The organism is Streptomyces sp. NPDC030296 (assembly GCF_055572815.1).
In genome coordinates this window covers 112,502-519,582 of record NZ_JBVICQ010000007.1, presented here as the reverse complement: position 1 = coordinate 519,582, position 407,081 = coordinate 112,502, and the positions used below count along the sequence as shown (strand labels likewise).

The following is a 407,081-nucleotide window of genomic DNA, read 5'->3' as shown; positions in this document are numbered from 1 at the left end:
GCAAATCCGGGGAGTACAACAGACGAAAGATCGTCTAGGACAGACGTCAAGCATCACCCGACGCCGAACCGTCAACCATCACCTGAGACCCGACAGCGCATCACAGCCCCTGCTGAGTAACAACCTTCTTCACGGGTTCAAGGCGGCTCGCTCCGCTCCCCGCGCGCGGCCCGGCCCCCGGCCGGGCCTGCGCTCCAGTCTCCGCCCCGCTCCAGCCCGGCCGGCGCCCGTGCCGCGCTGGAGCGATCAGCCGCCTGATGCCAGAGAAGGGGTACGTCGTGGCTGGGGCGGTCGGCTCCACGGCTTTACGGAGCCACTTTGGCGCGAGCCTCGAAGATCATGGCCCCAACGTCGTGCTTTACCGGGCAGGTCCACAGACTGCCCGACGCGCCGCAAGCTTACGGGGCCATGATCACTCGCGCCAAAGCAGCGCCACCCCAAAGCCGCTCCGCCGACCTCAGCTGTCTATGAGCCCCCAGGGCGACTTGCAGTGCAGCCCTGTTATTTTCGAGCCTTCAGCGATCGCAAGTTACCCAAAGGTTCTCCAGCGTCGAAAGATAGCGAACATCTTCGACGCACCTCCTGTAATGATCAAGTAATGACGGCTATATTCATTCCGCACGTATGGTCTTGTCTTGCATTGGAACGGGGGGGGCTATGAGCGATGCCGTAACGCTCGCACAGGAGATTACGCCTTACATCGTGGCCGCGGCAGGGGCATACGGCACCGCAGTCTTCACTCGCGCCAATGACGCGGCAGCTGATGCCACCGTCGCCTTCGGTCACCGCGTCATGCGCCTGTTGGCTCGCAGAGACGGCTCTGAGCAGACGTCCATCATTCGGGCTATCACCGACCTCTCCAACGCACCCGATAGCACGGAATCTCAAGATAATCTCCGCGCGGCAATCATCAATTTGCTGCAGGAGAATCCTGACCTCTTCACGGTAATTGAGGCACTGCCTCGTCCGGCGCTACCCTCAACGTCAGTCAATATCACGGCTTCCGGAGAGCGCTCAGTCGCTGTATACACCTCTACCGGTAAAATCTCGACCGGCGACACAAATCCCGGCCAGATGACTGCGTGATCAACAATGGGTCACCTCCCTAATCCCGCCGACGAGCCAACTAAAGGCACACGGGTGTCAGCGTCGGGGAAACAGTCAGCAGCAGTGAGGGACAATCGCGGTTCCATTCACACCGGAGATGTGAACAATAAGTTCACTCTCAGTCCGGTCATTCTTTGGCTCTTGTCGGCCGCAGTCGCAGTTTTCGTCGTTCTCGCAGTACTCAACAGCTATCTGGAGTTGAGGCCGAAACCTCAAGCAAAGCAACCAGATCTACTCGCGACTCCATCATTGGGTATGGAGTTCCGACAGAACGGCTCCCTTGCTCAGATGTCACATAAGAAGTGGACTGACGAATCCACTCGGTTTGTCGACGTCGCCCTATATCGGCAACCTTTCACAATTCGATTCCCCACCCTAAAGGAGAATCAAGGGCTCAAAATCAACACGTCCTTCAATGATTCAAAATTCGGCACCATCGAGGACGAAGGCGTGGCGAATAGGCCACCGTTTTGCAGTGGTTGCAGCTATGCCGCCTACAAGCATTTCAACAGTCATCTCACCATAGGGAGAATGGCCGACTATTTTGCGGACGCCAGAGTTAGAAATCACTCCGCAACTCAGGATGAAATCTACGTTTCCGGAATCAATTCAAACGAGGAACACGTCAGATTTCCAGACAGTCCACGTTATCTCTATCTGACATGCTGGTTGGACGATAACCTGGACGGAAAATTTCAGGTGGGCGAGTTTGAATTCGTCAGGTTGTCGTTCGAGAGCTGAATTCGCCTGAACCAGTCTGCGACATGGGAGCAACAGCCTTGACAGCCTGCGTAGGGCCATGCGCTCGGACCTCACCTCAGACTGACCTGAGGCATCGATGTGTAGGCCAACCCGTAGGGCGCTCGGATCCGAGGCGACATCATCGAGCTGGCACTTGCCCTGCAGTGCCGGAACGTGCCGCACCACAAGCGCACCAGCAGGGACGGGAAGCAACGGGGAATCACGGTGAAAGCAGCTGAGCCCGGCGAGGCAGCACTGCGACCGTTCGCCCAGGTCAGCGCACGAACGGACCGCAAATGATCGCAGCTTCCCAAGCTGATGGCGTGTTAGCAGTGAGGTTTTCCTGGCACCGTGGTCTGTGAGCGGTGAGGAACCGTTGCGGGTGGTTCGGGCGCTTGGGCTTCACGGCAGGGGCGGTTTTTCTTCGCTGGGTTCCTTCAGAGCCGCGCGGAACAGGGGGAGCAAGTGGATGCTGAGGTCGTGCAGTTGGTGGAGCAGGCGGGCCCGTACCTGACGGCTGCGGTAGGGGCGTACGGGGCTGCGGTGCTGATGCGGGCGCAGGATGTTGCCGCTGATGCGACGGTGGGTCTTGGGCAGCGGATCCTTCAGCTGGTGTGGCGGCGTGGAGACGAGGCGGGCCGGGCCGAGCTGGAACGCGTGGTGGACGAGGCCGCCGACGAACAGGACGACGCCTACTCCGCAGCGGTGCTGAGCAGACTCCTCAGGCGCGCGTTGCAAGACGATCCCGGGCTGCGGGAGGAGTTGTCGGCGCTGTTGCCCGCTCCGGCTGCGGGCACGGTCACCATCACGGCGTCCGGTGAGCGGTCGATCGCCGCTCAGCACATCGGCACCGCGATCACCGGTGACGGTCACACCCTGCCACGGCCGTGACGACGGACGACACCGCGGCTAGACCGCGGATCGAGGCTTCCGGCGGGCGGGCGATCGGGGCCCAGCACATCAGAGACGCCTACAGCGGCGATGTGCACGTTCTGCCGACCGAAGCATTGCATGCGCCGGACAAGGTCACCGCGGCCCCGGGTACCTCGAACCTGCCCCCGGCCATGCTCTGCCTGGGCCGGAATGAAGAGCTGAATCAGCTGCACCGCATCCTGACAGGCGGGGGCGAGGGAACGATCACGCAGAGCGGGGCCGTGCACGGGCTGGGCGGGATCGGCAAAAGCACGCTCACCCTGCGCTACGCCCACCGCCACCGCAGCGACTACACCCTGATCTGGTGGATCAACGCCGCCTCCCCCGACGAGATCGAGACATCCCTCACCGAGCTCACCAAGGCGCTGGTACCCGATTGGGCAGCCTCGGCCGAGCGCGGCGCACAGCTGTCGTGGGCGAAGCAGTGGCTGGCCTGGCACCGGGGATGGCTCCTCATCTACGACAACGTCGAGGACCCCGCCGACCTCGCCCCCTACACCGGCGCTCTGCACCAAGGCCGCCACCTGGCCACCAGCCGCCGCACCACCGGCTGGCCCGACAGCGCCGCCACACTTCCCCTGGGCAACCTGGGCCCCGACGACGCCACCACCCTGCTGTTCGAGCTGGTGTTCAAGGACACCCCGCCCACACCGCAGCAGAAACTGAACGCCCGCGCGCTCGTCGCCGATCTGGGGTGTCTGCCGCTGGCGGTCAAACAGGCCGGCGCCTACCTCGCCCAGAACCGAGGGGTCAGCCTGGACGCCTACCGGCGCCGTCTGGGCACCAAACTCGACAGGACCGCCCACGGCATCGACGCCGAACGCACCATCGCCCGTGTCTGGAACGTCACTCTCCAGATCCTGGAGGCTGAGCATCCGCTGGCCGTGGAGGTGCTGCACACCGCCGCCTGGCTCGCCCCCGACGACATCCCCCACACCCTCCTCACCTTGGCCGACGCAGACCCGGACGATACGGCGGAAGCCATCGGCACCCTCGCCGCTTACAGCATGGTCACCGACACCGGCACCACCGTCACCGTCCACCGCCTGGTCCAAGCCGTTCTACGCACCGCCCAACCCGCCGACCACGCCCAACCACCTCGGCACCTGCAAGGACGCGACCGCGCCGAACAAGCAGTTCTCCACCACCTGACCCCGATGCCAGGCCAGGACACCACCGACAGCCAGTGGGACACCCACACCCCCCACCTGGTCACCCTCGCCGCCACCACCCCGCCCGGACACCACAACGCCCGCCTCACCGACGCGTACGTCACCGCCGCCGACCGTCTCCACCATCAAGGCCACACCGCCCGCGCCATCCCCCTGCTGGAGGCCACTCTCGCCAAATACGAGCAGGTCCTGGGCGACACCCACCCCGACACCCTGAACAGCCGCAACAACCTCGCCTACGCCTACCGGTCGGCGGGGGATCTGGGGCGGGCCATCCCCCTGTACGAGGCCACTCTCGCCCAGCGCGAGCAGGTCCTGGGCGACACCCACCCCGACACCCTGACCACCCGCAACAACCTCGCCTACGCCCGCAAAGCAGCGGCAGCTGTACAGCAGCCAGATACAGCAACCCCAGCAACCGCCCCCGACCGATCTCTGCAGAGCTACGGATCAGAAGCTCCCCGTGCCCCATCCGTGCCCGTTCCAGCGGGAAGCCAGGGGGAACCACGGTGCTGAGCGGGAACCGCGCACGACATCGGCCCCTGACCAATTGCCTGGTCAGGGGCCCTTTCACCTTGCGGTGGGTGTGGGATTTGAACCCACGGTGACTTGCGCCACGACGGTTTTCAAGATCGTTGACAGCTTGACTCGGTCATTGAGACTCCACCGACCTACGGCTGCACCTGCACCAATTCGGCACTGCGAGGAATACCCCTGTAGACGGCGAAAGGGATAAGGGAAAATCCCGGATGCTGAGGCAGGTCAATAAAGCCGATCCTACCGAGGTTGCACATTTGAGCGTTCATGGCTTCGGCGAATAGTCCACGATTCATATTTCCGCCGGGATTGTAGAAGTTCATATCTGGCAGTTCGGTTTCTTCGGTTCCGTAGCTTCCGATACTGCCGACCAGTGTCCAATCATGTCGCTCTGTGCCGTAGCGGGCGAAAAGAATCTCTGCCTCTGTGTCGAGATACTGGCGCCCCTCTTGGAGTCGCGCGCTGATTAGGGCGCCCTTGGCTGGGGCCATGTTCATGTGCAAGCCTGGGGTGAATACCCCCTTTGAGATCTGCACGAAAGATCGGAGAGTGTTCCCGTCCGTTCCGCCGACCGCCGGGAAGTCTGGGATTGCATCCTCCAATTGGTTGGAGCTACCCTCCCACTTTTTTGCCGGCCTGGGGCGCTGCTGGCTCTGCTTCCCCTTCCCTGCCTGCTGCGGCTCGTTCGATGGCGAGGCGCCAATGCCCTTAAGCCCGACATTCACGTGACCGAAGGCGGCGAACGCGGCGGCCGCATACCTGGTGTCGAATAGGGACCCTGGGGCTGTGATTCGGACGAGTGACCCTGGGGGGTATTTTGTCTTCAAGCTACCTGATTCCCAGGCATCGGCATCCGATGCTTCCTCTGAGATGTCATGTAGTAGAAGTTCGGATTCCAATGCTTCTTCCAGGGTAGGGAAGAGCGCGTCGCCGAGGGACTTGTTTGTGTAGCTCTCGCTGCCAGTTCCCTGTAGATGCTGAGCTGCGGAGCGTGGGCCGAAGGTGGTTCTCTTCTCTTTGCGTTCCGTTTCGCGCGATTCTTCCACGATTCCGCCATCGAGTTGAGCGAGAAGGGCGCGCACCTTATCGGTGTCGACGTAGAGGAACTCGCGTAGAATCATTGATCTCTCCCCGCCTCACACGTTCTTGGTGGGCTCTAGTGCGGCCCCATGTGACGAGATTGACACCCAACCTGTGCAGCTGTCTCGATTTTCGTAAAAGGCGGTCCCCTGCCGTACTTGCCCGTGTCGGCGCTCAAGGGGTAGGCGCGCTCGGATCCCTGGGCCGTCCCTGGGTCGTCTGAGGTCGACTAGCACTGACAGTCGGCACCCACAGGTGACCACCCCCACCCCCCCCTCTGGCCTGGGGTCCCCGAGTTGATCTTCGACACTGGGTGGGTTACGGCGAAGCCCTTGAATAAGGAGCCTGCCGGGCTCGGGCAGGGATCACTCCGGGTAGGCCACTGCCTCCTTCTGCAGTTCCACAGCCGCCAGCAAACTCAGCTTCGGCTCCGCCTGGCGCAATGCCTTCAAGGCCGCGACTGAGGCGATATCCCCCGTGAAGCCGACGGCGGCCAGCCGGGAGTGCGCCCAGCGGGCACGCAGCTGGGTTTCGGTGGCGGCGGCGGTGGACTCGACGAGTGAAGCGGCGAGCTCCAGGCCCGCCCGTTCCTCGGGCGAGGCTTCGAGCAGCGCCTGACGCAGGGCCGACGCGATCACGTCCGAATCCCGGACGAGCAGCACGAAGTTGTGCTTCTTGTTCAGTCCCAAAATTCCTGGCATGCAGGTCATCGTGATGGTCATTTTCTGTACTGCCAAGCGACTTGAGGAACCTCAGAGGCTCGGTCGTTGCCATCGCCGGACGCCTCGCGCGGTCATGGTCGCGAACGACCAATGGGTACTAGCCGTGCTGCTCGACGGCGCGTCCGTGCCAGACCCGTGCCAGATCGTACGGGGAACCACGGGGAACAGCGGGTAACAGGTCGACGGCGAACCAAGCTCCGAGATGGCATCACCAGATGTCAGACCGGCGATCCTTCCCACACGCCCCTAGCTTCCCAAGCTCAGAGCGCGAGTTCGATTCTCGTCACCCGCTCCATGATGAAACCCCAGGTCAGCTGCCTGGGGTTTGTGTTTTCCCGGAGGTTGTCCAGCAAGTTCCGGCCCGTCAGGCGCGAAGATCGGGCACGCGGAGGGCACGGCTTCCGGAGGGCAGCCGTACGCGCAACGCCTCCAGCCTCGGAAGCTGGGCTTGACCTGCGGTGCGGCGCTTGCATCCCGAGTTCTCTGTGGCAGCCTCGGCCCACCCACCGCTCCCGGACTCGGAGCAGTCCCGCCCGGAGCGAGTGCACCGGTGCGCTGCAACACGGGCCGGCCAACCGGCTCAGCAAGGTCATCTATCTTCAACCGCTGCTAAGATCCGCCCGCTTGTTCGGGGGGATGGGGCCCTCCGCCGGGGAGGGGAAGCAAGTGACTCGTCATACCTTCGTGCGTGGCTCCCTTGTCGCACTGGTCGGGTTGGCGCTCTCTGTGTCCACACTGCCGCTGGTGGCGCCTGCGCACGCGGATCCCGCGACGGAGATCGTCGTTCCGGCCGCCATGCGCACGACTCCGCGTTCGGCGTATCTGCAGAGCGCGGGGACTACCGGATTCCTCGAGTACTGCTCCACCGCCGAGGGTTACGGGCTCTGGTGGACCAGCTACGACGGCAGCCGAAAGCCTGTGGAAGGTGGTGAGCGGCTCGAACCGCGCACCGCGGGGTCGTACGGCACCGCTTCGGACGTCGTCGCCCTTCGCCCGTCCTCGAGCAGTGGTGGGAACGTCCTACTGCGGGACATGGGTACCGGTACGACCGAGGCCGTGGCCATCCCGGCCGGCCAGAACTATATGCAGACGTACGGACGTACCGTCCTGACCAGCACGTCGACAGGTGGGGAACGGACTGGGCTGTTCCTGCTGCGCAACGAGAACGGCAGTACGGTGCAAAGGCCGGTGACCGGACTCCCGGACAAGACGGTCTTCCTCTTCTTCCCCAGAGGTTCGGCCTCCGGCATCCTCGTCAACTACTACGGCTACGACGGCCCGAACCGGGTCCTCCGGTACGCCTGGGTGGACGCGGAGACCGGTGCCGCCACGATCCTGCCGCCACTGGTGGCGAGCACGGCCACCGTGGTGGGACCCGACTACCTGGTCAGCTGGTACGGCACGTCCCGGGTGCGGGTGTACGCCGAGGGTGCCTACGACGCGCCCGCTCACGAGGTCACGTTCCCCCGCACCTCGGAGAACATGATCCTCGGCGTCGTCGGAGACGCGGTCGTCGTCGCGCGGCGCGACGCGTCCTCCGTCTGGAGTGTGTCGGCGCTGCCCTTCGACGGTTCCGCGGAGCTGCCCCTGTTCAAGCGGGCGGATCCCGCTGCCGTCGTGAGCCCCGACGGCGGCCTGGTCCTCTCCGGCGGTGAGTCCTCTCTGGACTACGGCATCGCCAAGATCGAAGCGGGCGCCGACAATCTGCCCGTGGCCCGCCGGATCGTGGACCTTCCGGCCGTGCCCATGGGGATCGAGTCGCTCGATCTGAGCGGCGGTGAGCTGATGACCTACGAGTCCGGCGACCGGGCGACCCATCTGTACAGCCGCTCGCTGACCACGGCGGGGGCCCTGACGACGGGCCCGCGCACGGATCGGGGAGCGACCCGGCGGTGTGGGGTCATGGCCGGGGACCACGGTGACTGTCCCGACCTGTTGGGTACGGGTGACGGCCGGGCGGTCATCCGGACCCCAGCCGGGGAGGTCTCCGTCCTGGACCGGGGTCAGTCCCTTCCCGGAACCGTGATGGGTTCGGGCCTCCAGGACAACCATGGCCTGGTGGACGTCGCGGGCCGGTATGCGGCCTGGCGTGGGCCCTCGCCCGCGGGAGACGGCCTGACAGTGGCGGATCTCGACACACGGAAGGTCGTGCTCACCCGGACGGGCGAGGCTGGTGCGGTCCCCACTCGCCTGTGGGGGGAAACGCTGTGGACGGCGGCCGACGACGGCATGGTCACAGCCAAGGATGTGCGTTCGGGCAACACGATCACGTCGTTCCGGGTGTTCGGCAGTGGCAGCGGCTGCGCTCTGAGCGGCTTCCAGGCAGTGGGACGCTGGGTGCACTGGTCCGGCTCGTGCAGCACTCCCCAGGGCAGCGAGTCGAAGGCGTACGTGTACGACACCCGCAGGAAGACGCTCATCGACGCGCCCACGGGCGCAGAGGCGCGCCTGGGCGACGGCTTCCTGGTCACGCGTGACTCCACGTCCGGAACGCTGACCCTCACAGACGTCACGAGCGGCTCCGCGGTGAGCCGGACCCTGGCGGCCAAGGCCGGGAAGTGGGACGTCGATCCGTACACCGGCCTGGTCGGCTACGTGGACCCGGCCTCCCAGGACATCCACGTCCTGCGGAGTGGCATCCCCGCCACGGACATCGCGGTCCTGGGAGCGAGGACGGAACCTTCGGTCAACCTGGTGGACTCGTCGGCCTCGTGGGACGGCACGTGGTGGCTGTCGAAGCCGGCCGCGTCGTGGACGCTGGTGCTCAGGAACAAGGCGACCGGCGCCACCGTGCGCACGCTGACCGGTGGCGCCGCGCGCGACGCGGTCCGCACGTCCTGGAACGGGAGGACGTCGACAGGCGCGTACGCACCGAACGGCACGTACAGCTGGACGCTGACGGCGCCCCCGGCCGACCAGCGCGGTGCGGCGGCGACCGTGTCCGGCTCGCTGAAGCTGACCGGTGGTGCCGCGGTGAGACGCGACCATGTCGGGTCCGACGGCATCGGTGACCTGGCCACGCTCACCTCCAAGGGTGCGCTCTCCTTCCACCGGGGCGACGGCAGCGGGAAGCTCTCGACGAAGACCTCGGCCTCGGGCTGGCCGGCCTCGATCACGGCCGTGCCGTTCGGAGACCTGAACGGTGACCGTTGCAACGACATGCTCGTGCGGTTCGGCAACGGTGCGCTGCGGGCGTACCGCCCCGGGTGCGGCAAAGCCCTGACGACATCCACTCCCTACACCACGCTGGGAGCGTCGGGCTGGAACCAGTACGACGTGCTGACCTCACCGGGCGACATCACCGGTGACGGCCGGGCGGACCTGGTCGCCCGCCGGGCGTCCACTGGTGACGTCTACCTGTACAAGGCCACCAGCGGCGGAAAGCTCTCGGCCGGGGTGAAGATCTTCTCCAAGTGGTCCGGTTACAAGAAGATCGTCGGCGTCGGCGACCTCAACGGTGACGGGTTCGGAGACCTGCTGGCGCAGGACAAGTCGAACAAGCTGTGGCGGTACGCGGGCACGGCGAACGGTGGCTTCAAGGCGCGGGTCGCCGTGGCCGACAACTGGGGTGCCTCCTACAACGTCGTGGTGGGCGCAGGTGACATCACCGGAGACGGGAGGGCGGACATCATCTCCCGCGACACATCCGGCCGACTGTGGCGCAACAACGGCGACGGCAAAGGCTCGTTCGGGCCACGCGTACAGATCGCCGCCGGGTGGCAGGGGTACAAGGCCCTGTACTGACCGCCTGTGACAGCAGGTCGTGTTCGAGGGAGTGCCAAGCCCCTGACCAGGCAGTCGGCGAACTCGTTGCCCGCGCGTACCGATTCGGCCGTCCCGGCGCGTGCCGCCTCGGGCGTCGCGTGGGGCGGGACCACGAGGAGGGAGAAGTGGTCCGCCTCGCCCCGGGTGACGAGGACGGTGTCGTCACCGACCGGGAGGAGTCGATCCGATCCGGATGACGCGGTCGTCGACAGCCGGCCGCGTCGGTGGTTCCTCCCAGGCGCTCCGGTCCAGGCCGAGCCGTGTGACCGTGCCCAGCAGCTCGGTCAGCGCGGTGATCAGGGCGGGAAGCTCGTCCGTGATGTCACACGAGTGCGGCCGCCCGCCCCGTCGAGAACGCCCTGCTGGTCGGTTGTCGTCTCCAGCCGTCGACGGCCGTTCCGGGCTTCACGGCGCGGTGGACGGTGTCCGGCCGGAGCCGGGTCACCCCGCGGGGGGTCGTGGCCGGAACTCATGGTCAGCCTCCCGCGGGGGTGCCCGCCGCGGCCGCCATGAGCGGTTCCGCTGCCTCCTCGGTCGTGTCCGGGGGCACGACCAGCAGGTCCCAGCGCCCCCGGCCGGGGGCGAGCAGGACGACGGTGGGCGGGGCGGACGCGGCCAGGGTCCTGCAAAGTCGTACGACCTGGTTGGACACGAACATCCGGCCGGCCGTCACGGGCCAGGTCGCCCCGTTGACGGTGACGCTGGTGACGTGACCCCACTCCCGTGGCAACCCGGCGAGCAGAAGCGGAAGTTCGACCAGGAGGTCGTAGGAACGTGGCCACCACGCTCCGTCGACGGCCCGGGGCAGGCCGCCGTGGGGTGCCAGGCGCAGGCGCAGGACGGGTTGAGGGGGAAGCGGGGGTTGCAGTGCGGTGGTCATGGGCGGGGCTCCTGTCGACTGCCGTGCATGGGTGGGTGGTTGACGTCAGGCGCGACGGGCCGCGACACGCTCCGGCGTGGGCCAGCGCACGTCGTACACCCAGCCGAGGCGTTCGAGGAGGCGGATGACGGCGGCCGACGGGTCGATCTGACCGCGGTCGACGCCGTGCCGGGCGCTGGTGGGGTCGGCGTGGTGGAGGTTGTGCCAGCTCTCACCGAAGGAGAGCAGGGCGAGCGGCCACAGGTTGGTGGCCCGGTCGTGGCGCCGGGTGCGGAAGGGGCGCTCACCGATCACGTGGCAGAGGGAGTTGACGCTCCAGGTGACGTGGTGGAGCAGCGCTATACGGACAAGTCCCGCCCACAGCAGGGCGGTCACGCCGTACGTCCAGGTGCCGCCGATCGCCCATCCCGCCGCGAAGGGCAGGGCCAGGGTGAGGACGCACAAGAACGGGAAGGCGCGGGAGACGGCACGGATGTCGCGGTCGGCGAGGAGGTCGGGGGCGTAACGCTCGGCGGGGGTGCGGTCGTTGCGGAACAGCCAGCCGATATGGGCGTGCAGCAGTCCGCGCAACTGGCCGCGCAGGTGTGTGCCGTAGCGGTACGGCGAGTGCGGGTCACCGGGACGGTCGGTGAAGGCGTGGTGGCGGCGGTGGGTGGCGACCCAGCCGATGACGTCGCCCTGGAAGCTCAGCGAACCGGCCACCGCGAGCGCGATGCGCACGGGACGGACGGCCCGGTAGCCGCCGTGGGTGAGTCCGCGGTGGAAGCCGACCGTGACGCCGAGGCCCGTGATCGTGTACAGGACGGCGGCGAGCACGATGTCGGCGGGGTGGATCAGACGGCCCCACAGCAGCCAGCCGGCCAGGCCGAGGGCCACGAACGGCAGGATGACGATCACCGCCGTCACGGCCACGTACAGGCGCTCCCCGCCGTCGCGCGCGGGCGCCGGGCCGTCCGGCGGGAAGGGGGAGGTGCCGTCGTAGGTCCGCTGCGGCGTGACGGTGTCCGGCGGGGGTGCCGGGACAGATGTGACATGCGTGGGAGTGGGTGACATGGGACGGGGCTCCTGCCCTCGATGAGGCCGCTCTGGCGGAGGTACCGCCGGGGTCACGGGCTGCCCCTGGTATGGGTGGTGTGCTGGAGACGCCCTGTCGGGTCGGCACGACACACCCTCGTGCTCCCCACCGTACTCCTCGTGCGGGACGACGCCCGGACACCGCTGGTCAGCGTCCTCCGGCAAGCCCGTTCGGGCCGGCGGCGCGTTGACACCCACCGGCACCGGACGTTGACTGGCAGCACGGCACAGGGCCGGGAAGGGCAGGGGCGACCGGGTCTCCGGAAGCCCGCGGCAGACCGTCCAGGAGGCGAACGGCGCCTTCGGGCGGTGACCTCATCCCCATGGAAGCGGTACACACGACGATGTACGACCAGACACGCGCCCAGCAGCCCGCGGACCGGCCCTCCGGCCTCGCCGGACGCCCTGCCACGGGCCCGGAGCCGCTGCTCCCCTCGGACGGACGGGAGGAGATCACGCGCCGCCTCGGACATGCCGTCAACACCTTCCCGGACAGCCCGCGCGAGGCGCTGGAGGAGGCGGAGGGGGCGTTCGACGAGGCCACCGCCCAGTTGATGAACGCCCTCGCGGAGCGGCGGCGTGCCCTGCGTGCGGGCTGGGCGGACCTGGACCACGAGACGCAGTCCACGGAACTGCGGTTCGCGCTGCGGGAGTACCGGGAGATCACCGGACGGCTGCTGCGCGCATAGGCGGCCCACGGGGCTGGCTGCGGGTGCGGCTGCGGGTGCGGTGCGCCCCCGAGCGCCGGAGTGGCGGCGGTTCGCGGTCGAGGACGCGCGGGCCAGACCACGCCGCGGCGCCTGCGCCCGGCACCGCGGCCTGCGGTGGCCACCGTCGGTCACCCGGACCGGCCGGCGGCCGTGGGGGCTCCCCGCGCGAACCGTCCCCTTCCTGGGCGGGCGATTCGGGGTCCCGGTCCGCGACACCGCGGGACGCTGAATGCGCAAATCCGCGGGTCGAACAAGAAAGCGTACGGAATAATTCCCGGCCCGTGATCGAGCATGCCGTGCTACTGTCGAATCAGGTTGCAGTTGTGGTTGCCAAAAGGGTTCATTTTCCGACGGGTTGATCATCACGGCGACACGGGGTCCGCACAAGGTGGACTCCGAGCCCGTTTCCGAAGGAGAAATGACATGGCTACCGGTACTGTAAAGTGGTTCAACGCCGAAAAGGGCTTCGGCTTCATCGCGCAGGACGGCGGCGGCGCCGATGTCTTCGCGCACTACTCGAACATCGCCACTCAGGGCTTCCGCGAGCTGCAGGAAGGCCAGCAGGTGTCGTTCGACATCGCTCAGGGCCAGAAGGGTCCGACCGCCGAGAACATCGTCCCGGCCTGACACCGGTTCTGACGCATACTTCGCAGCTGGGGCCCGCACCTTGGGGTGCGGGCCCCAGCTCGCCGCTTTTTCAGGGGATATTCACCCCTGTCGCCTTCGGTCCGTTCTCGCGATTCCGCGATTCTCAGGGCCCTTCATCGTGCAGCGGGAATTCCTTGATACGCCACCCGGGTCTAGGAAAATGCCACATGAACCGAGCCCGCCATGGATACCGCGTGTACCGCGACGTCGGTGACCGCCGACACCGCGGACTACCTGAACCGCGACGGCCGTACGGCCCGCGGCAGCCGTACAACCCGCGGTAGCCGTACAACCCGCGGTAGCCGTACAGCCGGCGTCGGCGCGTCCGTCAGAGTCGTCGCCCTGGTCGCCCCCGGACAACGCCGCGACATGAGCCCGGCTGATGGCCTCGGGCCGGCCTCACCCCGACAGCCACCTCGGTGCGCTCGGGCGAGGCGGCGCTGAGCCGCGTCATCGGCGCCCAGGCCCCTATGGGTGTCCCGGGCGCCGAGACAGACCCCCTCCGGTGTCCCGGTCGTCGTCACCGCACCGACCTCGGAGCCGCCCCGCCGCGTCGCGTGACGTGTCAGAGGGTCGGCGTCGACCGGCGACACGTGCGGACCATCTCGACCAGAACCGACCAGAACATCCACCCGTACCGCAGGAGGCAGCCGTGACACCGGTTCAGACCCATCGAGGCCCCACCGCCCGCCAGTTCGCGAACAGGGCCGGTCACCCGGACTCGACCGAGTTGCGGGTCGGCGACGACATGACCGTCGAGGTCGCCCTGTCCGTCATGGCCGGTGCCGGTGTGGAGCACCTGCTCCTGTGCGACGGGGACGACGAACGCACCGGCTGGGTCTCCCGGGCCGAACTCGTCCTGCACCGCGACAGCTCCGCTTATTCGGACCGCGTCCGCCTGCGTGACGTCCTCGTCGGGCCATTCCCATGCCGGATCGTCAGCCACTCTTCCCTCACCCGGTGAGGCATCAAGCGCGGGGAGCCATCACGCGCTGGGTCTTGCCCGAATCCCGTTCGAACCGACCAGGGACGGAGTGTTCGCCCCGACGGCGGGCGTCAACCCCGGGCAGGTACGTCCTCGTCCCGCCTCCGCCCGAGCCCTGCCGGGCGGAGGCGGACGCTGTGCGCGGCGAAGGCGTAGGCGGGGGCCGTGACGTGTGAACGACTCGTCCCGGGCCTGGACGGCGGTGGCGGACGGCCGGTCGCCCACCCGGCCGCGCCGAGCCTTGCGGCCTATGGGTGCGCCCTGTGCGGGGGGTCCGGGCGGGTGCTCACAGCGTCCTCATGGGTGCGGCGGCGCCGGAGTCGGCGGCGGAGCCGTCCACGTCCGGCGTCACGCTGACGGCCCGTGCCGGTCGTCCCCGCCTGGACACGGGCCTTTCGCGGAGCCGACGGTGCCGGTCCCGCGACAGGCATCCTGGAGTGGCCGTAGGGGAAAGCGGCGATACGGTCGCCGTGCTGTGCGTTGAGCTGACGGATGAGGAGCGCGCCGAAGGCGATCACCGCGATGATCACGACCACGGTCAGGAACGTCTCCACGGTTCTCACCTTCCCATCGGCTGGTGCGGCATCGCCGCGGTCATGGTGGCGTCGTCACGGGCGCCATGACCGTCATGGCGGCCGTCACGACGGTCATGGCGGCCGTCACGACGGTCATGGTCGGGTCCGCGGCTGTACTGCCGATCGCCGCCCTCATGTCCCCCTTCGGACTCCCAGACCGCCTCCCGGGCCCGGTCGGTCTCCGCCACCGCCCGCAGGAGCGCCTCCCCCTCCATCAACCGGCTCGCGGTCGACGTGCCCAGGGGGTCACTCGCGGCGGCCATCAGCCGGGCGGCCGATGCGGAGGGCGTCTGCGGGGGGATGACCAGGAGGTTCCAGCGGCCCACGTGGTAGGAGAGCAACAGCAGTTCGTGCGGGTCCTGCTCGGAACGGAACCAGCCCACTTTCACCACGTGCCCCGCCACGCGCACCTTGCGCGGGACGACCGGCCAGTGGACGGGATTCACCGTCACCCGGGTGATCCGCCCCCACAGAGGGTCCAGTGCGGCCGTCAGCGAGAGGAGTTCCGCCCCGAGATCGCGGGAGCGGGGCCACCACGCCCCGTCCAGCAAGGCCGGTGCGGGACCGACGGGAGCCAGCGACAGACGGAGCGACGTCGAGGAGAAACGGTCAGCGGCTTCGGCTGTGGGCGGGTGGGAAATGGTCACGGTCATGACGCGAACCCTGCCCCGGGCCGGCCACGACCGGCCCGGTGTATTCGATCGCCGAAAACGACACGAGCCTGAGAGCCGGTGTGCGAAATATCCTCGGTGTCTTCGAGCGTACTCCTCGAACAGGCCACACGGACATGAAGATCACCCTTCGGGCGGCTGGTGGGGCCTGCCCGGCTCTTCACCGCCGGGTTGTTCATCCGGGGACTGTTCACCGGGGGTCTTCACCGCGCCCCCGTGGGCTTGCGCAGTGCTCGGGTCCGTGCGTCCCGTGCCCGTGTCGATGAGGATCTGCTCGGCCCGCCTCCCGCTGCCGGGGCGGACGGCCTCGGCCATGGCAGCGCGCGCGGCGTCGGGCGTCGCGTGCGGCGGAACCACGAGGAGGGAGAAGAGATCCTGTTCGCCCCGGGTGATGAGAACCGTGTCGTCGCCGACCGGAAAGGAGTCGATGCGGACGACGCGGTCGTCGACGGTCATCCGCGTCGGCAGTTCGTCCCACGCCCCGGCGTCGAGGCCGACGCGTGTGATGGGCCCGAGGTGCTCGGTCAGTGCGCCGATCAGGCTGGGGAGTTCGGCGGCGATGTCGCGGGAACGAGGCCACCACACCCCGTCGAGCACGCCCTGCCGTTCATGCGTCGTCTCCAGCCGCACGAGGGCCGTCCCGGGCCGCATGGCCCGGTGCACGGCGTCCGGCAGGAGTCTCGTCATCCGCGGGGAGTCGGAGCCGGAGTCGACCATGGCACCCGCCTGCCTACCTGGACCGAGGAGACCGGGTGGCTTCCTCGTTCTCACGGTACTCCGCGCCCCGACAGCGGGCCGGGAGGTCGCCGGTCGCCCACGGGAGCTGCGGCGACTGCCGGAGTAAGGTGGTGAACCCGGCCCGTCCCGTACGGGCACGTCGAAATCCGAGGTCGCCATGCGGTCCATGGAAACCCCGTCGGCCAGCCACGCCGAAGTCCGTGTCGTCGCCCCCTCGCCCGAGGTCGCCCGTCGGGTCGCGGAGGTTATCCGCCGTTGCTTCGACTCCACCGAGCAGCGCAGCTACCCCGCGGGCCCCGACGGAGGAACCCGCCTCGATCTCACCGTGGACACCGCCCACGCGGCGGAGCCCGCCCGATCATGGCTGGAGACCAGCCGGTCCACGGGAGACAGCCGATCCACGGGAGACAGCCGATCCACGGGAGACAGCCACCGGCGGTAGTAGCTGGAGCCCCGCTGCGAGTCCCGCCGAGTCGGACGGCGGCTGGTGGCCCGAGTTCAGCGACCTGCCGAGCGCACTCGCCACCCTGGCCGATCATCCGTCCGGAACGGTCGTCACCAGCCGCGCTCAGCCGCACATGCACTGCCGGATCCGCCCGTCGTGACCACGCGCACGGTCCGGGTGTGCGACGTACCGCACGCGGGCGCACCGCCCCCCCATGACCACGCCGCACCACCACCTCGCACCACCGCGCCGCCCGTGCGCTGCCCTGCAAAACCACTGGCCGTGGGCCGGTACCGGCGTACTGCCCGGAGTAGAGTGAACACGGAGAGCCGGTTCGGGAGCCCAGACGAGTGGCGGCGACCATGGCAACACTGCACCAGCGGAAAACCCACCGCGAAGCGATCATGAAGACCCTCTACGAAGACATGGAAGGAAGTGGCCTTCCAGACGTCTCCGGGGCCAGGCTGCGTGACGAGTTGGAGATCCCGGACCACGATCTGGCCGCGGCCTGCACCTATCTGGTGGGCGAGGGACTGGTCACGGTCCGCTGGGCCCACGGAGATGTGCCCGCGACGGTCGTGCTGACGCATCAGGGGATACGGCTCATGGAGGCCGAGGAGGAGAACCGCGGCTGACCCCGCGAGGGCGCCTTGGGACACGGAGGCCGGGGTATTCGTACATACCACCCGGCAGAACGTGCAGACAGGGAGCAGGCCATGATCCGTCCAGCCGACATCCGCGAGTGGCGCAACCAGGACGTGGTCGACGAGAAGCAGCGCAGGATCGGCATGCTCGAAGCGGTCTACGTCGACACCGCCACCGACGAACCGGCCATGGCCACCGTCCGGACCGGACTGCCCACTCGCCACCGGCTGGTCTTCGTCCCCCTCGACGACGCGGTCCTCGGACCGGACTACGTCCGGGTCCCCTACGCCAAGGGTCAGGTGCGGAAGGCCCCGTCGATCGGCACCGACGACGTCCTGCCGGCCGAGCGGGAGGAAGAGATCTTCCAACACTACGGCATGACGTACCGGCCGGGGGCGGCCGGCGAACGTCAGCTCGCACGCCGGTGATCACGCGCGCACGGCACGGAGGAGATGGTCCGCGGTGATGGCGCTCTTCCTTCTGCTGCTCCTGGTGGCCGTCGTACTGGGGATCATCGGTGTGGCGGCGGAGGGCCTCGGCTTTCTCCTGGCCATCGGCATCGTGGTCTTCGCCGCAGCCGTGATCTCCTTCACGGTGCTGGTGGCCCGGCGTGCCAGGCGGCGTCCCGTCCGCTGACGCCGGGGCCGACACCGTGTACGGCGTCGTGCTGGAGCCGTTGGCGGGCGCTCGGGCAGGGGCGGTGGGCGACGAAACGCCTTGTCGGGCGTGCGCGCCGGTGTCCGCCGGGGGACCATCGGTAGCGGGGGAACCATCGGTGGCCGGGGAACCATCGACAAGGCCCGCGACAGCGTCGCGGTCCCCAACCGCGTCCGCGGAATCACGTGGTCAGTACCCCGAGGTGGACCGCGCCCTACACGGCCTCGGCGTGATCGCCCCGCCCGGACGAACCCGAGCGCGATCCCCCACCCTGCCCTACCCCGCTCCTGGCCACCCGGCTCCGTCACCGTCGACGACGCTTCTCGGTTCCTGTGCGGCGTGCGATACGGCATGCCGTCTACGCCACTTCGATCACCCTTGGCGGTGACGCGACCGGCTCTCCGGCAACGCAAACGCGCCACATTCGCGCCCATGCCCACGTCAGTCATGTCCATGCCTTCCGCGTCGAGGGGTGCTCCCTTAGGCTCCTCCGCCGGACCGCAGGCGTTACCGACGGTAGGGGAGACCGGTCATGGGGCGAACGGGCAGCACTCGACGCACCTTTGTGGTGGGAGCCGCGGCCGCAGGCGGGGCGGTGGCGCTGGGCACCGGCACGGCGGCTTCAGCGGCACCGGCGCAGGGACGGCAGCAGGCCGTCGCCGTGCTCGGCGGTGGCGTCGCCGGGCTGACCGCGGCGCATGAACTCGCCGAGCGGGGCTTCGCGGTGACCGTGTACGAGCGCCGGGCGCTCGGCGGCAAGGCCCGCTCCATGGACGTACCGGACAGCGCGAAGGGAAACCGCAAGCCACTGCCCGCGGAGCACGGGTTCCGCTTCATCCCGGGGATCTACCACAACCTCCCCGACACGATGCGGCGCATCCCCTTTCCCGGGAACGCGGGCGGCGTCCGGGACAACCTGATCGCACCCAGGGAGATGATGTTCGCGCGGAACAACGGCCGCGAGGATCTGCGGATACCCATCCCCGGGGAGAAGGAGCCCGCCGAGCTCACCCTCGACGACATCAGACGCGCCCTCACCGGCCTCCTGGAAACGGGATTCCGTCTTCCTCTGCATGAGATCGCGTACTTCGTGAACCGCGCCGTCGTCTTCCTGACCAGTTGCGACGCGCGCCGCAACTCCACCTGGGAAGCGACCCCTTGGTGGACTTTCGTACGCGCCGCGCAGATGTCGAAGGAGTACCAGCGCATCCTCGCGGTCGGCGTCACCCGCAACATCGTCGCCACCAAGGCTGAGGAGGCCAGCACCCGCACGGTCGGCACCCTCGGCGAGGCCTTCGTTTTCAACGCGCTCGGCCGGGGTGCGGACGGCCCACCCGACCGGATCCTCAACGCACCCACCAATGAGGCCTGGATCGACCCCTGGGTGGCTCATCTCACCTCCCTGGGCGTGAAGTTCCGTATCGGCTGGACCGTGCACGAGGTGAGGCTGGGCGGAGACGGGCGGGTCTCCGAGGCCGTCATCGAGGATGCGGACGGCGTACGTCGCTCCATAACCGCCGATCACTATGTCTCCGCCATGCCGGTGGAGCACGCGCGGCGCACCTGGAGTGCCGCTTTACGCGCTGCCGACCCACAGTTGGCACGCTGCGACAAGCTGCAGACGGACTGGATGACGGGCATTCAGTTCTATCTGACCGAGACGCCGCCCGTGGTACAGGGCCACTTCAACTGCATCGACTCGCCATGGTCGCTGACCGCGATCGCCCAGGCCCGGCACTGGCCAGGGCGTGACTTCGCCGCCCACTACGGCGACGGCGTGGTCAAGGAGTGCCTGTCGGTGGACATCTCCGAGTGGGACAAGCCCGGCGTCCTGTACGGCAAGACGGCCAAACAGTGCACCCGCGAGGAGGTCGCACGCGAGGTGTGGGCACAGCTCAAGGACGCACTCAACGACACCGGCAGGACAGTGCTGCGCGACGGCACGCTGCACTCGTGGTTCCTGGACCCCGGAGTGGACGGGATCGGCACCCCGCACCCGACCAACCAGGACGAGCTGCTGATCCACCCCGTGGGCACGCTGCACAACCGTCCTTCGGCCAGGACCACGGTCCCGAACTTCTTCCTGTCCGGGGATTACGTCGCCGTGGACATCGACCTCGCCACCATGGAGGGCGCGAACGCCTCGGCCCGCCAGGCGGTCAATGCCCTTCTGGATCAAACAGGTTCGAGTGCACCGCGCTGCACGGTCACCCCGCTGTTCAGGCCGCCGGAGCTCGAGAGCCTGAAGCGCCACGACCACTTCCGCTTCAAGGCCGGCCTGCCGAACGCGTTCGACCTGGGGTGACTCAGTCGGGAGCGGTCGCTCGACCTGACCAGCCATGACGCCGGCGAGGCACCCTTCTCGTCGCCCTCCCAGCTGCCGGCCGGGGAGCACTCACTCTGGAAAGCGGGTGCCCTGATCACCTACGGACAGCGGCCTGCTCGCCCAGCAGCCCCGGGTGCGCGTCCGGCACAGCGGAACGCGCGCGCCGGGCGGCCGCACCCCAAGCGCACCAGACAAGGCGGGAAACAGCGGGGAATCACGGTGAAAGCGGTCCAGCCCGAGGAGACGGCAGCCCGGGCGGTTGCTGCTCTCCGGTGGCGGGCTGGTGCCCTGCGGGTTCCGATGGGCGTGGTGGCGGCCACCGTGCCGTGACTCGCCCGGCCGACTCTGCCGAGAACCGCCCGACTGCTGCGTCGGATGACGGCCTTCGGCGAGCGGGTGCCTGCGAAGATCCCCACCGTCTTGCCCAGCACCAGGCCGAGGACGACGCCCAGTGGCTCGGGTTGTGTGAACACCGCGCCCAGGGCGGTGCCCGACACGCTCACCCCGGCGGCGAACAGCGCGAACAGCGGCACCGCCACCCCGGCCGAGACCGGCCGCAGCAGGTGTTCGGTCCGCTCCCCGGGGGAGGCGCCCTCGTCCTCGTCGCGGACCGTGCGCAGGATCAGGCCCATGGTCGGATTCTGGGCATACGTGCCCCTTCGACGCCGACCGGACTTCCCGGCACACCCCGCGCCTTTGACGCGTTCTTTACACACTGACCGCCACGGCGTGGGGCATGCGGCCCGAGCGTGTCCGATGCGGGTCGACCGCTGCGGTCATCGTCACGTTTGGGTGCCCTGCCGGGGGACGGGTCAGAGGGGTTTGGTCGGCCAGTCGAGCAGTCGGGCGCCGATCACCGCGGTCTGGAGGGTGTAGCGGTGGACCGGGTCGGACGGGTCGGCGCCGGTCAGTTTGTGGATGCGTTCGAGGCGGTACGTGAAGGCGCGCACGCTCAGCGACAGTCGCCGGGCGGCCTCCGCGGAAACGCAGCCCGAGTCGAAGTAGGCGGTGAGGGTGTCGAGGAGCGGCTGGGCTCCGCCGCGGGCCTGACGCATTGGGCCGAGGGCGTTCTCCACCAGGTCGGCCATGGCCTGTCGGTCCCGGGTGAGGACGGGATAGACGAGGAGGTCGGCGGAGCGGAGCACGGGATCGTCGAGTTCCAGGCGTTCGGCCAGGTCGAGGGCGTTGAGGGCCTCTTCGTACGACTGGACGACGCCCGCCGGGCCCGTGTGCGGGCGCCCGAGCGCCACCTGTCCGCCCCCGGTCGCGGCGAACGCCTGCTTGGCGAAGTACGCGAGGACGTCTTCCTGGTCCCCTGGGGCGACGCAGACGAGTCGGCCGTCCTTGGTGGTGAGAAGGATGCTGCGGTCGCCGAACCGGCCTCTCAGCGCGTGCTCCACCTCACGGAGCACCGGGTCGCCCTCCTCGTAGGCGGCCGGGCCGCGGGCCACGGCGACCGCGTGCTCGTACGAGAGCCGCAGCCCGTAGCGTTCCGCGCGCTGGGCCAGTCGGCCCAGGTCGCTTCGGCCGTACAGCAGATCGTCGATGAACTCCCGACGAGCGGCCTCCTCTTGGCGCACGGCGTGCCGCTGGGCCCGTTCGTAGCCCTCGGCGAACGCGTCGAGAGCCTGCGCGGCGACGGACAGCACGTCGTCCACGACCGGGTCGCTGCCGGTGGGCCAGTGCGCCCGGGTGGCTGTCATGTGGGCGCCGACCAGGGCACGCAGCCCGATCCCGGCCTCGGCCGCCTGTTCACCCAGGGCACGGCGCGAGGCCAGTTCGTCCCGGGAAAGCCTGCGGCCCGTGGCCGAGGCATCGGCGAGGATATCGGCGTAGCCCTCCAGATACGCCTCGTGTCCCGCTGCCCCGCGCCCCTCGGACACGTCCCGTCCCGCCATACAGGTCCCCCGGATCGAATGCGCCCGCCCTTGTCGTCTTCTTGACGCACGGTCGCAGGAGCGTACTCCCGTCCGTGCCTGGAGCGGTGCCTGCCCCGGCAAGGAGATACCGGTTCTGGCAGGGGGACGCCGGGGCGGACGAGCCGTCGAAGCCCGGTCGGCCGACGCGGCGCCCACGCTGCCCCCAGGTGTGCCGGGAAGTCTGGTCGGCGGTCATGTCGACCTGCCCCCGGAGGCTCTGACGCACCTCTTCCGTTTCCGCCGTCGCCGGTCCGGTCCCGAGCCTCATCGGGGACATGACGGAGGTGGGCCATGTCAGCCCTGAAGGGTGCGCGGCGCTCTTCGCGGCTCTGCGGGCCGCCCGTTGCCACGGGAACATCAGGCCCCCTCCGTGTCGTCTACGGGGCGGGCGGCGTGCCGGGCGTTCGGGTTGGCGAGCAGGTTGCGTGGGTCGGCGGCCCGGGCGATGGCGGACTCGACGGCGGCGATCCGGTCGGCGAGAAGACCGAGTGCTGCGACCGCGCGCGCGAGCGTAGCGAGATGGAGGTCCCCCCGGCCGAAGGCCGGGGGATGATCGTCGTCCGGGGCGCCGAGGGCCTGGATACGGACGTACGCCGCCTTCAACTCCGTCCAGCGGGCGGCCTGTTCCGGGGTGAGCGTGTCACGCAGTTCGGCCAGCTTCAGGAGGTTCGACTCGGCTCCGGTGGTGAGGGTCTGGGCCTCGGCCGCGTAGTGGTCGTCGATCAGGGCGGCCAGTTCGGTGTCGTTCATGACCGGCTGGACGCGCTGGGCGATCTTGTTCATGTTGCGGTAGGAGCCCTGCAGCCGGAAGGGCGGCTCGGTGCGCGTGGTGTCCGACTGCGCGGCGGAGGCGATGTACGCGGCGTTCACTGCCAGGACCGTTGCTCGGATCGTGAGCAGGTGGCCCAGGACCGCGAGGATCCGCTCCAGCTCGGTGGAGGTGTAGGGGTGGGTGAGCCGGTCGGCGCGGGCCGTGGGGTCGTGCCCGGCGAGCCGGATCAGCAGGTCGAGGTCGGCGCGGTCGCGGCCCGCGAGCGGGGCGAGGACGGGGTGGGCGGTGAGGGCGTTCTCGATGAAGCTGAGCGCGAAGGCGTCCTCCTTGCCGGTGAGGACGTCACCGAGGTTCCACACGTCGGCCCGGTTGGCGAGCATGTCGGGGACGCGGAAGCGGCTGCCGGACTCGGTGTAGGGGTTGCCGGCCATGCAGACGGCGAAGCGCTTGCCGCGCAGGTCGTACGTGCGCGGCTCGCCGTCCCGCACTCCCTCGACGCGGCGGGTGGCGTCGCACAGCGGGATGAACCTCTGCAGCAGTTCGGGCGAGGTGTGCTGGATGTCGTCCAGGTACAGGAGGGTGTTGTTGCCCGCCTCCAGCGCGAAGTTGATCTTCTCGATCTCCCGGCGTGCGGTGGCATTGGGGGCCTCCGCGGGGTCGAGCGAGGTCACCGTGTGGCCGAGGGCGGGGCCGCTGATCTTCACCAGCATCAGCCCGAGCCGGTCGGCGACGTACTCCATGAGGGTCGTCTTGCCGTAGCCGGGCGGGGAGACGAGCAGCAGCAGACCGCCGGTGCCGGTGCGCCTGGACTCGCCCGTGGTGCCGAGCTGCTTGGCGAGGCTGTCCCCGATGAGCGGGAGGTACACCTCGTCGACGAGCCGGTTGCGGACGAATCCGGACATGATCCTCGGGCGGTGCTCATCGAGGCGCAGCCGGGCGCGTTCGGCGGCCGTCAGGGCGTGGCGGTGACGCTGGTGGGCACGGTGGGCGGGCACCTCGTGGGTCCGGAACGCGCGGGTGCGGGCGAGGAGTTCGTCGACGCGGACCGTGAGGGTGCCGCCGACGATGCGGGGGTGGGTGCCGAGCAGGCCCTCGACCGTCTCGGTCAGGCGCGCGTCGCACGTGTAGCGGGTCAGATCCGGGCACAGCTCGGCGGCCACCGCCTCGGCCAGGTCACCGGGCGCGAGGTCCGCGCCGGTGGAGGCGGCGTAGGCGGACAGCCACGCCTCGACCAGCTGCCGGCGTGCCCCCAGGTCACCGAGGACGGTGAGGTCCTCGTCGTACGCGGAAGTCCCCACCGTGCGGCGGAACTTGTCGAGCAGGGTGCGGGTACCCGCGTCGATGACGAAGCCGTCGGCGCCGCTGGTGAGGTCCTCGAAGAGGTAGGCCGCGGCGGCGTCCGCCTTGGGTCCGCCGATCGCTCGCGCCAGCTCACCCCGCAGGTCGGCGATGGCGGGGGCGAGCCCGAACGTCTCCCGGGCGCGGGCGAGTGACCTGGCCCGGCGGGTCCACGCCTCGCGCTCCTCGGCCGTCGTGGCGTGCGCCCAGAACAGCTGGGCGCTCGCGCGGGCCACCGGCTCGTGGCGGAGCGGGCCCGCGTTCTCGTGCAGGCGGAGCAGCGCGGTCAGGATCAGGACGGTGTCGTGGTCGTGGACTCCGCGCTCGTATCCCTCGTCGTGCGCCTCCTGCGCCGCCCGGCGTACGAGGGCGGGCAGGTCCTCGGCCTCGGCGAGGGCCGTCGCGCCGTGCTCGTCGAGCAGCCGGGCGGCGAGGTGTTCGGCGCGGTAGACGTCCGGGGACTCCGACGGCAGCGGGCGCTCCCAGTACGGGCGGGTCGCGGCGAAGTCGAGGTCGGTGACCGGGGAGCGGTAGTCGGTGGTGGTGAGCGCGAAGGCCAGGCCGTCGCCATGCGGGACGAGGGCGAGGTCGAGCGGCTGGGTGTTCACCGCGAAGCGGTGGGTGCCCAGGCGGATCGTGCGACCGTCGTCGCCGTACAGATCGGTGCGGTCGCGCAGTGCGCGCAGGGCCTCCTGGCGGGCGGCCTTCAGGTGGCCGTCCAGCTCGTCCGCCCTCACCTGATCGCCGAGTCGGCGCAGTTCGTCGGCGATGTGTCGGACCTTGGCGGGCATCGGGTCGGAGGTGAAGTACGTGGTGACGGCGTCCGCGTCGGGGAGGGAGGCGGCGCGGCGGACGACCGTGCGCAGGACCCGGGCCGCCGAGTCGGCGAGACGCTCGGCACGGCGGGCGCGGGCGTCGGCGAGGTTCTGCTTGCGGAAGGAGAACGTCTCGTGGATCTCGTCGCGCTTGTCGGCCAGCTCCCCGAGGAAGTCGTCGACCTCGGCGGACTCCGAGAACCGCGCCTCCAGGTTCTCCAGCTGTGCCAGCAGGCGTGCGAGCTGCTCGTCGCATGCCTCGGGGGTGTCGGCGGAAGCGAGGGCACCGGTGACCGCCTGCCCGAGCAGGGTGAACTCGGCTGCGAACTCGGCACGTCCCTCCCGGTCGAGGAGCTCGCGGCGGCGGCCGTCGAGCACGGCACGGGCGCGGTTGACACCGGCCAGGACCTCGGCGATCCGCTCCAGAACAGAAGTACGGACGGTGGTGTCGCCGATGTCGAGTCCCGCGACGACCTCGGTCACCGTGCCCAGTTCGCCCGCGAGCCGGTCGATGCGGGCGGCGACGGGCGTGGCCTCGGCGACCGTGGCGATCGCGGCGGCGTCCATGAGGAGACGCTCGACATCCGCGTGGTGGTCGGCGAAGGCGTCCTCGTGGGCCAGGTGGGCGACCGCCCGCCGGCCGTACGAGGCGAGGTCGGCCTCGACGTCCGCGGCCAGTTCGTCGATGCGGCCCGTGTCGGCGTACCGCATGTCCTTGAGCGTGAGCAGATGCCCCTGCGCCTGCCGGAGTTCGGTCAGGCCGGAGACCCAGGCGGCGGCACCCCGCAGGGTCTCCCCGCGCAGTCGGCGCCCGACCTGGGCGATCCGGTCCGCCGCCTCACCGAGCGCGTCGGCGGCCTGCCGGGTGAGCGCCTGTACGGTCTCGAACTCGGCCAGTACCTGCTCGGCCGTCGTCCGCACGTCCGTGAGCGGCTCCCGCAGATCGCCGAGTTCGGCGTCCTCCAGCCAGTGGTAGGCGTCCGCGGCCCGGACGCAGGCCGCGACCAGCGCCTCGTACACCTCGCTCGTCGGGCTCGTCCCGGCGACAGCGCCGGCGATGGAGAGGCAGTCGGAGATGCCGCGCACGAGGTCGGCGTTGCCGACGCGGGTGAGCGGGCCGTCCCCGAGGGGCCGGGCGGCGGCATGGGTGTCGGAGACGTAGGGGGATTTCCACAGCTGGACCGGGTGGACGCGCTGTGGCTCCTCACCCTCGGCGCGCAGCAGGATGAGCGTGCCGTCGTCGAGGAGGGCCCAACCCCGGCAGGTCAGCGGGGTTGCGGTCTCCTTGCGGATCACGTTGTACGGCAGCAGCAGGCTGCGGCCGGCCACGGGGGCGTGGAACGCGAAGAGGACATCCTCGCCGTTGGGTGAGCGAACCACCCGGTCGAACTCCAGGTCGCCGGCACCGACGCCGTCGAAGGTCCTGTGCGTGCCGTTCGCCAGGCAGTAGCCGCCGGGGAAGACTATGCCCTGGTCCTCCGGCAGGCGGCGGCACGCCGGCCCGATGCCGTCGAGACGGACGACACTCCTGGTGAGCGTGTTGAAGACCAAGTACCGGTCCGCGTCCTCCTTGTAGGGCCTGATGCGCAGCAGGACGAGGGTGCCCACCCGCGCGTACGCGATGTCGGCGTCGGCGAGTGACTGCAACGGCTCGTCGACGGGCTCGGCGTGGATTCCCTCGCCCGTCTCCGTGTCGTCCTCGACCTTGACGGTGAGGGCGCCTCCGACAGTCGTCACGAAGACCTCTCCGTCGACGGACACGTGCGGGTGGCGGCCGAGGACGTGGGACTCACGGGTCACCTCGGTCCAGATGAAGTCGTGGGCGGGCGGAGGCACATGGTCGCGGTCGCCGCGCGCGTCGAGGAAGGACACCTGCCCGTCGTCGGTGAGCGCCCAGCGCAGGACACGGATGTCGTCGGCCTTCTCGCCGGTACGGAAGACGGCCAGGAGCCTGCCGTCGACACGGCTCAGGCGCAACAGGTGGGCCTGGCCGTAGTAGCGGTGGAGGGCCGTGAACTCCCGTACGAAGTCGGGGTCGTCGAGCAGACCGGGCACGGCGTCGTCGGGCAGCCGGTTCAGGTCGCGGTCGTGCAGCGTGAGGACGTCGCTCACGGCCGTCCCGGGCCCACGGCGGGTGAGGGCGTTGTGGCCGAGGAGCAGCAGATCACCGACGGAGACGATGTCGCGGGGCACGCAGGAGTGTTCGGTGCGCAGCCGCTCGGTGCCGGTGAGTTCGAGGCGCGTCGAGCCGAACTCCTGGGCGCGACGGATGTTGAGGGCCTCGGCACGGCGGGCGAGTTCGGCGGCCTGCGCGGTGAGCCGGTCGCGCAGCACGTCGTACGTACCGGTGTCGAGCGCCTCGTGTGTATCGGTGTGGGGCGCCTCGTACGTGCGGGTGTCCAGGCCCGTCGTCCCGGTGGTCATGCGATCGGTCCCTCTCGGATGTCACTCGGAAGTCTCAGGAGGTCGAGGACTCTCCGACGTCGAAGCTCCTGGGTCGGTAGGACACGGTCCGGAGCTGCCGTCCCCTGTGCGGCAGCTCCGGACCGCTGAGCGGCCCCGGGGTGGTGGGCCCGCGCCGCTCGGCCTTTCAGTCAGCTCCTGGCGTTGCCGTTCAGCGCGGCGAGCGAGGTGTCCGCGACCCCCAGCTCACCCGCCGTGTCGAGCAGTTGCCGCAGAGCCTGGGAGTCGGCGCCGCCCGTCTTCATCAGCTTCATCAGCAGTGCGGAGACGGTCAGATCCCGTACGTCGGCCGTGGAGACCGAGCCCAGGGCGCGGGTGAGGTCGTCGGTGAAGCTCGCCGTACCGTCCAGCCAGGGCCCCGCGAGTGCCTGGGCGGTCTCGGAGTTCTGGACGAAGCCGTCGACACCCTTGCCGAGCGAGATCGCCCCGACCAGCCGGTCGAAGAAGACCGAATCCCCGCCGACGATGCTGATGTCGGCGTTCTCCAGGCCGGTGGCGAGCACCGTGGCCTGCGCCTCGGCGACCTGCCGCTGCACGTCCAGCCCGGCCAGGCGGATGTCCTTCTCGGCCGCGAGCCGCAGCCGGTACTCCTCGTGCGTACGGGACGCCTCGTCGAGCGCGGCCATCGCGGCGGCCTTCTCGGTGAGGCCGGCCGCCTCGGCCTTCAGCTTCTCGCCGATGGCCTCGGCCTCGGCGAGCGCCTTGGCCCGGGAGCCCTCCGCCTCGGCCCGCATGCGTGCCTCGGCGGCCTCGGCCTCCGCGCGGCCGGTCTTCTCGATGACCTCGGCCTCCTTGTCGCGGACCTGGGCGGCGGCCAGGCCCTCGGCCGCCGCCTCCGCCTGGACGCCCTCGGCGAGGCGCAGCTTGGCCCGCGCGTCAAGGTCGGCGGTCTTCAACCGGGCCTCGGCCAGCGTGAGTTCCTCGGCGGCCCGGTGGGTGGCGGCCTGCTCAGCGGCCTCCGCGGCCTTGATGTCCTTGACCAGCCTCTCCTGCGCCTCCGCCTCCGCGGCGATGATCACGGCCTGCCGCTGCCGCTCCGCCTCCTCGACGGCCCGCAGCTTCTTGATGGACTCCTCCTGCTCGGCGACCGTACGATCCACGGCGACCCGCTCCCGGATGACCTCGGCGATCTCCCGCTTCTCCGCCTCGACCTCCTTCTCGGCGGCGATCCGCGTCAACTGGGTCTCCCGCTCCCGGGCGATGACCTCCAGCAGCCGGTCCTTCTCGATGCGCTCGCTCTCCACGGCGATGACCCGCTCGCGGTTCTTGGCGGCGACGGCGACCTCACGGGCCTGGTTCTCGCGCTGGATGCCCAGCTGCTCCTCGGTCTTGAGGAACGCGCCCTGCGCCCGCAGCCGCTCTTCCTCCATCACCCGGGCCGTCTCGGCTTCTTCCCTCGCCCGTACGGTGTCGATCTCCCGCCGCTGCTTGATCTCGGCGTCGGCCTGGCGGCGCTCCAGCTCCAGGATGGTCTCCCGGGCGTCGACGTTCTGCCGGGTGATCTCCTTCTCCTCGGTGCGCTGGGCCTCGTTGGTGCGGACGTGCTCCACGGCCGTCAGTTCGGTGATCTTCCGGATGCCCTGCGCGTCGAGGACATTGGCCGGGTCGAGCTGGGTCAGCGGCGTCTGCTCCAGGTAGTCGATCGCCGCGTCCTCCAGGTGGTAGCCGTTGAGGTCGACACCGATGACCTCGATGATCCGGTATCGCAGCTCCTCACGCTTGGTGTAGAGGTCGGTGAAGTCCATCTGCTTGCCGACGGTCTTCAGCGCCTCGGAGAACTTCGCGTGGAACAGCTCCTGCAGCGTGTTCCGGTCGCTCGCCCGTGCCGTACCGACCGCCTGGGCGACCTTGACGACGTCCTCGACGGTCTTGTTGACCTTCACGAAGAACGAGATCCGGATGTCGGCCCGGATGTTGTCCCGGCAGATCAGACCTTCCTTGCCGGCCCGGGTGATCTCGATGGTCTTCACCGAGATGTCCATCACCTCGGCCTTGTGCAGCACCGGCAGCACGACCTGCCCGGTGAAGGTCACATCGACCTTCCGCGTCTTGGACACGATCAGTGCCTTGCCCTGCTCCACCTTGCGGAACAGCCGGGAGAAGAGGAGGAGGACGAGGAGCGCTATGAGCAGGCAGACGCCGACGCCCACGATCATGGCAGTCATGAGAAACATCCTTGGCAGGTGAGGGACCCGAGACCGGCGAGGGCCCGGACGTCATCGGGAATCGGAAAGATCAGGAGGGAGCGCATGCCGGGCACCGGAAGGAGCACACGCGCTTCCGTGCGCCTCTGGAGGGCACACCCCGGGAAGCAGGGGCCGGTCTGCGGCTCAGGCGGCCCGACGGCGCGCGTGGGGTTCCGCGGCCGCGCGGTCGCCCTGAAGGAGGTCGCCGTCCGCCCGCTGCGAACGGCTCGTGCGGGGCGGCCCGGCGAAGTGAGGCGATGACGGCCCGGGTTCTTCGGGATGGAGGCGGCGCAGCAGCCGTACCACCGATCGGGTCGCACACCATGAGACCGAGGGAGCCGCGACGAGGACGACGAGCCCCGTCAGCGCATGCGCCGGCCCCGACGAAGCCGGCGGTTGCAGCAGGACGACGGCGCCGAGGCTGCCGGCCCAGGCGAATCCCGTCCACAGCGAGAACGCGACCGCGACCGGGACGCCGTCCAGCCCCAGCGCACCGAGGTCGGCGTCCCCGTCGAACGTGCGTGAGCCGGCGGCACCCACCGCGACCAGCAGCCAGAAACCCACGGCCGCCACGAGCGGGACGGTGAACAGGAAAGTCGGAAAGCCTGTGGCGGCCTCCAAGAACGTCCGCATGCCCACCCCCCGGTCAACCCCGTCACACGACCTCGGCACAGCTCCGCAGCCCGGATGCCGGGCACCTGCCGGTGCCCGGCATCGAGACCTCCGTCGCGTGCTCCCCTCGCCCCCTATGTTGCCTGCATCTCCCCCTCGATCGCATTGCCGGATCCCGGCAGTCTTGGGTGGATCGTCGATGCCGGGGCCCTGCTAAGAAGGCGTCAGGAAACGCCGGGCTCCCCTCGCAGTCCCGGTCACGCAGAGACCGGCGTGACGGTCGTGCCGGGGAGTGCCGTCGCACCCGCGCCTGGGCACGCGAAACGGTTCTCGGTCGGCCGAGGCGGCTCAACCGTCAGATGTCCGCGCCCGGCGCGGCACCTGGGTTTTTGCCGCCTCCGCCTCCGCCTTGGCGTCGCTGACCGCCGCGGCGGCCTGCTTCCCGGCCTCGTCCGCCGCGGCCGCGGCGTCGAGGGACACCATGGAGCCCGCCAGCTGTGGAGCCCGGAGGTCGTCCGAAGCGGCGTGATCGTCGGCGGTGGCCGCTTCGCCGGACTGCCCCGGGGTCGGTGCGACCGCCGTCGACTCGTCACCGAAGGCCCGGGTGACGGTGCGGACCGCCTCGGTCAGCTCACCCGGGATCACCCAGAACGTGTTGTTGTCGCTGCTCGCCAGGTGCGGGAGCGTCTCCAGATACTTGTAGGCCAACACCTTCGGGTCGGCGTTGTTGCGATGGACGGCCTGGAAGACCAGCTCCACCGCCTTGGCCTCACCGTCGGCCCGAAGGATCATGGCCTGCTGGGCGCCCTGCGCCTCCAGGATGTCCTTCTGCTTCGTGCCTTCCGCGGTGAGGATCTTGGCCTGCCGCTCACCCTCGGCGTGCAGGATGGCCGCCCGCTTGTCCCGCTCGGCCCGCATCTGCTTCTCCATCGCCTCCTTGATGGTGGCCGGCGGATCGATGGCCTTGATCTCGACGCGGTTGACCCGGATGCCCCACTTGCCGGTGGCGTCGTCGAGGACGGCGCGGAGCCGGGAGTTGATCTCCTCACGCGAGGTGAGCGTCTCCTCCAGGTCCATGCTGCCGATCACGTTGCGCAACGTGGTGACAGTGAGCTGGTCGATCGCCTGGAGGTAGTCGGCGACCTCGTAGGCCGCCGCCCGCGGATCGGTGATCTGGTAGTAGAGCACGGTGTCGATGTTGACCACGAGGTTGTCCTCGGTGATCACGGGCCTGGGGTCGGACGAGTAGACCTGTTCGCGCACGTCGAGCTTGGTGTTGATGCGGTCCGCCACCGGCAGGACCAGGTTCAGCCCGGGTTGCAGCGTCCGGCGGTACCGGCCGAACCGCTCGATGTTGTAGCGGCGCGCCTGCGGGACGATCCGCACGGTGGAGGCCACGAGGAAGACGACGACGATGGCCGCGACGAGGAGGAGGATGACGACGGGATCCACAGTGCCTCCGTTGCTGTGTGTTCAGCCGTTCACGGAAGGAGTTCGCGGGGGTAGACGATGGCCGTGGCCCCTTCTATCTCCATGACGTCCACCAACGCTCCCACCGGGATGACAAGGCTCTCGTCGAGGGCACGGGCGGACCATTCCTCGCCGGAGAGTTTGATCAGGCCATGGGTCGCGGTGACCTCCTGCATCACCTCCGCCCGCTTGCCGATCAGCGCGTCGGTGCCGTCGCGCACGAGCGGCTGCTGCGTCATGTGCCGCAGAGCGACAGGACGCACGATCAGGAGGCCCGCCGCCGAAGCCGCCGCGAGGGCCACGAGCTGGCCGAGCAGGCCGATGCCCACACCGGCGACCACGGCGGCGACCAGCGCGGCGCCCGCCAACAACCCGAAGACCAGGGTCAGCGTGAAGAACTCCGCCGCACCCAGCGCCGCGGCGGCGATCAGCCAGAAGAACCACGGCATCGAATCGCCCTCCTTCAGGGGCTTTCTCCACCAAGCTACCTTCCGGAACGCCGGGCAGACAGACATGGCGACCGTGGTTCTTACGTGGTGGAGGGGCGTGCCCTGACCGGCGTGGTACCCGCGGGCAGCTGAACGGCCGCCGTGATCATCAGCGTCTGCAGGTGGGCCGGCACAGCGGACGCTGTGGATTGTTGGGCGGCCAGGCGGTCCGCAAGCGCATCGGGCCCGATCTTGGGCTCAGGGCCCACAGGCTGCTGGATCGGCGGGCCCACTGTCAGAGTGGGGCATCCGCAGGGGGTGGAAGGGCGGCGCGGGAATGCCGTGGGCGTCGAAGGGGCCGCGTCGAGGTGACGCAGACCACCGGTGCCGCACGGACAGTGGGTACTACCGGTGGCTGCCGCACGGTCGGCGAGGCGCTCGGAGCGGCCTTGCCGGGTCGGGATCTTGCCGGGTCGGGATCGCGCTGCTGCCCCCCGTGCTCCGCAGCCATCGGGAAGCGGTCAGGGCGAAAAAAACCTGTGGATCTTCGCGGCAACCTTTTCGGCCTCTCGGACCACTAAGCGCTGTCCGGCCAAGTGGTCCGGTCAGGTGCAACGGCTGAAAGCGAGAGCACAGGCATGTCCCAGGAACGAGAGCACAGACATGTCCCAGGCCCACCGACGTCACCGGTGGCGTCCCGGGTCGGCGGCCACCGTGCCGACGGCGGCGCGCGCGGTGATCGCCGGAAGCATCGTGGCCGTCGGCTGCTCGCACGGCGGGGTCTCTGGGCAGGTCTCGCCACGGTGGTCGTGGCCGGCTCGGCCGTCGTGGTCAACCAGGCTTCGGCGGAGCAGAAAACCCTGAATCTGAAGAAGTGGTACGTCCTGGTCAACCGCAACAGCGGCAAGGTGCTGGACAACCGCTCCGTCGCCACGAAGGACGGCGCGGAGATGGTGCAGTGGAGCCGTAAGGGCGGGGCCAACCAGCAGTGGCGGTTCATCGAATCGGGTGACGGGTACTACCGGCTGCAGAACCGGAACTCCGGCAAGGTGCTGGACGACCTCGGCTGGTCGAAGACCGCCGGCTCCGCCATCGTGCAGTGGAAGGACCTGAACGGCACCAACCAGCAGTTCAAACTGGCCAAGTCCTCGGACGGCTACGTGCGTCTGGTCAATCGCTTCAGTGGCATGGCCGTCGGTGTCAAGAAAGCCACCAAGGCCAACGGGGGCGACATCGTCCAGAACCGCGACCGGGGCCGCGCCAACCAGCAGTGGAAGCTCGTAGCGGCCGGTAGCGTCGGCGGCACCGAGAAACCCGGGAACTCCGGCAGCACGCCCACGCCCGGCGGCAGCGCTCCGGCGAGCCCTGCTCCGAGCGGCACCCACCCGTCGTCGCCGGCGTCTCCGACCCCCACCAACGGCAGCTCGACGACACGTTTCATGGGCAGCGACAAGGTGTTCATCGGCGGTTCGATGACTGACGCCTCGGCGAACGCCGCGCCGTTCGACGTGCGCTACGCCTACATACACAGCCAGCCCGCGCCTTCGTCGGCCGCCTATACGGCATCGCGTTGCAAGGATGAGTGGTCGGGCTGGTGGGGCTGCTGGGGCGGCAACACCACCGCGCCCGGCCACCAGGTGACCTGGTCGGACGCCCAGGCGGCCAAGGCGACCTACCAGGGCAAGTCGCGACCGCAGAAGTACCTGTGGACCTGGTACTCGTTGCGCGACCTCGGGGACGCGGCAGGCGAGGGTGACGGCCCGGGCGAGGTCAAGGCCATCAACAGGCTCGACCTGCTCACCCGGTACCTGGACGACTACCGGTTCTTCCTCCAGAAGATCGGCAAGAACGACGACATGATCGATCTGGAGCCCGACTTCTGGGGCTTCGCCCGGTCGCTCGGCAATCTGCACGAGGTTCCCTCGAAGGTCTCGGCCGCCAACCCGACGGACTGCGGATCGCAGGAGAACAGCGCCGCCGGACTCGCCCGGTGCCTGATTCACATGGCGCACAAGTACGCGCCCAACGCCGCCGTGGGGCTGCACCTCTCCTGCTTCGACTGGGAGACCGACGTCCAGAAGTGCGTCAAGGACTACGCGGACCTCGGGGCCAAGAACGCCGACTTCCTGGTCACCGATGTGTCGGACCGCGACGCTGGCTGGTACGCACTCCCGGCCCACGGCAGCCGTGACACCTTCTGGACCGACCAGAAGGCCGCCGCCTCGCTGAAGTTCTGGAAGACGATGGCCGAGTCGGTGGGCAAGCCGGTGGTCCTGTGGCAGATCCCCGTGGGCAACATGGCGCAGAACAACACGCCCGGCCATTACAAGGACGACAAGGTGGACTGGCTCTTCGCGCACATGGACCAGGTGGCGGACGCCCACATCGCCGGCCTGCTGTTCGGTGCGGGGTGGACGGAGCAGACGACGCCCGAGACCGACGGCGGAAACCTGATCCGCAAGACGATCGCGTACCACAACTCGGGTCGTACACCACTCAAGTAGGCGAAGCCCACGAATGCGCCCCCGTCTCTTCGACGGGGGCGCAGTTCGTCGTCCACGCCGGGCTGAGGACTTCTCCCGTCGGCGCCGGCCATCGCCGCCATCGGTGCGGGCGCCGACAGAGGTCGCCTTGGTGAAGGGGATGATCGCGCACGGCAACCCGCCTTGACCAGGCGCCCGAGTGGGGCCGCAGCCACGAGCAGAGCAGGCCCCCCGCGGCACTGCGGGGGGCCTGCTCTGCTCAAGTGGGGCCTGATGACGGATCGTCAGCTTCCTCGCTCGTGCGGCGCCTGCGCGCGAAGTGGACCGCGGCGGCACCGACCGCCCCGACCGCGAGACCGGCACCCGCGAGGACGGGAGTGCTGCTCGGCGCGCCGGTCTCGGCGATGCCGGAGGTGATCCAGCCGACCTGGGTGATTCTGGCTACTCGGCGGCCGTCCGTCGGTCGTTACGCCGGGTCGATGCGGGAGACGCTGCCACGCAGGTCGAGTACGTACAGCTCGCCATTGCCTCCCTGCACGAACGAGACGACCCGGCCGCCGTCGACTCCGAGGTTGCTCACGCCGGTCACCTGGCCGTTCTCCATCCGCAGAGCACGGACGGTGCCGTCGCAGTAGTCGCTGAACACGTACTGGCCCTTGAGGTCCGGGATCGCCTCGCCTCGGTAGACGTATCCGCCGGTCACCGAGCAGCCAGGCCCGCTGCGGTCGTACTCGTAGATCGGCGGTACGTGGTTCGCGGGCTCCGTGCCGCCCCGGAAGGGATGGTTGCCCTCCATCTGGGACCAGCCGTAGTTCTCGCCACCCTTGCTGGTCGCCGGGGCCCAGTCGATCTCCTCCCAGGCACTCTGGCCGACGTCCCCGATCAGCAGATCGCCCGTGCCCGCGTCGAAGGAGAACCTCCACGGATTGCGCAACCCGTACGCCCAGATCTCGTCCTTCGCGTTCGGGTCGTCCACGAACGGGTTGCCCGGCGGGATCGCGTACGGCTTGCCGCCGCTCGGGTCGATCCGCAGCAACTTGCCCAGCAGCGTGCCGAGGTTCTGCCCGTTGCCGTGCGGGTCGCCGGCCGAGCCGCCGTCGCCGAGCGCGATGTAGAGGTAGCCGTCGGGGCCGAACGCGATGTCGCCGCCGTTGTGGTTCGCGTAGGGCTGTGTCTGGGTGAGGACCGTGCGCCGGGTGTTCGGCTGGATCTTGCCGTCCCGCACCGCGAACTCGTCCACGGTGCTGGTGCCTTGGAGGTTCGTGAACGAGATGTAGAAGTGCGCGAACTCCTTGTCGAACGCGATGCCCAGCAGGCCGCGTTCGCCGTTGGTGGTGGTCTCGCCGGATATGTCGATGACGGGGTCGCCGAGCCCTTCATCGCCCAAGACCCTCACCTTGCCCGCGCGTTCGGCTATCCAGACCGTGCCACCGGGACCGGCGGCGCCGGCGGATGGATTCCGGGCCGTCGCCACTGTCTTGAGCACGACCTTCGCTGCCTGACGTGGGGAGCTGATCTCGTCGGCAGACGCCGTGGTCAAAGCGAGGGAAGCGACGAGGCAGAGGGCGCCGATGATCGCCGAGCTTCTGGTGCGAACTTTCACCGTGATCCTCCTAGAGGCGGCGAACGGGGGGGAGAGCACCCGGCTGCCAGAGGCAGAAACAGGCGGGTGCCGTCCACGCCGGCACGCACACCTGGGGGGTGGGGGGATGGTGCGCTACTGGCCACAAGTGAGGCTACCGGGACAGGAGTTGTTGAAATAGACCACACTCCGCCATCCCATTTACCTCCGCTCCGCTTCCCGTCGCGGCCCAGGCCTCCCCGTCCCCGGCGCGCAGACACTCAACGGCTACGGCGGCGACGGCGCCAAGGCCGGGCAGGCAGTTCCGAGGGAGGCGCGACAGAGGACGTGTGACGCGTACTTGTCGTACTGCTGAGCTTCGGCCAAGGGTGTGCTGTCTGGTCGAGGACGGACAGCCCGTCGTTCCGGGCCGTCGCGTCCGACAGGAGGTTGGGCCCGTACGCGGTGTCCGACCGCACCCGCCGCATCCGGATCAACCGGCGACCCGATCCTGAAAATGGAAGAGATTTTCCGTTGACGGGTCTGGTACGCGCCCGACACGCGGGGGCAACAACCGGGCCGTTAGCTGCCGCATCAACCGTCCGACGCAGCGCCAGTAGGGGACGGGGCACAGCAAGAAGGAGCAGGACATGACGGCCACGGACAGCGCGGACGCGGACAGAACCGCCGCCCCGCCCGGGTACTCCTCCCGTCTCTACAACGCGGATCTCGCCCCCGCCACCGAACGCAAGTGGGGCGCCTTCAGCATCTTCAACGTCTGGACCTCGGACGTGCACAGTCTGTACGGCTACTTCCTGGCCGCCAGCCTGTTCCTCGTCGCGGGCAACACCTTCAAGTTCCTCATCGGCATCGGTGTGGGCTCGCTGATCATCTACTGGCTGATGACCCTCATCGGCAATGCGGGCGTCAAGACCGGTGTCCCCTACCCGGTCCTCGCCCGCGCCTCGTTCGGCACCTTCGGCGCCAATGTCCCGGCTCTCGTACGGGCCGTGGTCGCCACCTTCTGGTACGGCGCCCAGACCAGCGCCGCCGCCGGCGCCATCGTGGCCTTCCTCGTCCGCTACGACGGACCCAAGCATCTGCACGAGACCAGTCGGCTCTTCGACCACAGCGGCCTTGAAGTGCTGTGCTACCTCGGTGTGTGGGCCGCCCAGCTGCTCATCATCAGCAAGGGGATGGAAACGGTCCGCCGTTTCCAGGACTTCGCCGGACCGGCGGTCTGGGTGATGATGCTGATCCTCGCGATCGCGCTGTCCGTGAAGGCCGGGACGCTGTCCTTCTCCGTCGACATGCCGAGCGGCGACCTTGCCGCACTCGCCAAGAGCGCCACCGGGCTCGACGTCAGCCCCGGCTCACTCGCCGCGATCGCGGCGATAGCCGCCACCTGGGTCACCTACTTCGCCGCCCTGTTCCTCAACTTCGGTGACTTCGCACGCTTCACCCCGGACACGAAGGCCCTGAAGAAGGGCAACATCTGGGGCCTGCCCGTCAACCTGATCCTCTTCTCCCTCGTCGCCGCGATCACCACCGCCGCCGCCGGCAAGGTGTACGGCGAGGTCATCCTCGAACCGGCCGAGATCTCCGCCAAGTTCGACAGCGCGTTCCTCGTGCTGCTCGCCGCCTTGACCTTCGCCGTGGCGACCCTCGGCATCAACGTCGTCGCCAACTTCGTCAGTCCCGCCTTCGACTTCGCCAACGTGGCCCCGAAGCACGTGACCTTCCGCAGGGGCGGCCTCATCGCCGCCGTCATCGCGCTCCTGCTCTACCCGCTCCACCCCTGGGACAACGCCCCCAGCTTCGTCAACGCCATCGGCTCGACGATGGGGCCCATCTTCGGCGTGATCGTCGTCGACTACTACCTCATCCGGAAGACACAGCTGAACGTGCCCGCTCTGTACGAGGAGGACGGGGAGTTCCGCTTCCAGGGGGGCTGGAACATACGGGCGTTCGCCGCCGGTGTGGTGGGCGCCGTCTTCTCCAGCATCCTCCCCGTCTACGGGCCGTCCGGGTACGGTGCGTCGCTGGGTCCGTACTCCTGGTTCATCGGGGTCGTCGTGGCCGGGGTGCTCTACTACGCGTTCAGCAGGGGCAAGAGCCCCCTCACCGCGAGGACGGCGACAACGGAAGCGCCGGAGGCAACAGAGGCATAACGTCACCTTCCTCCAGTAACCCGAGTAGGGCGCCCGACCTGGGCTGATACCGGTCGGGCGCCCTTTTCGTCGCGGTGTCAGGGGCGCGTGGTGTCGCAGTTCGCCGGGGCTTCCCTCACGGTGTGAGGACGACCTTCTCGCAGTGGTCCTTCTTGTTCTTGAACAGGTCGTAGCCGGTCGGTGCCTCGGTCAGGGGCAGCCGGTGGGTGATGATCCGGGTGGGGTCGATCTTGCCCTGCTCGATCATGCCCAGCAGCGGTCGCATGTACTTCTGCACGTGGCACTGGCCGGCGCGCAGAGTCAGTGACCTGTTCATCCAGGCACCCGCCGGGAACTTGTCGATCATTCCGCCGTAGACGCCGATGACCGAGACCACGCCGCCGCTCCGGCAGGACATGATGGCCTGGCGCAGGGCGTGCGGCCGGTCGGTCTCGGAGCGGACCGCCTGCTTGGCACGGTCGTAGAGGTGGACGTGGGAGGCGCCGTGTGTGGCCTCCATGCCGACCGCGTCGATGCACTTGTCGGGGCCACGGCCGCCGGTGAGTTCGAGCAGGGCGGACCGTACGTCGGTGTCCTCGAAGTCGATGGTGGTGTAGCCCTGGTCGGCGGCCATGTCGAGGCGGTAGGTCTCCTTGTCGATGGCGATGACCTTTTCCGCGCCCAGGACCCGGGCGCTGTCCATGGCGAACTGGCCGACCGGACCGGCACCCCAGACGGCGACGACGTCACCTTCCTCGATGTCGCACATGTCGGCGCCCATGTAACCGGTCGGCAGGATGTCGGACAGGAAGAGCACCTGCTCGTCGGTCAGGTCCGACTCGATCTTGAGGGCGTTGGCGTCGGCGAGCACCACCCGCGCGTACTCGGCCTGTCCGCCGGCGAAGCCGCCGGTGAGATGTGAGTAGCCGTAGATGCCGGCGCTGGGATGACCGAACATCCTCTCGGAGATGCCGGCGTTGGGGTTGCTGTTCTCGCAGCACGAGTACAGCTCCGCGCGGCAGGACGCACAGGCGCCGCAGGCGATGGGGAAGGGCACCACGACCCGGTCGCCGACGCGCAGTTTGCCGTCGCTGATGCCGGGGCCGACCTCGACGACTTCTCCCATGAACTCATGGCCCAGGATGTCGCCCTTCTCCATGGTGGGCACGTAGCCGTCGACCAGATGGAGGTCGGAGCCGCAGATCGCCGTCGAGGTGATCTTCACGATGGCGTCGCGGCTGTTCAGGATCGCGGGGTCGGGGACGTCCTGCACCTCGACGGAGTTGCGTCCCGTCCAGCAAGTGGCCTTCATGCCAGGGCCTCCTTCAGTTCGTCCTCGGTCAGCGGCCGGGCCGGGTGCTGCGGGAACTCGCCGCGTGCCCGCTTGCCACCGGGTGCGCCCTCGGAGCGGACGACCTCACCGGCTTCCGCGATCTGCTTGAAGCGGCGAAGGTCGTCGTCCAGCTGCTGGTGCGGCTCCTCGCCGAAGTAGCGCGCCGCCGCCTTGCCCAACCCTCCGCCGGGCAGTTCGTAGCGCAGGGACACCCGTATCTCCGCGCCCTGACCGCCCGGGGCCGGCACGAAACGGGCCTCACCGGAGTTGTCGATGTCGGCACCGTCCACCGACCGCCACGCGATCAGTTGACCGGGGACGTCCTGAGTGATCTCGGCGTCCCACTCGACCGTCTTGCCGAACGGTGCGCCGGCCTGCCAGTGACTGGTGCGCGGGCCGGTCACGTGCACCTCGTCCAGGTGCGTCATGAACTCCGGCAGCCGCTCCAGGTCCTTCCAGAGGCTGTACGCCTCGTCCGGGGATCGGGTGACGGTGGTGGCCGCGGTCAGTTCCATGGGGGTGCTCCTACGCGTGCGGGTCACGGCCGCGTAGACGTCCGTGGCGGTGATGGCCGTGACCGCGGCCGTCGCAGCGACGGTGCGTCCGAGGCCGCGACCGTTGTGGTTCTTCAAGGCCCGGGCGAGCAGCGTCAGATCCATGAGGTCGCCACCGACGCGACCCCAGAGCCAGACGGGATGCGGCCGCCCCAACAGCCCGGTCGCCGCCGCCAGTTCACGCACGCCGACGGCCGTCGCGGCCGATCGGTGCCGGGGGGCGTCCCCCACGCCCAGGGCCCGTGCGAAGCCCGCCGGGGCGGCGACCTGGGGCACGCCCAGGAGCGCGCTGGCCCAGCCGAGGCCACGTACGAGCGGATCGTGTCGCAGGCGGGAGGTGGAGTGGGAGCGGGTGTCTGCTGTCATCAGTGCTCCTGAGGTGCGGTGAGGGTGAGGTGAATGGAAGCGATCCGCGTGATCCGCATCCGGGCAGTCGGCCGCGTCTGCTACTTGTGGCCGTTGGGGTGCAGCACCACCTTGGTCCAGCCCTCGTCACGGGCGTCGAAGTGCTCGTAGGCGGTGGGGGCCTCGTCCAGGCTGAGCTCGTGGGAGAAGTGGTGGTGATCTTGACGATGATGTCGCAGGGATGCTCGATCTTCGCGTCCGGTACGTCCTTCACCGCGACCGTACGCGGTCCTTCGTATACCGCTGCCTTCACGATGACTTCCCTGGATGTCGCTGCGTGGCGGTGATGGAGACGGCGCAAGCAGCCTGACTCCCGACCGTGCGAGGACGGAGCCCGTGGTTTCGGCCCGCCTGCGCGAGCCGTTCGCCTGGATCAGGGAGAACGGTTCACCCGGTCCGCCGGGCGGAGCCTCGGTGCTCCGGCGACGTGCGGTGCGGGTCCCCGCCAACCTTCGGTCGAAACAGTTGCTTTTCGTGTGAATCAGCCGCATTCCCGCCAGGGCGACCACCGATCCGAGACGGCGCCTCCGGCTCTGATCACCTGCCAGTCGCCGTCATCCGCGAGCAGGCGGCGACGTTCCTGTTCCCGCTTGGAATACCGTGTTCACGGCTCAGATCCACGACGAGCTTGCGCCCCCGTGAGTGCAACGGCAGGTCGGTGAGGGCTACGACGACGTCCCAGTCCTCCCCACGTCCGCGGTCCACGAGCCGACGTGTCAACGTGGTCAGGTCCTCGAAGCCCTGGGCGCGGCGGCGCCGCGTGGAGTGCCGGAGCGTCCTACGGTGAGCGGGTGCGACATGTGCCCAGGTGGGTCCTGCTCCCGTCGGTGAGCGCACCCGTCCTGCTGATCGGCGGCTGGACGATCGCGGCACTCCTGGAGGGGCCCGCATACGACCCTGTCAGGCAGACGATCAGTGTCCTGGCCGCCTACGGGGCACCGGGATTCTGGGTGATGACCGGGGCGCTGCTCGCCCTGGGGCTGTGCCATCTGCTGACCGCCTGGGGGCTGCGTGCGGCCGCGCTCGCCGGACGGGTGGCGTTGGGCGGCGGTGGAGTGGCGGCGTTCGTGGTGGCTCTGCTCCCGGCGCCGAGCAGCGGGGGCTCCCTGCGCCACGGTTCGGCCGCCGTGGTCGGTTTCGCGCTCCTGGCGGTCTGGCCCGTCCTCGCCGCCGATCGCAGCGGGGCGGCACCCTGGGGACTGCGTCCCCTGCCCTCGTTCGCGGCGACCGCCGTGATGGGCGCCGGAGCGGTCTGGTACGTGATCGAGACGAACGATCACGGGGCCGCCGGAGTCGCCGAACGTTTCGTGACGTCCTTCCAGTCGCTGTGGCCCTTCATGGTCGTGGTCTCCTGCCTCTGTCATCCCGGCTCGCGGCCGGACCGAGACGACCCTGAGACGGCCGGGTCACGCCGGTAGGAGCGGGACCGCCTTGGAAGGGCCAGGTCACGAGAGCTCGGCACGCGGACCTGCCGAGTGGTGTCTCAGCGGCCCGGCAGGTTCTGTTCGGCCCAGATCACCTTGCCCTGCGGGGTGTATCTCGTTCCCCAGCGTTCCGTCAGCTGCGACACCAGGAACAGGCCCCGGCCGCCCTCGTCGGTCGTCGCCGCGTACCGCAGGTGGGGCGAGGTACTGCTGCCGTCGGCGACCTCGCAGATCAGGGTGCGGTCGAGGATCAGTCGCAGCCGGATCGGCTCGTAGCCGTAGCGGACCGCGTTGGTGACGAGTTCGCTCAGCACCAGTTCCATGCTGAAGCCGAGTTCCTCCAGCCCCCACGCGTCGAGCTGGGCGGTCGCCGCGGCGCGCACCCCGGCTACGGCGGCCGGGTCCGGTGGTACGTCCCACTCGGCGATCCGGTCCGGCGGCAGCGCGTGCGTGCGGGCGATGAGCAGCGCCACGTCGTCGGCGGGGCGCTCGGGCAGCAGGGAATCCAGCACCGCCCGGCAGCTGTCCTCCGGCGCCCGGTCGGGGTGGCCCGCCAGGGCCTTGCGCAGCAGTTCCATACCCTCGTCGAGGTCGCGGCTGCGGTCCTCGACGAGGCCGTCGGTGTAGAGGACGAGCTGGGAGCCCTCGGCGATCTCCAGCTCCGCGGTCTGGAAGGGCATGCCGCCCAGGCCCAGCGGCGGACCCGCCGGCAGGTCGGGGAAGGTGACGTCGCCGTCGGGGTGGACCAGCGCGGGGGCCAGGTGCCCGGCGCGGGCCAGGGTGCAGCGGCGCGTCGTCGGGTCGTAGATCGCGTAGAGGCAGGTGGCGCCCACGACGGCGGCGGGGCTCTCCGTGCACGCCTCGTCCTGGTCGATGCGCCCGACCAGGTCGTCGAGGTGGCTCAGGAGTTCGTCGGGCGGCAGGTCGAGCGTGGAGAAGTTGTGGACGGCGGTCCTCAGCCGTCCCATGGTCGCGGCGGCGTGCAGACCGTGCCCGACGACGTCGCCGACGACCATCGCCACACGGCTGCCCGGCAGCGGGATCACGTCGAACCAGTCGCCGCTCACACCCGACTGGGCCGGGAGGTACCGGTAGCCGACGTCGACGGCGCTCTGCTCGGGCAGGCCGCGCGGCAGCAGGCTGCGCTGGAGGGTGACCGCCAGGGCGTGCTCGCGCGTGTACCGGCGGGCGTTGTCGATGCTGACGGCGGCGCGGGCCACCAGCTCCTCCGCCAGCGAGAGCTCCTCCTGGTCGAAGGGGTCGTGCTCCTTGGAGCGCCAGAAGTTGACCATGCCGAGGACGACACCGCGGGCCTGGATGGGGGCCGCGATGAGCGAGTGGATGCCGTAGTCCACGATCTGCTCGGTGCGCTCGGGGTCCTGCAGATGCCAGCCCGTCGCGGTCGACAGGTCGGCGACGAGTTCGGAGCGGCCGGAGCCGTAGCCGCGTGCCTGGGGTGTGGAGGGCAGGAAGTCGATCAGCCGGCCCTTCTCGTAGAGGGGCTGGTCGTCGCGGATGCCGCACACGGCGACGCGGCGCATGCCCTTCGCGGTGGCCGCCGGTTCCTCGCCGTGCAGGACGGCGTCGGCCAGGTCCACGGTGACGAAGTCGGCGAAGCGGGGCACGGCGATCCGGGCGAGTTCGTCGGCGGTCTGGACCACGTCCAGGGAGGTGCCGATGCCCACCCCGGCGTCGTAGAGCAGCTTCAGCCGCTCGCCGGTGATCTCGGCGCGGCCGGAGACGGCGCGCAGCTCGGTGGAGTCGCGCAGCGTCACCACGGTGCCGCGGTGACCTCCGCCGCGGTCGGTGGGCCGCTGGTTGACCACCAGCAGCCGTGACCCGGCGAGGTGCACCTCGTCGGTGGCCTCGCGACCGGAGCCGAGCAGCGACGTCATCTCTGGTTCGAGGGTCGGCAGGTCGGCGACGTGCCTGCCCTCCGCGTCCGGGGGCAGTTCCAGCAGCCGCCTGGCCTCGTCGTTGACGAGCAGCAGCCGGCCCTCGTCGCTGACGATGAGCACCCCTTCGCGTACGGAGTGCAGCACCGTGTCGTGGTGCTCGTACATGCGGGACATCTCGTTGGGGGCCAGGCTGTGGGTCTGTCGGCGCAGCCGCCTGCCGACGAGCGCGGTGGCGGCCGTGGCGACTCCGAGGGCGCCGGCCCCGGCGGTCAGGATGATCGGTATCTGCCGGTCCACCAGGCTGGTCACGTTCTTGACCTTCAGCCCGGCGGAGGCGAGGGCCACCACCTTGCCGCGTTCGTCCTTGATGGGCACGGTCGCCTGGACCTCGTGGCCGAGGGGGCCGTGCACGCTCTCGGTGTAGACCTTGCCCGCCAGCGACGGTGCGATCTCTCCCACGAACCGTTTCCCGATGCGGTCCGGCATGGGGTGGGTGTAGCGGATGCCCTCGGTGTCCATCACGACGACGAAGTCGACGCCCGCCGACTCGCGGCCCGCCTCGGTGAGCGGCTGGAGGATCTTCGCGGGGTCGGGGGACCGGAGCGCGGACAGCACGCCCGGTGAGTGCGCGAACGTCTGCGCCACGGCTATGGATCTCCGTTTGGCCTCGGCGCTGGTGTGCCGCTGTGACTGCATGACGAGCGCGAAGACGGCGAATGCCACGAGCAGCACCACCAACGCCACCTGGAGGAGGAAGATCTGCCCCGCGACACTCCGCGTGTTTCTTCGCACCAGAGACCACAGTGGCGATATGCGGCCGACTCGGACAAAACGGTCCTTCATCCGGCCTTTGTAACATCCCTCACCCCTATAGTCACGGCCCTGCCCACGGAGCGGACCGTGCCGAGCGGCGATCGATCACCTCTCAAGCCACTTCGATCACTTCAGTCACTTCCGGCCCGGATCAGCGTTCCTCCCTCATATCTCACCACCCGGCGGGGGCGACCGAGCTGGACGTCGGCATCGTGCGCCGCGCCGTGGTCGGCGCGGACGGGGCGCACCGCACGGTCGAGGTGTTCGCGCTGACCGTGCCGCCCGGCTCGGACCGCTCCCCGCTGCCCCTGGGCGGCCACGTGCTGCCCGTCCGGAAGGCCGACCCCACCACGGAGTGACGCGCCCCGCGCCGCCGGCCGGCCACGCCTCCGGCCGAGGGAGTCACGCGGCCTCCACCGGGTGGTGTCGTGCCGCCTCCACCCGGTGGTGTCGTCCCGCCTTCACCCGATGAAGTCGTTCCGGTGGCGCCGGAGGTGCTCGGCGGCCCTGTTCGCCAGGCGCTGTTCGGCGCCCGCGGTGACCGCGGCGGCGAAGCCGGGTGTGTGCGCGGCGAAGTGGCTGTACGCCGCCATTCCGAAGACGGCACAGGCGGCCGCGGCCTCGTCGGGCGCGTACGCCTGCGACGCGGGCCGCTTCGCCGGGTCCAGGTGCGCGTGGCGGGCCCGCGCCTGACGGACCACCTGTTCACCGCGTTCCGTGAGTACCGGCAGCCGGAGTGCCTGGGGGCTCTCGCTGTCCGGCAGGGCGAGCCCCCAGGCCACGACGATCATCGCGATCGACGTCCACCCCGCCACCAGCGCGTACCGCCAGTCCAGGAACGCGTACGTCTCCAGCGCGGCGAGCGGCAGGGTGAGCGCGGCGACCGTCCGGGACCAGAAGAGGCAGGGCCGTTCGAAGTCGATGTACACCCCCCGGCCCCTCAAGTACCCCTCGGTCATGAGGCGGTCGGCGGTGGGATGCAGGAGGCTGTGCGGGTCCGCGGTGGCGGGGTTCTGACAGGAGGCGAGACTCCGGAGCTCCGCCTCCGCCTCGGACGCGAGACTCCGGAGCTCCGCCTCGGACGCGCCGGGCCGGCACGCGTCGCGGTTCGCGAGCGCCAGGGTCGGGGTGCCGTCGTGCTCCGTGTCCGGCTTCAGGACGCCGCGCGCCACCATGTCGGTGATCACCGTGGAGAACGCGCGATGGATGCTGCCGTCCCCCTGAGCGAGGACGGCGACGGCGGCGACCCCCAGCCGGAGGTCCTCGTCCGGTACGGCGTCGGCGGGCTCCGGCCGTGCGACCCGGTGGCGGGCCAGCGCCTCCGCGACCGCGCGGCTGTGGATGCGCTGGTCGAGCGACAGGGCCCCCAGCACGAGGACCACGTACCCCACGGCGGAACCGGCCCACGCCAACCAGACGATCATCACGACAGTGTCGAGGACATGACTAGGCAGCCACAAGACGTCCGCAGGGTCTCGTCGGAGTCGCGCAAGGGGTCAACACCGTTGCCCCGCCGCCGGGTTGAGGGCCCGTGGGCCCACGGCGGCGCGGTCACCCCTCAGTCGTCCGCGTCCTCCGCCTCGCGCGGCCAGACGGCGACGGCGACCAGCACGGCCGCCCACACCCCGAGCGGCGCGACCGGCCAGTAGTACGTCAGTTCACCCTCCCGTGCACACCGCGCGCCCCAGACCGCGGACATGATCAACGCGCCGCCGAGCCAGTAGCGCCATTCCGCCAGCCAGTCCTTGAGGTCCTTGCGGTCCCGCTCCGCGCGGGTGGGGACCGGTTCGGGCAAGTCGGCCACCAGCGGGGCGAGTTCGTCGGCCGTGCGTGCCCGCAGGGCGTGTTCCGCGCGGGTCGCGTGCTCGTACGGTGCGAGCCGCCCCTCCGCCAGCGCCGCCGCCAGCACGGCGAGCACCTCGTCGCGGTCCCGGTCCGAGACCCGCACGGCCGGCACGACACGCTCACGTCGGTCGTTCACCCTGTCCCCCTGTCGACACCGCTCCGCATCCCACCGGACGACTCTTTAGAATACGACTGTATCTCAAAGAGGGGGGTCCGACCGATGCCCAAGACGGTCGACAGGGAGGAGCAGCGCCGGGACATCGGCACGGCCCTGCTCCGGCTGGTCTCCGAGCGCGGCCTCGACGAGGTCAGTGTGCGCACCGTGGCCGCCGCCGCCGGCCGCTCCCCCGGCGCCGTGCAGAAGTACTTCCGCACCAAGGAGGAGATGCTGGCCTTCGCAGCCGAACTGGCGGGGGAGCGCGTCGAGCGCCGGATGGCCGGGGTCGACACCTCGCTGCCCCCGCGCCGGGCGCTGCGCGCGCTGATCCTGACCACGCTGCCCGTGGACGCCGAGCGGCGCGCCGAGGCCACCGCGCAGCTCGCCTTCGCCGTCCACGCGGCCCACCATCCCCGTCTGGCCGCGATCCGGCGGCAGGTCGACCAGGACGTCCGTCAGGCGCTGGCCGCCTGGCTGGAGTCGGCGGGGCACGGGACCCGCGCGAGCGCCGTCGCCGACGCCGTGATCGCCCTGTCCGACGGCCTCGCCCTGCGCATGCTGTACGCCCCGCAGGAGCACGAGCAGTTGCTCACCGTCCTGGACCATGCCCTGGACGCCCTGCTGCCGGAGCCACCAGCCATGGGATGAGTTCGAAAAAAGTTTGTGGATCATGGCAACCCTTCGCGGGGCCTGCGACCACAAGGGAGCGGATCCGGTCAGTTCCGGTGCCCGGATCCGCCTTCTTACGTGAACGGCTCGCAAGGAGAACGCCTCCCCATGAAGAACCCCACGCACGGCGGGCGCCGCGGGCGCCACCGCCGTCGCTGGACCGCCACCGCCGTACTGCTCGGCGCGCCCCTCGCCGTCGTGCCGTACCTCCTGTTCACCCAGGAGGACTCGCAGGCCGCGACGATCGACGGCGACGCCTTCTACAAGCTCGTGTCCGTGCGCAGCGGCAAGGTGCTCGACGTCAACGGCTTCTCCACCGCCGACGGCACCCGCATCCAGCAGTGGACCGACCAGAACACCGCCAACCAGCAGTGGCGGCTGAAGCCCGCCGGGGGCGGCTACTACGAGCTGGTGAACCGCAACAGCGGCAAGGTGCTGGGGGTCGCAGGCAACTCCACCGCGAAGTCCGCCGCCACCGAGCAGCAGACCGACAGCTCCGCGACCTCCCAGGAGTGGCGGGTCGACGACGTGAGCGGGTCGTCCGGCGCCGTGACCCTCACGTCCCGCAGGAGCGGCCACGTCCTCGACGTCTCCGGGGGCTCCACGGCCCAGGGCGCGGCGGTCATCCAGTATCCCGGCAGGGGCGGCACCAACCAGCAGTGGAAGCTGGTGAAGGTGGGCGGGACCGGGGCGTCCGGAACCGGCGACACACAGGTCACGGCCAAGACCGGGCCGTATGTGTGGAAGAACGCCCAGGTGGTGGGCGGCGGTTACGTCACCGGTCTGGTGTTCAACCAGAAGGAGAAGGGCCTGCTGTACGCGCGCACCGACATGGGTGGCGCCTACCGCTGGGACACCGGGGCCGAGCAGTGGATCCCGCTGACCGACTGGCTCGGCGAGAAGGACTGGAACCTGCTGGGCATCGACTCGCTGGCCACCGACCCCGTCGACCCCGACCGGCTCTACCTCGGGACGGGCACCTACACCAACGACTGGGCGGGCAACGGCGCGATCCTGCGCTCCACCGACCGGGGCCGCACCTTCAAGCGCACGGAGCTGCCCTTCAAGCTGGGCGGCAACGAGGACGGCCGCGGCGCGGGCGAACGGCTGGTGGTCGACCCCGCGGACAACGGCAACCTGCTGCTGGGCACCCGGAAGAACGGCCTGTGGCGCAGCACCGACCACGGCGCGACCTGGAAGCAGGTCTCCTCGTTCCCGGTCAAGGACGGGGCGGGCACCGGCGCCGGCATCTCCTTCGTGACGTACGGCAAGGCCGGCAGCAAAACGATCTACGTCGGCGTCAACGACAAGTCCACCTCCCTGTACCGCTCCACCGACGGCGGCGCCAGCTGGCAGGCCGTGTCCGGGCAGCCCACGGGCCAGTTGCCGCAGCACGGCGTGCTCTCCGGTGACGGCTCGCTGTACCTGACGTACACCAACGCCCTCGGACCCAACGGCGTGACCGGGGGCTCGGTGTGGAAGTACGCGCCGGCCACCGGGGCGTGGAAGAACATCTCCCCCTCCCAGGGCTCTTACGGGTTCTCCGGTCTGGCCGTCGACCCGCGCAAGCCGTCCACGGTGATGGTCACCACCCTCGGCCGCTGGTGGCCCGAGGACGAGATCTACCGGAGCACCGACGGCGGCGCGAACTGGAAGGCACTGGCCGACAAGTCGAAGCGCAGCGCCTCCGCCGCCCCTTACGTCGGCACCCACACCGGGCACTGGATGACCGCCCTGGCCATCGACCCCTTCGACTCCGGGCACGTCCTGTACGGCACCGGCAACGGCATCCTGCGCAGCAAGGACGCCAACGCCTCCGACAGCGGCGGCACCAGCCACTGGAGCATGGGCGCCCGAGGACTGGAGGAGACCGCGCTGATGGACGCGATCGCCCCTCCGGGCGGCGCCGCCGTCATCACCGCCATGGGCGACCAGGGCGGCTTCCGGCACGACTCCCTGACCAAGGTGCCCTCCGGGCGGCTGGACAACCCGCTGATGAGCAACAGCACCGACATCGACTTCGCCCAGTCGAAGCCCTCGATGATGGTCCGCGTCGGCCGTGGCGGCGCGCAGGACGGCGCGTACTCCACCGACGGCGGCGTCAGCTGGAAGGGCTTCAAGGCGGAGCCGGTGGCCTCGGCCCAGGACGGTCACATCGCGCTCGCGGCGGACGGCTCCGCCATCGTCTGGACCGAGGCCGGTGAGGCCCCGTACCGCTCGACCGACAACGGGGCGAGCTGGTCGAGGGTCGGCGGCCTGGGCAACGGCGCCGTGGTCGTCGCCGACCGCTCCTCGGCGACGACGTTCTACTCGCTGTCCGGCGGCACGCTGTACGCCAGCACCGACGGCGGCGCCACCTTCTCCGCCCGCGCCGGGGGCCTGCCCTCCGGCCGGCTCACGGCCGTTCCCGGCATCGCGGGGGACCTCTGGATCGCCGGCGGCGGCAAGGGGCTGTTGCACTCCACCGACGGCGGCCGCACCTTCACCACGCTCAAGTCGGTGCAGTCCGCGTCCGCCCTCGGCTTCGGAAAGGCCAAGCCGGGCACCGGCTACCAGGCGCTGTACCTGATCGGTACGGTCAAGGACGTCAGCGGAGTCTTCCGCTCCACCGACAAGGGCGCCACGTGGCTCCGCGTCAACGACGACGCCCACCAGTGGGGCGCGATCGGCGGCGTCGGCGTCGTCACCGGCGACCCCGACACCTTTGGCCGGGTCTACGTCGGCACCAACGGACGGGGTCTGCAGTACGGCGACCCGTCCTGATCCCACCCCGTCCCCGACGCCCGGGGGACGCGCCCGCGGGTCAACGGACCCGGTTCGCCAGTCGGGTGGCGTTGTTGAGCAGGTGTTCCAGCGGGCCACGGCGGAAGAAGCGGGACCAGGTCGCCGCGAACAGGGTGGCGCCGAGGACGAACGCGAGCAGCAGTCCGGCCGAGGCGGACTGCGGCGGGGTGGCCGACTCGCCGGGCAGGGCGAGGATCACCAGGATGTGGCCCACGTAGAGGGTCAGGGACATGGTGCCGACGGCGATGACCGGCGCCGCCATCCGGCGCAGCACCGGCAGCCGGTCCAGCGCCACCGTCAGGCACAGCAGCACCGTGATCGCGATGCCCAGGCTGCCGATGAGGTCGAACGTGGACCCGGTGTGCGGCTCGGCCGCCAGCAGCCCCCAGGCCTCGGGGCCCCACAGCCCGCTGCCGACCGGCATGTCGAAGGCGCCCGCCGAGGCGCCGGCGTCCTTCAGGGCCTCGAAGTCCTTCATGTCGGGCATCGTGGCCGCGATCTCCTTGTCGCCGCCGGTCAGCCGGAGCACCAGCCAGGAGACGCCGTAGCCGAACGCGATCAGCGCGGGACCGACCACGGCCAGCCGCCGCCGCACCGTGCCGGAGGACAGGTCCAGCCGGCCCAGCGCCATACCGGTGACGACGAACGTCATCCAGGTGATCGCCGGGTAGAGGCCGGTGAGGAGGAAGTCGAGCACGCCCACCCCGGAGAGCCGGGCGATCGGGTCGTACCCGTCGATGGTGGTCACCATCGACTCGGTGAGCAGCGCGCGGAGGGCGTACGCGAGCTGCGGTGTGACGAACGCGAGAGCGACCGCGATGATCGCGAGGGTCCTGGCCCGCAGCCGCAGCAGGGGCAGGGCCAGCAGGAAGTACACGGCGTAGAAGTTGAGGATGCCGGCGCCGCCGAAGTTGGTCATCGCCAGCGCGGTGCCCACCACCAGCAGGATCACCGCCCGGATGACGATGCGGGCCCTCGCCCGGCGGCCCGCCAGGCCGGTCTTGGGCTCCAGGCGGCCGGCGATCAGCATCAGCGAGAACCCGGCGAGGGTGGCGAACAGGGCCGACGCCCGGCCGCTCGCCAGCCCCAGGAACCAGTCGCCGACCCCTCCGTCGGGGTCGGGGAAGGGGCCGACGTGCACGGCGAACATGCCGAACACGGCGAGGGCGCGGGCGAGGTCCACCGCGACCAGTCGCGCCGTCGCGGCACCCGCCGGGGGCGGGGCGGCGTCGTCCGGCGCGGCGGCCCCGGCCCTTCCGGCGGTCTCCCCCGCCGCGTCGGGTGCGGGCAAGTCTCGTAGGGGCGCCTTCGCGGCGCTGTCGATCTCGGTCACCGGGACAACGTTGCCGAGGCTCGGGAGCGGCCAACCATCCGTTGCTTCACGGGAGTTGCCCCGCCGACCGGCCCCACTCACCCCGCCGGTCGGCGGGGCCCGGACCCGCGGAACAAGGGCGAGGGGAGGCGGCCTCGGACCGTCGGCGCGGCCTCAGACCGTCGGCGCGGCCCCGGTCAGCAGGCGGCCCATCGCGGCGAGCACCGAGGGCTCGACCCGGTAGTACACCCAGGTGCCGCGCCGCTCGGAGGTGAGCAGACCGGCCTCCTTGAGCTTCTTCAGGTGGTGGGAGACGGTCGGCTGCGAGACGCCCACGTCGGAGATGTCGCACACGCACGCCTCGCCGCCCTCGTGGGAGGCCACCGCGGAGAACAGCCGCAGGCGCACGGGATCGCCGAGGGCCTTGAACATCCGCGCGGCCGTCTCGGCCTCCTCCGCGGTGAACGGGCGCTCGGCGAGCGGCGGGCAGCAGGGCACCACGCCCTCGCCGGGAGCGGGCTCAAGCAACGGCAGCACCTCGGTGTTCGACATGCGTCTATGTTGACACACGTCGAATCAACGGGCCACAGACCGCGCGCTCACCGACGACCGACTGCCCGTCGTGGTCGTCGGCGGCCGGACCCGTCGGCCTGACCGCCGCCGCCCACACGTCGCACGCGACCTGGAACCCCTGGTCCTGGAGGCCGGTCCGCCGCGGGCAGCGCCGCGGGAGTGGGCGCACGTCCGGCTGTCGTCCCCCTGGGGCGAGGTCGTCGACCCGGCCGCCGAGAAGCTGCTCTCCCCGACCGGCTGGGTCCCCCCGCAGCCGTTCACCGTGCACGTCCGGTCCGCCGACGGCCGTGAGGCGCACCGCCCGTGCCGTCATCGACGCCTCCGTCCGACGACGGCGGAGGCTGCTGCGGGCCCCCACCACACTCCGGAATCGGCGCCGCCCCGAGCACCGCGTCCGGCGGCTGCTGCACACCACGGCCGCCCGCCGGGATAGGATCCGGCCATTTGTGCGAGGGCGTGGGCCCTCGCGGGGGAGGGAACCTACGTGGGCAGACACGCCCCGGGACGGGGCGGACCGGCCGCCGCCGTCACCTCGTTGGCGGTCCTCGTGGCCGCGTCCGCCGTCGCCCTGACGACGGGCGGCGGCTCCGCGCAAGCGACCGACGGCGACACCACCGCGATCACCCTGGTCGACCCGAGCACCACCACACCGCGCACCGACCGCCCGTACGTGGCCGGGGACAGCGGCTTCCTGCACCGGCAGACCGGCCGGACGGGGATGCTGTGGACGGACTACGCGACGGGCCGGACCGTCACCGTCGAGAGGGCCGACGGCAGCGTCTACGTGCCCGTCTCGACCTGCTCCCTCACCGCCGAGTGCCGGCCCGCGTGGTTCGGGTCGGACAGCGACGTGGTCGCGCTCGGGCCGGCCTCGATGACGTCCGTGTCGACCGTCACCCTCTGGGACCCGGCCACCCGCACCACCCGGAGCCTGAGCTGGAACGGCTCCACCACCGACGGCTACTACCGGGGCATGGCCGGGGACACGGTCGTCACCGGCCGCGCCCTGATCGACGTCGTCGACGGCACCAAGCGGGTGCGCAAGGTGACCGGCGAGCCGACGAACCTCCAGGACAAGGAGGTCGTGGCCGCGGACTCCGAGGGCGTGCTGTGGACACGCGGCGGCGCCGTCGACTACATCGACGTCGAGTCGGCCGTGAACGCCCACGCGTTCACCGACACGACCGCCGCCGATCACCATGTGATGAGCGAGGACCACGTCGGCTGGTACGACCAGGACACCGCCGTACTGCACCTGAAGTCGCGCGCCGACCTCTCCGCCGCCGAGCGGGTCGTCACGCTGCCCTCCCACCCGGGCGCACTCGACGGCGCCCCGGTCCTGGTCGGCCACTGGCTGCTGCTGCCGCTGGCCTCCGACGCGCTCGGCTCCCGGCTGGTCGCCGTCGACGTGGACGACCCCTCGGTACAGCAGACCGTGCTGGCGAGCGCCGGCGCGTACACGCTGGCGGCCCGCGACCGGAGCGCGCTGGTCTCCGGCGGCACCGACGCCAACGACTGGTGGGTGCGGCGGGTGAGCCAGACCGGCGACGGCTCCCTGGAGGTGACGAAGGTCCGGCAGGCCCCCGCGCTGGAGAACACCAAGACGGGCATCGCGCTCAGCCGCGGCAGCCTGCGCGTCGTCGAGGACGACCCGGCCGCCGTCGCGGACACCACGTCCGTGCGCACCCTCACCACCGACAACTCGGCCACGCTGACGGCGTCCGAGGCCACGGCCAGCGGCCCGGTCCGCTCCGCCCTCTGCCCCTACGAGGGCGTCACCTGCTCGGCGCTGTGGGGGAACCTCGACGCCCGCGACGTGTACCTCGACTCGAACGGCGGCACCGACGAGGGCGAGGCCCTCGGCGACGACCGGCTGGTGGAGATCGGCGGCCACTACCTGGACTTCGGCGGGCAGGGCGGCCGGATCGTCGACGTCTCCGACGACTACGCCGTGTTCGACTCCGGCGGCGCCACCCCGCAGCAGTACGTCGGCGAGTTCGGCCAGGGCCAGAAGCTGAAGCGGTCCGTGCGCGCCGCGGCCCTGAACGGCTCCACCCTCTGGAGCGCCACCACCACCGCGGGCAGGCTCACCTCGTACAGCATCCCGTTGGAGAAGTCGCTCACCACGGTGACCGTGCCGGGCCTGGCCTGCGTGCCGAGCGAACTCCAGGCGGCGGGACGCTGGGTGTACTGGGCCTGCGGGACGGAATCGGCGGGTGTGTACGACACCGGGGCCGGGACATCGAAGGCGGTGACGCCGGGCGATGTGCTCCTCGGCGACGGCTTCACCGTCCGCCACGACCACGGCGCCGGGACGCTGGTCCTCACCGAGGCGGCCACCGGCACCACCCGCACCATCGCCTCGGACCTGGCCGACCAGCACCTGAGCGCGGACCGCCGCTACCGGTGGACGGTCGACGAGTACACGGGGCTGGTCGCCTGGTTCGACGACTACGAGCGCACCCACGTCACCACCACGGGCATCGCCCCGTCCCCGGTGACGGCCTTCGAGACGTCGGCCGGCAGCTATGTCGGCCCCGGGATGCCCTTCGAGGGCCAGTGGGTGCTGTCCCGTCCGGTCACCTCCTGGTCGCTCACCTTCACCTCGGTGCAGAGCGGCGCGAACGGCACGGCCACCCGCACCCTGACCGGCGGCGCGACCCCGGGCCGGGTGACGGCCACCTGGGACGGCAGGACCGCGAGCGGGGCCCACTTCCCCAACGGCCACTTCACCTGGACCCTGCGGGCGACCGGCCTCGGCACGGCCGCGGCGGTCACGGTGAACGCCGGCGAGGGCTTCCTCCAGCGCGGGGCCGCCGTGCGCCGCGACTTCGTCAGCCCCGAGGGCCCCGACGGCCGCGGCGACCTGCTCACTCTCAACTCCTCGGGCGGGCTGACCTTCCACAGCGGCACCGGCACGGGCAGGCTCGGTGACAAGTACACGGGCACCGGCTGGCCGACGACCGTCAAGGCCGTCCCCTTCGGCGACCTGAGCGGCGACCGCTGCAACGACGTCCTCGTGCGCTACAGCAGCGGCGCGCTGCGGCTGTACAAGCCGGGCTGCGGGGCGGCGGTCAAGCCATCGACGTCGTACACGACCCTCGCGACCAGCGGTTGGACGCAGTACGACGTCCTGACGTCGCCCGGCGACGCGAGCGGCGACGGCCGTCCGGACCTGATCGCGAGGAACTCCTCCACCGGAGCCGTCTACCTCATGAAGGGCACCAGTGACGGCAAGCTCGCCTCCCGCGTGAAGCTCTACGACAACTGGAAGGGCTACAAGAAGATCGTCGGCGCCGGCGACCTCACCGGCGACGGCAGGGCGGACCTCCTGGCCCAGGACGCGTCGAACGACCTGTACCGCTACGACGGCAAGGGCGACGGCACGTTCGCGGCCCGAGTCAAGGTGCTGTCGAACTGGGGCGGCTCGTACAACGCGATCGTCGGTGTCGGCGACCTCACGGACGACGGCCGCCCGGACCTGGTCGCCCGCGACACCAGCGGCGACCTGTGGCGCAACAGCGGCGACGGCAAGGGCTCGTTCGGACCCCGGACCCGGATCGCCACCGGCTGGAGCGGCTACAAGTCCCTCTCCTAGGCGGAGCGGGCGGACGACGGCCGGGGCCGGCGGTGACGGAGCGTTCTCCGTCCACCGCCGGCCCCGGCCGTTCGTCCCTCTTTCGGGAGACATGGCCCACAGGCACTGAAGAACACGTCCTTCACGGGGTATCCGTACGCGTGCAGGCGATGACGGTGACCAACTGTTGTCGTTTGACAATAATAGCCGTGAGACAACAAAGTAACCGTGTCGATGGGCACGGGGAAGGACATGGGATGCTCCGGTGGACGGAGACCGCTCCGTGCGCGGGTCGCCGTCGCGGTCGGACGACGGTGCCGCCGACGCCGCTCGGGACCGCTCAGGCGGTCCGGCTGCCGGAGTCCGGGGCCTCGTCGTGGATCTGCGTGGCAGCGGTGGCGCAGAAGGACTCCAGCCCCTCCAGCAGGGCGGTCCGCTTGGCTGCGGGCATGTCCGCCAGCACCTTCCGCAGCTCCCGCTCCCTGCGGGTGCGCAGGTCGGCGAGGAAGGCGCGGCCCCGGCTGCTGAGGTGCAGCCGCACCTCTCGCCTGTCCTCCGCGCTCACCACCCGCTCGATGAACCCCGCCGCGTGCAGCCGGTCGCACAGCCGGCTCGTGGACGGCGGCGTCGAGGCCAGCGTCTCCGCCAGGGTGCGCAGGTTGATGCCGTCCTGGTGCTCGAGTATGTGCAGGACACGCAGCTGGGACGCTGAGGTGGGCGCGGTGGAGGCACGGCCCCACACGACTTCCAGCAGCTCGACGGCCGTCGTGGTCACACGCGCGACCTCGTCAGGCTCTGGGCGGCGGCGGAAGGCAGTCACGGTCACACTCTCGCAGGCGCTGGGCTGACTGTCAGCGTACTAGGGACCTCGGCGCGCACACGGCGTGGATGCCCCGAGCGCCCGGCACGACCCGTCCGGACCCGGCCGCACAGCGCAGGCACGCATCCCGCGGAGAAAGATTGGTGTATCGCCCGTCATGAAGAGATTCCTGGCCGCCGAGCGCGCGCTGCGCACCGCGGCTCCCCACGCGTTGCTCGACGCCACGCGTTCCGTACTGGCCGAGCAGTACGGGGCGGAGGAGATCGAGCTGTTCATGGCCGACTACAGCCTGACCGTGCTCCAGCCCGTGTCGGTCCTGCCGCACACCCTGGAGCCGGTGCCGGTGCACAACGCCACGGTCGGCCGGGCCTTCGGTTCGCAGAAGCCGTACCACGAGGAGCGGCCCGGCGGGCGGACGCGCCTCCACCTGCCGGTCAGCGTGCGCGGCGACCGGCTCGGCGTCCTGTCCGTCACCCTGCCCGACACCGCCGCGCGGGAATGGGAGTCCGAACTCGCCGAGATCGCCGACGTCCTCGGACACGAGGTGCTCGTCGCCGAACGGGACACCGACCTCTATCTCCAGACGCGCCGCAAGGACCGGCTCACCCTGGCCGCCGAGATGCAGTGGCAGCTGCTGCCCGGCCGCTCCTGCTCCCGCCCCGAGTACGACCTGGGCGCCCAGCTGGAGCCCGCCTACGCCATCTTCGGCGACAACTTCGACTGGTCCGCCACCGCCGACCGGCTGACGCTGTACGTCACCAACGGCATGGGCGAGGGCATAGAGGCGTCGCTGCTGACGAACCTGGCCATCAACGCCCTGCGCAACGCCCGGCGGGCCGGCATCTCCATCGCCGACCAGGCCGCCCTGGCCGACCAGGCCGTCTACGCCCACTACCGGGGCCGCTGCTACCTGTCCGTCCTGATGTTCGACTTCGACCTGGTCACGGGCCACGCGAGCGTCGTGGACGCGGGCTCGCCCCAGCTGCTGCGGCTGCGCAACGGCACGGTGGAGCGCGTCTCGTTCGACGCGCAGCTGCCCCTCGGCATGTTCGAGGAGACCGACTACGTGGCCCAGGACTTCCACGTCGAGCCCGGCGACCGGCTCGTCTTCGTCAGCGACGGCGTCCACGGGGTGGCCTCGCCGAAGGGGGAGGCGTACGGGGACACGGCCCTCGCGCGGGCCATCCACTCCACGCGGCTGCTGCCCGCGGCCGAGGTGCCGCGCGCGATCCTGCGGGAGCTGACCGGCTACCGCGGCGAGGCCATGGCGGACGACGACGCGCTCGTCGTCTGCCTGGACTGGCGCGGGAGGCCTCCGACCGAGGCCGAATGACCGACGGGCGGAGCGGAACAGGGCGGGACAGGGCGGGCCGTGGGAACAACCTCCCTGGGGCACACATGCGTTGTCCGGCCCTCGGACCCCGCGCTACTGTTGCTATGCGGCAATAATTGCCTGATGGCTTGCCTTCCGGTCGGCCGCGGGGCTCGCGGCAGGGAGAAACGCACGTGACGGAGAGCGAAACGACCGCCGCGGTGACGCGGGGGCCGAGCCGGTTCCCGACGGCGGACGCGACGGCCGACGCGACGGTACGCCGGACTCCTGACGTGGGGACGCTCGCACCGGGGGTGGACGCGGGGGCGCCTGTGGCGGAGGGCGACGTGCGGGTGCCCGCGGCGGAGGACGCGGGGACGGCGACCGGGGCCGGGGCTGGGGCCGAGGTCGGCGCCACTGCCGTCTGCGGCTGCGACCGGGGCTGCGGCTGCGGCCGGGAAACGGTCACACTGCCACGCCGGCGGCTGCCGGAGACCGCGCATGCCCTCGCCCCCTCCCACGCCGTCGTCGGAGCGAGCCCGCGGTGACCGGCTCCCCCGCCGGATCCACCGCCGTCCCGTCGGCGGTCCTGCCCGTCCGCCGGGAAGGGGGCACGTGATGCATGCCCCGAACGACTCGACCACGCGTCTGCCCATCGCCTCGGACGCCGATCTGGCCTGGGTGCGCCAACAGGTGCGCCACTCCGCCGCCGAGGTGGGATTCGGGCTGGTCCAGCAGACGAAGCTGGTGACGGCGGCCAGCGAACTCGCCCGGAACACGCTCGTCCACGGGGGCGGGGGTCACGCCGAGATCACCACGCTGGACGACCGCGGTCGACGCGGGCTGCGGCTGTCCTTCGTCGACACCGGTCAGGGCATCCGCGACATCGACCTGGCCATGAGCGACGGGTACACCACCGGCGGCGGACTGGGCATGGGCCTCGGCGGCGCCAGACGCCTCGTCGAGGACTTCACGGTGGACAGCCACCCCGACACCGGCACGACGGTCACGGTGACCGAGTGGCTCCCGGAGGTACCGGCGCCGCGGTCGGGGTCGGCGTAAGCGGAGGGCGGTGCTGGAAAAGCCGGAGCGGCCCGAAGGGTCAGGCGGTCGGCACGCCAGGTGCGACGCGGTCAACTCCGGGGGCCATCGGTGTCCGGGCCCACGGCGTACGAGCCGCAGCCGTGGCCGTCGGCTCCACCCCCACCCACGCCGTCAGGTCCACCCGTACCTGGGCCCACACCGTCCGGGCCAGGTCCGCCCGGCCCGCCCCCGCCGGGGCCGACCCCCTTCGCATCCACGCCCCCGAGTCCACCCCCTCCTGGGCCGATGCCCTCCGGGGCGCGCCTCTCCCCACCCGCGCCGTCCGAGCCGGCCCCGATCAGGCCCCCGTTGCCCGCGGTGTCCTCCCGGGCCGTGAGGAACGCTCGCATTCCTCGGCCCAGAGCTTCCCGTTCCGTGGGGTGCATGGCCGCCAGGACCGTGGCCAGGGCTTGGGAGCGGTTCGACGCCACCTCTTCCAGGACCTGGCGGCCATGTCCCGTGAGGTTCAGCTGGACCTCGCGCCGCCGGTGCGGATGCAACCCGCGCTCCACGAGGCCCGCCGCCTCAAGGCGGTCGCAGAGACGGCTGGCGGTCGGCAGCCCTATCTCCATCCCCTCGGCGAGAGCGGTGAGGTTGAGCCCCGGTCCTGACTCCAGGATCCGCAGCGCCCGCAACTGATGGGGCGACAGACGCAGACTCGCCCCCTGACCCGCGGTGGCCCACAGATGCGCCAGGCTGTCCACGGCATCGGCGATCCGCAGCGCGAGGGGCAGAGCATCGCCCGCTCCCCTCGCCCCGTCGTCCCCGAAGCCGCTGAGACGAGTCACGAACCCATCGCTTTCAGCAATCGCCTGACCATACGGATACCACCCTCATGAGAACGCGGTACCCGAACAGCCGCCGGGCAAGCCAGCGGATCCGGGGCGGAGCGACAGCCGCACAGGGCGAGGAGGGCGAGCCGTACGGGGCTCGGCGGGCGTGCCGTACGGGGCAAGGAGACCGAGCCGCACCGACTTTGCGGCCGGCCGGCACAGAGGCAGGCGACTCGGCGTGCCACGGGGCGCACGTGGCAGCCCGGCACAAGTCGCCGAAGCCGCCCCACGGCACCGCCCGCCTCAGTCGCCGCCCCCACCACCGCCGTCGCCACCGCCGTCCCCTCCGCCGCCGTCGCCGCCGTCCGAGCCCCAGCCGTCTCCGCCTCCGGACTCGTTGTCGTCGCCGCCCGTACCGAGGTTGCTGAACCACGGGCGGTCCCAGTCCACGTCCAGGGCGAGGGGCTCACGGTCGTCCGCCGGGCGCCGGGTCGGCCGGAACCGGGCGAGACCCGTCGTGTCCCCGAGTCCGAAGGCGACGGCGAACGCCTGCGCCATCACGGCGTCCAGCGGGTCCCGGCTCTCGTAGCGCACCGGGGACAGCGGCAGCAGTACCGTGTCCGGCGCCGGCACGGGTCGGCGCGGAGGGCGCGACAGCAGGGCGACGCGCCGCCCGTCGCACAGCAGCCACGAGCTCATCGCGTCCTCGCGCCGCAGCTCCCACCGCCGCCCGGCCAGCCGCACCGTCACCGAACTCCTCGACTTGCGCAGCTTCTTCTCCAGCGCGGGCGCGGCCGTGACATCACCGACCGTCAGCCGCAGGCCCTTCGACGCGTCGGCCCCGTCGGGCCGGTAACCGTACGGGGCGCGGATCCGTACGACGGGAGCGTGCGGCCCCCGGACGTCCACCCGCACCAGGCGCCGGTCCACGGCGACGAGGACGGGTCCGGCGGGCCCCGGCGCGACCCGCCGGGCGATCCACAGCGGTACGCCCTCGGCCCGCGCCCGCTCCCCCAGGGCGGCCACCTGACCGGGCCCACCGCACCGACGCAGCGCCAACTCCCCCAGCGCTCGGGCGAACTCGGCGGCCTGCCGCACGCGCACGGGCGCGGTGGTGCCGGTGACGCGGGTCACCGGGACGACGCCCGGCCCCTCCGCGAGCCGCGCCAGTGGGCGTTCGCTGCCGCCGCCCCCGAGCCAGTACCCACGGTGGTACGCCTCCGCCATGGCACCGAGGTTCAGCTCGGTCAGCGGTGTGGCCCTGCCTCCCCTCCGCAGCAGGTCCTCGGTCAACTCCACGGTCCGCGCCAGCGGATTCCACGACCGCTCGCTGTACAGAACCTCGCTCACGCATCCCCCGTACTGATTCGTTCGGCCGGCACGGCCAGCCTCACACATCGGGGCGAGCACCACGTCACAGTCCGGTCCGGACGACGTCACGAGAGCCCGCCCCGCCCCGGGGGACCGCCGGACCCCATCGCCCGGCGGCCCCGGTGGCTCGGGGTGAGTACGGCGGCGCGGCGGAGAGGCCGAAGGGGCCCGCCGGGGCGCCCGGCCACGCGGCGGCGCGGCGGCGCGGCGGCGCGGCGGCCCGGCGGCGGAGGGCCGAACTGGGCCGCCGGGCGGGCCCCGATGAGGTCCGACACCGTCTGATGCGGTGCTGTCCGGTCCCGTGCCGTCCGATCCGGTGCCGGTGCGGTCCGGTGCGGTCCGGGGTGGTCGGACCGACCGAACCGACCGGACCGACGGACCTCAACAGGCCTGCCCCTCTCCCGCGTCAGCCGGCCTGGGACGGCGTCTCCTTGATGCCGTCGACGATGGCGCGCTTCACGATGGCGCTGGTGGTGACGACCGTGCCGGGCTTGATGAGACCGTCATCCCCGCTCGTCCCCTTCACCTGGACCGTGCGGTCGCCGAGGAAGACGTGGGTCTTCTTGTCGAAGATCCACTCCTCGCGCTGCCCGCTGGTCTCGTCGAGGCGGGCCACCGCCACGCCGTGCCGCCCCGCCGCGTCCACCGCGTCGTCGACCACGACGACCCCGGGGATCTTCGCGGCGGTCTTGAACAGGGCCGGGTACAGCTCCCCCGGCGGGTAGCTCTGGCGGAGCAGATCACCGATGGTGGTGAACGCCTGCTGGTCGGGGGTGTTGCCCTGCCCCTCGGTCTCCTTGTAGATCTTGGCCAGCAGCTTGTCGGGGTCCGTGGTCAGCTTCGCCAGGTAGTCGTACGACGGGCTGTTCAGGTTCGCCTGCGGCGTGTTGCCCTGCTCGTCGGGGAGGCTCAGGGTCTCGCCCTCGGGGCTGTCGTTCACGGCGGGGTCGATCAGCCAGCCCTTGGTGCCGTCGGGGGACTTCCACACCTGGCGGGTGTGCAGCGCGTGGCTGGCCAGGCTGCTCTTGCCGTCGACGGTCCGCACGAAGGTCTCGGCGACCTTGGACTCGATGTAGACGTACTGGCCGGGTCCGGCCACCGGGTGCTTGCCGTCCGCCGCCGCCAGCGCGATCTCGTCGAGCAGCTGCGGCACGCCCTCGGCGCTCGCCACGCCGACGGTCGTGGTGAGGGCCGGTCCGGTGGCGAGGCCTCCCTGCCGGGCCTCGCCGCCGGAGGTCACCACGACGGCGCCGATCGCCACGGCCACCGTGGCGGCCAGCGCGGGCAGGGCGATCGCCGGACGCGGGAGCCTGAACCGGCGGGTCCTCGCCGGGGCCGTCCCCTGCGCCCCTCTGTCGTCGCCCGTGTGCTCGGACTGCCGCGTCTCGTGAATCTGGGCCATCATGCGCTCCTTGTGGAACTGGTGACGGCCCGGCGGCAGGTCGCGCGTCGTCCGGTCGAAGAGCTGGGCGCCCTCTTCCCACGTGGCGGCGTTCTGCCGGGACGTGTTCGCGTTCATCGGTTTCCTTCCTGTGCGGGCCGGATCGCGTTTGCGTGATCGCCTCTTGTCTGTCGGCCCGGCCGGCCGCCTTCCCGTTTCACGAGACTTTCTCGAAGATTTCCCGCGAGCGCCGCCCGTGCTCGGGCACCGCCCAACTGGCTCGCGTCGATTGCCTGTTGCTGTCCCCCCTCGCTCGCCTCGGCGAGCTTGCGCAGCTTTCTGCGGGCCCTGGAGAGGCGGGAGGCGACCGTGCCGACGGGGATGCCGAGTGCCTCCGCCGCGGCCTCGTAGTCCAGGCCCTCCCCCAGGCAGAGCGCGATGACCTCCCGCTCGGGGCGGCGCAGCTTCGCGAGGGCGGTGAGCGCCGTCGCGAGGCGCTGACGGCCGTCGAGCCGGTCGGCCACCTCCTCGGCGTGGTCGGGGACGGAGAGTTCGGCCGCTGCCGCGGCCTGGGCCGCCGCCCGGTAACGTCGGTTGCTCCGGTACTGGTTGCGCGCGGTGTTGGTGGCGATGCCCAGCAGCCAGGGCCGCAGCGAACCGCCCTCCTCGTCCACCTTGTCGCGCAGCCGCCACGCCTCCATGAACGTCGCGGCCATCACGTCCTCGGCCGTGGACCAGTCGGCGGTCAGCCGGAAGGCATGGTTGTAGACCGCGCGGGCGTAGGCGTCGAAGAGCTCGGCGAACGCGCTCGGATCCCCGGCCCGTACCCGGGTACGCATATGAGTGCTCACCTCAAGGAGCTGTCCGGCACCCCACACCGACTTCCCGTGACCCGCGTCACACTCGACCGTCCGGTGTCCGCGGCCCTCGACCGCGCCCGGCGTCCGTCCGACTCCGCCGCGTCTCGCGCCTCTCGGTCTCCGACCGGCGTCCGTCGGACTCGACGCCGCGCGCGCAGCATCGCACAGGGGTGGAACGCCCGCTGCCGGGGCGGGCGCACCGGTGGCACCTTCGGGCCGCGTCACCCGACGACGCGGCCCGAAGGAAGGGGACTTCGGGTCAGGGGCGGTAGGCGGCGCGGTTGTGGTACGTGACCTTGCCGACGGACAGCTTGGTCGGGGCGAACAGCTGGTCGACGGTGACGAAGTGGAAGCCGCGCGCCTTGAGGGCCGCGATGATGCCCGGGACGGCGTCGACCGTCGTCCGGTGGATGTCGTGCATGAGGACGATGTCGCCGGGCCGGGTCTCCGCGTTGACGGTCCTGATCAGCCGGGCGGTGTCGCGGTACTTCCAGTCGAGGGTGTCGACGCTCCAGTGCACCAGCGGCCGGGCGGCGGCGCTGCGGACGGTCGCGTTGTGGGCGCCGTAGGGCGCGCGGACGGTGGTGGGCTTCTTGCCGGTGGCCTGCTTGATCGCCGCGTCGGCGCGGGAGAACTGCGACCTGACCTTCGCGGCGCTCAGCTTCGTCAGATTCGCGTGGTCCCAGCTGTGGTTGCCTATCTGGTGGCCGGCGAGCGAGGCGTTGCGCACCGTCGCCGGGTACTTCTGGGCGTTCCTGCCGACGACGTAGAAGGTGGCTCTGACGTCCCGCTCCTTCAGTATGTTCAGCAGGCGCCGGGTGTCGGTCACGGGGCCGTCGTCGAAGGTGAGCGCGACGCACTTCACCTTGCGGCAGTCGACGTCCTGAGGGGCGGCGGAGGCGGTCGTGGCGGTGCCGGCCAGCGTGGTGCCGCATACGGCGGCGGTGAGGGCAGAGGTGACGAGGCGTCGGTGCATCGGGTCCTCCAAGGGCAGCGAGTTGCCCTTTAGGACCAGCCCGACGGGGGCCTGGATGTACGAGTGTGCGATTACGGCTGAATGTGGTGTGTGCCGGGCCAAAGAGGGCGCGGTTTCCGGCCATCGGCGCTGTCACACTGTCACAGACCTGTTCGAGGACGGCCCTCGCTCGGTACGCGGGGGCGGAAACATGTCCGCCATGGGGCACCATCGCCGGAACGTTCCGACTCTCGGGGGGCTTCCGATGGTTCACGCAGTTCGCGCACGCCGCACCACCGCCGTACTCGCCGCGCTCTCGCTGGGGGTCCTTGCCCTGACCGCGTGCAAGGGGGACGCCGAGCAGGACGCGGCCGCCCCGAGCGCGACGGCGAGCCCGTCCGCGCCGGGCAAGGACAAGGGCAAGGAGGCGGGCAAGGACACCGGCGGGGACAAGGACGCCGACAAGCCCGCCACGGACGCCCCCGGCGGCAGCGGGGGCTCCTCCGGGAGCGGCGGCACCTCCGGGGCGTCGGGGCCCGCCACGGACGACCAGGACGGCGGTGTCGGCATGTGCGAGACGACCGACCTGAGCTACAAGGTCACGGTCGCCTCCAAGCCGGTCAACCACGCGCTGCTGACCGCCACGAACAACAGCGGCGATCCCTGTCTGCTGCCGGCCGGCGAACTGGTCATCACGATCCCGGGGCTCGACGGCGCCGCCGAGCACATGGGCCCCGCGGGCGAGGACTGGATCCTGAACGCCGGCGAGAAGGCGTACGCCGGGATCCTGTTCTCCCGCGCCGACACGCCGGGCGGCAAGAGCGCCGACAAGGTGGAGATCGCCCTCACCGCCGCGGAGAGCCCCACCACCGTCCCGATCGACGGCGGCCCCGTCACGGTCAACGACAGCCAGGTGACCAGCTTCTACGGCACAGCCGAGGACGCCCTGACGTACTGACCCCGCCGCCCGCCGCCTGACGATGACAGCGGCGGGCCAGGGGAGTGGGCGGACGGGGTTGTGGGGGTCTCCGTCGGGTGAGGGGCTCGGAGGTACCGTGGATGTACTGGCCAGGGGGGCGGTAGTGGAGGGCGGTGGCGCCCATGCGTATCCGGGACGGCCGCGTCGATGACGTCGACAGCACCCCCGAGGTCCGGTGGGCCCCGCACATGGGTGCCGGGTTCGCCGAGGTGCGGGTCGCCGCGGCGGACCCCGCCACGGCCCAGCGGGTCGCCCGCGTCCTGCGCCGGGTGTTCCCCTGCGACGAGCCCCGCAGCTACCCCACGGGCGCCGACGGGGGCGGCACGCTGCTCCATCTGACCGTCGACACCCGCCTCACCACCGGCTCCGCGCACGAGGCGGCACCGTGGCTGTACAGCAGCCGCTCCCAGGGCGAGCGCACCCACATCGACGAGCCCTGCTGCACGCGGGCCGCGCGGCCCGCGCCCGGCGGGTAGCCGCCCGGGGCGCTGACTGGCGCGTAGCCGCGTCGGCGGGTGCTGGAACCGGGCGAGTACTCGACCGGCGGGCGGGTGCCGCACGGCGGGTGACTGGTCCGTCCGAGGTGTCGTGCGTCTCGGGTGGTGGCGGAGGGTGACGCGCCGCATCGCGGTGAAAGTCTGTCGTCGCGAGGACACATCTGCGGGGCCGCCGGGGCTAGGGTTGTCGCAGGAGGCAGCCGGTGGAGGATCCCGGTGCCGGATCGCGCGCGGAGCAACGGGTGCCGCGCCGTCGCCCCGGGCCCGCGTCAGGGGCCACTCCCCGCGTCCCCGGAACGAAGGTGCCATGCCCGCTGAGAACGCCCGCGCCGCCGGGAATCTCGACGACGACGACTACCCCGCCTACACCATGGGGCGGGCCGCCGACGTTCTCGGCACCACCCCGGCCTTCCTCCGCGCCCTCGGCGAGGCCGAGCTGATCACCCCGCTCCGTTCGGAGGGCGGTCACCGCCGCTACTCCCGCCGCCAACTGCGCGTCGCCGCCCGCGCCCGCGAACTCGTCGACCAGGGCACCCCCATCGAGGCCGCCTGCCGCATCATCTCCCTGGAGGACCAGCTCGACGCGGCCCTCCGTCACAACCGGGACATGCGCCGGAGGCTGGGCGACCACGACGCGGATACCTAGTCCCGCCGTTACAGAATTACCGGGCACGGCGGGTCGAGAATTCCCGCACGCCGCCGAAAACCCACAGGAGGCCGCGGTCCTGCCTGTGTTAGCGTGATAGCAGTTGCAGTTTTGGTTGCCAGAGATTTGTTTCTTTGCAGAGCTTTCCGGATCTTTCCGGAGGGGTGATCATCGCGGCGACTCGGATCCGTAAAGTGCGGATCCGGCACTGCCCCCCAAGGGAGATTCAATATGGCATCTGGCACCGTGAAGTGGTTCAACGCGGAAAAGGGCTTCGGCTTCATCGAGCAGGACGGCGGCGGCGCTGACGTGTTCGCCCACTACTCGAACATCGCCACCAGCGGCTTCCGCGAGCTTCAGGAAGGCCAGAAGGTTACCTTCGACGTCACGCAGGGCCAGAAGGGCCCCCAGGCCGAGAACATCGTTCCCGCCTGACGCTGACGCTGACGCGAACTGAACGACTGAGGCCCGCACTCTTGGGGTGCGGGCCTTTTCGCATTTTCTTCGGCTCATTCTTGCGAATCCTCGCGCGGCCCCTGCCGTCGGACGGAATTCCTCGATACGCCGCATCGAGGAGGGTTCCTTCATGAACCGCACCCGTCGGGGTCATGGCGGCTCCGGCCGCCTCCGCACGGAGACCGACACCAACCGATCCGCCGGCGGCAGCCGCGGCGGCCGCTTCCGCGCGCAGGACGGGGGCCGGAAGCAGTCCCGCCCCGCCGGCACGCGCAGGAGCGGCGCGGGAGCGCGCTCCGCCGCCCGACCGCAGGAGTTCACCCTGCCGGTCACCCTCACCGAGCCGCTGCCCGCGGTCGACTCCTTCACCGAACTCGACCTGCCGGCACGCCTGCTGACCGCGCTCGGCGCCGAAGGCGTCAGCACGCCGTTCCCGATCCAGGCGGCCACCCTGCCGAACGCGCTGGCCGGCCGGGACGTGCTCGGCCGGGGCCGTACGGGCTCGGGCAAGACACTCGCCTTCGGCCTCGCCGTCCTGGCCCGGCTGAACGGGCGGCGGGCCGAGCCCCGGCAGCCGCTCGCCCTGGTCCTCGTCCCCACCCGGGAACTGGCCCAGCAGGTCACCGACGCGCTCACCCCCTACGCCCGCGCGCTGCGGCTGCGGCTCGCCACCGTCGTGGGCGGCATGTCCATCGGCCGCCAGGCGAGCGCGCTGCGGGGCGGCGCCGAGGTCGTCATCGCCACGCCCGGCCGCCTCAAGGACCTCATAGAACGCGGCGACTGCCAACTCGACCAGGTCACGGTCACCGTCCTCGACGAGGCCGACCAGATGGCCGACATGGGCTTCATGCCGCAGGTCACCGCGCTGCTCGACCAGGTCGACGCCGACGGCCAGCGGCTGCTGTTCTCGGCCACCCTGGACCGCAACATCGACCTCCTGGTACGCCGCTACCTGCACGATCCCGTGGTCCACTCGGTCGACCCGTCCGCGGGCGCCGTCAGCACCATGGAGCACCATCTGCTCCACGTCCAGGACGACGACAAGCACGCCACCGCCACCGAGATCGCCGCGCGCGACGGGCGGGTCATCATGTTCCTGGACACCAAGCGGGCCGCCGACCGGCTGGCCAAGCATCTGCTCTCCGTCGGGGTACGCGCCTCGGCACTGCACGGCGGCAAGTCACAGCCGCAGCGCAACCGGACGCTCGCCGGGTTCAAGGACGGCCAGGTCATGGTGCTGGTGGCCACGAACGTCGCCGCCCGCGGCATCCATGTCGACGACCTCGACCTCGTCGTGAACGTCGACCCGCCGGGCGACCACAAGGACTATCTGCACCGCGGCGGCCGTACCGCACGCGCCGGCGAGTCGGGCACCGTCGTCACCCTCGTCCTGCCGCACCAGCGCCGCGAGATGGACCGGCTGATGGCCGACGCCGGCATCACGCCGAACTCCTCGCGGGTCCGCCCCGGCGAGCCCGAACTGCACCGCATCACCGGAGCCCGCACCCCGTCCGGCGTGCCCGTCACCCTCACCCTCACCGTCCCGGCACCGGCCGCCGCGCCGAGCGGCCGTAAAGGCACGCCCGGCCGCACCCGGCGGAACGGCGGACGCGGCAGAACCGAACGCACGGCGACCAGCCCCGCCACCGGCGGGGGCACCCGCCCCGACACGGGCACCGGGCCCGGCAACGGCGGGGGCAACGGAAGCGGCCGGAGCGGCGGCGGCCGAGACGGAAGCGGCCGCAGCGGGAGCGGCCGAGAAGCGAGCGGTCGGAGCGGCAGCGGCCGCGACGGAACGAGTCGGAGCCGTGGCGGGCGGGGCGCCGGGCGCGGTCGGCGCCCCGCGTCCGGGAGCGACTCGTAGCGGCCCCGCCGGTGTTGCACCCCCTATCCCTGTGGAGGCATCCATGCGCTGTGTCATCGCCCGATTCCCCTTCGACCTGACCAAGAGCGAGGTCGAGCAGTCGTTGAACGGCATCGCCCCCGAACCGGTGGTCGGCGTGGCCGTGACCATCAACAGCCGTGTCTACCCGGTGATGCAGGTCGGGGAAGTGATCACCAGGCAGAACCGGCGCGACTTCACCACCGGTGAGATGCGCCGGGCACTGACCCGGCTCGGCTTCGCCTGCCACGACGCCGCTCCGCCCGCGCCCGCCGCCCCGGCCTGGAGCGCGCTCACGGACGAGAGCGCGACGGGCTGGTGACCCGCCCCGCCGGCCCCGTCGGCGGGTGACGGCCCGCCCGCTGACCGGGCCCACGCGCCGCGCCCCGCGCGACGGAAACCGCTGGCCCCGTGGACGCCGGACGTCCCGTACTCCTGCGGGCGAACAGGGGGAGGGGCCCGTGGAGGTGTTCACGTGCGCGCGGTGCGACGCCGTGCTGCCCCTCGCGGTCGGTGTGGCTCGTGGCCGAGAGGGGCCCGCTCGTCGAGGGCCCGGGCCGTCGTCCGGGCGGGTCTGCCGTGGGGGGTGGGCCGTGGCTTGCGGGGGCGGCCGCGTCGTACGGCTCAGGCCGTCGCCTCGGCCGGGAGTTCCGTCCGCACCGCCGCGTCGAGCCGGACGGTTCGGGTCGGCTGGTGCACCGTCCGGCGGCGGCGGGTCGGCATGCTGCCGATCGTCGGGTGGGCGACGCCCCAGGCCGCGCCCTTGCAGATGATCTCCTTGTAGAGGGCGGCGAGGCGGCCGGTGAGGGCCTTGGGGAGGGTCTGGTCGTCGGCGGTGACGAACTGGATCAGGCCCTCCTTGCGGCCGAGCGAGACGCACTGCTGGAAGTAGCGGAGCGGGATCTTCGGCGGCTCGGCGCCGGTCAGGCGGGCCGCGATGGCCTCGGCGGCCTGCCAGGCGGTGGGGACGCCCGAGGCGCACGACATCCGCAGCGGCTTGTCGCCGGGGCCCATCGCCAGGGCCGCGTCGCCGATGGCGTACACCTCGGGGTGCGACACCGAGCGCATGGTCGCGTCGACGACGATCTGGCCCGTGTCCGACACCTCCAGCGTGGTGGCCTCCGCGATCGGGTGGACGGCGAAGCCGGTCGCCCACACGGTGACCGCGGCCGGGACGGACGCGCCGTCGGTCAGGACGCGGTCGGCCTCGACGGCGGTGACGGCGGCGTGCTCGTGCACCGTGATGCCGAGCCTGCCGAAGACCTTCCGCAGATGGGCCCGGCCCTTGTCGGAGAGCCAGTCGCCGAAGCCGCCGCGGGCCACGAGGGCGACGTCCAGGTCGGGGCGGCTCTCGGCGATCTCGGTCACCGCCTCCAGTCCGGTGAGTCCACCGCCGACGACGACCACGGGCTGTCCGGCGTCCAGCCCGGCCAGACGCTCGCGCAGCCGGAGCGCCCCGGCCCGGCTGGAGAGCTCGTGGGCGTGCTCGGCGGTGCCGGGGACGCCCTGCGGGTTCCAGCCGCTGCCGAGGGCGTAGACGAGGGTGTCGTACTCCAGTTCGCGCGTTCCGGCGCCGTGCGCGTCGACGACGGAGACCGTCCTGCGGTCCGCGTCGACACCGGCGACCTCGCCGAGCTTCAGCTCCACGCCGGTGCCGGCGAAGATCTCGTCGAACGGACGGGGCTTGAGGTCCTGGCCGGCCGCCAGTTGGTGCAGGCGGACGCGTTCGACGAAGTCGGGCTCGGCGTTGACGAGGGTGATGGCGACGTCGTCGCGGTGCAGCCGCTTGGCGAGGCGCCCGGCGGCGATGGCTCCGGTGTAGCCGGCTCCGAGAACGATGATGCGGTGCTGCATGTCCTGCTCCTGTCTGCGCGGTTCCGACGCTCTGCCTTGCTCGGTCACGCCCCTTGAACCGGGCAGCCCGCGGATTCCTGACAGGAAGTGGATGTGAACCAGGTCACACCCCTCTGGCGGTGGAACTCAGAAGGCGTGGAACAGGGGTTCCCCGTGGTCGGTGGCCGCCCAGACCTCCGTCGCGCGTTCCAGCTTGTCGGGGTTGACCTGGCTGCGGAACGCGACGATGCCCTCCGCGTCGATCTCCAGGCAGATGACCCCGACGACCCGGCCGTCGACGACAGCGAGGATCGCGGGGCCGCCGTTGGCCGTCGTGACGTGGATCGCGGCGGAGCCGCCGATGACGGCCCGCTTGGCCGGGGTCGGCTTGAACAAGCCCCGCATGAACTTCGCGACCGCGAGGGCGCCTTCGAACGCCCTGGAGCGGGCCGGGACCTTCCCGCCGCCGTCCCCGACCGCGATGGCGTCCGCGGTGAGCAGCTTCACCAGCGGCTCGGTCCTCCCGCTGGTGGCGGCCGCGAGGAACTCCTCGACGATCCGCCGGGCCGCCGCCTCGTCGATCTCCGTACGCGCCTTGCCCGCCGCGAGGTGCTTCTTCGCGCGGTGGAAGATCTGCTGACTGGCGGCCTCACTGAGGTCGAGGATCTCGGCGATCTCCCGGTGCGGGTAGTCGAACGCCTCTTTCAGCACGTACACCGCCCGCTCGTTGGGGGTGAGGCGCTCCATGAGGGTGAGGACCGCGTACGAGACGGACTCGCGCTGTTCGGCGGTGTCGGCGGGGCCGAGCATCGGGTCCCCGGAGAGCAGCGGCTCGGGCAGCCACTGGCCGACGTAGGTCTCCCGGCGGGCGCGGGCCGAGGTGAGCTGGTTGAGGCACAGGTTGGTGAGCACCTTCGTCAGCCAGGCCTCGGGCACCTCGATCCGCTCGGCGTCGGCCCCCTGCCAGCGCAGGAACGTCTCCTGCACGGCGTCCTCGGCCTCGCTCGCCGAGCCGAGGAGCCGATAGGCGATCGCCTCCAGACGGGGCCTCGCCGCCTCGAACCGGTCCACGTCGTCCGTCGTCAACGCCATGTCCCGGATCCTAGGCGGTGCCCGGCGCCCGGCGCGCGTGACGGACGCCTCAGGGCCCACTCACGCGCGGGAGTGGACCGGACGTCCCGTCAGGGCCGAGGGTGGGCGGCATGAGTGATCACCGCGAGGGGTCCGCCGACGACGCCGGGGCCGTCGAGCCCCCCAGGCACGTGCCGGCGGGTACGGAGGCCGAGGAGATCCGGGGGTTCTGGGGGCGGCTCGGGCTTCCGGGACTGGTCGACGTCCACACGCACTTCATGCCCGAGCGTGTGCTGCGCAAGGTGTGGGAGTACTTCGACGCGGTCGGGCCGCTGACCGGCGGACTGGAGTGGCCGATCACCTACCGCGAGGAGGAGGCGGAACGGACCGCCCGGCTGCGGCGCTTCGGCGTACGGGCCTTCACGGCGATGCTCTACCCGCACAAGCCCGGCATGGCCCGCTGGCTGAACGGCTGGGCGGTCGACTTCGCCCGCCGCACCCCGGACTGCCTGCACACCGCGACCCTCTATCCCGAGCCGGACGCCGAGGCGTACGTCCGGGAGGCCGTGACGGCGGGCGCGCGGGTCTTCAAGGCGCATGTGCAGGTGGGGGCGTACGACCCGGCCGACCAACTCCTCGACCCCGTATGGGGACTGCTCGCCGAGGCGCGGGTCCCCGTGGTGATCCACTGCGGTTCGGGGCCCGCGCCCGGCAAGCACACCGGCCCCGGACCGATCACGCGGGTACTGGCCCGCCATCCCCGACTGCGGCTGATCGTCGCGCACATGGGGATGCCCGAGTACGAGGAGTTCCTGGACCTCGCCGAACGGTACGGGGAGGTGCGGCTGGACACGACCATGGCGTTCACCGACTTCTCCGAGGTCCTCGCCCCGTTCCCCCGCCGCGCCCTCCCCCGGCTGGCCGCCCTCGGCGACCGCGTCCTGCTCGGCTCCGACTTCCCCAACATCCCCTACCCGTACCTCCACCAGCTCCAGGCCCTGGAGGGGCTGGGGCTGGGAGAGGAGTGGCTGCGCGCGGTGTGCCACGACAACGGGGCGGAGCTTTTCGGACTGTGAGGGCCGGGGGCCCGGCGCGCGTGCCGGGCCCGCCGGGTCAGCGGGGGTCAGGCGCGGCGGCGGGTGCCCATCGCGTACGCGAGGCCGTACGCGGCGGCCGCGGCGAGGACGAGGCCGAGGGGCGAGAACCAGTCGACGCCGCCGTCCGCCTCGCTGGTCCACCACGCCTTCGCCGGGAAGAACGGCTCGTAACTCAGCAGGTCCCAGGCGGCGGTGGGCGTCGACTCGACCGCGTAGACCAGGGGCAGGGAGTTGGTGTAGCCGAAGAACGCGCCGAGCGCGGCGATGAGGGCCCCGCCGATCCGGGCGCCGTTGCCGCGGCCGCCCACCAGCCCGACGAGGAGCCCGACGATCGCCCCGTTGAGCAGGGCGTGCCCGAGGTAGAGGGCGTTGGCCGTGGTGAGCGTCTGGTCCTTGTAGGTGGCGACGTTGAGGACGGTGTAGAGCAGTGCCACGAGGAACGAGGCGAGCAGCCCGAGGAGGACGGCGCCCACCGGGTGGCCGCCGGCGCTCGGGGGCCGCCGCACGAAGGGCTGCGGTGCGAACGGCGGCGCCGGGTGAGCCCCGTGGACCGGCTGCGGCCCGTACCCGGGCGGTCCCGGCGGCTGGTGCGGTGGGACGGGCTGCCCGTACGGCTGATAGGGGTGCTGCGGCGGCGGTGGCTGGTTCATGGTGTCCCCCGGTGTGAACTGGCTGGAACCGCAAGCTATCAACGGGATCGGTGGGGACCGGTCGGAGCGGGGGGCGGACCTTGTGAAGGACCGTGCGCAGGGCCGGTCAACGACCGCTCGCGGGGCCGGCGGGTGACGTTCCTCGGGCGGGACGGCGGGCGGGTGTGCGGTGGCCCGTCGCCGTGCCGGCGACCGTGAGGACCGCGAAGAGGGCCAGGGCGGCGGCGGGGGCGAGGACGGTCCAGGGGGCCAGTTCGGCGTAGGGCTGGTTCTCGGAGAGGAGGCGGCCCCACTCCGGGGTGGGCGGCTGTTCGCCGAGGCCCAGGAAGCCCAGGGAGGCCAGGACCAGGACCGTGGTCGGCAGGCGCAGGAGCGCGTTGCGCACCAGGGCGGGCAGGACCGCTGGGAGCAGGTGGTGGCGCAGGAGGTAGCCGGGCCCGGCGCCGAAGGAGACGGACGCGAGCAGGTGGCCGCTGGCCCGTTCCTGTTCGAGGAGGGCGTACGTCTGGGCGGCGTACGGGGTCCAGCCCACGAGGCACACGGCGCAGGCCGCGCCCCACACGGAGGGGCCGGTCACCGCGGTCACGAGGAGGCCGGCGAGAACGGCCGGCAGCGTCGACACCACCTCGGTGAGGCCCGCGCCCGCCTGGGTCGCCGTGCCGATCAGGAGTCCGAGGAGGGCGCTGACGGCGGTGACCGCGAGGGCGACGGAGGCCGTGCGCAGCGCGCCGTGGCCGAGGCGGGCCAGCAGGTCCCGGCCGAGCGGGTCGGTGCCCAGGGGGTGGTCGGGCGACGGCGGCAGCAGCCGGGCCGCGGTGTCCACGTGGAGGGGGTCGCGCAGCAGGCCGGCCACGACGAGCGTGAGCAGGGCGAGGGCGCAGCAGCCGATGATCCAGGGCAGGGAGCGGGGGCGGGGCAGCGCGGGCGGGTGCAGGGCCGGGAGGGCGCCGTCGCGCAGGGCCGGGCCGAGCAGGGCGCGGCGCAGCGCCTGGATGACCAGGCCCGCGCCCACGCCGAGGAGGACGAGGGCGAGGGTCGCCGTCTGGAGGGGCGGCAGGTCCTGGGCGATCGCGGCCTCCAGGGCGAGCCGGCCGAGACCCGGGATGTTGAAGATCTTCTCCACGGCGACGGCGCCGCCGACCAGGGCGACCACGGTCGGCAGGAGTTGCGGGAGTACCCCGGACAGGGCGCGGCGTAGCGCCGTGCGGGCGATCCGGCCGGGCGGCAGGCCGTAGGCGCGCCAGGTGCGGGCCCAGGACTCGTGGAACGCGGCGGGCAGCGACTGGTCGAGCAGTCCGCCGATCATCGCGCCGGAGGGCACGCCGAGGGCGAGCGCGGGCAGCACCATCGACGCCGGGCCCGTCCAGCCCTGGGAGGGGAACCAGCCCAGCCACACCCCGCACACCGTCGCCAGCAGGGAGGCGAGGAGGAACTTCGGCAGCGCGGCGAGGACGGCCGCGCCGATACCCGCCCGGCCCCGGAGGAGTCGCTGCCGCGACCCGAGGTACAGGGTGCGGGCGCTGACCAGCGCGGCCACCGCGACGGTCACGGCCAGCGCTCCCAGCATCAGGGTGAGGGAGACCGCGAAGGCGGTTGTGACCTGCGGCAGGACGGGTTCGCCCGACACCCACGAGGTGCCCGCGTCACCGCGCGCCAGCCCCTCCAGCCACCGGCCGAGATGGACGAACGGCCCCTCGTCGAGGCCGAGTCGCTCCCGTACGGCGGCCAACTGGGCCGGGGTGGGGTCCTGTTCGGCGGAGCGGGCGCGCAGGACGGTGAGCGCCGGGTCGGTGCCGGACAGCCAGGGCAGGAAGGCGACGGCCGTGAGCAGGGCGGTGGCGGCGACGGCCCGGCCGGCCCCCGCCCGCCACCGGGTCGGCAGGCTCCGGGCGCCGGCCGAAGTGAAGCTCATCGGCGGCTACTTCAGCCGGGTGTCGACGTCGACGAGGGACCGCTCGCGGGGGTCGAGGAGGACGCCCTCGACGTCGTCGGCGATGCCCTGCACGACCTTCTCGTGGACCAGCGGGACGACGGCGTCGGTGCGCAGGATCTCCGCCTCGGCGCGCATGATCTTCTTGTGCCGCTCCGCGGTGTCGCCCTCCTCGGCGGCCGCCCGGATCGCCCGGTCGACCTTCGCGTCCTTCAGGCCGGCGATGTTGTAGACGCCGTCGCCGGTGAAGTCGCTGGCGAGGTAGGCGACCGCGTCGCCGGTGTCGAGGAGCGTGACGCGGGAGAAGACGAGCGCGTCGTACTTGCCGGCGAGGAGGTCGGCCTCCATCTGCGTGTACTCGCGGACGTCCTGCTTCACGGTGAACCCGGCCTTCTCCAGCTGCTGCTGGAGGACGGTCGCGGCCTCGGGCAGTTCGGCGCGGTTGGTGTAGGTGGCGAGCCGCAGGGTCCGGCCCTTCGTCTCCTTCTTCACCTGGGCGGCGGTCGCGGCCTTCGCCCGGCCGGTCACCTCCACGCGGTCGCCTGCGGCCCAGGGGACGGCGGGCCCGAACAGGCCCTCGGCCTTGTCGGCGTAGCCGCCGAAGACGGAGTCGACGAGGACGCCGCCGTCCACGGCCTCGCGGGCCGCGGCACGCAGGGAGGCGTCGGCGAACAGGCCGCCGGCGGTGTTGAGGACCAGGCTGTCGGTGCGTACGGACGGCACCTCGTGGCGGGTGGCCTCGTCGAGGAGCTTCGCCTGGGCGGTGGGGATCCACTCGGCGATGTCGACGTCGCCGCCGCGCAGGGCGCCCGCGCGGGCGGTGCCGTCGGCTATCCAGCTGACGTCGATGCCGGGGGCCTCGGCCTTGCCGCCCCAGTAGCCGTCGTAACGGTCGAGGGTGGCCTTGGTCTTGCCGGTGAGCTCGGTGATCTCGAACGGGCCGGTGCCGGTGCCGATCGGGCTGACCGTGCCGTCCTTCGCGTACGCCTTCGGGGAGAGGACGGCGAGTGCGGGGCTGGCGAGCCGCAGCGGGAGGACCGGGTCGGGGGTCTTCGTGGTGAGGGTGACGGTGTCGGCGTCGTCGGCCTTCGCGGTCAGGGTGACATCGCTGAGGACGCGGGGCCTGGTCTCCGCCTCGTTCGCGTGGTCGAGAGCGTTGACCACGGTGTCGGCGGTGACCTCGGTGCCGTCCTGGAAGGTGGCCTCGCGCAGCTCGAAGGTCCAGGTCGTGTCGTTCCGCTGCTTCCAGGACTTGGCCAGGGCGGGCGCGGCGGCGCCGTCCTTGTTCAGCGCGGTGAGGCCCTCGGCGACGGAGAGCTTGCTGAGGACGGTGGCGTCGTTGCTGTACGGCGACAGGGCCTGCACCGGCGGCACGGCGAGGGCGATCCGCAGCCGGCCGCCCGAGCCCGCCCCGTCCGCCCCCGAGCCGCCGTCGCCGGACGCGAAGCAGCCGGCCAGCAGGGGGCTGAGGGCGAGCGCCGCGATGAGGCCGCGGGACGTGGTGCGCATGGTGGGTCCTGTCGTGCGAGGGGTCGGGCGCGCCCCGGCGCACGGGGGCCGTTCGACAGGGCCGGGCCAGCTTATAAGGCAAGCCTTACCGAAGCCCCAGCGGGTGGGTGAAGTCTCAACCATCGAGATCGCCAACCTCCGCGACGGGGCGGGCGAGTGGGGCCGGGCACGGCATGATCGCGGGCTCACCGGGGCCCGCTTCCCCTCCTCGGGGCGCGAGCGGCCATGTGTGACGGGGATCACTCCCCCGGGAAAACCCGGCGCCGGGGGCGGGCGTCTAGGGGGTGTGAGAGCAGTCAGGAAAGGGCGGGGTGGCGAGCCGGACGAGGAGCGTCTTGTGCGGCTGGTGGCCCGTGGTGATCGCGCGGCGTTCGAGGAGCTGTACCGGCGGACCGCGCCGTGGCTCGCGGTCCGGCTGCGGCGGCGCTGCGCGGACGAGCAGATCGTCGCCGAGGTCATGCAGGAGACGTATCTGGCGGTGTGGCGCGCGGCGGGCGCGTTCGCCGGGGCGGCGGTCGGCGGCACGGCCGTCGGCTGGCTGTGGACGATCGCGGCGCGCCGCCTCGTCGACGCGTTCCGGCGGCGGGCCCACCACGCGCAGCCGCCACCGACCGCCGCCCTCCCCCACGCGGCGCCCGCCGCCGAGGAGGAGGCGCTCGCGGCCACCGTCGGCGGTGACGTGGGGGACGCGCTACGGCGCCTCGCGCCGGAGCTCCGGCAGGTACTGCAGGCGATGGTGCTCGACGGGCTGTCGGTCCGGGAGACCGCCGTCCTGCTCGGGCTGCCCGAGGGCACGGTCAAGACCCGGGCCCGCCGGGCCCGGCTCGCGATGCGGAAGGCACTGGCATGAGCGTGGAACACGCGTCGACGCGGATCATCGAGGCCTACGCGCGCGGCGCCACCGGCCTCCCGGACGACGAGGTGTGGGCCGTGGAGGCCCATCTGGAGACATGCCCGGTCTGCCGGGACCGGCTGTCGGCCGCCGTCACCACCGGGGTGCCCGCCGTGGCGTCCCTGGTCGACACCGTGTGGTCCGGTCTGGAACCGCGGGTGACGGGCGCCGCCGCGCCGCCCCGCCGCCGACGCCGGCCGGCGTGGCTGTCGCGGTGGGCGACCCCCGCGATGGTGCCGTGGCTCGCCATGGCCGCCGCCGTGACGCTCGCGGCCCTGCTGCTCGACCTCCTCGGCGGCAGCCCCCGCCCGGGAGCCGGCGAGGTGTCCCCGGTGCTGGTGCTCGCCCCGGTGCTGCCCGTGCTCGGCGTCGCCGCCTCATGGGCGCGCGGACTGGACCCCGCGTACGAGCTGACGGCCTCGGTCCCCCGGGCCGGGCTCCAGCTGGTGCTGCGGCGGACCGTGGCCGTGCTCGCGGTGGTGGTGCCCGCGCTGCTGGTGGGCGGCTGGGCGACGGGGGTGATGGTGGCGCAGTGGCTGCTGCCCTGCCTGGCCTTCACCTCGGCGACGCTGGCGCTCGGCGGGGTGGTCGGCGTGACCCGCGCCGCCGTCTCGCTGGTGGGGGTGTGGGCCGCCGTGATCGTCGCGCCGACCCTCGCCGACGGCCGTACCGCGGTCGCGCTGCGCACGGACGGACTGCCCGTGTGGGGACTGATCCTCGCTCTCGGCCTCGGAGTCGTGATCGCCCGCAGGGGCGCCTACTCCGTGCTGGGAGCCCATCGATGACCATCGGAAAGGACCATCACATGTCCACGGTGAGCGCGGCCGACATCGCGCCGACGGCCTACGCCTGGGAGATCCGGGCCCATGGGCTGAAGGTCAAGGTCGGCGGGAAACGCATGGCCGTCGACGGGCTCGACCTGTCGCTGGGCACCGGCGTCCACGGCCTCCTGGGGCCCAACGGGGCCGGCAAGACCACCCTCATCCGGGCGCTGGCGACCGTGCTGCGCCCCGCGGAGGGGACCCTGGAGCTGCTCGGCGAGTCCGTCGGCGGCCGGGGCGAGCACCGAGCGCTGCGCCGCCGCATCGGCTATCTGCCGCAGGAGTTCGGCTACTACAAGCGGTTCACGGTCCGCGAGTTCGTCGAGTACATGGCGTGGCTGAAGGAGGTGCCCAAGGCGGACATCCCGGCGGCCGTGCAGCGCGCCGTGGAGCGGGTGGGGCTCGCGGACCGCGCCGACGAGCGGATGAAGGCGCTGTCGGGCGGCATGGTGCGCCGGGCCGGTATCGCCCAGGCCATCGTCAACGACCCGACCGTCCTGCTCCTTGACGAGCCGACGGCCGGCCTCGACCCGGCGCAGCGGGTGCGGTTCCGGCAGTTGCTCCAGGAGCTGGGCACGGACACCTGTGTCGTCGTCTCCACGCATCTGGTGGAGGACGTCGCCGCCGCCTGCACGGACGTGGTGCTGTTCGCGGAGGGCCGGCTCGTCTTCCAGGGCACCCCCGACGAGCTGGCCGCCGCGGGCGGCCCCGAGCATGTGGGCGACAGTCCGCTGGAGCGCGGCTACGCGGCGCTGCTCCAGGGCTCCGCCGGGGAGAGGGGCGCCTGGTGAACGGCCGTGTCCTGCGCATCGAGCTGAGGCGGTCCGTGGCCCCGTGGGCCGGCGCCGTGATCCTGGTGACCGCGCTGGGGTTCCTGTATCTGCTGAGCGGGCCCTGGTGGAAGGGCACCGCGCTGTGGACGGCCCAGTGGACGTCCATGGCCATGTGGACGCGCACCCTGCTGATCTTCCTGTGGCCGCTCGCCGTGGCGCTCGGGGCGCTCCAAGGGCTGCGCGACCACCGTTCGAACGTCTCCGAGTTGCTGGCGAGCACCCCGCGGCCCGCCCGGCACCGCGCGGCCATGACGGCGGGCGCGAGCGCGCTGACCCTGACCCTGGCCTTCGGTCTCTTCGTCCTCCAGGGCGCGGCCCAGGTCCTCGCCCACGCCCAGTACCACCACCTGGGCTGGCTGCCGATCTCGCTGGTCGGGGGGTTCTCCCTGGTCGCGGGGGCCGTCCTCGGCATGGGGATCGCACGGGCCCTGCCGTCCCCGCTCACCCCGCCCGCGCTGGCGGTGGCCGCCTTCCTGTTCACCGGTTTCGTACGCCAGTGGTCGGACTCCGCGGTGCCGACGTCCACCCTGCCGAACCGGCTGGTGCTGCTGTCGCCGACGGTGGCGGACGTACGGGAGATCCTGCTCACCCTGTCCGCCTCGGTGCACCTCGGCCAGACGGTGTGGCTGCTCGGCATGGCCGCGACGGGCTTCGCGCTGCTGCTCGCCGTGACCCCGCGCACCCGGCTGCTCGCCCTGGCCCCCGTGGTGGCGGGCGCGGCGATCGCCCTGCTCGTGCTGCCGTCCGACCCGCGCCGGACGTACGTCGTCGACGAGGCCTCCGCCGCGCAGGTCTGCGACGGGCCGGTGTGTGTGGCCCGCGTCCACGAGGCACGTCTGGACGGGCTCGCGGGCCCCGGCCGCAAGGCGCTCGGCCTGCTGCACAACGCCCTCGGTGACCAGGCGCCCACGACCATCCGGGAGACCACCACCCCGCGGGGGCTCATCGAGCGGCCCCAGCGGTCCCGCACGGCCGTGCTCGTCGACTTCGACGACGACGCCTTCACCCGCACCGGGGGCGAGGACCTGACCCGGGCGCTCGTCGCCCAGGGCATCGCGCCGCCGTGCTTCGCGCGCAGCCAGCAGGAGAGCGGCACGCTGGGCGAGACCGCCGCGCAGAGCGTGGTGGCGGGCTGGGCCCTCGGGAAGCTGGAGCCGATCCGCGGCACCATGCACCTCGCGGAGGAGCAGCTCGCCACGGCCCGCCCGGTGTTCCGGGAGCTGGAGGGGCTGCGCTGGTCCGAGCAGGTCGCGCGGATCAGGGCGGCGCACGCCGCGGCGGTCTCCTGCGAGGGCGACCCGCTGACGGTGCTGGAGGGCGGTGCGTCCCGATGAGGTGGCTGACGCTGTACGCGCGGTCCCGCCAGGTGCCCGCCTCCCTCGCCGCGGTGCTGGTCGGCGCGGTCGCGGTGTGGGTGCTCGCCGGGAACGGCGACGGGCGGAGCGCGGCCCTGCTGCCGGTGCTCGCGCTCGCCGCCGGGGCGACCGCGGCCTCCGTCGGGCTCGGCGGGCAGGACGTGGCGCTGGACCGGACGGCCGCGATCCGCTGGAGGGTCCGCCGGACGGCGCACGTGCTGCTGATCGGTACGGTCGTCTGCGCGGTGCCGCTGGTCCTGCGGATGCTCGGCGAGGACCTGGCGACCGCCGGGTTCCTCGTCCGCGACGCGGCCGGGCTGACGGGGCTGGTCGCCTTCGGGGCGGCGGTGTTCGGGGCGCGGTACGCGTGGACGCCGCCGATCGCCTGGCTGTCCGTCTCGATGGTCACCCCGTCCCCGGAGGGCCTGCCCGAGGAGGTGGCCGGCTGGCTGCTGATGCCGCCGGGCACCCCCTCCGCGACCTGGACGGCGCTGGTCCTCGCGGCCCTCGGCACGACGGTGTACGCGCTCGGGGGACCGAGGCGGTGACCCTCCCATCGGCGGGTCCCGGAACTTCACGGGGTGCGGCGGCCGTTGGCAGGGTGACGCGTGGAACGTGCGCGGACGCTGGACGACATGGGCTGAAGCCGAGGTGGCACGGATGGCGATGTGGGATCGGATCAAGGACCAGGCCAAGGGGTTGCAGCAGCAGGCACAGTCACGGGGCCTCGGCGGACCGGGGCAGGGACACGGCCAGGGACACGGCCACGCCCCGGGCCAGCCGTACGGGCAGGGGCACGGTCGGCCGGGCGGGTCCGGCGGTTCGAAGGCCCAGCTGGTCAGCGCCCTCAAGTCCCAGCTGACGTCGCTGAAGACGGAGCTCAAGAGCGGCGCCTACCGTGACGCGAGCATGGCCATGTGCGCGCTGGTCGCCGCCGCCGACGGCACGGTGGACCCGGCCGAGCGGCAGCACGTGGAGTCGCTGATCCTGAACAACGACGTGCTGCAGAACTTCCCCGCGGACCAGCTGCGGCAGCGGTTCAACAAGCACGTGGACCAGCTGTCGTTCAACTTCCAGCAGGGCAAGGCGGCCGTTCTCCAGGAGATCGCCAAGGCGGCGAAGAAGCCTCAGGAGGCCCGTGCGGTCGTCCAGACCGGCTTCGTCGTCGCGGGCGCCGACGGGTACATCGCGCCGGCCGAGGAGCAGGTCCTGCGCGAGGCGTGCGGTGTGCTCGGGCTGCCCACGCAGGAGTTCGGCCTCTGACGGACCACCCGCGACGGGCCGTCCGTGAGGGACCCCGGCATGAAGCGACCCCAGGCCCTCGGCCCGGGGTCGCTTCATGCCGCTGGTGTCCGGGGACCGGTCGTCAGCCGGTCACCGGCCGCAGCTTCGCGCGGAAGTGCCGCAGGATCGGGGACTGCTCCACGATCCGGAAGCCGTGCACCGAACCGGCGTCCTTGGCGATCTTCTCCAGGGTCCGGCCGACGTGGTCGTAGTGGCTGCGTGTGTACACCCGGCGCGGCAGTGCCAGCCGCACCAGCTCGTACGGCGCGCTCTTGATCGGGTTGCCGTCCTCGTCCTCCTCACCGAGGTAGAGCGACCCGAGCTCCGCCGAACGGATCCCGCCTTCGAGGTAGAGGCGGCAGGCGAGGGCGTGGCCGGGGTAGTTGTGCGGCGGTATGTGCGGCAGCAGCCGCCCGGCGTTGAGGTAGAGGGCGTGCAGGCCCGGCGGTTCGAGGATGTCGACGCCCGCCGCGCGCACCCGCCCGGCGAGATGGGCGGCGACCTCGGCCCGCTCCGCGAGGTAGCTGGGCTCGGTCACCTCCAGCAGGCCGACGGCCATCATGTCGAGGTCGCGGCCTGCGAGTCCGCCGTAGGTGGCGAAGCCCTCGGTGGCGATGAGGAGCCGTTCGCACTTCTCGGCGAGTACGGGGTCGTTCAGTCCGATGAAGCCGCCGATGTGGACGATGGCGTCCTTCTTGGCGCTCATCACACAGCCGTCGGCGAGGCGGAACGCCTCCTCGGCGACCTGGCGCGGGGTGTGGCCGGCGTAGGCGGCCTCGTGGCGGGTCACCAGCCAGGCGTTCTCGGCGAACCGGGCGGCGTCCAGGATCATGGGGACGCCGTGGCGGCGGCAGAGTGCGGCGGTGGCCTTGAGGTTCTCCATGGAGACGGGCTGCCCGCCACCGCCGTTGTTGGTGATCGTCATGACGACCACGCGCACCCGGGCGGCGTCCGGCCCCTCCAGCCAGGTCCGCAGCGCGTCGAGGTCGATGTTGCCCTTGAACGGCTGCTCGCTGTCGAGGTCCTTGGCCTCCGGGCACGGCAGGTCATGAGCCTGACACCCGGAGAGTTCGACGTTGGCGCGGGTGGTGTCGAAGTGGGTGTTGGCCAGCACGACGCCGCCCGGTTCGAGGAGCGTCGAGAACAGGATGCGTTCGGCGGCGCGCCCCTGGTGGGCGGGGAGGATGTGCGGGAAGCCGGTCAGCTCCGTCACCGTCTGGTGGAAGCGGTAGAAGGAGCGCGAGCCGGCGTAGGACTCGTCGCCCTCCATGCCGGCGGCGAGCTGCGCGGCGGAGATGGCGCCGGTGCCCGAGTCGCTGAGCAGATCGATGGTCACCTCGTCGGCCCGTAGGTCGAAGAGGTTGTAGTCCACCCGTTTCAGCGCCTCCTCGCGCTGCTCACGGGTGGTGAGGGCGAGCGGCTCGACGACTTTGATGCGGTAGGGCTCCACTGTGGTCTGTGCTCCTGTTGCTCTGTGGACTCAACTGATGGCTGGTGTGCCGGGGACCGGCTCGCGTGCCGTGCCGGAAGGCGCCCGCTGGAGGGGCGGCGGGGAGGCCGGCGGCAGGACCTCGTACGCCTCCGAGGAGAGGTACGTCGTCACGCGCGGCGGTCTGCCCCGTTCGTGGGCCAGCGCCACGTACGCGATGAGCCCCCGCCCGTCGCGCGGTGCGCGCGGGGTGATGGCGGTCAGCGCCCGTTCGAGTACGGCGGGGTCGATGCCGTGGCGGACGAGGACGGCCGCGGACCGGTCGAGCGCCACCCCGTCGTGCGGGACGTACCCCCGGATCGGGACGTGCAGGGTGAAGCCGGTGGGCCCGCCCGTCGTCCGGGTGAAGGAGTGGCAGGTCAGCACGGGCCGCCGGTCGAACCGCGCCTCGGCGCCCGGTGTCCCGTCGTCGTAGCCGCCCGTCTGCCGGAGGAAACCTTCCAGCACCTCGGCGTCGGGGCCGGAACCCATCCGGGAGAGCCCGCCCGCGTCAGGTGCCCTCAGCTCGCGATGGGTGACGTACACCTTCACGCGGGGCGCCTGCCAGTCGCCGAGGTCGAGGGCGAGGAAGGGGTAGCCGTCACCGGGCGGCAGCGTGTCGAAGGCGCCCCGGTGGCCGAGCCGGTCCAGCGCCTCCCGTACGGTCTCGGCGGCCCGGTCCGCGCCGCGCGCCGCCGGATTCAGATAGACCTTGACCTTGGGGACACCGCCGGGCCGCAGTTCCAGCGCGATCCACAGGGCCAGCGGGCCCTCGGGGTCGTCCGGGAGGAACAGGTCCTCCAGCACGTCCAGTTGGCCGGTGGTGAAGCCCCAGCGGTCGGCCATCGAGCGGACGACCGCCAGCCCGGCCCGGCCGTTGTCGCGCAGGCTCCCGGCCCCGCTGCCCGGTTCCAGCAGCACCCGCAGGGCCGGGGGCCCGTCCGGGACGAACGACAGCGAGAACTCCACCGGTGTGGAGTCGTCGGAGAGGAACGTCCGGGCGGGGGGCGGCAGGTCCAGGGACCGTTCGGCCACCTGGGCCAACGCGTCGGTCAGCACCCGCGCATAGGTCTCGGCGTCGGCCTCGTCGATCCCCGACACCTGGCACAACCGCAGCAACTGGCCCGTCACGAGACCGCCGAGCGTCCTCGTCGCCCGCGCCTCGGCGGCGCCGGGCCCGCTCACGACAGTCCCCCCGGGGTCCGGCGGGACACAGAAAGATACCCGCCGACCTCGGCGGGTATCTCGTCGTGCGGTAACTGACGGGCGGTCACGCCCCCCGGAGAGCCTTCGTTCCCCAGAGGGCCGCGCCGTCGGGAGCGGTGGTGTGCGGCGGAAGGTCGAGCAGCGGCGTCGTCGGAAACGTGGTCCACGACACCTCCCTTGTTTCGTTAGTCACCACGAATGCCGCCGCGTTACTACCCCTTAGGTTGAATCTTCATGCAGTGTCTGGACGTTGCGCCTGTTGCGTGCATCACCCCTTCAACCAGGACAGGAAGGAACTCCAGACACCCGACCGCTCCGCCCTGCGGCCGGAGGGCGCTTGGTGGTCGGTCCGTGCGGTCTCCTGCGCACGCGGCGGGGTGGGCCGGTGCACGACCTGCGGGGTGAAGCGGCACGGCAGCACGGCGAGCGCCCGGTGGAACGGGCCCGGCCGCCAGGTCAGGCTGTCCTCGGGCACCGCCAGCTCGATGTCGTGCAGCCGGTTCAGCAGGTTCTCGATGGCCGTCATGGTGACCAGCCGGGCGAGGTCCTTGGACGGGCAGGCGTGCGGGCCCGCGCTCCACGCGAGGTGGGCGCGCCGCCCGCCGGTCTGCCGGGCCGCCGCCAGCGCCGGGTCGGTGTTGGCGGCGGTGATGCTGACCAGCACCAGGTCGCCGGCGCGCATCTTCGTCCCGGCGAACTCCAGGTCGGAGGCCGGGTAGTGCGGCGCGTAGTTCGCCATGGGCGGGTTCTCCCACAGCGTGTCGTCGATGGCCTCCTCGATGAGGCCGCCGTCGGCGTACCGGTCGTGGGTGAGCAGCCGGTGCAGGGTGTTGCCGATGAGGTTGCGCAGCGGTTCGGCGCCCGCGCCGAGCAGCAGGATCAGCTGGTGGACGAGTTCCTCGTCGCTCAGCCGCGCCTCGTGCCGCATCAGGTGCGAGGTGACGTCGTCGGCGGGCCTGGCCCGCTTCAGCGCCACCAGCTCGCCGACGGCCTGGCCGAGCACCATGTTGGCTTTCTCGGCGTTGACGCCCTCGAAGACACCGGAGATGCCGAAGACGACGCGGTCGCCGACGTCCGCCGGGCAGCCGAACAGCTCGTTGAACACGAGCAGCGGCAGCTGCTTGACGTAGTCGTTCATCAGGTCGACCGAGCCGCGCGCGGCGACCTGGGCTATCAGGTAGTCGGAGGCGCGCTTGGTCATCTCCGTCAGCTGCCGCGAGTCCACGCGGGCCAGGGTGTCGGTGATCGCCTGGCGCAGCCGGGCGTGCTCGGCGCCGTCGGTGAACATGGCGTTGGGCCGGTAGCCCAGCATCGGCACGACGGGGTTGTCCGGGCCGATCCTGCCCTCGGCGACGTCCCGCCAGCGCCGGGCGTCCTTGCGGAAGTTGCCCGAGTCCTGGAGCAGGTGGAGCGCCGTCGCGTGGTCGGTGACGAGGGTCGCGTCCACACCGGGCGCGATCTCGACCGGCGCGGTCGCCCCGAAGTGCCGCAGGTACGCGTAGTACGCCTGCGGGTCGGCGGCGTACTCGGGGGTGTACAGCGGCACCGGCAGTCCGCTGCCGTGGGCGGGGCACCCGGGTGGCGGAACGGGGGAGTGGGGTTCGGGGGTCATGTCTTTCGTCTTGCTCCTAACGGGCGCGGTCCATCAAGTAGCGGACGAGCGTGATCAGTGCTTCGGCGGACGATCTCTCGTCGCGCGCGTCGCAGGTGACGACCGGGGTGTCGTCGAGCAGATCGAGCGCTTCGCGCAGCGCCCTCTCGTCCCGCAGGGGTGAACCGTCGAAGTGGTTGACGGCGATCGCGTAGTCGAGCCCGTACTGCTCGATCAGGTCGATCACCGCGAAGGAGTCCGCCAGCCGCTCGGGGTCGACCAGCACCAGCGCGCCGAGGGCGCCACGTGCCATGTCCTCCCACATCTGCACGAAGCGCTGCTGTCCGGGCGTACCGAACAGGTACAGCACGACGCGTTCGCTGACGGTCAGCCGGCCGAAGTCCATGGCGACCGTGGTGGTGGTCTTGCCCTGGACCCCCTTGAGGTCGTCGATGGCCTCACCCGCGCGGGTCATCGTCTCCTCGGTGGACAGCGGCGAGATCTCCGAGATCGACCCGATGAACGTGGTCTTGCCCACCGCGAAGTGCCCGACCACCAGGATCTTCACGGCGGTCTGGGTCTCCCCGCCACGGACGTACGCCTGCTCATCCAAACTTGGCCCGGAGACCATTCAGCACCTCCTCGAGAATCTGCAGGTTGGCCACGGGGGCCCGCTGCTCGGGCGGGCGGCTGATGAGGTAGCCGCCCTCGGAGAGAGCGGCGAGCAGGATCTTCACCACGCCCACCGGGAGCTGCATGTGCCCCGCGATCTCGGCGACCGAGAGGTAGCCGCCGACGCACATCCGCAGCACCTCCTGCTCCTCCGGGGAGAGGCGGGCGGGCCGCTGCTGGTGGTCGGCCGCCGCCGTGACCAGCGTGATCAGCGAGAACTGACCCTCGCCGGGCAGATGACGGCCGCCCGTGATGACGTACGGCCGCACTAATTCGGCGGCCTCGTGCTCCTGCTTGTCGGAATCGCTCATGGCCGTACCACGCTGCTCTCGCGAGGCGGAGCAGTCAGAACCTTGCCCAACTGCCCGACAAGCTGCTGCATCCGGAAGGTGATGTCCGCCATGTCGACGTCGGAGGACGCGGACACGGCGAGGTAGGCGCCGGCGCCGGCGGAGATCAGGAAGATCCAGCCGCCGTCGAACTCGACCAGGGTCTGCTGCCAGCGCAGATCGGATCCGTCACAGAAGAACGCCAGTGACCGGCTCAGCGACTGCAGACCGCTCATGGCGGCGGCGGCCTTGTCCGCGTCGTCCTTGCTCACGTCCTTGGAGCGGGCCCGCTGGAGCCCGTCGGCGGAGATGAGCACGGCGTGCAGAGCCCCGGGGATCTCCAGGGCGCTGTCCAGCATCCAGGAAAGATCGTTGTTCATGAGACCTCGTGCCCTTCACTGCTCGCGCCACCCGTGCCGCTCGACCGCTCGCCGTCCGGATGTGTGGCGCGACCCTTGTCCGTGCCCTGCTTGAAGGCGGCCATGATCGCCGCCGTGTCCTCGCTGCGCCGCCGCGGGGCCGGCGGGGCCGACGGGTCGCTGTTGGAGACGAGCGCCATGGGCCGCTTGCGCCGGCGCCGGGGCAGGCCGTCGTCGGTGGTCGGCAGGGGCAGGGAGGGCTCGGGGCCGGTCTCGCGCGCCACGGCGACCGTGTCGACGACCGGCGTCCGCTCCCGCGTCTCCTGGACGACCGCGACGGGCTCCTGCGGCTCCCGCGGGGTCGGCATGTCGGTGAGCAGCTCGTCGGGCAGCAGCACGACGGCCCGCACACCGCCGTAGGGCGACGTGGAGTCCACGGAGACCGTGAAGCCGAACCGCTCGCAGAGCACACCGATCACGGCGAAGCCGAACTGCGGCGGGTTGCCGAGCCCGGACACACCGGAGGCCCGCTCGCTCGTCAGGAGCTTCTCGGCCCTGGCCTTCTCCTCCTCGTTCATACCGACACCGGCGTCGTCGACGACGATGCAGACGCCCTTGGGGACGGTACGGACGTTGATCTCCACCACGGTGTCGGGGCTGGAGTAGCTGGTCGCGTTGTCGAGCAGCTCGGCGAGCGCGAGCGCCACCGGCTCCACGGCACGGCTGGTGAGCCCGAAGTCCACCTTGGACAGGATCTGCACCCGCTGGAAGTGGCGGATCCTGCCCTGGGCGCTGCGGACCACGTCGTAGACCGAGGCCACGTCGCGGTGACGGCCGAGCCAGCCCTCGCAGAGCACCGCGATGGACTGGGCGCGGCGACCGAACTGCGCGTTCATGTGGTCGATCTCCAGGAGGTCCTGGAGCATGACGGAGTCGCCGTACTTGCGCTGCAGACCCGAGATGATGCGCTGCTGTTCGGCGGCGAGACCCTGGAGCGTCCTCATCGCGGACTTCAGGGCCGTACGCGTCTCCGCCTCGGCCTCCTGCTGCGCCTCTCGAACGGACTGGGAGTAATGAGTCTCCAACTCACCGTAGTGGTTCTTGAGCCCTGCGATCTCCTGTCGTAATCCGCGGGCCGCCCGTCGCTGGCGAACAACGAGGGCGGCTGCGAGAAGGGTTAGGACAAGAAGAACCCAAAGCACCGGATTCTGTATGTATGGCGTCATGAGACCCTCTTCAGGCGGCTGAAGGCCAGCTACTGAAATCCCGTCAATGCGCGCAGACCGGAGGTCGCCCATCCAGGGTCGCCGCCCAGGCTGCCCCCTTGGCGAGAGGTGCCGCTTTTGCACCTATCCGTCCGTTCAGCAAGTGCGGTGATCGTATCACCGCATTGAGTCATGACGAGACGTCAAGATGCGGAATCCTTATGAAACTTGGGTGACAGCCCACAGTTACTGGCCCTGCGCTATTCGTAGTTGCTAATCCACCACGCGCGACCATACTGCCGGAACCGCATTTCACCGGCGTCACGGGGTTCCCGTCCCCGTCTCGCGCTATATTGCCGCGCGTCAACTCGACGCGGTTCCGTATGCGGCCGGGGACCTAAGCGGAAGCCGATCGCGGGGCCCGCCGAGGGGCCGCCGAGACGCACCGCCACCGCGAGATCCTGGACATCGACGGCGTCACGGGCCGGACGGCGGACGGCCCCGCCCCGGGGGATCGCGCGGGCCTCGTCGTCGTCCGCCGCGCGGTACGCCCGAAGGCCGACAGGCCGGACGGCGTTTCCCGTACCGTGCCCGGGTGGACCTCTTCTCACGTTCCTGGGCGGCGCTGCGCGCGGCGGTCGCCGAGTTGCCCGACGAGGACTTCGCCCGGCCCTCCGGGTGTGCCGGCTGGCTCGTCCGGGACCTCGTCTGCCATCTGGTCGTCGACGCGCAGGACGTGCTGATCACCCTGGTGACGCCGGCCGCCGCCGAGCCGACCGCGGACGCGGTGGCCTACTGGACCGTGACGCACGAACTCCCGTCCGGCGACGACCCGTTGGACGCGCTGATCGTCCGCCTCGCCGCCGCGTACGAGGAGCCGGGCCTGCTCAGGTTCCACCTCGACGACGTCGGCTCCGCCGCGGGCCGCGCCGCAGCGCTCGCCGACCCCGGCCTCCGGGTGAGCACCCAGGACAAGGTGCTCACCGCCGGCGACTACCTCACCGCGTACGTCCTGGAGTGGACCCTGCACCACCTGGACCTGACGGCCCACCTGCCGGACGTGCCGGGTCCGCCCGCCGAGGCCCTGGCCCACTCCCGCGCGATGCTGGAGCGGATCGCCGGGACGACGTTCCCCGCGTCGTTCTCCGACGAGGACGTGCTGCTCGTGGGAACGGGGCGGCGGCGCCCCACGGAGGCGGAGCGGGCCGCGCTCGGGGAGCGCGCGGAGCGACTGCCGTTCGTGATCGGCTGACGCGCCCGCCGGCCGCCCCCACGCCGACGCGCCCGCCGCCCGGCCCACCGCCGCGGTCGGTCAGACGTAGCTCCAGCGCCAGGCGTTCGACTTGTACACGCACTTGATCCGGTCGCCGCCCTCGGTGGTGGTGACGGCACCGTGGTCGCTGTTGCGGCAGAACTGCCCGGCCGAGTAGCAGTTGCCGGAGTTGGAGACGATCGTGCACGTGCCGGTGGTGTCCTCGCCCCCGCCGGAGTCGGAGCCGGAGTCCGTGCCGGAGCCGCTGCCCGTGCCCGCGTCGGCGGCCTTCGCCGTCTTGGTGACGGTGACCGTGGGGCGCGGCTTCGCCTTGGCCTTGACGGTCTCGGTGACGGTCGGCGCGGGCTCGGGTGTCGCCGTGACGGTCGCGGTGACGGTCGTCGCGGGCTTGACCCTGGCCTCGACCGGCTGCTGCCCGTCGTCCCCGGTGGACCCGGCGACCGCGCCCGCCACGAAGAGCGCCGCCCCGCCGATCCACGCCAGCACGCGCTTGCGCAGGGGACGGGTGTCGGGCCGCGGCGGAGGCGGCGGTATGGGAGTGGTGTACGGATTCGTCATCTTGCCCCCCGAATGTCGCAGGTGGAGCGACCGTAGTGCCCCACGGGGCGACATGTGAGGGGATGTGCGGAAGAGGTGTCCATTCTGTGACCACCGCCCGCGCGGCGCGGTGCGGCGCCCCCCACGGCATGGGGAAACCCCAGGTCTTCGACCTGGGGTTTCCTCGTGGTGTGGCCGGGTGGGCCGGTGCGTCAGCCCGGGAGGTCGTTCAGCCACCAGCGCTGGTTGAGGCCCGAGTTGGGCCACCAGACGCCCACGGAGGCGCCGTCGCTCGTGGACTGGCCGTTGACGTCGGCGAGTTGGCCGGTCGCCGCGTTGAGCAGGGTCCAGGAGCCGTCACCGGTGCTGGACAGGATCCACTGCGCGGCCGCGTCCCGCGTGCCCTCGTCGGCCTCGACCGTCAGGGAGCCGCCGCGGATCGCCAGGCGCTTGCCGGCGGCCCCGTTGGTGATCGCGTACCGCGTGCGGTTGCTCGTCGCCCCGCTGCCGATCCGGTCCACGGTCCACTGCTGGGCCTGGGTACCGGGGTCGACGTTCTTGATGACGAGGCCCTTGCCGTCGCCCGCGACCGCGAGGTTCTTGCCGCTCTGCACGCCGGTCAGGGTGTACGTCTCGTCGTCGCGCAGCTCCGCGCGGTCCTTCGCCACCCCGGAGACGCCGTTGACCAGGAAGGAGGTCACGGACTGGGCGGGCACGACGATCGTGGCCTTCTTGCCCTTGACCCGGACCGCCTTCTTCTTCACCAGCTTGCCGGCGGCGTCCGTCACCACGGGGGTGACCGTCGCGCCGGAGGCGACCTTGCCGAACCGCGACAGGTCCAGCGTCACCGCGCGGGACTCGGTGGTGCTGTTGACGTGGACGACCGTCGCCTTCTCGCCCTTCTTCGCGACCGCCGCCGTGCTGGAGGTGTCGTTCGTCTTGATCAGACGGTCGCCCGGCTTGATGTAGTGCGTGAAGTTGCGGGCGGTGTCGAACTTGGTGTTCGTGTAGATCGGGCAGGTCTTCAGGGTGTCCGTGGACTTGCAGGCGAAGGAGAGCTGGATGGAGCCCCAGTTGCCGCCCTTCGCGGACTCGCCGCCGGGCTTCATGTTGTCGTAGTCCTCGACCGGCTGCCAGAAGACCCAGGCCTTCGGCTCCAGTTCGCGCAGGTCGTCGACCATGCGCTGGGCGAGGCCCAGACCGGGGCGCATGTCGGTGAAGCTCTGCCCGTCGCCCCAGTCGCCCTCGACCTCGCTCATCCACAGCGGCTTGTCGGCGGCCTTGGCGAGGTCGCGGACGGTGGTGCGCTGGCTGGTGCCGTAGGTGTGGACGTTCATCTGGCCGACGAGGTCGCGGACCTCTTGCGGGTAGGAGTTCCAGTTCGTGGCGAACTTACCGGGGTTGGTCTCGTCCATCGCGGATATCTCCGCCCTGGTACGGGACTTGTCCAGGACCGGGCCGAGGGCGCGCAGCACCTTCTGCTGGAGCTCGGGGCCCATGTGGGCGCCCTCCTGGCGGCCGCCGGTGGGCTGTCCGTCCTCACCGAGCTTGGTGCCCCAGTAGTCGGTGTTCGGCTCGTTGAACGGGTCGAGGGTGTCGACCTTGATGCCGTGCGCCTTCTCCAGCCGCTCGGTGGCGCCGACCAGGTACTTGGCGAAGTCCTCGACCGACTCCTCCTTCAGCTGGTCCTTCGAGGAGTCGAAGCCGCCGGAGACATAGCCGCTGACCGTCATGAACCACGGCGGGGAGTTGCTGAACGCCTCCCAGTGCGTGATGTCCTTCTTGATGCGGTCCACCCACCAGCGCTGGGTGGCGTCGGCCTTCTTATTCCAGTCGGCCGGGTCGTCGGCGTTCCACCAGTCGACGTCCTCGCGGGTGGTGCCCGCCGGGGCCTTCCACCAGCCCTCGACGGCGCCGCCGGCCCGCAGGTAGTCCTTGACGTCGGGGGCGTTGCCGCCGCCGATGTTGTAGCGGGCGATGTTGAGATTGAGGCCGCTCTCCCCGAACAGGAGCTTCGCGAGCTTCTCGCGGATCTGCGGGGGATAGTCGCCGGTGGCGTTGGCGAACCACACCAGGCTGGTGCCCCAGCCCTCGAAGCTGTCGCCCTTGTACGAGGGGTCCGGCCGGACGGTGACCGACGCGGCGGCCGGTTCGGCGTGCGCCAACGGCAGTGAGGTGGTGGCCATGACGGTCCCGGTCGCCAGGGCCGTCACGCCGATGGCCCCGAGGAGCCGTCTCGTGCGGGTGCGGTGTGCCATCTCGAGTAACTCCAACTCTTCCACGTGCCGCGCGTCCCGGCGCGACACGAGAGATCGGGGCCCGCTGGTGCGGTTCAGGGCTGTTCCGGTGCGGTTCGCGGTGCTCTCGTATGGTTCATGACAGGTCATGTTTACGTAAACATCCCTCGGCGCGATGTCTACACTGTCCGAATCTCGGTGGTCAAGGGAGTCGCTGCGGACCCGCGTCATCGCCGAGCGGCGCGGACGGGGAGCCTGGGGGACAAGGTGGACAGAGCTGACCGGGAGAGCGCGGCGGTACCGGGCCGCGGGCACGGGACGGGGGCGGGGCCCGCGCCCCGGGGCCGGGGGCGGGGCGCCCGGCCCCGGCAGGGCCCTTCCTTGGGTGACGTCGCCCGGCTCGCGGGCGTCTCCGCGCAGACGGTGTCCCGTGTGTCCAACGGGTTCGCCGGCGTCACCGAGGAGACCCGCCGCCAGGTGCTGGACGCGATGCGGGAGCTGGACTACCGGCCCAACAGCGCCGCCCGTGCCCTGCGCCGCGGGGAGTTCCGCACCCTCGGCGTGATCACCTTCTCGCTGTCCACGCTCGGCAACATCCGCACCCTCGACGCGATCGCCACCTCCGCCGCGCGCGAGGGGTACGCCGTCACCCTGCTCCCGGTCGCGGTGCCCACGCAGGACGAGGTGAACGGCGCCTTCTCCCGGCTGGGGGAGCTCGCCGTGGACGCGGTGATCGTCATCATGGAGACCCATCTGCTCGACGCGGCGACCGTCTCGCTGCCGCCCGGCATCCCGGTCGTGGTGGCCGACTCCGACGCCGGCGACCGGTACACCGTCGTCGACACCGACCAGGCGGGCGGGGCGCGGGACGCCGTACGGCATCTGCTGGACCTCGGGCACGCGACCGTGTGGCACCTGGCCGGGCCTGAGGACTCGTTCGCGGCCCAGCGCCGGGCGAACGCCTGGCGCGACACCCTCGCCGAGGCGGGGCTGGTGCCGCCGTCCCCGGTGCGCGGCGACTGGTCGGCGGAGTCCGGCTACCGGGCGGGGCTCCTGCTCGCCGAACGGCCGGACTGCACGGCGGTGTTCGCGGCGAACGACCAGATGGCGCTGGGGCTGCTGCGGGCCCTGCACGAGCGGGGCCGGACGGTGCCGGACGAGGTGAGCGTCGTCGGTTTCGACGACATCCCCGAGTCGGGGTCGTTCCTGCCGCCCCTGACCACCATCCACCAGGACTTCGCCGAGGTGGGGCGCCTGTGCGTCGAGGGTGCGCTCACCAGCATGCGGCGACCCACCCCCGAGCCCGGCACCACGCTCGTCCCGACCCGGCTCGTGTCCCGCCGCAGCACGGCCCCGCCGCCGGGTCACTGAGGGACAACACTTTTCGATTTCCCGCATTCAACAGTTTTGCCGACCAAGTATCCGGATTTCAACGACACCGATAATCCCAGCAGACTTTTATTCCCCTGAATGCCGGATGCCTCGCTCGGGACGCCACTCGTTGAGCATGCGTGACTTGGCAGGATGCGTACGGCGGTATGGAGACACAGCACGTCTGGCTCCCCGACCCGAGGACTCCGTCCGACGACTGGGAGCACGACGAGGATCCGACCCAGATGTCGATGTCGGCGTCCGTCCCGGTGTCGGTACCGGTGTCGATGCCCATGCAGGTAAAGGTGCCGTCCCCGCGTCGACCCGTCAGCAGACGGAGACCACGGCCGGGGGCGCACATCTTTTCCGCCAACCCGAGAAGCATCACCGTCGTTTTTCTGGTTTTCACCATCACGGTGTGCGCGGCGACGATGCTCTCCTGGTCGATCTCCTATTCCTACAACCAGTTGCACGGCATCGCCCTGCTGGTGGTCTCGGAAAGACTGGCGCGATGGTGGCCTCTGACGGTGTACGGGCCGTGGCTGGTCGCGGGGCTCTCCATCCTGCGGGCGTCGGTGCAGCACCGGGCCGCCCGGCGGTCCTGGGCCGTGATGCTGCTGTCGTCGGGCACGGCGGTGGCGCTGTGCGTCGGACAGACTCCGGGGTCGTTGCTCGCGATGGTCGTGGTGGGGGTCCCTCCGGTCACCGCGCTGGTCTGCTTCCGGGAACTGGTCGGCCAGTTCTCCTCCCGGTCCGGGCCGCGGCACGCCGCCGACACCGTCGGCGGGCCCAAGGCGTGACGAAAACCCCAGGTCGTGGACCTGGGGTTTCGTCGTGTTCCGGTGGGACCGGCCGGGTCAGGCGCCCACGTACGCGGCGAGGTGTTCGCCGGTGAGGGTGGAGCGCGCGGCGACGAGATCGGCGGGGGTGCCCTCGAAGACGACGCGGCCGCCGTCGTGTCCGGCGCCGGGGCCGAGGTCGATGATCCAGTCGGCGTGGGCCATGACCGCCTGGTGGTGCTCGATGACGATCACGGACTTCCCGGAGTCGACGAGCCGGTCCAGCAGGCCGAGCAGCTGCTCGACGTCGGCGAGGTGCAGACCGGTGGTCGGCTCGTCGAGGACGTAGACGCCGCCCTTGTCGGCCATGTGGACGGCCAGCTTCAGGCGCTGCCGCTCACCGCCGGAGAGCGTGGTGAGCGGCTGGCCGAGGGTGAGGTAGCCGAGGCCGACGTCCGCCATCCTGCGCAGGATGCGGTGGGCGGCCGGGGTGTGGGCCTCGCCGCCGCCGAAGAACTCCTCGGCCTCGCTGACCGGCATCGCGAGCACCTCGCTGATGTCGCGGCCGCCGAAGCGGTACTCCAGCACCGACGCGTCGAACCGCTTGCCCTCGCAGTCCTCGCACGGGGTGGCGACGCTCTGCATGATCGCGAGGTCGGTGTAGATGACGCCGGCGCCGTTGCAGGTGGGGCAGGCGCCCTCGGAGTTGGCGCTGAACAGGGCGGGCTTGACGCCGTTGGCCTTGGCGAACGCCTTGCGGATCGGGTCGAGGAGTCCGGTGTAGGTGGCCGGGTTGCTGCGGCGGGAGCCGCGGATCGGGGTCTGGTCGACGGAGACCACGCCCTCGGGCGCCGGGATGGAGCCGTGGATCAGTGAACTCTTGCCGGAGCCGGCGACCCCGGTGACGACGCAGAGCACACCGAGCGGGACGTCCACGTCGACGTCCTGGAGGTTGTTCGCCGTCGCTCCGCGGATCTGGAGGTGGCCGGTGGCCTCGCGGACGGTGTCCTTCAGCTTCGCCCGGTCGTCGAGGTGGCGGCCGGTGACGGTGTCGCTGCCCCGCAACCCCTCGACGGTGCCCTCGAAGCAGACGGTGCCGCCCGCCGTGCCGGCGCCGGGCCCGAGGTCCACGACATGGTCGGCGATGGCGATGGTCTCCGGCTTGTGCTCCACGACGAGCACCGTGTTGCCCTTGTCGCGCAGCCGCAGCAGCAACTTGTTCATGCGCTCGATGTCGTGCGGGTGCAGGCCGACGGTGGGCTCGTCGAAGACGTAGGTGACGTCGGTGAGCGACGAGCCGAGGTGGCGGATCATCTTGGTCCGCTGGGCCTCGCCGCCGGAGAGCGTGCCGGAGGCCCGGTCGAGGGAGAGGTAGCCGAGGCCGATCTCCACGAACGAGTCGAGTGTGTGGCGGAGTTTGGCGAGCAGCGGCGCCACCGACGGCTCGTCCAGGGCGCGGACCCACTCGGCGAGGTCGCGGATCTCCATCGCGCACGCGTCGGCGATGTTGAGCTTCCCGATCCGCGAGGAGCGGGCCAGTTCGCTGAGACGGGTGCCGTCGCACTCGGGGCAGCGGGCGAAGGTGACCGCCCGGTCCACGAAGGCCCGGATGTGCGGCTGCATCGACTCGCGGTCCTTCGACAGGAACGACTTCTGCAGCTTCGGGATCAGCCCCTCGTAGGTGAGGTTGACGCCGTTGATCTTCACCTTGGTCGGCTCGCGGTACAGGAAGTCGTACCGCTCCTTCTTGGTGTACTCGCGGATCGGCTTCTCCTTGTCGAAGAAGCCGGACTCCGTGATGACCCGGACGACCCAGCCGTCCCCGGTGTAGGTGGGGATGGTGAACGGGTCCTCGGAGAGCGACTTGGAGTCGTCGAACAGCTGGGCGAGGTCGATGTCGGAGACCGAGCCCCGGCCCTCGCAGTGCGTGCACATGCCGCCGGTGCGGCTGAAGGTGACCTTCTCGGTCTTGGTCTTGTCCGCGCCCCGGTCGATCGTCATGCCCCCGCTCGCCGAGACGGAGGCGACGTTGAAGGAGTACGCGGCGGGCGGCCCGATGTGCGGGTCGCCGAGCCGGCTGAAGAGGATCCGGAGCATCGCGCTGGCGTCGGTGGCGGTGCCGACGGTGGAGCGGGGGTCGGAGCCCATCCGCTGCTGGTCGACGGTGATGGCCGTCGTCAGGCCGTCGAGCACGTCGACCTCGGGGCGGGCCAGATTGGGCATGAAGCCCTGGAGGAAGGCGCTGTACGTCTCGTTGATCAGCCGCTGCGACTCGGCGGCGATGGTGTCGAAGACCAGTGAGCTCTTGCCCGAGCCGGAGACCCCGGTGAACACCGTCAGCCGGCGCTTCGGGATCTCGATGCTGACGTCCTTGAGGTTGTTCTCACGGGCCCCGTGCACACGGATCAGGTCGTGGCTGTCCGCCGTGTGCGGCTCGGGCGACTGCGGGTCCGTCCTCTTGACCGTGCTCATCGTGTCTCCATCTGTCGCGCGACGCGGTGCGGATCGGGTGTGTCGTGGGAGGGCGTGGCAGCCGGCCGGTGGGGCGACCGACGGGGGCGGCGACCGGCCGACGAGCCGGCCATGGAGGGCAGCCGGCTCGATCTAACCAGGTCACCGACGGTGCGTCCGGTGGTTTTGCGGATGGCTCAGCGGAGCTCGTTGATCCGGATCAGGTTGCCCGAGGGGTCGCGGAAGGCGCAGTCGCGGACGCCGTAGGGCTGCTCCGTCGGCTTCTGGACGACCTCGGCGCCGCTCGCCCGCACCCGGTCGAAGGTGTCGTCGAGGTCGGGGGTGGCCAGGGTGAGACGGGCGTAGCTGCCCTTCGCCATCAGTTCGGTGATGGCGCGGCGGTCGTCGTCGGTGAGGGAGGGGTCGGCGGCCGGCGGCTCCAGGACGATCGACGTGCCGGGCTGGCCGGCCGGACCGACGGTGATCCACCGCATGGCCTCGTAGCCGACGTCGTTGCGCACCTCGAAGCCGAGGGTGTCCCGGTAGAAGGCCAGCGAGGCCTCCGGATCGGTGTGCGGGAGGAAGGTCCAGTGAATGGTGATGTCCATGGCCGTAACGCTAGGCGCGGCCCCGGCGGGAGCGCTTCTCGAATCCTGACCGGTTGGGCCGCGTACGGGCCGCCGCCGGGACGATCCGCGGCGGGGGGCGGCGCTGAGGGGCGGCGACCCTGCGTCCGGGTGCCGTTGTCAGTGGTCGGGTCTAGTCTCCGGACGACCGACCGTTCGCTCCTTCCAGGAGGATCCATGGCCTCGCGACTCAACCCGTATCTCCACTTCGGCGGCGACGCCCGGCAGGCGCTGGAGTTCTACCAGGAGGTGTTCGGCGGGGAGCTGGTGCTCAACACCTACGGCTCGTTCGGGCAGGCCGAGGGCGGCCCGCAGGCCGACATGATCATGCACGGCATGCTGGAGACTCCGAGCGGTTTCACCCTGATGGGCGCGGACTCCCCGACCGGCGCGGACAGCGCCCCCGTCTTCACCTACTCCGTGAGTCTGAGCGGCGACGACGACGCCGAACTGCGCGGCTACTGGGAGAAGCTCTCGGCGGGCGGCCAGGTGAGCGTTCCGCTCGACAAGCAGATGTGGGGCGACGTCTTCGGCATGTGCACGGACCGCTTCGGCGTCCCCTGGATGGTCAACATCAGCGAGCCGCGGGGCTGAGGGGACGGAGCCCCGGGCTCGCCGTGCGGCGCCGGTCGGGGGCTCAGCCGAACATGCCCGGCTGGTAGTCGCCCGCGGGCTGCTGGACGATCACATTGACGCGGTTGTACGCGTTGATCAGGGCGATCAGCCCCACCAGGGCGGCGAGCTGGTCCTCGTCGTAGTGCTTGGCGGCGTTCTCCCACACCTCGTCGGGGACGCCGCCGGCCGCGTCGGCGATGCGAGTGGCCTGCTCCGCCAGCTCCAGGGCGGCGCGCTCGGCGTCGGTGAACACCGTCGCCTCGCGCCAGGTCGCCACGAGGTGGAGGCGCTGCGCGCTCTCCCCCGCGTGCGCGGCGTCCTTGGTGTGCATGTCGGTGCAGAATCCGCAGCCGTTGATCTGGCTGGCCCGGATCTTCACCAGCTCCTGGGTCGCGTGCGGCAGCGTCGAGTCCAGCAGGGCCTTGCCCGCCGAGTTGAGGTGCTTGAAGACCTTGCCGGCCAGCGGGTTGGCGAAGAGGTTCAGGCGAGCTTCCATCGTGCGCTCCTCGGTCGTCGTGGCGTTCACACCTCATCGACGGGACGGCCCGGCGAGACGTGACACGGCACGGCGTGACGCCCGTCACAGCGGCCGGGGGGAAGGTCACGCGTGCGGCACATGCCGTGGGCGAAGTCCTTCAACGCCTGCTGCTGCACGTCCGCGTTCCCCGCACCCAGCCACTCGTTCTCCCGCCGGGCCTCGGTGTCCGCCCCGCTGCGCGGGAGCGGTCCGTTACGCGGGAGCGGGCATTCACCCCGGCCCTGAAGGACCGGGCGCCCTGCCCGACAAGCAAGGTGGCGGCGGCACGCTCCCTTCGCCGTCCTGCTGGCGGTCCTCGCGACCAGCGCCCTGTACCGGCTGACCCTGGACGGCCCCGGTCAGCCGCTGCCGTACACCGGGCTCGTGATCGTCCACACGGTCGCCGCGCAGTCGTCGGCGCGCAAACGGCTGGCCACCAGGCTTCTGCTGTTGGTCGCCGTCCCGGTCGGGTGTGGCTCAACTCCCGCTCGCTGCGCGAATTCACCTTCTCGTTCTTCGTGTTCGCGGCGGCCTACGTCTTCGGCAGGCTGACCGACGCCCGCCGGCGCGACCGGTGTGTCGAGGCCGAGCGGGCCGCGGCACGCGAACGCGCCCGGATCGCAGGCGAGATGCACGACGTCCGAAAGGCCAGGACATGAACAAGGTGGCCCAGAAGATCATGGTGGCGGCGTACGGCATGCCCGAGGGCACCGCGCCCGCCCACTGACCTCCCTCCGCCGGCCCCGCCACCCGCGGGTTGGGATCGTGAGCCTCGGGGCAAGATCAACGAGGCCCGCGGGGCGCGGGACGCGATCCGCAGGGTGCGTGATCCGGGGACACAGGGGGAGATCCGACCATGAGCGCGACGGTGACGGCGGTCAGCAGCAACGCCGAGTACTCGTTCACCAAGCCGAACCGGGACGGCGTCACGCTGCTCGCCGGGCTCGGGGTGGAGGGGGACGTCCACGCGGGGGTGACGGTCAAGCACCGCTCGCGGGTCGCGCAGGACCCCACCCAGCCGAACCTCCGTCAGGTGCACCTCATCCACGAGGAACTGTTCGCCGAGGTCGCGGCGGAAGGCTTCGACGTGGCGCCCGGTGAGCTCGGCGAGAACATCACCACCCGCGGGATCGACCTGCTCGGCCTGCCGGTGGGCACGCTGCTGAAGGTGGGCGACGAGGCGGTGCTGGAGGTGACCGGTCTGCGCAACCCGTGCCTCCAGATCGACGCCTTCCGCAAGGGCCTGCTGAAGCAGGTCGTCGGCCGGGACGAGTCCGGCGGGCTCGTGCTCAAGGCCGGAATCATGAGCGTCGTACGGCAGGGCGGCGTGGTACGCCCGGGCGACCCGATCGGCGTGGAGCTGCCGAGCGGCCCGCACCGCCCGCTGGAACGTGTCTGACCCGCTCCACCGCCTCACCCCTCCATCGCCGCACCGACACCTTTACGCCAACTCCGTGTTCGTACACGCGGGTTGACCCGCGGTGAGCGGTGTCCGGCTACCCTTTCCCCATGCGACTTTGGCGGCGCCATGACAAGCACACGGAGCCGCCGCGTGATCCGCGAGCCGACGAGTACCCGATGCCGGCCGTCCCGTACGGCTGGTACGCGGTGCTGCGGAGCCGGGAGCTTCCGCCGGGGAAGGTCGTCAGCCTGCACTACTTCGGGCGGGCGTTGATCGCGTTCCGCGGGCCGGACGGGCGGGCCGCCGTACGGGACGCCTACTGCCCGCACTACGGCGCGCACCTGGGCGTCGGCGGAAAGGTCGTGGACGGCGCGGTGGAGTGCCCCTTCCACGGCTGGCGGTTCGGCGCGGACGGGCGGTGCGTGAAGGCGCCGTTCGCGGCACGCACCCCGAAGGTCTCCCTCGGCGGCTTCCCGGTGCGCGAGCACAGCGGCCTCGTCCTCGTGTACGTCGGGCCGGGCGAGCCCGCGTGGGAGGTGCCGGAGATCCCGGAGGCGGTGTCACGGGAGTTCACCCGGCCCATCGACGACACCTGCCGGGCGCGGATCCACATCCAGGAGATGCGCGAGAACATCGTCGACGAGTCCCACTTCCACTTCATCCACGGCCAGAGCGAGCCGCCCGTGCAGGAGTGGCGGGCGGACGGCCCGTTCGCCGAGGCACGGGGCTCGTTCAGCCGGCGGGTGCTCGGCCGGGACATCGACAACACCTTCGACGCGTTCATGTACGGGCCCGGCGTGATGGTGGTCCGCACCCACGGCCCCGTGCTGTCGGTCACCGCCGTCGCGCTCACCACGCCCGTCGACGACCGCACGAGCGAGCTGCGGATGCTGTACCACCTGCGCGGACCGGCCCGCGCCCCCCTGCTCTCCGCCCTCCTCTCCCCCCTGCTCAAGCTCGTCTTCCGCAGGGAGGCGCTGGGCGAGGTCCGCGAGGAGGTCCGCATCTGGGACCACAAGATCCACCAGCCGCGTCCGGTGCTGCTCCCGCACGAGAAGGGCATCAGGGCGATACGCCGCTGGTACGCCCAGTTCTATCCGCCCCGGGCGCCGGGCGAGGCCGCTCGGGGGCTGCCGTCCGCCGAATATCGGGCTGCGGGTGACGACCGGTCAGCTCTAGGCTCCGCCCCGGGGGCCGGCCACGCGCCCTGACGACGATCGGCCAGTTGATCGGAGATCACGGGGATGACCTGTCAGTTGTACGCGCTCTGCTTCGACGCGAGCCGCCCACGGGACCTCGCCGCGTTCTGGGCCGGTGTCCTGGGACGGCGGCTCTCCGACGACCCGCGGGACGGCGTCGCGGTCCTGCCCGCCGACGAGCACGGGTTCCGTCTCGGCTTCTTCCCCGGCGACGAGCCCAAGACCGTCGCGAACCGGATCCACTTCGATCTGACGAGCACCTCACCGGAGGACATGCGGGAGACGGTGGACCGGGCACTCCGGCTCGGCGGGCGGCACATCGACGTCGGTCAGCGCCCCGAGGAGGGGCATGTGGTGCTCGCCGACCCCGACGGCAACGAGTTCTGTGTCATCCCGCCCGGCAACGCCTTCCTCGCCGGCTGCGGCTTCCTCGGCGCGCTGGCCTGCGACGGTTCGCAGGCGGTCGGGTACTTCTGGAGCGCGGCGCTTCAGTGGCCGCTCGTCTGGGACCAGGACGAGGAGACCGCGATCCAGTCACCGCACGGCGGCCCCAAGATCACCTGGGGCGGCCCGCCGGTCGCCCCCAAGCACGGCAGGAACCGCCTCCACTTCGACCTCGCCCCGCCCCCGGGCGGCGATCAGCGGGCGGAGGTCGACCACCTCCTCTCCCTAGGCGCGAAGCTCCTCGACCCGGCGCCCCACGAGGACGGCCGCATCACGATGCTCGACCCCGACGACAACGAGTTCTGCGTCCTGACGCCCCGCTAGGCCGTGTCGCGAACGGCGGTTCCCGGCCCGCGACGAGCCGCCCGGACCCGTCCGTGTCACATTTCCCGGCCCTGCTCCGTCGCATCGGTGCACACCATCGGCGCTCCGTCGTGAGGCGGAAGAGGGGAACGGGACATGGCTGTTCACACGGCACCGGCGTACCGCGGGCCGACGTTCGTGCGGGTCGCGGTCGCACTGCAGACGCTGACGCTCTTCTTCCAGGCGGCCACCGCCGGGCTGCTGCTGACCTCCGCCCACGGCCAACTGCTGCACGACATGGGGGCCCGCGTGATGTACGGGGCCTCCATGCTCTACGTGCTGGCCGCGGTCCTCGCGTGGCGGACGGGCGGCGCCTCCCTCCGGCCCGTCCTGTACGCCTCGGGGTTCCTCCTCCTCGCCTCCCTCCAGGTGGTCCTCGGCATCGCCCACCTGCCGGCGCCGCACGTCCCCCTCGGCGTCCTGATGTTCACCGGGAGCGTGCTGGTGCTGCTCGGCACCCGGCCGGGCGGGGCGCCGGGCCGCCCCGGTACCGGGGGGTGATCGCTTAACCTCGGACGTGGACGTCTGATGCGTGGGGTTCCACGGTGAGGAGGCCATGGTGCTCGGTAGGGGCACGCGTGTGCTCGCGGGTGGTCTGGCCGTGGCCTGCGTCGTGCTCGTCGGCCCCAGTGCGCCGGGCGGGGGCCTCTTCGGCGCCTCGGCGCCCGTGAAGGCCGTCCGGGACGTCGTCCCCGACCGGGTCATGACGTGGAACATCTGCAACCCCTGCGACACGAGCGACGTCGACCGTGCGGCGGAGATCGCCCGCTTCGCGCCGCAGGTCCTCGGTGTGCAGGAGGCGTGCGTACGGGACGTCGAGCGGATCCGGGACTATCTGGAGCACCTGCACGGGCTGGTCTACCACGTCGAGTACGGGCCGGTGCTGCGCAACTGGAACCGCTGCGGCGGGGTGCCCTGGAAGCCCGGCGGCTTCGGGCAGGCGATCCTCTCGGCGGCGCCGATGACCGACCCGGTCAAGAAGCTCTACCCCGAGGGGGGTTCCGAGGAGCGCGGGTACCTGGCGGTCACCACCGCCGTGGACGGCAGGCCGGTCCGGGTGTTCAACACCCACCTCGCCCAGCGGAGCCAGGAGGCGGTCCGGGAGGGCCAGGTCGAGGTGCTGGCGAAGGCCGTCGCCCGGTACGACCGCGCGATCGTCATCGGCGATCTCAACGCCGTGCCGGACGCCCCCGAACTCGCCCCCCTGTGGGCGCTGGCCACGGACGCGGACCCCGGGTGCCGTCCTCCGGCCACCGGGGACTGCGAGGTGACCACCGACTGGCGGCTCAAGTTCGACTACGTGTTCCTGCGCGGCGCCGCCCCGCTGGAGCAGGGGGTGCACCGCACCCCGGTCTCGGACCACGACCTGGTGCACGCCGACGTCGACACGGCCGGGGCAGCGCGGTAACTACCGCTGGGGTGGGGAGATCGCGTGGAATCTCGGCCATAGTGGCACCGCGCTCGCCTTTTTGCCCTCTGATCAGCTAGACATTGCCCCGACTCACCTTGACCAGTGGGCACTTGAGGGCAAGACCAGCACAGGGGGAAGGACACATGACGACATCCCATGGCGCACCGAGACGTTTCGGTCGTCTGAGAACGGCGGGGGCCGCGCTGGCGGCGCTCCTCGTCGCCGGCACGGGGACGGCGACCCAGGCGATGGCCTCGCCGAAGGCACCGGACACCCTCCCGACGCCGCCCGTGCCGTCCCTGGCGTGGACGGACTGCCAGGGCGGCTACGAGTGCGCGAACGCGGACGTGCCGCTCGACTACCGGAACCCGACCGGCCAGAAGATCACCCTCGCGGTGGTGCGCAAGAAGGCCGCGGACCCGGCCAAGCGCAAGGGCACGCTGTTCATGCAGCCGGGCGGGCCCGGCAACTCCGGTGTGGACTTCGTCCGCAACAACTACAACGGGCTGCCGGCCGCGCTGCGCGAGTCGTTCGACGTGTTCGGCTACGACGTCCGCGGTGTCGGCCGCAGCTCGGCGCTCACCTGCTTCGACGACACCCGCTACTCGAAGGCCGTCACCGACGCCAAGGGCGTGCCCGGACCGGACGCGTTCGGGCCGGCGCTGACCGAGGCCGCCGCGTTCAACCAGGCGTGCCTCGACAACGCGGGCGGGCTGCTGCCGTACATCGGCACCGAGTACGTCGCCCGTGACATCGACCTGCTGCGCCAGGCCCTCGGCGAGGAGCAGCTCACCTACTACGGGCGGTCGTTCGGCTCGTACATCGGGACCGTGTACGCGGCCCTGTTCCCGCAGCGGGTGCGGGCGCTGACCCTCGACGGGGCGTACGACCCGGTGCACTACGCCAACCGCCCGTACGCCTACGACCGGCCGCAGTACCTGGCGCTGGACGGGGCGATGAGCCGGTTCCTCGACTGGTGCGCCGCCGACCAGGCCATCTGCGGGTTCGGCGACGGCGACCCGCGTGGCGCGTTCGAGCAGCTGAAGAAGGACCTGGACGCCAACCCGGTCACCACCGCGAGCGGCGGCAAGGCGAACGGCTACACGCTGGTCTACCGGCTGATGTTCAACATCAACGAAGGCAAGGTCATCTGGCCGTCGCTGGGCGCGGCCCTCAAGAAGGCGCAGCTGCGGGACAACACCTCGTTCCTGCTGCGTCCGCCGTCCCCGGCGAGCTTCGACTTCCTCGGCCCGAACGTGGCCGTGGAGTGCACCGACCGGGACTACCCGCGCGACCAGCGGCTGCTGAAGCACAAGGTGGAGTCGTTCGCCGCGGCGGCGCCGCTGCTCGGCCCGGCGATGGCGTTCGGTCCGCCGACCTACGACCACCAGCACGCCACCGCCTGCGCGCAGTGGCCGGCCGAGCGGGTCAGCCGCTACGACGGTTCCTACCGGGCGAAGGGCTCGGCGCCGATCCTGGTCATGGGCACCACCGGTGACCCCGACACCCCGTACCAGGACGCGGTGGCGCTGTCCCGTCGCCTCGACAACGCCTCGCTGCTGACGTTCGAGGCGGAGGGCCACACGGCGTTCGGCCGCAGCGCCTGCGCGACGGACGCGGTCGTCAAGTACCTGGTGGACCTGACGGTTCCCGCCCACGGCACGACCTGCGCGGACGAGACGCAGCCGCCGTCGTCGACGCCGAAGGTGGCCCCGCCCGGCACGACGCTGGGTGAGCTCCGCAACGGTGTGAACGAGCGCGTGGAGAACATCGGCTCCGTGGCCTGACCGGTCCTGACCGGTCGGCGGCATCGCACCCGCACCACAGCACGTCCCGAGGCGTCGGCCCCACGGCCGGCGCCTCGGTCGTGCGCGGGGCTCGGGGCGCGGTGGCCGGCGTGACCGGGGCCCGGTGCCCTACCGGTCCCGGTCCGGGGCCGGGTCGTCGGCCGGGTCGCAGAAGGTGAGCGTGTCCAGGTCGCCGTCGAAGTCGTCGGGGACGGCGCACAGCGGGTCCAACGGGTTCGGCGGCTGTCCGCGGGGGTCGGGGCCGGTCAGGGGCAGCTCGGTCCAGATGCACTTGCCGTCGGGGGTGTAGCGGGTGCCCCAGCGCTGGGAGAGGGCGGTGATGAGCTGGAGGCCGCGGCCGCCCTCGTCGGTGTCGGTGGCCCGGCGTATTCGGGGCATCGTGAGGCTGCCGTCGAAGACCTCGCAGGTCAGCTCGGAGCCGTGCAGGAGCCGCAGCCGCACGGGACCCTTGGCGTGGCGTACGACGTTGCCGACGAGTTCGCTGGCGAGCAGTTCGGTGGTGGGGGCGAGGTCGTCCAGGCCCCAGGCGGCGAGCTGTTCCCGGACGTGGCGGCGGGCCTGCCCGGCGGCCCTCGGGTCGTCGAGGAGCGGCCAGCACGCCACCTTGTCCTCGGTGAGGGCGTGCAGCCGGGCGACGAGGAACGCGGCGTCGTCGGCGGCCTGTTGGTGGGCCGGGAGCAGCCCGTGGATGAGGGTGTCGCAGAGGAGTTCCAGGTCGTCGGCGGTGCCGTCGTCGTGGGCGTTGCGCAGCAGCCGGGCGAGTTCGGCCATGCCCTCGTCCATCTCGCGTTTCGAGGACTCCACGAGGCCGTCGGTGTAGAGCACGAGCATGCTCCCGTCGGGCACGTGCAGTTCGACCGTCTCGAAGGGCGGTTCGGCCGCGCCCAGCGGCGGGTCGGCGGCCAGGTCCGGGAAGCGCACACTGCCGTCGGGCAGGACCAGCGCCGGTGGCGGGTGCCCGGCGCGGGCGAGGGAACAGATCCGGGTCGTGGAGTCGTACAGCGCGTACAGGCAGGTCACGTACGACTCCTCGCCCATGCCGGCGACGAGGTCGTTGAGGTGGGTCATGATCTCGTCGGGCGGCAGTTCGAGGTCGGCGAGGGTGTGGACGGCGGTGCGCAGCCGGCCCATGGTGGCGGCCTCGGGCAGTCCGTGGCCCATGACGTCGCCGACGACGAGGGCGACCTGGCCGCTGGAGAGCGGGATGACGTCGTACCAGTCGCCGCCGACGTCCATGCCCCGTCCGGCCGGCAGATAGCGGGCGGCGGACTCGCAGGCGGGCAGGTCGGGCAGGGCCTGCGGGAGGAGGCCGCGCTGGAGTGCGTGGGAGCGGGTGTGCTCGACGTCGAAGAGGCGGGCCCGTTCGAGGGACTGGGCGAGGAGCGCGCTGATCGCGGTGAGGAGGGTGCGCTCCTCCTCGGTGAGGCGGCGCGGCCGGTCGAAGGAGACGACGCACACCCCGAAGGTGTGGTCGGAGGCGGTCAGCGGCAGGAACGCCCAGGACTGCTTGCCCGACCGGCGGGGCAGGTCGGCGTGGTCCGGCACGTACGCCGCGTACTCCTCGGCCGAGGAGAGGAAGACGGGTCCGCCGGTGGCGATGGCGTCCCACGCGGGCCCGTGGCGTGCCTTGGGGCGGTGGTCGACCAGCTCGATGAACTCGGCGGAGTAGCCGACCGCGCCGAGGTTGTGGAGGCGGTCGCCCTCGACCTCCTGGACGAGGAACCCGCTGGCGGCGAACGGCGGCAGCACCCGCCGGGCGACCGCCTCGATCACATCCCGCGTGGTGGTCGCCTTGGCCAGCGCGGCCGTCAACTCAGCTGTGCGGGAAGCCCGTTCGGTGGCGGCCCGCTCGGCGGCGCGGCGTTCCTCCTCCAGCCGGCGGTTCTCGGTGGTGTCGGTGAAGTACAGGGTGTGGCCGTCGGGTCCCGGAACGACCCGGAGGTGGAACCAGCGGTCCTTGCCGGGGCTGTGCACGTCGAACCCGGTGGGCCTCTGGTCGGCGGCGGCCTTGCGGCACAGCCGCTCCAGGCCGGGCGCCCCGTCGCACTCGACGGCCAGCTCCCACAGCACCCGTCCGACGATCTCGTCCTCGGACAGGCCCAGCATGCGTTCGGTCTCCAGGTTGGCGAAGGTGATCCGCCATGCCGTGTCGACCGCGAGGAAGGCGTCGCTCATGTGGCGCACGGCCCGGCTGAGCGCGTCGCGGGTGGAGCCGGACGCGGTGCTCTCCCAGCCGACGCCGACCATCCGCCGGGGGGTGCCGTGCTCGTCGTAGGTGGCGCGGCCGCGGGCCCGGGTCCATCCGTAGCTGCCGTCCAGGCGCCGTACGCGGTACTCCGCCTCGTACACGGTGCGGTCGCGGATGGCGCGGTGGGCCGCGGCGAGGGTGGGGGCGAGGTCGTCGGGGTGGACGATCCGCATCCAGTTGTCGATCCTGCCGGTGAAGTCGGCGGGTCGCGTGCCGTACAGCTCCAGGGCCGCGTCGTCCCAGATCAGGTCGCCGGTGCGGATGTCCCAGTCCCAGGAGCCGACGCTGACGTCCTTCAGGGCCTGCCGCAGCGGCTCGCCCCCGGACTCGGCGGGGGCGGGGCCCGACGGGGGCGGGGCCTGCGCCATCCGCTCCTCGGTCCAGGCGACGACGTCCCGCAGGAACCCCCAGTGGTCGTCGCCGGGTTCGCCGCGGTCGCCGGTGAGGACCGAGAGCGCGCCGATCGCCCGGTCGCCGCAGGCCATGGGGAGGGCGGCGAGACCGGTGCCGGGCCAGGTCGGGTCGACGGAGGCGACGGGCGCCCAGGCACCGTGGTCGCGGTGGAGGGCGCGGGCCGGGGGCAGGGGGCCCTCCTGGTCGATGATCTCCCAGGGGCGGGTGAGGGCGGCCGGGAGGCCGGTCGCCGACACCAGACGGAGCGCCGACAGCGGCCCGCGGAGGTGGATCATGCCGCCGAGAGCGCCGAGTTCTCCGACCGCGTGCTGGAGCGCGAGGCGGAAGACCTCGCTCTCCGCGACACCGGGTTCCACCGTGCCGAGCAGGGCCAGCCGTGCGTTCATGAATCCGACCTTAACGTTCACCGCTCGATCAAGGCAGTGCACCACGGGAACTCACTGACGGATCGTCCGCACCAGCTCATGGCGCTCAACTGGCTTGTTGAGCACAACAATTGACGTACCGACAGAAAATGTGCCCATCGTGTGCGGCCGTCGCCGCGCGGGTGGCGTGACCAAGATCCGGCGCGGGTCGTTGGGCCGCTGCAAGACCCAGGTTGTCCGGCCGACCCCCAGCAGGCGCCCCATGTTCAAGTCGTTGGTCAAGACGTTCGTCGAGCAGTACAGGAGGAACCAGCAGCTCGGACGAGAGCTGAGAGTTCAGCGCGAGGAGCAGGAGCGGCGATGGCGTGAGGAGGACCGGGCCGTGCTCCTGGCCGCCCTCGCGGAGAACCGGGTCGCGCTCGACGAGCACAACCGCACGCTCCGCCGGGCCGCCGGCGTCTCGTACATCACGCTGCGCTGCCACGAGGACACCTGGACCTTCATGGCGCGCGCCGCCTTCGGCGTCTGGGAGCCGAACTGGACCCAGAGCACCCGCGACCCCTACGACCGGATCGGTCCCGGTGTGAGCGAGGCGGGCCGGTTCACCGCGGACCCGAACCTGCCGCCGGGCCGCGTCACCAAGGCCGAGGGAGGCATGCAGGACGTGCTGCTGTCCGGGCAGAACCTCGTCCTCGTCCTCGACGCCCTGCACACGGCCACGACGGCGGAGCTGTCCGCCACCGGGGCCCGCTGCAGGACCCTCTACGACCGGCTGGCGTCGTTCACCGCCAAGCTCGACCCGGGCGCGCCGCCCGGCCGCACCACCGGGATCCTCTGCCGGATCGACGACAGCCTGCACACCCAGTACATCGGCGGCCGGCCCGCGGGCGGCACCACCGGTCGCGGCGCCTCCGCACCCCTGCTGCGCAAGGTGCCCTCCCCCGCCCCGGCGACCCGCTGACCCGGGCGGCGCGGGTCCGGGGCCGTTCGTCGCGACCGGGACACAACCATCCGCCGTACCGGGCCGTCTCACCCCATAGCAGCGTCATGCGATCCAAGGGGGGACGACATGCGACGTATCGGAGCGGCGGTGGCCGTACTCGTGCTCGCCGGCACGGCGACGGTGGCGGCGGGCGGCGGCGCGAGTGCCGCTCCGGCGGGCGGCGCGCGGGCGGCGGCGGCCTGCCCGACGGGCTGGGGCAGCGGCCTCAAGGGCGTCCCGGACAGCGGCACCGTCCCGCTGGCCGACATCAGGACCGGCCGCCACGACTGCTACGACCGCATGGTCTTCGACGTCCCCGGCGGAGGCGACCACATCGGCTACTACGTCCAGTACGTCGACCGGTTGCACCAGGTCGGCTCGGGCGACGTCATCCCTGTCGGCGGCGGCGCCGTCCTGGAGGTCAGGATCGGCGCCCCCAGCTACGACCCGGAGACCGGCGCGGTCGCCTACCCGGGGAAGGCCGCGAAGCCGCTGCCCGGCGTCGACGTCACCGGCTACCGCACCTTCCGCGACACCCGCTTCGCGGGCAGCTTCGAGGGTGAGACGCAGATCGGTCTCGGTGTCCGCGCCCGGCTCCCGTTCCGGGTGATCCGGCTGCACGACCGGCTGGTCGTCGACGTCGCCCACAGCTGGACGAGCACCCGCTGACGCCGCGCGGGCGGCGCGCGACCCGCGGCGGGGGCCGGGAACACGCGGCGGCCGAGCGCCGGTGCTGTTCCGCGGTGCCCGACTTGTAGGGTCCGCACGGTGGAGAGATCGAATGAAGGTGTGAACGGCGGGGTGTCGGCCGAGACGCTGCTGGACGTGCTGCTGGGCGCGGCGCGGGAGGTTCCCGAGCGGACCGTCGTTCATGTGCGGGCCGACGGCGGCGAGCACACCGTCACCTTCGCCGGACTCCGCGACGAGGCGCTGCGGGTGGCGGGCGGCCTGATCGAGGCCGGCGTCACCGCGGGCACCCCGCTGCCGCTGGTAGCCGACCGCGGCGAGGACTTCCAGCCGATGTTCTGGGGCGCGCTGGCGGCCGGCGCCGTCCCCGTGCCGCTCGCGCCCGAACCCCGCCGCGTCGGACCGGTGTGGGAACTCCTCGGCCGCCCGCCGGTCGTCGTCGACGCCTCCACGGCACCCCTGCTCGGCGAACTGGACGCGGCGGTCGCGGCGTTGACGCTCGACGCGCTCCGCGAGGGCCGCCCGCCCCGGCGACCGCACCGGCCCGCGCCCGACGACGTCGCGTTCCTCCAGTTCTCCTCCGGCAGCACCGGCTCCCCCAAGGGCGTCGAACTGACCCACGCCGGGGTCCTCGCGAACCTCCGCCAGATCCGTACGGCGATGGCCATCACCGGCGACGACGTCATAGCGACCTGGATGCCGTACTTCCACGACATGGGCCTCATCGGCACGCACCTGGTGCCGATGGCCGCGCGTGTGCGGCAGATACGCGTCGAACCGCTGTCCTTCGCCAAGCGCCCCGCCCTGTGGCTGGAGGCCGCCGCCCGGCACCGCGCGACCCTGCTGTCGGCCGCCAACTTCGCCCTCGATCTGGCCGTACGGCGGATCCCTGCCGCGACCCTCGCCGGGCTCGACCTGAGCCACGTACGGCTGCTGCTCGTGGGCGCCGAGCCGATCGCTCCGCGCGTCTGGCGCGCCTTCCAGGCCCACACCGCCCCCGCCGGGCTCGACCCGCGCGCCCCGCTGCCCGTCTACGGCCTCGCCGAGGCGACGCTCGCGGTGACGGTGCCGCCGCTGGGCGAGCGCGCCGAGCCGGTGGTGCTCGACCGGGCCGCGCTCAGCCGGGGCCGGGCGGTGGAGACCGCGCCGGGCACGGACGCGGTGGAGCTGATGGACCTCGGCCTGCCGGTGGAGGGCTGCGAGGTCAGGATCACCGGGCCGGTGGGGGACAGCGAGGGCGACGGCGGCGCGGGGGACCCGGAGGGTGCGCCTGCCGCCCGTGGTGTGCTCGGTGAGTCGCGGGTGGGGCAGGTGGAGGTGCGGGGACCCCAGGTGGCGCGGGGGTACCACCGGGCGCCGGGGGCGAGCGCGGAGGCGTTCGGGGACGACGGGTGGCTGCGGACCGGGGACCTCGGGTTCCTTCGGGGTGGGCGGCTGGTGGTCACCGGGCGCCACAAGGACGTCGTGTTCGTCAACGGCCGTACGTTCCACGCGTCGGACCTGGAGGAGACGGTCGCGGCGACGCCGGGGCTGCCGTCCGGTACGACCGCCGCGGTCGTCGGATCCACCGACCCGGACGGCGGGGGCGAGCGGGTCGTCGCGTTCGTGCGGTGGGCGAGACCTCCCGCCACGACCGCCGCCCCCGTGCTGCGGGCCGCCGCCGGACGCCTGCGGGAGGCTCTCGGCCACGACGACGTACGGGTCCTGCCGCTGCCGCCGGCGGCGTTCCCCCGCACCACCAGCGGCAAGCTCCGCAGGGGCGCGCTGCGGGAGCGGTTCGAGGCCGGGCGGTTCGCGGCGGTCGAGGAACGCTGGGGGGACGCGGGGACGGGGAGGGCGGGGGAGCCGTGCGAGGCGGGTGGGGCCCGGAGACCTGTGGTTTCGGTGGCTGGGGCGCCTCGTTCGGTGCGGGACGTGCGGGAGGTCGTACGGCGGGTCTGGGCGGGGGTGCTGGAGCGGCCCGAGGGCGAGATCGGGCTTTACGACCGGTTCTTCGACCTCGGCGGCTCCTCGCTGAAGGCGATGGCCGTGCTGGCGCAGTTGGAGGACACGTTCGCGGTCACGGTGGAGCCGAGGGCCCTGCGGGACCACGACACGGTGGCGGGGCTGGCGGGGTATCTCGTCGAGGCGGCGGAGACAGGACCTGTGGCTCCGGCGGGACCCGTGGCGGAGGCGGGGCCCGTGGCGGAGGCGGCCGCTGCTTCGGCTGCCGCCGTTCCCCGTGGTCGTCGTGACCGTAGCCGCGGCGGCGGGGTCTCCTCCGGTGCCGTGGCCGTGCTCTCGGTGGCGTGCCGGTTTCCCGGGGTCGGGTCGCCCGAGGAGTTCTGGGAGTTGCTGGCGGCCGGGGGCGACACCGTCGGCGCGGTACCCGAGGACCGGTGGGGGAACGGGCCCCTCCCGAGGACCCGGTTCGGCTCCTTCCTGCCCGAACCCGCGGCCTTCGACGCCGACTTCTTCGGGATGGACGACGCGGAGGCGAGGGCGACCGACCCGCAGGCGCGGATCTTCCTCGAACTGGCCCACGAGGCACTGGAGCGTGCCGGGTACGCGGGCCCCCGCCGGGCCGGCCGCCGGGTCGGCGTCTTCGCGGCCACCGGCGACAGCGGCTACCGCGAGGTCCTTGCCGAGGCCGCCGACGGTGACCTCGCCCGCCACCCGGCCGCCCTCACCGGCAACCTGCCCAACCTGATCGCCGCCCGGGTCTCCCAGGTGCTGGACCTGACCGGCCCGGCGCTCGCCGTCGACACCGCGTGCTCGTCCGCGCTGGTCGCGCTGCACCTGGCCCGGCGGAGCCTCGCCGCCGGGGAGTGCGACCTCGCCGTGGTCGGCGGGGTCAACCTGGGCCTGACGGGCACCGGGCACCGGCTGCTCGAAGCGACGGGCGCGCTGTCGCCGACCGGCCGGTGCCGGGCGTTCGACGCCGACGCCGACGGGTTCGTGCCCGGGGAGGGTGGCGCGGTCCTCGTACTCGCCCGCCCGGACGAGGCCCGCGCCGCCGGCGACCCGGTCCTCGCCCTCGTACGCGGGACGGCGGTGAACAACGACGGCCGCTCGCTCGGCCTGCTCGCGCCCACGCCGCGCGGGCAACGCGAGGTCGTCGCGCGGGCGTACGCGGAGTGCGGGGTGGATCCGGCCGCCGTGTCGTACGTCGAGGCGCACGGCACGGGTACGCCGATCGGGGACCCGGTGGAGGCGCGGTCCCTCGGCCAGGCGTTCCCGCCGCGTCCCGACGGGCTCCCGCGACGGCTGGGCTCGGTCAAGGCGAACCTCGGGCACCTTCTCAACGCGGCCGGGATGCCCGCCCTCGTCAAGGTCGTCCTCGCGCTCACGCACCGCCGGCTCCCGCCCATGCCACACGCCTCCCGGCCCGCCCCGTTCCTCGCCCACACGGCCCCCGGCTTCCGCCTCGTGACGGAGCCGGAACCCTGGACCACCTCGGACGACCACCCCCTCACCGCGGGGGTCAACGCGTTCGGCTTCGGCGGCACGAACGCCCACGCGATCCTGGAGGAGGCGCCGGACACCACGGGTCACCGTGACTGCGGGGAAGCCGGCTGCCGTGACTGCGGGGAAGCCGGCTGCCGTACGGGTGGAGACGCCGGTTTCCGTACGTGCGGAGATGCTGGCCGGTCCGGGCGTGACCGCCCCGTCGGGGGCGCGGCCGGGGCCTCCGGGCCGTGTCTGCTCACCCTCTCCGCTCGGACCCCCGGCGCCCTGCGGGCGGCCGTCGGCGAGCTCGCCGCGCACCTCCGAGCGCGTCCCGAACTTCCCGAGGCGGACGTGTGCGCCGCCGTCGGCACCGCGCGCGACGACGCCCCGTACCGTCTCGCGGTCGTGGCCGACGGCGACCTCCTCCGGCGACTGGAGGAGGCGGCCGCCCGCGCCGGGGACGCGGAACCCACCCGCGCCCGGCCCCGTACGGTCTTCGTCCTCCCCGGTCAGGGTGCCCAGCGCCCCGCCGTGGCCCGCGCGTTGTACCGGTCCGCCCCCGCCTTCCGGGACACCCTTGACGAGGCGTCCGCGCTCGTCGGCCCGGTCCTGGGCCGTTCCCTGACCACGTGGTGCCTGGACGAGCACGTCACCCCGGAGGCGCTGGCGCGGACGGAGGTGGCCCAGCCCCTCCTCGTCGCGTTCGGCGCGGCCCTCTCCGCACAGCTCGGCGCGTGGGGGGTGCGCCCCGACGCGGTCGTCGGGCACAGCGTCGGCGAGATCACCGCCGCGCACCTCGCCGGCGTCCTCTCCCTCCCGGACGCGCTCGCCTTCGCCGCCGAACGCGGACGCCTGATCGGCGAACTCGCCACACCGGGCGCCATGGCCGCCGTCCGGGGCGACGAGGACACCGTCGCCCCCGTGATCGCCGCGTGCGACGGCGACTTGTGCGTGGCCGCCGTCAACTCGCCCACCCAGCTGGTGATCGCCGGCCCGTCCGACGCCGTCGACCGCGCGATCGCCGCCCTGACGGCGCGCGGTGTGGCCGCACGCCGGCTGCGCGTCTCGCACGCCTTCCACTCCCGCCTGCTGGAGCCCGTGCTCGACCCGCTCGGCAACGCCGCGAAGGCGCTGACCGTGCTCCCGGCCGCCGTTCCGATGCTGAGCACGGTCAGCGGGCAGTGGGGCCCGGACCTGACCCCCGCGTACTGGCGCGACCACGCGGCCCGCCCCGTACGCTTCGGCGCCGCCGTGACCCGGCTCCTCGACGAGGGTTACGACACCTTCGTCGAACTGGGCCCCGGCGACACCCTCTCGGGCCCCGTCCGCACCATCGCCGCCGCCCGGCACGGGGAGGGGGCCGGAACCGGGGTCGGGGCGGAGACCGGGTCCGCGGCCGGGGCTGGGACCGGGTTGCCGTCCTCGTCGTCCGGCGTCGCGTACCTGCCCGCCCTGAGTCCCGCCCCGAGTCTCGCTCCGGACGGTGGGAGCGCCGGACCCTGCGGCGCGCACTCCCTGCTGGAAACGGTCGGCCGCCTGTGGACACGCGGGGCGCCGCTGTCGCCGACGGCCCCCGCACGCGTCCCCGCCGGGCACCGCCGGGTGCCCGTCCCTCCGTACCCGTTCCAGCGTCGCCGGTACTGGCCGGAGCGGCTCGACACGCCCCCGGCGCCCCACGCCACACCTGCCGCCCCCGAGGTCGACGGCGGTCCCGTCCCCCGGCCCCTCCTCTGGCGCGACGCCCCGCTCCTCGCCGCGCCGGGTCCCCGCCTCGTACGCCTCGCCGGCGCCGACACGGCCCTCGCACGGGCCCTCGCCGACCGCCTCACCGAGCACGGCGTGACGGTGCTGGGGCCGGACGACAGCTCTCCGGGCGGGCCGAACACCCCCGAGACCCTGGTGTGGTTCGCCGAGGAGCCGACCGAGTCAGCCACGACCACGACCACGACCACCGACGCCATCGCCTCCCTCCGGGGCGTTCTCGCCCTGTGCGGCACCGCCCCCACCCGCCTGCTGCTCGTCACGGAGGACGCGTACACCACCGGCAGCGGAGACACCCCCGAGCGCGCCCGGCCCGCCGGGGCGCTCCTCCACGGCTTCGCCCTGGCCCTCCCCGACGAGCACCCGGCACTGTCCTCCCGCGGCGTCGACCTCTCCTCCGGCGACCCGCTCGCCACCCGACTCCGGTCACTGGAACGGGAGTTGTACGCGGCCGACGCCCCCGACGGTGCCTTCGGCGACACCGCTGGTGACACTCCCGGCAGCGCCGTCGGCACCGTCGCCTGGCGGGCGTCCCGCCGCCTCGCCCGTACGCCCGTCGCCGCGACCGGCACCACCCGGACGACCGCCGACGCCCTCCCCCCGAACGGCACGTACCTCATCACCGGCGGTGCCGGCGGCCTCGGTTCCGCGCTCGCCCGCGACCTCGCGGAGCGCGGCGCCCCCGACCTCGTCCTCACCGGCCGCACCCCCACTCCGCCCCGCACCCTGCTCGCCGAACTCCGCGCGCTCGGCGCCCGCGCCCGCTACCAGGCGGCGGACGTGAGCGACGCCAACGCCCTCGACGACCTCGTCGCCGGGCTGCCGCCCCTGGACGGTGTCTTCCACGCGGCCGGTACGGCCCGCCCCGGCAGCCTGCGAGGCAAGTCCGACGACGAGATCGAGGAGACCCTCGCGGCCAAGGTCCACGGCACGGCCCTCCTCGCCGAGGCGCTGCGCCGGTACGGCCACGACAGCGCCGTCCGCGTCGTCTTCTCCTCCGTCTCCTCGGTCCTGCCCGGCCTGTCCGGCGCCCTCGGCGACTATGCCGCCGCCAACGCGTTCCTCGACGCCTTCACCACCGCCGAGCACGCCGCGGGGCGCCCCTGGCGGACGATCGCCCTCGGACCGGTCTCCGACACGGGCCTGGCGAGCGGCACCCGCGCCGAGGACCGGCTCCGCGCCCGGGGCCTCGCCCCCATGCCCGTACGCGCCGCCCTCACCGCCCTCCGCACGGCCCTCACCCTGGACGCGCCCCACGTACTGGTGACGGGCACGACGGAACCGACGCCGCCGAGACCGACACCGACACCGGACCCCACACAGAGCCCGCTACCGGCACCGGTGCCGGCACCGGCACCGATCGCACCCACGCCTGCCTCCGCCTGCGGCACGGCCCCCGAGATCACCGCGATCCTCCGCCGTCTGCTCGCCGAAGCCCTTCACCGTTCCCCCGAGGACATCGCGGAGGACGCCCCCTTCCTCGGGCTCGGGCTGGACTCCCTCAGTGCCGTGGACCTCGCCCGGCGTCTGGAGCGGGAGCTGGGCCGGCCGCTGCCCGCCACCCTGCTCTTCGAGTACCGCACCATCGGCGAACTGGCCGCCCATCTGGCCACCGGGACGCCCACGGCAGCACCACCCGCCCTGCCCGCCGCGCCTCCCACCACCGGGTCCGGCTCCGAGTCCGGCTCCGAGGACGGCCTTCTGCCCCTCACCCCTCTCCAACTCGCCTTCCACACCAGCGCGTCGCTTCACGAGGGCGTCACCGCGTACGGCTATGTCCGCCAGACCGTCAGCGGCCCCCTCGACCCCGCGCTCCTCGGCCGGGCGCTCGCCCGCCTGGCCCTCCGTCACCCCCTGCTCCGGATGCGGTTGACCGGCGACGACGGCGTCCGCCCGCGCCAGTACACCGCGCCCGCCGAGGTGCCCACCGCCCAGGGTTCCGGACCCGCCTGGTACGAGATCCGGCAGGTCCCGGCCGGTCCCCGCGCCCTGGCCGACCTCGCACAGGCCCTCTGCAACCGCCCCTTCGACCTCACCGCGGAGGACCCCGTACGCGCCGTGCTGGTCCCCGACGAGGAGGACGCGCACCTCACCCATCTGCTCCTGGTCGTCCACCACGCCGCCGCCGACGGCTACAGCCTCAAGGTGCTGAGCGAGGACCTCTGGTCGCTGTACACCGCCCTCACACGGGGAGAGCGCCCCGAACTCCCGCCCGCCTCCAGCGAGTTCGGCGCCTACGTGGCCGCCCTCACCGCCGAACGGCACTCCCCGGCGTTCGAGCGGGACCAGCGGTACTGGCGCGACCGCCTCACCACGCACCTGTCCGCCCCCACCACCACATCCGCCACCCCGGCCCCGGCCCTCCCCTACGACGGCGACCCCGACGCGCCCCCGGTGCCGCCGCTCGTCCATCACCGCACCGAGATCGACGAGGAGTTGACGTCCGCGCTGCGCGAGGTGGCGGCGCGGCACGAGGTGTCGCTGTTCCATCTGCTGCTGGCGGCCTACGGGCAGTGCCTTGCCCGGTGGAGCGGGCGTCCGGAGGTCGCCGTGAACGTGGCGCGGGCGCGCCGCGAGGTGGCGATCGCCGGGGTGGACCGTCTGGTGGGGCCGCTCGCCGACACCCTGCCGGTGTTCGTGACGGTCGGCCCCGACGAGCCGGTGACCGCGCTGGCCGGGCGGGTCCGGGAGATCTGGCGGGAGACCGAGGCGCACGCGACACTCGGCAGCGCCGACCTCGCCCGGCTGCTCGGCGAGGTGCGGCCCGCCACCGGACCGGCGCCACGCACGGTCGCCGAGGCGGGCTTCAGCTTCGCCCGCTTCCCGGTGGTCCACGGCCCGGACTGGCCCGTCACCGTCACCCCGACGGCCGCGGCCACCGCCACCGCCGCCACCCGGCTCGGCCTGCTGTGCTGGGAGGCCGACGCGAGCCTGCGCCTGTCCTGGAACCACCCGGCCCGGCTGTTCCGCCCCGAGACGGTACGCGGCCTCGCCGACGCGTACGTCGCCGAACTGCGCGCCGTCGCGGCCGGGTCGAGGGAGCCGGCCGTCGTGTACGCCCCGCACCGGCAGCCGCCCGCACGTCCGGCCCTCGAAGCCGCCGAGCGCGGGGCGCAGCCGGCGGGCAACGGACAGCCCGGCATCGTGGACCGCCTGTGCGCGCGGTTCCGTGCCACGCCCGAGGCCGTCGCCGTCCACACCGGCGACTCCACCCTCACCTACGCGGCCCTCGACACCGCGTCCGCCGCCCTGGCCGCCCGGCTCCGCGCCCACGGGGTGCGCCCCGGCGACCTCGTCGGGCTGCTCACCGAACCGGGCGGCACCGCCACCGTCACCGGGGTGGTCGCCATCCTGCGTGCGGGCGCCGGCTGGGTACCGCTGGACGCCACCCACCCCGCCGCCCGGCACCGCGACCAACTGGCCCGTACCGGCGTCCGTGTCCTGGTGTGCGACCCGGCGAACCACGAGACCGCCGCCCGACTGGAGGGGGTCGTCCCGGTCGTCACGACCGAGGCACCCTCACGCCCTGCCGCCACGGCCGACGTCCCCACCCGACTCCCGGACGGGTCCACCGCGGCCGACCTCGTCGACTCCGCCCCGTACGACCCCGAGGCCGTCGCGTACGTCATCTTCACCTCCGGCTCGACGGGCCGTCCGAAGGCCGTGCCCGTCACCCACCGGTCCATGGCGAACTACCTCGACTGGGCGCTCGCCACCTTCGGCTACGGGCCGGGCGACCGGCTGGCGCAGACCGCGTCGGTCTGTTTCGACGCCTCCGTACGGCAGTTGCTGGCCCCGCTGCTCGTCGGCGCCTCGGTGCACACCGTCTCCCGCGATCTGCTGCGCGACCCCGAGGCGCTCCTCGACCGGGTCGTGGTGGACCGGATCACGGTGTGGAGCTCGGTCCCGACGCTCTGGGAACGCCTGCTGACCGCCGCCGAGGAGCGTGTCCGCCGGGACGGGGCGGCACCCCCGGACCTCTCCGCCCTCCGCTGGGTCCACGTGGGCGGCGAGGCCCTCCCCGCGGCTCACGTCCGCCGCTGGTTCGACCTCCTCGACGCGACGGCCGCCCCGACCCACGCCCTGGGCGTCCCCGGCGCCCCTGATGCCCGCCTGGTCCGCCACCGGGTCGCCAACCTGTACGGCCCCACCGAGGCCACCATCAACGCGACCTGCCACATCATCGACACCCGCCCCGCCGACGACGTCCGCCATCTCCCCATCGGCCGCCCGATCGCCGGCACCGAACTGGCCGTGGTGGACGCGGAGGGCCGGGCCTGCGCCCCCGGGGAGGCCGGGGAACTCCTCATCGCCGGCACCGGGCTCACCTCCGGCTACCTCGGCGACCCGCACCTCACCGCGGCGGCCTTCACCGAGCGGGACGGACGGCGCTGGTACCGCAGCGGCGACCGCGTCCGCCGTACGGCCGACGGGGTGCTGGAGTTCCTGGGCCGTCTCGACGACCAGGTCAAGGTCCGCGGTCACCGCGTCGAACTCGGTGAGGTCGAGGCCGCGCTCCTCGCCCACCCGGCCCTGGCCCGCGCGGCCGTACTGCTGCGGGAGGGGCGGCTCGTGGCGTACGTCGAACCCCGGGCCGGGGCGCCCGAACCCGACGCCCGCGAGGTCCGCGCCTTCCTGTCCCGGACCCTCCCCCCGTACATGCTCCCGGCGCGGATCCACGCCCTCGCCGCCCTCCCGCTGACCGGCACGGGCAAGATCGACCGCAACCGTCTCGCGCCCCGCCCGGACCACGGCACCCCCGCACCCGGGCGGACAGCGCACCGCACCCCACCGGCGACCCCCACGGAACGGCTGCTGGCGCGCGCCTGGTCCCACCTCCTGGACGTGCCCGAGGTCTTCCGGGAGGACGACTTCTTCGTCCTCGGCGGGGACTCCCTCACCGTGCTGGAGCTGTTCTCCCGACTGCGCGACGACCACCATCACCTGCCACGACCGACCGCCGTCTACACGCACCGCACGCTGAGCGCGCTCGCGGCGGTCATCGACTCGGCCGACGACACGGCCGTCGACACGGCGGCGGCCACCGCGCTCCCCGTCGCGGGCCCCGCCCCGGCCGCACCCGCCTCCCCCACTGCCCCGGCCGCCCCCTACCCCCTCACCCCCTCCCAGCGGGGCTTCCTCCTGGCCGACGCGCTCGCCTCCGGTGCACCCGGCGGCACCGGGGGCACCGGGGACTCCGCCTGGCTGGCGCGTTTCCGCATACGCGGGCCCCTGCGTCCGGAGTTGTTCCAGCGCGCGGTGGACGTCCTCGTGGCCCGGCACCCGATGCTCCGCACGGTGTTCCCGGCCGGTGCGCGCCCGCCCGTGCAGCAGGAACTGCCGGACACGCTGCGGCTGCCGGTGGAGACGGAGGCGCTGAGCGAGCCGGGGCTGCTGGAGCGGCGGATCGCCGAGGAGGCCCGGCGGCGGTTCGAGCCGTGGGCGTGGCCGCTGCTGCGGCTGCGTCTGTTCACGGTCGACGCCGACGAACACGTCCTCGTCGTCCACGCCCACCACCTCATCGGCGACGGCTACAGCGCCGCCCTGCTCACCCGTGAACTCCTCACCGTCCACGACCGTTTCGCGGCCGGTCTGCCCGACGGCCTGGAGCCGTTGCGCTCGACGTTCCGCGACCACGTCGAGCTGCGCGCCACCCGCCGGGCCCCGTCCCCGACCCCGGGGACGGCGACAGAGACAGCGACAGCGACAGCGGCTGCGGCTGCGGCTGCGGCTGCGGACCACCTCGCCCGGCACCACGCCCCGTACACGCCCCCCGTGCTCCGCGCCTCCCGGCCGCCCGCCGACGGCACCGGGGCACCCACCGGCCTCCGCACCCCCGGCTTCCACACCGCCGGTTTCACCCTGGACGCCGACCGCGCCGGGGCGTTGCGCCGGCTCGCCCGTACCGCCGGGACGACGCCGTACGCACCGTTCCTCACCGCGTTTCACCGGGCTCTCGTCGGCCTCACCGGCCACCGGGACCTGGTGCTCGGCCTCGCGGTCACCGGGCGCGACGACAGCGTGCCCGACGCGCACCGGGTGTTCGGCCCGTTCGCGGAGGCCGTGGCCGTGCGCCCGCCGGTCCACGGGGAGGCGCCCGGCCCCTTCGTGGACGACCTGCGCCGTGTCGCCGCCGAGGCGGTCGCGGCCAGGACCACCGGACCGCTGGACCTGCGGACGGACGACGGCCTGCCCCGTACCGCCCAGTTCTTCTTCACGTTCCTGGACTTCGGCTCCCTCGGAGCCCCGGCCGGCACCGCGCTGACCGTGCTCCCCGACGACACCGACACGGCGCTCGCCCCGCCCCCCGTGGGCACGGACGTCTTCCTCGCCGTCCGCCCCTCGGGCGACGGGGTACGTGTCACCGTCCGCGCGTCGGCGAGCGCCCTCACCGAGGAGGAACTGGCCGCTTTCGCGGGCGGGTTGCGCCGCGAGCTGGAGGACGGCGCGCCCCTGGACGCGGCGCTCATCGGCTATCTGCCCGCGCCCCGCGACCTGGCCGCGTACGCGGGACTGCCCCCGCACGCCGTGCCGGGCCGCGAGCAACTCCGGGCGCTCCTCTTCCCCGACGACCGCCCGCGGCTGCTGGAGACGACGGCCACTCCCCTCGGCACATCCGGCTTCCTCGCCCTGCCGGTGTTCGCCGACGAACTGGCGGCCCTCGCCACCCCGGACGACCGGAGTTCGCTGGCCGCCCGCGCGGCACGTGCCGTGGAGCACGCCCTCGCCCTCGGCGCGCGTTCCGTCTCCCTGGCCGGGGTGATCCCGGCCCTCACCGGCTACGGCTACGACGTCCTCCGGGAAGCGGCAGCGGCCCTCACGACCGCCGCTGCCCTCCCCGGCGCGCTCACCACCGGCCATGCCACGACCACCGTCGCCGTCGTGAAGACCGTGCACGCGGCGCTCGCCGCGACCGGCCGGGACCTCGCCGGTCTGACCCTCGCGGTCGTCGGCTGCGGTTCCATCGGCACGTCGTCGCTCCGGCTGCTGCTGACCCGCAGCCCCCGCCCGCCGGCCCGGCTGATCCTCTGCGACCTGCCGGGCAGCGCCCCACGGCTGCGCCGTCTCGCCGCCGAACTGTCGGCGGACCGCCCCGGCACGGCCGTACACGTCATGGAGTCCACCGGCACCCCCGCGGGCCTGCCGGCCGAGCTGTACGAGGACGCCGACGTCGTCGTCACCGCGGTGAGCGGCCCCACGGCGCTCCTGGACGTCGACCGGCTCCGTCCCGGCACGATCGTCGTGGACGACTCCTTCCCGCACTGCTTCGACACCGCGCGGGCCCTGGAGCGGATGCGGCGCGAACGGGACGTGCTGCTCGTCGGGGGCGGACTGCTCGCGCTGGGGACCACCGAGACCCGGCTGTCCGCCGACCTGCCGCCCCTCGCGCGCACCGGACCCGCCCGGGGCACCCAGTTCCAGCCCCATCTGCCCGGCACCCTCGCGTCCTGCCGTCTGGAGTCGCTGCTCCACGCCCACCACGGCGGCACGGAACTCCCCCCGATCCACGGCCTGGTGGACCTCCCCCACGCCCTGGCCCACTGGGACGCCGCCGAGTCGGCCGGGGTCACTGCCGCGCCCCTGCATCTCCTCGACCACGTGATCCCCGAGACCACCCTGAAGGCCCTGACCCTGCCCCTGCCCCGGCCCCGGCGCCCCTGATCCCGGTCGGCCGGCCCCACATGGCGACGCCCGGCCGGGGAAGGTTCCCCCCGGCCGGGCGTTCGTCGGTGTCCGCGCGGGTTCAGCGCACGACGACCCCGGCGGTCGTGGCGGACCCGTTGGTCCAGCCGTACCGCTTGGCCGTCACCTTCACGGTGATCTTGTGGCCCCTGTCGGCCTTGACCAGGACATACGTCGACTTCGTGGCGCCCGTGATGGTCGTGCCGTCCCGCTTCCAGGAGTACGTGTAGGAGGTGGCGGCCGGTGACCAGGTGCCGTGGGCGGCGGTGAGCTTGTAGCCGACCTTGGCGGTGCCGGTGACGGTGGGCGCCGTGACGGCCTTCAGCGCGGGGCCGACGGCGACGGTCACGGCCGGGGACGTGGAGGTGACGGACCCGGCGCCGTTGCTGACCTTGGCGCGGCAGGACACCTGGTGCTTGTAGTCGGCGGAGGTCAGGGTGCGGGACTTGCCGGTGGCTCCGGTGATGGTGGTGCCGTCCCGGAGCCAGGACCAGGCGACGGTCGTGTTGTAGCCGGTCCAGGTGGCGCCGCAGGTGACCTTGGAGCCGGTGCGGGCGGTACCGCTGACGGCGGCCTTGGCGGTGACCTTCGGCTTGGTCAGCAGGGTCTGGGACTGGGCGGACAGCTGGGAGGTGAAGTCGCCGGGGGAGATGTCCACCGCCTTGCGGAAGACGACGGTGGCCCGGCCGTCGGGGCCCGCGGTGACCTCGCCGGAGAGGGCGTTCGCGTCGGGGACGGCGGGGACGGGCGCGCTGTTGAGGGCGCTCGCCGCGCTCCAGGTGCCGCCGGCCGGGCGGACGGCCCACTCCAGGTAGTTGTCGTCGCCGTTGTCGATGCTCGGCGTCTGCGGCCAGACGACCTGGACGGTGCCGTCGGCCCCTATGGACGCGGAGACGTCCCACTTCACATAGCCGGTGGACAGCGTCTTCGGCGCCGACCACGTGCCGGTGCTCGCGGTCCGGGTGACGGTCCGTACGACGGGGGTTCCGGCCGTGGAACTCCAACCGGCCCACACATAGGTGAGGTCACCGTTGGGTGCGGTGAGCGGCTCACTCTCGTCGCTGGGGTCGATGGCGGCGACCGCGGTCTGCGGAGCGCCCCACCCACCGGACACGGTGGTCCGCGTGGTGGACTTGAGGGCGGTGGTGCCACCGGCGTCGGCCCGCCACAGCACGGTGGTGGCGCCCTTGGCGTCCATCGTGACGCGCACGGTGCCGCCCGTCCCGGCGGTGCCGGGCAGCGGGGCGGCGGCGCTCCAGGCGCCGCCCGCCGAGGCACGGGTGGCGGTGTGGACGGTGTGGGCGTCCTCGCCCTCCTCGGGGACCTGGTCGTAGACGTCCCAGACGGCGGTGGCCGCGCCGTCGGCGGCGACGGCGAGCGCGAGGTCGTAGACGGACCCGGTGGTGACGTGGGCCAGTGGCTTGGCGGTGGACCAGGTGGTGGCGCCGGGGGCGCGGGTGGCGGTCATGACGTCGTAGTCGGCGAAGTCGCCCTGGTCCCACACGGCGGTGAGGGTGCCGTCGGCCGCGGCGGCGAGCCGGGGCAGCCCGAGGTACACGCCGGTGGTCGACGCGATCGGCGCGGGGGCGGACCACGTGCCCTGGGCGGGGCTCCAGGTGGCGGCCAGCGCGGTCGGGTCGCCGTCCGAGCCGCCCCCGTCCAGCCAGGTCACCACGGCCTGCCCGGTGGGCGTCACGGTCAGCTCGACGAGGGAGCCCTTGGACCGGCCGGTGGCCAGCGTGTGCGGGGCGCCCCACGTGCTGCCGCCCGCGGCCTTCACGGCGACCTCGAAGTCCCAGGTGTCGGCGCCGGCGGCGCGGTTCCGCCACAGCGCGAACGCCGTGCCGTCACCGGCGGTCCGGACGGCGATCAGCGACTGCTGCCCGTCCGCCCCGGTCAGCGCGGCGGCACTGCTCCAGGGCCCGGCCACCCCGGTGTACCCGGCGGCGCTCGCCGTGCCCCCGGCCCCCAGCGTCACCGCGACGACCGCCGCGACGACCGCCGTACCGACGGCCCCCGGCCTCCACACCCTCACTGCCACGACGGCTCCTGTTCTGCGGGCACGCTCGTGTGCCCGGTACGCGTACGCGAACTCGGCGTGGGGGGAGCCCCGACCCGGGCGGGGGTGCGCGAAAACGATGGGGGTGCACTGCCCTGCCGCAGGTCACGGCAGGGATGACGCTACATGTCGTCCCGTCGGCCGTATCCCCAGGGTGATCCCCGAAGCGGTCAAGGTTCCGTATCCCGCTGCCCGGCACGGGGCCGCGGCTCGACGAAAAACCTCCCCCGTCACGGCAACCTTTGTGGCCGCGGCGTCGACTGGCGGACATCCGGGGCCGAGGCCCCCACCGCGCCAGAAGGACGATCCGTTGCCAGATCAGCACCGTTCCCATCGCCGCCGCCCGGCGACCCGCCATGTGCTCGCCGCCGCCCTGGTCCTCGCCACCGCGGGTGCCGCCGTCCCGCTGGTCGCCCAGGCCGCCCGTACGCCGGAGCCCGCCAAGCCGACCGTGCTCGCCGAGGGTGCGGCAGCGAACGGCCGCTACTTCGGTACGGCGGTGGCTGCGGACAGGCTCGGCGACTCGACGTACTCCGCCCTCCTCGACCGGGAATTCGACATGGTCACCCCGGAGAACGAGATGAAGTGGGACGCCGTCGAACCCTCCCGCGGGTCGTTCGACTTCGCCCGCGCCGACCGGATCGTCAGCCACGCCACCGCGCACGGTCAGCGCCTGCGCGGCCACACCCTGGTGTGGCATTCCCAACTGCCCGGCTGGGTCGGCGGCATCCGCGACGCCGCCACCCTGCGCGCGGTGATGAACAACCACATCACCACCACGATGAGCCACTACAAGGGCAAGATCTACGCCTGGGACGTCGTCAACGAGGCCTTCGCCGACGGCGGCAGCGGTCGGCACCGCAGCTCCGTGTTCCAGGACGTGCTGGGCGACGGCTTCATCGAGGATGCCTTCCGCACCGCACGGAAGGCCGACCCCGCGGCCAAGCTCTGCTACAACGACTACAACATCGAGAACTGGTCCGACGCCAAGACCCAGGGCGTCTACCGCATGGTCAAGGACTTCAAGTCCCGCGGTGTCCCCATCGACTGCGTCGGCTTCCAGAGCCACTTCGGCGCCGGCGGGCCGCCGGTGAACTTCCGGACCACCCTGTCCGAGTTCGCGGCGCTCGGCGTGGACGTCCAGATCACCGAACTGGACATCGCCCAGGCGCCCGCCACCGCGTACACCGACGCCGTCAAGGCATGCCTGGCCGTCGACCGCTGCAAGGGCGTCACGGTGTGGGGCATCCGCGACAGCGACTCCTGGCGCACCGGTGAGAACGCGCTGCTGTTCGACAGCGGCGGCAAGAAGAAGCCCGCGTACAGCGCGGTGCTCAAGGCCCTGGGCGGCGGCAGCGGCGGGGGCACGCCGAGCGGGGGCATCACCTCCGGCGCCGTCTACACGCTCTCCGACGTCGCCGCCAAACGCGTTCTCGACAAGCCCGCGGGGAAGAACGGCAACGCGACCCCGCTGCGGATCTGGGACGCCCGCGGCACCTCCCACCAGCAGTGGCGCGCCGACCGGAACCCGGACGGCTCGTACACCCTGACCAACGTCGCCAGCGGCCGGGTCCTGGACGAGCCGGGCGACCGGACGGGCAACGGGACGAGGACACAGCTCTGGGACGCCAACGGCGGTGCCCACCAGCACTGGCGGGCGCGCCGGAACAGCGACGGCTCCTACACGCTGACCAACGTCGCCAGCGGCCGTGTACTGGAGACCCCCCGCGGCCGGACCGCCAACGGGACCCCGGTACGGATCTGGGACTCCAACGGCGGCGCCCACCAGCACTGGAAGTTCAGCCCGGCCTCGACCAAGGGCGGCACCTGCGCCCTTCCGCCGACCTACCGGTGGACGTCGACGGGTCCGCTGGCGCAGCCGTCGAACGGCTGGGTCGGGCTGAAGGACTTCACCACCGTGACGTACCAGGGCAAGCACCTGGTCTACGGGACGACCGCTTCGGCATCGGGATGGGGCTCGATGGCGTTCGCCCCCTTCACCAACTGGTCCGACATGGGCTCGGCCGCCCAGAAGGGCATGAGCCAGGGCGCGGTGGCGCCCAAGCTGTTCTACTTCGCGCCCAAGAAGACCTGGGTGCTGGTCTCCAACGGGTGGGGCACCGCCTGGACCTTCACCTACCGCACGTCCAGCGACCCCACCGACCCCAGCGGCTGGTCCGCGCCGAAGCCCCTGTTCACCGGCAGCCTCCCCGCCGGCTCCGAGGGCGGCCCGATCGACCCGACCGTGATCGCCGACGACAAGAACATGTACCTGTTCTTCGCCGACGACAACGGCGGCATCTACCGGTCCACGATCCCGCTCGGGAACTTCCCCGGCAGCTTCGGCTCGTCGTACACGAAGATCATGAGCGACACGAAGGCCAGGCTGTTCGAGGCACCCGAGGTCTACAAGGTCAAGGGCCGGAACCAGTACCTGATGATCGTCGAGGCCATGGGGGCGGGCGGACGCTACTTCCGCTCCTTCACCGCCTCCAGCCTGAACGGCACGTGGACCCCCCAGGCCGACAGCGAGAGCAACCCCTTCGCGGGCAAGGCCAACAGCGGCGCCACCTGGACCAACGACATCAGCCACGGTGACCTGGTGCGCGACAACCCCGACCAGACCATGACCGTCGACCCCTGCGATCTGCGGTTCCTCTACCAGGGCAGGAACCCGGCGTCGGACGGCACGGACTACCAGAAGCTGCCGTACCGGCCGGGCGTCCTCACCCTGCGGCGCTGACCCGCCCGGTCCACGGTGATCGCCCGACCGTGACCCGCCGCCCCGAGAACCCCAGCCGCGCGTCGGCTGGGGTTCCTCCCTTCTCCGGGCCGCCCGCCCCCGAGAGTCTCCGGGGGCCCCGCGATATCGGCGCCGGACGTCATCGGCTCGTGTCGGCGGTCCGGGTCAGGCTGATCCATGTCTTCCCCGCGCGTTCGGTCGCGCCCGAGAAGGCCTCCTGGGCCTGCTCCAGGGGGAAGCGGGAGTCGATGACGAGGCCGGGGCGGGCCTCGGGGAGTTCGGCGAGAGCGGTGGTGAAATCGCCGGGGTGGTCGTAGATCATCGAGCCGCGGAGGACGAGCTGGCGCCGCACCACGTCGTCGACGGTGAGCGGAAGCCGTTCCGCGGTGAGACCGATGAGGACGACGGTGGCGCCGGGGGCGCACCGGTCCACCGCGGGGCGCAGGGCGGGCGCGTGCCCGGACGTCTCGAAGACCAGGGTGAAGCCGGTACGGCCGTCGTCGCGCATCGCGCCCAGCCCTTCGGCGCGCGCCAGGCGGAGGGGGTGGGGTTCGGTAACGACGGGACGGAGGCCGAGGCGGGACAGGATGCGGCACACCAGCAGTCCCTGCGCACCGGCGCCGACGACCAGACAGCGGTCGTCGGCGGTGACCCCACTGCGGCGGACGGCGGCCCTCGCCACCGCGTAGGGCTCCGCGGCGGCCAGGTCGGCACCGGTCAGGCCGTCGGCCGGGGCGGGGGCCGGGTGGGCGAACCGCGCGGGGAGCGCGACACGTTCGGCGAGGACACCGGGGGAGTCCAGGCCGACGATCACGCGGTGCGGGCAGGCCGAGGTCAGCCCGATCAGGCAGTCGGCACACCGTAGGCAGGCGTAGTTGGGCTCGATGACGACGCGCCCGCCGACCGCCCGATCCCGGACCCGTTCACCCATGGCGACGACCCGGCCGAACCCCTCGTGGCCCGGCACCCACGGCAGCGCGGGCGGCACGCGCCCGCCCCGGAACACGGAGAGGTCGGAACCGCACAGCCCGACCCCCTCGATCTCCACGACGACGTCGTCCGGCCCGCAGTGCGGCTCCGGCCGGTCGTCGACGATCTCGATCCGACCCGGCGCCACGAGGACAGCTGCTTTCACCAGAACTCCCAGAACTCCCAGACTCACAGCATCCACAGGGCTCAGTGCTCCCGGTCCTCGCGGGGCTTCGAGCCTTCCGGCCGCACGCGACGACGAGCGCCCGTGCTTGGCGATGATCGGGCGGGTCGCCGACCGGCACGCTGCCGAGGCCGGCGGCCACCCGGACCGCCGGACGCCCGGACCACCGTGGCGGGCCCCCTCGGGGGCCCTCGCCTCGACCAGCCGGTGATCCACTTGACGGGCGGAACGTTCCACCCTGCGGTCCACAGAGGGCTGTTCGGCCCTCTGGACCGCCACGTCAGACCGCCACGTCAGACCGTCGCCCCCTTCGCGGCACCCGCCTCGGGCTCCCGTGCCGCCGGCACCTCTTCGGACCCGGCCCGGTCGTCGCCGCCCAGCCTCAGCGCGACCAGGAAGGAGATCGCGCAGCCGAGGGCGACGTAAGCGGCGACGAGGCCCCAGCCGCCGCCGGCCCAGATCACCAGGGAGCCGGCGATGAGCGGGGTGAAGCCGCCGCCGATCGCGCTGGCGAGCTGGTAGCCGACACCGGCGCCGCTGTAGCGGTACTCGGGGCCGAACATCTCGGTGAACAGGGACTGCTGCACGGAGACGGCCATGTCGTGGGCGACGTTCACCAGCAGTACCGCGCAGACGATGATCAGCACCAGGGAGCCGGACTCCATGGCCCAGAAGTACGGCACCGCGCTCGCCACCCCGACGAGGGCGCCCCCGCAGTAGATCCGGCGGCGGCCGAAGCGGTCGGCGAGGTAGGCGAAGGCCGGGATGGTGATGATCGCCAGACCGCCGACCGCGAGGTTCACGTCGAGCAGGCTGTTCCGGTCGAGGCCCAGTTCGTCGGTGCCGTAGGCGAGCCCGAAGGTGGTCACGCCGTAGAACGTGAAGAGTTCGACGAACCGCAGGCCGATGATGGCGAAGAAGCCCGTCGGGTTGGACTTCACGGCGGCGACCAGCGGCACGCGCGGCTTGGCACCCGCGCCCTTCGCGGCGACCTCCTTGGTGAAGACCTCCGACTCCTCGACCTTCGCCCGGATGACCAGGCCGACGATCACCAGCACCGCGCTGACCAGGAACGGGATCCGCCAGCCCCAGGCCCGGAAGGCCGCGTCGGACGTCGTGCCGGAGATGACCTTGGTGATCAGGGTGGCGAGCAGCAGACCCACGGAGGCGCCGACCTGCACGCCGCTGCTGTAGAGGGAACGCCACTTGGCCGGGGCGTTCTCCACCGCCATCAGCGCGGCCCCGCCCCACTCGCCGCCGACCGCGAAGCCCTGCGTGGCCCGCAGCACCACCAGCAGCGCGGGCGCCCAGAGCCCGGCCTGCGCATAGGTGGGCAGGACACCGATGAGGGTGCTGGCCACGCCCATGATCAGCATGGTCAGGACGAGCATCCGCTTGCGGCCGAGCCGGTCGCCGAAGTGCCCGAAGACGATGCCGCCGAGCGGCCGGAAGAGGAAGCCGACACCGAAGGTCGCCCAGGCGGCGAGGGTGCCGACGGCGGGCGAGGCGCCCGGGAAGAACAGATCACCGAAGAGGAGACCGGCGACGATGCCGTAGAGGAAGAAGTCGTACCAGTCGACGACGGCCCCCATGAAGCTGGCGACCGCCGCTCGTCGGGCGACTCCGGCCCCGGCGGGGCTCTGGGTACTGCTCATCTCACACACTCCGTTGGATGCTGCGACGACGGGCGAGCGCTCAGGACCGGGCTCCCCTAGGTCCACCCAGTGGACCGAACGGACCGAGCAGCGGAAACATACGATGCGGGATGACGGTCATCAAGAGGTGCGACACAATTCGTGTGGGTCCGTGGTTCACACGGTCCGCAGAGCGGACTACCGTGCACGGAGTACGGACGAAGAAGGCGCCCGCGGAGCGAGCGGGACGCGCGACGGGGACGGTACGGGGCGGGAGGAAGCCGCGTGGACGACAGGAACCCGGTGACCGACGGGGACCGGGAGCAGCCCGGCGCCGGCAGCGGAGGTGTCCGCAGTGTGCGCCGCGCGCTGGACATCCTCAACCTGCTGGGCGAAGACCGTCCGGTCATCACCCTGCGGGAGATCATCGACGCCACGGGACTCGCCAAGACGACCGTGCTGCGGCTGGTGCAGACCCTGGAGGAGAGCGGCCTGCTGTGGTCGCACCCCCTCGGCTACACCGCGGGCCCCGGCCTGTGGCGCTGGGCCTATCTGGCCCGCAGCCAGTGGGAGGTGCCCCGTGAGACCCGCAAGGTCATGCGTGACCTCGCCGACCGCCTGGGCGAGACGGTGAACATCTTCGTCGCCCGCGACACCCATCGTGTCTGCGTCGCCCACGAGGAGAGCCCGCACCCCCTGCGGCACGTGGTCGACGTCGGCGACGAGCAGCCCCTGTGGGCCGGTGCCTCGTCCAAGATCCTGCTGCGCGGCGCCTCCGACACCCTGCTGCGCCGGGTCGCCGCCGCCTCCCCGCACGGCGAGGCCTACGCCGAGCGGCTCCGCGCCCGCGCCGAGGAGGCCGCCCAGAGGGGCTACGCCGTCAGCAGCAGCGAATGGGACGAGGGCCTGACCGCCGTGGCCGTCCCGGTCACGGGCCGCTCCGGTGGTGTCATCGCCTCCCTCTCGGTCAGCGGCCCGAGCCACCGCTTCCCGTACGAGGCCGTGGAGCACTTCGCCACCGACCTGGCGGACGCCGCGTCCCTCATCTCCGCGCAGGGCTTCAGCCACCCGCTGAGCCCCACCCGCTGAACCTCGGCCGCCGCATGACGTGAGAGGGCCGGGCCGACGCGTGGGCGTCGGCCCGGCCCTCTCACGGTCCGGTCCTCTTCGGCGGTCGGTCAGTCCGTGCCGAACTCCATGGCGGCGCGGTCCAGCAGCTCGTCGTCGTCGGAGCCGGTGAACTCGCCGCGCGCGGCGATGGCCTCGGCGCCGCCCTCGGGCATGGTGCCGATCAGCCCGGTCGCGGCGGCCTGCGCGGCACCGATCGCGGCGGAGCCGCCCGTGCCGATCAGGCCCATCGCGGCGTACTGCTCCAGCTTGGCGCGGGAGTCGGCGATGTCGAGGTTGCGCATGGTGAGCTGGCCGATCCGGTCGACCGGACCGAACGCGGCGTCCTCGGTGCGCTCCATGGAGAGCTTGTCCGGGTGGTAGCTGAACGCCGGGCCGGTGGTGTCGAGGATCGAGTAGTCCTCGCCGCGCCGCAGCCGCAGGGTGACCTCGCCGGTGACGGCGGCGCCGACCCAGCGCTGGAGCGACTCCCGGATCATCAGGGCCTGCGGGTCCAGCCAGCGGCCCTCGTACATCAGCCGGCCGAGGCGACGGCCCTCGTTGTGGTACTGGGCGAGGGTGTCCTCGTTGTGGATGGCGTTGACGAGGCGCTCGTACGCGGCGTGCAGGAGGGCCATGCCCGGGGCCTCGTAGATGCCGCGGCTCTTGGCCTCGATGATGCGGTTCTCGATCTGGTCGGACATGCCGAGTCCATGGCGGCCGCCGATGGCGTTGGCCTCCATCACCAGGTCGACGGCGGAGGCGAACTCCTTGCCGTTGACGCTGACCGGGCGGCCCTGGTCGAAGCCGATCGTCACGTCCTCGGTGGCGATCTCGACCTCGGGGTCCCAGAACCGGACGCCCATGATGGGCTCCACGGTCTCGATGCCGGTGTCCAGGTGCTCCAGGGTCTTCGCCTCGTGGGTGGCGCCCCAGATGTTGGCGTCGGTGGAGTACGCCTTCTCGGCGCTGTCCCGGTACGGCAGGCCGTGCGCGACCAGCCACTCGGACATCTCCTTGCGGCCGCCGAGCTCGGTGACGAAGTCCGCGTCCAGCCAGGGCTTGTAGATCCTGAGGTGCGGGTTGGCGAGCAGACCGTAGCGGTAGAACCGCTCGATGTCGTTGCCCTTGAACGTCGAGCCGTCACCCCAGATCTGGACGTCGTCCTCCAGCATCGCCCGCACCAGCAGCGTGCCGGTGACGGCACGGCCCAGCGGCGTGGTGTTGAAGTAGGCCCGCCCGCCGGAGCGGATGTGGAACGCGCCGCAGGTCAGCGCGGCCAGGCCCTCCTCGACGAGCGCGGCCCGGCAGTCGACCAGGCGCGCGATCTCGGCACCGTAGGTCTTCGCGCGGCCGGGCACCGAGGCGATGTCGGGCTCGTCGTACTGACCGATGTCGGCGGTGTAGGTGCACGGGACGGCGCCCTTGTCGCGCATCCACGCGACCGCGACCGAGGTGTCGAGCCCGCCCGAGAAGGCGATGCCGACGCGCTCGCCGGCCGGAAGGGAGGTGAGGACCTTGGACATAGGAAGAGTATGCACCCCAATGCATGATCATGCAAAGCCCGGTCCGGGGTGACACAGCTCCCACCCGACCGCCCCGGCACCGCCCGGACGATCGCACCCCTCCCGGAGTCGCCCCCTCAGGCGTCGAAGCGGCTCCGGGACGCCTCGATGTCGCCGAGGTAGCGGTGGGTCCAGTCGCACATCGCGTCGACCGTCGCCCGCAAGGCCCGCCCCGGCTCGGTGAGCGTGTACTCGACGCGCGGCGGCACCGTGGGGTGCACCTCCCGGTCGACCAGGCCGTTGCGCTCCAGCATCCGCAGGTTCTGGGTGAGCATCTTGTGGCTCACGCCCTCGACGTCGTCGCGCAGCTCGCTGAAGCGGCGGGTGTGCTCGCCGAGTGCCTCGATGATCAGCAGCGCCCACTTGTTGGCGATGTCCGCGAAGATCTCGCGGGCCAGCGAGTCCGCGCGCCGCAGATCCGCGGCCTCCTCGGGCGTGCCCTCGTACTGCTTGGTCACCATCAGGTTCCCCAGTCACCGAAAAGTGCGTTCTTCCTTGTCAGCGGCCACTCTCCTACGGTTCCCCAGTAACCACAAGAGAGCACGTACACCGTGCCCGCAGGAGGAGAAGACAGCATGGCCATCACCCTGGTGAACCCCGCCGGACTGCCCGAGACCGGTGTCTACCACCACGTCTCCGTCGCCTCCGGCTCCCGCCTCGTCCACCTCGCCGGACAGGTCGCCTGGGACGCCGACGGCGTCACCGTCGGCGTGGGCGACCTCGCCGCGCAGGTCGAGCAGTGCTACCTCAACATCGCCACCGCCCTGGCCGGTGCCGGAGCCACGTTCGACGACGTCGCGAAGCTGACGGTCCACGTCGTGGACTGGACCCCGGACAAGATGCCCGTGCTCCTCGACGGCATCACCCGCGCCGCCGCCCGTCTCGGCACGCCCCCCGCCCCGCCCGCCACCCTGCTGGGCGTCGCGGCCCTGGACGTACCGGAGCACCTCGTGGAGATCGAGGCCGTCGCGGTCCTGGACTGACCGGCGCGTCGCCGATACTGGCCCCATGGCGTCGCCAGAACCGATCCGGGCCCCGGCGGCCCCCGTGCCGCCGGCCCCGATCACGGCCGACGCGCCGGGGGCGATCCCGCGCCCGCTGCTCACCCAGTCCTGGCTCGACCTGACCTTCCTGCACTGGGCCGCCGACCCGGCCGACGTCGCGGGCCTGCTGCCGCCGGGGACCGTGCCCGACACCCTCGACGGGGTGACGTACGTCGGGCTGGTCGCCTTCCGGATGCACAAGGTCGGCTGGTTGCGCCTTCCCGGTGTGCCGTACCTCGGCTCGTTCCCCGAGACCAATGTGCGGCTGTACTCGGTCGACGCCCACGGGCGGCGCGGCGTCGTCTTCCGCTCCCTCGACGCCTCCCGGCTGCTGCCGGTCGTGGTGGGCCGTATCGGCTTCCGGATGCCGTACCTGTGGTCCCGCATGACGATCGACACGACGGCGTACGGCGTCCAGGGCGCCGCCGACGACGACTCCCGAACCGGCGCCCCCGGCACCCTGCGGGGCGGTGTCTCCGTCACCTACACCAGCCGCCGGCGGTGGCCTGGCCCGCGGGGAGCGCACAGCCGGATCACCGTGCGGGTCGGTGAGCGCGTCGACGAGCCGACGGGGCTGGAGCACTTCCTGACCGCCCGCTGGGGGATGCACGGCGCCTTCTTCGGCCGGCCGGTGTACCTGCCCAACGCCCACCCCCGCTGGCCGCTGCACCGCGCCGAACTGGTCGAGTGCGAGGAGGACCTGGTCGTCGCGGCGGGCCTGCCCGCCCCCGCCGGCCCGCCGGTGAGCGTCCTGTACTCGCCCGGCGTGCCCGCCCGGTTCGGCCGCCCGGCCCGCCCGGCGGGCATCCCCACGCCCTGACGGACGCGGGCGCCTCCCCCACGCATGACGAACCCCCGGGTCCGGGACCCGGGGGTTCGTCGCTGTGCGATGTTCGTCGTTGTGCGATGACCGTGCGGCCGCCGGTTACGGGGCGTCGATCAGGTGGTGCGGGGGCACCTTCACCGTGCGGGCGCCGGGCTTGCCGCCGAGGACCACCTTGCGGAGGGCGACGTTGTTCTTGGTGTCGCTCTCCTTGAGACGGTTCTCCGGGTTGGCGATCACCTTGATGTAGTACGTGCCGTTCGGCAGGTCGGTGATGTCGAACGACTGACCGGGACGCTCCTGGGTGTAGGTGTCACCGGAGCCGACGTCGAGGACCTCACGGACGGAGATGGCCTCCTGCGAACCGCACGCGGAGCCCAGGTCGGTGTTCTCCGGGTGCCAGTTGGCGCCCTTCACCGTGTAGTCGATGGCGTCGGTGTTGGCCAGGCAGAACGCCTCCTTGCCGGAGCGCACCTCCTTCTTCTGGTCCGCGCTGAGCAGGCGGTAGCTGGCGAAGTCGGTGAAGTGCCAGTGCATGTGGCCCTCACGCGGGTCCCACTCCATGGTGCCGGCGGGGGAGTAGCCGACCTGCTTGCCCTTGGTGTCGTAGAAGTACTGGTACGAGTCCATCAGGTCGGCGCCCGGCTTGCGGAAGCCGTCCACGACGAGGGGCGCGGGGCCCGCGTTCCACACGTTGGCGCTGAAGGCGAGGTAGTCCTTGCCGGGGACGTCGCCGTCCTCACCGTCGGTGATGGCGATGCCCCAGGCCGGCAGCGAACGCAGGTCGGGCTTGGGCACGTTGGCCGGGGCGCCGGCCTTGCCGGTGGGCCGCTTCGCGGCGGGCTGCAGCGCGGGCGCGACGCGCGAGCCGTCGGTGTGGCCGGGGCCGTCGCCCAGGTGCTTGGCCAGACCGCGGTCCTCCAGCGCGTGGGGGAGGGCGGGCGGCATCGGGACGTCCTCGCCGCGCGGGCCGAAGCCGTGCAGCGGCGGCTGGGTCGGGTCGACGGGGGCGGCGTCGTGACCACCGTGGCCGCCGTGACCGCCGTGCCCGGCGGCGTGGTGGGCGGAGGACTTGGCGCCCGCACCGACGCCGCCCTCACCGCCCTCGTCGTACTGCACCACCGTCACCTTGACGGTGGGCCGGTCGTTCGCCATGCCGAAGAGGTCGCGGTACTTCTTCGCCACGCCGACCTCCGCGGTGTACTCACCCGCCGGGATGTCCACCGTGTCGTCGTAGCGGTACTGGGTGGTGTTGACCGCCCAGCCCTTCTCCACACCCCACACCGAGCCCAGCGTCCACGGGTTCCGCGAGCAGCTCTGCGGGTAGTGCGAGGTCGACGGGGCGTCCGGGCGGATACGGCCGGAGGCGTTGTTCGGACAGAAGTCGCTGGCCGTCTTGAGCACCTGCTGACCCGCGGCGTTCTTGAGCGAGATCTCCAGGAAGCCGGGCAGCCCGCCGTGGTCGGTGATCAGACCCTTCGGCAGGGTCCGCGTCGTGGTCTTCTTGCCGTCGCGGAGGATCTGCTGGGCGACGATGGGGTCCTTGTAGGACTTCCGCGTCACCTTGAACTCCAGGGGCGCGCCGTCGACCGTGACGTACGTCCCCAGTTCCAGGATGGTGCCGCCCTCCGGGTACCGGTAGGTCGTCACGGACTTCGAGGCGGCGATCAGCTTGAGCTTCGGGGTGCCGGCCTTGGCCGCGGGCGCCGCGCCCGCGCCGGGGGCGGCCCCCGCCACGGTGGCGACTACGGCGAGCGTGGCCAGGGCGGCGAGCCCGGGACGCCTCAGACGGCTGCGGTGTTCTTGACTGGTCATCGGTTCCTCGTCTGCGAGTGCCATGGTCAGTGGCATCGGACTGGACAACCCACGGACGACCGGCCGCCGATGGTGCTGACGCTCCCCCGAACGCCCTCGGCGCCCACCGGTCTGTGAGCACCCTGTGAGACAGGTGAAAGCCGTGCGGGGGTTGCCTGTTGAAGAGGAAATCAAGAAAAGAGTCCGGAGACGCCTGAAAACGCGGACGGTGACGTCCAAACACCGGGCCGTACACCGGTACGAAGTCCCCGGAGAATCCACGCAGGAGCATCACACAGTGTGCACACAGCTCTGAGAATGCCTCGTTAGCGTTGCTGACCCTCGATCCGCTCGATCCCACGTGCGAACGACGTGACCGGGCCGCTGGCCCGGCGGGTCGACGGCATGCCGACACAGGAAGACCTCCATGGACTACTGCTCCTCATGTCGCCGACATCTCAACGGCGCCCTCGTCTGCCCCGGCTGCGGCGCCTACGCGCCGGACATAGCCCCCTCCGTACCCGGTACGACGACCGCCATGGCCGTCGCGCCGACGGTGCCGGCGGCGACCTGGGAGTACGCGGCGTCGGGCGCCGAGGAGACCTGGCACGACGGCGGACGGCCACAGCCGGAGCCGGCGGCGGGACCGTCGACGGAGCTGGTCCCGGCCGGTGCCGCGCACGCCGAGGCCGCCGAGGGCATCGACGGTGTCGAGGATGTGCAGGGCGTGCCGGTCGCGCCGCGGGGGCGGGCGGCACGGCGGCGGCAGATGGCCCGCTGGAAGAAGAACCAGCGCCGGGCCGTGGTGGCGACCGCGGTGGCGCTGGTCGGCGGCGGTCTGACCGTGATGGGCATGGACCGCCAGTCCACCGACCGGACGCAGGCGGCCACCGCCCCGGACGCCGAGGGCCTGAGCGCCGTCGAGGAACAGGGTTCGCAGAGCGGCCGGACACCGGACGCGCGCCCCGACGAGACCCGGCGTTCCCCGGACGCCTCGCGGGGCCACGCGCGCGGCGGCTCCTCGTACGACGGGTCCGGCGCGCGGCAGCGGATCGCCGGTGGCGACACGGGCGACTCACCGCGCAACGTCACGACGCCCTCGTCGGATCAGCGGGCGCAGACGGGCTCCTCGTCGCACGGCGGGTCGAGCGCGGACGGCTCCACCGACACCCCGTCGGGCGGGGCGACCACACCCCCGGCAGCCGACGACTCCACAGGCGCCGGTTCGGGCGCGGACACGGGAACGGGCGCGGGCTCCGGGTCGGGTTCGGGGAACGGCTCCGGTACGGAGACCGGGACCGGCTCGGACACGGGTACGGGCGCGGGGTCGGGCTCCGGCTCGGGCACGGGTTCGTCCGGCGGCTCGGGCTCCTCGGACTCGGACGCGACGTCACCGTCGGGCCTGTGCCTGCTCGGCGGAGTCGTGTGCGTCAGCTGACAGCACCGTTGTGACTTGGCAGACCTGCGGCCGGCCCTCGCACCGAGGGCCGGCCGCAGGTCTGTTCGCAGGTCCGCTCGCGGGTCCGTTCGTGGGCCCGCCTCGGGCCCGGGAGGCGGCGGCGGTCCGCCCGACGTCGGCGATCACGGTGGACGAGGAGGTCGGCGGCGTCTGACGGGCTACGCCTTGGGCGCCCGATGAGGCCCGAGTTCCTCCAACACGGCACCGAGTTGGGCGGCCGTGAGGGCCGGCCCCGGCAGGTCGGGGGCCTCAGCCGCCCGCGCGCCCGCAGAAGCGGGTGGGGCGGCCGGGGGCCGGAGGCTGTCGAGGAACAGGGCCAGGGGGCGCTGCCAGGCGTCGGCACCGGTCACCGCCGTGAGCGCGGGGACGGCGCGGCCGAGGGCGGCGAGCCCGAAGAGGACGTCCTCGACGGTCACGTCGCCCCGCACGGCGCCCTCGGCCCGGCCGCGCGCCAGCAGCACCTCCATCGTCTCCCGGTTGTGGGCGTGCACGGCGTCCAGCGCCTCGACGCCCTCGACCCGCGTGGTCATGAGGTCGTTGGTGCCCCGGTCGGCGGCCAGCGTCGCGAACACCACCCGCAGATAGGTGTGCAGCCCCTGCCACGCGTCCCCGGCCGCCCGCGCCCGCTCACCGGCGTCCATGGTGCCGGTGAGCCGGTCCCGAAAGACGGCGTCGACGAGCGCGGCCCGGTTGGGGAAGTGCCGGTACAGCGTCGCGTTGCCCACCCCGGCCCGCCGCGCGATCACATCCCACGGCGCGTCCAGCCCCCACTCGGCAAACACCTCCCGGCCCGCCGCGACAAGCAACTCCCGATTCCGCCGGGCATCACGCCGCCGCCCCGGCGCCCCGTCCTCCACACCGCCGCCGCCCATCACACCCTCCGCCCCACCAACCGACCCGACAGACCCCCGACAGACCCGACTTGAGCCGACTGGCAGGACCGACCCGATCAGCCCGACTGGCCCGGCTGACCCGACTGGCCCGGCCCACCCCACCGGCCGGCCTGGCCGACCCGGTCGGCTGACCAGCCTGATCGGCCCGACCGACCGGGGACCGCTCCCCGGTGCCGCCGCGCGCGATGCTACCTCCGCCGGAGTGGCGGCCGGCCCCGTTCGCGAGGGCCCGCGCGGCAGCCGGGTCGCTCGGGTGGGGATCAGCCGACGGCGGTCCGTTCGGCGGCCGGGGCCCGGCGCGCGGCCGGGCGGTCGAGGTGGACGACGACCGTGCCGTAGAAGCGGTGCACGGCGTCGTCGACGCTGCGGATGAATCCGGACTCGGCGTTGCCGCGGGTGCTGCCCATGCCCTTGAAGAGGGACAGGCGGAAACCGGTGATCTCCGCGCCGTTCGCCGGGAGCATGTCCCCGGGTTCGGGGCGCAGCCGTTCCAGCGTGCCCCGCGGTCCACCCGTTCCCCCGTCGACGAGCGTCTCGACGTGCAGATCGGCCGGTGCCTCCGCCAGCTTCCTGACGAGCCGTTTCGCCCAGTTCAGCGGGTAGCCCTGCTCGGGGGCCGGGATCTCGATGGAGGTGCGCAGCTTGCCCGTGCGCAGATCGGCGCTGAGCGCGAGGATGCCCGGCGTGCCCTCGATGCGCAGCTCCGCCTGGAGCCTCCCCTCCCGGCACAGCTGGTCGGCCATCTCCGCGCGGCGGACGCCCGGGTCGGCGCCCCGCCTGGCACGGCGTACGGGCAGCACCTTCTGGCCGAGTTCACCACCGAGCCCCAGACAGACCTGGCGGATGAGCCGCTCCCAGCTCTCCACGACCTCCAGAGCGCGGGGGTCACCCTGGCAGAGCGTCTCGTCGTCGATCCCGTTGCGGACGGGCACCCAGGCGGCGCCCATGTTCTGGAAGCCGTGGCAGCCGGAGTTCTCGTGCTGGAGGTAGTGCAGGAGTTCTTGGAGCAGCCAGGCGTGCGCGCTGTTGCCGACGCCCTCGTGCCGGATCAGCATCTGCGCCTGGTGGGCCACCTCGGCCCACGACAGATGCCGCAGCGCCACCTTGTGCTTGCGGCGCCCGTCGATCTTCACATCGACGAGGGGGCTGCCCTCCAGCGCGACATCGTTCGACAGGGTGATCACGGCCTCGTAGCCGCGCCGGGCGGCGATGTCCATATACGCCTGCACCTGCTCGGTCTTGAGCGCGTTGCCGTTGGTCTTGGTCTCCACGAGCGCCGTCCACAGCTTCCCGGCGCGTTCGACGCGGATGACACCGTCCGGGCGGCGGGGTGTCTCCCCGTGTGGCAGGGAGACCTCGGTGAACGTCTCCATCCGGCCCGCCGGGGCGCCGAAGGCGGCGGTGAGGCGCCTGCCGAACTCCGGCACCTGCGCCATCACGGACAGCAGCACGGACGTGGCGCGCGCCTCGCGGTCCCGGTCGCTCTTGAGCGCCGACACCGGGAACAGTCGCGCCTCGCGCCACGACTCGTTCTCCGCTAGGGACTTCTTCACCGCCTTCGGCAGCGTCACCTTCTTCTTGGCGGTACGGGGGCGGGCCGACGGCTTCTTCCCGCCCGCGTCCTCCTCCGGCTGCCGGGGAGCCGGCAGGGCGGGCAGCGTCCCCACCTGCGCACCTGCCGGGACTCCGGCCGACTCCAGCGGCTGCCCCGGCGCCGGGGCACCCGACGCGACAGGGCCGCCGGGGTGGGCTGGGGTGACGGGGCCGGCCGGGTCAGCCGGGGTGACAGGGCCGGCCGGGGTGCTCGGGGCCGCCTGCTCGACCGCCGTCGCCGCGCCCCCGGCACCCGCCGTCCCAACGGTCGCTTCCCCCGCGCCGTCCCCGGCGTCGACGCCCCCGCCCCTGGCCACGCCGGGGTCCACGTCAGCCTCGACGTCCGCCTCGACCTCGACGTCGGCCTCGGACGCGTCGTCCTCGTCCTCGACGTCGGCCTCGGACGCGTCGTCCTCGATGTCGACGCCGAAGTCCGTGGCGAGGCCCGCGAGTCCGCTGGCGTAGCCCTGGCCGACGGCCCGGAACTTCCACTCGCCCGCGCGCCGGTACAGCTCACCGAAGATGACCGCGCTCACGGACCCGGCGTCGTCGATCGCGAACCGCAGCAGGCCTTCCCCGGAGCCGTCGGCCAACACCACGCGCAGGTCGTCGAGTTCACCGAAGCGGGCGCCCTCGTACCGGCTCGCTGCGACGACGATCCGTTCGACGTCGTCCGGGATCGCCGTCAGATCGAAGACGATCTGGTCCTCGCTGCCCTCCTCGACGGGCTTCTTGCCGAGCAGCTGCACGCTGCCGTCGGCCGCGACCGGGTTGTTGTAGAAGTAGAAGTCGCCGTCGCCGCGCACCTTCCCGTCGGCGCCCAGCAGCATCACCGAGACGTCCGCGTCGCCCTCGCCCGTGGAACTGGTCCAGCCGAGGCTCACGCTCACCGCGTCGACGTCCTCGCTCAGCGCCGCCAGCCCCACGTTGGCACCCTTGACCATCTCGTGCATGAAACCCCCCAATCCGCTCACGCGGAACACGCCGGGCCCCACCACCCGTCACGCACTCCGTGTGACATGCCACACATTCAGCGCAGGCGAAACTCTAGTGCGCCACGGGCCGACATACGGCGATCCGCCGGAAACCCGCCCCCGGCGATCGCCGTCCGGGCGAGCAGCCCGGCCACCCCCGGTGGAACGCCTGCTTCCGGTCCGGGAGGAGCTTGGGGACGTGTCGTACATCCCCCACAACTCCCGAGGAGATATGACGCAGCGTTGGGCGCGGAGAGCGGTGCTGGGTGGGCTGACCGGAGGGCTGGTCTTGGCCGGTGCCGGGGCCGGGGGCGCCTGGGCCGCCGGTGGACAGGAAGCCGGGGGCGTGCGGCCGGTGGGTCGGGGTCGGCGGAGGGCGGTCCCGGGCGGCTGGTCGGGGGGCCGGCACCGGCCGGGAGGTTCATTCGGTCGCCGTCGGGCGGGGTGGCGGGCCCGTGGGCTCCGACCGCGTGCAGGTGATCCAGGTCGGGCCCCGGGACGCGGGCACGGTGGTCCTGTTGGTGCCCGGAATGTTCGGCGCGGCCAACGACTTCCGGCTGATGGCGCGGACCTCGTCGCGGCGGTCCCGGCGTGCAGATGTGGGCGCCGGACCGGCGGGAGGAGAACCTCGCCGACCGCTCCGGGTTCACCGGCGGCGCCGACCCGCTCGCGTACTACCTCGACGGGCACTAACGGGTCCGGCGTCCCGTACGCCGTCCACGAGACGGACGAGGGCATGAACCACCTCGACCCGCTGTTCGCCGCGACCGCGCACAACACGGCGACCCGCACCCTCGCGGAGTGCGTACGCGGGCTGCTGTGAGCGGCGGGACCGCCCGGCGGGCGGCGGCGCCTCAGGAGTAGACGATCGGGCAGCCGCGGCGGAGCGAGTGCTGCGCGGCGCGCAGGTACAGTGCCACGTAGAACGCCGCGTCGAGGTCCTCGCTCCACGGCCCCGGCCGGGACGCGGCCAGCTCGCTCGCCGGTCCGTCCATGAACCACAGGGTCAGGTCGAGGTTGTCGCACATGGCCGGGGTCTCGGCCGGCAGGTCGACGGCCTCGGCCAGTCTCTCCGCGAGCGCGAGCATCTGCGGGGCGCCGGCGACGAGGGTCTCGTCCGTGTACGCGGAGCCGACGGGCAGCAGGATGGGCTCGTCGAGCGAGAACGGCACCAGCACCGACCAGCCGCAGAGGACCGCCACCTCCTCGGCCGAGAGGTGCGCCTCGCACAGCGCGACGAACCCGTCCATGGAGGGGATCAGCTTCTCCTCGAACCTCCGGCCCGACCCGCGGACGAACTCCGCCTCCTCGGGCACCGAGTCATAGGCCGGCAGCCCCCGCCGGCCCAACTCCTCGTTCAGCGCCGAGGAGACGTGGACCCACCCGTCCTCCTCCTCGTCCTCGTCTCCGAACCCCTCGAACCAGCCCTTCGCGCCCACACTGACCAGATATACGCCCATGAGCGGAACGTACAGCGGGCCACTGACACCGGAGGGGCGGTGGCCTCCTGAGAGGATGCGCGGACGACCACTGGAGAAGCGAAGGGGGAGCGAGCATGGCGGTGCTCATACTGTCCGGCGTCCTCGTACTCGTCATCGGCGGCTGCGTCTGTGTCTTCTGGGCCGCCCGGGGCGGCCCCCGTTGGGTCCGCGCCGTCGCCACCGCGACCCTCGCCGTGGGTGAACTCCTCCGCGTCGTCGACCCGTTCCGCTCCTCGAACAGCAAGGGGGACGAAGGGCGCGGGGATTAGCACCCCGCACCCCGCACCTCGCACCCCGCACCGGGCGCACGAAGAAGCGGACGGCCGCGGAGAGAGGTTCCGCGGCCGTCCGCCTGCGCGCCGGGCGAGCCCGGCCCGCGTCGTGGGATCAGCGGAGCTGGTAGTCGACCAGTGTCACGAAGTACCGCTGGGCCGCACCGCACGCCACGCTCGACTTCTTCTCGATGCCGACCCACGGGCCGTACGCGAAGTGGCTCCTGCCCGTGATGCCGTCCTCACAGGTGACCTTCACCCGCACCTGGCCGGTGCCCCGGTGGCAGATCGCGAACCCCGTGTTCTCGGTCGGCTTGCCGACCTGGCACCCCTGCGGCGTGGCACTGGCGGCGGTCGCACCGGCGATCGGCGCGGCCACGGCGATACCGGCCAGCACCAGCGGCGTCATGCCGAGAGACGTCAACTTCCTGATGTTCATGATGTGTTCCCCGTTCACGAACATTCATCGAGCCCGTGGCGGCTGGACCCGACCGTTGAGGTCGAACATGAGCCACTCCAGCCAGTCCGCCGTCACGTCCAGGGAAGCGGCCCAGTCGTGCATGGCGGTGACGTAGGCGACGTAGCGGGCGGGCCGGAGACGGGTGCCGGCCGCCTCCCTGCTCGACCAGCCGAGGGCGTTGAGGGAGCGGAACACACGGTCGTCGAGGATCAGGGCGTACGCATGGCCGGGTCCACGGTCGTCGACGGCGGCGAACCACTTGGTGAAGAACGACCGACCCACGCCGCACACCCTGAACTCTGCGTAGGCGCTGCCCAGTTCGCCGGAAAGGACGGCGTCGCGGGTGGTGTCGAGGACGCCCGGCAGGCGGGGGTCGCCGAGGGCCGCGCCGGTGTAGCGGGGACCGCGTCCGTTGGTCGTGCCCGAGCCCCAGATCATGACCGCGACGAACAGGTCCCGGAGCCCCTCCGGCCTGTCACCGGCCGCTCGCCGGGCGGCGGCCAGATCGTCCCGCCCGAGCAGCCGCCCGCCGCCGGAGGCACCGTCCGCCGTCCCGAAGCCGAGCACATGGGCTGCGTGGTACGGCTCCAGCCAGGGCCGCCACGTGGCCGGCCGAAACCGGACCGACTCCTGCCGACGCCCACGATGCCCCGCCACGATCGGCCGCAGCCGCTCCACCATGCCCTCGTGACCCACCATGCCCCCTGACCCACCATGCCCCCCTGATCCAGCATGTCCCCCTGATCCAGCATGTCCCCCTGATCCAGCATGCGAACAGCATGCCTCCAGGGGCGACCGCGCGAACCCGGAACGCCGTCGCCCGCCGCCGATGGTGCCCGCCCCGGCTCGGCGCCGGCCTGTGGTGGGGCGCGAAAAACTTCTGGGGTGGGGGGATAGCCGTGGAGGGCTCGCCTCGTCGTGGTGGGTGTTGAGAAGGGGAGGGTCGATGAAGGCCTCTGGGCACGACGAGTTCCGGGAGTTCGTGGCGATGCGGTCCACCGCGTTGCTGCGGCTCGCGGTGCTGCTCACAGGAGGGGACCGGTACGCCGCCGAGGACCTGCTGCAGATCGCGTTGATGAAGGCGTACGGGCGCTGGGCGAGCATCGAGCAGCCAGAGGCGTACGTCCGGCAGATCCTGTACCGGCAGCAGGTCAACCGCTGGCGGCTGCGCCGGCACCGCGCGGAGACGACGGTGCCCGTCCTGCCCGACTCCGCCACGGAGGGCGACGCCGGTGCGGGGTCCGAGCTGCGGATCGCGCTGTGGGCGGCGCTGCGCCGACTGTCGAAGCGGCAGCGGACCGTGGTCGTCCTGCGCTACTTCGAGGACCTGCCGGAGGGCGAGGTCGCGGCGCTGCTGGGCTGCCCCGTCGGCACCGTCCGCAGCACCGCGTACCGCTCGCTCGCCAAGCTCCGCACGCTGGTCCCGGAGTTGGGGCCCGAGGGGCTCGTCGAGAGGCCCGGCGCGTCCGTGGAACAGGTCACGCAGCTCAGCTACACACCCAGGGGGGTCCGGGGATGACGACGGAGCAGGTGGAGGAGAAGGTCCGGGAGACGTTGCGCGCGGTCGACCTGGACCGGGTGCGGGCGCCCGGGGACCTGGTCGACAGGGTCGTGCGGCGGCGTGGCCGGCGCCGTTTCGCGCAGGCCACGGGGTCGATGGTGGCGGTCGCCGCGATCACCGCCGGGGCGGTACTGGGCCTCGGGGGCGGTGGCGCGGCCGACCAGGACCGGCCGGCGCGGCCCGCGGCGTCGCCGCAGGGCTGGAAGCCGTGGAACATCACCGCCAAGGGCACGGCCGAGCGGGGCTGCGTGACGGACGGCGCCGCGCTGTACTGCGCCGGGAGCAGGTACGACGCGGCGAAGTTCGACGCGCGCACCGGCGAACGGCGGTGGACCGTCAAGGTCGTCCGCGAGAGCGGTTACAGCAACGACAACCCGTTCGCGGTGCGCGACGGTGTGGTCTACGCGTACCAGAACCACACTGCGCGGAGCCTGCCGAACGGCGACTACGCGGGCGGCACCGATCTGGTGGCGGTGCGGGCCGGCACCGGGAAGGTGCTGTGGAAGGTGAAGCTGGCGAACGACAATCGGGACGCTCAGTCCGCCCTGCTCATCGACGGCGCGGTGCTGGCGAACACCCCGAAGGACCGCACGATGTCGGCCCTCGACCCGAGGACCGGCAAGACGAAGTGGCGTCACACCTGGGAGAAGGGCATCTGGTGTGAACGGGCGGTGCTGAGCGGGGTGCCTTACCTCGCGTGCAGGCGCGAGATCAAGCATCCGCAGACCACCGACGTCTTCCGCCTCGACCCCGCCACCGGGAAGGCCAAGCAGATCACGGGCCTCCTCGGCAGGCAGTCGATCATGGGGACCACGAAGGACCGGCTGGTGCTCGGCGCGGAAAGGGACGCGGCCGGCAAGAAGATGAGGCTCACCCTGGTCAGCGGCTCCGGGCAGGGGGTCGAGCGATGGTTGCCCCTCCAGGGAGCGCAGGCCAACCTGGAGGTCATCGGTGACCGTGTGATCTCCGTGAACTGGCAGGGGGAGGCCCGCGCCTACTCGCTGCGGACGGGCAAGACCCTGTGGAACCGCCCGGTGGGCGTCCCCATGCCTGACGAGGAGTCGATGACGGGCATCGCCTCACCCGTGGTGTCGGAGAAGCGGGGAGTCGTGTTCTTCCTCAGCCCCACCGGTGACCTGTCCGGTCTCGACCCGCGCACGGGCCGCCAGGTCTGGCGCCACCACGTCGACTTCTTCGGAAAGGGCAAGCCACTGAACTTCGGCATGCCGCCCCAGCTCCTCCAGTACGACGACGCACTGATCGCCCGCTACGGCAACAAGATGGTCTCCCTGCTCCCCCGCATCACCGGCTGACCGCCCGACCGCGGCCGGGCCCGGCGAACCGACGGGCCGTGGTCGGGCCGCGGCCGGCTCACTCCGTGGAGCAGCCGAACTCCTCGTCGTCCCGCGCGTCGTAGGCCGTCCGGGACTCGGCGTCCGACTCGCTGAACACGACCTGGCCGGGGACGAGTTGTCCGGGGCGGAAGGTGAGGAAGCCGGAGATCCGGTCGTCCGAGGCCATGTTGGCGCGCAGGGCGTAGGTGGTGTCGGGGTCCAGGGCGTCGGTGAGGGGCCGTTCGGTCGTGAAGCCGTCCGGGGCGATGCCCAGTCGGATCCGCTGCGAGAGGGTCTTCCCGTCCGTCGCCCTGATGTGCCACAGCGTCCGGCCCGGGTCGTCGACGGTGCTGGAGTCGTCCCACTCGTAGAGCGCGGCCTCGGTGATCCCGTCGTCCTTCGCGGCCGGGCAGTCCCGCCAGGCGAGCGTGGGCTCCGCCGCGGTGCCCGTGACGAAGAGGGGATCGTGCTCGGCGCCGCAGGCCGTGAGGAGGGGCGCGAGCGCCACAACCGCCGCCACGCGCACCGCTGTTCCCCGTTTCATGCCGCGGAGTCTATGAGGGGACACGGGCACCGTCGGCCCCACGGGGCGTATCGAAGCGGTACCGGACAGGTCACACGGCACACCCCCGGATAGGGTCACCGGTCATGGCTGAGGACTGGCGGCGTGATCGGATCGGAAGCGCCCTTCGCGGCGAGAACCCCACCGTGCTGCGGAGGCTGGACGCCGGGTTCGCGGTGATCGGCGACGTGCAGTTCCTGCCCGGATACGCCGTCCTGCTCGTCGACGACCCCGCCGTGACGCGGCTCTCGGACCTGCCGAGGGCGCGACGGCTCGCGTTCCTGTCGGACATGGAACGGCTCGGCGAGGCCGTCGAGCGGGCCTGCGGGCGGCTCGACCCCGCGTTCCGTCGGGTCAACCTGGAGATCCTCGGCAACACCGACCCGTTTCTGCACGCGCACGTGTGGCCGCGGTACGCGTGGGAGCCGGCCGAGTCGGTGGGGCGCCCGGTGTGGCTCTACCCGCCGGAGCACTGGGCCGACCCGAGCCACGCCCTCGGGCCCCGCCACGACGCCTTGCGGACGGTGGTCGCTGAGGAGTTGGACCGCCTCACGGGCGCGGCGGCGTGACGTCGGCGGGCAGTGCCTCCCGCATGGCCTTCGCCGTGGCCGCCGGGTCGTAGTCCACGGGGACGCCCTCGACCATGATGATGTCGCCCTCGATGTGCCGGGAGCGCAGCGGGGCGATCTCCTGGTAGGCCGGTGAGTCCCACCAGGCCCGGGCTTCCTCGATCGAGGGGAAGCCGATCACCACGACGTGGCCCGGCCAGGCGCCCTCCTTCACCTCGTGCGGCGTGGCATGGACGAGGAAGCGTCCGCCGTACGGCTCGAAGGTGCCGGGAATCCGCTCGATGTACTCGGCGATGTCCGGGTGCGGGGCGGCGTCACGCAGGTGGGCGATGGCGTAGGCGGACATGGTGTCGTGGGTCCTTTCGGGCGATGGGGGCTGGGTCGGTGGAGCTGGGTGGAGCGGGTCCTGGGCCGGAGGTTCGGGGTCCGGGGGGGGCCGGGGGCCGGAGGTCCCGCGGTCCGGTAGCCCGGCGGTCCGGTACTCCGGTACTCCGGTGTTCCGGCCCGCCGGCCCCCGTACGGACGAGCCTGCCAGCCGGCCCCGTAGACGTCGATTACCCGCCGGGTAATGCCCCGGCCGCCCGGCGGCGGCCTCCTGGCCCCCGGGCGGTGGCCCCCCGACCACCCCCTACAGCAGCCCCGTCGGCAGAGCGGCCCCCGCCCCCGCCAGGTGTCGCAGCGCCGCCGCGATCGAGTGGCAGTCGAAGAGTGCCGAGTGTTCCGCGCCCTCGGAGGCCGGGCGCGGCAGGCCCAGCGTCTCCCACAGGCGGCCCGAGTTGATGCCGACCGTCGCCGGGGCGACCGTGTTGACCCAGGGGCGGATGTTGAGGAAGCCGGGGGTGAGGGGCGTGTGCTTGATGTGCTCGCCCCGGGAGCGGGCCCAGCCGATGTTCTCGCCGAGGACCAGCATGTCGTTGCCGTACGAGAGGACGGACCGGCCCTGGCAGAAGGCCAGGAAGTCGCTGAGGGCCTCGGCCGGGGGCACGCCGTCCCGGTCCACGGACTCCTGGTCGATGCCGGTGAGTTCGGTGAAGAAGGAGGACAGCTCGGGGTTCGCCACCGGGCGGACCAGCGTCTCGTACTCCTCCACCACCGCGTACCGCTCGTCCAGCCGTAGCGCCCCGATCTGCACGATCTCGCGAAGCTGGCCGGGCGCCGACCAGTCCCCCGCGACGGCCCCCGGCCAGGTTGTGAACTCCAGGTCGAAGATGACGAAAGTGGGCAAGGCGGCACTCTCCCGGTGAGGCGTGGGCGGACAGCCTACCCACCCGGAAGCGTCAGTTCGGGACGGGAGCGGCCGGGCTCACCACCTGGCCCCCGGTGGAGAGGTCCACGCCGACCAGCCGGGCGGGAAGCACCCGCTCCCCGCCCGCCGACGCCGACGGCTGCGAGGACTCCGACGGCTTGGACGGCTTGGACGAAGGCTTCGACTCCGTGCCCGCCTCCTCACCCGTGCCCGAACCCGTACCCGTACCCGCACCGGCGTCCGTCCCCGGCGCGTCGCACAGCGCCGTCGCGAGATGGACGTTGAGCGCCTCGTCGATCGGGCTGGGCTCCAGCTCCGTGCCCTCCTCGTTCAGGCGCTGGTACTTCATCAGGGTGAAGCCCAGGCTGAGCTGGCGGTCGCCGTCCGCGCGGGTGAGGCTGATCGTGCCGGCGCCGAAGACCCCGCCGTCGTGGCCCCAGAAGCGGCCGCAGCCGGGGATCTCCAGGGTGTAGATGCCGAGGCCGTAGTCGATGGCGACGCCGGTGGCGACGTTCACCGGGACCGTGCGCTGCATCTCCGCCAGGGAGGCCCGGCCGATCAGCTTCCCGGTGAGCAGCCTGGCGTAGAAGCGGTTGAGGTCGTCCATCGTGGAGGTGAGGGCACCGGCGGTGTAGCCCCAGGACATGTCGTAGACGCTGTAGTCGCGCGGCGGATCGATGAGGCCGAAGAACGACTCGTACATCTTCGCGTGCGGGCCCTTGATGTACGGGGTGCGCGGGAACGCGGTGTGGTGCAGCCCGGCGCGGTCGATGACGTGGCGGGTGAGGTACGTGGCCGCCTTCTGACCGGTGACCTTCTCCAGGATGAGGCCGGCGACGACGTAGTTGGTGTTGGAGTACGAGCCGGGCTGCGCGCCCGGGCTGCCGGTGGCGGGTGCGGCGAGGCCCAGGCGTACGAGTTCCCGGGGCCGTATCGAGCGGAAGCGGTGCTCGTCGAGGCTGGCGGTGGAGTTCCGGCTGAGGGAGGGGAAGGCGCCGAGGACGTAGTCGCCGAGGTGGCTGGTGTGGTTGAGCAGCATCCGGACGGTGATCGCGTCGCCGCGCTGCCGGTCGGCGCCGGGGAAGAGGTCCGGCACGTACCGCGTCACCGGGGCGTCGAGGCTGATCCGCCCCTTCTCCACCTGCTGGAGGATCGCCACCGCGGTGAACGTCTTGCTGATGCTACCGATGCGGTGCCGCATGTTCGGAGTGACCTTGCGGCCGGTGTCCACGTCGGCGAGTCCGGAGGCGCCCTTCCAGCGGTCGCGGCCCTCGCGCACGGCGGAGTACGCGCCGTACATGCCCGCCTCGTGGAAGGCGTCGAGCGTGCCGCGCAGGGCGGTGCGATCCAGGGCCTCACGGGCGGCGGGCCGGGTGGGGGCCTCGGCGGTGCCCGCGGCGGACGCCGTGGGCACGGCGGTGAACAGCAGAAGGGTGGTCCCCACGGCTGCGCCCACAAGTCGCTTGATACCCACGGCTGTTCCTCCCCGTTAACGGCTCTCGATGTCCTGAGTCTCGCCGGGACCGGTGAGGGTTACATCCATCCGCTGGACGATCACGTTCACAGGTGTGCCGTGACATCTGTCATGGCTGGATCACGCCTTCGTGGAACCGCGCACTCGTGGACGACGCCTCATTCGGAGGCACGCTCCAGGGCCGCCTCGAGCTCCGCCACCCGCTGCGGAACGTCGAGGGAGCGAACCAGCTCCAGGGCCTCACCGTATGCCTCTCGGGCGCGGGCGGGTCGACCGGCGTGGAGATGGATGTCTCCCAGGATCGTCAGCATCGTCGCCGATCCCGCCTGTTCACCGCGGCGCCGGTGGAAATCGGCGGCCGGCGCGAGAGTCTCCTCCGCCTCGGCGTACCGGCCCATCTGGTCGTACGCCAGGGCCAGATGCCACTGGCACCACAGGATCTCCTCCCGGCGGCCCCGCCGTCGACTCGTCTCCGGAGCGTCCGACAGGACGCGCGCCGCGTCCTGCGGCCGGTCCAGTTGCCTGTACGCGTCCGCCATGTGGGCGGAGAGCCAGATCTCGGCACCCGTGTCGCCCCGGCGCCGGTAGATCGCGCCGGCCTCGGCGTACCGGCGCAGCGCCTCGCCGGGACGCTCCAAGTCGCACTGGAGGTCGCCGAAATGGGTCAGGATCCAGCCCTGCTCGTCGTCGTCGCCACGCAGCCGGGCGATGTCCAGCGCGCGCTCGTACCGCCCGGTCGTCTCCTCGCGGCGTCCCAGAACGCGCCGCGCCTCGGCGAGATGGACGAGTGACGCCAGTTCGGCGGATTCGTCGTGCACCTCTCGTGCCGCCTCGACCGCCATGGCCTTGACCGCTGCCGTCTCCTCCCACTGACTGCGGTAGAAGAGGAGGCCGTGGAGCGGCTCCACCAGGCGCAGCAACAGCTTCCACTCATGGGGCTCGTACGCGCGGCGGATGGCGGCCTGGACACTCTAGGTGTCCTGGAGGCGCCCTACGCTCCCTGGGCCTCCTCCGCCTCCCCGAACCGGGCCAGCGCCACGCCGCCCGCGACGCACGCCGCGAACCCGGCGGCCGCCAGGGCGCCGTACCCGTGCCGGGTGGTGTCGCCGAGCCACAGCACGCCGAACAGGCCCGGCCAGACGGTCTCGCAGATCACCATCGCCGCGGTGGCCGCCGTGACGGAGCCGGACTGGAGGGCCTGGACGAGCAGGAGATAGCCGCCGAGACCGGAGACGACCACGGCGTACGCCACGGGCTGGGCCAGTACGGCGGGCACGGACGTCTCCGGCAGCAGCCGGACGGCGGTCGCGGTCAGCCCGAAGCTGATGCCCGCCGCGGCGCCCAGGACGACGGCCCGGCCCCGCCGCAGCCGTCCGCCCACGAACCAGCCGAGCGCCACCACCAGCAGCGACACCGCCAGCGCCGTCACCCGCAGCGCCTCGTCACCGTGGCCGTCCCCCTCGCGGCCCGCCGACACGGCCAGCGTGGCGAGCCCCAGGCACACCACCGCCACGGCCGTCCACTCGCCGCGCCTCAGCCGCAGTCCGAGGACGAACGTCCCGACGACCGCCGTGATCGCCAGGGACGCCGCGACCGCCGCCTCGACCAGGAACAGCGGGACCAGCAGCAACGCCCCCACCTGCGCCCCGAACCCGGCCGTGTCCAGCCCGGCCCCGAGCAGGAACGGCCACCCGCGCAGCACCGCCACGACCGTCCCCCACCGCCCCCGCGCCCCACCGCCACCGGCACCCGCACCGCCACCGCCACCGCCACCGGCGTCCGCGGTCGCCCCGGTGTCGGCCTTCGCCGTCCGTCTCGACCCCAGCGCCTGGAACACCGTCGCCGTACCCATGCACACCGCAGCGCACAGCGCCAACGCCAGACCTGCCACCATCCGGGCACCGTAACGGCGCGACGGCCCCGCGCCCCGACGACACCAGCCGGACCCACCCGCACGGGTGGCGCCCCACTCACCCCCAGGACCACACAGAGTCCGACAGACTCATTGCTCCACTTCTGTTCGAAGTCCTAGTGTGAGCGCGGTTTTTCAACAACAACGGACAGCAACCGACGGTCCTCAGTACGCGCACTCCCCCAAGTCGTCACGAGGAAGGCCCCGGTCATGCAGCACCCGCACCCTGGCGTCCACGCGGACCCGTCCGCGCGCCCCGCAGTCAGCCGCCGCCGTCTCCTGGAGGGCGGCGCCGCGCTCCTCGCCGGCCTCGCCCTGCCCGACGGCGTCGCCCGGGCCGCGGCCCGCACCGCGACGACGGGGGCCGCCACCACCACGGCCACCACCACGGCCGCGGTCACGGCCGACGGCACCGAATGGAACGGCGACATCGCCCTGTTCCAGGTCGGCGCCGAGCCGCCCCACACGACCCTCATGCCGTACGCGGACGTCAGACAGGCCCTCAAGGCCGACCGCACCGACTCCCCGTACCGTCTCAGCCTCGACGGCCGGTGGAAGTTCGCGTACGCGGACCGGCCGGACGACCGGGACGAGGACTTCTACCGCACCGACGTCGACGACAGCGGCTGGGACACCATCCCCGTGCCGTCCTGCTGGCAGAACCACGGCTACGACTTCCCGATCTACATCAACATCACCTACCCGTGGTGGGGCCCGAACGGTCTCGGCGAGGAGGCGCAACCACCGGCCGCGCCGACCCGGTACAACCCGATCGGGCAGTACCGGCGCCGGTTCACGCTCCCGAAGAACTGGACGGCGGACGGCCGCCGGACCTTCCTCCACTTCGAGGGCGTGAAGTCCGCGCACTACGTGTGGATCAACGGTCAGCTGGTCGGCTACCACGAGGACTCCTACGACCCGGCCGAGTACGACATCACCGAGCATCTGAAGCCGGGGACCAACCAGATCGCCGTCGAGGTGTACCGCTACTCGGACGGCGACTGGCTGGAGGACCAGGACATGATCCGGCTGAGCGGCATCTTCCGCTCGGTCTACCTCTTCAACACCCCGGCCGTGCACCTGCGCGACTTCAAGCTGGACACCCCGATCCGCGACGGCTACCGGGCCGCCGACCTGTCGGTCACGGCGAGCGTCCGCGCCTACGGAAAGGGCGCCGTCAAGGGCGCGTACTCCGTGGAGACACAGCTCTACGACGCGCGCGGGCACGCCGTCTGGTCGCGGCCCCTCGCGCGGTCGGTCGACCCGTCCGCTGCCCCGGCCGGCGAGGACGTGACCGTCAGCGCGAGCAAGGCGGTGCCGGACCCGGTGCTCTGGTCGGCCGAGCGTCCGGCCCTCTACACGGCGGTGCTGCGGCTGCGGGACCCGCGCGGCAAGGTCGTCGAGACACTGTCGCACCGCGTCGGTCTGCGCGAGTTCGCCCTGAAGGACGGGCTGATGCGGATCAACGGCAAGCCGGTGTCGTTCCGGGGCACCAACCGGCACGAGATGCACCCCGACCGGGGCATGGCGCTCACCCGCGCCGACATGGAGCGGGACATGCGGCTCGCCAAGCGGTTGAACATCAACACGATCCGCACCTCGCACTACCCCAACAACCCGCTGTGGCTGGAGCTGGCCGACGAGTACGGGCTGTACCTCGTCGACGAGACGAACCTGGAGACGCACGGCATCCGCGACCAGTACCCGGGCAACCACGCCGACTGGACGAAGGCGTGCGTGGCCCGCGCCCAGGCCATGGTGCACCGCGACAAGAACCACGCCTCGGTCGTCATCTGGTCCCTCGGCAACGAGGCGGGCGGCGGCAGCACCTTCGTCGCCATGCACGACTGGATCCGCTCCTACGACCCGACCCGCGTCGTCCAGTACGAGGGCGACGACCGGCCGACGATCAGCCAGATCAGGTCGGAGATGTACGACAGCCCGCAGCGGGTCGAGCAGCGCGCGAAGGACACCTCGGACACCCGCCCGTACGTGATGATCGAGTACTCGCACTCCATGGGGAACTCGACCGGCAACTTCAAGAAGTACTGGGACCTCGTACGCCGCTACGACGTCCTCCAGGGCGGCTGGATCTGGGACTTCATCGACCAGTCGCTGACGACGCCGGTACCGGTGCGGAAGATCTTCACGGACTCCGGGCCGAACGGCCTGAAGGGTGAACTCCTCACCGCCGCCGGGCGGTTCGACCGCGACAAGGGCGTCTTCGGCGCGACCGCCTTCGCGCGGGACGACTCCGTGGACCTGACGGGGTCGCTGACCCTGGAGGCGTGGTTCACCCCGCACGTCCCCTTCGGCCACCAGCCGATCCTCGCCAAGGGCGACACGCAGTACGCGCTGAAGCAGACGAACCGGAGCGTCGAGTTCTTCATCCACGGCGGCGGCCAGTGGGTCAGCGCGAGCTGGAACGTGCCGGACGAGGGCTGGACCGGGCGGGAGCACCATGTCGCGGGCGTCTTCGACGCGGAGGCCGGTTCCCTCACCCTGTACGTCGACGGCGAGGCGAAGGCGACCCGCACCACCACACGGCGCCCCGGCAGCAACACCGCGCCGCTGTCGCTCGCCACCGATGTGGACAACCCGACGCGGGAGTTCAACGGGACGATACGGCGGGCCCGGGTGTACGCGCGGGCGCTGAGCGCGACGGAGCTGGCCTCCGACGGGCGGGGCCCGGGGGACGACGGGGTGCGTTTCTGGTTCGACGCGGCCACCGTGAAGGTGACGGAGAGGAAGCCGAAGGAGCGCACGTTCCTCGCGTACGGCGGCGACTGGGGCGACAACCCCAACGACGGCGCCTTCGTCGCGGACGGCATCCTCACCGCCGATCGCCGCCTCACCGGCAAGTCCGCCGAGGTCAAGCAGATCTACCAGGCCATCAGCGCGGCCCCGGCGTCCGGCGGCACCCTCGCCCAGGGAGCGGCGGTCACCCTCACCAACGAGAACCTGTTCACCAACCTGCGGGCCTACGACGGCCATTGGTCGCTGGTGGCCGACGGCGAGGTGGTCCAGCGCGGCCGTCTGACACGGGCTCAGCTGAACGTCGCCCCGCTCTCCAGCAAGGACATCACCGTCCCCTTCCGTCTGCCGTCCTCCCCGGCGCCCGGTACGGAGTACTTCCTCCAGCTCTCCTTCACCACCAGGGAACGCACCCCCTGGGCGAAGGCGGGCTTCGAGGTGGCCAAGCAGCAGCTGCCCGTCAAGGCCGCGGTCCCCGCGGTGAGGCCCACCCGGCTGGCGAGCGTGCCGGCCCTCCGCCACGAGGAGACCGCCGGGAGGGTCATCGTCAGGGGCCGGAACTTCTCCGTGACCGTCGACAAGGCCGACGGCCTGCTCACCTCGTACGAGGCGCACGGCACCCGGCTCCTCGACTCCGGTGCCGTGCCGAACTTCTGGCGGGCACCGACCGACAACGACCGGGGCAACGGCCACCACACCCGCAACCAGACCTGGCGGGACGCGGGCGCCCGGCGCAAGGTGACGGACGTGACGGTACGGGTCCTCGGCACCGACAGGGCCGTTCAGGTGAAGGTCGGCGGCATCCTGCCGACGGCCACCGAGTCGACGTACACCACCACGTACACGGTGTTCGGGAACGGTGAGATCAAGGTCGACAACACCCTGCACCCGGGGGCTTCGTCCCTGCCGTACATCCCGGAGGTGGGCACCCTGCTCCTGCTGCCCCGTCGGCTGGACCGGCTGCACTACTACGGCCGGGGGCCGGAGGAGAACCACTGGGACCGCAACGACGCCACCGATGTCGGCCGCTGGTCGGGTTCGGTCGCGGGGCAGTGGACGCCGTACATCCGCCCCCAGGAGAACGGCAACAAGACGGACGTCCGCTGGGCCGCGCTCACCGACCGCGCCGGTGCCGGTCTCCTCGTCTCCGCCGAGCCCGGCTCCCTGCTGGAGGTCAACGCGTCGCACTTCACCCCGGAGGACCTCTCCTCGGGTGTCCGCCACGACTACCAGCTGACGCCCCGTGACGCCGTCGTCCTGCGCGTCAACCACCGTCAGATGGGGGTGGGCGGCGACAACAGCTGGGGCGCCCACACGCACGACGAGTACAAGCTGTTCGCCGACCGCGACTACGCCTACACCTACCGGCTGCGGCCGCTGCGGGACGTGGACGCGGCGATGGGGGCCGCGCGGAAGTGGACGGCCACCGAGTAGAAGGACCGTGAACGGCACGAACCCCGTCCCGCTGGCCGCGGGACGGGGTTCGTAGTGGAGCGCCGGGCAGGCCTTGCACCTGCATTTCCCCACAGGAAGTGGGGCGTCTTTCCTTAGACGACCAACGCATTGAGTGCTTTTCCGGTGTTCCGGTGAGCGGCTCGTGGTCAACCATAGCGGATCTTCGCGGGGCCCGCGAACCGGTGGTCGGGCGCGCTCATTTCAGCTCCGCCTGGGGCGTGTACTCCACCCGGAGGTACTTGGCGATCCGCTCGCCGAAGGCCTCCCGCAGGATCGGTTCGGCCGTTTCGGGGTCGTCGACGCCGATGAGGACGTGTCCCCTCCCGTCGTGCCCGACCTCGCGGAGCTGGAAGGTGCCGTCCCAGCGGCCCATGTCCTCGCTGATCCGGTCGACGATGGCGGTGAGGCCCTCCTCGTCGATGTCCGTGTCGTGCAGCCGGAGGGTGACGCCCTTCTCGGCGATCCCGCAGACGGCGGCGTCGAAGGACGCGGAGGGGATCCGGTAGACGTCCGCGCTGGAGCCTTCCTCGTCGACCGCCATGCTGGTGAACTTCTCGGCGTAGCGGCCGTAGGCGATCTCGTCCACGTGGTTCAGCGTGCGCTGCAGGGGTGTGTCGTCGGGGAAACCGAGGTCCGGGAGGCTTCCCTCCGGCCGGGTGCCGTGGCACACCGTCGTCGGCGACGACGACACGTCCGCCACGGTCTGCGCCCCCGCGCCCGACCCCTGCAACGCCGCCAGCGCGAGCACCGCACCGGCCGCGGCCGTACCCACGCGCGCCGTCATCCGCCTGTCCATACGTCCCTCCGACCCCCGGGCGGCCGCCCGCGCGGCCGCTGTCCCCACTGGGACGGAGGAAGCAGCCGAAAGGTTCGGCGCGCCGGGGGCGGAGCGAACGTTTCCCGTCGCCGGCCCGTCACAGGGGGGAACGACTCACCAAGGGGGCTCTCCATGTCGAAGACGCGTATCAGCAAGCCGGTCGCGGCCGTCCTGGCCGTGGCGGTGTCGGGGGTGGTGGCGGCGTGCGGGGACGAGTCGTCCTCGGGGACGGCGTCCACGCGGCCGACATGGCGGGAGCCCGCCTCCTACACGTACACGCTCACGTCGAGCGAGGGCGAGCGGTCCCTGCTCGGGACGTTCGAGGTGACCGTGCGGGACGGGAAGGTGACGAGGGCCGTCGGGGCCGACGAGGACTCACGGCGCGTGGCACGGGAGGCGGACGGCCGGATGCCGACCATCGGGGACCTGCTGGCGGAGGCGGACGCGGCCAGGGGCGAGGACGCCGACCGGGTGGACGTCGACCACGCGGCGGACGGCCGGCCGACGCGCATCTCCCTGGACTGGGACGAGGACGCGATCGACGACGAGGCGGTGTACGAGATCAGCGACTACCGGCCGTCGGACGGGCCGGGACGGGACGGCAGGTGAGCCGGAGTCACGACGCGCTCGGACCCGGGCCGCCCGTCCTGCCGTAGGTGCTCAGGTCCTGGACGGTGCCGCCGACCTTCTTCCGCAGCGGCTCCAGCACCTCCTCCTTCGCGGAGATGGCCCAGCGCGGGCCGACCAGCTTCTTGCCGCCGTAGATGGCGGCGGAGTCCAGCCAGACCTGGAGGAGTTCCTCCTTGGGGAACGTGGTGATGAGGTAGTCGCCGGCCTTGGTCTGGCAGACACCCTCGCGGAGCTCCTCCGCCTCGGTGCGGATCTTGACCTCGCAGCCGGTGAGCGAGGCGAGCACCTCGACCTTGGCGGGGGCCACCACCTCGGCCACCCGGCCGGCGTCGTCCGCCGCCTTCTTGGCGGACCCGCCCCCGTCACCGCCGCCGCACCCCGCCACCAGGGGCAGCACCGCCAGGCCGGCCGCCAGCGTGACTCCGCGCGTCAGCTTCCTCACCACGTGCCGTACTCCGTTCCGCGTGCTTGGTACCGGTCTGCTTCCTGCCGCGTGGGCTCCCCTTCCGTACGTACGAGGGCGCCGGAACGCTCAGCGCGGGCCCGGCGACATGATGGTGCGGGAGACGAGGAACGTCACCGGGACCGCCACCCCGGACACGAGGAGCGGGGCGAGGCGATGGCCCTGGTGGAGCACGTCGACGACGACATAGACGCCCGCGGTGGTGATCAGGAGGTTCGTGACGTTGCCCAGCGGGAACAGCAGGAACTTCCGGAGCGTCGGGCGGGTGCGGTAGGTGAACCGGGCGTTGAGGAAGAAGGAGCCCGTCATGCTGAGCGCGAAGGCGACCAGGTGGGCGGCCAGATAGGGGACGACGGTCAGGAGGATCAGGTAGAGGCCGTAGTACGTGGCCGTGTTGAGCACGCCGATCACGGCGAAGGTGAGCAGCTGCGCCGCGAGCGGTCGCGGCACACGCGCCGGCCGGGCGGGACGCGCCTCGGGGGACGCCGTCGCGCCCGCACGCGCGCGTGGCGCCGCGTGGGTCACGGGACCCGGTCCTCGGTCGTGCTGCACGGCTGGGGCCCTCCGTCGGTGCGTCTGTCGTGCCGGTGCGCTGGACCTTCACCGGCACCGGCACGACCTCCACCGCCAAGGCGGGCGGCGACTACGTCGACGTGCGCTGAACGCGGCGCGTCCGGCCCCCTCCGGATGGAAGGGGCCGGACGCGCCGTCGGACGTCACCGGTCACGGATGACCGCGGACCGCGGTGGCCCGTCGGCGGGCCGGGGCTCAGGCGCCCGTGCGGCCCGCCGACTTGCGGCGGGTCACCACGAAGATGACACCGCCCGCCGCGACCAGGCCGGCCGCGCCGAGCGCGAGCGGGATCGCGTTGCCGCCACCGGTCTCGGCGAGGTCGCCGGAGCCGCCGTTGGGGCTGGGGGTGGAGTCGGGGGTGTCCGCCGGGGTCTTCGGGGACTCGGAGGGCGACGGGTTGTCGTCCGCCGGGGGCTTCTCGTCCGTCGGCGGCTTCTCGTCCGTCGGCGGCTTCTCGTCCGTCGGCGGCTTCTCGTCCGTGGGCGGCTTCTCGTCGGCCGGGGGCTTCTCCTCCGCCGGGGGCTCCTCGGTGGGCTCGCAGTACTTCGTACCGCCGTTCCAGGCCGCGATCAGCTTGTCCTTGATGACCGGACGGTCGGGGCCCTTGGGGAGGTCGCCGTGCTCGAAGCCGTCGGCCGCGTCCAGCTTGCCGTCGAACTTCACCTTGCCGCGGTAGAGGTCGATCTGGGCGTAGCAGCCCGCGTCCGGGACCGCGATGTCCAGGGTGTCCGTGCCGCCCCGCTTCACCGTGACGGTGTCGAAGTCGACGAAGACCTGCTCGCCGGAGGTGGCGAAGGTCGGGCCGTGGGCGAGGTAGGAGGCCAGGGAGACCGTGCAGGTCGTGGCGTCGGCGGCGGCGCGGACCGTGATGTGGACCTTGCCGTCCTCGGTGGGCTTGAGGTTCTGGTCGTCGAGCTTGACCCAGTCGGCGAACTTCACGCCGTCCAGGGAGAACTCGCAGCGGTCGGTCTCGGTGGCCGTGCCCGCGCCCTGGCCGGGGGCGTAGCTCTTCTCGCCCCAGCCGTCGCCGCCGGGGCCGGTGGCCCAGGCGGAGCCGGAGGCGGCGGCGGTCAGGGCGAGGGCGGCTGCGCCCGTGCCGATCAGGCGGCGCATGGTGACACGTCTCGCTATGGACATGCAGATCCCATTCTCGAGCTTGGCGGTGCGAGACCCCGGGCGCACGGCGGCGGGCGCACGACGGCACAGGGCAGCACCGGGGTCACCGGGGGCCGCGCCGGGGTGTGAGGTCGTCGAAGAGACACCGGGCCCACTGGTCTCATGAGCCGCAGAGTGAGCACATCGTTTACCACCGAGTAGGGGCTGTCAACCTCGGTAAAAGGGAGGTCACTTGGGCTCGCTGCGGAGATGTGCGCACGGAGGCCACACATTCGGGACACATGGGGAATCCCGCGCTCCGGAGGTGCCACGGGCTCCCCATGAACCCACCTCCGACTGCCCACCGGCGCGCAAAGTCTTCACCAACGGGCGCCGCCCGAGGGGGGAGCGGCGTGGCGGGATTTGACATCGCCCGACCCGCTCCCGACTCTACGTTCATGACATCCATTTTCATTTGCGGTGCCGTGTTCGTCGCGGGCGCCGCCGAACGGGGTGGTGGTCCGTGCGTGTCGCCTTCGTAGGGAAGGGCGGCAGCGGCAAGACGACGCTGTCCGCGCTCTTCGCCCGCCATCTCGCCCGGAGCGGCGCCCCGCTCGTGGCGATCGACGGGGACATCAACCAGCATCTGGCGCACGCGCTCGGCCTCGACGAGGACGAGACGTTCGGCGCCCCGCCGCTCAGCTCCCGCACCGGTGAGATCAAGGACCACCTGCGCGGCGTCAACCCGCGGATCGTCTCCCGCGAGGCCATGGTCAAGACGACGCCGCCCGGCCGGGGTTCGCGTCTGCTGCGGCTGCTCGGCGACGACGAGGTCCACGGCACGCACGTCCGCGAGGTCGGCGGTGTCCCGCTGATGGTCACCGGCGCCTTCGACGAGAGCGACCTCGGTGTCGCCTGCTACCACTCAAAGCTCGGCGCGGTGGAGCTGTACCTGAACCACCTCGTCGACGGCCCCGGCGAGTACGTCGTCGTCGACATGACCGCCGGCGCGGACGCCTTCGCCTCCGGGCTGTTCACCCGGTTCGATATGACGTTCCTGGTCGTGGAGCCGACCCGGAAGAGCGTGTCGGTGTACCGGCAGTACCGGGAGCACGCCGCCGAGTTCGGCATCCCGGTCGCCGTCGTCGGCAACAAGGTCACCGGCGAGGACGACCTCCTCTTCCTCAAGGAGCACGTCGGCGACGACCTGCTCGCGCACTGCGTGCAGTCCTCCTACGTCCGCGCGCAGGAACAGGGCCGCGAGCACGGCGAGTTGGAGTCCCACAACCGGCGGACCCTCGACGCGCTCAAGGCCGCCGTCGACGCCCGCACGAAGGACTGGGCCACCTTCCAGCGGCACGCCGTCGAGTTCCACCTCCGCAACGCGGCGGCCTGGGCGAACGCGGCGACCCGCCACGACCTCTCGACCCAGGTGGACCCGGAGTTCCGCCACGGCCCGGAGGCCCTGACGCCGCCCACGGCACTCACCTGACCGATCCAGGCGCCCGGCGCCCCCCTCCCTCTGCCTTTGCCTCTCCTCCCTCCCCCGGCACATCCACAGAACAGGAACACCCATGTCGCTCGACGTTTCCCCGCAGTTGCTCGCCGACGCCGAGAAGGGCGAGGTACGGGAGGAGGAGTTCGTGGAGACGGTGCGTACGTCGCTGCCGTACGCGTACGACCTGATCGCCTCCCTCGTCGGCGAACTGCGCGCGGGCAGCGCGGAGTTCGCCGACAACCGGACAGCCCCGCCGTCGGAGAAGGAGCGCGGGCAGCTGCTGCGGGCGCTGTCCAGCGACGCGATCAGGGGCAGCCTGGAGCGGCACTTCGGGGTGGCGCTCGCCTTCCAGAACTGCCACCGGGTGGCGGTGTTCCCGGCGGAGGCGCGCGGCGGGGCGACGTACACGAAGTTCACGTCGCTGCGGTCGCAGATCCTCAACCAGTCGCCGGAGTTCCGCGACTGCTGACGCCCGCGCCGCGACCCTGAACTGGGCCGACCGCCCCCTCCACCCCCCTCTCGCGGAGGGGGCGGTCGGCCCGACACGCGGGAGCGCAGGGGGCGTACGGGAGCGCATCACCGGCGTACGGCCGCACGGTCGGCAGGGGCGGGGGCGGACACGCCCTCGGCTCGGTGGCGTTCGCGCGTACGGCTTCGTCCCGTTCCCGCCCGATCCGGCACCGTGCGGGTCGCGGGCGGGCGCCTGTGCCGCAGATGTCCGCGCGCCGTGGTGCGGCGCCGGGTGAATCAGGCCGTCACAAGTTGGCCTGTTCGCGATCACACAAGGTGAATAATGGGTTCAGAGGGCGTCTCAGCGACAGAGAGGGTCGCCGTGGGGACCGACAGGGACAGTGCAGTCACCCGTCAGCGCTTCGACGTGGCCGACGCCGCGCCGCTGCTCATCGACGCGGACGGGATCGTGACGAGCTGGACCCGGGACGCCGAGCGGCTCTTCGGGTACCCGGCCGCCGAGATCCTGGGCCGCAGCGTCCGTACGCTCCTGAACCCCGAGGACGGCGCCCGCATCGCCCACCTGGCCGACACGCACCGCGCCCGCGGCGGCTGGTCCGGCATCCTCACCGCCCGCCACCGGGACGGCCACGACATCCGAGTGATGGTCCGCGTGGTCCCGGCCTGCGAGGCCCCGACGGGTGAGACCGCCGGGGGACGGGGCGTCAGCGGTGGGGGTGGAGACGTCGGCGGCGGGGGACTGGCCGTCAGTGGCGAGGGATGGCGGCCGGCTGCGGTTCCCGTGCGGCCCGCTCCCTCGGGCACGCCGCGCCCGACCGGTGCTGGGGGAGGCCTGTTCGGTCCTCCGTCCTCGTCGCCGCAAGCCGAAGCCGGACGGTCGTGGGAGACCACGCCCCGACCGGGGCCGCGACCCGCCCAGGCCGCACCCCGTCCGGCGGAACCGCCCCACCCGCCGACGAACCCCACTCCACGGCCCACGCCCCCGACCGCGTCGCCCACCCACGGCACCGGCTTCGCACCCGCGAGCCCCTCCCCCGGGTACCCGCGCCCGGCTGCCCAGCCCTTGCCCGGTACCCCACACACGCCCTCCCCCACCCAACCTCCCGCCGACGCCCTCGACCCCCTCCGGCACGCGCACTGGATCGCTCTCGTGTCCGACGCCACCGAGGCGCCCGGGTGGGACATGAGTCGGACCGTGTTGGAGCGGATGACCGCGCGGTCGCCGGTCGGGATCGCGATCGTGGACACGGACCTGCGGTTCGTGTGGTCCAACGCCGCGCTGGAGCGGTTCGGCGGCGGCCGGGCGTACGAGCGGGTGGGGCTGCGGCTAGCCGAGGTGCAGCCGGGGCTGGACGCGGACCGCATCGAGGCCCAGATGCGCAAGGTCCTGGAGACCGGCGTACCCGTGCTCGACTACGAGCACGTCGGCCGGGTCAGGTCCGCCCCGTACCGCGAGACCGCGCACGCGATGTCGTTCACCCGCCTGGAGGACGACCACGGTCGCCCCATCGGCGTCTACTACACCGTGATGGACGTGTCGGACCGCCACCGCGCCCGCACCCGCCTCGCCCTGCTGGACCGGGCCGGTGAGCACATCGGCCGCACCCTCGACGTCCGCCGGACCACCCAGGAGCTGGCCGACGTCGTCGTCCCGGCGCTCGCCGACTTCGTCACCGTGGACCTCCTGGACTCCGTGCTGCGCGGCGCCGAGCCCGGCCCGCTCGGCGACGGCTCCGTCCCGCTGCGCCGCACCGGGCAGCAGTCCGTGCGCCCCGGAGTGCCGGAGGCCGTCGTGGAGATCGGCGCCGTCGCCTCGTACGCGGCCGGCTCACCCCCCGTGCGCGCGCTGGTCAGCGGACGGTCGTGGTCGGAGCCGAGCCTGGACCCGACGTCGGCGGGGTGGGCGAAGGCCGTCCCCGGCGGCCGGGAGCTGCCCGCCGACGCACTGGGCCTGCACAGCGTGATGATCGTGCCGATCCGGGCCCGCGGCATCACCCTCGGCATCACCACGTTCTTCCGCCGCGACCGCCAGGACCCCTTCGACGCCGTCGACCTGGGCCTCGCCGAGGAGATCGTCGGCCGTGCCGCGGTCTGCGTCGACAACGCCCGCCGCTACACGCGGGAGCGGGACGCCGCGCTCGTCCTCCAGCGCAGCCTGCTGCCGCGCCGACTGCCCGACCAGGACGCCGCCGAGGTCGCCGTCCGCTACCGGCCCGCCGACGAACTCACCGGCGTCGGCGGCGACTGGTACGACGTCATCCCGCTCTCCGGCGCCCGCCTCGCCCTCGTCGTCGGCGAGGTCGCGGGCCACGGCATCGACGGCGCCGCCGCCATGGGCCGCCTCCGTACGGCCGTCCGCACCCTCGCCGACCTCGATCTGCCGCCGGACGAGGTGCTCGCCCACCTGGACGACATGGTCGCCAAGTCGGCCCGGCAGGAGGGCGAGGACGGCGGGGGCAGCGTCGAGACGGTCGGGGCGCGCTGTCTGTACGTCGTCCACGACCCGGTGTCCGGCACCTGCGCCATGGCCACCGCCGGCCATCCGGCCCCCACCCTGGTCGCCCCCGACGGCACGGTCACCCGCCCCGCGCTGCCCGAGGGCCCGCCCCTCGGCGTCGACGGGCAGCCCTTCGAGGCCGTGGAGCTGGAGCTCCCCGAGGGCACCGTCATCGCGCTGCACACCGACGGCCTCCTCGCCGAGGCCACCCCGGACGCGTTGTGCCGTGCCCTCGCCCGGCCCGAGCCGTCCCTCGACCGGTGCGCGCAGCGCGTCCTCGACGCGCTCGCCCCGGCCCGCCCCACCGACGACGTGGCCCTCCTCCTCGCCCGCACCCGGCGGCTGCCCGGCCACCGGGTCGCCTCCTGGGAGATCCCCGCCGACCCGGCGCTGGTCGCGGAGGCCCGCAAGACCACGGCCCGGCAGCTGGGCGTGTGGGGTCTGGACGAGCTGGCGTTCACCACCGAACTCGTGGTCAGTGAACTCGTCACCAACGCCATCCGGCATGCCGCCGGGCCCATCCGGCTCCGTCTCATCCTCGAACGCACCCTGATCTGCGAGGTGTTCGACGGCGGGGCGACCGCGCCCCATCTGCGGCACCCGCGCACCACCGACGAGGGCGGCCGCGGCCTGTTCCTCATCGCCCAGTTCACGCAGCGCTGGGGCACCCGTTTCCTCCCCGACGGCAAGGTCATCTGGGCGGAGCAGTCCCTGGCGGACCCGCCGGGGTGAGGGTCGCGCCCGTGCCGTACTCCGGGTGGGGGTGTCGCCGCCGGGGCGGACGGGTGAACCGGGACGCGAGGGCGCTGCCCTGTCGTCCGCTCCCGCGCGGGTCGCGTACGCCCGGCCGGGGCCAGTGCCCCGTTCAGCCTGATTAGCGGCTCTCCGCGCTTCGTATGAATGCAGAGCCGACGCCGGGCACCGGGCTCCGTCGCCTCGGCGCGGACCAGGAACGGGCGGGCAGCGGCGAATGCGAGACGTGGTGCGGCGAAGAACACGGGGACCAGAACGGGAACGGCGACGCTGTGCTGGCCTGGTGCTCGCCGTAGCAGCGGCCCTGGTGATCGTCCCGGCCTCCGGAACGACGGCGGGTGCCGCGACGGCCGGTGGTCCGGCGCGTGGTGACGGCACGGTGATCGTGCGGGTCGTCGAGGAGGTCGACGCCGACGGGTTGTACGACCGGCCGGCGGAGAAGGGCATGCCGGGTGTGCGGGTCACGCTGACCGACGACCGCGGCACCGTGCTGACCAGGACGACGGGCGCCGACGGGACCGCCTCGTTCCGTCCGGCGGGGTCCCCGTTGCGGGGCGGCCGGTACCGCGTCCAGGCCCACAACCCCGACCTCGCCAACCTCCGCCCGGCCCTCGCGGGCCACGGTGACGGCCCGGACGTCATCCGGAGCCCCCTCGGGTTCGTCGACGTCTCCGACGCCCGCGACACCACGTACACCACCGGCTTCTGGGCGCCCGGCGTCCACCGCCGGGAGCACACCGAGCCGGGGCCGGAGGGCCGCCGCGGGGCGCCCGTGCAGATCGGCGACCGCGTCTGGTTCGACACCGACGGCGACGGCGTCCAGAACCCGTCCGAGCCACCGGTGCCGGACGTGCGGGTCACGTTCGACCCGACGTCGTCCGGGCCGAGCCTCACCACGACCACGGACACCGACGGGGAGTACTACGTCGGTACGGCGCAGGGTCTGCGGCCCGACACCACCTACCGGGTCTCCTTCGATCACCGCGGCGTCGATACGAGCCGGCTGCCGGGGCGGCCGGGCGCCGCCGAGCTGACATGGACGGCGCGGGAGGCCGGGTCCCACCGGCTCGTCGACTCGGACGTCGACCCGTCCGGCGCGAGCACGGTGTACGTCGGTGACCCCGGCTATGTGAACCACACGGTCGACGCCGGTCTCACCAAGGCGCTGCGGCTGACGCTCGCGAAGGCCGACGCGGAGACGCGGCGGCCGCTGGCCGGCGCGGTGCTCGGCCTGTGGGAGGACAGCAACGGGACGCCCGGACTCCAGCGGCACGGACCCGGCGGGGACCGGCTCGTCGGCGACTGCGCCACGTCGAGCACCGGACGCTGCTCGTTCGGGTCGCTGCCCGCCGGCACGTACTACCTGGTGGAGACCGGTGTCCCCGAGGGCTACGTCCTGCCGGCCGAGCCGGTCACCGGTCCGTACGCCCTCACCCCGAAGAACGCCTCCCGGGGCACGGGCCTGCTCGTCCGCCTCGACGCCGAACGCGAGCAGTGTGGTGGCGGGAAGAAGTGCGCGGAGCGCCCGGGCGCGCGACACGGCACCCTCGGATGGGATCGGCCCTGACCAGGGGCCTGAGGGTGCCGTGCGCGTCCCGGAGGGTGGGGCTCCCGGGGGAAGGATGGGAGCCACTTCCCCCGGGAGAGTGAGGGAGACCGGACGTCAGCCGTGGATCAGCTGGGCGGTCCAGGTCTTGGTGTGACCGGTGACGGCCTGGTCCTTGGCGACGGCCTTGCCGACGGCCTGGACGCGCGGCGTGGCCTTCCACGTGATGTCGGCGCGGGCGATGCCCTTGACGGCGACCTTGACCGCGGCGCCCTTGATCGCGTACGCGGCGTTGACGTTGGTGACCTGGGCCTGGGCGCGGGCGTGGCGCTGGACCTTGCCCTTGACCACGTTGTAGCGGAGGGTCAGCCTCTCGGTGGTGACCGGGATGTTGAAGATCTTCTCGGTCGCGCTGTAGGTCACCATGTGACCGCCCTTGAGGCCGCCCTTCGAGGACACGTTGTGGACGAACTTGACGTCCGCGTTGTACGAGGTGACGTTGGTCACCGGGATGTTGAGGGGGCCATTGAGCTGCTTGAAGAGGGACGCGTAGATCTTGCCGTCCTGGAGGTACCCGACGAACTTGGCCTTCTTGGCGGCCGGCAGCGCGGAGAAGCTCTTGAGGGTGCTCTTGGCCTCGGGCGTCTTCTGGGCCTTGAGGTAGGCGGTGTAGCTGCCGACCGTCAGCTTCGCCGGCAGCTTCCCGGCGGCCTGGTCGGCGACCGTCTGTACGCCCTGCCGCGGGCCGGACTCGGCGGCGGACGCGGCCGGCGCCAGCACGGCGACGGCGGCGGCTCCCGCGACGGCTGCGGCGGTGAGGCGGCGCGTGGTGAAGCGGCTGTGCACAGTGATCTCCCCGTTGATGGTGTGCCGTTGGGTGGTGCGTGACAAGGAGCTTAGGGACCAGCGGAGTTGGCCAAAATTGTCCCTTCGGGCAGTGACCTTGTGGGATCCCCCCACTGTGACGTGGCCGTGTCATTACAGGGTTCTTCTTGTCAGTAGCGGACGCTAAGTTGGAGGGAGATCGCCGCCGCACCCGGGGCACGGGGCTCTGTCGGGAAAAGCGGCATCGGGAAGGACAGACCCATGACCAAGAGGTCTGACGTAGGAGACACCGCGTGCGCCTACCGGCGCACGGGAGCCGATCCGGTTCGGGACATCAGCAGGCTCAAGACGCTGACGGACCGGGAGAAGGAAGTCCTGCTTCTGCTGGGGACGGGCCTGGGCAACCGTCAACTCGCCCGTGAACTCGGCATCGCCGAGCGGACGGTGAAAGCGCATGTCGCCCGAATAGTGGAGAAACTGCAGCAGGAGACCCGGCTTCAGGTCGCGGTGCTCTCCGTCCTCGCCCATGAGCTGCTGTGCGCCGACCCCCGGTGCGCGTGCGGCTCGGCCGCGCCGCTGTCGTCCCGACTCGTCGGGGCATCCGCGGTCTGAGCGTCGGCCGCGACCGGCCCAGCGCCCTCGACCACACATCCCCAAGGGCGTTGCACGGCGTGGATTTGACGTTCACTTGTGGAAATTTTGACTCTCCACAGCGGGAGAGATCAATCAACTCAACAGCAACGGAAACGACTTACGGGGTGAATGTGAATATGCGTCGCATGTCCGAAGCCATACCTGTCGCGGCCAGACCCGGACCGGGGTCCGGCACGCGGAGCTGATCTGTGGGTGGGGGCTCGCCGAAGGGCGGGCCCCCACTCAGGTCCGGATCACCCGGCCGGAGGGCGCCGTCGGCACGAGGCGGTCGTAGCCCCAGGCGCTCAGGCCCATCGCCATCACGAACTGAAGGTCCAGCAGGGCGACGGTCATCATCACGAAGGCCCAGTCGACCGACTCCGCGAGACCGCTCCCGCCCCACACCCCGCCCAGCACCGCGCACACCAGCACCAGGAACGCGTAGACCGAGACGTCGATGGTCGCGGTGCGCCAGCGCGAGAGCGCGGGGAGCGCCTTCCGTACGACGGTCAGCACGGCGACGGCCACGGGAGGGAAGATCAGCCCTCCCCCGGAGATCATCCCGATCCCGAGGTCGGAGAGGGACAAACCCGAGCCCACCTGCACCACGAGCGCGCCCCACAGCCAGGAGGGAAGGGTGACCAGGGCGGCGTGTCCGGCCGCTCGGCTCCACGGTGTCAGCATGCGCGCGCTCCTCGGATCCCCGTCGCCACCGGAGGTCGGCCGGCGGCGGTCCCCGCCGTGGTCGGCCGGCGGGGGACGACAGGAGTCTCTCAGCCGGTGCCCCGCCCGCACGGGCCGGGTGCCCGCGCGCCGGCCCGTGGGCCGGTCGGGGTCCCGGCACGACGGGTGCGGCGAACGGCCTGCTCACCCCCTCGGGCGAGCAGGCCGTTCGCCGTGTCCCCCGCCGCTTCGGGCGGGATCTGCGGGAGAGGTCAGGACAGACCCCACTCCTGCTTCTTGCGCGCGGCGTCCGAGTCGCCGGACGGCGTGATCGTGATCTTCGTGCCGGACGCGTCACGGCCGGCGGTGATCACCTTGTTGGCGAGCCTGCTGTAGATCTTGCTGCCGCCGAGGGCCCACTGCTGGCCCTTGGACTTGTTGCAGCTCGACTGCTTGACCTGGGTGTTCGTGGCGGCCGACGCCACGGACAGGCACTTCTTCGAGTGCTTGTTCTTGATCACGAACAGCCGGGTCTGGTTCGGCTTGTTGTTGTTGATCCACACGAGGTCCCACCGCTGGGTGGTCGCCGTCCTCGAACAGCCGCGCAGCTTCAGCACGGCCCCGTTGCCCTTGGCGTTGTCCATCGACAGGCACATGCCGCTCTTGCCCCACACCTTCTCCAGGCGCACGTTGCCGTAGCCCTTCGGAATGGTGTCCTGCGCCGCCGTGGAGGCCGCCGATGCCGGAATCGCCCCGCCCGCCAGCAGCGCACCCGCGACACCCGCGAGCACCAGGCCCTTCGCCCCGTTCTTCACCAGGACCACGTCCCCTTCGCAATCGCGTACTCGGATCACCATGAGCCTAGATTCCCGCTGGTGGGAGAGGTATTGGCTCTTGGGGCACTGCCCCAAGGTGCAACGTGTCACCACGACTGACCCGGCCCGCCGGAAGGGCCCGCGGCCGCCCGCCGTACGATCGCGTCATGCTCCGCCGTACCCGTATCGCTCTCCTGGCCACCGGCGCCGTGGCGCTCGTCATCGCCGCCACGGTCACGGTGCGGGTACTCAGCGAGCCGACCTACAGCTTCGCCGCCGCCCCCCGCGCCGGGGATCCCGCGTGCGCCCGGGTCAGCGCGCAGTACCCGGACCGGCTGGCCGGGCTGGACCGGGCGGACACCGACACGAAGGGCGCCGCCGTGTGGGGCGACGGGTCGATCGTCGTGCGCTGCGGGTTCCCGCGGCCCGCGCCCACCGCCGACCCGTGCACCCAGGTGGACGGCGTGGACTGGGTGTGGCGCGCGGACGAGCGGCGCGAGGGCCGGCAGCTGTTGATCACCTACGGCCGGGAGCCCGCCGTCGAGGTCCAGGTGGCCGCCGACCGGGCCGCCACCGACGCGGTCCTGGTCGGCCTGTCCGGCATCGTGAAGCCGATCGAGCAGAGCGGCGAGTGCCTGTCCCTCGCGGACACCCCGTAGCGAACGGACACCCGGCGGCGGCCGCCGCCCCGGCCCCTTCCGCCGAGCCCCGTCGAGGGGGGTTCTAGGGTGGAGGGCGGGTCAGGCCGGTCGGCGGAGCCGGGGCAGGGAGTAGGGACGCAGGTGGCGACGAAGAGGATCTCGCGGGCGGTCGTGGCCGCGATCGCGGCCGGTGTCGTGCTCTCCGGCTGTACGACGACGAAGACGCTCCGGACCGACGAGGCAGGGGCCGGGCAGTCCGACCGGTCGGAGGGGTCCGTGCTCAGGCGCGTCCCGGCGGCCCAGCGCGAGGACGCGCCGGACTTCTCCGGCACCACCGTCGACGGCCGCCCGATCCGCCTGTCCGACTACCGGGGCGACGTCGTCGTGGTGAACGCCTGGGCCACCTGGTGCGGTCCCTGCCGTGCCGAGTCGCCGGCGCTGGACAAGGCGCAGCGGGAGCTGAGGGAGCAGGGCGTGCGGGTGCTGGGGGTGAGCTACGACGCGGGCCGGAAGAACGCCCTCGCCTTCCAGAAGGAGCTGGGGCTGTCCTACCCGAGTCTGCACGACCCGGGCGGCAGGCAGTTCCTGAAGCTGCCGCGCGGCCTGGTGAACCCGCAGATCCTCCCCTTCACCCTCTACATCGACCGCGAGGGCCGGATCGCCGGGGCGACCCAGACCCCCGTGACCACGGACGACGTGCGGAACGCCGTCACGCCGATCCTGAAGGAGAAGTAGCCCGGGCCTCGTCCCGGTACTCATACGAGGAGTCGCCCGAGTCACCGGAGTCGCCCGACTCGTCGGCTTCGCCCGAGTCGCCGGAACCGGTGTCGCCGTCCCCGGTGGCCTCCTCAGCGGAGCCGTCGGTGTCGTCGGTGGCGCCGTCCCGGGCCGTCCCGGTGGACTCGTCCGGGGACTCGCCGCGCTCGCCGGAACCCTCCCGGCCGGTCTCCTCCTCGTCCCGCTCCGGCGCCCCCGTCCCCTTCTCGCCCTTCTTCGGCTCACCCTTCTCGGTCTCGCCCTTCTCAGGCTCACCCTCCTTCGTCTTCTTCTCGGCGAGGACCTGCTGGAGCCGCTCGGCGCCGGCGCGGGCGGCCTCGCGGGTGGCGGCGCCGTCGATGCCGTAGAGGCCGCCGTGCGTGAGGAGGACGGCGGTGTCGCCGACGCGGACCGCGGCGAGGTCGAGGGTGAGGGCGCCCTCCTCGCCGCCGACGTCGCCGCGGACGACCAGCCGCAGCCCCTGCCGGGCGTCACCGATGCCGCGGGGCAGGTCGACGAGGGTGACCTCGGCGGCGTACTCGCGGTCCCCGAACCCGGTGACGGTGAACTCGCGGCACTCGCCGGCGAGGCCGCGGAAGTGGTCGAGCCGCTCGTCGATCTGGGCCTTGTCGTAGGCGCCCACCTGGTAGCGCAGCTGGGAGCCGTATTCCTCGTCGTCGAAGCCGGTGACGGCACGGCCGCCGTGGGGTGTGCCGAGCAGGTCCTCGGCGTAGAAGGCGTCGAGGAGCTCCTGGCACTCGGCGGGGTCGGTGCGGCCCTTGAGGAGGCCGTCCCGCCAGGTCGCCGCGCCCCGGGTGCCGGACCAGGCGCCGCCGAGGTCGCCCTGGCGGAGCAGCGCGCTGCGGGCGCGGGCGTCGGTGAGGACGGGGGCGGTGGGCCGGGCGCTCGGGGAGGCGGAGGCGGGGAGCGTGGCCTCGTCGACGGCGGCCTCGGGGAAGCCGCGCGGGGGCGGGTTCCGGTCGGCCACACAGGCCGTCGCCGTGCCGAGGAGCAGCCCGGCGCCCAGGAAGGGGAGGAGGACACGGCACGCACGGGGCGTACGACGAGACGTACGAGGACGCGTACGACGGCGCATGGGGAGCCTTTCGGGAACACGGCGTTTGGCTCTACCGCAGCACCGCCCGGTCCGGTCCACCAGCGGAGGGGGGACGTACGGGTGAGGGGCACCGGACGGCGGTGTCCGCGGCGCGGCGCCTTGTCCTTCGGGGCAGTGCCCTCAAGTGCACTGCCCCAGGAGTCACTTACGCACCGTCACCTCGCCTACCTAGGGTCATGACAGGCGCCTGACACGAGACACCGAAGGCTGTCCCTCCCACGGGCGCCGGCGTCATCGCAGTGGACGAAGGAGAAGAAACGCATGCAGCTTTCCCGGTTGGCGAAGGCCACGGCTCTGTCCGTGGCTCCGCTCACTCTCGTCGCGGGCGCCTACCAGGCGAACGCGCTCGGTGGGCAGCACACGGCGGGCGCGCGGCCGGCCGCCGCCGCGGCGTTCTCCGCGTCCGCGCTGTCCGCGAAGGCCGACACCGGTCTGAAGGACGTCTCCGGTTTCGCCGCGGACTCCGCGCAGGGCAGGAAGCTGAAGGAGCAGGGCTTCGGTGTGCTGAAGTCCGCGGCGGGCGAGACGGCGGTCGTCGACTCCTCGATGGCCCGTCAGGGTGTCACCGCGGCGGCCGGCAAGGGCTTCGTGGAGCTGTCCTGGAAGGGCTACGCCGACGGCGCCCGCTATGTCGTCGCCCGTGACGGCAAGGACATCGCGACCCTGGGCGCGGGCGTGACCTCCTTCCGCGACACGGCGGTCCGGGCGGGTGCCGAGTACACGTACCAGATCATCCCGATCCTGCCGAAGGGCGGCGCGAAGGGCTCCCGGCTGTACGGCGTGAAGGTGGCCGTGCCCAAGTCCTCGTCGCTGACGGGGATGCGGGAGGCCGCGGCCGAGCGGGCCTCCGCCGCGGCGGCCGCCTCGACGACCACGCTGAGCTGGGTGGGCTTCATCCCCCAGAAGTACGTGGACGCGCCGCTGGGCGGCTGTGACTACGGCCGGAACTTCAAGTTCGGCGGCGACGACCACAGCGACTTCAACTGGAAGTCCAGCAAGTACCGCTTCGCGCTGCACGCCACCATCACCTGGCGCGACAAGAAGGTGGTGGCCAACAAGCACATCCGCCCCACCACGGTCTATGTGAAGAAGACGAGCAAGTTCGTCGCGAAGAAGACCGCCAGCGCCAAGAACGTCTACGCGAAGAAGCTGGGCGGCAGCGGAAACTCCGTGGACATCCGGATGAACGTCCACGCCACCAACCCGTTCTGCAAGGGTCTCGGCGGGGTGAAGGGCGCGGCGTCCGGCGCGTTCACCATCAACATGACCAAGAGCGGCAACTGGGCCATCCGCTCCGGCAAGCACCGCCTGTTCCCGAACCACTTCATCTACATCTACGACGGTGGCAAGGTCACCAAGGTGTACACCCGCAAGCACGCGGGCACGGCGTGCCTGATCGGCTCGGTGGCCTGCCCCGAGGCGGACCTGACCGGCCGCTACGGCAAGTTCTGACCATCGTCCCCGTCGGGGGGTGTGCCGGCGCCTCGTGCGCCCGGCACACCCCTCTTCGCGTTCCCCGGTCGGACGGGGCGCCGGGTCAGGGTGTCGCGGTCGGGGTCACTTTCGCGGTCGTCGGGGTCGCCTTCGGGGTCGTCTGTGTCGCCGGTGTCGCCGGTGTCGACCGGGCGATGATCTCGACCACCGCGCCTTCCGGCAGTTGTTCGTAGAGCCAGGCCGCGTCGGTGGGGCGCAGGGTGATCCAGCCCGCGGTGGTGTCGCGGTCGCGGGGGGCGGCCTTCTCGTCGGTGAGGGCTGAGGCGATGTGGGCCCCCGTTCCGGGCTTCGGCTTCTCGCCGGGCGCGGTGTCCGTCCGGTCCAGCGGGACCAGTTCGAGGACCCAGCGCAGGCGCACCGACTGGGTGCCTGCGGACGCCTCCGTCTCCCCGGAGACCAGCCTGACGGTCTCCTTCCCGGTGACGGTCATCAGGCCCGTCGGTGTCGGCGTCCCGGTGGTGTCGAGCGAGACGGGGAGTTCACGCCCCTCGATGGCGAGGACCTGGCGGGACAGGTCGACGGTGACGTAGGGGACGTCCCGGGCGGAGGACCGGTCGGGGCCGGGGCTCGCGAGCGGGGAGGAGCGCTGTTCGGCGCCGTGGCCGGTGCCCTCGCCGGTGACGTGCACCGTGAGGACGGCGGCCAGGGTCGCGGCGGCGCAGCCCCCGGCGAGGAACGCGGTCGTCCGGCGGCGGTGCCTGCGGCGTCCGGCGGCGGCGCGGATCCCGGCGCCGGGCAGGCGCGGCGGCGCCTCGGCGGCTTCCGCCAACTCCCGCAGGCGGCGGGTGAGTTCATCGGACACGGCCGTGCTCCTTCTCGCCCTCGCCGGGGGCCAGTTCGCGTGCCAGTGCCGCCCGGCCGCGGGACAGCCTGGCCTTGACGGTGCCCACGGGCGCACCGGTCTCGGAGGCTACCTGCTCGACACTCAAATCGCACAGATGGTGCAGGACGACCGCCATGCGCTGCGCCTCCGGCAGTCTGCGCAACGCGTCCACCAGTACCGCACGTTCCGGCTCGGGGCCGGGCGCGTGCTCGGGGGGCGGATCGCGGCGCATCAGCTCCAGCCAGCGGCGCGCCCGCCGCCACCGGCTCACCGCGAGCCGCATCGCCACCGTCCGTATCCACGCCTCGGGCGCCCCGTCCGCGAGGAACTCCCGCCGCCGGTCCCAGGCCCGGACGAACGCCTCCTGCACGACGTCCTGCGCCTCGCCGTGGTCCCCGGTGAAGGCGAAGAGCTGGCCGGTCAGCCGGGGGAACGCGGTGGCGTAGAACGCGTCGAACTCTTCCTCGGTCATGTCCCCGCCGTCATCGACAAATCCGTCGGGCCGCTGTGCAACCCGGTCGCCCCCCTCGTGCGTACAGGTCCCGGACGTACGCCACGTACGCCCGACATCGAAACACACCCAGGACTCATCACAGGGGGGCCCATGACCTCGGGAGCCGCACGGATCCGCCGACGTCTCGCCCGTACGCTCGCCGCCGGCGCGCTGGGCGCCTTGCTGCTCGCGGGCTGTTCGAGCAGCGGGGAGGGGGTGCGGGACGAAGGGCCGAGCCGGTTGCCCGCGGCCCTGGGCGTCGCGGCGCACCACTGAAGCACCGCCGGAAACCCGTTCGGAAATTTTTTCGTCCCGCGTGTCATCCGACCCGCGCGGCACCAGGGTTTACGGGGTGTCAGAACAACACAGCCGCAAGGCACATCTCTGGGGGTTGTCCGTTCATGTCCATGGCACGGATGCACAAGTACGTCACCGTCGCAGCGCTGACCACGCTGCTGGCGGGGGCGCCGACGCTGTCGTACGCCGTCTCGCGGGGGGAGACGGCGCACGGTACGTCGGTCGCGGCCGAGGCGGCCGCCGCCGCGCGGAAGGCGCCCACGCCGAAGATCGTCAAGCCCGGTGAGCACGTCGTGGCCGCGCCCGGCTTCGAGCTGTGGCTCACCGCGGAGGGCAAGCACTGGGTGGAGCCCGACCTGCCCGACTTCCCGCAGTTCCGCAGCGTCGTCGACGGCAACATCGACCTGAGCCGGCCCGGCGTCTCGCTGCAGGCGGGCGGCCACGAGGGCGTCTACTACCTCTCCGGGATCTACTACGGCGGCAAGGGCACCGCCTCGCGGGTCCTGGTGAGGACGAGCGAGGGCACGGTCCACGGCAAGCTGATCGAGCTGGCCGGGAAGCCGGGCTGGGGCGTCTGGTACGCCACCACCCCGCTGCCCGCCGACGACGACGGCGAGGAGTTCCTGCGCGGCGTCACCGTCTACGACACCAAGGGCCGGGTCTACTCCCAGCTCCGGATCCCGGGGGTCTGACCCGGCGCCCCGCCGGGGCCGCCGACACCCATGTGACCGTGCGGGCGCGGGACCTGACCACTCCCCGCCCGCACGGCGCGCTCCCCCACGTTCCCGACCCCGAGGACCGTCGTCCGTGCCGCACGAGACACCCGGATCGCCCGAGGACGGCGACTTCGCCGCGTACGCCACCGCCGCCTGGCCGCGTCTGGTGCGCACCGCGCACATGCTGACCGGTGACTTCCACGAGGCCGAGGATCTCGTGCAGACCACGCTGGCCAAGGTGTACGCCCGCTGGCGGCGCATCCCCCGCGACGACATCGACTTCTACGTACGGCGCTCCCTGGTCAACAACAACATCAGCCGGGTGCGCAAGAGACGCGTGGCCCATCTGCTGACCCCGTTCCTGCCCGAGCGGGTGCACGAGCGGCAGGCCGGGCACGCCGAGTCGGTGGCCCAACGGGCGGCGCTGGACCAGGCGTTGGCGGCGCTGTCGGCACGGCAGCGGTCCGTGCTGGTGCTGCGGTTCTGGGAGGATCTCAGCGAGACGGAGATCGCCCAGCTGCTCGGCTGCTCCCTCGGCACGGTCAAGACGCATGTCCGCCGCGGCCTGGCGGCACTGCGCGCCCACCCGGAGTTCACCACCGCGCCGGCCGAGGACGCCGAGGAGAGCGAGAGCGGCGGACACGCGCCCCGGACCACCGGAACCGCGGGGGGCGGCCGGTCGACCGCCGCCTCCGCCGCGGGCGGCGGCCGAAGCGCCGCCGCCCCCGCCGAAGGCGGCCGGTCCGCGGTCGCCCCCGTAGAGGGCGGCCGGGCCGTCGCCTCCCCGTTCCCCCCGTCACCCCGCTCGCCCGTCCCCGGAGCCCGCCCATGAATCACCCGACCGCCGGGACCGACGACCCGACCGGAGCCGGTGCCGAGGCCGGTGCCGGAGCCGACGGCGACGACGCCGCCGCCTCGGAGACCGGGCGGCGGCTGCGCGAGGTGTTCGCCGAGGCCGCGCACGACGTCGCCCCGCCGCCGGTGCCGTTGGAGGCCATCCGCCGCGACGGCCGCCGACGGCTGCTGCGCCGCCGGGCCGCCGCGCTGAGCACCGGCTGCGGCCTGCTGCTGCTCCCGCTCCTCGTGCTGGCCTTCCGCCCCGACGGCCCCGCGGAGTCCGTCCGGCCGATGGCGCCGCCGGCGTCGGCCCCCGCCGCGACCCGGTCCTCACCGGCCCCGTCCTCGGCCACCCCGTCCTCGGCCACCCCGTCCTCGGCCACCCCGCCCTCGGCCACCCCGTCCGAGCCGCCCGCCGGGAAGGTACGGGTCCTGGCACCGGGTGAGCGGGTGACCGCCGAGGACGGCTCGGAGTTCTGGCTCACGCGGGAGGGCAAGCACTGGGTCACCCCGGAACCGGAGCCGGGTGTGACGCCGATGGAGGAGTTCCGCAGCGTCCTCGACGGCAACCTCGACACCTCCGAGCCCGGTATCTCCCTGCAGGGCTCCGGCACGGCCGCCGGCGGCTACCTCGTCTCGGGCCTCTTCTACGGAGTCCGCACCGCCGCCGCCCGCGTCGAGATCAGGGCCTACGACGGCACCGCGATCAACGGCACGGTCCTGCGGCTGCGGGGCAACACCAGCTGGGGCGTCTGGTACGGCCTGGTGAAGGTGCCGGAGGAGACGGCCCGCTCCCTGGACTTCGAGGACCCGGTGCACAAGGTCACCGTCTACGACGCCGACGACGAGGTGATCGCGGAGATGGATTTCGGGAGCTGAGCGGACCGGCGCGGGCGCCCCGGCCCCATTACAGAGGAGGCTGCGCGGGGGCGGGGCCGAGGGTGGTGGTGCCGGGGGCCGTGCGGTGCCCGAGGCCGGTGCGGTAGGCGTCGAGGGCGGCCTCGACCCGGCCGGTACGACGCAGGAGGTCGCCGAGCAGCCGGCACAGGTCAGCGAGGTCGCCCGCCGCTCCGGCCCGCTCCAGCAGGCTCAGGGCGCGCACGTAGTGCTCCTCGGCGGCCTCCGTGTCACGGGTGTCCTCGGCGATGATGCCGAGGAGACGGTGGGCGGCGGCGGAGTGCAGGGCGCCGCGTTCGTAGTGGAGGTCGGCGAGGACTTCCTGGAGCAGTTCGGCGGCCTCGTCGGACTTGCCGCGGCGGTGCAGGACGTCGGCGAGTTCGACGGCGACCTGGCTGGTGTAGAGGGTGGCGCGCTTGTCGGTGAGCATGCGGCGGGCCTCGCGCAGCTCGGCCTCGGCGCGGTCGTAGTCGCCGTTCTGGGCGTGGAGGTAGCCACGCATCCAGTGGCAGTTGGCCAGCTCGGTGCGGATCTGGAGCTGCCGGTACAGCTCGGAGGCCTTGGCGAGCGAGGCGTCGGCCTCGGCGACGCGCCCCTCGGCGATCATCGTGCGGGCGACGGACCGGTGCATCCGGGCGACGAGGGCCGGGTCGCCGGACCGCGGGGCGAGAGCGAGGGCCAGCTCGGCGGCCTGGGCGGCGCGGGCGTGGGCGCCCATGTCCATGTAGGGGGCGATGACGCCGGTGTAGAGGAGGAGCAGGGCGTCGGGGTCGTGCAGGCCGTTGCGGTTGAGCTCGTCGAGGGTGGACTCGAAGAGGTAGCAGGAGTAGCGGAGTTCACCGGCGAGGTAGTGGGCGACGGCCCGGCCGCGCAGGGCGGGGACGCGGGCGGGCAGCGGGGCGTCGCCGAGCCGCTGCTCGGCCTGTTCGAAGCGGAGCCGGGCGGTCTCCAGGTCGCCGGTCTCCAGGGCGCATTCGCCGAGGCCCAGCAGGGAGTCGGCCTGTTCCGCGAGGAGACCGTGTTCGTCGGCCTCGGCGAGCACGGACTCGAAGTCCTCGGCGGCGGCCTCGGTGGCGCCGGTGGCGAGGGTGCGCTGCGCGCCGGTGAGCCGCAGCCGCAGGGCGGTGGCGAAGCCGGCGGGCCGTCCGGTGGCCAGTTCCTCGTATCCGATGCCGAGCCGCTCGGCGATATGCCGCAGGGCGGGTTCCGAGGCGCGGACGCGCCCGGACTCCAGGGTGGAGATGTACGCGGGGGTGTACGCGGGCTCCGCCAACTGCCGTTGTGTGAGGCCGCGTTCCGTCCGCAGTTGCTGCACTCTGCGCCCTATGACCTCGGGGTCGTCACGCTCGGCCATACCTGCCATGACGTAAGCATGCCAGTAAGCCCGCTTACGCCGGCCGCTTTATCTCAACTGGGCACCGGTCTCTTGCCGTTGGTAGGCCAAAGCCTTACCTTGAGCGACGCACTGTACGCGTTCGACCACGCGTTCAGCCCCTCGACTCCCCCGCCGTTCGCCGCAGCCGCTGCGAGGTCGCCGTGTTCCGAGAACTCCTCACCCGCCACACCCGCCCCCTGGTCGCCGCGCTGCTGGCGGTGGCGGCCCTGATGGCCCTGGCCGGCGCCGTCCCGCGCTGAGCCGGAGGGGGTACGGGGCCGAAGGGCGCCCTCAGGCCCCTCAGAACTCCGCCGTGTCCAGCTCGAACCCGAGGGGCGCGGGGAGGGACACGGTCAGCCCGAGCTTGCACCGGGAGCTCTTGGCGTACTCGTTCGCCGAGGGCTCGGAGTGGACGACCGCCTCGCCGGTCTCCCGGTCGATCAGCAGGTAGAGAGGGCTCCCGGCACGGGCGTAGCCATGGATCTTCTTCTCCCGGTCGCGCTCGGCGGTGCTGTCGGAGGTGACCTCGGCGACGAGGAGGACCGGGGAGGGGTCGTGCCACTCCTCCTTGTCGCTGAAACTGCCCTTCGGGGCGATGACCAGGTCGGGGACGAGGTGACCGGTACTGGAGGCGCCGGGCACGGCGAGGCCGATGCCGGTGTAGTTGCGCAGGGACCGGTCACCCCGCCGCTCGGTGACCTGGTCAGCAAGTTCGGACACGATCTCCTCGTGCTCCCCGTTCGCCGGAGGCGTCACGCAGATCTCTCCTTCGATCAGCTCCACGCGCCAGCCCTTGGGAGCCGTCGCACTGAAGAGCTCGAAGACCTGCTCGACGCTCGCGCCCGTGTAGTCGGGCACACCGCTGTCCGCGTCGCTGTCGCCGTCAGGGTCGTCGTACGGACCGTAGATGGCCTCGCCCTGGTACCCCGGCATGATGATCGGCTCCGCCGTCGCCATGACAGACCTCCTTCGCTCAGCGCGCGCTCGCAGCGTAGACCGGAAGCGCACACGGGGAACCCGGAGCCATTCGCTCGAACGAGTGTGCCGTCACCGCTCGGCACCCAGCAGCCCACCTCGGACACACGTACGACAGAAATCCACACCGATCATCCGCGAGAAAATCTATAGCGGCCGCAGTAGACATTGCCCGGTGGGCGAGCTACCGTTTTTCCTGTAACCCGGAAGTCGAAAAGGGCACGGCAGACATGAACTGCCGTGCACGCAGGTCCAGCAGTACCGCGTCATCCAGGAAGTACGACCGCATCATCGAAGGTAAGGAGCAGACGCCATCAGGATCCGCCCGGGCGAGGAAGACGTCCGCCCGGGACGCCGCAGACCCCGGATTGGAAGGTGGTCCCCGGTCACGCATTCGCGATCCCCGCAGCCCCGTCCCTCCGGACGGACCCTGCGGATACAGAAGGCCGGCGCAGCGCGCCGGTAGATGGTGTTAGAAGCTCGGGGCTCGGGTGCCGTACGGCACCCGAGCCCCCCGACGTGTCCGCGAAAGAAGAGGTCTGTGCCCGCTGCCCGTTCCCGTCTCACCGACAATCTCGACGACGACGACTACCCCGCGTACACCATGGGCCGGGCCGCCGAGATGCTCGGCACCACGCCCGCCTTCCTCCGCGCCCTCGGCGAACACCGCCTGATCACCCCGCTGCGCTCCGAAGGCGGTCACCGCCGCTACTCCCGCTACCAGCTGCGCATCGCCGCCCGGGCCCGTGAACTCGTCGACCAGGGCACCCCCATCGAGGCCGCCTGCCGCATCGTCATCCTCGAGGACCAGCTGGAAGAGGCCCTGCGCATCAACGAGGAGCTGCGCGCGCAGGGCGGCGGCACGTCCCGGCCGAGGTCCACGGCCTGACTGGGAGCGGGACGGCCGAGGTCCACGGCCTGGCCGGGGGCGGGCCCGTCAGCCGGCCCGTCAGTCGGCCAGCGCGGCCGCGGTCGCCCGTACGAACGCCTCCGGGTTGTCGAGCATGACGTTGTGGCCGCAGTCCGGAACGGGGACGACGCTCACGCCGGACGCGGTGAGGGCGTCGGCGCCGGGCAGCGGGCCGTCCGCCTCGGGGTGGAGACAGGTACAGGGGATCTTCAGGTCGAGGAGCAGCTCCCGCATGGTGGGGCGCGTGCCGCGGGCGAGCCGGACGGCGCTGCGGTACAGCGCCTCCCGCCCGGCCAGCCGCATCGTCGCCCACCACTCGGCTCCGGCCAGCTCGGCGAACTCGGCCCAGCCGCCGGCCAGGAACTCCTCCTCGGAGTACGACGCGATGCCGTTGCTCCCGGCGACGCCGCGGGCGGGCGTGAGCGGATCGAGGTTGGAGTCGATCATCACCAGCTTCGACACGAGTTCCGGGTGCCGGTACGCCAGCACGATCCCCACGGAGCCGCCCATGCCGTGCGCGACGAGTTCGGCGCCGGCGACCCCCGCGACGGTCAGCGCTCGGGCGAGCGCGTCGGCGTGCGCCTCCAGGGAGTAGTCGAAGTCCGTCGGCCGGTCACTGATCCCGTGCCCCAGCATGTCGACGAGCAGCGACCGCCGCCCGGCGAGCGCCGGATGCGTGGCCACGGCCGTGAAGTACGGCCCCGAAGCGGCCCCCAGCCCGTGCACATACACCCGACAGGGCTCGTCCCCCTCCCACTCCACCCACCGGACCCGATCCCCGGCCTTGGTCACCACGGCACCACGCACGTGTTTCCCCCTTCACTTGGACAGAGGAGAACCTGCCGCCGACCGCCTCGAGTACGGCGGCCGCGGCGGCCCCTTCACCGAGTCCCCGGAGGGTCCTTGCGGAGTCTCTTCCCCAGGTTCTCCGGTGCGGCTTTCTGTTTACTGTTAATTCGCCGCCAGTAGGGGTGAGTTGAAGTCCGTCCCGCATTCTGTCGATCGACTTTATTCGACCCGTCGAACATGTCGGCCTCGCTTTAGTCGACATGTCGAACAAGAGGCCAACCGCCGCGCGTAAAATCTTCGTCGAGCCCGGAGCGGCCAGCTCCTGTGCAGGTGGTGGGCTGATCGCGGGGCTGTCGCCGCCCGTTGATCACTCAGCGAATGGCTACCGACGGGTCCGGTCACCAATTCCCTTCCAGGCGAGTCTTTCTGATGATTACACGTGTCGTGGCGACCATCGCTTTGTCGGACCCCTATACCGAATTCGCCCGGAGCGCTGCTAGATTGACGCCGCGTCTCCGAGGTGCGGTCAAACAGGCATACAGCCCGTGGAGACGACCCCCCTACACCTTCACAAGAAGGCCACATTCGGGTGCCCGAAAACCGTAGCGGCTGCGTTCCGCTGCTTTCAGGCGAGCTTCCCTCCGCTCCTCGGGTATTCACCCCCCCATCACTAGAAAGCGCACGCAAGTGAAGAGATCCCTTCAGCGTTTCGGCCCCCCTCTCGCCGTCGCCGCCATGACGATCGCGCTGGGCACGCCCGGTCTCGCCGCCGCCGACGAGGCGAGCGACAGCCAGGGCGCCACGTACTACATCTCGCTCGGCGACTCCCTGGCCTCGGGGTACCAGCCGGACGTGGACAAGGACACCGACTCCTCCTACACCGACCAGCTGTACGCGCAGCTCAAGCAGCGCACCCCCGGCCTGAAGCACATACGCCTCGGCTGCACCGCCGAGACCACCGATTCCCTGATCAGCGGCGGGAAGTGCGACTACCCGAACGCCAAGTCCCAGCTGGACGCCGCGCTGAAGGCCATGGCCCAGCACCGCGGCAAGGTCGCCTACGTGACCCTCAGCGTCGGCGCCAACGACATCCTCCTCAACTGCGTCAGCCCGGTCGGCGCCCTCGACGGCGCGTGCCTGAACAGCCGCAGCCAGAGCATGGCGAAGAACCTCGCCCAGATCGCGGGCGCGCTCCGCCAGGCCGGCGGGAAGAAGACCCAGTTCGTGGGCGCGACGTACCACAACCCGTTCCTGGCGGCCTGGGCGCAGGGCCCGGCGGGCCAGCAGGCCGCCAAGGAGTCGGCGCCCCTGATCAAGGCCGCCAACACGGGGATCACCCAGGTCTACAAGTCCACCGGCTTCAAGGTGGCGGACGTGGCCACGGCCTTCTCCTCGGACGACTTCACCACCCAGGTGAACGTTCCCGGCGTGGGCGAGGTCCCGGCGAACGTGGCCAAGATCTGCACGCTGACCTGGGCGTGCAAGATGAAGGACCCGCACCCCAATGCCGAGGGCCACAAGGTGATCGCGGGAGCGTTCGCGGGTGTGCTCGCCAAGAGCGACGCGCCCGGTCCCGGCGCGTCCCCGACCCCCACCGCGCCGGCCACGCCCGGAACCGGCACGGACGGCGACTCGGACAAGGACAAGGGGGCGAACGACCCGAAGACGAACGGAGGTCTCGCCGAGACCGGCGGGTCCAGCAGCACGCCGCTGATCGCGGGTGCGGGCGCCACGGTCGTGGCGATCGGTGCGGCCGGCGTCTACTTCGCGCGCCGGCGCCGCACGGGCGAGGGCAGCTGACGAGCAGCGGGCCGCTCGCAATGACGCGAGCGGCCCGCTCCCCGTTCGGCCTCAGCCACGTCTGTGGCTACGGCTGTTGGCCGCCGGACGACACGTGGTCCAGGAACACGGAGAAGGCCGCGGCAGAGAGGGTGAGGATGCCGCCAGCGGGGTTCTTGGAGTCGCGGATGGCTATGTGGGGGGCCAGGGGGGCCACTTCGACGCATTCACCGCCGTTGGTGCCGCTGTGGGAGGACTTGATCCACTGGGCGGTGCCGAGAGGGGCGCATTCGACGCACTGGCCGCCGGTGTCGCCGCTGTACGAGGACTTACGCCACTGCGCCGTCGACAGCTTCTGGCTGGTGCCCATACCGCTCCTCCATCACGCGTGCGATCAGTGCCGCAGAGTCCTTCAGGGAGAGTGCAGCAGCCCTCAAGTGATCGTAACGGAGCTGCCCCTCCTTGAAAGCGCGCGAGTCGGCCGTCATGTGCCCTTGAATGAAGTCCTCCGTATAAACGAGGTCCGGGTCGTCCTCGAAGCGCAGCAGGTTGAACGACCCTAGTTGTCCGGGGTGTTGGCCAGCACGGAACGGCAGCACCTGGAGCTGTGTCCAGCCGTCTTCGGTGAAGCGCGTCAAGTGCGCGAGCTGGTCACGCATGACCTGACGAGTGCCGACCTCTTGGTGCAACACCGCCTCGCTCAGCACCACCCACAGCAAGGGGGGCTCTTCCCGGGCCAGGATCCGCTGTCGTTCAAGCCGGGCCGCGACCTTGGCATCGAGGTCCCCTTGGTTCCGCACTCCCAGAACGGCTCGGGCATATCCCTCGGTCTGGAGCAGTCCATCCACCAACTGAGCCTGGTAGGACGCGATGTACGTCGCCTTGGCCTCCAACTCGGCGTACTGCTGGAACCACGTCGGCAACTGGCTGCGCAGCACCAGCCCCACCAACCGCGAGAAGAACCCGTCCGTCATGAGCGCCGCATCCACCCGCTCGGCGAACTCACGTTGAGGAACCCGATGTGCCGTCTCGATCTGCCCGATGAGTGAACCCGTGCAGAAGAGGGCCTTTCCCAGATCCCCCTGCGTCAGGCCCGCCTCCTCTCTGCGGCGGCGCAGCTCTGAGCCGAAGTAGTCCAACGGCGAGGCACTGGGGTCCAGTCGGCGTACGTTCGACATGCACCGAGCGTAACCACGCGAGCACGGACGCGTGGTCGAAACGGGAAGGACCCCCGTGACGCTTCTGTCAGAGGCGTGACCTAGTCTTCGCTCACTTGCCCGCGAGTCGAACAGACATACGCGGCACTCTCTCGCTTTTCGTTCCGGGGGGTTCGAAAACGTGCGTATGCGCACTCTTCCGGCTGCCACCGCGCTGGCAGTCCTCTTCAGCTCGGCCGCGCTCGCGGTCGGCACGGCCGCCCCGGCGGCGGCCGACAGCACCATGGTCCTTCCGGTCGCGTCGAGCGCGGACATCGCGGTGGACGGCGTCCACCAGCGGGTCTTCATCAGCGACCCGCACAGCGGCAAGATCGTCGTCACCGACTTCCACGGCATCGTCGTCAAGCAGCTGACGAACCTGCCCGGCGTCCAGGGCCTGGAGCTGTCCGCGGACTCCGGCACCCTGTACGCGGCGGTGCGGGACGCGGACGCCGTCGTGGCCGTCGACACGGCGACGAACACCGAGTCCGCCCGCTACACCGTGGGCGACGCCCCGGTGAGTCTCGCGCTGGCCGGCGGCAAGCTCTGGTTCGGCTACGGCGCGGCCGGCAGCGGCGACCTGGGCTCGCTGGACCTGTCCGGCGAGGAGCCCGTGGTCGCGCTCGACCAGGACACCACGCACCTCTGGTACTACGCACCGATCCTGGACGCGGCGCCCGGCGCCGGCGCCCTGGTCGCCGGCGAGCCCGGCGGCAACAAGCTCGCCGTGTACGACGTCTCGTCGAGCGGCGCGAGCCGCACGGCGGCCGTGGACACCGGCGGTTCGAACATGGGCGACCTCGCGGTCACCCCGGACGGGCAGCGCGTCATCGTGGCCAGCGGCGCCCCGTACCACCACCAGGTGTTCAAGACCTCCGACCTGACGGCGGACGGCACCTACGCCAGCGACACCTACCCGAACTCGGTCGCCGTGGCGCCCGACGGGACCGTGGCGGCCGGTATCGACGGCATCTACGAGCCGGACGTCTACGTCTACAAGCCCGGCTCCACCACCTCGGTCCGCGAGTACGACTTCCCGAACACCGGTGGCAGCAGCGGCGGTGACGAGCTGCCCGACTCGGGCCTGGCCTGGGCACCGGACGCGTCCCGTCTGTTCGCGGTGACCTACAACGACGAGGGCGTGTACTCGCTGCGCGTGTTGGAGGCGCCCACCAAGGCCACCACCGCCATCAGCGTGAACGCGCCCGCCACGGCCACCCGCGCCAAGCAGCTCACCGTCACGGGCAAGGTCACCTCGAAGGCGGCGCTCCCGGCGGGGGTGAAGCTGACGGTGACCCGCACCGACCTGGAGAACACGTCGGGCAAGGCCCTCGCGGACGTGACGGTCGCGGCCGACGGCACGTACTCCTTCTCCGACACGCCGTCCGTCGGCGGCAAGGTGAAGTACACGGTGCGCTACGCGGGCGACGCCGACCACGCACCGGGCTCCGCCTCGGACACCGTCGAGGTCTCGCGCGCCACGCCCACGCTGACGCTGAACAAGAACCGCAACACCTACGCGTACGGCGCGGACGTCACGTTCACCGCGCACCTCGGGACCACGTACAAGAACCGCAAGCTGGAGATCTGGGCCGACCCGTACGGCTCCGACAAGCCGAACAAGCTGGTCAAGTCGGGGACCGTGAACTCCTCGGGGAACCTGTCGGTCACCCTGGACCTGACCCGTGACACCAAGGTGTCCGTGAAGTTCGCGGGCGACGCCCGCTACAAGCCGAGGACGGTCACCAACACCGTCTACACCAAGGTCAGGATCTCGTCCTCGATCGGCGGCTACTACAAGACGCAGTCGGCGTGGGGCCATAAGTACCACTACATCCGCAAGTCCAAGGACCCCGTCCTGAAGACGACGATGACGTACTACCCGGGCCGCAAGCAGCGCCTCCAGCTCCAGGCCTACTACCAGGGCGCCTGGCGGGACGCGGGCTCGGAGTACTTCGAGCTCGGCACGTCCGGCGGGTCCGACATCACCCTGACGGGCACCCCCACCACGAACATCCGCTTCCGTTTCCGCTCCGAGTACCACGACACGACCTCCGGCGACAACGTCAACACCACGACGTACGGCGCCTGGAAGTACTTCATCTTCACCAGCTGACGCCGATCGGCCTGCCGGCCGGGTGCGGCGAGGGGGCATGGACCGTCACCCGGTCCATGCCCCCTCCGTGTTCCCGACGCCTGTCCTACGAGGCGTCCACGACCGTCCCCGCCGACTCCAGGCCAGGCAGCGGTTCGCCGTCCCAGCCGGTCAGCGCCAGGCGCAGCGACTCGGCCGGCTCGGTCACCCGGTCCTTCACCGTCGGGACGGTGAAGTCGGCGGTGGTGCGCCCCGCCGGGACGTTGACGATGATCCACAGGCCCGCCTGCGACAGCGGGCGTTCCGGGCCGGGCCGCACGTCCATGTCGGCCAGCCACCGCGGGTCCACGTCCTTGGTGGACAGCTCGACGCCCTCGGTGACCGGCAGCAGCTGGACCACCTGGCGGACGTCGACCTCGGACGGCGCCGAGAACGTCACCCTCCAGGTCAGCTTCCTGCCCTCGGTCACCCGGCCGGCGACCGCCTTCAGCCCCACCACGGGCACCGCGTCGTCGTCCTCCACGAGGACACCGCCCGCGTACGAGCCGACGACCGCGCCGCGCACGGCCTTGGCGAGAAGGAAGTGCCGCTCGCCGTCACCGAAGCGGGTGTCGCCCTTGACCACGACCGGCACGTCGATGGGGCTCACCCCGGGCCGTACGGTGACCGTCCTGTCCACGGTGCGTCCGGTGTCCCGGTCCAGGACGGAGAAGCGGACCTTGCCGCTGCCGTGCCCGGAGACCGTGACCGGGACGCGGTACGTGCGGGTGCCGGAGTCGCCCTCCTTGACCCTGAGCCGGCCGATGTCGACGCGCGGGAGGGCGGCGGCGGTGACGGCCGGGGTGCCCGGCGCCCAGCCCCAGGCGTCCATCATCCAGGCCTGCCCGGAGCGCGAACGCGGGGTAAGAGTGAGGGACTTGACGTGCTTGAGGTCGAATCCGCCGCGGCCGGCCGCGGTCAGCGGTACCCGTGTCTCGCGCGCCCAGTAGGAGGCGGTGCGCTCGGTGCCGGGCAGCCCGTCGACCTTCACCCGGCCGAGTTTCGCCCGGCGTCCGGCGGAGTCGGTGACGGACACGTCCAGCTTGGTGCCGGAGGTGTTCGGCGGCACGATCACCCGCAGCGCCAGGTGCGTGGCGCCGGACAGGGACACCGGCTTGTCCGGGGTGACCTTCGTCGCCCTGCCCGCCGCCGACCACTTCAGCGCGACGGCGCCGCGGCCGGCCTCCTTCGACGTCTGCCACCAGGCGAAGTGCGGGGACGTCCCCTTGACCTTCCTGCTCAGGCAGGCCTTGGTGGCGGACGGGTCGACCGCGGCGCACAGTCGGCCGCCGGTCACCTTCACGCCGTTGTCGGGCAGGAACCCACCGGTGCGGCGGGCGCCGACGGCGTGGGTGAGCACCCTGGCCGGGTCGGCGGACGGGGCGCGCCGGTTCGAGCCGTCGAGCAGCGGGCGTACCCGGTCGTCGCCCGCCACGAACAGCCGGGCCGCGGCGGCCGTGTAGGTGGCGCCGGCCTTCTGCTGCTGGCCGGCGGTGAGCCGGGTGCGGCTGCGCGGGGAGCACACCTTGTCCCGGTCGTGGCTGTCCGGGTCCTCCCAGAAGTCGTCGTCGGCGGGCGCCTCGGCCTGGCCGGGTGTCCACTCGCTGTTGAAGAAGTTGTGGTTGGCGCCGACGACGTAGACGGCGCTGTGCAGGGCGCTGCCCTTGCTGACGCCGCGTGTGCCGTCCACGTACACCTCGCCCTGGAGGTCGGCGACGTCGCCGTCGCAGCCGGGCAGGAGGGTCACGGACGGGACGTCGGCGACGGGGTTGTGGCCGAAGATCGTGGGCCCGATGAGCACGGTGCCGCGGATCTTCCAGCTGACGGGACCGCGGTAGCCGTCCTGGTCGGCGGGCGCCGGGTAGAGGCTGTCCATCGCGGCCCGGTTGACGCCCTCGCCGCCGCGTGAGTGGCCGACGAGCAGGACACGGGAGAGGTCGGTCTCGGGCGCGTCGCGCACCACGGCCGGGGCGTCGCCCCGGTGGGCGGTCCAGTCGGCCCACTTGGCGAGGTGCTGGCGCACCAGCGAGGAACGGGCCTGCGCGCCGCCGTCCTCGACCTCCCCGTCCTGGCCGTTGATGCCGTTCGCCGAGATCGACACCGTCATGTAGCCCTGGGAGGCGAGCAGCTTCTGGTCGCGCAGATAGCCCTTGTAGCTGGGGATCGCCTTCTGGCCTGCCGGGCAGGGCCAGTCGCCGCTCACGTCGTCGCCGTCGCCGCCCGGCTTGTAGCAGGTGCCGTGCCGGCCGTGCAGGAACAGCGCGAGCGGCCGCTCGCCGGTGGCGCCCTTCGGGGCGACGACGACGGCCTGCATCTCGACCGGCTCGGCGAAGCCGGGCAGCTTCACCGGGGGGAGGTCGTACTCGCCGGAGACCGTGCCGTACGGGCCCGGCTTGCCGGGGTCGACGGCGTTCGCCGGGGGCTGGGCGGCCGGAAGCCGCCCGGCGTCGGGCGCGGCGCTCCCCCCACCGGAGCCGCCGCTGTCACCGGAGCCGTCGCCTCCCGGACCGTCGGCCTTCGCGTCCAGCCGGCGCCCGGCCGCGAGCACCCGGAGGTCCTCCAGTGGGGCGTCCTGGTCGAGGGCCAGCCGGAACGTACGCCCGTCGGCCGCCGCCCTCGGTACGCCGAGCAGCCGGTCTCCGGCGTGGAACTCGACGCGGGCGTCGCCCATGGGCACGGTCCGCTCGGACCGCCAGACCAGCTCCCGTTCCGCCCCTTCACCGGTGACACGCCACCCCGGCGGCAGCCCGCCGTCCGATGCCGTCACCGATGCCGCGGCCACCGACGGCGGTTGGGCCTGTGCCGACCCGGGTGCTCCCGCCAGTGCCGCGAGCACGACCACGGCGGCGACACCTGTTCGCCGGGCATGGTTCAAGGGTCCCTCCCCACGCTTCGAACGCGGGCGCCCCACCCGTACCGGAAGCGCCTCACGCCCCGAAGGAGGCGAAACGGAATCCGCAGGTTGCCTGCGCGCCCGAACCGGCTTGCGAATGAAGGGACATGGGCCGGTGAACGCCTACGGAGCGTCCGGACGGTGTCTTGAAACGCGCCCCCGGGACCCTGTGCACGACCGGCCTGGACCGATGGCCGCGAGGGCGGAAAGCAGCAGTTCATGACGGCACCGAGAGCGAAGACGGACTCCGTCGCGTCCTCTGCGGACCCCCTCCGAAGCCCCGTCCAGTGGCTTGATCTAGTCTTCGCTCCATGTGTCCGTGTACCGTCCAGCTACACGGGACGCTCTCTCGTTCCGCGTTCCGGGGGGTTCGAACACGTGCGCATACGCCTTCTTCCCGCTGCCACCGCGCTGACCGTCCTCGTCGGTTCGGCCACGCTCACGGTGGGGGCCGCCTCTCCCGCGGCGGCCGTCGCCGAGCTACCGGTCACGTCGGTCGGTGACGTCGTGGTGGACGCCGTTCATCAGCGGGTCTTCGTCAGCAACCCGCTCGGCGGCCAGATAGTGGCCACCGACTACGCGGGCAGGACGGTGAAGACCATGCCCTCGCTGCCCGGTGTCAGAGGTCTGGAACTGTCCCCCGACTCGGGCACGCTGTACGCGGCGGTGCCCGGCGCCGACGCGATCGTCGCCGTCAGCACGGCGACCCTGACCGAGGTCAAGCGCTATCCGACGGGCGGGGGCACCGACCCGCAGTACCCGGCGTGGGCCGGCGGCAAGCTGTGGTTCGGCTACGGCACCGCCGATCAGGGCGACATCGGCTCGCTCGATCCGTCCGGCGCTTCCCCGGTGGTCACACTGAACCAGGACCCGGACCACCCCTGGTCCGCGGCACCGGTCCTGGCGACCCACCCGGGCGCACCCCACACACTGGTGGCGGGCGTCAAGGACGTCAGCCCGCCCTCCTTGGCGGTCTACGACGTGTCCTCGGGCACGGCCACCCGCACGGCGAGCGGCCCGAACGCCGTCGACCCCGTCGGCGGCAACCTGCGGGACCTCGCGCTCGGCGCCGACGGCTCCCAGATCGTCACGGCCGGCGAGTCCCCGTCCCACCACCAGGCGTTCAGGACGTCGGACCTGGCCCCCGACGGCATCTACCCGAGCACCTACTGGCCGACGGCCGTCGAGATCGCACCCGACGGCACGATCGCGGCAGGCGTCGACAACAGGAGCGCCCCGGTCGTCTACCTCTACGAACCCCACGCGACCACACCTGTCCGCACGCACACCTTCACCGACGTCAACGGCTTCGGGAACGGCCGGGTCGTGCCCGGCGGGCTGGCCTGGACGCCCGACGAGTCCCGCCTGTTCGTGATCACGACGGACGAGGACGGCTCCTTCACCTTGCGCGTGCTGACCGACCCCACCAGGACGGCCACAACCGTCTCCGTCGACGCGCCGCCCACGGCCACCCGTGCCAAGGAACTGTCGGTCACCGGCAAGGTGAGCTCGGACCTCGCGTTCCCCGCCGGGAGCACCGTCGCGGTGACCCGCACCGACCTGGAGTCCCCGTCGGGCAAGGCCCTCGCGGACGTACCGGTCACGGCCGACGGCACGTACTCCTTCAAGGACACCCCGCCGGCCGGCGGCACCGTGAAGTACATCGTCTCCTACGCGGGCGACGCCGACCACACGACGAGTTCCGCCTCCGACACCGTCGAGGTCTCCCGCGCCACCCCCACGCTGACGCTCAACAAGAACGGCAACGTGTACGCCTACGGCACGGACGTCACGTTCACCGCGCACCTCGGCACGACGTACAAGAACCGCACCGTCGAGATCTGGGCCGACCCCTACGGCTCCGACAAGCCCGACAAGCTGGTGAAGTCGGGGACGGTGAACTCCTCGGGGAACCTGTCGGTCACCCTCGACCTCACCCGTGACACCAAGCTCACCGCCAAGTTCGCCGGCGACGCCCGCTACAAGCCGGTGACGGTGACGAGCCGCGTCTACACCAAGGTGCGGATCTCGACCTCGATCAGCGGTCACTACAAGACCCAGTCGGCGTGGAACCACACCTACCACTACATCCGCCAGTCCAAGGACCCCGTCCTGAGGACGACGATGACGTACCACCCGGGCCGCAAGCAGCGTCTCAAGCTCCAGGCGTACTACCAGGGCGCCTGGCGGGACGCGGGCTCGGAGTACTTCTCGCTCGGCGCCTCCGGCGTCTCCGAGGTCACGCTCACCGGCACCCCGAGTACGAACGTCCGCTTCCGTTTCCGCTCCGAGTACCACGACACGACGTCCGGCGACAACGTCAACACCACGACGTACGGCGCCTGGAAGTACTTCATCTTCACCGGCTGAGGGCACCGCCCCACACGAGAGCAAGGCATCACCGTGCGCAGACGCACCCTTCCGACGGCCACCGCGTTGGCCGTCCTCTTCAGTTCGGCCGCGCTCGCGGTCACCGGGGCGACGCCCGCCCTCGCCGACACCAGCACTCCGCTGCCGGTGCAGTCGGCCGGGGACGTCGTCGTCGACGGGGGCCACCAGCGGGTCTTCGTCTCCGATCCGGTCGGCGGCAAGGTCGTCGCCACCGACTACGCGGGCAACGTCGTCGGCACCGTGGCCTCGCTGCCCGGTGCCAAGGGTCTGGAGCTGTCCCCCGACTCGGGCACGCTGTACGCGGCAGTGCCGGGGGACGACTCCGTCGTGGCCATCGACACCGCGACGGTCACCGAGGCGAAGCGGTACCCCACGGGCGAGGGCACCGATCCGCAGTACCCGGCGTGGGCCGGCGGCAAGCTGTGGTTCGGCTACGGCGCCGCCGCCCAGGGCAACATCGGCTCGCTGGACGTGTCCGGCTCCGACCCCGTGGTCACCCTCAAGCAGGCCGGCGGCTGGTACACGGCCCCCATGATGGCCTCCACGCCCGGTGCCCCGAACACCCTGGCGGCCGGCGTCGAGGGCGTGAGCCCGGCCACCGTGGCCGTCTACGACGTGTCGTCGGGGACGGCGACGAAGACGGCGACCGGCCCCAACACCAACGACTACGTGGCGAGCAACCTGCGCGACCTCGCCCTCACCCCGGACGGCTCCCACCTCGTGGTGGCCAGCGGCGCCCCGTACTACCAGCAGGTGTACAGGACGTCCGACCTGACGCCGGACGGCAAGTACCCGACCGACGCGTACCCGAACGCCGTCGACATCGCCCCCGACGGCACGGTCGCCGCGGGCATCGACGGCATGTACGAGCCGGACGTGTGGGTCTACGAGCCGGGCACCACCAGCGCCGAGCACGTCTACGACTTCACGGACACCGCCGACGGCACCGGCGCGGGCACCCTCGTACCCGGCGGCCTCGCCTTCGCGCCCGACGAGTCGCACCTGTTCGCGGTGGTCGCCACCAGCTCCGGCGGCTACGCGCTGCGCGACCTCGACGACACCGTCCCGGCGCCCACGACCCTCTCGGTGAACGCGCCCGCGACGGCCACCCGCGCCAAGGAGCTGACGGTCACCGGCAAGCTGACCTCGGACACGGCCTTCGCCCCGGGGACGACGCTCACCGTCACCCGCACCGACCTGGAGTCCCCGGCGGGCAAGGCGCTCGCCCCGGTCACGGTCGCCGCGGACGGCACGTACGCCTTCAAGGACACCCCGCCGGCCGGCGGCTCCGTCACGTACACCGTCTCCTACGCGGGCGACACCAAGCACACCGCCGCGAGCGCCTCCGACACCGTCGAGGTCTCCCGCGCCACGTCCACGCTGACGCTCAACAAGAACGGCGACGTGTACGCGTACGGCGCGGACGTCTCCTTCACGGCGCACCTCGGGACCACGTACAAGAACCGCACGGTCGAGATCTGGGCCGACCCGTACGGCTCCGACAAGCCGAACAAGCTGGTCAAGTCGGGGACCGTGAACTCCTCGGGGAACCTGTCGGTCACCCTCGACCTGACCCGTGACACCAAGCTCACGGCGAAGTTCGCGGGCGACGCCCGCTACAAGCCGGTGACCGCCACGAGCCGCGTCTACACCAAGGTCAGTGTGTCGACGACCCCGAGCCGTCACTACAAGACGAACTACGCCTGGAGCCACACCTACTACTACTTCCGCAAGTCCGTGGACCCGCTGTTCACGACGCGGATGACCTATTACCCGGGCCGCAAGTACCGGGTCGAGATACAGGGGTACTACGAGGGCGCCTGGCACACCACGGGCAAGGAGTACTTCGCCCTGGAATCGGGCGGCGTGGGCGCGGTCGAACTGACCGGAACCCCGAGCACGGGCGTCCGTTTCCGGATCCGTTCCGCGTATATCGACACGTCCTCCGGCGACAATGTCAACACCACGACGTACGGCAGCTGGAAGTACTTCATCTTCACCAGCTGACGTCCCGTCGGCCCCTGATCACCACACGAGCGCGTCCGGTTCAACTCCGGGCGCGCTCGCGGTCGTTGGGGACGGATGAGGGTGCGGCAGGGTTCCCGTGACCAGTGTGAGGAACGAGTCATTCCGAATCATTCCGAAAGCGCTCTGCCTTACCTGCCGGTACGTGTGAGGATACGCGGACCCTGCCGAAAACTTGAGATCTCAATCTGAGGTCACGGTCGCAAAGGAACAGGACATGACCGCCCCTGTGCCCTCTGTTGTCTCTTCGGACACGGGCCGCCTTCTCGTCGTGGACGACGAGGAGGGGATCCGTTCCATGCTCACCATGGCCCTGGAGTTCCTCGGCTACCAGGTGATCCCCGCGGCCACCGGGCGCCACGCGCTCCAGGCCGTCACGCGCCACGACCCCGATCTGATCCTCCTCGACGTCAATCTGCCCGACCTCGGCGGCTTCGAGGTCTGCCGGACGCTGCGCGAACGCGGCAACGCGGTACCGGTGCTCTTCCTCACCGGCCTCGGCGGCGTCGACGACCGGGTGCGCGGCCTCGACATGGGCGGCGACGACTTCGTCACGAAACCCTTCGAACTGAAGGAGGTCGCGGCACGGGTGCGCGCGCTGCTCCGCCGCGCGGGCGGCGCCCCGCCCGCTCCCGACCGCAACCGGCTGCGCGCCGGGGAGGTCCAGCTCGACGCGGACGCCCACCAGGTGTGGGCCGCCGGCCGCCCCGTCGACCTCACCACCACCGAGTTCGCGCTCCTGCGCTACCTCATGGAGAACCCCGGCCGCGTCCTGTCCCGCGGGCAGATCCAGGAACGCGTCTGGAACCACCGCGACGAGGGCTCCGGCGTCGTCGACACCTACATCTACTATCTGCGCCGCAAACTGGGCGAACCGGGCCAGTCACTGATACGCACGGTCCGGGGGGTGGGCTACCAGCTGTGCACCAACTGAGCGAACGCCGGAACGCCGCGCTGGGTTGCGGGGGCCGTGGGGGCTGTAGGGGCAGGGGGGGCCATAGGGGCAGTGGGGGTGGCGGAGCTGTCGGGAGCGGGGCGCGACAAATCCGGCGAGGAGCGGGCGGATGAGCGGCTTCACCGGGCTGGGCGAGACGATCAAGGCCGCCGGACTGCTCGCGACGACGACTCCGTGCGAGCCCCAGCCCCGCGCGAACCGCGCCGCGTCGGAGCATCCCCTGCGTTCCGCCCGTGCGGGCGGCCGCATCGTCGCCTTCTGGCTGATCGCCACCCTGGCCACCCTCGGCACCCTCGGTGCCCTCTCCGCGCACACCCTCGCCCATCATCTGACCACCCGTACCGACCGCGAGATAGAGCGGTTCAACCGGCTCGCCTTCCCGCCGTCGGGCGCGCCCAGAGCGTCGACGGCGGGGTGGGCATCGGGGGCGTCGAGGTCGGCGGCGGGATCGGCGCAGGACACGGCGTCGGCACCGGCGCCGGGCTCGGCACCGGGGGCTCCGGCTGCTCCAGGGGCTTCGGAGGCTCCCGCGGCGGCTCCGGGATCCGCGTGTCCCTTCGGGGCGGCGTCCGGGTCCGGGCCGGAGGGGGAGACCGGGTCCGGGACGGGGGCCGGGTGCGGGACGGAGACCGGAAGCACGTCGGGAGCGGGCTCAGGGACAGGGGCGAAGTCCAAGGCGGAGGCCGAGTCCCACGCGGGCACGGGGTCCGGTACGGGGACCGCGGCCGGGGGTGACCCCAAGTCCGAGCCTGACCCCGAATCCGCGGCTGACCGCGAATCCGGGCCTGACGGCGCCGAGTCCGGGGCCGCAGCCGGTGTCACGTCCGTGTCCTCGTCCGCCCCCTCGCCCTCGCCCTCGCCCTCGGTGTCGGACCGGACCCCGGCACGGTCGTCCACGGCGAACCGGCCCAACTCGGCCCCGGACCCGGACCCGGTCCCGGACCCGGCCATCAGCTCCCGGTCGGACTCGGTCGGTCCGGCCGCCCGGGAACCGGCCGCCCGGGAACCGGCCGCCCGGGAACCGGCCGCGCGCCGGGCGGTCGAGCGGCCCGCCTCGCTCACCCCGCCCCTCCTCGACGAGAGCACCCTCGTCCTCGTCCTCGACGCGCACGGCAAGGTCGTGGAGCGCTACCCCGGCTCCGCGGGCCTGCCCGCCTTCCCCTCCCTCACCCCCGGCCGCCTCAAGGCGTACGCGGCGCGGACCGGCCCCTCCGGGTTCGGTGAGGCCTACCGCGCCCAGGTGGTCCGCGTCCCCCCGGCCGGCCGTACCCACGAGGGCAGCTACGTGGTCACCGCCCGCTCGACGGTCGAGGATCGCCGCGCCGTCGAACGCCTCCTCCAGGTCGAGACCACCGCCGCCGTCCCGCTGCTCGCCACCGTCCTGTTCGGCGCGCGCCGCCTCGGCCGCCGGGAGAGGCGGGAACAGCAGGAGGCGGAACGCCGGCTGCGCGAGTTCATGGCCGCCGCCGGCCACGAGCTGCGCAACCCGCTGACCACGATCTCCGGCTATGCCGAACTCGCCCGCGTCGGCGACCCCGCCTTCGAACCCATGCGGCAGGAGGCGCTCGGCCGGATCGCCACCGAGGTCGGCCGGATGAGCACCCTCATCGACGAACTCGTCCTGCTCACCCGCCTCGACCTGGGCCAACCCCTGCAACTGACGTGCGTGGACCTCGCCCAGCTCTGCCGCGACGCCGCCTCCGCCGCTCGGGACTGCCACCCCGACCACCCCGTACGGCTGCTCCTCGCGCCCGGCGACCACACCGTCACCGGTGACCCGCTCCGGCTGCACCAGCTCGTCGCCAACCTGCTGAACAACGCCCGCGTCCACACCCCGCCCGGCACCACCACCACGCTGGGCCTCGGCACGGAGGACGGCTATCGCGTCATCGAGGTCATGGACGACGGCCCCGGCATCCCGCAGGAACTCCGCGCACGCCTCTTCGAGCCCTTCGTCCGCGGCGAGGCCACCAAGGCACCGGGCAGCGGACTCGGCCTCAGCATCGTCACCGCGATCGCGACGGCCCACGGCGGCACGGTCCTCCTCGAACCCTCCGGCGACGGCGCGTGGTTCAGGGTGAGGCTCCCAGCACCCCTGTGATGCGGAGACGGTGTGAACAGTTGGCAAGGGGAGGTGCTTTTTACCGACACTTGACCGGTTTCGGATCAAACTCTGATCAAGCTTCGATCCGATCCGGATCCGCGCCCGCTTAAGTGATCGGCGTGGGGGGCACATCGTCGGTGTGACCTCGCACAACTCCCCCTCCGAGGTCGGCCCGGCGCGCACTCTGATCGACGGCTCATCGATCTACGACGAACGGAACGACGGCTCATCGGCCCGGCTCGACTAACCGGGTACGTGCTGGGCCGACCTCAACTCGGCGAGGTGCTGCCGCACATGGTGCAGGGCACCTTCCCGCCGCCCCGGCACCCGGCTCCGCAACTCGACCAGCCGCAGCCCCAGTTCACCGGCCCGCCCTGGATCGCTGATCTGCCCCCACTGGTGGTGTGCCCGGTCGACGGCCGCCTCGACCGCCGGGTCCCGCACGTCCTGGCCCGCGGCCAGCCGCGCCTCGGCCACGCCCATCCAGGTCTCGCAGCTGCGCGCCGCGTCCCCGGCGAACATCGCCAGGTCGGCCCGCACCTCACGCCAGTGCAGCTCCTGTGCCGTACCCGCCCCGAACTGACGCCGGGTGGCCTCCTCCCACCGGGCGGCGAGAGCGTCGGCCTCGGCGTGCCGCCCGTCCTGCACGGCGGCCGTGATGGCGAGATGAGGATCGTCGGCCTCCGCGCCCACGGCCTCCACACCCCCGACCTTCGTGCCCCCGGCCTCCGTGCCCCGGACCTCGGCTTCCCTCGCCTCCGCTCCCCCGGTTCTCGCCTTCGGCACACCGGTGGGCGGCTCGGGCAGGACGATGACCTGCTCGGACAGGACCATGGCCGGTTCGGGCAGGACGGCGACCGGATCTCCCGGGGGCCCGCCGCCGGGGGCCCCCGCGTCCTGGGCCAGGAGGATGTCCCCGTACTCCGTCGTACGCAGCAGCACCTGCTCGTGCAGGACCGCTGGAGGCAGGCGCTGGCCGCTGCGCAGTATCGTCGCGAGGGCCTTCATGTACTGCGGTACGGCCACACCCCGCCGGGACGGCGGCGGCGCGATCCGCCCGTACACGCTCGCCCCCGGGCCGACCCCCAACGGCCGCCCCGCCAGTTGCCGCCACACCTCCGCGTCGGCGTGCAGATCGAGGAACAGGGTCGTGGATCCGGGTGCGCGCAGCCGGAGTTCCTCGACCAGCCAGTGCCAGGGGAACGCGGTGTAGCGCACGGTCGACGGGGTCGTACGGGCCAGCGCGAGATGCACGAGCCGCTGCTTGCGGTCGAGTTGCAGCTGCCCGGTGAGGTACACGGTGAGCGGACCGGGCGCGGTGGCCGCCGCCCGCAGCCGGGTGAGGACGGCCTGCGGCTCCAGCGGATCGGCGAGTTCGACGACGTTCGCCGTGCCCGTGCCGGACAGCACCTCGGGCGAGACGGCCGCGAGTACGGGAAGCACGGAGGCCGCGTCCACCAGGCACCCCTTGCCCACGGGCGAGGCCGCGAGCAGCAGCACGGTTCCGGGCATCGGTTCCCTCCCCATCGATCACGTATGCCAGCCAGCACCGTAACCGCTGCGCGTGCAAACGGGGAAAGGACCGGGTGGGAAGGCCCCGTTGGGGGAGTTCCGGTCAGGGGACCGCGGTGGCGCCGGGGGCACGCCCGGTGCCGGTGCCGCGGCGGACCGCGAAGATCGTCGTGTCGTCGTCGAGAAGCCCGCCGGTGTGACCGAGGACGCCGTCGTGGACGAGCCGCACGAGGGCGACCGGGTCGGTCGCGGCACGGGGATCGGCGGCGATCGCCCGGCTCAGATAGGCGCGCAGGGGAAAGAACACCCCGTCCCCGTCCCGCGCCTCCGTCACCCCGTCGGTGACCAGCAACAACGACTCGTCGGCGGCGAGCCGCACAGTGACGCCGGCACGGCCCGGTCCGCCGATGGTCGTGGGACCGTTGGTGGTCGGGGGATCGTTGGTGGTCGGGGGACCGTTCGGGTGGATGGGTTCCAGCTCGCTGAGGCCCAGCGGGAGTCCGTCGCCCGGCACGAGGACGCGTACGCCGTCGGGGGAGACCAGCAGCGGAGGTTCGTGGCCGAAGTTGACGATGTCGACGGTGAGGGTGTCGAGGCCCGTCGTGTCGGGCCCCCAGTCGGTGCGTTCGCTGCGCAGCTCGGGGAAGTCGAGGAGCACGGCGGTCGCGAATCGTTCCGCGTCGTCGCGGCCGACGTGGGCGCAGTAGCGGACGTGGCGGATCATCCGGGTCTCCAGCCGTTCGGCCACCGTGCCGGGTTCCGCCTCGTAGTACGCGGCCTCCCGGAACGTGCCCAGCAGCACGGACGCCGCCTCCACCGCCCCGAGACCCTTGCCCTGGACGTCGCCGACGAGGACGCGCGTGCCGTGCGGGCTCGGCTGGATGTCGTAGAAGTCGCCGCCGACGCGGGCCTCGCTGTCCGCCGCGAGATACACCTCGGCGTGGTCGAGGCCCCCGACGTGCGGCGGCAGCTGGCGCAGCAGGATCTTGCGGGTGGTGTCGACGACGGCCCGCATGTGCAGCATCCGCTCCTGCCCGCGCAGCCGCACCGCGCAGGCCAGTACGGACATCACCCCGCCGACGGCGAGGAGGATGAAGTCGGGAAGACCGCTGCGGTACTGGTGCGGCCAGGCGCTGTCGACCGCGTAGTACGCGATCATCGCCAGCACGGCGAACAGCGCCGTCGTCCACACCCCGCAGACCGCGGCGGCGATCCCCGGGACGAGCACCAGCCACGAGATGACCCGGAAGTCGCCGCTGGTCACCCAGTCGAGGGCGGGAACGGCGCAGAGCACCACCAGCGGCGGAAGCCAGGCGACGCTGCGGCCGCGCACCCGCAGCAGCTGCTGCCGCTCCACGGGGTCCGGCGCCCGGCGCGCACGCGGCATCGGCATCCGCATGCCCCTCAGCGAAGCACGCCACCACGCCCCGCGCATCCCGGCCCTCGGCTCCCGGCCCCGGCCCCCAGCCCGTGGCCGGATTCTCCCTTACTCCGACTTGCCGACGGGGTGCCTCAGGTGTGACCTGGTAAGCGGGGCGGCAGTCGCGGGGGAGGGAAGGAAGGAGTGCTCCCATGGCTCAGACGGCACCCAGGCCGGGCAGACCGCTGGAGGGGGTGGCGGCCGCGCCGATGCCGCGGACGACCCCGGCCGCACCCGATGTCTTCGGCCCGCGCACCCACACCCTCGCGCGCTGGGCCCTGGCCGGGGTCCTCGGCCTCGTCTACGGCTACTGGGCGGCGGCCCTCAACCGCGACGCCGGCCCCATCACCGGCTGGAACGTGCTGTTCGGCCTGGTGAGCGCGTTCGTGTTCGCGGTGCTCCACCTGGCCGTACAGGCCGTCGCGCCCCGGCTGCGCCGGGAACGTCACGCCGCGCTGTGGGCGGCCTTCACGGGCTGCGCCTTCGGCTTCCTCTACAGCCAGGGGGGAGACAGCGTCCTGATGTCCACGGTGCTCTCCCTCGTCATCGCCGCGGCCGTGTTCGTGGCGACGTTCTACCGCTACTACACGCACGAGGACGCGGAGGGCCACCGCTTGGGGTGAGCGCCGTGCTCCACCGGAGAGGAAGGGCCGGGCGCCTCGTAGCTCGGGGGTGCGCGGTTCGTCGGCGGGTGCGGGTGGTTCGTGGTTTCTCGCGCAGTTCCCCGCGCCCCTGAAGGGTTGGGCCTGCGGCCCACCCTTCATGAAAAGCACGGGGCGCAGCCCCGGTCGCTTTTCAGGGGCGCGGGGAACTGCGCGACCAGCCCCCACCTACCCGCACCCGCCGACGAACCGCGCACCCCCGAGCCATAAGGCGCCCCGCGCAAGCCGGCGGCAGCCGTTCGGCTTGTCCTGGGGGGCCATTCGCAGTCAGACGCGGCGTCAGCGCTCGCGCGGGCACCGCCGGGGGACTTGCCTGAGGGGGTGTTCCCTCGTGCTCGCGGCCCCCTGTCGACCGCGCTGATCCTGCTCGCCTGCCTGCTCGCGCCGGTGGGCGCGCTGGCCGCGTGGGCGACGTACGAGCTCGGCGACCGAGCCCGCTACGAGGCCGTCACCGCGCCGCTCGCCGCCGACCCCGACGTGCGGGAGGCCCTCGCGGACGCGGTCGCCACCGGGATCATGCGCGAGGTGCGGGTCCGGCCGCCGCTGCGCGAGTCCGTACGGGACTTCACGCACGACGCGGCCCGGTCGTTCACCCGGACCGAGGCGTTCCGTACGGCATGGCACACGGCCAACCGGGCGGCCCACGACGCGGTACTGCGGGCGGTCCGCGCGGAGAGCGCCGGCGGCAGCGGGCACGGGGCGCAACCGGTGACCCTCGACCTGGCGCCGGTCGGCGAACGGGTCAAGCGTCAACTCGCCCGCGACCACGTGCCGTTCGCCCATCGCATCCCGGTCGCGCACACCGAGGTCACGGTGCTGTCGGCGGAGGAACTCGTCCAGCTGCGGAAGGGGTATCGCGTGCTCGAAGTCGCCGCGTTCTGGTTGCCGGTCGGTACGCTCGTACTGGCCACGGCGGGGATCCTGATCGCCACCCGGCGCCGTCGGGCGGTGTGCGCGACGGGCCTCGGGACGGCGCTCGGCGGGGTCCTGCTCGGGGTCGCCGTCGCCCTCGGCCGCCATCTCACCCTCGCCGACCTGCCGCCGGACGTCTCCCCGGCGGCCGCCGGCGCCGTCTACGACGCCCTCACCGCCACGCTGCGCACCGTCACCTGGGGTCTCCTCGCCCTCGGTGCCACCGTGGCCGCCGCTGCCTGGCTCACCGGCCTCCTCGGGCGACGTCCGCCAGCACCGCCAGCGCCTCCGCCAGCTCCGGCGGACCCACCGACGCAAGTCCCAGCCGGACGCAGTTGAAGGGGCTGACCTGGGCCCGCCGCGCCCTCCGCACCGGCCACCCCGCCCCGTCCGGCACCGTCGACGCCGCCGTGGATGCCACCGACACCCCCGACGCGACCGCGGGCACGCTGAACGCCGGTCCCGGTGTCACCGCCACCCCGCGTTCCGCCGCCGCCGCGCAGAACGTGTCGGCCCGCCAGGGCTCCGGCAGTTCCCACCAGGCGTAATAGGCGCGCGCGTCCCCCCGTACGGCGAACCCGGCGAGGTTCTCGCGCACGAGCCGCTGCCGGGCCGCCGCGTCCTCGCGCTTCGCGGCGACCAGCCGGGCGACCGTCCCGTCCGAGATCCACCGCACCGCCGCCTCCAGGGCGAACCTCCCCGCGGCCCATCCCCCGGACCGCAGCGCGTCCCCGGCCTCCTCCGCCCGCCCCTCGGGCACCACGAGGAACCCGACGGTCAGCCCCGGCGCCACCCGCTTGGACAGCCCGTCCACGACATACACCCGCTCCGGCGCGTACGCCGCCAACGGCAACACACCACCCACGCACCCCCGTGGCGCCTCCGCGCCCTGGCCCACACCCGACTCCGCGCCCTCACCCACGCCCACGCCCGCGCCCACGCCCACGCTCGCGTCCGCGTCCGTGCCCGCCAGGAACGCCCAGATCCGGTCCTCCACCACGGGCAGGTCCAGCTCCCGCGCCACCGACGCCAGTTCGGCGCGGCGTTCGTGCGGCATCGTCGTGGACGTCGGGTTGTGGAGGGTCGGCTGCACGTACACCGCCGACAGAGGCGCCGCCCGGTGCGCCGCGGCCACCGCCTCGGGCCGCAGCCCGTCCCCGTCCGTCGCGAGCGGTACCAGCGTCACCCCCAGCCGTCCCGCGATCTCCTTGACCAGCGGATACGTGAGGGACTCGACCCCGACGCGGCCCCCGGGCCGCACCAGGTGCGCGAGGGCGGCGGCGATGGCCTGGCGGGCGTTCCCGGTGAAGAGGAACCGCCCCGGTTCCGGACGCCAGCCGGGCACCGCGAGCAGCCCGGCCGCCGCCTCGCGCGCCGTGCCCGTACCGTTCGCCGGAACCAGGCCCAGCGCCTCCCCCAGCACGTCCGTCCGCAGCAGCGGCGCGAGGCCGGCCGCCAGCAGCTCCGCCTGACCGGGGACGGATGGGTAGTTGAGCTCCATGTTCACCGGCGCCGAGGAGACCGGCTCCGCCAGCGCCCGCCCGGCCCCCGCCCCCGTCGGCGCCGCCCGTACGAACGTGCCGCGCCCGACCTCGCCCACCACCAGCCCGCGCCGCACCAGTTCCCCGTACACGCGCCCGGCCGTGGACCCGGCGATCCCGCGCCGCCGGGCGAACACCCGCTGCGGCGGCAGCCGGTCCCCCGGGCGCAGCCGCCCGGCGGCGATCTCCTCCGCGATCAGGTCGGCGATCCGCCGGTAGTCGCTCACCATGTCCGGGCCCGCCCTCCCCCCGGCGCACCGCCTCCATTGCACCGAGGGCAAAGATCTTATTGCACCGAGGAGTTGGGGCGACCTAGGGTCGAACGCATGGCACCCTTCCTCGCATACGAGGACAAAGGGGAAGCGAGCCCGTCGGCGCTCCCCCTCGTCCTCGTCCACGGCCACCCCTTCGACCGCACGATGTGGCGGCCCCAGCTCACCGCGTTCGCCGCGACCCGCCGGGTCATCGCCCCGGATCTGCGGGGCTACGGCGCCTCCCCCGTCGTTCCCGGCCTCACCCCGCTCTCCGTCTTCGCCGAGGACATCGCGGCGCTCCTCGACGACCTGGGCGTGAGCGACTTCGTCCTCGCGGGCCTGTCCATGGGCGGCCAGATCGCCATGGAGTGCTACCGGCTGTTCCCGGACCGCGTCCGCGGTCTCGTCCTCGCCGACACCTTCCCCACCGCCGAGACGGAGGAGGGCAGGCGCGCCCGGAACGCGATGGCCGACCGGCTGCTGCGGGAGGGGATGGGCGGGTACGCCGACGAGGTGCTGTACCGGATGGTCGCGCCGTACGCGGACGCCGACGTCGCGGCGCATGTGCACCGCATGATGACGGCGACCGATCCCGAGGGCGCGGCGGCGGCCCTGCGCGGACGCGCCGAGCGCCCCGACTACAACGACCTGCTGACCCGTGTCGCCGTACCCACGCTGGTCGTCGTCGGCGCCGACGACGCGTACACCCCGGTCGCCGACGCCGAGGCCATGCACGCCGCCCTGCCCGACTCCGTCCTCCAGGTGATCGACGGCGCGGCCCACCTGCCGAACCTGGAACGCCCCGACGCCTTCAACAAGGGGCTGGAGGACTTCCTGGCCCGGCTGGACTGAGCTCGGGCCCCTCACCCGTTCGGCCTACAGCGCATGCGGCGCCCTCCGCCCCGCGTGAGCATGCGGGTGAGCTGTCCGCCCTTCTGAGGAGGCCCTGCCATGTCCCAGCACAGCGCCGAGCCGCGTTCGAACGCCCACAGCCACCAGACCATCTCGACGCCGACGCCCCCGCAGGGACGGCACTCCGGTACCTCCTGGGCCATCGGCGGCACGGTCTTCGCCGGTGTCCTCATGATGGTCGGCGGGGTGCTGGGCATCCTCAACGGCATCGCGGCCATCGCCACGGACGACGTGTACACCAACATCGGCGACTATGTGTTCGAGTTCAGCCTCACCACCTGGGGCTGGATCCATCTCATTCTCGGAGCCGTCGTCGCCTTCGCCGGCTGGGGCATCCTCCAGGGCCGGGACTGGGCGCGGGGCGTGGGGATCGCCCTGGCGTCCCTCTACGCCATCGCGTACTTCATGTTCCTCCCGTACGCCCCCGTCTGGTCGGTCATCGTCATCGCCGCGTCGGTCTTCGTGATGTGGTCCCTCGCGACGGCCCCGGAGGAGAGGCGCGCCTGACCCCGCACGGCGGACGACCGCGCCCGCATCGCGCACCGCGCCGGTACGCCTCAGCCCCGGCGCCGCCCCGTGAGCGCGGTCTCCAACGCCTTCCCGGTCATCTCGATCACCACGGCGTCGTCCCGCCGGCGCGCGGGAAGGTGCCCCTGTTCGTCGGGACGGCACACCACGCCGCCACCGCTCGGGTCGAGGACGACCGCGCCGAGCCGGGCGACCAGCTCGGCGACGATGTCCCACACCTCTCCGGCGTGCGGGCGGTGCACGGTGAGACCGAGGTCGTCGGCGAAGATCTCCGCCTCGCTCCCGTCGGCCGCCCGCACCCGGAAGGCACGGCTCTGGCCGTCGCCCTCCGGGGACCCCGGCCCGCCGGCGTCGCGAGGTTCGCCGTAGGGTTCGTCATGGGGTTCGTCGTGGGTTCCAGCACCTCCCGTACGACGGCCGCGTCCAGCGGCACGGGCGCTCGGGGACGGTCACCCCGCCCCAGTACCCGCCATACAACCCCGGCCCGGCGGCGGCCGGGCGCCCGGCCCCGGTTACCCGCGCAACCTTCGGCCCTTCCACCTCGTCCTTGAACGAGGAGCACAGAACCACCGCGGGCGAACGGAAGGCCGGCCTTGGAGAGCACGACCATGGAGCGGCCCGAGCCGGTCACCACCCGCCGGGCCACCCACGGCGGCAAGAAGGGGTTCGCCTTCCTGCTGCTGTTCGGTGTGACCGCGGTCGTCGTCTGCCGGGTGATCGACGTCGACGCCTTCACCCCGGTCCCCCAGCTCCTCGCGTTCCTGCCCTGGCTGCTCGCCCCCACCGGCCTGGCCCTGCTCCTGTTCGCCCTGGCCCGCTCCTGGACCGGCCTGACCTGGGGCGTGGTGCTGCTCGGCGCGCTCGCCTGGTACATCGAGCCGTACGGGAAGACGACCGCGCCGGACGGGCCGGTCCTCGCCGAGGTCCGGGTCATGACCTCGAACGTGCACTTCGGCGACGGCACCGCCGCCCTCGTCAGGGCCGTGAAACGCGAGCGCCCCGACATCGTGTTCGTCGAGGAGTGCCAGGCCACCTGCTCGGCCACCCTCCGCGACACCTTCGGCGACCTCAGCGGCGACAAGCCCGCCTACCCCTACCGCCGGGCCGTCGAGGGCTACGGCTCCGACGGTTCCGTCATCCTCAGCCGCCACCCCCTCAAGGGCGCCGACCCGATCCCCGGCACCATGGGCATGCCCGGCGCCGTCGCCGACGTCGAGGGCCACCGCGTACGGCTGCAACTGGCGCACCCCATGCCGCCGCTGGCCGGCCAGGTCGGCACCTGGCGACGGGAGCTCGGCGCGCTGCGCGCCTACGCGGCGGCCGACACCCGGACCCCGACCATCGTCGCCGGCGACTTCAACGCCACCCAGGACCACGCGGCCTTCCGCGACCTCCTCGACGCGGGGTTCGGCGACGCCGCCCGGCTGACCGGGGACGACCGCCGAGCGACCTGGCCCTCCCGGACCACCCCGAGGTTCGGCGCCCAGATCGACCACGTCCTCGTCTCCTCGAAGGACTTCTCCGCCCGCGAGACCCGCTTCCTGAAGCTGCGCGGCACCGACCACAACGCGGTGGTCGCCGATCTGACCCTCCACCAGCGGAAGTGACGCCGGGGGGCCATGGACACCACGCGACCTCGTCGCCCCCAACCCACCCATAACTACACATAATCGGGCGATCTCCGGCGGTGATAATGGCCGCATGCCCCGCCCGTTCGCCCTCGGCCTGACCCCGCCCGACTGGCTGGTCCGCAACCTCCAACCCCAGCAGGCACCGCCCGTCAACCGGCCCGCCGTGGCCCGCGCGGCGGTCGCCCTGACCCTGCCGCTCGCCCTCGGCCTCGCCGCCGGCCGCCCCGAGTACGGCGCTCTCGCCTCGATGGGCGCCCTGTCGGGCGTCATCAGCGACACGGCGGACGCGTACCGCATGCGGCTCCTGAACATCGCCGTCCCCCAGCTGTTCAGCGCCATCGGCATCACCCTCGGCTCCCTCGTGTACGGGCACGGCTGGGTCACCGTCGCCGCGCTCACCGGGGTCGCGCTGGTCTCCGGGATGATCTCGACGATCGGCGCCGTCGCCTCCGTGTCGGGGCTGCTGCTCCTGCTCAACTCCGTGGTCGGCGCGGGTCTGCCGATGCCGGGCGACTGGTGGCTGGCCCCCCTCCTGATGACGGGCGGCGGCCTCCTCGTCCTCGTCCAGGCCCTCCTCGCCTGGCCGCTCAGGGCCGGCGTACCGGAACGCGCCTCCGTCGCCGACACCTACCGCAAGGTCGCCGACCTGCTCGCCGCGACCACCGCGGACACCACCGACGCCTACGACACGGCCCGGCACGCGGTGACCCAGTCCCTCAACCAGTCCTACGACCTGATCCTCGCCCGCCGCGCCCGCCACCACGGCCGCAGCCCCGACCTCGTCCGGCTCCTCGCCCAGCTGAACGCGGTCACCCCGCTCGTCGAGGCCGCCCCCGCCGTACGCCTCTCCGGGCGCCCGCTGCCCGCCGAGGTCCCCACCGCCGTGCGCCATGTCGCCGAGGCCGTCGACACCGGGTACTCCGGGCCGCTGGGGTTGCGGCTGCCCACGCCGACGAGCGAGATCGGCAAGGCGGTCGACCAGGCGCTGCGGCACGCCGCCGAGGTCGTCACCGAGGGGTCGCCGGACGCGCTGACCCGGGCCGACGACCACCTCGGCCGGACCGCGCCGCTACGGGTGCGCGCCGCACGGGCCGCCCACGACGTGGCCCTGTCCGCCGCGTCCTGGCGCTACGGCCTGCGCCTCGCCCTGTGCATCGGCATCGCACAGGCGCTGGTCTCCCTCGTCGCCGTGCCCCGCTCCTACTGGGTGGCGCTGACCATCACCTTCGTCCTGAAACCGGACTTCGGCTCGGTGTTCTCCCGCGCGCTGCTGCGGGCCCTCGGCACGGTCGTCGGCCTGGTCGTCGCGGCGGCGATCCTCGCGGAGGTCCCGCGCGGCTGGTGGGACGTGCCGGTGATGCTGTGCCTCGCCCCGCTCATCCCGGTCTTCACCCCCCGCGGCTACGGCTACCAGACCGCCGCCATCACCCCCGTGATCCTGCTGCTCTCCGACATCCTCAACCACCAGGGCACCGGCCTGCTCGTGCCCCGCCTCGTCGACTCCCTGGTGGGCTGCGGCATCGCCCTCGTCGCGGGCTATCTGCTGTGGCCGGAGAGCTGGCACGCCCGCGTGGGGGCGCGGCTCGCGGACGCCGTCGCCGACACCGCCGCGTACGTGGAACACGTCTTCGGGCCCGGCGCGGAGGACCCCACCGGGCGGGCCCGCAAGCGCCGCCGCCTCTACCGGGACCTGTCGGCCATCCGTACGGAGTTCCAGCGGGCCCTGACCGAACCGCCGCCGACGGGGCGGCGGGCCGCGGCCTGGTGGCCGCTGGTGGTGGCGGTCGAGCGGATCGTCGACGCGACGACGGCGGCCCGGGTCCGGGTGAAGCAGGGGGCGCGGCCGCCGTCCGCCGCCGAGGTCGCCCAGGTCGCCCTGCAACTGCGGGAACTGGCGGAGGGGCTGCGGAGGACGGACGTCCTCTACGAGGTGCGGTCCGATCTGAGCGGGCCGCCGGGAAGCGTCCTGGAGGCACTGCGACAGGAGGTCGCGGCGGCCCGGACGATCACCTCCCCGCCCGACAGGCCCTAGACCGGGACGCCGGCGGTCAACCCGGCGCAGGGCGCTGAATCGTTACGCCCGCCCCGCACGGGTGACGGGAGGAGAGTTCGCAGGCGGAAAGCCGTAATGATCGGACTCGTCCAACCGGACGATTCACTTTCTTTCTGACAAGGGGATGTTCGCCATGCGGCGCACCGCCACCGTCCTGCTCGGAACCCTCGCCCTCGCCGGCGCCCTGGCCCCGGCCGCCCACGCGGTCCCGGACCCGGCGGCCACGGTCACCTGCCTCACCGAGACCCCCGCCGGTGTCGCGGAGCTGGCCGATCCGGCCGCCCTCCTCGACCCGGCCGGCATGCTGGACCCGGCCGCCGCACCGGGCGTGAGCTGCCTGGCCCCCTGAGCCGCACGGCGACGCACCGCGGGCCGTCCTCCCACCGGGAGAACGGCCCGCGTTCGCATCTGCATGGGCAGGGCCCGTAACCGCAGTGCCCCTGACTCAGACGCCGATGTCGCAGCCGTCCGCGCGGTAGACCGCGACCACCGCCGGGCGGACGATCTTGCCGGGGCCGTCGGGCCACGTGCTCTTGGGGTTCTCGACGGAGGCGCCGTCCAGCTCACCCGGGTGCTGCACCGCGACCAGGACACGGCGGTCGGTGATGATCGGACCGCAGGTCTCGGCGCCGCTGGGCACGGTCAGGAACTGCTTCAGCTCACCGCGGCGCTCCCCCTTGGTCGCCACGCCGAACAGACCGTCGTGCGAGCCGAGCTGGTTGCCGTCGGTGGAGATCCACAGGTTGCCGTACGGGTCGAAGGCGACGTTGTCCGGGCACGAGATCGGGGAGACGTCGTCCTTGGGGAAGCCCGCGAAGTACGTCGCCGGGTCGTCGGGGTCGCCCGCGACGAGGAACAGCAGCCAGGCGAACCGGGTGCTCTCGGGCCGGTTCCAGCGCTCGGTGAGCTCCAGGACCTGGCCGTGCTTGTTGGCGTTGCGGGGGTTGGCCTCGTCGGCGGCGGCGAAGCCGGTCTTGCCGCGGTTGGAGTTGTTGGTGAGGGCGACATAGACCTTGCCGGTGACCGGGTTGGGCTCGATGTCCTCGGGGCGGTCCATCTTCGTCGCGCCGACCTTGTCGCCGGCGAGCCGCGTGAAGACGAAGACCTCGTCGGCGGTCATGCCCTCGACGTGCGAGACGGCGCCCTCGGCGGTCGCGGTGGCCAGCGGGATCCACTCGCCGCTGCCGTCGAACTCGCCGTCGGCCGGGAGCTTGCCCGTGCCGTCGATCTCGATGGCGGGGGAGTCACCGGTGAGCTTGGCGACGTAGAGGGTGCCCTCGTCGAGCAGCGAGAGGTTGTGCTCGCGCGCGGCGCGGCCCGTCCCCTTCTTCATCCGCTTGCTGCTGACGAACTTGTAGAAGTAGTCGAAACGCTCGTCGTCACCGGAGTAGACGACGGGACGGCCGTCGGCGGTGAGCCGGATGGTCGCGGCCTCGTGCTTGAAGCGGCCGAGGGCGGTGTGCTTGCGCGGGGTGGACGTCGGGTCGTACGGGTCGAACTCGACGACGTACCCGAAACGGTGCGCCTCGTTCGGCTCCTGGGCCACGTCGAACCGCTTGTCGAACCGCTCCCACTTGCGCTCGGTGGCGCCGGTGCCGATGCCGTACCGCTTGTCGGTGGGCCGGCTGCTGTTGGCGAAGTACTGGTTGAAGTTCTCCTCGCCGTGCAGCGTGGTGCCCCAGGGGGTGGTGCCGCCGGAGCAGTTGTTGAGCGTGCCGAGGACCTTGCGGCCGGTCGGGTCGGCGGAGGTCTTGAGGAGGTCCGAGCCGGCGGCGGGGCCGGTCAGCCGGAACTCGGTGGTGGCGGTGACCCGCCGGTTGAGGTGGTGCCGGGGCACGGCGGTGAGCTTGCCGGTGCGCCGGTCCTCCTCGACGACGACGGCGGACAGACCGTGCGCGGCCCAGGCGACCTCGACCTGGTCGCGGGTCGGGTTGGCGGGATCGTAGCCGCGGAACATGAGCACCTCGTCGGTGTACTCATGGTTGGCCACGAGGAGCTTGCGGCCGCGCTCGCCAGGCAGCGGCAGCAGCGCGAGGAAGTCGTTGTTGTAGCCGAACTGCCCGGCCTGGGCCGCACCCGTCTGCTTCTCCGGGTCGAACGCCGGGGCACCGCGCAGGATGGGCTCGCCCCAGCGGATGACGACGTTCTGCTGGTAGCCCCCGGGGACGGTCACGGTGTCCGCCGTGTTGGGCGCGACGGCGTCGAACCGCAGGCCACGGGCCGCCTTGGGCTTCGGGGTGCTCTTGGTGGTGGCGGTGGTCCCGGCGCCGGCCGCGGCGGCCTGCGGGGCGGTGCCGAGCGTCGTCGCCGTACCGGCCGCGGTGGCCACGGTGACGACGGCGGCGGCGCGCATCACGGACCGGCGGCTGAGCGCGGAGGCGATGACGTCGCCCACGTACTCGTTGGCGCTGGTGTTCGGCACCTCGTGGAAGCAGGCGTCACCACAGCGGAACCGACAGGTCATGGCGGAACGGCCGCCGGGGTGCGAGCCGATCATGGGCAGCAGCTTGCGCACGTTGCGCTCCCTCTTATGTGCCTTTGGTGTGAGCGCGACGTTAGGGGCGCATGCGTTCGAAAACGGAGACGGAGAGTGAACGGCAGGTGAACCCACGGCAGTTGGGGCGGTATTGACAGCTCCCAGTCGCGAGGTTAGTGAAACCTCCCGCCCCACCCCAAGATCGCCAATCGCGGCGGCTAACCTTACGTGTCCGTCCTGGCCAGGGATTGACGGGCTACAACTCACGCGAAGGGTTGCGCACATGGGCATTCTCTCTCTCCTGCGGAACGCGTTCTCCCGCTCACGCAAGGGGCGCGACACGGTCCCTTCGCAGGAGGCGGAGCAGGTCTCCCCGACAGAGCCGACCACCACGGCCCCCCAGGGGAGTGCCGAATCAGCCACCACCGAGCCGGGTTCCCTGCGGGAGGCCGAGCGGGATGAGGAGCGGGGCTCCTCGCAACAGGTCGAGCCGAAGCTTCCGGCCCAGGGGTCCGGGTCCAAGCCGGCCTCGTCCGTCGCCGACGAGCTGGTCTCGGCGGCCTTCGACAACGTGACGGTGCCGAAGCCGCGGACGGAGGAACGGGAACCTGCGGCGACGGCCGAGGCCGGGACGCCGGTGACGGAGCCCGAGGCTCAGGCCAAGGCCGAGGCGCCGGTGGCGGAGCCCGAGGTGGTCGTCGAGTCGAAGGACGAGGCCGGGCCTGCGGAGGCCGAGGCGGAGGAAGCCGAGGCTGAGCGTGCGGCGGCCGAGGCGCCGGTGGCCGAGGCGAAGGACGAGGCCGAGCCTGCGGAGGCCCAGGCCGAGGTGGCCGACGGGAAGCCTGAGGCGGCCGAAGCCGGTACGCCGGTGGCGGAGCCCGAGGCCGAGGCCAAGGCCGAGGAGCCGGTCGCGGAGGCGAAGGCCGAGGGAGAGGAAGAGGCGCAGGTCGAGGCGGAGGCCGTAGCGGCAACCGCTGAGCCGAAGGCGGAGGCCGCGCCCGAGACCGCCCCGGAGACCGCCGAGGCCGACGTCGCGGCCGAGAAGGAGGCCGCGCGGGAGACCGAGGCGGTCGTGGAGGCGGAGCCGGCGCTCACGGAGACCGCCACTGCGGCCGAGGCGGAGCCTGTCGCGGAGGGTGAGCCGGAGGCCGAGGCGGAGCCTGTCGCGGAGCCCCTTGGGAAGGACGAGCCCGAGGCCCGGACGGAGCCGGCGGCCGCGAAGGAAGCCGACGCCGAGCCGCAGACCGAGAAGGTCGAGGAGCCCGAGGCCGCGTCTGACGCTGCGCCCGAGGCTGCCGCGGCACCCAAGGCCGCGGACGAGGCGGAGCCGCAGGTCACGTCCACCCCCGAGCCCGAGGCCGCCACGGCACCCGAGCCGGAGGCCGACGCCGACAAGCCCTCGGAGCCGGAGGTCGCCGCCGAGGCTGAGCCGCAGCCGCAGGCGGCTCCCGTGGCGGAGGAGTCCGAGCCGGAGCCGGTCGAGGCACCCGAGCCCGAAGCCGAGAAGGCACCCGAGCCCGAGGCAGTGAAGGCACCCGAGCCCGAGGCCACCCGCGAGGTCGTGGCGGCAGCCGACGAACCCACGCAGCCCGCCGACAACCCCGAAGCCGAGGCCGCTCGCCCCGCGGCTCCCGCGACGCCCGCGACCCGCGTCCGCTCCAGCGCCCCCGGTCTCTCCACGGCCTACAAGACCGCCGGTACCGTCCTGAAGAAGCACGACCTCACCGGCGCCCGCGCCAAGGTGTACCTCGTCCTCGACCGCTCCGCGTCGATGCGTTCGTACTACAAGGACGGCTCCGCCCAGGCCCTCGGCGAGCAGACCCTCGCCCTCGCCGCCCACCTCGACCCCGAGGCCACCGTGCCCGTCGTGTTCTTCTCCACCGAGCTCGACGGCACCGGCGAACTCACCCTCACCGAGCACGAGAACAAGATCGACGAGCTGCACAACGGCCTCGGCCGCATGGGCCGCACCAGCTACCACGCGGCCGTCGAGGAGGTGCTCGCCCAGCACCAGAAGTCGGCGGACCCCACCGCCCCCGCCCTCGTCGTCTTCCAGACGGACGGCGCCCCGGACGCGAAGACCCCCGCCACCCAGGCGCTCACGGACGCCGCGAAGAACCACCCCGGCGTGCACTTCGCCTTCGTCGCCTTCGGTGACCCGGAGAACAAGGCGTTCGACTACCTCCGCAAGCTCAAGACGGGCAACGCCTCGCACTTCCTGGCAGGCGAGACCCCGCGCGAGCTGACCGACGCGGAGGTCTACGAGGGCATCCTGGCCGCCTGGCGCCCGTAACCACCCGTAACCCTCCACCACGCCCCTCACCGGGACGTCCCGTGCCGTCCGCTTCCCACCCCGCAAAACGGGAGGCGGGCGGCACCCCCGTGTCGGCTAGGATTTCAAGACTCACGCCTTACGAAATCGACCGACCTGGGAGCATCCCCCGATGGCTCGACACCTCATCACCAGCGCCCTTCCGTACATCAACGGGATCAAGCACCTGGGCAACATGGTGGGGTCCATGCTCCCGGCGGACGTGTACTCCCGGTACCTCCGCCAGCGTGGCCACGACGTCCTGTACATCTGTGCGACGGACGAGCACGGCACCCCGGCGGAGCTGGCGGCGAAGGAGCTGGGCCTCCCCGTCGACGAGTTCTGCGCGCAGGCGCACGACGCGCAGAAGGCCGTCTACGACGGCTTCGCCCTCGCGTTCGACTACTTCGGCCGCAGCTCGTCCGAGCAGAACGTGGAGATCACGCAGCACTTCGCCCGCAAGCTCAAGGAGAACGGGTTCATCGAGGAGCGGTCGATCCGCCAGGTGTACTCGCCGGCCGACGGCCGTTTCCTCCCGGACCGCTATGTCGAGGGCACCTGCCCGCACTGCGGCTACGACAAGGCCCGCGGCGACCAGTGCGAGAACTGCACCCGCGTCCTGGACCCGACCGACCTGATCGAGCCGCGCTCGGCCATCTCCGGCTCCACGGACCTGGAGGTCCGCGAGACCAAGCACCTGTTCCTCCTGCAGTCGAAGCTGCAGCACGAGGTCGAGGCGTGGGTCGCGGCGCACGAGCACCAGTGGCCGCAGCTGGCGTCGTCCATCGCCCGCAAGTGGCTGACCGAGGGGCTGCACGACCGGGCGATCACCCGTGACCTGGACTGGGGCGTCCCGGTCCCCGCGGACACCTGGCCGGAGCTGGCCGCCGAGGGCAAGGTCTTCTACGTGTGGTTCGACGCGCCGATCGAGTACATCGGCGCGACGAAGGAGTGGTCGGACCAGGACCCGGAGAACCGCGACTGGAAGTCCTGGTGGTTCGACGTCGACACCGACGTCCGCTACACGGAGTTCATGGCGAAGGACAACGTCCCCTTCCACACCGTGATGTTCCCGGCCACCGAGCTGGGCGTGCGCGAGCCGTGGAAGAAGGTCGACGTCGTCAAGGCGTTCAACTGGCTGACGTACTACGGCGGGAAGTTCTCGACGTCGCAGAAGCGGGGCGTCTTCACCGACCAGGCCCTGGAGGTCCTGCCGGCGGACTACTGGCGCTACTTCCTGATCGCCAACGCGCCCGAGTCGGACGACTCGTCGTTCACGTGGGAGCACTTCACCGCCACGGTCAACAAGGACCTCGCCGACACGCTCGGCAACTTCGTCAACCGTGTGCTGTCGTTCTCCCGCAAGCGCTTCGGCGACGAGGTCCCGGCGGGTGCGGCGGCCGGTGAGGCCGAGGCGAAGCTGGGCGAGGAGATCGCGCGGCTCCTCGCGGAGTACGAGGAGCACATGGAGTCGCTCCAGTTCCGCAAGGCTGCGGCGGCGCTGCGCGCCCTGTGGTCGGCGGGCAACTCCTACCTGGAGGAGAAGGCCCCCTGGCTGGAGATCAAGACCGACCAGGAGGCCGCGGCCCTCACCCTGCGCACGGCGATGAACCTCATCCACCTCTACGCGGTGGTCTCCGAGCCCTTCATCCCGACCTCCTCGGCCGCCATGCGCGGCGCCTTCGCCCTCGAGGACGACACCGCCACGTGGGTCACCGCCGAGCAGGCCCGCTCCCTGACCTCGGTCCCCGCCGGCACCCCCTTCACCGTCCCCCCCGTCCTCTTCGCCAAGCTGACGGAGGACGACCTGGAGACCTACAAGGAGCGCTTCGGCGGCGCCCCGTCCTGACCCCACACCACCCCACCCCGGGCCCGCTGCCGTCCCCCGACGCACCGGGCCCGCGGCGTATCCACCCCCGGCCTCACACCTCAGGGTGAACATCGCCAATACCTTCCTGTACCGCCTCACCCCTCCGCAGGAACCACCCTGGCCAGCTCGCCCCCACGAGGCGATGCATGGACGCCGACCCCGCCGAGCTCCGCAAGGACCTGGCCTCGCCAACCCGATCGTCGAGCTCATCGCACAGGGGTCTTCACAGAGCGGTAGATGTCGGCAGCGGTGCGTAGCCGGGAGCAACCCTGCGAGGCTGGTCTCGCGTCTCCCCGTACATGGCACTGTTCGGAAACGCGCATACCGTCAATCCCGGCAAGGCCCAGCAGGACTACGCGCGTCTGCTGGGGCACGGCGAGCAGGTGCACGCCGCGTTCCTGCTGATCCGCGACACCATCCTGTTCACCGACCGGCGTCTCATCCTGATCGACAAGCAGGGGATCACCGGCAAGAAGGTCGAGTACCACTCCGTCCCGTACCGCAGCATCACGCACTTCTCGGTCGAGACGGCCGGTCACTTCGACCTCGACGCCGAGCTGAAGATCTGGCTGTCCGGCAGCCACGAACCGATCGAGAAGACGTTCACGAAGGGCGTGGACATCTACGAGGTCCAGGCGATCCTCACGCAGTTCGTGGCCGGGTAGACACACACCGGAAGCCCTCTTCATCGTTCAGCGGCCTGGGCGCTGCCCAGGCCGTCACCGCTGCCCGGGCCGTCACCGCTGCCCGGGCCGTCACCGCTGCTCGTGCCGGTCCGCCACCGGGATCCGGTCGGCTGCCGCGCGCAGTTCGTCCACACCGGCTCTGTCCGTGTCCCCGACGGACCCCGAGAGCCGGTGAACGACCACCCAACGTCCGTCGGCAACCGCTCCTGCGAAGATCCTTCCCCGACCGGTGGTGCGTGGGGGTCAGCCGAGGTGCGCCTTGATGTGCCCGATGACCTCCTCGAACTCCTTCCGGGGCGAGAAGTCCACGTACTCGCAGTCCTCCAGGGCCTCCGGTACGTGGCCGGGCGCCCAGTAGAAGGCCTCGCCCGCCTCGTAGGTCGTGTCGCCCTCCTTGGTGTGCATCAGCAGCCGGCCCTTGAACATGTAGCCCCAGTGCGGGACCTGGCACAGGCCGTCGGGCTCGCCCTTCAGGGCCGGGCCCATGTCCACGCCCTTGGGGAGCCGGACGAAGGCGACATCGGTGTCCCCGCCGATGTCCTGCATCCGTAGTTCGACGCCGTCGCCCTCGATCTCGACGGGTACGTCCGTCCGCGTGACCGCCCTCATGCCGACCTCCACGAGTGCTCGGGCGGGGCCTTCCGGCAGCTCCGCCACTCCTTCCAGTCTGGCCCCACCGGTCACACGACGCCCGGTCGTGCGCGTTCCGGGCCCGTCCGCGGGTACGTTCCCCCGGGCGGGCGCGCATCAGGTCGTTCGAAGGGCCAGGGCCGAGTGAACCGGGGAGATGACAGGGTCAGAGCCCGGGAGCCGTGATAATCCATGTCCATGGCCCCACCCCCCACCCTTCCCCAGGCCCGCGCGTGAACGACCTCCCCGAGCCGGCTCCCCCCGACCCGGTCCTCCATCTCCTCACCGACATCCTCGCCATCGGCGCCCCCTACGCCCTGGCCGTGACCGGCGATCACGCGGTACGGGCCCATGGGCTCACGGAGAGCCGCCCGTCGGGCCGCCTGCTGGAGGTGGCGACGGAACACCCGGCCCCGATGGACGAGATCGCCGGCACCGTCCGCACCGGCCTGGCGGGACGCGGCTGGCTCGTGGAGGAGGCGGAGGACACCCCGCTCTCCGCCCGCCTCCTCGTCACCGACCCGACGACGGCGGAGGAACGCACCCTGGACATCCTCAAGGAGTCCCTGTGGCACCCCGCGGTCGAGACGTCGCTGGGGCCGACCCTGTCCCTGGAGGACGTCGTCGGTACGAAGGTCCGGGCCCTCGCCGACCGGAACACCGCCCGCGACCTCGTCACGGTCCACGCGGCCGCCGCCCACTGGACCGTCCCCGAACTGGAGGAACTGGCCCGCCGCCACACCTCCGCCACCGCCTCCACCTTCGATCTCGCCGACCTCCAGGCCCGGTTGGAGACCACCGAGTGGCTCGACGACCGGGAATTCGCCCGCCAGGGCCTCGACGAGCAGGCCACCATGTCACTCCGCCGGTGGGCCCAGTCCTGGGCGGCCGACATCGCCGAACGCCTGCTGGAGGAGGAGGCGTTGACACCCCCACCGGAGGCCGAGTGAGCAAACGCCGTTACGTCGCCCGGGGCGTCCCCGGCGGCTACCGCGTCCACGACCACCGCCGCCGGGGCCGGTGGGGCGACCGGGGGCCGGCGGACTGAGGGCTGCTGGAACCGGTGCCCCGCGTTCGGCGTTTCCGATCTACGGGGGCTGCGGGTGCGAACCCGGGCCGGCGGAATCCCGACGTACGGAGGGGGAGAGGCTGAGGATGAGTACGGAGATCGCCGAACTGGTGAGCCGGGCGGGGCCGTATCTGACGGCGGCCGTGGCCGCGTACGGCACCGGGGTGCTGACCCCGGTGGAGCGCGCGGCGGTGGAGACGACGGCGGACATCGGCCGCCGGATGCTGACGGCGGCGTGGCGCCACCGTGATGAGCGAGGGCGGGCCGAACTGGGCGCGGCCGTCGCGGACGCGGCGGCGGAACCCGACGACGAGGACGCGTCGGCGGCCCTGCGCCAGCAGCTCAAGCGGGCCCTGCGCGAGGACGAGGAACTGCGGCGCGAGCTGACGGCCCTGCTGCCGCGTCAGGAGAACCAGGGCGTGACGGTGACGGCCTCGGGCCCCCGTTCGATCGCCGCCGGCGGCAACATCGGCGTGGCGATCACCGGCGACGGGCACACCGCGCCCGGGTGACGACCCACGAACGGGGCGGCGTACTCCGACGCCCTGTCGGTGTACGCCGCCCCGGTGGGACGAAGTGCTGGTGGGACGAAGTGCTGGTGGGACCGGGTTGCGGGGGCTGCCCGCGCTGTCACGGCGGTTACTTCGGGTCGCCGTTGAACTTCGACGTGGACCAGAAGTAGCCGAGCACCGCGAGGCCGACGCACCAGGCCACGGCGAGCCATCCGTTGTGGCCGATCTCGGTGCCGAGCAGCAGCCCGCGCAGGGTCTCGATGGCCGGGGTGAACGGCTGGTACTCGGCGACCGGCTGGAACCAGCCCGGCATGGAGCGCAGCGGCACGAAGGTGCTGGAGATCAGCGGGAGGAAGATCAGCGGCATCGCGTTGTTGCTGGCGGCCTCGGCGTTCGGGCTGACCAGGCCCATGCCGACGGCGATCCAGGTGAGCGCCAGGGCGAACAGGGTGACCAGACCGAAGGCGGCGAGCCACTCCAGGACGGTGGCGTCGGTGGAGCGGAAGCCGATGGCCACGCCGACGGCGCCGACGAGGACCACGCTCATCAGGCACTGCGCCACACTGCCGATGACGTGCCCGACGAGCACCGACGCGCGGTGGATCGCCATCGTGCGGAAGCGGGCGATGATGCCCTCGGTCATGTCGTTGGAGACGGACACCGCGGTGCCGATGGTGGTGGATCCGACCGTCATCAGCAGCAGGCCGGGCAGCAGGTAGGCGATGTAGTCGGAGCGGTCGGCGCCGCCGCCGAGGCCCGCGCTCATCGCGTCCCCGAAGATGTAGACGAAGAGCAGCAACAGCATGACCGGCGTGAGCAGCAGGTTCAGCGTCATCGACGGGTAGCGCCTGGCGTGCAGCAGGTTGCGGCGCAGCATGGTCGTCGAGTCGCGGACGGCGAGGGAGAGGGAGCTCATCGCAGGGCCTCCTTGGCCTGGGCGGGGATGTCGGTGCCGCCGGTGAGGGCGAAGAACACGTCGTCGAGGTCGGGGGTGTGCACGGTCAGTTCGTCGGCCTCGACGTCGGCGGCGTCCAGCCGGTCGAGGACGGAGCGCAGGTCGCGCTGGGAGCCGTCGCTGGGGATCCGCAGGGTCAGGGCGTCGTCGTCGGCGGTGCCCCCGCGCGAGCGGAGGGGAGCGTCGGGGAGGGCGTCCTGGAGGAGTGCGGCGGCGGCCGACCGGTAGAGGGCCGGGTCGGAGAAGCGGAGCCGGACGTGGCCGCCGGGGATCAGTCGCTTGAGTTCCTCGGCGGTGCCCTCGGCGGCGATCCGGCCGTCGTGGAGCACGGCGATCCGGTCGGCGAGTTCGTCGGCCTCCTCCAGGTACTGGGTGGTGAGGAAGACGGTGACGCCGCCTGTGACCAGCTCTCGGATGATCTGCCACATGGTGTGGCGGGAGCGGGGGTCGAGGCCGGTGGTCGGCTCGTCGAGGAAGATGACGCGCGGCCCGCCGACCAGCGTCATCGCGATGTCGAGGCGGCGTTTCATGCCGCCGGAGTAGGTGGAGGCGGGTTTCTTCGCCGCCTCCGTCAGGTCGAAGCGTTCAAGGAGTTCGGCGGCGACCCGTCGCCCCTCGCTCCTCGGCAGGTGGTGCAGGTCCGCCATGAGGAGCATGTTCTCCTCGCCGGTGATGAGCCCGTCGACGGCGGAGAACTGCCCGGTGACCCCGATCGCGGCGCGGAGGGCCTGCGGGTCGGTGGCCAGGTCGTGGCCCGCGACGCTGATCCGGCCGCTGTCGGCGGTGACGAGGGTGGAGAGGATCTTGACGGCGGTGGTCTTGCCGGCCCCGTTCGGGCCGAGCAGGGAGAAGATCGTTCCCTCGGGGACGGTGAGGTCGATGCCGTCGAGCACGACCTTGTCGCCGTAGGACTTGCGCAGCCCGTGCGCCGCGATGGCCGGGGTGGTCATGGTGGATGTGCTCCTTCGAAGGGCCGGGAGGGTCAGAGGCTGCGGGCGGTGATGTCGCCGCAGGAGGTGGTGGCGCGGATGTCGAGCGCGGTGGTGCCGTCGTTCTTGAGGGCGTTGCTGACGCGGCCGTAGGAGGTGCCGGCGTCCAGGGCGGCCGAGACGCCGGGGGCGGCGGCGACCGAGATGTCACCGGACTCGGTGCGGAGCACGACCGTGCCGCCGACGGCCTCGTCGATACGGATGTCGCCCTGCTGGGTGCTGATCTCCGCCGGTCCGCCGAGGCGGCCGACCGCGATGTCACCGGCCAGGACGGCCAGGCGGGCACGGCCGGTCTCGTCGAGCTTGACCTGGCCGAGGGCGCCGTCGATGGCGACGTCCCCGAGCCGTCCGACGCCCCGGAACTCGACGCCGGCGGAGGTGGCCTCGACGTGCGAGCCGGCGGGCAGCTGCACGGTCACCTCGACCGAGCCGGCGGGGCCCACGAGGCGGTTCTTGACCGGCGCCTTCGCGGTGATCCGCAGGGTGCCGTCGGCGTACTCGGCGGTGGTCCGCTCGGCGAGCTGTACGTCCCGGTCCTTGGACGAGTCCAGGGGCCGGACCTCGACGACGGTGTCGGCCCGGTCGGCGGCGATGACCTGCACCCGCCCGGCCTGGATGTCGAGGACGGTGACGATCGGGGCGGGGGTGGCGAACTTCTGCATTGTTCTCTCCTCTGGCGGGGTCGGCGTTTCCGACGAGAGAAAAGCTACGTTGCATTCATAGTTACGGCAACAACTTCGTTGCATACTATCGGCATTCCTGCAGGTGAACGCCAGGAAATCATTGCAATGGACCTGAACTTAACGCAACAACGCTCGGTGAATCCGTTGCAATGAAATGGAGGTGAACGCTATGCTGGGTCCACACGCGCACCTCGAAGGAGACCCCATGCCGGGAGGCAGGCTCACTCAGCCCGAACGTCAGCAGATCGCCCTGGGGCTGGCCGACGGTCTCGCCTACGCCGAGATCGCGCGACGCCTCGACCGCCCCACCTCGACCATCACACGCGAGGTCATGCGCAACGGCGGCCCCACCGGCTACCGCGCCGACCTGGCCCACCGCGCCACGGAACGCCGTGCGCAGCGACGCAGGCAGACCGCGCCACGGGGGCCCGCGGCGTCCACGGCGGCGTACGGCCGGGACACCGAGGCGGTGCGGGAGTTCGAGGAGACGTTCGCCACCGTGATGATGGCCTCGGGCATGCCGAAGATGATGGCGCGGGTCATGGCCTGCCTCACCCTCACCGACTCGGGCAGCCTCACCGCGTCCGACCTCGTCCAGCGCCTCCAGGTCAGCCCGGCGTCCGTCTCCAAGGCGATCACCTATCTGGAGGGCCAGGCGTTCGTCCGCCGGGAGCGCGACGAACGCCGCCGCGAGCGCTATGTCGTCGACGACGACATCTGGTACCAGTCGACGCTGGCCAGCGCTCGGGCCCTCGACCAGGTCATCGAGACCGCCCGGCAGGGCGTCGGCGTCCTCGGCCGCGAGACCCCGGCCGCCGCCCGCCTGGAGAACGTCGCCCGCTTCCTCGACTTCGTCAGCGAGAGCACGATCCGCGCGGCGGAGCAGGCCCGCGCGGTGCTCCACACGAAGACGGGGAGCGGCGGTAGCGGGGAGGCGGACGACGCCCAGTCGGGCAGCGGGAAGGCCGACGCCGGGGACCTTGGCAGGGGAGCGGGGAGTGGGGAGACCGACGGCACGGGCCCGGACAGCGGCGCGCGCAGCGAGAAGGCCGACGGCACGCAAGCGGGCGGCGCACGAGCCACGGGCACACCGGCGGGCGGCGCGGGAGCCACCGGCACGCAGGCGGGCGGCGCGGGAGCCCTCGGCACGGGCGCCGGGGCCTAGTCAGCCGCGCCCCTCGGCGCTGGGCGCCGGGAGGCGTCCGCGCTGGTCATTCCGTCGAAGAAAGCTCGCCCACGGGGACGGTGGCGGCGGTGGTGCGCGGGCAGCGCCACACGGCGGTGCCCCTCTCGACGGCCGCCTCCAGCGGATGCGTGTCCGGATGCGCCGGGCAGCTCGGCCACACCGCGGGCCCCCCGGCCGCCCACAGTGCCTCCACCGCCCAGCCCTGCACCTGGTCCGCGACCTCGGCCGCCAACACCCCCGGCCGCCCGTCCGGCTCGGCCCACACCCCCTGGCCCGAGCCGTCCGGCGCGTAGAGCACCACACCGGGGCCGTCCTCGTCCTCCCGCACCTCGGGTCGCACGGAACACTGCGCGCGCAGATCCCGCAGCACGGCGGCCAGCGCCTCGCTGAACTCGGGTTCGGTAGGGCTCATACGCCGGACACCGGCTCAGGTCGCCGCCGTGATGATCACGACCGTGGTCGCCATCGTCGCGGCGGTGAGCGCGGCCGAGGTCGCGGCGGCCGTCTCGGCCATACGGCGCAGGGCGGGGTCGGCCCAATGGCGTTCGGCGATCTCCGTCATACGCCGCCCGACCGCCGCGGACTGCTCCTTCCCCAGGTCGGGGAAGGCCAGTTCCCGCAGGTCGGCGTGGTGGAGCAGGGTGATCAGTGCGGCGGTGCGGTGGTCGGGTTCCTGTCCCTCCAGGACGACGGCGGCGAGTCGCCCGCGCAGCGCGGCCTCCACCGTGCCGTCGACCTCCGGGTGGACGGTGGTGCGGAAGACAAGGAGGAGCCGGCGCTTCTCCTCGCGGATCAGGCCCTTGTCGAGCAGGCCCCTCAGGGCCTTGTCGTACTCGGCGCTGCGCTGCTCGTTGATCCACTTCTGGGCGTCGTCCGGGAGCGCCGCGTCCTCGGGGTCGCCGACGAGCGCCCGTTCCAGCAGGGCCGCCGCCGCGATCGCGAACGGCGTCCGCAGCGGCAACTTCGCCTCACCCGTGGAGTCGTCGAGGGAGAGGAGGAGGATCTCCTCACCGAGGGTCGTGGGGACGGGGCCGGAGGCAGAGGACGACATGGTCATGATCGGTAGGACGCGTCCAGCCGGTACAAGAGTTCCTTCCGCCCGCCCTCGGTGGCCGGGTCCAGCCCCAACGCCCTGCGGGCCTCCCCCACATGACGCAGGCCCTCGGTCGCGGTGCGGACGACCCCCGCGTACTGGTCGGGCGTGCGGGCGGAGGCCAGCCGCGCCCGGGCGGTGCGGAGGCGTTCGGCGGCGTCGGCCAGGGCCCGGGCCGCGTCGTCGTCCGCGCCGGCGGGTGCCCGTACGTCGATCCCGGCCAGGCCACCGCCGAGCCGGACCGCCCAGCGGTTGGCGTCGGCCTCCGCGTCCAGGTCGGACGTCGCTGCCCGTCCGTCGTCGTGGCGCCGTTGGGCGATGACCGCGATCACCGATCCGAGGACCAGCAGCAGTGCGAGCAGCACGGCGAATTCCATGGCCTCCTCCACGTTCCGAGGTTCTCCGGCGCTTCCGGTCCCTCCCGGGTTCCTCGCTCTCTCCGTCCCTCACACCAGCGCCCGGCCCACCGGGGTCCGGCCCACCGGATGCGTACGGGCACGCCGAAAGGCCCGGAACCCGAGGGACGGGGTTCCGGGCCTCGCGCCGAGCCACGCGGTGAACGCACGGCTCCTCGTGCCGGCCGCCGCCACCGCCGCCCCCGGACGGGGGTTCGCCGGTCGGGGCGCCGGACGGTGCGTCCGAAGGGGTGCCGGAGGGCGCGTCGGTGGGGGCGGTGCCGCCGCCCTCGGAGACGTGCCCCGCGCGTGGAAAACGGTCCTGAGCGCGCGGAAAAGGGTCCTGAGATCGACGGACGATCCCAGGACCCTTTCGTGCCAAGCCCTCAGCAGGCTTGCCTCACGCGCTTGCCTACTTCGGCTGCGGCTTCCGCACCGACAGGTGCAGCTCGCGCAGCCGCGCCTCCTCCAGCTCCGTCGGCGCGCCCATCATCAGGTCCTGGGCGTTGCCGTTGAGCGGGAAGGCGATGGTCTCGCGGATGTTCGGCTCGTCGGCGAGGAGCATGACGATCCGGTCGACACCCGGGGCGATACCGCCGTGCGGCGGCGCGCCGAAGCGGAACGCGCGCAGCATGCCCGCGAACTGCTCCTCGACGGTGTCACGGTCGTAGCCGGCGATCTCGAAGGCCTTGAGCATGATCTCGGGCTCGTGGTTCCGGATCGCGCCGGAGGACAGCTCGACGCCGTTGCAGACGATGTCGTACTGCCAGCCGAGGATGTCCAGCGGGTCCTGGGTCTCCAGGGCCTCAAGCCCGCCCTGGGGCATGGAGAACGGGTTGTGCGAGAAGTCGATCTTTCCGGTCTCCTCGTCCTTCTCGTACATCGGGAAGTCGACGATCCAGCAGAACCGGAAGACGCCCTCCTCGAAGTGCCCGGCACGCTTGGCGGCTTCCACCCGCACCGCGCCCATGATCTTCGAGACCTCGTCGAAGTCGCCCGCGCCGAAGAACACGGCGTGACCGGCGGCCAGCGACAGACGCTTGGTCAGCTCGGCGACGTTCTCCTCGGTGAGGAACTTCGCGATCGGGCCGGACAGCGCACCGTCCTCGCCGACGCGCACCCAGGCCAGGCCCTTCGCACCCTGCTCCACGGCGTACTCGCCGAGCTGGTCGAAGAACTTCCGGGGCTGGCCGGAGACGTCCGGCACCGGCAGCGCCCGCACGTGCTTGCCGGCGAACGCCTTGAACTCCGAGCCCTCGAAGATGTCGGTGATGTCGACCAGTTCCAGCTGGGCGCGCAGGTCCGGCTTGTCGGAGCCGTACTTGAGCATCGCCTCACGGAACGGGATCCGCGGGAACGGGGAGGTGACGTGACGGCCGTTGCCGAACTCCTCGAACAGCTCGGTCATGAGCTTCTCGATGGGCTGGAAGACGTCCTCCTGCTCCACGAAGCTCATCTCGACGTCGAGCTGGTAGAACTCGCCCGGCGAACGGTCCGCGCGGGCGTCCTCGTCACGGAAGCAGGGCGCGATCTGGAAGTACCGGTCGAAGCCCGAGATCATCAGCAGCTGCTTGAACTGCTGCGGAGCCTGGGGGAGGGCGTAGAACTTGCCCGGGTTCAGACGCGAGGGCACGACGAAGTCGCGGGCGCCCTCGGGGGAGGTGGCGGACAGGATCGGCGTGGCCATCTCGTTGAAGCCGAGGGCCGTCATCTTGTGACGGATGGCGCTGATCACGGCCGTACGCAGCATGATGTTGCGGTGCATACGCTCGCGGCGCAGGTCCAGGAAGCGGTACTCCAGGCGCCGCTCCTCGTTGACCCCGTCCTCGGCGTTGATGGTGAAGGGGAGCGGGGCGGCCGCGCCGAGCAGCTCGACCTCGCCGACCTCGACCTCGACCTCACCGGTGGGCAGGTCGGGGTTCACGTTCTCGGCGCCACGGGAGACGACCTTGCCGTCGACGCGGACGGTCGACTCCTTGGAGATCTTGTCCAGGGCCTCGTACGCCGGGGTGCCCGGACGTGCGACGAGCTGCGTGATGCCGTAGTGGTCGCGCAGATCGATGAAGAGGATGCCGCCCAGGTCGCGCCGATTGTGCAGCCAGCCACTCAGCCGGACGTCGGTGCCGACGTCAGAGGCGCGGAGCTCGCCGCAGGTGTGGGACCTGTACCGATGCATCGTCGTTCATCCAGTCTTCGCTGATCGGGGATCTGGGACCGTGCCACACGGTTCACTGACCGTGTTTCACGTGAAACACAGCCAAGGGTACCGGGCACCCCAAGATCGCCTCCCCACCATTTACCGCCGCCCGCGGGGGCAACCGCGTCCTATGGGCACCTGGACACCGCTCTCCCCGCCCGGGACGCCTTTTCCCGCACGGATACTCACCGTCACAGCCATAGCCAGGACCGCAAGCGGTTTCTGTCGATAACGTCAACCGCTGTCACCGCCGTCGCCGCCGATCGCGGTTACCTCCGGACACCGCTCGGTGCCCGGCCCAGCTTCGGTGGCACGGTCCGATCAGCTGTTCTTAGAGTGGGTCAATGCGCACTGGTGAGCCCCCGCCCACCGTGGAGGACGTCCTGTCCGCCCTGGCGACGGGACTGTGGACCTGGGACAGCGCTGCCGGAACCGTCAACGTCGACGCCGAGGCAGCCCGGCTCCTTGGGCTGCCCCCGGAACCGACCACCCTCACCCAGGCCGGCGCGCGCTCGAGACTCCACCCCGTCGACTGGAACGAGATCGTCTCCGTCGTCCAGCTCGCCGTCGCGGAGGACACCCTCGCCGAGGTCCGGATCCGCGTCATGGACGAGCAGGGCCGGGTCATCCGCACCGTCCGCAGCCGTTCCAAGCCGACCTTAGATCCGGTGCGCAGATCGGTGGAGCTGATCGGCACCATCCAGGAGGTCACCGAACCCTCGCCGCAGACCGCGGCGCGCGCCCCGGCGGCCGTCACCGGCGACTGGCGGCGCTCCCGCGAGGCGTTCCTGCTGGACGCGGGGCGGGCACTGGCCGAGGCGCGCTCCACGGAGGAGGTGCTCCGGGTCGCGGCGGGCCTCGCGATGCCGGGCTTCTCCCCGGACGGGCTCGCCGTGTTCGGGGTGGAGGGCGACCGCCTCACCGTCATCGGACACCACGGGCACAACCACGGCGACGAGGGCCCGTTCACCCATATGCCGCTGGAGACGGACTACCCGGCAGCGGAGGTCGTCCGCACCGGCCGTGCCGTCTATCTCTCCTCCCCCGAGGACTACAAGTCCCGCTATCCCACGGCCTGGCCGCTCGCGGAGCAGTTCAACCGCCGGTCCTGGGCCTTCCTGCCTCTGATCGTCGCCGGCCGCACCATGGGCGCGTGGATGGCGGGCTTCACCTACCCGGTCGCCTTCACCCCCGACGAGCGCTCCGTCCTGACCACCGTGGCCCGGATGCTCGCCCAGGCGCTGTCCCGCGCGGGCGCCGCCGAGACCGAACGCGAACTCACCGACGGCCTCCAGCGCACGATGCTGCCCACGCTGGGCCCCGAGATACCCGGCATGAGCGTCGCCGCGCGCTACGTCCCCACCGGCGGCGGACTCCAGGTCGGCGGCGACTGGTACGACATGATCGCCCTGCCCAGCGGCCGCTTCGCCCTCGTCATCGGCGACGTCCAGGGCCATGACGTACGCGCCGCCGGGCTCATGGGCCAGCTCCGCATAGCGCTGCGCGCCTACGCCTCCGAGGGCCACCCGCCGGACGCGGTCCTCTCCCGCGCGTCCCGCTTCCTCCACGGCGTCACCGCGGACACCTCCGGCGACACCTACACCGACCTTCGCTTCGCGACATGCCTGTACGTGGAGGTCGACCCGGTGACCGGGGTGCTGGACATCGCCCGCGCCGGGCACCCCGACCCGGCGATCCGCATGGCCGACGGCACGGTCCTGGTCCGGCCGACCCCGGGCGGCCTGCCTCTCGGCATCGACCCCGACGCCGACTACCCCACGACCCGGCTCGTCCTCGAACCCGGCGAGACGATGCTCCTGTGCACCGACGGCCTCATCGAGACGGGCGGCCACGACCTCGACACGGGCTGGCGGCGCATCAGGACGATCCTGGAGTCCTTCGACACGGACGCGGGCACGGACGCGGGCGAGGGCGCGGGCGCGACCGCCGACGCGAGCCCTGTCCCGGTCCCGGCCCCGGGCCGGGCCCCGGTCGGGCGCGAGGCGGATGGCAACGCTGTCGGGGGTGCCGGGGCGGGCAGCGGGGGGCCTGGGGAGAGCCTTCGGGGAGCGGGCGAGCAGGGGGCGCGTTCGGCGTCGACGGCGGCCGAACCGGTGGCCGTGATGGCTGAACCGGTAGCCGCGGCGGTGGAACCGGTGGCCGTGGAGGACGATTCGGCGGCCGTGGCGGACGACCCGGTGGCCGTGGCGGTGGCTTCGGCCTCTCTCGTGGCGGGCTCGGCACCCTCCGATGCCGGCCCGGCCTCCGTCGCTGCGCCCGGAGACCTCCCCCTGGTGAACGGGCTCGCTCCCGGACGGCTGGAGGCACTGGCCGACGCGCTGGTCCAAGGCGTGCACGGGCCCTCGTCCCATCACACGCCCGGCCCCCTGGCCGACCGACGCGAGGACGACATAGCGATGCTGCTGCTGTCCCGCAAGGCCGAGGGTTCCGGCCGCGGTGACTCCGTCGGCGTACGGCCTCCCGTGCGGCGCACCGCGCTGACCGTCGCGCAGGCCGAGCCCGAACGCATCGCCGGGGCCCGCCAGCAGGTCCGCGAACTGCTCCACGACTGGACCTGCCCCGATCAGGTGGACTCGGCGGTCCTCCTGGTCTCCGAGATGCTCACCAACGTCCTCGTCCACACCGACGCCGACGCGCTCCTGGTCGTCGAGATGACCGGCGACGGCGGCAAGCGGCGGATGCGGATCGAGGTGACCGACGCCAGCGACGACCTCCCGCACAAGCGTCGCCCCGGCGAACTGGCCTCCTCCGGACGCGGTCTCGTCCTCATGGACGTGCTCGCGGACGCCTGGGGCGTCGACCCGCGCGGCGACGGCAAGAGCATCTGGTTCGAACTCCACGAGCCCTCGGAACCGCCGGGCCCGCCGGGTGAGTCGGCTGTGTGACCCCCACCGCCGGGCGCCCGCCTGCCCCCGGACCAGGTAGTACCCCCGGCCAAGCAGTGCCCCGGCCGGGCCGCCGCTAGGCGACCCCCTCCTTCGCGTACCGGTCCCGTAGCTCGTGGACGACTCCGAAGGCCGCCGCGGTCAGCGGTACCGCCAGGAGCATGCCGAGGACGCCGGCGACCGAGGCGCCCGCGGTGAGGGCGATCATGACGACCGCCGGGTGCATCTGCACCGTCCGGCTCTGGATCATCGGCATGAGCACATGCCCCTCCAACTGCTGCACGGCGAGCACGATCCCGAGGACCCACAGCGCGATCACGGCGCCCCGGTCGGCGAGGGCCACGAGCACCGCCACCCCACCCGAGACGACGGCGCCGAGATACGGGATGTACGCGCCGACGAACACGAGCGCGGCGAGCCCGACCGCGCCCGGCACATCGAGGATCAGCAACCCGACCCCGATGCACGTGGCGTCGATGAGTGCCACGAGGGTCGTCCCGCGCATGAACCCCTCGACGGCCTCGAACGCCCGGCGCGCGATGGCCTCCACGGTGTCGGCCAGCCCGCACGGCGACAACGCGCGGATGGTTCCGGACACCCGGTCGGAGTCCCGCAGGAAGAAGAAGACGAGCAGCAGGGCGAGGACGGCCATGGCGATGGCCTCGCCGACGACACTCACCCCGCTGATGACGTTGGACGCCGCCGTGCTCCCGAACCTGCCCAGCAACTCCTTGGCGTTGGCGGCGAGATCGTCCAGGGAGGTGCCGGCCGCACCGAAGTGCCGGGTGACGTCCTCGGCCGCGTCCCTGAGGGAGGCGATGATCTGGTCCCCGGTGCCGATGAGCGCGGCGGCCACGACGTAGACCGCTCCCCCCACGACCGCGACCACGGCGACACAGGTGAGGCCCGCGGCGAGCGACCGGTGCATCCGCGCCCTGACCAGCCGCCGGTGCAAGGGCCCGAGCAACGCGGCCCCCAGCAGGGCGAGCAGCACCGGCGTGACAGCCGTCCTGAACTCCACGCACAACCGGACCCCGACGTACACGACCCCGGCGACGAGCAGTACGACGGCACACCAGGCAGCCAGACGCCGCACGGGTTCGGGGAGCAGCTGCACTCCTCCAGCGGACCACGGCCACCGTCACCCTGTCGTGCGCGGACACCCCGGCCGGGTGACGTGGGCGACCGGCCGGACCGGTGCGGGTCGTCCGCGGCTCATTCGCGCCCGGTGGGGTCGCGGCCGATCAGGAACAGCTGCGCGTCGCCGGCGCCACCGCCGCCGGTCGCGTCGGCGCAGCCCTCCGCCACCGCGACCGCCCCCTTCTCCTCGGGACCGCCGCGCATACCGACGCAGATGTCCGCGTCGCCCCGCCCCGGCCGCAACCGCCACGCGCCCTTGGTGCCCCTGCCGGTGCCCTCGGCCCGTTCGATGCGGAACAGCTGGGAGGAGCCGCCGACCTCGCAGTCGTCCCAGGGCTCGAACATGCGCTGGAACTGGCTGTCGCTGAGCAGGGTGAGACAGCCCTTGCCGTGCCGCGGGTGGTCCCACTGGATGCGGTAGTACCCGTCGTCCGCCCGCAGCAGATACGTCTTCGGCGGCACGGCCTCCTCGCACGGCCGCTGCATCGCCACCACCTTCGACTCACCGCTGTCCACCCGTACGTCCCCGTCGGTGAGGCACAGGTCGGGAGCGCGTACGGGGCGGATGCGGGTGAGCCCGGGAGCGGGTCCGGGCGGCACGGGACCGTCCGCGTCCTCACCTGCCCGCGTCCCGGAGGGCTCCGACGTGCGTGTCGTCCGCCTGCGGTCCCCGTCCCCACCACGGTTCGACGACGTCCCGTCGTGCGGCAGCCACACCAGCACGCCGACGACGATCAGGGCGACCGTACCGAGCGAGGCCACGGCGGCGAGCGACGCGGCCCGAACCCGACCCCCGAACACCCCGCCGCCGGCCGGTCCATCACCAGACCCGCGCCCCGCTCGCTCTCGCTTCTCCTCTCGCGGGGCGTCCCCCATGACAACGAGCCGTTCCCTGACGGCCAGCCACGTCGGTACGGCGGTCTCCGGTACCCCGCAGGCCCGGACGAGCGCGGAGACGACCTCGGCACGCGGGAGCGCGTCCCGCCGCAGGACGTCGGCGAGGGTGCTGCGGGCAAGGACCTCGCCCCGCTCGGCGGCACGCTGCTCCAACTGCCGGTAGGTCAGCCCGCTGCGCTCCTTGAGCAGGCGCAGCAGGGCGACGTACTCGGCGGAGGTACGCGCGGTCTCCGGCGCCAACTCCCCACCGGCCCCCAGCTTCCCCGTACTCCCGCGGTCCCCCGTGCTCGCCATGCGGTCATTGTCAGCCGGGGGTAAACGGCCGACAACCCCTGTCCCGGCCATGTCGAGCACCCCGCCGTACGGTCCGGACAAGCCGCTGACCAGCCCGGACAGCCGCGCTCTGTCCGGGACACGGCAAGGCGTTGCCGGACAGGATCAGACGGCCCAGGCTCGGTTGCTGTCGCGACGGCCGGACCCACGGGGGTGGACCGGCCGCGCGCCCCACCACCGACCGAAGGGACGCAACAACCTCATGCGCAGGCACACCGCACGCACCACACGCACGGCACGCACGCTCCTTCTCCCGAGGACGCTGGCGGCCTCGGCGTTGGGCGGCGCACTGGTCCTGACCGGCCTCGCCGAACCCAGCTGGTCCGCGACGGCCGGCGCCGCCGCCACGTACCCGGGGCAGGGCCCGTGCCCGCCGGGCGACTACCAGCTCTGCATCAACGGAGGTCCCGGCGGCTTCACGATCAAGGGCCGCACCTTCTCCGGACACGACAACGCGATCCTGCTCCGCAACGTCTCGGACGTCACGATCACCGGGAACACGTTCAAGAACCTCAGCGGCAGGACCGGTTACGCCGGGGTCCATGTGAAGAACTCGTCGGGCATCGTCATCAGGAAGAACAAGTTCACGAAGCTCCGCAACGCCGGTCACATGCACGGCGTGTACCTGGTCAACACAACCGGCAGCACCATCGTCGGCAACACGTTCTCCTCCATCACCGGCGACCCGGTCCGCATCCGCGACGGCAGCCGCAACAACTCCGTCACCGGCAACACCTTCACCAGGTCCGGCACCTACGCGATCTTCAGCGAGTGGCGCGACCACAAGAAGGGCGAGCGCTGCGGCTCCGCCAACACCATCAAGAACAACAGGTACGGCCCCGGCTACTACGGCACCCCCCTCCCCCTCGTCCGCTGGGGCGGCAGGGGCAGCGGCAAAACAGGCCCCGACAAACTGACCTGGAAGACCTGCAAGACCCCCACCATCACCAACAAGGGCGGCAACACCAGGCTCTGAGCAACACGCGGCCGGAAGAACGCGGCGCATGTCGTACCGCACGGGATCCCGCTACTCCCCGACCGTCGGACGCACCATCAGGACCACCCCGGGCGACCGTCTCGCGCAGTCCGTCCTCGTCGGTGTAGTCCGGGGTGTTGGCGCAGGTCACGAGGGGTCCGGCGAGCATCAGGACGCTGGACGCGATTCTTCTCCTTGTGCCGCCGGTCCCCGCACACGCCGGAGGCCCCCGCCCGGTCGGGCAGGGGCCTCATCAGCAGCTGTCAGCAGCACTCGCAGGCAGAGCCGGCGAGCCGGTCGTCAGAGACCGCCCTCGGTCATCCCGTGGACCGCCGGGATCGTGCCCAGCCGGCCCTTCTGGAAGTCCTCGAACGCCTGCTGCAGCTCGTCGCGGGTGTTCATGACGAACGGGCCGTAGTGGGCCATGGGCTCACGGATCGGCTGTCCGCCGAGCAGCACGATCTCCAGGTCGGGCGCGTTGGAGTCCTGCTTCTCGTCCGCCCGCACCGTGAGGGAGGAGCCCGCGCCGAAGACGGCCGTCTGACCGAGGTGGATCGGGCGCCGGTCCGCACCGACGCTGCCGCGCCCGGCGAGCACGTACGCCAGCGCGTTGAAGTCCTCGCGCCACGGAAGCGTGATCTCCGCGCCCGGCGCCACGGTCGCGTGGAGCAGGGTGATCGGGGTGTGGGTGATGCCGGGCCCCTGGTGCCCGTCCAGCTCACCGGCGATGACGCGGAGCAGCGCGCCGCCGTCGGGGGTGGTGAGGAGCTGGACCTGGCCGCCGCGGATGTCCTGGTATCTCGGCGCCATCATCTTGTCCCTGGCCGGGAGGTTCACCCACAGCTGGATGCCGTGGAAGAGTCCGCCGGACATGACGAGGGCCTCCGGCGGCGCCTCGATGTGGAGGAGACCGGAACCGGCCGTCATCCACTGGGTGTCACCGTTGGTGATGGTGCCGCCACCGCCGTGGCTGTCCTGGTGGTCGAAGATCCCGTCGATGATGTAGGTGACGGTCTCGAAGCCACGGTGGGGGTGCCAGGGCGTGCCCTTCGGCTCTCCCGGCGCGTAGTCCACCTCGCCCATCTGGTCCATCATGATGAACGGGTCGAGGTGACGGTAGTTGATCCCGGCGAACGCACGGCGGACCGGGAAGCCCTCGCCCTCGAAGCCGCTGGGCGCGGTCGTCACGGCGAGCACCGGACGGGACACCGCGTCGGTCGACGCGACGACACGGGGCAGGGTCAGCGGGTTCTCGACGGTCACTGCGGGCATGTCGGTACCTCCTTGTGCGTTCACTTTAGTTGATTGTTGAACTTTCTGCCAGGTCTAACGACGAACGCCCGGAGGGCATTCCCTCCGGGCGTTCTTCTCGTCCCGCGATCGACCCCGGACACCGAGCCGGGACCGACACCCCCACCTGCCGTCGCCCACCGAGCCGCACGGCACGTCGGGCGTGGCGCGGAGCTATCCGTACATGCGCCGCATCGCGAACTCCACCATCTGCTCCACCGCCTTCGCGTCGAAGACCATCCGGTGCTCCCCCTCCATGTCGAGGACGAAGCCGTAGCCGGTGGGCAGCAGGTCGATGACCTCGGCGCCGGTGATCACGAAGTACTTGGACTCCTTGCCCGCGTACCGGCGCAGCTCCTTGAGCGAGGTGAACATGGGGATCACCGGCTGCTGCGTGTTGTGCAGCGCCAGGAACCCGGGGTTGTCACCGCGCGGGCAGTAGACCTTGGACGTCGCGAAGACCTGCTGGAAGTCCTCGGCGGCCATCTGACCCGTCGTGAAGGCACGCACCGCGTCCGCGAGGGACGGCGGGGACGGCTCCGGGTACAGCGGAGGCTGCTGCCCGTAACCCCCGCCCATCGGGCCGCCGGGCATCTGCCCCGGCATCTGCTGCCCGGACATGGGCTGCTGCGGCGGGGCGTACTGCTGCTGAGTGCCAGCGCTCTGGTCGTAGCCGTACATGCGGCAAAGCGTAACGAGTCACAGATGACCCAATCGGGCTTGCTTCTTATTACCGGTGGGTAGCATCATCGAAGAGAAGCTACTTGTTGGTATGTGAACTAGCGCGAGGATCCAGTGCCTCGCCGATCCCTCTCTTACGGAGTCGTCGCCATGGGGCACTACAAGTCGAATCTCCGCGACATCGAGTTCAACCTCTTCGAGGTGCTCGGCCGCGACAAGCTGTACGGCACCGGCCCGTTCGCGGAGATGGACACGGACACCGCCAAGAGCATCCTGGAGGAGCTGACCCGCCTCGCCGAGAACGAGCTGGCGGAGTCCTTCACGGACGCCGACCGCAACCCGCCGGTCTTCGACCCGGAGACGAACACCGCCCCGGTCCCGGCCTCCTTCAAGAAGAGCTACAAGGCCTTCATGGAGTCGGAGTACTGGCGGCTCGGCCTGCCCGAGGGCATCGGCGGCACCACCGCCCCCGCCTCCCTGATCTGGTCCTACGCGGAGCTGATCCTCGGCGCGAACCCGGCCGTGTGGATGTACTCCTCCGGCCCGGCCTTCGCCGGCATCCTCTACGACGAGGGCAACGACGTACAGAAGAAGATCGCCCAGATCGCGGTCGAGCGGACCTGGGGCTCCACCATGGTGCTCACCGAGCCGGACGCCGGTTCGGACGTCGGCGCGGGCCGCACCAAGGCGATCCAGCAGGAGGACGGCTCCTGGCACATCGAGGGCGTGAAGCGCTTCATCACCTCCGGTGAGCACGACATGGAGGAGAACATCCTCCACTACGTCCTCGCGCGTCCCGAGGGCCACGGCCCCGGCACCAAGGGCCTGTCCCTCTTCCTCGTCCCGAAGTACCTGTTCGACTTCGAGACCGGCGAGCTGGGCGAGCGCAACGGCGTCTACGCCACGAACGTCGAGCACAAGATGGGCCTCAAGGCCTCCAACACCTGCGAGATGACCTTCGGCGACCGCCACCCCGCCAAGGGCTGGCTGATCGGCGACAAGCACGACGGCATCCGCCAGATGTTCCGCATCATCGAGTTCGCCCGCATGATGGTCGGCACGAAGGCGATCTCCACCCTCTCCACGGGCTACCTCAACGCCCTCGAGTACGCCAAGGAGCGCGTCCAGGGCCCCGACCTGGCGAACTTCATGGACAAGACCGCGCCCAAGGTCACCATCACGCACCACCCCGACGTCCGCCGCTCGCTGATGACGCAGAAGGCCTACGCGGAGGGCATGCGCGCGCTCGTCCTCTACACCGCCTCCGTCCAGGACTCGATCGCGGTGAAGGAGGCGGCCGGCGAGGACGCCTCCACCGAGCACGCCCTGAACGACCTGCTCCTCCCGATCGTCAAGGGCTACGGCTCCGAGAAGGGCTACGAGCAGCTCGCCCAGTCCCTGCAGACCTTCGGCGGCTCCGGCTTCCTGCAGGAGTACCCGATCGAGCAGTACATCCGCGACGCCAAGATCGACACCCTGTACGAGGGCACCACGGCGATCCAGGGCCAGGACTTCTTCTTCCGGAAGATCGTCCGCAACCAGGGCGCCGCGCTGAACTCCCTCGCCGAGGAGATCAAGAAGTTCCTGGCGCTGGGTGAGGGCGGCGAGGAGCTGGCCGGTGCCCGTGAGCACCTCGCCAAAGCCGCGGTCGAACTGGAGGCCATCGTCGGCCTCATGCTCACCGACCTCGCAGCGACCGAGCAGGACGTCAAGAACATCTACAAGGTGGGCCTCAACACCACCCGCCTGCTGCTCGCCTCCGGTGACGTCGTCGTCGGCTACCTGCTCCTCAAGGGCGCCGCCGTCGCCGCCGAGAAGCTGCCGAACGCGTCCGCCAAGGACAAGGCCTTCTACACCGGCAAGATCGCCGCGGCCAAGTTCTTCGCCGCCAACGTCCTGCCCGGCGTCACTCTGGCCCGCAAGATCTCCGAGGGCGTCGACCTCGACCTGATGGAGCTGGACGAAGAGGCGTTCTGACCTCCCGGCCAACGGCCCCGGCGGCGGTGCCGCTCGGGGCCGGGGCCCCACTCCGACGCGGTCGGGTGGTGGACGGGCCCTGCCCGTCCGTCCACCGCCCGTCCCCCCGTTCCTCACACCAGGGCCCGCTCCCAACCCCGGGAGCGGGCCCTCGTACGTCGTTAAGGTGAACCCCATGCGCACACCCCCACGCTTCGATCGCGGCCACACCGACGACCTGATGACCTACCTCGCGGCAAGCCCGTCCCCGTACCACGCGGTGGCGAACGCCGCGGAGCGGCTGGAGAAGGCCGGCTTCCGCCAGGTGTCCGAGACGGACGCGTGGGACGGCTCCCTGGGCGGCAAGTACGTGCTGCGCGGCGGCGCGATCATCGCCTGGTACGTGCCGGAGGGAGCCGAACCCCACACGCCGTTCCGTATCGTCGGCGCCCACACCGACTCCCCCAACCTGCGGGTGAAGCCGCGCCCCGACAGCGGCGCCCACGGCTGGCGCCAGGTCGCCGTCGAGATCTACGGCGGCCCGCTGCTCAACTCCTGGCTGGACCGCGACCTCGGCCTCGCCGGCCGGCTCTCGCTGCGCGACGGCACCAACCGCCTCGTGAACATCGACCGGCCCCTTCTGCGGGTGCCCCAACTCGCCATCCATCTCGACCGTTCCGTCTCCTCCGAGGGCCTGAAGCTCGACAAGCAGCGCCACCTCCAGCCCGTCTGGGGCCTCGGCGACGACGTCCGCGACGGCGACCTGATCGCCTTCCTGGAGCAGGAACTGGGCCTGCCCTCGGGCGAGGTCACCGGCTGGGACCTGATGACCCACTCCGTCGAACCGCCCGCCTACCTGGGCCGCGACAAGGAACTGCTGGCCGCGCCCCGCATGGACAACCTCCTCTCCGTCCACGCCGCCACGGCGGCGCTCGCCGCGGTCGCCACCTCCGGTGACGGCCCGTCGTACATCCCCGTCCTCGCCGCCTTCGACCACGAGGAGAACGGCTCCCAGAGCGACACCGGCGCCGACGGGCCGCTCCTCGGCGGGGTGCTGGAGCGCTCGGTGTTCGCCCGAAGCGGCACGTACGAGGACCGGGCCCGCGCCTTCGCCGGCACGATCTGTCTCTCCTCGGACACCGGTCACGCCGTCCACCCCAACTACGCGGAGCGGCACGACCCCACGCACCACCCGCGCGCGGACGCCGGCCCGCTGCTGAAGGTGAACGTCAACAACCGCTACGCCACCGACGGTTCGGGCCGCGCGGTGTTCGCCGCCGCCTGCGAGAAGTCCGGCGTGCCGTTCCAGACGTTCGTCTCCAACAACTCCATGCCGTGCGGCACGACCATCGGGCCCATCACCGCGGCCCGGCACGGTATCCAGACCGTCGACATCGGCGTCGCCATCCTCTCCATGCACAGCGCCCGTGAACTCTGCGGGGCCAAGGACCCCTACCTCCTGGCGAACGCCCTGGCCGCGTTCCTGGAGGGCTGACCGGCACCCCGCCCGGCACCCGAACGGCCTCCCCCTGTTACTGGCAAGCCAGTTCGGGTACCCGGAGTCCACCGGTAGGACCGAACGACCGGAACGACCGGCCGACCCAACCGGACTGGGAGGGAACACTCATGGGTTTGGGCGGGTGCATCATTCTGATCGCCGTGGGCGCCATCCTCACGTTCGCCACCGACTGGGACATGCAGGGCGTCAACCTCGACCTGGTCGGCATCATCTTCATGATCGTCGGACTGATCGGTGTCGCGACGTTCAGCAGCATCGCCAGGCGCAGGCGGGTCGTGGTGCCGTCCACGACGCCTGTCATCGACGAGGAGCGGCACCACCACCGGGACGGGTACGGCGGCGTGTGACCGCCCCGGTGGGCGACGAGGGCGGCGTCGGCGAACGGTCTCAGCCGAGGCCGGCCGTGCCCTCGTCCATTCCCGCGAGCACCAGCGGCAGCCGGTCCGCGCCACCGGACGACACCCGGACCGGCACACCCCAGTCCTGCTGGTGCACATGGCAGGCCGGGTACTCGTTGGCCGGGTCGTCGTCGCAGGACGCCGCCATCGCCGAGACATGCAGGACGCCCTCGGATATGGAGGGGTTCAGCTCCAGCGTCCGGGACAGGGCCGTGTCCACGCCCTCACCCCCGAGCAGCAGCTCGGGCGGCGTGGAGGAGACGAGCAGACGGGTCGACGGCCCGTACCGTTCGTCGAGCTTCTGCCCGGCGGGCGCCTGGAAGACGACGTCGAGCCGGAGGCTGCCCGGGGCGACCTCGGTGGGCGCGCGCCGGGTGCGGTGGGCGACGGCCTCCACCTTCACCGTCTCCTCCGGCAGCCGCAGCCGGGTCAGCCGGTGCCGGGCGGACTCGACGACCACGATGTCGTCCCCGACGAGCACCGCGTCGCTCGGCTCCCGCAGGTCCGTGGCGAGGGTGGTCACCTCACCCGTGGCCGGGTCGTAGCGGCGCAGCGCGTGGTTGTAGGTGTCGCTGACCGCGACCGAACCGTCGGGCAGGACCGTGACCCCCAGCGGATGCTGGAGCAGCGCCTGGTCGGCGGCGCCGTCGCGGTGCCCGAAGTCGAACAGGCCGGTGCCGACCGCCGTGTGGACCGCCCCGTCGATGTCGACCCAGCGCAGCGCCGACGTCTCGGAGTCGGCGAGCCACAGCCGGTCCGAAGTGGCCGCGAGGCCCGAGGGCTGCGCGAACCACGCCTCGGCACCCGGGCCGTCCACCAGCCCCTCGTTCGTCGTGCCCGCCGCCACGGCGACGGTGCAGTCCTCCGGGTCGTACGTCCACAACTGGTGGACGCCGGCCATCGCGATCCACACCTTGCCGCCGAAGACGGCCACGTCCCACGGTGAGGACAGGTCGACCTCCCAGGCCAGGCCGGAGGTGGGCGAGCCCTGCCACCACTGGCGGCCCGTGCCCGCGAGGGTGGAGACCTCGCCGGTGTCCGGGTCGAGGCGGCGCAGCGCGTGGTTCACGGTGTCGGCGACGACCACCGTCCCGCCGTCCAGCAGCGCCAGGCCCTGCGGCTCACTGAACCGGGCGTGCTCGGCGCCGCCGTCCACGAAGCCGCGCTCACCGGCGCCGTACCGGCGGACGACCGTCTCGCCGTCCGGGGCGAGCCGCACCAGCTGGTGGCGGGTGGTGTCGCTGACGAGGAAGTCCCCGCCGGGCAGGAGCAGCGCCTTCCCGGGGAAGCGCAGCACCGTCGGCTCGGGGTCCGGCGCCACATACGGTCCGTCGCCGCGCCGCAGGGTGCCCTTCGCCTCGTGCTCGGCCTCCAGCTCGGCGACGAGCCGCTCGATGGCGTGCACATGACCCTCGCCCGCGTGCTGGGCGACCACGTACCCCTCCGGGTCGATCACCACGAGGGTCGGCCAGGCCCGTACCGCGTACTGCTTCCAGGTGGCGAGCTCCGGATCGTCGAGGACCGGGTGCTCGACCCCGTATCTCTCGACGGCGTCGACCACCGCCGCGTGCTCCGCCTCGTGCGCGAACTTCGGGGAGTGCACCCCGATGACCACGACGGTGTCACGGTGCTTCTCCTCCAGCTCGCGCAACTCGTCGAGGACATGCAGACAGTTGATGCAGCAGAACGTCCAAAAATCCAGCAGCACTATCTTTCCTCGCAGGTCAGCGAGGGTGTAGTGCGTCCCGCCCGTGTTCAGCCAGCCGCCCTTGCCGGTCAGCTCCGGGGCGCGGACACGGACACGGCGGGGTGCGGGGTGCTGGGTCGTGGAATCGCTCATGGATCAAGGGTGCCACTTGCCCGCGACCCGCCGCTGAGCCTGTGGACAACTCTCGGCCGCCTGTGGACAACATCGCCGGAGGCCTGTGGACAACCTGAGTGCAAGGCCGGCACCTGCGTCCTTTCGGCCTACTGGCGAGGTGGGGTGGCGGGCGCCGGGGAACGTCTGAGGGCATGAGATTCCTCGTACGCGACCGGATCCTCGGCATCGGTGACGACTACTGGATCGAGGACGAGCACGGCAGGAAGGTCTTCCTCGTCGACGGCAAGGCCCTGCGGCTGCGGGACACCTTCGAGCTGAAGGACTCGGCGGGGCGGGTCCTGATCGACATCCGGAAGAAGATGTTCGCGCTGCGCGACACCATGGTGATCGAACGGGAGGGCGAACCGTTGGCCACGGTCCGCCGCAAGCGCCTGTCACTGCTGCGCAACCACTACCGGGTGTCGCTGACGGACGGCACGGAACTGGACGTCAGCGGCAAGATCCTCGACCGCGAGTTCCTCATCGAGTACCAGGGCGAGACCCTCGCCGTCGTCTCCCGCAAATGGCTGCACGTCAGGGAGACGTACGGCCTCGACGTCGTCCGCGACGACGCGGACCCGTCGCTGCTGATCGCCGTGACGGTGTGCGTGATCAACCTGGCGGAGCGGGAGAGGGGGATCGACTAGGAGGGAGACCAGAGGGACGGAAGAAAGCGTCGGCCGGGGGTCAGCGAGGCGGGGTCTCCAGGCCCAGCCGCCGGTCCTTCAGGGCCGGGAACTGCTCGCGGGTCGTCGCGACCCTCGCCGCGTCGAGGTCCACGGTGACGACCTCCTCCCCGGAGCCCGCCTCGGCCAGCACCTCACCCCAGGGGTCGACCACGATCGAGTGACCGGCCTGCGGAACTCCCGCGTGCGTGCCCGCCGTTCCACAGGCGAGGACGTACGCCTGGTTCTCGACGGCCCTGGCCCTGGCGAGCAGGGTCCAGTGGGCGCGGCGGCGTTCGGGCCAGCCGGCGGGGACGACGAAGGTCTCGGCGCCGGCGTCGACGAGGCCGCGGAAGAGTTCGGGGAAGCGGAGGTCGTAGCAGGTGGCGACGCCGAGGGTGGTGTCCGGCAGGCGGACCGTCACCAGCTCCTCGCCCGCGCCCATCAGGACGGCCTCGCCCTTGTCGAAGCCGAAGCGGTGGATCTTGCGGTAGGCGGCGGCGAGCTCACCGGCGGGGGAGAAGACGAGGGACGTGTTGTAGAGGGGGCCTTCGGGGTCCCGCTCGGGGATCGAGCCGGCGTGCAGCCAGACGCCCGCGTCGGCCGCCGCCTTGGCCATCGCCTCATGGGTCGGCCCGTCGAGCGGCTCGGCCTCCGCGGTGAAGGATTCGAACGCGAATGCGCCGGTGGTCCACAACTCCGGGAGAACGACGAGATCGGCTCCGGCCTGCTCACGGACCAGCGAAGCCACCCGACGCCTGCGCGAATCGACCGATTCGTCCTCGTCTACACCGATCTGAAGGAGCGAGGCGCGCACACTACCACCGTCCTGGCATTCGAGCCGTCAAACACGGGCCTACGATCGTCACACGAAAGCACTGCCGGGGTGCCGCACAGCAGCGTAACTTAACGTTCCACAGCACCCACTGACCGCCGCCGACGCCCACCCCCCGCCGTCAACGCCGACGCCCCTACTGAAGACCACCCGCCACGTAGCCGACACGCACCGACCGTACTGACACGTACCGACCGCCCGAGGGGTCCCGTTCCGTGAGTCTGCATCCCACTCTTCAGCCCTACGCCGACGCCTGGACCCACGCAGTGGATGCGATAGCCGAATTGGTGGCACCGCTCGTGGAGGGCGAGTGGAACAGGCGGACGCCGTGCCCCGGCTGGTCGGTGCGCGATGTGGTCTCCCATGTCATCGGCATGGACTGCGAGATGCTGGGCGACCCGCGGCCGATCCACACCCTGCCGCGGGACCTGTACCACGTGCGCACGGAGCACCAGCGGTACATGGAGATGCAGGTGGACGCCCGCCGCCACCACACGGCGCCGGAGATGACGTCCGAGCTGGAGTACACGATCATCCGCCGCAACCGCCAGCTGCGGAACGAGTCGCGGCAGCCCGACCACAAGGTGCGCGGCCCGCTCGGCACGGAACTGACCCTCGAACAGGCGATGCGTAATCGCGCCTTCGACACGTGGGTCCACGAACAGGACCTGCGGGCGGCGCTCGGCCAGCCGGGGAACCTGGACTCGCCGGGCGCGTACATCGTCCGGGACGAGCTGCTCTCCGTCCTGCCGAAGGTCGTCGCGGAGGACGCCCAGGCCCCGCGCAGTTCGGCCGTCGTCCTCGATGTGCACGGCCCGGTGGAGTTCATCCGCACGGTCCGCGTCGACATCCAGGGCCGAGGCACCCTGGAGACCTCGCCCGCGCTCGGCCCCGCCGCCACCCTCACCCTGGACTGGGAGACCTACGTCCGCCTCGCCTGCGGCCGCGTCACCGCCGACGCGGTCGCCGACCGCATCAAGGCGGAGGGCGACCCCCACCTGATCGCGGCCATCCTCCACGCCTTCGCGGTGACGGTGTAGCAGACGGCGGTGCAGCGGACGGCGGCGGGCGTCGCGCCCGCTACGCCCCCCTCACTCGGCCCCGATCACTCGTAGCGACCTGAGTGTGCCCTCACGCCGGTACGTGCACCGTCTCCACCCGGCTGGCGACCAGGCGTTCCCGTTCGCGGCGGGCCGCTCGGGCGCGCAGGCGGAGGATCTGGGTCAGGCCCAGGGCCTGGAGGACGAAGACGGCGGAGAAGGCGATGCGGTAGTTGTCGTTCGTGAGGTCGAGGAGGACGCCGACGGCCAGCAGGGTCGTCATGGAGGCGACGAAACCGCCCATGTTGGTGATCCCGGAGGCCGTGCCCTGACGTTCCGGCGGGTTCGCGGGACGGGCGAAGTCGAAGCCGAGCATCGAGGCGGGGCCACAGGCGCCGAGGACCGCGCACAGGACGATCAGCAGCCACATCGGCGCGTGCTCACCGGGATGGATGAGCGTGGTCGCCCAGACCGCCGCCGTCGCGAGCACCGTGCCGAGCGCCAGCGGCAGCCGCGCCGCGTGGTGCCGGGCCACGATCTGGCCGTACACCAGTCCGACCACCATGTTGGACAGGACGACGAGGGTGAGCAGATCACCGGCGGTGGCCCGGCTCAGCCCCTGCGCCTCCACCAGGAACGGCAGCCCCCACAACAGGAGGAACACCATCGCCGGGAACTGCGTGGTGAAGTGCACCCACAGCCCGAGCCGGGTGCCCGGCTCCCGCCAGGACGCCGCGATCTGCCGCCGCACGTACGCCGCCCCCTGGTGCGGGAAGGGCTCCGGTTCGTGCCCGTCCGGGTGGTCCTTCAGGAACAGCAGGGTGAGGACGAGGACGACGAGCCCGGCGACGGAGCTGCCCGCGAACGCCGCCGTCCAGCCCACCCCGTGCAGCAGCCGGGCCAGCACAAGCGTAGACACCAGGTTGCCCGCCATGCCGGCGAGCCCCGCGAACTGCGCGATCAGCGGACCGCGCCGGGCCGGGAACCAACGGGTACCGAGTCGCAGCACACTGATGAACGTCATCGCGTCGCCGCAGCCCAGCAGCGCCCGCGAGGCCAGCGCCATGCCGTACGACGGTGCCAGCGCGAAGCCGATCTGACCGGCCGTGAACAGCACCACCCCGAGGGTCAGCACCTTCTTCGTGCCGAGGCGGTCCACCAGCAGGCCCACCGGAATCTGCATGCCCGCGTACACGAGCAGTTGCAGGATCGAGAACGTGGACAGGGCGGAGGCGCTCACATGGAAGCGGTCGGCGGCGTCGAGGCCGGCCACTCCCAGCGACGTACGGAAGATGACGGCGACGAAGTAGACCGAGACGCCGATACTCCACACGGCGAGGGCACGGCGGCCACCGGGCGGGTCTCCGGGCAGCGCGGCGGACGAGGACAGGGAGGGGCGACTCAACGGACGTCCCCCCGCGCCAGGTTGGAGAACCAGTTCACATGACGGTGGACGAGGCTCACGGCCGCCTCCGCGTCCCCCGCGCGCAGCGCCCGGAGGATCTCCTCGTGCTCGGTGAGCGTCTTGGTGATGCGGTCGGGGTGCGCGTGCATGAAGGCGACGCCCATGCGCAGCTGTCGGTCGCGGAGTTGGTCGTAGAGACGGGAGAGGATCTCGTTGCCGCCGCTGCGGACGATCTCGGCGTGGAAACAGCGGTCGGTCACCGCCGCCCCCGCCAGGTCACCGGCGGCGGCCTGCGCCTTCTGCTGTTCGAGGAGTTCCTCCAGGCGGGCGATGAGCCGCGGGGAGGCCGGGACCGTCTTGCGGACCGCGTGCTCCTCGACGAGCTGCCGGGTCTCGACCACGTCGGCGATCTCCTGCGCGGACACCGGCAGGACCAGCGCGCCCTTCTTCGGGTAGAGCTTGATCAGCCCTTCGACCTCCAGCCGCAGCAGCGCCTCCCGCACCGGCGTCCGGGACACCCCGACCGCCTCGGCCAGCTCGCCCTCGGTGAGCAGGGTGCCGCCCTCGTAGCGACGCTCCAGCACACCCTGCTTGACGTGCGCGTACACACGGTCGGCGGCGGGGGGCCGCTTGACGGCCGGGACTGCGGACGGACGGGGCTTCGAGGGTGCTGCGGAGGCCATGGCCACAGCATAGATACAACACGTACGCATCGCCCGCCCCGTCCACGATCCGGAACGAACCCCCTGTGACACCCACCCTGGAGCCGCCGGAGTCCTGTGAGATGGGCCGTAATTGACCCCCGCGCCACCCGCAGCACAACCTTTTGTGCTACTCACTTGTCACACGAGAAGCGGCCCTGCTGTGCCTGCCGACCCGGCTCCCAACCGGCCGCGCTCCTCAGACATTTGACACAATCGGGGTACTTGACTTGATTACCGCCATAAAGGGTGCACGTGTCCGCAGAGCCGCTGCCGTAGCCGTCACCACCGGTGCGGTGGTGGTGGCTGGAGTCGCCGGCTCCGCTCCGGCGCAGGCCGCTCCGCCGAAGCCGACGATCACCGCCAAGGGCGGGTTCGTGATGAACAACTCCAACGGAAAGAGCCTGTTCACCAAGGCCGCCGACACCCCGCGTGCCACCGGCTCCACCACCAAGATCATGACCGCCAAGGTCGTGCTGTCGCAGAAGAACCTGAACCTGGACGCCAAGGTCACGGTCTCCAAGGTGTACAGCGACTACATCGTCAAGAACCAGGCTTCCCACGCCGGTCTGATCGTCGGCGACAAGGTCACCGTCCGTCAGCTGCTCTACGCCTTGATGCTTCCGTCGGGGTGCGACGCCGCGTACGCCCTGGCCGACAAGTTCGGGACGGGCTCGACGCGTTCCGCACGCGTGAAGTCGTTCATCGGCAAGATGAACTCCACCGCGAAGAGCCTCGGCATGACCAACACGAAGTTCGACTCGTTCGACGGCATCAGCAACGGCTCGAACTACTCAACGCCGCGTGACCTCACCAAGCTCGCCAGCAACGCGCTGAAGAACACCACGTTCAAGTCGATCGTGGGCACGAAGGTCACCAAGCAGAAGGTGACGACCAAGAGCGGCGGCTACCGCTACTACACCTGGGAGAACACCAACAAGCTGCTCGGCTGGAGGGGCACCTACGGTGTGAAGACCGGCTCCGGCACCCAGGCCAAGTACTGCCTCGTCTTCGCCGCCACCCGCAACGGCAAGACCGTCGTGGGTGCGGTCCTCACCGCGCCGTCCGCGGACAACCGCACCGCGGACGTGAAGAAGCTGATGGACTACGGCTTCGCCGCGATGTGACCGCGCCCTCACCATAGGTGCGGAAGGGGGCCACCGCCCAACCGCGGTGGCCCCCTTCGCCGTTCCCACCACAAGCCGATTCCGCGATCCTCGCTCGCGATAGTGAACATCACCCATTCAGCTGGCATATTCGATTTCCTCCGCCCTACGTTCCGCAGCGGAGGTGGTTCAGATGATCGAACCCAGCAAGCACCAACCCGACCCCCGGACGCAGCGCGACGCCATCGACGCCGGCGACTTCGTGTACGCCGCCACCGGGGCCCGCGTCCGCCGCCTGGCCATGCCGGACGGGACGCATTGGTTTCCGGCGGTGGATGTCTGCAAGCAGTTGGGGCACACCAACTCGCGACAGGCACTCTCGGATCACGTCCCGGACGAGCACCGAGACATTCTCGAGACCGTAACTGGGGCTTACGGTCTCGGCATTCCCGCAGGTAGGGAGTGGCGCCGAGACTTGAACGTCATCTCTCTGCAAGGTCTCGTCCTGCTCGTCGGCGCCTGCACCAAGCCGGAGTGCGCGCCCTTCAAGCAGTGGGTCGCCGAAGTGATCGAGACCATTCAGCGCGAGGGCTCCTACACCCTGGAGGAGGCCGAGGTGCAGCCCGCCGGCCCGGGCGCCCCCATCGCCTACGCCATGCCCGAGCAGATCGCCGACGCCATCGTCCGGCTGGAGGAGCGCAACCTCCAGGCCGACGAGCAACTGGCGGTCACCCAGCAGAAGTCACTCGCTCTGCAGCAGCAAATGGTCGAGACACAGCAGACGATGCTGGAGACACAGCAACAGATGGTGGACACCCAGCAACAGATGCTGGAGGCGCAGAAGCAAATGGCAGAGATGCAGCGAGCCGGCCTCGTCGCCCAGCAAGCCATGGCCCAGGCCATGGAGCGCATCGCCAACCGGCTCGACGCTCTCTCCGTCGAACACCCGCCCCCTTCCGGCACCCCCTCCGCCACCGCGTTCGAGACGCACCCCACCACCGAGTCCGTGCTGGCCGACTGGCGTGAGCGGCTGTCGGTGACGGCGGACGTCTGGACCGTGGCCGTCGTGATCGCCCCCGTGCTCGTCGAGGAGGGTGAACTGCGTCAACCGCTGGAGGCGATCGCCGCCCGTACGGGGCTGTCCGTCCAGCGCGTCAACGACTGCCTGCGGCTGCTGCGCAAGCACGCCTGCATCCGCCCGCAGGGCGCAACGGAGGACGGGGCGCCGGTGTACGTGCTCAACCAGCGCTGACGAGGGCTTGAACAGGACCCACGACGAAGGGGCCGGTCGCAAGACGAATTTGCGACCGGCCCCTTCACCATGAGCCTATCGTGCACAAGGCGGTGTCACGCCCAGGTGATCAGCCTCTTCGGCTGTTCCAGGATCGCGGCGACGTCCGCGAGGACCTTGGACCCCAGCTCCCCGTCCACCAGCCGGTGGTCGAAGCTGAGCGCCAGGGTCGTCACCTGACGCGGCTTGACCTTGCCCTTGTGGACCCACGGCTGCGGCTTGATCGCGCCGACGGCGAGGATCGCCGACTCGCCCGGGTTCAGGATGGGCGTGCCGGTGTCGATGCCGAAGACACCGACGTTGGTGATGGTGACCGTGCCGCCCTGCATGGCGGCCGGGGAGGTGCGGCCTTCCTTCGCCGTGGACACCAGCTCGCCCAGGGACTCGGCGAGTTGCGGCAGCGTCTTCGCGTGCGCGTCCTTGATGTTCGGCACGATCAGACCGCGCGGCGTGGCGGCCGCGATGCCCAGGTTCACGTAGTGCTTGACGACGATCTCCTGGGCCGCCTCGTCCCAGGAGGCGTTGATGTCCGGGTTGCGCTTGATCGCGACCAGCAGGGCTTTGGCGATCAGCAGGAGCGGGTTCACCCGCAGGCCCTGCATGTCCTTGTCCTGCTTGAGTTCCTCGACCAGCTTCACCGTGCGCGTCACGTCGACCGTGACGAACTCCGTGACGTGCGGGGCGGTGAACGCCGAGCCGACCATCGCCGCGGCCGTCGCCTTGCGGACGCCCTTGACGGGGACACGGGTCTCGCGGGCGCCGTCGTACGACACCACCGGCGCCGGAACGGCGGCGGCGGCCGCGACCGCGACGGGCGCCGCCGTGGCGGGCTCGGGCGTCTTCGGCGGGGCCACCGCCGCGTGGACGTCCTCGCGGGTGATGATGCCGTCCGGGCCGGACGGGGTGACCGTCGCCAGGTCGACACCGAGGTCCTTGGCCAGTTTGCGCACCGGCGGCTTCGCCAGTGGGCGCGGCGCCGAGACGGCGTGCGGGCCGTGGCCGTTCAGCTCGCCCTGGACGGACTGGAGGGCGGTGGCGCCGTACAGGGTGTCCTCGACGGGCGCCGCGGCGGCCGGGACGCCCTTGCGGGGGCGCCGCTTCGTGGACGACTCGGCGACGCCATAGCCGACGAGGACCGGCTTGCGGCCCTCCGGCTTGGCCGGGGCGGGCTTGGCCGGGGCGGGCTCAGCCGGCCGCGGCTCGGCGGCGGGCTTCGCGGGCGCCTCCTCGGCGGGCGCGGGGGCGGCGCCGCCCGACACGTCCACCGCGATGATGGACGTGCCGACGTCGACGGTGGTGCCCTCGGGGAAGTGCAGGGCGCGTACGACGCCGTCGTACGGAATGGGCAGTTCGACGGCGGCCTTGGCCGTCTCGACCTCGCAGACGATCTGGCCGTCGGTGACGGTGTCACCGGGCTGGACGTACCACTTGAGGATCTCGGCCTCGGTGAGTCCCTCGCCCACGTCGGGCATCTTGAACTCGCGCAGAGACGTGTCTGTCATCGTCGTCACGGACCTCTCCCTCAGTACGCCAGCGAGCGGTCGACGGCGTCGAGCACCCGGTCCAGACCCGGCAGGTACTCCTCCTCGAGACGCGCCGGCGGATACGGGGCGTGGTACCCACCGACCCGGAGGACGGGGGCCTCCAGGTGGTAGAAGCACCGCTCGGTGATGCGGGCGGCGATCTCGGCGCCCGAGCCGAAGAAGACCGGGGCCTCGTGGACCACGATCAGCCGGCGGGTCCGCTCCACGGACGCCTGGATCGTGTCGAAGTCCAGCGGGGACACCGACCGCAGGTCCAGGACCTCCAGGGACTTGCCCTCCTCGGCGGCCGCGTCGGCGGCCTCCTGGCAGAGCTTCACCATGGGGCCGTACGCGGCGAGGGTGAGGTCCGTGCCCTCACGGACCACACGGGCCTTGTGCAGGGGGCCGGGGATCGCGTCCGGGTTGACCTCGGCCTTGTCCCAGTAGCGGCGCTTCGGCTCGAAGAAGATCACCGGGTCGTCGCTCTGGATGGCCTGCTGCATCATCCAGTAGGCGTCCGACGCGTTCGACGGCGAGACCACCTTCAGGCCCGCCACGTGCGCGAACAGCGACTCCGGGGACTCCGAGTGGTGCTCGACGGCGCCGATGCCGCCGCCGTAGGGGATGCGGACGACGACCGGCAGCTTGACCTTGCCCAGCGAGCGGGCGTGCATCTTGGCGAGCTGGGTGACGATCTGGTCGTACGCGGGGAAGACGAAGCCGTCGAACTGGATCTCGACCACCGGGCGGTAGCCCCGCAGGGCGAGACCGATGGCCGTGCCGACGATGCCCGACTCGGCGAGCGGGGTGTCGATGACCCGGTCCTCGCCGAAGTCCTTCTGGAGGCCGTCCGTCACCCGGAACACGCCGCCGAGCTTGCCGACGTCCTCGCCCATGACGAGGACCTTCGGGTCGGCTTCGAGGGCCTTGCGCAGCGATTCGTTGATCGCCTTGGCCAGCGCCATGTTCTTCGGCGCCGAGATCGACGCCGATGTCGCGGTCTGCGTGGTCATCGCTACTTGCCCTCCTCTACGTCCACGTCGGCGAACGACGCCTGGTACGCGGCGAACTGCGCGCGCTCCTCGTCCACCAGCGCGTGCCCGTCCGCGTACACGTTCTCGAAGATGGCGAAGTGGTCGGGGTCCGGCATGGCACGCACCACTTCGCGCACTCGCCTTCCCAACGCCTCGCTCTCCGCTTCGAGTTCCGCGAAGAATCCCTCGTTCGTGTCGGTTTCGGACTCGAGGTAGCTGCGCAGGCGCGCGATCGGGTCCTTCGCCTCCCAGGCCACCCGCTCGTCGTCGTGGCGGTAGCGGGTCGGGTCGTCGGAGGTGGTGTGGGCGCCCATGCGGTAGGTGTACGCCTCGACCAGGGTGGGGCCCTCGCCCCGGCGGGCGCGCTCCAGCGCCCACTTGGTGACCGCGAGGCAGCCCAGGACGTCGTTGCCGTCGACACGGACGCCCGGGAAGCCGAAGCCCTGGGCGCGCTGGTACAGCGGGACGCGGGTCTGCTTCTCGGTGGGCTCGGAGATCGCCCACTGGTTGTTCTGGCAGAAGAACACGACGGGGGCGTTGTAGACCGCGGAGAAGGTGAACGCCTCGGCGACGTCGCCCTGGCTGGAGGCGCCGTCACCGAAGTAGGCGATGACCGCCGAGTCGGCGCCGTCCTTGGCGATGCCCATCGCGTAGCCCGTGGCGTGCAGCGTCTGGGAGCCGATGACGATCGTGTAGAGGTGGAAGTTGTTGCCGTTCGGGTCCCAGCCGCCGTTGTTCACGCCGCGGAACATGCCGAGCAGGTTGGTCGGGTCGACGCCGCGACACCAGGCGACGCCGTGCTCGCGGTAGGTGGGGAAGACGTAGTCGTCCTCGCGGGTGGCGCGGCCGGAGCCGATCTGGGCGGCCTCCTGGCCGAGCAGGGACGCCCAAAGGCCCAGCTCGCCCTGGCGCTGCAGGGAGGTGGCCTCGGCGTCGAAACGACGGGTCAGCACCATGTCGCGGTACAGGCCGCGCAGCTCGTCGTCGGTGATGTCGGCGACGAACGGGTCGTACTCCGCGTTCTTGACTCGCTTGCCCTCGGGCGTCAGCAGCTGGACGAGCTCGGGCTCGGTCCCGCCGGTCGTCTTCTTCGCAGTGGCGCGCCTGGTGCCGGTGGTGCCGGCCGCCTTGCTGCCGGTGCTGCCGGTCTTGCCTGCGGCGCTGCGTCGCGTCGTCTTGCGCGCGGCAGTGCTCTCCACGGTCACGTGTGCTCCTCCGTCGGTCCGGCCCCCGGGATTGCCGGTAGACCAGTGCGGCTCGCCTGATCCCGGAACCCGTGCACGGGGTGGGTGCCCTTGGCCGGGAACAGACGTGACAGGTGCCCCGGCGAGCGCCCTGCACGAGGCACGTTACCCAGTGCGCCACATTCCTGTGAAACCCCTATTGACCTGCGAGTTTCCTTGGATTTCCAAGTATTTCGGTACTAGGGGATCCAAGTAAGTCGCGCCGTGGGGAAACACCTGCTGGTCACAGCACTGGTCACAGCCTGGCAGGGGGCCGGAACACGGGCACGTTATCCCGGCCACCCCGGCCACGGGAAGACTTCACTTTCGAGGGCCGTTAGGGGTGGGTCGCCCGTCCCCGTACGAACCACGTACGAAACCCCCAAACGGAAGAGGCCCCCGTGAAAGGGGGCCTCGATCCGTCACTCCTCGTCGCCGCCGGTGACACCGCTCGTCAGACCGCCGGCGTCGGCTCCACCGGTCTCCTCGTCCGGCGGCGCGCTGTCCGTGGGCTCCGGTTCCTGCGAAGTCGTCGGCTCCTCCTCCGGGGGTTCCTCGCTCGAAGGCTCCTCGGCCGGCTCGCTCTGCGTGGGCTTCTCACTGAAGCTCGGCGTCCGCGGGACCGAGGGCGAGTAGTTCTGGTTGTTCCCCGAGTCGGTGCTGCCGCCCGAGTCGTCCTGGCTCTCCTCGGCGCTCGGCGACTCGTCGTCCTTCTTGTCCTTGCTGGACGAGGAGGCCGACGGCGACTTGGTGACCTCGTTGTCGTTGCCGGTCTTCTCACCGTTGCCGTTCAGCGCCAGGGCGACGCCCGCCGCGATGGCGATCACCGCGAGGACCGCGAGGATCCACAGCTTGCCGCGGCCGCTGCCCCGGTTGCCGCCGCCCTCGAAGCCGCCGTCGTCGCGGCCGCCGCCGTAGCCGGGCAGGATCGGCTGCGGGATCTGCGAGGTGCCCTCGCCGGGGTGGGGCATGACGGTCGTCCCGGCCATACCGCCCGGCGGGGTGTGCCGGCCCTCGTGCATGGTGACGGGCCCGGTGTTCCAGGTGCCGGTGTGGCTGCCCTGGTCGTACAGCATCTCCAGGCCGTACTGGACGAGGCCGCGCATCTCCTCGGCCGTCTGGAAGCGGTCGTCGGGCTCCTTGGCGAGGGAGCGCATGACGAGGCCGTCGAGCTCCGGCGGTGCCGCCTGGGCGACCTCGGAGGGCGGGACCGGGATGTCCTGGACGTGCTGGTAGACCACCGACAGCGGGGTCTCGCCGACGAAGGGCGGGCGCAGCGCCAGCAGTTCGTAGAGCAGGCAGCCCGTGGCGTAGAGGTCGGAGCGGTGGTCGACGGCCTTGCCGAGCGCCTGCTCCGGCGACAGGTACTGGGGCGTGCCCATGACCATGCCGGTCTGCGTCATCGTGGTGGACGCGCCGTGCAGGGCGCGCGCGATGCCGAAGTCCATCACCTTCACCGCGCCGTTGGTGGTGATGATGACGTTGGCCGGCTTGATGTCACGGTGCACGATGCCGTGCTGGTGGGAGTAGGCGAGCGCCTCGAGGACACCCGAGACGATGATCAGCGCCTGCTCGGGGCCGGGTGCCTCGGCGTTGAGCAGCAGGTCACGGATGGTGCGGCCCTCGACCAGCTCCATGACGATGTACGGCACGGGGGTGCCGTTCACGACGTCCTCGCCGGAGTCGTAGACCGCCACGATGGAGTGGTGGTTGAGGCCGGCCACGGACTGCGCCTCGCGCGTGAAGCGGGCCTTGGAGACGGGGTCCTCGGCGAGGTCCGAGCGCAGCAGCTTGACCGCGACCGTACGACCGAGGCGTACGTCCTCGGCCGCGAACACCTCGGCCATGCCGCCCCGGCCGAGTCTGTGCGTCAGCCGGTAACGACCGTCGCCGACAAGCCCGCCGTTGCCCCACTGCTCCGGCGCATCTGACATTCCGCCGCCAGTCGCCTCGGGGTCGGACGGGCCCTGAGAGCGCTGCTGCTGTGCCATCAGTCCTCGCCGTCGTTTCTGCCCGCGGTCCGCGCGGTTCTTGTTACGGTCTCCGTCGGCCACGCTACAGCCTTCCCGCAAGGGGCCGGTCCGACTTGGGCACGCGACCGGCAACGAGGGGGCTCGCGACGGATTCAAGGTGGATTCAGGGATTGACCGGCCATGAAACCCGCCCCGCGCGCACTCGTGCAAGTTCTGTGTACCGGGCGTACGCCCCCTGTAACGCTTCCGCGACGCTTCTTTCGCGTACGGTCACGGAACGGGCACCGCGCTTGACGTGTCAGTGCCCTGGGGCAGACTTGGCCGGGAATAGCACAGAGGATCACCGGGATCACCGGTCGCGGACCCCCGCCGAGGGGCTCCGCGCGCGCCGATGGGGGACGCAGGAAGATGAGCCAGGACGCCGCACAAGGCCGGTACGCGGGGCGTTCGCTCGCCGGCGGCCGCTATCAGCTGCGTGACCTGCTCGGCGAGGGCGGCATGGCATCCGTCCACCTCGCGTACGACTCTGTGCTCGACCGACAGGTCGCTATCAAGACACTTCACACCGAGCTCGGGCGTGAGCAGGCCTTCCGCGAGCGCTTCCGCCGCGAGGCGCAGGCCGTGGCGAAGCTCACCCACACGAACATCGTCTCGGTCTTCGACACCGGCGAGGACGACCTCGACGGCTTGACGACGCCGTACATCGTCATGGAGTACATCGAGGGCAGGCCGCTGGGTTCGGTCCTCGACGCGGACATCCAGCAGCTGGGCGCGATGCCCGCCGACAAGGCGCTGAAGATCACCGCGGATGTGCTGGCGGCCCTGGAGATCAGCCACGAGATGGGCCTGGTCCACCGGGACATCAAGCCGGGCAACGTGATGATGACCAAGCGCGGTGTCGTCAAGGTCATGGACTTCGGCATCGCTCGCGCCATGCAGTCCGGTGTCACCTCGATGACGCAGACCGGCATGGTCGTCGGCACCCCGCAGTACCTCTCGCCCGAGCAGGCCCTCGGCCGGGGTGTCGACGCCCGCTCCGACCTGTACTCGGTCGGCATCATGCTGTTCCAGCTGACGACCGGGCGGCTGCCGTTCGAGGCGGACTCGCCGCTGGCCATCGCGTACGCCCACGTCCAGGAGGAGCCGGTCGCTCCCTCCTCGATCAACCGTTCGCTGCCGCCGGCCGTGGACGCCCTCGTCGCCCGCGCGCTGAAGAAGAACCCGAACGAGCGGTTCCCGAGCGCCGAGGCCATGCGGGACGAGTGCCTGCGGGTCGCCGCCTCCCTCCAGCCCGTCGCGCCGAGCATCGTGCCGGGCGCCCAGACGTCGAACGGCGCCGGGGTGTCGTCGGCGGTCTTCCCGCCCATCGACCAGACGGGTGCGCCGCAGTCGGGCAGTGTCCAGACGCCGTACCAGCCGCCGTCGACGGGCGGCTACGGCCACCCGACGCCCGCGCCGACCCCCGCCCCGTCGTACGGCTATCCGCAGCAGGGCGGGTACCAGACGCCCCCGCAGACCTCCGCGTACGCGCCGCAGCAGGGCGCCGCCACCCCGCCGCCGTACAACATGACGCCGCAGCAGTCCTCCCTGTCGGCCGGGCACTCCGGGAGCGGCAAGAGCAACAAGGGTGTCGTCATCGGCGCGATCGTCGTCTCGCTCGTCGCGATCGGCGGTCTGATCACGGCCCTCACGCTGAACGGCAAGGACGACGAGGGCGGCGACGACGGCGCCAAGGCGTCCTCCTCGCCGACCGTCGTCGAGGGACACAAGGGCCCCGACACGTCGAAGGTCGTCGAGACCACCGAGTGCACGGAGCCGGTCGAGTCCTACAACGACCCCGAGAAGATCGAACTCCCGGACTTCACCTTCAAGAACATCGAATCGGTGAAGAAGTGCCTCCAGGCCGCGGGCTGGGAGTACGACACCAAGAAGGTCGACGAGAACACGTACGGCGAGGACACCGTCATGGAGCAGTACCCCTCGGCGAACGAGGACGTCGACCCCAAGCAGATGCCGACGATCGTCCTCAAGGTCTCCACGGGCAACCCGGCCTGACACCGGCCGCCACCGACGGGGAAGGGCCCGGCACTCCGTGTGCCGGGCCCTTCTCGTGCCTACGGTGGGGGGGTTGTCGCGGGGCCGCGTGGGCCGCGGAGGCCTTAGAGGTAAGGGCCGCCCGAGCGGCCGAGCGTGCGGGGGTCGTCGTCCCCCTCGTGGCCGCCGACGCCGGGGGGCAGGGCGCGCCGCATCTGCTCCAACTGGGCCCGGGCCGCCATCTGCTGGGCGAACAGCGTGGTCTGGATCCCGTGGAAGAGGCCTTCGAGCCAGCCGACCAACTGGGCCTGCGCGATCCGCAGTTCCGCGTCGCTGGGGATCGCCTCGTCGGTGAAGGGCAGGGAGAGCCGTTCGAGTTCCTCGACCAACTCGGGTGCCAGCCCGTCCTCCAGTTCCTTGACGGAGCTGGCGTGGATCTCCTTCAGCCGGGCCCGGCTCGCCTCGTCGAGGGGTGCCACCCGCACCTCCTCGAGCAGCTGCTTGATCATGCTGCCGATGCGCATGACCTTCGCGGGCTGTTCCACCATCTCCGTCACGGGAACCTCGCGGGAGTCCTCGTCTCCACCACCGCCCACCGCCATTCCGTCCTGGCCCACGACCAGGATCTGGGGCTGTTCGGGCGACCGTTCGTTCCTCGGCATCTCCATGCCGCCATTCTCTCGCACGCCTACACCTCACCATCGTGGTGCCCCCGACGCAGGGTGATCCACCGTTTACGTAGGAGGTCCGGACGTTCCGGGGGCCGGGCGACGGCACTCTCGGTGGAGCTTGAGGGGGGACGTTGGGGGTTCGCGGGGGTTGGGGGGTGATGGCTCGGGGCTCTGGGACGGCGGTGGTTCCGGGCGGTAGGGGTCAGTGGCGTGGCCCCCGGCCTGGGGCGTCGGTGCCCCCGGCTTTGGAGCATCGGTTGCTCCCGGCCTGGTGGCTTGCTGCTCTCGCGCGGGTCGCCGCCGGTCATCGGCCGGGTGAGGCCGAGATGCCGGGGTGTGGGGTGCGTGTGACGCTGAGGTCGTGGTTCCTCGACTCAGGCTCTGTTCGTCGCACGTGACGGGACTGGTCCTCGTCACGGGACTCCTCATGGTCCCGGTGGCGGGCACGGTGCCGTCCGTCCACGCGGCCGTCGAGCCCGCCCCCGGCTCCTCCTGGGCCGGCAGCCGCGCGGGAGAGGGCCGGGAGCGCCCGGGGCGCCCGGACGCGGGGCTCATGGACCCGGAGGACCTCTACGGGACCTCCGAGGAGCCGACCCCGACCACGGACGACCCTGCGGACGACGCGACCTCCGAGCCGTCGCGGAACGCCGCGCGGCCCGCCGCCTCACCCGTCGGCCGAGCGGGCGCCGAAGCCGCCGAGGGACCCGTGCTGGAGGCCCTCGCCCTGGGCGGCGGCCTCATGCTGATGGGCATCGGCCTGGGCCTGGCTTTCGTGGGGTTGCGGATCCGGAGGAGCTGAAGGCGGGCGGGGCCGGCCGTTCCGCCGCGACGGCCGCCAGCGGCCTTCATACGGCTCCTCGTACGGCGTTCGAGTGGCTTGAACGGTCACTCGTACGGGCCATACGGCCGGGGTCGCCGCCGGCGCGGAAAGGCGCCGCGAGCGACACGGCGGAGGACGGGCGGCTGACACGGCCCCGGCCGAGCGTTGCCGACGGACGCGGCTGGAGCGGGGTGGCGGCCGCGGCCCGGAGTGAGCCGCCGGCCCGACGGGGCGAGAGCCGTGGCCGCGACCCGCCCTCCCCTTGGCTACGGCACCACCAGCAGCACCTTGCCCACGTGGCCGCTCTCCTCCAGGACCCGGTGGGCCGTGGCCGCGTCGTGCATCGGGATCTCCTGGTCGACGACGGGGACCACCCGGCCACCGGTGACCAGCGGCCACACGTGCTCGCGTACGGCGGCGACGATGGCCGTCTTCTCCTCCAGGGGCCGGGCGCGCAGCGAGGTCGCGCTGATGGCGGCCCGCTTCGCGAGGAGCGCCCCGATGTTCAGCTCGCCCTTGATGCCGCCCTGCATGCCGATGATGGCGAGACGGCCGTTGACGGCGAGGACCCGGACGTTGCGGTCGAGGTACTTCGCCCCCATGTTGTCGAGGATGACGTCGGCCCCCTTGCCGTCGGTGGCCTTGCGGACCTCCTCGACGAAGTCCTGCTCCCGGTAGTTGATCAGGACGTCCGCGCCGAGCTCGGCGCACCGGCGCAGCTTCTCCTCGGTGCCCGCGGTGACGGCGACCTTCGCGCCGACCGCCTTCGCCAGCTGGATGGCCATCGTGCCGATGCCGCTGGAGCCGCCGTGGACGAGGAGGGTCTCGCCCGGACGGAGGTGGGCGATCATGAAGACGTTGGACCAGACCGTGCAGACCACCTCGGGCAGCGCGGCCGCCCGGTTGAGGTCGAGGCCGGAGGGGACGGGCAGCAGTTGGCCGGCCGGGACGGCGACCTTCTCCGCGTAGCCGCCGCCCGAGAGCAGCGCGCACACCTCGTCGCCGACGCTCCATCCGGACACGCCGGACCCGATCGCCGCGACACGTCCGGAGCACTCCAGGCCGGGGTAGGGGGAGGCGCCCGGTGGCGGGTCGTAGAAGCCCTGCCGCTGGAGCAGATCGGCGCGGTTCACCGCGCTCGCCGCCACCTCGACGAGCACTTCGCCCTCGCCGGGCTCGGGGTCGGGGACCTCGTCCCACACCAGGGCCTCGGGTCCGCCGGGTTCGGGAATCGTGATCGCATGCATGGGGGGACGCTACTCCTCGCCCCTCCGCCTCTCCCAGAGTGCCCGGGGTCAGTACACGACCACGCCGGTCACGCCCTCGACCTCGCCCGGCGCACCCTCGCCACCGCCGAGGCCCCAGCCGATGCCCTCCGCGGCTCAGCCAAGTCCGCCGCCGCGACGGCGGAAAAAGGCGTGCGTTCGATCCCCGTCGGAGGGACCGTGGAGAAATCACGCCCGCACGGCCGATGAGTTCCGGCGGAACCGGCGGTCTCCCCTTGCGTAGCCCCGGACACGGGCCCTGTACGCGGAAGGATCTCAGACATGAGCGCACAGACATCCGGCCTCGCGATCGAGACCGCGGGTCTGGTGAAGACGTTCGGCGAGACCCGGGCCGTCGACGGCGTCGACCTCGCCGTGCCGGCCGGCACGGTCTACGGCGTCCTCGGCCCGAACGGCGCCGGCAAGACCACCACGGTGAAGATGCTCGCCACCCTGCTGCGCCCCGACGGCGGCGAGGCCCATGTCTTCGGTCATGACGTCGTCCGTGAGGCCGACGAGGTACGCGGCAGGGTGAGCCTGACGGGGCAGTACGCCTCCGTGGACGAGGACCTGACCGGCACCGAGAACCTGGTGCTGCTGGGCCGTCTCCTCGGCCACGACAAACGGGCGGCGCGGCTGCGCTCCGAGCAGCTGCTGGAGGCCTTCGGGCTGAGCGAGGCCGCCGGGAAGCAGGTCAAGCACTACTCGGGCGGCATGCGGCGCCGGATCGACATCGCCGCGTCCATCCTGAACACCCCGGACCTGCTGTTCCTCGACGAGCCGACGACCGGTCTCGACCCGCGCAGCCGCAACCAGGTGTGGGACATCGTGCGCGCGGTGGTCGCCCAGGGCACGACGGTGCTGCTGACCACGCAGTATCTGGACGAGGCGGACCAGCTGGCGTCCCGGATCGCCGTGATCGACCGCGGCAAGGTGATCGCGGAGGGCACGAAGGGCGAGCTGAAGGCGTCCGTGGGGGCCGGTTCCGTCCATCTGCGGCTGCGGGACGCCACCCAGCGTCCGCAGGCCGAGGAGATCCTGCGTCTCGCGCTCGACGCCGAGGTGCAGCGGGAGCCGGACCCGGTGGCGCTGACGGCCCGCGTGGGCGGTGGATCCGCCAACGGCCAGGGTGCCGCCGAGGCCGCGGCCCGCGCCCTCGCCGAGCTGGCCCGTGTCGGCGTCGTCGTCGACAACTTCTCGCTGGGGCAGCCCAGCCTGGACGAGGTGTTCCTCGCCCTCACCGGACACGACACGAAGGCCCACGACTCCCGACACGTCGAGAAGAAGGACGAGGCTGCGGCATGAGCACCGCGACCAGCACCGACAGCAAGGAACTCGCCCCCGTCAGCGCCGAGTCGCTCGCCGCGCTGCTCATCACCAAGGAGCGCCCGCCGCGGCCCAGCGCGCTGTCGGCGTCGCTGACCTTCGGCTGGCGGGCCATCCTCAAGATCAAGCACGTCCCGGAGCAGCTGTTCGACGTCACCGCCTTTCCGATCATGATGGTGCTGATGTACACCTACCTCTTCGGCGGTGCCCTGGCGGGCTCTCCGAAGGAGTACATCCAGTTCCTGCTGCCGGGCATCCTGGTGATGTCGGTCGTGATGATCACGATGTACACCGGGGTCTCGGTCAACACGGACATCGAGAAGGGTGTCTTCGACCGGTTCCGCTCGCTGCCGATCTGGCGGCCGTCGACGATGGTCGGCTACCTCCTGGGCGACGCCCTGCGGTACGCCATCGCGTCCGTGGTGATGCTCACCGTCGGCCTGATCCTCGGCTACCGCCCGGACGGCGGCGTCGTGGGCGTCGTCGCCGGGGTCGCGCTGCTCATCGTCTTCTCGTTCGCCTTCTCGTGGATCTGGACGATGTTCGGGCTGATGCTGCGCACCGAGAAGTCGGTGATGGGCGTCAGCATGATGGTGATCTTCCCGCTGACCTTCCTGTCCAACGTCTTCGTCGACCCGAGCACCATGCCGGGGTGGCTCCAGGCGTTCGTCAACAACAGCCCGATCACCCATCTCGCCTCGGCGGTGCGCGAGCTGATGGCGGGCGAGTGGCCCACGGCCGAGATCGCCTGGTCGCTCGGCTGGTCCGCCCTGTTCGTGCTCGTCTTCGGACCGATCACGATGCGGCTGTACAACCGCAAGTAGCGGTCGTGCCAAGAGGGCGCCCCCGGGGAGCATGTCCCCGGGGGCGCCCTCTTGGCGTGGCTACGGCAGGTGCTTGGTCTCGGGGGTGATCTTGGTGCCCGGTGTGGCACGGACGATCGTGATGAGGCGGTCCGTCAGCTGGAGTTCGCCGATCGACGGGTCGTCGTAACCGAGCACCCGATGGCCGCGCAGCACACTGACGACCAGGTCCTCCGTCTCCCGTACCTTCCGCCCCACCTCGGCCTTTATGACGGGTCGTTCGACGATGTCGAGGCCGCTGCCCTGCTGGATGAGGTCCTCCATGACCATGCCGGCGGCGGGACTGAGCACCGAGAGACCGAGGAGCCGTCCGGCCGCGCTGGCACTGGTGATGACGACATCGGCCCCGGACTGCTTCAGCAGCGGCGCGTTCTCCTCCTCCCGCACGGCGGCCACGATCTTCGCGCCGCGGTTCATCTGACGCGCGGTCAGCGTGACCAGCACGGCGGTGTCGTCCCGGGCGGTGGAGATGATGATCTGCCGCGCCTTCTGCGCCTCGGCTCGCAGCAGCACATCGCTCCGGGTCGCGTCCCCCACGATGCCCGCGTATCCGTCGGCCGTCGCCGCCTCGATCACCTTGGAGCTGGGGTCGACGACGATGACCTGCTCCTTCTTCAGTCCCGTCGCGCAGACGGTCTGGATCGCCGACCGCCCCTTGGTCCCGAAGCCGACGACAACGGTGTGCTCCCTCAAGGCCGCCCTCCAGCGGTTCAGTCGCCATTCCTCGCGCGTGCGCTCCGTGAGGACCTCCAGCGTGGTGCCGACCAGGATGATCAGGAACAGCACGCGCAGCGGTGTGATCACGAAGATGTTGGTGAGCCGGGCGGCGTCACTGACCGGGGTGATGTCGCCGTACCCGGTGGTCGAGAGGGTGACGGTGGCGTAGTAGAACGCGTCCAGCAGGTCGACGCGGCCGTCCGAGTTGTCGTTGTAACCGTCGTGGTCGGCGTAGACGATGAACGCCGTCGCGACCAGAACGAGCAACGCCATCGCCAGTCGCTTGCCGACCTGGTGGCTGGGGCGCTCGACCTCCCTCTTCGGCAGCTTCACCGGATGCGTCACATGACGCTCGTCCGCCGTGCGGGCGATCACGTCATAGCCCGGCAGTTTCACGTGAAACACTCCCCGCTTCCCCGTACATCCCCTGGCTTCACTACGCCTTCGTGTGCCCTTTGTTTCACGTGAAACCCCCACGCCCGCACGTCGGTTGGGGTCGCTGGATGTTTCACGTGAAACACACCTGGATCCCCGCGGTCGCCCAGGGCAGGTCGAGCAGCTCCAGCTCCTGACCGGGACGGGCACCGCCGGGTGGGACGACGGCAAGGGCATCGGCGATGGCGATGCCGCGGAGCATAGCGGGACCGTTGTAGTGCAGCGGTACGGCGTCGTCACCGCGCAGGGCGACCGGGATGAGCCGGGTGTCGTACGGGTGCCCGTGCACCGCCTCCCTCAGCGGCATCCCGTACCGCTCGGGCGCCGCCCGTCCGGCCAGGGTCCGCAGAAGAGGTTCGGCGAGGGTGAACAGCCCCGAGACAGCGGCCAGGGGGTTGCCCGGCAGACCCACGAGATGCTGGTTCCCCTTGGTTCGGGCCAGCAGCATGGGGTGGCCAGGGCGCACCTTGACGCCGTCGACGAGGAGTTCGGCACCGATGCGGCGCAGTGTGGGGTGCACATGGTCGACGGGTCCGGCGGCGGTACCGCCCGTGGTGACGATCAGGTCGGCGGGTGAGGACCGCACGGCCTCGTACAGGGTGTCGGCGGCATCGCCGAGTCGGCGTACGGCGGTGACCTCGGCGCCCAGCGCCCGGAGCCAGGACGGCAGCATCGGGCCGAGGGCGTCGCGGATGAGGCCCTCGCGCGGAAGTCCCTCGGTGAGCAATTCATCGCCCAGGACGAGCAGTTCGACGCGGGGGCGCGGCAGCACGGTGAGGGTGTCGTACCCGGCGGCCGCGGCGAGGCCCAGGGCGGCGGGGGTGAGCAGGGTGCCGAGCGGAAGCAGTTGGTCGCCCCGGCGGCACTCCTGGCCCCGGGGGCGGATGTCCTGACCGTGCGCCATGTCCCGGGTGGCGTGCAGTCGGCCCTGCTCGTCGGTGCGGCCGTGTTCACTGCGCAGGACGGCGGTGGTGTCGAGCGGGACGCGTGCGCCGGTGGCGATCCGGACCGCCTCGCCGTCGGTGAGCCGCTCGGGCTCGGCGTGCCCGGCCAGCACGCCGTCCTCCCGGACGACCCAGGGGCCGGGTCCCGCGACCGCCCAGCCGTCCATCGCGGACGTGTCGAAGGAGGGCAGGTCGGTGAGGGCGGTGAGAGGGGCGGCCAGCACCAGACCGAGGGCGTCCTCGACGGTCACGGAGAACGGGGAGCGGCGTCCGCTGGAGCGGGCAGCGCGCTCGGCGACGGCGCGGGCCTCGGGCCAGGGGGTGGCCCGATGGTGGGCGTCCTTCTTCGCCCGGTGCGCGGCGGAAGGGCCGTCGGCCGGGGTGCCGTCGGCGGGGCGGGGTGCGCGCGGCCCTCGCACGGGCCTGTCATTGGCCACGGCCAGCGCCTCCTCCACGTCCACGTCGAGTTCCTCGGCGTCCTGGGCGGTCATCCGGCGTCCGGGGCGGAGCCGGGGGCGCCGGGCGGGGTGTCCGAGGAGCCAGGCTTGGCCTCGGACCCCTCGGTGTCGGCCTCGTCGGCCCAGCCGAGAGCCAGGGCCGTGGCCTTGCGTGCGGCCTCGGCGACCGCTTCCGGGCCTCCCCCGGCCTTCGCGGCCGCGTAGCCGACGAGGAAGGTGGTCAGCGGGGCCGCGGGCCTGGCCACGTTGTGGGCGGCGTCACGGGCGAGGTCGAGCAGCTCTCGGGTGTCGACGTCGAGGTCGATGCCCAGCTCGTCCTTGACTGCGGAAATCCATTCATCCAACACGTGGCCATGCTCCCTGATCCGTGCGCGGGCGGCGGCGATGTCGTCCCAGGTGTCGCAGTCGAACGACGCGACGGGGTCGGTGATACGGGTGAGGCGGAGCGCCCCCACCAGCCGCCGCAGGGGCAGCCCGGCCGTCCCTCCGTGCTCGGCACCGAGCCGCGCCAGCTCCCGGCGCAGTGCGTCGGCCCGGTACGCGGCCACGAGGGGCTGATCGCGGCCGCCGGAGTCGGTGACGAGGACGCCGTCGGCGGGAGCGGGGGCGGGGGCGGACCGGGAGCCACCGGGGGCTCCGGTGGGCGGGGCCGTGCCGTCGGTGCCCTCGACGACGTCCGGCGCCCCCTGCGGTGCCACGGCGCTGCCGCGAAGGGCGTCCAGCAGCCGCCGTACCGTCTCCTCGGCGAGGAAGGGCAGGTCGGCGGAGAGGACGACGACATAGGGGGCGGTGGTGCGGCGGAGCCCGGCGTCCAGCGCGGCGAGGGGGCCGCCACCGGGGGGTTCCTCGCGGGCCCACAGCACGGAACGGGCGGTGGGCCGGGGGTCGGCGACCACGACGGTCGTCCGCGCCCCCGCGCACGCGGCCAGCACGCGGTCGAGCAGGGCCCGTCCGCCGACGCGCACCCCGGGCTTGTCCGCGCCGCCGAGCCGCCGGGCGGCACCCCCGGCGAGCACGACGGCGTCGTACGCCTCGGTACCGGGGTCGTCCGGCGGCTCGTACGCGGTCATCCCCCGAGTATGCGTGCCCCGGCGATCACAGGGAACGCGGGGGCGGCGGCCTTCGACCGGGCGACGTACGGGGTCAGTACGTGGTCAGAGCGTGCGCAGCAGCACCGCCGGCTGTTCGACGCAGTCCGCGACGTAGCGCAGGAAGCCACCCGCCGTGCCGCCGTCGCACACCCGGTGGTCGAAGGTGAGCGAGAGCTGCACCACCTGCCGTACCGCCAGCTCGCCCTGGTGGACCCATGGCTTCGGGACGATACGGCCGACGCCGAGCATGGCCGCCTCGGGGTGATTGATGATCGGCGTGGATCCGTCGACACCGAAGACGCCGTAGTTGTTCAGCGTGAAGGTGCCGCCGGTGAGCTGGGCGGGGGTGAGCGTCCCGGTCCGCGCGGCCTCGGTGAGCCGGGCGAACTCCGCGCTGAGCGACTCCGCGTCCCTCGCGTGGGCGTCCCGTACGACGGGCACGACGAGCCCTCGTTCGGTCTGCGCGGCGAACCCGAGGTGCACCTGGTCGAGGCGCACGATCTCGCGGGCCTCCATGTCGACCGTCGAGTTGAGCTCCGGGAAGCGGGCCAGCGCGGCGGTGCAGATCCGGGCGAGCAACGCGAGGAGGGAGATCTTCGGGCCGCCGGCCCCGTTCATGGCGGCGCGGGCGTTCATCAGTTCCGTCGCGTCGGCGTCCACCCAGCAGGTGGCGTCCGGGATCTCGCGCCGGCTCCGGGAGAGCTTGTCGGCGACGGCACCGCGCACACCCCGCAGCGGGACACGGGTGCCGGAGGCGCTCTCGGCCCGAGCGGGCTCCGCGACGGGCACACCGGCGGACACCGGAGCAGGCTGTGCGACGGCCGTGGGGGCGGCCGGTGACGTCGTGGCACCGGCGGTTCCGGCCCGCAGGGCCTGCTCCACATCGGCCCGCAGGATCAGTCCGTCGGGGCCGGAGCCGTGTAGTTTCCGCAGGTCCAGCCCGTTCTCGCGGGCGAGACGGCGGACGAGGGGGGAGATCACGGGCACGGGACCGTCGCCGTGCACCGGGTCAGGAGCGAGCTGAGTGGCGTCGGCGAGCGCCCTTTCGGCGACCACGGCGGTCACCTCACGGTTCACTGCGGCGCCGGTCCCCGCCGAAGCCGACGGAGCCGTCGCAGGCATCGAGGCCGTCGGGGCCACCGGACTCACCGGAGTCGTCGGCCGTACCCTCCTGCGGCGCTTCGGCGCCTCCGAAGTGCCGTACCCCACCAGCACGTTCCCGGAGCCCTCGGCCTTCTCCGCGGAGTCCGCCCCCTGCACGGCACCCGCGGCGCCCGAGGACCCGCCGGCGACGGGTGCTCCCACCGCCACCGTCAACAGCGGCGCTCCGACGGGTAGTTCCGTGCCCTCCTCGCCGAAACGGGCGGTGACGACACCGCCGTAGGGACACGGCACCTCGACCATCGCCTTGGCCGTCTCGACCTCGACGACGGGCTGGTCGATGGCGACGACGTCGCCGACCTGGACCAGCCAGCGGACGATCTCCGCCTCGGTGAGCCCCTCACCGAGGTCGGGCAGCTTGAACTCCAGGACCTGTGCCATCAGTTCTCCGCCTCCCACTGCAGACGCCCGACCGCGTCGAGGATCCGGTCGACGCCGGGCAGGTGGTGCCGCTCCAGCATCGGCGGCGGGTACGGGATGTCGAACCCGGCGACGCGCAGCACGGGCGCCTCCAGGTGGTGGAAGCAGCGCTCGGTGACCCGGGCCGCGATCTCGCCGCCCGGCCCGCCGAAGCCGCCGGACTCATGGACGACGACGGCCCGGCCGGTGCGCCGTACGGACGCGGCGACCGTCTCGTCGTCGAAGGGCACCAGCGAGCGCAGGTCGACGACTTCGAGGTCCCAGCCCTCGGCCGTGGCCGCCTCGGCGGCCTCCATGCAGACGGGCACGGACGGGCCGTAGGTGATGAGCGTGGCGCTGCGGCCCGCGCGGCGCACGACCGCACGGCCGATCGGCTCGACGGCCTGCGGTTCCTCGGGGTTCCAGGAGTCCTTCGACCAGTACAGGCGCTTGGGCTCCAGGAAGACGACGGGGTCGTCGGAGGCGATGGCGGCGCGCAGCAGCCCGTAGGCGTCGGCGACGGTGGCGGGGGTGACGACATGGAGACCCGGAGTCGCGATGTAGTACGCCTCGGAGGAGTCGCTGTGGTGCTCGACACCACCGATGCCGCCGCCGTAGGGGACCCGGATGGTGATCGGCAGCGGCATGGCGCCGCGCGTGCGGTTGCGCATACGGGCGACATGGCTGATGAGCTGCTCGAACGCCGGGTAGGCGAACGCGTCGAACTGCATCTCGACGACCGGCCGGAGCCCGTACATCGCCATGCCGACGGCCGTGCCGAGGATGCCCGCCTCGGCGAGCGGGGTGTCGGTGACCCGGTCCTCGCCGAACTCCTTCGCGAGTCCGTCGGTGACCCGGAAGACCCCGCCGAGGGTGCCGACGTCCTCGCCCATGACGTGCACCGTCGGGTCGGCGGTCATGGCGTCCCGGAGGGCCCGGGTGAGCGCCTGCGCCATGGTGGCGGGCTTGAGAGCGACGGTGGTCATCAGTGCGCCCCTTCTTCTTCCGCCACCAGCTCGGCCCGCAGCAGGGCCTCCTGCTCGCGCAGTTGGGGGGTGGGCTCGGCGTACACATGGGCGAAGAGGTCCATGGGGTCGAGCACGGGGTCCTGGTTCATGCGCTCGCGCAGATCGGCGGCCATCGTCTCGGCGGCGTCGCGGGCGGCCTGGATGCCGGCCTCGTCGATGAGGTCGCGCCCGGTCAGCTCGCGCTCCAGAAGCGTGATCGGGTCGTGCGCGCGCCAGGTCTCCACCTCGGCGTCGCCGCGGTAGCGGGTGGCGTCGTCGGCGTTGGTGTGGGCGTCGATGCGGTACGTCACCGCCTCGACCAGGGTGGGGCCGCCGCCCGCGCGGGCGTGGGCCACTGCCTCGGCGAGCACCTGGTGCACGGCGGCCGCGTCGTTGCCGTCGACCAGGCGGCCCGGCATGCCGTAGCCGACGGCCTTGTGGGCGAGGGACGGGGCGGCGGTCTGCTTCTCCAGCGGCACGGAGATCGCGAAGCCGTTGTTCTGGACGAGGAAGACGACCGGGGCCTGCCAGACGGCGGCGAAGTTGAGCGCCTCGTGGAAGTCGCCCTCGCTGGTGCCGCCGTCGCCGACCAGGGCGAGCGCGACCACGTCGTCGCCCTTGAGGCGGGCGGCGTGCGCCAGGCCCACGGCGTGCGGCAGCTGGGTGGCGAGCGGGGTGCACAGGGGCGCGACGCGGTGCTCGTGCGGGTCGTAGCCGGTGTGCCAGTCACCGCGCAGCAGCGTGAGCGCCTGCACGGGGTCGAGGCCGCGGGCGACGGCGGCGAGCGTGTCGCGGTAGCTGGGGAAGAGCCAGTCGCGCTCCTCGAGGACGAGCGCGGCGGCGACCTCGCAGGCCTCCTGGCCGGTGCTGGACGGGTACACCGCGAGCCTGCCCTGCTTGGTCAGGGCCGTGGCCTGCGTGTTGTACCGCCGGCCCCGCACCAGCTCCGCGTAGAGGCGGCGCAGCAGCGCGGGGTCGACGTCAGCCGCCGAGTCGGTACCGAGCACGCGGTACGGACGCTCGTCGGGCAGCAGGGGCGCGGGGTCGGTGCGGGGCTGCCAGGCGGGGGGCGGTGTCGGATGGTACGCACCCCGCTGCTCCATGACCGTCATACGGCACCTCCTCGTGGGAGTGGCTCTGGGACGCGGCACGGTTGTGACACGTCTCACCTACCGATTGTTCGGTCGATGACGCATTTTGGCTACAGGCACCCCGAGGCTGTGGACAAACGGTTCTGCACAGCCTCAAATGAACGCAACACGTCCATGTCTGAGAGGCGGGGGCACATGGCACCTGAACAAATGGCCGAGCCGCCGGAGCACGGCCCGGCCCTGCCGCCCCCCAGACCGCTGGACGCCATAGATCAGGACATCCTGCGCATGCTCCAGGCCGACGGCCGCGCGTCGATACGGTCGGTGGCCGAGCGGGTCCACGTCTCCCGGGCCAACGCCTACGCCCGGATCAACCGCCTGATCGAGGACGGCGTGATCCGCGGCTTCGGGGCGCGCGTGGACCATGAACGCGCCGGAAAGGGCACGTCCGCCTACATCACGCTGAAGATCGTGCAGAACTCCTGGCGCACCGTCCGCGAACAACTGCGCCAACTCCCCGGCGCAGCCCACATCGCCCTGGTGGGCGGCGACTTCGACGTCCTGCTCCTGGTGCACACGGCGGACAACAGAGCCCTGCGCGAGGTCGTTCTCACCAAGATCCAGGGCATCCCGGAGGTCCTGAGCACACGCACGCTGCTGGTCTTCGAGGAGGAGCACGTCGAGCCGGAGGGGTGACCGGCGCACACCGGCCGGAACCGGAACGGCTGGCCGATACCCGGCGGTGGGAATCGGACGACGGGTGAGCTTCAGTGCTGGGCGCGCAGCCCCGAGAACACCAGATGCGCCACCGCTTCGGACACCTCGCGCTCGCCCATCCCGCGCCCGTCCGGCCGGTACCACTCCACGATCGAGTTGATCATCCCGAAGACCAGCCGGGTCGCCAGCCGCATCTCCACGTCCCCGCGCACGTCCCCGTCGGCGGCCGCGGCCTTCAGCAGCTCGGCGACCCGGTGGTCGAAGTCGCGGCGCCGCTCCAGCGCCCAGCGCTCGGTGTCGGTGTTGCCGCGCACCCGCAGCAGCAGCGTCACGTACGGCAGCTCGGCGATGAGGACCTCGACCATGCGCCGGACCACGTGCTCCAGCCGCTGGACGGCACGCCCCACGCGCGCGGGTTCCTCGTCGAGGATCCCGAACAGCTCGTCCAGCGCCCGGCTCACCGCCCGCCGCAGCAGCTCCTCCTTGCCGCTGACGTGGTGGTATATCGACGACTTGGAGATCCCGGCCGCCCGGGAGAGGTGCTCCATGGACGTGCCGTCGTAGCCCCGCTCGTTGAAGACCTGCACGGCGACGGAGAGGAGCGTCTCCGGGGTGTACGTGTCGCGCTTGGCGGTGGTCATGAGGAGGTCCCCTCCCGCTTGTCGGAGGCGTAGGCGTGGCGGTACAGCGCGAGGGACGGCGCGTAGCGCCCGGAGGGGTCGCGCAGATGCAGGTCGTCGAGGAGGGCGTACGCCCAGTTCCGGCCCAGCTTGCGGCCCCATTCGAAGGGACCGAGCGGGTAGTTGACCCCGAGCCGCATCGCGGTGTCGATGTCCTCCTCCGTCGCCACTCCCTTGGCCACGGCGTCGTGCGCGAGGTCGACGATCCGGGCCACCGTGCGGGCGACGATCATGCCGGGGGCGTCCCCGATGACGCTGACGTCCTTGCCGAGCGCCTGGAAGAGCCCGATGGCCTCGGTGAGCGTCTGCGACGAGGTGTCCTGGGACGCCGACAGCGCGATCCGGGTGGCCCGCCGGTAGTCGAGCGCCAGGTCGAAGTAGACGACGTCGCGGAACTCCACGGAGGTCTGCCCGTCGGCGAGGGCCAGCTGACCGCCGCTCGGCAGGACCAGCCGCGTGCCGTGGTCCTCTTCCTCCTCGCGCATCCCGATGCCGGCCTCCCGGATCAGCGCGAGCAGCTCGGAGGCGGGCCCCAGGTCGCCCTCGACGACGACGTACGCGGGCGCCCGGGCGGGTTCGGCGGTGTGCGGCTCGGGGCGCTCGGCGCCGTCCGTGTGGTCGTACCAGCCCTGGCCCGTCTTGCGGCCGAGCCGGCCGGACTCGACGAGCCGCCGCTGGGCCAGCGAGGGCGTGAACCGGACGTCCTGGAAGAACGCCTGCCACACGGAGTGGGTGACGGACTCGTTGACGTCCTGCCCGATGAGGTCGGTCAGCTCGAAGGCACCCATCCGGAAGCCGCCGCATTCCCGCAGCACCGCGTCGATGGTGGCGGGGTCGGCGGCCTGTGACTCGTACACCGCGAAGGCCTCGGCGTAGAACGGCCGTGCGATGCGGTTGACGATGAAGCCGGGTGTGTCGGCACAGGCGACCGGCGTCTTGCCCCAGGCGCGAGCCGTCTCGTACGCGCGCGTGGCGGACGTGACGTCCGTGGCGAACCCGGAGACGACCTCCACCAGCGGCAGCAGCGGCGCCGGGTTGAAGAAGTGCAGGCCGACGAAGCGTCCGGGGTTGCGCAGGGCGCCGCCGATGGCCGTGGCGGACAGGGAGGAGGTGTTGGTGGCGAGCAGGCAGTCGTCGTCGACGACGTCCTCCAGTGCCCGGAACAGCTCCTGCTTCACGTCGAGGCGCTCCAGGACGGCCTCGACGACGAGGGCGCAGTCCGCGAGGTCGGCGAGGTCCCGCGCGGGGTGCAGCCGGGCTCGGGCGGCGTCCCGGTCGCCGACGGTCAGGCGGTCCTTCGCCACGAGGCGGTCCAGCCGGGCGACGATCGCCTCGGCCGCCTCCTGGGCGCGGCCGGGCATGGCGTCGTACAGGCGTACGGGATGGCCGGCGACCAGCGCGACCTGGGCGATGCCCTGGCCCATGGTGCCGGTGCCGACGACGGCCACGGGGCTGCTGAGGTCGAGTCCTGTCATGTGCGCGATCCTCCCGCACGGGGTTGTCCACAGATGCGGCGGACCCCCTTGTCCCGACCGATCGTTCGGTTACTCTAACTCTGTCCTCCTGTCGCTGCCCAGGTCAGGTCTCGACGCAGAGTCCCTGACGTGAGGAGTTGGTCACGCATGGCCGCCGAACTGTCCGCGCACGACCTGATCGCCAAGCACCGGCCCACGCTCGACCAGGCGCTGGAGGCGATCCGCACCCGCGCGTACTGGTCACCCCACCCCGAGCACCCCAAGGCGTACGGCGAGAACGGCAGCCTGGGCATGGCCGAGGGCAAGGCCGCCTTCGACGCGCTGCTCGGCACCCGCCTCGACCTCGACCAGCCCGGCACCGACGACTGGGTGGGCGGCGAGACCTCCCCGTACGGCATCGAACTGGGCGTCACCTACCCGCACGCGGACATCGACACGCTGCTGCCCGCCATGAAGGCCGGCCAGCGCGCGTGGCGCGACGCGGGCGCTCAGGCGCGCGCGGTGGTGTGCCTGGAGATCCTCAAGCGGATCAGTGACCGCACCCATGAGTTCGCCCACGCCGTCATGCACACCAGCGGCCAGGCGTTCATGATGGCGTTCCAGGCCGGCGGCCCGCACGCGCAGGACCGGGGCCTGGAGGCGGTCGCCTACGCGTACGCCGAGCAGGTCCGCACCCCGGACGAGGCGGAGTGGACCAAGCCCCAGGGCAAGCGCGACCCGCTCAAGCTGGACAAGCGGTTCAAGGCCGTCCCGCGCGGCATCGCGCTGGTCATCGGCTGCAACACCTTCCCGACGTGGAACGGCTACCCGGGCCTGTTCGCCTCCCTCGCCACGGGCAACGCGGTCCTGGTGAAGCCCCACCCGCGCGGGGTCCTGCCCCTCGCGCTCACCGTGCAGGTGGCCCGCGAGGTGCTCGCCGAGACCGGCTTCGACCCGAACCTGGTCGCGCTGGCCGCCGAGCGCCCCGGCGAGGGCATCGCCAAGACCCTCGCCACGCGCCCCGAGATCCGGATCATCGACTACACGGGCTCGACGTCGTTCGGTGACTGGCTGGAGGCCAACGCCCGCCAGGCGCAGGTCTACACGGAGAAGGCCGGCGTCAACACGGTCCTCGTGGAGTCCACCGACAACTACAAGGGCATGCTCTCCAACCTGGCCTTCTCCCTGTCCCTGTACAGCGGCCAGATGTGCACCACCCCGCAGAACCTGCTGATCCCCCGCGACGGCATCACGACCGAGGAGGGCGCGAAGTCCTACGACGAGGTCGTCGCCGACCTCGCGAGGTCCGTCGGCGGTCTGCTCGGCGACGACGCCCGCGCGAACGCCCTGCTCGGCGCGATCGTCAACCCCGATGTGAAGGCCCGCCTAGAGGCCGCCGCAGGCCTCGGCGAGGTCGCCCTCGCCTCCCGCGAGATCGTCAACCCGGAGTTCCCGGACGCCGTCGTCCGTACGCCGGTGATCGTGAAGCTCGACGGCGCCAAGCCCGACGACGAGGCCGCGTACATGAGCGAGTGCTTCGGGCCGGTGTCCTTCGCCGTGGCCGTCGACTCGGCGACGGACGGCGTGGAGCTGCTGCGGCGGACGATCCGCGACAAGGGCGCGATGACCGTCGGCGCGTACACCACGAACGACGAGGTCGCGGGCGCCGTCGAGGAGGTCTGCCTGGACGAGTGCGCGCAGCTCTCGCTGAACCTCACGGGCGGGGTCTATGTGAACCAGACCGCGGCCTTCTCCGACTTCCACGGCTCCGGAGGCAACCCGGCGGCCAACGCGGCGCTGTGCGACGCGGCGTTCGTCGCGAACCGCTTCCGGATGGTCGAGATCCGCCGCGAGGCGTAAGACACACCTGTTCGACCTGTGGCCCGGCGTCCCTCAGGGGAGGCGCCGGGCCACATGTGCTCAGACGGCGCCCATGCTCCAGTGGTAAAGCGTCATCGCCACGCTCGTCGCCAGGTTGTAGCTGGACACCTGGGGGCGCATCGGCAGGGACACCAGATGGTCGGCGCGCTCCCGCAACTCGGCGGAGAGACCGCTGCGCTCGGAGCCGAAGGCGAGCAGCGCGTCGTCCGGAAGCTTCAGGGCCCGGATGTCGTCCCCCTCGGGGTCGAGGGCGAAGAGCGGGCCCGACGGCAGGTCGGCCACCTCCAGCCGCTCCACGGCGGTCGCGAAGTGCAGGCCGGCCCCGCCGCGCACCACCGTGGGGTGCCAGGGGTCCAGGGTGCCCGTGGTGACCACCCCGGTCGCGCCGAAGCCGGCGGCCAGCCGGATCACGGCCCCGGCGTTGCCCAGATTGCGGGGGTTGTCGAGCACGACGACGGGCGCGGTGCGCGGGGTGTGCGCGAGCGCCGCCAGATGGGTCGCGGGCGCGGGGCGCACGGCCAGGGCGGCGACGGCCGTGGGGTGCGGGCGCGGCACGAGCGTGCGGTACGTCTCCTCCGGCACCTCGGCGAGCAGCACGGTCAGCGGCTCGCGCACGTCCGGTGCCAGGTCGTCGGCGAGCGCCAGGGCCGCCGCCCGGTCGACGGTGACCGCCACCGGGACCTCCGCCCCGAAACGCAGGGCGTGCTTGAGGGCGTGGAAGCCGTCGAGCAGGACGGAGGTGTCGGCGAGACGGCGCCAGGTCCGCACGGGATCGCCGTCCCGGTGCGCCGGTCCCGCCTGAGGGGCACTCATACCGCGCTCACCGGATCGTTCATGCGGTGAAGCCTACGTGCGCCTGCTCGGCCGTCTCCTTCTCCGGGGGTGGCGCCCCCTTCTCGGACTGACCGGGCCGGCTGCGGCCGCCTCCGAGCGGCACCCGACGCACCACACCGTCACGCGCGCGTGCCGTCCAACCGCCCAGGCGCTTCAGGAACGACGTCGGCAGGAACACGGCGTCGGCGGCGATCATCGCGAGCGAGAAGAACGGCAGACCGAGGACGAGCGCGATCGCCGCGTGCTCGGTCATCATCACCGCGAGCAGGACGTTCTTGACGCGCCGGTTGAACAGCGTGAACGGGAAGGCGACCTGCGCGATGACCGTCCCGTACGTCACCAGCATCACCATGGTGCCGCTCGACGTCATCAGGTCGGAGAGCGCGGGCCAGGGCGAGAAGTAGTCGAGGTGCAGCGGGTAGTAGACGGCCGTGCCGTCCTGCCAGCGCGAGCCCTGGATCTTGTACCAGCCGGCCGTCGCGTAGATCAGACAGGCCTCGGCCATGATCACGACCAGGGCGGCGTTGTGGGCGAGGTTGCCGACGATGTCGAACAGCACGCGGGGCCGGATGTCCGACTCGATCCGGCGCACGGCCCACCACACGCCGTGCACCACCCACAGTCCCCAGAAGATGGTCAGCCAGCCGCCCCCGAAGCCACCGGGGACCAGACCGCCGAACGTCGCCACGAGCAGCACGAAGCCGAGCGCGCACCACAGGAGGGGGCCAACCCGGTCCGTCGCCGCCGCAGCCTCCCGCTCCGGACCTTCCCCCTGCATGCCTTCCCGCTCCAGGCGCTCGCGCGTGCGCCGTTCGCGCCGGGCGTCCAGGGACCAGACCTGGCCGCAGCGGAGGAAGACCAGATAGATCGCCATGAGGTGGATGACGTTGTCGCCGCCGTCGCCCATGAACACGCTGCGGTTCTGCAGCGACAGCACACCCACCATGAACAGCACGCTCGCGGTGCGGGTGCGCCACCCGAGCAGCAGCATCAGGCTCGACAGCACGGCGAGGGCGTAGACGATCTCGAACCACACCATGCCGTCCGACCACATCAGGGTCGTGAACGCGCCGTTGCTCGCGATCAACTCCTGCGCGAGGTCCCAGCTCCACGGCCCGTCCGGCCCGTACAGCTCACGCCGGTGCGGGAACTCGCGCAGCAGGAACAGCAGCCACGTCCCGGCGAAACCGATCCGGACGATCGCGCTCTGGTACGGGCCCAGCGCGTTGTCGGTGACGCGGGCGATCCCGGAGCCGATGACAGCGGTGAGACGGGCCGGCGGCCCGCCCGCCGGACGCGTCCTGATGACAGGGCCGGTGGTGCCAGTCGGGCCGGCGGGGCCGGTGGGGCTGTTGGTGCCGTCAGTGGGACCGGCCGGATTCGTGGGGCTCATTCGGCGCTCGCCTCCATGCGGTCGCGGTCGGTCACCGACCACCAGGACAGCTCCCGGATGACAGGCTTGTCGGACACCTGTTCCTCGCTCCACTCGGGCGCCGGGACATTGGTGGTACGGGACCGGACCTGTATCCGCTCGACAACCCCACCGGAGCCGCCGGTCCGCCCGCCGTCGAGCTCGCGGTCGAGGCGCATCACCACGATGCGGCGCAGATAGCGCTCGGACAGCTCACCGCGCGAGCTCGTCGCGCGGTTCTCGGTGTCGTGCGTGGAGACATAGAAGTCCCAGGCCCGACGGAGCTCGTTCTGGTCGGTGTGGCTGGGCATCAGGTTGCCGTCGATGGCGGCCCCGTCCAGCGCGGACAGGTCGTACCAGCCGGTCTCACGGGAACCGCCGCCCGGCTTGCGGACCTCCGCCCTGACCTGCACGGCGATGTTCTGCTGCAACGGGTTCGGCGCGAACAGCTTCCAGTTCTGCTCGAACTCCGGATACACCCAGTCGTCGACCGCCTGACCGTGTTGCTTCGTCATCGTGTTCGAGGGCGCCACATGCAGAAACACCATTCCGACGTGCACACAGGCCACCACGGCCACGACAGCCAGCACGAGCGCCACGACGATCTGGTACGGCAGCGAGAGGGCGGCTATGCCGGACACGGCGGGGGGCGGCGGCTGCGGCCGGGCGAGGGCGTCGCCCGAAGACGGCGACGTGTGCGGGGTGTACGGAAGGGGCGGGGTCTGCGGACTCTGCCGCGCGGCCCACGCCGGAGTACGAGCCGGAACCGGCGCGCGACCGACGCTGTCGGACTCGACAAGGGGGGCCGAGTCGGCATCCGGGGCAGAGCCGGTTTCCGGGACGGAGCCGGTATCCGGGGCGGGTGTGGAAGCGGGAGCAGGCGTGTAGGCGCCCGCGTCGGCGCCGTCGCTGTCGCTGCTGCTGTCGCTGTCGCCACCGTCGGCGGCTGCGTCGCCCGGGGCTGTGGAAGCGGAGCCCTCGGGCTCGTCCGGCCCGCGCCGGGCGTTCGAGACCTCGTCGTACGCGTCCATTCCGCCCCGCTCCCCGATTCCCACTCCCGGTCCGTTTCCCCACCGGAACTTACTCAGCCGCGCGCATCCGGCACAGTCCCGGTGGCCACAGCAGTCACATCGTCACACCGATCACACGGCACCCACGAGGTTATCCACAGCCTCGGACACCTTACGGCGCCGTGCTCCACCACTGAGCTGAGCAGCCGACGCGGCCGGAGCTGAGCAGCCGAACCGTCCGGGCCTTCACCGACCGACAGCCGGCCCTCTCCGGTGCCGCCACGTCATTCCCTTCTTCTAGAACCTGTTCTATCTTGACGCCCCGTCATCGGCGACACGGAAGGGCGGAACCGTGGACTTCACCTTCACCGAGGAGCAGCAGGCGGCGGCCGAGGCGGCGAGGGCGGTGTTCGCCGGGGTCGCACCGGACGGGGTGCCGAGCCCCTCGTTGGTTCCGGGGGCCGTGGCCGACGACTTCGACCGGGCCCTGTGGACGCGGCTGGCCGACGCGGACCTGCTCAGCCTCCTGCTGGACCCCTCCTACGGCGGCTCGGGGCTCGACGCGATCGCGCTGTGCCTGGTGCTGCGCGAGTCGGCGAAGGTCCTGGCCCGGGTGCCGTTGCTGGAGAACAGCGCGGCCGCCGTGACCGTTCAGGCGTACGGCAGCGAGGAAGCGAGGACCGACCTGCTCACCCGGGTCGGCCGGGGCGAAGTCGTGTTGAGCGTCGCCGCGCACGGCCGCACCGGCCACGACCCGGCCGAACTCGCGGTCACCGCTCAGCGGGAGGCCGACGGGGCATGGGTCCTCGACGGTGTGCAGACGGCGGTGCCCTGGGCGTACAACGCCGACTACATCGTCGTACCGGCGACGGCCGTGGCCGGGGACGCCGGGCTCACCGAGGCCCAGCACACCGCCATGGCACCGGTCGGCACCGACAACGTCCTGCTCGCCCTCGTCCCCCGCGAACACGAGGGCGTGCTCCTCGCCGAGCAGATCTCGACGGCGGGTGAGCGGCTCGCCGAGCTGCGGCTGGACTCCGCCCGGATCGCCGCACGGGACGTCATCGACGCGGACGGCGCCTGGGAAGGGCTCCGCGAGCTGCTGACCACCGGCACCTGCGCGCTGGCACTGGGTCTGGGGGAGGGGGTCCTCACCATGACCGGCGAATACACCGGCAAGCGGGAGCAGTTCGGGCACCCGATCGCCTCGTTCCAGGCCGTCGCCGTCCAGGCAGCCGACCGGTACATCGACCTCCGCGCCATGGAGGCCACCCTGTGGCAGGCCGCCTGGCGCATCAGTTCGGGAGCGACAGGCGCCCTGCCCTCGGCCGGGGACGTCGCCGTGGCGAAGATCTGGGCCTCGGAGGGCGTACGGCGGGTCGTGCAGACCGCGCAACACCTGCACGGCGGTTTCGGCGCCGACGTCGACTACCCCCTGCACCGCTACCACGCCTGGGCCAAGCACCTCGAACTCTCCCTCGGCCCGGCAGCGGCACACGAGGAGTCACTGGGCGATCTACTGGCAGCGCACCCGTTGGGCTGAGCGCCGCCCACCCGCTGGGCCGAGGGCCGTGCACACCGACCAATAGGGCGCGTGAGACAACCCGCGCGCCCTGAACCTCGAAAGCTCTCCGGACCTAGAGAACGAACCCGCTCTCGCCCTTGTCGTCCACCACCGGCCGCCCGGCGGCCGCCCAGACCTGCATCCCGCCGTCCACGTTCACGGCGTCGATGCCCTGCTGAACCAGGTACATGGTGACCTGCGCCGAACGCCCGCCCGACCGGCAGATCACATGAACCCGGCCGTCCTGCGGCGCCGCCTCGGTCAACTCGCCGTACCGCGCCACGAACTCGCTGATCGGGATGTGCAGCGCCCCTTCGGCGTGGCCCGCCTGCCACTCGTCGTCCTCCCGGACATCGAGCAGGAAGTCGTCGTCCTTGAGGTCCCCGACCTCGACAGTGGGCACACCAGCTCCGAAATGCATGTGTACGACGCTACCCGACCGCACGCCCCCACACCGCCGCCGTGCCCCGCCTACTCGCCCCGCCCGGCCTCCCCGGCGTGGCCACGCCGACCACCGTGGCCGTCAGGGGCCCTCCTGACCACCCTGGCCGCCTTGGCCGACATGCCCCTCGTGGCCGCCCTGGTCACCGTGCATCACCTGACCGACCTGACCGCCCTCGGCGAGCAACCCCGCCAGTTCGGCCTCCCGCTGGGCGACTTCCGTCAGCAGTTGTTCGGCGATCTCGTCGAGGAGACGGTCGGGGTCGTCCGGGGCGATACGGAGCATGGAGCCGATGGCGCCCTCCTCCAGTTCGCGGGCGACAAGGGTGAGCAGTTCCTTGCGCTGGGCCAGCCATTCGAGGCGGGCGTAGAGCTCCTCGCTGCGGCTGGGCCTGCGCTCCTCCGGCACGGGACCCGCGGCCCACTCCTGCGACAGCTCCCGCAGAAGCGTCTCGTCACCCCGTCCGTAGGCCGCGTTGACCCGCGATATGAACGCGTCGCGCCGCTCGCGCTCCTTGTCGTCCTGGGCCAGATCGGGGTGGGCCTTGCGGACCAACTCCCGGTAGAGCCGACGGGCCTCGTCGCTCGGCCGCACCCGCTCCGGGGGTCGTACGGCCTGGTCGGTGAGCATGGCCGCGGCCTCCGGGAACAGGCCCTCCGAGTCCATCCAGCCGTGGAACAGCTCCTCCACGCCCGGCATGGGCATGACCCGCGCCCGTGCCTCCTGCGCCTTGCGCACGTCCTCGGGGTCGCCGGTCCGTGCGGCCTTGGCCTCGGCGATCTGGGCGTCGAGCTCGTCGAGGCGGGCATACATCGGCCCGAGCTTCTGGTGGTGCAACCGGGAGAAGTTCTCCACCTCGACCCGAAAGGTCTCCACCGCGATCTCGTACTCGATCAACGCCTGCTCGGCCGCCCGCACGGCCCGCTCCAGCCGTTCCTCGGGCCGCTCACCCCCGGTGGCGTCACCGGACACCGCACCTCCGGCCGAAACGGCGCCCTCGGCCGCAGCGGCACCCTGGGCGGCAGTGGAACCCTCCACGGTCTCCGCGGTCTCCGCGCCCTCGGCGGAAGCGCCCTCACCCTGACCCGGGCCCCCAGCGGGCTCCACGGGCTCGGCGGGGTGCTCGGACTGGGTCTGATCGGCTTCCGGGCTCGTCACCCGACCCAGCCTAGGCCACGACTCCGAGCGCCACCGAGCCCGCCCGAAGGCACCCCGCCCGACCGGGAACGACGAGCTCGGACAGCCGCGCCGACCCGCCCGAGCCGAGAACCGACCGGAGAATCAACCCGAACCGACGGCACCCTCCCAGCCGGGAATCGACCCGAGCCGACGGGACCCTCCGAGCAGAGAAGCAATCGGAACCGACCGCACCCGCACCCGCACCCGCTCGCCGAGTCCCGTAGCCCCGGCCCTCGTCACACCCCGGCTTCGGCCTCGATCCGCCCGGCCCGTATCGCCGCCACCAGGTCCGCGTGGTCCGCCTCCGTGCGGTCGGCGTAGGTGACGGCGAACGTCGCGACGGCCTCGTCGAGCTCGTCGTTCTTGCCGCAGTAGCCGGCGATCAGCCTGGGGTCGGCGTTGTGGGCGTGGGCACGGGCCAGCAGGGCACCGGTCATCCGGCCGTAGTCGTCGACCTGATCGGCCGCGAGGGCCGCGGGGTCGACGCTGCCCTTGCGGTTGCGGAACTGACGCACCTGGAAGGGGTGGTCGTCCACGGTCGTCCACCCCAGCAGGCTGTCGCTGACCACCTGCATCCGCTTCTGGCCGAGAACCACACGACGACCCTCGTGATCCACGGTCGGCACGTCGAAACCGGCCGTCGCGAGATGCGGTTCGAGCGCGGAGGAGCGGGCCTCCTTCACCTGGAGCACGAGCGGCTCGCCCCGGTGGTCCAGGAGCAGCACGACATACGAGCGGGTGCCGACGCTGCCGGTGCCGACCACACGGAACGCCACATCGTGCACGGCGTAGCGGGCGAGCAACGGGTGGCGGTCCTCCGAGAGGGTGGTCAGGTACTGCTCCAGGGAGGCGGCGACCACCGCGGCCTCGGCGTCGTCGACCCGGCGCAGCACCGGCGGGGCGTCCACGAAGCGGCGCCCACCGCCCGCCACCGCCTCGGTCGACTTGGCAGCGAAGCGTCCGCTCGTGTTGGCCCGCGCCTTCTCCGAGACCCGTTCCAGCGTGCCGAGCAGGTCGTGCGCGTCTGTGTGCGAGACGAGTTCCTCGTCGGCGATGGCGTTCCACGCGTCGAGGGCGGGGAGCTTGGCGAGGAGCCTCATGGTGCGCCGGTAGGCGCCGGTCGTGTCGAGCGCCGCCTTGCGACAGGTGTCCTCGTCCGCGCCCGCCTCGCGTCCGGCGAGCACGAGCGAGGTGGCGAGGCGCTTGAGGTCCCACTCCCAGGGGCCGTGCACGGTCTCGTCGAAGTCGTTGAGGTCGATGACGAGCCCGCCGCGGGCGTCCCCGTAGAGGCCGAAGTTCGCCGCGTGGGCGTCGCCGCAGATCTGGGTGCCGATGCCGGTGATCGGCGTACGGGCGAGGTCGTGGGCCATGAGGCCGGCCGAGCCCCGCAGGAACGCGAACGGGGTGGCGGCCATCCGGCCGACCCTTATCGGGGTGAGCGCGGCGATGCGGCCGCGGTTGGACTCCTCGACCGCCGTCACCGCGTCGGGCCGGTCGGTGGTGAGGGTCAGGTCCGCGTGCATACTGCGCGGCACCCGCTCGCGCAGGGCCTTGCCCTCTTCCTTGGGCGAACCCTGCGAGGGCCACCGGGCGAATCCGGGCACCCACGGCACCCGCTCCTGCCCGGCCCGGCCGCCGGACTCGACCGCCGCCGTCCCCGACTCGGTCCCCGACGCCGTCACACCGTCTTCGATCACAGCGACCGCCTCCCCCGTACATGTCCCCGCACGGACATCAACTCGTGATGACGGTACAGCCGGTGGCCGAAACGCGTCAGACCCTGTGGACAACTCCGCCGCGACTGCCTGCCCGCCTGTGGAAAACCCACGAAAACCACCGTCCTGACCGGCGACGCCCTACTCCCGCCCCGCCCCCGCACAAGGCCAGCTCTGCGGCAGGTGGACCTTCGCCCATGCGGCGAGCTCCTGGAGCGCCGGGTCCAGCGCGGCGCCCGCGTCCGTCAGGCGGTAGGTGACCCGCAGGGGCGGCCCCTCGTTGACCTCGCGCAGGACGAGGCCGGCCGCGGCGAGTTCCGTGAGGCGGTCGGAGAGCATGCGCTCGCTGATGCCGGGAATGGCCCGGCGCAGGTCGACGAAGTGCGCGGGATGCGGCATCAGCGCGGCCACGATCAGGCCCGTCCATCGCTTTCCGAGCAGAGCGAACACACGCGTCATGCCTTCTCCGACCGGCTGGCACGGACCGGCGCCATGGAGATCCTGCTGCTTTTCCGCCATGTGACCAGCGTACTGGGCTCACGTTCAGGGATGAAAAAAAGTAAGCGACTGTGTTATCCATAGTCGAGTACGAAAACGAAGCGACTTTCTTGGAGTGCCCCATGGCCACCCTTCTCCATCTGGACTCGTCCGTCTTCCCCATCGACGCCTCGACGTCGCGCGCGGTGACGCAGACCTTCCGCAAGGCCTGGGAGGAGCAGCATCCGGACGGCACGGTCATCTACCGCGACCTCGACATCGACCCCGTGCCGCACATCAGCGCCGACGCGCACACCGCCGGCTTCGCCGACCCGGCCACGCACACCCCGGAGCAGGCCGCGGCCTTCGCCGAGCGCGAGAAGCTCATCGCCGAGCTGGAGGAGGCCGACGCGATCCTGATCGGCGCCCCCATGTACAACTTCTCGATCCCGTCGACCCTCAAGGCCTGGCTGGACAACGTGGTCCTCATCGGCCGCACCGCCATGACCGAGGACTCGAAGGCGAAGGGCACTCCCGTCACCGTCGTCGCCAGCCGCGGCGGCTCCTACGCGCCGGGCACGCCGCGCGAGCCCTTCGAGTACGTGCAGAACTACCTGAAAGCGGTGCTCTCCGACGCCCTCGGCCTGGACGTCGACTTCATCGTCCCGGAGCTGACCATGGCGCCGCACAACCCGGCGATGAGCGAGCTGATCCCGCTCTCCGAGGCCTCCCGCGCCCAGGCCCTCGACGACGCGGCCACCAAGGCGAAGACCCTCGCGGAGCGTCTGGCAGCCTGACCCGACGCCCGACCGGCGCACGGCGGCACACCTGTCCACCGCGCGCCGGCCGGCCCGGTCACGACGCGATCAGCGGATCAGCGCCGCGCCCTCAGGGTCGAGCACCACCACACAGGCTCAAGACCCTCAGGCCTCGTAGGACGCGTCCTCCGCGGTCGTGACCACCTTCTGTCCGTCGGCCCGATCGAGCAGCCCGGCCGACACCCAGGAGCGCACGGTCGCCCGCACGCGAGCGACCAGCGCGTCCTTGTCGGCGAACGGCGCCCCCGCCCAGATCTCGTCGAGCAGGGTCGTCCCGTCGGACTTCGCCGGGTTGGCCACGCCCGAGTCGGTGCCACCGAGGACGACCTTCGGTTCGGAACGCCTGATGTACGCGTGCGTGGGATCCTCGGTTCCCTCGTGGAAGGGCGCGAACTCGGTGCCGTCCAGCATGTAGTGCAGCGGTTTTCCGCTCACCGGCGTGAGGGAGGGCCGCAGGTCACCGGAGAGGCCGGCGTTGCCGTACAGGCCGAACGACAAGTAGCTCGTACTGGCGTTCCGGCCGACCAGGTTCACCGGCCCGTGGAACAGGGTCTGCAGGGTCGGGTCGTCGAGGGCCTTCTCCACCCGCAGCCGGAAGGGGACCGTCACGCGGACGACGTCCCCGTCACGCCAGGTGCGGGCCGGGATCGTGAAGTAGCTCCCGGCGGCCGGCGTCCCGCTCACCGCGCTGCCGTTGACGGTCACCCGGAATCCGGCGGTCGCCCAGGAGGGCACGCGCAGCTTCATCTCGAAGGTGCCGCTGCCGCGCTCGACGGTGATCGTGGAGCCCTGTTCACGCGGGTAGTCGGTGGTCTGGGTGACCGTCACGCCCTGGGCGGTCCAGTTCAGCGTGGTGGCGCTGTACAGGTTGACGTACAGCGCGCTGCCGTCGGCCTTCGCGAAGTACACGGAGTCCTGGTACTTGGTCGCGCTCTCCATGCCCGTCCCCTCGCAGCAGGTCGTGCCCTGCTTCGGGGTGTAGTCGCGCACATGGCCGGGCTTGAGGCCGATGAAGTACGTGACCAGCGGCTTCTCCGCGTCGGCCGTGTCCTGCTTGGAGCCGAGCACCTGGTTGAACAGGGCCCGCTCGTAGTAGTCCATGTACTTCGGGTCCTGCTCGTGGAAGAACAGCATCCGGCTCAGTTTGAGCATGTTGTACGCGCAGCAGGTCTCGGCGTTGGTGTCGCTGATCGTGCCGGCGACCGCCCCGCGGGCCTTCCAGAACTCGGCCGTGCTCGTCCCGCCGATGCCGTACATGCGCTGGGGGACGACCATGTCCCAGAAGTTCTTGGCGGCCGTGAGATAGCGGGTCTCGCCCGTCGCGTCGTACAGGCGGACGTATCCGGTGAAGATCGGGATGTGCTGGTTGGCGTGCAGGCCGTCGAGGATGTCGGTGTTCGCGGCGCAGGCGTCGATGAGCCGGTCGAGGTCGAAGAGCTTGGCCAGGGCGAGGTGGTCCGCCTCGCCGGTGATCGTGTACAGGTCGACGACGGTCTCGACGATGCCGCCGAACTCACCGCTGGAGAAGATGCCCCACATCCGCTGCAGCGTGGCGTCCGGCAGCTTGGACAGCCGGGAGTACATCCAGTCGCACATACCGGACGCGAGGTCCAGCGCCCGGGCGTCGTCGGTCGCCAGATAGGCGTCGACCAGACCCTTGAGGATCTTGTGCGCTGTGTAGTACGGCGCCCACACCTTCGTGTAGTCACCACTGGTCATCGACTCCAGCGCGATGAACTGCGTCTCCGGGTACGCGGCGAGGAACCCGGGATGGCTCGGCCCGCCCCAGGTGCGGCGCAGCGTGGCGGTGAGGCCGCGTCCGGAGGCGTCGGCGAACGTGCCGCCGTCGGTGGCCGCGAACGAGTAGGACGCGAGGTCGCCGAGCCCTGCGGAGGATTCCCTGGCCTCGTTCGACTGGAGCGAGGTGATCTCGGCCGCCGTGAGCGCCCGTGACCAGACGTTGAACTCGTCGAAGGCGCCCGCGTACACCGGGTCGCCGGAGAAGTTGGAGCGGCCCAGCCAGTTGTTCGCCAGGGTGCCCAGGAGGGACGGGTTCAGCGTCATCGAGGCGTTCCGGGCGACGGCTGCGCCGTTGACGTAGAGCGTGCCCGTGGAGCCGGAGAGGGTCACCGCCAAGTGGCTCCAGTGGTTCAGCGGCAGCGCGGCCGTGCCGTTGAGCCCCTGCTCGCCGCCCGGCCCGCTGGTGGTGACGGCGAACCGGGGCACCCCTTCGGCGTTGCGGGTGGCCAGGTACATGTACCGGGTGGTGTTGTCACCGAAGTCGAAGACCCGCTGCCAGTCGGCGTCATGGGTGGGCCTCACCCAGACCGACAGGGTGATCGCCTCGGCGCCGCCGAGCACGGCGGACGGCAGGTCGACGTACTGGTACGAACCCCGGACGTTCTCGTGGGCGCCACCCCACCTACCGGTGACGGCAAGCATCTTCGGGTCGCCGCGCAACGCCTCGCGCACCTCGCTCAGGGCGCCGACCATGCTCCGGATCCGGTCGGCGTACGCGGTGTCCCCGGTGCCGGCGTAGGCCTGGGCCAGCATCGTCAGGAAGTGCCCGGTGTAGTGGCCCCGGAGGTTGCCGTTGGCCTCGCCGTCGAGACCCTCCCAGCCGCCGGGGGCGACCGCACCCTTGGTGGAGAGCCCCGCGTTGGCACGGAACACCTGGAGCAGCCGGTCGATGTCGTAACCGCGGCCGTGGTCGAGCATGAGCTGCCGTTTGTCGGCGAACAGGCCAGGGCCGAGCGTCACGTCCTTGAGCCCGAAGGGCCGCACCGACCAGGTGGACGGCGCCGGAACGGCGGCGGCGACCGCGCGAGCACCACCCGCCCCGAAAGAAACTCCGGGTACTGCGGCGGCGACGATCGCGGACTGGAGCAGAAAGCGTCTGGAGAGGGGCGGAGCCATGTGCGCCTCGTCTCTGGCATGTGTGTGGGGGGTGAGGGAGCAGACCACAGTCATTCGAAATTACGAACGCTGTACGATTTGCCGACCAGAAGATAGGTATGAGGTGGGCGAGCGTCAACGGTGCTGACGGCAATTCACAGGCCTCACGCCCAGGCAGGAGGTCATCCGCCGCCCGCGCACGTTGCACCGAACCAGCGCGAACCCGGCATCACGCGCCCCTAGGAGCCACGGGGAATCCACCCGCAGACGACCCCGATAGACGCTGGTCAGCCGCCCCACCCACACCTCCGCATGAGCGGCCGGTGATCGAAGCGAAGGCCGACCGGCAGATCCTGTCCGGACCATGGATAGCCCAATCGAGTTCAGCACCCTGCGGCCCCGAGCCCGCTCCGACGGCGACCGCCAGGAGTTCCACGCGGTCATACGACACACCCGCACCGGTCTGATCGCCGGCTCCGACCGCGTCCCGCCCCCGCTCACTCACGGGCAACAGCAGCCCGCCATCGCCGAGCACCCCGTCTACCAGGACCTGCTGGTCCGAGCGCGTCGCCTCACCAGCTACGCCCCGCACTGCTTCACGTAGAACATCACCAATACACCGCTCTGCGACGTTTCACGTGAAACATGGCCACGCCCGCGCACAGGAGACCCGGCACGCCCCCAAGCCGTCTCGCGCCACCAAAGGACGAAAGCCCTTACCGAACCTACTGAGAGACTCCTCACACTTCACCAGCCAGGCGGCCGCGCCCCCGGAGTCCCCGCAGACACAAAAAGAAGCGGTCCCATCGTCTTCACGATGGGACCGCTTCGCTGTGCGCGAGGGGGGAGTTGAACCCCCACGCCCTTGCGGGCACTGGAACCTGAATCCAGCGCGTCTGCCTATTCCGCCACCCGCGCATTGGGTGTGTCCTCGGGCCCTGCCCTTTCGGTGCTGGCGCCTTCCGACATCCAGAAGATTAGCACGCTGGGGAGGGTGGGTTCACATCCCTTATCCGTGGCCGCCCGCGCCGCGGCCCACCGGCCACGGAGCGACCGGCAGGGGCCGAACACCTGCCCCATTCCGCCACGTATCAACGAGTGCTGGTTCACGTATCAACCTCGTACCGGTCCCGGCCATCTCCACTGGAGGAGGGCAGGGTCCACAGTCAGGTGCGGGACACTGGTCTCGTCCCGCCTCTACGATCCTTGGCAGAGTTCGGGCGGGGTAGTTCGAAGAGGAGCTCCGGTGGGAAGCCGGGAGGGGACCTCAGTGGGCGTCGGCGCCGGTGACACCGGCCGACGGGGCCGACCGGGGGAACCAGCCGATTTCCCGGCGCGTGGATACGATCAGTAAGCAGTACGGACGCAGTACGCAGAGCGGTGACGACGGAGGAGGTGCCCCATGGGAGTCCTGAAGAAGTTCGAGCAGCGTCTCGAAGGTCTGGTCAACGGCACCTTCGCCAAGGTGTTCAAGTCCGAGGTCCAGCCCGTGGAGATCGCGGGAGCGCTCCAGCGCGAGTGTGACAACAACGCGACCATCTGGAACCGCGACCGGACGGTCGTCCCCAATGACTTCATCGTGGAACTGAGCACGCCCGACTTCGAGCGCCTCAGCCCCTACTCCGGCCAGCTCGGCGACGAGCTCGCCGGCATGGTGCGCGACTACGCCAAGCAGCAGCGGTACACCTTCATGGGCCCCATCAAGGTCCACCTGGAGAAGGCCGACGACCTCGACACCGGCCTGTACCGGGTCCGCAGCCGTACGCTCGCCTCCTCCACCGACCAGCAGGGCCCCGGAGGCGCCCCGGCGAACGCCGGCGGTGGCCGCCCCGGCGGCTACGGCTACCCGCCCGCCGGCGCGCCCGTCGGCGCCCCGCCCATGCCGGCCACGCCGCCGCCCGGCGGCCGTCCCGGCTCGGCCCCCTATCTCCAGCGCGCCGGGGCAGCCCCGGGCGCCGCTGGACGCACGCGCTACTGGATCGAGATCAATGGCACCCGCCATCAGATCTCCCGCCCGACGCTGGTGCTGGGCCGCAGCACCGAAGCCGACGTGCGGATCGACGACCCCGGCGTGTCCCGCCGGCACTGCGAGATCCGGACCGGAACGCCCTCGACGATCCAGGATCTCGGGTCCACCAACGGCATCGTGGTGGACGGGCAGCACACCACCCGCGCTACGCTCCGCGACGGCTCGCGGATCGTCGTGGGCAGCACCACCATCATTTACCGGCAAGCCGAAGGGTGAAGCGGGGGCAATGTCAGAGCTGACCCTCACGGTCATGCGGCTGGGGTTCCTGGCCGTACTGTGGCTGTTCGTGATCGTGGCCGTGCAGGTCATCCGCAGCGACCTGTTCGGTACGCGCGTCACCCAGCGGGGGTCGCGCCGGGAGAACGCGCGGCCGCAGAACGCCGCCCGGCAGGCCGCGCCGCCCCAGCAGCGCGGCCAGCAGCCCGCCGCCACCGGCGGCCGCCGCGGGCGCAACGCCCCCACCAAGCTCGTCGTCAGCGAGGGCACGCTGACGGGGACGACCGTCGCGCTGCAGGGCCAGACCATCACCCTGGGCCGCGCGCACGACTCCACGATCGTGCTGGACGACGACTACGCCTCCAGCCGGCACGCCCGGATCTACCCGGACCGCGACGGCCAGTGGATCGTCGAGGACCTGGGGTCCACCAACGGCACGTATCTCGACCGGAACCGACTGACGACTCCCACGCCGATCCCGCTGGGCGCGCCGATCCGCATCGGCAAGACCGTCATCGAGCTGCGGAAGTAGTGCTACATCATGAATAGGCGCGAGCGGAGCGAGCACGCAGCGGCGGTCCCCACCAGGGGCCCCGGCGCGCTCCCGACCGGAGGGTGGGCACCGTGCGGATGTACCCGGAGCCGACGGGCGAGGTGCGCATGAGTCTGTCACTGCGCTTCGCCGCCGGATCGCACAAAGGCATGATCCGCGAGGGCAACGAGGACTCCGGCTACGCCGGCCCGCGGCTGCTCGCGATCGCCGACGGCATGGGCGGCCAGGCGGCCGGCGAGGTCGCCTCCTCCGAGGTGATCTCCACCCTGGTCACGCTCGACGACGACATCCCCGGCTCCGACATCCTGACCTCCCTCGGCACCGCCGTGCAGCGCGCCAACGAGCAGCTGCGCGCCATGGTCGAGGAGGACCCCCAGCTGGAGGGCATGGGCACCACGCTCACCGCCCTGCTGTGGACCGGCCAGCGCCTCGGTCTCGTCCACGTCGGCGACTCCCGCGCCTACCTCCTGCGCGACGGCGTCCTCACCCAGATCACCCAGGACCACACCTGGGTGCAGCGGCTGGTCGACGAGGGCCGCATCACCGAGGAAGAGGCCACGACCCACCCGCAGCGCTCCCTGCTGATGCGCGCGCTGGGCAGCGGCGACCACGTCGAGCCCGACCTCTCCATCCGTGAGGTCCGCGCCGGCGACCGGTATCTGATCTGCTCGGACGGCCTGTCCGGCGTGGTGTCCCACCAGACGATGGAGGACACCCTCGCCAGCTACCAGGGCCCCGAGGAGACCGTCCAGCAGCTGATCGAGCTGGCACTGCGCGGCGGCGGCCCCGACAACATCACGGTCATCGTCGCCGACGTCCTCGACCTCGACACGGGCGACACCCTCGCCGGCCAGCTCCACGACACCCCGGTCGTGGTGGGCGCGGTCGCCGAGAACCAGCTCCACCTCCAGGACAACGGCATCATGCAGACCCCCGCCGGCCGCGCCTCCGGGCTCGGCCGCCAGGGGCACTCGCAGGGCGGTGGCGGGGAGTTCGGCCCGCCCGGCTCCGGCGACACCACCGGGTACATGCCGGCGGGCAGCTTCGGGAACTACTCGGACACCGACTTCGTCAAGCCGCGCAAGAAGGGCCGGTGGCTCAAGAGATCCTTCTTCGGCATCCTCGGCCTCGCCGTGATCGGCGGGGGCCTCTACGGCGGATACCGCTGGACGCAGACGCAGTACTACGTCGGCGCCAACGACGACCATGTCGCGCTGTACCGCGGCATCAGCCAGGACCTGGCCTGGATCTCGCTCTCGAAAGTGGAGAAGGACCACCCCGAGATCGAACTCAAGTACCTGCCGCCGTACCAGCAGAAGCTTGTCGAGGCCACGATCGCCGAGGGCGGTCTGGACAACGCCAAGAAGAAGATCGACGAACTGGCCACCCAGGCGTCGGCGTGCAAGAAGAGCGCCGAGCGCCGCGAGGCGGCGGACAACAACGCCAAGACCGGTGCGGGTGAGGCCGGGGGCGTCACGGGAACCACGAAGACCTCCCTCACGTCCAAGGCCACACCGTCCCCGACGTCGAAGCCATCGACGTCCCCGAGCCCGACCCAGTCCACACCCACACCGTCAGCCGGCCCCAGCCTCTCGGAGGAGGAGCAGAAGCTGGTCTCGCGGTGCGGTGAGCAGTAGGCAAGCCGCGAGGGGCCCACGCACACGATGAGCAGTACTACCAACACGTCGACGCAGCACACGTCCACGATCGGCGCGATCGGCGCGCCGAGCCGCCGCAACACCGAACTGGCGCTGCTGGCTTTCGCGGTCGTCATTCCGGTGTTCGCCTACGCCAACGTGGGTCTCGCACTCAACGACGAGGTACCGGCCGGCCTGGCCGCCTACGGTCTCGGTTTCGGCCTGCTGGCCGGCATCGGCCATGTGGTCGTCCGTAAGTTCGCGCCGTATGCGGACCCGTTGATGCTGCCACTGGCCACGCTGCTGAACGGGCTGGGACTGGTGGCCATTTGGCGGCTGGACCAGTCGGAGCGGCTTCAGCTCAGCCGAACCTACGTTGAGGCATCGCCGCGCCAACTGCTGTACTCCGCGCTGGGCGTCACTCTGTTCATCGTGGTGCTGATCTTCCTGAAGGACCATCGCGTCCTCCAGCGCTACACGTACATCTCGATGGCGGGTTCCCTCGTCCTACTGCTGCTGCCTCTGGTACCCGGCCTCGGTCTGAATGTCTTCGGCGCGAAGATCTGGATCTCCATCGCCGGCTTCACCATCCAGCCAGGTGAGTTTGCGAAGATCGTCATCGCTGTCTTCTTCGCCGGCTATCTCATGGTCAAGAGAGACGCGCTCGCCCTGGCCAGCCGCCGCTTCTTGGGCCTTTATCTACCTCGCGGACGCGACCTCGGACCCATCCTGGTTGTCTGGGCGATGTCCATCCTGATTTTGGTCTTCGAGACCGACCTGGGTACGTCGCTGCTGTTCTTCGGCATGTTCGTGATCATGCTGTACGTCGCCACCGAGCGCACCAGCTGGATCGTCTTCGGTCTGCTGATGTCCGCGGCCGGTGCCGTAGGCGTCGCCTCCTTCGAGATTCACGTCCAGCAGCGTGTACAGGCCTGGCTGGACCCGATGGGTGAGTGGGAACTCTCCAAGACCACCCTCGGCCACTCCGCTCAGTCCATGGAAGCTCTGTGGGCGTTCGGCTCCGGCGGCACTCTCGGCACCGGACTCGGCCAGGGCAACTCCGATCTCATCGGCTTCGCCGCCAACTCCGACTTCATCCTCGCCACCTTCGGTGAGGAACTGGGCCTGGCCGGTGTCATGGCGATCCTGCTGCTCTACGGGCTGATCGTGGAACGCGGCATCCGTACGGCGCTCGCTGCCCGCGACCCGTTCGGAAAGCTGTTGGCAGTCGGCCTGTCCGGCGCCTTCGGGCTCCAGGTCTTCGTGGTCGCCGGTGGCGTCATGGGCCTCATCCCGCTGACCGGCATGACCCTGCCGTTCGTCGCATACGGCGGTTCCTCCGTCATCGCCAACTGGGCGCTGATCGGCATCCTCCTACGCATCAGCGACACGGCACGCCGCCCGGCCCCGTCACCCGCCCCGAACCCCGACGCCGAGATGACCCAGGTGGTCCGACCGTGAACAAGCCCCTGCGCCGGATCGCGATCTTCTGCGGGCTTCTGATCCTCGCCCTGCTCATCCGCGACAACTGGATCCAGTACGTCCAGGCCGACTCGCTGAAGAAGGACGACGAGAACCGCCGGGTCGCCATCGAACGCTATGCCACCCCGCGCGGCGACATCATCGTCGACGGCAAGGCCATCACCGGATCCGTCGAGACCAAGGGCACCGACTACAAGTTCAAACGCACCTGGAAGAACGGCGAGATGTGGGCCCCCGTCACCGGGTACTCCTCGCAGATCGTCGGCGCCACCCAGCTGGAGAACCTCGAGGACGGGATCCTCACCGGCAACGACGACCGGCTGTTCTTCCGGAACACGCTGGACATGATCACCGGCAAGAAGAAGGAGGGCGGCAGCGTCGTCACCACCCTCAACGCCGCCGCGCAGAAGGCGGCCTTCCAAGGCCTTGGCAACAAGAAGGGCGCCGTCGCCGCGCTCGACCCCAAGACCGGCGCGATCCTCGCCCTGGCCTCCACGCCGTCCTACGATCCGTCGACGTTCGCAGGCATCAGCACCAAGGACAGCAAGACCTTCTCGAAGCTGGAGAAGGACCCCGACAAGCCGATGCTGAACCGCGCGCTGCGCGAGACCTACCCGCCGGGGTCCACGTTCAAGGTGGTCACGGCCGCCGCGGCCCTGGAGAACGGCGTCGTGTCGGACATCGACGACAAGACGGACACGCCTGACCCGTACAAGCTGCCGGAGTCGTCCACCCCCCTCACCAACCAGCACGGCGAGTGCAAGAACGCCACCCTCCGCTACGCGCTCGAGCAGTCCTGCAACACGGTTTTCGGCAAGCTCTCCGATGCCGTCCGCAACGACAAGATGATCGAGCAGGCCGAGAAGTTCGGTTTCAATAACGCCACGCTGGACACTCCCGTCCGCGCCGCAGAGAGCGTGTATCCCGAGGACAACCGTCCGCAGAACGCGATGGCCGGCATCGGACAGGCCTCCAACCGGGCCACCCCGCTCCAGATGGCCATGGTCGCCTCCGCCGTCGCCAACGACGGTGAGCTGATGGCCCCCTACATGGTCGACCAGCTGCGCGCTTCCAACCTCGACGTCATCGCGACCCACGAACCCGAGACGTTGTCCCAGGCAGTCTCACCGGAGAACGCCCAGAAGCTCCAGGACATGATGGAGAGCGTCGTCAAGACGGGCACCGGTCAGAACGCGCAGATCGAGGGCGTCACCGTCGGCGGCAAGACCGGTACCGCGCAGCACGGCGTGAACAACAAGGAGAAGCCGTACGCCTGGTTCATCTCCTACGCCAAGCTCAGCGACGGCAGCTCGCCGGTCGCCGTGGCCGTGGTCGTGGAGGACGGCAGCGCCAACCGTGGTGAGATCTCCGGCGGTGGTCTCGCCGCCCCGATCGCGAAGAGCGTGATGGAAGCAGTGATCAACAGCAAGAAGTGACCCCGCTCACGTCACCTCCACATCGGTGCACGTTGCGATACCGGTCCTGTATCGGGTGACGCGGTTGGCCAGGTCATGAAAGGCGAGACGGGTACCGTATGCCCGGAGCACAGCCGCCGGACCACACAGAGGTGCGGTCGGGACCGACGGAGAGGGCTGGTAGGAAGCTATGGAAGAGCCGCGTCGCCTCGGCGGCCGGTACGAGCTGGGCCAGGTGCTCGGCCGTGGTGGCATGGCGGAGGTCTACCTCGCGATGGACACCCGCCTCGGCCGCACCGTGGCGGTGAAGACGCTGCGAGCGGACCTCGCGCGCGACCCCACCTTCCAGGCCCGGTTCCGCCGGGAGGCCCAGTCGGCCGCCTCGCTCAACCACCCCGCGATCGTCGCGGTCTACGACACGGGCGAGGACTACATCGACGGGGTCTCGATCCCGTACATCGTCATGGAGTACGTCGAGGGCTCCACGCTCCGTGAGCTTCTCCACAGCGGCCGCAAGCTGCTGCCGGAGCGGGCCATGGAGATGACCATCGGCATCCTCCAGGGTCTGGAGTACGCCCACCGCAACGGCATCGTCCACCGTGACATCAAGCCGGCCAACGTCATGCTGACGCGCAACGGCCAGGTCAAGGTGATGGACTTCGGTATCGCCCGCGCCATGGGTGACTCCGGTATGACGATGACGCAGACGTCCGCCGTCATCGGCACCGCCCAGTACCTCTCCCCCGAGCAGGCCAAGGGCGAGCAGGTGGACGCCCGGTCCGACCTGTACTCCACGGGCTGTCTCCTCTACGAACTGCTGACGGTCCGTCCCCCGTTCGTCGGCGACTCCCCCGTGGCGGTCGCCTACCAGCACGTACGGGAGGAGCCGCAGCCCCCGAGTGTCTTCGACCCGGAGATCACGCCGGAGATGGACGCCATCGTCCTGCGTGCCCTGGTCAAGGACCCGGACTACCGCTACCAGTCCGCCGACGAGATGCGCGCCGACATCGAGGCCTGCCTCGACGGCCAGCCCGTCGCTGCCACCGCGGCCATGGGCTCGGTCGGTTACGGCGGCTACCCGGACGACCAGGCCACCACGGCGCTGCGCTCCCAGGACGCCGGCGCCACCACGATGCTGCCCCCGATGAACGGGGACGACGGCTACGGCTACGACGACCGCCAGGGGCGTCGCCGCCAGCAGAAGAAGAACAACACCTCGACGATTCTGCTGGTCGTCGCGGGTGTGCTGGTGCTGGTGGGCGCGATCCTCATCGGACGGTGGATGTTCGCCGGTGGGGACACGGGCGGGGACACCCTCAGGGCGCCGAACTTCGTCGGCCAGACGGAGAAGGAAGCCAGACAGGCGGCGAACAACGTCGACCTCAAGGTGACCACCACCCAGAAGGCGTGTGAGAACCAGAAGACCGGCAACGTCTGCTCGCAGAATCCTGCCGCCGACCAGACGGTGAAGAAGGGCGACACCATCGCCCTGGTGATCTCGACGGGCGCCCCGAAGATCTCCGTCCCCGACGTCACCGGGCTCCAGTTCAACGAGGCCAAGTCCCAGCTTGAGGACAAGGGCTTCGTGGTTGAACGGAAGAACGAGGAGTCCGACCGCAAGCAAGGCGTCGTGATCAGCCAGGACCCCGACAGCGGCAAGCTCGAGAAGGGCTCCACGGTCACTCTGACGGTGGCCAAGGAGGCGGAGAAGTCCGTCGTGCCGACGGTCGAGGGCCGCAGCTGTGACGACGCCAAGGCCCAGATGGAGGCCAACGACCTGGTCGGCACCTGCACCGATGTGGAGACCGACGACGACAACCTCGTCGGCAAGGTCGTCGCGACCAACCCCGAGGCGGGCACCGAGCTCAACCCGGGCGACACGGTGACCATTCAGATCGGCAAGAAGGCCGAGGAGAAGAAGGTCAAGGTCCCGAACGTGGTCGGCCAGACCGTGGGTCAGGCGAAGCAGATCCTGCAGCAGAACGGCTTCACCAACATCCAGTTCCAGCCGGGCAGCGACCAGAGCGACACCGCGCTGGTCACCGACCAGGACCCGGACCCCGGCAACGAGACCAATGACCCGACGAAGACGACGATCACCCTCGCCTCCGTGAGCTTCGGCGGCAACAACAACGGCGGTAACAACAACGGCGGCAACAACGGCGGGGGCTTCTTCGGAGGCCTCACCGGCGCCCGCTTCGAGGACTGATCACCCCCTCGTCCAGCAGCAAGACCGATGCCCGGCTCCTCTCGACAGGGGCCGGGCATCGGTCTTTCCGGTAGGAGCCGGGCAATCAGCCGCCATACCGATGTTTCACGTGAAACAGTCGCGGCTAGCGCAGTTCCTTCGGCAGGGTGCGTTCCGCGTTCACCCGTTCCACCCGCTCCAGCTCGCCCCACACGATGTAGCGGTGGCGGGAGGTGTAGACGGGGGTGCAGGTGGTGAGGGTGATGTACTTGCCGGCCTTCTTCTTGCCGGACTCCTTGGGGATGCCCGACAGGACCTTGACGTTGTACTTCGAGGTCTCGGAGAGGATGTCGTAGACCTTGTAGACGTACCAGTTGTCGCGGGTCTCGAAGACGATCGGGTCGCCCTTTTCGAGCTTGTCGATGTTGTGGAACTTGGCTCCGTGACCGTCGCGATGGGCTGCGAGGGTGAAGTTGCCGTCCTTGTCGGAGGTGGGGAGGGTCGCCTTGACCGGGCTTGTGTAGTAGCCGGCGACACCGCCGTTGAGGACCTTGGGCGAGGTGCCCTTCTTGACCAGGACCTCGCCGTTCTCCATGGCCGGCACATGCAGGAAGCCGATGCCGTCCTTGGTGTCCAGGGCGCCCGGGCTGTCGTCCGCCGCCTCCCAGTTGTCGCGGACCTTGTCCGCCTCCTCGCCGGCCTCGCGGTCGGCCAGCACGTTCGTCCACCACAGCGAGTAGACGACGAACAGGCCCAGCACCACGCCCGCGGTGATGAGCAGTTCACCGAAGACACTGACCGCCATCGCGATCCGTCCCATGCGACGACGCTTCGGCGCGGTCCCGGACGTGTCCGTCCGCTCTTCGGTCTCGTCGGTGGTCACTGCCACAGTTCATCCGCCCTTGATCGAGCCCCTACTGGACGAGCGCGTCGGGCTTCCCCTTGCTGCGCGGCCGTTCCTCCACCATCTTGCCCCACACGATCATGCGGTACTTGCTGGTGAACTCCGGGGTGCACGTGGTGAGGGTGATGTAGCGGCCGGGCCCGGTGAATCCCGAGCCCGGGGGCACCGGATTGAGCACGCTGACGTTCGACGGCGCTGTCACGGGCAGGATCGACGCCATGTCGTAGACGTAGTACGTGTCCTGGGTCTCGACGACGATCGGGTCGCCCGGCTTCAGCCGGTTGATGTACCGGAATGGTTCTCCGTGGGTGTTCCGGTGTCCCGCGATACCGAAGTTGCCCGTCTTGTCCTGGGGCATCGCCGTCTTGATGCTGTTCTCGTCGTAGTGCCCGACCATGCCGCGGTCCAGGACCTTCGACTTGCTGGTGCCCTCGGCGATGGGAACGACCACGTCGAGCTTCGGGATGTGCAGGATGGCGAAGCCCTGGCCGGGCTCGAACGCGCCCGGCGCGCGCTTGCCGCTCTTCCACTCCTCCTGAAGGCTGGTCGCCTCCCGGCCAGCCTGCTGCTGGGCCCGGATGTTCGACCACCAGAGCTGGTAGGTGACGAACAACAGCATCAGCACGCCGGTGGTGATGAACACCTCGCCGATCGCCCGGCTCGCGACCACACTCATGCTGGGCTTGCGCGCTCGCGCGGCCCGCCGTGCCTCGACCCGGGAGAGAGGCACCGAGGCCTCTCCGGCCGCCCCTAAGGGCTTGTCGGGCCCGTGAGCGGCTCCGATGCCCGCCCGGGCCCCGGAGGGCCCTCCGTGCCTCCCGTGCCGTCTGGCGGCCTTACGGCGCGCCGCTCGGCCCCCGTGAGCGGGCGGCGTCTGTATCGCCTCGGCCTCGGCTGCAAGGCGCCGGGCCTCCTCCACCCGGAGGGCCACCGTCTCCTCGTCGATCGGAGGGTGCTCCTGGGCGGTGTCGACCGAAGGGTGCTCGTGTACGGCCGGTTCATAGGCCGCGGGCCGTGGCGCCTGATAGGCGGTCTGCTCGTAGTTCTCGAAGGGCTCCCCGTAAGGCGTCCGGGAGCGCGGTTCGTAGGACGGCTCCGCGTAGTCCCGTCGGCCGTACCAGTCGCCCTGGGGGTAGTCCATCTCCTGGGGCTGGACCTGAGGCGGGGCGTACCACTGCTGCGGCGGATCGGCCGGGGGGCGGGAGCGGAAATCCTCCGCCTCGAACGCCTCGGCGCCCCCGTACGCGGCCTCGCCGCCGTAGGGGGCACTCTCGCGCTCGGGGCGCAGGGCTGTCACGCCGTGGCCCTGCCCACCACCGGGGCGAGCCCCGCCGACCTCGCCACGGCGCCGTCGTCCCCGCATTCCGCCAGCCAGTTGGCCAGCATGCGGTGGCCGTGCTCGGTGAGCACCGACTCGGGGTGGAACTGCACGCCCTCGACGGGAAGTTCACGGTGCCTGAGGCCCATGATGATCCCGTCGTGCGTACGAGCCGTGACCTCCAGTTCGACGGGTACGGTCCCGGGCTCGGCGGCCAGCGAGTGGTAGCGGGTCGCGGTGAAGGGGGTCGGCAGGCCCGCGAAGACGCCCCTGCCCTCGTGCTCCACCAGCGAGGTCTTTCCGTGCAGCAGCTCGGGGGCGCGGTTCACGACCCCGCCGTACGCCACCTGCATGGACTGCATGCCGAGGCACACCCCGAAGACGGGTACGCCGGTCTCGGCGCAGTGGCGGACCATGTCGACGCAGACGCCGGCCTCTTCGGGGGTGCCCGGCCCGGGCGACAGCAGGACACCGTCGAAGTCGTCCTGGGCGTGCGCGGTCGCGACCTCGTCGTTGCGCAGCACCTCGCACTCCGCGCCCAGCTGGTACAGGTACTGGACCAGGTTGAAGACAAAGCTGTCGTAGTTGTCGACGACGAGGATGCGGGCGGGTCGGGCGGCACTCACTGGTCGTTCACCGTCACATCGTTGAAGGGCAGCAGGGGCTCCGCCCAGGGAAAGACGTACTGGAAGAGGACGTAGACGACGGCCAGGGTGAGCACGATGGAAAGCAGCGCCTTCACCCACACATTGCCGGGCAGATGCCGCCAGATCCAGCCGTACATGCCGTCCCTTCCTTCACACCACGGCACCGGATTCACGCCGTACCGCCACCAGACTAACGGCGTAGTGCCTCAGGTTTCCCTGACTCCACAGGCTTGGTGGATTCGAGATGGCCCCACACGATGAGCCGATGACTGTGGCCCCACTCCGGGTCGCAGGTCGTCAACGTCAGATAGCGCCCCGCGCGCGTGTAGCCCGATTTCTTCGGCACGGGGTCGATGACCTGGACGTCCGTGGGCAATGTCCGATAGGGCCCCTTGTCGATGACGTAGGTGTACCAGTGGGCGCCGTCGGTCAGGACCACCGCGTCACCGGCCCGCAGCTTGGGAAAATCTTTGAAGGGATCGCCGTACGTGCGGCGATGGCCTGCGACCGCGAAGTTTCCCTTCTGTCCCAGCTGAGCGGTGTTCGCGTAGTGCCCGAGCCCCTTCTTCAAAGTGCTGGTCCCGGTGCCCTCCAGCACAGGCTTGTTCCACGTGAGACCAAGGCGCGGGATGTACATGAGAGCAAAGGGCTTCGCGTCCTTGTACGGGGCGGGCGGCTTCGGACTCGCCGTGGTCCCCGCCGCGGTGGTCGGTCGCACCGGTTGCCTCGCCCACTGGTCCTGGAGCAGGTCGACCTGGCGGTCCATCTCGGTGTCGGCCTTCACGCCGGTCCAGAAGAGCACGTAGACGACGAAGAGCACGATGAGGGTGCCGACGGTGATGCAGAGTTCGCTGACGGTCCTGACGATCACACGCACCGACACGGGTCCCCCGGCTGCCGTTACGGGCTTCTACTCCACGGGCTTGGCGTACTTCAGATCCACTGTGCCCGAGTAGCCGGGCAGAGTCACCGGCCCGTCCTCGGTGACTTTCCAGCCGAGTCCGTAGACGTTGACGTAGACCATGTAGTTCTGGATCGCCTTGCTCTCGTCGAGCGCCTTCTGGAGCTTCTCGGGGTCACCTACCGCCTGGATCTTGTACGGCGGTGAGTAGACGCGGCCCTGGAGGATCAGGGTGTTGCCGACGCACCGCACGGCGCTGGTGGAGATGAGCCGCTGGTCCATGACCTTGATGCCCTTGGCGCCGCCCAGCCACAGGGCGTTCACGACGGCCTGCAGGTCCTGCTGGTGGATGACCAGGTAGTCGGGCTGCGGCTCGGGGTAGCCGGGAAGCTTCGCGGTGGCATTCGGCGGGGCGTCGTTGAGGGTGACGGTGATGGCCTGGCCCTTGAGCCGCTGGGTGCCGGCATTCTTCTCCAGCGCCGTGAGCCGTGCGTCCTCGGCCTCGGTGCTGCCGTCGTCCCGTTCGGCGAGGGCCTCGACGTCGTCCCGGAGCACCCCGTTGGACTCGTCGAGCTGGCCGTTCTTGTGGCTGCGCTCATGGATCAGGTCGGAGAGCTTGAGCAACGAGGCGTCCGTGCGGATGTTGGTGCCCTTGGCCGTGTCGAAGCTGGTGAAGAAGATGAGCCCGGCGAGGGCGAAGACCCCCGCGGTGAGCACGCGCACGGGCCGGACACCGCCCCGGGTGGAGGCGTCACCGGTCGTGGGGGACGAGCAGCCGTCGGACTCGACGGTCCGGGGACCCGGCCCGGAGGAGTCGCCGGAACCGGCCTCGGGGGAGTCGGCTGAATTGCTCAACGTACCCTTATCTCCTTAGGCGGCGCGGAAGCACTACGCTAACGGACGCCCGGGGGAGCATTCAGTGTCCCCTTGTACGCTGCCCCGGAGCCCGCCCCGTTCCCTGCGCGGCCACGCAGCGCATCGACAGGAGAGACCCTCGTGCCGAAGTCACGTATCCGCAAGAAGGCCGACTACACGCCGCCGCCGTCGAAGCAGGCCACAGCCATCAAGCTGAACAGCCGTGGCTGGGTGGCTCCCGTCATGCTGGCCATGTTCCTCATCGGCCTGGCCTGGATCGTCATCTTCTATGTGACCGACGGCTCGCTGCCCATCGACTCCCTCGGCAACTGGAACATCGTGGTGGGCTTCGGCTTCATCGCCGCCGGGTTCGGCGTCTCCACCCAGTGGAAGTAGCACCTTCCACCCCCGTGTGACCAGCCCTCCCCAGAGCTATCCACGGAGTTATCCACAGGTGTTTTCCACAGTGGGGAAAAAGAACGACGATCTGTGGATAACTCATCGGGCGTTGACGCCGGTATGACTGATCCGCCAGCCCCGCAAGCATGTTCGCCCCCTGTCTGACCTGGGAAAACGCAGGTGAGCGACAGGGGGCACACCTGTTCCCCCACCCTATGCACAAGATCCGGCACGGTCTGTGGACAACAGTGCTGCAGCAGTACCGTCGGGTGCCCGCTCACAGGGGAATCAGGGCTGATCAGGTGAGCTGGGCGGTCCTGACCACAGTCGTGATCAGGACGGCGGCCAGGACCAGGGCGCACACCCCGAACTGGATCAGCGACCGCCGCTCCCGAGGAGCGTGCACCATCGCATAGCCGACTACGACACCGCCGACGAGGCCGCCCACATGGGCCTGCCACGAGATGTTGAAGAACGGGCTGAACGTGAAGATCAGGTTGATCACCAGCAGGATGACCAGCGGCCGCATGTCGTAGTTGAGGTGCCGCATGAGGACGCCGGTCGCACCGAAGAGACCGAAGATCGCGCCGGACGCACCGAGGGAGGGCTGGTTCGGCGCGGCCAGCAGATAGGTGAGGGCACTGCCGGCGAGGCCGGAGACAAAGTAGAGCGTGAGATAGCGGGCACGGCCCAGGGCCGCCTCCAGGGGGCCGCCGATCCACCAGAGGCTGAGCATGTTGAACAGGATGTGCGTGACGCCGCTGTGCAGGAACATCGACGTAACCAGCCGGTACCACTGGCCCTCGGCGATGCCCTGGAGCCCGAGCTCCGGGACCCAGGCTCGCCCGATGAGGTCGAAGCGGTCGGTGAAGCGGTCGCCCAGCGACGTCTGCACCAGGAACAGCAGCAGATTCGCGCCGACGAGGATCTTGGTGAGGAGCCGGGGATCGGCGCTGACGGCGCCGCCCGCGAGGGTGCGTGGCTGGGAGGCGGAGGGTGCGTGGCCCGTGCCCGAGCCGTTGCGGACGCAGTCCGGGCACTGGAAACCGACGGAGGCGCTGACCATGCACTCGGGGCAGATGGGGCGTTCGCACCGGGTACAGCGGATGCCCGTCTCGCGGTCCGGGTGCCGGTAGCAGGTGGGCAGGCTCTGCATGTCCTGCGGGCTGCTCGGCACCTGGTCCATCGGTCCCCTCCGTCTCGTGTGTGGAACACATCGGCCCCGCCCATCCTTACGGATGAGCGGGGCGAATGGTTCCCTTGGGGACCTTGCGAACCTTTCGGTTCCGGCGCACGAGGGCGCCCCTGAGGCCCCGGCCCGCGTGGCGGACCTTCAGGCGGCTCAGCCCTGGCGGGTCTCGACGACGACCGACTCGATGACGACGTCCTTGACCGGGCGGTCGGTGCGCGGGTTGGTCTGGGTGGTCGCGATGGAGTCGACGACCTTCTGGCTGGCCGCGTCGACGACCTCGCCGAAGATGGTGTGCTTGCGGTTCAGCCACGCCGTCGGGGAGACGGTGATGAAGAACTGCGAGCCGTTGGTGCCCGGACCGGCGTTGGCCATGGCCAGCAGGTAGGGCTTGTCGAACGCGAGGTCCGGGTGGAACTCGTCCCCGAACTGGTAGCCGGGGCCGCCGGTGCCGTTGCCCAGCGGGTCACCGCCCTGGATCATGAATCCGCTGATCACCCGGTGGAAGACCGTGCCGTCGTAGAGCTTGTCCGTGGACTTCTGGCCGGTCGCCGGGTGGGTCCACTCACGCTCGCCCTTGGCGAGCTCGACGAAGTTCTTGACCGTCTGGGGCGCGTGGTTCGGCAGCAGCCGCACCTCGATGTCGCCGTGGTTTGTCTTCAGGGTGGCGTACAGCTGCTCAGCCACGATCTGCCTTCCGTTGTCCTCTGTGACTCCCCCGATCCTCGCACGGACCGCGCCCGGAGTCGCCCGACGGCCACGCCCTCGTCCGGCATGCGCACCGAAAACGGGTCGAGTACCCACGGTATCGGCGCGCTTGGCGACGATCCGTGGCATTGTCGGCACTGTCGTGGACAAGCTCCCGTTGCCCCGTATTCATCCGCAATTGCACAGCACCGGATCGCGAACGGTTCCCGGCTTCCTGACCGCGCGGAGTCGACTCGCATGACCCGGATGCCCGCCCTCACATGCTTCAGAGCGTTCCGAGAGGCATGATCGCCAAAAGGGTGGAAAGTCGAAATACCGTACGCCACCGAGGAGGAGGATCCCGTGACCCGCATCGACAGCGTGCGCGCCGCGACCGGTTCGGCGAAGGACAGCGTGCTGCACGCCGCGGAAGTGGTGGCGCCCTACGCCGACACGGCCAAGGAAAAGGCCTCGCACTACGCACACGAGGCGCGCGTGAAGATCGCGCCCAAGGTGTCGCAGGCCGCGGAACAGGCACGCGTCCAGTACGGCGCCCTTGTCGTCCCGCGTCTGGAACAGGCACGCACGCACGTACCGCCGAAGATCGACAGCGCGGCGCATGAGGCCGCCGAGCGCACCAGGAAGGCGGCCCGCCAGGCCGCCGACTACTCCCGTCCGCGTCTCGAGCAGGCAGTGGCCGCTGCCGGGCCCATGCGGGAGGAGGCCACGGCCAGGAGCGTGGCGGCGCTGGCCGCACTGCGCGGTCAGGTGTCGCCCGAGCAGATCCAGAAGCTCGTCCGCAAGCAGCAGCGTCGCGCCAGGGCCGGCCGCGTCTTCAAGGGTGTGGCCGTGATCGGTGTCCTCGCGGGCGGTGCCTTCGCCGCCTGGAAGTGGTGGGACAAGCAGGCCAACCCCGACTGGTTGGTCGAGCCCCCCGCCGCCACCGAGGTCTCCGAGCCCGGGCGGTTGTCCTCCGTGGGCGGCGGCGACCAGTCCGTCCTCGACCCCGAGGTCGAGGCCAAGCAGGCCGAAGACGAAGCGGCGAACCGCGAGGACCGCCGCTGATACGAGCGAACGCCACCGCCAGCCCGTCGGCGGTGGCGTGATCGATCGAGGCAGGGGTGCAGCCGTGGAAGCCGGCGGTGCCGCAATAGAAGCCGGAAGCCGGGGACTTTGGTCCGCGGCTGATACGAGTGTGTGCCCGCCCCGACCAGCCCCGGCCCGTCCGAGGCGCGGCGCCTACAACAGCCCTGTGGGCCGGAAGACTTGACGGTCTTCCGGCCCACAGGGCCGTTTCACGTGAAACACACCTGGGTGCGACCAGTGAAAGCTTGAACCGGAATGTGCTCATCCGATTGCAAAGAGTGATAGGCCGTCTCGGCCCTGCATCCCTGTGACGCAGACCATGGTTTTCGCATATGCGCACACCAGCAGGCGCCTTGACCCGTCTCACGGCTCCAGAGGCAGTCCGCTCATCCACTGCACAGATCGCGATCGCGACGCGGCTCCCTGGGAACGCCATGGGACGGGCGGACGCGGGACCACAGAAAAGAGACCGGGCCGGACGTCTTCTGACGTCCGGCCCGGTCCATCGCTGTGGAGCCTAGGGGAGTCGAACCCCTGACATCTGCCATGCAAAGACAGCGCTCTACCAACTGAGCTAAGGCCCCGGAAGGGAAGCGTCCGCCCGGAAGTACCGACCACCGGGTGGCGCCGCAGACCAGAGTACCGGGTCACCCCCGGTATCTCGCAAAAAGATTGGGGGTCCCCGTGAACGACCACTCTCCGTAAGATGCTCGTCGTGGTTCGCTACAGCGAACCGCAGTTTTTGGGGAAGCGATGGGGAGACGCAATGGACGCCGCACAGCAGGAAGCGACCGCAAGAGCCCGGGAGCTGCAGCGGAACTGGTACGGAGAGCCACTGGGGGCGCTCTTCCGTAGGCTCATCGAGGACCTGGGCCTCAACCAGGCACGCCTCGCGGGGGTACTGGGCCTGTCCGCTCCGATGCTGTCGCAGCTGATGAGCGGTCAGCGGGCCAAGATCGGAAACCCGGCCGTGGTTCAGCGGGTGCAGCTGCTGCAGGACCTGGCGGGGCAGGTCGCGGACGGCAGCGTGAGCGCCGCCGAGGCGACCGAGCGCATGGACGAGATCAAGAAGTCGCAGGGGGGATCTGTGCTCAGCAACACCACGCAGTCGACGACGAGTTCCGGAGCGCCCACGGTCAAGCGGGTCGTCCGCGAGATCCAGTCGCTGCTGCGCTCGGTGGCGGCCGCGGGCGACATCATCGAGGCGGCGGACACCCTCGCCCCGACCCACCCCGAACTGGCAGAGTTCCTCCGGGTGTACGGCGCGGGCCGTACCTCGGACGCGGTGGCCCATTACCAGTCCCACCAGAACTGAGATCGAGGCCCGGTCACCGAGACGGGGTCGGCGACCGGGCCGCGGCCGAGGCGGGGGACCGGTGACACAGGCGGGGGGACCAGTGACACAGGCTCGGGACCAGGGCTGAACAGGCCCACCAGCACCGACGTCACGAAGACGCGGACGTAGGCTCGATGAGAGCCGAGAGGGAACGGACCGGGCCGCCGGAAGGGCGGGCCGAGGCAGACGTCCGGAGAGGCAGAGGACCGGGCCAGGCAGAGGCTGCGGAGGGGGCTGAGGGGACGGGAAACACAATGCGGCTGGGGGACAGAGGTACGGAAATGAGCTCCGTGGGAAACCGGTAGGCAGAAGCCGACTCCGCGGAGGACGGCTCGGAAGCCGTGTCCTCCGCCGACGGGCAGCCAGGGGGGAGCCGAAGGGGGAACGACGCACAACCATGGGTGAGGTCTTCGCCGGCCGGTACGAACTGGTCGACCCGATCGGACGCGGGGGAGTCGGCGCCGTCTGGCGCACCTGGGACCACCGACGCCGCCGGTACGTGGCCGCCAAGGTCCTGCAGCAGCGCGACGCGCACGCTCTGCTCCGCTTCGTCCGCGAACAGGCCGTACGGATCGACCACCCCCACGTGCTCGCGCCCGCCAGCTGGGCCGCCGATGACGACAAGGTCCTGTTCACCATGGATCTGGTCGCCGGGGGCTCCCTGGTCAATCTCGTCAACGACTACGGCCCTCTCCCTCCTGCCTACGTCTGCCTCCTGCTCGACCAGCTGCTGTCGGGCCTCGCCGCCGTGCACGCGGAAGGCGTCATCCATCGCGACATCAAGCCCGCCAATGTGCTGCTGGAGGCCACCGGCACGGCAAGGCCACGCCTTCGCCTGTCCGACTTCGGCATCGCCATGCGTCTGGGCGAGCCCCGGCTGACCGAGACCAACTACGTGGTGGGTACGCCGGGTTACTTCGCTCCCGAACAGATGCTGGGCGCGGACCCCGACTTCCCCGCCGACCTCTTCGCGGTGGGCCTCGTCGCCCTGTACCTCCTGGAGGGCGCCAAACCCGATTCCAAGGCGCTCATCGAACACTTCGCCGCCCACGGCACGCCCAAGGCCCCCAGAGGCATCCCGGAGCCTCTGTGGCAGGTCATCGCCACCCTGCTCCAGCCCGATCCCCATGCCCGCTTCCGTACGGCCACCGGTGCCCGCAAGGCTCTCGCCGCAGCCACCGAGCTGCTCCCCGAGCCCGGCCCCGACGACGAGCTGGTGGAAGTGTTCGATCAACTCGGCCCGCTTCCCGTGGGGTTTGGCTCGGAAGGCCCGCTGCAGCGAGCGTCAGGGCTGGATGTGAGCGCGACGAGCCCGGCCGCCACGTCCTCGTCCAGGTCCGGGCGGGGAACGGACTCTTCTCGAGTCAGTGCGGACGCCCCTGGTACGGACAGCCCGCCGCCGGGAGCGGAAGGCTCGCCGGGCCCGGGGCTCCTGCAGCCGAGTGCACATGCTCCTCGGTCAGGCGCTGATGCTCCTTCCAACTCACCAAGCTGGTCCACCCCTTCGGCCTCCGGCGTCGACGTGACGCCTCCACCTCCCTCCGTTCCTCCGCTTCCGGCTCAGCTGCCTGAGGCCACGCCGTCCCAGGGCTCGCTCGCGCAGTCCGGCGCGGGCGCCCTACCTCCGGCTCCGACCAACGGCTCTGCGACGCCTCAACCTCATTACTCCGGTGCCGTATTACCGCCACCGATGCCCCCATCGGCGCCGCCCAAGACCAACTCAGGCACCAGCACAGGCGCAGGCGCAGGCACAGGCACAGGGCAGTGGTATCAGGGTGCGGGCTCCTCCTCCGCGGAACGCGGGGAGCAAGCGGCCCCCGAGCCGCCCCCCGTCGCCGTACCCCAGCAGTCCGAACCCATACCAGCACGCAACGAGCCGGCCCCACCGCGAATCGAGCCCGCACCGCCACGACCCGAGCCTGCCCCGCCACGACCCGAACACGACCCCGGGCCATCCCAGCCGTCCACCATGTCGGACACCGGTAGCTTCCATCTGCCGCCACCGCAGGTGCTGGCCACCCACGCTCCACCGCGCCAGACGGAGCCGACGTACGCGGAGCCACAGCGTGCGGAACCACCGCCCGTGGAGCCCCGGCATGCGCAGCCGCAGCACCACGCTCCCGGCTACTCCCAGCACCAGCTGAATCAGCAGGCCACTCCCACAGTTGGGACGCCCCTGCACACTCCGCCGCTCCACGAACCCACTCACATACCCTCCCCTCAGCCGCGACCGCCCCTGGACCCCTCTCAGGTCTCCACTCCGGCGGTGCACCAACCTGCGTACGCCTCTACTGGTTCATACACCGCTCAGCCGTCGCAGGTTCCACGCCGATCGAGGGCGAATACGCGGCGCCGCCCCGGCCCGCCCGCGAAGGTGGTCATCCCCGTCCTGCTGCTGGCCATGGCCTGCTTTGCCGTGGGGTTCTGGGCACTGGGCGAGCTCTGACCCTCGCCCAAGGACGGCTGCCCCGCCACCATCCCCTGCCTGCCACCATCCCCTGCCCGCCAGCGCTACCGCCCCCGGCACTACCGCCCCCGGGACGACCCGTGCCGCCCCCGCCGCGAAGCCCTGGCTCCACCTGACGGCCCCGCGGGCCGCTCCGCAGCCGCCCGACGGCGTGCCACGAGCGTCCACAGCGCCAGCGTCAGCACCAGCAGGCTCCCCGTGCCGATCCCGCCTGCGGCGATCGCCGTCATGGCGAGCCGCCTGCCCCCGCTGATCGTGGAACCGCCCGAGCCACCGGCGCTCTCCTCGCCGCCAGAACTCCCCGCCTCCCCGTCCCCTTCCAGCGTGTCCCCCGTCCCCGTCCCCGTCCCGGCCCCCGTCTCCGCGGCCTCCCGGTCCTCGTCGGTGACCTCGAAGGCCCCGGTCGGCTCGGCCGGGCCCAGGTACCCGGGTCCCGACTCCGCCCGACCGGACACCCGTATCCGCAGGGTCAGCCCGATCGGCTTCTCGCCGAAGCGCTCGGCCACCGCCGAGCCGAGGTGGACGGCCAGGTAGTACCAGCCGGCGAACCGCATTCCTCTGACCTCGTCGTCGAGGGAGTAGCGGTTGTCGTAGGCGACCGGAGGGAGCGGGTCGAGGGCGGCGGAGCGCTGCTCCCCTCTGTAGTCGACGAGCGCGTCGTCCACGAGGCCCCGCGCCGGGTTGTACAGCGACATGACCAGCGCGTTGCCGACGTACCCTGCGCCGCCGGGCGTGCTGCCCAGTTCGGCGGTGGCGTGGAGCTGCTGCCCCCAATCGACGGGGACCCTGTAGTAGCGCGTCTCCCCGGCCTTGATCCCGGCCTCGTCCTGCCAGATCCCTTGGGCCAGGGGGCCGGCCGAGGCGAAGCCCCTCCCCCCGCGTCGGCGCTCGGGATCTCCGCGCAGAGGTTCCGGCGACGCCGAGTTCCAGGTCTCGGGTGCGACCGTCGAGCCGCCCCTCTTCACGGCGGGCTCCCACGCGTAGCCGAGTTCGAGCCCCCACTCCTGACCAGACGCCCGCTCACCGGACCCCGACGACGATCCACCGGCCGACGTACCCGATGCACCCGACGCATCCGACGACCCACCCGATGACAGACCTGACGAGGCCCCGGACGACGTGCTGGGGCCGACTCGCTCGACGACGAGGTAGTACGCCCCGGCCGCCTGGCACATGTACTCATCGGCCCCGATCTCACGTGACGCCCAGGCGGTGACGGGGTGGGCGCTGCGCGTGCGGCCGAAGCGGGCGTTCCCGTACGAGCAGCGGTGGGCGTCGACGTCCTCGATGGAGACCCTCAGCCCGTCGGACGAGGCGACGCTCGCCCCTGCCGCGGGTACGGCGGTGCCCGAGACGTACGCGTTGGCGACGGCGTCGAGGTCGAGGCGGTAGTAGAGCTTCTCGCCGGGGCCGATGGCACTGCGGTAGGTCCTGCCCGGCGTCAGCCGCACCGCTTGCGTGGTGCCCGTCGAGCCGTCGACCGTCGTGGCGTCCTCGGCGTAGGAGTACGGCGTCGGCCCGTCGGCCGCAAGGGCGGGAACGGGCTGTGCCGTGGTCATGAGCAGGGCCGCTCCCACGGCTGCCACAGTGCGCCCCCAGACCGTGCGCCGCCCCATCACGCGCCACCCCTCGTCGTAGCCCCGAACGCGCCCATCCTGCCGTTCCCTCCGCACAGATGCGCGCTTTCTCAGGGACGAGCGGCCGAGATCGCGCTCTTGACAGAGCACATTTTTGCCATTGCAAGCGAATTATTCGCGGTAGTGAATCACAGATGGCGTCGCGGCCTTCGCGACCCTGGGGCGACGGACCCAGGGCAACACAAAACCCCGGCCGCGAATACGGCCGGGGTCTGCTCTGAGACTGATGTCGACGTTCACGAACCCGTGGGCACGGAGTCAGTCGCCTCCGTCCACAGATCCTGCTCGGCGCGATCCGCCTGGATCTGGCGGTACACGAGGAGCCCGCCGATGGCGGCCAGTGCGACCAGGAGAAGCTTCTTCACCGCGCGACCTCGTCTTTCCTTGACGTAGGGGACCTCTGGCGCCCGACTATACACACCGACCGATATCGATCGGTGACCTGCGTCGGCCCCTCAACTCCCGGCCGAACGACCCCTGTAGAACCGGATGCCATCGTTCCTATCGCAGGTTCATCAGACCGGTTTCCCGTACGACTTCGCAGCTCCGGGGAACTCTCGCACCCCCTTGCGCCCATCCGAGTGGTGTTGATCTGAAGATCGACGCGCCACGGGCGTCGGTCCCCCACTTCGCGGCCCACATACACATCATGAGGAAAGTACGCAAATCGCCCGACCCGAAAGTGAGGGGCCATGGCCCAGAACAAGGTCATGAAGCTGTGGACCACCATCGTCACCGCCTTCCTCGCGCTGTGCACGGCGCTCGGACTCATCACGACCGCGGCGGCCGCCGCGGTACCGCAGCCCGAGACAAACCGCAACTGCGCGGCTCGCACGACGATCGCGGACCTGCCCCTCCCCTCCCGCTCACGCAACCACTCCCTGCCACCGACGATGAAGCAGCGCATCCGCGCGGAGGCACACGGCTCCTCGCCCTCCTGCCGCCACCTCACGGCCCCGGACGGCCCCCTGGACGTGGCGTCGGCCCTCACGGTCCCGCCGGCCGCTATCGAAGCCCCTTCCGCGCCGACCGAGCCCCTCACCCGCCTTCAGCGCTGATCCACGGACCGCGGACATCGCGACCGTCCACGACCGCGAAGCCCGCGACCTGCCGCGTCCCCCGTACACCACGGCGATCCTGCGTACGACGCCCCGGACCAAGACGAAGCCCCCGGCTCCCGGCCGGGGGCTTCTGCCGTTCAGACGATGCCCCCTGACCCTGCTGAAGTCCGCCGACGACGCAAAAGACCCCCAGCCGTTTCCGACTGGGGGTCTTTTCACGTGTGGGGCTAACAGGATTTGAACCTGTGGCCTCATCCTTATCAGGGATGCGCTCTAACCAACTGAGCTATAGCCCCGCCGCGCTCTGCGGTGTGTGTCCCGCGCGCTGACTCCTGAAGATTAGCGCACGACGTGGGCAGTCCCAAAATCGATACCCGGGGAGGGACCGCGAAGCGGTGGGACACCCCGCAGAGGGCTCCGTCTCAGGGCGCCGTCGCCCCTACACGTCTACTCGTCCTCGGCCAGCGTCAGCTCGATGCCGCCGACGAAGCCCGCGGAGAGGTTGTAGATGAACGCGCCGAGCGTCGCGAGGGCGGTGGCGAGGACGACGTCGATGATCGCGATGATCGCCGTGAAGATCAGCACGTTGGGCAGCGACAGGAACGACTGCAGATCGAAGCCGTTGGACTCGTTCGAGCCGGTGGCCTCGGAGATGGTCGCGCCGACCGTGGAGAAGACGCCCATCGCGTTCATGACCATCCACAGCACCGCGGCCGCGACCATCGTGCAGATGCCGAGGGCGATGGAGAGCAGGAAGCTCACCTTCATCACCGACCACGGGTCGGCCTTGGCCACCCGGAGCCGCGCCTTGCGGGTGCGCGGCACCGTGCCGGCCCCCGTACGCGGCTTGCGCGAGGCGCTCTCGCCCGGCGCCGCCTGATACGCCTGCGGCGGGTGGTACGGGCCCGTCTGCTGCTGCGGGCCGCGCTCGCCGGGCAGCGCCGAGCCCGCGGCCTGCGCCGACGGCTGAGCGTGCGCCTGCGGCTGGGCCTGCGCCGGCGTCTGGCGCCCGCCCGGCGCCGCGGGCGGGGTCCCCGGCGCGGGCGGCTTCGCCTGCGCCCCCCTCGTGTCCGTCACAGTTCCCCCCTGCGATCCTTGCCTCTCGGACGAGGGTGAGGGTGAAGGCGAGGCCGAATCGGTCGGGTTCGGCTTGATCGCCTTCAGTTGCGTCGTGTGCGTGTCCATCGCACGCGCGGCGGAGCCACGGCCGCCGCCGTCCGTTTCCGCACCGGTCGAAGTGCCGGACGAACTACCGGACGATCCGGCGCCCGTGGCTCCGCTCACGCTGACTCACTCCTCGTGCCTACTCGGCCGAGGGCGCCTCACCCTCGTCCGTGCCGATCGTCGCGACGCCCTCGGCGGTCTCGTCGACCGCGTCCTCGCCGTCGACCTCCTCCGCCTCACGTCCCGCCTCGGCGTTACGGGCGATACCGACCACGGCATCGCGCTTGCCCAGGTTGATCAGTTGGACGCCCATGGTGTCACGGCCGGTTTCCCTGATCTCATTGACCCGCGTACGAATCACACCGCCCGACAGCGTGATGGCGAGGATCTCGTCGGTCTCCTCGACCACCAGCGCGCCGACGAGCGAACCGCGGTCCTCCACGATCTTGGCGGCCTTGATGCCGAGGCCGCCGCGACCCTGAACGCGGTACTCGTCGACGGCGGTCCGCTTCGCGTACCCGCCGTCTGTGGCAGTGAACACGAACGTACCGGGTCGAACAACATTCATCGAGAGCAGCTCGTCTCCCTCACGGAAACTCATGCCCTTGACACCCGAGGTCGCACGGCCCATGGGCCGCAGCGCGTCGTCGGTCGCCGTGAAGCGGATCGACTGTGCCTTCTTGCTGATCAGAAGGATGTCATCCTCTGCCGATACGAGTTCGGCTCCGATCAGTTCGTCGTCGGAACCGTCCTCCTTCTCACGGAGGTTGATCGCGATGACGCCGCCGGAACGGGGCGAATCGTAATCCTTCAGAGGCGTCTTCTTCACAAGACCGCCCTTGGTGGCGAGCACCAGGTACGGCGTGGCCTCGTAGTCGCGGATCGCGAGGATCTCCGCGATCGCCTCGTCCGGCTGGAAGGCCAGCAGGTTGGCGACGTGCTGTCCACGCGCGTCACGTCCCGCGTCCGGCAGCTCGTAGGCCTTGGCCCGGTACACACGGCCCTTGTTGGTGAAGAACAGCAGCCAGTGGTGGGTCGTGGACACGAAGAAGTGGTCGACGATGTCGTCTTCCTTGAGCTTCGCGCCGCGCACGCCCTTGCCGCCGCGCTTCTGCGCCCGGTAGTCGTCGGTCTTGGTGCGCTTGACGTAGCCGCCGCGGGTGACCGTGACGACGATGTCCTCCTCGGCGATGAGGTCCTCGATGGACATGTCGCCGTCGTAGGGGACCAGCATCGTCTTGCGGTCGTCGCCGTACTTCTCGACGATCGCGGCGAGTTCGGCGCTGACGATCCCGCGCTGGCGGACCGGCGACGCGAGGATCTCGTTGTACTCGTTGATCTTCGCCTGGAGTTCGGCGTGCTCCTGGAGGATCTTCTGACGCTCCAGGGCGGCCAGCCGGCGCAGCTGCATCTCGAGGATGGCGTTGGCCTGGATCTCGTCGATCTCCAGGAGGTCCATCAGGCCGGTGCGCGCGATGTCGACGGTGTCGCTGCGCCGGATCAGCGCGATGACCTCGTCGATGGCGTCCAGGGCCTTCAGCAGACCGCGCAGGATGTGCGCGCGCTCCTCGGCCTTGCGCAGGCGGAAGCGCGTGCGGCGGACGATGACCTCGATCTGGTGCGTCACCCAGTGGCGGATGAACGCGTCCAGGGAGAGCGTGCGGGGCACGCCGTCGACGAGCGCCAGCATGTTGGCGCCGAAGTTCGTCTGCAGGTCGGTGTGCTTGTACAGGTTGTTCAGCACGACCTTGGCGACCGCGTCCCGCTTCAGCACGATGACCAGGCGCTGGCCCGTGCGGGAGGACGTCTCGTCGCGGACGTCGGCGATGCCGCCGATCTTGCCGTCCTTGACGAGGTCGGCGATCTTCTGCGCGAGGTTGTCCGGGTTGACCTGGTACGGCAGTTCCGTGACCACCAGGCACTGGCGGTTCTGGATCTCCTCGACCTCGACGACCGCGCGCATCGTGATGGAGCCGCGGCCCGTGCGGTACGCCTCCTCGATGCCCTTGCGGCCGACGACCAGGGCGCCGGTCGGGAAGTCGGGGCCCTTGATGCGCTCGATCAGGGCGTCCAGGAGCTCCTCGTGGGAGGCCTCCGGGTTCTCCAGGTACCACTGCGCGCCGGCCGCGACCTCGCGGAGGTTGTGCGGCGGGATGTTGGTGGCCATGCCGACCGCGATACCGGCCGAGCCGTTGATCAGCAGGTTCGGGAAGCGGGCCGGCAGGACGGTCGGCTCCTGGGAGCGGCCGTCGTAGTTGTCCGTGAAGTCGACGGTCTCCTCGTCGATGTCACGGACCATCTCCATCGACAGCGGCGCCATCTTGCACTCGGTGTAGCGCATGGCCGCCGCCGGGTCGTTGCCCGGAGAGCCGAAGTTGCCGTTGGAGTCCACCAGCGGCATGCGCATCGACCACGGCTGCGCGAGGCGGACCAGCGCGTCGTAGATCGAGGAGTCGCCGTGGGGGTGGTAATTGCCCATGACGTCGCCGACGACGCGGGCGCACTTGTAGAAGCCCTTCTCGGGCCGGTAGCCGCCGTCGTACATGGCGTACAGGACACGGCGGTGGACGGGCTTGAGGCCGTCGCGTACGTCGGGCAGCGCACGGGACACGATGACGGACATCGCGTAGTCCAGGTACGAGCGCTGCATCTCCGTCTCGAGCCCGACGGGCTCGATGCGCAGCGTGGTCTCGCCCTCGGCGGGGTCAGGCGTGACTGGGGTGATCTCGTCGGCCATTGCTGGTGGGGATCCTTCCTGGTGCGGTCAGCTGAGACCGACTCAGATGTCGAGGAAGCGGACGTCCTTGGCGTTGCGCTGGATGAACTGGCGCCGGGCCTCGACGTCCTCGCCCATGAGCACCGAGAACAGCTCGTCGGCCTGGGCGGCGTCGTCGAGCGTGACCTGGCCGAGGACACGGTGGTCCTGGTCCATGGTCGTGATGCGCAGCTCCTCGGCGTTCATCTCGCCGAGACCCTTGAAGCGCTGGATCGAGTCTTCCTTGATCCGCTTGCCGTTCTGCCGGCCGAGCTCGATCAGGGCGTCGCGCTCACGGTCCGAGTAGGCGTACTCGAAGTCGTCCCGGCCCCACTTGATCTTGTAGAGCGGCGGACGCGACAGGAAGACGTGTCCGGCCTCGACCAGCGGGCGCATGAAGCGGAACAGGAAGGTCAGCAGCAGGGTGTTGATGTGCTGGCCGTCGACGTCGGCGTCCGCCATCAGGATGATCTTGTGATAGCGGAGCTTCTCGATGTCGAAGTCCTCGTGGACCCCGGTGCCGAAGGCGGAGATCAGCGCCTGGATCTCCTGGTTCTGCAGGATCTTGTCGATCCGCGCCTTCTCGACGTTGAGGATCTTGCCGCGGATCGGGAGGATCGCCTGGTACTGCGGGTTGCGGCCGGACTTGGCCGAGCCGCCGGCGGAGTCACCCTCGACGATGAAGATCTCGCACTTGGTGGGGTCGTTCGACTGGCAGTCGCTCAGCTTGCCCGGCAGGGACGCCGTCTCCAGCAGGCCCTTGCGACGGGTGAGGTCACGGGCCTTGCGGGCCGCCACGCGCGCGGTGGCCGCCTGGATCGACTTGCGGATGATGTCCGCGGCCTCGTTCGGGTTGCGGTCCAGCCAGTCGGTGAGGTGCTCGTGCACGACCTTCTGCACGAAAGTCTTCGCCTCCGTGTTGCCCAGCTTGGTCTTGGTCTGGCCCTCGAACTGCGGCTCGCTCAGCTTGATCGAGATGATCGCCGTCAGACCCTCGCGGATGTCGTCACCCGTGAGGTTGTCGTCCTTCTCCCGCAGCAGCTTCTTGTCGCGCGCGTAGCGGTTGATCAGACCGGTGAGCGCCGCGCGGAAGCCCTCCTCGTGGGTGCCGCCCTCATGCGTGTGGATGATGTTGGCGAAGGAGTACACACCCTCGCTGTAACCGCTGTTCCACTGCATCGCGATCTCGACGGAGAGGTGCTTCTCCTTGTCCTCCGCCTCGAAGTCGACGACGGAGGGGTGCACCACGTCCCCCTTGCGGGAGTTGAGGTGCTTCACGAAGTCGACGATGCCGCCCTCGTAGTGGTACGTGACTGTCTTGACCTCGTGCTTCTCGTCCTCGCCGGCCTCGTCCGCCCCCGCGGTGGCCTTCGCGGACTCGCGCTCGTCGGTGAGTTTGATCGTCAAACCCTTGTTGAGGAACGCCATCTCCTGGAAGCGCCGCGAGAGCGTCTCGAAGGAGTAGTCCGTGGTCTCGAAGATGTCCGGGTCGGCCCAGAAGGTCACCGAGGTGCCGTGCTCCTGAGTGGCCTCGTGCTTGGCCAGCGGGGCCGTCGGGACGCCGAGCTTGTAGTCCTGCGTCCAGCGGTGGCCGTCGGTCTTGACCTCGACGGCGACCTTGGTCGACAGGGCGTTCACGACGGAGACGCCCACGCCGTGCAGACCGCCGGAGACCGCGTAGCCTCCGCCGCCGAACTTGCCGCCCGCGTGCAGGACGGTCAGCACGACCTCGACGGCCGGCTTGCCCTCCGACGGGACGATGCCCACGGGGATGCCTCGGCCGTTGTCCACGACGCGCACGCCGCCGTCGGGCAGGATCGTCACGTCGATCGTGTCGGCGTGCCCGGCCAGGGCCTCGTCGACGGAGTTGTCGACGACCTCCTGCACCAGGTGGTGCAGGCCACGCTCACCGGTCGAGCCGATGTACATGCCGGGCCGCTTGCGGACCGCGTCCAGCCCTTCGAGGACGGTGATGGCGCTGGCGTCGTACGCCGAGGATGAGGCCTCGGCCGTTCCGGCCAGGGCCTCGGTGGACGGGATGTTCTCGTTGGGGTTGCCGGAATCGGCCACGAAGCGCCCTTTCTGGCACAGCACAAGCCAGACTCCCGGCGGGTTTGCCGGAGCGGCTGCGGCATGTTGCGGTGGAAGCCTTTGTCAGCGTTGCACAGTGTTTCCGAAGCGGTCCCCACGAATGGGGCGGGTTTCGCTTCCAGTCTACCGGTAGCGCCGACAGTGATGGGGGTTTGCCGGTACCTGAGTCCGCATGTGCCGCCCTCAACCGGTCCTTCCCGACTCCCCATATGCGGAGCGGGGCTCCAAGAGGCTCACGGAGGCACTCAGCGCTTCCGGGTGTCAACCCTTTGCTACCCCCGGGTCAGGTAGGAGTTCGCATCCGCACGCGACCGTGCGCGGGGGATCACAGGAGGGTGCGACCGAGCAGCCGACGGCTTCCGGGAGAGCGTCAAAATGTGAATTCGGTCACCCGTAGGTATCGCCGGGACCGGTGCTTCCCGGGGCCCGCAGCGGGCCGTAGCGGTGGGTGGGACCACCGGGTCCGTGGACCTTGAGCAGCTGTACGGTGCCGTGGCCGAGGTCCTCGTTGAGCCGGGCGACGAGCTGCGGGGCGAGCAGGCGCAGGTTCGTCGCCCAGGCCGTGGAGTCGCACCGCACGTGCAGGACCCGCTCGTCCTCGTCGTACCGCTCGGGAACGCAGCGCCGGGCCAGGTCCTCGCCGACGATCTGCGGCCAGCGGCCCATCACCCCGCCTACGGCGGCCGGCGTCTCCCAGCCCCGCTCGGTGATCAGCCGGTTGATGGCGGAGCCGAGCGCCATCGGGTCCCGGCCGTCCCGGCGGGCGCCGGAGCGCAGACCGCCACCTCGCCGCGCCTGGCTCTTCTGCTGCGCCGCGTCCCCACGCGCGCGTGCGGCCTCCTTGGCGGCGCGCAGCGCCACGCGCGCGAGGTCCACACCGGACGGCTCGGGAGTCTTCCCGCTCCCCTCGGATCCGCTCATACGCGTTCCACCGTCCCGTCGGACACGGCGAACCGCGTCCCCGTCAGTACGCCGGGCACGTCGTCGTCGACCGCGGCGGTCACCAGGACCTGCTCGCCCGGGGCGACCAGCTCGGCCAGCCGCTCCCGCCGTCGCGCGTCCAGCTCGGCGAAGACGTCGTCGAGGATCAGCACCGGTTCGTTGCCCTCGGCCCGCAGCAGGTCGTAGGAGGCGAGGCGCAGCGCCAGGGCGTAGGACCAGGACTCCCCGTGGGAGGCGTATCCCTTGGCGGGCAGCTGACCGAGTTTGAGAACCAGATCGTCCCGATGGGGGCCGACGAGGGTGACGCCCCGCTCGATCTCCTGCTTACGGACCTCGGCGAGGGCGGCGATGAGCTGCTCGTACAGCTCCTCGCGCGCGTGGCCGACGATTCCCGCAGAGGAGGGTTTGTACTCCAGGCCGAGGGGGCCGCCGCCGGGGGCCAGCTGTTCGTACGCCTTGTCGGCCAGCGGCTGGATGGCGGCGACCAGGTCCTGGCGCTGGGCGAGCAGTTCGGCGCCCACGCGCGCGAGGTGCTGGTCCCAGACGTCGAGCGTGGACAGGTCCATGCTGCGGCCGCCGTGGCGGCGGGCCAGGGCGGCCGTCTTCAGGAGGGTGTTGCGCTGCTTGAGGACCCGCTCGTAGTCGGAGCGCACACCCGCCATGCGCGGCGCCCGCGCGGTGATCAACTCGTCGAGGAAGCGCCGCCGCTCTCCGGGGTCGCCCTTCACCAGGGCGAGGTCCTCCGGCGCGAACAGCACGGTCCGTACGATGCCGAGCACGTCACGCGGTCTGACCTGCGACGACCTGTTGACACGGGCGCGGTTGGCCTTGCCGGGGTTCAGCTCCAGCTCGACCAGCTGCTGCCGCTCGCCCTGCCGCACCTGGGCCCGGATGACCGCCCGGTCGGCGCCCATGCGGACCAGGGGCGCGTCGGAGGAGACGCGGTGGCTGCCGAGGGTCGCCAGGTAGCCGACGGCCTCGACCAGGTTCGTCTTGCCCTGCCCGTTGGGGCCGACGAACGCGGTGACGCCCGGGTCGAGCGGGACCTCGACCCGGGCGTACGAGCGGAAGTCGGCCAGCGACAGATGCGTGACGTGCATGGTCGGGTGCCGACCTCCCCCAGGGTTGTGGACCGCGGTGCGGTCCTGTGGATGACTTCTCGTCGACCGTAGTGGTGTTCGGGCCCGCTGCGGGCCGTGGGGCGCGGGTTACTTCTTCTCGACCGCGTGGCCGCCGAACTGGTTCCGCAGCGCCGCGATCATCTTCATCTGCGGGGAGTCCTCCTGGCGCGACGCGAACCGCGCGAAGAGGGAGGCCGTGATCGCGGGCAGCGGCACGGCGTGGTCGATGGCGGCCTCCACGGTCCAGCGGCCCTCGCCCGAGTCCTGCGCGTACCCGCGGAGCCCGTCCAGGTGCTCGTCCTCGTCGAGGGCGTTCACGGCCAGGTCGAGCAGCCAGGAGCGGATGACTGTGCCCTCCTGCCAGGAGCGGAAGACCTCACGGACGTCCGTGACGGAGTCGACCTTCTCCAGCAGCTCCCAGCCCTCGGCGTACGCCTGCATCATCGCGTACTCGATGCCGTTGTGGACCATCTTCGCGAAGTGCCCGGCGCCGACCTTGCCGGCGTGCACGGCGCCGGAGTCGCCCTCGGGCTTCAGCGCGTCGAAGACCGGCTGGACCTTGGCCACGTTCTCGGCGTCGCCGCCGTACATCAGCGCGTAGCCGTTCTCCAGGCCCCAGACGCCGCCGGAGACGCCGCAGTCGACGAAGCCGATGCCCTTGGCCGCCAGCTCCTCGGCGTGCTTCTCGTCGTCCGTCCAGCGCGAGTTGCCGCCGTCCACGACGACGTCGCCGGGCTCCAGCAGCTCGGCCAGCTCGTCGATGGTCGACTGGGTGGCGGGCCCGGCCGGGACCATCACCCACACGACGCGGGGGCCCTTGAGCTTGCCCACAAGCTCTTCGAGGCTGTGGACATCGGCGAGATCCGGGTTCCGGTCGTATCCGATGACGGTGTGGCCCGCGCGGCGTATCCGCTCGCGCATGTTGCCGCCCATCTTGCCGAGGCCGACGAGACCGAGCTCCATCAGTTGTTCCTTAGGTTGCGACGTGGCATGAGGGCACTGCGTACCCATGCACGAGCCTAAACCCGGACGCTCACGCACATCTGTGGGCATACCCGCTCATAGGTATGCCCCGACCTGCGCTTTCACACCGAGGGCCCGGTGATCCACCGGGCCCCGCAGCGCTGTGGACGGCCTCCGGCCGCCCGACGGCGGCGACAGCGGTCGCTCGACGGGTCAGCCGCTGAGCCGCACCGGCATGATCAGGTACTTGTAGGCCTCGTCCGCCTCCGCGTCAACCGCCGGCTTGCCGCTGAGCAGCGCGGGCTTGGTGGACGTCGTGAAGGACAGCTGGGCGACCGGGGAGTCGATGGCGCTCAGGCCGTCCAGCAGGAACGTCGGGTTGAAGGCGATCGAGATGTCGTCGCCCTCCAGCTGGGCGTCGACCCTTTCCACAGCCTGTGCGTCGTCGCTGGAGCCGGCCTCCAGGGTCAGCACGCCCTGCTCGAAGCTGAGCCGCACCGGGGTGTTCCGCTCGGCGACCAGGGCCACACGCTTGACGGCCTCCACGAAGGGGGCGGTCTCGATCACGGCAACGCTGTTGAACTCGGTCGGGAACAGCGTGCGGTACTTCGGCAGATCGCCCTCGAGGAGACGGGTGGTCGTCCGGCGTCCGGCGCCCTCGAAACCGATCAGGCCCTCGCCGGAGCCCGAGCCGGAGAGCGCCAGGATGACGCTGTCGCCGCTCGTGAGCGCCTTGGCGGTGTCCAGGAGCGTCTTCGCGGGCACCAGGGCGACCGCGGAGGCGTCCGGGTTCTCCGGCTTCCACAGGAACTCTCGGACCGCGAAGCGGTAGCGGTCGGTGGAGGCCAGCGTGACCGTGTCGCCCTCGATCTCGATGCGCACACCGGTGAGGACGGGCAGCGTGTCGTCACGCCCGGCGGCGATGGCCACCTGGGCGGCGGCGGAGGCGAAGACCTCGCCCGGGACGGTGCCCGTGGCGTTCGGCATCTGCGGGAGGGACGGGTACTCCTCCACAGGCAGTGTGTGGAGGGTGAACCGCGAGGAGCCGCAGACCACCGTCGCCCGTACACCGTCTGTGGAAATCTCCACCGGGCGGTTGGGGAGGGCGCGGCAGATGTCCGCGAGGAGACGGCCGGAGACGAGGACGGTGCCCTCCTCCTCGACCTCCGCCTCCACGGACACCCGCGCGGAGACCTCGTAGTCGAAGCTGGACAGGCTCAGCTGGCCTTCCTCGGCCTTCAGAAGGAGGCCGGCGAGGACAGGCGCCGGCGGACGGGCCGGGAGGCTGCGCGCCGCCCAGGCCACGGCCTCCGCGAGTACGTCGCGTTCCACCCGGATCTTCACTGTTGCCGCCTCCTGCTGTTGCCGGCGCTTCTCGGCCTGCCTGGCTTCGTCGTCTGTCGCGGTGTCGCTGGCTCCTGTGAGGGGAAGGACACCGGGGAACAGTCTGACGCACGCCACTGACACTCGGAGCCTTCCGGGGTCAAGTCGTGACGAGGCGCGGTCGGGCAGCCGAGAGCAAGTTGTGCACAGGGCCCCCTTCGAAACGAATTCCCAGCTCTCTCTAGTTGGGAGTAGTAGTAGGGCCTGTGGAAACCGTGGATAACCGCGTTTGCCCAGCTCAGGCAGCGGATTTTGTCCACCGGGCCTGTGGGTGGAGGCGGTGGACAACCAGGCCTGTCTGTGGAGAACAGAAAGTTCTGCACACGCCGTGCACAGCCGGACGGCACTTCTCCCCAACCGCGTCCCCAGGTTTACCCGTCTTTCCCACAGCCCAACCAGGCAACTTCATGTGATGCCTTTCACTCGACGCGGTGAGAAGGCCGGTTTCCTTGCCGAACAGTGGACAGGCATGTGGAGAAGCTGGGGATCGCTGGGGACAACCGGCCACAGGCTGTGGGTTGCCGGTGGACAACTCTGTCCACAGTCTGTGGATCTTCGCTTCGTCCACAGTCTGTGGAGATCCTTCGTCCACCGATCCACAGGCTGTTGACCTGGCTTGATGATCCCCCACCGGGCTGCCCTGTGGACATGATCTGCATAACTTCCCGGTCCCCAGGGTGTGGACGGGAGAAAGTCCCCGAATCTGTGGAGGACGGCCGTAACGCGGCCGGTATTCGAACACCGGCTGACGACTCGATGACGCGGGACGCCTGCCGCGGAGCCCCTGCGGAGGCTCGGGGAGCCTCGCGGAAGTGCCTCGGGAAGGGGCGGAAGCCTCGCGGAAGTGCCTCGGGAAGGGGCGGAATCCTCGCGGAAGGGCATGGGGAAGTTCCTGGCAGACTCCCGAGAACGACGAACCCGGCCCCTGGGGAGGACGAACCCGGCTCCTGGGACGCAGAGAACGGCCGCGGAAACGCCGAGGGCGCCCTCGGGAACTCGTCCCGGGGCGCCCTCGGCGGGTGGCGGGGCCTGGGCCTCAGCCGTTCTTGATGCGGTTCGTCAGCTCGGTGACCTGGTTGTAGATGGAGCGGCGCTCGGCCATCAGCGCGCGGATCTTGCGGTCGGCGTGCATCACGGTCGTGTGGTCCCGGTTGCCGAACTGCGCGCCGATCTTCGGCAGCGACAGATCGGTCAGCTCACGGCACAGATACATGGCGATCTGCCGGGCGGTCACCAGGGCACGCCCGCGTGAGGTGCCGCACAGGTCCTCTACCGTGAGCCCGAAGTAGTCGGCCGTCGCCGCCATGATCGCCGTCGCGGTGATCTCGGGGGACGCGTTCTCCCCGCCGGGGATCAGATCCTTGAGGACGATCTCCGTCAGCCCGAGGTCCACCGGCTGCCGGTTGAGCGACGCGAACGCCGTCACCCGGATCAGCGCGCCCTCCAGCTCGCGGATGTTGCGCGAGATCCGCGAGGCGATGAACTCCAGCACCTCCGGCGGGGCGTTGAGCTGCTCCTGCACCGCCTTCTTGCGGAGGATCGCGATACGCGTCTCCAGCTCGGGCGGCTGGACGTCGGTGATCAGCCCCCACTCGAAGCGGTTCCGCAGCCGGTCCTCCAGCGTGACCAGCTGCTTCGGCGGCCGGTCGCTGGAAAGCACGATCTGCTTGTTCGCGTTGTGGAGCGTGTTGAACGTGTGGAAGAACTCCTCCTGCGTCGACTCCTTGTCCGCCAGGAACTGGATGTCGTCGACGAGCAGGATGTCCATCTCGCGGTAGCGCTTGCGGAAGCTGTCGCCCTTGCCGTCGCGGATGGAGTTGATGAACTCGTTGGTGAACTCCTCCGAGCTCACGTACCGCACCCGTGTGCCCGGGTAGAGGCTGCGCGCGTAGTGCCCGATCGCGTGCAGCAGGTGCGTCTTGCCGAGGCCGGACTCACCGTAGATGAAGAGGGGGTTGTACGCCTTCGCCGGCGCCTCGGCGACGGCCACTGCGGCGGCGTGCGCGAAGCGGTTCGAAGCGCCGATGACGAAGGTGTCGAAGAGGTACTTGGGGTTCAGGCGGGCCGTGGGCTCACCGGGACCGGTCGCGGGCGCCGGCTGCGCGGCCAGCGGCCCGGGCGCACCGCCGGCCGGACCACCCCGGTGCGCACCAGGGCCCCCCGGCGACGGCTCGGGGAGCTCACGCCGGTCCGGCCGCTGGTCGTAGTCGCCGCCCGGCCGGTCGTACTCGGTGCGGGGCTTGTCGTAGTCGCCGCGCGGCGAGTCGTACTCCGGGCGCTGGTCGTACGGCGGCCGTTCCATCGACTGCGGACGGTAGTCCGACGACGGCGACGCGTACGGGTCCCGCTCAGGGAAACCGAGCCGCTGCTGCTGCCAGCCGTAGTCGTCCTGCGACGGCCGGGGCCAGGCGCCCGGCTCGGGACGCTGGTACTCCGACGGGTACGCGGGGCGCGCGGTCGGGAGCTGGTCACCGCGGCCGGTGGGCAGCTGGTCCGCGCGCGGCGGCGGCAACTGGTCGCCCGCGCCGCCGGTGCCCCGGTCGTCGGCGCGATGGCGGCCGTAGCTCTCGTAGGTGTCGCGGCCCTGGCCGTCGTACGAGTTCTGGTGGTCGTATGAGCTCTGGCTGTCGTACGGACCGCGCGCGTCCCGCCCGCCGTCGTACGCGTCCCTGCCGTCGTAGGAGTCCCTGCCGTCGTAGGAGTCGCGGCTCTGCGCCGGGCCCGAGGGGAGCTCGGGCTCCTCGAAGCGGGACTGGACCGGGGGCGCCGGCGTCTCGCCGACGGAGCTGTCCACCGTGATCGCGATCCGGATCGGGCGGCCGCACTCCCGGCTCAGGGTCTCGCTGACGATCGGCGCGAGCCGGCCCTCGAGTACGCCCTTCGCGAACTCGTTCGGAACGGCGAGCAGAGCGGTGTCCGCGACCAGCGCGAGCGGCTGGCAGCGTCTGATCCAGCGCTCGTCCTTGACCTCGACCCCCTGGCCTCGGCCCTCCCCCAGAAGTTGTTCCAGTACTCGTGGCCACACTGCGGCAAGATCGGCAGGTACGTCAGCCACAGGGCACGCTCTCTCACAGGTCCCACGAACGTGTGGTTCTGGGACGGGGGTCGGGATGGAACTCGGGTGGTGCGCTCGGGACCAGGTCTGGTGGGTCGGTCGGTCACCCAGCAGCCGAGGAATAGGAACGAATCGGGGTTCCGTCACGGTAGTCACGGCGGCCGGTACGGTTCAAGTTGTTGTCCCCAGCCTGTGGATAGTGTCCCTCCGTGACCGCTGGTTTGACCGGATGGCGCAGCCGCGCGTACCGTAACCAGGTCGAGTTGTCGATGGCTGCTGCCGCCTGCCTCCGATGGGCACAGATCGCGTCAGGTGATCGGAAAGCGGTGCACTCGGGCGTTAATACGAGCTACTCGTGGGCGCACGGTGACAGCCAGGACGGCACCCCGCAACTACCGATTTATTTCTGGAGCCCCCGAGTGAGCAAGCGCACCTTCCAGCCGAACAACCGTCGTCGCGCGAAGACCCACGGCTTCCGTCTGCGGATGCGTACCCGTGCCGGTCGCGCGATTCTCGCGAACCGTCGTGCCAAGGGTCGCGCGAGCCTGTCCGCCTGATCCCGGTCAGGTCATGCCGTCGTGCTGCCCACCGAGAACCGGCTGAGGCGGCGCGAGGACTTCGCGACCGCGGTACGACGAGGGCGTCGGGCCGGACGCCCGCTCCTCGTCGTTCACCTACGTAGCGGTTCCATGGACCCGCACGCGCCTGGGGAGAGCGCTCCCCCGACGCGTGCGGGTTTCGTCGTGAGCAAGGCCGTCGGTGGTTCGGTTGTCCGCAACAAGGTGAAGCGCAGGCTTCGCCATCTCATGCGCGATCGAGTCGCCCAGTTTCCCCCCGGTAGCCTGGTAGTCGTACGAGCGCTGCCCGGTGCGGGCGACGCCGACCACGTACAACTGGCCCAAGACCTGGATGCCGCCATACGACGGCTGCTGGGAGGGGGCGCACGATGAAGTACCCGCTGCTGGTGCTGATCAAGCTGTACCAGTGGACGATCAGCCCGCTGCTCGGGCCGGTGTGCAAGTACTACCCGTCGTGCTCCCACTACGGCTATACAGCCATCGACCGCCACGGTGCGATCAAGGGCACGGCCCTCACGGCCTGGCGCATCCTGCGGTGCAACCCGTGGTCGCTCGGCGGTGTGGACCATGTCCCCCCGCGCAAGCGTCCGCGGTGGCACGAGATGGTGCGTGGTGCGTGGCGCGCACGCAAGGGCGGGTCCTCCGCCGTCGAACCGGCCACCGAAGGGCACACCCCTTCGAGCCCGGCCGCCGAGAGCCCGTCCCATGCCCAAGGAGCATGATTAGTGGACACGATTGCCAGTCTCTTCAGCTTCATCACGACACCCGTCTCCTGGGTCATCGTCCAGTTCCACAAGGTGTACGGCGCCCTCTTCGGCGATGACACCGGGTGGGCCTGGGGCCTGTCCATCGTGTCTCTGGTGATCCTGATCCGGATCTGCCTGATCCCGCTCTTCGTGAAGCAGATCAAGGCGACTCGGGCCATGCAGACGCTCCAGCCCGAGATGAAGAAGATCCAGGAGCGCTACAAGAACGACAAGCAGCGTCAGTCCGAAGAGATGATGAAGCTGTACAAGGAGACGGGCACCAACCCGCTCTCCTCGTGCCTTCCCATCCTGGCGCAGTCTCCGTTCTTCTTCGCGCTGTACCACGTGCTCAACAGCATCGCGAACAACGACACCATCGGTGTCATCAACGAGAGCCTGTTGGAGAGCGCCCAGAAGGCGCACATCTTCGGCGCCCCGCTGGCCGCGACCTTCACGGACAGCGCTGCGGAGGCCGCAAAGCTCGACGCCTCGATCACCACGGTCCGCATCGTGACCGCGATCATGATCGTCCTGATGTCGCTGTCGCAGTTCTACACGCAGCGTCAGCTGATGACGAAGAACGTCGACACCACGGTGAAGACGCCGTTCATGCAGCAGCAGAAGATGCTGATGTACATCTTCCCGATCATGTTCGCCGTCTTCGGCATCAACTTCCCCGTCGGTGTCCTCGTCTACTGGCTGACCACCAACGTGTGGACCATGGGCCAGCAGATGTACGTCATCCACAACAACCCGACCCCGGGTTCCAAGGCCCAGGCCGCGTACCTGGAGCGCCTCCTCAAGCACGTCACGCGTCACGGCAAGACCCGCAACCGGCGTGAGCGCGCCATCGTCAAGGCGATCGTCGTCAAGGGCCGTGACCGCAACGAGTACGAGCGGAAGTTCATCAACGGTCTGAACAAGGAGGGCCTCGCGGCCCAGACCGACGGAACCGTGATCAAGGGCGAGGCCTCGGCCGTGGCCACCGCCGAGGACGGTACGCCGACTCCCGCCAAGCGTCAGCAGCCCAAGCGCCAGACCAAGGCCCAGCGTCAGGCCGGTGCCACGAAGACCGCCGACGACGCCGAGCAGCAGAGCGCGCCCACCTCGCTCAGCAAGTCCGACGAGCCCGAGGACGCCAAGCCGGCGGCCGCAGCCAAGAAGGCGGCGCCCAAGCCCGGAACCGGCGGCCGCAGCAAGGCCCAGTCCGGTCAGCGCAAGGGCCAGCAGCGCCCCAAGTCCCCGTCCAAGAAGTAAGAAGGAGCCCATCCCGTGACGGAAGGCACCACCTCCGCCGCCTCCGAGGGTGGAGACACCCTCACCCGCCTGGAGCAGGAGGGTGAGATCGCGGCGGACTACCTGGAAGGTCTGCTGGACATCGCCGATCTAGACGGCGACATCGACATGGACGTCGAGGCCGACCGTGCCTCTGTCTCGATCATCAGCGACAGCGGCAGCCGCGACCTGCAGAAGCTCGTCGGCCGGGAAGGCGAGGTGCTCGAAGCGCTCCAGGAGCTCACGCGCCTGGCCGTGCACCGCGAGACCGGCGACCGCAGCCGCCTGATGCTCGACATCGCCGGCTACCGCGCCAAGAAGCGTGCCGAGCTCTCCGAGCTGGGGGCCAAGGCCGCGGCCGAGGCGAAGAGCACCGGTGAGCCCGTCAAGCTGAAGCCGATGACGCCCTTCGAGCGCAAGGTCGTGCACGACGCGGTCAAGATCGCGGGCCTGCGCAGCGAGTCCGAGGGCGAGGAGCCCCAGCGCTTCGTCGTCGTGCTGCCTGCCTGATTCGGTACGTACGTCTCTCCGGCCCCGTCTGCCCGCAGGCGGGGCCGAACTTTGTCAGCCTGTTGTTCTGGTGTCAGCGCACAGTGCGCTCTTGCGGTACGGAAGGACGGTCCCCGTGACGGAGGCAGCGGAGCTTCCCCCTGCGCCCGAGCAGGCGCGCGACGTATTCGGTGATCGCTACGCGGACGCGGTCCGGTACGCCGAACTGCTGGCGGAAGCGGGAGTGCAGCGGGGGCTCATCGGCCCGCGGGAAGTACCTCGGCTGTGGGAGAGGCACCTGCTGAACTGCGCGGTGCTCTCCGAGGTCGTGCCTGAGGGAGTAACGGTCTGCGACGTCGGCTCCGGGGCCGGTCTACCCGGCATTCCACTGGCGCTCGTTCGAGACGACCTGAAGATCACGCTGCTGGAGCCGCTGCTGCGGCGTACCAATTTCCTGACGGAGGTCGTGGAGCTGTTGGGTCTCGACCATGTCACGGTGCTCCGAGGCCGTGCCGAGGAAGTCCTCGGCACGCTCCAGCCGGTCCACGTGGTGACAGCACGGGCCGTGGCTCCCCTGGACCGACTGGCCACCTGGGGCATTCCGCTCCTGCGTCCGTACGGAGAGATGCTGGCACTCAAGGGCGACACCGCCGAGGAGGAGCTGAAGAGCGCGGCCACTGCGCTGAGCAAGCTCGGCGCAGTGGAGACCTCCATCCACCATGTCGGTGAGGGTGTGGTGGATCCGCTCTCCACGGTCGTCCGTGTGGAGGTCGGCGAGAGCCCGGGCGGTGTCCGCTTCGCAGCGAAGCGTGCGAAGGCGGCCCGGACGGGACGGGCCCGCCGACGTCGTTGACGGCGATGCGTGGCGAGCGGCCACTGGCCTGGTTGCCCAAGACGCGGGCTGATCCGTCCTGACGACGAGGCATACTCCACACAAGCTCCCCAACCTACGCATGTCGGAGTGTCGCGCGTTGGTGGCCTGAGCGGCTAGGCATCGTGTTTCACGTGAAACGTCGCTCACTGCTACACGGCATCATCGGCCGTGGCCGCGCTGCGGCCGAACCGCGCGACCGGAAGCCTCTCGGGTCACTCGGAGAGGCGAGGGAGATTTCCACAGAGGTGGAATTCTCCACAGAACCCCAGGCCTCACTGGTTCACGACCCCGAAGACATGGGAGGCTCTGTTCATTGCGAGTCTGAAGTCGAGGAGAGTGAATCCTTGCGGTCCGACGCCAACATCGCGGGACCGATGACCGATCCGGTCCCCGGCCCCCGTACCGAATCGATGGGGGAGGATGTTTCACGTGAAACACCGCCCCCGATGGACGACACTCCCATCGGTCGTGCTGCTCAACTGGCGGTAGAGGCTCTGGGCCGCGCCGGGGAGGGGCTGCCCCGGCCTGAACAGACTCGGGTCATGGTGGTCGCCAACCAGAAGGGCGGCGTGGGCAAGACCACGACTACGGTCAACCTCGCGGCCTCGCTGGCTCTGCATGGCGCCCGTGTCCTGGTGATCGACCTGGACCCCCAGGGCAATGCCTCCACCGCGCTGGGGATCGACCATCACGCCGAGGTGCCGTCCATCTACGACGTGCTGGTCGAGAGCAAGCCTCTGGCGGAGATCGTCCAGCCCGTTCCCGATGTCGAGGGACTCTTCTGCGCTCCCGCCACGATCGATCTCGCCGGTGCTGAGATCGAGCTGGTGTCCCTGGTGGCCCGTGAGAGCCGACTCCAGCGAGCGATTCAGGCGTACGAGCAGCCGCTGGACTACATCCTGATCGACTGCCCTCCCTCACTCGGCCTGCTGACGGTCAACGCATTGGTCGCCGGCCAGGAAGTCCTCATCCCGATCCAGTGCGAGTACTACGCGCTGGAGGGCCTCGGCCAGCTGCTCCGCAACGTCGACCTGGTGCGGGGGCACCTCAACCCCGCCCTCCATGTGTCGACCATCCTGCTCACCATGTACGACGGCCGGACGCGTCTTGCCTCCCAGGTCGCCGACGAGGTGCGCAACCACTTCGGCGACGAGGTGCTGCGGACGAGCATTCCGCGCTCTGTCCGTATCTCCGAGGCCCCCAGCTACGGGCAGACCGTGCTGACTTACGATCCAGGATCGAGCGGTGCCCTCTCCTACCTTGAGGCGGCACGAGAAATCGCGCTGAAGGGCGTTGGCGTGGGCTATGACCCGACGCACGCCCACATCGGCGCACAGAACAACCCGAGCATGGTGGAGGGGATCCAGTGAGCGAGCGACGGAGGGGGTTGGGCCGTGGTCTCGGCGCACTGATCCCAGCGGCCCCGACTGGGGAGAAGGCGGCACCGCCGGCCATCGGTGGACCTGCGTCCCCCTCTCCGGCAGTGGTACCGGTCCTCTCCCAGGAACGTGGGGTGGCGGCCGCACGGGTGGCCACGCTGCCCAATGTTTCACGTGAAACAGAGGAGCTGCCTTCGAACGGTGGCGTCGAGGTGCCCGCAGCCCCGATCGGCGCCCACTTTGCCGAGCTGCCCCTCGACTCCATCACGCCGAACCCGCGGCAGCCCCGTGAGGTGTTCGACGAGGACCTCCTCCAGGAGCTGGTCACCTCCATCAAGGAAGTCGGCCTTCTCCAGCCCGTCGTTGTGCGGCAACTGGGACCGGCCCGCTACGAGCTCATCATGGGTGAGCGGCGCTGGCGCGCCTGTCGTGAGGCCGGCCTGGAGGCGATCCCGGCGATCGTGCGGGCCACGGACGACGAGAAGCTTCTTCTGGACGCCCTCCTGGAGAACCTTCACCGGGCTCAGCTGAACCCGCTGGAAGAGGCCGCTGCCTACGACCAGCTGCTCAGGGACTTCAACTGCACGCACGACCAGCTGGCGGACCGTATCGGCCGGTCCCGTCCTCAGGTCTCCAACACCCTGCGCCTGTTGAGGCTTTCGCCCGCGGTGCAGCGTCGTGTGGCCGCCGGTGTGCTCTCCGCCGGGCACGCGCGGGCACTGCTCTCGGTCGAGGACTCGGATGAGCAGGACAAGCTGGCACACCGGATCGTGGCCGAGGGGCTTTCGGTGCGAGCGGTCGAGGAGATCGTCACGCTCATGGGCTCGCGGCCCAAGACGACCTCACGCTCCAAGGGCCCTCGCGCTGGTGCGCGTGTGTCCCCCGCGCTGAGCGATCTGGCGACCCGGCTTTCGGACCGCTTTGAGACCCGGGTGAAGGTCGACCTGGGCCAGAAAAAGGGAAAGATCACCGTCGAGTTCGCCTCGATGGAAGACCTGGAGCGCATCCTGTCGTCACTCGCACCCGGTGAAGGCCCCGTCCTTCAGCGGAGCCTGCTGGACGACGACAGCAACGAGAGCGAAGCCTGAACTGTCGATCGATAGGACGTCTTTCGGCTGGTCGACCGCATGAGCGGGCTGTGTCCGATGTATACCGGACACAGCCCGCTCTTTGCTTGCAGGCAGTGTCTAGGCAATCACATCGTCGATACGATGCGGTGGGGTAGGGCGCATCCACCTTGTGGCACCTTCATGGGAGGCGGGGGCAATGCGAACCGTGAGCCGTTCAGGTCTGCTGACCGCCGGCCTGGGGCTGGGTGCAATCGGCGGATTCGTCGGCAGCCTGCTCAGGGAGCGAAGCGCTCTGACAGCCGCTCGCGACGCTGCGGGCGTAGGAAGCGAGGAACAGCCTTCATGGGGCGTCGGCTCGTACCGCTCACGCTGGACAACCTTCAGGACCTTCCCAAGCGCTGCCGCTCGTGCGTCTTCTGGGAGTTGGACCCCGTCAGCGGCGAGGCAGCGCTGAAGGCCGGTACTCCCGCGCTGGAGAAGGAAGCCTGGATCTCCGCCGTTCTTCTGGACTGGGGGTCCTGCGGGCGAGTCGTCTATGTGGACGACGTCCCTGCGGGGTTCGTGCTCTACGCACCGCCGGCCTATGTGCCACGCTCGACGGCGTTCCCGACAAGCCCGGTCTCCCCGGACGCGGTTCAGCTGATGACCGCCTACATCGTGCCCGGCTTTCAGAGGCAGGGGCTAGGTCGGGTGATGGTGCAGACGGTGGCCAAGGACCTCCTGCGGCGAGGCTTCAAGGCGATCGAGGCCTTCGGTGACGCACGCTGGAAGGAACCGGCCTGTGTACTGCCCGCCGACCATCTGACCGCCGTGGGCTTCAAGACGGTCCGTCCTCATCCCGCCTACCCTCGGCTGCGGTTGGAGCTCCGGACGACGCTCTCCTGGAAGGAGGACGTCGAGTTGGCGCTCGACCGGCTTCTGGGAGCGGTCCAGAAGGAGCCCGCCCTGCGGCCGCTCTGAGAGTGACCGAACGGGAACGTGTGCAAGCGAAGGGGCCGACCCCGATGGGATCGGCCCCTTCATGTTTCACGTGAAACATCGTCGCCGAGCGACGGCGGTGCCACCTTGCGGCGGTACTACCTACTGGGCGATGAAGTCCTCGAGGTCACGCACGATCGCGGCCTTCGGCTTGGCACCGACGATGGTCTTGGCGACCTCGCCGCCCTGGTAGACGTTCAGGGTGGGGATGGACATGACGCCGTACTTGGCTGCCGTGGCCGGGTTCTCGTCGATGTTGAGCTTGACGATCTCGATCTTGTCGCCGTACTCCTGGGCGATCGCTTCGAGGGACGGCGCGATCTGGCGGCACGGGCCGCACCACGCGGCCCAGAAGTCCACCAGGACGGGCTTGTCGTTCTTCAGGACGTCCTGCTCGAAGGAGTCGTCGGTCACGTTCTTCAGGGTGCCGGCCACGGCGGGCTCCTAACTGGTTGGTGCGGTGGGGCGGACGGGGGTCAGACGGTGGTCTTCTCGGGCTCGGCAGTCTGCTCGCCGTCCGCGAGGGAGGCGAGGAAGCGCTCGGCGTCGAGGGCGGCGGAGCAGCCGGTGCCGGCCGCGGTGATCGCCTGGCGGTAGGTGTGGTCGACGACATCGCCGGCGCCGAAGACACCGGTCAGGTTCGTCCGGGTCGACGGGGAGGCGACCTTCAGGTAGCCCTCGTCGTCCAGGTCGAGCTGACCCTTGAAGAGTTCCGTGCGCGGGTCATGGCCGATCGCGATGAACAGGCCCGTCACCGGCAGGTCGGACGTCTCGCCCGTCTTGAGGTTGCGCAGCTTCAGCGCGGCGAGCTTCTGGTCGCCCTGGATCTCCGCGACCTCACTGTCCCAGATGAAGGAGATCTTCGGGTCGGCGAACGCGCGCTCCTGCATCGCCTTGGAGGCACGCAGCGTGTCCCGGCGGTGGACGACGGTCACGGACTTCGCGAAGCGGGAGAGGAAGGTGGCCTCCTCCATGGCGGTGTCACCGCCACCGATCACAGCGATGTCCTGGTCCTTGAAGAAGAACCCGTCACAGGTGGCACACCAGGAGACGCCGCGACCGGAGAGGGCGTCCTCGTTGGGCAGCCCGAGCTTGCGGTGCTGCGAGCCCGTGGTGACGATGACAGCCTTGGCGCGGTGCACGGTGCCCGCGGTGTCCGTCACCGTCTTGATCTCACCGGTCAGGTCGACGGCGACGACGTCGTCCGGAACGAGCTCGGCACCGAAGCGCTCGGCCTGGGCCCTCATGTTGTCCATGAGGTCGGGGCCCATGATGCCGTCCCGGAAGCCGGGGAAGTTCTCCACGTCGGTGGTGTTCATGAGCGCGCCGCCTGCGGTGACGGCCCCTTCGAACACCAGCGGCTTCAGCGACGCGCGCGCGGTGTAGAGCGCTGCCGTGTAGCCGGCGGGCCCGGAGCCGATGATGATCACGTTACGGACGTCGCTCACGGCTTGATTCCTCGTCTCTGGAGAGTGCTGCGTACTGCCGGTGGGAGCTGCTCTCGGAACTCTCACCCCACCCAACGGATCCTAAGGGGCGTGCATTCCCGGTGTGTCCGGGCACACGGCGACGTGACACCGCACAGGGATGCCAGGGGTGGCGCCAGCGCCGTCCTCAGGGGCGGTCGTATGTCTGCTTCAGCAGAACCTCTCCGGCGGGTGCCGAGGCCTTGCCCACGCAGGAGGCATCGACGACGTAGGCCGTGACGTGCGCGGCGTCCTCCGGGACGGGCAACAGGACGAGATAGGCGTCCGCCCCCTGATAGGTCCCGGGTTCTGAAGAGATGGCCCCGGTCACGTCACCGATGCCCTTGGCGATACAAGGGGGCACGTCCTTCGTGAGCTTCGTGGTGGGGTTCGATTCGAAGCGCTCCGGATCGCCGGGTGCCGTATTGGCGCCGACCGAATCCCTGCCCGGCGCCTCCTTCGTCGTTTGGCCGCCGAGAAGGTCGTCCACGCGCTTCTGAAGCTTGACGCCGGAGAATACGTCGGAGGCCGGACTCTGAGCGCTAGGAGGGCCGTCGCCGGAGCCGCTGTCGTCCATCGACTGGACGAGCAGTACGCCGAGCCCCAGAGCGGCGGTCGCGAAGACCGCGGCGAGGCTCCTGACACGGCGAGCGCGTCGCTTGGGTGTGGAGCGGCCCGGGCCCGTGGACCCCCGGCCATGACCGGCGGGACGATCGGCCGCCGTCGATGTTTCACGTGAAACATGAACACCATCGTCCGGCCGCGACGTGGTACCAGTCGTGCCAGAGGAGGCGGACGCCGCCGAGGTCTCGTCGATCTCCGGGTCGGGCGTGGTGGCGCTCAGCAAGGCCTCCGCAGCCAGAGCTGCATCGATCCGTCCCGCCACATCGTCGGGCATGCGCGGAGGGCCCGGCAGGGTGCCGAGCATGCCGCGGATCTCCTCCAGGGAGGCATACACATCGGCGCAGAGCGAGCATTCGTCCAGGTGCTGTCGGACGTCCTCGGTACGGGACGGCGGCAGAAGACCTTCGGTGAGGTCGGAGATCTCCTCGACGTCCGGGTGCCCGGCTGTGTCGGTCGTGGATGTCACGCTCGCCCACCTCCGCCCTTCACAGCAGCTGAATCGCTTGGCCCTGCATCATGTGGTCCTGCTGCGGGTGGGACGGATGTCCCCTGCGTCCGGTTCCTTCCACGCCCCGACTTTTCGCCGCCGCCATCCCCACCGTCGCCACGGAGATGGGTCAGCAGCGGCAGAAGTCTGGCTCTGCCACGGGCACAGCGGCTTTTCACCGTCCCCGTCGGGACATCGAGGATCCGTGCGGCCTCCGCCACCGGATAGCCCTGCATGTCCACCAGAACGAGCGCCGCCCGCTGGTCCTGCGGCAGTGTGCCCAGGGCTTCCAGGAGCTCACGGTGCACATCGTTGCGCTCGGCGGGAGCGGATGCCGACTCGTGCGGCTCCAGGAGCTGCTCCAGCCGCTCGGTGTCGTCGACCGGGGAGGTCTTGCGCGAGGCGGCCTTGCGGGCGCGGTCCAGGCAGGCGTTCACCGTGATGCGGTGCAGCCAGGTCGTGACGGCCGACTGGCCCCGGAAGGTATGCGCGGCCCGATAGGCGGAAACCAGCGCGTCCTGGACGGCGTCAGCGGCCTCCTCGCGGTCTCCCAGGGTCCGCAGCGCCACCGCCCACAGCCGATCCCGGTGGCGCCGTACCAGCTCCGCGAAGGCATCGGGGTCGCCCCCGACATGCTGGGCCAGGAGGTCCTGATCGCTCGTCCCGCCGTGGTCAGCGACTGGCGCCATCGGACCCCCTTCCTCGAAGAACTCTCAGCCCATGAACTTCACGTCGGTGATCGCCTGCTTGTAGCCGGCGCCACTGAACTGGTCGGGCGCCGACTTGGGCACGGCGGTGAGCCAGATCAGAACGTACCGGGTCTTCACCGGCTTCTTGGCGGAGATCTTCAGGTTGGTGCCGCTGGTCGTGTTCGAGGCGATCTTCGTCATCGAATCGAGGGGGGCGGACGACGAGAGGGAGTCGGCCGCGTAGAGCGTGGCCGATGTGTGGTCCCCGGTGTAGTACAGCCCTATTGACGCGGCCGACACCTCCTGGGCGGAGCCCAGGTCGTAGACGATGCCGACACCCTGTTTGTAGGGCGCCAGGGTGGGGCCGTCGTTGAAGGAGTAGGTCCGCCAGTACGTGGAACCGCTCTTGTCGTAGGTCAGATCCACGTCGTCGGCGTGCTGCGGCTTCCCGTCCGGGTAGTACTCCACGGCGCCGCTGATGCCGAGCTTCCGGAGCGGCTTGGCCGTGTTGTCGCCCTTGTCGTTGTCCGTCGTCTGGCCGGTGTCCGTGTCGTTGGACTGGTCACCGCGCTTCATCAGGGCGTCCGCCAGCTGCCAGCTACCCAGGCCGAGCGCGGCGATCAGCAGTGCCGACACCGCCCACTTGAGGGCCTTGCCGCTACGGCTCTGCAGTGGCGGCGGAGGGGTCGGAATGGGCTGCGTGGCGCCCGGATGGGGTGACGGACGGCCGTACGTGCCCTGCTGGTACGTCGTGCGCTGATAGTCGGGCGGTGCGGTGAACGCCGACTCCGGCGGGCGGATGCGAGGCATCTCACCGATCGCCTTCACCAGCTCCTCCGGCGTCGTGCACGGAGACTCGTGCCGCGAGGCGGTGGCGCCGTCGTTGGCGAGCGCCCGCATGGAGAGCTCCGACAGACCACGGTGGACGCCTGCCCGCACCTGGTCGGGAGCGATCAGTCCGACGCCCTTGGGGAGCCCCGACAGGCCGTGCGCGTCGTTCTCGTACGGCCAGCGCTGGGTGAGCGATGCGTAGAGCAGCGCGCCGATCGCCTCCGTGTCCGTGCGCTGCGGGGTGTCGGAGCTGATACCGCGCAGCGCCGCGTTCACCGCGAGGCCGCGGATGCGCCACTGCCCGGCGGCGGAGCGCAGAACAGCGCTCGGGTTGAGCCGGAGGTGGGACAGGCCCTCGCGGTGCGCGGCGGCCATGGCGTGCGAGACCTGCGTGACCATCTGGTACGCGTCATGCGGTTCCAGCGGACCGGAAGCGAGAAGCGTCGTCAGTTCCGTGGCGTCGGGAAGCCACTCGTGCACCACGTACACGAGGTCGTTCTCCTCCACGGCGTCCAGTACCTGGACGAAGCGGGGGTCACCCAACAGCGCCGAGGAACGCGCCGCCGCCAGCACGGCGCGGGCGCGGGCGTGGTCTGCCGGCAGGACGTGAACTCCGACCGCGCGCCGCAGTTTTTCGTCGACGGCACGCCAACTGCTGAAACCGTCCAGACGGGTGACGCACTCTTCGAGGCGGTAGCGCCTGGCGAGCTTGTGACCGCTGTGCAGTTCGGGCGGTGTCGTCCTGGAAGAGCTCTCGGTGCCGCCGCTTCCCTGTGCCTCTTCGCTCGCCGAGCTGTCCGTGTCCCGCTCCCGGTTCTGGGCCTCCCCGTCGGCCGTGGACTGGTCCGCCTGCGCGGTCAGCGGCTCGTCGCCGCTGTTGTCTGCCACGTCGACGGCAGCCGTGCTCCGTTCCGCCACCGTCGTTCCTGCCTCCCCATCCGTTGCGCGCTCTGCGACGCCAAAGCCAATTGTGCCCACAGTCCGCCGCTATGAGCGACACGCGACGACGGACGATGGTTGTGCGCCTAACTCCGTCTCAGCGCCCCAGTCGTCCCCGGACCATACCGACCATCGAGTTGAGCTCTTCGATGCGCATGCGCCGTGCGGCGACGTAGAAGACACCGAGCAGAACGATTCCTCCCCCGACGAGGGCGAGCATCGAGCCGCCGACGCCCTGTCCCAGACTCCGGCTGATCCCGTAGCAGGCCGCGCCGCTGACCAGCGCCGCGGGCAGCGACGCGATGGACAGCCGTGCGTACGTCCGCATCACCCGGGAGCCGTCCAGGTCACCGCCCAGCCGCTTCTTCAGCCGCCGCCAGGCGACGCCCACACCGATCATGTAGGCCAGGCCGTACGAGGCCGCCATACCGACCACCGCCCAGCGGGCCGGGATCACGAAGAAGCAGATCGCGGAGGCACCGGCGTTGACGGCGGCCACGATGACCGTGTTGTAGAACGGCGTCCGCGTGTCCTCGTACGCGTAGAAGGCGCGCAGGACGACGTACTGCACGGAGTACGGGATCAGGCCGAGGCCGAAGGCCATCAGCATGAAGCCCATGTTTGTGGCCTCGACGGTGCCGGAGGAACCGAAGATCAGGGTGCACATGGGGATGCCCAGCGCGAGGAACCCGAAGGCGATCGGCACGATGGCGACCGCCGTCGTGCGCAGGCCCTGCGAGATGTCGTCCCGGACGGCTCCCGCGTCGTCCTCGGCGGCCGACCGCGAGATGCGCGGGAGGAGGGCGGCCATGAGGGACACGGTGATGATGGCCTGCGGCAGACCCCAGATCAGCTGGGCGTTGGCGTAGGAGGCGAAACCGGTGCCCTTGACGGGGGAGTCGATGCCCGCAGAGGTGGCCAGCTGGGTGACCACCAGGGCGCCCGCCTGGTTGGCGAGGACGAAGAGGATCGTCCACTTGGCGAGCATCGCGGCCTTGCCGAGGCCGTGGCCCTTCCAGTCGAAGCGGAGCCGGAGCCGGAACCCGGTCTCCCGCAGGTAGGGAATCATCGCCAGGGCCTGCACGACGAGGCCGAGCAGGATGCCCACACCGAGCAGACGCACGCCCTCCGGCGGGATGTTGGCGACGGTCATGCGGGAGTCGGCGGCGCTGCCGTAGACCCACAGGAACGCGCCGAGGGTGACGATGATGACGATGTTGTTGAGGACCGGCGTCCACATCATCGCGCCGAACCGGCCGCGGGCATTGAGGATCTGCCCCATCACCACGTGGACGCCCATGAAGAAGATGGACGGCAGGAAGTATCGGGTGAACGTCACGGCGGTCTCGTTGGCCGCAGGGTTGTTGGCGACTCCCACGGACAGCGCCCGCACCAGGAGCGGGGCCGCGAACATCGCGAGCGCCGTGAGAAGGCCGAGCACCACCATGACGAGGGTCAGCAGGCGGTTGGCGTACGCCTCGCCGCCATCGTCGTCGTCCTTCATCGCACGCACGAGCTGCGGCACGAAGACGGAGTTCAGGCCGCCGCCGACGGTCAAGATGTAGATCATGGTCGGCAGCTGGTAGGCCACCTGGAAGGCGTCTCCGAGCAGGGCGAGGCCCAGTGCCGAGACGATCATCGCTGAGCGGATGAAGCCGGTGAGGCGCGAGACCATGGTGCCCGCCGCCATCACGGCGCTCGACTTCAGCAGACCCGAGGCCCGCCCGCCCTTCTTCGGGGCCGGCGCGGCCGCGGGGGCCTGTGCGGTGGGCTCCTCGTGCTGCGGACGGCCAGCACCGGGGGCCGGAGCGGGGGTCGGGCCGGGCACGGATGGCTGCCCCACCGGGCCGCTGCCGCTCTGCTGCTGGTCCCGGAAGAGGTGGGCGAACGCGTCGGGTTCGTGGCGCTCCTCGCCGGCCTGTGTGACCAGGTCGTCCACTCCCACGAACTGGGTCGCACGGGCGTTGTCGCCGTACGGCAGATGCCGCGACGGGCCGTCCGGCTCGGGCGCGGGGGTCTGGGCCCACACCCGCGGGTCGGGGGCGTACTGCGACGGCGCGGGCTGCCCGTAGAGCGGCTCCTGCGGCTGGTGGGCGCCCGGAGGCGGCGGAGGGTGCGCGGCACGGTCGTAGAGCGCCTCGGCCACCGGGTCCTGGGCGGACAGATTCCGCGCGCGGTAGGGGTCCTGGTCGTAGGCGTCCTGGAGGTACATGTCCGCGGGGGGCTGCGGCGGCACCTGGGCCGAACCGGGCAGCGAGCCGTCGGGGTAGCCCGAGTCGGCCGCGCCCTGGCCGCGGTCACCGTCGTACGGCGCGTTCATGGCTACCCCACCTCATCGTCCCCGGGCCCACGGGCCACGACAATCGCTCAACGGTCCACCCTCTCACCCGTTCCGGACCGGTCGGTGTTAGCCGGTGCGGTGTCCGTGGCCGGGTCACTCGGGTGCTCCGGCGCGTCTGCCTCGGGCTCGGCCGAGGAATCCCCTTCGTCAGTCTGTACGACTCCGTCAGTCTGTACGACTCCGTCAGTGTGTACGACCGCGGCCGCCTCGGTGTTCGCTTCCTCGTCCGGAGAAGTGCTGCCCGCGGACTCGTCCTGCGAGGCGCCCTCCGCCGCCTGGCGGGCGGCGGCGCGCTTGCGCTGGGTGTACATCCGGAACCCGGCGAGGACGAGGAGCAGGACACCGCCGGCGATGACGAGCATCACCGTGGGAGTGATCTCGGTGACGCTCACGGTGAAGACGACCGGGTCGCCGTACTTCTGGCCGTCCTTCGTGTACAGCTGGGCGACGACGTCGGCCTTGCCGTTGGCCTCGGCGTTGGTGGTGAACTTCACGGACTCGCTGTGTCCGCCCGAGATGTCGATGGACTGCTCGTCGTAGTCGTTGTCGCCGATCTTCAGGCGCTTCGGAAGCTGTGACGTGAGGCGCAGCGTCAGGTTGTCGACGCCTTGCACGAGGTTGTTCTGCACGGTCACGGGGATCGTGGCACTGCGGCCCGAGAGCTTCGTCTCGGACTTCTCGATCAGCCGGACCTGGCTGGTGAGCGTGTCCAGGTACGACTGCACGCCGTCCCGGTAGGCCCTCGCGTCCGCGGCGTGACCCCGCCACGACGTGGACATCTCCCGGTCCATGGTCCGGCCGAAGGGCGTGACCACGCGCGACTGGCGGTTGAGGATCACCTTGAAGCGGTCGAGGTCGCTCTGGGTGCCGTGGATCTGCTCGAACGCCGACCTTGGCAGTGCCTGCTTGCGCAGCGACTTGGGGTACGCCGAGGCGGAAGGGATCCTGGTGCTGGCGTTCGGGTCGGGCTTCGCCTCGGAGGCCGCGGACAGGTCCTGGAACTGCGACCAGGTACCGCCCTGGAGCGTCGTCAGGGCCTGTGCCATCGTCCGGGCCTGGCTGGCCGAGGGCATGCGCTGCGGGGCGATCACGATGCTGCGCTGCTTGTCGGTCTGCAGGTTCGTCATCAGGCTCTGCGCGAGGAACCTCTGCACCGCCAGCATGGAGCTCTCGGCCTTCGTCATGTCGCCCTGGAAGGCCGTCGACAGCTGGGCGTCCGCGACGACCGCCGTGGTGCCGCCTCCGATGGGGCGGGCGGCGGTGGGCGTGTAGGACAGGCCGCGGTTCTCCTGAAGGCTGTCGCTGCGGGCGATCACCTTGTCGGCGCCCGCAGAAGTGGCGACCTTGATGATGGACGGGTCCACAGCGCCGTTCACTGGCCATGCGAACTCGGTGCTCGGCTCCACGTGGAGGATGTTCTCGACGGTGTCCGCGGCGACGTCGGTGGCGTCCTTGAGGCGGCTGAGTGAGCCCGTGACGGCCCTGCCGTTCTGCGCCAGCGACGCCAGATCGGGGTCCGCGAAGGGGAGCGCGACCACTTCCTTGCCCTGGACCGCGGTCTCGAGGTCGGCCAGCCACGCGTTGGCGACCGCCTGGCTCCTGCCCGGGACGGTTGTGCTTCCGCTCCGGACGCTGTAACTCTCGGTCATCGCGACGACGGACGCCAGTAGATCGGGGTCGATCACCCAGGTCACGTCGAGATCCTTGCCCAACGCCAGCATCTGCTCCAGGCGACCGCCCGCGGAGATCTCCTTGGCCAGGTCGTCGTTGAGGAACGTGGGCGTCTGGCGCTCTCCGGGCCCCGTCTCGGCCGTGAGGTGGCTGGTGGAGATCAGGGGCCACAGGTACGTGGTCTTCGTCCTCGTGTCCGCCTCGTCGGGGTGCCACGGGAGGAACGTGCGCTGGATGCCGAGGATCTGGTCGTACCGGGCCGCGGAGGTCTGGCCCGAGAGGGAGACACTGAGCTGGTAGACGCCGTCCTCACCGAGGTCAAGCTCCTTGACGGGCACCGAGATGGTGAAGGGCTGGGCCACGCCGGAAGCGAGTTTGGAGAACTTCGCCACGTACTTCCCGCCGACCTCCGTCCCGTCGACGAACTGGTCGAAGCCGTTGCGCTTGGCCGCGCTGTCGATGGAGGAGCGGGTCGTGAGGGGAGCCGAGCCCACCCGCAGGCCCACATGGGCGTCCGTGATCGTCTGCTTGCCCCTGTTGGTCACCGTGCCGGAGACGGTGACGGTGTCGCCGTCGGTGGGCACGCTGGGGCTGAGCGAGTCGAGCGAGACAGCGACGGTGTTCGTCCCCGTGGCATCGGACGGCGCCGCCTTCGGCGCCGCCAGAGCCGTCGGAGCGGCGGAGAGCTGGAGCAGACCGGCCAACAGTGGCGCCCCGGCGATCAGCGCCCCTGCACGCAGCAGCCAGCGGCGGGCAGGTGAGGGACTGGTCCCCTGGAAGTCTGCCGCCTCGGCCACGCGCTTCGCCCGTCCTCGTCGTCGTCAGTGGTCGTCGGAATGTGCGTCCACGCATGGTAACGATGCGCGCCGAGGTGAAGTGCCGCGGTCCTTGCCACAAGATCGGGCCACGAGACCGGGCTGTCCGTGTATGTACACGTATCAAAGGGACTGGGGATGGGGTCATCTACGCGAAACCGTTGTGCACGTTCAATGAAGGCGACCACCGCCACGGTGGCCACGTACCCTTTTCTGTTGTGCCGAACGCCAACGAACAGTCCAGTGCCCTGAGCCAGGTGCAGCGCCGCGCGGTGAGTGAACTGCTGCGCGTCGCCCCTGTCGCCGATGATCTTGCCCGCCGCTTCCAGGAGGCGGGGTTCTCGCTGGCCCTGGTCGGCGGGTCGGTCAGGGACGCGCTGCTCGGCCGGCTCGGCAACGACCTGGACTTCACGACGGACGCCCGCCCCGAGGACGTGCTGAAGATCGTGCGTCCCTGGGCCGACGCCCTCTGGGAGGTCGGGATCGCCTTCGGCACGGTGGGAGCCCAGAAGGACGGCTACCAGATCGAGGTCACGACGTACCGGTCGGAGGCCTACGACCGGACCTCCCGCAAGCCGGAGGTGTCGTACGGCGACTCCATCGAGGAAGACCTCGTGCGGCGTGACTTCACCGTCAACGCGATGGCGGTGGCGCTGCCGGAGAAGGAGTTCATCGACCCGCACGGGGGGCTCGAGGATCTCGCGGCGCGAGTGCTGCGCACCCCCGGTACGCCGGAGGAGTCCTTCTCCGACGACCCGCTGCGCATGATGCGAGCCGCTCGATTCGCCGCGCAGCTCGACTTCGAGATCGCGCCGGAGGTCGTCTCGGCGATGACCGACATGGCCGGCCGGATCGAGATCGTGTCCGCGGAGCGGGTGCGGGACGAGCTGAACAAGCTGGTCCTCTCCGCGCACCCCCGCACGGGTCTGACCCTGCTGGTGGACACCGGTCTCGCCCAGAACGTCCTGCCTGAGCTTCCCGCGCTGCGGCTGGAGCGTGACGAACACCACCGGCACAAGGACGTCTACGACCACACGCTGATCGTCCTGGAACAGGCGATCGCGCTTGAGGAGAACGGGCCCGACCTCACCCTCCGCCTCGCCGCGCTGCTGCATGACATCGGCAAGCCTCGTACCCGGCGCTTCGAGAAGGACGGCCGGGTCTCCTTCCATCACCACGAGGTGGTCGGGGCCAAGATGACCAAGAAGCGCATGACGGCCCTCAAGTACTCCAATGACCTCATCAAGGACGTCTCGCGTCTGGTCGAGCTCCATCTGCGTTTCCATGGGTACGGCACGGGAGAGTGGACGGACTCCGCCGTTCGCCGCTACGTCCGCGACGCGGGACCGCTCCTCGATCGCCTTCACAAGCTGACCCGCTCCGACTGCACCACGCGGAACAAGCGCAAGGCGAGTGCGCTGTCCCGTGCGTACGACGGTCTGGAGGAGCGCATCGCGCAGCTTCAGGAGCAGGAGGAGCTGGACGCCATCCGTCCGGACCTCGACGGCAACCAGATCATGGAGATCCTGGGCGTCGGCCCGGGCCCGGTCATCGGGCAGGCCTACAAGTTCCTGCTGGAGCTGCGGCTGGAGAACGGACCGATGGAGCATGACGAGGCGGTGGCGGCGCTCAAGGAGTGGTGGGCTCAGATGCCCTAGGTTCCGGGAGGCCGACCTCAGCTGCGGCGCGATGTTTCACGTGAAACATCGCGCCGCACTGTTGTGCCGGGGTGGGTCGCTGGCCGCCGCTCGCTGGCCGGAGTGATGTTTCACGTGAAACATCGGGGCTTAAGGTCACCGTGCGGAGGTCTGGCGCGACTGCTTCGCCATGCCGAAGCGCGCCATGCCCACAGCTACGGCTCCATAGATCACTGCCACCGTGATCACCAGGGCGACGGAGCGGCCGTCGGCAGGGAGCATCACTGCGGCCACTGCCGCGGCACCGACGAACGCCACGTTGAAGAGAACGTCGTAAAGCGAGAAGACACGGCCCCGGTAGCCGTCGTCGACGGCGGACTGCACGATCGTGTCCGTCGAGATCTTCGCTCCCTGAGTGACGAGCCCCAGGACGAACGCGGCGACCAGTATGGGGCGCTCCGTGAAGGGCAGGCCGAGAGCGGGTTCCAGTACGGCGGCGGTCGCGGCGCACGTCACGATCCAGAGGGCCGGCCCCAGACGTCCGGCCGCCCAGGGCGTCAGCACGGCCGCGGTGAAGAACCCCGCTCCCGAAATCCCCACGGCGAGTCCGAGCAGGGCGAGCCCCTCCTCCGGCTCGGCCGCTCCGGAGGGCGATGCCGACCAGGCGTACCGGCACAGCATCAGCACCATGACCGTGAGGGCGCCATAGCAGAAGCGCATCATCGTCATCGACGCGAGCGCCCACGCCGCCGCCCGCCGGCCCGGTTCGACGAGATGTCGCACGCCCGCGACCAGCCCTCGTGCCGTGCCGGCGATCGCGGCACCCAGCCGTGTCTGCACCCGCGCGGGGTCCGGGCCGAGCAGATCCCGGGCGAGGCGCAGCGAGGCGAGGGCAGCGCACAGATACAGAGCCGAGCCGAGGAGGACCACCACTGCATCCGAGCCCGAGCCCAGCAGCCGTACGACGAAGGCGAGTCCACCGCCCGCTGTGGCGGCGAGTGTGCCGGCAGTGGGAGAGAGGGAGTTGGCGATCACCAGGCGGTCGGCGTCGACCACACGGGGCAGTGAGGCGGAGAGTCCGGCCAGGACGAAGCGGTTGACCGCTGTGACGCAGAGCGCGGAGACGTAGAAGAGCCAGTCGGGAACGTGGATCAGGATCAGGACGGCTGTCACCGACGCGAGCAGTGCGCGCAGCAAATTGCCGTGGAGCAGTACCTGACGGCGGCGCCAGCGGTCCAGCAGGACACCGGCGAAGGGCCCGACGAGGGAGTAGGGAAGGAGCAGGACGGCCATGGCCGAGGCGATGGCCGCGGCGGATGTCTGCTTCTCCGGGGAGAAGACGACGTAGGTGGCGAGCGCGACCTGGTAGACCCCGTCCGCTCCTTGGGAGAGCAGTCGTACGGCGAGCAGACGCCGGAAGTCCCGGAAGCGCAGGAGCACCCGCAGGTCTCGTACGACAGCCATGGGACACAGCCTCACATACGGGGAGGGTCCCCGGGTGTACGACCCGGGGACCCTCAACGACCCGAAGGGCGAGTGGACTTAGCGCACCACGCCTCGTTCCGTCAGCGCTCGACCTCGCCCTTGATGAACTTCTCGACGTTCTCCCGCGCCTCGTCGTCGAAGTACTGCACCGGCGGCGACTTCATGAAGTACGACGACGCCGACAGGATCGGGCCGCCGATACCACGGTCCTTGGCGATCTTGGCGGCGCGCAGGGCGTCGATGATGACGCCGGCGGAGTTCGGGGAGTCCCAGACCTCGAGCTTGTACTCCAGGTTCAGCGGGACGTCACCGAAGGCGCGGCCCTCGAGACGGACGTAGGCCCACTTGCGGTCGTCGAGCCAGGCCACGTAGTCGGACGGGCCGATGTGGACGTTCTTCTCGCCGAGCTCCCGGTCGGGGATCTGGGAGGTGACGGCCTGGGTCTTGGAGATCTTCTTCGACTCGAGGCGGTCGCGCTCGAGCATGTTCTTGAAGTCCATGTTGCCGCCGACGTTCAGCTGCATGGTGCGGTCCAGGACGACGCCCCGGTCCTCGAACAGCTTCGCCATGACGCGGTGCGTGATGGTGGCACCGACCTGCGACTTGATGTCGTCACCGACGATCGGGACGCCCGCCTCGGTGAACTTGTCCGCCCACTCCTTGGTGCCGGCGATGAAGACCGGCAGGGCGTTGACGAAGGCAACCTTGGCGTCGATGGCGCACTGGGCGTAGAACTTCGCCGCGTCCTCGGAGCCGACGGGCAGGTAGCAGACGAGGACGTCGACCTGCTTGTCCTTGAGGACCTGGACGACGTCGACCGGGGCTTCGGCGGACTCCTCGATGGTCTCGCGGTAGTACTTGCCGAGACCGTCGAGGGTGTGGCCGCGCTGGACGGTGACACCGGTGCTCGGCACGTCGCAGATCTTGATGGTGTTGTTCTCGGAGGCGCCGATGGCGTCCGCGAGGTCGAGGCCGACCTTCTTCGCGTCGACGTCGAAGGCCGCGACGAACTCCACGTCCCGGACGTGGTAGTCACCGAACTGCACGTGCATGAGGCCGGGGACCTTGGACGCCGGGTCGGCGTCCTTGTAGTACTCGACTCCCTGCACCAGCGACGCGGCGCAGTTGCCCACGCCGACGATGGCTACGCGAACCGAACCCATTCCGGTTGCTCCCTGTGTGTACGAGTGGGGTCCTGGCAGGGACCTCACGTGGCGGTGTCGCCGGGCGCATCCGGCCCGGGGGTGTCCCCGGGCCGGGGCAGGGCGCCCGGCGCTCCCTCTGTGGTGTCGCGAGCGGGTTCTCCATGGGCGGGACCCTTCAGATCACGGCCCGCCCGCTCGCTTTCGATGAGCTCGTTCAGCCAGCGCACCTCGCGCTCCACGGACTCCATCCCGTGGCGCTGGAGCTCGAGCGTGTAGTCGTCGAGGCGCTCGCGCGTGCGTGCCAAGGAGGCACGCATCTTCTCCAGCCGTTCCTCCAAACGGCTGCGACGGCCCTCCAGGACGCGCATGCGCACATCGCGGGAGGTCTGCCCGAAGAACGCGAAGCGAGCGGCGAAGTGCTCGTCCTCGTACGCGTCTGGACCCGTCTGCGAGAGCAGTTCCTCGAAGTGCTCCTTGCCTTCCGCCGTCAACCTGTAGACGATCTTGGCGCGACGGCCCGTGAGGGCGGCGGGAGCGTCGTCCTGGGCGCCCCCCGACTCCTCGATCAACCAGCCGCTCGCGACCAGCGTCTTGAGGCAGGGGTAGAGCGTCCCGTAGCTGAAGGCGCGGAACACGCCCAGTGAGGTGTTGAGTCGTTTGCGCAGCTCATAGCCGTGCATGGGGGCTTCGCGCAGCAGGCCGAGTACGGCGAACTCGAGGATCCCGGAGCGCCGGCTCATCGTCGCCTCCCCTCTCCCACTGGCCGTCCCGACACCCACTATGCCGAGCTGATGTATCGACTCGATACATCACGACGATAGAACGCCCCTACGTATGCGACAAGTGGGGGCACGGTGAACGGGGTCACATCACTGATTGGTACGAAGCAAGTTGCCGGATTTGGGGTGAAGTTCGGTGCTCAGTGGGTTTTGGCGGTGCGTAGTCTGTGCGGCATGCACACCACCGGGAAGCGAGTGACGTCAGAGCACGTCGTGGTCCTGGGTGCGGTACGGATGAATGCCAACACGACCGCATCCGTACTTCGGGGGGACCGGAAACCAGCCGCCGTTTCCAGGCGCGCACGGGTGCGCCTGCCCGAGGAGTAGTCGTTCGATGAGCGAGCACCGTCGCAAACCGCCGCAGCCGCAGGGAGGCGGACGTGCCGCGGCCAGACGCGGCCAATCGGCGCCCTCCGGCCGCCGCGCTGAACCGCGGGGCACCACTGGGTCGATTTCCGAGACCTATGGGGCGGGAGGTGATGACTCCCCCTACGAGGGACGTGCAGCGGCCCGACGGGCGGCGCAGAGAAGTACCGGCACCGGTGGCAGCCGCCGGAGAGCGGCCGAGCCCGCGGGACGCGGACCGGGACGGGGCCGGGGACGGCCCGCTCCTCCCGGCAAGAAGCGCTTCATCGACTATCCACGCGCCGGCAAGTACGGGGCCATGCGGTGGGTGCCGTCCTGGCGTCAGGTGACGGCGCTCTTCATCGGGTTCTTCGGTTGCCTCGTGGCGGCCGCCGGTATCGGGTACGCCGTCGTCGCGGTGCCCAACCCTGCCGAGGCCGCGACGGCGCAGAACAACGTCTACTACTGGTCCGACGGCACGCAGATGGTCGCGACGGGTGGTGAGGTCAACCGCCAGATCATCGCCTACGAGAAGATCCCCAAGGCGATGCGCTACGCGGTCATGTCGGCCGAGAACAAGACGTTCGAGACGGACAGCGGCGTCGACCCCATGGGCATCGCCCGCGCCGTCGTCAACATGGCCAAGGGCGGTCAGACGCAGGGTGGATCCACCATCACCCAGCAGTATGTCAAGAACGCCATGCTCGACGACCAGTCGCAGACCCTCTCCCGGAAGGTGAAGGAACTCTTCATCTCGGTGAAGGTGGGCGCCTCCGTCGAGAAGGAAGACATCATGCGCGGCTACCTGAACACGGCCTACTTCGGTCGTGGCGCCTACGGCCTTCAGGCAGCCGCGCGCACGTACTTCGGCGAGGATGCCGAGAAGCTCAACCCGAGTCAGTGCGCCTTCCTCGCCGCCATCCTCAAGGGCGCGACGTACTACGACCCGGCCGGAGCGACGTCGATCGACCCAGCAGCCACGCCCGAGGCGAACACCAAGCGGGCCACGGACCGCTGGCAATGGATCCTCGACGAGATGGTCAAGGACAAGCGCCTCTCGCCGGGTACGCGGGCCAAGTACAAGGACTTCCCCGAGATCGAGCGGCCCAGGTCCAACGCCCAGCTGGGCGGGCAGATCGGCTACCTCGTCGACACGGCCAAGGGCTACATCCTCAACAACACCGACATCACACCGAAGCAGCTCGAGCAGGGCGGCTACGAGATCCACACGACCTTCGACAAGAACAAGGTCAAGGAACTCGAGGCAGCTGTGAACAAGGTGCGCAAGGAGAACATCAAGCCCAAGCTGCGGCCGGATACGGACACGCATGTGCAGTTCGGCGGGGCGTCGGTGAATCCGAAGTCGGGTGCCATCGAGGCGATCTACGGCGGTGAGGACGCCACCAAGCACTTCACCAACAACGCCGACGTGACCGGCGCGCAGGTCGGTTCGACCTTCAAACCCTTCGTCCTGGCGGCCGCCATGACCTGGGGCAAGCGCAACCCCGAGCTGGATCCGGAGCAGGCACAGGACGAACGCACCATCGTCTCGCCGAAGAGCCTCTACAGCGGTAAGAACAACCTCAAGATCAGGGATTACGACGGCACCGTCTGGACGAACGAAGAGGGCAAGGAGTGGCTCCAGGCCAACGACGGCGACGAGTCGTACGGTAGCCCGCCGAAGTACCAGATCGACCTGCGTGAGGCGATGCGGGTCTCGGCGAACTCCGCCTTCGTCCAGCTGGGCATGGACGTCGGTCTCAACCGGGTGAAGGAAGCGGCCATCGAGGCGGGCCTCAAGAAGGACAGCCTGACCGGCACGAGTTTCCCCTCGTTCTCGATCGGTATCTCCGACCCCAGCGCCATCCGCATGGCGGGTTCGTACGCGACCTTCGCCGCCAGTGGCAAGCAGAACGACCCGTTCTCCGTCAGCAAGGTCGAGTACGAGGGCCTGACGAAGTTCGACCACGAAGACATCGCCTCCCCCAAGGAGGCCTTCACCGCGGACGTCGCCGACAACGTCACCGACGTCCTCAAGACCGTCGTCGACAAGGGAACCGGTACGTCGGCCCAGTTGGCCGGCCGCGAGGTCGCCGGGAAGACCGGTACCACCGACGGCAACAAGTCGGCCTGGTTCGTCGGGTACACCCCGCAGCTGTCGACGGCGATCAGCATGTACCGCATGGACGACGACGAATCCAACAAGAACCGCACGTTCTTGGAGATGTACGGCACGGGTGGCCAGAAGACGATTCATGGTGCCTCATTCCCGGCGGAGATCTGGCACGACTACATGGAGGACGCGCTCAAGAACGTGCCTCCGCAGGCGTTCCCGGAGCCGCAGCCCATCGGTGTGATCGTCAACGACGACCCGGACCCGACGCCGACTCCCTCGGTGGAAGAGAGTCCGGAGGAGAGCCCGGAGCCGTCGCCGTCGCCCTCCGTGAGCGAGCCCGTCGTTCCTTCGCCGACGCCCAGCGACAAGCCCTGCAAGAACCCGTTCGACCCGACCTGTCAGGACACCGGCGGTACGGACACAGGGGGGACGGACACCGGTGGCGCGGACGGCGGGGTGACACCAACCCCGAGCGAACCGGACGACGACACGAGAGGCAATCAGAACGGGGGACTCTTCGGAGGACCCGCCGGATAGCTCTTCGTCCCGGCAGAGGGTGTTTCACGTGAAACAAGGGCCGCCGCACCGCTGAGGTGCGGCGGCCCTTCTCGTGTGCGGCGGTGCGAGAGCGGGTGGTCAAGAGGCTGTTTCACGTGAAACACAGGCCGTCCCGGACAGCTGGATGCGGTGCTCCTCGGCGTAGTCCCGGGCACGTACGGCAGGATGTGCGGCATGCCCAGTGCGGAGACGACGCGAATGAGCGTGGACGAGCCGGAGCCGGTGCGGCCGACCAAAGAGGACGAGGTCGCTGCGGCCGGCAGTGAGCTGATCGGTGGGCCCATCGGGCGACGTGCACTGCTCGGGGTGTCCTGGTGGAGCCCGGTACGCGTCGTTGCCCTCGTCGCGATCGGCATGTTCGCGTTGGGCATGGTGCAGAAGCTGCCCTGCTACGACGGCGCCTGGTTCTTCGGGGCCAGCTCCCAGTACACCCACGCCTGCTACTCGGACATCCCTCACCTTTATCAGGGGCGCGGCTTCGCCGACGGGCTGGTGCCGTACTTCGACAAGATCCCCGGCGACATGGAGTACCTCGAGTACCCGGTGCTGACCGGTGTCTTCATGGAGGTCGCCGCGTGGCTCACTCCTGGCAGCGGCACCATCCAGGAACAAGAGCAGTGGTACTGGATGGTCAATGCGGGCATGCTGATGGCGTGCGCGGCGGTCATCGCCGTGTGCTCCGCGCGCATCCACCGCCGGCGCCCCTGGGACGGCCTTCTGGTGGCCCTGGCGCCGGCGTTCGCTCTGACGGCCACCATCAACTGGGATCTTCTCGCCGTGGCCCTGCTGGCGGCCGCGATGCTGATGTGGTCGCGTCAGCGCCCCCTGGCCTTCGGTGTGCTCATCGGGCTCGCCACAGCCGCCAAGTTCTACCCGTTCCTGCTGCTCGGCCCGCTCTTCGTCCTGTGCTGGCGAGCGGGCAAGTGGCGCGAGTTCGGGACCGCACTCCTCGGCGCGGTCGGCGCCTGGCTCGCGGTGAACCTTCCCGTGATGCTCCTGGCGCCCGACGGTTGGGCGAAGTTCTACCGCTTCAGCCAGGAACGAGGCGTCGACTTCGGCTCGGCCTTCCTTGTCATCTCGCAACGGATGAACATCCAGATCACTCCGGAGACGGCGAACGCGTACGCGATGATCGCCATGCTCCTCATCTGCGGCGGCATCACCGCACTGGCGCTGACCGCGCCGCGGCGTCCGCGCTTCGCCCAGCTGGCCTTCCTGATCGTGGCGGCCTTCACCCTCACCAACAAGGTCTACTCTCCGCAGTACGTGCTCTGGCTGGTGCCGTTGGCCGCGCTGGCCCGGCCCCGGTGGCGCGACTTCCTCATCTGGCAGGCGTGCGAGGTCGTGTACTACCTGGGGATCTGGTTGTACCTCGCGTACACGACGAGCGGAGACGCCCACAAGGGACTGCCCCCCGAGGGCTACCACGTGGCGATCATGGCCCATCTGCTGGGAACGCTGTACTTGTGCGTCATCGTGGTACGCGACATCTTCATGCCGGAGCGGGACATGGTGCGCCGCGCCGGAGACGACGACCCGTCCGGCGGCGTGCTGGACGGCGCGGAAGACGTGCACGTGTACGGTGCCGCCGCCCGTCCCACGCGGCACGCGGCGCACTTCGACGGCCCCCTTGTGGAGTGGGGCAGCCAGGACTCCATGGACCGTTCGCCCTGAGCGAACACGGCAGGTGAGGCGCACGAAAGGCCGTCCACGGGAATCCCGTGCACGGCCTTTCACATGGATGGGGCTTGCGGTCCCACCCGGCCACCGCGTGGAGGCCGGACGGGCGTCGCTCAGCGGTCGACGATCCGGTCGAACTGAGTGGTGGTGTGCCGCAGATGGGCCACCAACTCCTCGCCGACCTGCGGCTCGGGCGCATCCGCGGGCACAAAAAGGATCGACACCTGCATGTGCGGCGGCTCCGCGAACCAACGCTGCTTGCCACCCCAGACGAACGGAGAAAGGTTCCGGTTGACCGTCGCGAGGCCGGCTCGGGCGACGCCCTTGGCACGCGGCATGACGCCGTGCAGGGCCTTGGGGGCCTCCAGCCCCACCCCGTGCGACGTGCCGCCCGCCACGACCACCAGGAAGCCGTCCGAGGCCGCCTTCTGCTGCCGGTACCCGAAGCGGTCACCCTTGGAGACGCGCGTGACGTCCAGGACTGCTCCGCGGTACTCGGTGGCCTCGTGGTCCCCCAGCCACAGCCGGGTGCCGATCCGGGCGCGGAAGCGAGTCTGCGGGAACTGCTGCTGCAGCCGGGCGAGGTCCTCGGCCTTGAGGTGGCTGACGAACATCGTGTGCAGCGGCAGACGGGCCGCACGCAGGCGGTCCATCCAGCCGATGACCTCCTCGACGGCGTCGGAGCCGTCGGTGCGGTCCAGGGGCAGGTGGATGGCGAAGCCCTCCAGGCGCACGTTCTCTATGGCCGCGTGGAGTTGGGGCAGTTCCTGCTCGCTCACACCGTGCCGCTTCATCGAGGACATGACCTCGATGACCACGCGGGCGCCCACGAGGCCGTACACGCCGTCGACCGATGACACGGAACGGATCACGCGGTCGGGCAGGGGGACGGGCTCCTCGGCCCGTCGGTACGGCGTCAGCACCAGCAGGTCACCGCTGAACCAGTCCTTGATCCGGGCCGCCTCGTACGTCGTGCCGACGGCGAGGACGTCCGCGCCGAGGCGTGTGGCTTCTTCCGCCAGCTTCTCGTGCCCGAAGCCGTAGCCGTTGCCCTTGCAGACGGGGACGAGTCCCGGGAACTGCTCCTGAACGTGCTTGTGGTGTGCCCGCCAGCGCGCGGTGTCGACGTAGAGCGTGAGCGCCATGGCCGGTCCCGGAACCTTTCTCGTGGCAGCGGTGTATCAGAGGTATGGAAGCAAAAGCGGGGGAGTCAGCGGCGCGACATGTAGATGTCGAGAGCCTTGTGGAGCAGCTTGTTGAGCGGGAAGTCCCACTCACCGAGGTATTCGGCGGCCTGGCCGCCCGTGCCCACCTTGAACTGGATCAGGCCGAAGAGGTGGTCCGTCTCGTCCAGCGAGTCGGAGATGCCGCGCAGGTCGTAGACGGTCGCGCCGAGAGCGTAGGCGTCGCGCAGCATGCGCCACTGCATCGCGTTCGAGGGCCGGACCTCACGGCCGATGTTGTCCGAGGCGCCGTACGAGTACCAGACGTGCCCACCGACGACCAGCATCGTCGCGGCGGACAGGTTCACGCCGTTGTGCCGGGCGAAGTAGAGCCGCATGCGGTTGGGGTCCTCGGTGTTGAGGGCCGTCCACATGCGCTGGAAGTACGACAGCGGGCGGGGCCGGAAGCGGTCGCGGACAGCGGTGATCTCGTACAGCCGCTGCCACTCCTCCAGGTCGTGGTAGCCGCCCTGGACGACCTCGACGCCGGCCTTCTCGGCCTTCTTGATGTTGCGGCGCCACAACTGGTTGAAGTTCTTGTGGACCTCTTCGAGGGACCGGTTCGCCAGCGGCACCTGGTAGACGTAACGGGGCTGTACGTCACCGAAGCCGGCCCCGCCGTCCTCGCCCTGCTGCCAGCCCATGCGGCGCAGCTTGTCGGCGACCTCGAAGGCACGGGGCTCGATGAAGTCGGCCTCGATGTCGCGCAGCCGCTTCACATCCGGGTCCTGGATGCCCTTCTTGATGGAGGTGGCTTCCCAGCGCCGGATGATCACCGGCGGGCCCATCTTCACCGAGAAGGCGCCCTGGTTCTTCAGATGCGCGAGCATCGGCTCCAGCCAGTCGGTGAGGTTCGGCGCGAACCAGTTGATGACCGGGCCCTCGGGCAGGTAGGCGAGATAGCGCTTGATCTTGGGAAGCTGGCGGTACAGCACCAGGCCGGCGCCGACCATCTCACCGGTCTTGTCGTCGAACCACCCGAGGTTCTCGGAGCGCCACTCGGCCTTGACGTCGGCCCAGGCCGGGACCTGCATGTGGCTAGCCGAGGGCAGGCTCTGGATGTACGCCAGATGCTGCTCTCGGCTGATCGTCCTCAGGGTCAGGCTCATTCGGGGCGCTCCTCGGGCTGGTGTGTCCCCATGGGTACAGGGGCTCCGGCTCTCGCGCCGAAGCCTACTGCGCCCTGCGGGCACGCCGAATGGCCGCATGGAACCTGGGCCCCGGCCGATGCGCGGCCGGGGCGCCGGACGGTGGTATTCGGCCGCTTGGTCCGATGTGGGAGGGCGGACAGTGCGAGGCACCGCCCGTCGCGTCGACCCTGGGGCCGCGGAGAAGAGTCAGCCGATGAGTCCGCCGAACAGACCTCCATGGGCCATGCCGAGGAAGAAGCCGACGGCTGCGGCACCGAGACCCACGATCAGGCCGAAGCGCTCACGAGTCGTTTCCGAGATGAACTGCCCGTATGCGCCGGTCAGGATTCCCACCAGCCCCGTCCAGGAACTGATCAGATGAAGGTGGTGGAACATCGCCGTGATGAAGGAGACCGCACCGAGGACGAGCGTCACGGCGAGCAGCGTGTCCTGCACGGGGTGGGGCTTGTCGTCGGTCGCGAACAGGGATCCGGCGATGTTGGGTCGCAATGTCTGTGCCATGGGGCACCTCCTGCGGAAGGCGGCGCATCGTAGCGCCATACACACCCGATGTGTACAGATTGACGGTCCCCACCGCCGAATTTCAACCGGAAGCGGGTGTGCGGGTAGTGTGTACCGTCTGCACCGGTGTCTGCCCAGGCCATGACAGAGGATCCCCAGCGGGGAACCTCGATTGTCAGTGGTGGCCGATACCGTTGCGTACGCATCACAACCCTCCTGCCACGGAACGACCGTGGCCGCTGAGTCCAAAGGAGGTGGGTTCCACATGCGTCACTACGAGGTGATGGTCATCCTCGACCCCGATCTCGAGGAGCGTGCTGTCTCCCCGCTGATCGAGAACTTCCTCTCCGTCGTCCGTGAGGGCAACGGAAAGGTCGAGAAGGTCGACACCTGGGGCCGTCGTCGTCTCGCGTACGAGATCAAGAAGAAGCCCGAGGGCATCTACTCGGTCATCGACCTGCAGGCCGAGCCTGCGGTCGTCAAGGAGCTCGACCGCCAGATGAACCTGAACGAGTCGGTCCTCCGGACCAAGGTCCTCCGTCCCGAGACCCACTGAGCCTTCCGCTCAGCTGATCTCGGGTTTCGAGTAGCAGCACTAGCAGCCAAGCAGCAAACCCGCCGAGAGGTTCCCCCATGGCAGGCGAGACCGTCATCACGGTCGTCGGCAATCTTGTCGACGACCCCGAGCTGCGCTTCACCCCTTCTGGTGCGGCGGTCGCGAAGTTCCGTGTCGCGTCCACCCCCCGCACCTTCGACCGTCAGACGAACGAGTGGAAGGACGGCGAAAGCCTGTTCCTGACCTGCTCGGTCTGGCGTCAGGCGGCGGAGAACGTCGCCGAGTCGCTCCAGCGAGGCATGCGCGTCATCGTGCAGGGCCGGCTGAAGCAGCGGTCCTACGAGGACCGTGAGGGCGTCAAGCGCACGGTCTACGAACTGGACGTGGAGGAAGTCGGCGCCAGCCTGCGCAATGCCACGGCCAAGGTCACCAAGACCGCGGGCCGAGGCGGCCAGGGTGGCTACGGCGGCGGTGGCGGCGGCCAGGGTGGCGGCGGCTGGGGCGGAGGCCCCGGCGGCGGTCAGCAGGGCGGCGGTGCTCCCGCTGACGACCCGTGGGCGACCAGCGCTCCCGCCGGTGGCAACCAGGGCGGCGGCGGTGGCGGCTGGGGCGGAGGCTCCGGCGGCGGTGGCGGCTACTCGGACGAGCCCCCCTTCTAGGACCGCTCGGACCGGATCACCGGTCTGTCGGTCGAGGGCGGGGGCCGCACCCCACACTTCTTGATCACACAGGAGAAACACCATGGCGAAGCCGCCTGTGCGCAAGCCGAAGAAGAAGGTCTGCGCTTTCTGCAAGGACAAGGTCACGTACGTGGACTACAAGGACACGAACATGCTGCGGAAGTTCATTTCCGACCGCGGCAAGATCCGTGCCCGCCGCGTGACCGGCAACTGCACGCAGCACCAGCGTGACGTCGCCACGGCCGTCAAGAACAGCCGTGAGATGGCGCTGCTGCCCTACACGTCCACCGCGCGCTAAGGGAAGGGTGACAGACACATGAAGATCATCCTCACCCACGAGGTCTCCGGCCTCGGCGCTGCCGGCGACGTCGTCGACGTCAAGGACGGCTACGCTCGCAACTACCTGATCCCGCGGAAGTTCGCTATCCGCTGGACCAAGGGCGGCGAGAAGGACGTCGAGCAGATCCGTCGTGCTCGCAAGATCCACGAGATCCAGACCATCGAGCAGGCCAACCAGGTCAAGGGCCAGCTCGAGGCCGTCAAGGTCCGTCTGGCTGTCCGCTCCGGCGACGCCGGTCGTCTCTTCGGTTCCGTCACTCCGGCCGACATCGCTTCCGCGATCAAGGCTTCCGGTGGCCCCGAGGTCGACAAGCGCCGCATCGAGCTGGGCGCTCCGATCAAGACGCTGGGCTCTCACGAGACGTCCGTGCGTCTGCACCCCGAGGTTGCCGCCAAGGTCAACATCGAGGTCGTCGCGGCCTAAGCGCTGCGCGCGATAGAGCACTGTGTGGGGCCGCACCCTGTGATGGGGTGCGGCCCCACATGCGTGCAGAGGCACTGTTGCCCTCACCTGCTGGCGCCGCTGCCTACCCGGTGGCTGTTTCACGTGAACAGCGTGAAGCGGGTGACGTTTCACGTGAAACGGCGTTCGGCTCGCTCAGCGGGTGGCGCCGGTGACGATCCAGCGGCCGGAGCGGGAACGGAGCCACAGGGTCAGCATGCGGGTCGCCATCATCAGTGTCATCGCGCCCCACAGGGCGGTCAGGCCACCATGGAAGGCCGGGACGAGCAGAGCGGCAGGCGCGAAGACCGCGAGGGTCACCAGCATGGCCCGGGCCAGATAGGGCCCGTCCCCCGCACCCATCAAGACGCCGTCGAGCACGAAGACGATCCCGGAGATCGGCTGGGCGAGCGCTACCACGATCAGTGCGGGCAGCACGGCTTCCCGGACCGCAGGATCCCCTGTGAAGAGCGGGATGAACAGAGGGCGGGCCGCGATCACCGCAAGCCCGAGGACGGAACCGGTGGCGATCCCCCACTGCACCATGCGGCGGCAGGCTTCGCGGGCGCCCTGAGCGTCGCCTGCTCCGAGATACCGGCCGATGATGGCTTGCCCGGCGATGGCTATCGCGTCCAGGGCGAAGGCCAGCAGGCTCCAGAGCGACAGGATGATCTGGTGGGCGGCGATGTCCTCGTCGCCGAGTCGGGCGGCGACCGCGGTCGCGATCATCAGGATGGCGCGCAGGGAGAGCGTACGGATCAACAGCGGCGCCCCCGCCTGAGCGGAAGCGCGTATCCCGGCCGTGTCCGGTCGCAGTGAAGCGCCGTGTCTGCGTGCTCCGCGGACCACGACCCAGAGGTATGCGGCGGCCATCCCGCACTGAGCGATGACCGTACCCCAGGCGGAACCGGCTATGCCGAGGTCGGCGCCGTAGACGAGGCCTGCGTTGAGGGCGCCGTTGACGACGAAACCCCCGACGGCGACGTACAGCGGAGTCTTAGTGTCCTGGAGTCCACGGAGGACGCCCGTCGCGGCGAGCACGATGAGCATGGCCGGAATGCCCAGTGCCGAGATCCGCAGATAGGTCGTGGCATAGGGAGCGGCTGTCTCGGACGAGCCGAAGAGGGTGACCAGGGCAGGCGCCGCGGGCAGTACGACCCCGACGACGCCGGCACCGAGCAGCAGGGCGAGCCAGATGCCGTCCATGCCTTGGCGGATGGCCGCTCTGAGATCGCCGGCTCCGACCCGCCGGGCGACGGCCGCCGTGGTGGCGTAGGCGAGAAAGACGAAGACGCTCACGGCGGTGACGAGGAGGGCGGAGGCGACGCCGAGACCGGCGAGTTGTGCGGTGCCGAGATGGCCGACGATGGCGGTGTCGAACATGAGGAAAAGAGGCTCGGCGACAAGCGCGCCGAAGGCCGGAACGGCGAGTGCGACGATCTCGCGGTCGTGGCGTCGGCGGTCGGCCTTGGAGGGCGCTGGAGCCTGTGTCATGAGCACCAATCTAATCTTCCACAGGTAAGAGATGCAATCGGCCTGTGACTATTACATCGAGCCCGGTTGTGTGTGTCGTCGCGCACGCATCGTGATGATCTTGATCCTGTTGGGAAAGTTTTTCTTCTGCACAGCCGGTGGACGGTAAACGTGCAGGTCAGACCTTCTTCTGTAGCTGATGCGAGGGCTTGTTCACAGGGCTGTCCACCGAGTCGTGCACAGGTTTCGCGGAGTTCTCCACAGCATCTGGGGCGTCGTCCACATGGCCTGTGGATAACCAGATTGGCTGAAGGTGCCCGCGGGCCTACGGTGGTGCGGCGCCCACTCCCTCGGCAGACCGCGGAAATCCCGCAAATCCGACGTGCCACAACCGGAGTTGGGCCTCTCATTTGTCAGTGTCGTGCCGTAGAACTGAGAAGCACGGCGAGGTCCGCTCGGCGGACGGGAGGAGGTCGCTCGGTGAGCATTTCCGAGCCCCTGGACGACCCGTGGGCCGACAGCGGACCCAGTGATCGTCTGCCTGCCTCCCGACGACGCCACGACGGCGGCCGGGGACGGGACGATCAGCACGACCGCGGCCGGGACAACGGGGAGTGGGAGGGCGGGGGTTCGGCCTTCGAGCGTGTGCCGCCGCAGGACCTCGACGCGGAGCAGTCGGTCCTCGGCGGCATGCTGCTCTCCAAGGACGCCATCGCCGACGTCGTCGAGATCCTCAAGGGCGCCGACTTCTACAAGCCGGCCCACGAGACCATCTATCAGGCGATCCTCGACGTCTACGCCAAGGGCGAGCCCGCCGACCCCATCACCATCGCCGCCGAGCTCACCAAGCGCGGCGAGATCACCAAGGTCGGTGGCGCCTCCTATCTGCACACCCTGGTGCAGACGGTGCCGACGGCGGCGAACGCCGAGTACTACGCGGAGATCGTCCACGAGCGCGCCGTCCTGCGCCGTCTGGTCGAGGCCGGCACCCGCATCACCCAGATGGGATACGCGGCCGACGACGACGTCGACGAGATCGTCAACAGAGCACAGGCGGAAATCTTCGCGGTCACCGAGCAGCGCACCACCGAGGACTATCTGCCGCTCGGCGACATCATGGAGGGCGCGCTCGACGAGATCGAGGCGATCGGTTCACGTTCCGGAGAGATGACCGGTGTGCCGACCGGCTTCACCGACCTCGACCAGCTCACCAACGGGCTCCACCCCGGTCAGATGATCATCATCGCGGCCCGTCCCGCCATGGGTAAGTCCACGCTGGCGTTGGACTTCGCTCGTGCCGCCTCCATCAAGAACAACCTGCCGAGCGTGATCTTCTCGCTCGAAATGGGCCGCAACGAGATCGCGATGCGTCTGCTCTCCGCGGAAGCGCGCGTAGCCCTGCACCACATGCGCTCCGGCACGATGACCGACGAGGACTGGACCCGGCTGGCCCGCAGGATGCCGGACGTCTCGGCCGCGCCCCTCTACATCGACGACTCCCCGAACCTGTCGATGATGGAGATCCGAGCCAAGTGCCGCCGTCTGAAGCAGCGCAACGACCTGAAGCTCGTCATCATCGACTATCTGCAGCTGATGCAGTCCGGCAAGCGGTCCGAGAGCCGTCAGCAGGAGGTCTCGGACATGTCGCGAAACCTGAAGCTGCTGGCCAAGGAGCTGGAGTTGCCGGTCATCGCGCTGTCGCAGCTCAACCGTGGTCCCGAGCAGCGCACGGACAAGAAGCCGATGGTCTCCGACCTGCGTGAGTCCGGTTCCATCGAGCAGGACGCCGACATGGTCATCCTGCTGCACCGCGAGGACGCCTACGAGAAGGAGTCCCCGCGCGCCGGCGAGGCGGACATCATCGTGGGCAAGCACCGTAACGGTCCGACGGCGACGATCACCGTCGCCTTCCAGGGCCACTATTCGCGGTTCGTGGACATGGCCCAGACCTGATCGGACCGCCCGCCCGTCCGGAACGAAATGTGCTCGACGTGCGTGGCCGGGCCGGGTGGACTGAGCACATGACACAACTTTTGGAAGAGCTGCTTCCCGCCACCCGCCGGGCCCTGCTGCACCGTATCGCCGTCGCTCAGACCGAGGGCCGCGCGCCGTCCTTGATTGCCGCGATCGTGCGAGGCGGCAGGACGGTGTGGAACGGGGCGCGGACCTCCGTCGACGGGCATGCGCCGGACGCGGACGTGCAGTACCGGATCGGCTCGATCACCAAGACCTTCACGGCGGTGCTGGTCCTGCGCCTGCGGGACGAGGGCCTGCTGGATCTCGGTGATCCGCTGGAGAAGCATCTGCCCGGCACCAACGCGGGGGAGGCCACCATCGCCCACCTGCTCGCCCACACGGGCGGGTTGGCGGCCGAGTCACCCTCCCCCTGGTGGGAGAGGACCCCCGGCTCCCTGCGTCCGGAACTCGCAGACGTGCTCGGCGAGGAGCCGCACCGGCATCCCGTCGGCCGCCGCTTCCACTACTCCAACCCCGGTTTCACGCTTCTCGGCGCGCTGGTCGAGCGGGTGAGGGGCGCCTCCTGGGAGGACGTCCTGCGGCGCGAGGTGCTCGAACCGCTGGGCCTCACCCGCACGACGTGGCACCCCGAGGCGCCGCACGCCGGTGGGTGGGCCGTTCACCCCTGGGCCGATGTGATGATGCCGGAGCGGGTCGAGGACCTCGGGAAGATGGGGCCCGCAGGGCAACTCTGGTCGACCGCAGGGGACTTGGCGCGCTTCGCCGCGTTCCTGGCCAAGGGTGACGACCGGGTGCTGGGCGCGGCGTCGGTTCAGGAGATGCGGACGCCTGCCGCTGCCGTGGGAGACGCCGCCGATGTGTCGGCAGGCTTGGCGTACGGGCTGGGCATGCAGATCCAGGCCCGGGACGGCCGGTTGCTCGTCGGCCATGGAGGATCGGTACCCGGCTTCCTCGCACAGCTGACCATTGCCGTCGAGGACGATGTGGCGGCCGTGGTGCTGGCCAACTGCACCTCCGGCCCGGTGGTGTCGGAGGTGGCCGCCGATCTGGTCAGTATCGTGGCGGAGGCCGAGCCGCGGATCCCGGAGCCGTGGCGTCCGCTGCCCGAGGTCGACCAGTCGGTGCTGGAACTGGTGGGGCCTTGGTACTGGGGGACGCACAGCTTCGTGCTGCGGCTCGTGGCCGGCGGGGATGTGTCGTTGGAGCCGTTGTCGGGCACGGGGCGCAGCGCTCGCTTCCGGCGCGATGACGACGGCGACTGGACCGGTCTCAACGGATACTTCGCGGGAGAGCGACTGCAGGCCGTACGAGGGCCAGACAAGCGCGTGAGTCATCTGGACGTCGGCTCCTTTGTGTTCACGCGTCAACCGTACGAGGAGGGCGCTCCGGTGCCCGGTGGGGTGGATCCCGAGGGGTGGCGCGGGATCGCGTAGTCAGCCACAGGGGGGTGGGGTCCTGGCGCGATGTTTCACGTGAAACAGGGCCCCCTGCCCATCACCGGGTGTGCTCAGAGCGGAAGCTTGAAGCCCACATGGGTCGCCTCGAAGCCGAGCCGCTCATAGAAACGGTGGGCGTCGGAGCGCGTGACGTCGGACGTCAGCTGAACCAACTGGCACCCCTGGCGTCGTGATTCGGCGATCGCCCACTCGATGAGGTGGGTGCCGAGCCCACTCCCGCGCTCATCCGCATGGACGCGCACGCCCTCGATGATCGACCGGGTGGAGCCGCGCCGGGAGAGACCGGGGATGATCGTCAACTGAAGTGTGCCGACGACGCGGCCTTGGCGTACGGCGACCATCAGGTGCTGGTGGGGGTCACCGCTCAGGCGCTCCAGGGCCGCGAAGTACGGCGTCAGATCGTCCGGCGACTCACGCTGGGCGCCCAGCGGGTCATCGGCGAGCATGGCGACGATGGCGGCGATGTCGTCCTTGGCCGCCGAGCGAATTTCAAGATCTTCCATGCCCGCACCCTACGCAGGTGCGTTCAGTGACTCCACGGCGCGGACCAGGGGGGCCAGTTCGGGGTTTTTCGCTGCTTCGTCCAGCGCCTCGCGCAGTGCGGCGTCGTTGGTGGGCCGGGCCTCTGCCAGGAGCTTGAGCCCGGCCTCGGAGACGTCGGTGTAGATGCCCCGGCGGTCGGTCGGGCACAGGTAGCGCGACAGCAGGCCGCGGTCCTCGAGCCGGGTGACAAGGCGGGTGGTGGCGCTCTGGCTGAGGACGACCGCATCGGCCACCTGCTTCATCTGCAGGTGCCCGCCCTCGCCGTCGTGCTGGCGGCTCAGGACGTCCAGCAGGGAGTACTCGCGCACGCTCAGACCGTGCCCGGACTGCAGTGCGCGCTCGATGCGGGTCTCGATCCTCCCGTGCAGCAGGGAGAGAGCGCACCAGCCCTGGGCGAGGGCCGTGAGTGCGGGGTCCGTAGCTGTCATCGGTCTCCTCCGTCCCGGAGCGGTTCACCTCAGGATAGGCCACTGACGCAATAAGCCAGCTCAGGCAGGAATAGCGCGTCTGCAATTATTGTGTACGCTTGAATACCGCACCTGCAATCTTCTGAAAGGTACGACCTCATGCCTCTCGCGCTGCTGGCCCTGGCGATCGGGGCCTTCGGGATCGGCACGACGGAGTTCGTGATCATGGGGGTGCTACCGGAGGTCGCGGGCGACTTCGGCGTCTCCATTCCGACCGCCGGCTTCCTCGTGACCGGCTACGCGCTCGGCGTGGTGCTCGGCGCCCCGATCATGACCGCTCTGGGTACGAGGGTGTCCCGCAAGCGGATGCTGATGCTGCTGATGGGCTTTTTCGTCGTGGGGAACCTGCTCTCGGCCCTCGCGCCCACCTACACGGTCATGCTGCTCGGACGGGTGGTCGCCTCGCTCGCTCACGGTGCCTTCTTCGGGATCGGCTCGGTGGTCGCCGCTGATCTGGTCGCTCCGGACCGGAAGGCCGGTGCCATCGCGATGATGTTCAGCGGTCTCACCGTCGCGAACGTGATCGGAGTGCCCCTCGGGACACTGATCGGACAGTCCCTGGGCTGGCGGGTCACCTTCGCCGCAGTGGCGGCACTGGGCGTCGTGGGCCTGCTGGGCGTCGCCCGGCTCGTCCCCGACATGCCCAAACCGCAGGGCGTGTGCCTGCGCCATGAACTGGCAGCCTTCAAGAACGTCCAGGTCCTGCTCGCCATGGCGATGACCGTGCTGGGCTTCGGCGGGGTCTTCGCCGCCATCACCTACATCGCGCCGATGATGACCCACGTGGCCGGCTTCGCCGACGCCTCCGTCACCTGGCTCCTCGTTCTCTTCGGTCTCGGCATGGTCGCCGGCAACCTCGTGGGCGGCAGGTACGCGGACCGTGCGCTCATGCCCATGCTGTACGTCTCGCTGGGCGCCTTGGCCGTCGTCCTCGCGCTGTTCACCCTCACCGCCCACGACAAGGTCGCCGCGACCGTGACCGTCGCGCTGGTCGGCGCGTTGGGCTTCGCCACCGTGCCGCCGCTGCAGAAGCGCGTCCTCGACCAGGCGCAGGGCGCGCCCACCCTGGCCTCGGCCGTCAACATCGGTGCCTTCAACCTCGGCAATGCGCTCGCCGCCTGGCTCGGCGGCATCGTCATCGACGCGGGCTTGGGTTACACGGCACCCAACTGGGTCGGAGCCGCCCTCGCGGTGAGCGCCCTCGTGCTGGCGTTCCTCTCGGCGGCCCTGGAGCGCAAGAGGAAGGCGCCGAGCACTGTTGTGGTCGGCGGGGCCGTGGCCGACCGGCGGACGGCCGTGCACCGCTGACAGCCGTGCGTCGGCCGTGCCCGCCCGGCTCGAGCGCTCAGCCCGCCGCCACGGTCAGTGGAGCGTATCGGCGGGACCAGTCGCCCGGCAGCTCGGAGATCCCGTGGGTCATCACCGCGTTGAAGGCGATCGACTTCAGGCCGTGTTGCTTCACCCACGCCAGCAGTTCCTCGTGGCGTACGTCGATGTCCGTGCGGAGGGGGAGCGCGGTATGGGCGGCCAGGGACGCGATGAGGGCTTTCGCCGTCCGTGTGTCCCGGGCGATCAGGGGTCCGACGACCTGGGTGTCCATGTTGGGCCAGGCGGCCGCGTAGCCGACGACTCGGCTGCTCTCCTCAGCGACGCGGATCTGATCGGCGAAAGCGGGGAGCCGGGTGAGGACATGGGTGCGGTCCGTGCCGAACACCTCACCGTCGAGCCGGACGATCGTCGTGAGGTCCTCGGCGGTGGCCGGGCGGGTGGTGACAGCGGGATCGACCCCGTCACCCGAGAAGTGTCCCCGGACCATCTCCGCCCGCCCCGTGACCTTGAACCCCAGCTCCTCGTAGAGCGGCTGCCCGTTGGGCGTCGCGTGCAGCGTCAGCGGAGTCGTCCCGGACTCGGTGATGACGTGGCGCATCAGACGGCGACCGATGCCCTGCCGGGCGTGCCGCTCGGCCACCAGCACCATGCCGATCGCCCTCAGGTCCGGGCGGCCCGCCGCTCCGTACTCGGTCACCACGCAGGCGGCGACGAGGCCACCCTCCGGATCGTCGATGCCGTACCCGGCCCCGGCTGCCAGCAGCAGCCCCCACTTGTGTTCTTCGCGGGGCCAGCCCCGGTTCTCGGACAAGTCGGCGCAGGCGGTGAGATCGCGCGGGGTGAGACGGCGGATGGGCAGAGTAGCGGGGGAAGGTGTCGGCACGCGGGCCAGGCTGTCCGACGCAGGACCCTGACGTCCACCGGATTGCTGGGAGACGTACGCGCTTTTGGCCATCTCGCCCACAACCGCACAGCGCGCGGACAGATGTTTCACGTGAAACAGCAACGCGCAGGCACACCCGAGCAGGCGTGAAGCGCCAGGCTGGCTAGCCTCGGCCGCTATGACGCGACTGCACCTGTTCGATCTGGACGGAACCCTGCTGCACCGATCGGCAGCGCCTGTGGAGATCTCCCGGCAGCTCGGCCTGGACCACGAGATCACCGAGCTCGAACGGGACTTCGTGACCCGGCGTATCGATTCACGGACGTACGCGCAGCGCGTCCATGGTCTGTGGACCGGGCTCACCGAGATCCACGTCGCCGCTGCCTTCGAGGGGGCACCCTGGCTCCTCCGTATCAGGGACACCTGGGCCGAGATCCGGGACAGGGGAGAGTACTGCGCCGTCATCTCCCTCTCACCCTCGTTCTTCGTCGAGCGGCTGACGGCATGGGGTGCGCATGCGGCGTATGGTTCGCTCTTTCCTCGAGTGCCCTTCACCGAGCCGGTGGATCCGGCAGGGATCCTCACCCCGGCGACCAAGGTCGAGGTCGCGGATCGCCTCTGCGCGCGCTTCGGACTGACCCGCGCGGACTGTGTCGCATATGGCGACTCGCTGTCCGACGCCGACCTTTTCGGCTCCGTGCCGGTCTCGGTCGCCGTCAATGCGGATCAGCATCTGGTCGAGCTGTCCACGCACTCCTACACGGGGCAGGATCTGTGGGATGCCTATGAATTGGTGCGCCGCGCCCGGTAATTGAAGGAATCACTGATTCGCCCCTGTTGAATTCCCGCCGGGGCATGGGGGGACTTGTATGTGGCGCGCGTGCCGGTAGGGTCGAGTCCGGTTCGTGTCCGAAGCGAGATGTAGTCGTCTCATCCTGCGGGTACGAACACAGTCCAATGCAGCCTAACCGGACAGAGAGATCGAAGACCCGCGTTCACCGTTGTGGAACGTGGGCGTTGGTGTGCTGTGGAACGCTGCCACATATTGCTGCGGCCCACGTCACACTCTCGCCTACTTGTCCGTACGGTGCGGGAAGCCGGGTTGAATGTGGCCGCATTGGTCAAGGGGGAACACAACGGGGAAAGCAAGGCCGTCCGCGGGGGAAACATGCGACCTTCCGGTTGAGGGAGTGCGCAGATCGACCGAAAGATGCTCGAGGCGAGGCACACCATGGACGCTCCGACCACCACCACGTCGGCCGGCAACGGCGCTGCGGGGGACAGTGACGGAGGCAGCTGGTTCACACCGCGCACCCAGCCGTCCCCCGACGGGGACCAGGAGATCGAGGGCAACCGTCTCGCCGGGCTGCGTCCCGTGGGCCGCTCCCAGGGGCCGTCGACCGGGCCGCAGCGGACCCCGGACGTGGCTGCCCCGGAGCGAATACCCCCTTTCCAGGGCCCACCGTCCAGCCCTCCGCCCCCACCGGCCGCCGTCGGCGAGGAGCACGGCTCCGAGCAGTCCGTCTTCGAGGCCCGGGTCCCCACGCCCCCCGCGGGCCGCACCCCCGAGGCCTCGCCCGACGCCGTGCTCATCCGGCGGACCATGGCCGAGGTCGGGCCCGTCGCCGACAAGGTCACCTCGTACTTCTACGCGCTCCTCTTCGTCCAGCACCCGGACCTGCGCTCCCTCTTCCCGCCGGCGATGGACGCCCAACGGGACCGTCTGCTCAAGGCACTGCTGACCGCAGCCGAGCACATCGACAACACCCCCGTCCTCGTCGACTACCTCCAGAACCTCGGCCGAGGCCACCGCAAGTACGGCACGCAGCCTGAGCACTACCCGGCGGTCGGCGAGTGCCTGATCGGCTCCCTGAGCCGTTACGCCCCCACGACCTGGGACGACGAGACCGAGGCGGCCTGGGTCAGGACGTACACCACGATCTCTCAGGTGATGATCGACGCGGCCGCCGCGGACGAGCTGCGTTCCCCGCCGTGGTGGCTCGCCGAGGTCGTCTCGCACGAGCTGAGAACAGCCGACATAGCGGTCCTCACCGTCCGGCCGAACCAGCCGTATCCGTTTCTCGCCGGACAGTACGCCAGCGTGGAGACTCCCTGGTGGCCGCGGATCTGGCGGCACTACTCCTTCGCCTCGGCGCCCCGCTCGGACGGACTGCTGTCGTTCCATGTGAAAGCGGTCCCGGCGGGCTGGGTCTCCAACGCGCTCGTGCACCGTGCCCGCCCCGGCGACGTCATACGGCTCGGTCCGCCGGCCGGTGCGATGACCGTCGACCACAGCAGCGACAGCGGACTGCTCTGCCTGGGCGGCGGTACCGGCATCGCCCCCATCAAGGCCATGATCGAGGACGTCGCCGAACGAGGACGGCACCGCCCGGCCGAGGTCTTCTACGGGGCCCGCAGCGACCAGGACCTCTATGACATCGACACTCTGCTGCGACTGCAGCAGAGCAACTCCTGGCTGAAGGTCCGGCCGGTGGTCGATCGGCACGGGCTGCTCCAGTTGCCCGACGCCATACGCGAATACGGACCGTGGACGGAGTACGACGCATACCTCTCCGGTCCGCCCGGGATGATCCGCAGCGGTGTGGACGCGCTCAGGGGTGTGGGTGTGCCGTCGGACCGCATACGCCATGACTCGGTGGAGGAACTGGTGGCCGCCGGCGACTGAGCTGGAAGCCCGACGGGTCGGGACGGGCAGCTTCAGCTGCCCGTCAGCCCAGGTCAGGCGCGTGCATCGCGCGGACGCCCTCGATGTTCCCGTCGAGGTAGTGCCGCAGGGACAGCGGGACGAGGTGGACGGAGGCGATCCCGACCCGGGTGAAGGGCACCCGCACGATCTCGTACTCGCCCAGCGGCTCGTCCACCTCGGGGCCGTGTCGCTTCGACGTGTCCATGGATTCCAGACGGCAGACGAAGAAGTGCTGGACCTTGACCCCCGTCGCGCCACCGTCCTCACCGATGTGTTCGACGGTGTCGACGAAGCAGGGCACGACATCGGTGATCTTGGCGCCGAGTTCCTCGTGCACTTCGCGATGGAGCGCGTCGACGACGGTCGTGTCCTCCGGCTCGACCCCGCCACCAGGCGTGAGCCAGTAGGGGTCGACACCCGGTTTGGTCCGCTTGATCAGGATCAGGTCGTCGCCGTCGAGCAGGATGGCGCGGGCGGTGCGTTTGACCACGGGTCGGACGGTCATGGGAGAAATGTGGCCCGTCATGTTCCACGTGAAACATCGCCCGACCACGGAAGTGAGCCACGGCACCCGCTGCCTCAGGACCACCCCACCGCGGTGCGCAGCAGCCACTCGTGGGCCCGGGCGATGTGCGGCATGGCCAGAGTGCCGGTACGGACCACCAGGAAGTACGTCCGCAGCGGCGGCACCGCCGGCTCGAGAAGCGCCACGACATCGCCGCGGTCCAGGGCGTCGACGCAGAGATAGCGGGGCAGCACGGCCAGACCTCCCCCGGAGATCGCGCAGGCCAGCACCGCGCGCAGGTCCGGGACGACCACCGTGCCGGAGGCGGCGGGCCGGGAATCGAAGACCGAGGCCCAGTAGCGCGCGATGAACGGCAGCGACTCGTGCACCTCGACGACCGGAAGCCCTTCCAGCAGGTGCGCCTCCTTCGGTTGCAGCTTGCCGGGGCCGATGCGCTCGGCCCACCGCGGGGCGGCGACCAGCACATGCTCCTCGTCGCAGAGGGCGGTCGCGGTCAGCAGGGCACCGCGGGGCTGCGCGGTGGTGATGGCCAGGTCGTGGTGGCCGGCACCGAGGCCCTCCAGCGTCTCGTCGGCGTTCCCGAAGGACACCCGCAACGCGAAGCCCTGGCCGTCGTCGATGAGTTCCGTGAGAGCCGGCAGGACGCGCTCGGCCGTGAACTCCGGGGGACCGGCGAGATGGAGGGTCCCCAAGGAGGCATCGTCGTCGAGGCCCGTCTCGGCGATCTCCATCAACGCATCGAGATGAGGGGCCGCCTTGTGGGCGAGTTCGTCGCCGATGGTCGTCGGCGTCACGCCCCGGGCCTGGCGCAGGAACAGAGGGCGCCCCAGCTGCCGCTCCAGGGTGCGGATCTGCGAGGTCACGGCCGGCTGCGAGAGGCCGAGCAGGGCCGCGGCACGGGTGAACGAACCGGCCCGGTGCACAGTCACGAACGTACGCAGTAAGGCCAGATCCATGGTCGCCCCTTCGCCGCCCCGGAGCGCCCAACTATAAATAAGTCGATAGGTCTCTGTCGCTACTGTGATTGGACACTGACACAGAGTCAACTAGCCTTGGTCGCGCGGTTCTTCGCGCGCGGAACCGGGGCGGTCCGAGCCACGAGGGGGGAGGCTCGGACCGTCCGTTGTACGTAGCGGAGTACTAGCCGGTAGCCACGGCGAGAGCCCGCAGGACATCCGCCACCAGATCGTCGGTGTCCTCCGCGCCGGCCGAGAACCGGATGAAGCCTTCCGGCACCGCGTCCCCGCCCCACCGTCCACGCCGCTCGGCAGTCGACCGCACCCCGCCGAAGCTCGTGGCGTCGTCCACGAGACGCAGCGCGTCAAGGAAACGGTCGGCACGCGCGCGCGTGGGCAACGAGAACGAGACGACGCATCCATAGCGCCGCATCTGCTGCGAGGCGATCTTGTGGGACGGATCGTCCCCCAGCCCCGGATACCGCAGTCCGGTGACCTCGGGGCGCCCCTTCAGCGCCTCGGCGACGGCCAAGGCGTTGGTGCTCTGCCGATCGGCCCGCAGCTGGAGCGTGGCCAGTGAACGGTGCGCGAGCCAGGCCTCCATCGGGCCGGGGATCGCTCCGACGATCTTGCGCCAGCGCCGCACGGCGGCCATCAGTCCGGCATCGCGCCCGACCACATAACCGAGCAGCACATCACCGTGCCCCGTCAGCTGCTTGGTGCCGCTGGCCACCGCGAAGTCCGCGCCCAGCTCCAGCGGCCGCTGTCCGAGCGGGGTCGCCAGGGTGTTGTCGACGGCGACCAGGCAGCCCCGCTCGTGCGCCGCCTCGCAGAGCCGGCGGATGTCGCACACGTCGAGTCCTGGATTGGACGGCGTCTCCACCCACAGCAGCTTGGCGCCGTCCAGGGCGTCGAGCTGGGCATCGCCGCCCGTCGGGGCGCTGCGCACCTCGACGCCGTACGACCGCAGCTGCTCACCGGCCAGCGGCAGCACGTTGTAACCGTCGCTCGGCAGGACGAGGACGTCTCCGGAGCGCAGCTGGGAGAACAGGACCGCGGAGATCGCGGCCATGCCCGAGGCGAAGGCGAGCGTCTCGGCCTCCTCCCGGCCGGGCGCCTCCAGCTCCCCGATGGCTCGCTCCAGGAGAGTCCAGGTGGGGTTCTGGTCCCGCCCGTAGGCGTACGGGCCCGTGGGGTCGCCCGGCAGGTGGTAGTGGGCGGCGAAGACCGGGCCCGGAAGGGTCGGCTCATGCTTGACGGGTTCGGGCAGCCCGACGCGGACGGCTCGTGTGCCCTCGCCCAGCTCCGGGGCGGGGTTCTCCTCACTCATGCGGCATGTCCTTCCACCTGCTCGCGTACGGCGGTCAGAAGGCCCTCGCTCGCGGCCTCCACCAGCTCGAGGCACTCCTCGAAGCCGTCCATGCCACCGTAGTAGGGGTCGGGAACGTCGAGGTCGTCTCCCGAGGCGGAGTCGTAGGAGCGCAGCAGACGGACCTTGTCCGCGTCCTCCGGGGTGGGCGCGAGGCGGCGCAGCGCCTTCATATGACCCGCGTCCAGGGCGACGACGAGGTCGAGGCGGGAGAACCACGAGGCGTGGAACTGGCGCGCGGTGTGTCCGCTGCCGTAGCCGTGGGCCTCCAGGACACTGACGGTACGCGGATCGGCCGGCTCGCCCTCGTGCCAGCCACCGGTGCCCGCACTGTCGACCTCGACCAGGCCGTCGAGTCCGGCCTCTTCCGTACGGGCTCGGAAGACGGACTCGGCCATCGGCGAGCGGCAGATGTTGCCGGTGCAGACAAAGCAGACGCGGTAGGTCATCTCACAGCCTCAGTCGGCGTCGGGCAGGACGAGGTGGAGTGCCCAGGAGACGATCGAGATGATCAGACCGCCCAGGACGGCGGTCCAGAAGCCCTCCACGTGGAAGCTCAGATCGAGCTTGTCGGCCAGCCAGGAGGTGAGCAGCAGCATCAGGGCGTTCACCACCAGCGTGAACAGGCCCAGGGTGACTATGAAAAGGGGCAGTGTGAGGAGCTGGACGAGCGGCTTCACCACGGCGTTCACCAGCCCGAAGACGAGCGCCACCAGCAGCAGCGTGCCGACCTTCTTGCCCGTGCTGTCCCCGGTGAGCGTGATCTCGTCGAGCAGCCAGACGGCGACGGCCAGTGCGCCCGCGTTGGCGATCGTCTTGACTAGGAAATTCATCATGTGTCTGATCGTGGCAGAACGGATCGGTACGAGCACCGGGCAGGGGCGACAAAGTCGATGAAGGCATTCCGCTTGGATGAACTGGAGGCGGAGCGCGCCGCCAACGACGGCGCCTATCTGCAGTTCCTGCGCGAACGGAACATGTCGGTCGGTCTCTACGCGCTCGACGCGGGCGAGCTCGACCCGCAGCGGCCGCACAGTCAGGACGAGGTGTACCTCGTCGTGAGCGGTAGGGCCTCGCTCACGGTCGGCCTGGAGACCACGCAGGTGGCGCGAGGCAGCGTGGTCTACGTGCCCGCCGGGGTCGCCCACAAGTTCCACCACATCACCGAGGATCTCCGGGTCGTGGTGGTGTTCTCTCCGCCGGAGGGCTGAGCTCCACTTCCGGGTTCCCTAGGGGAACGATCAGGGACGGACAAGGGGTGCGAAGCCCCCGGACGCCCCCTGCGCGGCCCTAGCATCGGTGGCAGGACATGAAGGGACCCGGAACCAGTGCCCGAACGAGGGCCACGGGCGGAGACAAGGAGCAAGGCGATGCGGGAGATCTTCGCGGGGATGCCGTGGTGGGTGAAGTGGATCGCGGTGCCGGTCATCGCCCTGGTCGTGTTCGGCGGGCTGATAGCCAGCATCCTCCAGGTCGTGTTCGGCCTGCTGTTCAAGGTGCTGGTCTTCGTGGCCCTGGTCGGCGGACTCATTTATGTCGTACGGAAGTTCACGGCGAGTTCGTCGTCCCGTGGCGACTGGTGACGCGTCAGCACGGGGGAACGGCTGAGGCGTGAGTGAGTGAGGGCTGGTCAGGGCGCGGCGGTAACAGGAACGTGAGGTTCCCTCGGCCGGGGGAAGTTTCCCGTCGGGGCCGTCTGCGCACGGTGGCGGGCGGTTAGAGTCCGGGAACTCGTCGCGGGCTCCACCCCGCGGGCGGCGCACCCCCTCCCGTGTCCCCCGCACGGGCGGCCCTCCTCGCGCTTCGGGAGTGACCCTTGGCCACGGCTGACACCGCACCCGCAGAACCCCTCTTCCCACCGGCCCGGCCGCGCTCTCTGTCCACACCGGCCGCCGGCCCACCCGCACAACCGGGCCCCCGATCGACCCCACTGGTCGGTGCTCCCGGACACCCGCGCACCCGCTCCGCCGAACCGCCCACCCCGCCGTCGCAGCCGCGTACGGCCCCGTCCCAACCGCGCGCGACCCCCTCGAAGCCCGCCGCACCACCGGCTCAGCCGCGCACCTCACCGGGCGAGGACAGAGCCCGCCCCACCCAATCCCCTCCGGCGCCCCGGACAGTGCCCTCACCGACGACCGCGCCACAGTCGACACGGACGCCAGCGCTGCCGCCCAGGGCATCTACACCTGAGACATCGACGGAGTCGGCACCCACGCACGAGTCGGAGCCGGCCACCGAACCCGCCCGTCCCGCAGCACCGCCTCACGCGCCCAGGTCGGGACGAGGAGCGCGCCCATCGGCCCCTCCGGCCCCATCGAGCGTGCCCGACCCGCAGTCGGGGACCCTCATCGGCTCCGTGCAGCGGGCGATGCGGTTGCTGGAGGCCGTCGCCGAGCGAGAACACGGGGCACCGGCCAAACAGTTGGCGCGGGACGCCGGACTCGCCCTGCCCACGGCGTACCACCTGTTGCGCACCCTGGTGCACGAGGGCTATCTCCGCCGGGAGAAGGGGCTGTTCTTCCTCGGCGAGGCGGCGGAACGGCTGAGCAGCAGCGGAGCGCAGCAGAAACGTCGCAGCACTGTCGACGAGGCCCTGGCGCACTGGCGGGACACCATCGGCGCCCCCGTGTACTTCGCGATCTACCGGGACGGCGAGATCGAGGTCAAGTGCGTCGCCGACAGTCCGAGCGCCCCGGCGGTCGAGGAGTGGGCCGATTTCCGGGAGACGGGCCACGCGCACGCCATCGGACAGTGCCTGCTGTCCCAACTCGGTGACGAGGCCCGCCGCGACCACCTGGAGCGCTACCCCGTACAGTCGATCACGCCGTACACAGTGCGTGACAACGAGACGCTGCTGCGGCGCCTGGACCGTATCGGACGGATGGAACCCGTCGTCGAGCGCCAGGAGTACGCCTTGGGGACGGTCTGCGCCGCGATTCCCATCACCGCGGGGACGACCGCCGCGACCCTGGCCCTCTCGCTTCCCGTGCACCAGGCAGACCGACTGCTGCCCGCGGCGCATCAGTTGCAGACCGAGATCGGAATGCTGCTAGGGACACTCGCGATCTCTATCAGCATCTGAAAAATCACTCCTTGTGATCTCCCGTGTACTTTCAGCAAACTTCCAGGAGCGTCAGGCAGATGTTTCCTGGCCAGTCGACCAACATGGCGGGGTAGGCGATGCGCGAGTCGGTACAGGCAGAAGTCATGATGAGCTTCCTCGTGTCGGAGGAGCTCTCCTTCCGCATCCCGGTGGAGCTGCGCTACGAGACTTGTGATCCCTATGCCGTACGGCTCACTTTCCATCTGCCCGGTGATGCTCCGGTGACCTGGGCCTTCGGCAGGGAACTGCTCATCGACGGCGTGGGCCGGCCCTGCGGGGACGGGGACGTGCACATCGCGCCCGCCGATCCGGAGACGTTCGGCGAGGTGCTGATCCGGCTCCAGGTGGGCAGCGACCAGGCGCTCTTCCGGGTGGGTACGGCGCCGCTGGTGGCCTTCCTGGACCGCACGGACAAGCTTGTGCCGCTCGGGCAGGAGCGTTCCCTGGCTGACTTCGACACCCTGCTCGACGAAGCGCTGGACCGCATCCTGGCGGAGGAGCAGAGCGCGGGCTGACCCATACGTCACCCATGCGCCGTAACGCTTCAGCGCTTACGGCGGCGCCCCCTCCCCCCACGTGCCGGAGCGGCCGCAGGTGCCGCGGACGCCGTCGCGGAGGTGCCCGGGCGGTCGGCCGAGACGACCAGCGCGGCGAGCGCGGTGGTCACCGGCACGGAGGCGACCAGACCGATCGACCCGACGAGGGTGCGCACGATCTCCTCGGCGACCAGCTCGCTGTTGGCGACCGTACCGACGCTGCTCTGTGCGATCGAGAAGAGCAGCAACAACGGCAGAGCGGCGCCGGCGTAGGCGAGGACAAGCGTGTTGACCACGGAGGCGATGTGGTCGCGGCCGATGCGGATGCCCGCGCGGTACAGCCCACGCCAGCCCATCGTCGGATTGGCCTCGTGCAGCTCCCAGACCGCCGAGGTCTGGGTGACCGTCACATCGTCGAGGACACCGAGGGAACCGATGATGACGCCCGCGAGCAGCAGGCCGCTCATGTCGATCTCCGGGTAGAGGCCGTGGATCAGACCGGTGTTGTCATCCGTGTTCCCGGTCAGCGCCGCCCAGTCGATGAACAGCGAGCCCAGCAGGCCGATCAGCAGCAGCGAGATCAGGGTGCCGATCACCGCGACCGAGGTACGGGCCGAGAGGCCATGGCACATGTAGAGCGCGATCAGCATGATGGCGCTCGCCCCGACCACCGCCACCACCAGGGGGTTCGAGCCCTGGAGGATAGCCGGGAGGATGAAGAACGTCAGCACGAGGAAGCTGATCGCCAAGGCCACCAGTGCCATGACGCCGCGCATGCGCCCCACCACCACCACGGCGAGCGCGAAGATCCCTGCGAGCAGTGCCATGGGGAACTTACGGTTCACATCGGTGACCGAGTACTGCAGGTCCTTGGGCGCTGCGGGCTCGTACGCGACCACAACCTCCTGGCCCTGCTTCAACTGCCTCGACTGGTCGGGCTGGACGATCTCCGTGAACGTACGGCCCTTGTCGTTGCCGGTGTCGACGCGCACCGTCGCCTTCTTGCAGGTTCCCTGCGCCTGCTGCTGGGCGGAGGACCCCTCGGCGGTGGACGTGTCTCCGGTGGGCGGCACGCCCGAGGCGTTCACGGAGGCGCAGTCGACCTCCTCGACCTTGGTGACGGTGGCCGACTGGGTCTGCCGGTCGAAGCCCACACCGGTGCGCTCGTGCGGCGGTGCACCGCCGGGCCACAGGACGACGAGGCCCACGAGGACCGCGGTGGCGAAGGGGATCAGCACCGCCGCGATCACTTTGCGCAGGTGCTGTGACACGGGCGCGGCCGGGCCGTGGCTGTGACTGTGGGAGTGGCCGTGGCCGTGCCCACCCCCGGAGGACGGGCCTTGGCCGTGCCCGTCACCGGGGCCGTTTCCCCCTCCGGAGCCGTACCCCTGGCCCCCGCCGGAGCCATGGCCGTGCCCGCTTCCAGGGCCATGGCCGTGGGGCGGCTCGGAGGGGGGAGGCGGAGGCTGCTGCATCGTGGTCACCGACCGATCATCGCAAGAACGAGCGAGGCCCACTGTTCACCGCGCCACATCGGACGCTAGCGTGGAGACACCTTTGCACACGCGGGAGCTCGGAGCACCGGGCTGAGAGGGCGCTGACCTCCGTAGACGCGATGTTTCACGTGGAACATCGGCGGGCGGAAATCGCTGCGTCGACCGCTGAACCTGTTACCGGGTAATGCCGGCGTAGGGAGTAGGTCTCATGACCATCGAGGACACACGCACGTCTGCCTCCAGCCAGACAGACGGGGCAAATGCCTCACAGCAGGACGCCAATCCTCAGGCTGAACAGCCCGGGGGGACCGGCAGGTCCATCGGCTGGCACAAGGCGTACATCGAGGGCCCGCGTCCCGATCTACAGGTGCCGGTCCGTCAGGTGCACCTGACCAACGGCCAGTCCGTCACCCTGTATGACACTTCCGGTCCGTACACCGATCCGACCGTCGAGACCGATGTCAGGAGGGGCCTCACCCCTCTCCGCGACAACTGGATCATCGCCCGTGGCGACACCGAGGAGTACGCGGGCCGCCCCGTCCGCCCCGAGGACGACGGCATCAAGCACACCTCACCGCGTGGGGGCCTGCGCAATCTCGACGCGGTGTTCCCCGGGCGGCCGCGCCAGCCGCGGCGCAGCCGTGACGGTCAGGCCGTGACCCAGCTCGCGTATGCGCGGCGCGGGGAGATCACCCCCGAGATGGAGTACGTGGCGGTGCGCGAGAACGTTTCGCCCGAGGTCGTTCGTGAGGAGATCGCGGCGGGCCGGGCGGTGCTGCCGGCGAATGTGAACCACCCGGAGATCGAGCCGATGATCATCGGCAAGCGGTTCCTGGTGAAGGTCAATGCCAACATCGGCAACTCGGCGGTCACGTCCTCCATCGAGGAGGAGGTGGAGAAGATGACCTGGGCGACCCGTTGGGGCGCCGACACGGTCATGGACCTGTCGACCGGGCGGAACATCCACACCACGCGTGAGTGGGTGTTGCGCAACTCCCCCGTGCCGATCGGCACGGTGCCGCTGTACCAGGCCCTGGAGAAGGTCGACGGCAAGGCCGAGGAACTGACCTGGGAGATCTACAAGGACACGGTCATCGAGCAGGCCGAGCAGGGCGTGGACTACATGACGGTCCACGCGGGTGTACGCCTGGCGTATGTACCGCTCACCGCCAACCGCAAGACCGGCATCGTCTCGCGCGGTGGCTCGATCATGGCCGCCTGGTGCCTGGCCCACCACAAGGAGTCGTTCCTCTACGAGCACTTCGAGGAGCTGTGCGAGATCCTCGCCGCCTACGACGTCACGTACTCCCTCGGCGACGGTCTGCGGCCGGGCTCGATCGCTGACGCCAACGACGCCGCCCAGTTCGCGGAGTTGCGCACACTCGGGGAACTCAACCGGATCGCGAAGCGTTTCCACGTACAGACGATGATCGAGGGCCCGGGCCATGTCCCGATGCACAAGATCAAGGAGAACATCGACCTTCAGCAGGAGATCTGCGATGAAGCTCCGTTCTATACGCTCGGCCCACTGACCACGGACGTCGCGCCGGCGTACGACCACATCACCTCAGGCATCGGCGCCGCGATGATCGCATGGTGGGGCACCGCGATGCTCTGCTATGTCACGCCCAAGGAGCACCTGGGGCTGCCGAACCGTGATGACGTCAAGACGGGCGTCATCACCTACAAGATCGCGGCCCATGCGGCGGACCTCGCCAAGGGACACCCTGGCGCACAGGAGTGGGACGACGCGTTGTCGGACGCCCGCTTCGAGTTCCGCTGGGAGGACCAGTTCAACCTGGCCCTCGACCCCGACACAGCCCGCGAGTTCCACGACGAGACGCTGCCGGCGGAGCCGGCCAAGACGGCTCACTTCTGCTCCATGTGCGGCCCGAAGTTCTGTTCGATGAAGATCTCCCAGGACATCCGTCGCGAACACGGCACCTCACGGGCCGAGATCGAGGAGGGCATGGCACAGAAGTCCAAGGAGTTCGCCCAGGCGGGGAATCGGGTCTATCTGCCGCTCGCGGACTGAGGAGTCCGCAGATGTCAGACGGTCGGGCGGTCGGGCGGTGTGCGCGGGCGGGGACCCTCCACCGGCGCAGGGCCGCCTTGACCGTCGGCCGTACGTGCGCCGCCGGATGCGTGACCATGGCCGTCGGCCGACCGCGGCAAATGCGGCCGCCGGTACTCGTGCAGGGTGACACCGCCGAGCGTCAGGCGGCCGCCGCCCCCGGTGGGTTCCGGACGGCGGCTCGAACCCGACAGGTCACTCCGGCTGGTGCTCCGGGCCGCCGAAGTCCGGGCTGCTGAAGTCCGGGCTGGTGAAGCTGGGACGGGAGCCGGAGGAGCCGCTGCCGGGGCTGGTGAAGTTGGGGCGGTTGTAGCCCAGGTGCGGCATGCGGCTGGGCGGTGCCGGCCGGTCCGGATCGCCCAGCACCGCCGGGTCCGGGTGGGCCAGGGCGTCCCGGAGGAACGGCAGGATTCCGCGCTGCAGGAGGGCGTCACGCCATGCTTCCTTGGCGCGGGTCACCTCTTCGCTCAGCTCGTCGCGTGCTCCACGGTCCTCCAGGGCGGTGGAGCCGTTGCGCAGGGCGGTGAGCAGCAGGCCGACGGCGGCTACGAGAATGGCCGCCGCCGTGACCGCGCCGAAGACCCATCCGGTCGTGAGGAGGGTCTCGGCGATCGCCCGATCGGGGTCGAGCACCTTCATGATGTAGCCGACGAGCAGGAAGATCACCGCGGCGGTGCCCGCGAGCACAGGGGCGAGCACGGTGGCCACGGCACCCGCGCCCGCTCCGGCGGCCTCGCCGACCTCTCCCATGGCGGCCACGAGCCCCACCGCCGCCCCGTCGGGCTCGGCGGAGCCGGACGCCGTGCTTCCGGAAGGGGTGCGCGCCGACGGCGGGTTGCGCAGTTCGTCGCGAGCCTTGACGTAGTACTCGTACTCGGTCGCCGCGGCCGCCGTGATGATGGCCGTGGCGTTGAGCGCCATGGTGCGCAGTTGTTCGGGATTGAGCCGCTGCAGGCCGGCAGCGAATTCCGGGCGGTACGGTGCGGAGCGCAGCGCCTCGCCGAGGATCCGCTCGTACTCCTGGCGGTCCTCACTGAGGAGGTGCTGCGGAACGCTGTTCATGTGCATCCCCCGATGCTCCGTAGGGCTTGTGGCTCGGCATGCTGACGAGCCGTCGGGCAGAAACGGAGGGGAGCCTGCTACGGATAAGCCGATGGTAGAGCGGTGACGGCGGGCGGTGACAGGGGGTTTGAAGAAATTGGACCCTGGCCGGCGAACTCTTTCGACGGAGGAGGCCGGCCCGCGGCGGGATCAGCTCTGCAGCGGGAGTTGCTGGACCAGCAGCTTTCCTGCCATCGTCACGCCGCCGTCCATGGCGACCGCCAGACCGTCCGCATAGATGTACGGCCCCTCGACCGAGGGGCCCGCCCCGTCCTCGCCGTCCTCCGAGCCGACCTCGCCCAGGAGGTACGGGATGGGGCTGTGGCCATGGACGATGCGTGTGCCGCCGTAGATGTCGAGCAGGGAGCGCACGGCGTCGGCGCCGCCTTCGTCGCGGAACGAGAAGCGCCGGGTGAACTTGCGGAAGAGGTCCCAGACCTCGTCCGCGTCGTTGCGGGTGATCGTCTCGCGGATGGTGTCGTTGACGGCCTCGATGGAGTCGCCGTAGTCGCGGTAGGCGGTGGTGTCGGAGTGCACCAGGAGGTGGCCGTCGACCTCCTCCATGGCGTCGAGGCGGGCCATCCACTGCAGGTGGTGGTCCTGGAGGCGGTCCATGTCGGTCTTCTGGCCGCCGTTGAGGAGCCAGGCGGCCTGGAAGGTTGCCGTGCCCGCGCCCGAGTTGACGGGTGTGTCGCCGAAGCGCTTGGCGCCGAGCAGCAGCAGCTCGTGATTGCCCATGAGGGCCTTGCAGTAGCCGCCGGCCGCCGCGGCCTCGGCGGACAGGCGCATCACGAGATCGATGACGCCGATGCCGTCCGGGCCGCGGTCGGTGAAGTCGCCGAGGAACCAGAGCCGGGCGGTGCCCGCCGACCAGCTGCCCGCGGCGTCGACGAGGCCCTTCTCCCGCAGGGCGGTGATCAGCTCGTCCAGGTAGCCGTGCACGTCGCCGACGACGAACAGCGGGCCCGGCCTGCCGGAGGGCTGCTCGGCGGCCGCGGCGTCCGGGTCGATGGTCACCTGAAGGGTGTCACCCCGGTTGATCACCGGAAGGTCCCGCTGGGTGGGGGTGTACCCCTCGGGGTACTCCACGGTCTCGGCGGGATCGCCCGTCCGGCCGGGCTGAGTGGTGTGTCCGTACGGACCGGCCTCGTGGACGTACGCGGGCACGCGGAAATCACGCACCGTCGGCGTCCGCACCTCGGGTCCCTGACCGGCCCCCTGAGTCATCGACCCCTCCACCACCATCGCGCCGCATCTGCACCGCATCGGACTGCCTGGTCGCAGCGGCCCGCGGTGTCGTCCGCCCATCATAGGAATGCGGATCGCGCCATGTGATGACCCAGGGGTGGTGAAATGGCGCGGGGCCCCGGTTCACCGCGGTTTTCTCCCGAATTGGGCGGTGCTCTCCCCGCCCAATTCGCGTTCGGGCCCTCTTCTCGGGCGTCAACCCTCTTCGGGTGATCGTGGTGGACTGACCGTCGTACGCGGCGAACGCCGCTCGGACGAGGTCCGCACGATCAGCTCCGTCGGTATCACCTGCTCGACCGGTCGGTCCGACTCGACCCCTTCAATGGCGTCGATGAGGAGCTGGACCACTGCCGTGCCGATCCGGCGCGGCTTCAGCGAGAGCGTGGTGATCGGCGGCTCCGTGGTGGCGTACACGGCGGACTCGCTGCAGCACACGAGGAGCAGGTCCTCCGGGACGCGCAGGCCGTAGCGTCGGGCCGCGGCGAGGAGATCGGTGCCGTTCGGGTCGAAGAGGCCGTAGACCGCGTCCGGGCGGTCGGGCCGGGCCAGCAGCCGGTCGGCTGCGACGGCTCCCGCGCACGGATCGTGCGCCGGATAGGCCTCGTACACCGGATCCTGGCCCACACGCTCGCACCAACGCAGGTACGCGGTCGTCGAGAGATGGGTGTACGTGTCCGTCGTCGTGCCCGTGAGGAGGCCGATCCGGCGGGCGCCGGCGTCGGCGAGGTGGTCGAGGATGTCGAGGACCGCGGCCTCGTGGTCGTTGTCGACCCACGCGGTGACGGGCAGGGTTCCGGCCGGGCGGCCGTCGGAGACCACCGGTAATCCCTGGCGGACCAGCTCGCTGACCACCGGGTCCTGGTCGGACGGGTCGATGACCACGGTGCCGTCCAGGGCCACGTTGGACCACACGTCGTGGCGCGAGGTCGCGGGCAGGATGACGAGGGCGTAGCCCCGGGCGAGCGCGGCCGAGGTGGCCGCTCGCGCCATCTCCGCGAAGTACGCGAACTCGGTGAAGGTGAAAGGTTCATCCCCGTACGTGGTCACGGTCAGGCCGATGAGGCCGGACTTGCCCGTTCTCAGGGTTCGGGCCGCCGCCGAAGGGCGGTAGCCAAGTCGGTCCGCGACCTCACGTACATGGCGTCGGGTGGCGTCCGGGAGCCGGCCCTTGCCGTTGAGGGCGTCGGAAACGGTCGTGATGGAGACCCCGGCGGCGGCGGCCACGTCTCGGATGCCCGCCCGGCCCGACCGGCTGCCTCGGCGGGGAGTTTCCGCCCGGCTCACCTGGTGCTTCCCTGCTGCTGTCATGGCGAGCCGATAGTAGGGCTCATGCGGTGGGGTAGTGCGGACGCATATGCACCCGTTGACAGGTACGTTTCTGCAAGGTCAACCATACCCAATTGCCTTGCAAAGCAAGGGAGTTGAACGATCCAATATCAGTACGCTACTTGTCGGCACGTATGAGCCTGCCAAGTAGCTCATGTTTCGAAGAGGTCTCAACTCACCTGCACGGGTGATGCGCGCTACGGCGCGAGCCACCGGCGCGTGCGTTTGTGAGCAGCGCGCCCCCGCTTTGTTCCTCTTCGTGTGCCGATGCCCGTGATGCTGGTGAAGCGGCCGTGACGGACCTCGTCGCCCACACCCATTCGCAGGCGCGCTGAATCCTCATAAGGTGAGAAGCATTACGTCGACGAGGAGGACTGCGGTGAGCGAGACGAGCCCCAAGCTGCGAGCCGAGCTGGAGGGTATCCCCACCTACAAGCCCGGCAAGCCGGCCGCGGCGGGCGGTCCGGTGGCGTACAAGCTGTCCTCCAACGAGAACCCCTATCCGCCGCTGCCCGGCGTGCTGGAGAGCGTGACCGGGGCGGCCTCGTCGTTCAACCGGTACCCCGACATGGCGTGCACCGGGCTGATGAACGAGTTGTCGGACCGCTTCGGGGTGCCGCTCACGCACCTGGCCACGGGTACGGGCTCGGTCGGTGTCGCCCAGCAACTGATCCAGTCGACCGCGGGGCCCGGCGACGAGGTGATCTACGCCTGGCGGTCGTTCGAGGCGTATCCGATCATCACGCAGATCAGCGGGGCGACGTCCGTGCAGGTGCCGCTGACGTCGGGCGAGGTGCACGACTTGGACGCGATGGCGGCCGCGATCACCGACCGGACCCGGCTGATTTTCGTCTGCAACCCCAACAACCCGACGGGGACGGCTGTCCGCCGGGCCGAGCTGGAGCGGTTCCTCGACCGGGTGCCCAGCGATGTGCTGGTGGTGCTGGACGAGGCATACCGCGAGTTCGTGCGGGATGTCGAGGTGCCGGACGGCGTCGAGTTCTACCGTGAGCGGCCGAACGTCTGTGTGCTGCGGACCTTCTCCAAGGCGTACGGGCTGGCGGGTCTCCGTGTGGGCTTCGCGATCGCTCATGAGCCGGTGGCGGCCGCCCTGCGCAAGACGGCCGTGCCGTTCGGGGTGAGTCAGCTCGCCCAGGACGCGGCGGTCGCCTCGCTGCGCGCCGAGGACGAGCTTCTCGGGCGGGTGGGCACGCTGGTCTGCGAGCGCAACCGGGTCGTCGAGGCGCTCCGCGGCCAGGGTTGGACGGTGCCCGACACCCAGGCGAACTTCGTGTGGCTGCGGCTGGGAGAGCGGACGGTCGACTTCGCCGCCGCGTGCGAAAGGGCCGGCGTCGTCGTGCGGCCCTTCCCGGGCGAGGGTGTCCGGGTGACGATCGGCGAGGGCGAGGCGAACGACATCTTCCTGAAGGTGACGGAGGAGTTCCGCAAGGAGCTCTAGCGAGCTCTGGCCGGGGTCGCCTGTCTTCGGCTCGGCGGCTGTCAAGGATGTGGGCCCGAGGTTCCCCCTCGGGCCCATTTGTGTCTGATCACAGGTCTGACCTGCGTCTTTGTGACAGGGGACCTTCGGCACGGGAAGAGGGACCCCCCACCCATCGATGCTCGAACGGGTATGCGGCATAATTGCTTGTGAATGTGAACGCTTTCACAAGCGCGTCCCGGTTGCCCCGTGATGTACGGAACAGGCGGGGCTAACTGCCGCAGTGCCACGGCATGTAAGGAGAAGACGTGGACCTCGCTCTGGCGCCGGAGACACTGGCGCGATGGCAGTTCGGCATCACGACCGTCTACCACTTCCTCTTCGTCCCGCTCACGATCTCGCTCGCCGCGCTCACGGCCGGCCTGCAGACCGCGTGGGTGCGCTCGGGGAAGGAGAAGTACCTCAAGGCCACCAAGTTCTGGGGCAAGCTCTTCCTGATCAACATCGCGATGGGCGTCGTCACCGGCATCGTGCAGGAGTTCCAGTTCGGCATGAACTGGTCCGACTACTCGCGCTTCGTCGGCGATGTCTTCGGTGCCCCGCTCGCCTTCGAGGCGCTGATCGCCTTCTTCTTCGAGTCCACCTTCATCGGGCTGTGGATCTTCGGCTGGGACAAGCTCCCCCAGAAGATCCATCTGGCCTGTATATGGATGGTCGCCATCGGCACGATCCTGTCGGCGTACTTCATCCTCGCGGCCAACTCGTGGATGCAGCACCCCGTCGGCTACCGCATCAACGAGGCCAAGGGCCGTGCCGAGCTGACCGACTTCTGGCTGGTGCTGACCCAGAACACGGCGCTCACCCAGGCCTTCCACACCCTCTCGGCGGCCTTCCTCACCGGCGGCGCCTTCATGGTGGGCATCGCCGCTTTCCATCTGACCCGCAAGAAGCACATCCCTGTGATGAAGACCTCGCTGCGGCTCGGCCTCGTCACCGTCGTCGTCGGCGGCATGCTCACCGCGATCAGCGGCGACCTGCTGGGCAAGGTCATGTACGAGCAGCAGCCGATGAAGATGGCCGCCGCCGAGGCCCTCTGGGACGGCGAGGCGCCCGCGCCCTTCTCGGTCTTCGCCGTCGGTGACGTCGACGAGGGCCACAACAAGGTCGCCATCGAGATCCCCGGCCTGCTCTCCTTCCTGGCCAAGGACGACTTCAGCTCGTACGTCCCCGGCATCAACGACGTCAACAAGGCCGAGCAGGAGAAGTACGGGCCGGGCGACTACCGGCCCAACATCCCCGTCGCCTACTGGGGCTTCCGCTGGATGATCGGCTTCGGAATGGCGTCCTTCGCCCTCGGCGCCGTCGGGCTCTGGCTGACCCGAAAGAAGTTCCTGCTGCCGCAGCACCTCAGGGTCGACGACGACGAGGTACCGCACCTCTCGCTCCTGCCGGGCCGGGCCCTGGGCCCCACCCTCACCAAGTGGTACTGGCGGATCGCCATCCTCACCCTGGGCTTCCCGCTGATCGCCAACTCCTGGGGCTGGATCTTCACCGAGATGGGCCGTCAGCCGTGGGTTGTCTACGGTGTGCTGCGGACCCGTGACGCGGTCTCCCCCGGTGTCTCGCAGGGCGAGATCCTCACATCGATGATCGTCTTCACCGCGCTGTACGCGATCCTCGCTGTCGTCGAGGTCAAGCTGCTCGTGAAGTACGTCAAGGCCGGGCCGCCCGAGCTGACGGAGGCCGACCTCAACCCGCCCACGAAGATCGGCGGCGACTCCCGTGACGCCGACAAGCCGATGGCCTTCTCGTACTAGGCCGAGGGAGCTGCACAGTCATGGAACTTCACGACGTCTGGTTCGTCGCCATCGCGGTCCTGTGGATCGGCTACTTCTTCCTGGAGGGCTTCGACTTCGGGGTCGGCGTCCTCACCCGGCTGCTGGCCCGGAACCGACCGGAGAAGCGGGTCCTCATCAACACCATCGGACCCGTCTGGGACGGCAATGAGGTGTGGCTTCTCTCGGCGGGCGGCGCGACCTTCGCTGCCTTCCCCGAGTGGTACGCCACGCTCTTCTCCGGGTTCTATCTGCCACTGCTGCTCATCCTGGTCTGCCTGATCGTCCGCGGTGTCGCCTTCGAGTACCGGGCCAAGAGGCCCGAGGAGAAGTGGCAGCGCAACTGGGAGACCGCGATCTTCTGGACCTCGCTGCTGCCCGCCTTCCTGTGGGGTGTGGCCTTCGCCAACATCGTGCGCGGCGTCAAGATCGACCGGGACTTCGAGTACGTGGGCGATGTCGTCGACCTGCTGAACCCGTACGCCCTGCTGGGCGGCCTGGTCACGCTGACGCTGTTCACCTTCCACGGGACGGTGTTCGTCGGACTCAAGACCGTCGGGGACATCAGGGAACGGGCCCGGAAGCTGGCCCTACGTGTCGGGGCCGTGACGGCAGGGCTGGCGCTGCTGTTCCTCCTCTGGACACAGATCGAGAAGGGGGACGGCGCCTCGCTGGTCGCGGTGATCGTCGCGGTCGCCGCGCTCGTAGGGGCCCTGGTCGCCGTTCGGGCGGGCCGTGAGGGCTGGGCGTTCGCTCTGTCCGGTCTCACCATCGTGGCGGCCGTCGCGATGCTCTTCCTGACCCTCTTCCCGAACGTCATGCCGTCCTCGCTGAACGAGGACTGGAGCCTGACGGTCACCAACGCCTCGTCGAGTCCGTACACCCTGAAGATCATGACCTGGTGTGCGGTCATCGTCACGCCGATTGTGATGCTCTACCAGGGGTGGACGTACTGGGTGTTCCGCAAGCGGATCGGCACGCAGCACATCGCCGAGCCGGCGCACTGAGTCTGGGCCCGAGGGGTGTGTTTCGCAGTGTTTCACGTGAAACACACCCCCTGTGGCCGAAGGTGCATGTTTCACGTGAAACATGCCCGCCGAGAAGGGTGTTTCACGTGAAACCGATCGACCCACGACTGCTGCGGTACGCGCGAGCGACCCGCCGCTTCCTCGCGGCGGTTGTTGGCTTGGGTGTCGTCGGGGCCGCGCTCGTCATCGCCCAGGCGATGCTCATCGCCGAAGTGGTGGTCGGTGCCTTCCAGCACGGGCTGACCGTCGGTGAACTCGGCACACCCCTGCTGCTGTTGGTGGCCGTCGCGGTGGGACGGGCCGTCGTCTCGTGGCTCACCGAGTTGGCTGCCCATCGTGCGAGTGCGGCGGTGAAGTCGGAGCTCCGAGGTCGACTTCTGGAACGAGCCGTCGCGCTCGGGCCCGGCTGGCTCAGTGGCCAGCGCACGGGCTCACTGGTCGCCCTCGCAACTCGCGGCGTCGACGCGCTCGACGACTACTTCTCGCGCTACCTGCCGCAGTTGGGCCTCGCGGTGGTCGTGCCCGTGGCGGTGCTCGCGCGGATCGTCACCGAGGACTGGGTGTCGGCAGCGATCATCGTCGGCACTCTTCCCCTGATTCCGATCTTCATGGTGCTCATCGGCTGGGCCACCCGCTCCCAGATGGATCGCCAGTGGCGCCTGCTGTCCCAGCTCTCGGGACACTTCCTCGACGTGGTGGCCGGGCTGCCGACGCTCAAGGTGTTTGGCCGGGCCAAGGCGCAGGCCGATTCGATCAAAAGGATCACCGGTGAGTACCGGCAGGCGACCATGCGCACGTTGCGGATCGCGTTCCTGTCGTCCTTCGCCCTGGAACTGTTGGCGACGATCTCGGTGGCGCTGGTCGCGGTCACCATCGGTATGCGGCTCGTGCACGGCGAGATGGATCTGTACATCGGGCTCGTCATTCTCATCCTGGCGCCCGAGGCCTACCTGCCCCTCCGACAGGTGGGCGCCCAGTTCCACGCGGCCGCCGAGGGGCTCGCGGCAGCCGAGGAGATCTTCGAGGTCCTGGAGACACCGGTCCCGGCGTCCGGCACGGGGACGGTCCCGTCCTCCGCTGACATCCGCTTCGAGGGCGTGACGGTCCGGTACCTCGGGCGCTCGTACGACGCCGTCTCCGACGTGTCCTTCACCGTCGCGCCCGGCGAGACGGTGGCGCTCGTCGGGCCGAGCGGGGTGGGCAAGTCCACGCTCCTGAATGTCCTGCTGGGGTTCACCAGGGCCACCGCGGGCACCGTGTCGGTCGGCGGAGCCGATCTCGCCGTGCTCGACATGGAGCAGTGGCGCTCGCGGGTCGCCTGGGTTCCACAGCGCCCCCACCTGTACGCCGGGTCCATCGCCGAGAACGTACGGCTGGCCCGGCCGGACGCGGACGACGCGGCGGTGCGGCGGGCGCTGGTCGACGCCGGAGCGCTGGAGTTCGTGGACGCGCTGCCCGCCGGGGCCGACACGGTGCTCGGCGAGGACGGCGCCGGCCTCTCCGCCGGCCAGCGGCAACGGCTCGCCCTAGCCCGGGCCTTCCTCGCCGACCGGCCCGTTCTGCTCCTCGACGAGCCGACGGCCGCGCTGGACGGGGAGACCGAGGCGGAGGTCGTGGAAGCGGTACGGCGGCTGGCTGTTGGCCGGACGGTCCTTCTTGTAGTGCACCGACCGGCCCTGCTCGATGTCGCGGACCAGGTGGTCCGCCTGGAGGGTGCCACGGTGCCCGCCGCGGCACCCTCCACCGACCGCGCGGAAGCGACTGCACCCCGCCGCCCTGACCAGCCGGAAGCGGCGGCCGCGGTGCCTCCTGTGCCCCTCCCGCATCAGCGGCAGGGTGGCGTGCTGACCCGCGTCCGTCATATGGCCGGGCCCCGCCGTGGTCGCCTCGCTCTCGCCCTGCTGCTCGGCAGCCTCGCCCTCGGCAGCGCCGTCGGACTGATGGCGACGTCCGGATGGCTGATCTCGCGGGCCTCGCAGCAGCCTCCGGTGCTGTATCTGATGGTCGCGGTGACGGCTACGCGGGCGTTCGGGATCGGGCGGGCCGTGTTCCGGTACGCGGAGCGGCTGGTGTCGCACGACGCCGTGCTGCGGATGCTCGCCGACGCCAGGGTGGCCGTCTACCGGCGACTGGAGCGCCTGGCGCCCGCCGGGCTGCGCACGGTACGGCGCGGCGACCTGCTGTCACGGCTCGTCGCCGATGTGGACGCTCTGCAGGACTACTGGGTGCGCTGGTTGCTGCCGGTCGGTGCGGCCGTGGCCGTGTCCGCCGCCTCTGTCGGGTTCACCGCCTGGCTGCTGCCCGAGGCCGGTGCGGCCCTCGCCGTCGGGCTGTCGGCGGCCGGGGCCGGGGTGCCCCTGGTGACCGGAGCCGTGTCCCGGCGGGCCGAGCAGCGGTTGGCGCCCGCTCGTGGCGTGCTGGCCACCCGGGTGGCCGACCTGCTGAGCGGCACCGCCGAGCTGACGGTCGCCGGAGCCCTGCCCGCTCGCACCGCCGAGGCTAAGCGGGCCGACCGGGTCCTCACCCGGATCTCTTCACGTGCCGCCACCGCCACCGCGATCGGCGACGGTCTGACGGCGCTCGTGTCGGGGCTCACCGTCGCCTCCACCGCACTGCTGGGAGCCCGGGCGGTCGGCGACGGACGGCTGAGCGGTGTGGCCATGGCCGTCGTCGTGCTCACCCCGCTCGCCGCGTTCGAGGCAGTGCTCGGCATGCCGCTCGCGGCCCAGTTCCGCCAGCGGGTGCGCAGGAGCGCGGAGCGCGTCTACGAGGTGCTGGACGCCCCTGACCCCGTCCGTGAACCGGAGCGGCCCGCGAAGCCGCCGGTGTCGCCGTTCCCGCTGCGACTCAAAGGGCTCGGGGCCCGGTACGCGGGCCAGGAGCGCGATGCGCTCGCCGGGCTGGACCTCACCCTCGAGCAGGGGCGGAGGGTCGCCGTCGTCGGTGTCTCGGGTGCGGGCAAGACGACGCTCGCCCAGGTGCTGCTGCGGTTCCTGGACGTGCGCGAGGGGACGTACACGCTGGGTGGCGCGGACGTCTCCACGCTCGACGGGGACGACGTACGGCGGCTCGTGGGGCTGTGCGCGCAGGACGCGCACCTCTTCGACAGCTCCGTGCGCGAGAACCTGCTGCTGGCCCGCAAGAACGCCGACGAGGAGGACCTGAGGGACGTGCTCGCGCGGGCACGGCTGCTCGACTGGGTCGACGGACTGCCCGACGGACTCGACACGTTGATCGGTGAGCACGGGGCGCGGCTGTCCGGCGGCCAGCGTCAGCGGCTCGCCCTCGCCCGGGCGTTGCTGGCCGACTTCCCCGTCCTCGTCCTGGACGAGCCGGCGGAACACCTCGACCTGCCCACGGCCGACGCGCTCACCGCCGATCTACTGGCCGCGACCGAGGGCCGGACCACCCTGCTGATCACCCATCGGCTGGCCGGGCTGGACGCCGTGGACGAGGTCGTCGTGCTGGCGGAGGGGCGTGTGGCGCAGCGCGGGACCTACGCCGAACTTACCTCGGTGGACGGCCCCTTGCGGGCGATGGTCGAGCGAGAGGCGGCGGGGGAGTCGCTGGTCAGGGCATGAGCCTCTGACCAGGGGCGGAGCGCCGCCGTTCGCGTGCAGCCTCGGGCGCCGTCGAGGCTGGTACCACGTCAGGTGCCTAATGGGCGTGGGGCTTACGCAAGGATCTTTGCCGAACGAGGTGGTGCCGGGCCCCTGTTCGGAGCAGTCGACCTGGTCCGTCCGGGGCAGGATGTGCCCCGGCTGGACGCCTCGGACATGACCACGCTCTCCGGCGCGGGCCACGATCGCGGCATGCGTTCACTTCGCCGACCTCGGGTTCTCGTCGCCGTGCTGCTGTGTGCCGCCGCGGTTGTCGCGGCTCGGCCCACAGTCGCCGAGAGCGGCGGCGTCGGCAGCGGTGACGGCGGAGGGAGCCCGGCTTTCGTTCCCGCTGACGCCGGGGTCAGTGCCCAGGTGGCGCGGCTGTTCGAGGAGGCGGCCGTGGCGACGCAGCAGTACGAGGCCGGGCGGAGAGCGGCGGATCGGCAACGGACGCAGGCTCGGCGGATGGAGCAGCTGCTCGGGCGGGAGCGGCGGCAGCTCGCCGCGCTCAACGCCGACCTGGGCCGGATCGCCCGAGCCCAGTACCGCGAGGGCGGCGGGATGCCCTACACCGCGCAGATGCTCCTCGCGGACGATCCCGACGAGCTCATGCGGGGGCAGCGAGCCGGACGGCAGGCCGATCTGGCGCTCGACAAGGCGGTCACGAGGAGCCGACGCGCGGAGGCGCGGTTCGTGGCGGGCGAGGCGAAGGCCGCCATGGCGTGGCGGCGGCTGGAGAAGCGGAAGTCCGAACTCGGCGAGATCAAGCAGGACATCCAGCGAAAACTCGAACAGGCCCAGTGGACGCTCCAGGGGCAGGCCGACGCGTCCGTGGCGGCGGGCTCCTGCCGGGGCGCCGTCCGCCTGGAGCAGCCGAACCAGGGCCACACACGACCGTGGGTCGCGCCGGTGGAGTCGTACGAGCTCTCCGCGGGCTTCGGCAGTGGTGGTGAGCGCTGGTCCAGCCGGCACACCGGGCAGGACTTCGCGGTACCCATCGGCACACCGGTACGGGCGGTGGGGGCCGGGCGGGTGGTTAACGTGTCGTGCGGCGGTGCCTTCGGCATCGAGGTCGTGCTCCGGCACCCGGACGGCTACTACACCCAGTACGCGCATCTCGCCGCCGTCACCGTCGACCAGGGCGAACGGGTGGCGCCCGGTCAGTGGATCGGCCAGTCGGGCACCACCGGGAACTCCACCGGTCCGCATCTGCACGTGGAGGTACGGGCCACGCCGGAGCCGGGGTCGGGCGTGGACCCTGTGCCGTGGCTGCTGAGGCACGGGGTGCGGTTGTAACTCACAGCGGCTGCGCCGCGGGCCTCGCGGCCGAATGGGGACGAGGGGCGGGCGCTTCTGCCGGAGCGCGGACCCTCGCTGCGGCGGGGCATCCCGGCCGTAGCGCTCCGCGTTGGTTACAGCCGTTCGGCCAGCAGGCGCTCGATGACAACGGCCACGCCGTCCTCGTTGTTGGCGACGGTCTGACCGGAGGCGGCCGCGAGGACGTCCGGGTGCGCGTTACCCATGGCGTACGACTGGCCGGCCCAGGTGAGCATCTCCACGTCGTTCGGCATGTCACCGAAGGCGACGACCTCCTCGTGCGAGATACCGCGCTCGGCGCAGCACAGGGCGAGGGTGCTGGCTTTGGAGACACCCGGGCCGCTGATCTCCAGCAGGGCGCTGGGGCTGGACCGGGTGATGGTGGCGCGGTCGCCGACGGCGAGGCGGGCGGTGGCGAGGAAGTCGTCCGGGTCGAGCGAGGGGTGGTAGGCGAGGATCTTCAGCACCGGCTCGTGGTCGGCGACACCACCCGGGGCCAGCAGCTTCTCGGCCGACGCGAGGATGTCGGGGATCTCCATGTGGAGTTTCGGATACTCGGGCTCCTGGTTGAAGCCGTACGTCTGCTCGACGGCGTAGACCGTGCCTGGCGCGGCGTCACGCACCAGCCTCACGGCGTCGAGCGCGTTCTCCCGCGCCAGTTCGCGGACCTTGACGAAACGGTGGGCACCGGGACCGCCGTGCAGGTCGACGACGGCCGCTCCGTTGCCGCAGATCGCGAGGCCGTGGCCGTGGACGTGCTCGCTCACGACGTCCATCCAGCGGGCCGGGCGCCCGGTGACGAAGAAGACCTCGATGCCGGCCTGCTCGGCGGCCGCCAGGGCGGCGACCGTACGTGGGGAGACGGACTTGTCGTCTCGGAGCAGGGTGCCGTCGAGGTCCGTGGCTATCAGCCGCGGCGGGACGGTCGGGGCCGGGGTCTCGGGCTGTCTCGTCGCTGAGGTCACGGACCCCATTGTCGCGCATATGCGTGCACGGCCGTGCGAGCGCCCGCACAGGTGAGTGATGCCTGTCGTGTGCACGTGTCTCGACCTGCGCGGATACGGCCGTGGAGCCGTTGGTCCCCGGCTGCGGCTGTGGCCGGGCGGGCCGACCGGCGGGTTCAGGACAGCTGGGCGGGGGCCTCCATGGCGATGCGTTCGAAGACCTTCTCGTCCGCCGCGAAGTCGGAGTCGGGGATCGGCCAGTGGATGACGATGTCGGTGAACCCCAGCTCGGCGTGACGGCCGGCGAAGTCCACGAACGCGTCGAGCGACTCCAGTGGACGGCCGCGGTCCGGGGTGAAGCCGGTGAGCAGGATCTTGTCGATCCCGGCGGCGTCCCGTCCGATCTGGGCGGCCGCGTCGGCCAGCTTCTCGATCTGCCCGCGCATGGCCTGCACGGACTGTTGCGGGGTGCCCGTCTCGAACAGCTTGGGGTCCCCCGTGGTCACCCACGCCTGTCCGTGGCGCGCCGCGAGCTTCATACCGCGAGGGCCGGTGGCGGCCACCGCGAAGGGCAGCCTGGGGCGCTGGACACAGCCGGGGATGTTGCGCGCCTCGTGGGCCGAGTAGTAGTCACCCTCGAAGGAGACGGAGTCCTCCCTGAGCAGCCGGTCGAGCAGGGGGACGAACTCGGCGAACCGGTCGGCGCGCTCGCGCGGTGTCCACGGCTCCTGGCCGAGCACGGTGGCGTCGAAACCGGTGCCGCCCGCCCCGACGCCGAGGGTGATCCGGCCACCGGAGATGTCGTCGAGGGAGATCAGTTCCTTGGCGAGGGTCACCGGGTGGCGGAAGTTCGGCGAGGTCACCAGGGTGCCGAGCCGCAGCTGGTCCGTGACCGCGGCCGCGGCGGTCAGGGTCGGTACGGCGCCGTACCACGGCCCGTCCCGGAAGGTCCGCCACGACAGGTGGTCGTATGTGTACGCGGTGTGGAACCCGAGCTGGTCGGCCCGCTGCCAGGTGGTGCGGCCGCCGTCGTGCCAGCGGAGGTACGGCAGGATCACGGTGCTCAGACGCAGACTCATGCTTCGAGCGTAAGCGCAGACGCGCGATGGTCCGACCCGGGGCAGGAGGGGTCGGTCCGGTCCGGGGCGTGGTCAGTGGGCCTGCGGGAAGCGCAAATACTGGGGCGGAACCGCCTCGGTCAGCCACACCCCGTTGGCACTGACCCGGAACACATGGCCGTCGCGGTGCATCGCTCCGGCGTCGACGGAGAGCACGACCGGGCGGCCGCGTCGGGCACCGACCCGGGTGGCTGTCTCACGGTCGGGTGACAGGTGCACGTCGTGCCGGGTCATGGGCCGCAGGCCCTCCGCGCGGATCGCGGTCAGACAGGCCGCGATCGTCCCGTGGTAGAGGTACGGCGGCGGGGTCGCCGCGGGCAGGCCGAGGTCCACCTCGACGGTGTGGCCCTGATGGGCGCGGATGCGGTCGCCCTGCACGGCGAAGCGCCGCTTGTCGTTGGCCTCGACCACGTGGTCGAGTTCCGCCCTGGTGAAGCGGAAACCGTGTGCGGCGGCCGCCTCGATGAGCATGTCGATCTCGACCCAGCCGGCCTCGTCCAGGGTGAGCCCGATCCGCTCGGGCTGGTGTCGCAGATGCTTGGAGAGGTACTTCGACACCTTCACGGTGCGTCTTTCGTCCATGCCGCCAGCGTGCCCGCGAGATACGCGTCACGCACGCCATTTTGGGCGGGATGTTTGATCCACAGCCAAGTGTAGTTATCCACAGGGGAATTGGAGATTCTGTGGACAACCTGGCGCACCCTTCAGGGTGATTGGTCAAGTTCGCTCACATTTTGAGCACTTGCTGTCAGGAAGTCCAAGGTGCGTGTCTGCACCTCTCGTTCCGCGGCCGCTGTGATGAACGCCTGGACATGCTCCGGACCGACGAGCCTCTCCACCGCCTGAATTGTGGAGGCCGGCATCTGAATCGGGAACGACTCACTCGTCCGCTGCACAGGTGTTTCGGCACCGAGATGCTGTCTGAGGTGTCGGGTCGCCAACGAGCGCATCGCGCGGGCGAGTTCCGCATCCACCGACTGCTGGGCGAGAGGTCGCAGCCGACGGACCAAGGCTGCGGCTTCGGCCGCTTCCGCCTCACTCGGAGCCTGGTGCCCGCTGAGATACCGAGCGAACACGTGCTCGGTGGTGAAGTCGAGGAAACGGGCGGCGATGTGCTCGATCTGACCCCTCAACTCCCTCAGATGGCCCGTGATCGCCGACAACGGGACTCCGGCGGCATGCAACTCGGCCGCGACAGCCAGCTCTTGAGGGCTCGGCACGACAAAGAGGTCCTCCTCGCCGGGGACCGGTTCAAGTACGCCCAACTCGACCGCGTCCGTCACGGCGGCCTCGTCCGGGACTCCGCCGAACCGCTCGACCAACTCGGACCGGGTGATCCGGGCGGCCTCCTCGTCGGTCCACGGTCCGTCGACCTCGGCGACCAGGCCGAGCACCCCTCCGAGGCCGCGGCCCGTGTCCCAGGCCTCGAGGAGTTCCCTGATGGAGGCCAAGGTGTATCCGCGGTCGAGGAGGTCGGCGATCTGGTGCAGCCGCTGGAGATGGGCCTCCGAGTAGACGTTCGCCCGGCCGCGCCGCTCGGGGCGGGGGAGCAGCCCCTTGTCCTGGTAGGCGCGGATGGTGCGGACGGTGGTGCCGCTGCGGTGCGCCAGATCCTCGATGCGGTAGGTGGAGACCGGGCTGGGGGTGGAGGTGGGCGCGGGCAGGCGAGTTCCGACCGGCGGGAGCGCGGTGGCGGGGGCGCTCCCCGTGGTGGCGCGGGGGGTGGCGTCGGCGGAGGTGGTGCGGGCGGCGGCCGTGGGGGCGCCGGTCGTCTCGGCCGGTTCGTCGTTCATGGTCCTCATACCTTCCCCGCCTCCTTCTCCCTGCGCCCACGCCCAGGCCCCGCCTGCTTCTCCGTGTGTCCCCGCCCGGGCGACCTCGCCGTCTACGTCCCCGCTCGTACGATCGCCGTTGCCGCCGTACGTGCCGCGGGTGACTGCGCCAGATACTCGACAGCCCTGCGCAACGAACCCTCCTGCGAGGGGTGGTAGGAACGTCGCAGATAGCGGGGGACGGCCGCGCCCAACTCCTTCCAGGTGGGCAGCAGCCCCTTGCGCACGGCCTTGTTGTGGGCGGCGAGGGAGTAGCGCAGGCGCCCGGCGAGCTCCGGGTCGTGCCGTATGGGCTCGTCGGGGACCCAGTGCAGCGGGGTCTTCTCCCAGTCGAAGGAGACCCTGCGTGGTGCGATCGCGTGCCGCTCCGCCCCGTCCTCGGGGTGCTCTTCGCGCGGGCTCACAGCCGGGGCTCCAGTCGGGCGAGGGCGCGCAGCGCCCGGGGAGTGAAGCGCGACATGAGGTGGCCGCCGCGGGCCTCCGGCGTGACCGGCACAACGGCCTGGTTGCGCACCACCGCCCGCAGGACGGCGTCCGCGACTTTCTCCGGAGGGTAGTTCCGCAGACCGTACAGCCGGGCCGCGTTCCGCTGTCGGCGCTTCTCCTCCGCGGCGTCGACGCCGGTGAAGCGGGCAGTCGAGGTGATGTTGGTGTTGACGATGCCGGGGCAGATCGCCGAGACCCCGATGCCCTTGCCGGCCAGTTCCGCTCGGAGGCATTCGCTGAGCATGAGCACAGCCGCCTTGGAGGTGCTGTAGGCGGGCAGTGTCCTTGAGGGCAGATAGGCCGCGGCCGAGGCGGTGTTGACGATGTGCCCGCCCTGCCCGCGTTCGGCCATCTGCCTGCCGAAGAGGCGGCAGCCGTGGATCACGCCCCAGAGATTGACGTCGAGAACCTTCCGCCAGTCCTCGGGGGTGGTGTCGAGGAAGGAGCCCGAGAGGCCGATCCCGGCGTTGTTCACGAGGACGTCCACCACGCCGTACTCGGCGGCGACCTTCCCGGAGAGCTTCTCCATGGCCTGCTCGTCGGAGACGTCGACCGTCTCGGCCCAGGCCTCGGGGGCGCCGATCAGCCGGGACAGTTCCGCGGTGCGGGCCGCGCCCTCCGCGTCCCGGTCGACAGCGATGACGCGCGCACCGGCTTCGGCGAACGCGAACGCCGTGGCCCGGCCGATCCCACCCGCGGCTCCGGTGACCAGCACCAACTGCCCGCCGAACCGGTCGGCGTACTTGCCGGTGGCTGCTGCGGGCGCCGGGCGTCCGCCGTCGGTGGCCGTGACGAATTCGGTGATCCAGGCGGCCAGTTGGTGGGGGCGTGTGCGCGGGATCCAGTGCTTGGCGGGGAGAGTGCGGCGGATCAGCTGCGGAGCCCACTGTTCCAGTTCGTCGTAGAGCCGTTCGGACAGGAACGCGTCTCCGAGGGGAGTGATGAGCTGCACGGGCGCGTGCGCGTACGCGTCGTCCCGCGGTTCGGCGAGGCGGGGCCGTACGTTGTCCCGGTACAGCCACACGCCGTGCGCGGCGTCCTCGGGCAGAGATCTGGACGGATAGCCCCCGCTCGGCGACAGCTTCTCGGCCCGCTGAACCATGCCGGGCCACCGCTTGCCGAGCGGACCGCGCCAGGCGAACTCAGGCAGTCCGGGTGTGTGGAGCGCATAGATGTACCAGGACCTGACGCCCTGGTTGAGAAGCTGGCCGAGCCGGCGCGGGGTGGGGAACTTCGCGCGCCGTTTGATCCAGTGGCCGAGATGGTCGAGTGAGGGTCCGGACATCGACGTGAAGGACGCGATGCGCCCTTCGGTGCGCTCGACCGTCACGAACTCCCAGCCCTGCACCGAACCCCAGTCGTGTCCCACGAGATGAACGGGCCGGTCGGGGCTGACCGCGTCCACGACCGCGAGGAAGTCGTCCGTCAGCTTCTCCAGGGTGAACCCGCCGCGCAACGGCCGCGGCGCCGTCGACCCGCCGTGGCCGCGCACGTCGTACAACACCACGTGGAAGCGCTCGGCGAGGTGCGCGGCCACCTCGGACCAGACCTCCTTGGAGTCGGGATAGCCGTGCACGAGCAGCACCGTAGGCTGCTGTGGGTCGCCCAACTCGGCCACGCACAGCTCGACCCCGTCCGCGCGCACCCGGCGCTTCCGCGCACCCGCCGGCCCCACCGAAGCCTTCACCTCTTCCCCCTCGCTCATCGGCACTTCTCCTCCGCCCACCGCCGTACGTGCGGCAGGTCGTCGTCCAGCCAGAACGCGCTCTCCTGCGGATCCCGGGAGTCGGTGACGACCAGGATCTCCTCGAACTTGGCGCCGGTGCCGCGGAAGCCGAGGTGCGGCTCGACCGCCCACAGCCCCGGCTGCGGCGGGTGGTCCGAGAACCGGTAGGGGGACCACAAGGGCGACCAGCCGTCGCGGTGCCCGTGCAACGCGTCCGCCGCCAGGCCCTTCAGCGCCTGTGTGCCGAACCCGAAGACATGGGGCGACCAGCGACGTTCCTTGACCCGGTCGACCTTGTGCGCGATGACACCGAAGGGATACGCGCGATGGCGGTTGGCGTATCCCTGGCGGACCATGAGCCGGTCCACGTCCTCGTAGATCTCCCGCAGTGAACGCCGCTCGCGCACCTCGCGCAGGATCAGCTCCCGGTGCGCTTGGAGGTCCGCCATCAGTTTGTCGTGCAGGGGACTGGGGCCGAGGCAGCCCGAGTAGCCGATGTCCGCGGTGTAGCCCTTGTGGACGGGGGCCATGTCGAGGATGAACGGCATGCCCGGCTCGAGACGGCGGTCGGTGGGGAAGAACTGCAGCGGTACGCGGAAGTTCACGAACGCCGTGCGGTCACCGAACCAGGCGAAGGGCAGATGGAACCAGTCCCGCACCCCACGCTCCCGCAGCCAGCGACGCTGCATCCGCGCCGCCTCGCGTTCGGTCACGCCCGGCTTCAACTGGGCCGCGACCGCTTCCGCGCACTCGTACGCGAGGGTCTGCACCTCACGGAACCCTCGGAGGTCCGCCGCGCGTTCCCCTGTCACCGAGCTCATGCCACCGCCCCACCTGTCTCCGCCGGCTACGGTCCGTGTTCGCAATGTGACATCAACGAATGTGACAGTGATTGGCGGCTGCGTCAATAGAGGGTGCCCGGGCTGGGAAAAACCGGCGGGCACCAAATCGAGGAGCCAGTCGTTCTCCCATCGCGGCGACCACTCCGCCCGGGCCTGGCCTGCCGGTTGTTCGACCTCAGGGTGACCCCTAGGGGGACTGACGGCTGATGCCCCCTACGGGCCCGTACGACTCGAGGGTGACGTCGAGACAGCTCTGCGGGGTGACGACCGCGAAGGCTCCCCGGCCCTAATGTCGAAATCGTGACTGTGATCGCGACCGAAAGCCTGAGCAAGCGGTTCCCGAGGGTGACCGCTCTTGACCGGCTCTCCGTGGACATCGGACCCGGTGTGACGGGACTCGTCGGTGCCAATGGCGCCGGCAAGTCCACGCTGATCAAGATCCTCCTGGGTCTGTCCCCCGCCACGGAAGGCCGTGCCGAGGTGCTCGGACTGGACGTCGCCAGCAAGGGCGGCGCCATCCGCGAGCGCGTCGGTTACATGCCGGAGCACGACTGCCTGCCGCCCGACGTGTCGGCCACCGAGTTCGTCGTGCACATGGCCCGGATGTCGGGGCTCCCCCCGACCGCCGCGCGCGAGCGGACCGCTGACACCCTGCGCCATGTCGGCCTCTACGAGGAGCGGTACCGCCCGATGGGCGGCTACTCCACCGGCATGAAGCAGCGCGTGAAGCTGGCCCAAGCCCTGGTGCACGACCCGCAACTGGTCTTCCTGGACGAGCCGACGAACGGCCTCGACCCGGTCGGCCGGGACGAGATGCTCGGCCTGATCCGCCGCATCCACACCGACTTCGGCATCTCGGTCCTGGTCACATCGCACCTGCTGGGCGAGCTGGAGCGCACCTGTGACCACGTCGTGGTGATCGACGGCGGCAAGCTCCTGCGGTCCAGCTCCACGCGGGACTTCACCCAGAGCACGGCCACCCTCGCGATCGAGGTCACGGACACCGACGAGCACCCCGACGGCACCCTCGCGCTGCGCGAGGCGCTCCAAGCGCGCGGTGTGGCCGTCTCCGACGGCAGCGGCCTCCCCGGCGCCGGGCACATCCTGCTGCTCACCGCGCGGGGTGAGGAGACCTACGACCTGATCCGCGACGTCGTCGCCGATCTGGGCCTCGGACTGGTCCGCATGGAGCAGCGCAGGCACCACATCGCCGAGGTGTTCCAGGACGACGACGAGCAGGCGATTTCCCAGCGCACGCAGGAAGCCTGGAAGGAGGCGGTCGGCCATGGCGGTTGAGCAGACCCGGGCCCAGGCCCCGGCCGGTGCACAGCCCACACGCACCGGCGAACAGAGCCGAATCCACAACATCGGCTACCGCAGCTACGACGGGCCCCGTCTGGGCCGCGCCTACGCCCGCCGCTCGCTGTACGCGCAGTCCCTGCGCGGTGCGTACGGGCTCGGCCGTTCGGCCAAGTCCAAGGTGCTGCCGATGATGCTCTTCGCGGTGATGTGCGCGCCGGCGGCCATCATGGTGGCGGTCGCGGTCGCCACCAAGGCCAACGACCTGCCCATCAAGTACACCGACTACGCGATCATCATGCAGGCCGTCATCGGGCTGTACGTCGCCTCCCAGGCGCCCCAGTCGGTCTCCCTCGATCTGCGCTTCAAGACGGTGCCGCTGTACTTCTCGCGCCCGATCGAGACCTCGGACTACGTGCGCTCCAAGTACGCCGCGCTGACCTCGGCGCTCTTCATCATCACGGCCGTCCCCCTCGTCGTGCTCTACGTGGGAGCCCTGCTGGCCAAGCTGGACTTCACCGACCAGACCAAGGGCTTCGCGCAAGGACTGGTGTCCGTGGCGCTGCTGTCACTCCTCTTCGCCGGCATCGGTCTGGTGATCTCCGCGGTCACGCCTCGCCGAGGGTTCGGCATCGCCGCCGTCATCGCGGTCTTCACCATCTCCTACGGAGCCGTGTCCGTCGTCCAGGCCATCGCCGACGCGCAGTCCAGCAGTGACGTGATCCCCTGGCTCGGCCTCTTCTCGCCGATCACGCTGATAGACGGCGTGCAGACCGCCTTCCTGGGCGCCACCTCCGCCTTCCCCGGCGGGCACGGGCCGTCCGGCGGACAGGGGGTCGTTTACCTCCTCGTTGTCCTTGGTCTCATCGCGGGCTCCTACGGCCTGCTGATGCGCCGCTACCGAAAGGCCGGGCTGTGACCACGCTCAACATCGACCACGTCTCACGCTGGTTCGGCAACGTGGTGGCGGTCAACGACATCACGATGACCATCGGCCCCGGCGTCACCGGCCTCCTCGGCCCGAACGGCGCCGGGAAGTCCACCCTCATCAACATGATGGGCGGCTTCCTCGCCCCCTCCACGGGCACGGTCACTCTCGACGGCCGGCCGGTCTGGCGCAACGAGAAGATCTACAAGGACATCGGCATCGTCCCCGAGCGGGAGGCGATGTACGACTTCCTCACGGGCCGCGAGTTCGTCGTCGCCAACGCCGAGCTGCAGGGCCTGGGAGCGACGGCGGCCCAACGGGCGCTCGCCACGGTGGAGATGGAGTACGCACAGGACCGCAAGATCTCGACGTACTCCAAGGGCATGCGTCAGCGCGTGAAGATGGCGTCCGCCCTGGTCCACGACCCGTCCCTGCTGCTGCTCGACGAGCCGTTCAACGGTATGGACCCGCGCCAGCGCATGCAGCTCATGGACCTGCTGCGGCGCATGGGCGACGAGGGCCGATCGGTGCTGTTCTCCTCGCACATCCTCGAAGAGGTGGAGCAGTTGGCCTCCCACATCGAGGTGATAGTCGCCGGGCGGCACGCGGCGAGCGGTGACTTCCGGCGCATCCGGCGTCTGATGACCGACCGGCCGCACGTCTATCTGGTGCGTTCCAGCGACGACCGGGCCCTGGCCGCCGCGCTGATCGCCGACCCGTCGACCGCCGGCATCGAAGTGGACCTGACCGAGGGCGCGCTGCGCATCCAGGCCGTCGACTTCGGACGGTTCACCGCTCTGTTGCCGAAGGTCGCCCGGGACCAGGGCATCCGTCTGCTCACGGTCTCGCCGTCGGACGAGTCCCTCGAGTCCGTGTTCTCGTATCTGGTCGCGGCGTAGGAGGCCGAAGATGTACGACCCCACAGTCGCCCGGCTCACCTACCGGGCCCTGCTCGGCCGCCGTCGGGCTCTCATTCTCGCCGCGCTGCCGGTGCTGCTGCTCGTGATCTCCGCGGCCGTACGCGGTCTCAGCGGAGCCGACGACCAGGTCGCGGCCGACCTGCTCGGTGGGTTCGCCCTCGCCACCATGGTGCCGATCATCGGCGTCATCGCGGGGACGGGCGCGATCGGGCCTGAGATCGACGACGGTTCGGTGGTGTATCTGCTGGCGAAGCCGGTGAAGCGGTCGACGATCATTTTCACGAAGCTGATCGTGGCGATCGCCGTGACCATGGCTTTCTCGGCGATACCGACGTTCGTCGCGGGCCTGATCCTGAACGGCAACGGGCAGCAGATCGCGGTCGCCTACACGGTCGCGGCGCTGGTCGCCTCCATCGCGTACGCGGCGATGTTCCTGCTCCTGGGCACGGTGACCCGGCACGCGGTGGTCTTCGGGCTGGTCTACGCGCTCGTCTGGGAGGCCCTGTTCGGGTCGCTGGTGGAGGGAGCGCGCACGCTCAGTGTCCAGCAGTGGTCCCTCGCCGTGGCCCAGAAGGTCACCGACGGAGACCTCGTGACCTCCGAAGTCGGACTGTCCACGGCGGTGATCCTGCTGACGGTCGTCACGGCCGGGGCCACCTGGTACGCGGGACAGAAGCTGCGGACGCTGAAGCTGGCCGGCGAGGAGTGACGCGACCCTCCGGGGAGGCGGCCGCGGACGCCCTGTGGGGCCCGCAGCCGCCTCGGTGGGCCTCTCCGCGGGCTTGACGGAGGCTTCACACGCGTCCCGGCACACTGGGCAAGGGGTGCGAAGCGGTAGGAGACGGCCAGGAAGGGCGGCCAGGAGGCAGGAGGGCACGGGGATGGCGGCTGAAGTCACACCCGACGAGGGCGAGGGGCAGGACATGGCGTCCAGGGGCGGTTTCGAGGTGGCGTCAGGGGCCGCAGGCCCGAGCCGCGACGAGTCGGCGGGCTGGGACGACCTCGTGCTGGATGAGGACTTCATACGGTCCGCGGAGACCGCCGAGCCGTCGGCGAGGGCTCGGATGCTCGCGGCGCGTTGGCGGGAGCAGGCGCCCGATCCCCAGCCGTGGCGGTCGGACGAACCGCCCGCCGGGTGGTTCTTCAGCAAGGCACGCCGGCGCAAGTGGCGTCGCCGCTGACCGTTCCACGGCGGGACGGGCGCGGTCGATATTCGGTGGCGGACAACTCGGGCGCCAGGCAGAGTGGTTGGTGTTCAGGCCGCCGGATCGAGGCGGTCCCACGTTCTGGGAGAGGAGCCCGGCGATGCTGTTCATCAGGCGCAGTACGTCGAGTTCCCGACAGGGCAGTCGGCGGCGGAGTCCGGAGTAGTTACCCCTCCGTCGAGTTCGCGCCGCAAGGGAACTGCCCGGGGCGGCCGCTTCGAGCACGCGAATCCCTTCGCGTGGGCCGCCCACCCGGAGGATTGGCCGAGTGGTAAGGCACCGGCTTGCTAAGCCGTGGTCGGGTTCTGCCCGCGCACGTTCGAATCGTGCATCCTCCGCAGGGTCGCTGTCGCTGTGACTTGGTCGAGTACTGGGGCTGGGGGCGTGAGTGAGAGGCCCTCGGTGCTGGTGCTCGACCTAGAGTCGCTGGTCGCTGTTCGGGACCCCATGGATGAGCCCGTCAGGGGGTGCCCCGACTGGGATGTGGCCGGCACCGCTGGCGCGTGGGACGCCTGGTAGTGGCCCGCCTGGCAATGCGGCGCCTGGTGGTTGGGCTGGTCTGCCATGCGGTGCGCTCGCGTCCGTGAGGCACCGGTCCCGGGCACAAGGTGCCGGGGTCGCAGGGCACCGTTCCCCGAACCGCCAGGCACCGGACCCGAACCTCAAGGCCCCGGTCGCCGAGGCTTCCGGACCTCACGCCGAGGCCGCACCTCCCCAGCCACCGCCCCGTAAGCCACCGCCCCGTAAGCCACCGACCGGCACCACCGCCTCCCCAGCCTGGGTGATCCGAAGGGCGCCGCGGGTCTTCAGCTGTTCAGCAGGCGTTCCAGGACCTCGGCGATGCCGTCGGCTTCGTTGGAGGAGGTCACCTCGTCGGCGATGGACTTGAGGGTGGGATGGGCGTTGGCCATGGCGACGCCGTGGGCGGCCCAGGTGAGCAGGGGGATGTCGTTCGGCATGTCGCCGAAGGCGATCGTGTCGGCGGCCTTGGCCCCGAGGCGACGCGCGGCGAGGGAGAGCCCGGTGGCCTTGGTGAGGCCGAGGGGGAGGAGTTCGACGACGCCCTCGCCGGCCATGGCCACGTTGACGAAGCCGCCGGCTGCCCGCTGGGCGGCTTCGGTGAGTTCGTCGGTGGTCAAGGTGGGGTGCTGTAGGTAGATCTTGTTGAGCGGCGCCGACCAGAGGTCGGACACCTCCGTGAACGGGACCGTGGGCAGGGAGCCGCGGAAGGCGTAGCCCGGGCCCGCCAGCAGCTCGCCGTCCAGGCCCGCGCGGCTGGCGGCCAGGTACAGCGGGCCGACCTCCGCCTCGATCTTGGCGAGGGCCACCGCAGCGAGCTTCCGGTCCAGGGTGACCGCCGTGAGGAGCCGGTGCTCCCCGGCGTCGTACACCTGGGCGCCCTGGCCGCAGACGGCCAGGCCGCGGTAGCCGAGGTCGTCGAGGATGTGGCGGGTCGACGGGACGGCCCGGCCAGTGACGACGATGTGGGCGGCGCCCGCCGCTGTGGCCGCGGCGAGCGCCTCACGGGTGCGCTCCGAGACCGAGTCGTCGGAGCGCAGGAGCGTTCCGTCGAGGTCGGTCGCGATCAGCTTGTACGGGAAGCCCGAGGGCGCGGAGAGAGCCCCTGCGGGCGCTTCCCCGGTGGCAGCCGCGTCGCTCACTTGGTGACCGGCTCCAGGACCTCGCGGCCGCCCAGGTACGGGCGCAGGACCTCGGGGACACGGACGGAGCCGTCGGCCTGCTGGTGGTTCTCCAGGATCGCGACGATCGTGCGCGGGACGGCGCACAGCGTGCCGTTGAGCGTGGCCAGCGGGCGGACCTGCTTGCCGTCACGGATGCGGATCGACAGCCGGCGGGACTGGAACTCGGTGCAGTCCGAGGTCGAGGTCAGCTCGCGGTACTTGCCCTGGGTGGGGATCCACGCCTCGCAGTCGAACTTGCGCGAGGCCGAGGAACCGAGGTCGGCGGAGGCGACGTCGATGACGCGGAACGGCAGTTCCAGTGACGTCAACCACTGCTTCTCCCACTCCAGCAGGCGCTGGTGCTCGGCCTGGGAGTCCTCCGGGGTGACGTACGAGAACATCTCCACCTTGTCGAACTGGTGGACGCGGAAGATGCCGCGGGTGTCCTTGCCGTGCGAACCGGCCTCACGGCGGAAGCACGGCGAGAAGCCGGCGTAGCGCAGCGGGAGGCGGTCGGCGTCGATGATCTCGTCCATGTGGTACGCGGCGAGCGCCACCTCGGAGGTGCCGACCAGGTAGAGGTCGTCCTTGTCCAGGTGGTAGACGTCCTGGGCGGCCTGGCCGAGGAAGCCGGTGCCGGCCATCGACTGCGGGCGGACCAGGGCGGGGGTCAGCATCGGGGTGAAGCCGGCCGCGGTGGCCTGGGCCATCGCCGCGTTGACCAGGGCCAGTTCCAGGAGGGCGCCGACGCCCGTCAGGAAGTAGAAGCGCGAGCCCGAGACCTTGGCGCCGCGCTCGGTGTCGATGGCGCCGAGGAGCGTGCCCAGCTCCAGGTGGTCCTTGGGCTCGAAGCCCTCGGCCGTGAAGTCGCGGATCTCGCCGTGCGTCTCCAGCGTGACGAAGTCCTCCTCGCCGCCGACGGGGACGTCGGGGTGGACGAGGTTCCCGAGCTGGAGCAGGAGTTCCTGGGTCTCGGTGTCGGCGGCGTCCCGCTCGGCGTCGGCGGCCTTGACGTCGGCCTTGAGCTGCTCCGCGCGCTTCAGCAGCTCGGCCTTCTCGTCGGCGGTGGCCTTGGGGATCAGCTTGCCGAGCGACTTCTGTTCGGCGCGGAGCTCGTCGAAGCGGACGCCGGAGGACCTGCGCCGCTCGTCGGCAGACAGGAGAGCGTCGACGAGCGCGACGTCCTCTCCACGGGCGCGCTGGGACGCGCGCACACGGTCGGGGTCCTCACGGAGCAGGCGAAGGTCAATCACCCCTCAAGGCTACCGGGGAGTGCTTCCGCCCCACGACTCGGAATTGAGGTACGGCGCCGTGGCGGCGATTTGCGTGAAATGTCCACCGCGTTCATGCGGTGGGTGGACGTCAATGAATTGTGGGCCGATTCCCTGAAAGGAGGCGCGAAGATGGCCTTTGGTTGACTGGATTCGCTTGTGGCGCGCGGGACTTGGGCTCGATCGTCCACAGGGATCCACCGTGCGGAAAAGTTATCCACAGGCTGTGTGAAAGATCTGTGGACGGTCGAGAAGATCGTTTCGGAAGACGGGCGTCGAGTTCAGGATTCCCGACTCAAACCGTCCTCACGCCCACGTTCGAGTGGATTCATGGGGGAATGGGTCGCTCTAAAGGATTGCCCCGGGGAAACGCATGGGCGAAGAGTGATCTACGGGGGTGTGGACAGGGTGCGGCTCCGTAAGGGGATTTGTCGACTGCGTGGCACTGCGCTGTCGACTTGTCCCCAGATCGAGAAGCCCACCTGTGGATAACTTCTGTGGACAAAGAAAATAGGCAGGTAGGACCGGCCGCGTGGCCTAGAACCGACCGTCCTGGCAGCGGGCCACCCAGTCCGCGGCGGAGACGAACTCGGCGTCCGAGGTCCCCGGCAGCGTGGGCCGCATCTCCGCCACGGCGGCGTCGGCACGCGGGTACGAGCCGAGGAAGCGCACCTGGAGGCAGACCCGCTTGAGGCCCATCAGCGCCTCGGCCACCCGGCGGTCGGAGATATGGCCCTCGGCGTCGATGGCGAAGCAGTAGTTGCCGATGCCCTCACCGGTCGGGCGGGACTGGAGCAGCATGAGGTTGACGCCGCGGACGGCGAACTCGCCGAGCAGATCGCGCAGACCACCGGGGTGGTCGTCGCGCTGCCAGATGACGACGGAGGTCTTGTCGGCGCCGGTCGGGGCGGCGGGCCGGGCGGGGCGGCCGACCAGGACGAACCGGGTCTGGGCATTCTCCGCGTCGTGGATCTCCGTCTCCAGTGCCTCCAGGCCGTACCGCGAGGCCGCGAACTCGCCGGCGAAGGCGGCGTCGTAGCGGCCCTCCTGGACGAGCCGGGCGCCGTCGGCGTTCGAGGCGGCGGACTCCCAGACGACGTCGGGGGGCAGGTTGGCCTTCATCCAGTTGCGGACCTGCGGCTGGGCGGCCGGGTGCGCGGTGACCGTCTTGATCTCGGAGAGCTTCGTGCCCGGGCGGACCAGCAGCGCGAAGGTGATCGAGAGCAGCACCTCGCGGTAGATCATCAGCGGGGCGCCGGCGACCAGTTCGTCGAGGGTGGTGGTGATACCGCCCTCGACGGAGTTCTCGATCGGGACGAAGGCGGCCTCGGCCTCGCCGGTACGGACGGCGTCGAGGGCGGCGGGGACGGACACCATCGGGACGAGCTCGCGGGTCGCGGACTCCGGCAGCGTGCGCAGGGCGACCTCGGTGAAGGTGCCCTCGGGGCCGAGGTACACGTAGCTGGCTGGCATGACCTCACCCTAATGGGCCTGCGCGGGGACGGCGCACGACTACCGTCCACACCACCCCCGCGAGCGACGCCGACCCCGGAGCGCCCCCACCGCGGGCCCGGCACCGGACCTCGGCAGCACGTGAGCCCCGCACCCCGGCGCCGCCCCGCTACCCCTCCAGCAGCCGCTGGCCCACGTACTCGCCTTTCGCCGCGCCGCCCGGCACCGCGAAGAGGCCGCTGGACTCGTGGCGGATGAACTTGGAGAGGGCGTCGCCGCGGTCGAGTTTGCGCTGGACGGTGACGAAGCCGCGGAGCGGGTCGGCCTGCCAGCAGACGAAGAGCAGGCCCGCGTCGGGGACGCCCTTCCCGTCGATGCCGTCGTGGAAGGAGAACGGCCGGCGCAGCATGGCCGCGCCACCGTTCTGGTCGGGGCGGCTGATCCGCGCGTGCGCGTTGATCGGGACGAGCAGATCACCCCGAGAGTCGGTCTTCTCCAGGTCCATCTCCGTCGTCTCCGTCGCCTTCGCGCCTCCGCTCAGGGGAGCGCCGTCCGACTTCCGCCGCCCGATGACGTTCTCCTGCTCCTTCAGCGACAGCTGTTCCCAGTCGTCGAGGAGCATGCGGATACGGCGTACGACGGCGTACGAGCCGTTCGCCATCCACGCCGGCTCGCCGGACGCCCCCGACGCGGGTACGAAGATCCGCTCGTCGAAGTCGGGCTCGGTCGGCTTGGGGTTGCGTGTGCCGTCGATCTGGCCCATCAGATTGCGGGCCGTCATGGGGTGCGCCGTGGCCCCCGGCGAACGGTTGAAGCCGTTCATCTGCCAGCGCACCCGGGCCGCGCCGCCCGCGTCCTTCTGAATCGTGCGCAGGGCGTGGAAGGCGACGAGGGCGTCGTCGGCGCCGATCTGCACCCACAGATCGCCGTTGCTGCGTGCCCTGTCCAGCTGGTCCGAGGAGAAGTCCGGCAAGGGGTCCAGCGAGTCGGGGCGCTGCTTCTCCAGCCCCGTCCGGGCGAAGAAGCTGTGCCCGAATCCGAAGGTGACCGTCAACGAGGAGGGCCCGGCGTCGCGCGCCACCCCCGTGTCGTCCTGGGCCGCGGCCTCGCCCGCCATCAGCCGCCGGGCCGTCTCCGACCAGCGGCGCAGCAGCGCGGCCGCCTCCTTGCGGCCCGCCCCGGCGGCCAGGTCGAACGCGACGAGGTGGCCGCGGGCCTGGAGCGGCGTGGTGATCCCCGGCTGATGTTTCCCGTGAAACATCACCTCTCCCGCCCCGAGGGAGGAGAGCGGGGCGACCTCGTCCCCGGAGGCGGACGAGGACGACGCGTCGGACGAGAACGAGGACCCGGCCGCGTATCCGACGGCTCCCCCGGCCGCGCCCAGGGCGAGACCGGAGGCACCGGCGGTACCGAGCAGACGGCGTCGCGAGATCGCTCCCCCGAAGGGGGCGCCCTCGGAGCCCTTGGCGGGCCCGCCCTCGGAAGAGGTGGCCTTGGCGGGGACGCCGTCGGATGGGGCGTCGGACGGGACGGTGGTGGACGGGACGGTGGTGGGCTGGTCGGTCATGGTGCGGTTCAGCCGATCTTCGCGTTCTTGCTCACGGTCACCTGGTCGATGTCGGACGTGCGCACGGTGACCTCGATGTTCCAGTCGCCCGCCATGGGGATCTGCACGCCGTCGGCCGTCCAGTGCCCGGTGGCGATGTGGTCGGGCACCACGGGCAGGGGGCCGATGTCCTTGGCCTCCAGGGTGAAGGCGACCTTCACCTCGGGGATGTCGTGGGCCTTGCCGTCGGGGCCCTGGACGTAGACGTGCATCTCGTTGGCGCCGACGCGCGCCGGGTCGATCTCCAGCCGGACGACGCCCTTGCCGTTCTTGCCCCCGGTGTCGAACGACATGTCGAGCGCCAGTGCCCCGGACTGGGTGTCCGGCGCGACGGCCGCGTTGGCCGCCTTGGCCTCCTCCACCGTGCGGCCGGGCTCGGTGGAGGTCAGGGCCGTGGTGACGGCGAGGAGGACGACGGCGACGCCGGCCTCCGCGAGCACCGACCGACGCAGGCCCCGCCGACCCGGATCGGCGTCCCGCAGCCGCTTCTCGCGCGCGCTGGCCATCGCGACCCGCTGCCGGGCGAGCTGAGCGGCCCGCTCGGGGTCGTCGCGACCGCCATCGCCGCCGGCAGCCGCGCTTGCGCCACCGTCGGCGCCATCGCCGCCGACACCCGCGCCCGCGCCGTCGTGGGCGCCATCGGCCGTGGTCTTCTCCCGGTCCTCCTCCTTCGCCGCCGGGGCCTCCGCCAGCTGGGCGGTCCACCGGCGGGAGATCCACGCGATGCCGACCAGCACGGCGACCAGGCCGATCTTCACCAGCAGCAACTGCCCGTACGACGTGCCGGTCAGCGCCGACCAGGTGCCGACCTGCCGCCAGGACTGGTAGATCCCGGTGGCCGCCAGCACCAGCACGCTGCCGAACGCGACCCGCGAGAACCGGCGTACGGCCGCGGTCTCGATCTGCGCGTCGGCGGGGGCCCGGAACAACGCGACGAGCAGCGTCGCCAGACCGCCCAGCCAGGCGGCGACCGCCAGCAGGTGCAGGATGTCGAGCGGCATCGCGAGGCCCGCCTGGAGACCGGTCGAGGCGTGCTCGGCCATCGCCCAGCTCGCGGCGAGCCCGGCGGCCACGACGCCACCGCCGATCGCCAGCCCGAAGGTGAGGTCGCGGTGGTAGGAGCCGTCGTCGGGGTCGGAGAGCTCGTCGTCGTCCTCGGAACCGGCTCCGTCCGGTCGGTCCGTCTCCGTACTGCCCGATTCCGCGCCGTCTGCCTCCCGGACCTCCTCCTCGTCCCGTCGGGCGTACGCGCCGAAGAGGACCGCGATGAAGAGGGCCGCCGCGGCGAGCAGCAGCAGACGGGAGATGAGGGCGGCGCCCGTCTTCGTCTGGAGGACATCGCTGAGCAGGTCCAGGTCGACGACGTCGCCGAGCTTGCCGGAGCCGGTGTACGAGCCGCGCAGGAGCAGCATGGCGAGGGTGGCCACGGCGAGCGTGAGCCACCCGGAGACCACGAGCCGCTGCACGGGTCGTACCCCGGCCCCGCGCTGCCAGCAGGCCAGGACGAACGCGGCACCGCCGACCAGCAGGATGAAACCGGCGTACGACAG

General features: G+C 70.9%; 333 protein-coding genes, 5 tRNA genes and 7 pseudogenes (1 of these 345 cut by a window edge). 160 read left to right on the top strand and 185 right to left on the bottom strand.

Annotation, left to right across the window (positions count from 1 at the left end):
* The first annotated feature begins 657 nt into the window (after positions 1-657).
* On the top strand, positions 658-1,086 hold the full coding sequence (locus tag ACZ4Z3_RS22900) for a hypothetical protein (RefSeq protein WP_468502729.1): 429 nt from the start codon (positions 658-660) through the stop codon (positions 1,084-1,086).
* A 120-nt stretch (positions 1,087-1,206) separates the two neighbouring features.
* Positions 1,207-1,848, top strand: a complete 642-nt coding sequence (locus ACZ4Z3_RS22895; RefSeq protein ID WP_468502728.1) for a hypothetical protein — start codon at positions 1,207-1,209, stop codon at positions 1,846-1,848.
* 402 nt (positions 1,849-2,250) lie between these two features.
* Here ACZ4Z3_RS22895 and ACZ4Z3_RS22890 read toward each other — a convergent pair whose 3' ends face one another.
* Positions 2,251-2,586 (bottom strand): hypothetical protein, encoded by a 336-nt coding sequence (locus ACZ4Z3_RS22890; RefSeq protein WP_468502727.1) that lies wholly within the window; start codon positions 2,584-2,586, stop codon positions 2,251-2,253.
* On the opposite strand from ACZ4Z3_RS22890, the gene ACZ4Z3_RS22885 reads away from it, so the two are divergent.
* Complete coding sequence (locus tag ACZ4Z3_RS22885) at positions 2,581-2,739, top strand: hypothetical protein (protein WP_468502726.1); 159 nt, start codon at positions 2,581-2,583, stop codon at positions 2,737-2,739. The two genes, ACZ4Z3_RS22890 and ACZ4Z3_RS22885, sit on opposite strands and share 6 nt — an antisense overlap.
* Positions 2,736-4,469 (top strand): tetratricopeptide repeat protein, encoded by a 1,734-nt coding sequence (locus ACZ4Z3_RS22880; protein ID WP_468502725.1) that lies wholly within the window; start codon positions 2,736-2,738, stop codon positions 4,467-4,469. Before ACZ4Z3_RS22885 ends, ACZ4Z3_RS22880 begins: the two co-directional genes overlap by 4 nt.
* A 62-nt stretch (positions 4,470-4,531) precedes the next feature.
* Here the strand turns inward: ACZ4Z3_RS22880 and ACZ4Z3_RS22875 are convergent.
* From ACZ4Z3_RS22875 to ACZ4Z3_RS22865, 3 genes are all read right to left on the bottom strand, one after another.
* Positions 4,532-4,621, bottom strand: a tRNA-Ser gene (locus tag ACZ4Z3_RS22875).
* A gap of 3 nt (positions 4,622-4,624) precedes the next feature.
* Positions 4,625-5,611 carry a DUF6414 family protein gene (locus ACZ4Z3_RS22870; protein WP_468502724.1) on the bottom strand — a complete coding sequence of 329 codons (987 nt, stop codon included), beginning with the start codon at positions 5,609-5,611 and terminating at the stop codon, positions 4,625-4,627.
* A 324-nt stretch (positions 5,612-5,935) separates the two neighbouring features.
* Positions 5,936-6,292, bottom strand: coding sequence for a hypothetical protein (locus ACZ4Z3_RS22865; RefSeq protein WP_468502723.1), 357 nt, complete (start codon positions 6,290-6,292; stop codon positions 5,936-5,938).
* Positions 6,293-7,036: 744 nt separating this feature from the next.
* Here ACZ4Z3_RS22865 and ACZ4Z3_RS22860 point away from each other — a divergent pair.
* Positions 7,037-10,036, top strand: coding sequence for an FG-GAP-like repeat-containing protein (locus ACZ4Z3_RS22860; RefSeq protein ID WP_468502722.1), 3,000 nt, complete (start codon positions 7,037-7,039; stop codon positions 10,034-10,036).
* 65 nt (positions 10,037-10,101) lie between these two features.
* On the opposite strand, the pseudogene ACZ4Z3_RS22855 reads toward ACZ4Z3_RS22860, so the two are convergent.
* The 3 genes and pseudogenes from ACZ4Z3_RS22855 to ACZ4Z3_RS22845 all read right to left on the bottom strand — a co-directional run.
* Positions 10,102-10,502, bottom strand: a pseudogene (locus tag ACZ4Z3_RS22855) (DUF5994 family protein); the annotation flags it as partial.
* A 30-nt stretch (positions 10,503-10,532) separates the two neighbouring features.
* On the bottom strand, positions 10,533-10,937 hold the full coding sequence (locus ACZ4Z3_RS22850; RefSeq protein ID WP_468502721.1) for a DUF5994 family protein: 405 nt from the start codon (positions 10,935-10,937) through the stop codon (positions 10,533-10,535).
* 45 nt (positions 10,938-10,982) lie between these two features.
* Complete coding sequence (locus ACZ4Z3_RS22845; protein WP_468502720.1) at positions 10,983-11,990, bottom strand: acyl-CoA desaturase; 1,008 nt, start codon at positions 11,988-11,990, stop codon at positions 10,983-10,985.
* Positions 11,991-12,355: 365 nt separating this feature from the next.
* Between ACZ4Z3_RS22845 and ACZ4Z3_RS22840 the strand changes: the two genes are divergently transcribed.
* The 3 genes from ACZ4Z3_RS22840 (at position 12,356) to ACZ4Z3_RS22830 (ending at position 14,333) form a co-directional block, all read left to right on the top strand.
* Positions 12,356-12,700 (top strand): hypothetical protein, encoded by a 345-nt coding sequence (locus tag ACZ4Z3_RS22840; protein WP_468502752.1) that lies wholly within the window; start codon positions 12,356-12,358, stop codon positions 12,698-12,700.
* Between the two features lie 444 nt (positions 12,701-13,144).
* A complete protein-coding gene (locus ACZ4Z3_RS22835) occupies positions 13,145-13,348 on the top strand; it encodes a cold-shock protein (protein WP_059083774.1) in 204 nt (67 codons plus the stop codon).
* 673 nt (positions 13,349-14,021) lie between these two features.
* Positions 14,022-14,333 carry a CBS domain-containing protein gene (locus ACZ4Z3_RS22830; RefSeq protein WP_468502719.1) on the top strand — a complete coding sequence of 104 codons (312 nt, stop codon included), beginning with the start codon at positions 14,022-14,024 and terminating at the stop codon, positions 14,331-14,333.
* Between the two features lie 269 nt (positions 14,334-14,602).
* Here the strand turns inward: ACZ4Z3_RS22830 and ACZ4Z3_RS22825 are convergent, their stop codons facing one another.
* The 3 genes from ACZ4Z3_RS22825 to ACZ4Z3_RS22815 all read right to left on the bottom strand — a co-directional run bounded on the left by ACZ4Z3_RS22825 (position 14,603) and on the right by ACZ4Z3_RS22815 (position 16,317).
* Positions 14,603-14,908 carry a hypothetical protein gene (locus ACZ4Z3_RS22825; RefSeq protein ID WP_468502718.1) on the bottom strand — a complete coding sequence of 102 codons (306 nt, stop codon included), beginning with the start codon at positions 14,906-14,908 and terminating at the stop codon, positions 14,603-14,605.
* A gap of 5 nt (positions 14,909-14,913) precedes the next feature.
* On the bottom strand, positions 14,914-15,582 hold the full coding sequence (locus ACZ4Z3_RS22820; protein WP_468502717.1) for a DUF5994 family protein: 669 nt from the start codon (positions 15,580-15,582) through the stop codon (positions 14,914-14,916).
* 141 nt (positions 15,583-15,723) lie between these two features.
* Positions 15,724-16,317 carry a DUF5994 family protein gene (locus ACZ4Z3_RS22815; protein WP_468502716.1) on the bottom strand — a complete coding sequence of 198 codons (594 nt, stop codon included), beginning with the start codon at positions 16,315-16,317 and terminating at the stop codon, positions 15,724-15,726.
* A 178-nt stretch (positions 16,318-16,495) separates the two neighbouring features.
* Here ACZ4Z3_RS22815 and ACZ4Z3_RS22810 point away from each other — a divergent pair, with 178 nt between their 5' ends.
* The 5 genes from ACZ4Z3_RS22810 to ACZ4Z3_RS22790 all read left to right on the top strand — a co-directional run bounded on the left by ACZ4Z3_RS22810 (position 16,496) and on the right by ACZ4Z3_RS22790 (position 20,390).
* Positions 16,496-16,780, top strand: a complete 285-nt coding sequence (locus ACZ4Z3_RS22810; RefSeq protein ID WP_468502715.1) for a hypothetical protein — start codon at positions 16,496-16,498, stop codon at positions 16,778-16,780.
* A gap of 365 nt (positions 16,781-17,145) precedes the next feature.
* Positions 17,146-17,418: a hypothetical protein gene (locus tag ACZ4Z3_RS22805; protein ID WP_468502714.1), complete on the top strand. Its 273-nt coding sequence runs from the start codon at positions 17,146-17,148 to the stop codon at positions 17,416-17,418.
* Between the two features lie 81 nt (positions 17,419-17,499).
* Positions 17,500-17,856, top strand: coding sequence for a PRC-barrel domain-containing protein (locus ACZ4Z3_RS22800; protein WP_468502713.1), 357 nt, complete (start codon positions 17,500-17,502; stop codon positions 17,854-17,856).
* A 37-nt stretch (positions 17,857-17,893) separates the two neighbouring features.
* On the top strand, positions 17,894-18,064 hold the full coding sequence (locus ACZ4Z3_RS22795; RefSeq protein WP_468502712.1) for a hypothetical protein: 171 nt from the start codon (positions 17,894-17,896) through the stop codon (positions 18,062-18,064).
* Between the two features lie 553 nt (positions 18,065-18,617).
* Complete coding sequence (locus tag ACZ4Z3_RS22790) at positions 18,618-20,390, top strand: hydroxysqualene dehydroxylase (protein WP_468502711.1); 1,773 nt, start codon at positions 18,618-18,620, stop codon at positions 20,388-20,390.
* Between the two features lie 416 nt (positions 20,391-20,806).
* On the opposite strand, the pseudogene ACZ4Z3_RS22785 reads toward ACZ4Z3_RS22790, so the two are convergent.
* The 7 genes and pseudogenes from ACZ4Z3_RS22785 to ACZ4Z3_RS22755 all read right to left on the bottom strand — a co-directional run.
* A pseudogene (locus tag ACZ4Z3_RS22785) lies at positions 20,807-21,043 on the bottom strand (Na+/H+ antiporter NhaA); the annotation flags it as partial.
* 180 nt (positions 21,044-21,223) lie between these two features.
* Positions 21,224-22,309, bottom strand: coding sequence for a PucR family transcriptional regulator (locus ACZ4Z3_RS22780; RefSeq protein WP_468502710.1), 1,086 nt, complete (start codon positions 22,307-22,309; stop codon positions 21,224-21,226).
* A 378-nt stretch (positions 22,310-22,687) separates the two neighbouring features.
* Entirely contained in the window at positions 22,688-27,679 is a 4,992-nt protein-coding gene (locus ACZ4Z3_RS22775; RefSeq protein ID WP_468502709.1) for a DNA repair ATPase, read from the bottom strand.
* Positions 27,680-27,849: 170 nt separating this feature from the next.
* Positions 27,850-29,883, bottom strand: a complete 2,034-nt coding sequence (locus tag ACZ4Z3_RS22770) for an SPFH domain-containing protein (RefSeq protein ID WP_468502708.1) — start codon at positions 29,881-29,883, stop codon at positions 27,850-27,852.
* Between the two features lie 165 nt (positions 29,884-30,048).
* Entirely contained in the window at positions 30,049-30,537 is a 489-nt protein-coding gene (locus ACZ4Z3_RS22765; RefSeq protein ID WP_468502707.1) for a hypothetical protein, read from the bottom strand.
* A 327-nt stretch (positions 30,538-30,864) separates the two neighbouring features.
* Entirely contained in the window at positions 30,865-31,968 is a 1,104-nt protein-coding gene (locus ACZ4Z3_RS22760; protein WP_468502706.1) for an SPFH domain-containing protein, read from the bottom strand.
* Positions 31,969-31,997: 29 nt separating this feature from the next.
* Positions 31,998-32,435 carry an NfeD family protein gene (locus ACZ4Z3_RS22755; protein ID WP_468502705.1) on the bottom strand — a complete coding sequence of 146 codons (438 nt, stop codon included), beginning with the start codon at positions 32,433-32,435 and terminating at the stop codon, positions 31,998-32,000.
* Positions 32,436-33,223: 788 nt separating this feature from the next.
* Here ACZ4Z3_RS22755 and ACZ4Z3_RS22750 point away from each other — a divergent pair.
* Entirely contained in the window at positions 33,224-34,918 is a 1,695-nt protein-coding gene (locus tag ACZ4Z3_RS22750) for an RICIN domain-containing protein (protein WP_468502704.1), read from the top strand.
* Between the two features lie 238 nt (positions 34,919-35,156).
* Here ACZ4Z3_RS22750 and ACZ4Z3_RS22745 read toward each other — a convergent pair whose 3' ends face one another.
* Complete coding sequence (locus ACZ4Z3_RS22745) at positions 35,157-35,303, bottom strand: LAETG motif-containing sortase-dependent surface protein (RefSeq protein ID WP_468502751.1); 147 nt, start codon at positions 35,301-35,303, stop codon at positions 35,157-35,159.
* A 60-nt stretch (positions 35,304-35,363) separates the two neighbouring features.
* Positions 35,364-36,500, bottom strand: coding sequence for a PQQ-dependent sugar dehydrogenase (locus ACZ4Z3_RS22740; protein ID WP_468502703.1), 1,137 nt, complete (start codon positions 36,498-36,500; stop codon positions 35,364-35,366).
* Positions 36,501-37,108: 608 nt separating this feature from the next.
* Here ACZ4Z3_RS22740 and ACZ4Z3_RS22735 point away from each other — a divergent pair.
* Positions 37,109-38,629, top strand: coding sequence for an NCS1 family nucleobase:cation symporter-1 (locus ACZ4Z3_RS22735; protein ID WP_468502702.1), 1,521 nt, complete (start codon positions 37,109-37,111; stop codon positions 38,627-38,629).
* A 115-nt stretch (positions 38,630-38,744) separates the two neighbouring features.
* Here the strand turns inward: ACZ4Z3_RS22735 and ACZ4Z3_RS22730 are convergent, their stop codons facing one another.
* Together ACZ4Z3_RS22730 and ACZ4Z3_RS22725 are read right to left on the bottom strand one after the other, a co-directional pair.
* On the bottom strand, positions 38,745-39,920 hold the full coding sequence (locus tag ACZ4Z3_RS22730) for a zinc-dependent alcohol dehydrogenase (RefSeq protein WP_468502701.1): 1,176 nt from the start codon (positions 39,918-39,920) through the stop codon (positions 38,745-38,747).
* A complete protein-coding gene (locus ACZ4Z3_RS22725; protein ID WP_468502700.1) occupies positions 39,917-40,861 on the bottom strand; it encodes an SRPBCC family protein in 945 nt (314 codons plus the stop codon). The genes ACZ4Z3_RS22730 and ACZ4Z3_RS22725 overlap by 4 nt, the downstream gene beginning before the upstream one ends.
* Positions 40,862-41,691: 830 nt before the next feature.
* Between ACZ4Z3_RS22725 and ACZ4Z3_RS22720 the strand changes: the two genes are divergently transcribed.
* A complete protein-coding gene (locus ACZ4Z3_RS22720) occupies positions 41,692-42,318 on the top strand; it encodes a DUF998 domain-containing protein (RefSeq protein ID WP_468502699.1) in 627 nt (208 codons plus the stop codon).
* 65 nt (positions 42,319-42,383) lie between these two features.
* Here the strand turns inward: ACZ4Z3_RS22720 and ACZ4Z3_RS22715 are convergent, their stop codons facing one another.
* Positions 42,384-45,065, bottom strand: coding sequence for a SpoIIE family protein phosphatase (locus ACZ4Z3_RS22715; RefSeq protein WP_468502698.1), 2,682 nt, complete (start codon positions 45,063-45,065; stop codon positions 42,384-42,386).
* Positions 45,066-45,247: 182 nt separating this feature from the next.
* On the opposite strand from ACZ4Z3_RS22715, the gene ACZ4Z3_RS22710 reads away from it, so the two are divergent.
* The gene (locus ACZ4Z3_RS22710; protein WP_468502697.1) at positions 45,248-45,394 is read left to right on the top strand and encodes a hypothetical protein; all 147 of its coding nucleotides are present in this window, start codon (positions 45,248-45,250) and stop codon (positions 45,392-45,394) included.
* A 102-nt stretch (positions 45,395-45,496) separates the two neighbouring features.
* Here ACZ4Z3_RS22710 and ACZ4Z3_RS22705 read toward each other — a convergent pair whose 3' ends face one another.
* Both ACZ4Z3_RS22705 and ACZ4Z3_RS22700 read right to left on the bottom strand, forming a co-directional pair.
* Positions 45,497-46,459, bottom strand: coding sequence for a hypothetical protein (locus ACZ4Z3_RS22705; RefSeq protein WP_468502696.1), 963 nt, complete (start codon positions 46,457-46,459; stop codon positions 45,497-45,499).
* 134 nt (positions 46,460-46,593) lie between these two features.
* Complete coding sequence (locus tag ACZ4Z3_RS22700) at positions 46,594-47,016, bottom strand: DUF1707 SHOCT-like domain-containing protein (RefSeq protein WP_468502695.1); 423 nt, start codon at positions 47,014-47,016, stop codon at positions 46,594-46,596.
* Between the two features lie 84 nt (positions 47,017-47,100).
* Here ACZ4Z3_RS22700 and ACZ4Z3_RS22695 point away from each other — a divergent pair, with 84 nt between their 5' ends.
* Both ACZ4Z3_RS22695 and ACZ4Z3_RS22690 read left to right on the top strand, forming a co-directional pair.
* Positions 47,101-47,685, top strand: coding sequence for a TetR/AcrR family transcriptional regulator (locus ACZ4Z3_RS22695; protein WP_468502694.1), 585 nt, complete (start codon positions 47,101-47,103; stop codon positions 47,683-47,685).
* A gap of 129 nt (positions 47,686-47,814) precedes the next feature.
* Positions 47,815-50,469, top strand: a complete 2,655-nt coding sequence (locus tag ACZ4Z3_RS22690) for an RICIN domain-containing protein (protein WP_468502693.1) — start codon at positions 47,815-47,817, stop codon at positions 50,467-50,469.
* 40 nt (positions 50,470-50,509) lie between these two features.
* Here ACZ4Z3_RS22690 and ACZ4Z3_RS22685 read toward each other — a convergent pair whose 3' ends face one another.
* The gene (locus ACZ4Z3_RS22685; protein ID WP_468502692.1) at positions 50,510-51,823 is read right to left on the bottom strand and encodes a DUF418 domain-containing protein; all 1,314 of its coding nucleotides are present in this window, start codon (positions 51,821-51,823) and stop codon (positions 50,510-50,512) included.
* Positions 51,824-51,976: 153 nt separating this feature from the next.
* Positions 51,977-52,354, bottom strand: coding sequence for an ArsR/SmtB family transcription factor (locus ACZ4Z3_RS22680; protein ID WP_468502691.1), 378 nt, complete (start codon positions 52,352-52,354; stop codon positions 51,977-51,979).
* 61 nt (positions 52,355-52,415) lie between these two features.
* Between ACZ4Z3_RS22680 and ACZ4Z3_RS22675 the strand changes: the two are divergent.
* Positions 52,416-52,637, top strand: a pseudogene (locus tag ACZ4Z3_RS22675) (flavoprotein); the annotation flags it as partial.
* Between the two features lie 222 nt (positions 52,638-52,859).
* Entirely contained in the window at positions 52,860-55,973 is a 3,114-nt protein-coding gene (locus ACZ4Z3_RS22670; protein WP_468502690.1) for an FG-GAP-like repeat-containing protein, read from the top strand.
* A 319-nt stretch (positions 55,974-56,292) separates the two neighbouring features.
* Here the strand turns inward: ACZ4Z3_RS22670 and ACZ4Z3_RS22665 are convergent, their stop codons facing one another.
* Positions 56,293-56,727, bottom strand: coding sequence for a MarR family winged helix-turn-helix transcriptional regulator (locus ACZ4Z3_RS22665; protein WP_468502689.1), 435 nt, complete (start codon positions 56,725-56,727; stop codon positions 56,293-56,295).
* A 202-nt stretch (positions 56,728-56,929) separates the two neighbouring features.
* On the opposite strand from ACZ4Z3_RS22665, the gene ACZ4Z3_RS22660 reads away from it, so the two are divergent.
* The 3 genes from ACZ4Z3_RS22660 (at position 56,930) to ACZ4Z3_RS22650 (ending at position 59,146) form a co-directional block, all read left to right on the top strand.
* Positions 56,930-58,105 carry a PP2C family protein-serine/threonine phosphatase gene (locus ACZ4Z3_RS22660; protein ID WP_468502688.1) on the top strand — a complete coding sequence of 392 codons (1,176 nt, stop codon included), beginning with the start codon at positions 56,930-56,932 and terminating at the stop codon, positions 58,103-58,105.
* Between the two features lie 173 nt (positions 58,106-58,278).
* The gene (locus ACZ4Z3_RS22655; protein ID WP_468502687.1) at positions 58,279-58,632 is read left to right on the top strand and encodes a hypothetical protein; all 354 of its coding nucleotides are present in this window, start codon (positions 58,279-58,281) and stop codon (positions 58,630-58,632) included.
* A 70-nt stretch (positions 58,633-58,702) separates the two neighbouring features.
* A complete protein-coding gene (locus ACZ4Z3_RS22650) occupies positions 58,703-59,146 on the top strand; it encodes an ATP-binding protein (protein WP_468502686.1) in 444 nt (147 codons plus the stop codon).
* Positions 59,147-59,481: 335 nt separating this feature from the next.
* Here the strand turns inward: ACZ4Z3_RS22650 and ACZ4Z3_RS22645 are convergent.
* The 5 genes and pseudogenes from ACZ4Z3_RS22645 to ACZ4Z3_RS22625 form a co-directional block, all read right to left on the bottom strand.
* Positions 59,482-59,955: pseudogene (locus tag ACZ4Z3_RS22645) on the bottom strand (MarR family winged helix-turn-helix transcriptional regulator); the annotation flags it as partial.
* Positions 59,956-60,243: 288 nt separating this feature from the next.
* Entirely contained in the window at positions 60,244-61,290 is a 1,047-nt protein-coding gene (locus tag ACZ4Z3_RS22640) for a hypothetical protein (protein ID WP_468502685.1), read from the bottom strand.
* 427 nt (positions 61,291-61,717) lie between these two features.
* Complete coding sequence (locus ACZ4Z3_RS22635; RefSeq protein WP_468502684.1) at positions 61,718-62,830, bottom strand: CU044_5270 family protein; 1,113 nt, start codon at positions 62,828-62,830, stop codon at positions 61,718-61,720.
* Positions 62,827-63,531 carry an RNA polymerase sigma factor gene (locus ACZ4Z3_RS22630; protein WP_468502683.1) on the bottom strand — a complete coding sequence of 235 codons (705 nt, stop codon included), beginning with the start codon at positions 63,529-63,531 and terminating at the stop codon, positions 62,827-62,829. The genes ACZ4Z3_RS22635 and ACZ4Z3_RS22630 overlap by 4 nt, the downstream gene beginning before the upstream one ends.
* A gap of 280 nt (positions 63,532-63,811) precedes the next feature.
* Positions 63,812-64,528, bottom strand: coding sequence for a polysaccharide deacetylase family protein (locus ACZ4Z3_RS22625; protein ID WP_468502682.1), 717 nt, complete (start codon positions 64,526-64,528; stop codon positions 63,812-63,814).
* A 244-nt stretch (positions 64,529-64,772) separates the two neighbouring features.
* Here ACZ4Z3_RS22625 and ACZ4Z3_RS22620 point away from each other — a divergent pair, with 244 nt between their 5' ends.
* The 6 genes from ACZ4Z3_RS22620 to ACZ4Z3_RS22595 all read left to right on the top strand — a co-directional run bounded on the left by ACZ4Z3_RS22620 (position 64,773) and on the right by ACZ4Z3_RS22595 (position 69,289).
* Complete coding sequence (locus ACZ4Z3_RS22620) at positions 64,773-65,465, top strand: DUF4232 domain-containing protein (protein WP_468502681.1); 693 nt, start codon at positions 64,773-64,775, stop codon at positions 65,463-65,465.
* Between the two features lie 143 nt (positions 65,466-65,608).
* Positions 65,609-65,962 carry a hypothetical protein gene (locus tag ACZ4Z3_RS22615; protein ID WP_468502680.1) on the top strand — a complete coding sequence of 118 codons (354 nt, stop codon included), beginning with the start codon at positions 65,609-65,611 and terminating at the stop codon, positions 65,960-65,962.
* Positions 65,963-66,290: 328 nt separating this feature from the next.
* Positions 66,291-66,629 (top strand): MerR family transcriptional regulator, encoded by a 339-nt coding sequence (locus ACZ4Z3_RS22610; protein ID WP_468502679.1) that lies wholly within the window; start codon positions 66,291-66,293, stop codon positions 66,627-66,629.
* 231 nt (positions 66,630-66,860) lie between these two features.
* Complete coding sequence (locus ACZ4Z3_RS22605) at positions 66,861-67,064, top strand: cold-shock protein (RefSeq protein WP_007383480.1); 204 nt, start codon at positions 66,861-66,863, stop codon at positions 67,062-67,064.
* A gap of 151 nt (positions 67,065-67,215) precedes the next feature.
* The gene (locus ACZ4Z3_RS22600) at positions 67,216-68,949 is read left to right on the top strand and encodes a DEAD/DEAH box helicase (protein ID WP_468502678.1); all 1,734 of its coding nucleotides are present in this window, start codon (positions 67,216-67,218) and stop codon (positions 68,947-68,949) included.
* Positions 68,950-68,992: 43 nt separating this feature from the next.
* Positions 68,993-69,289, top strand: a complete 297-nt coding sequence (locus ACZ4Z3_RS22595; RefSeq protein ID WP_468502677.1) for an SCO5918 family protein — start codon at positions 68,993-68,995, stop codon at positions 69,287-69,289.
* Positions 69,290-69,591: 302 nt separating this feature from the next.
* Here ACZ4Z3_RS22595 and ACZ4Z3_RS22590 read toward each other — a convergent pair whose 3' ends face one another.
* Both ACZ4Z3_RS22590 and ACZ4Z3_RS22585 read right to left on the bottom strand, forming a co-directional pair.
* Positions 69,592-70,821, bottom strand: coding sequence for an NAD(P)/FAD-dependent oxidoreductase (locus ACZ4Z3_RS22590; RefSeq protein WP_468502676.1), 1,230 nt, complete (start codon positions 70,819-70,821; stop codon positions 69,592-69,594).
* Positions 70,822-70,947: 126 nt separating this feature from the next.
* On the bottom strand, positions 70,948-71,892 hold the full coding sequence (locus tag ACZ4Z3_RS22585) for an RNA polymerase sigma-70 factor (RefSeq protein WP_468502675.1): 945 nt from the start codon (positions 71,890-71,892) through the stop codon (positions 70,948-70,950).
* Between the two features lie 110 nt (positions 71,893-72,002).
* On the opposite strand from ACZ4Z3_RS22585, the gene ACZ4Z3_RS22580 reads away from it, so the two are divergent.
* Complete coding sequence (locus ACZ4Z3_RS22580; protein WP_468502674.1) at positions 72,003-72,947, top strand: amidohydrolase family protein; 945 nt, start codon at positions 72,003-72,005, stop codon at positions 72,945-72,947.
* A gap of 47 nt (positions 72,948-72,994) precedes the next feature.
* Here ACZ4Z3_RS22580 and ACZ4Z3_RS22575 read toward each other — a convergent pair whose 3' ends face one another.
* From ACZ4Z3_RS22575 to ACZ4Z3_RS22565, 3 genes are all read right to left on the bottom strand, one after another.
* Positions 72,995-73,618 (bottom strand): hypothetical protein, encoded by a 624-nt coding sequence (locus ACZ4Z3_RS22575; RefSeq protein ID WP_468502673.1) that lies wholly within the window; start codon positions 73,616-73,618, stop codon positions 72,995-72,997.
* A 106-nt stretch (positions 73,619-73,724) separates the two neighbouring features.
* Complete coding sequence (locus ACZ4Z3_RS22570) at positions 73,725-75,530, bottom strand: ABC transporter permease subunit (protein ID WP_468502672.1); 1,806 nt, start codon at positions 75,528-75,530, stop codon at positions 73,725-73,727.
* Between the two features lie 6 nt (positions 75,531-75,536).
* Positions 75,537-77,057 carry an ABC transporter substrate-binding protein gene (locus ACZ4Z3_RS22565; protein WP_468502671.1) on the bottom strand — a complete coding sequence of 507 codons (1,521 nt, stop codon included), beginning with the start codon at positions 77,055-77,057 and terminating at the stop codon, positions 75,537-75,539.
* Between the two features lie 346 nt (positions 77,058-77,403).
* Between ACZ4Z3_RS22565 and ACZ4Z3_RS22560 the strand changes: the two genes are divergently transcribed.
* The 6 genes from ACZ4Z3_RS22560 to ACZ4Z3_RS22535 all read left to right on the top strand — a co-directional run bounded on the left by ACZ4Z3_RS22560 (position 77,404) and on the right by ACZ4Z3_RS22535 (position 82,221).
* Entirely contained in the window at positions 77,404-77,907 is a 504-nt protein-coding gene (locus ACZ4Z3_RS22560) for an RNA polymerase sigma factor (protein WP_201452813.1), read from the top strand.
* The gene (locus tag ACZ4Z3_RS22555) at positions 77,904-78,734 is read left to right on the top strand and encodes a zf-HC2 domain-containing protein (protein WP_468502670.1); all 831 of its coding nucleotides are present in this window, start codon (positions 77,904-77,906) and stop codon (positions 78,732-78,734) included. Before ACZ4Z3_RS22560 ends, ACZ4Z3_RS22555 begins: the two co-directional genes overlap by 4 nt.
* Positions 78,731-79,561 carry an ABC transporter ATP-binding protein gene (locus ACZ4Z3_RS22550; RefSeq protein WP_468502669.1) on the top strand — a complete coding sequence of 277 codons (831 nt, stop codon included), beginning with the start codon at positions 78,731-78,733 and terminating at the stop codon, positions 79,559-79,561. The genes ACZ4Z3_RS22555 and ACZ4Z3_RS22550 overlap by 4 nt, the downstream gene beginning before the upstream one ends.
* The gene (locus ACZ4Z3_RS22545) at positions 79,558-80,937 is read left to right on the top strand and encodes a hypothetical protein (RefSeq protein ID WP_468502668.1); all 1,380 of its coding nucleotides are present in this window, start codon (positions 79,558-79,560) and stop codon (positions 80,935-80,937) included. The genes ACZ4Z3_RS22550 and ACZ4Z3_RS22545 overlap by 4 nt, the downstream gene beginning before the upstream one ends.
* The gene (locus ACZ4Z3_RS22540) at positions 80,934-81,506 is read left to right on the top strand and encodes a hypothetical protein (protein ID WP_468502667.1); all 573 of its coding nucleotides are present in this window, start codon (positions 80,934-80,936) and stop codon (positions 81,504-81,506) included. The genes ACZ4Z3_RS22545 and ACZ4Z3_RS22540 overlap by 4 nt, the downstream gene beginning before the upstream one ends.
* A gap of 112 nt (positions 81,507-81,618) precedes the next feature.
* Positions 81,619-82,221: a tellurite resistance TerB family protein gene (locus tag ACZ4Z3_RS22535; RefSeq protein WP_468502666.1), complete on the top strand. Its 603-nt coding sequence runs from the start codon at positions 81,619-81,621 to the stop codon at positions 82,219-82,221.
* 103 nt (positions 82,222-82,324) lie between these two features.
* Here ACZ4Z3_RS22535 and ACZ4Z3_RS22530 read toward each other — a convergent pair whose 3' ends face one another.
* From ACZ4Z3_RS22530 to ACZ4Z3_RS22500, 7 genes are all read right to left on the bottom strand, one after another.
* Entirely contained in the window at positions 82,325-83,692 is a 1,368-nt protein-coding gene (locus ACZ4Z3_RS22530; protein WP_468502665.1) for a tryptophanase, read from the bottom strand.
* Positions 83,693-83,722: 30 nt separating this feature from the next.
* Positions 83,723-84,895 carry a tryptophan dimethylallyltransferase family protein gene (locus ACZ4Z3_RS22525; protein WP_468502664.1) on the bottom strand — a complete coding sequence of 391 codons (1,173 nt, stop codon included), beginning with the start codon at positions 84,893-84,895 and terminating at the stop codon, positions 83,723-83,725.
* Between the two features lie 289 nt (positions 84,896-85,184).
* On the bottom strand, positions 85,185-86,528 hold the full coding sequence (locus tag ACZ4Z3_RS22520) for a cytochrome P450 (protein WP_468502663.1): 1,344 nt from the start codon (positions 86,526-86,528) through the stop codon (positions 85,185-85,187).
* A 16-nt stretch (positions 86,529-86,544) separates the two neighbouring features.
* Positions 86,545-87,138 carry a GTP-binding protein gene (locus ACZ4Z3_RS22515; RefSeq protein ID WP_468502662.1) on the bottom strand — a complete coding sequence of 198 codons (594 nt, stop codon included), beginning with the start codon at positions 87,136-87,138 and terminating at the stop codon, positions 86,545-86,547.
* A complete protein-coding gene (locus ACZ4Z3_RS22510) occupies positions 87,113-87,490 on the bottom strand; it encodes a DUF742 domain-containing protein (RefSeq protein WP_055514333.1) in 378 nt (125 codons plus the stop codon). The genes ACZ4Z3_RS22515 and ACZ4Z3_RS22510 overlap by 26 nt, the downstream gene beginning before the upstream one ends.
* Positions 87,487-87,888: a roadblock/LC7 domain-containing protein gene (locus ACZ4Z3_RS22505; protein ID WP_055540070.1), complete on the bottom strand. Its 402-nt coding sequence runs from the start codon at positions 87,886-87,888 to the stop codon at positions 87,487-87,489. The genes ACZ4Z3_RS22510 and ACZ4Z3_RS22505 overlap by 4 nt, the downstream gene beginning before the upstream one ends.
* Positions 87,885-89,093 carry a sensor histidine kinase gene (locus tag ACZ4Z3_RS22500; RefSeq protein WP_468502661.1) on the bottom strand — a complete coding sequence of 403 codons (1,209 nt, stop codon included), beginning with the start codon at positions 89,091-89,093 and terminating at the stop codon, positions 87,885-87,887. The genes ACZ4Z3_RS22505 and ACZ4Z3_RS22500 overlap by 4 nt, the downstream gene beginning before the upstream one ends.
* A gap of 574 nt (positions 89,094-89,667) precedes the next feature.
* Between ACZ4Z3_RS22500 and ACZ4Z3_RS22495 the strand changes: the two genes are divergently transcribed.
* Positions 89,668-90,324 carry a maleylpyruvate isomerase N-terminal domain-containing protein gene (locus ACZ4Z3_RS22495; RefSeq protein ID WP_468502660.1) on the top strand — a complete coding sequence of 219 codons (657 nt, stop codon included), beginning with the start codon at positions 89,668-89,670 and terminating at the stop codon, positions 90,322-90,324.
* Positions 90,325-90,384: 60 nt separating this feature from the next.
* Here ACZ4Z3_RS22495 and ACZ4Z3_RS22490 read toward each other — a convergent pair whose 3' ends face one another.
* Together ACZ4Z3_RS22490 and ACZ4Z3_RS22485 are read right to left on the bottom strand one after the other, a co-directional pair.
* Positions 90,385-90,903, bottom strand: coding sequence for a hypothetical protein (locus tag ACZ4Z3_RS22490; RefSeq protein WP_468502659.1), 519 nt, complete (start codon positions 90,901-90,903; stop codon positions 90,385-90,387).
* 191 nt (positions 90,904-91,094) lie between these two features.
* Positions 91,095-93,140 (bottom strand): RICIN domain-containing protein, encoded by a 2,046-nt coding sequence (locus ACZ4Z3_RS22485; RefSeq protein ID WP_468502658.1) that lies wholly within the window; start codon positions 93,138-93,140, stop codon positions 91,095-91,097.
* A 360-nt stretch (positions 93,141-93,500) separates the two neighbouring features.
* Between ACZ4Z3_RS22485 and ACZ4Z3_RS22480 the strand changes: the two genes are divergently transcribed.
* Both ACZ4Z3_RS22480 and ACZ4Z3_RS22475 read left to right on the top strand, forming a co-directional pair.
* On the top strand, positions 93,501-94,490 hold the full coding sequence (locus ACZ4Z3_RS22480) for a LacI family DNA-binding transcriptional regulator (RefSeq protein WP_468502657.1): 990 nt from the start codon (positions 93,501-93,503) through the stop codon (positions 94,488-94,490).
* A 167-nt stretch (positions 94,491-94,657) separates the two neighbouring features.
* Positions 94,658-95,290 carry a DUF2637 domain-containing protein gene (locus ACZ4Z3_RS22475; RefSeq protein WP_468502656.1) on the top strand — a complete coding sequence of 211 codons (633 nt, stop codon included), beginning with the start codon at positions 94,658-94,660 and terminating at the stop codon, positions 95,288-95,290.
* Between the two features lie 57 nt (positions 95,291-95,347).
* Here the strand turns inward: ACZ4Z3_RS22475 and ACZ4Z3_RS22470 are convergent, their stop codons facing one another.
* Positions 95,348-97,741, bottom strand: a complete 2,394-nt coding sequence (locus ACZ4Z3_RS22470) for an ATP-binding cassette domain-containing protein (protein ID WP_468502655.1) — start codon at positions 97,739-97,741, stop codon at positions 95,348-95,350.
* A gap of 176 nt (positions 97,742-97,917) precedes the next feature.
* Positions 97,918-98,328: a VOC family protein gene (locus ACZ4Z3_RS22465; protein WP_468502654.1), complete on the bottom strand. Its 411-nt coding sequence runs from the start codon at positions 98,326-98,328 to the stop codon at positions 97,918-97,920.
* 195 nt (positions 98,329-98,523) lie between these two features.
* Here ACZ4Z3_RS22465 and ACZ4Z3_RS22460 point away from each other — a divergent pair, with 195 nt between their 5' ends.
* Positions 98,524-98,940: a VOC family protein gene (locus tag ACZ4Z3_RS22460; protein WP_468502653.1), complete on the top strand. Its 417-nt coding sequence runs from the start codon at positions 98,524-98,526 to the stop codon at positions 98,938-98,940.
* 43 nt (positions 98,941-98,983) lie between these two features.
* Here ACZ4Z3_RS22460 and ACZ4Z3_RS22455 read toward each other — a convergent pair whose 3' ends face one another.
* Positions 98,984-99,457: a carboxymuconolactone decarboxylase family protein gene (locus ACZ4Z3_RS22455; protein ID WP_359689592.1), complete on the bottom strand. Its 474-nt coding sequence runs from the start codon at positions 99,455-99,457 to the stop codon at positions 98,984-98,986.
* A 297-nt stretch (positions 99,458-99,754) separates the two neighbouring features.
* Between ACZ4Z3_RS22455 and ACZ4Z3_RS22450 the strand changes: the two are divergent.
* The 7 genes and pseudogenes from ACZ4Z3_RS22450 to ACZ4Z3_RS22420 form a co-directional block, all read left to right on the top strand.
* Positions 99,755-100,119 (top strand): annotated as a pseudogene (locus ACZ4Z3_RS22450) (DUF7134 domain-containing protein); the annotation flags it as partial.
* A 215-nt stretch (positions 100,120-100,334) separates the two neighbouring features.
* On the top strand, positions 100,335-100,877 hold the full coding sequence (locus ACZ4Z3_RS22445) for an MOSC domain-containing protein (protein ID WP_181361815.1): 543 nt from the start codon (positions 100,335-100,337) through the stop codon (positions 100,875-100,877).
* Positions 100,878-100,987: 110 nt separating this feature from the next.
* Positions 100,988-102,091: a Rieske 2Fe-2S domain-containing protein gene (locus ACZ4Z3_RS22440; RefSeq protein WP_468502652.1), complete on the top strand. Its 1,104-nt coding sequence runs from the start codon at positions 100,988-100,990 to the stop codon at positions 102,089-102,091.
* 33 nt (positions 102,092-102,124) lie between these two features.
* Positions 102,125-102,847: a VOC family protein gene (locus ACZ4Z3_RS22435; RefSeq protein ID WP_468502651.1), complete on the top strand. Its 723-nt coding sequence runs from the start codon at positions 102,125-102,127 to the stop codon at positions 102,845-102,847.
* A gap of 135 nt (positions 102,848-102,982) precedes the next feature.
* The gene (locus ACZ4Z3_RS22430; protein ID WP_468502650.1) at positions 102,983-103,387 is read left to right on the top strand and encodes a hypothetical protein; all 405 of its coding nucleotides are present in this window, start codon (positions 102,983-102,985) and stop codon (positions 103,385-103,387) included.
* A gap of 55 nt (positions 103,388-103,442) precedes the next feature.
* Entirely contained in the window at positions 103,443-104,294 is an 852-nt protein-coding gene (locus tag ACZ4Z3_RS22425) for an endonuclease/exonuclease/phosphatase family protein (protein ID WP_468502649.1), read from the top strand.
* A gap of 146 nt (positions 104,295-104,440) precedes the next feature.
* Complete coding sequence (locus tag ACZ4Z3_RS22420) at positions 104,441-106,084, top strand: alpha/beta hydrolase (RefSeq protein WP_468502648.1); 1,644 nt, start codon at positions 104,441-104,443, stop codon at positions 106,082-106,084.
* Between the two features lie 129 nt (positions 106,085-106,213).
* Here ACZ4Z3_RS22420 and ACZ4Z3_RS22415 read toward each other — a convergent pair whose 3' ends face one another.
* Positions 106,214-109,153 carry a SpoIIE family protein phosphatase gene (locus tag ACZ4Z3_RS22415; RefSeq protein WP_468502647.1) on the bottom strand — a complete coding sequence of 980 codons (2,940 nt, stop codon included), beginning with the start codon at positions 109,151-109,153 and terminating at the stop codon, positions 106,214-106,216.
* 241 nt (positions 109,154-109,394) lie between these two features.
* On the opposite strand from ACZ4Z3_RS22415, the gene ACZ4Z3_RS22410 reads away from it, so the two are divergent.
* The 3 genes from ACZ4Z3_RS22410 (at position 109,395) to ACZ4Z3_RS22400 (ending at position 123,653) form a co-directional block, all read left to right on the top strand.
* Positions 109,395-110,093 carry a hypothetical protein gene (locus ACZ4Z3_RS22410; protein WP_468502646.1) on the top strand — a complete coding sequence of 233 codons (699 nt, stop codon included), beginning with the start codon at positions 109,395-109,397 and terminating at the stop codon, positions 110,091-110,093.
* 108 nt (positions 110,094-110,201) lie between these two features.
* Positions 110,202-110,783: an AMIN-like domain-containing (lipo)protein gene (locus ACZ4Z3_RS22405; protein WP_468502645.1), complete on the top strand. Its 582-nt coding sequence runs from the start codon at positions 110,202-110,204 to the stop codon at positions 110,781-110,783.
* A gap of 99 nt (positions 110,784-110,882) precedes the next feature.
* Complete coding sequence (locus ACZ4Z3_RS22400) at positions 110,883-123,653, top strand: amino acid adenylation domain-containing protein (RefSeq protein WP_468502644.1); 12,771 nt, start codon at positions 110,883-110,885, stop codon at positions 123,651-123,653.
* A gap of 82 nt (positions 123,654-123,735) precedes the next feature.
* Here ACZ4Z3_RS22400 and ACZ4Z3_RS22395 read toward each other — a convergent pair whose 3' ends face one another.
* Complete coding sequence (locus ACZ4Z3_RS22395; RefSeq protein ID WP_468502643.1) at positions 123,736-125,715, bottom strand: hypothetical protein; 1,980 nt, start codon at positions 125,713-125,715, stop codon at positions 123,736-123,738.
* Between the two features lie 328 nt (positions 125,716-126,043).
* Here ACZ4Z3_RS22395 and ACZ4Z3_RS22390 point away from each other — a divergent pair, with 328 nt between their 5' ends.
* Complete coding sequence (locus tag ACZ4Z3_RS22390; RefSeq protein WP_468502642.1) at positions 126,044-128,476, top strand: non-reducing end alpha-L-arabinofuranosidase family hydrolase; 2,433 nt, start codon at positions 126,044-126,046, stop codon at positions 128,474-128,476.
* 139 nt (positions 128,477-128,615) lie between these two features.
* Here the strand turns inward: ACZ4Z3_RS22390 and ACZ4Z3_RS22385 are convergent, their stop codons facing one another.
* Both ACZ4Z3_RS22385 and shiA read right to left on the bottom strand, forming a co-directional pair.
* A complete protein-coding gene (locus ACZ4Z3_RS22385) occupies positions 128,616-129,611 on the bottom strand; it encodes a zinc-dependent alcohol dehydrogenase (protein ID WP_468502641.1) in 996 nt (331 codons plus the stop codon).
* Between the two features lie 311 nt (positions 129,612-129,922).
* Positions 129,923-131,284, bottom strand: a complete 1,362-nt coding sequence (gene shiA, locus ACZ4Z3_RS22380; protein WP_468502640.1) for a shikimate transporter — start codon at positions 131,282-131,284, stop codon at positions 129,923-129,925.
* Positions 131,285-131,548: 264 nt separating this feature from the next.
* Here shiA and ACZ4Z3_RS22375 point away from each other — a divergent pair, with 264 nt between their 5' ends.
* Entirely contained in the window at positions 131,549-132,352 is an 804-nt protein-coding gene (locus ACZ4Z3_RS22375; protein WP_468502639.1) for an IclR family transcriptional regulator, read from the top strand.
* 89 nt (positions 132,353-132,441) lie between these two features.
* Here the strand turns inward: ACZ4Z3_RS22375 and argG are convergent, their stop codons facing one another.
* Positions 132,442-133,896, bottom strand: a complete 1,455-nt coding sequence (gene argG, locus ACZ4Z3_RS22370; protein WP_468502638.1) for an argininosuccinate synthase — start codon at positions 133,894-133,896, stop codon at positions 132,442-132,444.
* A gap of 116 nt (positions 133,897-134,012) precedes the next feature.
* Positions 134,013-134,396, bottom strand: coding sequence for a winged helix-turn-helix transcriptional regulator (locus tag ACZ4Z3_RS22365; RefSeq protein WP_468502637.1), 384 nt, complete (start codon positions 134,394-134,396; stop codon positions 134,013-134,015).
* Between the two features lie 114 nt (positions 134,397-134,510).
* Here ACZ4Z3_RS22365 and ACZ4Z3_RS22360 point away from each other — a divergent pair, with 114 nt between their 5' ends.
* Both ACZ4Z3_RS22360 and ACZ4Z3_RS22355 read left to right on the top strand, forming a co-directional pair.
* The gene (locus tag ACZ4Z3_RS22360; RefSeq protein ID WP_468502636.1) at positions 134,511-134,918 is read left to right on the top strand and encodes a RidA family protein; all 408 of its coding nucleotides are present in this window, start codon (positions 134,511-134,513) and stop codon (positions 134,916-134,918) included.
* Between the two features lie 25 nt (positions 134,919-134,943).
* Positions 134,944-135,798 carry a YqjF family protein gene (locus ACZ4Z3_RS22355; protein ID WP_468502635.1) on the top strand — a complete coding sequence of 285 codons (855 nt, stop codon included), beginning with the start codon at positions 134,944-134,946 and terminating at the stop codon, positions 135,796-135,798.
* A gap of 105 nt (positions 135,799-135,903) precedes the next feature.
* Here ACZ4Z3_RS22355 and ACZ4Z3_RS22350 read toward each other — a convergent pair whose 3' ends face one another.
* Positions 135,904-137,616 carry a lysyl oxidase family protein gene (locus ACZ4Z3_RS22350; RefSeq protein WP_468502634.1) on the bottom strand — a complete coding sequence of 571 codons (1,713 nt, stop codon included), beginning with the start codon at positions 137,614-137,616 and terminating at the stop codon, positions 135,904-135,906.
* Positions 137,617-138,022: 406 nt separating this feature from the next.
* Here ACZ4Z3_RS22350 and ACZ4Z3_RS22345 point away from each other — a divergent pair, with 406 nt between their 5' ends.
* A complete protein-coding gene (locus tag ACZ4Z3_RS22345; RefSeq protein WP_468502633.1) occupies positions 138,023-139,033 on the top strand; it encodes an SCO2400 family protein in 1,011 nt (336 codons plus the stop codon).
* Positions 139,034-139,212: 179 nt separating this feature from the next.
* Here the strand turns inward: ACZ4Z3_RS22345 and ACZ4Z3_RS22340 are convergent, their stop codons facing one another.
* The 3 genes from ACZ4Z3_RS22340 to ACZ4Z3_RS22330 all read right to left on the bottom strand — a co-directional run bounded on the left by ACZ4Z3_RS22340 (position 139,213) and on the right by ACZ4Z3_RS22330 (position 143,974).
* Positions 139,213-139,926 (bottom strand): TetR/AcrR family transcriptional regulator, encoded by a 714-nt coding sequence (locus ACZ4Z3_RS22340; RefSeq protein WP_468502632.1) that lies wholly within the window; start codon positions 139,924-139,926, stop codon positions 139,213-139,215.
* Between the two features lie 281 nt (positions 139,927-140,207).
* Positions 140,208-142,493: a TerD family protein gene (locus tag ACZ4Z3_RS22335; protein ID WP_468502631.1), complete on the bottom strand. Its 2,286-nt coding sequence runs from the start codon at positions 142,491-142,493 to the stop codon at positions 140,208-140,210.
* 875 nt (positions 142,494-143,368) lie between these two features.
* A complete protein-coding gene (locus tag ACZ4Z3_RS22330) occupies positions 143,369-143,974 on the bottom strand; it encodes a hypothetical protein (protein WP_468502630.1) in 606 nt (201 codons plus the stop codon).
* Positions 143,975-144,069: 95 nt separating this feature from the next.
* Here ACZ4Z3_RS22330 and ACZ4Z3_RS22325 point away from each other — a divergent pair, with 95 nt between their 5' ends.
* Entirely contained in the window at positions 144,070-144,264 is a 195-nt protein-coding gene (locus ACZ4Z3_RS22325; RefSeq protein ID WP_468502629.1) for a hypothetical protein, read from the top strand.
* Between the two features lie 118 nt (positions 144,265-144,382).
* Here the strand turns inward: ACZ4Z3_RS22325 and ACZ4Z3_RS22320 are convergent, their stop codons facing one another.
* Together ACZ4Z3_RS22320 and ACZ4Z3_RS22315 are read right to left on the bottom strand one after the other, a co-directional pair.
* The gene (locus ACZ4Z3_RS22320) at positions 144,383-144,706 is read right to left on the bottom strand and encodes a hypothetical protein (RefSeq protein WP_468502628.1); all 324 of its coding nucleotides are present in this window, start codon (positions 144,704-144,706) and stop codon (positions 144,383-144,385) included.
* Between the two features lie 24 nt (positions 144,707-144,730).
* Complete coding sequence (locus tag ACZ4Z3_RS22315) at positions 144,731-145,426, bottom strand: 8-oxoguanine DNA glycosylase OGG fold protein (protein ID WP_468502627.1); 696 nt, start codon at positions 145,424-145,426, stop codon at positions 144,731-144,733.
* Between the two features lie 247 nt (positions 145,427-145,673).
* Here ACZ4Z3_RS22315 and ACZ4Z3_RS22310 point away from each other — a divergent pair, with 247 nt between their 5' ends.
* Positions 145,674-146,246, top strand: coding sequence for a SigE family RNA polymerase sigma factor (locus ACZ4Z3_RS22310; RefSeq protein WP_468502626.1), 573 nt, complete (start codon positions 145,674-145,676; stop codon positions 146,244-146,246).
* On the top strand, positions 146,243-147,601 hold the full coding sequence (locus tag ACZ4Z3_RS22305; RefSeq protein ID WP_468502625.1) for an outer membrane protein assembly factor BamB family protein: 1,359 nt from the start codon (positions 146,243-146,245) through the stop codon (positions 147,599-147,601). The genes ACZ4Z3_RS22310 and ACZ4Z3_RS22305 overlap by 4 nt, the downstream gene beginning before the upstream one ends.
* Before the next feature lie 58 nt (positions 147,602-147,659).
* Here the strand turns inward: ACZ4Z3_RS22305 and ACZ4Z3_RS22300 are convergent, their stop codons facing one another.
* Positions 147,660-148,166, bottom strand: a complete 507-nt coding sequence (locus ACZ4Z3_RS22300; RefSeq protein ID WP_468502624.1) for a hypothetical protein — start codon at positions 148,164-148,166, stop codon at positions 147,660-147,662.
* A 104-nt stretch (positions 148,167-148,270) separates the two neighbouring features.
* Between ACZ4Z3_RS22300 and ACZ4Z3_RS22295 the strand changes: the two genes are divergently transcribed.
* Complete coding sequence (locus ACZ4Z3_RS22295; RefSeq protein WP_468502623.1) at positions 148,271-148,753, top strand: HIT family protein; 483 nt, start codon at positions 148,271-148,273, stop codon at positions 148,751-148,753.
* Here ACZ4Z3_RS22295 and ACZ4Z3_RS22290 read toward each other — a convergent pair.
* From ACZ4Z3_RS22290 to ACZ4Z3_RS22270, 5 genes are all read right to left on the bottom strand, one after another.
* Positions 148,734-149,099 (bottom strand): DUF1330 domain-containing protein, encoded by a 366-nt coding sequence (locus tag ACZ4Z3_RS22290; protein WP_468502622.1) that lies wholly within the window; start codon positions 149,097-149,099, stop codon positions 148,734-148,736. The two genes, ACZ4Z3_RS22295 and ACZ4Z3_RS22290, sit on opposite strands and share 20 nt — an antisense overlap.
* A 282-nt stretch (positions 149,100-149,381) precedes the next feature.
* Positions 149,382-149,978 (bottom strand): exonuclease domain-containing protein, encoded by a 597-nt coding sequence (locus ACZ4Z3_RS22285; RefSeq protein WP_468502621.1) that lies wholly within the window; start codon positions 149,976-149,978, stop codon positions 149,382-149,384.
* Positions 149,979-150,030: 52 nt separating this feature from the next.
* Entirely contained in the window at positions 150,031-151,473 is a 1,443-nt protein-coding gene (locus ACZ4Z3_RS22280) for a serine hydrolase domain-containing protein (protein WP_468502620.1), read from the bottom strand.
* Positions 151,474-151,631: 158 nt separating this feature from the next.
* Positions 151,632-152,393 (bottom strand): tetratricopeptide repeat protein, encoded by a 762-nt coding sequence (locus ACZ4Z3_RS22275; protein ID WP_468502619.1) that lies wholly within the window; start codon positions 152,391-152,393, stop codon positions 151,632-151,634.
* 71 nt (positions 152,394-152,464) lie between these two features.
* Complete coding sequence (locus tag ACZ4Z3_RS22270) at positions 152,465-153,367, bottom strand: hypothetical protein (RefSeq protein WP_468502618.1); 903 nt, start codon at positions 153,365-153,367, stop codon at positions 152,465-152,467.
* Positions 153,368-153,595: 228 nt separating this feature from the next.
* Here ACZ4Z3_RS22270 and ACZ4Z3_RS22265 point away from each other — a divergent pair, with 228 nt between their 5' ends.
* Positions 153,596-157,573, top strand: a complete 3,978-nt coding sequence (locus tag ACZ4Z3_RS22265; protein WP_468502617.1) for a glycoside hydrolase family 2 TIM barrel-domain containing protein — start codon at positions 153,596-153,598, stop codon at positions 157,571-157,573.
* 217 nt (positions 157,574-157,790) lie between these two features.
* Here the strand turns inward: ACZ4Z3_RS22265 and ACZ4Z3_RS22260 are convergent, their stop codons facing one another.
* Positions 157,791-158,378: a hypothetical protein gene (locus tag ACZ4Z3_RS22260; RefSeq protein ID WP_468502616.1), complete on the bottom strand. Its 588-nt coding sequence runs from the start codon at positions 158,376-158,378 to the stop codon at positions 157,791-157,793.
* A gap of 165 nt (positions 158,379-158,543) precedes the next feature.
* Between ACZ4Z3_RS22260 and ACZ4Z3_RS22255 the strand changes: the two genes are divergently transcribed.
* Positions 158,544-159,020: a DUF6174 domain-containing protein gene (locus ACZ4Z3_RS22255; RefSeq protein WP_468502615.1), complete on the top strand. Its 477-nt coding sequence runs from the start codon at positions 158,544-158,546 to the stop codon at positions 159,018-159,020.
* Positions 159,021-159,027: 7 nt separating this feature from the next.
* Here the strand turns inward: ACZ4Z3_RS22255 and ACZ4Z3_RS22250 are convergent, their stop codons facing one another.
* The 3 genes from ACZ4Z3_RS22250 to ACZ4Z3_RS22240 all read right to left on the bottom strand — a co-directional run bounded on the left by ACZ4Z3_RS22250 (position 159,028) and on the right by ACZ4Z3_RS22240 (position 161,214).
* A complete protein-coding gene (locus ACZ4Z3_RS22250) occupies positions 159,028-159,486 on the bottom strand; it encodes a hypothetical protein (RefSeq protein ID WP_468502614.1) in 459 nt (152 codons plus the stop codon).
* 87 nt (positions 159,487-159,573) lie between these two features.
* The gene (locus tag ACZ4Z3_RS22245; RefSeq protein ID WP_468502750.1) at positions 159,574-159,954 is read right to left on the bottom strand and encodes a GtrA family protein; all 381 of its coding nucleotides are present in this window, start codon (positions 159,952-159,954) and stop codon (positions 159,574-159,576) included.
* Between the two features lie 318 nt (positions 159,955-160,272).
* Positions 160,273-161,214 (bottom strand): hypothetical protein, encoded by a 942-nt coding sequence (locus tag ACZ4Z3_RS22240; protein ID WP_468502613.1) that lies wholly within the window; start codon positions 161,212-161,214, stop codon positions 160,273-160,275.
* Positions 161,215-161,695: 481 nt separating this feature from the next.
* Here ACZ4Z3_RS22240 and ACZ4Z3_RS22235 point away from each other — a divergent pair, with 481 nt between their 5' ends.
* From ACZ4Z3_RS22235 to ACZ4Z3_RS22220, 4 genes are all read left to right on the top strand, one after another.
* Positions 161,696-162,664: an ATP-binding protein gene (locus ACZ4Z3_RS22235; protein ID WP_468502612.1), complete on the top strand. Its 969-nt coding sequence runs from the start codon at positions 161,696-161,698 to the stop codon at positions 162,662-162,664.
* 82 nt (positions 162,665-162,746) lie between these two features.
* The gene (locus ACZ4Z3_RS22230; RefSeq protein ID WP_468502611.1) at positions 162,747-163,139 is read left to right on the top strand and encodes an SCO5389 family protein; all 393 of its coding nucleotides are present in this window, start codon (positions 162,747-162,749) and stop codon (positions 163,137-163,139) included.
* Between the two features lie 363 nt (positions 163,140-163,502).
* Positions 163,503-166,370, top strand: a complete 2,868-nt coding sequence (locus tag ACZ4Z3_RS22225; protein ID WP_468502610.1) for a SpoIIE family protein phosphatase — start codon at positions 163,503-163,505, stop codon at positions 166,368-166,370.
* Positions 166,371-166,674: 304 nt separating this feature from the next.
* A complete protein-coding gene (locus tag ACZ4Z3_RS22220; RefSeq protein ID WP_468502609.1) occupies positions 166,675-167,958 on the top strand; it encodes an SdrD B-like domain-containing protein in 1,284 nt (427 codons plus the stop codon).
* Positions 167,959-168,054: 96 nt separating this feature from the next.
* Here the strand turns inward: ACZ4Z3_RS22220 and ACZ4Z3_RS22215 are convergent, their stop codons facing one another.
* Positions 168,055-168,828, bottom strand: a complete 774-nt coding sequence (locus ACZ4Z3_RS22215) for a hypothetical protein (protein WP_468502608.1) — start codon at positions 168,826-168,828, stop codon at positions 168,055-168,057.
* 195 nt (positions 168,829-169,023) lie between these two features.
* Between ACZ4Z3_RS22215 and ACZ4Z3_RS22210 the strand changes: the two genes are divergently transcribed.
* Entirely contained in the window at positions 169,024-169,374 is a 351-nt protein-coding gene (locus ACZ4Z3_RS22210; protein WP_055520293.1) for a LuxR C-terminal-related transcriptional regulator, read from the top strand.
* 264 nt (positions 169,375-169,638) lie between these two features.
* On the opposite strand, the gene ACZ4Z3_RS22205 is transcribed toward ACZ4Z3_RS22210, so the two are convergent.
* Positions 169,639-170,079, bottom strand: a complete 441-nt coding sequence (locus tag ACZ4Z3_RS22205) for a hypothetical protein (RefSeq protein ID WP_468502607.1) — start codon at positions 170,077-170,079, stop codon at positions 169,639-169,641.
* Between the two features lie 251 nt (positions 170,080-170,330).
* Positions 170,331-170,915, bottom strand: coding sequence for an RICIN domain-containing protein (locus tag ACZ4Z3_RS22200; protein ID WP_468502606.1), 585 nt, complete (start codon positions 170,913-170,915; stop codon positions 170,331-170,333).
* A gap of 125 nt (positions 170,916-171,040) precedes the next feature.
* On the opposite strand from ACZ4Z3_RS22200, the gene ACZ4Z3_RS22195 reads away from it, so the two are divergent.
* Positions 171,041-171,532, top strand: coding sequence for a DUF3515 domain-containing protein (locus tag ACZ4Z3_RS22195; RefSeq protein ID WP_468502605.1), 492 nt, complete (start codon positions 171,041-171,043; stop codon positions 171,530-171,532).
* A gap of 123 nt (positions 171,533-171,655) precedes the next feature.
* On the top strand, positions 171,656-172,249 hold the full coding sequence (locus ACZ4Z3_RS22190) for a TlpA family protein disulfide reductase (RefSeq protein WP_468502604.1): 594 nt from the start codon (positions 171,656-171,658) through the stop codon (positions 172,247-172,249).
* On the opposite strand, the gene ACZ4Z3_RS22185 is transcribed toward ACZ4Z3_RS22190, so the two are convergent.
* Positions 172,224-173,366 (bottom strand): hypothetical protein, encoded by a 1,143-nt coding sequence (locus ACZ4Z3_RS22185; protein ID WP_468502603.1) that lies wholly within the window; start codon positions 173,364-173,366, stop codon positions 172,224-172,226. The two genes, ACZ4Z3_RS22190 and ACZ4Z3_RS22185, sit on opposite strands and share 26 nt — an antisense overlap.
* 282 nt (positions 173,367-173,648) lie before the next feature.
* Here ACZ4Z3_RS22185 and ACZ4Z3_RS22180 point away from each other — a divergent pair, with 282 nt between their 5' ends.
* Positions 173,649-174,839 carry a hypothetical protein gene (locus tag ACZ4Z3_RS22180; RefSeq protein ID WP_468502602.1) on the top strand — a complete coding sequence of 397 codons (1,191 nt, stop codon included), beginning with the start codon at positions 173,649-173,651 and terminating at the stop codon, positions 174,837-174,839.
* Positions 174,840-174,924: 85 nt separating this feature from the next.
* Here ACZ4Z3_RS22180 and ACZ4Z3_RS22175 read toward each other — a convergent pair whose 3' ends face one another.
* Complete coding sequence (locus ACZ4Z3_RS22175; RefSeq protein WP_468502601.1) at positions 174,925-175,683, bottom strand: L,D-transpeptidase family protein; 759 nt, start codon at positions 175,681-175,683, stop codon at positions 174,925-174,927.
* A complete protein-coding gene (locus tag ACZ4Z3_RS22170; RefSeq protein ID WP_055540895.1) occupies positions 175,673-176,176 on the bottom strand; it encodes a SigE family RNA polymerase sigma factor in 504 nt (167 codons plus the stop codon). Before ACZ4Z3_RS22170 ends, ACZ4Z3_RS22175 begins: the two co-directional genes overlap by 11 nt.
* Positions 176,177-176,308: 132 nt before the next feature.
* Here ACZ4Z3_RS22170 and ACZ4Z3_RS22165 point away from each other — a divergent pair, with 132 nt between their 5' ends.
* The 4 genes from ACZ4Z3_RS22165 to ACZ4Z3_RS22150 all read left to right on the top strand — a co-directional run bounded on the left by ACZ4Z3_RS22165 (position 176,309) and on the right by ACZ4Z3_RS22150 (position 178,926).
* Positions 176,309-176,473: a hypothetical protein gene (locus tag ACZ4Z3_RS22165; RefSeq protein WP_359702058.1), complete on the top strand. Its 165-nt coding sequence runs from the start codon at positions 176,309-176,311 to the stop codon at positions 176,471-176,473.
* A gap of 125 nt (positions 176,474-176,598) precedes the next feature.
* The gene (locus ACZ4Z3_RS22160) at positions 176,599-177,186 is read left to right on the top strand and encodes a hypothetical protein (RefSeq protein ID WP_468502600.1); all 588 of its coding nucleotides are present in this window, start codon (positions 176,599-176,601) and stop codon (positions 177,184-177,186) included.
* A gap of 115 nt (positions 177,187-177,301) precedes the next feature.
* A complete protein-coding gene (locus ACZ4Z3_RS22155; RefSeq protein WP_468502599.1) occupies positions 177,302-178,042 on the top strand; it encodes a SigE family RNA polymerase sigma factor in 741 nt (246 codons plus the stop codon).
* Positions 178,039-178,926 (top strand): hypothetical protein, encoded by an 888-nt coding sequence (locus ACZ4Z3_RS22150; RefSeq protein ID WP_468502598.1) that lies wholly within the window; start codon positions 178,039-178,041, stop codon positions 178,924-178,926. Before ACZ4Z3_RS22155 ends, ACZ4Z3_RS22150 begins: the two co-directional genes overlap by 4 nt.
* A 28-nt stretch (positions 178,927-178,954) precedes the next feature.
* Here the strand turns inward: ACZ4Z3_RS22150 and ACZ4Z3_RS22145 are convergent, their stop codons facing one another.
* Positions 178,955-180,298, bottom strand: a complete 1,344-nt coding sequence (locus ACZ4Z3_RS22145; RefSeq protein WP_468502749.1) for a tetratricopeptide repeat protein — start codon at positions 180,296-180,298, stop codon at positions 178,955-178,957.
* 321 nt (positions 180,299-180,619) lie between these two features.
* Complete coding sequence (locus ACZ4Z3_RS22140; RefSeq protein ID WP_468502597.1) at positions 180,620-181,276, bottom strand: Uma2 family endonuclease; 657 nt, start codon at positions 181,274-181,276, stop codon at positions 180,620-180,622.
* 622 nt (positions 181,277-181,898) lie between these two features.
* Here ACZ4Z3_RS22140 and ACZ4Z3_RS22135 point away from each other — a divergent pair.
* The gene (locus ACZ4Z3_RS22135) at positions 181,899-182,183 is read left to right on the top strand and encodes a helix-turn-helix domain-containing protein (RefSeq protein ID WP_468502748.1); all 285 of its coding nucleotides are present in this window, start codon (positions 181,899-181,901) and stop codon (positions 182,181-182,183) included.
* 60 nt (positions 182,184-182,243) lie between these two features.
* Here the strand turns inward: ACZ4Z3_RS22135 and ACZ4Z3_RS22130 are convergent, their stop codons facing one another.
* Complete coding sequence (locus ACZ4Z3_RS22130; RefSeq protein ID WP_468502596.1) at positions 182,244-183,011, bottom strand: alpha/beta fold hydrolase; 768 nt, start codon at positions 183,009-183,011, stop codon at positions 182,244-182,246.
* Positions 183,012-183,728: 717 nt separating this feature from the next.
* Here ACZ4Z3_RS22130 and ACZ4Z3_RS22125 point away from each other — a divergent pair.
* The gene (locus tag ACZ4Z3_RS22125; RefSeq protein WP_468502595.1) at positions 183,729-184,793 is read left to right on the top strand and encodes an SGNH/GDSL hydrolase family protein; all 1,065 of its coding nucleotides are present in this window, start codon (positions 183,729-183,731) and stop codon (positions 184,791-184,793) included.
* Positions 184,794-184,860: 67 nt separating this feature from the next.
* On the opposite strand, the gene ACZ4Z3_RS22120 is transcribed toward ACZ4Z3_RS22125, so the two are convergent.
* A complete protein-coding gene (locus ACZ4Z3_RS22120; RefSeq protein WP_468502594.1) occupies positions 184,861-185,142 on the bottom strand; it encodes a DUF397 domain-containing protein in 282 nt (93 codons plus the stop codon).
* The gene (locus tag ACZ4Z3_RS22115) at positions 185,102-185,950 is read right to left on the bottom strand and encodes a helix-turn-helix domain-containing protein (protein WP_468502593.1); all 849 of its coding nucleotides are present in this window, start codon (positions 185,948-185,950) and stop codon (positions 185,102-185,104) included. The genes ACZ4Z3_RS22120 and ACZ4Z3_RS22115 overlap by 41 nt, the downstream gene beginning before the upstream one ends.
* 166 nt (positions 185,951-186,116) lie before the next feature.
* Between ACZ4Z3_RS22115 and ACZ4Z3_RS22110 the strand changes: the two genes are divergently transcribed.
* Positions 186,117-188,084, top strand: coding sequence for a YncE family protein (locus ACZ4Z3_RS22110; protein WP_468502592.1), 1,968 nt, complete (start codon positions 186,117-186,119; stop codon positions 188,082-188,084).
* Between the two features lie 85 nt (positions 188,085-188,169).
* On the opposite strand, the gene ACZ4Z3_RS22105 is transcribed toward ACZ4Z3_RS22110, so the two are convergent.
* Complete coding sequence (locus tag ACZ4Z3_RS22105) at positions 188,170-190,977, bottom strand: alpha/beta hydrolase family protein (protein ID WP_468502591.1); 2,808 nt, start codon at positions 190,975-190,977, stop codon at positions 188,170-188,172.
* 396 nt (positions 190,978-191,373) lie between these two features.
* On the opposite strand from ACZ4Z3_RS22105, the gene ACZ4Z3_RS22100 reads away from it, so the two are divergent.
* The 4 genes from ACZ4Z3_RS22100 (at position 191,374) to ACZ4Z3_RS22085 (ending at position 198,467) form a co-directional block, all read left to right on the top strand.
* Entirely contained in the window at positions 191,374-193,365 is a 1,992-nt protein-coding gene (locus ACZ4Z3_RS22100; RefSeq protein ID WP_468502590.1) for a YncE family protein, read from the top strand.
* 33 nt (positions 193,366-193,398) lie between these two features.
* Positions 193,399-195,393 (top strand): YncE family protein, encoded by a 1,995-nt coding sequence (locus ACZ4Z3_RS22095; protein WP_468502589.1) that lies wholly within the window; start codon positions 193,399-193,401, stop codon positions 195,391-195,393.
* Between the two features lie 235 nt (positions 195,394-195,628).
* Positions 195,629-196,345 carry a response regulator transcription factor gene (locus tag ACZ4Z3_RS22090; RefSeq protein ID WP_468502588.1) on the top strand — a complete coding sequence of 239 codons (717 nt, stop codon included), beginning with the start codon at positions 195,629-195,631 and terminating at the stop codon, positions 196,343-196,345.
* A gap of 130 nt (positions 196,346-196,475) precedes the next feature.
* Entirely contained in the window at positions 196,476-198,467 is a 1,992-nt protein-coding gene (locus tag ACZ4Z3_RS22085) for a sensor histidine kinase (protein WP_468502587.1), read from the top strand.
* Positions 198,468-198,713: 246 nt separating this feature from the next.
* On the opposite strand, the gene ACZ4Z3_RS22080 is transcribed toward ACZ4Z3_RS22085, so the two are convergent.
* The gene (locus tag ACZ4Z3_RS22080; RefSeq protein WP_468502586.1) at positions 198,714-199,982 is read right to left on the bottom strand and encodes a hypothetical protein; all 1,269 of its coding nucleotides are present in this window, start codon (positions 199,980-199,982) and stop codon (positions 198,714-198,716) included.
* A 103-nt stretch (positions 199,983-200,085) separates the two neighbouring features.
* Positions 200,086-201,381 carry a PP2C family protein-serine/threonine phosphatase gene (locus ACZ4Z3_RS22075; protein WP_468502585.1) on the bottom strand — a complete coding sequence of 432 codons (1,296 nt, stop codon included), beginning with the start codon at positions 201,379-201,381 and terminating at the stop codon, positions 200,086-200,088.
* 173 nt (positions 201,382-201,554) lie between these two features.
* On the opposite strand from ACZ4Z3_RS22075, the gene ACZ4Z3_RS22070 reads away from it, so the two are divergent.
* Entirely contained in the window at positions 201,555-202,025 is a 471-nt protein-coding gene (locus ACZ4Z3_RS22070; protein WP_468502584.1) for a hypothetical protein, read from the top strand.
* 360 nt (positions 202,026-202,385) lie between these two features.
* Positions 202,386-203,315, top strand: coding sequence for a hypothetical protein (locus ACZ4Z3_RS22065; RefSeq protein WP_468502583.1), 930 nt, complete (start codon positions 202,386-202,388; stop codon positions 203,313-203,315).
* On the opposite strand, the gene ACZ4Z3_RS22060 is transcribed toward ACZ4Z3_RS22065, so the two are convergent.
* Positions 203,221-204,744: an aminotransferase-like domain-containing protein gene (locus tag ACZ4Z3_RS22060; protein ID WP_468502747.1), complete on the bottom strand. Its 1,524-nt coding sequence runs from the start codon at positions 204,742-204,744 to the stop codon at positions 203,221-203,223. The two genes, ACZ4Z3_RS22065 and ACZ4Z3_RS22060, sit on opposite strands and share 95 nt — an antisense overlap.
* A 99-nt stretch (positions 204,745-204,843) precedes the next feature.
* Here ACZ4Z3_RS22060 and ACZ4Z3_RS22055 point away from each other — a divergent pair, with 99 nt between their 5' ends.
* Both ACZ4Z3_RS22055 and ACZ4Z3_RS22050 read left to right on the top strand, forming a co-directional pair.
* The gene (locus ACZ4Z3_RS22055; RefSeq protein WP_468502582.1) at positions 204,844-205,623 is read left to right on the top strand and encodes an alpha/beta fold hydrolase; all 780 of its coding nucleotides are present in this window, start codon (positions 204,844-204,846) and stop codon (positions 205,621-205,623) included.
* 99 nt (positions 205,624-205,722) lie between these two features.
* Positions 205,723-206,190: a DUF7144 family membrane protein gene (locus ACZ4Z3_RS22050; protein ID WP_468502581.1), complete on the top strand. Its 468-nt coding sequence runs from the start codon at positions 205,723-205,725 to the stop codon at positions 206,188-206,190.
* Positions 206,191-206,240: 50 nt separating this feature from the next.
* On the opposite strand, the gene ACZ4Z3_RS22045 is transcribed toward ACZ4Z3_RS22050, so the two are convergent.
* On the bottom strand, positions 206,241-206,510 hold the full coding sequence (locus ACZ4Z3_RS22045; protein ID WP_468502580.1) for a hypothetical protein: 270 nt from the start codon (positions 206,508-206,510) through the stop codon (positions 206,241-206,243).
* Positions 206,511-206,819: 309 nt separating this feature from the next.
* On the opposite strand from ACZ4Z3_RS22045, the gene ACZ4Z3_RS22040 reads away from it, so the two are divergent.
* The 3 genes from ACZ4Z3_RS22040 to ACZ4Z3_RS22030 all read left to right on the top strand — a co-directional run bounded on the left by ACZ4Z3_RS22040 (position 206,820) and on the right by ACZ4Z3_RS22030 (position 210,244).
* Positions 206,820-207,818 carry an endonuclease/exonuclease/phosphatase family protein gene (locus tag ACZ4Z3_RS22040; RefSeq protein WP_468502746.1) on the top strand — a complete coding sequence of 333 codons (999 nt, stop codon included), beginning with the start codon at positions 206,820-206,822 and terminating at the stop codon, positions 207,816-207,818.
* A 94-nt stretch (positions 207,819-207,912) separates the two neighbouring features.
* A complete protein-coding gene (locus tag ACZ4Z3_RS22035; RefSeq protein ID WP_468502579.1) occupies positions 207,913-209,874 on the top strand; it encodes an FUSC family protein in 1,962 nt (653 codons plus the stop codon).
* A gap of 154 nt (positions 209,875-210,028) precedes the next feature.
* Complete coding sequence (locus tag ACZ4Z3_RS22030) at positions 210,029-210,244, top strand: hypothetical protein (protein WP_468502578.1); 216 nt, start codon at positions 210,029-210,031, stop codon at positions 210,242-210,244.
* A gap of 96 nt (positions 210,245-210,340) precedes the next feature.
* On the opposite strand, the gene ACZ4Z3_RS22025 is transcribed toward ACZ4Z3_RS22030, so the two are convergent.
* Positions 210,341-212,410 (bottom strand): PhoX family protein, encoded by a 2,070-nt coding sequence (locus tag ACZ4Z3_RS22025; protein ID WP_468502577.1) that lies wholly within the window; start codon positions 212,408-212,410, stop codon positions 210,341-210,343.
* A gap of 244 nt (positions 212,411-212,654) precedes the next feature.
* Between ACZ4Z3_RS22025 and ACZ4Z3_RS22020 the strand changes: the two genes are divergently transcribed.
* The 3 genes from ACZ4Z3_RS22020 (at position 212,655) to ACZ4Z3_RS22010 (ending at position 217,217) form a co-directional block, all read left to right on the top strand.
* Positions 212,655-214,664 carry a VWA domain-containing protein gene (locus tag ACZ4Z3_RS22020; protein ID WP_468502576.1) on the top strand — a complete coding sequence of 670 codons (2,010 nt, stop codon included), beginning with the start codon at positions 212,655-212,657 and terminating at the stop codon, positions 214,662-214,664.
* Between the two features lie 151 nt (positions 214,665-214,815).
* Positions 214,816-216,531, top strand: a complete 1,716-nt coding sequence (gene metG, locus ACZ4Z3_RS22015) for a methionine--tRNA ligase (RefSeq protein ID WP_468502575.1) — start codon at positions 214,816-214,818, stop codon at positions 216,529-216,531.
* 320 nt (positions 216,532-216,851) lie between these two features.
* Complete coding sequence (locus tag ACZ4Z3_RS22010; RefSeq protein WP_107462939.1) at positions 216,852-217,217, top strand: PH domain-containing protein; 366 nt, start codon at positions 216,852-216,854, stop codon at positions 217,215-217,217.
* A gap of 264 nt (positions 217,218-217,481) precedes the next feature.
* Here ACZ4Z3_RS22010 and ACZ4Z3_RS22005 read toward each other — a convergent pair whose 3' ends face one another.
* On the bottom strand, positions 217,482-217,847 hold the full coding sequence (locus ACZ4Z3_RS22005) for a cupin domain-containing protein (RefSeq protein WP_468502574.1): 366 nt from the start codon (positions 217,845-217,847) through the stop codon (positions 217,482-217,484).
* Positions 217,848-218,101: 254 nt separating this feature from the next.
* On the opposite strand from ACZ4Z3_RS22005, the gene ACZ4Z3_RS22000 reads away from it, so the two are divergent.
* Positions 218,102-218,818, top strand: coding sequence for a nucleotidyl transferase AbiEii/AbiGii toxin family protein (locus ACZ4Z3_RS22000; RefSeq protein WP_468502573.1), 717 nt, complete (start codon positions 218,102-218,104; stop codon positions 218,816-218,818).
* 205 nt (positions 218,819-219,023) lie between these two features.
* The gene (locus ACZ4Z3_RS21995; RefSeq protein ID WP_468502572.1) at positions 219,024-219,449 is read left to right on the top strand and encodes a hypothetical protein; all 426 of its coding nucleotides are present in this window, start codon (positions 219,024-219,026) and stop codon (positions 219,447-219,449) included.
* Between the two features lie 127 nt (positions 219,450-219,576).
* Here ACZ4Z3_RS21995 and ACZ4Z3_RS21990 read toward each other — a convergent pair whose 3' ends face one another.
* Genes ACZ4Z3_RS21990 through ACZ4Z3_RS21980 form a run of 3 tightly spaced genes read right to left on the bottom strand, consistent with a single transcriptional unit; the run spans position 219,577 to position 222,055 of the window.
* Positions 219,577-220,365 (bottom strand): ABC transporter permease, encoded by a 789-nt coding sequence (locus tag ACZ4Z3_RS21990; protein WP_468502571.1) that lies wholly within the window; start codon positions 220,363-220,365, stop codon positions 219,577-219,579.
* A complete protein-coding gene (locus ACZ4Z3_RS21985) occupies positions 220,362-221,354 on the bottom strand; it encodes an ATP-binding cassette domain-containing protein (RefSeq protein ID WP_468502570.1) in 993 nt (330 codons plus the stop codon). The genes ACZ4Z3_RS21990 and ACZ4Z3_RS21985 overlap by 4 nt, the downstream gene beginning before the upstream one ends.
* A 32-nt stretch (positions 221,355-221,386) precedes the next feature.
* Complete coding sequence (locus ACZ4Z3_RS21980; RefSeq protein ID WP_468502569.1) at positions 221,387-222,055, bottom strand: DUF4097 family beta strand repeat-containing protein; 669 nt, start codon at positions 222,053-222,055, stop codon at positions 221,387-221,389.
* Positions 222,056-222,281: 226 nt separating this feature from the next.
* Between ACZ4Z3_RS21980 and ACZ4Z3_RS21975 the strand changes: the two are divergent.
* Positions 222,282-222,995 (top strand): annotated as a pseudogene (locus tag ACZ4Z3_RS21975) (GbsR/MarR family transcriptional regulator); the annotation flags it as partial.
* 292 nt (positions 222,996-223,287) lie between these two features.
* On the opposite strand, the gene ACZ4Z3_RS21970 reads toward ACZ4Z3_RS21975, so the two are convergent.
* From ACZ4Z3_RS21970 to aspS, 4 genes are all read right to left on the bottom strand, one after another.
* Entirely contained in the window at positions 223,288-223,674 is a 387-nt protein-coding gene (locus ACZ4Z3_RS21970; RefSeq protein WP_468502568.1) for a hypothetical protein, read from the bottom strand.
* A 15-nt stretch (positions 223,675-223,689) separates the two neighbouring features.
* Positions 223,690-224,313 carry a GOLPH3/VPS74 family protein gene (locus ACZ4Z3_RS21965; RefSeq protein WP_468502567.1) on the bottom strand — a complete coding sequence of 208 codons (624 nt, stop codon included), beginning with the start codon at positions 224,311-224,313 and terminating at the stop codon, positions 223,690-223,692.
* A gap of 2 nt (positions 224,314-224,315) precedes the next feature.
* Positions 224,316-224,732: a hypothetical protein gene (locus ACZ4Z3_RS21960; protein ID WP_468502566.1), complete on the bottom strand. Its 417-nt coding sequence runs from the start codon at positions 224,730-224,732 to the stop codon at positions 224,316-224,318.
* A gap of 430 nt (positions 224,733-225,162) precedes the next feature.
* The gene (gene aspS, locus ACZ4Z3_RS21955; protein WP_468502565.1) at positions 225,163-226,926 is read right to left on the bottom strand and encodes an aspartate--tRNA ligase; all 1,764 of its coding nucleotides are present in this window, start codon (positions 226,924-226,926) and stop codon (positions 225,163-225,165) included.
* A gap of 365 nt (positions 226,927-227,291) precedes the next feature.
* On the opposite strand from aspS, the gene ACZ4Z3_RS21950 reads away from it, so the two are divergent.
* A complete protein-coding gene (locus tag ACZ4Z3_RS21950; RefSeq protein ID WP_468502564.1) occupies positions 227,292-229,853 on the top strand; it encodes a SpoIIE family protein phosphatase in 2,562 nt (853 codons plus the stop codon).
* 76 nt (positions 229,854-229,929) lie between these two features.
* Here the strand turns inward: ACZ4Z3_RS21950 and ACZ4Z3_RS21945 are convergent, their stop codons facing one another.
* On the bottom strand, positions 229,930-230,970 hold the full coding sequence (locus ACZ4Z3_RS21945) for an AI-2E family transporter (RefSeq protein ID WP_468502563.1): 1,041 nt from the start codon (positions 230,968-230,970) through the stop codon (positions 229,930-229,932).
* Positions 230,971-231,068: 98 nt separating this feature from the next.
* Positions 231,069-232,184: a helix-turn-helix domain-containing protein gene (locus ACZ4Z3_RS21940; protein WP_468502562.1), complete on the bottom strand. Its 1,116-nt coding sequence runs from the start codon at positions 232,182-232,184 to the stop codon at positions 231,069-231,071.
* A gap of 241 nt (positions 232,185-232,425) precedes the next feature.
* Here ACZ4Z3_RS21940 and ACZ4Z3_RS21935 point away from each other — a divergent pair, with 241 nt between their 5' ends.
* Positions 232,426-233,199, top strand: coding sequence for a right-handed parallel beta-helix repeat-containing protein (locus ACZ4Z3_RS21935; protein WP_468502561.1), 774 nt, complete (start codon positions 232,426-232,428; stop codon positions 233,197-233,199).
* Positions 233,200-233,499: 300 nt separating this feature from the next.
* Here the strand turns inward: ACZ4Z3_RS21935 and ACZ4Z3_RS21930 are convergent, their stop codons facing one another.
* Positions 233,500-234,471 (bottom strand): pirin family protein, encoded by a 972-nt coding sequence (locus tag ACZ4Z3_RS21930; RefSeq protein ID WP_468502560.1) that lies wholly within the window; start codon positions 234,469-234,471, stop codon positions 233,500-233,502.
* A gap of 192 nt (positions 234,472-234,663) precedes the next feature.
* A complete protein-coding gene (locus tag ACZ4Z3_RS21925) occupies positions 234,664-235,170 on the bottom strand; it encodes an SseB family protein (RefSeq protein ID WP_055712534.1) in 507 nt (168 codons plus the stop codon).
* 150 nt (positions 235,171-235,320) lie between these two features.
* On the opposite strand from ACZ4Z3_RS21925, the gene ACZ4Z3_RS21920 reads away from it, so the two are divergent.
* From ACZ4Z3_RS21920 to ACZ4Z3_RS21910, 3 genes are all read left to right on the top strand, one after another.
* Positions 235,321-237,147, top strand: a complete 1,827-nt coding sequence (locus tag ACZ4Z3_RS21920) for an acyl-CoA dehydrogenase (protein ID WP_468502559.1) — start codon at positions 235,321-235,323, stop codon at positions 237,145-237,147.
* A 175-nt stretch (positions 237,148-237,322) separates the two neighbouring features.
* Positions 237,323-238,621: a M18 family aminopeptidase gene (locus ACZ4Z3_RS21915; protein WP_468502558.1), complete on the top strand. Its 1,299-nt coding sequence runs from the start codon at positions 237,323-237,325 to the stop codon at positions 238,619-238,621.
* Positions 238,622-238,752: 131 nt separating this feature from the next.
* Entirely contained in the window at positions 238,753-238,992 is a 240-nt protein-coding gene (locus tag ACZ4Z3_RS21910; protein ID WP_055511719.1) for a DUF6458 family protein, read from the top strand.
* 40 nt (positions 238,993-239,032) lie between these two features.
* Here the strand turns inward: ACZ4Z3_RS21910 and ACZ4Z3_RS21905 are convergent, their stop codons facing one another.
* Positions 239,033-240,883: a thioredoxin-like domain-containing protein gene (locus ACZ4Z3_RS21905; RefSeq protein WP_468502557.1), complete on the bottom strand. Its 1,851-nt coding sequence runs from the start codon at positions 240,881-240,883 to the stop codon at positions 239,033-239,035.
* A gap of 173 nt (positions 240,884-241,056) precedes the next feature.
* Here ACZ4Z3_RS21905 and ACZ4Z3_RS21900 point away from each other — a divergent pair, with 173 nt between their 5' ends.
* A complete protein-coding gene (locus tag ACZ4Z3_RS21900; protein WP_468502556.1) occupies positions 241,057-241,551 on the top strand; it encodes an LURP-one-related/scramblase family protein in 495 nt (164 codons plus the stop codon).
* A 40-nt stretch (positions 241,552-241,591) separates the two neighbouring features.
* On the opposite strand, the gene ACZ4Z3_RS21895 is transcribed toward ACZ4Z3_RS21900, so the two are convergent.
* Positions 241,592-242,386, bottom strand: coding sequence for a carbon-nitrogen family hydrolase (locus ACZ4Z3_RS21895; protein ID WP_468502555.1), 795 nt, complete (start codon positions 242,384-242,386; stop codon positions 241,592-241,594).
* Positions 242,387-242,619: 233 nt separating this feature from the next.
* Between ACZ4Z3_RS21895 and ACZ4Z3_RS21890 the strand changes: the two genes are divergently transcribed.
* Positions 242,620-243,444, top strand: a complete 825-nt coding sequence (locus tag ACZ4Z3_RS21890) for a maleylpyruvate isomerase family mycothiol-dependent enzyme (RefSeq protein WP_468502554.1) — start codon at positions 242,620-242,622, stop codon at positions 243,442-243,444.
* Positions 243,445-243,535: 91 nt separating this feature from the next.
* Here the strand turns inward: ACZ4Z3_RS21890 and ACZ4Z3_RS21885 are convergent, their stop codons facing one another.
* Together ACZ4Z3_RS21885 and ACZ4Z3_RS21880 are read right to left on the bottom strand one after the other, a co-directional pair.
* Positions 243,536-244,849 (bottom strand): MFS transporter, encoded by a 1,314-nt coding sequence (locus ACZ4Z3_RS21885; protein WP_468502553.1) that lies wholly within the window; start codon positions 244,847-244,849, stop codon positions 243,536-243,538.
* Complete coding sequence (locus ACZ4Z3_RS21880) at positions 244,846-245,532, bottom strand: GntR family transcriptional regulator (RefSeq protein ID WP_468502552.1); 687 nt, start codon at positions 245,530-245,532, stop codon at positions 244,846-244,848. Before ACZ4Z3_RS21880 ends, ACZ4Z3_RS21885 begins: the two co-directional genes overlap by 4 nt.
* Before the next feature lie 248 nt (positions 245,533-245,780).
* Between ACZ4Z3_RS21880 and ACZ4Z3_RS21875 the strand changes: the two genes are divergently transcribed.
* Together ACZ4Z3_RS21875 and ACZ4Z3_RS21870 are read left to right on the top strand one after the other, a co-directional pair.
* Positions 245,781-246,677, top strand: a complete 897-nt coding sequence (locus tag ACZ4Z3_RS21875; RefSeq protein ID WP_468502551.1) for a D-alanyl-D-alanine carboxypeptidase family protein — start codon at positions 245,781-245,783, stop codon at positions 246,675-246,677.
* Between the two features lie 172 nt (positions 246,678-246,849).
* Positions 246,850-247,908: a BRO-N domain-containing protein gene (locus tag ACZ4Z3_RS21870; protein WP_468502550.1), complete on the top strand. Its 1,059-nt coding sequence runs from the start codon at positions 246,850-246,852 to the stop codon at positions 247,906-247,908.
* Positions 247,909-248,003: 95 nt separating this feature from the next.
* Here the strand turns inward: ACZ4Z3_RS21870 and ACZ4Z3_RS21865 are convergent, their stop codons facing one another.
* The 4 genes from ACZ4Z3_RS21865 to ACZ4Z3_RS21850 all read right to left on the bottom strand — a co-directional run bounded on the left by ACZ4Z3_RS21865 (position 248,004) and on the right by ACZ4Z3_RS21850 (position 253,718).
* Positions 248,004-249,458: a dihydrolipoamide acetyltransferase family protein gene (locus tag ACZ4Z3_RS21865; RefSeq protein ID WP_468502549.1), complete on the bottom strand. Its 1,455-nt coding sequence runs from the start codon at positions 249,456-249,458 to the stop codon at positions 248,004-248,006.
* A gap of 11 nt (positions 249,459-249,469) precedes the next feature.
* Positions 249,470-250,483, bottom strand: a complete 1,014-nt coding sequence (locus ACZ4Z3_RS21860; protein WP_468502548.1) for an alpha-ketoacid dehydrogenase subunit beta — start codon at positions 250,481-250,483, stop codon at positions 249,470-249,472.
* Between the two features lie 2 nt (positions 250,484-250,485).
* The gene (gene pdhA / locus ACZ4Z3_RS21855) at positions 250,486-251,709 is read right to left on the bottom strand and encodes a pyruvate dehydrogenase (acetyl-transferring) E1 component subunit alpha (RefSeq protein ID WP_355391000.1); all 1,224 of its coding nucleotides are present in this window, start codon (positions 251,707-251,709) and stop codon (positions 250,486-250,488) included.
* Positions 251,710-252,149: 440 nt separating this feature from the next.
* Complete coding sequence (locus ACZ4Z3_RS21850; protein ID WP_468502547.1) at positions 252,150-253,718, bottom strand: protein kinase domain-containing protein; 1,569 nt, start codon at positions 253,716-253,718, stop codon at positions 252,150-252,152.
* A gap of 390 nt (positions 253,719-254,108) precedes the next feature.
* On the opposite strand from ACZ4Z3_RS21850, the gene ACZ4Z3_RS21845 reads away from it, so the two are divergent.
* Positions 254,109-255,755: a protein kinase domain-containing protein gene (locus tag ACZ4Z3_RS21845; protein WP_468502546.1), complete on the top strand. Its 1,647-nt coding sequence runs from the start codon at positions 254,109-254,111 to the stop codon at positions 255,753-255,755.
* A gap of 104 nt (positions 255,756-255,859) precedes the next feature.
* On the opposite strand, the gene ACZ4Z3_RS21840 is transcribed toward ACZ4Z3_RS21845, so the two are convergent.
* Positions 255,860-256,402, bottom strand: coding sequence for a bacterial proteasome activator family protein (locus tag ACZ4Z3_RS21840; RefSeq protein WP_055511741.1), 543 nt, complete (start codon positions 256,400-256,402; stop codon positions 255,860-255,862).
* 397 nt (positions 256,403-256,799) lie between these two features.
* On the opposite strand from ACZ4Z3_RS21840, the gene ACZ4Z3_RS21835 reads away from it, so the two are divergent.
* Complete coding sequence (locus ACZ4Z3_RS21835) at positions 256,800-257,204, top strand: hypothetical protein (protein WP_468502545.1); 405 nt, start codon at positions 256,800-256,802, stop codon at positions 257,202-257,204.
* 287 nt (positions 257,205-257,491) lie between these two features.
* Here the strand turns inward: ACZ4Z3_RS21835 and ACZ4Z3_RS21830 are convergent, their stop codons facing one another.
* Complete coding sequence (locus tag ACZ4Z3_RS21830) at positions 257,492-258,472, bottom strand: NAD(P)H-quinone oxidoreductase (protein ID WP_468502544.1); 981 nt, start codon at positions 258,470-258,472, stop codon at positions 257,492-257,494.
* A 300-nt stretch (positions 258,473-258,772) separates the two neighbouring features.
* Here ACZ4Z3_RS21830 and ACZ4Z3_RS21825 point away from each other — a divergent pair, with 300 nt between their 5' ends.
* On the top strand, positions 258,773-259,795 hold the full coding sequence (locus ACZ4Z3_RS21825; RefSeq protein WP_468502543.1) for an ATP-binding cassette domain-containing protein: 1,023 nt from the start codon (positions 258,773-258,775) through the stop codon (positions 259,793-259,795).
* Positions 259,792-260,640, top strand: coding sequence for an ABC transporter permease (locus ACZ4Z3_RS21820; RefSeq protein ID WP_055541176.1), 849 nt, complete (start codon positions 259,792-259,794; stop codon positions 260,638-260,640). Before ACZ4Z3_RS21825 ends, ACZ4Z3_RS21820 begins: the two co-directional genes overlap by 4 nt.
* 60 nt (positions 260,641-260,700) lie before the next feature.
* Here ACZ4Z3_RS21820 and ACZ4Z3_RS21815 read toward each other — a convergent pair whose 3' ends face one another.
* The 6 genes from ACZ4Z3_RS21815 to pdhA (ACZ4Z3_RS21790) all read right to left on the bottom strand — a co-directional run bounded on the left by ACZ4Z3_RS21815 (position 260,701) and on the right by pdhA (ACZ4Z3_RS21790) (position 268,003).
* Complete coding sequence (locus ACZ4Z3_RS21815) at positions 260,701-261,792, bottom strand: potassium channel family protein (RefSeq protein ID WP_468502542.1); 1,092 nt, start codon at positions 261,790-261,792, stop codon at positions 260,701-260,703.
* 112 nt (positions 261,793-261,904) lie between these two features.
* Positions 261,905-263,266, bottom strand: coding sequence for a molybdopterin molybdotransferase MoeA (locus ACZ4Z3_RS21810; RefSeq protein WP_468502541.1), 1,362 nt, complete (start codon positions 263,264-263,266; stop codon positions 261,905-261,907).
* Positions 263,263-264,303 (bottom strand): DUF6457 domain-containing protein, encoded by a 1,041-nt coding sequence (locus ACZ4Z3_RS21805; RefSeq protein ID WP_468502540.1) that lies wholly within the window; start codon positions 264,301-264,303, stop codon positions 263,263-263,265. The genes ACZ4Z3_RS21810 and ACZ4Z3_RS21805 overlap by 4 nt, the downstream gene beginning before the upstream one ends.
* 84 nt (positions 264,304-264,387) lie before the next feature.
* Positions 264,388-265,866, bottom strand: coding sequence for a dihydrolipoamide acetyltransferase family protein (locus ACZ4Z3_RS21800; protein ID WP_468502539.1), 1,479 nt, complete (start codon positions 265,864-265,866; stop codon positions 264,388-264,390).
* Positions 265,866-266,870, bottom strand: coding sequence for an alpha-ketoacid dehydrogenase subunit beta (locus ACZ4Z3_RS21795; RefSeq protein ID WP_390950718.1), 1,005 nt, complete (start codon positions 266,868-266,870; stop codon positions 265,866-265,868). The genes ACZ4Z3_RS21800 and ACZ4Z3_RS21795 overlap by 1 nt, the downstream gene beginning before the upstream one ends.
* Positions 266,870-268,003 carry a pyruvate dehydrogenase (acetyl-transferring) E1 component subunit alpha gene (pdhA, locus tag ACZ4Z3_RS21790; protein WP_468502538.1) on the bottom strand — a complete coding sequence of 378 codons (1,134 nt, stop codon included), beginning with the start codon at positions 268,001-268,003 and terminating at the stop codon, positions 266,870-266,872. Before pdhA (ACZ4Z3_RS21790) ends, ACZ4Z3_RS21795 begins: the two co-directional genes overlap by 1 nt.
* Positions 268,004-268,192: 189 nt before the next feature.
* Here pdhA (ACZ4Z3_RS21790) and ACZ4Z3_RS21785 point away from each other — a divergent pair, with 189 nt between their 5' ends.
* On the top strand, positions 268,193-268,678 hold the full coding sequence (locus tag ACZ4Z3_RS21785) for an Lrp/AsnC family transcriptional regulator (RefSeq protein WP_468502745.1): 486 nt from the start codon (positions 268,193-268,195) through the stop codon (positions 268,676-268,678).
* Positions 268,679-268,749: 71 nt separating this feature from the next.
* On the opposite strand, the gene ACZ4Z3_RS21780 is transcribed toward ACZ4Z3_RS21785, so the two are convergent.
* Both ACZ4Z3_RS21780 and ACZ4Z3_RS21775 read right to left on the bottom strand, forming a co-directional pair.
* Positions 268,750-269,340 (bottom strand): TetR/AcrR family transcriptional regulator, encoded by a 591-nt coding sequence (locus ACZ4Z3_RS21780; RefSeq protein WP_468502537.1) that lies wholly within the window; start codon positions 269,338-269,340, stop codon positions 268,750-268,752.
* Positions 269,337-270,854 carry a 3-hydroxyacyl-CoA dehydrogenase gene (locus ACZ4Z3_RS21775; protein ID WP_468502536.1) on the bottom strand — a complete coding sequence of 506 codons (1,518 nt, stop codon included), beginning with the start codon at positions 270,852-270,854 and terminating at the stop codon, positions 269,337-269,339. Before ACZ4Z3_RS21775 ends, ACZ4Z3_RS21780 begins: the two co-directional genes overlap by 4 nt.
* A gap of 147 nt (positions 270,855-271,001) precedes the next feature.
* Here ACZ4Z3_RS21775 and paaN point away from each other — a divergent pair, with 147 nt between their 5' ends.
* Positions 271,002-272,693, top strand: a complete 1,692-nt coding sequence (gene paaN / locus ACZ4Z3_RS21770; RefSeq protein ID WP_468502535.1) for a phenylacetic acid degradation protein PaaN — start codon at positions 271,002-271,004, stop codon at positions 272,691-272,693.
* A 60-nt stretch (positions 272,694-272,753) separates the two neighbouring features.
* Here paaN and ACZ4Z3_RS21765 read toward each other — a convergent pair whose 3' ends face one another.
* From ACZ4Z3_RS21765 to ACZ4Z3_RS21755, 3 genes are read right to left on the bottom strand one after another with little or no spacing between them, the layout of a single operon-like run.
* Positions 272,754-273,527, bottom strand: coding sequence for a TrmH family RNA methyltransferase (locus ACZ4Z3_RS21765; RefSeq protein ID WP_468502534.1), 774 nt, complete (start codon positions 273,525-273,527; stop codon positions 272,754-272,756).
* Positions 273,528-273,546: 19 nt separating this feature from the next.
* Positions 273,547-274,941: an HTTM domain-containing protein gene (locus ACZ4Z3_RS21760; protein ID WP_468502533.1), complete on the bottom strand. Its 1,395-nt coding sequence runs from the start codon at positions 274,939-274,941 to the stop codon at positions 273,547-273,549.
* A complete protein-coding gene (locus ACZ4Z3_RS21755) occupies positions 274,938-275,990 on the bottom strand; it encodes a DUF5819 family protein (RefSeq protein ID WP_468502532.1) in 1,053 nt (350 codons plus the stop codon). Before ACZ4Z3_RS21755 ends, ACZ4Z3_RS21760 begins: the two co-directional genes overlap by 4 nt.
* 331 nt (positions 275,991-276,321) lie before the next feature.
* Here ACZ4Z3_RS21755 and ACZ4Z3_RS21750 point away from each other — a divergent pair, with 331 nt between their 5' ends.
* Complete coding sequence (locus ACZ4Z3_RS21750) at positions 276,322-277,512, top strand: acyl-CoA dehydrogenase family protein (RefSeq protein ID WP_468502531.1); 1,191 nt, start codon at positions 276,322-276,324, stop codon at positions 277,510-277,512.
* Positions 277,513-277,606: 94 nt separating this feature from the next.
* On the opposite strand, the gene ACZ4Z3_RS21745 is transcribed toward ACZ4Z3_RS21750, so the two are convergent.
* The 4 genes from ACZ4Z3_RS21745 to ACZ4Z3_RS21730 all read right to left on the bottom strand — a co-directional run bounded on the left by ACZ4Z3_RS21745 (position 277,607) and on the right by ACZ4Z3_RS21730 (position 281,388).
* The gene (locus tag ACZ4Z3_RS21745; protein WP_055717309.1) at positions 277,607-277,936 is read right to left on the bottom strand and encodes a rhodanese-like domain-containing protein; all 330 of its coding nucleotides are present in this window, start codon (positions 277,934-277,936) and stop codon (positions 277,607-277,609) included.
* Positions 277,937-278,056: 120 nt separating this feature from the next.
* Complete coding sequence (locus tag ACZ4Z3_RS21740) at positions 278,057-279,133, bottom strand: J domain-containing protein (protein ID WP_468502530.1); 1,077 nt, start codon at positions 279,131-279,133, stop codon at positions 278,057-278,059.
* 257 nt (positions 279,134-279,390) lie between these two features.
* On the bottom strand, positions 279,391-280,848 hold the full coding sequence (locus ACZ4Z3_RS21735; RefSeq protein ID WP_468502744.1) for a DUF2252 domain-containing protein: 1,458 nt from the start codon (positions 280,846-280,848) through the stop codon (positions 279,391-279,393).
* Positions 280,849-281,010: 162 nt separating this feature from the next.
* A complete protein-coding gene (locus ACZ4Z3_RS21730; protein WP_468502529.1) occupies positions 281,011-281,388 on the bottom strand; it encodes a winged helix-turn-helix transcriptional regulator in 378 nt (125 codons plus the stop codon).
* Between the two features lie 101 nt (positions 281,389-281,489).
* On the opposite strand from ACZ4Z3_RS21730, the gene ACZ4Z3_RS21725 reads away from it, so the two are divergent.
* Positions 281,490-282,143 (top strand): FMN-dependent NADH-azoreductase, encoded by a 654-nt coding sequence (locus ACZ4Z3_RS21725; protein WP_468502528.1) that lies wholly within the window; start codon positions 281,490-281,492, stop codon positions 282,141-282,143.
* Positions 282,144-282,269: 126 nt separating this feature from the next.
* On the opposite strand, the gene ACZ4Z3_RS21720 is transcribed toward ACZ4Z3_RS21725, so the two are convergent.
* Entirely contained in the window at positions 282,270-285,080 is a 2,811-nt protein-coding gene (locus tag ACZ4Z3_RS21720; protein ID WP_468502527.1) for a beta-L-arabinofuranosidase domain-containing protein, read from the bottom strand.
* A gap of 343 nt (positions 285,081-285,423) precedes the next feature.
* Between ACZ4Z3_RS21720 and ACZ4Z3_RS21715 the strand changes: the two genes are divergently transcribed.
* Positions 285,424-285,663 carry a hypothetical protein gene (locus ACZ4Z3_RS21715; protein WP_468502526.1) on the top strand — a complete coding sequence of 80 codons (240 nt, stop codon included), beginning with the start codon at positions 285,424-285,426 and terminating at the stop codon, positions 285,661-285,663.
* Positions 285,664-285,893: 230 nt separating this feature from the next.
* Here ACZ4Z3_RS21715 and ACZ4Z3_RS21710 read toward each other — a convergent pair.
* Positions 285,894-285,977, bottom strand: a tRNA-Leu gene (locus tag ACZ4Z3_RS21710).
* 484 nt (positions 285,978-286,461) lie between these two features.
* Here ACZ4Z3_RS21710 and ACZ4Z3_RS21705 point away from each other — a divergent pair.
* The 6 genes from ACZ4Z3_RS21705 to pknB all read left to right on the top strand — a co-directional run bounded on the left by ACZ4Z3_RS21705 (position 286,462) and on the right by pknB (position 294,600).
* Positions 286,462-287,304 (top strand): FhaA domain-containing protein, encoded by an 843-nt coding sequence (locus tag ACZ4Z3_RS21705; RefSeq protein WP_468502525.1) that lies wholly within the window; start codon positions 286,462-286,464, stop codon positions 287,302-287,304.
* A 10-nt stretch (positions 287,305-287,314) separates the two neighbouring features.
* The gene (locus ACZ4Z3_RS21700) at positions 287,315-287,836 is read left to right on the top strand and encodes an FHA domain-containing protein FhaB/FipA (protein WP_055538165.1); all 522 of its coding nucleotides are present in this window, start codon (positions 287,315-287,317) and stop codon (positions 287,834-287,836) included.
* Between the two features lie 128 nt (positions 287,837-287,964).
* Positions 287,965-289,494 (top strand): Stp1/IreP family PP2C-type Ser/Thr phosphatase, encoded by a 1,530-nt coding sequence (locus ACZ4Z3_RS21695; RefSeq protein ID WP_468502524.1) that lies wholly within the window; start codon positions 287,965-287,967, stop codon positions 289,492-289,494.
* A gap of 27 nt (positions 289,495-289,521) precedes the next feature.
* Positions 289,522-290,955 (top strand): FtsW/RodA/SpoVE family cell cycle protein, encoded by a 1,434-nt coding sequence (locus tag ACZ4Z3_RS21690; RefSeq protein ID WP_468502523.1) that lies wholly within the window; start codon positions 289,522-289,524, stop codon positions 290,953-290,955.
* Positions 290,952-292,412, top strand: a complete 1,461-nt coding sequence (locus ACZ4Z3_RS21685; RefSeq protein ID WP_468502522.1) for a peptidoglycan D,D-transpeptidase FtsI family protein — start codon at positions 290,952-290,954, stop codon at positions 292,410-292,412. The genes ACZ4Z3_RS21690 and ACZ4Z3_RS21685 overlap by 4 nt, the downstream gene beginning before the upstream one ends.
* Before the next feature lie 169 nt (positions 292,413-292,581).
* On the top strand, positions 292,582-294,600 hold the full coding sequence (pknB, locus tag ACZ4Z3_RS21680; protein WP_468502521.1) for a Stk1 family PASTA domain-containing Ser/Thr kinase: 2,019 nt from the start codon (positions 292,582-292,584) through the stop codon (positions 294,598-294,600).
* A 124-nt stretch (positions 294,601-294,724) separates the two neighbouring features.
* On the opposite strand, the gene ACZ4Z3_RS21675 is transcribed toward pknB, so the two are convergent.
* From ACZ4Z3_RS21675 to ACZ4Z3_RS21650, 6 genes are read right to left on the bottom strand one after another with little or no spacing between them, the layout of a single operon-like run.
* A complete protein-coding gene (locus tag ACZ4Z3_RS21675) occupies positions 294,725-295,468 on the bottom strand; it encodes a class E sortase (RefSeq protein WP_468502520.1) in 744 nt (247 codons plus the stop codon).
* 25 nt (positions 295,469-295,493) lie between these two features.
* Positions 295,494-296,780, bottom strand: coding sequence for a class E sortase (locus ACZ4Z3_RS21670; protein WP_468502519.1), 1,287 nt, complete (start codon positions 296,778-296,780; stop codon positions 295,494-295,496).
* Positions 296,777-297,427 (bottom strand): aminodeoxychorismate/anthranilate synthase component II, encoded by a 651-nt coding sequence (locus tag ACZ4Z3_RS21665; RefSeq protein ID WP_468502518.1) that lies wholly within the window; start codon positions 297,425-297,427, stop codon positions 296,777-296,779. Before ACZ4Z3_RS21665 ends, ACZ4Z3_RS21670 begins: the two co-directional genes overlap by 4 nt.
* A complete protein-coding gene (locus tag ACZ4Z3_RS21660) occupies positions 297,424-297,585 on the bottom strand; it encodes a hypothetical protein (protein ID WP_099966627.1) in 162 nt (53 codons plus the stop codon). The genes ACZ4Z3_RS21665 and ACZ4Z3_RS21660 overlap by 4 nt, the downstream gene beginning before the upstream one ends.
* A 53-nt stretch (positions 297,586-297,638) precedes the next feature.
* Positions 297,639-298,331 carry a class E sortase gene (locus ACZ4Z3_RS21655; protein ID WP_468502517.1) on the bottom strand — a complete coding sequence of 231 codons (693 nt, stop codon included), beginning with the start codon at positions 298,329-298,331 and terminating at the stop codon, positions 297,639-297,641.
* A 27-nt stretch (positions 298,332-298,358) separates the two neighbouring features.
* Positions 298,359-299,204 carry a DUF881 domain-containing protein gene (locus ACZ4Z3_RS21650; RefSeq protein ID WP_468502516.1) on the bottom strand — a complete coding sequence of 282 codons (846 nt, stop codon included), beginning with the start codon at positions 299,202-299,204 and terminating at the stop codon, positions 298,359-298,361.
* A gap of 141 nt (positions 299,205-299,345) precedes the next feature.
* On the opposite strand from ACZ4Z3_RS21650, the gene crgA reads away from it, so the two are divergent.
* A complete protein-coding gene (crgA, locus tag ACZ4Z3_RS21645; RefSeq protein WP_055520005.1) occupies positions 299,346-299,600 on the top strand; it encodes a cell division protein CrgA in 255 nt (84 codons plus the stop codon).
* A gap of 301 nt (positions 299,601-299,901) precedes the next feature.
* On the opposite strand, the gene ACZ4Z3_RS21640 is transcribed toward crgA, so the two are convergent.
* Together ACZ4Z3_RS21640 and ACZ4Z3_RS21635 are read right to left on the bottom strand one after the other, a co-directional pair.
* Positions 299,902-300,789: a rhomboid family intramembrane serine protease gene (locus tag ACZ4Z3_RS21640; protein WP_468502515.1), complete on the bottom strand. Its 888-nt coding sequence runs from the start codon at positions 300,787-300,789 to the stop codon at positions 299,902-299,904.
* A 156-nt stretch (positions 300,790-300,945) separates the two neighbouring features.
* Positions 300,946-301,479 (bottom strand): peptidylprolyl isomerase, encoded by a 534-nt coding sequence (locus ACZ4Z3_RS21635; RefSeq protein ID WP_355391105.1) that lies wholly within the window; start codon positions 301,477-301,479, stop codon positions 300,946-300,948.
* 363 nt (positions 301,480-301,842) lie between these two features.
* On the opposite strand from ACZ4Z3_RS21635, the gene ACZ4Z3_RS21630 reads away from it, so the two are divergent.
* On the top strand, positions 301,843-302,544 hold the full coding sequence (locus ACZ4Z3_RS21630; RefSeq protein ID WP_468502514.1) for a DUF5324 family protein: 702 nt from the start codon (positions 301,843-301,845) through the stop codon (positions 302,542-302,544).
* A 532-nt stretch (positions 302,545-303,076) separates the two neighbouring features.
* Here ACZ4Z3_RS21630 and ACZ4Z3_RS21625 read toward each other — a convergent pair.
* Positions 303,077-303,149, bottom strand: a tRNA-Ala gene (locus tag ACZ4Z3_RS21625).
* 182 nt (positions 303,150-303,331) lie between these two features.
* Between ACZ4Z3_RS21625 and ACZ4Z3_RS21620 the strand changes: the two genes are divergently transcribed.
* On the top strand, positions 303,332-303,880 hold the full coding sequence (locus tag ACZ4Z3_RS21620) for a helix-turn-helix domain-containing protein (RefSeq protein ID WP_033530590.1): 549 nt from the start codon (positions 303,332-303,334) through the stop codon (positions 303,878-303,880).
* 418 nt (positions 303,881-304,298) lie between these two features.
* The gene (locus ACZ4Z3_RS21615; protein ID WP_468502513.1) at positions 304,299-306,347 is read left to right on the top strand and encodes a serine/threonine-protein kinase; all 2,049 of its coding nucleotides are present in this window, start codon (positions 304,299-304,301) and stop codon (positions 306,345-306,347) included.
* Between the two features lie 80 nt (positions 306,348-306,427).
* Here the strand turns inward: ACZ4Z3_RS21615 and ACZ4Z3_RS21610 are convergent, their stop codons facing one another.
* Positions 306,428-307,927, bottom strand: coding sequence for a hypothetical protein (locus tag ACZ4Z3_RS21610; protein ID WP_468502512.1), 1,500 nt, complete (start codon positions 307,925-307,927; stop codon positions 306,428-306,430).
* Between the two features lie 314 nt (positions 307,928-308,241).
* Positions 308,242-308,370 (bottom strand): DLW-39 family protein, encoded by a 129-nt coding sequence (locus ACZ4Z3_RS21605; protein WP_003999697.1) that lies wholly within the window; start codon positions 308,368-308,370, stop codon positions 308,242-308,244.
* 327 nt (positions 308,371-308,697) lie between these two features.
* Here ACZ4Z3_RS21605 and ACZ4Z3_RS21600 point away from each other — a divergent pair, with 327 nt between their 5' ends.
* Complete coding sequence (locus ACZ4Z3_RS21600) at positions 308,698-309,063, top strand: DUF6344 domain-containing protein (protein WP_468502511.1); 366 nt, start codon at positions 308,698-308,700, stop codon at positions 309,061-309,063.
* 225 nt (positions 309,064-309,288) lie between these two features.
* Here ACZ4Z3_RS21600 and ACZ4Z3_RS21595 read toward each other — a convergent pair.
* The 9 genes from ACZ4Z3_RS21595 to dnaA form a co-directional block, all read right to left on the bottom strand.
* Positions 309,289-309,362 (bottom strand) — tRNA-Ile (locus tag ACZ4Z3_RS21595).
* A gap of 151 nt (positions 309,363-309,513) precedes the next feature.
* The gene (locus ACZ4Z3_RS21590) at positions 309,514-310,350 is read right to left on the bottom strand and encodes a DUF3566 domain-containing protein (protein WP_468502510.1); all 837 of its coding nucleotides are present in this window, start codon (positions 310,348-310,350) and stop codon (positions 309,514-309,516) included.
* A gap of 19 nt (positions 310,351-310,369) precedes the next feature.
* Positions 310,370-312,967 (bottom strand): DNA gyrase subunit A, encoded by a 2,598-nt coding sequence (gene gyrA / locus ACZ4Z3_RS21585; RefSeq protein WP_468502509.1) that lies wholly within the window; start codon positions 312,965-312,967, stop codon positions 310,370-310,372.
* Between the two features lie 42 nt (positions 312,968-313,009).
* Entirely contained in the window at positions 313,010-315,079 is a 2,070-nt protein-coding gene (gene gyrB, locus ACZ4Z3_RS21580) for a DNA topoisomerase (ATP-hydrolyzing) subunit B (protein WP_468502508.1), read from the bottom strand.
* Between the two features lie 384 nt (positions 315,080-315,463).
* The gene (locus tag ACZ4Z3_RS21575; RefSeq protein WP_468502507.1) at positions 315,464-315,997 is read right to left on the bottom strand and encodes a DciA family protein; all 534 of its coding nucleotides are present in this window, start codon (positions 315,995-315,997) and stop codon (positions 315,464-315,466) included.
* Positions 315,994-317,118, bottom strand: a complete 1,125-nt coding sequence (gene recF / locus ACZ4Z3_RS21570) for a DNA replication/repair protein RecF (protein WP_468502506.1) — start codon at positions 317,116-317,118, stop codon at positions 315,994-315,996. The genes ACZ4Z3_RS21575 and recF overlap by 4 nt, the downstream gene beginning before the upstream one ends.
* A 108-nt stretch (positions 317,119-317,226) precedes the next feature.
* Positions 317,227-318,102, bottom strand: coding sequence for a phosphogluconate dehydrogenase (NAD(+)-dependent, decarboxylating) (gene gnd / locus ACZ4Z3_RS21565; RefSeq protein WP_468502505.1), 876 nt, complete (start codon positions 318,100-318,102; stop codon positions 317,227-317,229).
* Between the two features lie 213 nt (positions 318,103-318,315).
* Positions 318,316-319,446: a DNA polymerase III subunit beta gene (dnaN, locus tag ACZ4Z3_RS21560; RefSeq protein WP_055514473.1), complete on the bottom strand. Its 1,131-nt coding sequence runs from the start codon at positions 319,444-319,446 to the stop codon at positions 318,316-318,318.
* Positions 319,447-320,521: 1,075 nt separating this feature from the next.
* A complete protein-coding gene (dnaA, locus tag ACZ4Z3_RS21555; RefSeq protein ID WP_468502504.1) occupies positions 320,522-322,540 on the bottom strand; it encodes a chromosomal replication initiator protein DnaA in 2,019 nt (672 codons plus the stop codon).
* Between the two features lie 419 nt (positions 322,541-322,959).
* Between dnaA and rpmH the strand changes: the two genes are divergently transcribed.
* The 9 genes from rpmH to ACZ4Z3_RS21510 all read left to right on the top strand — a co-directional run bounded on the left by rpmH (position 322,960) and on the right by ACZ4Z3_RS21510 (position 329,911).
* Positions 322,960-323,097, top strand: coding sequence for a 50S ribosomal protein L34 (gene rpmH / locus ACZ4Z3_RS21550; RefSeq protein ID WP_015659252.1), 138 nt, complete (start codon positions 322,960-322,962; stop codon positions 323,095-323,097).
* 21 nt (positions 323,098-323,118) lie between these two features.
* Positions 323,119-323,490, top strand: a complete 372-nt coding sequence (rnpA, locus tag ACZ4Z3_RS21545) for a ribonuclease P protein component (RefSeq protein ID WP_079049646.1) — start codon at positions 323,119-323,121, stop codon at positions 323,488-323,490.
* Positions 323,487-323,840, top strand: a complete 354-nt coding sequence (gene yidD, locus ACZ4Z3_RS21540; RefSeq protein ID WP_468502503.1) for a membrane protein insertion efficiency factor YidD — start codon at positions 323,487-323,489, stop codon at positions 323,838-323,840. The genes rnpA and yidD overlap by 4 nt, the downstream gene beginning before the upstream one ends.
* 3 nt (positions 323,841-323,843) lie before the next feature.
* A complete protein-coding gene (gene yidC, locus ACZ4Z3_RS21535; protein ID WP_468502502.1) occupies positions 323,844-325,121 on the top strand; it encodes a membrane protein insertase YidC in 1,278 nt (425 codons plus the stop codon).
* A gap of 15 nt (positions 325,122-325,136) precedes the next feature.
* Positions 325,137-325,649, top strand: coding sequence for a Jag family protein (locus ACZ4Z3_RS21530; protein ID WP_468502501.1), 513 nt, complete (start codon positions 325,137-325,139; stop codon positions 325,647-325,649).
* A gap of 115 nt (positions 325,650-325,764) precedes the next feature.
* On the top strand, positions 325,765-326,481 hold the full coding sequence (rsmG, locus tag ACZ4Z3_RS21525; RefSeq protein ID WP_055537145.1) for a 16S rRNA (guanine(527)-N(7))-methyltransferase RsmG: 717 nt from the start codon (positions 325,765-325,767) through the stop codon (positions 326,479-326,481).
* 317 nt (positions 326,482-326,798) lie between these two features.
* Positions 326,799-327,872, top strand: coding sequence for a ParA family protein (locus ACZ4Z3_RS21520; protein WP_468502743.1), 1,074 nt, complete (start codon positions 326,799-326,801; stop codon positions 327,870-327,872).
* Positions 327,869-328,969: a ParB/RepB/Spo0J family partition protein gene (locus tag ACZ4Z3_RS21515; protein WP_468502500.1), complete on the top strand. Its 1,101-nt coding sequence runs from the start codon at positions 327,869-327,871 to the stop codon at positions 328,967-328,969. The genes ACZ4Z3_RS21520 and ACZ4Z3_RS21515 overlap by 4 nt, the downstream gene beginning before the upstream one ends.
* 324 nt (positions 328,970-329,293) lie before the next feature.
* Positions 329,294-329,911: a GNAT family N-acetyltransferase gene (locus ACZ4Z3_RS21510; RefSeq protein ID WP_468502499.1), complete on the top strand. Its 618-nt coding sequence runs from the start codon at positions 329,294-329,296 to the stop codon at positions 329,909-329,911.
* A 120-nt stretch (positions 329,912-330,031) separates the two neighbouring features.
* On the opposite strand, the gene trxA is transcribed toward ACZ4Z3_RS21510, so the two are convergent.
* The 7 genes from trxA to ACZ4Z3_RS21475 all read right to left on the bottom strand — a co-directional run bounded on the left by trxA (position 330,032) and on the right by ACZ4Z3_RS21475 (position 339,774).
* Positions 330,032-330,364, bottom strand: a complete 333-nt coding sequence (gene trxA, locus ACZ4Z3_RS21505; RefSeq protein WP_055537149.1) for a thioredoxin — start codon at positions 330,362-330,364, stop codon at positions 330,032-330,034.
* Positions 330,365-330,405: 41 nt separating this feature from the next.
* On the bottom strand, positions 330,406-331,377 hold the full coding sequence (gene trxB / locus ACZ4Z3_RS21500; protein ID WP_468502498.1) for a thioredoxin-disulfide reductase: 972 nt from the start codon (positions 331,375-331,377) through the stop codon (positions 330,406-330,408).
* 166 nt (positions 331,378-331,543) lie between these two features.
* Positions 331,544-332,485 (bottom strand): anti-sigma factor family protein, encoded by a 942-nt coding sequence (locus ACZ4Z3_RS21495; protein WP_468502497.1) that lies wholly within the window; start codon positions 332,483-332,485, stop codon positions 331,544-331,546.
* Positions 332,482-333,195 carry an RNA polymerase sigma factor SigM gene (sigM, locus tag ACZ4Z3_RS21490; protein WP_468502496.1) on the bottom strand — a complete coding sequence of 238 codons (714 nt, stop codon included), beginning with the start codon at positions 333,193-333,195 and terminating at the stop codon, positions 332,482-332,484. The genes ACZ4Z3_RS21495 and sigM overlap by 4 nt, the downstream gene beginning before the upstream one ends.
* 24 nt (positions 333,196-333,219) lie before the next feature.
* A complete protein-coding gene (locus ACZ4Z3_RS21485) occupies positions 333,220-334,944 on the bottom strand; it encodes a protein kinase family protein (protein WP_468502495.1) in 1,725 nt (574 codons plus the stop codon).
* A 118-nt stretch (positions 334,945-335,062) separates the two neighbouring features.
* Complete coding sequence (gene murJ, locus ACZ4Z3_RS21480) at positions 335,063-337,285, bottom strand: murein biosynthesis integral membrane protein MurJ (protein ID WP_468502494.1); 2,223 nt, start codon at positions 337,283-337,285, stop codon at positions 335,063-335,065.
* 47 nt (positions 337,286-337,332) lie between these two features.
* Positions 337,333-339,774, bottom strand: coding sequence for a DUF6049 family protein (locus tag ACZ4Z3_RS21475; protein ID WP_468502493.1), 2,442 nt, complete (start codon positions 339,772-339,774; stop codon positions 337,333-337,335).
* 236 nt (positions 339,775-340,010) lie between these two features.
* Here ACZ4Z3_RS21475 and ACZ4Z3_RS21470 point away from each other — a divergent pair, with 236 nt between their 5' ends.
* On the top strand, positions 340,011-341,450 hold the full coding sequence (locus ACZ4Z3_RS21470) for a CCA tRNA nucleotidyltransferase (RefSeq protein WP_468502492.1): 1,440 nt from the start codon (positions 340,011-340,013) through the stop codon (positions 341,448-341,450).
* Positions 341,451-341,585: 135 nt separating this feature from the next.
* Here ACZ4Z3_RS21470 and ACZ4Z3_RS21465 read toward each other — a convergent pair whose 3' ends face one another.
* The 3 genes from ACZ4Z3_RS21465 to ACZ4Z3_RS21455 all read right to left on the bottom strand — a co-directional run bounded on the left by ACZ4Z3_RS21465 (position 341,586) and on the right by ACZ4Z3_RS21455 (position 344,799).
* Entirely contained in the window at positions 341,586-342,893 is a 1,308-nt protein-coding gene (locus tag ACZ4Z3_RS21465; protein WP_468502491.1) for an MFS transporter, read from the bottom strand.
* A 101-nt stretch (positions 342,894-342,994) separates the two neighbouring features.
* Positions 342,995-344,077, bottom strand: coding sequence for an inositol-3-phosphate synthase (locus ACZ4Z3_RS21460; RefSeq protein ID WP_468073856.1), 1,083 nt, complete (start codon positions 344,075-344,077; stop codon positions 342,995-342,997).
* A gap of 44 nt (positions 344,078-344,121) precedes the next feature.
* The gene (locus ACZ4Z3_RS21455; RefSeq protein WP_055537159.1) at positions 344,122-344,799 is read right to left on the bottom strand and encodes a PadR family transcriptional regulator; all 678 of its coding nucleotides are present in this window, start codon (positions 344,797-344,799) and stop codon (positions 344,122-344,124) included.
* Between the two features lie 373 nt (positions 344,800-345,172).
* Here ACZ4Z3_RS21455 and ACZ4Z3_RS21450 point away from each other — a divergent pair, with 373 nt between their 5' ends.
* Complete coding sequence (locus ACZ4Z3_RS21450) at positions 345,173-347,836, top strand: transglycosylase domain-containing protein (protein ID WP_468502490.1); 2,664 nt, start codon at positions 345,173-345,175, stop codon at positions 347,834-347,836.
* A 195-nt stretch (positions 347,837-348,031) separates the two neighbouring features.
* Positions 348,032-349,531, top strand: a complete 1,500-nt coding sequence (locus ACZ4Z3_RS21445) for a glycosyltransferase family 87 protein (protein ID WP_468502489.1) — start codon at positions 348,032-348,034, stop codon at positions 349,529-349,531.
* A 119-nt stretch (positions 349,532-349,650) separates the two neighbouring features.
* Here the strand turns inward: ACZ4Z3_RS21445 and ACZ4Z3_RS21440 are convergent, their stop codons facing one another.
* The 3 genes from ACZ4Z3_RS21440 to ACZ4Z3_RS21430 form a co-directional block, all read right to left on the bottom strand.
* Positions 349,651-350,682: an alanine racemase gene (locus ACZ4Z3_RS21440; protein ID WP_468502488.1), complete on the bottom strand. Its 1,032-nt coding sequence runs from the start codon at positions 350,680-350,682 to the stop codon at positions 349,651-349,653.
* Between the two features lie 65 nt (positions 350,683-350,747).
* Complete coding sequence (gene femX, locus ACZ4Z3_RS21435) at positions 350,748-351,869, bottom strand: peptidoglycan bridge formation glycyltransferase FemX (protein WP_055714666.1); 1,122 nt, start codon at positions 351,867-351,869, stop codon at positions 350,748-350,750.
* Positions 351,870-352,097: 228 nt separating this feature from the next.
* Positions 352,098-352,412 (bottom strand): hypothetical protein, encoded by a 315-nt coding sequence (locus tag ACZ4Z3_RS21430; RefSeq protein WP_468502487.1) that lies wholly within the window; start codon positions 352,410-352,412, stop codon positions 352,098-352,100.
* A gap of 265 nt (positions 352,413-352,677) precedes the next feature.
* Here ACZ4Z3_RS21430 and rpsF point away from each other — a divergent pair, with 265 nt between their 5' ends.
* From rpsF to rplI, 4 genes are all read left to right on the top strand, one after another.
* The gene (gene rpsF / locus ACZ4Z3_RS21425; protein ID WP_004950685.1) at positions 352,678-352,968 is read left to right on the top strand and encodes a 30S ribosomal protein S6; all 291 of its coding nucleotides are present in this window, start codon (positions 352,678-352,680) and stop codon (positions 352,966-352,968) included.
* 77 nt (positions 352,969-353,045) lie between these two features.
* Complete coding sequence (locus tag ACZ4Z3_RS21420; protein WP_159769965.1) at positions 353,046-353,627, top strand: single-stranded DNA-binding protein; 582 nt, start codon at positions 353,046-353,048, stop codon at positions 353,625-353,627.
* An 82-nt stretch (positions 353,628-353,709) separates the two neighbouring features.
* Positions 353,710-353,946: a 30S ribosomal protein S18 gene (gene rpsR, locus ACZ4Z3_RS21415; protein WP_003949403.1), complete on the top strand. Its 237-nt coding sequence runs from the start codon at positions 353,710-353,712 to the stop codon at positions 353,944-353,946.
* Positions 353,947-353,964: 18 nt separating this feature from the next.
* Positions 353,965-354,411 carry a 50S ribosomal protein L9 gene (gene rplI, locus ACZ4Z3_RS21410; RefSeq protein ID WP_468502486.1) on the top strand — a complete coding sequence of 149 codons (447 nt, stop codon included), beginning with the start codon at positions 353,965-353,967 and terminating at the stop codon, positions 354,409-354,411.
* 174 nt (positions 354,412-354,585) lie between these two features.
* Here rplI and ACZ4Z3_RS21405 read toward each other — a convergent pair whose 3' ends face one another.
* Positions 354,586-355,932, bottom strand: a complete 1,347-nt coding sequence (locus ACZ4Z3_RS21405) for an MATE family efflux transporter (protein ID WP_468502485.1) — start codon at positions 355,930-355,932, stop codon at positions 354,586-354,588.
* 450 nt (positions 355,933-356,382) lie between these two features.
* Here ACZ4Z3_RS21405 and dnaB point away from each other — a divergent pair, with 450 nt between their 5' ends.
* Positions 356,383-357,855, top strand: a complete 1,473-nt coding sequence (gene dnaB / locus ACZ4Z3_RS21400; RefSeq protein ID WP_468502484.1) for a replicative DNA helicase — start codon at positions 356,383-356,385, stop codon at positions 357,853-357,855.
* A 68-nt stretch (positions 357,856-357,923) separates the two neighbouring features.
* Positions 357,924-359,312 carry a serine hydrolase domain-containing protein gene (locus ACZ4Z3_RS21395; protein WP_468502483.1) on the top strand — a complete coding sequence of 463 codons (1,389 nt, stop codon included), beginning with the start codon at positions 357,924-357,926 and terminating at the stop codon, positions 359,310-359,312.
* A gap of 74 nt (positions 359,313-359,386) precedes the next feature.
* Here the strand turns inward: ACZ4Z3_RS21395 and ACZ4Z3_RS21390 are convergent, their stop codons facing one another.
* Complete coding sequence (locus ACZ4Z3_RS21390) at positions 359,387-359,839, bottom strand: GNAT family N-acetyltransferase (RefSeq protein WP_468502482.1); 453 nt, start codon at positions 359,837-359,839, stop codon at positions 359,387-359,389.
* A 9-nt stretch (positions 359,840-359,848) separates the two neighbouring features.
* Positions 359,849-360,307, bottom strand: a complete 459-nt coding sequence (locus tag ACZ4Z3_RS21385; RefSeq protein WP_468502481.1) for a MarR family winged helix-turn-helix transcriptional regulator — start codon at positions 360,305-360,307, stop codon at positions 359,849-359,851.
* A 138-nt stretch (positions 360,308-360,445) separates the two neighbouring features.
* On the opposite strand from ACZ4Z3_RS21385, the gene ACZ4Z3_RS21380 reads away from it, so the two are divergent.
* Positions 360,446-361,654 carry an MFS transporter gene (locus tag ACZ4Z3_RS21380; protein WP_468502480.1) on the top strand — a complete coding sequence of 403 codons (1,209 nt, stop codon included), beginning with the start codon at positions 360,446-360,448 and terminating at the stop codon, positions 361,652-361,654.
* A gap of 37 nt (positions 361,655-361,691) precedes the next feature.
* On the opposite strand, the gene ACZ4Z3_RS21375 is transcribed toward ACZ4Z3_RS21380, so the two are convergent.
* Positions 361,692-362,558: a GNAT family N-acetyltransferase gene (locus ACZ4Z3_RS21375; RefSeq protein WP_468502479.1), complete on the bottom strand. Its 867-nt coding sequence runs from the start codon at positions 362,556-362,558 to the stop codon at positions 361,692-361,694.
* Positions 362,559-362,736: 178 nt separating this feature from the next.
* On the opposite strand from ACZ4Z3_RS21375, the gene ACZ4Z3_RS21370 reads away from it, so the two are divergent.
* Both ACZ4Z3_RS21370 and ACZ4Z3_RS21365 read left to right on the top strand, forming a co-directional pair.
* Positions 362,737-363,369: an HAD family hydrolase gene (locus ACZ4Z3_RS21370; RefSeq protein ID WP_468502478.1), complete on the top strand. Its 633-nt coding sequence runs from the start codon at positions 362,737-362,739 to the stop codon at positions 363,367-363,369.
* A gap of 420 nt (positions 363,370-363,789) precedes the next feature.
* Complete coding sequence (locus tag ACZ4Z3_RS21365) at positions 363,790-365,244, top strand: globin domain-containing protein (protein ID WP_468502477.1); 1,455 nt, start codon at positions 363,790-363,792, stop codon at positions 365,242-365,244.
* A 43-nt stretch (positions 365,245-365,287) separates the two neighbouring features.
* On the opposite strand, the gene ACZ4Z3_RS21360 is transcribed toward ACZ4Z3_RS21365, so the two are convergent.
* The 5 genes from ACZ4Z3_RS21360 to ACZ4Z3_RS21340 all read right to left on the bottom strand — a co-directional run bounded on the left by ACZ4Z3_RS21360 (position 365,288) and on the right by ACZ4Z3_RS21340 (position 368,952).
* The gene (locus ACZ4Z3_RS21360) at positions 365,288-365,770 is read right to left on the bottom strand and encodes an NUDIX domain-containing protein (protein WP_055514539.1); all 483 of its coding nucleotides are present in this window, start codon (positions 365,768-365,770) and stop codon (positions 365,288-365,290) included.
* 74 nt (positions 365,771-365,844) lie between these two features.
* Positions 365,845-366,747, bottom strand: a complete 903-nt coding sequence (locus tag ACZ4Z3_RS21355; RefSeq protein ID WP_468502476.1) for a LysR family transcriptional regulator — start codon at positions 366,745-366,747, stop codon at positions 365,845-365,847.
* A gap of 184 nt (positions 366,748-366,931) precedes the next feature.
* Complete coding sequence (locus ACZ4Z3_RS21350) at positions 366,932-368,077, bottom strand: cystathionine gamma-lyase (protein ID WP_468502475.1); 1,146 nt, start codon at positions 368,075-368,077, stop codon at positions 366,932-366,934.
* The gene (locus ACZ4Z3_RS21345; protein ID WP_468502474.1) at positions 368,074-368,565 is read right to left on the bottom strand and encodes a low molecular weight protein-tyrosine-phosphatase; all 492 of its coding nucleotides are present in this window, start codon (positions 368,563-368,565) and stop codon (positions 368,074-368,076) included. The genes ACZ4Z3_RS21350 and ACZ4Z3_RS21345 overlap by 4 nt, the downstream gene beginning before the upstream one ends.
* Before the next feature lie 9 nt (positions 368,566-368,574).
* Positions 368,575-368,952, bottom strand: a complete 378-nt coding sequence (locus ACZ4Z3_RS21340; protein ID WP_468502473.1) for a phage holin family protein — start codon at positions 368,950-368,952, stop codon at positions 368,575-368,577.
* A 57-nt stretch (positions 368,953-369,009) separates the two neighbouring features.
* Between ACZ4Z3_RS21340 and ACZ4Z3_RS21335 the strand changes: the two genes are divergently transcribed.
* The 4 genes from ACZ4Z3_RS21335 (at position 369,010) to ACZ4Z3_RS21320 (ending at position 371,734) form a co-directional block, all read left to right on the top strand.
* Positions 369,010-369,327: a cupin domain-containing protein gene (locus ACZ4Z3_RS21335; RefSeq protein WP_033530837.1), complete on the top strand. Its 318-nt coding sequence runs from the start codon at positions 369,010-369,012 to the stop codon at positions 369,325-369,327.
* A gap of 159 nt (positions 369,328-369,486) precedes the next feature.
* Complete coding sequence (locus ACZ4Z3_RS21330) at positions 369,487-369,699, top strand: DUF5326 family protein (protein ID WP_468502472.1); 213 nt, start codon at positions 369,487-369,489, stop codon at positions 369,697-369,699.
* A 773-nt stretch (positions 369,700-370,472) separates the two neighbouring features.
* Positions 370,473-371,198 carry an IclR family transcriptional regulator gene (locus ACZ4Z3_RS21325; RefSeq protein ID WP_107463042.1) on the top strand — a complete coding sequence of 242 codons (726 nt, stop codon included), beginning with the start codon at positions 370,473-370,475 and terminating at the stop codon, positions 371,196-371,198.
* A 98-nt stretch (positions 371,199-371,296) separates the two neighbouring features.
* Positions 371,297-371,734: an SsgA family sporulation/cell division regulator gene (locus ACZ4Z3_RS21320; RefSeq protein ID WP_055520475.1), complete on the top strand. Its 438-nt coding sequence runs from the start codon at positions 371,297-371,299 to the stop codon at positions 371,732-371,734.
* Positions 371,735-371,763: 29 nt separating this feature from the next.
* Here the strand turns inward: ACZ4Z3_RS21320 and ACZ4Z3_RS21315 are convergent, their stop codons facing one another.
* Positions 371,764-373,239 carry a YibE/F family protein gene (locus tag ACZ4Z3_RS21315; protein WP_468502471.1) on the bottom strand — a complete coding sequence of 492 codons (1,476 nt, stop codon included), beginning with the start codon at positions 373,237-373,239 and terminating at the stop codon, positions 371,764-371,766.
* 220 nt (positions 373,240-373,459) lie between these two features.
* On the opposite strand from ACZ4Z3_RS21315, the gene thiC reads away from it, so the two are divergent.
* Positions 373,460-375,286: a phosphomethylpyrimidine synthase ThiC gene (thiC, locus tag ACZ4Z3_RS21310; protein ID WP_468502470.1), complete on the top strand. Its 1,827-nt coding sequence runs from the start codon at positions 373,460-373,462 to the stop codon at positions 375,284-375,286.
* Positions 375,287-375,520: 234 nt separating this feature from the next.
* Here thiC and ACZ4Z3_RS21305 read toward each other — a convergent pair whose 3' ends face one another.
* From ACZ4Z3_RS21305 to ACZ4Z3_RS21295, 3 genes are all read right to left on the bottom strand, one after another.
* On the bottom strand, positions 375,521-376,393 hold the full coding sequence (locus ACZ4Z3_RS21305; protein WP_468502469.1) for a hypothetical protein: 873 nt from the start codon (positions 376,391-376,393) through the stop codon (positions 375,521-375,523).
* 183 nt (positions 376,394-376,576) lie between these two features.
* Positions 376,577-377,668, bottom strand: a complete 1,092-nt coding sequence (locus tag ACZ4Z3_RS21300) for a metallophosphoesterase (RefSeq protein ID WP_468502742.1) — start codon at positions 377,666-377,668, stop codon at positions 376,577-376,579.
* Positions 377,669-377,869: 201 nt separating this feature from the next.
* Entirely contained in the window at positions 377,870-378,982 is a 1,113-nt protein-coding gene (locus ACZ4Z3_RS21295; RefSeq protein WP_468502468.1) for a LacI family DNA-binding transcriptional regulator, read from the bottom strand.
* 397 nt (positions 378,983-379,379) lie between these two features.
* Here ACZ4Z3_RS21295 and hisC point away from each other — a divergent pair, with 397 nt between their 5' ends.
* From hisC to ACZ4Z3_RS21270, 5 genes are all read left to right on the top strand, one after another.
* Entirely contained in the window at positions 379,380-380,459 is a 1,080-nt protein-coding gene (gene hisC / locus ACZ4Z3_RS21290; protein ID WP_468502467.1) for a histidinol-phosphate transaminase, read from the top strand.
* 287 nt (positions 380,460-380,746) lie between these two features.
* On the top strand, positions 380,747-382,255 hold the full coding sequence (locus ACZ4Z3_RS21285) for a cytochrome ubiquinol oxidase subunit I (RefSeq protein ID WP_468502466.1): 1,509 nt from the start codon (positions 380,747-380,749) through the stop codon (positions 382,253-382,255).
* A 20-nt stretch (positions 382,256-382,275) separates the two neighbouring features.
* Entirely contained in the window at positions 382,276-383,280 is a 1,005-nt protein-coding gene (gene cydB, locus ACZ4Z3_RS21280) for a cytochrome d ubiquinol oxidase subunit II (RefSeq protein WP_468502465.1), read from the top strand.
* 107 nt (positions 383,281-383,387) lie between these two features.
* On the top strand, positions 383,388-386,882 hold the full coding sequence (gene cydD, locus ACZ4Z3_RS21275) for a thiol reductant ABC exporter subunit CydD (protein WP_468502464.1): 3,495 nt from the start codon (positions 383,388-383,390) through the stop codon (positions 386,880-386,882).
* A gap of 231 nt (positions 386,883-387,113) precedes the next feature.
* Complete coding sequence (locus ACZ4Z3_RS21270; protein WP_468502463.1) at positions 387,114-388,199, top strand: M23 family metallopeptidase; 1,086 nt, start codon at positions 387,114-387,116, stop codon at positions 388,197-388,199.
* A gap of 116 nt (positions 388,200-388,315) precedes the next feature.
* Here ACZ4Z3_RS21270 and ACZ4Z3_RS21265 read toward each other — a convergent pair whose 3' ends face one another.
* The 7 genes and pseudogenes from ACZ4Z3_RS21265 to ACZ4Z3_RS21235 all read right to left on the bottom strand — a co-directional run bounded on the left by ACZ4Z3_RS21265 (position 388,316) and on the right by ACZ4Z3_RS21235 (position 395,147).
* A complete protein-coding gene (locus tag ACZ4Z3_RS21265; protein ID WP_468502462.1) occupies positions 388,316-389,185 on the bottom strand; it encodes a Cof-type HAD-IIB family hydrolase in 870 nt (289 codons plus the stop codon).
* 155 nt (positions 389,186-389,340) lie between these two features.
* Complete coding sequence (locus tag ACZ4Z3_RS21260; RefSeq protein WP_468502461.1) at positions 389,341-390,243, bottom strand: LLM class flavin-dependent oxidoreductase; 903 nt, start codon at positions 390,241-390,243, stop codon at positions 389,341-389,343.
* Positions 390,244-390,315: 72 nt separating this feature from the next.
* On the bottom strand, positions 390,316-390,864 hold the full coding sequence (locus tag ACZ4Z3_RS21255; RefSeq protein WP_468502460.1) for an RNA 2'-phosphotransferase: 549 nt from the start codon (positions 390,862-390,864) through the stop codon (positions 390,316-390,318).
* A 122-nt stretch (positions 390,865-390,986) separates the two neighbouring features.
* The gene (locus tag ACZ4Z3_RS21250; RefSeq protein ID WP_468502741.1) at positions 390,987-392,075 is read right to left on the bottom strand and encodes a MerR family transcriptional regulator; all 1,089 of its coding nucleotides are present in this window, start codon (positions 392,073-392,075) and stop codon (positions 390,987-390,989) included.
* A gap of 92 nt (positions 392,076-392,167) precedes the next feature.
* Positions 392,168-392,404: pseudogene (locus ACZ4Z3_RS21245) on the bottom strand (metal-dependent hydrolase); the annotation flags it as partial.
* A gap of 110 nt (positions 392,405-392,514) precedes the next feature.
* A complete protein-coding gene (locus ACZ4Z3_RS21240) occupies positions 392,515-394,305 on the bottom strand; it encodes an SDR family oxidoreductase (RefSeq protein WP_468502459.1) in 1,791 nt (596 codons plus the stop codon).
* A complete protein-coding gene (locus ACZ4Z3_RS21235; RefSeq protein WP_468502458.1) occupies positions 394,302-395,147 on the bottom strand; it encodes a M24 family metallopeptidase in 846 nt (281 codons plus the stop codon). The genes ACZ4Z3_RS21240 and ACZ4Z3_RS21235 overlap by 4 nt, the downstream gene beginning before the upstream one ends.
* Before the next feature lie 327 nt (positions 395,148-395,474).
* Between ACZ4Z3_RS21235 and ACZ4Z3_RS21230 the strand changes: the two genes are divergently transcribed.
* The 6 genes from ACZ4Z3_RS21230 (at position 395,475) to ACZ4Z3_RS21205 (ending at position 399,858) form a co-directional block, all read left to right on the top strand.
* On the top strand, positions 395,475-396,464 hold the full coding sequence (locus ACZ4Z3_RS21230) for an ABC transporter ATP-binding protein (protein WP_468502740.1): 990 nt from the start codon (positions 395,475-395,477) through the stop codon (positions 396,462-396,464).
* On the top strand, positions 396,454-397,386 hold the full coding sequence (locus ACZ4Z3_RS21225) for an ABC transporter permease subunit (protein WP_468502457.1): 933 nt from the start codon (positions 396,454-396,456) through the stop codon (positions 397,384-397,386). Before ACZ4Z3_RS21230 ends, ACZ4Z3_RS21225 begins: the two co-directional genes overlap by 11 nt.
* Positions 397,383-398,294 carry an ABC transporter ATP-binding protein gene (locus tag ACZ4Z3_RS21220; protein ID WP_055537331.1) on the top strand — a complete coding sequence of 304 codons (912 nt, stop codon included), beginning with the start codon at positions 397,383-397,385 and terminating at the stop codon, positions 398,292-398,294. The genes ACZ4Z3_RS21225 and ACZ4Z3_RS21220 overlap by 4 nt, the downstream gene beginning before the upstream one ends.
* Positions 398,295-398,304: 10 nt before the next feature.
* Positions 398,305-399,024, top strand: a complete 720-nt coding sequence (locus ACZ4Z3_RS21215; RefSeq protein ID WP_468502456.1) for an ABC transporter permease subunit — start codon at positions 398,305-398,307, stop codon at positions 399,022-399,024.
* 172 nt (positions 399,025-399,196) lie between these two features.
* Entirely contained in the window at positions 399,197-399,496 is a 300-nt protein-coding gene (locus ACZ4Z3_RS21210; protein ID WP_468502455.1) for an SGM_3592 family protein, read from the top strand.
* Between the two features lie 278 nt (positions 399,497-399,774).
* Positions 399,775-399,858 (top strand) — tRNA-Ser (locus ACZ4Z3_RS21205).
* A gap of 468 nt (positions 399,859-400,326) precedes the next feature.
* Here the strand turns inward: ACZ4Z3_RS21205 and ACZ4Z3_RS21200 are convergent.
* The 5 genes from ACZ4Z3_RS21200 to ACZ4Z3_RS21180 form a co-directional block, all read right to left on the bottom strand.
* Positions 400,327-401,181 carry an HAD family hydrolase gene (locus ACZ4Z3_RS21200; RefSeq protein WP_468502454.1) on the bottom strand — a complete coding sequence of 285 codons (855 nt, stop codon included), beginning with the start codon at positions 401,179-401,181 and terminating at the stop codon, positions 400,327-400,329.
* Positions 401,178-402,455 carry a serine--tRNA ligase gene (gene serS / locus ACZ4Z3_RS21195; RefSeq protein WP_468502453.1) on the bottom strand — a complete coding sequence of 426 codons (1,278 nt, stop codon included), beginning with the start codon at positions 402,453-402,455 and terminating at the stop codon, positions 401,178-401,180. The genes ACZ4Z3_RS21200 and serS overlap by 4 nt, the downstream gene beginning before the upstream one ends.
* A gap of 555 nt (positions 402,456-403,010) precedes the next feature.
* The gene (gene pheA, locus ACZ4Z3_RS21190) at positions 403,011-403,946 is read right to left on the bottom strand and encodes a prephenate dehydratase (protein ID WP_468502452.1); all 936 of its coding nucleotides are present in this window, start codon (positions 403,944-403,946) and stop codon (positions 403,011-403,013) included.
* A 148-nt stretch (positions 403,947-404,094) separates the two neighbouring features.
* Entirely contained in the window at positions 404,095-405,492 is a 1,398-nt protein-coding gene (gene efeB / locus ACZ4Z3_RS21185) for an iron uptake transporter deferrochelatase/peroxidase subunit (RefSeq protein WP_468502451.1), read from the bottom strand.
* Between the two features lie 8 nt (positions 405,493-405,500).
* Positions 405,501-407,081: the 3' portion of a copper resistance CopC/CopD family protein gene (locus tag ACZ4Z3_RS21180; protein ID WP_468502450.1), read on the bottom strand. It continues 435 nt past the right edge of the window; the window shows 1,581 of its 2,016 coding nt (coding positions 436-2,016); the start codon falls outside the window, past its right edge — the gene reads right to left on this strand; it ends in the stop codon at positions 405,501-405,503.

What these genes read in the sequence shown, in the direction of transcription:
- ACZ4Z3_RS21210 (WP_468502455.1), top strand. Translation starts at nt 399,197, where the DNA reads ATGGCGGCTGAAGTCACACCCGACGAGGGCGAGGGGCAGGACATGGCG.
- ACZ4Z3_RS22140 (WP_468502597.1), bottom strand. Translation starts at nt 181,276, where the DNA reads ATGGCGACGGCGGAGCCGATCATCATGCCGGGGTACCAGGGCGAGGCC.
- femX (WP_055714666.1), bottom strand. Translation starts at nt 351,869, where the DNA reads ATGAGCCTGACCCTGAGGACGATCAGCCGAGAGCAGCATCTGGCGTAC.
- ACZ4Z3_RS22360 (WP_468502636.1), top strand. Translation starts at nt 134,511, where the DNA reads ATGGCCATCACCCTGGTGAACCCCGCCGGACTGCCCGAGACCGGTGTC.
- ACZ4Z3_RS21965 (WP_468502567.1), bottom strand. Translation starts at nt 224,313, where the DNA reads ATGTCGTCCTCTGCCTCCGGCCCCGTCCCCACGACCCTCGGTGAGGAG.
- pdhA (WP_468502538.1), bottom strand. Translation starts at nt 268,003, where the DNA reads ATGACGGTCATGGAGCAGCGGGGTGCGTACCATCCGACACCGCCCCCC.
- ACZ4Z3_RS22755 (WP_468502705.1), bottom strand. Translation starts at nt 32,435, where the DNA reads ATGCCGTGGTTCTTCTGGCTGATCGCCGCCGCGGCGCTGGGTGCGGCG.
- ACZ4Z3_RS21370 (WP_468502478.1), top strand. Translation starts at nt 362,737, where the DNA reads ATGACGCGACTGCACCTGTTCGATCTGGACGGAACCCTGCTGCACCGA.
- ACZ4Z3_RS21900 (WP_468502556.1), top strand. Translation starts at nt 241,057, where the DNA reads ATGAGATTCCTCGTACGCGACCGGATCCTCGGCATCGGTGACGACTAC.
- ACZ4Z3_RS22255 (WP_468502615.1), top strand. Translation starts at nt 158,544, where the DNA reads ATGTCGAAGACGCGTATCAGCAAGCCGGTCGCGGCCGTCCTGGCCGTG.
- ACZ4Z3_RS21700 (WP_055538165.1), top strand. Translation starts at nt 287,315, where the DNA reads ATGTCAGAGCTGACCCTCACGGTCATGCGGCTGGGGTTCCTGGCCGTA.
- yidD (WP_468502503.1), top strand. Translation starts at nt 323,487, where the DNA reads ATGAAGTACCCGCTGCTGGTGCTGATCAAGCTGTACCAGTGGACGATC.
- ACZ4Z3_RS22415 (WP_468502647.1), bottom strand. Translation starts at nt 109,153, where the DNA reads ATGAACGCACGGCTGGCCCTGCTCGGCACGGTGGAACCCGGTGTCGCG.
- ACZ4Z3_RS22570 (WP_468502672.1), bottom strand. Translation starts at nt 75,530, where the DNA reads ATGAGCTTCACTTCGGCCGGCGCCCGGAGCCTGCCGACCCGGTGGCGG.
- ACZ4Z3_RS21615 (WP_468502513.1), top strand. Translation starts at nt 304,299, where the DNA reads ATGGGTGAGGTCTTCGCCGGCCGGTACGAACTGGTCGACCCGATCGGA.
- ACZ4Z3_RS22435 (WP_468502651.1), top strand. Translation starts at nt 102,125, where the DNA reads ATGACCTGTCAGTTGTACGCGCTCTGCTTCGACGCGAGCCGCCCACGG.
- ACZ4Z3_RS21600 (WP_468502511.1), top strand. Translation starts at nt 308,698, where the DNA reads ATGGCCCAGAACAAGGTCATGAAGCTGTGGACCACCATCGTCACCGCC.
- ACZ4Z3_RS22850 (WP_468502721.1), bottom strand. Translation starts at nt 10,937, where the DNA reads ATGACCACCGCACTGCAACCCCCGCTTCCCCCTCAACCCGTCCTGCGC.
- ACZ4Z3_RS21235 (WP_468502458.1), bottom strand. Translation starts at nt 395,147, where the DNA reads ATGAGCTCGGTGACAGGGGAACGCGCGGCGGACCTCCGAGGGTTCCGT.
- ACZ4Z3_RS22290 (WP_468502622.1), bottom strand. Translation starts at nt 149,099, where the DNA reads ATGTCCGCCTACGCCATCGCCCACCTGCGTGACGCCGCCCCGCACCCG.
- ACZ4Z3_RS21910 (WP_055511719.1), top strand. Translation starts at nt 238,753, where the DNA reads ATGGGTTTGGGCGGGTGCATCATTCTGATCGCCGTGGGCGCCATCCTC.
- ACZ4Z3_RS22305 (WP_468502625.1), top strand. Translation starts at nt 146,243, where the DNA reads ATGACGACGGAGCAGGTGGAGGAGAAGGTCCGGGAGACGTTGCGCGCG.
- ACZ4Z3_RS22650 (WP_468502686.1), top strand. Translation starts at nt 58,703, where the DNA reads ATGCATGCCCCGAACGACTCGACCACGCGTCTGCCCATCGCCTCGGAC.
- ACZ4Z3_RS21305 (WP_468502469.1), bottom strand. Translation starts at nt 376,393, where the DNA reads ATGCACATGAACAGCGTTCCGCAGCACCTCCTCAGTGAGGACCGCCAG.
- ACZ4Z3_RS22230 (WP_468502611.1), top strand. Translation starts at nt 162,747, where the DNA reads ATGTCGCTCGACGTTTCCCCGCAGTTGCTCGCCGACGCCGAGAAGGGC.
- ACZ4Z3_RS21840 (WP_055511741.1), bottom strand. Translation starts at nt 256,402, where the DNA reads ATGGAGATGCCGAGGAACGAACGGTCGCCCGAACAGCCCCAGATCCTG.
- ACZ4Z3_RS22465 (WP_468502654.1), bottom strand. Translation starts at nt 98,328, where the DNA reads ATGGACATCACCATTCACTGGACCTTCCTCCCGCACACCGATCCGGAG.
- ACZ4Z3_RS22690 (WP_468502693.1), top strand. Translation starts at nt 47,815, where the DNA reads ATGAAGAACCCCACGCACGGCGGGCGCCGCGGGCGCCACCGCCGTCGC.
- ACZ4Z3_RS22550 (WP_468502669.1), top strand. Translation starts at nt 78,731, where the DNA reads ATGACCATCGGAAAGGACCATCACATGTCCACGGTGAGCGCGGCCGAC.
- ACZ4Z3_RS22335 (WP_468502631.1), bottom strand. Translation starts at nt 142,493, where the DNA reads ATGCACGAGATGGTCAAGGGTGCCAACGTGGGGCTGGCGGCGCTGAGC.
- ACZ4Z3_RS22185 (WP_468502603.1), bottom strand. Translation starts at nt 173,366, where the DNA reads ATGCGCCGTCGTACGCGTCCTCGTACGTCTCGTCGTACGCCCCGTGCG.
- ACZ4Z3_RS22080 (WP_468502586.1), bottom strand. Translation starts at nt 199,982, where the DNA reads ATGCCCGGAACCGTGCTGCTGCTCGCGGCCTCGCCCGTGGGCAAGGGG.
- ACZ4Z3_RS22770 (WP_468502708.1), bottom strand. Translation starts at nt 29,883, where the DNA reads ATGACTGCCATGATCGTGGGCGTCGGCGTCTGCCTGCTCATAGCGCTC.
- ACZ4Z3_RS22835 (WP_059083774.1), top strand. Translation starts at nt 13,145, where the DNA reads ATGGCTACCGGTACTGTAAAGTGGTTCAACGCCGAAAAGGGCTTCGGC.
- ACZ4Z3_RS22500 (WP_468502661.1), bottom strand. Translation starts at nt 89,093, where the DNA reads ATGACGCCATACATACAGAATCCGGTGCTTTGGGTTCTTCTTGTCCTA.
- ACZ4Z3_RS21440 (WP_468502488.1), bottom strand. Translation starts at nt 350,682, where the DNA reads ATGGCGCTCACGCTCTACGTCGACACCGCGCGCTGGCGGGCACACCAC.
- ACZ4Z3_RS21850 (WP_468502547.1), bottom strand. Translation starts at nt 253,718, where the DNA reads ATGGCACAGCAGCAGCGCTCTCAGGGCCCGTCCGACCCCGAGGCGACT.
- ACZ4Z3_RS22820 (WP_468502717.1), bottom strand. Translation starts at nt 15,582, where the DNA reads ATGACCGTGACCATTTCCCACCCGCCCACAGCCGAAGCCGCTGACCGT.
- ACZ4Z3_RS21330 (WP_468502472.1), top strand. Translation starts at nt 369,487, where the DNA reads ATGCGGGAGATCTTCGCGGGGATGCCGTGGTGGGTGAAGTGGATCGCG.
- ACZ4Z3_RS22330 (WP_468502630.1), bottom strand. Translation starts at nt 143,974, where the DNA reads ATGGGCGTATATCTGGTCAGTGTGGGCGCGAAGGGCTGGTTCGAGGGG.
- ACZ4Z3_RS22865 (WP_468502723.1), bottom strand. Translation starts at nt 6,292, where the DNA reads ATGACCATCACGATGACCTGCATGCCAGGAATTTTGGGACTGAACAAG.
- ACZ4Z3_RS21420 (WP_159769965.1), top strand. Translation starts at nt 353,046, where the DNA reads ATGGCAGGCGAGACCGTCATCACGGTCGTCGGCAATCTTGTCGACGAC.
- ACZ4Z3_RS22075 (WP_468502585.1), bottom strand. Translation starts at nt 201,381, where the DNA reads ATGCGGATGCCGATGCCGCGTGCGCGCCGGGCGCCGGACCCCGTGGAG.
- ACZ4Z3_RS21385 (WP_468502481.1), bottom strand. Translation starts at nt 360,307, where the DNA reads ATGACAGCTACGGACCCCGCACTCACGGCCCTCGCCCAGGGCTGGTGC.
- ACZ4Z3_RS21610 (WP_468502512.1), bottom strand. Translation starts at nt 307,927, where the DNA reads ATGACCACGGCACAGCCCGTTCCCGCCCTTGCGGCCGACGGGCCGACG.
- ACZ4Z3_RS21350 (WP_468502475.1), bottom strand. Translation starts at nt 368,077, where the DNA reads ATGAGTGAGGAGAACCCCGCCCCGGAGCTGGGCGAGGGCACACGAGCC.
- ACZ4Z3_RS22180 (WP_468502602.1), top strand. Translation starts at nt 173,649, where the DNA reads ATGCAGCTTTCCCGGTTGGCGAAGGCCACGGCTCTGTCCGTGGCTCCG.
- ACZ4Z3_RS22310 (WP_468502626.1), top strand. Translation starts at nt 145,674, where the DNA reads ATGAAGGCCTCTGGGCACGACGAGTTCCGGGAGTTCGTGGCGATGCGG.
- cydB (WP_468502465.1), top strand. Translation starts at nt 382,276, where the DNA reads ATGGAACTTCACGACGTCTGGTTCGTCGCCATCGCGGTCCTGTGGATC.
- ACZ4Z3_RS22110 (WP_468502592.1), top strand. Translation starts at nt 186,117, where the DNA reads ATGCGCACTCTTCCGGCTGCCACCGCGCTGGCAGTCCTCTTCAGCTCG.
- ACZ4Z3_RS22205 (WP_468502607.1), bottom strand. Translation starts at nt 170,079, where the DNA reads ATGCTGACACCGTGGAGCCGAGCGGCCGGACACGCCGCCCTGGTCACC.
- ACZ4Z3_RS21460 (WP_468073856.1), bottom strand. Translation starts at nt 344,077, where the DNA reads ATGGGTTCGGTTCGCGTAGCCATCGTCGGCGTGGGCAACTGCGCCGCG.
- ACZ4Z3_RS21930 (WP_468502560.1), bottom strand. Translation starts at nt 234,471, where the DNA reads ATGCCCGCAGTGACCGTCGAGAACCCGCTGACCCTGCCCCGTGTCGTC.
- ACZ4Z3_RS22595 (WP_468502677.1), top strand. Translation starts at nt 68,993, where the DNA reads ATGCGCTGTGTCATCGCCCGATTCCCCTTCGACCTGACCAAGAGCGAG.
- gyrA (WP_468502509.1), bottom strand. Translation starts at nt 312,967, where the DNA reads ATGGCCGACGAGATCACCCCAGTCACGCCTGACCCCGCCGAGGGCGAG.
- ACZ4Z3_RS21845 (WP_468502546.1), top strand. Translation starts at nt 254,109, where the DNA reads ATGAGCCAGGACGCCGCACAAGGCCGGTACGCGGGGCGTTCGCTCGCC.
- ACZ4Z3_RS21870 (WP_468502550.1), top strand. Translation starts at nt 246,850, where the DNA reads ATGATCGAACCCAGCAAGCACCAACCCGACCCCCGGACGCAGCGCGAC.
- ACZ4Z3_RS21725 (WP_468502528.1), top strand. Translation starts at nt 281,490, where the DNA reads ATGGCCACCCTTCTCCATCTGGACTCGTCCGTCTTCCCCATCGACGCC.
- ACZ4Z3_RS22200 (WP_468502606.1), bottom strand. Translation starts at nt 170,915, where the DNA reads ATGGTGATCCGAGTACGCGATTGCGAAGGGGACGTGGTCCTGGTGAAG.
- ACZ4Z3_RS22470 (WP_468502655.1), bottom strand. Translation starts at nt 97,741, where the DNA reads ATGAGCACGGTCAAGAGGACGGACCCGCAGTCGCCCGAGCCGCACACG.
- ACZ4Z3_RS22615 (WP_468502680.1), top strand. Translation starts at nt 65,609, where the DNA reads ATGCGTATCCGGGACGGCCGCGTCGATGACGTCGACAGCACCCCCGAG.
- ACZ4Z3_RS22165 (WP_359702058.1), top strand. Translation starts at nt 176,309, where the DNA reads ATGACCTCGGGAGCCGCACGGATCCGCCGACGTCTCGCCCGTACGCTC.
- ACZ4Z3_RS21925 (WP_055712534.1), bottom strand. Translation starts at nt 235,170, where the DNA reads ATGTACGGCTACGACCAGAGCGCTGGCACTCAGCAGCAGTACGCCCCG.
- ACZ4Z3_RS22070 (WP_468502584.1), top strand. Translation starts at nt 201,555, where the DNA reads ATGGCTCAGACGGCACCCAGGCCGGGCAGACCGCTGGAGGGGGTGGCG.
- ACZ4Z3_RS22810 (WP_468502715.1), top strand. Translation starts at nt 16,496, where the DNA reads ATGCGGTCCATGGAAACCCCGTCGGCCAGCCACGCCGAAGTCCGTGTC.
- ACZ4Z3_RS21820 (WP_055541176.1), top strand. Translation starts at nt 259,792, where the DNA reads ATGAGCACCGCGACCAGCACCGACAGCAAGGAACTCGCCCCCGTCAGC.
- ACZ4Z3_RS22265 (WP_468502617.1), top strand. Translation starts at nt 153,596, where the DNA reads ATGCAGCACCCGCACCCTGGCGTCCACGCGGACCCGTCCGCGCGCCCC.
- ACZ4Z3_RS21365 (WP_468502477.1), top strand. Translation starts at nt 363,790, where the DNA reads ATGGACGCTCCGACCACCACCACGTCGGCCGGCAACGGCGCTGCGGGG.
- ACZ4Z3_RS21795 (WP_390950718.1), bottom strand. Translation starts at nt 266,870, where the DNA reads ATGACCACCGTCGCTCTCAAGCCCGCCACCATGGCGCAGGCGCTCACC.
- ACZ4Z3_RS22405 (WP_468502645.1), top strand. Translation starts at nt 110,202, where the DNA reads ATGCGACGTATCGGAGCGGCGGTGGCCGTACTCGTGCTCGCCGGCACG.
- ACZ4Z3_RS22035 (WP_468502579.1), top strand. Translation starts at nt 207,913, where the DNA reads ATGCCCCGCCCGTTCGCCCTCGGCCTGACCCCGCCCGACTGGCTGGTC.
- pknB (WP_468502521.1), top strand. Translation starts at nt 292,582, where the DNA reads ATGGAAGAGCCGCGTCGCCTCGGCGGCCGGTACGAGCTGGGCCAGGTG.
- ACZ4Z3_RS22610 (WP_468502679.1), top strand. Translation starts at nt 66,291, where the DNA reads ATGCCCGCTGAGAACGCCCGCGCCGCCGGGAATCTCGACGACGACGAC.
- ACZ4Z3_RS22460 (WP_468502653.1), top strand. Translation starts at nt 98,524, where the DNA reads ATGGCCTCGCGACTCAACCCGTATCTCCACTTCGGCGGCGACGCCCGG.
- shiA (WP_468502640.1), bottom strand. Translation starts at nt 131,284, where the DNA reads ATGAGCAGTACCCAGAGCCCCGCCGGGGCCGGAGTCGCCCGACGAGCG.
- ACZ4Z3_RS21340 (WP_468502473.1), bottom strand. Translation starts at nt 368,952, where the DNA reads ATGATGAATTTCCTAGTCAAGACGATCGCCAACGCGGGCGCACTGGCC.
- ACZ4Z3_RS22845 (WP_468502720.1), bottom strand. Translation starts at nt 11,990, where the DNA reads ATGTCACCCACTCCCACGCATGTCACATCTGTCCCGGCACCCCCGCCG.
- ACZ4Z3_RS21215 (WP_468502456.1), top strand. Translation starts at nt 398,305, where the DNA reads ATGTACGACCCCACAGTCGCCCGGCTCACCTACCGGGCCCTGCTCGGC.
- ACZ4Z3_RS21810 (WP_468502541.1), bottom strand. Translation starts at nt 263,266, where the DNA reads ATGACCGCCCAGGACGCCGAGGAACTCGACGTGGACGTGGAGGAGGCG.
- ACZ4Z3_RS22805 (WP_468502714.1), top strand. Translation starts at nt 17,146, where the DNA reads ATGGCAACACTGCACCAGCGGAAAACCCACCGCGAAGCGATCATGAAG.
- ACZ4Z3_RS22715 (WP_468502698.1), bottom strand. Translation starts at nt 45,065, where the DNA reads ATGAAGGACCGTTTTGTCCGAGTCGGCCGCATATCGCCACTGTGGTCT.
- ACZ4Z3_RS22240 (WP_468502613.1), bottom strand. Translation starts at nt 161,214, where the DNA reads ATGTCCATAGCGAGACGTGTCACCATGCGCCGCCTGATCGGCACGGGC.
- ACZ4Z3_RS21730 (WP_468502529.1), bottom strand. Translation starts at nt 281,388, where the DNA reads ATGGCGGAAAAGCAGCAGGATCTCCATGGCGCCGGTCCGTGCCAGCCG.
- ACZ4Z3_RS22295 (WP_468502623.1), top strand. Translation starts at nt 148,271, where the DNA reads ATGGCTGAGGACTGGCGGCGTGATCGGATCGGAAGCGCCCTTCGCGGC.
- ACZ4Z3_RS22625 (WP_468502682.1), bottom strand. Translation starts at nt 64,528, where the DNA reads ATGCACCGACGCCTCGTCACCTCTGCCCTCACCGCCGCCGTATGCGGC.
- ACZ4Z3_RS22115 (WP_468502593.1), bottom strand. Translation starts at nt 185,950, where the DNA reads ATGTCGAACGTACGCCGACTGGACCCCAGTGCCTCGCCGTTGGACTAC.
- ACZ4Z3_RS22350 (WP_468502634.1), bottom strand. Translation starts at nt 137,616, where the DNA reads ATGACCAGTCAAGAACACCGCAGCCGTCTGAGGCGTCCCGGGCTCGCC.
- ACZ4Z3_RS21445 (WP_468502489.1), top strand. Translation starts at nt 348,032, where the DNA reads ATGCCCAGTGCGGAGACGACGCGAATGAGCGTGGACGAGCCGGAGCCG.
- ACZ4Z3_RS21805 (WP_468502540.1), bottom strand. Translation starts at nt 264,303, where the DNA reads ATGACCGCGTACGAGCCGCCGGACGACCCCGGTACCGAGGCGTACGAC.
- ACZ4Z3_RS21830 (WP_468502544.1), bottom strand. Translation starts at nt 258,472, where the DNA reads ATGCATGCGATCACGATTCCCGAACCCGGCGGACCCGAGGCCCTGGTG.
- ACZ4Z3_RS21960 (WP_468502566.1), bottom strand. Translation starts at nt 224,732, where the DNA reads ATGGAATTCGCCGTGCTGCTCGCACTGCTGCTGGTCCTCGGATCGGTG.
- efeB (WP_468502451.1), bottom strand. Translation starts at nt 405,492, where the DNA reads ATGACCGACCAGCCCACCACCGTCCCGTCCACCACCGTCCCGTCCGAC.
- ACZ4Z3_RS21915 (WP_468502558.1), top strand. Translation starts at nt 237,323, where the DNA reads ATGCGCACACCCCCACGCTTCGATCGCGGCCACACCGACGACCTGATG.
- ACZ4Z3_RS21360 (WP_055514539.1), bottom strand. Translation starts at nt 365,770, where the DNA reads ATGACCGTCCGACCCGTGGTCAAACGCACCGCCCGCGCCATCCTGCTC.
- ACZ4Z3_RS22150 (WP_468502598.1), top strand. Translation starts at nt 178,039, where the DNA reads ATGAATCACCCGACCGCCGGGACCGACGACCCGACCGGAGCCGGTGCC.
- metG (WP_468502575.1), top strand. Translation starts at nt 214,816, where the DNA reads ATGGCTCGACACCTCATCACCAGCGCCCTTCCGTACATCAACGGGATC.
- ACZ4Z3_RS21270 (WP_468502463.1), top strand. Translation starts at nt 387,114, where the DNA reads ATGCGTTCACTTCGCCGACCTCGGGTTCTCGTCGCCGTGCTGCTGTGT.
- ACZ4Z3_RS21760 (WP_468502533.1), bottom strand. Translation starts at nt 274,941, where the DNA reads ATGAGCCCCACGAATCCGGCCGGTCCCACTGACGGCACCAACAGCCCC.
- murJ (WP_468502494.1), bottom strand. Translation starts at nt 337,285, where the DNA reads ATGAACGCGCCGTACGACGGTGACCGCGGCCAGGGCGCGGCCGACTCG.
- ACZ4Z3_RS21335 (WP_033530837.1), top strand. Translation starts at nt 369,010, where the DNA reads ATGAAGGCATTCCGCTTGGATGAACTGGAGGCGGAGCGCGCCGCCAAC.
- rpsR (WP_003949403.1), top strand. Translation starts at nt 353,710, where the DNA reads ATGGCGAAGCCGCCTGTGCGCAAGCCGAAGAAGAAGGTCTGCGCTTTC.
- ACZ4Z3_RS22085 (WP_468502587.1), top strand. Translation starts at nt 196,476, where the DNA reads ATGAGCGGCTTCACCGGGCTGGGCGAGACGATCAAGGCCGCCGGACTG.
- ACZ4Z3_RS21520 (WP_468502743.1), top strand. Translation starts at nt 326,799, where the DNA reads ATGGGAGGCTCTGTTCATTGCGAGTCTGAAGTCGAGGAGAGTGAATCC.
- ACZ4Z3_RS22585 (WP_468502675.1), bottom strand. Translation starts at nt 71,892, where the DNA reads ATGGCGTTGACGACGGACGACGTGGACCGGTTCGAGGCGGCGAGGCCC.
- ACZ4Z3_RS22510 (WP_055514333.1), bottom strand. Translation starts at nt 87,490, where the DNA reads ATGAGCGATTCCGACAAGCAGGAGCACGAGGCCGCCGAATTAGTGCGG.
- ACZ4Z3_RS22445 (WP_181361815.1), top strand. Translation starts at nt 100,335, where the DNA reads ATGAGCGCGACGGTGACGGCGGTCAGCAGCAACGCCGAGTACTCGTTC.
- ACZ4Z3_RS22420 (WP_468502648.1), top strand. Translation starts at nt 104,441, where the DNA reads ATGACGACATCCCATGGCGCACCGAGACGTTTCGGTCGTCTGAGAACG.
- ACZ4Z3_RS22125 (WP_468502595.1), top strand. Translation starts at nt 183,729, where the DNA reads ATGACGATCGCGCTGGGCACGCCCGGTCTCGCCGCCGCCGACGAGGCG.
- ACZ4Z3_RS22055 (WP_468502582.1), top strand. Translation starts at nt 204,844, where the DNA reads ATGGCACCCTTCCTCGCATACGAGGACAAAGGGGAAGCGAGCCCGTCG.
- ACZ4Z3_RS22725 (WP_468502700.1), bottom strand. Translation starts at nt 40,861, where the DNA reads ATGACAGCAGACACCCGCTCCCACTCCACCTCCCGCCTGCGACACGAT.
- ACZ4Z3_RS21250 (WP_468502741.1), bottom strand. Translation starts at nt 392,075, where the DNA reads ATGAACGACGAACCGGCCGAGACGACCGGCGCCCCCACGGCCGCCGCC.
- ACZ4Z3_RS21640 (WP_468502515.1), bottom strand. Translation starts at nt 300,789, where the DNA reads ATGGACCAGGTGCCGAGCAGCCCGCAGGACATGCAGAGCCTGCCCACC.
- ACZ4Z3_RS22325 (WP_468502629.1), top strand. Translation starts at nt 144,070, where the DNA reads ATGGCGGTGCTCATACTGTCCGGCGTCCTCGTACTCGTCATCGGCGGC.
- ACZ4Z3_RS21800 (WP_468502539.1), bottom strand. Translation starts at nt 265,866, where the DNA reads ATGGCACAGGTCCTGGAGTTCAAGCTGCCCGACCTCGGTGAGGGGCTC.
- argG (WP_468502638.1), bottom strand. Translation starts at nt 133,896, where the DNA reads ATGTCCAAGGTCCTCACCTCCCTTCCGGCCGGCGAGCGCGTCGGCATC.
- ACZ4Z3_RS22680 (WP_468502691.1), bottom strand. Translation starts at nt 52,354, where the DNA reads ATGTCGAACACCGAGGTGCTGCCGTTGCTTGAGCCCGCTCCCGGCGAG.
- gnd (WP_468502505.1), bottom strand. Translation starts at nt 318,102, where the DNA reads ATGGAGCTCGGTCTCGTCGGCCTCGGCAAGATGGGCGGCAACATGCGC.
- ACZ4Z3_RS22455 (WP_359689592.1), bottom strand. Translation starts at nt 99,457, where the DNA reads ATGGAAGCTCGCCTGAACCTCTTCGCCAACCCGCTGGCCGGCAAGGTC.
- ACZ4Z3_RS22870 (WP_468502724.1), bottom strand. Translation starts at nt 5,611, where the DNA reads ATGATTCTACGCGAGTTCCTCTACGTCGACACCGATAAGGTGCGCGCC.
- ACZ4Z3_RS21355 (WP_468502476.1), bottom strand. Translation starts at nt 366,747, where the DNA reads ATGGATCTGGCCTTACTGCGTACGTTCGTGACTGTGCACCGGGCCGGT.
- ACZ4Z3_RS22020 (WP_468502576.1), top strand. Translation starts at nt 212,655, where the DNA reads ATGGGCATTCTCTCTCTCCTGCGGAACGCGTTCTCCCGCTCACGCAAG.
- ACZ4Z3_RS22315 (WP_468502627.1), bottom strand. Translation starts at nt 145,426, where the DNA reads ATGGTGGGTCACGAGGGCATGGTGGAGCGGCTGCGGCCGATCGTGGCG.
- ACZ4Z3_RS22425 (WP_468502649.1), top strand. Translation starts at nt 103,443, where the DNA reads ATGGTGCTCGGTAGGGGCACGCGTGTGCTCGCGGGTGGTCTGGCCGTG.
- ACZ4Z3_RS22010 (WP_107462939.1), top strand. Translation starts at nt 216,852, where the DNA reads ATGGCACTGTTCGGAAACGCGCATACCGTCAATCCCGGCAAGGCCCAG.
- ACZ4Z3_RS22320 (WP_468502628.1), bottom strand. Translation starts at nt 144,706, where the DNA reads ATGAACATCAGGAAGTTGACGTCTCTCGGCATGACGCCGCTGGTGCTG.
- ACZ4Z3_RS21620 (WP_033530590.1), top strand. Translation starts at nt 303,332, where the DNA reads ATGGACGCCGCACAGCAGGAAGCGACCGCAAGAGCCCGGGAGCTGCAG.
- ACZ4Z3_RS22160 (WP_468502600.1), top strand. Translation starts at nt 176,599, where the DNA reads ATGTCCATGGCACGGATGCACAAGTACGTCACCGTCGCAGCGCTGACC.
- aspS (WP_468502565.1), bottom strand. Translation starts at nt 226,926, where the DNA reads ATGCATCGGTACAGGTCCCACACCTGCGGCGAGCTCCGCGCCTCTGAC.
- ACZ4Z3_RS22135 (WP_468502748.1), top strand. Translation starts at nt 181,899, where the DNA reads ATGGGCCGGGCCGCCGAGATGCTCGGCACCACGCCCGCCTTCCTCCGC.
- ACZ4Z3_RS22600 (WP_468502678.1), top strand. Translation starts at nt 67,216, where the DNA reads ATGAACCGCACCCGTCGGGGTCATGGCGGCTCCGGCCGCCTCCGCACG.
- ACZ4Z3_RS22800 (WP_468502713.1), top strand. Translation starts at nt 17,500, where the DNA reads ATGATCCGTCCAGCCGACATCCGCGAGTGGCGCAACCAGGACGTGGTC.
- ACZ4Z3_RS21775 (WP_468502536.1), bottom strand. Translation starts at nt 270,854, where the DNA reads ATGACAGGACTCGACCTCAGCAGCCCCGTGGCCGTCGTCGGCACCGGC.
- ACZ4Z3_RS22515 (WP_468502662.1), bottom strand. Translation starts at nt 87,138, where the DNA reads ATGGTCTCCGGGCCAAGTTTGGATGAGCAGGCGTACGTCCGTGGCGGG.
- ACZ4Z3_RS22440 (WP_468502652.1), top strand. Translation starts at nt 100,988, where the DNA reads ATGCGACTTTGGCGGCGCCATGACAAGCACACGGAGCCGCCGCGTGAT.
- ACZ4Z3_RS22005 (WP_468502574.1), bottom strand. Translation starts at nt 217,847, where the DNA reads ATGAGGGCGGTCACGCGGACGGACGTACCCGTCGAGATCGAGGGCGAC.
- ACZ4Z3_RS21240 (WP_468502459.1), bottom strand. Translation starts at nt 394,305, where the DNA reads ATGAGCGAGGGGGAAGAGGTGAAGGCTTCGGTGGGGCCGGCGGGTGCG.
- ACZ4Z3_RS21785 (WP_468502745.1), top strand. Translation starts at nt 268,193, where the DNA reads ATGGCCGAGCCGCCGGAGCACGGCCCGGCCCTGCCGCCCCCCAGACCG.
- ACZ4Z3_RS22580 (WP_468502674.1), top strand. Translation starts at nt 72,003, where the DNA reads ATGAGTGATCACCGCGAGGGGTCCGCCGACGACGCCGGGGCCGTCGAG.
- ACZ4Z3_RS21780 (WP_468502537.1), bottom strand. Translation starts at nt 269,340, where the DNA reads ATGACCACCGCCAAGCGCGACACGTACACCCCGGAGACGCTCCTCTCC.
- ACZ4Z3_RS21255 (WP_468502460.1), bottom strand. Translation starts at nt 390,864, where the DNA reads ATGGACGAAAGACGCACCGTGAAGGTGTCGAAGTACCTCTCCAAGCAT.
- thiC (WP_468502470.1), top strand. Translation starts at nt 373,460, where the DNA reads ATGACCATCGAGGACACACGCACGTCTGCCTCCAGCCAGACAGACGGG.
- ACZ4Z3_RS21720 (WP_468502527.1), bottom strand. Translation starts at nt 285,080, where the DNA reads ATGGCTCCGCCCCTCTCCAGACGCTTTCTGCTCCAGTCCGCGATCGTC.
- ACZ4Z3_RS22605 (WP_007383480.1), top strand. Translation starts at nt 66,861, where the DNA reads ATGGCATCTGGCACCGTGAAGTGGTTCAACGCGGAAAAGGGCTTCGGC.
- ACZ4Z3_RS21950 (WP_468502564.1), top strand. Translation starts at nt 227,292, where the DNA reads ATGCGCACTGGTGAGCCCCCGCCCACCGTGGAGGACGTCCTGTCCGCC.
- recF (WP_468502506.1), bottom strand. Translation starts at nt 317,118, where the DNA reads ATGCACGTCACGCATCTGTCGCTGGCCGACTTCCGCTCGTACGCCCGG.
- ACZ4Z3_RS22050 (WP_468502581.1), top strand. Translation starts at nt 205,723, where the DNA reads ATGTCCCAGCACAGCGCCGAGCCGCGTTCGAACGCCCACAGCCACCAG.
- ACZ4Z3_RS22410 (WP_468502646.1), top strand. Translation starts at nt 109,395, where the DNA reads ATGTTCAAGTCGTTGGTCAAGACGTTCGTCGAGCAGTACAGGAGGAAC.
- ACZ4Z3_RS21715 (WP_468502526.1), top strand. Translation starts at nt 285,424, where the DNA reads ATGGATAGCCCAATCGAGTTCAGCACCCTGCGGCCCCGAGCCCGCTCC.
- ACZ4Z3_RS21695 (WP_468502524.1), top strand. Translation starts at nt 287,965, where the DNA reads ATGAGTCTGTCACTGCGCTTCGCCGCCGGATCGCACAAAGGCATGATC.
- ACZ4Z3_RS22145 (WP_468502749.1), bottom strand. Translation starts at nt 180,298, where the DNA reads ATGGCCGAGCGTGACGACCCCGAGGTCATAGGGCGCAGAGTGCAGCAA.
- ACZ4Z3_RS22575 (WP_468502673.1), bottom strand. Translation starts at nt 73,618, where the DNA reads ATGAACCAGCCACCGCCGCCGCAGCACCCCTATCAGCCGTACGGGCAG.
- ACZ4Z3_RS22090 (WP_468502588.1), top strand. Translation starts at nt 195,629, where the DNA reads ATGACCGCCCCTGTGCCCTCTGTTGTCTCTTCGGACACGGGCCGCCTT.
- ACZ4Z3_RS21825 (WP_468502543.1), top strand. Translation starts at nt 258,773, where the DNA reads ATGAGCGCACAGACATCCGGCCTCGCGATCGAGACCGCGGGTCTGGTG.
- ACZ4Z3_RS22120 (WP_468502594.1), bottom strand. Translation starts at nt 185,142, where the DNA reads ATGGGCACCAGCCAGAAGCTGTCGACGGCGCAGTGGCGTAAGTCCTCG.
- ACZ4Z3_RS21345 (WP_468502474.1), bottom strand. Translation starts at nt 368,565, where the DNA reads ATGACCTACCGCGTCTGCTTTGTCTGCACCGGCAACATCTGCCGCTCG.
- ACZ4Z3_RS22195 (WP_468502605.1), top strand. Translation starts at nt 171,041, where the DNA reads ATGCTCCGCCGTACCCGTATCGCTCTCCTGGCCACCGGCGCCGTGGCG.
- ACZ4Z3_RS22630 (WP_468502683.1), bottom strand. Translation starts at nt 63,531, where the DNA reads ATGCGTACCCGGGTACGGGCCGGGGATCCGAGCGCGTTCGCCGAGCTC.
- ACZ4Z3_RS21295 (WP_468502468.1), bottom strand. Translation starts at nt 378,982, where the DNA reads ATGACAGCAGCAGGGAAGCACCAGGTGAGCCGGGCGGAAACTCCCCGC.
- ACZ4Z3_RS22840 (WP_468502752.1), top strand. Translation starts at nt 12,356, where the DNA reads ATGTACGACCAGACACGCGCCCAGCAGCCCGCGGACCGGCCCTCCGGC.
- ACZ4Z3_RS22300 (WP_468502624.1), bottom strand. Translation starts at nt 148,166, where the DNA reads ATGAAACGGGGAACAGCGGTGCGCGTGGCGGCGGTTGTGGCGCTCGCG.
- ACZ4Z3_RS22635 (WP_468502684.1), bottom strand. Translation starts at nt 62,830, where the DNA reads ATGAACGCGAACACGTCCCGGCAGAACGCCGCCACGTGGGAAGAGGGC.
- ACZ4Z3_RS21980 (WP_468502569.1), bottom strand. Translation starts at nt 222,055, where the DNA reads ATGCAGAAGTTCGCCACCCCCGCCCCGATCGTCACCGTCCTCGACATC.
- ACZ4Z3_RS22485 (WP_468502658.1), bottom strand. Translation starts at nt 93,140, where the DNA reads ATGGCACACCGCACCCGCACGAGACGGCTCCTCGGGGCCATCGGCGTG.
- ACZ4Z3_RS21940 (WP_468502562.1), bottom strand. Translation starts at nt 232,184, where the DNA reads ATGGCGAGCACGGGGGACCGCGGGAGTACGGGGAAGCTGGGGGCCGGT.
- rplI (WP_468502486.1), top strand. Translation starts at nt 353,965, where the DNA reads ATGAAGATCATCCTCACCCACGAGGTCTCCGGCCTCGGCGCTGCCGGC.
- ACZ4Z3_RS21905 (WP_468502557.1), bottom strand. Translation starts at nt 240,883, where the DNA reads ATGAGCGATTCCACGACCCAGCACCCCGCACCCCGCCGTGTCCGTGTC.
- ACZ4Z3_RS21755 (WP_468502532.1), bottom strand. Translation starts at nt 275,990, where the DNA reads ATGGACGCGTACGACGAGGTCTCGAACGCCCGGCGCGGGCCGGACGAG.
- ACZ4Z3_RS22340 (WP_468502632.1), bottom strand. Translation starts at nt 139,926, where the DNA reads ATGGGCGGCGGCGGTGTGGAGGACGGGGCGCCGGGGCGGCGGCGTGAT.
- ACZ4Z3_RS21920 (WP_468502559.1), top strand. Translation starts at nt 235,321, where the DNA reads ATGGGGCACTACAAGTCGAATCTCCGCGACATCGAGTTCAACCTCTTC.
- ACZ4Z3_RS22765 (WP_468502707.1), bottom strand. Translation starts at nt 30,537, where the DNA reads ATGCGGACGTTCTTGGAGGCCGCCACAGGCTTTCCGACTTTCCTGTTC.
- ACZ4Z3_RS22540 (WP_468502667.1), top strand. Translation starts at nt 80,934, where the DNA reads ATGAGGTGGCTGACGCTGTACGCGCGGTCCCGCCAGGTGCCCGCCTCC.
- ACZ4Z3_RS21225 (WP_468502457.1), top strand. Translation starts at nt 396,454, where the DNA reads ATGGCGGTTGAGCAGACCCGGGCCCAGGCCCCGGCCGGTGCACAGCCC.
- ACZ4Z3_RS21880 (WP_468502552.1), bottom strand. Translation starts at nt 245,532, where the DNA reads ATGGCCTCCGCAGCACCCTCGAAGCCCCGTCCGTCCGCAGTCCCGGCC.
- ACZ4Z3_RS22535 (WP_468502666.1), top strand. Translation starts at nt 81,619, where the DNA reads ATGGCGATGTGGGATCGGATCAAGGACCAGGCCAAGGGGTTGCAGCAG.
- ACZ4Z3_RS22030 (WP_468502578.1), top strand. Translation starts at nt 210,029, where the DNA reads ATGCGGCGCACCGCCACCGTCCTGCTCGGAACCCTCGCCCTCGCCGGC.
- ACZ4Z3_RS22695 (WP_468502694.1), top strand. Translation starts at nt 47,101, where the DNA reads ATGCCCAAGACGGTCGACAGGGAGGAGCAGCGCCGGGACATCGGCACG.
- ACZ4Z3_RS22780 (WP_468502710.1), bottom strand. Translation starts at nt 22,309, where the DNA reads ATGGCGGGACGGGACGTGTCCGAGGGGCGCGGGGCAGCGGGACACGAG.
- ACZ4Z3_RS21395 (WP_468502483.1), top strand. Translation starts at nt 357,924, where the DNA reads ATGACACAACTTTTGGAAGAGCTGCTTCCCGCCACCCGCCGGGCCCTG.
- ACZ4Z3_RS22555 (WP_468502670.1), top strand. Translation starts at nt 77,904, where the DNA reads ATGAGCGTGGAACACGCGTCGACGCGGATCATCGAGGCCTACGCGCGC.
- paaN (WP_468502535.1), top strand. Translation starts at nt 271,002, where the DNA reads ATGGCCGCCGAACTGTCCGCGCACGACCTGATCGCCAAGCACCGGCCC.
- ACZ4Z3_RS21575 (WP_468502507.1), bottom strand. Translation starts at nt 315,997, where the DNA reads ATGAGCGGATCCGAGGGGAGCGGGAAGACTCCCGAGCCGTCCGGTGTG.
- ACZ4Z3_RS21450 (WP_468502490.1), top strand. Translation starts at nt 345,173, where the DNA reads ATGAGCGAGCACCGTCGCAAACCGCCGCAGCCGCAGGGAGGCGGACGT.
- ACZ4Z3_RS21380 (WP_468502480.1), top strand. Translation starts at nt 360,446, where the DNA reads ATGCCTCTCGCGCTGCTGGCCCTGGCGATCGGGGCCTTCGGGATCGGC.
- ACZ4Z3_RS22490 (WP_468502659.1), bottom strand. Translation starts at nt 90,903, where the DNA reads ATGACGAATCCGTACACCACTCCCATACCGCCGCCTCCGCCGCGGCCC.
- ACZ4Z3_RS22270 (WP_468502618.1), bottom strand. Translation starts at nt 153,367, where the DNA reads ATGGTGGCAGGTCTGGCGTTGGCGCTGTGCGCTGCGGTGTGCATGGGT.
- ACZ4Z3_RS22040 (WP_468502746.1), top strand. Translation starts at nt 206,820, where the DNA reads ATGGAGCGGCCCGAGCCGGTCACCACCCGCCGGGCCACCCACGGCGGC.
- ACZ4Z3_RS22705 (WP_468502696.1), bottom strand. Translation starts at nt 46,459, where the DNA reads ATGATCGTCTGGTTGGCGTGGGCCGGTTCCGCCGTGGGGTACGTGGTC.
- ACZ4Z3_RS21465 (WP_468502491.1), bottom strand. Translation starts at nt 342,893, where the DNA reads ATGGCTGTCGTACGAGACCTGCGGGTGCTCCTGCGCTTCCGGGACTTC.
- sigM (WP_468502496.1), bottom strand. Translation starts at nt 333,195, where the DNA reads ATGGCGCCAGTCGCTGACCACGGCGGGACGAGCGATCAGGACCTCCTG.
- ACZ4Z3_RS22590 (WP_468502676.1), bottom strand. Translation starts at nt 70,821, where the DNA reads ATGCAGCACCGCATCATCGTTCTCGGAGCCGGCTACACCGGAGCCATC.
- ACZ4Z3_RS21970 (WP_468502568.1), bottom strand. Translation starts at nt 223,674, where the DNA reads ATGAGCCCTACCGAACCCGAGTTCAGCGAGGCGCTGGCCGCCGTGCTG.
- ACZ4Z3_RS22790 (WP_468502711.1), top strand. Translation starts at nt 18,618, where the DNA reads ATGGGGCGAACGGGCAGCACTCGACGCACCTTTGTGGTGGGAGCCGCG.
- ACZ4Z3_RS22565 (WP_468502671.1), bottom strand. Translation starts at nt 77,057, where the DNA reads ATGCGCACCACGTCCCGCGGCCTCATCGCGGCGCTCGCCCTCAGCCCC.
- ACZ4Z3_RS21260 (WP_468502461.1), bottom strand. Translation starts at nt 390,243, where the DNA reads ATGAGTCTGCGTCTGAGCACCGTGATCCTGCCGTACCTCCGCTGGCAC.
- ACZ4Z3_RS22505 (WP_055540070.1), bottom strand. Translation starts at nt 87,888, where the DNA reads ATGAACAACGATCTTTCCTGGATGCTGGACAGCGCCCTGGAGATCCCC.
- ACZ4Z3_RS22210 (WP_055520293.1), top strand. Translation starts at nt 169,024, where the DNA reads ATGACCAAGAGGTCTGACGTAGGAGACACCGCGTGCGCCTACCGGCGC.
- ACZ4Z3_RS22730 (WP_468502701.1), bottom strand. Translation starts at nt 39,920, where the DNA reads ATGAAGGCCACTTGCTGGACGGGACGCAACTCCGTCGAGGTGCAGGAC.
- ACZ4Z3_RS22355 (WP_468502635.1), top strand. Translation starts at nt 134,944, where the DNA reads ATGGCGTCGCCAGAACCGATCCGGGCCCCGGCGGCCCCCGTGCCGCCG.
- pheA (WP_468502452.1), bottom strand. Translation starts at nt 403,946, where the DNA reads ATGCCAGCCAGCTACGTGTACCTCGGCCCCGAGGGCACCTTCACCGAG.
- ACZ4Z3_RS21860 (WP_468502548.1), bottom strand. Translation starts at nt 250,483, where the DNA reads ATGACCACGCAGACCGCGACATCGGCGTCGATCTCGGCGCCGAAGAAC.
- ACZ4Z3_RS22775 (WP_468502709.1), bottom strand. Translation starts at nt 27,679, where the DNA reads ATGACCACCGGGACGACGGGCCTGGACACCCGCACGTACGAGGCGCCC.
- ACZ4Z3_RS21390 (WP_468502482.1), bottom strand. Translation starts at nt 359,839, where the DNA reads ATGGAAGATCTTGAAATTCGCTCGGCGGCCAAGGACGACATCGCCGCC.
- ACZ4Z3_RS21985 (WP_468502570.1), bottom strand. Translation starts at nt 221,354, where the DNA reads ATGACCACCCCGGCCATCGCGGCGCACGGGCTGCGCAAGTCCTACGGC.
- ACZ4Z3_RS21510 (WP_468502499.1), top strand. Translation starts at nt 329,294, where the DNA reads ATGGGGCGTCGGCTCGTACCGCTCACGCTGGACAACCTTCAGGACCTT.
- ACZ4Z3_RS21990 (WP_468502571.1), bottom strand. Translation starts at nt 220,365, where the DNA reads ATGAGCTCCCTCTCCCTCGCCGTCCGCGACTCGACGACCATGCTGCGC.
- ACZ4Z3_RS22620 (WP_468502681.1), top strand. Translation starts at nt 64,773, where the DNA reads ATGGTTCACGCAGTTCGCGCACGCCGCACCACCGCCGTACTCGCCGCG.
- ACZ4Z3_RS21935 (WP_468502561.1), top strand. Translation starts at nt 232,426, where the DNA reads ATGCGCAGGCACACCGCACGCACCACACGCACGGCACGCACGCTCCTT.
- ACZ4Z3_RS21705 (WP_468502525.1), top strand. Translation starts at nt 286,462, where the DNA reads ATGGGAGTCCTGAAGAAGTTCGAGCAGCGTCTCGAAGGTCTGGTCAAC.
- ACZ4Z3_RS22365 (WP_468502637.1), bottom strand. Translation starts at nt 134,396, where the DNA reads ATGGTGACCAAGCAGTACGAGGGCACGCCCGAGGAGGCCGCGGATCTG.
- ACZ4Z3_RS21765 (WP_468502534.1), bottom strand. Translation starts at nt 273,527, where the DNA reads ATGAGTGCCCCTCAGGCGGGACCGGCGCACCGGGACGGCGATCCCGTG.
- ACZ4Z3_RS21430 (WP_468502487.1), bottom strand. Translation starts at nt 352,412, where the DNA reads ATGGCACAGACATTGCGACCCAACATCGCCGGATCCCTGTTCGCGACC.
- ACZ4Z3_RS22475 (WP_468502656.1), top strand. Translation starts at nt 94,658, where the DNA reads ATGGAGACACAGCACGTCTGGCTCCCCGACCCGAGGACTCCGTCCGAC.
- ACZ4Z3_RS22795 (WP_468502712.1), top strand. Translation starts at nt 17,894, where the DNA reads ATGGCGCTCTTCCTTCTGCTGCTCCTGGTGGCCGTCGTACTGGGGATC.
- ACZ4Z3_RS21455 (WP_055537159.1), bottom strand. Translation starts at nt 344,799, where the DNA reads ATGAGCCGGCGCTCCGGGATCCTCGAGTTCGCCGTACTCGGCCTGCTG.
- ACZ4Z3_RS22520 (WP_468502663.1), bottom strand. Translation starts at nt 86,528, where the DNA reads ATGACCCCCGAACCCCACTCCCCCGTTCCGCCACCCGGGTGCCCCGCC.
- ACZ4Z3_RS22900 (WP_468502729.1), top strand. Translation starts at nt 658, where the DNA reads ATGAGCGATGCCGTAACGCTCGCACAGGAGATTACGCCTTACATCGTG.
- ACZ4Z3_RS21995 (WP_468502572.1), top strand. Translation starts at nt 219,024, where the DNA reads ATGAGTACGGAGATCGCCGAACTGGTGAGCCGGGCGGGGCCGTATCTG.
- ACZ4Z3_RS22260 (WP_468502616.1), bottom strand. Translation starts at nt 158,378, where the DNA reads ATGACGGCGCGCGTGGGTACGGCCGCGGCCGGTGCGGTGCTCGCGCTG.
- ACZ4Z3_RS22660 (WP_468502688.1), top strand. Translation starts at nt 56,930, where the DNA reads ATGAAGAGATTCCTGGCCGCCGAGCGCGCGCTGCGCACCGCGGCTCCC.
- ACZ4Z3_RS22815 (WP_468502716.1), bottom strand. Translation starts at nt 16,317, where the DNA reads ATGGTCGACTCCGGCTCCGACTCCCCGCGGATGACGAGACTCCTGCCG.
- ACZ4Z3_RS22170 (WP_055540895.1), bottom strand. Translation starts at nt 176,176, where the DNA reads ATGACCGAGGAAGAGTTCGACGCGTTCTACGCCACCGCGTTCCCCCGG.
- ACZ4Z3_RS22430 (WP_468502650.1), top strand. Translation starts at nt 102,983, where the DNA reads ATGGCTGTTCACACGGCACCGGCGTACCGCGGGCCGACGTTCGTGCGG.
- ACZ4Z3_RS21690 (WP_468502523.1), top strand. Translation starts at nt 289,522, where the DNA reads ATGAGCAGTACTACCAACACGTCGACGCAGCACACGTCCACGATCGGC.
- rpsF (WP_004950685.1), top strand. Translation starts at nt 352,678, where the DNA reads ATGCGTCACTACGAGGTGATGGTCATCCTCGACCCCGATCTCGAGGAG.
- ACZ4Z3_RS22345 (WP_468502633.1), top strand. Translation starts at nt 138,023, where the DNA reads ATGGACTACTGCTCCTCATGTCGCCGACATCTCAACGGCGCCCTCGTC.
- ACZ4Z3_RS21320 (WP_055520475.1), top strand. Translation starts at nt 371,297, where the DNA reads ATGCGCGAGTCGGTACAGGCAGAAGTCATGATGAGCTTCCTCGTGTCG.
- ACZ4Z3_RS22735 (WP_468502702.1), top strand. Translation starts at nt 37,109, where the DNA reads ATGACGGCCACGGACAGCGCGGACGCGGACAGAACCGCCGCCCCGCCC.
- ACZ4Z3_RS21660 (WP_099966627.1), bottom strand. Translation starts at nt 297,585, where the DNA reads ATGTACGGCTGGATCTGGCGGCATCTGCCCGGCAATGTGTGGGTGAAG.